The organism is Streptomyces sp. NPDC048650 (assembly GCF_043199095.1).
Classification (GTDB): domain Bacteria; phylum Actinomycetota; class Actinomycetes; order Streptomycetales; family Streptomycetaceae; genus Streptomyces.
In genome coordinates, this window is record NZ_JBICVM010000006.1 from 112522 (window position 1) to 488916 (window position 376395).

Below are 376395 nucleotides of genomic sequence, written 5' to 3' on the forward strand. Positions count from 1 at the left end.
GAGAGCCTGCTACGGATAGCCCGATGGTAGAGCGCCTCCGCCGGGGGGTGACAGTGGGTTTGCGGAATTTGAGTAATGCCGCGACCGGAATCCGCCCGGCCGGCCCGGTCCGCCGACCCGTCACCGGGCCGGCGGACGGCTGCCGGGTGAAGGCTCAGCCGGCCAGCGGAAGTTGAACGACGAGCAGCTTTCCGGCCATGGTGACGCCGCCGTCCATGGCGATGGCGAGTCCCTCGGCGTAGACGTGCGGGCCGTCGACGGCGCTTCCGTCGCTCTCGCCGTCCTCGGCGCCGACCTCGCCCAGCAGGTACGGGATCGGGCTGTGGCCGTGCACCACGCGCTCGCCGCCGTAGGCGTCCAGGAGTTCGCGCACGGCCTCCGAGCCGGACTCGTCGCGGAAGGCGAAGCGCTTGGTGAACTTGCGGAAGAGATCCCAGACTTCGTCGGCCTCGCTGCGGGTGAGCACGTCGTGGACGGTGTCGTTGACGGCCTCGATGGAGTCGCCGTACTCGAGGTAGGCGGTGGTGTCGGAGTGCACGAGCAGATGCCCGTCCTCCTCCATCACGGCGTCCAGGCGGGCCATCCACTGCAGGTGGTGGTCCTCCAGGCGGTCCATGTCCGACTTCTGGCCGCCGTTGAGCAGCCAGGCGGCCTGGAAGGAGGCGGTGCCGGCGCCGGACTGGACCGGGGTGTCGCCGAACCGCTTTGCGCCCAGCAGCAGCAGCTCGTGGTTGCCCATCAGGGCCTTGCAGTAGCCGCCGGCCGCCGCGGCCTGGGCGGAGAGCTGCATGACCAGGTCGATGACGCCGATGCCGTCCGGGCCGCGGTCGGTGAAGTCGCCGAGGAACCAGAGGCGGGCGTTGCCGGCCGCCCAGTTGCCGTCGGCGTCGATCAGCCCTTCGGCGGCGAGCGCCTCGCGCAGCTCGTCGTAGTAGCCGTGGACGTCGCCGACGACATAGAGCGGGCCCATGCCCTCGGGCGTGTCCTGCTCGAGAACGGTCTCGGGCGCCGGCACGAGGTCGGCGGCCGGACGGTCGATGAGGGTGTCCGTACGGCCCGCACCGATGACCGGGAGGTCCCGCGCGGTCGGGGTGTACTCCTCGGGCAGCTCGACCGGCGCGGCCGGGGGCGGCACCAGAGGCGGTGCGGCCGGCGGCCCGGCGGGCAGATGCACCGGCGGTCCGGCCGGTGGCATGGGAGGCGGTCCCGCGGGCGCGCCGGAGCGTGGCCCGGGTGGCGGAGGGGACGCCGGAATCTGTCCCGCCATGGTCCACACCATGGGTCCCTGACTGGCCCCCTGAGTCATCGACCCCTCCACCGTCGCGCCGCCGTGCACCTCTCGGACCTTGCCTGGTCGACGGCGGTCCGCGGTGTCGTGCGCCCATCATAGGAATGCTGCTCGCGGGTTGTGACGCACCCGGGGGTGGTCAATCGGCGGGAGCCAGGCGTTCGCGGCTGATTTCTCCCGGGATCACCCTGTTTTTTCCTGGCCCAAGGAGGCGTGTGGACGGCGATGTTACGCATGATTCGTCGCGCGACGACGTGCGCTCAGGTACCGGCCGGTCCCCGAGGGGGGCTGATGGTCGTCCGCGTCGAACGTCGCTGGGACGAGGTCCGCACGATCAGATCGGTCGGTATCACCTGTTCGATGGGGTGACCGTGGTCAAGGCCCTCGATGGCGTCGATGAGGATCTGGACGACGGCGGTTCCGATGCGGCGTGGCTTGAGGGAGAGCGTCGTGATGGGCGGCTCGGTGGTGGCGTACACGGTGGACTCGCTGCAGCAGACGAGCAGCAGGTCCTCGGGTACGCGCAGGCCGTAGCGCCGGGCGGCGGCCAGCAGGTCCGTGCCGTTGGGGTCGAAGAGCCCGTATACGGCGTCGGGCCGGTCCGGGCGGGCCAGCAGCCGGTCGGCGGCGACGGCACCGGCGCACGGGTCGTGTGCCGGATAGGACTCGTAGACCGGATCCTGGCCGACGCGTTCGCACCAGCGCAGATAGGCGGTGGTCGAGAGCCGGGTGTAGGTGTCGGTGGTGGTGCCCGTCAGCAGGCCGATGCGGCGGGCGCCGGCGTCGGCGAGGTGGTCGAGCAGGCCGAGGACGGCCGCTTCATGGTCGTTGTCGACCCAGCCGGTGACCGGCAGGGCGCCGCCGGGGCGGCCGTCGGAGACGACGGGGATGCCGTGCCGGACGAGTTCGGTGACGACGGGGTCGCCGTCGGCCGGGTCGATGACGACGGTGCCGTCCAGGGCGACGTTGGACCACACGTCGTGGCGGGAGGTCGCGGGGAGGATGACCAGTGCGTAGCCACGGGCCAGCGCGGCGGAGGTGGCGGCTCTGGCCATCTCCGCGAAGTACGCGAATTCTGTGAAGGTGAAAGGTTCATCCCCGTACGTGGTCACGGTCAGGCCGAGGAGCCCCGACTTGCCGGTACGGAGGGTGCGGGCGGCGGCGGAGGGGCGGTAGCCCAGCCGCTCGGCCACCTCGCGGACGTGGCTGCGGGTGGCATCCGGAAGCCGACCCTTGCCGTTGAGCGCGTCGGAGACAGTCGTGATCGATACACCGGCCGCGGCGGCAACGTCCCGGATGCCCGCTCGTCCCAGCCGGCGGCCGGTCGACCGGCTCACCTGGTGCTTCCCTGCTGCTGTCATGGCGAGCCGATAGTAGGGCTCGGCAGGGCCATTCGCGGGGCCCCGCCGAGGCTCGTTAAAAGGTACGTTTCTGCATAGTGATGGGCCATCAATTTCCTTTGAAATCAAGGTAGTTGGCGTCCACGACGATGATACGCGGGGTTTTCGGGTGCCCTCGCCTGGCGATCGGCCCGGGTCTCGAAGAGGTCTCAAGTCACCTTCACGAGGGACGCGCGCCAGGGCGCGAGCCACCGGCGCGTAACAGAGAGGGGAGCGCTCCGCAGAGCCTGTGCGCGGATGTCGTGAGGCTGCCCACGGATGCCGCCGGAGAATCTGGGGCTGCCGCCGACCGGGGCAATCCTCATAAGGTATGCAGTATTGGAGTCGAGCGGGACGGTCGAGGAGGACCTGCGGTGAGCGAGAAGACCCCGAAGCTGCGTGCTGCGCTGGGCGGCATCCCCACCTACAAGCCGGGGCGGCCCGCGGCGGCGGACGGCCCCGCGGCCTACAAGCTGTCCTCCAACGAGAACCCCTATCCGCCGCTGCCGGGGGTCCTGGAGAGCGCGGTGGCCGCCGCCGGGGCCCTGAACCGCTATCCGGACCTGGCCTGCACGGGCCTGATGGCGGAGCTCGCCGAGCATCTCTCGGTGCCGCTGACGCATCTGGCGACCGGGACCGGCTCGGTGGGCGTGGCCCAGCAGCTGGTGCAGGCGACCGCCGGGCCCGGCGATGAAGTGATCTACGCCTGGCGATCGTTCGAGGCGTACCCGATCGTCACCCAGGTGTCCGGTGCCACCCCGGTGCAGGTGCCGCTGACCGCCGGCGAGGTGCACGATCTGGACGCGATGCTCGCCGCGATCACCGACCGCACCCGGCTGATCTTCGTCTGCAACCCCAACAACCCCACCGGCACCGTCGTGCGCCGCGCCGAGCTGGAGTCCTTCCTGGACCGGGTGCCGAGCGACGTCCTGGTGGTGCTGGACGAGGCGTACTGCGAATTCATCCGCGACGAGGAGGTGCCGAACGGCATCGAGCTCTACCGCGACCGGCCCAATGTGTGTGTGCTGCGGACCTTCTCCAAGGCGTACGGCCTGGCCGGGCTGCGGGTCGGGTTCGCGGTCGCGCACGAGCCGGTGGCCGCGGCGCTGCGGAAGACGGCGGTGCCGTTCGGGGTGAGCCAGCTGGCGCAGGAGGCGGCGGTGGCGTCGCTGCGCAGCGAGGCGGCACTGCTGGAGCGGGTCGATGCGCTGGTGGCGGAGCGGGCCAGGGTCGCCGACGGGCTGGTCGGACAGGGGTGGACGGTCCCCGAGTCGCAGGCCAACTTCGTCTGGCTGCGGCTGGGGGACCGTACGGTCGACTTCGCGGCGGCGTGCGAGCGGGCCGGGGTGGTCGTGCGGCCGTTCCCCGGTGAGGGGGTGCGGGTGACGATCGGTGAGAGCGCGGCGATGGATCTGTTCCTGGAGGCCGCGCAGGAGTTCCGCAAGTCGCTGTAACTCCTTGCGGGGCGGGCGAGTTGCCCGTGCGGCGCGGTGCTGGGGCCGCGGGTCGACCGACCCGCGGCCTCAGGCTTTGTGGACGCGGATCGGATCGCCGCCTCGGACGGTGGCGAGCAGGCGGGGGTCGCCGTCGATGCGTCCCAGCACATTGCACGGGGAGGCGAGGCGGGACTCGTCGCCCCGGGATATCGGAGTGGGGCCGTAGGGCAGTGCGAGCGCGTTGCCCTCGGTCCAGAAGGCGACCGTGCCGGGTTCGACGACCTGGCGGGCGCCGGCCTCCAGCGCGGGCGTGAGCCCGGTGTCGAAGTAGACCTCTTCGCCCCAGGTGTGGGCGGTGCCGTCGAGTGGCAGCGCGGCCAGCAGGGCCGTGGCGGTCGGGGTCTCGTCGAGGGTCGCGGTCACGTGCCCCGCGGGCCAGGAGATGCGAATCTTCATGGCCATGGATTCAACAATATGTTGAAGTTCAGCGGAAGGGCCGCGCGGTAAACGTGGAATAAACATGCATGAGCCATGGAATCTTGCGTGACGGCGGTCACGTACCCCCCTTATCGAAGGTTGAAAGCCCATGCGTAATAATGCTTGTGAATGTGAACGCGTTCACAAGCGCACGCCCGGTCTGCGTCGGTCATCGGCGCAAAAGGGACTTTGCCGTAGCCGTGGTGCAACGGCGACGTAAGGAGGAAGCGACGTGGAACTGGCGTTGGCGCCAGAGACTCTGGCGCGATGGCAATTCGGCATCACCACCGTCTACCACTTCCTGTTCGTCCCCCTGACGATCTCTCTCGCCGCTCTCGTGGCCGGACTGGAGACCGCATGGGTGCGTACGGCGAAGCAGAAGTACCTCAAGGCGACGAAGTTCTGGGGCAAGCTGTTTCTGATCAATATCGCGATGGGTGTCGTCACCGGCATCGTCCAGGAGTTCCAGTTCGGCATGAACTGGTCCGACTACTCGCGGTTCGTCGGTGACATCTTCGGTGCCCCGCTGGCCTTCGAGGCGCTCATCGCCTTCTTCTTCGAGTCCACCTTCATCGGGCTGTGGATCTTCGGCTGGGACAAGCTGCCGAAGAAGATCCACTGCTTCTGCATGTGGATGGTCTCGATCGGCACGATCCTGTCCGCGTACTTCATCCTCGCCGCCAACTCCTGGATGCAGCATCCGGTCGGCTACAAGTACAACGCCGTGACCGGACGTGCCGAGCTCACCGACTTCCTCAAGGTGCTCACCCAGGACACCACCCTGGTCGTGGCCTTCCACACGCTCACCGCCGCCTTCCTGACCGGCGCCGCGTTCATGGTCGGCATCGCCGCGTTCCACCTGATGCGCAAGAAGCACGTCAAGGTCATGCGGACGTCGCTGCGGCTCGGCCTGGTCACCCTGGTAGTCGCCGGCTTGCTCACCGCGATCAGCGGCGACTCGCTCGGCAAGGTCATGTTCAAGCAGCAGCCGATGAAGATGGCCGCCGCCGAGGCGCTGTGGGACAAGGAGGAGCCCGCGCCGTTCTCCGTCTTCGCGTACGGCGATGTCGAAAAGGGCCACAACACGGTCGCCATCGAGGTCCCCGGCCTGCTCTCCTTCCTCGCGCACAACGACTTCACGTCGCCGGTCCCCGGCATCAACGACGTCAACAAGGCCGAGCAGCAGAAGTTCGGGCCCGGCGACTACCGGCCCAACATCCCCGTTGCCTACTGGGGCTTCCGCTGGATGATCGGCTTCGGCATGTCGTCCTTCGCCATCGGGCTGGCCGGGCTCTGGCTCACCCGTAAGAAGTTCTGGCTGTCACCGGGCCTGCGTACCGGTGACGAGGAACCACCCCGGCTCGCGCTCACCAAGAACAAGCAGCTGGGCGCCCGCCTGACCAAGTGGTACTGGTCGCTCGCCTTTGTGACCCTCGGATTCCCGCTGATCGCGAACTCCTGGGGCTGGATCTTCACCGAGATGGGCCGCCAGCCCTGGGTCGTCTACGGCGTGCTGCGTACGTCCGACGCGGTCTCCCCCGGTGTCTCGCAGGGCGAGGTGATCACCTCGCTGGTCGTCTTCACCACGCTCTACGCGATCCTCGCCGTGATCGAGGTGAAGCTGCTGGTGAAGTACGTCAAGGCCGGCCCCCAGGAGCTCACCGACTCCGACCTCAACCCGCCCACCAGGATCGGCGGCGACCACACGGACGCCGACCGGCCGATGGCCTTCTCGTACTAGGAGGCGGCTGTGCAACTCCACGACGTCTGGTTCGTCCTTATCGCCTTCCTCTGGACCGGGTACTTCTTCCTCGAAGGCTTCGACTTCGGAATCGGCGTGCTCACCAAGCTCCTCGCCCGGGACCGGCGGGAGAAGCGCGTCTTGATCAACACCATCGGCCCGGTCTGGGACGGCAACGAGGTCTGGCTGCTCAGCGCCGGCGGGGCGACCTTCGCCGCCTTCCCCGAGTGGTACGCCACCCTCTTCTCCGGGTTCTACCTGCCGCTGCTGCTGATCCTCGTCTGCCTGATCGTGCGCGGCGTCGCCTTCGAGTACCGCGCCAAGCGGGATGAGGAGACGTGGCAGCGCAACTGGGAGACGGCGATCTTCTGGACCTCGCTCCTGCCCGCGGTGCTGTGGGGCATCGCGTTCGGCAACATCGTGCGGGGCGTGAAGATCGACGCGCACAAGGAGTACGTCGGCACCGTCCTCGACCTGCTGAATCCGTACGCGCTCCTCGGCGGACTGGTCACCCTGACGCTGTTCACCTTCCACGGCGCGGTGTTCGCCTCGCTCAAGACGGTCGGCGACATCCGGGAGCGGGCGCGCAGGACGGCGACCGTCCTCGGACTGCTCGCGGCCGTGACCGCGGTGGCCTTCCTGGCCTGGACCCAGGCCGACAAGGGTGACGGGACCAGCCTGGTCGCGATGATCGTCGCGGTGGTCGCGCTGCTCGCGGCGCTCGGGGCCAACCGGCTCGGCCGGGAGGGATGGGCGTTCGCGTTCTCCGGGATCACCATCGCGGCCGCGGTCGCCATGCTGTTCCTCACGCTGTTCCCGAACGTCATGCCGTCGACGCTGAACGAGAGCTGGAGCCTGACGGTCACCAACGCGTCGTCCAGTCCCTACACCCTCAAGATCATGACCTGGTGCGCCGGGATCGCCGCGCCCATCGTGATGCTCTACCAAGGGTGGACGTACTGGGTCTTCCGCAAGCGCATCGGCACCCAGCACATCGCCGACGCCCACACCGCGACGCCCACCACCTGACGGAGGTTTCACGTGAAACCGGTCGACCCACGCCTGCTCCGCTACGCCCGCGCCACCCGCCTGTTCCTTGTCGCGGTGGTGATCCTCGGGCTGGCCGGAGCGGGTCTGGTGGTCGGCCAGGCCATGCTGATCGCCGAGATCGTGGTCGGTGCCTTCCAGCACGATCTCGATCTTGGCGGCCTGACTGCGCCGGTCGCCCTGCTCGCCGGCCTCTCCGTCGGCCGCGGGTTGGTCTCCTGGCTCACCGAACTGGCCGCCCACCGTGCGAGCGCGGCGGTCAAGTCCGAGCTGCGGATGCGGCTGATCGAGCGGGCGGCACTGCTGAGCCCCGCGGCCCCTGCCCACCGCGCCGGTGATGACGCGCAGGTACCGGGCGCTCCGGACGCGGGTTCACCGGCGACGGGCACCGGTGAACTCACCACCCTCGCCACCCGCGGCATCGACGCTCTCGACGACTACTTCGCCCGCTATCTGCCGCAGTTGGGCCTGGCGGTCGTCGTCCCCGTCGCCGTGCTCACCCGGATCGTCCTGGGCGACTGGATCTCGGCACTCACCATCGTCCTGACCCTCCCGCTGATCCCGCTGTTCATGGTCCTCATCGGTTGGGCCACACAGTCACGGATGGACCGGCAGTGGCGTCTGCTCGCCCGGCTCTCCGGACACTTCCTCGACGTCGTCGAGGGCCTGCCCACCCTCAAGGTCTTCGGCCGGGCCAAGGCCCAGGCCGCGTCGATCCGGACGATCACCAGCGAATACCGCCGGGCCACGCTGCGCACCCTGCGGATCGCCTTCCTCTCCTCCTTCGCCCTCGAGCTGCTCGCGACCATCTCCGTCGCCCTGGTCGCGGTCGGGATCGGGATGCGCCTGGTGCACGGTGACCTCGATCTCTACACCGGCCTGATGGTGCTGGTCCTGGCGCCCGAGGCCTATCTGCCGCTGCGGCAGGTGGGCGCGCAGTACCACGCCGCGGCCGAGGGGCTGTCGGCCGCCGAGGAGATCTTTGCGGTGCTCCAGACGCCGCTGCCCGCGCCGGGCACCGCGCCCGCGCCCGAGGGCACCGCACTGACCGTGGAGAATCTGGTCGTCCGGCACCCCGGGCGGAGCACCGACTCGCTCCCTCCGACCTCGTTCGAGGTCCGGCCCGGCGAGACCGTCGCCCTGGTCGGCCCGTCGGGCGCAGGCAAGTCCACGCTGCTGAGCGTGCTGCTCGGCTTCACCGAACCGGCCGAGGGCCGGGCCCTGGCCGACGGCCGGGACATCGCCTCCCTGGCCCCCGACAGCTGGCGGCAGCGGATCGCCTGGGTCCCGCAGCGGCCCCACCTGTTCGCCGGCACCGTCGCCGAGAACGTCCGGCTGGCCCGTCCCGACGCGGGCGACGCGGCGGTTCGGGCGGCCCTGGCCGACGCCGGGGCGCTGGACTTCGTCGACGTGCTCCCCGACGGTGCGGCCACCCGGCTCGGCGAGTCGGGTACCGGGCTCTCCGCGGGGCAGCGCCAGCGCATCGCGCTCGCCCGCGCCTTCCTCGCCGACCGTCCGATCCTGCTGCTGGACGAGCCGACCGCGAACCTCGACGGCGAGACCGAGGAGGCCGTCGTGGCCGCGGTCCGCCGACTCGCGGCGGGCCGTACGGTCCTGCTGGTCGTCCACCGGCCGGCGCTGCTGGCGGTGGCGGACCGGGTGGTGCGGCTGGCGGGCCCGGCGCAGGTGCCGGACCCGGCGCCCGAGACTCGTATTACCGACGACAGTGACACGGTTCGTGCCGAGGACACCGGCACGGCTCGTACCGAGGACAGTGCGGCGGCGCGTAGCGGAGGACGTCCCACGGAGTCGGCCGACGCCGTCACCGCCGTCGAGGACGACGCCGTGGACCTTCCCGACGGTGACCGCTCCGCGCCCGCCCTGGCCCGGCTACGTCACCTGGCCCGCGCTCGCCGGGCCCGTTTCGCGCTGGCCCTCCTGCTCGGCAGCCTCGCCCTGGGCAGCGCGGTAGGTCTGATGGCGACCTCCGGCTGGCTGATCTCGCGAGCCGCGCAGCAGCCGCCGGTGCTGTATCTGATGGTCGCGGTCACCGCGACCCGTGCGTTCGGCATCGGGCGGGCCGTCTTCCGTTACGCCGAGCGGCTGGTCGCGCACGACGCGGTGTTCCGGATGCTCGCCGACGTGCGGGTCGCGGTCTTCCGGCGCCTGGAGCGGCTGGCGCCCGCCGGCCTCAAGGAGCGCCGCCGCGGCGATCTGCTGTCGCGGCTGGTCGCGGATGTCGATGCGGTGCAGGACCACTTCCTGCGCTGGCTGCTGCCCGTCGGCGCGGCCGTGCTGGTCGGCGCGGGTGCCGTCGGGTTCACCAGCCGGCTGTTGCCGGAGGCGGGCGCGATTCTCGCCGTGGGACTGCTGCTCGCCGGCGCCGGTGTGCCGTGGCTCTCGGGCGCGCTGGCCCGGCGGGCGGAGCGTCAACTGGCACCGGCCCGCGGGGTGCTGTCCACCCGTGTCGTCGATCTGCTCACCGGTACGGCCGAGTTGACCGTCGCCGGCGCCCTTCCGGCTCGTACGGACGCGACCCGGCGGGCGGACCGCGAGCTGACCCGGATCGCCTCCCGGTCCGCCGCTGCGGCCGGCGCCGGCGCCGGACTCTCCGCGCTGCTGAGCGGGCTGACCGTCGCCGCGGCCGCGGTCGCGGGTGTCCAGGCCGTACACACGGGCCGCTTGGACGGGGTGGCGCTGGCCGTCGTCGTGCTCACCCCGCTGGCCGCGTTCGAGGCGGTGGCAGGGTTGCCGCTCGCCGTGCAGTACCGCCAGCGCACCCGGCGCGCCGCCGAGCGGGTCTTCGAGGTGCTGGATGCCCCGGCGCCGGTTCACGAACCGCAGGCGCCGGCCACCGCCCCCACGACGCCGTTCCCGCTGGCCGTGAGGGATCTGACCGCACGCCATCCCGGGCAGGCCGGGCCGGCGCTGGACGGTGTCAGCCTCACCCTGACGGCCGGCAGGCGGCTGGCCGTCGTCGGCCCCTCGGGGTCGGGCAAGACCACGCTGGGGCAGGTGCTGCTGCGCTTCCTGGACCGGGAGGCCGGGGCATACACCCTCGCCGGGACGGACGCCCAGGCCATGGACGGGGACGCGGTCCGGCGGCTGGTGGGGCTGTGCGAGCAGGACGCGCACCTCTTCGACAGCTCGCTGCGGGAGAATCTCAAACTCGCGCGCAGGGGCGGTCCGGACGCCGTCTCCGGCGACCGGGACCTGTGGGACGCGCTGGAGCGCGCGCGGCTGGCGCACTGGGTCCGGGGCCTGCCCGACGGCCTGGACACCATGGTCGGAGAGCACGGCGCCCGGCTGTCCGGCGGCCAACGCCAGCGCTTGGCGCTGGCCCGTGCGCTGCTTGCGAACTTCCCGGTGCTCGTCCTGGACGAGCCCGCCGAGCATCTCGACCTGGCCACCGCCGACGCGCTGACCGCCGATCTGCTGGCCGCGACCGAGGGCCGTACGACGCTCCTGATCACCCATCGGCTCACCGGTCTCGACGCGGTCGACGAGGTGCTCGTGCTGGACCGCGGCCGGGCCGTGCAGCACGGTCCCTACGCGGAGCTGGCCGCGGCCGACGGCCCGTTCCGGCGGATGCTGGAACGGGAGCGGGCGGTCGATGCGGCATACGGAGCGGGGCCGGCACCGGTCGGCGTCCCCGTATGAGCGTCCGGCCCGTACACCGGCGCTTCGCCCATAACCGAACTTTCCCGTGAAATGGGCGCTTATTAGGCTCATGGCATGGCAGCCACGACAGGACCCCCGGACCCGGCGGACAGTGCGGCGTCGGAGGCGCCACCGGCCCCCGACCCCATGGAGGCGGCCACCGAGGCCACCCGCAGCCTCCAGGGCCTCTCGTCCGAGCTGACCGCACGGATCCCGCAGCTGCTGGAGGCGATGCGCACGGTCGGTGCGGGGCTCGATCTGCATGTCACCCTCGACCGGATCGTGGAGACCGCCGCGGAGCTCGCCGACGCCCGCTACGCCGCGATCGGCATCGTCGACGAGGCCGGGGAGGGACTGTCGGACTTCGTCACCTACGGCGTCACCGGGGAGCAGCACCGGCGGATCGGCGCGCTGCCGGACGGCCACAGGGGGCTGCTCGGCGCGCTGATCCACGACCCGCGGCCGCTGCGCCTCGCCGACCTCACCCAGGACTCGCGTGCGGCCGGCTTCCCGCCGCACCACCCGCCGATGCGGACGTTTCTGGGGGTGCCGATCCGGGTCCAGGGGGAGATCTTCGGCAATCTCTACCTGACGGAGAAGCGCGGCGGCGGGGAGTTCGGCGAGGAGGACCTGCACATGGTGCGGGTGCTGGCGACGGAGGCCGGCATCGCGATCGGCAACGCCAGGATGCACGCGGCGACCCGGCAGCGGGAGCGTTGGATCGACGGTTCGGTGGCGGTGACCACCGAACTGTTGGCGGGCAGCGATGTGGACGACGCGCTCGCGGTGGTCGCCGAGCAGGCGCGGCGGCTGGCGGAGGCGGCGGCCGGCATCGTGCTGCTGCCCGACGACGAGGGCGGGCTGGAGATCGTCGCGGTGTCGGCGGACGAACCCGCCGGCATCATGGGCACCCGGGTTCCGCCGGACAGCCCGGTGGTGGCGCAACTCCTGGCCGGTGAACCGGTGTTCGTGGACGATTCGGCCACCGACCCGCGCATGGTGACGCCCGTCGCGCAGCGTTTCGGCCCGAGCATGATGCTGCCGCTCAAGAGCGGCGGCCGGGTGCTGGGCACGCTCACGATCCCGCGCGGCCGCGACGCCCGCCCGTACACCGCCGCGGAGCGGACGATGGCCACCCAGTTCGCGGCCCAGGCCGCGCTGGCACTGGTGCTCGCCGACGCCCAGCGGGACCGCGAGCGGTTGGCGGTCTTCGAGGACCGCGACCGGATCGCCCGCGACCTGCACGATCTCGTCATCCAGCGGCTCTTCGCGACCGGCATGATGCTGGAGACCGCGCAGCGCAGGGCCGTGGTGCCGGAGGTGACGCAGGGCGTCGCCAAGGCCGTCGACGAGCTCGACGTCACCATCCAGGAGATCCGTACCGCGATCTTCGCCCTCCAGCAGGGCCCGGCCGAGGCGCCGTCCGGACTCCGGACCCGGGTGCTGCGCGAGATCGGCACGGCCGCCGTACCGCTCGGCTTCCAGCCGTCGGCGCACTTCGTCGGTCCGGTCGACTCCCGGGTCGGCGAGTTGACCGGCAAGAACCTCATCGCCGCGCTGCGTGAGGCGCTCTCGAACTCCTTCCGGCACGCCCAGGCGTCCCGGATCGAGGTCGTTGTCGATGCGACGGTCACGCTGCCGGACGGGTCCGACGCGGTGCGGCTGACGGTCGCCGACGACGGTGTCGGCATCACCGAGGGCGGCCGCCGCAGTGGTCTGAGGAACCTCGCCAGGCGTGCGGAGGCGCTCGGTGGTTCCAGTGCGTACGGGCCGGGGCTGGGTGAAGGGGCAGGCGGAACCAAGGTGACGTGGCAGGCGCCGTTGTGAGGAGCCGGTGCTGGTCCGTTCGGGGCTTTGGGAGCGCCGTGTGGACCTGCGCTCTGGTTATTTCTGCACATTCCGGGTCAATCTCGGCCTATGCATTCTTCGGAGTGGTGGAAGGAGCGGGGGGCAAGACGGGCGGGGGCGTGCACGGTGTGCGCGTTCGCCCTGGCGGTGTCGGCGGCGGTGGGAATCGTCGCGCCAGGTGCCCCGATGGCCCAGGCCGCGGCCACCGGGGCACCCGCGGCGGGCGGCCGCCCCGTGACCGGGCCGGACGCCACCGCGGACCGCCCGTCCCGGCACCGGCTGGCCGATGTGAGCCTGGCGGTGATCCGGCTGGGCGAGGCGGCGCGGCGGGCGGACCGCTCGTACGAAGAGCGGAACCGCGCGGCGCTGGCGGAGCGGGCCGAGGGCGTCCGGCTGCGCGGGGAGCTGGTGCGGGTCCGGAAGACGGCCGAGGTGCTGCGCCGCAGGGCCGGGGCGATCGCCGACGCGCAGTACCGCACCGGAAGCCTCGTCGCGTACACCCGGAGCGTGGCCTCGGGCGGCCGGACGCCACTGCGCCGTCAGTACGAGGAGACGGTGCGGCGGGAGCGCGCGCTGGTGGCGCGCATGGACACCGCGCGGCGTGCGGGCCGCACGCTGGCGGCCGACAGCGCGCTGGCGCTCGCCCGCGCGACGGCGCTCGCCGCGGACCGCGACCGGCTCAAGGAGGTGCGGGCACGTGCCGACCGGGGCCTGCTGTCGGCCCGGGACACCCTGCGACAGTTGGCGTCGCAGGAATCCCGCAGCGGGAAGTGCGACTCGCTTTCGGGCGAGGTGACCATGGCCGCCCGGGCCGCTGTGCGGGCGAGCACGCAGGGGACCCCCTGGACGCGCCCGGTGGAGCGCTATGTGCTGTCGGCCCCCTTCGGCGGCGCGGGCTCGCACTGGGCCTCCAGCCATACGGGCCAGGACTTCGCGGTGCCGGTCGGCACTCCCGTACGGGCCGTCGGTGGGGGCCGTATCGCGAGTCTGACCTGCGGTGACGGGTTCGGGATCAGCCTGGTCGTGCGGCACCGCAACGGCCTCTACACGCAGTACGCGCATCTGTCGGCGCCGCTGGTGCGGCCGGGCCAGCAGGTCGTGCCCGGGGAGCGCATCGCCCTCTCGGGCGACACCGGCAACTCCACCGGTCCCCATCTGCACTTCGAGGTGCGGCGGACGCCCTACCTGGGGTCGGGGGTCGACCCGGTGCCGTGGCTGCGCCACCACGGCGTACGGGTCCCAGGGGTCAGCGCGTCCGGAGGATCCGCTCGATGATCACGGCGACGCCGTCGTCGTTGTTGGAGGCGGTACGGCCGGTGGTGGCGGCGAGCACGTCGGGGTGCGCGTTGGCCATGGCGTAGGACGTGCCGGCCCAGGTGAGCATCTCGATGTCATTGGGCATGTCGCCGAACGCGACCACGTCCGAGGGCGAGATGCCGCGCTCCGCGCAGCAGCGGGCGAGGGTGCCGGCCTTGCTGACTCCGGGGCCGCTGATCTCCAGGAGGGCGGTGGGGCTGGAGCGGGTGAAGGACGCGAGTGCGCCCGCCGCCTTGCGGGCCAGGGCCAGGAAGGTGTCCGGGTCCTGGTCCGGGTGGTGCGCCAGGAGCTTGAGGACGGGCTGGCCGGAGCGCCCGGAGGAGTTCCCGAAATCCTCGGCGAGGAGCTTCTCCGCCGGCGCGACGACCGCGGCCGGGTCCCGGTGCAACGGCGGATACTCCGGCTCGTAGTGGAAACTCGTCGTGCGCTCGACCGCGAAGGAGGTCCCGGGTGCCGCGCCGCGCAGCGCGGCCACGACCTCCAGTGCGACGGCCGGATCCAGGGGGCTGACCTCGACGATGCGGCGGCCTCGGTGCAGGTCGACGACGGCCGCGCCGTTCGCGCAGATGGCCAGGCCGTGTCCGTGCACATGGTCGCTGACCACGTCCATCCAGCGGGCCGGGCGGCCGGTGACGAAGAAGACCTCGATGCCTGCCTCCTCGGCGGCGGCGAGCGCGGCGATGGTGCGGTCGGAGACCGTCTTGTCGTCGTGCAGCAGCGTGCCGTCGAGGTCGGTGGCGATCAGCCGGGTCGGCCGGGCGGGAACGGCCGGTTCGGGCGGTGTGGCGGAGGCATCGGTCACGGGCCCATCTTCGCGCACCGCGGTGCACAGGGGTGCGCTGGGGCGCACACCTGAGCCCTGGAGCGCCGCTTCCCGCCGCTTCCCGCCGGCTTTCCGTCAGCCGAGCAGGCCGGGTGCCTCGGTGGCGATCCGCTCGAACACCTTCTGGTCAGCGGCGAAGAGGGAGTCCGGGATCGGTGCGTGGACGACGATCTCGGTGAAGCCCAGCGCACGGTGCCGGCCCGCGAAGTCAACGAAGGCATCGACGGACTGAAGCGGGCGGCTGCCGTCCGGGGTGAAGCCGGTGAGCAGGACCTTGTCCAGCTCGGCGAAGTCCCGGCCGATGTCGCTGCACGCCTTCTCCAGCTTCTCCAGCTGGCCCTGGAGGGCGGCCACCGAGTCCTCGGGGGTGCCGGTCGCGGAGATCTTGGGGTCGCCGGTCGTCACCCACGCCTGGCCGTGGCGGGCGGCGAGCTTCAGGCCGCGCGGGCCCGTGGCGGCGACCGCGAAGGGGAGCCGGGGCCGCTGCACACAGCCGGGGATGTTGCGGGCCTCATCGGCCGAGTAGTGGGTGCCCTGATGCGTGACGGCGTCCTCGGTGAGGAGGCGGTCCAGCAGCGGCACGAATTCGCCGAAGCGGTCCGCACGCTCGCGCGGGGACCAGGACTCCTGGCCGAGCGCGGTGGCGTCGAAGCCGTTGCCGCCGGCGCCGATGCCGAGGGTGATCCGGCCGTCGGAGAGGTCGTCGAGGGTGATCAGTTCCTTGGCGAGGGTGACCGGGTGCCGGAAGTTGGGCGAAGTCACCAGCGTGCCCAGCCGCAGTCGCGAGGTGACCGCTGCGGCGGCGGTCAGCGTCGGCACGGCGCCGAACCACGCCTGGTCGCGGAACGACCGCCAGGACAGATGGTCGTACGTGTACGCGGTGTGGAACCCGAGCTCTTCCGCGCGCTGCCACTGCTCGCGGCCGCCCTGCTGCCAGCGGCGGACGGGAAGGATCACGGTGCTCAGACGGAGAGGGGCGCTCATGCGGTAAAGGGTACGGGCGGCGTCCGGGAAGCCTGGAGTGACCTGCGTTACGGGGGCGGGCGGTCACTCGCGGCCCGTGCTCCGGCCGGGTGGGCGCCGGCGCACCGTTTCACGTGAAACCGTCCGCCCAGCGCTTTACTCCACATATAGCGACGAAGAGGGAGAATCGGGGCAGCGGCGCAGTGCAGGGGCGCGGCGCGTGGAAGGGATGCGCGCTCGGTGTCCGGCGCTGCGGCGAGACGCGGCGCAGTGTGGAGGAGCCATGGCACAGACCCGATTCGCCCCCGACCGCGGGCTGACCTCACGCATGGTCACGACGATGTTCTTCATCGGACTGCTGTACGTCGTGATCGTCGGCGTGCTGGTGGTGCTGCTCAAGGGCGCCTGGGTGGTGGTGTTGATCATCGCGGGAGGTCTGTTCGTCGCCCAGTTCTGGTTCAGCGACCGGATCGCGGCGTTCAGCATGGGAGCGCGGGAGGTCACACCGGAGGAGGCTCCGGAGCTGCACGGTGCCGTGGACCGGCTGTGCGCGCTGGCCGATATGCCCAAGCCGCGGGTCGCGGTAGCCCATACCGATGTGCCCAATGCCTTCGCGACCGGCCGTAATCAGAAGAACTCCATGGTGTGCGCCACGACGGGGCTGCTGCGGCGGCTGGAGCCGGAGGAGCTGGAGGGCGTGCTCGCACACGAGCTCTCGCATGTCGCGCATCGCGATGTCGCCGTGATGACCATCGCGTCGTTCCTCGGCGTGCTGGCCGGAATCATCACCCGAGCCGCTCTGTGGAGCGGAGTCGGGCGCAACAACCGCGACCAGAACGCGGCCATCGCCGTACTGATCGTCACCGCTGTCAGTGTGGTCGTCTACGCCATCAGCTTTCTGCTGACCCGGCTGCTGTCCCGCTACCGGGAGCTGTCCGCGGACCGCGCCGCCGCGATGCTGACCGGCCGCCCGTCGGCCCTGGCCTCGGCGCTGACCAAGGTCACCGGCCAGATGGCGAGGATCCCGACCGAGGATCTGCGCAAGGCCGAGCCGTTCAACGCGTTCTACTTCGCCCCGGCGTTCAACAAGGAGAGCTTCAGCCGACTGCTGTCCTCGCACCCCACCCTGGAACAGCGGCTGGACCAGCTCGCCAGGATCGCGGCGCAGCTGGGGCGGCCCTGAGGCCCCGGCGGCGATCCGACCGGGCCAACCCGTCAGAATCCGTCAGCGAGTGAAGAGAGCAGGCCGCGCATGGGATTTCTGGACGCCATTCTGGGCCGCAGCAAGCCGGTCCGGCCCGATCTCGACCAGCTTTTCGCCCTGCCGTCGGCTGCCGTGACACTGGAGGCCGCGGCCGGGTTCGTGCCCACCGGCCGGGGCTCGGTGTGTTTTGCGAGCGTCGAGGGCGGGGTGTTCTCGCGCATCCAGGAGGAGGCGCAGGGGCTGCTGGGCGGGGCGGTGGAATTCACCCAGGACGCCTACGACTACACCTGGCTGCTGGCCCGGCAGGCGCCGGACGATGTGGCGGGCCTGGTCAACGACCTCCACGCGGTCAACACGTCGCTGGAGGAGGCCGGGTTCGGGCCGCAGCTGCTGTGCTCGCTGATCGGCTTCCGTGACGGGCGGGACCGGCCACTGGCCCTGGTCTACCTCTACAAGCGCGGCACGTTCTATCCGTTCGCGCCGCAGCCGAACGGTGGTGAGAAGCGGGACAATCCGCTGGAGCTCCAGGTGCGGGCGATGCTCGCGGACGATCTGACGATCGAGAAGGATCTGTCGCGGTGGTTCCCGGTGTGGGGGGCGCCCGGGCTCTGACCTGGGATGTCGTCCGGGTCAGCCCGGAAAGCGGAGGAACTGCGGGGGTACTTCGGCGGTGAGCCAGACGCCGTTGGCGCTGACCTGGAAGAGATGGCCGGCCCTGTGCATCGCGGCCGCATCGACCGTCAGCACCACGGGTCGGCCGCGCCGGGCGCCCACCCGCGTCGCCGTCCCGCGGTCGGGTGAGAGGTGGACGGCGTGCCGGGCCATCGGTCGCAGCCCCTCGTCCCGTATGGCGTCGAGGCTGCGGGCCGCCGTGCCGTGGAAGAGATGCGCGGGCGGCACGGCCGGCGGCAGACCGAGATCGACGCTGACCGTGTGGCCCTGGTTGGCGCGGATGCGGTCGCCCTCGATCGCGTAACGCCGCTTGTCGCTCTCGGCGACCACCTTCGCCAACTCGGCCTGGGAGAAGTGGAATCCATGCCGTGCAGCCGCCTCGATCAGCTCCGACACCGCCACCCAGCCATGGGTGTCGAGGACGATGCCGATGCGCTGCGGCTCATGCCGGAGATGTCGTGCCAGGTATTTCGAAATGCGCACGGAGCGCTGGGTGTTCATGCTTCCAGGGTGCCGCCCTGCTCGCCCGGGGGCACCTGATTTCCGGGGCGGGTGCCCTGCCCGCGCTCGCCGCCGCCGGCCGTGGTGACCTTGGCGCGGCCCACCTCCTCGGCGGCCCAGCGGGCCCACTCCTCCTGCATCGCCGTCTGGCGCAGGCCGTACTCCAGGGCGAGCCGCCCGTAGACCGAGATCATGTCGTCGTCCCATGGGATGTTCTCGTCGAGGCGCTCCAGGGCGCCGTGGGAGCGGGATGCGGCCTCGGCGCGGGACAGCAGGTAGGTACGGGCCTCCAGCGGGGTGAGGACGCCGAGGAAGAAGACCCGCAGCAGGCCGTCGACGCGAGGGGGGCCGCTGGGCTCGACGTCGATGAGCCAGTGCCGCAGCTCGGCGAGCCCGTCGTCGGTGATCGCGTACTCCTTGCGGCCGCGCGGGCCTTCCGCGATGACCTCGGCCATGCCCGCGGCGGTGAGTTTGCCCAGCTCTCCGTAGACCTGGCTCTGCGTGGCGGGCCAGACGTTCGCAAGGGAGACGTTGAACGTCTTCATCAGGTCGTAGCCACTGGCGGGAGCTTCGGCCAGGAGGCCCAGCACGGCATGTCTCAGACTCATGACCGGCACTTTACCTTCCACAGTTGACACGTCAAAGACGCACCTTCTATGTTCGACATGTCAACAGTGGAATGTGCGTCCGGGTGGTCCCGGAGCGAGCCGGGCGGCCTGCCGGGCCCGCCCCGGCGGGCCGGGATGTCGGGAAGAGGGGGATCATGAGCTATCTGCGGGGCTTCATTCCGTGGCTGGTGTTCGCGGGCGTGGGGTCGTTCGGCTGGCAATGGGGGGCGCTGGCGGCGCTGGTGGTCTCGGTGGGGCTGCTCATCGCCGACCGGGCCGCGGGCCTCTCCTTCGGCTCCCGACTGCTGGAGTACGGCACGATCGTGTACTTCGTCGCCCTGGCGGCGTTGGCCTTTTCCCGGCCCCACAGTGACCTCCGGCTGTACGGCGGCGCCCTCTCGATGGGCTGGCTGGCACTCATCGCCTGGGTGTCCCTCGCCGTTCGCCGCCCCTTCACGATGGCGATCGCGCGCCGGATGGCCCCGCCGGAGGTATGGCACACCCCGCTGTTCCGGCGGATCAACGTCGTGCTCACCGCCGCCTGGGCGCTCTCCTTCACCCTCTGTGCGGCCGCCCAGGCCGTCATCACCGCCGAGCAGCTGGGCACGTTCGCCTCCCTCGCCCTGCAGATCGCCGGATTCGTCCTTCCCGCCCGCTTCACCGCCTGGTACCCGGACCGCGCCCGTGCCCGGTTCCTGCGCGAGCAGTCCGGTGCGCGGCCCGATCTCCAGGAGGCATAACGCCATGGCCACCACGACGCCGAACGCCGCAGCCGAATCCTCGGCTCCCGCACCCCACCTGGCCGGCAACTTCGCCCCGGTGCCCGACGAACTGACCGCCTACGACCTCCCGGTCACCGGCACCATCCCACCCGAGCTCACCGGCTGGTTTCTGCGCAACGGCCCCAACCCGCGCGACGCCGCCTCGCGGCACTGGTTCTTCGGCGACGGCATGGTGCACGGCCTGCGCCTGGCGGACGGCCGGGCCGTCTCATACCGCAACCGCTGGGTACGCACCGCCACCTTCACCGACGACGCCCGCGTCGTGGACGACCACGGCGGCCGCAATCTGCGGGCCGGCGTCGCCAACACCCACATCGTCCGGCACGCCGGCCGCACCCTGGCACTGGTCGAGTCGTCCTTCCCGTACGAGGTCGACTGCCGCCCCGGCCGCGAGCTGGAGACCATCGGCGCCCATGACTTCGGCGGCCGGCTCACCACCGCCATGACGGCGCACCCCAAGACCTGCCCCACGACCGGCGAGCTCCACTTCTTCGGCTACGGCCACCAGTCGCCCTATCTCACCTACCACCGGGCCGACGCGGCAGGGGAGTTGGTGGTCAGTCGCCCGATAGACGTACCGGCGCCGACGATGATGCACGACTTCCATCTCACCGCCGCCCACGTCGTCTTCATGGACCTCCCGGTCGTCTTCGACCTCTCCCATCCCGGCATGCCGTACGCCTGGCAACCGGAACACGGAGCCCGGCTGGGAGTGCTGCGCCGTGACGACCCGTACGGCCGGGTGCGATGGCTGCCCATCGACCCCTGCTATGTCTTCCACAGCCTCAATGCCCACGACGACGGCGCGCACCGCATCATCCTCCATGTCGCCCGCTACGCGGCATACGGCAAGGAAAGCCCCGCGCATCTGTGGCGCTGGACGATCGACCTCGAGACCGGCACGGTTGCCGAGGAGCAGCTCGACGACCGGTTCTGTGAGTTCCCCAGGATCGACGACCGCCTCGCAGGTCTGCCCGCCCGCTACGGCCACGCCATTTCCGGCGAGCTTCCCGGATCCGACCCGATACCAGGTGCGCTGCTCCGCTACGACCTCCGGTCCGGCGCCGTGGTCCGGCACGACTTCGGTCCCGGTCGCACCCCGTCCGAGGCGGCCTTCGCCCCGGCCGACGACCGCCCTGGCGGGCCCGGCTGGCTGATCACCTACGTGTACGACGCGACCACCGACACCAGCGATCTCGTCATCCTCGACGCGGAAGACATATCCGCCGATCCGGTGGCGACGGTGCATCTGCCGCAACGTGTGCCGTACGGCTTCCACGGCAACTGGCTCCCGGATCCTGCTGGTTGAGAGCGCCGGTGCGCCGCGTATCGGGCTGCCAGGGCAGGGGCGCCACCCGGGGCATGGGCGCGGAGTGAGGCCGGTGTGGTGTCACCCGGTGGTGTCACCCGGTGTGGCGTCACCCGGTGTGGTGTCCTCCGCCCTGGCTCCTCCGCCCCGGCTCCTCCGCCCCGGCTCCTCCGCTCTTCGGCCGCTCGCCCTCTGGCATATGGCCTGCCCCCCGGCGCCGTCAACGTTGCTCGGCACCCCCGCCGTCAACGCTGCTCGTTGCGTCCCGTTCGTTCGAGGCAGTCAGCGCATCCATGGTGCGGGCTTGGACCTCGCGTTGGGTGGCGGCGGTGATGAAGGCGACCACGTTGTCGGGGCCGACCAGCTCCCGTACGGCCTGGAGGGTGTCGGCGGGGAGTGCCACGGGATCCGGTCCGGGGGCGGGGCGGGGGGCGACGGCCGGACCGGAGGCGAGCCTGGCGGCAGGAGCAGGAGCAGGAGCAGGAGCAGGGGCAGTGGCAGCGTCGGGCTCGGGGCCGCCGGGGGCGTGACCCGTCCCCGCCGCTTCCGCATCCCGTTCGCCGGCTCCCCACAGCTCTCCCGGTAGCGCCTCGGCAAGATGGCGCCGGAGGTAGCGGGTGGCCAAAGTGCGCATGGCGCGGGCCAGTTCGGCGTCGACGGTCTGCTGGGCCAGGGGGCGCAGACGTCGGACGAGGGCGGCGGCCTCCGCGGCCTCGGCTTCGGTGGGCGGGTGGTCCAGGAACGGCTGGAAGATGTGCTCGGAGGTGAAGTCGACGAAGCGGGCGGCGATGTGTTCGACGTGGCCGCGTACCTCCCGCAGGTGTCCGGAGATGGCCAGCAGCGGGACACCGGCGGAGTGGAGTTCGACGGCGACCGCGAGTTCCCGCGGGCTGGGCACGAGGAACTCCCCGTCCTGGCCAGGGACGTGTTCCAGGACGCCGAGCTCGACGGCCTCGGACACCGCGTCCTCGTCGGAGGTGCCGCCGAAGGCGGTGTCCAGGTCGGCGCGGCTGATGCGGCCTGCCTTCTCGTCCGTCCACGGCCCGTCGATCTCGGCGACCAGCCCGAGGACGCCGCCGAGGTCGAGTCCCGCGTCCCAGGCGGCCAGGAGCTCCTTGATGCTGGCCAGGGTGTAGCCGCGGTCGAGCAGGTCGGCGATCTGCCGCAGCCGGGCCAGGTGGGCGTCGCCGTAGACATTGGCCCGGCCGCGGCGTTCGGGGCGGGGGAGCAGCCCGCGGTCCTGGTAGCCGCGGATCGTCCGGACCGTGGTGCCGCTGAGATGGGCCAGGTCCTCGATGCGGTACTCGGCCGCCGGCGGCTGCTCGGTCACTGCGGTGCTCCTCACAAGCCCGATGGTGGTCGCGTGTTACGGGAGGGCCGCCCGGCCCACTGCGCCCGCCGCGGCCCGGGCGGCCGGGGAAGCTGCCAGGTAGGCGACGGCCGTGCGCAGCGACCCTTCCTGCGAGGGATGGTACGACCGCCGCAGATACCGGGGTATCGCCGCTCCCAGCTCACGCCAGGTGGGCAGCAGCCCCTTGGCCACGGCGCGGTGGTGCGCACGCAGCGAGTAGCGGGAGCGGGTGGCGAGCCGCGGGTCGTGTCGGAGGAGGTAGGAGGCACCCCAGGCCCAGAGGTGAAGGAGGACGGGGGTCGTGATGGACATCCCCAGCACGCGGCGCAGGTAGCGGGCGGGGTCACTGCCGGCGGCGTGCTGGTACATATCGAAGGCGACGGCACGGTGCTCGACCTCTTCGGCGCCGTGCCAGCGCAGCAGGTCGAGCATGACCGGGTCCGGGGCCGCGCGGTCGAGTCCGTCTGCGGCCAGGACCCAGTTGCCGAGCACGGCGGTGAACTGCTCGATGGCGGCGACGAGGGAGAGCCGGAAGCGCAGCCACTCCTGTGCGGGGAGCGGTATGCCGAAGGGCGGTCGCTCGCCCAGGAGGTGCTCGAAGAGGAAGTCGACGTGCCGGGTGTACGGGCCGGTGTCCAGGCCCTGGTGGGCCAGGTGTTCCAGCACATGGGCGTGTTGGACGCTGTGGGTGGCTTCCTGGCCCATGAAGCCTTTGACGTCCTTGAGGAGTTCTTCGTCCCGGACGAGTGGGAGAGCCTCCTTGAAGACCTTGACGAACCACCGCTCGCCGGCGGGCAGCAGCAGATGCAGCACATTGATGACGTGGGTGGCGGTGGGTTCGTCGGGTATCCAGTGCAGCGGCGTCCCGTGCCAGTCGAACGACACCCGGCGCGGTGTGACGGGGTGGTGCTCCGGCGGGGGTGATGTGCCCATGTGCGCCTCCTGCGGTGCGCAGTTGTCTCCTGTATCTCCCTGTATCTCCTGGAGCCCTCGTGTACCTGGAGCCCTCGTATACCTGGAGTCCCGGGACCCCCGGGACCCCCTGGGCCCCTGGATACCTGTAACTCCCGTGTGTCTTCCGGGCCCCTTATGTCTCCAATCTCTCCTCCGACGGTCGGCTACAGCGGCGGCTCGATGCGGGCGATGGCGCGGAGGGCCCGCGGGGCGAAGCGGGACATCAGATGGGCGCCGCGCGCCTCGGGGGTGACGGGAACCACCGCCTGGTTGCGGACGACGGCGCGCAGTACGGCGTCGGCGACCTTCTCCGGGGGGTAGTTGCGCATCCCGTACATCCGCGCGGCCTTGGCCTGACGGCGTTTCTCCTCGTCGGCCGAGACGCCGGTGAAGCGGGACGTGGTGGTGATGTTGGTGTTGACGAGTCCCGGGCAGATGGCGGAGACGCCGATTCCCTGGCCGGCCAGTTCGGCGTGCAGGCACTCGCTGAGCATCAGGACGGCAGCCTTGGACGTGCTGTAGGCGGGGAGGACCTTGGAGGGCTGGAAGGCGGCAGCCGAGGCGGTGTTGACGATGTGCCCGCCCTGTCCGCGGTCCGCCATCCGCTTGCCGAAGATCCGGCAGCCGTGGATGACGCCCCACAGGTTGACGTCCAGGACTTTCTTCCAGTCCTCGGATGTGGTCTGCAGGAAGGAGCCGGACAGCCCGATGCCGGCGTTGTTCACCAGGACGTCGACGGTGCCGTACGCGGCGTCCACGGTGTCGGCGAGCTTTTCCATCGCCGCTTCGTCCGAGACGTCGACGGCCTCGCCCCAGGCCTGCGGGGCGCCGATCAGACGTGCCATGTCGGCGGTGCGGGCCGCGCCCTCCGCGTCCCGGTCGACGGCGATGATGCGCGCACCGGACTCGGCGAAGGCGAACGCCGTGGCCCGCCCGATCCCGCTGGCCGCGCCCGTGACCAGCACCAGCTGTCCGCCGAAGCGGTCGGCGTAGGGGCCGGTGGCCAGGGTCTTCTTCGCCGGGTCGCCCTCCTCCTTGGCCGTGACGAATTCGGTGATCCAGGAGGTCAGCTGGTCGGGCCGGGTGCGCGGTACCCAGTGTTTGGCGGGGAGGGTGCGGCGTACGAGCTGGGGGGCCCACTCCTCGAGGTCGTCGTAGAGGCGCTGGGAGAGGAACGCGTCGCCGGTGGGCGTGATCAGCTGGACCGGGCAGTGGGCATAGGCGTCGGCGCGGGGGCGGCGCAGGCGGGGGCGGACGTTGTCGCGGTAGAGCCAGGCGCCGTGGGCGGCGTCGGTCGGCAGCGACGGGGTCGGATAGCCGCCGGCGGGTACCTTCTCCACCCACTGGAGGATCTTCGGCCAACGCTTGCCGAGCGGTCCTTTCCAGGCCAGTTCGGGCAGCAGCGGGGTGTGCAGCATGTAGACGTACCAGGACTTGGCGCCTTGGCTGACGAGCTGCGCGGCCCGTCGGGGGGTGGGACGCGTCATCCGTTTCTTGATCCAGTGGCCGAAGTGGTCCAGGGACGGGCCCGACATGGAGGTGAAGGACGCGATCCGGCCCTCTGTGCGCCGGACCGTGGCGAATTCCCAGCCCTGTACGGAGCCCCAGTCGTGGCCCACCAGGTGGACGGGCCGGCCCGGGCTGACGGCGTCGGCGACGGCGAGGAAGTCGTCGGTCAGCTTCTCCAGGGTGAAGCCGCCGCGCAGTGGCTTCGGTGCGGTGGAGCGGCCGCAGCCGCGGACGTCGTAGAGGACCACGTGGAAGTGCGCGGCCAGGCGTACGGCGACCTCGGACCAGACCTCCTTGCTGTCCGGGTAGCCGTGCACCAGCATCACGGTGGGCCGCTCGGCGTCTCCGAGTTCGGCGACGCACAGGTCGACGCCGCCGGTCCGCACCCGGCGCTGCCGCGCCCCCGCAAGCCCCTGTCCGTGTCCCGGGCCCTGCCCGTGTCCCGGGCCCTGCCCGTTTCCCGGCCCCGGCCCGTTTCCCTGCTCTGGTCCCTGTCCGCTCGTCATGCGGCCTTCTCCTCCTGCCAGCGCCGCACGTGCGGCAGATCGTCGTCCAGCCAAAAGGCGCTTTCCTGAGGGTCCTTGGAGTCGGTGACGACCAGGATCTCCTCGAACTTGGCGCCGATACCCCGGAATCCGAGGTGGGGTTCGACCGCCCACAGGCCGGGTTGCGGTGGATGGTCGGAGAAGGTGTACGGGCTCCACAGCGGTGACCAGCCGTCCCGGTGGCCGTGCAGCGCGTCGGAGGCGAGGCCCTTGAGGGACTGGGTGCCGAACCCGAAGAGCGTGGGTGACCAGCGGCGTTCCCTGACCCGGTCGATCTTGTGGGCGATGACGCCGAAGGGGTAGGCGCGGTGGCGGTTGGCGTGGCCCTGCCGCACCATCAGCCGTTCCACGTTCTCGTAGATCTCGCGCAGCGGGCGTCGCTCGCGCACCTCGCGCAGGATCAGTTCCCGGTGCGCCTCGAGGTCGGCGAGCAGCCGGTCGTGGACGGGGTTGAGGCCCAGGCAGCCGGAGTAGCCGATGTCGGCGGTGAAGCCCTTGTGGACCGGGGCCATGTCGAGGATGAACGGCATGCCCGGTTCCAGCTCGCGGTGGGTGGGAAAGAACTGGAGCGGGATGCGGAAGTTGACGAAGGCGGTGCGGTCGCCGAACCACGCGAACGGCAGGTGGAACCAGTCCCGTACACCGCGCTCGCGCAGCCACTCGCGCTGCATCCGCGCCGCGGCGCGTTCGGTGATCCCGGGCTTGAGCTGGGCGGCCACCGCCTCCGCGCAGTCGTATGCGAGCCGCTGGACCTCTCTGAAGCCCTGGAGTTCGGCGGTGCGTGCGGGACTTCCTGCTGAGGTCGCTGAGGTCGCTGAGGTGACTGAGGCCATCGCCAACCGTCCGTCCGTAAGCGGTTCATCGCGGTACGCGCCCGTAACTTGACACTGATGAATGTGACAATGACTGACGGCTACGTCAAGGGGTGCGCATGCCGCGTGGCATGCGCACCGCGCGCCGACCCCGATGCCGGGGCCTCCCCAGGCAGGAGCCCCCTACGGGTTCGTCATACCGGAGAGGTAGGCGGAGACGACCGTTCGGGTTGACGACTGCGGCGCGGGCCGCCTCTACCGTCGAAGACGTGACTGTGATCGTGACCGAAAGCCTGAGCAAGCGGTTCCCGCGGGTGACCGCCTTGGACCGGCTCTCCGTTGACATCGCCCCCGGCGTGACCGGCCTGGTGGGTGCCAACGGCGCCGGAAAGTCCACCCTGATCAAGATTCTTCTCGGCCTCGCCCCGGCCAGTGAGGGGACTGCGCACGTCCTCGGCCTGGACGTGACGAAGGACGGCGGCGCCATCCGCGAGCGGGTCGGCTACATGCCGGAGCACGACTGCCTGCCGCCGGATGTCTCGGCGACCGAGTTCGTCGTGCACATGGCCCGGATGTCCGGCCTGCCCCCGACGGCCGCCCGGGAGCGCACCGCGGACACGCTGCGCCACGTCGGCCTCTACGAGGAGCGCTACCGCCCCATCGGCGGCTATTCGACGGGCATGAAGCAGCGGGTGAAGCTGGCCCAGGCGCTGGTGCACGACCCGGAGCTGGTCTTCCTCGACGAGCCCACCAACGGCCTGGACCCGGTCGGTCGGGACGAGATGCTCGGCCTGATCCGCCGTGTCCACTCCGACTTCGGGATCTCCGTCCTGGTGACCTCCCATCTCCTGGGCGAGCTGGAGCGCACCTGCGACCACGTCGTCGTCATCGACGGCGGCACGCTGCTGCGCTCCTCCTCGACCGACGAGTTCACGCAGACCACGGCCTCGCTGGCGGTGGAGGTCACGGACACCGACCGCTGTCCGGACGGCACCGCGGCGCTGCGCGCGGCACTGGTCGCCGCGGGAGCCGTGGTGTCCGACGCGGCCGGTGCCGAGGGCCTGGCCTCCTCGGGGCACCTGCTGTACGTCGAGGCGGCCGGCGAGCAGACCCACGACCTGGTCCGGGACACCGTCGCCGACCTCGGTCTCGGCCTGATCCGGATGGAACAGCGCAGGCACCGGATAGCGGAGGTCTTCCGCGATGCGGACGCCGCCGCCGACGCCGTCGCATCACCCGTCACCTCTGCCACCGCGGGCGCTCCCGGCGCCCCGCACACCGTCCGGGACGGAGGCGCCCCCGATGCCCACTGAGTCCACGACCCCCGCGTCCCCCGCGTCCGCCACTCCGGGTGGCGCCTACATCCACAACATCGGCTACCGCCACTACGACGGTCCGCGGCTGGGCCGCGCCTACGCACGCCGGTCGCTCTTCTCGCAGAGCCTGCGCGGAGCCTACGGACTCGGCCGCTCGGCCCGGACGAAGGTGCTGCCGATGCTGCTCTTCGCGGTGATGTGCCTGCCCGCCGCGATCATGGTGGCGGTGGCGGTGTTCACCAAGGCCGCCAGCCTCCCGGTCGGCTACGGCCGCTACGCCATCTACCTCCAGGCCGTCATCGGTCTCTATCTCGCCGCGCAGGCCCCGCAGTCCGTCTCCCGCGATCTGCGCTTCAAGTCCGTCCCGCTGTACTTCTCCCGCCCCATCGAGCGCGGCGACTACGTGGCGGCGAAGTTCGCGGCCATGGCCGGCGCCCTGTTCGTCCTCACCACGGCTCCGCTCCTGGTGCTCTACGCCGGCGCGCTGCTGGCGAAGATGGACTTCCTCGACCAGACCAAGGGGCTGGCCCAGGGCCTGGTCTCGGTGGCGCTGCTCTCGCTGCTGTTCGCGGGGATCGGCCTGGTCGTCTCGGCGCTCACCCCACGCCGCGGGTTCGGCGTCGCCGCCGTGATAGCCGTGCTGACGATTCCTTACGGTGCCGTGAGCGCCGTGCAGGGGATCGCGTCGGTCCAGGGGAGCGAGGCGGCCGTCGGATGGCTCGGGCTCTTCTCGCCGATCACGCTCATCGACGGTGTGCAGTCGGCCCTCCTCGGTGGGAGCAGTTCCTTCCCCGGGCAGGTGGTGCCGACGACCGCCGTCGGGATCGTCTATCTGCTCGTCACGCTGGCAGCCGTCGCCGGCTCCTACGCCCTGCTGATGCGCCGCTACCGGAAGGCCGGCCTGTGACCGCCCGCCCGTTGCCCACCACGACCCCTCGAAGGACCGGGCCGCGCCCATGACCACTCTGCACATCGACCATGTGTCCCGCTGGTTCGGGAACGTCGTCGCCGTCAACGACATCACCATGACCATCGCCCCCGGCGTCACCGGCCTGCTCGGCCCCAACGGCGCCGGAAAGTCCACCCTCATCAACATGATGGGCGGCTTCCTCGCCCCCTCCAACGGCAGCGTCACCCTCGACGGCACCACGATCTGGCGCAACGCCGCCATCTACCGCCACATCGGCATCGTCCCCGAGCGCGAGGCGATGTACGACTTCCTCACCGGCCGTGAATTCGTCCTCGCCAACGCCGAGTTGCACGGCCTGGGGCGGACCGAGGCCGCCAGGGCCCTGGCCACGGTGCAGATGGAGTACGCCCAGGACCGCAAGATCTCGACGTACAGCAAGGGCATGCGGCAGCGGGTGAAGATGGCCTCCGCGCTGGTCCACGACCCGTCCGTGCTGCTGCTGGACGAGCCCTTCAACGGCATGGACCCGCGGCAGCGGATGCAGCTGATGGAACTGCTGCGGCAGATGGGGGACCAGGGGCGTACGGTCCTGTTCTCCTCGCACATCCTCGAAGAGGTCGAGCAACTCGCCTCCCACATCGAGGTGGTGGTGGCCGGCCGGCATGCCGCGTCCGGCGACTTCCGAAAGATCCGCCGGCTGATGACCGACCGCCCGCACCGCTACCTCGTCCGGTCGGACGACGACCGGGCGCTGGCGGCCGCGCTGATCGCCGACCCGTCCACGTCCGGCATCGAAGTGGACCTCGCCGAGGGCGCACTGCGCATCCAGGCCGTCGACTTCGGCCGGTTCACCGCCCTCCTGCCGAGGGTCGCCCGCGACCACGGCATCCGCCTGCTGACGGTCTCGCCCTCCGACGAGTCGCTGGAATCCGTCTTCTCCTACCTCGTAGCGGCCTGAGGCCGAAAGGAGCCCGACGCATGTCCACGACCACTCCGACGGCCCCGCCCGCACCCGCCGGCGCGCCCCGGGCCGCGCTGTTCCACCCCACCGTCGCCCGGCTCACCTACCGTGCGCTGCTCGGCCGGCGGCGGGCGCTGATCCTCTTCGCGCTGCCCGCCCTCCTGGTGGTCGTCGCCGTCGCCGTCCGCCTGCTGGCCGGTGCCGACGACTCCACCGCGAGCGGCATTCTGGGCGGCTTCGCGCTCGGCACGATGGTGCCGCTGATCGGTGTCATCGCCGGTACGGGCGCAATCGGCCCGGAGATCGACGACGGCTCCGTGGTCTATCTCCTGTCCAAGCCGGTGGCGCGGCCGACGATCATCGTCACCAAGCTGTTCGTCGCGACCGGCGTCACGGTCGTCTTCTCCGCCGTTCCGGTCCTTGTCGCCGGCTTCGTCCTCAACGGCAACAGCCAGCAGATAGCCGTGGCCTACGCCCTGGCGGCGGCCATCGCCTCGGTCGCCTACAGCGCGCTCTTCCTGCTCCTCGGCACCATCACCCGGCACGCCGTCGTCTTCGGCCTCGTCTACGCCCTGGTCTGGGAGGCGCTCTTCGGGACGCTCGTCCCCGGTGCCCGGACCCTCAGCGTCCAGCAGTGGGCGCTGGCGGTGGGCCAGAAGGTCGGGGCGGAGGGCGCTCTGACGTCCGACGTCCAACTACCGGCCGCGATATGCCTGTTGGCGGTCGTCACGATCGGCGCCACCTGGTACGCCGGGCGCCGGCTGAAGTCGCTGACGCTGGCCGGAGAGGAGTAGGGCGCCCGGCACCGCCCGGAGCCGCCGCCCGGAACCGCCGCCCCGGATCGCCGCCGGCGCAGCGATCGGCCGCCGCCGGTGCACCGGTCAGCCGCTCTGCGCCTGGCCGGTGCCGCCGCTCTGCTGCTGTCGTTTGTTGAACTCCCGGACGTTGTCCAGGTGCTCCCGGTAGTCGGCGGTGAAGCGGGTGTCGCCCGGTTTGACGGTGACGAAGTAGAGCCAGTCGCCCTTGGGCGGTGCGCCGGCCGCCTTGAGTGCGTCCGCCCCGGGGTTGTCGATCGGGGTGGGCGGCAGGCCGGACCGCTTGTAGGTGTTGTACGGGCTCTTGGTCCTGGTGTCGGCGTGACTGGTGGTGAGAGTGCTGCGGCCCAGCGCGTAGTTGATCGTCGAGTCCATCTGCAGCGGCATGTTCCGGGCGAGCCGGTTGTCGATGACCCGGGCGACCTTGCCCATGTCGGCCGGCCGGTCCGCCTCGGCCTGCACGATGCTGGCGATCACCACCGTGCGGTAGGACGTGATGCCGTCGCCGGCGAGCCGCTGGTGGGCGGTGTCGACCATGTAGGAGAGCAGGGACGCCGGGGTGGTGCCCTCGCGGATCGGATACGTGGCCGGGAAGAGATAGCCCTCCGGATTTCCCTTGGCCTCGTCCGGCAGCTTCAGGTGCGCCGTCCTGGCGGCCTTGGCGGTACTGCCCTTGGCCAGGTGCAGCTTCTTGTCGGCGGCCGCGTAGACCTGGCTCGCCCGCTGCCCCTCCGGCACGGTCAGCTGCTCCTGGGGCTGCCCGCGCAGCAACCGCGGCACGATCACCACGGCGAGCACGATCAGGAGACACAGGACGACGACGAGAACGAGCCGGCTGGTACGAGGGCGCCTCGGTCCGGGCCGGCGAACGGTGCGCTGAACATCGCTCATGGGGGCACCGTAAGCCAGCCGGCCGGCTCGCGGGTTGCCCACCCCCGGATCACCGCCGATGATGCGGGCCCGATGCGGGACGGATACGGGTGGGATGCCTGGTGTTCACCGGGGCGGGCGCGGTGGGACACGGCGGTCGAGGTGACGGGCGGAGCGGTGCCGCCGCGCCCGGTTCCCGGAAGCCGGGGCCGGACCCCGCATCGGGAGCGCGCATCGGGAGCCGGAAGAGGCCGCGGGGAGTGGAGCCGGCAGCGGGGGGCGCGGCCCCCGCACCTCCCCCGGCGTCCCGCCCGAGCTGCCCCGGCCCCACCGCCCCAGCTGCCCGACCACCCAGACCACCCAGACCACCCCGACCGCCCCGACCGCCCCGAGTTCCCCCAGCTCTCCCGTTCGCCGTGGCCGCCGGAACGTCCTACGCCTCGCCTACGCCTCGCCCATGCCTCGCCCATGCCTGGCCCCATGCCTCGCCCATGCCTGGCCCCATGCCTCGCCTACGCCTCGTCGCCGATCCGCCGGTCGCGGCCCGCGCCCAGGCCCAGCAGGGCGAGGCCGGCGCAGACGGCGAGGAGCAGGAGGATCGGGACGGTCCAGCCGTCGGTGACCTGGTGGACGGCGCCGAGGGCCAGGGGGCCGACGGCGGCGAGGAGGTAACCACCGGTCTGGGCCATGCCGGAGAGGCGGGCCGCGGTGTGGGCGTCGCCGGAGCGAAGGACCATCATGGTCAGGGCCAGGCCGAGCGCGCCGCCCTGCCCGATGCCGAGGAGCGCCGCCCAGAGCCAGGCACCCGCCACCGGAGCCACCAGCAGCCCGGTGACACCGCAGGCCATCAGCGCGGAGACGGCCACACCCAGCAACCGCTGCCGGCGCATCCGCCCCGCCAGCATCGGCACCACGAACGAACCGGCCATCTGCACCAGTGTGCTGAAGGCGAAGACCAGCCCCGCCTGTCCCTTGCCCATTCCGTGATCGGTGAAGATCGTCGGCAGCCAGGCGATGATCACGTACGCGATCAGCGACTGCGAGCCCATGAAGAGCGTGACCCGCCAGGCGAGCGGGGAGCGGCCGAGCTTCGGCCCGTCCTCGACGGCATGGCGGGGGGTGGCCGCGGCCGCGCCGTGCCGGGTGCCGCGGCGGGCGATGACCGACTGCGGGATCCAGACCGCCGCGGCGACGGCGGCCAGCAGCGACCAGGAGACCAGCGAGCCCTGCCAGCCGCCGAGCGCGTCCTCCAGCGGGACAGCCGTGGCCGCCGAGACCGTGGCGCCCAGGATCATCGCGGTCGAGTACAGCGCCGTCATGCCGGCCGCGCGTTCCGGGAAGTCCCGCTTGATCAGGCCGGGCATCAGAACGTTCAGCAGGGCTATGGCGGTGCCGACCACCGCGCAGCCGGCGAAGAGGGCGACGACGGGTGGGGCGATCCGCAGCACGATGCCGCCGCAGAGCAGGACCAGTGCGCCGCACAGCACCGCCTCGGTCCCCCAGCGGCGGGCCAGCTTCGGGGCGGCGATGGAGCCGAGGCCCATGAAGATCAGCGGGATGGTGGTCACCAGGCTGCTGGCGGTTGCGGCGAGGTGGAAGTGGTCGCCGATCTCGCCGAGCAGCGGTGAGACGCCGGCCAGCGCCGCCCGCATGTTGAGCGCGGCAAGGACGATCCCGGCCAGGAGGAGGGCCGGGTGGGCGCGCAGCCGGCGGCGGGCCGCGGCGACCGGCGGCGCGGCGGCCAGATCCTCCTCGGCGTCGATCAAGGGTGCTTCGGACAGGGACCCGGACATGTGTGCATACCTCGCCAAGCTCGGTGTCTTACAGGGGGATGTGGAGGAGGGGGTGGACCACTGGGGGTGGAGGAGGGGGTGGACCACTGGGGGTGGAGGGGGAGGAGGCCACTGGAGATGGAGGGTGGAGGCCACTGGGGGGAGGTGGAGGTGGAGGCCACTACCGGGCGGCGAGGAGGGCTTCCACGGCGCGTTTGGGCTTCTCCAGCAGCGCGCGGGTGGCGCGCTCCGCGGCCTCCGGATCGCCCGACGCGATGGCGTCCAGCACGGCGCGGTGATCGCCGTGCACGATCTTCGGCATTTCGTGATCGTCGAGCGTGCTGACCAGCGCTTCCCGTACGGAGCTGCTGAACCACGCGTAGGTCGCGGTCAGGGCGGTGTTGTGCGCGGCTTCGACGACCGCCCGGTGGAAGGCGACATCGTGGTCGGCGTACAGCTCGAGGCTGCCGGCGTCGGGCCGCCCCTCGGCGTCCGACAGTCCGGCCTGGGCGTCCAGGGCTTCCCGCATCCGCGCCAGGTCGGCGGGACCGTGGCGGAGTGCGGCCAGCCGGGCGGCCTCGGCCTCCAGGGCGATGCGGAGTTCCAGGACGTCGCGGATGCCCGCCCGCTGGATGCCGCGCATGATCTCGCCCGGGTCGGCCGTGGAGACCACGAAGGTGCCTTCGCCCTGGCGGGAGCGGAGCATGCCGGCGTGGACGAGTACCCGTACCGCCTCGCGGACGGTGTTGCGGCCGACCTGGAGCTGTTCGCTCAGCGCGTGCTCGGTGGGGATGCGGGCGCCGACCGGCCACTCACCGGCGGTCAGCTGGGACCTCAGGGCCTCGACGACGGTGTCCACCAGGGATTGCCGTCCCGCTGCCTGCAGTGCCATGTGCGTCGCTCGCCCTTCGCCGCTTCCCCGCCGGTTGCCCAGTCATCCTACAACTGATGGATTCACTGTACATGTAAACCGTCGGGCTGCGGGGCGGCCCCCGAGCCATGCTCGCACCCGCACCCGCACGCACCCATACCCCGCGGAATCGGAGACCGCGACGGCGGCGGGGCGGGGATCCGTCACCCGCCCCGCCGCCCCGCCCGCCCTCAGAGCCCGATGTCGCGCTCCTGGATGTCCGCCAGCGACTCCCGCCGCACGAGCAGCCGCGCATGTCCGCCGGAGACCGCGACGACCGGCGGCCGGCCGACGAGGTTGTAGCCGGAGGCCATGGAGAGGTGATAGGCGCCCGCGACCGGGACGGCCAGCAGGTCTCCGGGGCGGATGTCGCCCGGCAGCGGGACGTCCGCGGCGAGCACGTCGCCCGCCTCGCAGTGCCGGCCGACGACCGTGACCGGTTGCGGCGCGGCGGCGGAGCGGCGGCCGACCAGCCGGGGCGCGTAGCGCACCCCGTAGAGCGCGGGCCGTGGGTTGTCGCTCATCCCGCCGTCGACCGCCACGAACGTGTGGCCGCCGGTCTGCTTGACGGCCAGTACCCGGTAGAGGACGACGCCGGCCGGTCCCACGATGCCGCGGCCCGGTTCGATGGCGAGCCGCGGCATCGGCAGCCCGGCCGCCGCGCAGCCGCCGGCCAGTTCGGCGCGGATGCGGGCGCCGAGGCCGGCGATGTCGAGGGCCGGCTCGCCGGGGCGGTAGGCGACGCCGTGACCGCCCCCGAGGTCCAGTTCGGGGAGCGTGATGCGGTGCTGTTCGTGGATGCGGGCCAGCAGTCCGACCAGCCGCCGCACGGCCGCCAGATACGGCTTGACGGTGGTGATCTGCGACCCCAAGTGGCAGTGGAGGCCCATCAGTTGGAGGCGCGGCTGGCCCAATATCCGGGTGACGGCGTGCTGTGCGGAACCGTCCGCGAGCGACAGCCCGAACTTCTGCCCGTCGGTCCCCGTACGGATCTTGGCGTGGCCGCCCGCGGCGATCCCCGGGACGACCCGGACCAGCACCTTCTGCCGGCCGTCGGACGGTACCGCCGCGGCCAGCCGGGCGATCTCCGAGGTGCTGTCGATGACGATCCGCCCGACCCCGAGCCGCAGCGCGGTCCGCAGGTCGTCCGGGCTCTTGGCGTTGCCGTGCAGCACGATCCGCTCCGGCGGGAAGCCGGTGGTGACGGCGAGCTCCAGCTCGCCCGCCGAGCAGACGTCCAGGCCCAGGCCCTCCTCCTGGACCCAGTGCGCCATGGCGCGGCACAGAAACGCCTTGGCCGCGTAGTAGACATCGGTGCCGGGGAAGGCCCGCAGGTAGGCGCGGCAGCGGCGGCGCACCTCGTCCTCGTCCAGCACGTAGGCGGGCGTCCCGAAGCGGTCGGCGAGCTGGGTGAGCGCCACGCCGCCGACGGCGAGGTCGTCATCGCCGAGGGGGGCGGTGGACCGTGGCCAGATGGCCGGCGCCTCGGTCCGGGGGGCGGCCGGCTCCGGTACGGGGACCGGCGGCGGAGCGGTGCGGCTCATGGCGCGGCTCATGGTGTGGCTCATGATCTGGTGGCCCTCCCTCAGACGGCCTGGAGCGGGCGCGTACGGGCGATCTCCGGGGCGAACCGCGGGTCGACGACCAGGCCGGCCGCTCCCACGGGTTCGGCCAGCGCGCGCAGCGCGGGCTCGGAGAGCCGTACCCAGGGCTGGCCGCCGCCGAGGGCCGCGGCCAGCCGCTGGGGCGAGGTGAAGGCGACGGCGGTACGGCCGCCGAGGGGGGTACGGAACAGGCGGGCGGTGCAGCCCGCGGGGCCCGACCGGACGGGGACGAACAAAGGCCCGGCCGGGGCCCGATCGGAGGGCTCGGGGTCTTCCGCGTACAGGTGAGGGGACACGGCGTTGCTCCTCGGACAGAACATCGGCGGCCCCGGACCGGTGGGTGGTGCTGACGCCGGGGCTCGGCTCTGCCGACGCTATGCCCGGTGCGCGGGGTGCTCCGTCGGCCACTGACGCATCATTGACGGTTTGTCGACGGGACTTGACGCGATGCTGCCGTCACGTGGCCGGTGCGGGCGGTTGGCGGCCCCTCGTACGCGGCGGGTCGCGCCCAGCGCGGGCCGCGGAAGACGTCCCCGCAATCCGTGTCCGCCCGTCTCGGGGACGGCGATGCTTGACCTTGACACTGTGGGAAGGACTCCACTGGAGGGCGTCATGTTCACCATCGGAGATTTCGCGCAGTACGGCCGGGTGTCGGCCCGCATGCTGCGGCACTACGACGCGATCGGGCTGCTGCGCCCGGCCCGTACCGACCCGGTCAGCGGCTATCGCTTCTACGCGGCCGCCCAGCTCACCCGGCTCAACCGCATCATCGCGCTCAAGGATCTCGGATTCAGCCTCCAGCAGGTGGCGGCGATCCTGGACGAGCAGGTGGGGGTGGCGGAGCTGCGCGGCATGCTGCGGCTGCGTCAGGCGGAGCTCGCGGCCGCGATGACGGCGGCCGGTGCGCGGCTGGCGCGGGTCGAGGCGAGGCTCCGGACGATCGAGAGTGAGGGACGTATGTCTGCCGACGATGTGGTGGTCAAGCGCACCGCGGCGGTGCTGCTCGCCGAACTGAGCGGGACCGCTGCCGGCTACGGGCCCGAGGACATCGGCCCGGTCATCCAGCCGCTCTACGGCGAGCTGTGCGCGCGGCTGGAGCGGGCCGGGGTGACGCCGGCGGGGCCCGGGCTGGCGTACTACGAGGACGTACCGCAGGACGCGGCGGCGGCCGGCAGCGGCGCCGTCGTCGTCCACGCCGGGTTCGTGATCACGCCGGAGGCCCTGGCCAGGGCGGGAGACGAGGCCGACGACCGCGGCTTCGACGTCGTCACCCTCCCCGGCCTCGACTGCGCCGCGACCGTGGTGCACCGCGGTCCGATGAGCCGGATCCTGCCGACCGCCCAGAATCTCGCGCACTGGATCGACGCCAACGGTTACCGGTCGGCCGGTTACGCCCGCGAGCTGTATCTGGAGTGTCCGCCCGACCAGGAGAAATGGGTCACGGAGATCCAGGAGCCGGTGGTCCCGGCGGCCGTCGCCTGACGCCCGCGCCCCCGGCCGCGGGCGGGGCGTACAACGGCCGTCCGGCCCCTTCGCCACCTGGCGGCTACACCCGCACCTCGGCCGACGGCGCCTCCGTGGCCGCCGGGGGCACCACGGCCGGCTCGCGCGGCGAGCGCCGTACGACCGCGAGGACCAGCGCCCCGGCCGCCACCGCCACCAGCCCGGAGACCAGCGTGATGTGCGTCAGCCCCGAGAGGTACGCGGCGCGCACGGCCGGCAGCGGGGCGTGCGGCGGAAGGTCGTGCAGGGCGTCGGCGAAGAAGGTGCCCAGGACCGCGATCCCCAGGGCGAACCCCAGCTGGCGGAAGGTGTTCACCGCGCCGCTGGCCATGCCCGCCCGCTGCGGCGGCGCCGCGCCGAGCGCCGCCGAGACCAGTACCGGCATCGCCGCCCCGACGCCCAGCCCGCCGACCGCGAGCCCGGGCACCAGCGCGGCCCAGCCCGCACCGTCCCCGAGCAGCGCGGTGTGCAGCAGCGCGCCCGCGCCGACGAGCAACAGGCCGATACCCACCGGGAGCTGCGGGGCGAGCCGCTGCAGCAGACGGCCGCCGAGCGCGCCGACCAGCAGCGACATCAGCGCGAGCGGCAGCACGGCCAGGCCCGCCTGCACCGGGCTCAGGCCCAGGACGTTCTGTGTCCACAGCCCCACGAACGTCAGATACGGGAAGGCCGCCGCCTGGAGGAGCAGTGCCGCCGCCATCAAGGTGGCGAACGAGGGGCGGCGCAGCAGCCGCAGGTCCAGCAGGGGCCGGTGCACCCGCTGTTCGACGAGGACGAACACGAGCAGGGCCACCGCGGCGGCCGCGAGCGAGGCGAGCGTGCCGCCCTCCGTCCAGCCGTGCTCGCCGCCGCGCATCAGCCCGTAGGTCAGCGCGCCCGCGGCCACCGTGAAGGCCGCGGCGCCCGGCCAGTCGATGCGCGCGCCGCGGTCGCCGTGGGACTCGTGCAGGTGGCGCAGGGTGAGGGCGACGGCGAGAGCGGTCAGCGGCAGGTTGACGAGGAAGATCGCCCGCCAGTTCAGGTACTCGGTGAGCAGGCCGCCCAGTACGGGGCCCACCGCGGCCGCGGCGCCGCTGGTGCCGCCCCAGATGCCGAACGCCACGCCCCGGTCGCGGCCGTGGTAAGCGGCCATCAGCAGCGGTGTGTTGGTGGCGAACATCGCCGCGGCGCCGATGCCCTGCACGGCGCGGGCCGCGATCAGGACGGCCGCGCCGGGGGCCAGGCCGCAGGCCAGCGAGGCGAGGGCGAAGAGGGCCAGCCCGGCCACGTACAGGCGACGCCGGCCGAAGAGGTCCGCGGCCGAGCCCGCCACCATCAGCAGCGCGGCGAGCGCCAGCGCGTAGATGTCCATCACCCACTGCAGCGAGGTGAAGGAGGCGCCCAGGCCGTCGGATATCCGGGGCAGGGCGGTGTTCACGATCGTCACATCGACCAGCAGCATGAAATTGCCGAGGGTGATGGCGACCAGGGGCCACCACTTCCCGCGCGAAGGGCTCGCGCCCATGATCATTCCTCCGTTGGGGCCGGTGATCCGCCGCTGTCCGCGACGGAATCGGTATCGGGATCGGTATCGGAACCGCGGTCGCCATCGGAACCGCGATCGGTATCGGGATCGGAACCGCGATCGGTATCGGAACCGGGATCGCAACCGCGATCGGTATCGGTCGCAGACAGGGGCGTCTGCGACAGGGACCGGACCACGGTCCGTTTTCCACCCCCGCTGTTCCAGCCACCGCGCACCCGGCGGCGCAATCCGACACGCGCTAGCCTCGAACGGTGAAAACCGACGCGAAGGCCGCCGGCCCCGCCACGGGGTTCGACGCCCTCGACCGGCAGCTCATCCACGCCCTCCAGCTGGATGGCCGGGCGCCCTTCAGCCGTATCGCCGACGTGCTCGGCGTCTCCGACCAGACGGTCGCCCGCCGCTACACCCGCCACCGCGGCACCGGTGCGCTCAGGGTGCTGGGGCTGGCCGATGCGCAGGCGCTGGGGGAGATCGAGTGGCTGGTGCGGGTGCAGTGCACCCCGGATGCGGCGGTGTCGGTGGCCGAGGCACTGGCCCGCCGGGCGGACACCGCCTGGGTGAGCCTGATGTCCGGCGGCACGGAGATCGGGGCCGTCTGCCGCGCGGCGAGCGGCGCGCACGGCGATGCTGCCCCAGCTGACGCTGGGAGGTACCCCCAGCTGCTCCATCAACTGCCCCGGACGCCCAGCGTCGTCGGCGTCACGGCGCACTGTCTGCTGCACGAGTTCTTCGGCGGCTCGCAGAGCCTGGTCAGCAAGTCGGGCGCGCTGACCGAGGAGCAGATCGCCCTGCTGAGCCCGCCGCCCCCGGGCCCGCCCGCCGCGCCGGTGGCCCTCGGTGCCGCCGACCGCCGGCTCTTCGAGGCACTCGGGGTGGACGGTCGCGCCCCGTTGGCCGAACTCGCCGCCACCACCGGCTGGTCACCGTCCACGGTCCGCCGCCGCCTGGCCGAGCTGCGCGCCGACGGCGTCCTGTACTACGACATCGACTACGACCTGCGGCTCTTCGGGTACAGCGTGATGGTCGCCCTGTGGCTGTCCGTCGAACCCGCCGCACTGGCCGCCACGGGTGAGGCGCTGGCCGCCCACCCGGAGGTCGCCTTCGCCTGCGCCACGACCGGGCCCAACAACCTCTTCGCGTCCGTGCTGTGCGAGGACGTCGGCGCGCTCTACACGTATCTGACGACGCGGGTCGCGGCGCTGCCCGGCGTGCGGACGATGGAGAGTGCGCCCCGGATCCGGCACATCAAGGGCGCCGGGCCGGTCATGGCCACCGGGCGGGCCGCGGCGGGGCGCCGCCGGTGAGGCCCGGGCTGCCGGGGCGGCGGCTGCGCCGGCCGGTCGATCCGCTGCGCCGGGCGGTGGCCGCGGTGCCGGCCTGGGTGCGGAGCACTCCCGGCACCCACATCTGGCTGCTGATCATCGGTATCACCAGCCTGGTGGTCGCCTCCGCCTCCGAGGGCCTGGAGCAGTTCCTCCTCCACCGCACCAGCAGCAATATCCACGAGCTGACCGAGCATCCGCTGCCCTCGCTGCTCATCAGCGGTTTCTGGATCGAACGCCCGCAGTCGTTCCTGCTCTACGTGGTGATGTTCGAGCTGCTGCACGCCAACGTCGAGCGCTGGCTGGGGACGTGGCGCTGGCTGCTGATCATCGGCACGGCCCATGTCGCCGCCACCCTCGCCAGCCAGGAGCTCGTCCTGCTGGCCATCGAGGGCCACCGGCTGCCGCGTTCGATGACCCATGTCGTGGACATCGGGGTCTCCTACGGGCTGGCGGCCGCCGCCGGCGTGCTGACGTACCGGCTCTGGGCGCCCTGGTGCTACGGCTGGCTCCTGGGGGTGCTGCTGTTCTTCGGGGTGCCGCTGCTGACCGGGGCGACCTTCACCGACTTCGGGCATGCCGTCTCGCTCGTCCTGGGGCTGGTGTCCTGGCCGCTCACACCGGCGGGGCGCCCGGCGCCGGACGAGCACCCCGAGGAGCCCGGCACGGGCCGGGCGCCGCCGGGGCCGCCTCGGGAGGTGCCCCCGGCGGCGCCCCCGGGGCAGCCTCAGGAGAGGTAGAGCCGCTCCAGAACGACCGCGATCCCGTCGTCCTCGTTCGAGGCGGTGATCTCGTTCGCGACGGCCTTCAGTTCGGCATGGGCGTTGCCCATCGCCACGCCGTGCGCGGCCCAGGCGAACATCGCGATGTCATTGGGCATGTCGCCGAAGGCGATGGTGTCGGCGGCCTTGACGCCCAGGCGGCGGGCGGCCAGGGACAGGCCGGTGGCCTTGGTCAGGCCCAGCGGCAGCAGTTCGACGACGCCGTGGCCGGCCATCATCACGCCCACCAGGTCCCCGGCGACCTCACGGGCGATGCGTGCCAGGGAGTCGTCGTCGAGGGTCGGGTGCTGTATGTAGACCTTGTTGAGCGGGGCGGTCCACAGCTCGCCCGGTTCGTCGATCATGACATTGGGCAGCGGGCCTTCCTGGACGCGGTAGCCGGGGCCGACCAGCACCTCGCCCTCCAGGCCGTCCCGGCTCGCGGCCAGATACAGCGGGCCGGTCTCCGCCTCGATCTTGGACAGCGCGAGGCCGGCCAGCTGGCGGTCGAGCGTCACGGACGTCAGCAGCCGGTGTTCGCCGGCGTGGTAGACCTGCGCGCCCTGGCCGCACACCGCGAGTCCCCGGTAGTCCAGGGCGTCGAGGATGTGCCGGGTCCAGGGCACCGCACGGCCGGTGACGACGATGTGCGCCGCGCCCGCCGCGGTGGCCGCGGTGAGCGCCGCGCGGGTGCGCTCGGAGACGGAGTCGTCGGGGCGCAGCAGCGTCCCGTCGAGGTCCGTCGCGATGAGCTTGTAGGGCAGGGTCGGTGCGCTCACCGGGCGACGGGTTCGAGGAGCTCGCGGCCGCCCAGGTAGGGGCGGAGGACCTCGGGGACGCGCACCGAACCGTCCGGCTGCTGGTGGTTCTCGAAGATCGCCACGATGGTGCGCGGTACGGCGCAGAGGGTGCCGTTCAGCGTCGCCAGGGGCTGGACCTTCGGCTTGCCGTTGACGTTCTCGCGCATCCGGACCGACAGCCGCCGGGCCTGGAACTCGTCGCAGTTGGAGGCCGAGGTCAGCTCGCGGTACTTGCCCTGCGTCGGGATCCAGGCCTCGCAGTCGAACTTGCGCGAGGCGGAGGAGCCGAGGTCACCGGTGGCGACATCGATCACCTGGAAGGGCAGCTCCAGGGCGCTCAGCCACTGCTTCTCCCAGTCCAGCAGGCGCTGGTGCTCGGCCTGCGCGTCCTCGGGGGTGACGTAGGAGAACATCTCCACCTTGTCGAACTGGTGGACCCGGAAGATGCCGCGGGTGTCCTTGCCGTACGTGCCGGCCTCGCGGCGGAAGCACGGCGAGAAGCCGGCGTAGCGCATCGGGAGCTTGTCCGCGTCCAGGATCTCGTCCATGTGGTACGCGGCGAGCGGGACCTCGGAGGTGCCGACCAGGTAGTAGTCGTCCTTCTCCAGGTGGTAGACGTTCTCGGCGGCCTGGCCGAGGAAGCCGGTGCCCTCCATGGCGCGCGGGCGGACCAGGGCAGGCGTCAGCATCGGGGTGAAGCCGGCCGCGGTGGCCTGGGCGATGGCGGCGTTGACGAGGGCGAGCTCCAGCAGGGCGCCGACGCCGGTGAGGTAGTAGAAGCGGGAGCCGGACACCTTGGCGCCCCGCTCGACGTCGATCGCGCCGAGCAGCTCGCCGATCTCCAGGTGGTCCTTGGGCTCGAAGCCCTCGGCCGCGAAGTCGCGGATGGTGCCGTGCGTCTCCAGGACCGCGAAGTCCTCCTCGCCGCCCACGGGCACGTCCGGGTGGACGAGGTTGCCGAGCTTCAGCAGCAGCTGCTGGGTCTCGTCCTTGGCCTCGTCCTGTGCGGCGTCGGCGGCCTTGACGGCGGCCGAGAGCTCGCCGGCCTTCTTCAGCAGCACGGCCTTCTCGTCACCGGCGGCCTTGGGGATGAGCTTGCCGAGCGCCTTCTGCTCGGCGCGCAGTTCGTCGAAGCGGACGCCGGACGACCTGCGCCGCTCGTCGGCGGAGAGAAGCGCGTCGACGAGTGCGACGTCCTCTCCACGGGCGCGCTGGGACGCGCGCACACGGTCGGGGTCCTCACGGAGCAGGCGAAGGTCAATCACCCCACCAGGCTACCGGGGCAGTGACCGGCCCTTCGACGTGATATCGACTCGCGTTGCAATTTGTCTGGTTTGGCATTGTTTATTCCATAACGGAATACGGGGTGCGCGCCTCGCGTCATTGCGTTCCCTTGTCTTTGTCCACAGGAGGGGGATGCTCGACGACCTTTATCCACAGGCTGTGTGTGAGATCTGTGGAAGTCGGAGGCGGCCATTCCGCTGCCGGAATGTTCGGCTATGGATTCCTCGGCCAAACCCTCTTCTCGTGCTCTTTCGTGTGAGATTGCCTCGCCCTAAAGGATTGATCACGGGAATTGTGCTGACGCGGCCGGAGTTGAGGCACTGCGCGGCGGTGTGGAGCGCTGTGGAATACCGTGGGATCGGTAGAGGGATTTGTCGACTCTGTCCGAATCGCTCCTCGCGCCATGTCGACTTACCCACAGGTCGAGATCCGACCCTGTGGATAACTCTGTGGACAGTGGCACGGGGGACGGCGCGGGCGCCCGAAAGGCGCCGCAACACCGCAGGTCGGGTCAGCTGCGCCCGTCCAGGCAGCGCGCCAGCCAGTCCGACGCCTCGGAGAACGCCGAGTCCGTCATCTCCGGCCGTACGGTCGCCGCCACCTCGTCCGCCCGCGGATAGGAGCCGAGGAACCGCACTTCGCTGCACACCCGCTTCAGGCCCATCAGGACCTCGCTGACCCGGCGGTCGGTGACATGCCCCTCGCAGTCCACCGAGAAGCAGTAGCGGCCGATGCCCTCGCCGGTCGGCCGGGACTCGATCCGCATCATGTTGACGCCGCGCACCGCGTACTCCTGGAGCAGTTCCAGCAGCGCACCGGGATGGTCCTCGCGCAGCCACAGCACGACCGAGGTCTTGTCCGCGCCGGTCGGAGCGGCGGGCCGGGCCGGGCGGCCGACCAGGACGAAGCGGGTGGCGGCGTTCTGCGCGTCATGGATGTCGGTGACCAGCGGGGTGAGGCCGTACGTCGCCGCCGCGAACTCGCCCGCGAACGCGCCGTCGTACCGCCCCTCCTGCACCAGCCGCGCGCCGTCGGCGTTGGAGGCCGCCGACTCCCATACCGATTCCGGGAGTTGGGCCGCCAGCCACTTGCGTACCTGCGGCTGGGCGACCGGGTGCCCGGTCACCGTCTTCACGTCCGTCAGCGCCGTGCCGGGGCGTGTCAGCAGCGCGAAGGCGATCGGCAGCAGCACCTCGCGGTAGATCATCAGCGGTTCGCCGGCGGCCAGCTCGTCCAGGGTGGTGGTCACCCCGCCCTCGACGGAGTTCTCGATCGGCACCAGAGCCGCGGCCGCCTCGCCGCCGCGGACCGCGTCCAGGGCGGCCGGCACCGACACCATCGGCACCAGCTCGCGCGTCGCGGCTTCCGGAAGAGTGCGCAGCGCGGCCTCGGTGAACGTGCCCTCGGGCCCGAGATAGGTGTAACGACTGGCCGACATGCAACGGACTCCTCGCGTCATCGCGGGGGCGCCCCGCCGATCTCTCCCTTTCCTGCCACGATACCGAGCCCGTACCGGGCCCAGTGGGCGGTTTCACCAGCTGGGCGGCCCTGGCGGACGGATCGCCGGCCCACGGGGCGGGCCCCGGGCTCAGCCCTCCAGCAGCGGCCGGCCCACGTAGTCACCGGCCTCCGCCGCGGGCGGCACCGCATACAGCCCGCTCGATTCGTGCCGCAGGAACGCCGACAGCGCGTCCCCGCGGTCCAGCTTGCGCTGGATCTGGGTGAAGGCACGCAGCGGATCGGCCTGCCAGCAGACGAAGAGCAGCCCCGCGTCCGGGGCGCCGTCGTCGCGGAACCCGTCGTGGAAGGAGTACGGACGGCGCAGCATCGCCGCGCCCTGGTTGGACTCGGGCGCCGCGACGCGGGCGTGCGCGTTGGCGGGAACGACCGGCAGTCCGTCGGCACCGGTGGCGTCGAGCCGCATCGGGGTGGTCTCCGAACCGCCGGTCAGCGGCGCCCCGTTGGCCTTCCGCCGCCCTATGACCTTCTCCTGCTCGTGCAGCGAGCGCTTCTCCCACGCGTCCAGCAGCATCCGGATCCGCCGGACGACCGCATACGACCCGCCGCGCATCCACTCCTGGTCGGAGTCCCGCCCCACGAAGATCCGCTCGTCGAAGTCCTCGTCGGAGGGCTTGGGATTGTTGGTGCCGTCGACCTGGCCCATCAGGTTGCGGGTGGTCATCGGGTGCGACGTGGCCCCCGGGGTGCGGTTGAAGCCGTTCATCTGCCAGCGGAGCCGGGCGCTGCCGGACGCGTCCTTCTGGAGTGCCCGCAGCGCGTGGAAGGCGACCAGGGCGTCATCGGCGCCGATCTGGATCCAGAGGTCGCCGTTGCTGCGCCGCGGGTCCAGCGCGTCCGCGGAGAAGTCGGGCAGTGGGTCGAGCTGGAGGGGGCGCCGCTTCGTCAGGCCCGTACGCCCGAAGAAGCTGTGGCCGAGGCCGAAGGTGACGGTCAGCGAGGACGGGCCCGCGTCCAGTGCCACCCCGGTGTCGGCGTCGGACGTGCGCCCGGACATCAGCTCCTCGGCCGTCCGCGACCAGCGGCGCAGCAGCGCGGCCGCCTCCTTGCGGCCGGCGCCCGGCGCCAGGTCGAAGGCGACAAGGTGCCCGCTGGCCTGCAGCGGTGTGGTGATCCCCGCCTGGTGCCGCGCACCCGCCGGGCGGAAGGCGACTTCCGTCGAGCCGAGTGAGGACAGCGCCCGGGGCGCGTCGCCCTGTGTGGCCGAGGCCCCGATGGCGCCCCCGGCCCCGCCGGCGACGAGGCCGGTCGCGCCCGCCGCCCCGACGGTGCCGAGCAGCCGGCGGCGGGAGAGTTCGACGGACGGCGGGCCGCCGGCCTCCGGGGCGGGTTCTGCGGGCGCGGGGTCCGGCCTGCCGGTCTCGGCGCCGGCCCTGGGGCCGGTCCTGGGGCCGGTCTTCGGGCCGGTCTTCGGGGTCTGCTTGCTCATCAGCCGATCTTCACGTTCTTGAACTCGGTCACCTGGTCGATGTCGGAGGTCCGTACGAGCAGCGAGAGCTGCCAGCGCCCGGGAACCGGCAGCTGGACACCGCTCGCGCTCCAGTGCCCCTTGCCGGTGTGCCGGGGCGCCACCGGGAGCGGCCCCAGCTTCTTGGCCTTGAGGGTGAAGGAGACCTTCACCTCGGGGACGTCCATGGTCCTGCCCGACGGATCGGCGATGCGCAGCCGCAGTGCGTTACCGCTGCCGCTGCGCCCCGGGTCGAGGTCGAGGCGGGCGGTGCCCTTGCCGTTCGGGCCGCCGGTGTCGAAGGGGATGGTCAGCACCTGCGGCTGGTTGGCCGCGGTCGACTGTGCGGCCCCGCTCGCCTCGACCGCCTCGGCGGTGCGGGCCGGTTCGGTGGCGGTCAGCACGGTGGTCACGGCGAGCAGGACGACGGCCACCGACGCCTCGGCCAGCACGGATCGCCGCAGTCCGAGCCGCTCCGGGTCGGCGTCCCGCAGCCGCTTGGTCCGGGCGGTGCGCAACGCGACCTGCTGGCGGGCGAGCTGAACGGCCCGTGCGGGGTCGGGTGCCGGTGCGGGGTCGGGGGCGGATTCCGTGGCCGGTGCGGATTCCGTGGCCGGTACGGGATCCCTGTCCGCTGCCGTGCCGGTGTCCCCGTCCGTTCCCGTGCCCCCGTCCGTGCCGGTGTCCGAGTCCGTCGCGGCATCCTCCGGCCGGATCTCTCCCAACCGTGCGGTCCACCGCCGCGACACCCACGCGATCGCGACGAGGACCAGTACCAGGCCCACCTTGAGCAGCAGCAGCCGTCCGTAGGTGGTGCCGGTCAGCGCCCGCCAGCTGCCGACCTGCCGCCAGGACTGGTAGGTCCCGGTGGCCACCAGGACCAGTACGGAGCCGAACGCCATCCGCGAGAAGCGGAGTACCGCGGCCCGTTCGACGGCCGGGCCCCGGTAGAGGGACACGACCAGGGCCGCCAGCCCGCCCAGCCAGGCGGCGACGGCGAGCAGGTGCAGTACGTCGACCGGCATCGCGACGGCGGTCTGCAGTCCGGTGGAGGCGTGCTCGGCCATCGCCCAGGTGGCGGCGAGCCCGGCGGCGACGATCACCCCGCCGACGCCGAGGCCGAGCGTGAGGTCCTTGCGTCGCTTGGCCTCCTCGGCGACGTCCACCTCCAGGTCGGCGTCCTCCGGTTCCAGCGTCCGCGCGTACGCCCCGAACAGCACCGCGATGAACAGCGCCGCGGCCGCCAGCAGCAGCAGCCGGGAGACCAGCGCGGCTCCCGGTTTGGTCAGCAGCACCTGCTGGAGGGCGCCGAAGTCGAAGATGTCGGCGAGCTTGCCGGACCCGGTGTAGGGCCCGCGCAGCAGCAGCATCGCGATGGTGGTGCCGGTCAGCACGGCCCAGCCGTGGACGATCAGCCGCTGTACGGACCGGACGAGCGCGGCGGCCGGGCGGCAGGCGACGACGAAGGCCGCGCCGCCGGCCAGCAGCACGAAACCGGCGTAGGCCAGATAGCGGGCGATGCCGTAGAGGGCGCCCACCGGGCCGCCGCCGGCCTCCTGCTGGGGGAGGGCGGCGGACGACTTGGAGGGCGCGCCGATGGAGAAGGTGAAGGCGCCGGAGACCGGATGGCTGTCGGCGGAGACCGCCTGCCAGGCGACGGTGTACGTCCCGTCGGGGAGCCCCGGTGGCAGCCCCGCACCGTATTTGACGACGCTGCCGCTGCACAGATTGCGCAGCTTGCCGCGGTCGACCCGCTTGCCCTTGGGGTCGAGCACCCGGATCGAGTCGTCGCCCATCGCCACGCCCTCGGAGAAGGTGAGCGAGACCTGTTCGGGGGCGCGGTCCACCACCGACCCCTGGGCGGGATCGCTGCCGGTCAGCGCGGCGTGCGCGGAGGCCGGTACGGCGCCGCCGAACAGCGCGCCGAACAGCGCCGCCACGACGACCAGCAGGCGCAGCGCGGCGCCCCGTCGCGGCCCGGGGTCGGTGATGGCCACAGCCATGGTGATCGCTCCCTGTTTCCTTGACTCCCGCTGCTTCTTCGCTCCCGCTACTTCTTCGGTTCGAAGTCGCCGGCCTTGACCGGGACGTCCACCGTGATCGGGTCGGAGGTGGCGAAGTGCAGCTCGACGGTGACCGTGTCGCCCTCGGCCGGCTTGTCCTTCAGGCCCATGAACATCAGGTGGTTGCCGCCGCGGCCGAGCCTGAGCTCCCCGTTGGCGGGCACGTTCAGGGACTTGACCTGCTCCATCTTGTTGCCGGTCGTCCGGTGGATCGAGATGTTCTTGGACAGGTCGCTGGTGACCGAGGTCAGCTTGTCGGCGGTGCCACCGGAGTTCTTGACGACGAAGAACGCGCCGGCCATGTTCTGGGTGATCGGCTGCGGCATGTACGGGTCGGCGACCTTGAGCTTCGGGGCGCTGTCACCGCCGCAGCCCGCCAGCGTGAGGCCGGCGGCGAGGGCGAGGGTGACGGCGAGGGTGGTGCGGCGGTTCACGGGTTCTGCCCCTTGATGATCTTCGGAAGTGCCTTGGTGTAGTTGGCGGAGGTGGCCTCCTGCATGCCCATCCAGTGGATCTTGTCGTCCTTCGGGGAGCTCAGCAGAACCTGTGCGCCGTGCGTGGAGACGACGTCGCCGTTCTTCTTCTTGACCGGCTTCTCGATGCCGATGTTCGCGCTGCGCGCGCCGGCCTGGATGGTGTCGAACTTTCCGGTCAGGCCGATGAAGTTCTTGTCGATGCCGCCGAGCCACTTCTTGAGGGCGGCCGGGGTGTCGCGCTCCGGATCGGACGTCACGAACACGACGCGCAGGTCACGCTGTTCGGCCTTCGGCAGCTGCTTCACCGCGACGGCGAGATTGGCCATCGTCAGCGGGCACACGTCCGGGCAGTTGGTGTAGCCGAAGTAGACCAGGGTCGGGTGCCCCTTGGTCTTCTCCAGCAGGTCGTACTTCTTGCCGCCGGTGTCGGTCAGGACGAGGTCGGGCTTCGCGATCGGTGCGTCGAGCGTGACGATCGGCTTGGAGTTCGAGCCGGAGACATCGGCGGCGGGCTTGCCGCCGTCGTCGCCGCAGCCGGTCAGGGAGAGGGCCGCGGCCGCCGCCAGGGCGGACGCGAGCAGGGTCCTTTTGCGCATGGGTCCTTCTGAAAGGGGGGTGGTGGTGCCGGGCCGGCGCGGGTCGGGCGCCGGCCCGGTCGCTGATCAGGCGCTGCGGCGGCGGCCGGCGAACAGGCCGAAGCCGATGCCCACGATGCCGACGACGATGCCGACGACGGCCAGGACCCGCGCCGTGGTGTCGCTGTCGGCCGCAGGCTTGCCCGCGTCCGTGGCCTTGGCGTCCGCGGTGGCGTTCCCGGCGTCCCCGCCGTCGTGGCCGTCGCCGGCCGGCGCGGTGAGCTTGAGCACCGGCGCCGGGTTCTCCGGCTCCGGGGCGCCCTCCTTCGTCGGCTCGATCCAGCGCACGACCTTCTTGTTGTCGTACGTCTGCAGGGCCTTGAAGACGAGCTGGCCGGCGTCCTCGGGCAGCTGCCCGACGGAGACCGGGAACTGCTGGAACTGGCCGGGCTCGACGCCCTTGCCGTCGGCGGTCCAGGTGATCTTCGAGGGCGCCTCGGTGATCTTCTCGCCGTGCATCTCGAGCGGCTTGGCGAGCTTGGCCTTCTTGACCTCGACCTTCCAGCCGGGCACCGGCTGCGGCATCACGGACGCCAGCGGGTGGTCGGTGGGGAGGGTGACCTCGAGCTTCACCGTCGAGGCGTCGTCGCGCTCATTGGGGACCTTGAAGTTGACGGTCGCGTAGCCGCCCTTCTCCGCCGTACCGGGCTGCACGCTGACGTGTGCGAAGGCCGGCGCGGCGAGCAGCAGCACGCTGCCCGCGGCGACGCCGCCCACGATCGGCAGTCGACGGGCGAGGCGGCGGGCGGCGGTGGATGCGGCAGCAGGGCGCGACATCTTCGACATAACGAAACACTCCAGGAAGGAGAAGGCACCGGAGGTGCGGGTAACGGGGTGCTGTGCGGCGCGCGTGCGGCGACGGCGCGAGCCCGTACCCTCCCCCAAGCCTCGAGGGCATGGGAGAGGCCCCCACGTGGGAGCGTGCTTCGCGTACGTCAGGCCGCGAGGGCGAGGGTGGGTGGCCCTCGCCTGACGACACTGTGGTGGAGGGCGACCCGCTGCGGCCCAGGTTTGTCATCCCCGTACGAAACGGGGGCGCGCCGCACCTCGTCGTGCGCCGCGCCGAGGCCGGTGAGCAGCGCTCGGACGAGCGTGAGCACCGCGTGCAGGGCACCGACCAGCGTCCGCGCCGCGATCTCGCACGCCGCCGGGGCCGACAGCCGCACCAGTCGCCACAGCGACGCCTCGCCACGCCGCAGCAGCCAGCCGGCGGCGAGCGCCGCGAGCAGATGCCCCAGCAGCATGGGCAGCGAGGGGAGCAGGCAGTGCGACATCATCGCGCCGCCGGTCATCGCGCCGGCCGCCTGATGGCCGGCCGCACCGACGGAATCGGCCATTCCGGTTGTCCCGCCACCGGTACCGGCGGGTCCGAGGACGCTGTCGGCCAGCGCCGGGTCGAAACCCCCGGACCCCAGGATCCGCCGCGCCTCGGTGCCGCCCAACTGCCCGGTGCCCAGCCCGCAGGTGACATGGCGGGCGAGGGAGACGGCCGCTTGGTCGGACAGTCCGCGCAGGCCGCCGGTCCGCGTCGCGGCGGCCGTCGCCATCGGGTGCTGCCCCAGCGCGAACAGCGCGTGCAGGGCGAGCTGGCCCACGGCCAGCGCGGCCGCAATGCCCGGCAGCGAGCGTTCCCGCCCGGCCAGCCGGGCCGCGACGGAGAACACCGCGGCGAAGGCGACACCCAACGTCCACACGGGGACGGCGGCGAAGGAGGCCATCATGTGCCCGGCCGCGGACAGCGCGACACAGACCGCGGTGAAGACCGCGGCCCTCAGCAGCCGCAGATCGGCGGCTGCGCGCGCGGCGGGGGCGGGCGGGGCAGACATGGCGGCGACATCATCCCACTGCCCCGCCCACCCGCCTACGGCAGGGCGGGGCTCGGTGCCGCGTTCGGGGGCGGCACCGGCGCCCGGTGGGGCGCGCGGGGGCGCCAGGGGGTCGGTACGTCGCCGGCCGTGCGCTCGTTGCCCGCATCCGCCGAATGAGCGGCGTCACGTCCGGAGCAGGCTTACGGACCATGGGGTGCGGCAATAGGTATCGGTATGTCTAGCGGTGGCCAGGAGGCTGGAGCGATGAGCATCTGGTGGTCCCTCCAACTGCGACGCGAGGCTGCGAGCGTGCCGCTCGCCCGTCGTCTGCTGCTGGGCACGATGGAGACGGCCGGCGTCGACCCGGACATCTGCTACGACCTGTCGGTCGCCCTCTCCGAGGCCTGCGCCAACGCCGTCGAACACGGCGGCGACGCCACCGGGGACTACCGCGTCACGGCTTTCATCGACGGCGACACCTGCCGTATCGAGGTGACCGACTCCGGCCCCGGTTTCCGCGGCCCGCATGCCCCGGCCGCCGTCCCCACCCCGACACAGGCCCCCACGGACGCCGAGGACGGCCGGGGGCTCTTTCTGATCGAGGCGCTCACCGACCACGTCCGCTACCGCAACCGCACCGGCAGACGCGGCGCCGTGGTCAGCTTCGACAAGATTCTCAAGTGGCGGGAGGGCGCGGCGCTGCCGATGGCGTCGTGACACCCCCACGGGCGCTGCCCTCCCTCCACCGGCGTCCCTTCCCGGCGCTTCTTCCCCAGCGGTGCCCGCCGCCCGCGCTCCGTCGCCGGCGCCGCATCCGCCGATCTCACCCGGCGCTCGGCGGAAAACCGGTCAGGTAGCCGGCGCGCAGCGCTCGGCGGCGCTCGGCGGTGGCGAGGCGGTCGGCGGCCCAGCGGAAGAAGTCGTCCTCGAGGGCGTCGATCGCGTCGTAGGCCGGGTCGAACGGTTCGGGGACCGGTGCCGGGTAGCGGAGGGCGAGTTCACGGCCGTGCGGGCCCGTGACCGTGAAGAGCCGGGTGCCGCCCGCCGCCGCGTCGCAGCGCACGGTGACCGTCGCGCAGTCCCAGCGCCGCTCCCCGTACTGCAGCCACAGCCTCTCGCGGGCGGCGAAGAGGGCCGCCGTGCGGGCCCCTTCCGCCGCCTGCGGGGCGGGCCGCACGAAGCCGTGACGGCGGCCCGCGGCGGGCGTGATCCGCCCCGACCGCAGGTCCAGCGCCCAACCGCGGTCGTGCCGCCCGTAATCCTGGAGGACCACTATGTGCGAGTCCCTCACTGGTGCGGCTCCAGACCGAGTTCGCGGTCGACGGCGGGGCTGGTCCTGGTGGTGGCCGCGATGACGTCGGGCCAGTTGCCGTACTTGGCGTACAGCTGGTCCGCCGTCGGCCCCAGCGGATTGCCGTACTTGATCGTGTTGCGCTCTTCCAGGACCTGCACGGCCTCCGGCGACATGCCGGCCCGGGTGATGTCCTTCGCGTCGTTGCGCATCGTCACCAGCACCCTGGCGATCTCCTCGTCGGACCTGCCCTCGGCCCGCATCTCCTGCTCCACCTCCCGCATCCGGTCCAGCAGGTGGTGATAGCGGATGCGGACCTCGCGCGCTGCCGCCCGCTCCTGCGGCGTCATCTCGCGGATCCGGCACACGACGGGGTCGGGGCTGGTGCAGGTCGCGGAGCGGGCGACGTACGGGGATGCGGCGGGTACGGGGTCCGCTGCGAGGGCGGTGGAGGGGGAGAACAGGGCGGCGGTCAGGGCCGCGAGGAGGGTGAAGATCAGGAAGAGCGAGGGCCGCCTGCGCTCAACGGCGGCCGGGGGAGGGGAAGTTGTTCCTGGCATGCCTGCATCGTCGCGGCGCGGGGCGCGCGGGAGGCGGAGGAGCGGCGGGCGCGTACAGGTGAATCCCGCTCACTCGGCGGCGCATTCGCGTCGGACACCCGAACCGCGGGAAGGGGGCGGTGCGACCTTTGGCGGATGCCGCGGGGCAAATGCCTCACCGCGGTGTCAAATCCGGGCGAACGCCGACAGGCGTCGCTTGGCCGGAAAGGGCCACTGTGCACGGTGCGCAACGCCGTCTCGCAGCGTGAGGACCTCCCCCGCGGCGTCCCCTGCCCCTGCGAGACCGGCGTGCACCAGGACTAACGCGAAGTTGCTCGCGTTAATCTGTCTCGGACAATACTTGGCGTGAACCCGCACTGCAATACGGAGGTGCCATGACCACTGCGCACCATGCCTCCGGGGAGACCCGCCCCGGGGGACGTACGGCGCGGACCCGCCAGGCCGTACTGACCGCCGCCTTCGAGGAGTTGGGCGAGGTCGGGTTCGCCGCGCTGAGCATGGAGAAGGTCGCTCAGCGCTCGGGAATTCACCTTGCGACGCTCTACCGGCGCTGGCGCGGTGTCGGGGGCCTGGTCTGTGACCTGCTGACCTGGCTGAGCGCCGATGTGCCGCTGCCCGACACCGGCAGCCTGCCGGGGGACCTGCACGCCCTGTCCCGCTCGATAGGGACGTTCTACGGCGACGAACGGATGCGCGCCCTGATCGAGGCGGTGGTCTCGGCGGCGGCCCGCGACCCGCAGGCCGCCATGGTGCTGCGGACGTTCTTCGCGGACCGACTGAAGCTCGCCGGCGAGATGGTCGACCGCGCCGTCGACCGCGGGGAACTGCCCGCCGACACGGACCCGGAGCGGGTGATGGCGGCCCTCGGCGCGCCCTTCTACTACCGCATCCTGATCGCCCGCCGCCCCGTCGACCCGACCCTGGCCGAATCCGCCGCCATGGCGGTCTGGGCGGGGGTCCGGGCGGGCGCCTACACGAGAGTGCCGGCCCCGGAGGGCGAGGGCGCCGCGGCGGGCCCGGATGCCGAGGACGCCCGCGACACCCCGGACACGCTCGACGGCCGGTGATCCCGCCCCGCGGGTCACCGGCCGTCGCGGTCGTGCGGCGTTACTGCGCGAGCAGCCCCGCCATCCACGCCTCGACCTCGTCCGACCGCCGCGGCAGGCCGGCCGACAGGTTGCGGTTGCCGTCCTCCGTCACCACGATGTCGTCCTCGATGCGGATGCCGATGCCGCGGTACTCCTCGGGCACCGTCAGATCGTCCGCCTGGAAGTACAGACCGGGCTCGACGGTGAGGACCATGCCCGGCTCCAGGGTGCCGTTCACATACGCCTCGGTGCGGGCCGCGGCGCAGTCGTGGACGTCCAGGCCGAGCATGTGGCCGGTGCCGTGCAGGGTCCAGCGGCGCTGGAGGCCCAGCTCCAGGACGCGCTCGACCGGGCCCTCGACCAGGCCCCACTCGACCAGCTTCTCGGTCAGCACCCGCTGCGCCGCGTCGTGGAAGTCGCGGAAGGCGGCGCCGGGCTTGACCGCCGCGATGCCCGCCTCCTGGGCCTCGTACACCGCGTCGTAGATCTTGCGCTGCAGGTCGGAGTAGCGGCCGTCGATCGGCAGCGTGCGGGTGACGTCGGCGGTGTAGAGGGTGGTGGTCTCCACGCCGGCGTCCAGCAGCAGCAGGTCGCCGGAGCGGACCCGGCCGGTGTTGCGGACCCAGTGCAGCGTGGTGGCGTTCGGGCCCGCGGCGCAGATGGAGCCGTAGCCGATGTCGTAGCCCTCGACGCGGGCGCGCAGGAAGAACGTGCCCTCGATGTAGCGCTCGCTGGTGGCCTCCGCCTTGTCGAGGACCTTCACGACGTCCTCGAAGCCGCGCACGGTCGAGTCGACGGCGTTCTGCAGCTGGCCGATCTCGAACTCGTCCTTGATCACCCGGGCTTCGGAGAGGTACACCCGCAGCTCTTCGTCGCGCTCGGCGGTGATCTTGTCGTGGAGGGCGGTCTCGATGGCGGTGTCGTGACCGCGGACGATCCGGACCGGTCCGGTGGCCTCGGTCAGCGAGCCGGCGAGGTCGCGGACGTCCTTGCAGGGAACGCCGAGCAGCGCCTCGGCCTCGGTCAGGCTGTGGCGGCGGCCGACCCACAGCTCGCCCATGCCGTTGAGCCAGAACTCGCCGTTCTCACGGTTGGAGCGGGGGAGACGGTAGAGCGTCGCCCGGTGGCCGTCGGCCGCGTTCCTACGGGGTTCCAGGACCAGCACGCTGCCGTCGGTCTGGTCGCCGGTGAGGTAGACGTACTCGGTCGCGGCCCGGAAGTTGTACTCGGTGTCGTTGGAGCGGGTCTTGATGTTGCCCGCCGGGATCACCAGGCGCTCACCGGGGAAGCGCGCGGACAGCGCGGCGCGGCGACGGGCGGCGTTCGGGGCCTGCTCGATCGGCTGCAGGTCGCGCAGCTCGGTGTCGGCCCAGCCGCTCTTCATGTTCTCCGCGAGCTCGTCCGAGACGCCCGGGTACAGGCCGTTCTTGCGCTGCTTGATCGGCTGCTCTTCCTCGTCCGGGGTCTCCGGCGTGAGCTCGTCGGTCACAATGCCTCCTTTTAAGATGGAACCGCCATCCATCGTATGTGCGGACGGGCAGCGGTCCAGGGGGCGGAGGGTGTGACCTCTCCGGCTTCCCGGCCGTACGGAGAGCGGGCGGCCTGCTACTCCTCGAAGCGTGCGGCGAGCAGCACCACGTCCTCCTCCGACATCGGATCGGCCAGCCCGCCCTGCGGCAGCAGCGTGCGCACGATGTGTTCGACGATCGCCTCCGGGTCGTGCCGGCTCGCCTTCGGGACGCTCGTGGCGGCGGCGTGCAGGTGGGCGAACGCGCGGTCCATGGGCTCGCCGGTGCGGTGCAGCAGGCCGTCGGTGTAGAGCAGCAGGGTCTCGCCGGGGGCCAGCTCGAACTCCACGCTCGGCGCTTCCCAGCAGGCGAGCATGCCCAGCGGCGCGGACAGCGTCGTCTCCACGAACTCGGTGCGCAGCTCGCCGAGCACCAGCGGCGGGCAGTGGCCGGCCCCGGCGAGCATCAGCTTGTGGGGGAACGGGTCGTCGAGGCCGGCCGGCATCGGCGGTGCGGGCGGTCCGCCCGGCGCGCCCGGCGGCGGCTCGGTGAAGGCGAACAGCGCGGTGGCGCTGCGGGCGGGCTCGGTCAGCCGTAGCAGCAGCTCCAGGTCGGAGAGGACCGCGACCGGGTCCTCGCCCTCCATGACCGCGTACGCACGCAGGGAGGCGCGCAGCCGTCCCATGGCCGCCACCGCACTCGGCCCGGAGCCGGTGACCGACCCGACGGCCAGCCCCAGTGCGCCGTCCGGAAGCGGCAGCGCGTCGTACCAGTCGCCGCCGCCGCGCGGGCCGGTGCTGTGCCGCACCGCGAGCCGGACGCCGGGGATCCGCGGCAGCCGGCTGGGCAGCAGTTCCTCGCGCAGGGTCGCGGCGTCCTGCTGGCTGCGGTGGAGTTCGAGGAGTCGGGCGAGGTGTTCGGCGGCGTGTGCCCGGTAGAGGCCGATGAGATGGCGCTGGCGGTCGGTGGGGGCGGCCGGCTCGTCGTAGAGCCAGACCGCGACGCCGGTCCGGCCGACGGGTTCGGCGGTGAGCGGGACCGCGTAGCTGGCCGCGTAGCCGAGCCGGGCGGCGACTTCGCGCAGCCGGGGGTCGAGGTCCTTCTCGCCGGGGATGTCGGGTTCGGAGATCTCGGTGCGGGCGTCCGCGTCCCCGTCGGGACGGGTGGCGTCGCCGGCGTCGGGCTCCGGGAGGCCGTCCAGTATCCGCGCGTACGACAGGGCGCGGCGCGGCACGGTCTCGATGTGGCCGATGTCGGCGTGGCCGAGGCCGAGGCCGATGGTGGTCTCCGGGCCGAGGCCGTCGGCGGGGGCCAGGACGACCAGGCCGCGGCGCGCGCCGACCAGGGAGGCGCCGGCACGCAGCACTTCGTGCAGGGCCTCGTTCAACGTGCGGGTGCCCGCGAGCTGTTCGGTGAGGTCGTGCAGCGTGCTGAGGTCGGAGATCCAGCCGGCGAGCCGGTCCTGTACGGCGGCGATGCGGTCGACGGACGAGACGTCCGGGGTGCCGGGCGCGGCGCCGCAGGGCCGGCCGCTCCGGGGGGAGCCGGGGGTTTCGGGGGAGTCGGGCGAGGTGTCCGCTGCGGCTTTTGGCGTGAGCGGATCGGCAGTGTGCGCGGGGGCGGGAAGCGCTGGTTCGATTCCAGCCACTTTCGGTACGTGAGGGACGGTCATGGCCGACGGCTCATGTCCGGCCTGATGTCACACCAGGTCAGGCCGCATTTTGTGAGGGAGTGCGGCATTTTGTTGAGTGATGCTGTGCAGTATGTTTGACCGCACAATTTACTCAATAGCATCGCAAACCCCCATGTCATGCTGCTCCGCTATCAATGCCTCCACATGTACACGCACCAGCGATGCGATGTCCAGCATTGTCCCGATGGGGTTTGTGGTGTCAACGAGGTCTGTAGATTGGCCTGAAAATAGCCCACCGGGCGTCAATTTGAGGTCGACTGACGCCCATCGACAGCGCGTCATATGCACGATGGCGGGTACGTACTCGGAAAGGTGCGGGGCCAGTTGAGCCTGCACCGGAACCCTCCAGCGGGCGCGGGCGTCTCATACGACGACGACCGTGACGCACTCCCAAGTGGCGGGATTGCACCACAGAACCGCAAGCGCCATGCGTGCGCCACCCTCCGCCACGTTCCACGCTCGATGTACGGCGTGATGCGCTGCCTTGTACACGCGGTGACAAATGATCCATGTGGTGTGGTCGGCTCCCGGGGCCAGTGATCAGGCAGGACGGACCCGGCCGGGTGAACACCACACAGCGGCCGACGAGAAGCAGCACGTGAAGAAGCGTGACGTGACACGTATGCCGCGGCATGTAGTGCGATGGACATAGCCCTCGGCGTTAACGGAAAGGAACGAGCGCTCATGCGCGAGATCCTCGGAAGGCGACGCAAGCCCCTGTTCCGGCGCGGTGGACGGTCGGCGCTGCTCGGTGCGGCGCTCCAGTGCGCCACCGAGTGGCGGTGGCCCGTACTCCCGGGTGTCGGTCTGCGGTCCGGTGGGCGGGGCGCCCGCCGGTGCGCCTGTCCCGACCCCGACTGCGTGGTGCCCGGCGCGCACCCCTTCGACCCCGGGCTGCTGGCGGCCACGACCGACGAGCGGATGGTGCGCTGGTGGTGGGCGAACCGCCCGGACGCCCCGGTCGTGCTGGCCACCGGCGGCCGCGCCCCCTGCGCGGTGAGCCTGCCGGCCGTCGCCGGGGCACGGGCGCTGGCGGCCCTGGACCACTTCGGCGTACGCATCGGCCCGGTGGTCGCCACGCCCACCCGCTGGTCCCTGCTCGTATCGCCGTACGACCTCGCGGAGTTGGGCGAGCTGCTGCACTCCCAGGACTGGGTGCCCAGCTCGCTGCGGTTCCACGGCGAGGGCGGCTATGTGGTGCTGCCGCCGTCCCAGATCGCCGCCGGAAAGGTGCACTGGGAGCGGCCGCCCGCCGCCGGGCCGGACGGCCCCTGGCTGCCGGACGTGACGCAGGTCGTCGACGCCCTGGTGGCGGCGAGCACCGGCACACCGGACGGCGGCAGCCGGCTCGCCTACTAGGCCCGGGTGGGTGTCGGGAAAGTGGCGCTCCGGAAAGAACACCCGGATGGTTCACCCGTACGGGTGTGAGCGGTGCGCCCGACTACGGGAAACGGGTGTCCGGGCGCACGGGGAGACCCTCGGGGCCCGATAGGTTCGGCGCACCGTCAGGCCGTCGTCGCGACGGCGCTCCTCGCCCCGCAGGTGGTCCCATGCAGCGTGCGCCGAAAATCCGCCTGCTCTCTCTCGCGGGTACCGCCGCGCTCGCCGTCGCCGTACCGCTGGCCGTCGCATCCGCGGGGCCGGCGAACACCGCGGAACGGGCCGACGTCGCGCTCGCCGGGCGGGTGGCCGCGCCCGGGGCGCCGGTGGGCGAGGCGCGCGGCGGGGCCGCCACCGGCAAGCTCGGTGCACGCCGCGCGAGGGCCGTCGGCATCGGCAAGGCCGAAAATGGCGGTCGCACCCGTGATCCCCTCGCCGTGCTCGGCCTCCCACTGCTCTCCGGCGACGGCCGCCGCACGTCCCACTGCGGACCCGAACTCGCCTCCGCCCGGCGGATCGAAGCCCAGACCTGTGTCCTCGCCGAGAAGGGGCTGACCTGGGCGCGGACGTACTACCGCAATCCCACCGGCGACCCGCTGCGCGCCGTGCTGACCCTGCTGCGGCCGGACGGCCGCAGCGTCCAGGTGCACTGCGAGGTGCCGGCGGCGGACGAGCCGGGGGTGTGCGAGACGCCGACCGGCGCGACCGTCCACGAGGCGCGGGCGGCGTACGCCGCGGTGGCGGAGTTCTCGGACGCCGCTGAGGAGCGGCTGCTGCTGCGCTCGGGCGGCAACTCGGCGCCGGATGGCGGGGGTTCGGGAGCGCGGCGGGCGGACTGAGCGCCGGGCCGGGTCCGGACATGGAAGCGCCCGGTCGCTGGCGACGGGGGATGCACCAGCGACCGGGCTTCTAGAACCGTAACAAGAGATCGGCACTTCGCAAATTCGATCGTGGATTTCCGGACGCCTATTTACCGGTGCGTAGGGGCAGTTGTGACCGGTGTCACTCCTGAGGCGTCCGGGCGAGGCGCGATCAGCTCAGGGTGATCTGCCGGTTGGTGAGGCCGCCGCGCGCCCGGCGCTCCTCGGGGGTCAGCGGTGCGTCGGAGTCGAGCGCCTTGGCCAGCCGCTCGGCGAACGCCGTGGCCGGCTCGGCCACCTCGTCGGCGCCCATCGAGGACGGCAGGTCCCAGACCGGGACGACCAGACCGTGGGCGCGGAACGAGCCGACCAGCCGGGTGCCTTCGCCGAGCGAGGAACTGCCCGCGGCGTGCAGCCGGGCGAGCGCGTCCAGCAGCTTCTCCTCGGGGTACGCGGTGACCCAGCGCAGATGGTTCTTCTCCGGGGCCTCGCACCAGTACGCGCCCTCCAGGCCGGGGATCCGGGCGGTCGGGATGGCCGCGGCGTTGGCGCGCTCCAAGGAGGCGGCGACCTCGCCGGTGGCACTCTCGGCGTTCTCCACCCAGAACTCGAAGCCGGTGTGGACGGCCGGCTCGAACGGGGCGTCCGGGTCGAGGAGGTCCTGCAGCCGCGGGCCGTCGGCGGCGGGGCGGCCGGCGGCGACCGGGTTGCCGGGCTCGGCCTCCAGCGCGCGCTGGAGGGTGTCGGCCAGGTCGCGGCTGATGTCGCCGGAGGCGGTGTCGTTCTGCAGCCCGAGCAGGACCGCGCCGTTGTCGCGGCGCAGCGCCGGCCAGGCCATCGGCAGTACGGTCGCCAGCGTCACCGACGGGACCCCCTCGGGCAGCCCGCCCTTGAGCGTCAACTCGACCGTGGCGGCGGGCACCAGCTCGCGCAGCGCCACCCAGTCGCACTCACCGCTCAGGCCCTCGAAGGGGCGCTGCACCAGCTCGGTGACGGCATGCGCCGCGTGCCGTCCGTGGCAGGCCTTGTACCGGCGGCCGGAACCGCAGGGACAGGGCTCGCGCGCACCGACGACGGGAACGTCGCCGTCCTTGATCTGCGGTGCTGCGGCCTGGGGCTGGGGACGGCGCTTCTTGGCCATGGCGACGGTGTCTCCTGGTCGTTCCTGGGCGTGCGGATGCGCCCGGAGGCGTTGCAGCCCCTGCGCGGACGCGTTTCGGCGCGAGCCTAGAGGAGCGCGTCCGAAAATGCGCCGCATGGGCCACCGGGGCCCCGCCGCGCCGGTCGTGGGCCGGTCCGCGAGCGCGGCCGTCGCCCGGCGGTCCCGGCCGGGGCCGCCTACAGCTCGTCGAGATCCGCGAACGCCAGCTCGGGCGGCAGACCGCCGAACGGTCCCCCTGGGAACGGGGGTGTCAGATCCACGCGCGTAGCGAAGGAATCCTGGAGCGGCAGGACCGCCCAGACCGTCACCTCGCTGTCGGCGGTGTCCCGTACGCCCCAGTCCTTGGCGAGCGACCGGATGATCGCCAGGCCGCGGCCGCCGTGCGCGGTGACCGACGGCGTGGCCGGAAGGGGCCGGGTCGGGCCGCCGCCGTCCGTGACCGCGACGGTCAGTCGGCCCTGGCCGTCGATACGCCAGGAGGCCCGAACGGACTCCCGCAGGGCGCCTCGTGCGTCACCGGCCGACGGTCCGTGTCCGTGTCCGTAAGTCGGCATGCCGTTGTCGTAGAGCGGACGCGCATGGCGACACGCATTGCTCAACAGCTCGGAAAGAATAAGAACCGCGTCATCGACGACTGTGTCCTGAACGCCACTTGCCAACAGTTCGTCACGCATGCGCCGCCTGGCCATGCCCACACCTGCCGGACCATGGGGTACGGCCATGATCGACGACGTCGGCACCTCTTGTGCCACCAACAACGCCACCCCCGAGACCTCCTTTGCCCCACGCCACGGGTTGAATGCCCCAATGGACTGGACCGGAAACCGGCCAAGCGACACGCAGTGACGCACTCAAGACGATCGGATACGGGCCGAATGCGCCGGTGCACACCCTGTGAAGTGCTTTAGGTAAAGCCGAGTTGGGTTCGAACCTGTTTGGGGCGGTTCGTGATGACCGCGTCCACGCCCAGGTCCCGGCACAGCTCGACATCCGCCGGTTCGTTGACGGTCCATACGTGGACGCGGTGGCCCGCGCGGTGTGCCCGGGCGACGTAATCCGGGTGCGCGCGCAGGATCCGCACGCCGGGGCCCGCGATGCCGACGCCGGGGGGCAGTCGGCCGTCGCGGTGGCGCGGGGTGAGGAACTGCATCAGATAGACACCGGGGATGTCCGGGGCGGCGGCCCGGACGCGGTGCAGCGAGCGGGCGGAGAAGCTCATGACCCGGACCGGCGGGGGCGCGTCGGCCGGCCTGGCCGGTTTTGTGTGCCCGAACCGGTCGAGCAGCTCGACCAGCCGCTCCTCCACCTGTCCGGCCCAGCGCGTGGGGTGTTTGGTCTCGATGGCCAGCTCGATCCGGCGGTCCGCGTCGGCGACCAGTTCCAGCAGCCGTTCCAGGGTCAGCACGGACGTCCGCTCGGGGTCCTCGTGCTGCCGGTCCGGCACCTCGTCCGGGTCCAGGGTGTCCGGGCCGAACGCGCCCTCTTTCCAGGACCCGAAGTCGAGGCTGGCGAGATCGGCCAGTTCCAGGGCGGACACGGCGCCGCGTCCGTTGGAGGTGCGGTTGACCCGGCGGTCGTGCACGCACACCAGGTGCCCGTCGGCGGTCAGTCGGACGTCGCACTCCAGGGCGTCCGCGCCGTCCTCGATCGCCTTGCGGTAGGCGGCCAGCGTGTGCTCCGGGGCGTCCTCGGAGGCGCCTCGGTGGGCGATGACGGAAATGGCCGGCGGACTCGAACGGACGTCCTGGACGGGGCGTACATAGTTCACCGAGTTATCGTGCCATCCACCACGGGAGGGACGGTCACGCGGTGCCCGGGGGGACGGGGCGGCGGGCGTCCGGATTGTCCGGCATAAAGGATGAGGGCACAGTCACAGCCTCGGCTTACGGCGCTCTGACGCGCGGTGGGAAAGGCTGGGGGTGGTGTCGTGGTGGTACGTACGCCCGTAACCGGCCGCGGGCGCCGGCGCGGACCGATTGGCCCGTATGGCCCGTATGGCCCGTACCGGCGGGATCCTTGATGCTGGGTCTGGGCCGCGGTCCGGTGCTCGGGTCGGGGCCCATGGGATCCGTATCCCGGGGCATCCGTACCCGGGGCGGGCCCGGCCCGTAACGGAAGAGAACGGCCGGACAGCAAGTCCACCGGACGGCGGAACCACCGGGCACCCCGGACGGAGGAATCGCCGAACCGGGATGTCAGGGCCCTCGCGGGCCGTGGTCCGGCACAGTCGTGAAGCTGAGGAGAGATCTGTGAGCACCGAGAACGAGGGAGCCGACGTCCCGTCGGAGGCCACGCCGCCGCCGACCGGGCTGCAGGCGTCGGACAGCGTCCCCGCGTCCGCCTCCGGGGCTCAGACTCCGGATGCCCCGCCCGCGCCGGCCGCTCCCCCCGCGGCACCCCCGCCGCCGGGCTTCGCGCCCGCCGCGGCCGCGGGCGGGCCGGACGACACGTCCCGGTTCCCCCCGCCGCCGGGCGGGGCCGCGCCGGGCGGCAGCCCCTGGGAGCAGTCCCACGCCTCGGGCGGGCCGGGCTCCTCCCATCCCGACCAGACCGCCCAGATCCCCGCGTACCCGGCGGCCGGGCACGGCTCGTCCGGCGGTGGCTGGGGTGTGCACGGCGGCGGTGGCGGCGACCCCTGGGGCGCGCCGGGCGCCCCGCCCCCCAAGCGGCGTAACGGCGGGCTGATCGCTGCCGTCCTGGTGGCCGCGCTGGTCGCGGGCGGCATCGGCGGGGGCATCGGCTTCTGGGCCGCGGGCCAGAACGACACGGGCTCGACGACGGTCTCCGCGTCCGGCAGCCCCGAGGCGCTGAACCGCAAGCCCACCTCCGTCTCCGGGATAGCGCAGAAGGCGCTGCCCAGCGTGGTGACGATCGAGGCGCAGGGCGCCACCGGCGAGGGCGGCACGGGTACCGGCTTCATCTACGACAAGCAGGGCCACATCCTCACCAACAACCACGTCGTCTCCAGCGCGGCCGACGGCGGCAAGCTCACCGCGACGTTCTCCAACGGCAAGAAGTACGACGCCGAGGTCCTCGGCCGCGCCCAGGGTTACGACGTCGCCGTGGTCAAGCTCAAGCACCCCTCGGGCGCCCCGCTCAACCCGCTGCCGCTCGGCAAGTCCTCCCATGTGCAGGTCGGCGACGCCACCATCGCGATCGGCGCCCCGTTCGGCCTCTCCGGCACGGTCACCACCGGCATCATCAGCGCCAAGGACCGCCCCGTGGCCTCCAGCGACGGCGACGGCGCCAGCGCCTCGTACATGAGCGCCCTCCAGACGGACGCCTCGATAAACCCCGGTAACTCCGGTGGCCCCCTCATGGACGCCGGCGGCAACGTCATCGGCATCAACTCCGCCATCCAGTCCGCCGGCAGCGGGGGCGGCGGCATGGGCGGCGAGTCGCAGCAGTCCGGCAGCATCGGCCTGGGCTTCGCCATCCCCATCGACCAGGCCAGGCGAGTGGCCCAGGACCTGATCAGGACGGGCCGCCCGGTCTATCCGCAGATAGGCGTCCAGGTCGGCATGAAGGACACGGGCAACGGCGCCACCATCGCCCAGACCGGCAACAGCGGCTCCGAATCGGTGACCCCGAACGGCCCCGCCGACAAGGCGGGCCTGCGCCCCGGCGACACCATCACCAAGCTCGACAGCACCGTGGTCGACAGCGGCCCCACCCTGATCAGCGAAATCTGGCAGCACAAGCCCGGCGACCACGTCACCCTCACCTACCTGCGCGGCGGCAAGGAGCACACGGCCCAAGTCACCCTGGGCCAGCGCACGGGCGACAAGTGACGCGCTAGTCTGATCCCGCGACACCGCAGCGCGGCGTCGCGGGGAGGCTTGCCCGAGCGGCCTAAGGGAACAGTCTTGAAAACTGTCGTGGGGTAACCCCCCACCGTGGGTTCAAATCCCACAGCCTCCGCAGAGGTCAGCGACTTAGCTGGTCGGAAGGGGTGTCCCGCTTCGGCGGGGCACCCCTTCTGTAGTTCTTCCGGCCTCACCCCGGATCGCCTGCATCCCCGCGCTGACCAGGGCGTGCGGGCCGGCGGTGGGCCAGGATCTCGATGGTGGCCGGCGCCCTCACCTGCCCAGCTCCTGCTCGATCAAGGTGTTCGCTCGCGTCTGCGTTCCGTGCAGCACCTTGGCGTAGAAGCGGTAGCGCACGGCCACGCTGTGGCCGGCCCGTCGGGCGACCTCCACCGGGTCCGCCGTCCTGTGTCACCGAACCTTGAGCATTGCCAGCGAACCTTGATGATCATTAGGTTTGTGCCGCCGAAGTTTGAGTGGCACAACGTGCTGGGTCGTCAGGGGCGGCAGTGGGGGAGCTCGCGGGAGCGTATGCACACATACCGACCTTGTGGCGTTTGACCTGGGGTTCTTCGAAGGCGGCGGACAAGTTCGGCGGCCTCTCGCCTCTTGCTGGGGTGTCCGTTCGGAGCTGGTGGCGGCCGTGCGGCCGTTCCGCTGGGAATCCACGGGCCGCACGCAGCTGAACTGCGCGATGACCTATGACCTATGACCTATGACCTTTGACCAACCTGGCGCTTGAGGACTCACCGAGGCCACGGCCATGCACCGGCCGCACGCACAAGACCGCCGAGAGGATCCACTGATGAACCGTTCCAAGGCGAGCCGGAAGACGATCGCCAAGCAGGCCGCCGCGGTCGTGGCCTTCTGCGGATTCTTTGCACTGTCGCTGTGGCTCGGTGACGAGCTGTGGGATCTGGCCGTGTACTGGCCGGCGACCGGCATCGGATTCGGCGTCACGGTCGGTGTGCTGCTCCCGATCACGTTCACGGCCACCAAGCGCTCCTTCCACCGGGTCAAGTCGGCCGGGAGCGAGCCCTCGCCCCGATGGGTCGTGGCCGGCATCGTGTGCGCGGCCGTGGCCTTGGTGAGCGCGATGGCCGTCTCTCGCGCGATCCCCGGAAGGAGGAGCTCCTCGCACCCCTGCCTCAACGAGTGGCAGCCATGCTGGGTGAACCACCTCTATCCGGGCGCCTTCTTCGTGACACTCGGCAGCTTGGCCGCGACGGTGACGATCACGACCCGGCTGCCGAGCTGGAAGTCCACGCTGCGCGCCCGGTTTCGCCGGTAGCCGCCGAGGTCGGCGGAGTGGGGAGGGGATGTGTCTGGAACCTCCGGCAGATCGCGCGATCTTCCTTGCGAATGTCAAGATCTTCGACAGCGTCGGCCCCAAGAGGGTCTGGGAGTTTGAACTCGCCTACTACCGCTGCTACTCGCCCGAACCGGTGCCACTGGGCCGCGTGTGAAATAGAGGAGACGGCAAGGGTGTTGCGACAACCGTGCCCTGTCGGAAGCCTTCGTTCTGACGGGGGAGGCATCGTGCGGTGATCCCCGGGCGGGATCACGGCTTCACGGATCAAGGGGGTCTCGCTGATGGTCAGTGTGAGTAGGGAAACTGCGGAACAGTCAGAGCAGCGGCTACGCCGTGTGATCGGCCAGGCGGACCTCATCGTGCACGACGGCGTCTGGTGTTTTGAAGAGTCTCCGGCCGACGAGCCGCCGGCGCTCACCCGCGAGACGCTTGCGGTCGTTCGGGACCAGGAGAGTTGGAGCCGCCTGGTCCCGCTCACCCAGGAGCGCGACGACGTCGAACGCTTCGGAATCTTCTCCTTCCACTTCGCCGACCAGGTGGACAACAGCGGTTTCGTCGGCTGGCTGGCCACCCACCTCAAGGTTGAGCTGGGGACCGGCGTATTCGTTGTCTGCGGCAGCAACCGCGCCCGCGGCGGCATCTATGACTACTGGGGCTGTCCCATCGACTTGCTGGATCAGGCCATCGCGGTCGTGAGGGCGCTACCAGTCAGCTGACGCTGGGTGGCGTGCACGGCTACGAGCGGGTCCGACTGTGGTGGACCAAGAGCGGGCCGGCTCGGTGATGACGTCACTCGCCGTCGAGGCCCCGCGCCGGGGGCCCGACGGCGAGTGACGTCAGGCGGACCGGCTGACGTCGGGCGAAGTCGGTGGAGGCCGACAGCTCGGCCCATGCCGGCATGTCGCGCTCGAAGGCGTCGCGTCCGGCCTGGACGAGCTGAAGCGCGTCGGGGCCGAGCAGCAGGCGCGTCGGTGGCTGGTCGGCCGCCACGATGCGCAGCACCGCTGCTGCGGCCCGAGCGTTTCGAGGATGCCCTCCACCGCGAACTTGCTGCCGTGGGAGAAGCTGAGGCCCGGCATGGTGATCAGCCCGCCCGTCCCCCTTGGTTGACGCATCGTCGCGGTGGTCAAGCACCAAGTGCCTCGTCGACGCTGCGCGGCTCTGTGCGTGCCTGCTGGTTGAGCTTGTGGCGGGTGAGGGAGGATCGGCGGTAGACCTCCTTGCGGGCTCGCATGATGTTGCCCAGGAGCGCGTGTTCGGCGGTGACCCGCCAGGGGGTGAAGGACAGTGAGTCCATCCTCTCCAGGTTTTCCGGGTCGGAGATGTCCTGCTGCGGCAGCGTCAGCTTGGCCACGGTGACGGGCGGCGAGAGCTGCTCGGGCCACTCCACGGTGGTGTCCTCCACCGGCATCCGCTTCAGATCGGTGCAGAGCTGGACCTGGATGTCGAAGGCGTAGGGGCGCTCCTGCAGTTCGGCTTGCAGGGCCGGTCGGAACCCCCAACCCGGTAACCCCCACCCCGCCTACGGCCCCGCGCAGCCGCAGTACGGATCGCCGCAGTACGGATCTCCGCAGTACGAACCGTCGCAGCCCATACCGCCGCAGGCCGTACCGCCGCAGCCTCTCGCGCCCCAGCCCGCGGCGTCCTTCCACGTCCCTCCGCAGCCCGTGCCGCCGCAGCCGGGGCAGCCGCAGGGCCCGCCCCCGCAGGCACTCGCGGTCCCCGGTATGCGCCTGCTCGCCCGCTTCATCGACCAGCTGATCATCACGGTGATGCTGGTGGGCGCCGTCGTGCTGACCACGGCGTTCCTGCGCGACTTCAAGGACGCGGAAGTGCCGGCGGTGACCCTCATGCTCGCCTGGCTGCTCTTCGCCGGCCTCTTCTTCGAGCCGCTGACGACGGCGAAGGGCGGAACCCTCGGCAAGGCCATCTGCGGTCTGCGCGTCGTCCACCTCGAGACCGGCCGGAAGATCGGCTTCGGCACTGCCCTGGGGCGCTGGCTCGCGTACCTGGGCATGGGCATCGTGCCCGTCCTGGGGCTGATCAACGTCCTGTCCTGCCTCTGGACCGAGCCCTTCCGGCAGTGCCGGCACGACAAGGCGGCCAGGACCGTGGTCGTCAAGCGCCGGTGGCAGTGACGTCCGGGCCGCCGCGGCTCCCGGGCCTCTTGGCCCTCGACGCAGCCGGCCCTGGCGGGTTGCCCCTCGGTGGGCATGCAGCGCGGACAATGCAGCGCGGGCATGAGGCGCGGGCATGCAGCGCCTTCCGCAGTGCGCACGTGGCGCGGGGTGCGGGGGCTTACGGGTGGTACTTCTCCTCGACCGTCTCGCCGGCGCCGGACTTGGGGTTCATGGTGACGCGGACGGTCACGCTGCCGGTCTTCGCAGCCTTCTCCAGCTGGTCCACGGTGCACTTGGCGGTGCCGTAGCCGTCGTCGCCGATGGACACGCCGCCGTCGGGGTCATCGGAGCAGATCGAGGCCGCGCCGAGGACCTTCGTGGCGTTGGCGACGAAGAACGCCTGGTCCGTGCCGCCGCCCTGGGGCTTGACGATCAGCTTGCCGGGCGCGAGGTACTCCAGTGTGCCGACGAGCGTGCGGTGGTTACCCGCGTGGGCGACGCCGCCCCCGCCGGTGCCGGACTCGCTGCCGGTGCCGGCGGCGGACGACGACGTGGCGGACGTGCCGCCGTTCTGGCCCTGCGAGCCGGAGTCGCCCGAGGCGGAGCCGCCGCCCGTGGGCTGGGCCGAGGCCGAGGAGTGCTGCGAGTCGGATGCGGTCGAAGAGTCCGAGGAGTCGGCAGCGCCCGCCGCCCCGGAGTCCGGCCCGCAGGCCGTGACCCCCAGGCCCAGCGCCGCCGCGACGACGACGGCGGCGGCGATGCGGCGGCCGGCGCGGCCGCGGAAGCGGTTGGTGGTGGTGGCGGCGTTCATCGTGTACTCCCGTTGCTCTGTTCTCTCGTTTCGCTCCCGGACGACAATCAGCTTCGAAGATCATGCTGGCGTTCTACTAACGGACGGCTAATGCGATCCGGCCCCGTACCGAGTAGTGCGTTCAGCCCCCCACCGAGTAATGCGGTCCAGCCCCGTACCGAGCGCCCTGCCACCGACGGCGTCGTATCCGACATGGGTGTGAAGAGGCGGATATCCAAGGCCCTTGGATATCCAAGGCGGATACCCAGGGGTGATACCCAAGGGGTCCGGAGCGGACGAAGGGGCCGCGTCCGCCGGACAGTGGCGGGCGCGGCCCCTTCGGGCTCCGGGGGGGGGAGGCTTCAGGCGAGCGCCTGGTGCCCGATCAGTCGTCGTCGCCGTCGTTGTCGCCCTGGTCGTCGTGGTCGACGTGCTGGTTGAGGACCTTGCCGCCGGCCGCGTCGATGGTGACGTCGTGGCTCTTGTGGTCCTTGCCGAGGACGTCGACCTCCCAGACGGCGGAGCCGTTGCGGTCGTTGTCGTCGAGGCCGTAGGAGACGACGGTGCCGGGGACGGCCTTCAGGGCCTGGTCGGTGGCCTTGCCGTGGCCGATCTTGTCGGCCTTGACCAGCGCCTGGGTCTCGGCGGCGTCCTGGGCGTCGTCGTCGTCGCGGTCGGTGTGCTGGTTGAGGACCTTGCCGTTGCCGGCGTCGATGGTGACGTCGTGGTTCTTGTGGTCCTTGCCGAGGACGTCGACCTCCCAGATGAGGGAGCCGTTGCGGTCCGCGTTGTCGAGTTCGGCGGAGGTCGCGGTGCCGGGGACGGCCTTGAGGGCCTTGGCGGTGGCCTCGGACTGGCTGATCTTGTCGGCCTTGACCTGCGCGCGGTCCTTGGCGGTGTCGTCCAGGTGGCGCTCGTGCTGGGAGAGCTGGACCGAGGAGTGCGGGGCCGGGGCGTCGTCGTCCGCGAAGGCGGTCGCGGCACCCGTGCTGCCGATCAGTGCGACGGCGGCGGCCGTGGCGAGGACGACGGCGCGGGGGGTGAGCGTGCGCTTGGCGGTGGCCTTCATGGGGAACATTCCTTCGGATCGTGTCGCGGTTGCGTTCCGTCGGAGGGCCCTGTCGCGCCCTTCCGACATTCACCACAGTGCCGAAGGGAACCTGAAGACAGCCTGAAGTCCTGAAGCGCTCTTCAGGTTCCGGCCCCGGGACGGGCCAGGTTCCGGCCCCGGGACGGGCCGAGGCGGCGGCGTCCGGCCGGCCGGCTGCGGGTGCGGATCCGGCTGAGGGCTGCGGAGGTCAGGGCCTACGACCCGCACCCGCCGGACGCCCTCTGCCGCCTCACGACCGCGGCTCGCTCGACGAACGAGTCCGAGGTCGCAGCATGTGCCGAAGGGCAGGTGCCTGTCGTGAACAGGGGCGCGCGGCCGGTCGCGGCGGCCCGGAGGTGTCGTAGGCCCTGAAGCGCATCTCGCGGTGAAGCAGACCGCGACGCATCGGACAGGTGCCGAGCTCAGCGTGGGGTGATGGCGATGCCCTCGGGCTCGTGTCCGGTCGGCAGGGTGTCGCGGACCCGCGCGGCGAAGGGGTCGATGATCGAAACGGTGTCGGACTGCTCGTTGGTCACCCACACCCGTCGGCCGTCAGGGGTGACGGCGACACCCTGCGGCTGGACGCCGACGGGAACGTGGGCGACGACGCGGCGGGTGGGGATGTCGATGATCAGCAGGCAGTTATGGGCCGAATCGGCGACGTAAAGGTGTCTGCCGTCGGGGCTGACCGCGTTGCCAAGCGGCGCCCGGCCGCCGGGCAGGGTGGCCACCACCGTGTCGCTGCTGGTGTCGATGACCGACACGCTGCCGGAACCGGTGTTGGAGACGTACACCCGGTGGCCGGAGGGCGACGAGCTGATCCCGCTGGGGAAGTCTCCCACCCGGATGTCCCGGACCGCGTGCGACTGGGGGTCGAGCACGGTCACCGCGCCACCGCCGTTGTCGGTCACGTAGGCGCGTCCGTCCGGCACGGTGGCGATGCTGTGCGGCAGTCGCCCCACCGGCACGGTGGCGATCACGTGGCGGGCCCGGACGCTGATGACCGAGACCGTGTCCGAGCCGAAGTTGGCCACCAGCAGAAGGCGGCCGTCGCGGGACGGCACCGCCGCGAAGGGCCGGCGCTGGACCCGCACGGTGGCCGTGGCCAGCCGGTAGCCCGTGTTGATGAAGGAGACGGTGTCGGAACGGCTGTTGGCGACGTAGACCTCATCACCGTCCGGCGCCACTCCCACCCCGGTCGGGCCGTGGCCCACTTGGACGTCACCGACCCGACGATCCAGACGGGTGTCATAGGCCGAGACGGTGACCGAGCCGCTGTTGGCCACGTAGGCGCTGACACGCACGGGATAGCGGGCCGCGTGTCGGGACGCGGGGTTCGCCGGTGAGCCGGCCGCGATCAGTACGCAGGACAGCAGGGCGGTGGCCGAGCCCCGGCACAGGCGACGGCTGCGGCGCGAGGGTGGCGGTGTGCTCGGACGGCGTCGGCCCGGTGTCTCGCCGGGCGGGGCGCTGGCCAGGGGAAAAGGGTGCATGGCGCTCCTGGAGCAGTAGTGATCATTTCGGTTCCACAAGATCAGGGATCTTGGGATCGCGCGGCGCGCTACCGGCCAGCCAGCCCTCGCCCGTGCCCCGAGGGAGTGAACCGCTTCCCGGGGCGCAGCGGGCCTGCCGCCGTGGCGGCCGGCCCGCTGCGCCGGCGGAGTGGACTGCCCGCTCGTTGCCCGGCGCACGGTGTGTGCCACTGCCCGGTGCGCCGTCGCGGCGGGGCAGGCGCGTGGAATGCGGACGCGGGGGCCGGTGTTGTGCGGCTTGTGGGTGAGGTGTCGCGGGACGGTGTCTTCTCGGCGGCCGGGCGTGCGTCCGTCCGTGAGCGGCTGGCGGCCGAGCGTGCGGAGACGGGCGCGCAGATCGCGGCGCTGAGTCGGGACTTCGATCAGATCGTCGAGGCCAATGCCCTGGTGGCGGTCGATGACGAGCACGACCCCGAGGGGTCGAGCACCGCCTTCGAGCGGGCGCACATCGCCGCCCTGCTGGCGCAGGCGCACGGCCGTCTCGTCGATCTGGACCGGGCGTCGGAGCGGCTGGAGCGAGGCGATTACGGGCGGTGCGAGGGGTGCGGCGAGCGGATACCCGCGGAACGGCTGGAGGTGCGTCCGGCCGCCGGTATGTGCGTGCGCTGCGCCGCGGCCCGTCCCGACTGACCGGGGGCGGTCGCGCCGCCCGCCGTGGGTCCGCCACCTGGTCCACCGGTGCCGACACCCAGTACCGGGAGCCTGCCGGGCGGCCTGGGATCAGACCGTGATGGTCGTGAGGAGGTCGGCCAGCTCGCCGGGTTTCGACAGGAACGGGGAATGGCTGCTCGCCAGGTGGTGAACGGCTTTCGCGCGCGTCGCCATCCTTTCCTGCTGTGCCGGGGGAATCGTGCGGTCCTGGTCGCAGACGATGTAGCTGGACGGAATGGTGTGCCAGCCGCTCCGGGTGATGCGGTCCGTGGCGCAGCGGGCGCTGTGCGGGACCAATCGGGCCGCGGCGCGGGCGGATTCCGCCGGCGGGGCATCCGCGTAAAGGGTGGCCCGAGGGTTGGGGGTGGGCGGGACGAGGCCGTCCACCACGTCCAGGTCCGGCTCGGAGGCGTCACGGAAGGAGAGCAGGTTCTCGGACCTGTCGAGCTGATAGGCGGCCAGATAGACAAGGCGGGTGACCTGCGGGATTCCCGCGGTGGCTTCGGTCACCGGAATGCCGCCGTAGGAATGTGCCACGACGGCGACGGGGCCGCCGATGGCGCCGATCGCCGTCCGGACGGCTTCGGCGTCGTCGTGCAGGCCGGGGAGTGGGCCGGGCGGCGGGGGTGTCCGTAGCGCGCTGGGCAGATCGACCGTGCGCGAGGCCCGGCCTCGGGCGATGAGTTCGGCCTGCAGGTTCGCCCAGCACCAGGAGCCGTGCCAGGCACCGTGTACCAGCAGCAGCGTCGGGCGGGCGGTGGCGATCACGACGGACATCATCCTCCCGTTCGGCAGGTGTGCCGTCCTCCCGTTCGGCAGGCGCGCCGCGCAGGTGCCGGGGGGCGAACGGCGCCGTGATGGGGGTGAGCGGCGGGGACGAATTCCGGCGTCTGAGACCATTGGGGTGGCCGGGGCTGCGGAAGATTGCGGGGCGGAGCGGTGACGACGATGGTGCGGGCGGGGGCGCGCGATGCCAAACGGATCAGCCGGTTGGTGCGGAATTCGGGGGCCTATCAGGGGCCGTACGCCTCGATGGTGGACGGTTATCGGGTGGGGCCCGACTATCTGGCGGCCCACCGGGTGTTCATGGCGGTGGAGGGGGACGGGGAACGCGACGGCGACGGGGGCGGCGGGCGGCTGCTCGGGTTCTACTCGTTGATCGTGGAGCCGCCGGAACTGGATTTGATGTTCGTGGCGGACGATGTGCAGGGAGCCGGGATAGGGCGGCTTCTCGTCGAGCACATGCGGGGCGAGGCGCGGCGGGCGGGGATCACGCAGGTGCGGGTGGTGTCCCATCCGCCGGCCGAGGGCTTCTACCGGAGTGTGGGGGCCCTGAGAAGCGGAACGGAACGGGCCAGGCCGCCCGCGGTGATGTGGGATCGGCCGGAATTCGTGATCCCCGTGGGGAGCGCGCAGGAATGAGTTCGATGCGGACGTTCGAGGACCTGGTGGCCGAGGCCGATGCGGTGTCGGTCGAGGGCTGGGACTTTTCGTGGCTGGCGGGCCGGGCCACCGAGGAGCGGCCCTCGTGGGGATATCAGCGGGCGATGAGCGGGCGGCTGGCGGGGGTGTCGGCGGCGCTGGACGTGCAGACGGGCGGCGGGGAAGTGCTCGCCGCGGCCGAGAAGATGCCGTCGGCGATGGTCGCCACGGAATCCTGGCCGCCGAACGTCGCCAAGGCCACGGAGCTGCTGCATCCCCTCGGCGCCGTCGTGGTGGCGGATGCGGACGAGCCGCCGCTGCCGTTCGCCGACGCCGCCTTCGACCTGGTGACCAGCCGGCATCCGGTGACGGTGTGGTGGGAGGAGATCGCACGGGTGCTGCGGCCCGGTGGCAGGTACTTCTCCCAACAGGTCGGCCCGGCAAGCGTGTTCGAGCTGGTGGAGTACTTCCTGGGGCCGCAGCCCGAAGACGTGCGGCGCGCCCGCCATCCCGAGGACGCCCGCCGGGACGCGGAGGCGGCCGGTCTGGAGGTGGTCGATCTGCGTGCGGAGTCGCTGCGGGCGGAGTTCTTCGATATCGGGGCGGTCGTCTACTTCCTGCGGAAGGTGGTCTGGATGGTGCCCGGGTTCACCGTCGGGCAATACCGGGACCGGTTGCGGGAGTTGGACGGCGTGATCCGGCGGGAGGGCACGTTCGTGGCCCATACGACGCGGTTCCTGATCGAGGCGCGCAAGCCCGGCGGTCCGGCCTGAGCCCACGCGCCCGACCCCGGCGTCCCGGGGCCAGGGGGTGTCGTCGTTCCCCGGACCATCCGTACGGTCGGCCCGGCGGGAGGTCGACGCCACCGCCGGGCCGACGCCACCCGCCGGGCCGGCGATCTTCGCTGAGGGCTGTCCCGCGATCCCCGGCGGGACGGCCCCTCAGGCCGGCGCCACCAGCTTCTCGTGTTCCGCGCCCCACAGGTCCTCCGCCCCGTCCGGCAGCAGCAGGACGCGGTCGGGGCGCAGGGCCGTGACCGCGCCCGGGTCGTGGGTGACCATCACGATCGCGCCGGGATAGCCGTCGACCGCCGCCAGGACCTCGGCCCGGGAGGCCGGGTCGAGGTTGTTGGTGGGCTCGTCCAGAAGGAGGACGTTGGCACCGGAGTGGACGAGACCGGCCAGGGCGAGGCGGGTCTTCTCGCCGCCGGACAGGACGCGGGCGGGTTTGTCGGCGTCGTCGCCGGTGAAGAGGAACGAGCCCAGGACCTGGCGGGCCTCGCCGTCGGTGAGGTGCGGGGCGGCGGCCGCCAGGTTCTGCCGGACGGTGGCCGCCGGGTCGAGGGTGTCGTGCTCCTGGGCGAAGTAGCCGAGCCGTAGGCCGTGGCCGGCGACGACGCGTCCCGAGTCGGGGGTCTCCCGGCCCGCGAGGAGGCGCAGCAAGGTGGTCTTGCCGGCGCCGTTGAGGCCGAGGACGACCAGCCGGCTGCCGCGGTCGACGGCCAGGTCGACGCCGGTCAGCACCTGGTGGCTGCCGTACGCCTTGGTCAGGCTGATCGCGCCCAGGGGGGTGCGGCCGCACGGGGCGGGTTCCGGGAGCCGGATGCGGGCGGTCTTCTCGGTGCGCCGGGCCGGTTCGAGGCCGGCCAGCAGGCGATCCGCGCGGCGGGCCATGTTCTTCGCCGCGACGGCGGTCGAGACGTGTGAGCGCATCTTGTCGGCCTGGGTGCGCAGCGCGGCCGCCTTGCGCTCGGCGTTGGCACGCTCGCGGGTACGGCGGCGGTCGTCGGCGGCGCGCTGGGTGCGGTAGGCGCTCCAGGTGGTGTTGTGGACGTCGATCGTGGTGCGGAGCGGGTCCAGGTGGAAGACCCGGTTGACGATGCCCGCCAGGAAGTCGGTGTCGTGGCTGATGAGCACGAGGCCGCCCCGATGGCCCGTCAGGAAGGTGCGCAGCCAGCCGACGGAGTCGGCGTCCAGGTGGTTGGTGGGCTCGTCGAGCAGGAGCGTGTCGTGGTCGGCGGCCAGGATGCGGGCCAGTTCGACGCGTCGCCGCTGGCCGCCGGAGAGCGTGCCGACGGGCTGGTCCATGACCCGGGTGGGGAGCCCCACGCCGGCCGCGATCCGGGCCGCCTCGCCCTCGGCCGCGTATCCGCCGCGTGCCTGGAAGTCGGCCTCGGCGCGGGCGTAGGCGGCCATCGCCCTTTCCTGGGCGGTCGGCCCCGCGGCGTCGGCCATCGCGGTCTCGGCGGCCCGCAGCGCCCGTACGGCCCGGTCCAGGCCGCGGGCGGCGAGGATCCGGTCGGTGACGGTGGTGGCCGGGTCGGCCGTCCGGGAGTCCTGGGCGAGGTGGCCGAGGGAGCCGGTGCGGGTGAGGGCGCCGGCGGCCGGGCGGTCCCGGCCGGCGAGCGTGTGCAGCAGGGTGGTCTTGCCGGCGCCGTTGCGGCCGACGAGGCCGATGCGGTCGCCGGGGGCGACGTGGAAGGACAGGTTGGCGAGGAGAAGTCGGGCGCCGACGCGTACGTCGACACCGCGCGCGGTGATCATGAAGAGTGCTCCGGAAGGAAAGCTCACGGCAGAGGGACACACGGGTGGCGTCGAAGCCGGTGTCGGAGCTAGGAAATCCGGGGCGTAGACATGACGGCGAGGCTAGCGGGGCGCCCCCGCCGCTCGCATCCTGATTTTCGTCGTCGCAGGTGAGCGGTGCTTTTCGGGGAGGGGTGGGCCGCGCCGGGGCAGGGCGGGCGGCTTCGCTGTCACCGCCGTCGCGCCGAGGCGAGCGTCGTCCGCGCCTCCGCCTCGGTCAGTCCCGTACTGCAGGCGGCGTCGAGGAGTCGGGCGGCCAGTTCCGCGTCCAGGCCCGCTTCGTGGGCGCGGCAGGCGGCCCAGAAGAGGCGGGCGTTGCGCTGCCCTTCAGGAGAGCTGCGGACGAAGCGCACGAGTGCCGCGGCGGGCTGCGGTGGGACGGTGGGCGTGTCCTCGCCGTGTGCCGTGGGCCGGGCGGCGGTCCGGGTGGCGGGCCGGGCGGTGAGCAGGGCGAGCAGGGCGTGCGGGGCGGGTGCGGGCACGTGGGGTGCGCCGGGCGCGAGCACATAGCGGCCGCGAGCCGTGAGGGAGCCGGGTCCGACCAGATAGCCGCCGGCCCCGCGGATGTCGATGCCGGGGGCGAGCCGTCCCACGGAGTTGGGGACGGGCGGGGCGGGCGGGCCGGTGAGCCAGAGGTGGCGGCCGCCGCTGGGGGTGCGGACGGTGACCGTGGGCGGCAGCGGGAAGCGGTGCTGCTCGGCGAGGAGGCGGAGGGCGGTGAGGGCGTCGGCACCGTGCTTGGTGTCGAGGTCGATGCCGATGAGGTGGTGCGGCGGGAGGCCGCAGGCGATGCCGTACCCGGTGGCCCAGGGGGCGGCGGCGAACATCCGGCGGATGCCGAGCGGGTCGGTGGTCGCGTCGTGGACGCCGTGTCCGAGACGGCCGCAGGCGCCGCGGCAGGGCGGTGTCCCGGGATGGCCGCGGTGCGGTGAGCGGACGGCGGGGTGCTTGGTGCGGGTCAGCGGGATGACGGAGTAGCCGCGCTCGGCGGCGTGCAGGGCGTGGGCGAGCGCGGCGGCGTGGGCGTCCGGATACGGGCGGAACGGTGGGCGCCGGGAGTTCCGGAGTCCGGTGGGCGAGGGGTCGGTGGCGGTGCTTCGGGGCGTGCCCATGAGCCTATTTTCGTACGAGCGTTCGAAAAAAGAAAGAGGGAGGGGCGCGAAGCCCACGAAAGAGGCTGGTCGCGCGGGTTTAGGTGCAGAGGTGGGGGCGCTGGGGCGCGGAGATGGTTTATCCGATGTTCCTCATACTTGCGAGGGAATCAACCCTTGATGACGGGTTCGCCGGGGATTCGGTGGGCAATTCTGAGGTCGCGACGTCGAGGCACGCACCGAGCGGTTGGCCAACTGCACGGTGACAAAACGGAGTTGGCAAGTAACACCGACCACGTAGTTGTGTTCCGTAGGAGGAATAGACATGGCAAGTACCCGTACCGCCCGCGTCATCGCCGTTGCCGCCGCACTGCCCTTCGCGGCGGTTCTCTTCAGCGGTGTGGCGCAGGCCGACAACGGCGGCCTGGCGAACAACGGGTCGAGCGCGGCCGCGGTGAGTCAGACGGGGACCGGCGTCGCCGGCCACAACCACGGAAACTCGACCACCGGTCAGCAGGTCGCCAACGGCGCCGGCGCCTCCAACCAGAACAACACCGCGAGCGTGAACGGCTCCGGCTACACCGCCATCGACCAGGACAACGCGAGCGTCACCTTCGGTAACAACATCGGCTGACCCGGCCCGCCGCCATGGGGAGCGGCCGACCGGAAGGTGATGCGTCGAGGCGGTGCGGAGGGTACGGGCTGCGCCGGAGATCACTGCGCCGACCTTGACAGTGAGCGGGTTTCTGACGGACAGTCAGAAACCCGCTCACTCGTTCGTGCGTCCGGGTTCCCTGTGCACCGGGCCTACGGCCATCAGAAGGGGAGGCTGCCGCCGTGCACCTCGCCCCCACCGCGCGCCAGCAGCGGCTGCGCGCCGAACTCCGCAGCTATTTCCGGGACCTGCTCCCCGACGGTCCCGTCGAGGGCGCCGCCGACCAGCGCGCGGTGCTGCGCCGGATCGGCGCCGACGGCCTGTTGGGGCTGGGCTGGCCGGTCGCGTACGGCGGTCAAGGGCGCGGCCCCGACGAGCAGTTCGTCTTCTTCGACGAGGCGTACCGCGCGGGCGCACCGGTCTCGATGGTCACCCTCAACACCGTCGGGCCGACCCTGATGAAGTACGGCACCCGGCGCCAGAAGGACTTCTTCCTGCCGCGCATCCTCAGCGGCGAGATCGTCTTCGCGATCGGCTACACCGAGCCGGCGGCGGGCACCGACCTGGCGGCGCTGCGCACGCGGGCCGTGCGGGACGGCGAGGACTGGCTGATCGACGGCGGCAAGAGCTTCACCAGCAACGCCCATCAGGCCGACTGGATCTGGCTCGCCTGCCGCACCGACCCGGACGCCCCCAAGCACAAGGGCATCTCCCTCGTCCTGGTGCCGACCGACGCCCCCGGCTTCTCCTGGACGCCGATCGAGACGGTCGGCGGCCTGGTGACCACCGCCACGTACTACGACGGGGTACGCGTCCCGGCCGGCAACCTCGTCGGCGAGGAGAACGCCGGCTGGCGGCTGATCACCCATCAACTCAACCATGAACGGGTCGCGTTGGCCGCCATCGGCATGCAGGCCGAGGACGCCCTCGACGCGGCCCTGGCCCACGCCCGTACCCCCGCCCCGGGGACCGGGGAGCGTCCCGCGGACCGGCCGTGGGTAAGGGCCCGGATCGCCGAGGCGCACGCCCGGCTGGCCGCCACCCGGCTGCTGAACTGGCGGTTGGTGGGCGAGGTGGGCGCCGGGACGCTGAGCCCCGGCGACGCCAGCGGCGTCAAGTTCGCCGGGACGGAGAGCGCCGTCGAGGTCTACCGGCTGTGCCAGGAGGTGATCGGCGACGCCGCCCTGGTGCGGGCCGGTTCGCCGGGCGCCTTCGGGGACGGCGGGCTGGAGCGGATGAACCGTGCGGCGCAGATCAACACCTTCGGGGGCGGCGTGAGCGAGGTCCAGAGGGAAATCGTGGCGACGATGCGACTGGGAATGCGAAGGGGGCGGCGGTGAGCGACCTCGCTGCGCGGCTGAAGGCGTACGAGGGGCGGCCCACGGCCGTCGCCGGGCTCGGCAAGGACCCGGTCAACGAGCCGATGATCAGGCACTGGTGCGAGGCGGTGGGCGACGCCAACCCCGCCTACCGCGGTCCGGACGCCATCGCCCCGCCGACCATGCTCCAGGCGTGGACGATGGGCGGCCTCTCGGGGCACACCACCGGCCACTCACCGGCGTGGGACGAGCTGTCCGCGCTGCTGGACGGCGCCGGCTACACCTCGATCGTCGCCACCGACTGCGAGCAGGAGTATCTGCGCCCGCTGCGCCCCGGCGACCGGATCACCTTCGACGCGGTCATCGAGTCCGTGTCGGAGCGCAAGACGACGAAGCTGGGGACCGGGCACTTCGTCACGACGCGGATGGACATCCGGGTGGCGGGGGACCCGGAGCCGGTGGGGACGCACCGGTTCCGGATCCTCAAGTACGCGCCGGCCGCCGCCCGGAAGCCGGCGGCGCGCCGCCCGCGCCCCGTCGTCAACCGCGACAACGCCGGCTTCTGGGACGGCGTCGCGCGCCACCGGTTGCTGATCCAGCGGTGCCGGGGCTGCGGCACCCTCCGCCTGCCCTGGCTGCCCGGCTGCAACGCCTGCGCCTGCCGGGAGTGGGACACCGTCGAGGCGAGCGGCGAGGGCACTGTCCATTCGTACGTGGTGATGCACCATCCGCCCTTCCCGGCCTTCGACCCCCCGTACGCCGTGGCCCTGGTCGAGCTCGCCGAAGGGGTGCGGATGGTCAGCAACGTGGTCGGGGTGCCCTGCGACAAGGTGCGGATCGGGATGCCGGTGCGGCTCGAGTTCCTGAGGGTGGACGAGGAGTGGGAGCTGCCGGTGTTCCGCTGCGCGGACGGTTCCTTCACGGGGGAGGCGGGCTGAGATGGACTTCACGCCCACGGAGGAGCAGCAAGCCGCGAGCGCCCTGGCGGCGGAGATCTTCACCGATCTGTCCACGCCGGACCGGCTCGCCGCGCTGGGCACGGCCGCCGACGCCGAGCTGTGGAAGGCGCTGTGCGCGGCCGGGCTGCCGGGCGCGGCCGAGGAGACCGGACTGCTGGGCCTGGCGCTGCTGCTGGAGGAACAGGGGCGGACGACGGCCCAGGTGCCGTTCGCGGCGAGCTGTGTGTACGGCGTGCTGGCCGTCGCCCGGCACGGCACGGGCGAGCAGCGGGACCGGCTGCTGCCGGGGCTGCGCGCGGGTGCCCGAGTGGCGGCCGGCGCGCTTCCGGCCCAGGCGGGCGTACGGGCCGAGGCGGGCGTACGGGCCGAGGCGGGGCGGCTGACCGGAGTGGTCCCGGTGGTGCCGTGGCTGCGCGAGGCCACCGATGTCCTGGTGGCGGACGCCGGGCGGCGGCTGTGGCTCGTGCGCGGGGACGACCCCGGGGTGGGGCGGCAGTCGGTGGAGACGACCGCGCCCTGGTCGGCGGGGCGGCTCGACCTGGCGGGCGCGCGCGGTGAGCGGCTGGGCGGCCCCGGAGCGTACGCGGAGGTGCTCGCCACCGCCCGTACCGCCTTCGCCGCGCTCCAGGCCGGGGTCTGCGCGGGCTCGCTGGCGCGGGCGGTCTCCCACACCACCACCCGGGAGCAGTTCGGGCGCCCGCTCTCCACCAACCAGGGCGTCCTGCTGCGGGCCGCCGACGCCTACATGGACACCGAGGCGATCCGGGTCACCGCGTACGAGGCGGCCTGGCGCCGGGACGAAGGGCTGGACGCCGCCCCGCACGCGCTGACCGCCGCCTGGTGGGCCGCCGAGGCCGGGACCCGGGTGGTGCATGCCGGACAGCATCTGCACGGCGGCATCGGCGCCGACGTCGAGCACCCGGTGCACCGGCACTTCCTCTGGGGCCGGCAGCTGGGCGCGTACGCCGGCTCCGGTGCCGCGCTCCTGGAGGAGCTGGGGGACCTGCTGACCGAGCAGGGCCGGCCACCGGACGGGGACGGCCGGTCGAGCGACGAGGAGGGCCGATTGGCGCACGAGGAGAGCCGGCGGACGCACGGGGAGACCCGGCGGACGGACGAGGAGAGCCGGCGGACGCACGGGGAGACCCGGCGGACGGACGAGGAGGGCCGGGCATGAGGGCCGGTGACGAGCTGCCGCCGCTGGAGATCCGCATCACCCGCACCCTGATCGTCGCCGGAGCACTCGCCTCCCGCGACTTCCAGGACGTGCACCACGACGCCGAGCTCGCCAAGGAGAAGGGCTCGCCCGACATCTTCATGAACATCCTGACCACCAACGGCCTGGTCGGCCGGTACATCACCGACCACTTCGGCCCCACGGCCGTGCTCCGCAAGGTGGCCATCCGACTCGGCGCCCCCAACTACCCCGGAGACACGATGACGTTGACGGGAACGGTCGCCGAGGTCGAGGGCGATACCGCGCGGGTGCGCGTCATCGGCGCCAACACCCTCGGCAAGCACGTCACCGGCACGGTGACCGTCCGCGTTCCGGAGGGCGTCGCATGAGCGTCCGCCGCCGCGACTCGCTCTCCGGCCGGGCCGCCATCGCCGGCATCGGCGCCACCGAGTTCTCCAAGGACTCCGGTCGCAGCGAACTCACCCTCGCCGTCGAGGCCGTCCACGCCGCCCTCGACGACGCCGGACTCACTCCCGCGGACGTCGACGGCCTGGTCACCTTCACCATGGACACCAACCCCGAGATCACCGTCGCCCAGGCGGCCGGGATCGGTGAACTGTCCTTCTTCTCCCGGGTGCACTACGGCGGCGGCGCGGCCTGCGCCACGGTCCAGCAGGCCGCACTCGCGGTCGCCACCGGCGTCGCCGACGTCGTCGTCTGCTACCGGGCGTTCAACGAGCGCTCCGGCCGCCGCTTCGGCTCCGGCGTCCAGCAGCGCGAGCCGTCCGCCGAGGGCGCGGCACTCGGCTGGAACCTCCCGTACGGGCTGCTCACCCCCGCCTCCTGGGTCGCCATGGCCGCCCAGCGGTACCTCCACACCTACGGCCTGACCCCGGACGCCTTCGGCCCCGTCGCCGTCACCGACCGGCGCCATGCCGCCCGCAACCCGGCCGCGTACTTCTACGGCAAGCCCATCACCCTCGCCGACCATGCGGCCTCCCGGTGGATCGTGGAGCCCCTGCGGTTGCTGGACTGCTGCCAGGAGACGGACGGGGGGCAGGCGATCGTCGTGACCGCCCCGGAGCGCGCCCGCGACCTCCGCCGCCCGCCGGTGCTGGTGACGGCCGCGGCGCAGGGCGCCGGCCGGGCGCAGGAGCAGATGACCAGCTTCTACCGCGACGATCTGACGGGTCTGCCCGAAATGAACGTCGTGGCACGGCAGTTGTGGCGGAGTTCGGGGCTCACCCCCGCCGACATCGATGTCGCGGTCCTCTACGACCACTTCACGCCGTTCGTGCTGATGCAGCTGGAGGAGTTCGGTTTCTGCGCTCCCGGTGAGGCCGCCGACTTCGTGGCCGCCGACGCGCTGCCGCTCAACACCCACGGTGGCCAGCTCGGCGAGGCGTATCTGCACGGCATGAACGGCATCGCGGAGGCCGTGCGGCAGCTGCGCGGCACGTCCGTCAACCAGGTCCCGGGCGCGGAGCGGGTGCTGGTGACGGCGGGGACCGGGGTGCCGACGTCGGGGCTGGTTCTGGGGCGGGACGACTGACGGGCGGGGCGACTGACGGGCAGGGCGGCGGACGGGCGGGGCGACCGACCGGCAGGAGGGCCGACGGGCGGGATGCGGGACGGCTGGGCCGGCGGCGGCCTGCCACTTCATCCGGCGTGGGTGATCTTCGGCTCCCCGTCGGGCACATTCAGTGGCTCTTTGCAGCCCATCGCGAAGTGGGCGTGGCCGGCGAGGTGGGAGGCGAGGTAGGCGAGATCTTCGCGGCGTTGGGCGTTGCCTTCGGCTGCGGGGCCGGAAGCGTGCGCCTGGACGGTCAGGAAGGTGGTGCCGGGTTTGGCGGAGTGGGTCCTCGACGCGCTGTCGGGCAGGCTGCACGGGATGCGGATGGCGGCGTCCTGCTCGTAGGAGAGGGCCTTGTCGCCGGCGTAGAGACGAATGGGCGAACCGGCAGGTGTGGAACGCCCACGCGCATGCGTAGCCGCTGGTCGCCTCCACAGGGGCGACCCCACGCCGACCGACCCAGGCCCTAGGGGTACCGACCCGCCCGTCCGCCCTGAGGAGGTACCGCGCAGGCTGTCCGTACAACTTGAGGGGGATGGTTCTTCGGCACCTGGGGCCGATCCCCTGGCCCCGCGCCGCTTCTAGCGTGGAGTTCATGACCACGACAGTGTGCAAGGGCGCCTCGACCGCCGCTGTGTTCCCGACGTTCGCGTCCTACGTACGGGCCCGGGGGCCGGTCCTGCTGCGCGCTGCGCGGTCCCTGTCCGCCAATCCGAACGACGCCGAGGACCTGCTCCAGACCGCGCTCGCCAAGACCTTTGTGGCCTGGGAGCGCATCGAGGACCACCGCGCCCTGGACGGCTACGTCCGCCGCGCGCTGATCAACACCCGTACCTCGGAGTGGCGCAAGCGCAAGGTCGAGGAATTCGCCTGCGACGAACTCCCCGAGCCGGAGCCGTTCCCCGCACCCGATCCGGCCGAGCTCCAGGGTCTGCGGGACGCGATGTGGCGGGCGGTGATGCGGCTGCCTCCCCGCCAGCGGGCGATGGTCGTCCTGCGCTACTACGAGGACCTCAGCGAGGCCCAGACGGCCGAGGTCATGGAGGTCTCGATCGGCACGGTCAAGAGCGCCGTGTCCCGCGCTCTGGCCAAGCTCCGGGAGGACCCGGAACTCGCCATGATCGGGTAGGGCGGAAATCCGGTGTCGTCCCGGCCCGCCCCCGCTAGGTTGGCGCGATGTCCGAACTCCGCACCGAACGACTGCTCCTGCGCCACTGGCGGCCGTCCGACCACGCTCCCTGGGCAGTGATGAACGCCGACCCCGAGGTCCGCGCCCACTTCCCCCAGGTGCTCACCCGGGAGCAGAGCGAGGCGTCGGTGGCCCGCTTCCAGGCCGACCTCGACCGGCGGGGCTGGGGATGGTGGGCGGTCGAGGTGCTCGCGACCGGGGAGTTCATCGGCTTCACCGGGCTGGACCCGGTGGACGAGGAGATGCCGTTCACCGGAGTGGAGGCCGGCTGGCGACTGGCCCGCCGAGCCTGGGGCCACGGTTACGCCACCGAGGCCGCTCGCGCGGTGCTCTCCTTCGGCTTCCGGACCCTGCGCCTGCCGGAGATCCTCGCCGTCACCACCGTCAGCAACCTCCGCTCCCAGGCGGTGATGCGCCGCCTCGGCATGACCCACGACCCGGCCGACGACTTCGACGACCCGACCGTTCCGGCGGGCCCCCTGCGCCCCAGCGTGGTGTACCGCATCCCGGCCGAAGGGCACCGGCCCTGAGCCGGGCCCGCCGAGGGCAGGCCCCGGGCGGGGTCGGCCTCGTTCAGTGCCCGGAGGCGGCGTAGGCGACGAAGTCGGCCCAAGCGGCCGGGTCGAAGCGGAGCTGCGGGCCGAGGGGGTTTTTGGAGTCGCGGAGGCGGATGGTGGAGGGGGCGGTGGCGACCTCGACGCACTCGGGCCCGTTGCCGTGGTCGCTGTAGCTGCTCTTGATCCACGTCAGCTCGGAAGTGCTTCCGGCTGAAGGCTTGAGGGTCATGTCTCTCCCAGCACTTTCTCGATGAAGGCCAGTGACTCCCTGGGGGTGAGAGCCTGCGCCCGGACAATTCCGTACCGAAGCTCAAGGATCCGGAGCTGTTGCGGGTTGGAGATCACGCGGCTGGTGAACTGCCCTTCCGAGCGGCCCACGGCCGATCCGTCCCGGAACTTCAGGACTTCGATCTCACCGTGCATCCCCGCGTGGTCCTCGCGCTCTGTCGGCATCACCTGGATCTCGACGGTGCGCAACTGCCCTACTTGCAACAGACGTTCGAGCTGTCGGCGCAGCACCATTGTGCCTCCGATCGGCCGTCGGAGCGTCACCTCTTCCTGGACGAAGGTGAGAGCCGGGGCGGGTGACCGGTCGAAGATCGACCGACGTGCCAGCCGCGCCTCGGTGAGACGCTCGATGTGGTCCTGTGAGTAGGCGGGCCGCCGCATCTCGAAAAGTGCCCGTGTGTACTCCTCCGTCTGCAGCAGCCCGTGCAGGTTGTGACTGCCGTACCAGCCGACCTCGACCGCCTCCGCCTCCCACTTCGTCAGGTCCCGGACCTTCTTCGGGTACCGCGCCCGCTTCACGTCCTCCTTCATCGCGGCGATCTTGCCACCCGCGCCCAGGATGCCGTCCGCCTTGTCGAGGAATTCCGGGCGCGGGATCCGGGCGCCCCGCTCGATCTTGTAGATCAGGTTCGGCCCGTAGCCCATGGCCTCCCCGAACTCGGCGGGGCGCATCCCCGCCTCCTCCCGCCAGAGCTTGAGCTGGCGTCCGACGGCCTGGGCGACGGCCCTCGATTCGTCCTCCGGGCCGAAGTCCCAACTCGCCTCGTCCGCTTCGTCCATGCTCATCCGGCCGCACCTCCTTGGACCGCGGGTACGCCCTGGACATGCCGAGGACAGATAACGGTGAGTACCCGCTCCATCACTGTTCAGCGTAAGCGTGGGCGACCACGCTGAGTGACGTGAATCAGCACATTGCCGAGCGCAAGCTCCACTTCCACGTCCAGTTGTCCGCCACGCGCCGGGGTGCACGCCTCGCGCGGCTGCTGGCCACCGAGCAACTCCGCGCCTGGGGGCTGCCGTTCGAGGACCCGGTGCTGGTGGTGGCCGAACTGGCCGCGAACGCTGCCTCGCACGGACGCGTGGCGGGGCGGGACTTCCGGCTCGTGCTGTCCTGTGACGGGGACAGGCTCCGTATCGAGGTGACGGATCCGCGTGGCGATCGGCTGCCGGTGCAACACGGCGTGGGCGGAGGGGAGTCGGGGCGCGGGTTGGTGATCGTCGGTGCGTTCGCCGACCGGTGGGGGGTGTGGTGGGGCCCGGTGCCGTGCAAGACGGTCTGGGCGGAGTTCGCGACGGCGTCCTTGTGGGGTGGGTGAGCATCGCCGGTGGGGGTGGGGCGAGCCGTCAACCGAAGGCCGGGAAACGGGGCTTCGGCGCTCCGGATGTCGGCGCCGCGGGCCGTCACCACACCAAGAACCGCAGGTGAGAAACCCATCCCACCCAGCCAAACCCCGTCGGGGTCACTCGCGCGGGTGATCCGGTGCCCGTGAACTGGCTTTTGCGGAGTGTCTCGGTGCACTCTCGGCAGCAACGACCGCAGACATGCGACGGCCCCCGGCCGGGACGGACATCCCGAGACGAGGGCCTGACCACCGAGGAAGTAGGAGCTTCCCGATGGCTGAGAAGCAGCTTAACGCGCCCGCGCCCACGCAGTATGTGATTCGCCGGTCTTCCGGCGGGGTCCGCAAGGTGACCGAGTTCCAGGAGCCGGGCTACACCATCATCGGCAACCACCTCGCCCAGCACGGCGCGTTGTCGGCCACGGCGATCGGCATCGCGACGTACATCCAGTCGCTGCCGGAGGGCGCGCCGGTCGACATCCGTACGCTCGCCGGGAAGTTCGCGGAGGGACGGGTGCGGATCGCCGCCGCGTTACGGGAGCTGGAGGCGTACGGGTATCTCGAACGGGTCCGGCGGCGCACCGACGACGGGCGGATGGTCACGATCACGATCTCGTACAACAACCCCGCGGTGACGCGCGCCCGGCGGGAGCGGCGGGAGCGGCGGGAGCGGCGAGGCGTCGACCGGGTGGGGGCGGGGGCGGACGGGCGGTGCGGCACACCGCAGCCGGGCCCGGCCGCAGCCCCGGAGCCGGGCCCGTGCTCGGCTCCCACTCCCCGGCCGGCGAGCGTCCGGGCCCCGGCCGTTCCGCCGCAGTCGCCCGCACCCCGACCCGGCCCCGTGGGGCCCGGCGCCCCGCTGCCGCGGGCCCGCTCCCGCGAGCACCACGCGGCGGCCTGCGCCCTGCTCGCCACCCTGCGCCGCGACGACCCCCGCCTGCTGCTCGCCGTACGGGACGTCGACCGGCTCGCCCCGGCGGCGGCCGCCTGGTTGGAACGCGGGGCCACCCCGGACGCGGTACGCCGGATCCTCACCACCGGCCTCCCAGATCTCATGCGGCACCCCGCCGCCCTCCTCGCCCACCGCCTCGTCGCGCTCCTGCCGCCTCCCCTTCCGGCGGCGCAGGCAGCCGCCCCGGCCCCGCTCCCGCTCCGCACCTGCGACGGCTGCGACCGTGCCTTTCGCGCGCCGGAGCCGGGGCGCTGCCGTGACTGCCGGGGTGGGACGTCGGCAGCGGCGGCCGGCAGATGACGCCCTGAGCGGCCCTGCGGTGCGCTGTAGTGCCCTGTGGTGCCGTGACCGGCGAAGCCGCCGAAGAGTTCCTCGGTAGGCGCCCCGGTGTCCCCGCCCCTACCTGCCGCGGTGCATGAGGAGGTGGCCGACGGCCTGCTCCAGCTCCGCGATGCGGTTGGCGAGGCCGTCGGCTTCGGAGTCCTCGGCGTTGCGCAGCAGCACCTCGATCTGGGTGAGCCGGCCGGCGATCTCGGCGAGGCGGGCGGCCTCGCCGGGGGCGGTGGTGGCGACGGCGTCCTGGCCCGGGGGGAGAGGCGGCTGGGCAGGCCGGGCGGGGGTGGCCGCGGGGGCCTGCTCGGGGGGAGGGGGGCCGTCCGTGCCGGGCGGTGGCCCGGTGGCGTTCCTGGGCGGCGGGCCGTCGGGGAGTTCGACGGTTTCCACCGGCTGCGCGGGCTGGGGGGAGGCGGCGGGCGCGGCCGGTGGAGCGGCTTCTCCCGCGCCTCCCGGTTCGCCTGCGCCTCCCGTGTCTTCCACCTCTCCCACGTGTCCCGCCCCCTCCGCTTCTCCCGCACCGTGCGCGTCCTCGTCCGACGTCAGCAGTCGCGTCAACTGATCGGCCTGGGCGGCGAGCTGGACGTTCTTGCGGTGCAGTTCCAGGAAGACGTTGACCTTGGTGCGCAGCAGCCAGGGATCGAAGGGTTTGATGAGGAAGTCCGCCGCGCCGACGGTGTAGCCGCGGTAGGCGTAGTTGGGGTCCACGGCGGCGCCGGTCAGCAGGATGACCGGCACGTCCTTGGTCTGGTCGAGGCCCTTGATGTTGGCGGCGGTCTCGAAGCCGTTCATGCCCGGCATCATGACGTCGATGAGGACGACCGCGAACTCCTCGCGCAGCATGGCCTTGAGCGCCTCCTCGCCCGAGCGGGCCCGGACCACGCGCCGGCTGAGCGAACCGAGGACGGCCTCCAGCGCGACCAGGTTCTCCTCCATGTCGTCCACGATGAGGATGCTGGCGGTGCTGTCGGGCGCGTGGGTCATGTGGCCTCCCCCGTCATGTCGTCGGGACCGTTCCTGTCCGCCGGTGTTCCGCGGGTGCCGTCACCGGGGGCCGCCGGAGCGGCGGCCTCGTCGTCCTCGGACGGTTCCGGACCTACGACGGTGGCCTGCGGGTCCAGCAGGCGGCAGATGACCGCCAGCAGCCGGTCGACGTCGACCGGCTTGGGAATGTAGTCGTCGGCGCCGCTCTCGATCGCCTTCTCCCGGTCGCCCGGCATGGCCTTCGCGGTGAGGGCGATGACCGGCAGGTCCGCGAAGCGGGGTGCGCGACGGATCGCCTTGATCATCTCGTAGCCGTCCATCTCGGGCATCATGATGTCCATCAGGATCAGCGCCACATCGGGCGTCCGGTCCAGGACTTCGAGACCTTCGCGGCCGTTCTCCGCGTACTTCACGCTGATGCCGACCCGGCCCAGGACGTGGGTGAGGGCGAAGACGTTACGGATGTCGTCGTCGACGACGAGGATGCGCCGGTTCGCCAGCACCCGGCCGGGGCGGCCGCTCAGCCACTCCCGCAGCCGGGTGGTCTCGGGCCAGGCGACGTCGGAGCCGTCGTGGCCGTGGACGGCCGGTGGCGCCGCGCGGGCCGGGGCCTCCGATCGCTCGAGACCGGCTCCCGGGGTCTGCGATCGCTCGAGACCGGCTCCCGGGGCCTGGGGGTACGTGTCGCCGGCGGGCTCGGCGGCGGTCCGCTCCTGCGGTGGCCCCCCGTTCGCCGCACGGCGGGCCGCCACGTTGTCGCGTGCGGTGGGCAGGGCCGCCCGGGTCGGGTAGTCGGGTTGGGGGGAGGGACCGGTGTAGCGGGCGGGGACGTAGAGGGTGAAGGTCGAGCCGATGCCGGGCTCGCTCTCGGCGATGATCCGGCCGCCGAGCAGGGCCGCCATGTCGCGGCTGATGGAGAGGCCGAGGCCGGTGCCGCCGTACTTGCGGTTGGTGGTGCCGTCGGACTGCTGGAACGCCTCGAAGATGCCGTCGAGTTTCTCCGCCGGGATGCCGATGCCGGTGTCCTTGACGGTGAGCGCGATGACGGCGTCCGCGTTGCGCAGGGAGTCCTCCGTGAAGCCCTCGGACGGTACGCGTTCGACGCTGAGCTCGACGCCGCCGGTGGAGGTGAACTTCACCGCGTTGGACAGGAGGTTGCGCAGGATCTGCTGAAGGCGCTGTTCGTCGGAGTACAGCTCGCGCGGGACGTTGTCGCCCACCGAGACGTCGAAGGACAGCCCGCGGTCGACGGTCAGGGGGCGGAAGGTGGCCCGTACGTAGTCCAGGAGCTTGGCGAGCGGGAGGGCCTTGGGGTGGACGTCCATCCGGCCGGCCTCGATCTTCGACAGGTCGAGGATGTCGTTGATGAGCTGGAGGAGGTCGGAGCCGGCGCGGTGGATGGTGACCGCGAACTCCACCTCCTGCGCGGAGAGGCGGCTGTCCGGGTTGTCGGCCAGCAGGCGGGAGAGCACGAGCAGGGAGTTGAGGGGGGTGCGCAGCTCGTGCGACATGTTGGCCAGGAATTCGGACTTGTACTGCGACGAGGTGGCGAGCAGGGCCGCCTTCTCCTCCAGCTCGGCGTTGGTGAGCTGGAGCTCGTCGGACCGCTGGCGCAGCTCGGCGGTCAGCCGCTGCGACTCCGAAAGGAGCGACTCCGTGCGGGAGTTGGCGATGATCGTGTTGATGGAGACGCCGATGGTGTTGGCGAACTGGTCGATGAAGGCGAGGTGCACCTCGTTGAACCGGCTGAACGACGCCAGCTCGATCACGCCGAGCACCTGGTCCTCGAAGAGGACGGGCAGGATGACGACGCTGGCGGGCGCCGCGGCCCCGAGCCCGGAGCGGATGGTGAGGTAGTCCGGGGGGACGGCGTCCACGAGGATGCGCTTCTTCTCCATCGCGGACTGGGTGATCAGTCCCCAGCCGGTCGTACCGGGGCTGGGCAGTGAACGCTGTCCGTCGGTCTGCCCGGTGCCGTAACCGGCGATGAACTCCAGCCCTTCGCCCGGCTCGGCCCCCGCCTCGGCCAGGAAGAACGCTCCGAACTGCGCGTTCACCAGGGGTGTCAGCTCGCGCAGGATCAGATCGGCGACCTCGACCAGGTCGCGGTGGCCCTGCATCAGGCCCGCGATGCGCGTCAGGTTGGACTCCAGCCAGTCCTTGGCACGGGTGGTCTCCCGCAGGTTCGCCACCATCAGGTTGACGTTGTTCTTCAGCGCGGCGACCTCGCCCTGGGCCTCTACCGAGATGGAACCGGACATGTCGCCCTGGGTGACCGCGCTGGCGACCTCGGCGATCGCGCGGACCTGCGTCGTCAGGTTCAGCGCCAGTTCGTTGACGCTGGTGGTCAGCTTCTTCCAGGTGCCGTAGACGCCTTCGACCCGGGCCTGGCCGCCCAGCTGGCCCTCGCTGCCGACCTCGCGCGCCACCCGGGTCACCTCGGAGGAGAACGACGAGAGGGTGTCGACCATCGTGTTGATGGTGGTCTTGAGCTCCAGGATCTCGCCGCGGGCGTCCACGTCGATCTTCTTCGACAGGTCGCCCTTGGCGACGGCGGTGGCGACCTGGGCGATGTTGCGGACCTGGGAGGTGAGGTTGTCGGCCATGGAGTTGACGTTGTCGGTGAGGTTCTTCCAGACCCCGGAGACGCCGTGGACCTGGGCGCGGCCGCCGAGCCGGCCCTCGGTGCCGACCTCGCGGGCCACCCGGGTCACCTCGTCCGCGAACGCCCGCAGCTGCTGCACCATGGTGTTCACGGTTTCCTTGAGTTCCAGGATCTCGCCGCGGGCGTCCACGTCGATCTTCTTCGACAGGTCGCCGTTGGCCACCGCCGTGGTCACCTGGGCGATGTTGCGGACCTGGGACGTCAGGTTGAGGGCCATGGAGTTGACGTTGTCGGTGAGGTCCTTCCAGACCCCGGAGACGCCGCGGACCTGCGCCTGACCGCCGAGGTTGCCCTCGGTGCCGACCTCGCGGGCGACGCGGGTGACCTCGTCGGCGAAGGCGGACAGCTGGTCGACCATGGTGTTGATCGTCGACTTGAGCTCCAGGATCTCGCCCTTGGCCTCCACCGTGATCGTCTTGCCGAGGTCGCCCTCCGCGACGGCGGTGGCCACCAGGGCGATGTTGCGGACCTGGGTCGTCAGGTTGTCGGCCATGAAGTTGACGCTCTCGGTGAGGTCCTTCCAGACCCCGGAGACGTCCCGGACCTGGGCGCGGCCACCCAGTCTGCCTTCGGTGCCGACCTCGCGGGCGACCCGGGTGACCTCGTCGGCGAAGGCGGACAGCTGGTCGACCATGATGTTCACGGTGTCCTTGAGCTGGAGGATCTCGCCCCGCGCGTCCACCGTGATCTTCTGGCTGAGGTCGCCGTTTGCCACTGCCGTGGTCACCTGGGCGATGTTGCGGACCTGCCAGGTCAGGTTGGACGCCATGAAGTTGACGTTGTCGGTGAGGTCCTTCCAGACCCCGGAGACGCCCCGGACCTGCGCCCGGCCGCCCAACTGGCCCTCGGTGCCGACCTCGCGGGCGACCCGGGTGACCTCGTCGGCGAACGCCCGCAGCTGGTCGACCATCTTGTTCACGGTCAGCTTCAGCTCCAGCAGCTCGCCGGTGGCCTCGACGGTCACCTGCTGGGTCAGGTCGCCGCGCGCCACCGCCGTGGTGACCACCGCGATGTCCCGCACCTGTGCCGTCAGCCGCGACGCCATGGTGTTGACCGCCTCGGTCACGTGCAGCCAGTCGCCGGAGAGGCCCTGGGCCTTGGCCCGGCCGCCCAGCCGCCCCTCGGTGCCGACCTCGCGGGCCACCCGGGTGACCTCGCCGGTGAACAGTGAGAGCTGATCCACCATGCGGTTGACGCCGCTGCCCAGACGGCGCAGATCGCCGCGGAGCTGGCGGTTGCCGTCGTGCAGATCGACGTGCTGGGTCAGGTCGCCGTCCGCCACCGCGTCCAGTACCCGTGTGGCCTTCGAAACCGGGACCACCAGCGCTTCGAGCACGGTATTGGCCGCGTCGACATTGGTGGTCCAGCCGCCCTGACCGGGGCTCGCCGTGATGCGCTCGTCCAGCCTGCCCTGCCGGATGATCTCGCGGCGTACCCGCTGGAGCTCGGTGGCCAGGTGCGCGTTGCGGGCCACGATCTGGTTGAAGACCCCCGCGATGTCGGCCAGCACGCTGTCCTGCGCGCCCTCCACATGGGCGGTGAAATCCCCGTCGCACAGGGCGTTCATGGCAGCCAGCAGTTGCCGCAGATCTCCGGTCCGGACCTGCTGCAGGGCATCCGTACGCATCTCCTGCCCGTCGGGCGCGATGCCGGAGCGGGCAGGGGATGGGGTGCTTCCCGGGTGTGGCGGGGACGCGGAGTCCGGCCGGGCCGGGTTATGGGCCATGGCGCACCATCCCCCACTGATCCAATTTAGGCAGGTATGTCATAGTATAAAGCGCTCGCAAGGAGATTTTCCCAGGCGCTCCCAGGGGGTGCAGTGGGGCTTTTGTCCGTGACCGCGACGGAAGCCGTGTCCCGGAAGGGGCTGCCGGCCAACCAGCTCGCGCCCGCCAGCGCCCGTAAATTCGTCCGTACGGTGCTCATGGAGCGGGCCGAGCGGCGCCCGCCTGCGCCGGGAGCGGGCGCCCTCACCGAGCGGTTCGTCGACGACGTCCTGCTCCTCGTCAGCGAACTGGTCACCAACGCCGTCATGTATGCCGGTACGGAGATCGACGTCACCTGCCGCCTGGAGCCGGGCGGGGAGGACGCGGGCGGCGGCGCGGACGCCCCGGACGACGGCCGCGCCATCATGGGCGTCGTCGTGGAGGTGGCCGACCGCCACCCCTCCCGCGGCGTGCACGGCGGTGTGGACGCGCGCGGCGGGGAGCCCGGCTACGGCCTTCAGCTGGTCAGCGCGGTGGCCGAGTCGTGGGGCGTGACCTACCGGCAGTCCGAGAAGACGGTGTGGTTCCGCCTGGTGGCCAAGGAGGGCGAGCCCGAGCCCCTGGGCCCCCCGCCGACCGCCCGCCCGGCCGCCGCCAAGCTCCGCACGCCCGCCCGCACCGGCGGCCCGGGACACACCTACGCCGCCGAATGGGCCGACCGCGGCGGCTCATCCTTCCTCGCCGAGACCAGCGAGCTGCTGGCCGGACAGCTCGACCAGGACATGGTCACCGCCCTCGCGGCCCAGCTGCTCGTGCCCCGGCTCGCCGACTGGTGCGCCATCTGGCTGGACACCGAGGGCGCCGGGATGCGGCTGTCCCGGGTCTGGCACGTCGACGAGCGGCGCATCCCGCCGCTCCGGGCGGACCTGCAGCGGGACACCCCGCCCGCCGACGTCCGCACCGCGGGCACCCCGTGGCCCTGGCCGGAAAGCGCCGGTGCCCAGCACACGGGCGGCTCGGCGCTGGCATTCCCCCTGGTGGCCCGCGGCACCGAGCAGGGCGTCCTGCTGCTCGGCCGGGCGGGGCAGCTGCAGATGACCGACACCGTCGTACGGATGGTGGAGGACGTCGCCCGCCGGGTGGCCCAGGCCGTGTTCACCGCCCGCCAGTACACCCGGCAGACCACCATCAGCCGCGCCCTCCAGCGCCGGCAGCTGCCCGCGTCGCTGGCCAGCATCGAAAGCGTCGACACGGCGATAGTGTACGAGCCGCACGGTGAGGGACAGACCGTCGGCGGCGACTTCTACGACATCTTCCCGATGGGTGAGCACCGCTGGTGCTTCCTGCTCGGGGACGTCCAGGGCAAGGACCCCGAGGCGATGTCGGTCACCGGTCTGGCCCGCCACCTGGTGCGCCTGCTGGCACGCGAGGGGCACGGCGTCGAATCCGTCCTCGGCCGCCTGAACACCGCGATGGCCGAGGACAGCGCCGAGGCGGTGGAGATGAGCGGCGAGCAGGCCAGCTCCCGCTTCCTGAGCCTGCTCTACGGCGAACTGGAGGTCGTACCCGGCGTGTCCGGAGCCCACTGCACGGTCGCCTCCGCCGGCCATCCGCCGCCGCTGCACCTGTTCGGCGACGGGAGGGTGGAGCCGGCCTCCGACCCCCAGATGCTCCTCGGCATCGACGAGGGCACCGAATTCCAGGCCAGCTCCTTCGCCCTGGCGCCCGGGGAAACCCTGCTCTGCGTCACCGACGGCGTCACCGAACGCCGCTGCGGCAACTGGCAGCTGGACGACAACGACGGCCTGGCCCAAATCCTCCGGGACGGCATGGGGCTGGGCGCCAAGGCGCTGGCGGAACACGTGCGACGCGCGGCGCACGACTTCGGCACCGGGCCGGTGGAGGACGACCTGTCGGTGCTGGTCCTGCAGGCGGTCCTGGGTGCGGACGAGCGGCGGGCGTGAGCGCCGGCGGCGCCCGTACCCCGCGGCGGATGCGCCGGAGTGCGGATGCCCGCAGTACGCGTCATCCGGTGCCATCCGTCCGCTGCGGGCAAGAACACACTTCAGCCGCGTGACATACCGAGCGGTATGCGTCGACAATCACAGCACCACTACCCGCCCGTAACAAGCGGAGGCACCCGGTGCTCAGCACGATGCAGGACGTATCGCTCACGGTCTCGCGAATCCTGGCCCACGGGTCGACCGTCCACGGTGAGGCCGAGGTCATCACCTGGACCGGCACGGATCCGCACCGCCGCACGTTCGCCGAGGTCGGCCGCCGGGCCGCGCAGCTGGCGAGCGCCCTGCGCGACGAACTCGGCGTGACCGAGGGAAGTGTTCTGGGCACGTTGATGTGGAACAACGCGGAGCACCTCGAGGCATACCTCGCCATCCCGTCCATGGGGGCGGTGCTGCACACCCTCAACCTCCGGCTGCCCGCCGAGCAGCTGACGTGGATCGTCAACCACGCCCGGGACCGCGTCGTCTTCGTCAACGGCTCCCTGCTGCCGCTGCTCGCCCCCCTGCTGCCGCAGCTGCCCGCGGTGGAGCACATCGTCGTTGCAGGCCCCGGCGACCGCTCCGTCCTCGCCGGCGCCACCGTCCGGGTGCACGAGTACGAGGAGCTGCTCGCCGGCCGCCCGGAGACCTACGACTGGCCGGACATCGACGAACGGGAGGCCGCCGCCCTCTGCTACACCTCCGGGACCACCGGGGACCCCAAGGGCGTGCTCTACAGCCACCGTTCGCTCTATCTGCACTCGCTCCAGGTCAACAACGCCGAGTCGTTCGCGCTCAGCCCCCGCGACCTCGCGCTGCCGGTCGTGCCGATGTTCCACGTCAACGCCTGGGGCCTGCCGCACGCCGCGTTCATGGCCGGCGCGTCCGTGCTGATGCCGGACCGCTTCCTGCAGCCGGCGCCGCTCGCCGAGATGATCGCGGCCCTGCGGCCCACCATCGGCGCAGCGGTGCCCACCATCTGGCAGGGCCTGCTCGACGAACTGGACGCCGGCACACACGACGTCAGCTGTCTGCAGACGGTCATCATCGGCGGCTCCGCCTGCCCGCCCGTCCTGATGCGCGGCTTCCAGGAGCGCCACGGGGTCCGCGTCGTGCACGCCTGGGGCATGACCGAGACCTCCCCGCTGGGCACCGTGGGACACCCCCCGGTCGGGGTGAGCGGCGAGGAGGAGTGGGCCTACCGCGCCACCCAGGGCCGCTTCCCCGCCTCCGTGGAGGCCCGGCTGATCGGCCCCGGCGGCGAGCGGCTCCCCTGGGACGGCGAGTCCGCGGGCGAGCTGGAGGTCCGCGGGCCCTGGATCGCGGGCGCCTACTTCGGCGGCACGGACGGCGAACCGCTGCGCCCCGACGACAAGTTCAGCGCCGACGGCTGGCTGCGCACCGGAGACGTCGGCACCATCAGCCCCAACGGCTATCTGACCCTGACCGACCGCGCCAAGGACGTCATCAAGTCCGGCGGCGAGTGGATTTCGTCCGTCGAGTTGGAGAACCACCTGATGGCCCACCCGGGGGTCGCGGAGGCCGCGGTGGTCGCCGTCCCGGACGAGAGGTGGGGTGAACGGCCGCTGGCAACCGTGGTGGTGACGGAGGGTTCGGCGGTCACGTACCAGGAGCTCAAGGCATTCCTCGGCGAGCGGATCGCACGCTGGCAGCTGCCGGAGCGGTGGGCCGTGATCCCCTCGGTGCCGAAGACGAGCGTGGGGAAGTTCGACAAGAAGGTGCTGCGGCGCCAGTATGCGGCGGGCGAGCTGGACGTGACGCTGCTGGGGTGACGGCACGAGGGTGTGCCCCATGCCCCGGGGCACACCCTCACGCCGGCGGCAGGCCGGTCCGCGTCAGTTCGTACCGATCTTGGCCAGCAGGTCGACGATCCGGGCCTGCACCTCGGCGCTGGTGGAGCGTTCGGCCAGGAACAGCACCGTCTCCCCGGCGGCGAGCCGCGGCAGCTGGGCCGGATCCATGTCGGCGGAGGTGTAGACGACCAGCGGGGTGTGGTCCAGCAGCCCGTTGGCGCGCAGCCAGTCGACGATTCCGGCCCGCCGGCGGCGCACCTGCATCAGGTCCATCACGACGAGATTCGGCCGCATCTGCGTGGCCAGGGTCACCGCGTCGGTGTCCGCGTCGGCCCGCGCGACCTGCATCCCGCGCCGCTCCAGCGAGGCCGTCAGGGCCCCCGCGATGGCGTCGTTCTGCTCGATCAGCAGCACCCGGGGCGGGTGGTGTTCGCTGTCGTGCGGCGCGAGCGCCTTGAGGAGCACGGCCGGATCGGCGCCGTACGCGGCCTCCCTGGTGGCCTGTCCCAGACCGGCGGTCACCAGCACGGGGACCTCGGCCGCCCCCGCCGCCTGGCGCAGCGACTGCAGCGCGGTGCGGGTGATCGGCCCGGTCAGCGGGTCGACGAAGAGCGCCGCGGGGTACGCGGCGATCTGCGCGTCCACCTCCTCGCGGGAGTTGACGATCACCGGCCGGTAGCCGCGGTCGCTCAGTGCCTGCTGGGTGGAGACGTCCGGTGCGGGCCAGACCAGCAGCCGACGCGGATTGTCCAGCGGCTCCGGCGGCAACTCGTCGTCCATCGGCATCGGTTGACGGTCCATCACCTCTATGGCGCCGTTCGGGCCGTCCAGCGGCTCGGGCCCCTCGCTGCCCTCGTCGGGCGCCGAGATCGCGAAGGCACGGCCCTCGCCGGCGTCCATCAGGCGCGGCTGCTGCTGCGGCGCGGCCGGGGCGACCGGCTGCGGCGCGGGCCCGGCCTGCGGGGACGGCATGGCCCCCGGGCGGGCGCCGCCGGCCGCGGCACGCTCGTCGTCCTGGGCGGGCCGCTCCTGGGGCGCGGCGAGCTTGCGGCGGCGACCCGAACCGGCGGACGTGCCCCCGGGCGGTGTACCACCGGCAGGCGTGCTGCCGGGCGACGTGCTGCCGGGCGGCGCCGGCCGCTGCTGGTCCGCGATCTGCTGGGCGAACGGCACACCCTGCCCCAGGGTGCGCACGCTGAAGGCCCGCCCGTGGGAGTGCTCGGCCGCGGGCCCGTCCTCGTCGGTCTCCGGCAGCGGCTGCCGGGCGGCGGGCGCGGGCGCCTGGCCCTGCGGGGGTACGGGAGCCTGGGCCGCGGCCCGACCCGGGACCTCTTCGGCGGGGCTGGGGCGCCCGCGCCGACGGCCGGTGGGAGCCACGGGGGCGGCGCTCTCCGGGGTCGGGTCCGGCACCGGGGCGACGCCGGGGGCCGTACCCGTCGCCGTGCCGGTCTCGTCCGCAGGCTCGGTGGGCTGCGCCACCAGGCCCTCCGGGCCCGCCACGAACGTGCCGGACGCCTCGGAATCGGCCATCGCGGCCGCCGCCCGCTCCTCGGCCGCGGCCCGGCGGGCCCGGCGCCGCCCGGTGGGCTCGCCCTCCCACTCGTCCTGACCGGCACCGGGGTCCGGGGCCGCTTCCAGCTCGAACCCCGGCCGGTCGCCGGGCATCTCGGCCGTGCCCTCACCGACCGGCCGGCGGGCCCGGCGCCGCCCGGTGCCGACGCCGTCCTGCGGCCCGGCCTGCGCGGGCACCTGCCCGGCGGCCGGGAGCGCGGGCAGCGACGACGGCGGGGTCCGGTCGGCCGCGGCCGGCGGCAGTGCGAACGCCGCCCGCGCGCCCACGGGCGACAAGCCCTCAGCGCCGGTCGGCTGACCGCCCGGGGGTACGGGCGACTGGGCCCGCTCACCCTGCGCGGCCCGCTCCGGCGCCTCCGCCAGCGCCCGGCGCGCCCGCCGGCCACCCGGCTGCACCGGCGAAAGTCCCTGCGGCTGCCCCTGCATCTGCCCCTGCATCTGGCCGGGGATCTGCGGCTGCCGCTGCACCTGGCCGGGAGCCCGCCCCTGCGCCGGCACCGGGCGCGGCGCCTGCGGACCGGGCGCGCCGCCGTCGCCGGCCGCGCCCCGTGCCCCGTTCGTTTCGCGCGCGGTGCCCGCGCCGCCGCCGTCCGGGCCGTCGCCCGGCACCACGTCGCCCGGCGTGCCGCCGCCGTTCGACCCGCCCGCGTCGCTCGCCCGGCCCGGACCCGCCGGGAGGGCCGGCGCACCGTCCTCCGATGCGCCCTGACGCGCCCGGCGACGCCCGCTCGGCGGCACCGGGTGCGCCCCCGCGATGCCCGGCGGCAGACCCGTACCGTCCTCGGCCACGCCGGAGCCCGCGTCGGCGGCAGCCTGCTCGGCGACCTCGGCGCCCTGCTCCGTCCCCGAGTGCCGCGCCCGGCGCCGCCCGGTCGGCTGCGCGCCGCCGTCCTGCGCCGGCAGCCCCGCACCGCCCTCGGTGCCGGAGCCCTCGGCGGCGTGACTCCCGCCGCCGTCACCGGCAGGCTGCGTGCCGCGCGCCCGCGCGGCCGGCACCGGCATCACCGTCGTTTCGTTGCCGGTGGCCTCTGCTCCTTTGTCGGTGGCGGCCGGCACCGGACCGTCCGTCGCCACCGGCAGCTCCAGGACGTACGCGCTGCCGCCCGCGCCCGCGCCGCCCGGTACCTCGTGTGTCTGCAGCAGCCCGCCGTGCTGCCGCACGATGCCGCGCACCAGGGGCTCATGGACCGGGTCGCCGCCGCCGAACGGGCCGCGCACCTCGATCCGTACGACATCGCCGCGCTTGGCGGCCGCCACCACGATCGTCGAGTCGCCGGGGATCGGCCCCGTACGGCCACCGGGGCCCGCGTCCGTACCAGCCGTGCCCGCCGGCATCCTTCCGGTGGAGTCCACGCCCGCGACATCCGCGATCAGATGCGACAGCGCCTGCGCCACCCGGTCCGCGTCGACCATGGCCTCTATCGGGGGCGCGTGCACCGCGAACTGCGCCCGGCCCGGCCCGATCAGCTCGACCGCGCCCTCCACACCCGCCGCGACCACCGTGTCCATCGAGACCTTGGTGCGCTTGAGCTGCTCCGCCCCGGAGTCCAGCCGCTGATAGCTGAGGACGTTGTCCACCAGGGTCGTCATCCGGGCGTGCCCCGCCGCCAGATGGTGCAGGATCTGGTTCGCCTCCGGCCACAGCTGGCCGGCCGGGTCGGCCGCGAGGGTGCTGAGCTCGCCGTTCAGCTCCTCCAGCGGCCCGCGCAGCGCCTGGTCGAGGACCGCGAGCAGCTGGGTGTGCCGGGCCGCCAGTGCGTCGTACGGGCGGCGGTCGGTGAACGTCATCACCGCCCCGACCAGCTGGTCCCCGTCGCGCACCGGCGCCGTCGTCAGGTCGACGGACACCGCACGCCCGTCCTTCGACCACAGGGCCTGCCCCCGCACCCGGTGCTTGCGCCCGGACTTGAGGGTGTCGGCCAGTGGGGTGTCCTCCCACGGCAGCGCCGAACCGTCCGCCCGCGAGTGGTGGATCAGCGGGTGCAGCTCCTTGCCGCCGAGCTCGCTCGCCCGGTAGCCGAGGATCTGCGCGGCCGACGGGTTGACCAGAACGACCTTGCCGTCGGCATCGACGCCGACCACGCCCTCGGCCGCGGCCCGCAGAATCATCTCGGTCTGCCGCTGCTGACGGGCCAGCTCGGTCTCGGTGTCCAGCGTCCCGGTCAGGTCGCGGACGACGAGCATCAGCAGCTCGTCGCCCGTGTAGCCGTTGCGGTGATCGGCGTAGGCGGCCTCGAAGGCGGACTCGTACGGGGTGCGCCCGTCCTCCAGATTGGCGCTGGTCACCTCCACCAGCAGCTCGGTCCCGTCCGTGCGCCGGGCGACCATCCGCGTCGGTTTCGTCCGCGGACCCTCGGTCCGCTCGTCGTGGCGCCGCATCGAGCCCGGAATCCGCTTGGAGTCGAAGGACGGCAGCAGATCCAGCAGGCCACGCCCGACCAGGGCCGTGCCCGGCGCCTCGAAGGTCTCCAGCGCGATGGTGTTGGCGTTGACGACGGTGCCGTTGCAGTTGACGAGCAGCAGCGCGTCGGGAAGGGCATCGAGTATGGCTGCGAGGCGAGCAGCGCCTCGGGATGGCCTGCTGCTCACGAGACGCTTCCTCCCTGTTACCGCACCTTGCCGACCCACCGTGGCGGGTCGCTGGGGTGGAGTCTACGGGCACTTACCCGCGAAGCGGAGGCGCATCACGCGGAGGTATTGCCACGGCCCGGTGCGACTCGCCGCACGCCCGACATGTGCCCCTCGTCCTGACCTGGGGCGCTACTCCGTCATGAACCGGGTCACGAAGTGCTGCGCGGGAGCAGCGGTTCGAAGCGCCGCCAGCGTTCGATCTCACACCCGTTGGAGCGCCGGAATTGGGCGTCGACCGGGCGTCCGGCCCAGGTCCCGGTGATATGCGCGGTGACCGGGCCGCCGTAGATCATCGTGCATTTCGCTCCCTGCGGAACCGGCGCGAAGGGGTCCCGGCCCCACCGCGTCCGCTCGTCGAGCTTGGCGCACGCCTTCTTGGCGTCGTGGTGGTTGCCGCCCGTCGGGTGGCAGCGGAGCTGGAAGGTCCCGTCGCTCTTGGGGGAGCCGGAGTGCGAGACGGTCACGGTCAGCCGGTCCGAGTGGTGCGCGGGGAAGGTGTGCGGGTGGCTGTCGGCCGGGGTGGTGCCGAGGATGTCGAACCCGTGGCCGGGGAGCGGGATCGGGATGGGGGCGGCCGCTGCGGCGCCGGGTGCGGCGCCGAGGGCGGACACCACGGCGGCGAGGGACGCGACGGCGGTCGCGGCCGCGGCGAGGAGGGACGACGTCCGGCGGTGCGGCATCACGGTCTCCAGTGAGGCGAGTGCGGGGCGGTACGCGGTACGTACACGCCGGGGGCGCACGACATACGGATCGATGCGGCCCCGACACTGCTAACGCGTCGCAGCCCCCGACGTTGCGCCGCAGGAACGTCTTTGCCGGGGGGCCCGAGCGCCTAGTACCGTAGGGGTCGATTGGTGACAGCCCGCAGAGCTGTGCCATCATCTGGACACACCACGGCGTGCATGCGCGCGTGGGGTGTGTGGAGGCGTCGCCTAGTCCGGTCTATGGCGCCGCACTGCTAATGCGGTTTGGGGCTTACCCCCCATCGAGGGTTCAAATCCCTCCGCCTCCGCTCCTCTTCGTTCGGGCCCCGGTCATCGCGACCGGGGCCCGAACGCGTTTCCCGGGGCCGAACCCACTGCCGCGGCCGAGCGAGCTGCGGGGGCCGCCGTCCGCGTAGGCTCCCGTGCATGCCAGAGGTGCCCGCCGGGAAGCCCTCCCGGGCCGCCGCCCGCTCCGTCGTGATGCTGGCCTTCGAGGGCGCCCGACTGCTGGATGTGACCGGCCCGTTGGAGGTCTTCAGCGCCGCCGCCCGGCTGGGCGGCCGCTACATGATCGAGGTCCGCACCCCCGACGGCCGCGACATCACCACCGCCGCCGGCACCCGCCTCGCGGCCGACGGAGCCGCCACCGCCGCCGGCCCGCCCCCGCACACCCTGCTCGTGCCCGGCGCCGAGGAACTCGCCCAGGGCCGCTTCCCGCCCGGCCTGACCGACGCCGTACGCACGCTCGCCGCCCGTTCCCAGCGGGTCGCCTCGGTCTGCGCCGGAGCGTTCGCCCTGGCCGAGGCCGGCCTCCTGAACGGCCGCCGCGCCACCACCCACTGGCGTCACACGGGCACCCTCGCGGCCCGCCACCCCACGCTCTCCGTCGACCCCGACGCGATCTACGTCCGCGACGGCGCCCTCTACACCTCCGCCGGCGTCTCGGCGGGCATCGATCTCTCGCTCGCCCTGGTCGAGGCGGACGAGGGCCCGGAGCTGGCCCGTGCGGTGGCGCGCGATCTGGTGGTCTTCATGCAGCGGCCGGGCGGCCAGTCACAGTTCTCGGTGCCGGCCCGCACCCCGCGCCCCCGCCACGACGTCCTGCGCGCCCTGCTGGACGAGATCGCCGCCGACCCCGCCGCCGACCACTCCCGTACCGCGCTGGCCGACCGCGCCGGCCTCAGCGCCCGCCACCTCACCCGCCTCTTCCACGAGCACACCGGCGCCACCCCGGCCGCCTACGTCGAAGCCGTCCGCCTGGAGGCCGCCCAGACCTTCCTCGCCCACGGCGAAACCGTCACCGCCACCGCCCGCCGCACCGGCATCGGCACCGACGAATCCCTCCGCCGCCTCTTCCTGCGCCGCCTGGGTGTCACCCCCTCCGCCTACCGGGCCCGCTTCCGCACCACGACCCGCTGACCGGCGGCCGACCGCGCCCCCTGCCCCATCGCCGGCACCCCTGGCCCCATCAGTGGGCACCCCTTGTCCCCATCTGCTGTCCCCATCTGTGGGCAACCCGTCCCCCGCCCACCGGGCGCCCGCGCCCCCTTCACGCGACCCTGAACCCATGACCACCCAAGACCCCGGCCCCTCGGCCATCGGCGGCATCCCCGTCCCCGACAGCAAGCTGGCCCGCGAGGCCACCGAGCTCGTCCGCGACCTCACCGACGACCTGCTCTACCACCACTCCCGCCGCGTCTACCTCTTCGGCGCCCGCCACGGCCTCGACCACGGCCTGGACTTCGATCCCGAGCTGCTCTACGTCGGCGCCCTCTTCCACGACCTCGGCCTCACCGAGAAGTTCCGCACCTCGCAGCAGCGCTTCGAGATCGACGGCGCCGACGAGGCCCGCGCCTTCCTGACCGCCCGCGGCATCCCCGGCGACCGCGCCCGCCTCGTCTGGGAGGGCATCGCCCTGCACACCACCCCGGAGATCCCGCACCACATGGCCCCGGAAGTGGCCCTCGTCACGGCCGGCGTCGAACTCGACGTCCTCGGCATCGGCTACGCCGCGCTCCCCGCGGAAACCCGCGACGCCGTCGTCGCCGCCCATCCCCGCCCCGACTTCAAGCGCCGCATCCTCCTCGCCTTCCACCGGGGCCTGGCGCACCGCCCCCAGACCGCCTTCGGCAACGTGAAGGCCGATGTCCTGGACCGTTTCGAAGACGGCTACACCCGCCCGAACTTCGTCCGCATCATCGAGGACTCCGCCTGGCCCGAGTAGCCGCCCGAACCCCGCCATAAGCGCGTTTGTGCAGGTCAGATGGGCTGCGGCCAATGGATTTCGCCTCACGGCGCAGGTCATGTAATGTTGTTCTCGCAACGCCGACCGGCAAGAAAAACCGCCGGAAAGCCAAGCGCTCGTAGCTTAACGGATAGAGCATCTGACTACGGATCAGAAGGTTGCAGGTTCGAATCCTGCCGAGCGCACAGCAGATCAAAGCCCCCGCCGGGTAATCCGGACGGGGGCTTTGTCGTGCCGTACAGCAGCGAAGTACAGCAACCGGGTCAGCCGGCGCCGCCCATCGCCTCGGAGAGCGAACATCCGGGTGAGATTCCCCGGCTCGATCGGCGTGCCGTACTTCGTCGTGAAGACCAGCCCGTGACTGTCCTGCCAGAGGTCACCAGCCGCCCTTCCGGTCCCCGGCCTGCTGAGCACGACGCATCCGGAGAGCCTTGAGGCAGAGCGCGGGCAGTGGCAGGAAGTCGTCCGAGTCCTCCGTCTTCGTCTCCCGGTGGAGGCTCTGACGCCCCGCCCGCTGGATCTGGTGATCCACGTACAGCTCACCAGCCTCGAAGTCGATGGACTTCCACGTGAGGCCCAGCACTTCCCCGCGGCGAAGGCCGAGGCACAGCACAGTACCCAGGCCACCAACAGGGGGTCTTCGCGGGTCAGGTCGTCCGCGAGGAACTGACCGGCCTCAACGGCGGACTCGCAGTAGCGTGCCGGCGAGCCATTTCTCCTGGTCAGAGGCCATTGAGGTGAGGCAGCCCGTAGGTGATTCCCAGGCCGAGAGCACGAGCCGGCCATGCTACCGATGCCTGTATATAGCACACGCCAGCCTAGGGGCAGCGAGAAACCGCAATCGTTCCCTCGGAAGCAGTCTGATCAGGGGATCCGACCTACGCCTTGCGCTAAGAAGTGCTCATAACATTTAGCACCTATTAGGGGAAGGCATGTCGTTCGCCGACCAAGTGCAGGCACTCCGGCTCCGGAAGCTCAAGATCCTGGACGACCACAACACAAAGATCCAGAAACTGCATCGTGCTCTCAATTCTCAACTATCGGAGATCGATCGGGAGATCAGTCAGTTGGGTGACGTCAGCGCGAGGATTCCCTGCCTCGTGCGCATTACGCCTGGTCCCGAACTGACGGTGTACCACTCGGCTCATGCGCCATGCGGACGAGTACAGAACCGCCAAAACTTCATAGTCCTGCCGGAGGTTGATGCCATGGACGCGTCCCCATACGCCTACCTGGAGCGGTGCTCGGCGTGTGGATGGAAGCGAGCCGCCAAGATCCACGGCAACAAGTTGATCGGGGAAGCGTGAGTGCGGTGAGAGGAGACGATGCCGGCAGTTACCTGTATTGGTCGGATCACCGCGTCGACGAGATCGCGTCCGACAATGGCATCACCTGGGAAGGTCGGCTGAACTGGATTATCAAAGCTTCCTCGCAGGGCATTGGAGCAGAGGTTGGCAACCGAGCGCGGACCGGTCTTACCCGTCGCGAGAAGGCGCACAAGATCGAGAAGGCGATCGGGGAGCAGGCTGTCTCCTCTTTTAGTGCATTGCCGCCCGCTCGCTTCGCCAAGGGTCTCGGTCAGATCCAGATTGCGAGGTTCATCGGTGGTCCGGAGCAAGACAAGGGGGCAATGCTTCATATCAGGACAAGTAGCGTCGAAGGTCGCCAAGTCGATCTAGTTCTCTTCGGCAGTCTGGATAATTTCCCTGGTCACCCATTTCGGCCTGCGGACGCCCCTGCGACCGGCTGGTCTTCCTCTGCCTGGTATGCCATCGCGGAGCTATTGGAAAGCCGAGGTACGCGGAACACCTCACAGTGGGATGATCTTGAGTCGCTCTCCGTCGAGGCGCTGCACATAGCCTTGAATCAAGGGAGTGAGTCCCCTGGCACTGATCAAGAGCCTTGGACCCGCGGACTCACCCTCGCGTACGCTCACGATTGCGAGTGGTTCGCTCAGATCTACACCGATGTGGAGTTGACCCAGAGCCGCTGGGACTTCCGCGATAACAGGCGGGGCGCGGACCGCATTCTTGTCGGAGCTCCTGTCTGGGTGCGCACTGCGAGCCCAGCCTCAGTGACTCGATACGCGGAGCTACGGCGTGCGGCAGGCAGGCGTCCTCGCAGACTGCTGTCTCTTCGCGGAAGTCGTCGCCAGGGCGCCAACTGACCGTCTCAGTTTCCGTCTCATTCAGCTCCGTTCAGGGCCGTTCAAGCGAGACGGCCAACCCGGGCTGGCACCGTCAGCCGACGTGCATGAAGGCAAGTGAACTGCCTCGTCCGCGGCTCCGCGGACCCCTCAACAGACTTGGAAAGCCTGTTGGGGGGCAACCCCTCACGAGTTCGAATCTCGTGACGACGAGTTCCAGCAGTTCCTCAGCTTCTTGAGAAGGTTCTGCTCGCATGATCTGGATCAGTGGGAGGCGTGGCAGACCGCAACTCCTTACGGTCCGGTCCACATCAACATGACCAGGAGTCTTCCGCCGGGATCCGACCCGAGCGCCTTCCGTTCGATCTGAGCGGCTTGGGGCGAAGTGGCCGGCCCTGGCAGGGGTGGTGCTGAGTGAGCTTGGGCGGCCCTACTGGTCGCCCGGGCAGAGGCCGTGCCTGCAACCGGAGCGAACGTGCGAGGCGGGTGGTCGGCTCGTCAAGCCGACCGCAGATGATCTCAGCCTCGGGCATTGAGGGTGATGAACGACCGCCGCTCGATGAAGCGGTGGAACTCCGGCTGCACGTCACCGTTCACGAGATCGGCGCCACACATGTACAGCTCGGGTCGGTTGGACAGGAGCTCGAAGTCCCGCATGGCGTCCTCGAAGCGGCACAACACCCCTGGCTCGGTGGCCGAGTCGATGACGAGGACATGGTCGTGCAAGGCCAGGGGCGTCTGCCGAGCCCATTGCACCACCGCGTCATCCGGGACGCCGTCCAGCGCCAGCGAGTGGTGCGGCAGATCCCGCCAGTCGATCCCGCCGGCTGTCCACGGGAGCGCGCTGAGGTACGCATCGAACTGAGCGGACAGGAGCACGGGCTGAGGGGTCGCCCCATGCTCCAGGAGCCAGGGCCCGATCTGGTCGATGCGCATGCGCAAGAGGCTAGGTCAACCGATCGCGCCCCACCGTGGCTTCCGGTGCGCCTGCCGTCTGCGGTGCGCAGGTGTGTGCTCCCACCGTTCCTTTGTCAGTGGGGCGGGCGGTGGGTCATCAAGTCGGGCGATGTGGATGCCGGCTCAGGCGCTGCTCGCCAGCGGTGCAGGCGAGCACATGGGTGAGGGTCCCGTCGTCCTCGGTGAGGTCCCGGACGTGGTGGAATCCGAGCTTGTGGAGGGCGGCCAACGAGGCGGCGTTCGGTTCCGCGACGGTTGCGTAGACCTGCTCCAGCTTCCAGGTTCCGAAGGCATGGGTGACCACCGCCCCGGCCAGCTCCGTGCCGAGCCCTCGGCCCCACACTTCAGGCGCGAGGCCGTAGACCAGCTCGTGCCCCTCGACGACCTTCGCCGGCTTGATCTCCGCGTGGCCCACCAGGCGACCGTCCTGACGCACCGCCCAGACGTCGAAATCTTCGCTTTCGTAGGCATGCGTGAAGATCCGGGCGAACGTGGCGCGATAGTCGGCCTCGGGCCAGGGCCCGTTACCCATCCATCGGGAAACCCGGGCATCCATGAAGAGCGCTACGAAGTCGTCCTCGTCGGCGCGCACATAAGGCTCGAGCAGCAACCGGTCGGTACGCAGCGTGGGGGTCATGGCGGGCGACGCTACTCGTCGTCGTTTGCCCGCGGCAACGGACTTGCCCGGTCGCCGGGCCCGCAGCCGGCGCCGTAGCCGTCGCCCTCGGGGGCGGGCGATTAGGTGTTGGGGGGAGATTCGCGTAGTGTTCGGGGAACCGACGCGGGGTGGAGCAGCTCGGTAGCTCGCTGGGCTCATAACCCAGAGGTCGCAGGTTCAAATCCTGTCCCCGCTACTGATGCCGCAGGCCCGGTGGAATTCACTTTCCACCGGGCCTGCGGCTTTTTTGCGTGTGCGTATGCGTGTGCGTGGGGGCGGGGGCGGTTCCGGTCAGTCGTGGGGCGGCGGGGGCGGGGCGGTGTAGTGGGCGGCGGGGCCGGCGGGGGCCGGGACGAGGTGGGGGTGCAGGAGGAGGTCCTCGTCGTAGTCGCCGGTGTTCTGGTGGCGGAAGGGGAGCGGGGCGGTGGTGGGGAGGGCGATGAGGCGCTCGCGCAGGCGGGCGGCGGCGGCTTCGTAGGCCGCGGGGGTGGTGCGGTCCGCGCCGGGGATCAGGAGCGGCGGGACGACGGAGATGCCGGTGTACCAGAGGGTGCCGTGCTGGAGGGGGAAGAGCAGATCGTTGAGGTCGCCGTTGACGCCGCGCGGGCCGAGGGTGGTGGCGCGGGCGCCGGCGGAGACGACGACCAGGGCGCGCTTGCCGGTCAGCCTGCCGTCGCCGTAGCGCCGCGGGCGGCCGGTGGCGGGGTCGGTGAGGCCGAAGGCGAAGCCCTTGACGAAGACGCGGTCGAACCAGCCCTTGAGGATGGCGGGCATGCCGTACCACCAGAGGGGGAACTGGATGACGAGGGTGTCGGCCCAGCTGATCTTGTCCTGTTCGGCGCGGATGTCGGGGCTCAACCGGCCGGTGGAGTAGGCGCGTTGTGAGGCGTCGCCGATCAGGAGGCGGTCGGCCGGGTCGTGGTCGTAGTCGGCGGCGTCGACCAGCGGGTTCCAGTTCATGGCGTAGAGGTCGGAGACGCGGTGCTGGTGGCCGTGGGCGTCGAGGGTGCGCAGGCCCTCGGTCTTGAGGGCGCCGCTGAGGGAGCGCCGGTCGGGGTGGGCGAACAGCCAGAGGACCTTCATGCCCTCCACTGTCCGGGGCGGGCGGGCCGCGGACGAGTGGCCGGATGGTCATAGTGTGCAAGGATCGGGCCATGAGTGGGAGCGGGAACGCTGATGGGGCGGAGCGGCACCGCGTGGCGGTGCTGGTGCGGCACGGGATGCTGCCGATCGAGGTGGGCATCGTCCACCGGATCTTCGGGGAGGCCAGGTCCGCGGCCGGGGAGCCGCTCTACGACCTGGTGACCTGTGCCCTGGAGCCGGGGGCGGTGCGTACGGACACGGATTTCACGGTGAACGTGGCGCACGGGCCGGAGGCGCTGGAGAGGGCGGACACCGTGGTGGTCCCGGCCTCGGGGGCGGACTACGACCCGGCGCGGAGCGCGGGGCGGCTGGGCCCGGCGATGGCCGCGGCCCTGGGGCGGATCCGGCCGGGGACGCGGGTCGCGTCGATCTGTACGGGGGCGTTCGTGCTGGCCGCGGCGGGGCTGCTGGACGGGCGGCGGGCCACGACGCACTGGCGGTCGGTGGACGACTTCCGGCGGCTCTTCCCGGCGGTCGCGCTGGACGCGGACGTGCTCTACACGGACGAGGGCGACGTCCTGACGGCGGCCGGGGTCGCCTCGGGGATCGACCTGTGTCTGCACATGGTGCGCTGCGATCACGGCGCGGCGGTGGCCAACGACGTGGCCCGGCGGACGGTCGTGCCGCCGCACCGCGAGGGCGGGCAGGCGCAGTACATCCGGCGGCCGGTGCCGGAGCCGCAGGTGTCCTCCACCGGGGCGGCGCGGGCGTGGGCGCTGGAACACCTGGACCGGCCGCTGAGCCTGCGGGAGCTGGCGGCGCGGGAGGCGATGAGCGTGCGGACCTTCACCCGGCGGTTCCGGGAGGAGGTCGGGATGTCGCCGGTGCAGTGGCTGACGCAGCAACGGATAGAGCGGGCACGGCAGTTGCTGGAGGAGACGGAGCTGACCGTTGACCGCGTCGCGGCGGAGGCCGGCTTCGGGACGGCGGCGTCGCTGCGGCAGCATCTGCAGGCGGCGCTGGGGGTGTCGCCGCGCGCGTACCGGAGCACGTTCCGGGGGCCGGAGACGCGGGCGGCCTGAGGTCGGGCCCGAGAGGGCGAGCCGGCCTGTGGTGGCTCGTGGCCGGGGCGTTGTCGTACCCCCGCCGTAGGCTGGCGGTGTGTGGCGATGTACGGGACCGCGCTGGTCGGGAGGCCCGCCGGGGGCCGCGGACGGGCGGTACGCGCAGGGGCTCGGGTGGTATTGCGCCGAGCGGGGCGCGGAGCGGGTGAGCCCGCTCCCCGCCGGGAAGGTGCTGGCGTTCGCGGCGCGGGGCGAGCGGCGCTGCCTGGGGGTCCGGCGGGGCGGCCGGTGGACCGCGTGTCCGTATGCCGCGGTGCTCGACGGGGCCGGTGCGAAGGACAGGTGCGCGAGCTGCGACCGGCTGGACCGGTCACGGTCGGTGGCGGCGGACACCATGGCCGACGACCCGCGCCCGTACGGCGTCTATCTCGCGTACTTCGGTCCCGGGCTGCTCAAGGTGGGGATCACGGCGGCCGAGCGGGGTCCGGCGCGGCTGGTGGAACAGGGGGCGGTGGCGTACGCCTGGCTGGGGCGCGGGCCGCTGATGGCGGCGCGGCGGGCGGAGGCGCTGCTGGGGAGCGCGCTGGCGGTGCCGGACCGGTTCGGGAAGGCGGCGAAGCGGGCTGCGCGGGCGGCGTTGCCGCCGGTGGCGGACCGGATCGCCGAGCTGTCCCGGCTGCACGGCCGGGCGCGGGAGCTGACGGGCTGGCCGGAGACGCTGGAGCCGGCGGAGTTCTCCTGCGTCGACCACACGGAGCTGTTCGGGCTGGACCGTATCCCGGCGGCGGCCGGGGAGCTGGGCGGGCTGACGGCGGGTGCGGAGATCGTGGGGGAGGTCGTGGCCGGGGTGGGCGCGGATCTGTATCTGCGGCTGCGGCAGGCGGGGGCGCCGTCCGGTGGCGGGGGGACGGCGGTGCTGGACGCGCGGGGACTGTCGGGGTGGGTCCTGGAGGCGGCCTCGGGTCCGGTCACGACGGTGCCCGTACGGGAGGGTGCGCGCGGCGCGGCAGGGGGCCGGGCGGCCGGGCGCACGAGTGGCCAGGAGGGCGGTCAGGAGGGGCTGTTCTGACGGGGGCGCTCTCTGGTAGATCTGGACGGATAGATCTGGACGGGCCGGAAAGGTGCGGGGTGCAGTCATGTGCCCGGGACGGACGTCGGAGGGCGGGCGTGGTGGCTGCGGTGGACGGGGACGAGCGGGTCGGCGCGTTCTGGCGGGAGCTGGGGCTGCCGGGGCTGATCGACGTGCACACGCACTTCATGCCCGAGCGGGTGCTGGCGAAGGTCTGGGCGTACTTCGACGCCGCCGGGCCGCTGGTGGGGCGGCCGTGGCCGATCGCGTACCGGTTCGAGGAGGACGAACGGCTGGCGGTGCTGCGGGGGTTCGGGGTGCGGGCGTTCACCTCGATGATCTATCCGCACAAGCCCGGGATGGCCCAGTGGCTGAACGCCTGGGCGGCGGACTTCGCGGCCCGCACGCCCGACTGCCTGCGGACGGCGACGTTCTTCCCCGAGGACGGGGCGGCCGACTACGTGGCGGCCGAACTCGCGGCCGGGGTACGCGTCTTCAAGGCGCATGTGCAGGTGGGCGGGTACGACCCGGCCGACGCGGCGCTCGATGCGGTGTGGGGGGCGCTGGCGGAGGCCCGTACACCGGTCGTCATCCACTGCGGTTCGGGGCCGGCGCCGGGCAAGCACACCGGGCCGGAGCCCGTTGCGCGCCTGCTCGCCCGGCATCCCCGACTGCCGCTGATCATCGCCCACATGGGGATGCCGGAGTACACCGACTTCCTGGATCTGGCGGAGCGCCATCCGGAGGTGCGCCTCGACACGACGATGACCTTCACCGATTTCGCCGAGCGTGCCGCGCCGTTTCCCCGGGCCGAACGCGCCCGGCTCGCGGACCTCGGCGACCGGGTGCTGTTCGGCAGCGACTTCCCGAACATCCCGTACGGCTACGCCCACGCGCTGGAGGCCCTGGAGCGGCTGGACCTGGGGGACGGGTGGCTGCGCGGGGTCTGTTACGGCAACGGGGCGCGGCTCTTCGGGGTGTGAGGCTCACCGGAGTTGTGGGTGCGTGAGGCTCTTCGGCGTCGTGTGAGGCTCCGCGGGCTCAGTCGGCCACGGCGGGTTGGGCGGCGGCGGTGGCGGCGCGCAGGTGGGACATGGCGGTGCGCAGGTCCGCCAGGGTCGCCTCGTCCGTGACGCGTTCCGTCGCCGGGTCGATCTTCGGGCCGATGGCGCCGATCTCCAGGCAGGCGGCCTCGACGATCTCGCCGGTCATCATCCGGAGCGTCTCGCGGAGTTGGGCGTTGGCGTGGTCGCCGCCGGTGGGGAAGGGCGAGGCGGTGATCACGGCGATCGGCTTGTCGACGCATTCGCCGCTGCTGACCAGCCAGTCGAGGGCGTTCTTGAGCACGCCGGGCACGCCGTGCGCGTATTCCGGGCTGACGACGAGGAGCGCCTGGGCCGCCGCGGCGGCCGTGCGCAGGGCGGCGACGGACGGCGGGGGCGTGGCGCCCTCGCCGTCGAGGTCCGGGTTGAAGTGCGGCAGCGCACCGATGTCCGCGGTGGTGGCGGGGCCGTCGTGGAGGTCGAGGGCGGAGCGCAGGACCGCGCCGTTGGAGGAGTGGGCGCGCAGGCTGCCGGAGAGGGCGAGGAGTCTCATGGGGGTGACGGTACGGCCCGACACCGGGGGTCGCGTCGTCGGGGCGCGGCGGGCCCGGCCGATGATGTCGGCGCACGGCGGTCTTCGCTGGTCAGGCCAATTGTCAGTGGTGGGTGGGAAGCTGACGGGGTGTGATCGGGCCGGACCGCGCGGGGGGCGGCCCGGCCCGGTCGTGCGGATTCTCACCGGTCGTGCGGATTCTCAGGGAATTCACAGAAACCCGAAAGGGAGCTTTCACGGGCGTCGGTCACCCTCGGCGTCATGACCCTGACTTCGTCGTCCTCAGCGTCGCTCTCCGTCGGGAGCCCGGCCGCGCCGCCCGCGCCCGTGGGACCCGTCCCGCCGTCCGCCGGGGGAGTGGCGGCGCGCGGCCGCGGCCGCAGTCCGGAGCTGTTGCGGGCCGACGGAAGCCCGGTGCGTGTCCTGGTCGTGGACGACGAATCGTCGCTCGCCGATCTGCTGTCGCTGGCGCTGCGCTACGAGGGCTGGGACATCCGGGCCGAGGGCGACGGCGCGGGGGCGCTGCGCTGCGCGCGGAGCTGGCGCCCGGATGCGGTGCTGCTCGATGTGATGCTGCCGGACATGGACGGTCTGACGGTGCTGGGGCGGCTGCGGCGCGAGCTGCCGGACGTCCCGGTGCTGTTCCTGACGGCCAAGGACGCCGTCGAGGACCGGATCGCGGGGCTCACGGCGGGCGGCGACGACTACGTCACCAAGCCGTTCAGCCTGGAGGAGGTGGTGGCCCGGCTGCGCGGGCTGCTGCGCCGGGCCGGGGCGGCGGCCGCGCGCAGCGAGTCGCTGCTCACCGTCGGCGATCTGGTGCTGGACGAGGACAGCCATGAGGTGTGGCGGGACGGCCGGGATATCCATCTGACGGCCACCGAGTTCGAGCTGCTGCGGTATCTGATGCGCAATCCGCGGCGGGTGCTGAGCAAGACGCAGATCCTCGACCGGGTGTGGAGCTATGACTTCGGCGGCCAGGCGAACGTCGTCGAGCTCTACATCTCGTATCTGCGCCGGAAGATCGACGCCGGGCGGACGCCGATGATTCACACCCGGCGGGGCGCGGGGTATCTGATCAAGCCGGGCGGGTAGTCCGCCGATGAGTTCCCCGCGCCCCGCCCGGCGCCGCTGGACGCTGCGGACCCGGCTCGTGGTGTCGGCGGTCGCGCTGATCGCCGTCGTCGCGGCGGTCATCGGCACGGTCACCTCCATCGCCCTCCAGTCGTATCTTCAGGGCCAGTTGGACGATCAGGTGCGCGAGGGCGTGGTCCGCGCCCAGGCGCCGCATCCGCGCGGCCCGGAGCGCGGCCCGAACCTCGATTTCGTGGCGATGGGCGGGCAGCCGCCCGGCACGGTGGGCGCGCGGTTCGGCCCCGACGGGACGCTTGTGGACGGCGCGCGGGCCAACAACGCCAACCGGCGGCTGCCGTCCGAGCGGCTGGACGACCTGAGCGGTGCGCAGGCCGCGGTGCTGGCCCGCGCGCCGCGGGACAGTGCGATGCACACCGTCGAGATCCCCGGCCTGGGCGACTATCGGGTGCAGTTCTCCAAGGACGGCGCGCTCGTGCTCGGGCTACCGCTCGGCCAGGTCGAGGAGACGGTCGCCCGGCTCGTTCGCGTCGAGGCATGGGTGACCCTCGCCGGGCTGGTCGCGGCCGGGATCGCGGGCGCCGCCATGGTCGGGATCGCGCTGCGGCCGCTGCGGCGGGTGGCGGCCACCGCCACCCGCGTCTCGGAACTCCCCCTCCACCAGGGTGAGGTGGCACTGCACGTACGGGTGCCGGCGGCGGAGGCGGATGCCCGGACGGAGGTGGGGCAGGTCGGCGCGGCGCTCAACCGGATGCTGGGGCACGTCGCCTCGGCGCTCTCGGCGCGGCAGGAGAGCGAGACGCGGGTGCGGCGGTTCGTCGCCGACGCCAGCCATGAGCTGCGTACGCCGCTGGCCTCGATACGGGGTTACGCCGAGCTGACCCGGCGCGGTCGCGAGCAGCCCGGCCCGGAGACCCGGCACGCCCTGGGGCGGATCGAGTCCGAGGCGGAGCGGATGACGGGGCTGGTGGAGGATCTGCTGCTGCTCGCCCGGCTCGATTCGGGACGCCCGCTCTCGTACGAGAGCACCGATCTCTCGGCGCTGGTCGTGGACGCGGTCAGCGATGCGCGGGCGGCCGGCCCCGGTCACCGGTGGCGGCTGGAACTGCCCGATGATCCGGTGCTGGTGCACGGCGACGGCGGCCGACTGCACCAGGTCCTGGTCAACCTGCTGGCCAACGCCCGCACCCATACGCCCGAGGGGACGACGGTGACGGCCCGGGTGCGGGGCGGCGCCGGCGGTCCGGAGGCGTCCGCCAGCGGTGGTGAGGGGCCTGCCCGCAGCCGTGCGGAGTCTGCCGTCGGCCCGTCCGCCGTCGGCCCGTCCGCCGTCCTCCTGGAGGTGCGGGACGACGGGCCGGGCATCGCGCCCGGTCTGCTCCCGCATGTCTTCGAGCGGTTTGCGCGCGGCGACGCCTCGCGGTCGCGGGCCGCGGGGAGCACGGGTCTCGGCCTCGCCATCGTGCAGGCCGTGGTGGTGGCGCACGGCGGCACGGTCGCGGTCGACAGCGCCCCGGGCCGGACGGCGTTCACGGTCGCCCTCCCGGCCGCCCGCCCCGAGGTGCCGCCCGCGCCCGGCGGGAAGCCCGGCAGACGGCCCGACGCACGGCCCGACTCGCAGTCCGGCTCCCAGCCCGACTCGCAGTCCGGCTCCCAGCCCGACTCACAGCCCGGCCACAGGCTCAGCACACCGCCGTGACAGCGCGGTTGGCGAGTGTCGTCGGCATGACGACGACACAGCCGGCCCGCCCGCCACTGGGCTCCCTGCCGCCACGTGAGCATCTGCGTCCCGGCCAGACCGAGACGGTCCTCGATGTCGTGATCCCCGTCTACAACGAGGAGAGCGACCTGGAGCCGTGCGTCCGGCGGTTGCACCAGCACCTGTCCCGCACCTTCCCCTACGGCTTCCGGATCACCATCGCCGACAACGCGAGCACCGACCGGACCCCGGAGGTGTCCGCCCGGCTCGACGACGCGCTGGACGAGGTCACGGCCGTACGGCTGGAGCAGAAGGGGCGCGGCCGGGCGCTGCGGACGGTGTGGTCGCTCTCCGAGGCGCCGGTGCTGGCCTATATGGACGTCGATCTGTCCACCGACCTCAACGCCCTGCTGCCACTGGTCGCGCCGCTGATATCGGGCCATTCGGACCTGGCGATCGGCTCCCGGCTGACGCGCAGTTCGCGGGTGGTGCGCGGCCCCAAGCGGGAGTTCATCTCGCGCACGTACAACCTCATCCTGCGCGGCTCGCTGGCGGCCCGGTTCACCGATGCGCAGTGCGGCTTCAAAGCCGTACGGGGCGATGTCGCCGAGCGGCTGCTGCCCATGGTGGAGGACACCGGGTGGTTCTTCGACACCGAGATGCTGGTGCTCGCGGAGCGGGCCGGGCTGCGGATCCACGAGGTGCCGGTGGACTGGATCGACGACCCCGACAGCACCGTGCACCTGGTGCGTACGGCCACCGACGACCTGAAGGGCGTCTGGCGGGTGGGACGGGCGCTGGCCACCGGGCGGCTGCCGCTGGACCGGCTCGCCCGGCCCTTCGGCGACGATCCCCGCGACCGGGAGCTGACCGGCGTGCCGGGCGGGTTGGCCCGTCAACTCGTCGGCTTCTGCGTGGTCGGGGCGCTGAGCACCCTGCTCTACCTCGGCCTCTACTCGCTCTTCCGGCTCGGCCTCGGACCCCAACTCGCCAACGCAGGAGCTCTGTTGGTGTCCGCAATCGGCAACACCGCCGCCAACCGGCGGCTCACCTTCGGCGTACGGGGCCGCGACCGCGCGGTCCGTCACCAGGCCCAGGGGCTGGTCGTCTTCGCCATCGGGCTGGCGCTGACCAGTGGGTCCCTCGCCGCCCTCGACACCGCCACCCGGAACCCCGCGCACGGCACCGAACTCGCCGTCCTGGTGGCCGCCAATCTCGCCGCCACGGTGCTGCGGTTCCTGCTCTTCCGCGCCTGGGTGTTCCCGGAGCGGGAGGGCGAGCGCGAGCGGGGCGACGAGCCCCCGGGCGCGGCCGGGGCGACGCCCGCGGCCGCCCCCTGCGACCCGGACCGCCGGCACCGCCCGGAGCACCACGACGACCGTGACGACCTCACCAGGAGCGCCTGATGTCCCCGCACCACCCGTCCGACACGGCGGCCGAGCCGCCGCCCCCGCCCACCGGGCAGGAGCGCGAGCCGGCGTCGGTCGCCGGCCTCCCGTCGCCCGCCAGGACGCGGGACCCGCGCTGGGCGCGCCCGGCCCTGCTGGCGCTGCTGTTGGCCACCGCCGTGCTCTACCTCTGGGACCTGGGCGCCAACGGCTACGCCAACCAGTTCTACTCGGCCGCCGTGCAGGCCGGCAGTGAGAGCTGGCAGGCGTTCTTCTTCGGCTCCTCCGACGCGGCCAACTCCATCACCGTGGACAAGCCCCCGGCCGCCCTGTGGCCGCTGGCGCTGTCGGTACGGATCTTCGGGCTCAGCTCCTGGGCGATCCTGGTGCCCGAGGCGCTGATGGGTGTCGCGACGGTGTGGGTGCTGCACGGTGCGGTGCGGCGGCGCTTCGGCGCGGCGGCGGGGCTGCTGGCGGGCGGGGCGCTGGCGCTGACGCCGGTCGCGGCGCTGATGTTCCGCTTCAACAACCCCGATGCGCTGCTGTGCCTGCTGATGGTGTGCGCGATCGCGGCGGTGCTGCGTGCCCTGGAGGACGGCCGGACCAGGTGGCTGGTGCTGGCCGGCGTCTGCTTCGGCCTCGGGTTCTTGACCAAGACCCTTCAGGCATGGCTGATCCTGCCGGCGCTCGCCGTGGTCTACGCGTGCTGCGCTCCCGTCGCCCTGCGCCGACGGCTCGGCCAGCTGCTGCTGGGCGGGCTGGCGGCGGTGGTCTCCGGTGGCTGGTGGGTCGCGGTCGTCGAGCTGTGGCCGGCGTCCTCGCGGCCGTACATCGGCGGCTCGCAGCACAACAGTTTTCTGGAGCTGACCTTCGGCTACAACGGCTTCGGGCGGATCAGCGGCAACGAGACCGGCAGCGTGGGCGGCGGCGGCCGCCCCGGTGGTGGCGGTGGTGGCGGCTGGGGCGAGACCGGTATCACCCGGCTGTTCTCGGCCGACATGGGCGGTCAGATCTCCTGGCTGCTGCCCGCCGCGCTGATCCTGCTGGTCGCGGCCGTGTGCGTGCTGTGGCGGGCGCGGCGCGCGGTGGCCGCCGAACAGGCCGGACAGCGGGCGGAGTTCCTGGTGTGGGGCGGCGCGCTGCTGATGACCTTTGCGACCTTCAGCTTCATGTCGGGGATCTTCCACCAGTACTACAACATCGCGCTGGCCCCCTACATCGCGGCGCTGGTCGGGATGGGCGCGACGCTGCTGTGGCGGCGTGGCGGACGGGCGGCGACGCTCGTGCTGGCCGGGACGGCCGCGGTGACCGCCGGCTGGTCGTACGTCCTGCTGGACCGTTCGGCCGACTGGCTGCCGTGGTTGCGGTGGGCGGTCCTGGCGCTCGGTGTCCTGGCGGCGGTCGGCCTGCTGCTGACGCTGCGGGGCTCGGCGGCTGCGGGCGGACCGGCCGCGGGCGCACCGGCGGCGGGCCGGGCGGCGGCCGCGCGGTCCCGCCTCGCCCTCTTCGCGGCCGGGCTCGCCGTGCTGACCGCGCTGGCCGGCCCGTTCGCGTATCTCCTCAACACGGTCAACACCCCCAAGGGCGGCTCGATCATCACGGCCGGGCCGACGGTGCGGGGCACCGCGGGCGGGCCGGGCGGCCGGTTCCCCGGCGGTATGCGCCACGGCGGCTTCCCGCGTGGCGGCACCATGGGCGGTGCACCCCAGGGCGGGCCGCAGGCCGGAGGCCGGGCGGCGGGCGGGCAGCGGACCTTCCCCGGCGGCCTGCCGGGCGGCCCCGGCGGCGTCGCCGGCCGCGCCCCGCGCGGCATCGGCGGCAAGGGCGGGCGGATGGGCGGCGGCATGGGCGGTCTGCTCGACGGCGCCAAGGTCGGCGCCAAGGCCGAGGCGCTGCTGGCCAAGGACGCCGACCGCTACACCTGGGCCGCCGCGGCGATCGGTTCGCAGAACGCCGCGAGCTACCAACTCGCCACCGAGAAGCCGGTGATGGCCGTCGGCGGCTTCAACGGCAGCGACCCGTCGCCGACCCTGGCCCGGTTCAAGCAGTACGTGGCGGACGGCGAAATCCACTATTTCGTCGCGGGGGGACGCATGGGGGGACGCATGGGCGGGCCCGGCGGCAAGAGCGGCAGCGGCGGCCAGGGCGGCAAGGGCGGCAAGGGCGGCTCGGCGGCGATCACGTCGTGGGTCGAGGGGACCTTCACCACGGTCACCGCCGGCGGCGCCACGTTCTACGACCTGACCCGGCGGCGTTGACCCGGGCGGTTCCCCGGCGTCGAGAGCCGGGGAACCGCCGACCGAAAATTGAATGTACGGCGTATAAGACTCCCTGTACGGTGTAAGTCCTCCGCTCGCACCGTACAGGGAGCCTGTATGCCCGCCGTGGCCTCCGACGCCACCACCACCCCGCTCCAGCCGCCCGGCCGCAACGCCGCGCGCTGGCTGATACTCGCGGTGATCTGCCTGGCGCAGCTCACCGTCGTCCTCGACAACACCGTCCTCAACGTCGCCATCCCCTCGCTCACCAAGGAGCTGGGTGCGACCACCGCCGACGTGCAGTGGACGATCAGCGCCTACTCCCTGGTCCAGTCCGGCCTGCTACTCACCGCCGGCAACGCCGCCGACCGCTACGGCCGCAAGAAGATGCTCGCCGTCGGCCTGACGCTCTTCGGGATCGCCTCGCTCGGTGCGACCCTCGCCCAGTCCCCGGGCCAGCTGATCGCCGCCCGTGCCGGCATGGGCGTCGGGGGCGCGCTGCTGGTCACCACCACCCTCGCCGTCGTCATGCAGATCTTCGACGACGCCGAGCGCCCCAAGGCCATCGGCATCTGGAGCTCGGTCAACTCCCTCGGGTTCGCCGCCGGGCCGCTGATCGGCGGCGCGCTCCTCGACCACTTCTGGTGGGGCTCGCTGTTCCTGGTCAACCTCCCCGTCGCGGTGATCGCGCTGGTGGCCGTCCTGGCCCTCGTCCCCGAGTCCAAGAGCGTCAGCGGCGAGCGGCCCGACCTCCTCGGCGCGCTGCTGTCCATGATCGGCATGGTCGGCGTCGTCTACGCGATCATCACCGGCCCGGTGAGCGGCTGGACCTCGAGCCAGGTGCTGCTCTCCGCCGCCGTCGGCATCGTCGGCCTGGCCGCCTTCGCCCGCTGGGAGCTGCACGTCCCGTATCCGATGCTGGACATGCACTTCTTCCGCGACCGCCGGTTCATCGGCGCCGTCTCCGGCGGCATCCTCGTCGCGTTCGGCATGGGCGGCTCGATCTTCCTGCTCACCCAGCACCTCCAACTGGTCCTCGGATACGGCCCGTTGGAGGCCGGGCTGCGGATGGCGCCGCTCGCCGTCACCGTCATACTGATCAACTTCACCGGACTGGGCGCCCGCCTGATGCCCCGGCTCGGCACCCCCGGAACGATCGTCACCGGCATGACGCTGCTCGCGGCCGGCCTCGCCGCCGTCGCCCTCCTGGGCGGCGACAGCTACGGCGGCATGCTGGCCGGCCTGATCGTGATGGGCGTCGGCGTCGCACTCGCCATGCCGACCATGGCCAACGCCATCATGTCCGCGATCCCGCCCGCCAAGGCCGGTGTCGGCGCCGGGGTGAACGGCACGCTGATGGAGTTCGGCCAGGGCCTGGGCGTCGCGGTCCTCGGCGCCGTCCTCAACTCCCGTTTCGTCGCGCTGCTCCCGGTGGTCGCCGCGGGCGCCGGCTCGCTGCCCGCGGCCCTCGCCCACACCCGCACGGACGTCGAACGAACCGCCGTCCAGGACGCCTTCGCCACCGGCATCGGCACCAGCCAGCTGGTCGGTGCCGTGGCAGTCCTCCTCGGCGGCCTGCTCGCCGCGCTGCTCCTGCGCCGCGCCGAACGCACCGGCCGGGAGGGCGCGACGGCACCCGAGGCGGCACCGTCCCCGGCCGCGGCGGAATAGCATCGACGGGCAGATGATCGTGAACGACGAGCAGGGAGGGGCGCCATGGCAGCCACGGACGGCCGCGCCAGGAAGCGGCCGAACAGCGTCTGGCTGACCGAACGCCCCCCGCTCACACGCAAGGCGGACCAGCCGGCCGGACTCGACCTCGACAAGATCGTCGCGGCCACGGTCCGGCTGCTGGACGCCGAGGGCCTGGCGAAGTTCTCCATGCGCCGGCTCGCCGCCGAGCTCGGCGTCACCGCGATGTCCGTCTACTGGTACGTCGACACCAAGGACGACCTGCTGGAACTGGCGATGGACGCGGTGGCCGGGGAGATGGCCCTGCCCGACGAATCGGACTCCGCCGCCGACTGGCGCGACCAGCTGCGCCTGCTCGCCACCGGCTACCGCGACATGCTGCTGCGCCACTCCTGGGCGGCCCGGCTGCTGGGCGAGTTCCTCAACATCGGCCCGCATGCGACGGCGTTCTCCAACGCCACCCTGCGAGTGATGCGGCACAGCGGCCTCGGCGCGGAGCAGACCTCCGGCGCGCTGGCCTCCGTCTTCCACTTCGTCTACGGCTTCTCCACCATCCGGGCCCTGCACGAAGCCCGCTGCCGGGCCGCGGGCATCGGCCTCGACGACTACTTCGCGCAGGTCATTGCCGCGATCTCGGACCGTCCGGAGTACGCCGAGACCATGGAACTGTCCCTGCGCGCCGCGAACGCCCGCGCGGGCCGGAGCGCGCTGGTCTTGCTCGACCGGGAATTCGGCTTCGCGCTCGACATGCAGATCGCGGGCATCGAGGCGATGCGGGCGCGGGCCGGCCGGGACGACGCGGGGCCGGCCGACGAGGGGCGGGGCACCGCGGAGGTCTGAGGTCCGGCACAGCGATCGGGCCGGACCCCCACTGAGGCCCGGCCCGATCCCTGTGCCGGCCGTCGGCGGACGCATACCGCCGGCAGCGGACGCCTACCGCCGCCGGAGGGCGACTACTGCCGCCGGTGGGCGACTACTGCCGGATGAGCAGGACCGAGTTGATCGGCGTCAGGTCCTTGGTGAAGGACTGGCCGGCGGCCATCCAGCCCTGGCAGTCGCCCGTGCCGTTGTAACCCGTGCAGGTGCGCACCCACGCGCCGCCTGTCTGGTTGTTGAAGATCATGTGGTTCCCGACCTGGCCGGACAGGTTGTGGGCCCCGTAGCTGTAATAGGTGTTCGACGGGCGGTCGTTGTTCCAGCCGGCGTTCTGCGGGTAGATGCAGAAGGCCCCGGACGGGCAGCCGTGCACGGTGCCCGCGGCCTGGGCGGCGTTGGCGCTGGTGGCGGTGGCCATGGTCGTGGCACCGATGGCGAGTGCGAGCGCGGCGGCGGCCCTCGTGATCTTGCGCATGGATTTCCCCCTGACGGTCCTGTGATCCGGTCGCGCGACGCGCCGTACGGGCCCCTGCCGGGTGTCCGGCAGGGGCCGCAGGGCCGTCGCGAGAGGCAGTTTGCCCGGCTCGTCGGGGACGTACCATCTTTTCGATCTGGGGCGAAAAGGGGCGCAGGGGAGCCGTTTGTGTGGTACGGCCCGTAGTGGGACATTCCGCGGACCGAGCCGTTCCACGGGCGGGCCCCCTTACCGGCAGCCCATCCGCACCACCCGCACCACCCGCACCCGGCGCACTCGCCGCACCCGCCGCATCGGCCTCAGGCCATCGGCAGGCTCTCCCCCTGCACCGCCTGGATGTCCAGCTCGACCTTCAGCGTCGTCCCGATCGCCGCGATGCCCGCCGCCACGACCTGGTTGTAGTTCATCTTGAAGTCCTCGCGGCGCAGCTCGGCGGTGGCGCGGAAGGCCGCGCGGACGCCGCCCCACGGGTCGGGGCCGGTGCCGAGGTAGCTCAGGTCGAGGTCCACCGGGCGCACGACGCCGTGCAGGGACAGGTCGCCGTGGACGGTCCAGCGGTCCGGGCCGGCCGGTGACAGGCCGGTGCTGAGGTACGTGATCTCCGGGTACACCTCGACGTTGAGGAAGTCCTCGTTGCGCAGATGTCCGTCGCGCATGCCGTTGCCGGTGTCGATGGAGGCGGCCTTGATGGACGCCTCGACGCGCGACTTGTCCAGGTCCTCGGCGATCTCGATCCGGCCGCTGAACTCGGTGAACCGGCCGTGCACGCTGGAGATGCCCAGGTGCTGGGCGACCGCGCCGACCGTCGAGTGCATCGGGTCGATGGTCCAGGCGCCGGGCGGCGGCAGCTCGGCCCCGCCCTGCCGGGCCAGAACGACGGCGCCCACGTCCATCCGGCCGCTCGCCGTCACGATCGCGCTGGAGGCGACCGGGGCGTAGCCGACGGCCGTCACGATCACCGTGTACGGCCCGGCCGGCAGCGGCTGTTCGCTGCGGATCGCGCCTTCCTCGTCGGCGGCCACGCGCAGTACCTGCGCGCCTGTCATGTCGGTGACGGTCAGCACGGCGTGCTGGAGCGCCCAGCCGTCGCGTGTGCGGACCTGGGCCCGCAGTCCGGCAGCTCCCGCGCCGCTCGAAGTCATTGCTTCTCCCGTTTGTTGCCTGGTGGGGATGTCCCCTGCTCCTGGGGCCCTCCCACTCATGGTCCCCCGCTCGAGCAAAGTCGAGTGTGGGGGAGAAGTCGAGTGTGGGGGAGCCGGGAGCGTGGGGAAGTGTCGGGCTCCGGGCGGCGGCGTGCAGGCCGTCCCCTGCCTGTGCGCAACGCCGCCGCCGGAGCCCTGGGTCCGGGCCGGGACGCGTCTCCGCTCAACACGCGCCCCGGTCCGGGGTATTGCCGCCCGGGACACACCCTCGGTACGGGGTCCCGGGCCCGGGATCAGTCCCCGGGGTGGGCGAGCTCGACGTCGTAGCCGTCGACCCCGCGTGCGTCGACCGCAAGGCCGTTGGCGACCGGCGGGTAGCCGCTCGCGATGACCGTGTAGTCGCCGGCGTCCAGGTCGGTGAAGGCGTATGCGCCGTCCTCCCCGGTGGTCGAGGTGGCCACGACGTTGCCCGCCGCGTCCACCAGTGTCACCCGCGCGTCGGGCAGCGCGATGCGGTTCGCTCCGGCCCGTACGACGCCCTGGACCCGTGCGCCGGACAGCAGCTCGACCTCGATGCGGGTCGTGCCCTGGCCGCCGACCTCGACCGGCAGTGCGGCCGGGCGGTAGTTGGCCGCGTTCACGGCGAGGGTGAAGGTGCCGGGCGCCAGTTCGTCGAAGGCGAAGTAGCCCTCGGCGTTGGTCCTGCCGGTGGCCAGCACCTCGCCGCGGACGTCGGTGACGACGACCATCGCGCCGTCGACCGGCCGGCCGTCGACCGCGCTGCGGACCTGGCCGCCGAGGCCGCTGGTACCGCTGAGCAGGATGTCGTAGCCGAAGGGCGTCTCGCCGACGACGACCGTGGACGCCTGCGGCTGGTGGCCGTCGGCCGCGGCTATCAGGACGTAGCTGCCGGCGCCGGGGGCGCTGAGCACGTACGAACCGTTGGCCTGGGCCACCGCGCGGCCCAGCTGGCGGCCGCTGAGCGAGATCAGCGTCACCGCGGAGCGGGGGACGGGGTGGCCCTCCGCGTTGCGGACGAAGCCGTGGATCGCCGGGCCGGACGGGGTGCCGTCGCCACCGGCGGAGGCGAACGCCGCCAGCGGCTGGGAGGCCGCCGCGACGGCCGGCTGCGCCCAGGAGGGGGTGTGGCCGAACTCGTCGTCGGCGGGGGCCGGAGCGGCACCCACGAGGGCGAGCTCCCGCTCCTCGACGACGGGCGTGACGGCGGTGGTGGCCGCCGCCGCGGCGGTGTCGGCCGGGGCGGCCGCGGGGTCCGCGGTCTCGACGCCGTCCGCGCTCTGGGAAAGTCCGCCACGCGTCTTCAACGCGACCTCCTTGATGAACAGGGTGAAGAGGAAGGCGAGCAGCGCGCAGGGCGCCGCGTACAGGAACACATCGCCCACGCCGTGCCCGTAGGCGCTCTCCATGACGGTGCGCAGCGGCGCCGGGAGGGCGTCCAGGTCGGGGATGCCGCCGCCGCTGTTGCCGGCGCCGTGGGCGGCGGCCTTCGCGGCCTTGGGGCCGAGCTCGGTCAGGCCGTCCTTGACGTAGTGGGTGACGCGGTTGGCGAGCACCGCACCGAGGGCCGAGACGCCCACCGCACCACCGAGGGAGCGGAAGAAGGTCACGACGGACGAGGCGGAGCCGAGGTCCTGCGGGGCGACCTGGTTCTGGGTGGCCAGGACCAGGTTCTGCATCATCATGCCGATGCCGAGGCCCATCAGCGCCATGAAGATCGCGATGTGCCAGTACTCGGTGTCGTAGCGGATGGTGCCCAGCAGGCCGAGGCCCGCGGTCACCAGCACGCCGCCGGAGACCAGCCAGGCCTTCCACCGGCCGGTCTTGGTGATGACCTGGCCCGAGACGGTCGACGAGATGAACAGGCCGGCGATCATCGGGATCGTCATGACACCGGACATCGTCGGCGACTTGCCGCGCGCCAGCTGGAAGTACTGGCTGAAGAAGACGGTGCCGGAGAACATCGCGATACCGACGAACAGCGAGGCCATCGAGGCGAGGGTGATCGTCTTGTTGCGGAACAGCCGCAACGGGATGATCGGCTCCTTGGCCTTGGACTCGACGAAGACGAAGATCGCGCCGAGCACGACCGCGCCGCCGACCATCGCGGCGGTCTGCCACGACATCCAGTCGTACTTGTCGCCGGCCAGGGTCACCCACACCAGCAGCAGCGAGACCGCCGCGCTGATGAAGAAGGCGCCCGCCCAGTCGACCTTGACGCCTTCGCGCTTGACGACCGGGAGCTTCAGGGTCTTCTGCAGCACGATCAGCGCGATGATCGCGAAGGGCACGCCGACGTAGAAGCACCAGCGCCAGCCGAGCCAGCTGGTGTCGGTGATGACGCCGCCGAGCAGCGGGCCGCCGACGGTGGCGACGGCGAAGGTGGCGCCGAGGTAGCCGCTGTACCGACCGCGCTCACGCGGCGAGATCATCGCGGCCATCACGATCTGGGCCAGGGCGGACAGACCGCCCACGCCTATGCCCTGCACCACACGGCAGGCGATCAGCATGCCGGTGTTCTGCGAGAGGCCGGCGACGACCGAGCCCGTGACGTAGATGACCAGGGCGAACTGGACCAGCAGCTTCTTGCTGAAGAGGTCGGAGAGCTTGCCCCACAGCGGGGTGGTGGCCGTCATCGCGAGCAGCGAGGCGGTCACGACCCAGGTGTAGGCGCTCTGCCCGCCGTCGAGATCGTGAATGATCTCCGGCAGGGCGTTGGAGACGATCGTCGAGGACAGGATGGCGACGAACATGCCGAGCAGCAGCCCGGACAACGCCTCCATGATCTGGCGGTGCGTCATGGGGGCCCCGTCGGCGGAGCCGTGTCCGCCTCCGTGTTTGGCGTGGCCGCCCCGCACACCGGCTGGTGAGGTCGTAGCCATGTGGTTCCTTTGCTTCCTTTTCATCCTGCGGGTGTACGGGTGAGGGAGTCGTGATGCGCCCGGGTACGGCAGTCGCCGAAGCTCGTACGGAGCCTGGCGAGCAGCTCGATGAGGTGCCCGACGTCGGTGTCGGTCCAGTCGTCCAGATACCGGGCGAGGGTCTCGGTGTAGCGCTCGGAGAGCTCCGCCAGGAGATCTCGGCCACTCGGAGTCAGGCGCAGCAGTCGCGACCGCTTGTCCGCCGGATCGGGCTCGCGCTCGATCCAGCCGCGCTCGGCGACATGGGCGACGTGCCGGCTGGTCACCGACATGTCGATCGCGAGCAGCTCGGCGAGCTGGCTCATCCGCATCTCGCCGTGTCGGTCGAGAAGGGTGAGCACGCCGGCTGACGCGGGCGGGCAGTCCTGGGGCAGGATCCGGCCCATTTCACGCTTGACGGCTCCGATGGCACTGAGTTGCCTGGCCAGCTCTTCGTATTGACTCTGAGCGGCCACGGGGCTCCTCCACGCATCTTCACTTCACAGCTTTGTTGCTTGAGGCAACCATAGAATAGGTTGGTTGCTGAAGGCAAACTGTTTCCGGGCCTCTGGGGTAAAGGGAACGAAAAGTCTCGGCGAGTTGTGGTCAATGAGCCCGTCGCGTCACGTATAGGTGCAGGTCATGTGGGCACGCGCCCCAGGGGTGCCTCGGAGGCGCCCGGTTCGCTAGGGTCCTTCCCCATGGCGACCAACCCGCAGAACCAGGCCGGCGGCAACAGCGACCCGGCGGGCAGCACCCAGATGTTCCGCGCCTTCGTGGACGAGGCCGGCCCCGCCCAGTCCCCGAACGGACGCCGTGCGGCGGCGCCGCAGCAGAGCGGCGGCGGGGCGCGCGTGGGCGTCATCATCGGCGTGATCGTGGCGGTCCTGGTGATCGCGGGCGCGGCCTGGCTGGCGCTGAAGTAGCGGCCCCTGTGTCGCCGCGCTGTCACGGACGGCGCACCCCCTCTTCTCCCCTCCCCCCAAGGTTTTCCGTACGAAAAGGGGCCCGGCGGTCGCCGGGCCCCTTCTGTCTGCCTCTTACGCGTCCGCGCGCGCGTCCTTCTGCTTGCCCCGAAGGCTCCGCCGTTGAGCCCGGCGAGCTGTCGCCCCTTGCGTCAGTCGCCGCCTTCGCCGCCGCCCACGCCGACTCCTTCGTCGCAGTCGCAGTCGCAGTCGACGTCGATGCGCGCACCCCGGCTCTCCGCGACCCGCAGCGCGTCCCGGAGTGCCTCGGTCAATCGCTGGGCGCAGAAGCGCAGTTCGTCGACGGTGGCCCGGCAGGCGGTGTCGCCGAGCAAGGTGGTGGCGTGCCCGAGGATCTCCGCCCCCGTATCGAGCTGGATCTCCTCCATCCGGTCCGCGAGCCGCGACACGTACCCGCCGCCGTCGTCCGCCGACACGTAACACGGCAGCAGCCGCAGACCGCCGGCGCCGGACCCTCCGCTCACCACGCCACCGCCCCCGTAGGGGAAGGCCCGCTCCCGGCGCTCCTCTGCGTGCTCGTACGCGAGCAGATAGGGCCGCACGAGGGGGGGTGGCGTCGCCGTCGAGGGGGGGCGGAGTGGGGGAGGGGGCGGGCCGGAGGGGTGGCGGCGGTTCGTGCCGCCGCGCGACGAGGTGGAACGGGGGCGTCGAAGGCCCCGGGAGGCGGCGTCCGTCGGCCGCTTCACCGGTCGAGGAACCGGCGCATAGGGTTTCGCATGTCGACCTGCTTCCTTCAGATGTCAGGTTGGCCACGCCCCGGGGCCGTTCCAGCGGTCGCCGGGGCTTCGGCGTTGGACCAACATAGCAAGGCTGTCTATGCCGTACTAGGGGAAGGTAGGGATCGCCTGCTATGCGGTGGCGTACTTAGCCTGGTTCAGGTGATCGAATTTGCTCCCGACCGGCCTCGCTGGCGACAGGTCGCCGATGTGATGCGTGAGCGCATCGCCGACGGCACATACCCTCCGGGAACGCAGATTCCCTCCGTGCTCAAACTCCAGGAAGAGTTCGGCATCGCCACGGCGACAAGCCAGAAGGTGCACCGTGGTCTGCGGGACGAGGGCCTGATCTATACGGAGCCGGGCCTGGGATCCTTCGTGGCGAAGCGGCAGCCCGGAGGGCCGGTGAGCGCGGCCAAGTGGGTGCAGATCGCCAACGTGATCCGAAAGCGGATCGTGAGCGGCGAGTACCCGACGCACCATCTGATCTCCGAGGTCCGGATGGAGCAGGAGTTCGGCGTCGCCCGCGTGACCGTGCGCAAGGTCACCGCCGCCCTCCGGGAAGAAGGGCTCATCGTCACCACGCCGGGCATGGGCTCGTTCGTCACCCCGCGGCGGCCTCGAGGCTCGGCCGGTAGCCGGTAGCCGGTGATGCGGCCGAGCGGCTGATCGCCTCCGCCGACGGGCCTACCGGACATCACGCCGCGAACCTCCTCCGAGCGGTCCTCCCATGTGTCGGCCGGACTGCCAGGACGCCGTGCGTCGCAGCGATCCGACGCCGCACGTGGTGCCCGTCCCGTGCTCGGGACGGGCTCTGTCAGTGGGCGACCGTACGGTGATCTACGTACGCAAGTCGCCTTCACAAGCGAGGAGTTCGCGCATGTCCTTCTGGAAATCGAGGAGAAGTGCCACCGCTGCCGCCGTCAGCGCCGCGGCGCTGACGGCACTGTTCAGCGTGGTGACCGCCCACGGCGCGATAGCCCAGCCCGCGTCGGCGTCGAGGGCTTCGGCTCCCGTCTCCGCGAGCAGCGCCGACTGCCCGCCCGGCCCCCACAACACCTGCTGGTGGTCGAAGCAGAAGTACAAGGGTGCGTTCCACAGCGAAGGCACCATGGCCAAGTTCTGCTCCAACCTCGCGACGTATGAGCACTCCGTGTGGAACAGGAGCAAGTACGAGCTGTGGATGTGGAAGGGCAAGAGCTGCAAGGGTGATCCGGATGTCGTGATCCCGGCCGGCGGCAAGAACGCGGGCTGGAACTCCGGTACGTACTCGTTCAAGCTGATCCCGTACTGAGCCTGTACCGATCGCCGGCGGCTCTGGCCGGGCCCGGGGGTGCGCCTCTGGGTCCGGCCTCCGGGTCGGCTCGCACCTGCCGGCGGTCGGGCGTCGCCCGTAACCGCTGTGGGGCCCGAACCCCCGTCGTGTCCGGGCCCCGTCGTGCCCCCGCTACCGCTCGTCGGCGGCTGCGTGGAGGGCCGCCACGTCGATCTTCTTCATGCCGAACATCGCCTGCATGGCGCGGGCGGCGCGGGACTGGTCCGGGTCGCTCATCAGCTCGGCCATGCCGACCGGTACGACCTGCCAGGACAGGCCGTACCGGTCCTTCAGCCAGCCGCAGGGACCCTCCTCGCCGTCCCGGGAGAGCTTGGTCCAGTAGTAGTCGATCTCGTCCTGGTCCTTGCAGGTGATCATCAACGAGACGGCCTCGTCGAAGGTGAACTGGGGGCCACCGTTGATCGCGACGTAGTCCTGGCCGTCGAGGGAGAAGTCGACGGTCAGGACGGTGCCGGCCGGGCGGGGGCCGGCCTCGGTGTAGTAGGCGATGTTCTTGATCTTGGAGTTCGGGAACACCGAGCAGTAGAACTCGGCGGCCTCCACGCTCTGGTTGTCGAACCAGAGGTTGGGCGTGATCTGGGGCATGGGGCTCTCCTGGTGTCGATGGCCGCGCGGGCCTCTTCGGCTCCGGCGACCGGTACGCCGGCAGGCGGTGGTCCGCGCCTGTAGCAGTACTGACCGGTGCACCCGGCGGAACTCATCGGCCATCGGGAGGAAAAATCCCGGCGGGCATTCAGCGGCCCGGGGGAGGCGGCGTGCGGGCCGTCACTTCCAGTGGAACGTGACGTCCCGGGTGTCGATGTGCATCCCCAGCGGCACCCGCCAGCCGTCCACACACACCCGCCAGGTCCCGGTTTTCTTCCGGCCCGGGGCGAGCGGCAGGGGGAGGTCGTGGGTGGAGTCGATGGTCGCCCAGTCGACGCCGAGGCCGCCGATGACGTGGGTGCCGAAGGTGACCGTGCCGTCCCTCACCGTGCGCTTGCCGGTGTTGAGGAACTCGACGCTGACCTTTTCGCACCAGCGGACGTCGGTGCCGGCGAGCTCCGGCTTCCCGATGAGCAGTCCGGCGGGGGCGCCGGGACCGCCGGGGACGGTCGGGGAGGGCGGCGCGGGGGCGCCGTTTCCGCTTCCCCCGCCCCCGCCGCCGCTCCCGGAGCCGCTCCCGCCGCCCCCGGGGGAGCCGGGGTCCGGCGACGGGCCGGGCGGTGCGGGGGAGGAGGGGGAGCCGGGCGTGGTGGCGCCGGATGCGTGTCCCGCGCCGCCTGTGCCGCCGTGCGGGGCGGCGCCCGAGTCGTCGGCGCCCGAGTCGTCGGAGCCCGAGCCGCCGTGCGGCGCGGAGGAGGTGCCCGGTGCGGGGCGTTCGGCGGAGCCCTTCCCCGGGCCGCGGTGGTCATCGCCGTCTCCGCCGTCCAGGGGCGTCAACTCGACGCCGCCGTGGGGTGGTACGGCCTTGTCCGGGGCCCGGCCGTCTGCGGGGCCCGCAGCGCCCACCGCGACATAGCCGGTGTGGGCCGCGCCGCCGCAGCCGGTGAGCAGGACGCCCAGGCACACCACGGCCGCCGAGGCGGAGGCAACAGTCGTCGTCCGTCGCATCGGGCCAGTGTTGCTGACGGAGTGTCAGGAGTACAGGGGTGGGCGTGCAGGGGTGGGAGGACAGGGGGAGAACCACAGGTGCCACCGGCCGGTTCCGGCGACGCGCCGCGGCCGGGAGAGGCGCCCGGTGATCTCGCGGCACGACCCCGCTTGACCTTGTCACGGTGACAAGGTCTTCACTCTGGCCGAGGAGGTGGTCCCGAAGATCATGCCGAAACAGGACACGGATACGAGGAGAGTTCTCCAGGGGCTGGAGAACAGCAGCGCGTCGGTGCGGCTGCAGGCAGCGCTGGCGGTCGGCACGACCCCTGACCCGCGGTTCATCGACAAGCTCATCGAACGGTGCGCGATCGAGCCCGAATTCTCCGTTCGCGAAATGCTCACCTGGGCGCTCACCCGCCACTCGGCGCCGATGACGGTCCCCGAGCTTCTCCGCGAACTCCGCTCGGAGCGTGCGCAGGCACGAAGCCAGGCGTTGCACACGCTGTCCAAGATCGGGGACCGGCAGGCGTGGCCGGCGATCACCCGGGCGCTTCTGACCGACGCCGACGACGAGGTGGCGCGGAGCGCTTGGCGGGCAGCGGTCGCGCTCGTGCCCGAAGGTGAAGAGCCCGAGTTGGCCGCAGTGTTGGCGACACAGCTGGGGCGCGGGGAACGGGAGACGCAGCTGAGCCTCAGCCGGGCTCTGATCGCGCTCGGCGAGGTGATCATGCCGACCCTGCGCGCCGCGATGACGGATCTCGATCCGCGCGTGCGCGCGCACGCGCGAGCCACGGAACGGCTGTTGCGCGACCCGGACTCCGGATTCACGTTCGCGATCGAGGAGGCCAAGCGCGTCACGGTCCTCGGCACGAACGGCCAGGAAGGGGGATAGGCGGTGTTGATCGGCGAGGTGGCACGACGGTCCGGGGTCAGCGCCCGCATGCTCAGGCATTACGACTCGCTCGGCCTGGTACGGCCGACGGGCCGTACCGCGGCCGGCTATCGGGAGTACTCCGGCGAGGACATCCGGCGGATCTTCCATATCGAGAGCCTGCGGTCGTTGGGGCTGTCGCTGCGTGAAGTCGGGTGCGCGCTGGATGATCCCGACTTCCGGCCCTCGGAGCTCGTCGACGACCTCATCCGCCGGACGCGAGACCGCATCGCGGGTGAGACGGCGCTGCTCACCCGACTCCGTCGGATCGGTGCCGCGGAACCCGCCGGCTGGGAGGGCGTCCTCCAGACCGTTGCGCTCCTCCAGGAATTGGGGGCGGAGAGCGCCGGGAAGCGCCAGCGCGCGGCCCTGTCCTCGGTCGAAGAGGTTCCGGTGCCGGTGGAAGCTCTGGTGGAGGCGGCGCTGAGCGAGTCGGACCCGAACGTCGCGGGAGCCCTTCGATGGGCTCTGGCGCAATCGGGCGACGGCGGTTCGGCGCTGCTGGCGGAGGGCCTCGGCTCATCGGCGGCCGAGGTGCGCAAACGTGCCGTCCAGTCCCTCGCCGAGATGCCGAACGGTGCGGCGACCGCACTGCTGCGGGACGCCCTCGCGCACTCCGACATCGTCGTCCGCAGGTATGCGGCTCTGGCGCTCGGGGCACGCGGCGTGACCGACGCGGTCCCGATGCTCATGGACATGATCGTCGAGGGGGCGAACGACGCCGATGCAGCCGATGCGCTGAGCACGCTGGCGGGTGATCCCGCGTTGGCGGATCAGATCGCCACCGGGCTCGTCGACTGCCTCGCCCGCGGCACCGTTGGATCGTCCGCGCGTCGACGGCTGACACAGGCGCTCGCGGATATCCCGGGAATCACGACGTCACGTGCCCTCGCAGATCTGTCGCAGGACGAGGACCGCGGCGTTGCGCTCACCGCGGCATACATCCTCACGCTGCGCAGCGCACGATCTTGAGCAGTGGTGCGCCTCTGACGCGCCCTGGCGGGCGGTCTCGCAGTCCGAGTCCGAGTCCGAGTCCCCGAGTCCGAGTCCGAGCCCGGGGCGTGCGGGGCGCGGGGTGAGCGGGTACGAGACGCCACGGGGCCGTGCGGCCGGTTCGTGCAGCAGTCCGCCGAGCGGCGCTCCCCTCGGCGGACCGGACCTCAGTCGGCGATGAGCCCGTCGCGCAGCTGTGCCAGCGTGCGGGTGAGCAGTCGGGAGACGTGCATCTGGGAGATGCCGACCTCCTCGCCGATCTGGGACTGCGTCATGTTGGCGAAGAAGCGCAGCATGATGATCTGGCGCTCCCGGGGCGGGAGTTTGGCCAGCAGGGGCTTGAGGGACTCGCGGTACTCCACGCCCTCCAGCGCGGTGTCCTCGTAGCCCAGGCGGTCCGCCAGGGAGCCCTCGCCGCCGTCGTCCTCGGGGGAGGGGGAGTCGAGCGAGGAGGCGGTGTAGGCGTTGCCGACCGCCAGGCCGTCGACGACGTCCTCCTCCGACACTCCCAGGCACAGGGCGAGTTCGGGAACCGTCGGGGAGCGGTCGAGCTTCTGGGCGAGCTCGTCGCTGGCCTTGGTGAGGGCGAGCCGGAGCTCCTGGAGCCGGCGCGGGACCCGCACCGACCAGGACGTGTCGCGGAAGAAACGCTTGATCTCACCGACGACCGTCGGCATCGCGAACGTCGGGAATTCCACGCCGCGTTCGCAGTCGAACCGGTCGATGGCCTTGATCAGGCCGATGGTGCCGACCTGGACGATGTCCTCCATCGGCTCGTTACGGCTGCGGAAGCGCGCCGCGGCGTAACGGACGAGCGGGAGGTTCAGCTCGATGAGGGTGTCACGGACGTAGGTGCGCTCCGCGCAGTCCTTGTCGAGCGTGGCCAGCCGCAGGAACAGGGAGCGGGAGAGCGTGCGGGTGTTGATGGCGTCGTCGTGTACCTGGTCGTGCAGGTGCGGCGCGGGCGCGGGAATCGCGGGAAGCACCTTCGAGCTGCCCAGTTCTACGGACATGCCACCCCCTTGAGGTGTCGCTGCGGGGTCCTCGGCCCAAGGCGGACCGAGGAGTTATGCCTCCACCTGAATACCGGAGGCAGCGCCACGGCAAACGCGGTTTCTGCAGAATGTCACATGTCGGCAACACGCTGTAGCGCCATATCGACATATCTGCGCAGGCTGTGCGGGGGCGGGTCGCCCGTCCCGGTTAGGCGTCGATCCTGTTTGCGGATCGCAGTCGGGCGAAGCTCCGCGACAGTAGCCGCGAGACATGCATCTGCGACACCCCCAGCTCCGCGCTGATCTGCGACTGCGTCAGATTGCTGTAGTAGCGGAGCAGGAGGATGCGCTGCTCGCGCTCGGGGAGCTGGACGAGCAGATGCCGGACGAGGTCGCGGTGCTCGACGCCGGCCAGCTCGGGATCCTCGTACCCGAGGCGGTCCAGGAGGCCGGGCAGTCCGTCGCCCTCCTGGGCGGCCTCCAGGGACGTCGCGTGGTAGGAGCGGCCCGCTTCCAGGCAGGCCAGCACCTCGTCCTCGCTGATCTTGAGGCGCTCGGCGATCTCCGCAGTGGTCGGGGAGCGGCCGTGCAGCACCGTCAGGTCCTCGGTCGCGCCGTTGACCTGCACCCACAGCTCGTGGAGGCGGCGGGGGACGTGCACCGTGCGGACGTTGTCCCGAAAGTAGCGTTTGATCTCGCCGACGACGGTCGGCATGGCAAAGGTCGGGAATTGGACGCCGCGGTCCGGGTCGAACCGGTCGATCGCGTTGATCAGGCCGATGGTGCCGACCTGGACGACGTCCTCCATCGGCTCGTTACGGCTGCGGAAGCGTGCCGCGGCGTATCTGACCAGCGGAAGGTTGGCCTCGATGAGTGCCGCGCGGACCCGGGTGTGCTCGGGGGTGCCGGGCTCGAGGCCCGTCAGCTCCGCGAACAGCACCTGTGTGAGTGCCCGCGTGTCCGCGCTTCGGCTCTCGCGGGATGGAGCCTTGGGCGCAGTACGGGCCGTCACGTTCACGCCACCCTTCACAGTGCATGTATCCGGCAAAAGCGGTCATAGCATCACAAGTTATGTGCACTGTGTGCAAGCACCCCATAATGCCGTGTTGGGGCCAGAGTTGAATGGCGTGCGGAAGGGTGCCGGAAGGGGTTTTCCCCTACGGGGCGGGGTACGGCGAAGCCCCCCGCCGGTGAGGGGCGAGGGGCTCTCGGTGTGGAGTGCGGGGGCTCAGAACTCGTAGTCGGCGATCACCCAGGTGGCGAACTCTCGCCACTGACCGGCCGCAGCCTGATGGGCCGGATGCTCGATGTAGCGCTTGAGGGCGTCGGTGTCGGCCACGGCGGAGTTGATCGCGAAGTCGTGGGCGATCGGCCGGTCCGTGATGTTCCAGGCGCACTCCCAGAACGTCAGCTCCGGGATCCGGTCCGCCAGCTCCGCGAAGGCGCGGACCCCGGCCTGTACGCGTTCCTCGTCACGGGAGACGCCTTCGTTGAGCTTGAAAAGGACCAGGTGGCGGATCACTGGGGACCTCCGTGCGGCGGGCGGTGCGCGGTCCGGTCGGGCGACCGGCCGGCGTCCCAGCCGTCTACTTGACCAGCTGGGTCATGAACTCGCCGACGCCCTGAGCAGCGGACGAGATGCCTTCGAAGCCTATCTGGACGAGGTCCGCGGCCCGCCCGGGGGACGTGATGATCGTGTAGAGCACGAAGACGATGACCAAGTACACCGCGATCTTCTTCGCCTGCGCCATCGGTCCTGTCTCCCCTGTTCCCTACGGCAGTCCCTGAAACTCCCCTGCATGTTCCGTCCCGAATGCAGTCGGGTGAGTGTAACCACAGGTGTTCGACAGTGGTATCCGTGATCGAGAGGCCGGGGCGCGCGTACGGCGCCGGCGCGGCGGCACCGCTCCGGTCGATGTGGCACTGATCCGGTCTTTAGGGACGAAAGGCCCGTCGGCGAAGGTCCTTTGCCGGATGGCAGGGGCGTGCGGCAACGGCACGATGGTGGTGCGCCCGGCGGATCTGGCAGGAACCCGCGGGGCCGGGACCGGGACCTCACTGCGGGGCCCGCGCCGTGTACATCCCCCTGACTGCGGCGTGGGCTTTGGGGTCCGGCCCTCATCGGGGGGAGCGGTCGTCCCCCGACGCCGTTCCCCCCGACCGACCGAGGAGCCCCGGCTCCGAGCCGCCGGTCCGCGGCCCGGAGCCGGGGCTTCGGCGTGCGGCCCGGGCCCCGTCGCCGCACCGCCGCCCCGCGCATTCCTGCGCCGCCGCCACCCCCGTCCCCGGTTCGACGTCCCCCGCCCGCGCCCGCCGCCCGCGCCCTTCGTCTGCAACCGGCTGCCCGGCGTTGCGCGTCCCCCACCCCGTACGACCTGGATGCCCTGGCCGGCATGCATCATGTACGCGACAGAACCGGGCGTGGCAGCGCGCCGCGGCGCGGCGTGGCCCGCGCCGGGAGAACGAAAGGACCACAGGGCTCCGACGATGAAGATCGACTGGGACCGGCGTACCTGCGCGCGCCGCGGGCACATCACCTACCGTCCGCAGGAGGACGACCTGCGGGAGAAGCTGCACGCGACCACCGCGCTCGGCGAGGCATGGCGCTGTCTGCGCTGCGGCGACTTCGCCCTCGGGGAGCCGCACGGCTCCGGCCCGGCCGCCGATGCCCCGCTGGTTCCGCGCGGCAAGGTCCTGCGCGATCTGTTCATCCTGCGCTTCCTGGCCGTCGAGCGTGCGATCCGCGGCGTGTTCATCGTGCTGGCCGCGGTCGGTGTGTGGCAGTTCAGCAACCGCAAGGACGCGGTCCGCCGGTTCTTCGACGAGTACATCGCGGTGCTCCGGCCGGTGGCCCGGCACTTCCACTACGACCTGGACCACTCGCCGGTCGTCGGCACCATCCAGAAGACCTTCGGCTACCAGCACTCCACGCTGATGCTGGTAGCCGCGCTGCTGCTCGTCTACGCCCTGGTGGAGATCATCGAGGGCGTGGGGCTGTGGCGGGCCAAGCGGTGGGCGGAGTACCTGACCGTGGTGGCGACGGCGGCTTTCCTGCCGCTGGAGATCTACGAGCTCAGCGAGAAGATCAGCTGGCTCAAGATCGCCACACTGGTGATCAATATTCTCGCGGTGCTCTACATCGCGGTCACCAAGCGGTTGTTCGGGCTCCGGGGCGGCCGCCGGGCCTTCGACGAGGAGCGGCAGAGCGCCTCCCTCCTGGAGGTCGAGACCTCGGCAGGGGTGCCCGCACCTGCCCATAATGGCTGACGCCACAACCCGAGGGGGACTTCCACCATGTCGCAACCCATGACCGCGCCCGCCACGACCACGCCCGCCGCGCCGCGCACCCGCCGCCGGCCGGCCGTCGTCCTGGCGCTGCTGTTCGGCCTGTTCGCCGTGAGCGCCGGGCCGGCCGTGGCCGCGCCCGCCGCGGCCGCCGCGGCCGCACCCCGCACCGCGGTGAGCGCCGTCGACGGCTCCGTGCGCCCCGCCGCCGCTCCGGCGGCCCCCGCAGGATGGCACTCGTCCTCGCACCACTCCTTCTCGCACCACTCCTTCTCGCACCACTCGTCGCACTCCTCCCACGCCAAGACGGCGTTCAAGGAGAAGAAGTCCTCGAAGTGGAAGAAGAAGATCAAGAAGAAGTCGAAGGGCTTCTTCAAGAAGCTCGGGATCATCGCGATCGTGCTGTTCGTGATCTTCCTGGTCATCGCCATCGTGGTGATCTGGCTGATCGTCCACTTCGTTCGCCGCGCCCTGGGTCGTCGTCGCGACTGACGAACCGGCCCTTGGGCGGAGACCGGATCACACCGTGCGGCGGCACCCCACTGCGGGGCGCCGCCGCACGGCGGTTACGGCCCCGCGGCCCCCAGTCCCCACACGTACGGCCCTGGCGCGCCACGGCACCCATCGCCGCCGCCCCGTCGGATCCGCTCTCCTGACGCGCTCTCACCGCATCGCCCCGCCAAGGCCGCGTACCCCCGGGCCGGTTGGCGGGCACCACGCAGAACACCCCTCCGACCGCGCATTCACGGGTCGGAGGGGTGTTGTCAGCGGTAGCGGTGGGATTTGAACCCACGGTGACGGGTTACGCCACACTCGCTTTCGAGGCGAGCTCCTTCGGCCGCTCGGACACGCTACCGAGAGAGAGCTTAGCCCAAGGGGGGCCGTGCGCCGAAATCGGATTGCGGGACAGGGCCGGGGCGGGGGTCAGCGGTCCCGGAAGAAGTCGGTCAGCAGGGCGGCGCACTCGGCTTCGAGGACGCCGGTGATGACCTCGGGGCGGTGGTTCAGGCGGCGGTCGCGGACGACGTCCCAGAGGGACCCGGCGGCTCCGGCCTTGGCGTCACGGGCGCCGTAGACGACGCGGTCGACGCGGGACAGGACGATCGCGCCCGCGCACATCGTGCAGGGTTCGAGGGTGACGAGGAGGGTGCAGCCGGTCAGGCGCCACGCTCCGACCCGCTGCGCGGCGGCGCGCAGCGCCAGGACCTCCGCGTGCGCGGTCGGGTCGCCGGTCGCCTCGCGTTCGTTGTGGCCGGTGCCGAGGACGGCGCCGTCCGCGGACAGCACGACGGCGCCCACCGGGACGTCTCCCGTCCCGGGGGCGCGGGCGGCCTCGTCCAGCGCCCGCCGCATCGGCGCGGTCCAGGGATCGCGCAGCGGGTCGGGGGCGGGGGAGGAAGGCGGTGCTGAGGGAGGGACGGTCATGTCCCCAGTGTCGGGGACGTGACCTGAGGCGGGCCCGGCGCCGGGCCCGGCCGGGATCAGCGCACGGCTTCCAGGACCTCCGTGCAGCCCAGGGAGTCGGCGATGGTGGAGAGTGCGTCGCCGTCCAGGGCGAGCAGCTCCTTCTCGCTGACACCGAGGTCGGCCAGGAGCTCGAAGTCACCGAGCGGGCCGGACGCGATGGCGATGTCCTCCGCGCCGTTCACCGCGTCCATGGCGTCGTCGTCATCGACGCTGTCGTCATCTTCCGGTTCGCCGTCCTCCGTGCCGTCCAGATTGAGGCTGTCGAGGTCGTCCGCGTCATCTTCCTCGCGGCCCAGGAGCTCGTCGGTCAGCATCGCTCCGTACGAGCTTTTTGCGGCGGCGGCGGCGTTGGAGAGGAAGACCCGTGGATCGTCCTCCCCGTCCACCCGGATGACGCCGAACCAGGCGCCCTCCTGCTCGATGAAGGCCACCACCGTGTCGTCGTCGACCGCCGCCTCTCGGGCCAGATCGGCCATATCGGCGAGGGTTTCCACTTCGTCGAGCTCCGTGTCGCTCGCTTCCCACCCGTCTTCGGTGCGCGCGAGCAGTGCGGCGAAATACACCGTTCCTCTCCCACCTGTCATAACGTCCGGGCCGGGCGGGGCGGCGCTGTCGCGCCGCGGGTCCGCCCCTTCGGAATCGTGGCAGAAACCGGGCGTCCGCGCGGGGTCTTCGGCGCTGCGTCGTGCGGAGGTTGTGAGAGATGTCGCTCACGTGCCGCAGCGCGGGCCCGTGCGCGGGGCGCACGACTACCAGCGGAACGTGCGCATTCGCATGGCCTGACGCATCCGTGCGGCCCGCGCGCGGCGCGGCTGGACGAGGTCCCGCAACTCCTTGGCATCGTGCCGTTCGCGCAGAAACTGAGCCCGGCGCCTTCGGCGTGCCGTCTGACTCTCGGCGTCCCGGCCGGCGTTTTCCGCGCCACCGGGTGGCTGCTGACGGTCGGGCACGACACCACCACCTCCCGCGGCACCGGAGGGAAAACCAGCCCTATGTGCCTACTTTCCCTCTTTTGCGTGGTTTGGCGCCAGTGAAGCGCCGAATTCAGGGCCGTGGCCTCTGGCCTGCTCGGAGGCCGCACGGGGAGCCGCCGCGCGTCGCCCCCCGGTAGCCTTGAGGGCTGGGTCGCTCCTGCGGCCGTTGTTGCAGATCAGACCCCATGGAGGAAATTGTGCGCTTGCACGTCGTCGACCACCCGCTGGTGGCGCACAAACTCACCACACTGCGCGACAAGCGCACCGATTCCCCTACTTTCCGGCGGCTCGCCGACGAGCTGGTCACCCTGCTCGCCTACGAGGCCACCCGTGATGTGCGCACCGAGCGCGTCGACATCGAGACCCCGGTGACGGCGACCACCGGCGTGCGGCTGTCGCACCCGCGCCCGATGGTCGTCCCGATCCTGCGGGCCGGTCTGGGCATGCTGGAGGGCATGGTCAGGCTGCTGCCCACCGCCGAGGTCGGCTTCATGGGCATGGTCCGCAACGAAGAGACGTACGAGGCGCACACCTACGCCACGCGGATGCCCGACGACCTCTCCGGTCGGCAGGTGTACGTGGTCGACCCGATGCTGGCCACCGGCGGCACGCTGGTCGCGGCGATCCGTGAGCTGATCGCCCGCGGCGCGGACGACGTCACCGCGATCTGCCTGCTGGCCGCGCCGGAGGGCGTCGAGGTCATGGAGAAGGCACTGGCCGGCGCGCCCGTGACGGTGGTCACCGCTGCGGTCGACGAGCGGCTGAACCCGGACCGCTACATCGTGCCGGGCCTGGGAGACGCGGGCGACCGCATGTACGGCACCGCCGGCTGACCCGCCGCCGGAGGCCGCGCGCTGGGGCCCCGCACCGGAATCCGGTGCGGGGCCCCAGCGCGCGGCGGTGCTCTCAGCAGCGGGTGGCGTCGGACGGCGCCGGCGAGGGGTGCGTCAGCACGCTCACCGCCTTCTCGACGTCCTTCGGCGTGGCGAGATCCTTGAAGGCGGTGCCGATGATCAGGTCGACATCGGCGCCCTTGCGGTTGTCGGTCTTCTGCTCGGCGCCCACGAGCTGGGTGCCCAGCACCTTCAGCGGGCCGTCCGCGGCGGCCTTGGGGCCCAGCAGTATCCCGGCGCCCTTGACCTGCTTGTCGAAGTGGGCCGGGGCGTTGCCGACCTTGCCGATCTTGAAGCCGCGCTTCTTCAGCTCGTCGGCGGTGCGCTTGGCCAGCCCGTCGCGCGGGGTGGCGTTGAAGACGTTGACGGTCAGCGCGCCCGGCCGGGGCAGCGGCTTGCGGGCGGCGGCCTTGGCGCGGGCCTGCTCCGTCGCCTTGCCGGACGCGCACTTCCTCTTGCCCGGGGCGGCCTGGGCCGTACTGCCCTCGCCCCCGAAGACATCGATGAGCTGCAGGGACCCCCAGGCGACCAGGCCGAGCGCGCAGGCCGCGGCCACGACGCTGAGGACGATCCGGCGACGGTGGCGGGGGCGGCGCATCCGCGGGTACCTGTCGCCCGTGATGCGGTACTTCTTACCGCCCATGCCCGGGGGCGTCAGCATGCTCATGTCCGCAGCGTAGTGCGGTCCGGGGTCCGTGCCTACTAAATGATCGGCAGGTGGTGTACGAGGCAACCCGAACGGGTCAATACGGGCCGGGTCAGCCCGTCGCGGTATTGCCGTCCAGTTCGAGCACCCGGGCGTGCAGCACCTGGCGCTGCTGAAGGGCGGCGCGCACCGCGCGGTGCAGCCCGTCCTCCAGATAGAGATCGCCGTCCCACTTCACGACATGCGCGAAGAGGTCGCCGTAGAACGTCGAGTCCTCGGCGAGCAGCGTCTCGAGGTCGAGCTGCTGCTTGGTCGTCACCAACTGGTCGAGGCGTACCGGGCGCGGGGCGACATCCGCCCACTGGCGGGTGCTCTCCCGGCCGTGGTCGGGATACGGCCGCCCATTTCCGATGCGCTTGAAGATCACACGGAAAGCCTACCGGGCGAGCGGCTGCGGGCGCAGCAATGCCACAGGAGCGTAAAGCGGATCAATAGCGGCAAAACAGGAGTGATCATGAGTGACGGCCCTGCATCGGGCCGTTCTCGGGCCCACCGGAAATCGACACGATCGGGGTATCGAGGGCCGCGGCGTACGGGCGGATGTTCGCGTGACTCACCAGTTGAGGGCGGCCTCGCGGCGCGACTGCCAGTACGTGACCGTGGCCGAGTGCGGGTCCACCCGCACCGGGGGGCCGCTGTCCAGGCCGACTTGGCAGGGCGCGGTGTGCGGGGCCAGCGCGACCCCGAACTGCGAGATCTTCTCGCCCCGGCCCTGGGCGCCCGGGCCGGAGGTGACGAGGGTGGCGTACGCGGTCCGGCCCGGCGCGAGGGTGATGACGGTGACCGGATCGCTGGGGCCGATCACCGGGACGGTGGTCCGTTGCTCCGCGTCGAGGCGGAGCAGCGGGTAGCGCTGGGCGGCGAAGTCGCAGGTCCGGTCGGAGGCGTTGGTGACGGTCAGCAGCATGCGGCGGGCCGGGTGCCGCAGGCCGCGGGCGTGGAACCCGAGCATCTCGGGGGCACAGGCGAGGTGGGCCCCCGGGGACGGCGGCCGGGGCGCCGGCGGTCGGGGTGCCGGGGCGGCACGGGTCGGCGCCCCGAGTCGGCCGCCACCGCCACCGCCGTCGTGACAGGCGGTGAGGGACAGGCCGGCGGTGGCGAGGAGTACGACGGCGATGAGGCGGCGCCCGGTGGCGGCGGCGTACGTCATGGGGGCTCCCCGAGGCGGGCGCTGCTGGCTGGTGAGGGCCCCGATCCTCGGCGGGTGCGCTGGCGATCGGCTAACGCGCCGCTAACGCGGTTCTCCGGTGGAGGTGGGCGCGGCGGTGGGGGTGGCGGACGCGGAGGGAACGCCCGAGCGGCCGGGGTCCGGGGTCGGTGTGGCACTCGGGCGGCCGGGGGCGGAGCGGGAGGGAGTGGTGGCGGGGGAGCGGGGCGGCGTCGGGGTGCCGGTGGGGCGTTGCGGTACGGAGGGGGAGGGGGACGAGGAGGGGGGCGCGGGGGAAGGGGTGTCCGACGGGCCGGTGGACGGCGTCGGCGGTGCGGGGGTGGGCGGGGCCGCGGGGACGGGAGCCGGGCGTACCGGCGGGCTGTCGGGGGCGAGCGCCAGGAAGCCGAGTGCCACGGCGGCGGCCGCGGCGGCCGCCGCCAGGGGCAGCCCGAAGCGCCGCAGCCAGGGCCGGCCGCGGCGCAGCTGCGGACCCGGCGGCTCGGCCGGCCGCAGGTCCCGTACCTCCACCGACGCGGTGCGCGCCGCGAACGCCCGCCGCAGCCGGTCCTCGACGGGACGGCCGGTGGTGTCCTTGACGTCCGGTGGGCTCATGACCGCTCCTCCAAGATCTTCTCCAGGGATTTCAGGGCGCGGCTGGCGAGGGACTTCACCGCACCGCGGCTGATGCCGAGGGTCTGGGCGATCTGCGCCTCGGTGAGATCGCACCAGTAGCGCAGGACGAGCACCTCGCGGCGGCGCGCGGTCAGCCCGCTCAGCGCGGCGAACACCTCGCGGTGCTCCTCGTCGAGCACGATGCGCTCCTCGGCGGACGGCGCGTCCGCCTCGTACGGCGGTGTGTAGCCGCGGGCCGTACGGCGTCGGCGCAGCACCGAGCGGGCCGCGTTGACGACGGCGGTGCGGAGGTAGGCGAGGGCGTTGTCGACCTCGCCGAGGTGTTCTCCGTGGCGCTTGTAGAGCGCGGCGAAGGCGTCCTGGACGACGTCCTCGGCGGTGGCGCGGTCGTCGACGAGCAGGATCGCCAGCCGGACCATGTTCAGCCGGTGGGCGTGGTAGAGCTCGCTGATCGTCGGGGGCCGCTGGGGCGCGTACGCGCGTGGGCCGTCGTCGTGTCGGCCGTACTCGGCGCGGCCGTACTCGGGATGGGCGGGCGCCCCGGTGCGGGGGGTTTCGCGGCGGGCGGCAGCCGGGCGGGCGGTGCGCAGCAGCCACCGCCACAGGGCGTGCCGCGGCCCCGGTACGGCAGGCCGTACCGGGGCGATGCGCGGGACTACGAACTCCATCGGCGCGATCGGGGGTCAGGCGCGCCGGCGGCGGACCGCGTAGACGGTGCCGCCGCCCGCGGCGAGCAGCGCGGCGGCGGCACCGCCGAGCGCATAGGTGGTGGCGGGCGACGCACCGGTGTGCGCGAGCTCCTTGCCGCTACGGCCGGGTGCCGCACTGGGGGAGGGGGCGTGGCTCGGCGCCTGGCTCGGCGCCTGGGTCGGCGCCTGGCTCGGGGTGCCGGTGGACGGTGCGCTGGGCTGTGGGGTGGGCCTTCCGGTGGGCGGGGCGCTGGGCTGCGCGGTGGGGCGGCTGTGGGGCGGGGCGCTGGCGGACGGGGTGGCGTGGGTGTCGCGGGTGGGCGCCTGGCTCGGGGCGGCGGCCGAGGGCCGGGGCGCGTCGGCGTGTGCCGTGGTGGCGATGGCCGGCGTGGCGAGGACGAGCGCGGCGAGCAGCCCGGCACCGGAGGCAGCCCGAAGGCGGGTGCGGGTGGCGCCGGGCGTGTGGCGGCGGGCGGGACGAAGGGGCTTCACGGTCGGCTCCACGTTCTTCGACGGGGCGGCGCCTGATGGCGCCCTCACCCGTGACGACGTGCATCGGGGGCGGGGGTTGCCGACCGGAGGGAAAAACTTTCCGCGGGGTGCCGCGGGCGTCGGCCCACGCCCGCGGCGTCAGCCGACGCTCTGCAGCAGCTTCTCGACGGCCTTGACCCGGTCGCCCAGCTCCGCCAGCCGGTCGTTCATCGCCTGCTGCCCGACGGCGACCTGTTCGGCGAGCTTGCGGTACTCCGCCAGCGCCGCGGCGTCCGCGCGATGGCGCTGCAGCTTGAAGTAGGAGGACACGATCGCCACGACCGAGGCAAAGATGATCGCGATGACGGTTATCGGGATGATGGTGCTGCTCATGTCGGCGTCCCCTTAAGGTCGTTCGGTCCTGGCCGGTCCTCCTGCCGGTCCTCCTCGAGGGCGGCGAGGACGGTGGCCATGTCGAGCTTCAGCTCGAACGGGGCCAGCTCGAAGTACTTCAGTGCCTTGCCGTCCTCCGACAGCTCCAGCCGGCCCACGACCAGACCGGCCTTCTCCAGCCGGTCCAGATGCATGTAGAGCAGCGGCCGGGAGATCTCCAGACGGCGGGCGAGTTCGCTCACGTAGAGCCGGCCGTCGGCCAGCGCGACCGGAAGAAAACGGCTGGTCACCGTGCGGATGGCGGCCTGGAGTGCCCGGCGTCCCTGGCGTGGCCTGGCCGTGTGGCTGGCGTTCGTGGTGCTGTCGCTGGGCGTGGGCATCGCGATGGGCAACCACAACGCCACCGGCGACGACTACCGCACCGGCGAGGCGGGCCGCGCCGAGACGATGGCCGCCCAGGGGCATCTGGACCACGAGCCGGTCGAGCAGGTGATGATCTCCGCACGGCCGGGCGCACCGGACCCGGCCGCCGCCGGTGCGGCCGTTCGCGACATCACGGCCCGGATGCGCAAGCTGTCCGAGGTCAAGCGGGTCGCGCCGCCGGTCCGTTCGGCCGACGGCCACACGCTGCGGGTCGAGGTGACCCTGTGGGGCGACGACGCGGACGCGAAGAAACATGTCGCGCCGCTGGTCGCACAGACCGAGGCGGCGCAGCGCAGCCACCGCGAGCTACGGGTGGAGGAGACCGGCAGCCCGTCGATCAGCCTCGGTGTGGAGGCCCAGCGCGGCAGCGACCTGGCGCTCTCTGAGGCGATCACCCTGCCGATCACGCTGATCACACTGCTGGTCGTCTTCGGCTCGGCCGTGATGGTGGCCGTTCCGCTGCTGCTCGCGCTGACCTCCATCGCCGCCGCCGTCGGCCTGTCCATGATCGTCTCGCATGTGCTGCCGGACGCCGGGGTCGGCATGAACGTCATCATCCTGATCGGCATGGCCGTCGGCGTGGACTACACGCTCTTCTACCTCAAGCGGGAACGCGAGGAACGGGCCCGCTCGGGAGGCCGGCTCGGTCCCGAGGCCCTGGTCGAACTGGCCGCCGCCACATCGGGGCGGGCCATCGTCGCCTCCGGGCTCGCCGTGGTGGTCTCCACCGCCACCCTCTACCTGGCCACCGACATCGTCTTCTCGTCCCTGGCGACCTGCACCATCGTCGTCGTCCTGGCCGCCGTCCTCAGCTCGCTGACCGCGCTGCCCGCGCTGCTGGTCACGATCGGGCGCCGCGCCGAGGCGCGGGTCGCCCGCCGCGCGGCCCGGGCGGCCGGACGGCCCGCCCGCCGCGCCCGGGACCATGCCGAGGCCGGCCGGATGTGGACCGCGCTGCTCCGCCCCGCGAGCAGGCACCCGGCGCTCACCCTGGGCGTCTCGGTCCTGGTCATGCTGGCCCTGGCGGCACCGGCCCTGGGCATGCAGCTGCGGGTCCTGAACAAGGACAGCCACTCACGCGAGATCCCCGCTCTCCAGGCGTACGACCGTCTCACCGCGGCCTTTCCCGAACTGCGCATCCAGCATCAGGTCGTCGTACGGGCGGGAGCCGGGCAGGCGGACGAAGTGGGCGGCGCGCTGCAGGAGTTGGGGCGGCGGGCCACGCACGACCCGCTGTACGCCAAGGACCTGCGGCCGACGGTACGGGTCTCGGCGGACCGGCGGACCAGCAGCCTGTACCTGGCGGTTCCCCACAGGCTCTCCTCGCCCGAGGCACTCACCTCCCTCCAGCACCTGCGGGAGGACTACCTGCCGGCCACCGTCGGCAAGGTGGCCGGGGCCCGGTTCGCGGTCACCGGCGATGTCCCGCACGACACCGACTATCTGGCCCACCAGGACGAGAAGCTCCCCCTGGTCGTGGGGATGCTGTTGCTGCTCACCTTCGTGCTGACCGCGCTGGTGTTCCGCTCCGTGGTCCTCGGGCTGCTCGGCGTCGCGCTCAACCTGCTTTCCGCGGCGGCGGCCTTCGGGCTGGTCGTGGTCTTCTTCCAGCACGGCCTGGCCACCACGCTGTTCGGCTTCGACCCCGCCGCGACCAGTGCCATCGGCTCCCGGGTGCCGCTCTTCCTCTTCGTCATCCTCTTCGGGCTGTCGATGGACTACCAGGTCTTCGTCGTCAGCCGCATCCGCGAGGCCGCGCTCGCCGGTGTCCCCACCCGACAGGCGGTCCTGCAGGGCACCGTCACCTCCGCCAAGGTCGTGACCAGCGCGGCGGTGGTGATGGTGACGGTGTTCGCCAGCTTCATGCTGCTCCATCTCGCCGAGATGAAGCAGGTCGGTTTCAGTCTCGCCGTGGCGGTCCTGCTGGACGCCTTCGTGATCCGGGTGCTGATCCTGCCGGCGGCGATGACGCTGCTGGGGCGGGCGAGTTGGTGGCCGTCGCGGGGGATGGGGCGGGCCCAGCAGGACGCGGCGGCCGGCGCCCCCCGGGTGCGGACGCTCACTTCTCCTTGAGCAAGGGGGCGATCATCGCCCGCAGAGTGTCCTCGCCGACCGAGCCGATGGCCCGGGCGGCGGGGCGCCCCTGCTTGTCGAGGACGATCGTCGCCGGCACGAACTGCGGGTTGAGGACGCCCTTGGGGAAGCGCAGCAGCAGCTTGCCGGCCGGGTCGAACAGGCTCGGGTACGGCATCGCGTGCTGTTTCTCGAAGCTGGTCGCCTGCGTCGTGCCGGTGTCCCCGGTGTTGATGCCGACGAACCGGACGCCCTTGCTCCGGGTGCTCCTGGCGACCTTGGCGAGGGCCGGGGCCTCCGCGATGCAGGGGCCGCAGGTCGAGCTCCAGACGTTGAGGACGACGACCCCGCCCCGGTAGCGGGAGACGTCCAGGGGCGCGCCGCGGGTGGTGCTGCCGGAGAGGTCCGGCGCCCGCGTGCGGTCGGCCGCGGGGACGGTGGCGGTGCCGTCCTTGCCCTGGACGAAGCCCGCCGGACGGTCGGCCCTGCCGTCGGAGGTCCCCGAGTCGCAGGCGGTCAGCGCCACCGCGCCGGCGACGGCGAGCGCCGTCGCGAGCGGCGTCGTGAGGAGGGCCTTACGGGGGCGGACGGACGGGCGGGCGGAGGCGGGGCGGGCACTCATCCGAGCAGTCTCGCACGGGAGTTGGCGCCGGCCGGGCCGTGGTCCGCGTCCCGCGCACCGCCCCCGCAGGCGATGGGGTACACGACCGCCCGGGGCGGCCTGCGGCAGGCCGCCCCGGGCGGGGCGTCGGGACGGTGTCCGCGACTCAGATGGTGGAGGTGTCGATGACGAACCGGTAGCGGACGTCGCTCGCCAGCACCCGCTCGTACGCCTCGTTGATCTGGTCTGCGCCGATCACCTCGATGTCCGCGGCCAGACCGTGTTCACCGCAGAAGTCCAGCATCTCCTGGGTCTCCGGGATGCCGCCGATCATCGAGCCGGCGAACGACTTCCGCCCCGGGATCAGCGCGAACGGCGCGATCGTCAGGGGCTTCTCCGGCGCGCCCACCTGGACCAGGGTGCCGTCGGTGCGCAGCATCCCGAGGTAGGCGTTGATGTCCAGGTCGGCCGAGACGGTGTTGAGGATCAGGTCGAAGGAGCCGGCCAGCGCCTCGAAGGTGGCCGGGTCGGACGTCGCGAAGTACTGATCGGCGCCGAACCGCAGCCCGTCGTCCTTCTTGCGCAGCGACTGGCTCAGGACGGTGACCTCCGCGCCCATCGCGTGCGCGATCTTCACGCCCATGTGGCCGAGGCCGCCGAGACCGACGACGGCCACCTTCTTGCCGGGGCCGGCCTGCCAGTGGGCGAGCGGGGAGTAGAGGGTGATGCCGGCGCACAGCAGCGGCGCGGCGGCATCCAGCGGGATGCTCTCGGGGATGCGCAGCGCGTAGTTCTCGTCGACGACCAGGTGGGTCGAGTAGCCGCCGTAGGTGGGTTCGCCGTCCCGGCCGGTGGCGTTGTACGTGCCGACGTTGCCGGACTCGCCGGTGCAGTACTGCTGCAGACCGGCCCGGCAGTTCTCGCACTCGCGGCAGGAGTCGACGAAGCAGCCGACGCCCACCCGGTCGCCCGTCGTGTAGCGGGTGACCGCGGAGCCGACCTCGGCGACCACGCCGGCGATCTCGTGGCCCGGCACGATCGGGAAGTTCCCGCCGTCGCCCCACTCGGCGCGGACGGTGTGGATGTCGGAGTGGCAGATGCCGGCGTACTTGATGTCGATGAGGATGTCGTGGGCACCCAGCTCACGGCGCGGGATGGTGGTCCGCTCCAACGGAGCCTTCGGGGCGGGTGCGGCGTACGCGGCGACAGAGGTGTGGGTGGTCATGGCATCGAGCCTGCGCCATCGCGGATCCGCTAGCCAGTGCCCTCTTGATCGTAGGTCCGTCGTGCCTGGTTCTGGCAGGACCACCCGGCGCCGGGCCGCGACGGCGGGTGGGGTGGGCGGTGTGCTGAGCGTCGCACCGGTGGGGTGGGGCCGGGCACCCGGGGGCGCCCCCGGGTGCCCGGCCCGGAAGGTCAGGAGAAGACCACCGAGCGGACCTTCAGCCGCTCGGAGCCGTGGCCGCCGAAGGGCCGGAGGCTGAAGTAGGGGCCGGTGCAGTCGGGGCCTGCGAAGACCGTGGCGGTCGAGCCGGTGTCATTGCGCGGTGAGTGTGCGGGCGCCACCTCGGGGTCGGCCACCTCGGGGAGCGTGATGCACTCGCGGCTCGGCGGGTAGGCCAGTAGATGGCTCGCCGGGTCGCCGTCGACACGGTAGGTGAAGGCGCCCGTGGCGGCGGCGCCGGCCGGGGCGGGCACGCTCAGCGCGAGCGCGAGGGCGCCGAAAGCGGCGGCGGCGGTGGCTGCTGTGCGGCGAAGACGCATGCGGATATTCCTTTCCCTGGGGGATCCATGACGATCCCTGGGTGATCCGTACGGATTGCCTGATGCCCACGCATACGCCCGCAGATGTGCCCGTCACGCGAAGGAGTGCCTGCCGAATCGATCCCTCGCGCGCTGTCCGAATATTTCCTCAACCACACTCGCCCGCAGCGGAGTTGGCGGCCCGGGTGCGCAGCACCCCGGCGATCCGCTCGCACCAGTCGCGGGTCTCCCGCTCGAATCCGAGGCCGCGCAGACACGTCAGGTACGGCCCGATCCGCGCGCCCCGCGCCAGGAACTCCTCCTCGGTGGCGGTGCCCCGCAGCCGGGCCAGCAGCTTGCCGAAGATCTCCGTCTTGGCATCGGCGATCCGGGCCCGTTCCATGAGCTGCTCGATCACCGGGGCGGCGTCGATCCGGTCCACGGCCTGCACTTTCACCAGTAGGTCGTCGCGGATGAACGACGGCTTGGACGTGGCCGCCGCGAACCGCTCCAGCTCGGCCAGCCCCGCGTCGGTGACCTGGAACAGCCGCTTGTTCGGCCGGGTTTCCTGGACCACCTGCCGCCCGGCCACCAGCCCCTCCGTCTCCAACCGGCTCAGCTCGGCGTAGAGCTGCTGCGGCAGTGCGTGCCAGAAATTGGCGACGCCGGCGTCGAACGCCTTGGCCAGCTGATATCCGCTGTACTCGCCGTCCAGCAGCGCCGCCAGCACCGCGTGCTTGAGAGCCATCGCCCGGGTCCGCCCCTTCTCTCCTCTTCCCATACTCAAGAATCTGACTAATCATAATCGTGAGTAGGGATGACAGGTGACGACCGGCACGGGACCGACCGGCACGGAACGACCAGCACGGACGAGGAGAAGACATGGCGACGACTGAGACCAGTGCGACGACGGTGACCGCTGCGACCACCGAGGCTTCCGCGGCGGATCGCTTCCGGGCGGCGGTGGAGGAGCGCCGGACCGACGCGCTGGAGGAACTGTTCACCGAGGATGTCCGCTTCTACAGCCCGGTGAAGTTCAAGCCCTTCGAGGGGCGGGCGATGGTGCTCGGCCTGTTCGGGGTGCTGCTGCGGACCTTCGAGGACTTCCGGTACGTGGGCGAGCTGGCCGGTTCCGCGCAGACGGCGGCCGGGGTGGCGGGCGGCTCCGCCGAGTCGGCGATCCTGATCTTCCGGGCCACGGTGAACGGCAAGGAGATCCACGGGATCGATCTGCTGCAGTTCGACGAGGCGGGGCGGATCAAGGAGTTCACGGTGATGGTGCGGCCGCTGTCCGCGGTGCAGACGCTGAGCGAGGCGGTGCTGTCCGGCCTGGTCGCCGACGGGCTCGTGCCGCAGCCGTAGGGCGAGGCTCATGCCGCGCCCGTAGGGCGAGGTGCGCCGGCCCCGCACCTGATGCGGGGCCGGCGCGACGGGCGCGGGGCTCAGTCGGTCATCGAGATCGCGGCGGCGGGGCAGATGGCCGCGGCCTCGCGGACCGCGTCGTGCAGCCCGGCCGGCGGCTCGGCGTCGAGGACGACGACGATGCCGTCGTCGTCGCGCTGGTCGAAGACGTCCGGCGCGGCCAGCACGCAGCTGCCGGCGCCACAGCACTTCTCCTGGTCGGCGTGGATGCGCATGGTTCTCCCAAGTGGTGCGGAAGGAACGGTGTTCGGGCGGGTGCGGTGGTGGGGGCGGACCCGGGCGCGGGCTACCAGGTGACCGGCAGCGCGTGGACCCCGTAGATCCCCATGTCGTGGCGGAAGGGGATGTCCTCGAAGGAGGTGTCCAACCGCAGGTCCGGCAGTCGGCGCAGCAGCGTCTCGACCGCGATCTGCAGCTCGATGCGGGCCAGCGGCTGGCCCAGGCACTGGTGCACGCCGAAGCCGAAGGCGACGTGCCGGCGGGCGTCGCGGCCGACGTCGAGGGCGTCGCCCGCGGGGAAGGTCTCCTCGTCGCGGTTGGCGGCGTTCAGGACGCAGAGCACGCCCTCACCGGCGCGGACGGTCACCCCGCCGACGGTGACGTCCTCGGCGGCGACCCGCGGCAGGCCGTTGTGCACGATGGTCAGATAGCGCAGCAGCTCCTCCACCGCGCCCTTGACCAGCGCCGGCTCCGCGCGCAGCCGGGCCAGCTGCTCGGGGTTGCGCAGCAGCGCCAGCGTGGAGAGGGCCGTCATGTTGGCGGTCGTCTCGTGCCCGGCGACCAGCAACAGCCGTCCCATGGAGGCGATTTCGGCGGAGTCGAGCTCGCCGCGGGCGACCAGCCGGCTGATGATGGCGTCGTCCGGCTCGCGCCGCTTGGATTCGGCGAGTCCGGTCAGGTACTCCTGCAGCTCGTCCAGGGCGGTGCGCACGTCGTCGGGGGCGGACCGCAGGTCGAGCAGGACGCTGCTGCGCTTCTGGAAGAACTCGTGCTCCTCGTAGGGCACGCCGAGCAGCAGGCAGATCACCAGGGACGGCAGCGGCAGTGCGAACTCGGCGACCAGATCGGCCGAGTTCCGGCCGTCGGTCATCCGGTCCAGCAGCTCGTCGGCGATGCGCTGCACCCCCGGGCGCATGCCCTCCATCTTCTTGACCATGAAGTCGGCGGTGAGCATCCGGCGCAGCCGGGCGTGCTCGGGGTCGTCCTTGCGGATGAAGGTCGGGTTCCTGGTGACCACTTCCCGGCTGCCCGCGGCGAGGAAGGGGAATCCGGGACGGGTCGCGTCGGCGCTGAACCGCGGGTCGCCGAGGACCGCCCGGACGTCCTCGTACCGGGTCACCAGCCAGCAGGAGGAGCCGTCCCACAGGGTGGCCCGGGTGACGGGCGCTTCCGTACGGGCGCGCTCGACGCCCGGCGGTGGGTCGAAGGGGCAGCCGGCGGCCCGCGCGGCCGGGACGGCGAGGCGGTCCGGGCGCGCGGCGGGAGTTTCCTGGGGGCGTTGGGCGGTGGTCATCCGGCTGTCCTTCCACGATCGGAACGCGGCGTTGCCGCCACGGGGGTGCAGGTGACACTCGCTTAATTACCGAAGTTAAGTAACTGAGTACCTCACGGTAACCCCGGGTCCGGTCGGCGGGGAAGGGGTGATCGCGGGCCGTACGAGGTTGGCTCAAAGGGGCCGTTGTGCGGCACGGAACGCCGGCGCGCCGCTCCACTGCGGGACCATCGGCGGGCGGCCACGGCGAGGCCCGCGTGCGCCCGTCCGGCTACAGTCACCCCATGCCGGACCCCGCAAGAGACCAGGCCACCTGTCAGGCGCATGATCGGGACTGCGACAGGGACTGCGATCAGGCCCGTGACCAGGCTCGTGACGAGGGCCGTGACCAGGCTCGTCAGCAGGACCCCACTGCCGCGCTGCAACGGGTGCTGGCCACGCTGTCGTATCTGCTGACCCGCTCCCGGGCGCACGAGCGCCAGGCGAACCAGGCGGGTGTCACGGTGGCCCGCTCCGACCTGTGGCTGCTGATGGCCCTGGAGGACAGCGGCGGCGTCAGCCGGGTCGGCGATCTGGCCGCCCTGCTGATGGTCGAACCGCCCCATGTCACGCGTCAGATCGGCCAGTTGGAGTCCCAGGACCTGGTCGAACGCACCGCGGACACGCTCGACCGCCGGGCCCGCAAAGTAGCGATCACGCCGCACGGCAGGGCCGTCCTGAAGAGCCTCCAGCGCACCAGCCAGGCGGGCCTCCACGACGCGCTGGCCGGATTCGACGATGCGGATGTCGCCACGACCGTCGACGTCCTCAACCATCTGGTGGCCCACGCCCGCCGCCGCCACGCACAGGAGGACCGGCAGCGGGGACGGGGGGTGTAGGGGCTGTCGTCACCATCCCGGGCCGGGGCGAGGCCCCGGCCCGCGCGCGGCTACTGGATTTCGATGCGGCCGCTGTGGCCCTGGTCGCCGCCCTGGCCGGTGTTGCCGTTCTTGTCCGCGCCCTTCTCCGGCGCGTCGGTGGCACCGAGGTTGCGGCGCACCGAGTCGAGGATCGTCAGACCCTGGCCGACCAGGCCGGCGGCGATCTCGCCGAGGCCGTCGGCGCCGTTGAGGACGTTGACGTTGGCGCCCTGCAGGCCGGCCGATGCCTCCTTGACGATCTGCGGGAGCTGGTCGATGACCATCCGGTCCAGCGCCACGCGGTCGAAGGAGGCGGCGGCCTCGGCCTGGATCTTCATCCGCTCGGCCTCGGCCAGCGCCAGCAGCCGGATGCGTTCGGCCTCTGCCTCGGCGGGCTTGACGACCTCGGCGACCAGCTCCTGCTGGCGCAGCTTGGCGGCGCGCTCGGCGAGCTCCGTCTGGGCCGCCAGCACCTCCTGCTGTGCGTGCGCCTGGGCCAGCGGACCGGCCTGGGCGGCCTGGGCCTGGGCGCGGTCGACCTCGGCGTTGTACTCGGCCTGGACGATGGCCGTCCGCCGCGAGTACTCGGCCTGATTACGCGCCGCCTCCTGCTGGGCCTCGACCGACGCCTGGGTGGCCTGGGCCTGGGAGATCTGCGCCTGCCGCTGGATGGCGGCCTTGTGCGGGGCCGACATCGCCTCGATGTAGCCGGTCTCTCCGTCGTCGATCGACTGGATCTGCAGCGAGTCGACGGTCAGGCCGATCTTCGCCATCTCCGTCTTGGAGGTCTCCAGGACCTCGGTGGCCAGCTTCTGGCGTTCCGTGACGATCTCCTCGACCGTCATGGAACCGATGATGGACCGCAGATGACCGGCGAAGATCCGGCCGGTCAGCACCGACATCTGGTCCTGGTCGGAGAGGAAGCGCTGGCCGGCGTTGACCACGCTCTCGGTGTCGTTGCCGACCTTGAACGCGATCACGGCACGGACGGTGAGCGCGATGCCCTGCCGGGTGACGCAGGTTTCGTCGACCTCCGACTCGCACATGGCCAGTGTCAGGAAGCGGACCTTGCGGAACACCGGCAGCACGAACTTGCCGTGACCGGTCACCACTCGGAATGGCGCGCCCCCCTGACCACGCTTGCCTCCCGAGATCAGCATTGCTTGATCGGGGGCCGGAACGCGGTAACCGAACATCCTTCGTCTCCTCAACCGGCGTCGCCGGGATCGCCGGACAACGCCTCCAACGGATCAGCCCATTCAATGACGTCGACCTGGCGCGCGCCGCGGGACTCGACCACGAGTACCGTCGCGCCCACCGCAAGAGGCTCGGCCGACCAGGCGACAAAGGCCTCGGAGCCACCTCTGACCGACACCAGAACCTCACCGGGTCCGGCGGACCCACGGGTGCCGATCAACAGCACCCCCGTACAGCCGATCACGGCCTCGTCCTGCGCCATCGGCGGCTGCCTTCCCCGTTACGTTCCTGGAAATCCGACCTTAGCGCTCCGTCGCGCGGCGGCCTATCCTCGGGGCGCGCCGAGCAGCAGCCGCCTTTCCACGCCGGCGTCTGCGGGGTGCCGGCCGTGCGCGGGCCGGGTCCGGGGCGCCCGAGCGGCCTCCCGATCGGGTCGTTCGGTCAGGTCGGTTCGTCGAGGGCGGCCAGGATGTCGGAGGGTTCGGCACGGGCCTTGTAGTCGGTGTCGACGAAGGCCCAGCGGATGGTGGCGTCGCGGTCGATGACGTAGGTGGCGGGGACGGGAAGCGTGTGCGGGTGGCCGCCGTTGACGCGCTGGAGGTCGAAGCCCAGGGAGTCGTAGACGGCGGCCAGTTCGGGGGTCAGATCGAAGCTGAGGCCGTACTGCTTGGCGGTGTCCGAGCCGAGGTCGCTGAGGACCGGGAAGGTGAGGTCGTGCTTCTCGGCGACGGAGAGGGACTCGTCGGGGATCTGCGGCGATACGGCCACCAGCCGGGCGCCGCGGGCGGTGATCTCGTCGTGGCGCTGTTGAAGGGCGCGCAGGGCCAGATTGCAGAACGGGCACCAGGCGCCGCGGTAGAAGGTGAGCACGACCGGGCCGTCGGCCAGCAGCGTCTCCAGTGCCACCGTCGTGCCGTCCGCGGCGGGCAGGGTGAAACGGGGTGCCCGTGCGCCGGGTCCCAGGGCGCGGTCCGCCTGGCCGGAAGCGGCGAGTTCGCGGTCGGTGCGCTCGATGACCTCGCGTGCGGCGGGCGGGAGATCGTGATGGCCGGCGCGGAGGAAGGCGGTCAGTTCGTCCTTGAGGCTCATTGCGGCGGTACCCCCTGGGGTGTGGATGAGGGGTGGGCGCGCAGCGGGGCCAGGGCGCCGGCCACGGCCTCCCGCAGCGTGTCGGCCGCGGCGCCCGCGCGCGAGCGCAGATTGACGCCGTACGCCAGCGTCGCGAGCACGGCCGCCGCGGAGTCCCGGGCGACGGACGGGTGGAGCTGTCCGAGACCGGCGGCCGAGTCCAGCGCGGAGCGCAGGGCCGCTTCGAGGGACCGGTGGTGCGCGTCGAGCAGTTCGCGTATGTCGGGGTCGGTGCTCTCGGGCCCGGCGTGGGCGTTGGTGACGAGGCAGCCCCAGCCGGCGACCGGGCCGGCGCAGCGCACGTCGATCAGCCCCGCGAAGAACGTCTCGATCGCGGTCAGGCCCGTGGGGTCGGCGGCGAGTGCGGCGAACGCGGGCGTCGAGTGCTGGGCGATGTAGCGGTCGAGGGCGGCGGCGTAGAGGCCGTCTTTGTTGCCGAAGGTGGCGTAGAGGCTGGAGCGGCTGACGCCCGTCGCGGTCACCAGGGCCTGGATTCCGGTGGCGGGCATGCCCTGGCGCCAGAAGACGCGGACGGCGTCGTCGAGGACGACGTCGGGGTTGAAGTGCTTGAAGTCCGGTGGCATGGCGGCTCCCGCGCGGGTGGAGACCAGGAACGCCCCGGGAGGGCCCCGGGGCGTGCAATTCCTGGAACGTTCGTTCCAAGTTATGTCAGCGGCCGTCGGATGCCAAGGGTTTTTCGCCGACCGTCCCTCAAGTTCCCGATTCCGCGGAGGTGTTGGCTCGCCGGGCGGGCGCATCGGGGCGTGCGGTGGCGGTGGTGTCGGGCAACAGCGGCAGCAGGGCGGTCAGCGCGGCCGTCAGGGCCAGGTTGAAGAGGGCGGCCGTGGCCAGGGCATGGCCGTAGGCCCCGGTGTCCTGGTGCGCGGCGCCGCCCAGGGCGCCGTAATAGAGGATGCCGATGACGGCGACGCCGACCGCGCCGCCCACCTGCTGGCAGGTGGCGAGCACGCCGGACGCGGTGCCCACGTCCTGCGGGCCGACGTTGCCGAGCACGGCGTTCAGCAACGGGGTGACCAGCAGTCCGTTGCCCGCGCCGACCAGGACCAGGGGCGCCGCCAGCGCCCACGGCGTCAGCCCCCGGCCCGCGACGGCGACCACCGTGATGGTGGCCGCGTACCCCAGGCCGGCGACGAGCGCCCCGCCCTGGAGCACCCGGCGCCCGATGGGCGTCTCCCCCGCTCGAACGGAGTGGAGATCCCGGGGACGGGTCAGCCGTCCGGCGACGACGCTGGCCACGAAGAACGTGACGGCGAACGGCGTGTAGACCAGACCGGCGCCGAGCGCGTCCGCCCCCAGCCCGTCCTGCAGGGTGAGCGAGAGGACCAGGAAGAAGGAGTTGATGCCGGCGTACGCGGTCACCACCAGGGCCGTGCCGACCGCGAAGGGGCGCGTGCGAAACAGCCCCGGGCGGACGAGCGGAGCCCCGCCCGAAGCGGCCACCCGCCGCTCCACCAGGACGAATGCGGTGAACGCGAGCACGCTGGCGGCCAGACTGCACCCGGTCCACCACGGCCAGCCGTACGCCCGCCCCTCGACCACCGGCACGACCAGGAGGAAGAGCGCCGCGGTCAGCACGAGGGCGCCCGGCACGTCCGTACGCCGGGCCTTCGGCGCGCGCGACTCGGGCACCCACAACAGGACGAGGACCGAAGTGACCAGTCCTATCGGGACGTTGATCCAGAAGACCGACCGCCAGGCGGCACCCAGGGGGCCGGCGGAGGACCCGGTGGAGAAACCTGGGGCGAAGCCGGTGGAGATCAGCAGGCCGCCCAGCAGCTGGCCGGCCACGGCGGCCATGCCGATCACCGCACCGAGCGCACCGAACGCCTTCGGTCGCTGCGGCGCCGGGATCAGCACCTGGATCATCGCGAAGACCTGCGGGAACATCATGGCCGCGGTCAGCCCCTGCGCCAGCCGAGCGGCGATCAGGCTGCCGGGGTCGGGGGCGACGGCGCAGCCCACGGAGGCCAGCGCGAACAGGACCGTACCCGTCAGGAAGAGCCGCCTGCGGCCGTAGCGGTCACCGAGCCGGGCGCCGGTGATCAGGGCGATGGCGTAGGTGAGTTGATAGCCGGCCAGGACGAGTTGGATGTCGGCGGCGGAGGCATGCAGATCGGCCTGGATGGCGGGTGCGGCGACGAGCACGATGAAGGTGTCGAGGACCGCCATGAAGGCACCGACCAGCACGACGGCCAGGGCCCGCCACGGGGACGCCGGAGAGGCGGTGGCGGGTGGGGCCGGTGCGTGCGGCGTGGTGGTGTGCTGCCCCGCGGCCTGCCGCGAGCGCCCGTTCGAGGGCGTGGTTCGGATCATGTCGTCAGCGTTGTGGAGGCCCGAACAGAGATACAGAGACCGCTTATGCTGGTGTGCCAGCTACCCCCTACGTCAATCGAGTGCGATGGCCGACCTGGAGCGACGGCGCCGCCTGGCGGAATTCCTGCGGTCGCGCCGGGAGCGGACCACCCCGGACGACGTGGGCATCCCCGCGGGCCCCCGCAGGCGTACGCCGGGTCTGCGCCGCGAAGAGGTCGCGCAGCTCTCCGGGGTGAGCGTCACCTGGTACACGTGGCTGGAGCAGGCGCGCGACATCACCGTGAGCCGCCAGGTCCTCGGCAGCCTGGCGCGCGCCCTGCTGCTCAGCTCGGTCGAGCGCCGCCATCTGTTCGTCCTGGCCGGCGAGCGGCCCCCCGACCAGCCGCCGGGCCGCGGGCCGGGCCCCGCCCTGCAACGCCTGGTCGACGCCCTCGAACCGCACCCCGCCTACCTCCTCGACGCCAACTGGGACCTGGTCGGCTGGAACCGCGCCGAGGCCGGGCTGATCGGCGACCCGGGGCAGCTGGAGCCCGCCGAACGCAACCTGCTCTGGCTGGTGTTCACGGACCCGGCCCTGCGCACCCTGCTCGGCGACTGGCGCGGACAGGCCCGGAATCTGGTCGCCCAGTTCCGGGCCGACACCCACGGGCAGTTCGGGGACCCGCGCTTCGAACGGATCACGGGCGAACTGTGCCGGCTGAGCCCCGACTTCCGCACCTGGTGGCAGGAGCACGACCTCGCCGACTTCGGCAGCAGCCGCCGGGACTTCGTGCACCCCGTCGTCGGGACGCTCACCTTCGACTATGTGAAGCTGGCGGCGCTGGACGCGCCCGGCGTCAAGCTGTTCGCGTGCATGCCGGCGGACGCGGAGACGACCCGCAGGCTGCCGGGGCTGGTCGCGCCCGCCCTGACGGCGACGGCCTTGAAGAACGTGTAGTGGAAGCTGCCGTCGTCCGCCGCGGCGCGTCGGAGCCCGGCCATGCCCCGGTCCCAGTCGGCGGCGGTGGTGAGCCCGGCACGCAGCGCATCCTCCCGTACGGCCTCCACCATGGCGATGAAGGTCCGCCGGGTGAACCCCTCGACCAGCGCGGGCCGGGTCCCGTCCACGTAGACGGTGCGGGGCCGGACCACCGCGTCGCGGAAGCCGGCGCTGGTGAGCAGGGGTTGCAGCTCCCGGCCGATCAGGGCGTTCCCGCCGGCGTCCGCCTGGAGCCGGATCAGGTGCGCGACGAGGGTGTGCGCGCCGTGGCTGAACGGGTGGAAGAGCGCCGATCCGTGATCCCCCTCGATCACGGTGAGACTGCCGCCGGGCCGCAGTACGCGCCGCAGCTCACCCAGTGCCCGCACCGGGTCCGCCAGATGCTCCAGCACGAAGCACAGGAAGACGGCGTCGAACGACGCGTCCTGGAAGGGTAGTTCGTACACGTCGGCCTGCTGCCAGGCGACCGCCGCCGGAGCTCCCGGGGGCCGTGCGGCCGCCACATGGGCGCGCGCCTGGGCGAGCGAGGCGGCGGACCGGTCGACGGCCACGATCCGTGCCCCCGGGCTGTTCTCGATCAGATGCACGGTCTGCGCGCCAACCCCGCAGCCGGCCTCCAGGACGCGGCTGCCGGCGGGGTAGGAGGTACCGGAGTGGAGGAGGGCGGCGAGGGTGTCGGCCTGATCGCCGAGCCGCTGGGCCTCCTGCGGGGAGTATCCGTGGACGTACTCAGGGCCGGCCCCGGTTGTACGGGCGGTATCCGTTCGGGGCGTTCGGGGCGTTCGGGGCGTTCGGGTCGTGCCGGTCGTGGGAGCCGTGCCGGTCGTGCGCCCGGCGAGGGCCGTCGACTCGTCTTCGCTGTGCATGACGTCAGCGTGCTCGCCACAATGGCCCGGTGCCCAGGTCCAAAGACAACCCTGCCGACCGGACCGTAACCTCCCCGCCCAGCGGTACGGAGGAAGCCGGTGGAGGCCCCCTCGCCTCTCCCGCCCCCGCCGCCCTCGGGGCCGACTTCCTCCAGCTGAGCATCGACGCCGCCCCCGTGGGCGGGCGCGCGGACTGGCTGGCCCGGCAGCTGCGGACGGCGATCGGTGACGGCCGTCTCCCGGTGGGCAGCAAACTGCCCGCCTCCCGCGCACTCGCCGCCGACCTGCGGGTCTCCCGGGGCGTGGTGACCGAGGCATACCGGCGGCTGACCGAGGACGGCCAGGTGGCGGGGCGGGGCCGGGGCGGCACGGTCGTCGTCGCCGCACCCCTGGCGGCTCCCGTCCCCACCGCCGCAACGCGCCCGCCCGCACCCTTCACCGGCCCGCCCGTGCCGTTCACGGGACCGCCCGGCCCGGACGTTTTCGACGCCCTGCGCACCGCCCCGGCCCGGATCGACCTCTCGCCGGGCGTGCCCGACCTCGCGGCGTTCCCGCGCGCGGCCTGGCTGCGCGCCGAACGCGCGGTCCTGCGGGACGTCCCCGCGGCCGCCCTCGGGTACGGCGACCCCCGAGGCACACCGTCCCTGCGCCTCGCCGTCGCCAACTGGCTGGCCCGCAACCGCGGTATCAGGGTGGACCCGGCGGAGGTGCTGATCGTCGCCGGAACCGCCCAGGCGCTCGGCCTGGTCGTCCAGGTCCTGCAACGCGACGGCATCTCCGCGATGGCCGTGGAGGACCCCGGATCGCTGGGGGTGCGGCAGCATCTGGGGTACTGGGGGCTCCGGACCCCGCCGGTACCCGTCGACGACCAGGGCATTCGCGTGGACGCGCTACGGGCCACCGGCGCGCCCGCCGTCATGCTCACCCCGGCGCACCAGTTCCCCACCGGGGTGGTCCTCGGGGGCGGCCGACGCCGCGAACTGCTGCGCTGGGCGGGTGAGGGCGGCCTGATCGTCGAGGACGACTACGACGCCGAGCACCGTTACGACCGGCCACCGGTGCCCGCCCTGCGGGCCATGCTCGCCGAGCACGTCTGGTACGCGGGCAGCGTCTCCAAACTGCTCGCCCCCGCCCTGCGGGTCGGATGGCTCCTCGCGCCGCCCCGCCACCGGGACGCCCTCGTCGACGCCAAGCGCTTCGCGGACCTCGGGAACGCCGTACTGCCGCAGTACGTGCTGGCCCGCCTGATGGAATCGGGCGAACTGGAGCGCCGGCTACGGCTGCTGCGCACCCGTCACCGCCGCCGCCGCGACGCGATGATCGCGTCGATCCGCACCCACCTGCCGGGCGCGGTGGTGCACGGGGCGGCGGCGGGGCTGCACCTGACCGTCACCCTTGCCCGAGCCGCGGGGAGCGGCTTCGCCGACACGGCTCTCGCCGCCGCCGCCCTCGCCGCCGGAGTCAAGACCCACCCCCTGTCCTGGCACAGCCAGAACTCCCACCCGCCGGGCCTCGTCCTGGGCTACGCCGCGATCTCCCCGGCGGCGATCGCCGAGGGCGTGGCCACCCTCGGCGAGACCCTGCGCCGGCTGCGCTGACCGTGGCCCGTGCGCATCCTCAGCGCACCGGCAGCACAGCGGACCCGTCCCGTTCGCCCTCGGGCCGGGCTCCGACGATCCGCCGCTGCGGTTCCGTGATCGCGACGTCGTTGATGCTCGCCTCCCGCCGCCGCATCAGCCCGTCCTCGGCGAACTCCCACAGTTCGTTCCCGTAGCTGCGCCACCACTGCCCATCCGCGGCACGGCACTCGTACTGGAACCGCACGGCGATCCGATTGCCGCCGAAGCTCCAGAGTTCCTTGCGCAGCGCGTAGTCCCGCTCCCGATCCCACTTGTCGCGCAGAAAGGCCACGATGGCGTCGCGGCCCGTGAGGAAGGTGTCCCGATTCCGCCAGACCGAGTCCTCGGTGTACGCGAGCGCGACGCGTTCGGGATCGCGGGTGTTCCATGCGTCCTCCGCGGCCTGCACCTTCTGTCGCGCACTCGTTTCGTCGAACGGGGGGAACGGGGGCCGTGGCGCCATGGCGCACTCCTTCTGTCTGCCGCTGCTGTCTGCCGCTGCTGTCCGCTGCGTGGCGAGCTGCTTCCGACGCAGTGGAGAACGTGCGTTCTCCGCGCGCTCCGCTAGTCTAGAGAACGAACGTTCTCAGGGGAACCGCAGGGCAGACGGGAGCCACCATGCAGCAGGCCGCAGGCGCGGACGACTCCCGCACACGGATACTCGACGCCGCCGAGAAGCTGTTCTACGAGCGCGGCGTCCAGGCCGTCGGCATGGACGCACTCCGCACCGAGGCCGGCGTCTCCCTCAAGCGCCTCTACGGCTGCTTCCCCTCCAAGGACGACCTCGTCGCCGCCTACCTCGGACGCCGCGACACCCGCTGGCGCGCGGATCTGGCCACCTACGTCACCGAGCGCGCCGTCACCCCCGAGGACCGCCTGCCCGCCCTCTTCGACTGGCTCCACGCCTGGTTCGCCGCCCCCGGCTTCCGCGGCTGCGCCTTCATCAACTCCTTCGGCGAGCTGGGCGCCTCCTCGGACGGCGTCACCCGGATCGCCCGCCACCACAAACTGGCCCTCCACGCCTACCTGGCCGATCTCGTGCGCGACCTCCGGATCGACGATCCCGCGCGGCTGGCCGGGCAGTTGGTGCTCCTGATCGACGGCGCGATCACCACCGCAGCGCTGACCGGCAACCCGGCCGCGGCCCTGGACGCCCGTACGGCGGCCGGCGTTCTTGTGGCGGCGGCCCACTAGCCCGGGGCTTGGGGGTGCGTGGCGTCCCTCTGACCGTCATGGCCGAATTCGGTGCGGTTGATGGGGCAGATGTGGCGTACGGCAACTCATGTCGTATCCTTGCGGGTTTGGTGTTGGCAGGGCACGTGCCGGGCCTGCCGGCAGGGCAAGTGCCGGTCTACTGACAGGATTTGCCCGCACGGGAGGAGGGGCCCCATCGGGGGTGGCCTCTCATCGGTGACTGGCATGCGCGCTGATCAGAACTCAAGAAAAGGGGGAAGAGCAGTTGTTGCATCAGACGGTGTTCCGGAGTGAGAACCTGCCGGCAAGAGATCGGTTCGACTACTGGAGCGACCTCTTGGGCCGCACTCACGCTCCCATGGAGCTGCGCAGCGAGCACGCCGAGGACTTCCGGGCGACCCAGCGCGTGCTCGACCTCGGCGCGGTCTCTGTGTGGCCTGCCAAATTCCAGCCACTCACCTTTCGGCGCAGCCCGAAGCTGATCCGGCAGTCCGATCCCGAGACGTACCATCTCTCGCTCGTCGTCCACGGGACCGGGGGAGGCGTGTGGGGGCACCGCGAAACCGAGTACAAGCCGTGCGACCTGCACATCAACTCCTCCTCGATGCCGTACGAGGTCCACGCCGTCGGGGACCCGATCACCACGGTGGGAGTGGAAATTCCCCGGGCGCTGCTGCCGTTGCCCCGCAAGATGGCCGAACAGATCGCGGGGCGGCCGGTGTCGACCCGGGATGGGATCGGCGCCCTGCTCGCGCAGTTCCTCACCCAAGTGACCGCCGACACGGCCCCGTACCAGCCCTGCGACGGTCCCAGGCTGGGAACGGTCGTGGCCGATCTGGTCGGCGCGCTGTTCGCCCACACCCTCGAAGCCGCCGACTCCCTCCCCCCGGAGACCCGTCAGCGGACCCTCACCCTGCGCATCCAGTCCTTCATCCAGCAGCACCTGCACGATCCTCGACTCACCCCGGCCACCGTCGCCGCCGCCCACCACATCTCCACCAGCTACCTGCACCGCCTGTTCCGGGACGAAGAGGCCACGGTCGCCGCCTGGATCCGTCGCCGGCGCCTGGAAGCCGCGCACCGCGACCTCACCGACCCGGCGCTCCACACCACCCCCATCCACGCCATCGCCACCCGCTGCGGATTCCCCCGCGCAGCCGACTTCACCCGCGCCTACCGCTCCGCCTACGGGGCCACACCCAAGGAACACCGGGACCAGGCCCTCCACTGCCACGAGTGAACCCAGTGCCAACGAGGCTGTGGACTCAGCGCTAAGGACCTTCCCGCAACACTTCGGCAAGCTGGGAGCAAGGCGGCCGAAGAGGCAGAAGTGTCCTGGAAGCCACAGGAGTTACTGCTGAAGCGGCAGCAAGTTGACCGGAATGTGCAACATGGGGGATTCACCTTGCAAATCCGACGTACCGCTACAACCATCACCGCCGCCGCCGTGCTGGGACTCGGCGTCCTGGCCGGCACGGCGCATGCCGACAGCAACCACCCCGTGTCGCCGGTGGCCACGAAGTCGGTCTCGTCCGTATCCGCCTCGAACTGGTGGAACGGCAAGCTGATGGACACCGAAGGCAAGTACAAGCTGCGCTACAACCCGAAGAAGTCCTCCAAGCCGAAGGGCACCCTGCCCAGCGGCACCGAGGTCAGGATCCTCGTCCACAACAAGAAGACGCACTGGGACAAGGTCAAGCTGACCCACAAGGCCGGCGGGCTGAAGAAGGGCACCACCGGCTACGTCAAGTGGTCGAAGACCGTGGTCCCCACGTGCATGGAGGACCCGAGGCCCTGCAACGACTGGTAAAGAGCCGCCCGCTGACGCGGTGACCCCCTGAATCAGGCAGGCCCGCCGCCCCGTGCACCCGGTGGCGGCGGGCCTTCCGTCAGCTGCTGCGGAATTCCGCAACCGAGGTCGCAACACCGCTGATCACTTACTGACTCTGCACGCTGCCGTAGCGGAAGCACGGGGCTCCTCATGACCCGCGGCAGCCCATAAAGGGGGAGTACAGCTTGAAACATGCATCACTGAAGAACGCTGCGGCGGTCACCGCTGCGGCATTGGCGCTGACGGTGTCCGCCACCGGCGCGGCACACGCGGCACTCACCGGGCCGGCCGCAAAGGCCGCCGGTGCCACGCCCACCACCAGCACGGGGCAGCAGACCTTCAGCTCGACCGCCGTCAAGGGCAACAGCAAGGCGACCCTGCGCATCACCCTGGATGCGGCCGCGGACGGCTCTCCGGTGACGTTGACCCATGCGGAGCGAGAGCAGTTCGAGGCGCTCGCCGCCGACCAAGCGGCGCAGTCGGCCCCCGCCTCTGGAGCCAAGGCCGATCGGGGGGCCGTGTCGGGGAAGAAGGAGCCCGCCACGCTGCGCTGCGACAAGGATCTGAAGGAGCGCTCCAAGCACGGCACGCTGGACGCCCGCTTCAACTGCAAGCACAGCGTCATGAACTGGGGATGGAAAATCGCCCCGGAGGTGCGGGCCACCATCACCAGCAAGGTCCACGAGGACGGCGTGCACTGGTGGAAGAACGGCAAGCCCATGCCGAAGAACTCGGCCCACGATGTGCCCAAGGACTATCACCTCCACGGAACGCTCAAGACGGTGGAGCACGGTGACATCGTGGAGTTCCAGGACCACCTGAAGTTCAAGATCAAGAAGAACGGCAAGACCGGTACCGGCACCCTCACATGGGCCGGCAGGGTCAGGGCCAAGAAGTAGCGGAGTGGCGATGAATCTGACCACGGCAACGGTTCGGGACTGGGCGGAGATGATCCTGCACCAGCTCGGCGACCCTTCCGGTCACACACTGGACGTTGGGGCGGCCAGTTCGGACGGGGTGCCGAGAGAGCTCGGTGCCGGTGCGGTGTTCGATTCGCGTCCACTGGAGGACCGGGAGGAACTGGCCGGCGGGCCGTCCCTTCCTCATTCGGCAGATTCCGCCGTCGTCGCCACGCTCGCGTTCCGTGATGGCTCCTCGGTCTCCGTGCACCTGGACGGGACCATGGGCGAGTCCGAGGCCCTGGCCCGACTGGCCGATGGGCTGCAGGACAGCGTGCTGGAGAACACCGGTGGCGCTCCCTTTCCGCCGTGCCCGGGTCACGGGCACCCGGCGGTCGCGGACGTGGTGAAGGGCATCCCCTCCTGGGTGTGCCCGCACGGCGGAGTCGTCCGTCCCATCCGGCCCGGTACCGCTGAGTAGGCCGCTCTTTGGGGAGAGCGGCTTTCCTCGGGGGGCTGGGTCGGTATGAATGCCTGTGGGGGCAGCGCACTGCGCTGCCCCCACAGGCTTCGCTCGTTTCCGGGCCCTGTCCGACGCCTCGCGTGCTCGACCCGTCGGACACGACCTCGCCGGCGAACAGCCGGCGAAGCGGTCTTCAGCTTCGCTTCAGGATCACTGCGACATGGTGTGCCGCAGGTGCTCACAGAGCTCCGCGTCACTTCTCGACCCGACCACACCACACGCCCGAGAGGGCGAGTAGGAGGCAGGCCACCATGCAGCAACTCACCGCGTATGCCCGTACCTTCGAGAGCCGTTGTGCGGAGCGCGGCGAGGACTTCCGTCGGCTGGGAGCCATGGTGCGCGACGACGACCTGAGCGGGGCGCCCGCCGTCCAGGGCTGGCTGGACACCGCCGCGCCGGAGCGGCTGCGCGGAGCGGGGGCGCATCCCGTGGACGGGAGTGCACCGGAATTCGCCGATGCCGTGCAGCGGCATGCGCTGGCACAGGGGGAGCGGCTGCGGGCCTATCCGTGTGTGGCGGAAGGGATCGCCGCCGGACGGCTCGCGCTGGACGTCTGGTTCTACGAGGTGCACACGGGGGCCGTGCGCACCCATCGGCCCGAGACGGGGACCTTCCAGCCGCTGTAGAGATCCCTCGCCGCCCTGCCCGTGCACGATCCGCGCACCGCTTCCGGAGGAACCGGAGAACCATGCTCGTCTCACCCAAGCGCTCCACCGAGCGTTCCACCAACCGCGCCACCGAGCCGCCCACCGAGCGCTCGAACCGGCGCACCGCCAAGCGCCTCTCCGCCAAGGGCCTCTCCGCCAAGCTCGCGGCGCTGAGCCCCTCGACCCTTCGCCACGACGTCCTCGCCTCGCTCGTCGTGTTCCTCGTCGCCGTACCGCTGTGCGTCGGCGTCGCCGTCGCCTCCGGCGTCCCCGCCGAACTCGGGCTGATCACCGGCATCGTCGGCGGCCTCGTCGTCGGCTGCCTGCCGGGCAGTTCGTTCCAGGTCAGCGGCCCCGCGGCCGGGCTGACGGTCCTCGTCCACGAGGCCGTGCAGAAATTCGGGCTCGCCTCGCTCGGCGCCATCGTGCTCGCCGCAGGAGCCCTCCAGCTCGCCCTTGGCGCGCTGCGCTGCGGCCGGTGGTTCCGCGCGATATCCGTCGCCGTCGTCCAGGGGATGCTGGCCGGTATCGGCCTCATCCTCATCCTTGGCCAGGTCTACGCGATGGCCGACGCCGACCAGCCCGGCAGCGGACCGGGGAAGATCACCGGACTTCCCGGGCTCGCCGCACAGATAGTGAGCCGCCCCGAGGCCCTCGCGGCATTCGCCGTCGGCGCGGGCACCTTCGGCCTCCTCGTGCTGTGGAAGCGGCTGCCCGCGAAGGTCCGTACGGTGCCCGGCCCGCTCGTGGCCATCGGTGTCGCGACGGCCGCGACGGCGCTGCTCGGGCTGCCCCTCGCCAAGGTGGAGGTGCAGGGCCTGCTGGCGTCCATCCAGCCGCCCGGCCTCGGCGAACTCGGCGGACTCGCCCAGCTGTCCGTCATCGGCACGGTGCTCGCCTTCACGCTCATCGCGTCCGCGGAGTCGCTGTTCAGCGCGGCAGCCGTGGACCGGATGACGGACGGGGCGCGTACCGACTACGACAAGGAGCTGATGGCGCAGGGCACGGGCAACGTGGTGTGCGGGGTGCTGGGCGCGCTTCCGATGACCGCGGTGATTGTCCGCAGCGCGGCCAACGTCCAGGCCGGGGCGCGGACCAAGGCCTCGCGGGTGCTGCACGGCGTCTGGCTGCTGATCTTCGCGGCGCTGCTGCCGGCCGCCCTCGGTGTCGTCCCGGTCGCCGCGCTCGCGGCCGTCCTGGTGCACGCCGGAGTGAAGCTGGTACCCGCACGGCAGCTGCCGCAGCTGTGGCGCGAGCACCGGGGCGAGGCGGTGATCCTCGCGGTGACCGCGGGCGCCGTCGTCGTCACCAACATGTTCGAGGGCGTCCTCCTCGGACTGCTGCTCTCCGTCGTCAAATCCGCCTGGGAGACCTCCCATGTCCAGGTGGAGGTAAGGGAGTTGACTGGTGACCGACTCGTCGTCACCCTCCGTGGCAACGCGACCTTCCTGCGGTTGCCCAAGATTCTGGACACGCTGGAGGCACTGCCCCCGAACAAGCCCGTCGAGATGGACCTGACCGAACTGCGGCACCTGGACCACGCCTGCCGCACGGCGCTCGACGACTGGACGGCACAGCGCAACGGCGCCGACGCGGCCCCGTCGACCCAGTCGGTCCAGCCGGCCGCTACGGGCGCGACCGCTGGGGCGTAGCCGCGCCGCCTGCCGCCAGCAGCCGCCAGCAGCCGCCAGCAGCCGTCGGCCGCCGCCAACGGTGCACCGAACCCGTCCCCTGGTCCGCGGGACGATCACCACGCCCCGCCGTCTCCGGGACTCCGGATGCGGCGGGGCGTGGTCGTGCGGCGGTGCGGCGGAGGCGCTGGTGCCGGCGTCCTGGGGCGCCTGAGTACGCGGGCTCAGGCGCGGTGGCGGTCTGGGGGGTTGAGTGGTGTCATGCCCGACTCCCGGCCGTACGGCAGCACGCTGGACCGCGGGGCCGAACGCGACCCGAACGCGTGGATCGCACCGCTGATCGCGACCCTCCTCACCGTCGCAGCGGGGTCCTTCGCCGCCGTCGTCGCGATGTTCTCGCCGATGGTCTGCGACTCGTGCTCGGCCCCTGAACTCGACCGTCTCGAAACGCTCTTCTCCCTCTACGTGCTCAGCATGCTCATCCCGGTCGTCCTGCTGATCGTCGACTGGGCCCTGCCCTGGCGCAGGCGGCACTCCGTCACGCGGATCGTCGTCGCGGCCCTCGCGCCGTGCTCCGTCGTCGCGCTCGTGGTGCTCTACATCGGGCTGCTCGGCAGTGTGCGGGGATAGGGGGAGGGACGTGGACGGCCGTCGCTGCGCATCACCAGCGATCCGCCGCCGTCAGGGGCGCACCGAATCCCTCGTCGCGCCGGTCGTCGGCGCCGGGGCAAGCGGGTCCCGTACGGGTGACGAGGGGCAGGAGGCCGATGGGAGCGGCCGACCACTCCACCCAGGTGCCACCGCAGAGGAGGGCCAGGCCGCAGGGTTCGCCCCGGTGGAGGCCGGCCATGGCCGCAATGCGGTCCTCGGTGGCGAGTCGGCACAGGACTCGGCGCCGTTGGTGAGGCGACAGCCCGGCGGCCATCTTCCAGGCGTCCCGGCTGATGTGGAGGACGGCCCGGACGGGGCTGTGGGTGGCGAAGGCCGTCCAGGAGGCGACCTCGTCGGCCTGTACGGATCGGTGGACGACCCGCTCGCACCAGTAGGCGGGTGTCGTGCGGACCGGTGTCACGCTGCCGGCCATGCCACCTCCCGACCGTACGAGGCGGGGACGCGCGGGTGCTGGACGGCGGCTTCGCGGTGGGCGGCGAGGGTGTAGACGCACCCGTCGCCGTCAACGACCTCCACCGCGAACGGGATGTCGGCCACGAGCCCGTACAGCGCCCACTGGTACCCGGCGTCGTCGTCGAGCCGTGCCCGCAGTGCGGTGTCGCAGGGGGCGCCTAACTGCTCCGCCACATGCTCGGCCCGGCTGCGCAGCCAGCGCAGGGCCCGCCGTGGGGAGCCGGACTCCCGGCCGCCGAGGGTGATGACGGTGCCGTCCGGGCACCGGGCCACGGCCGATGCGCGGTAGGTCACGCGGCGTTCGTTCACGGTCGGGGCGGCTCGTCGGGCCGGCGCACCGACACGGCCCCGGTGACGGCCAATTCGGCCCACACGGTCTTTCCGGTGGCGTGCCGGGTGACGCCCCAGCCATCCGCCAAGACGTCCACGAGTACTAAGCCGCGCCCACATTCCTCGTCCTCCTGCGTTGCGTACTGCACGGGTTGTTCGTCGCTCGCGTCGCGGACCTCCAGCCGGAGGCGGCCGTCCGAGAACGCGAAGCGGATGCCGACGGTCGGGGCGGCGGGTGTCCGGGCCGCTTGTGCCCGTACGGCGTTGGTGACCAGTTCGGAGAGCAACAGCGTTGCGGTGTAGCTGAGTTCGGCGTCGATGCCCCAGATCCGGAGCTGTCTGCGCAGCTCCCGGCGGGCCCAGCCGACGCTGCGCGCGTCACTCGGTATGCGGTAGGCCGCGGCCGGCGATGGGGTGAGGGTGGGGCGGATTGCTGCGGGGCGGGCGCGTGTGGACATGGCTATCCCTTGGAGCGCGTGACGGATCGTGAGGTCCACAGGGCGCTATCGATTGAGCGCACTGAGTCACGCAACTCACGGTAGAGGCGTCCGTCGCCTGTCCGCAAGTGAGCGTTTCGCAAATTTGCGATAGCTTTCCGTGGTCACCGAAACTGGCTGCGCAGCATTCCAACCCGTCAGACTGAGGCAGCAGTTGAAAGGAGTGGGCATGCCCGCAGGTGGGAAGCCGACCGTGCGAAGTCGGAGGCTGGGGAACGCCCTGAAGCGTCTCCGGGAGACGGCGGGACTGGACCAGGCTGATGCAGCGGCAGCGATCACGAAGTCCGTCTCCAAGGTCAGCCGCTTGGAGGGCGGGCAGACTTCTGCCTCGGCTTTGGAGGTCCGTACGCTGCTGGATCGCTACGGAGTGGAGGACGCGGGGGAACGGGACAGGCTGTTGGAGTGGTCCCGCAGGAGCAACGAGCGGGGATGGTGGATCGACTATCAGGGCACGGTCCGCCCCGGCTACGCGGACCACATCACGCTCGAGAGTGATGCCACGTACATCCGGTCCTGGGAGCCTGTGCTCATCCCCGGTCTTCTGCAGACTCCGGAGTACACCGAAGCCGTCATTGCCACAGGCCCCAGAATCATTCGGCCGGAGCGTGTGGCTGAGTTGGTGAAGCTACGGCAAGAGCGGCAGCGCAGGATCGAAGAGGGTGGTGCGCACTTCGCGGCGATTGTCTGGGAGCCGTCCGTCACCACGTTGCCTTGTGAACGGAACGTCCGAGAGTCCCAGCTGGCCCATCTTCTCGAGGTGCACCAGCGCCAGAACATCACGATCCAACTGCTGCCCGCGGCCGCGATCCTGACGGCCGGGATGTCCGCGGCCTTCACGGCCTTCTCGTTCGGCGTAGAAGCGAACGTGGAGGCGGTGACACTGGAGAACCCGGCCAATACCCATGTTGTGGAAGCGCCAGAAGATCTGGCGAGATACGTCAACGTGTTCGATCGTCTACGCTCGGCGGCAATGTCGCCTGATGAGACCGTCGATCGCATCCGGCAGCTTCTCGATGCCGGACCACAGCACAGGGAAGTGGAATCGTGAAGCCTGAGAGTGTCAGCGCCTTCCGGAAGTCGTCCTATTCGGGCCAAGAGGGCAACTGTGTCGAGGTCGCCGATGACGCGCCCGGTGTCATACCCGTACGGGACAGCAAGGCGCCCGGTGGACCTCACCTCGTCTTCGCCGCCCATGCCTGGACCGCATTCGTAGAGACGCTGAAGAGCGACTGATCCACGGGCCGCCACACACGTCGTGCAGAACCCCCGGCCAAAGTGGCCGGGGGTTCTGGCGTGGATCGCCCGGCCTCGGGGGCCGGGTTCACATCACGACGACAGCGCCCGCTCCAGGCTCCCCAGCGCCCCCTCCAGCTCTCCCCGGGTGATGGTCAGGGGTGGGGCGAGGCGGATGGTGGAGCCGTGGGTGTCCTTGGCCAGGACGCCTTCGGCGAGGAGGCGTTCGCTGATGGCGCGGCCGGTGCCGAGGGAGGGGTCGATGTCGACGCCCGCCCACAGGCCCCGGGTGCGGAAGCCGGTGACGCCCTTGCCGGACAGCGCCGCCAGGCCGGTGTTCAGAACCTTGCCCAGTTCGGTCGCGTGGGCCTGGAATTCGCCGGTCGACAGCAGGTCGATGACGGCGGAGCCGACGGCGGCGGCCAACGGATTGCCGCCGAAGGTGGAGCCGTGCTGGCCGGGGCCGAGGACGCTCATCACGTCGCGGCGGGCGACGACGGCGGAGACCGGGACGATGCCGCCGCCGAGTGCCTTGCCGAGCAGGAGGATGTCGGGGACGACGGATTCGTGGTCGACGGCCAGGGTGCGGCCCGTGCGGCCGAGGCCGGACTGGATCTCGTCGGCGATGAAGAGGCAGCCCGCCCGGCGGGTCAGGTCGCGGACGCCGGTGAGGTAGCCGTCGTCGGGGATCAGGACGCCCGCCTCGCCCTGGATGGGTTCGATCAGGACGGCGGCCGTGGTGTCGTCGACGGCCGCCTCGAGGGCGGCGAGGTCGTTGTAGGGGACGACGCGGAAGCCCGGAGTGAAGGGGCCGAAGCCGGAGCGGGCGGTGTCGTCGTCGGAGAAGCTGACGATGGTGGTCGTACGGCCGTGGAAGTTGCCGGCGGCGACGACGATGGTGGCCTGGTCGGCGGGGACTCCCTTGACGTCGTAGGCCCATTTGCGGGCCACCTTGATGCCGCTCTCCACCGCCTCGGCGCCGGTGTTCATCGGGAGCACCATGTCCAGGCCGGTCAGTTCGGCCAGGCGCCCGGCGAAGTCGGCGAGGCGGTCGTGGTGGAAGGCGCGGGAGGTCAGGGTGAGCTGGTCGAGCTGGCGGTGCGCGGCCTCGATCAGCGCCGGGTGGCGGTGGCCGAAGTTGAGGGCCGAGTAGCCGGCCAGCATGTCGAGGTAGCGGCGGCCTTCGACGTCCTCGACCCAGACGCCCTCGGCGCGCGCGATCACGACGGGGAGGGGGTGGTAGTTGTGGGCGAGGACGGGGCCTTCGGCCCGGATGAGGTCGGCCGACGACCGGGGGGCGGGCACGCCGGTGGTACGGGCGGGTGCGGTGGTCATGAACGCATCTCCTGGGTGCAGCACTTGATTCCGCCGCCGGCCTTGTGGAACTCGGAGAGGTCGACGGGGACGGGGAGGTAACCGCGGGCGGTGAGCTGGTCGATGAGGCCGGTGGCCTGCGGGGCGATGAAGACGTGGCGGCCGTCGGAGACGGAGTTGAGGCCGAAGGCCATGGCGTCGTCCCGGGTGGCGAGGATCGCGTCCGGGAAGAGGCGGCGGAGCACCTCGCGGCTGCCGGTGGAGAACGCCTCGGGGTAGTAGGCGAGGGTGGCGTCGCCGCCCGCGCTCCCGTCGCCGCCCGTCCCCGGGGTCTCGTCGAGGACGAAGAGGGCCGTGTCCAGGTGGTAGAAGTGCGGGTCCACCAGGCGCAGCCCGATGGTCGGTACGCCGAAGAACTCCTGCACCTCGGCGTGGGCGTCGCGGGTGGTGCGAAAGCCCGTGCCGGCGAGGACGAAGCGGCCGGCCGGGACGAGGTCGCCCTCACCCTCGCAGACCGATTCCGGCTGGTAGACGTCGTAGCCGGCCGCCTTGAACCAGGTCGCGTACTCGGCGGATTCCGGACGGCGCTGCGGCGCGTGGAAGCGGGAGCCGAAGACCTTGCCGGAGAGGGTGAGCGCGGAGTTGGCGGCGAAGACCATGTCGGGCAACCCCGGTACGGGGGGCACGGTCTCCACCCGGTGGCCGTGGGCGCGGTAGGTGTCGATCAGGCTCAGCCACTGGCGGGTCGCGAGCGCGGTGTCCACCTGCGCGTCGGCGCGCATCCAGGGGTTGATGGCGTACTGCACGTCGAAGTGTCTGGGCTCGCAGACCAGATAGCGCCGGGCGCGCGGTACACGGCTCGGCGGCGCGGAGACATCCCTAGGCACAGAAGCATCCCTTCGCTTCCTGCGGTGGCAGGGGGTGAACAGGCGGGGTGACCGAGTGTCACTGATCGTTACTCGGTGGGTTTCTACGGTAAGGAGCGCCGATTCCGCCCACAAGAAACGAAAGCTGCTCATGAGCGCAGGAATGCTGCGTATCGAGGGGAGTTACTGCGGGTTCGCTGCGTGGATATCGGTGCCGGGGCGCCGGGTGCCGGCATCCGGACTGTCCGGGAGCAGATGGGACAGCACCATGTAGCTGATGGTCTTGCGGATGAACGGTTCGGTACGAATCCGCTCCAGAACTTCCTCGAAGTGCTCGACGTCGGTGGCCCTGACGTGCAGCAACGCATCGGCGCCGCCCGTGACGGTCATCGCGGCGGAGATCTCCGGATGGTTGCGCACGACCTCCGCGAGACGGCGGGGCGGGGCGGCGCTGTCGCAGTACACCTCGACGTACGCCTCGGTGAGCCAGCCGAGCGCGGCGGGCCGCACGGTGGCGGTGAAGCCGGTGATCACGTCGTTCTCGCGCAGCCGGTCGACGCGGCGCTTCACGGCGGTGGACGACAGACCGACGGCCGCGCCGATCTCCGCGAAGCTCGCCCTGCCGTTCTCCATCAGGGCCGCGACGATCTTGCGGTCCAGGGCGTCGAACGGGGCGGTCTTGCTGGGCATGGGCCCACCGTAGCGATCGGCGGGGCCCGGGGCCACGGTGGTGCGGGTGGCGTTGCCCCGGCTCCGGGAACCGAACTCCCAGGTCAGTCATCCATGCAGGTCAGCGGCGGTGGCGTAACTTCGCCGCAACATGGGGCGCCTAGCGTCGGGCGAGTTCGTGGATTCGTGGACGAGTTCGTGGGCGGGTTCGTGGACGGGGACGTCGGCGGGTTCGTCGGGCGGGTTCATCGGAGAAGTCCGTGGGCGTCCGACGGGGGCGTCCACGGGCGTGGCGTGGTGACGGAGGTGGCGTGGTGAGCGATCCGATGCCCCGGGACGGCGCGGCGGCCGGTGAGCCGCTGACGCGGGCCGACCGGGCCCGGCGGGTGGCCCATGTGCTGCGGGGGCAGGTGCTGCGCGGGGCGTTCCCGGGTGGCGTGCTGCCGGACGAGCGGGCGCTGATCGCCGAGTTCGCGACCACGCGGAACACCGTGCGCGAGGCCCTGGGACTGCTGCGGGACGAGGGGCTGGTGGCGCGCCGGCGGGGCGTGGGGACGGTGGTCGTCGGGCGGGCGTACCAGCATCCGCTCGGGGAGCTGTCCGGCCTCGCCGAGGTGCTCCAGCGGCACGGCACGGTGGTCAACGAGGTGCGGGAGGCCAAGGCCGTACAGCCGCCGGGCGCGGTCGCCCGGCGGCTGGGACTGGCCGACGGCGCGCCGGCCGTCTATCTGGAGCGGCTGCGCCGGGTGGACGGCGCCCCGCTGTCCCTGGACTGCACCTACCTCATCCCCGAGGTGGGGGAGCCGCTGCTGGCACGGGGACGGGCCGCGCTGGAGCGGCAGGACGTCTTCGACCTGATCGAGACGGGGGTGGGGGTGCCGCTGGGCAGCGCCGAGGTCGCGGTGCAGGCCGTGGTCGCGGACCCGGCGACCTGCGCGGTGCTGGCGATGCCGGCGGGCGGCGCCGTCCTCGCCGTCGAGCGCCTCACCCGGCTCGCCGACGGTCGCCCCGCCGACCTGGAGTTCATCCACCTGCGGGGAGACCGGCTGACGCTGCACGCCACGCTCGACCGGGCTCGGGTCACGTCCACCGGCCACCCTCGCCCGACTCGCCCGGCGTAGGGGGCCTCCCGTGGAGCTCTCCGGTACGGACGGCGGCCCGGGAACGGGCCCGCGGGCCCGTGTGGACGCCGCCGCGCGCACCGGTGCGCGCGGCCGGCCCGGCGCCCTGATGACCGTTGCCATGTGTCTGTGCGTCACGCTGGTCGTCGGCATGGTCTCGGCCGTGAACCTCGCCATCCCCGGCCTCTCGGCCGGCAGTCTGCACCCGTCCGCCGAGGCCGTGGTGTGGGTCGTGGACGGCTATGTCGTCGTCTTCGCCTGCCTGTTGGTGCCCGCGGGGGCGCTCGCCGACCGCCGGGGCCGCAAGGGCACGTTGCTGGGCGGGATGGGGGTCTTCGCCGCCGGCTCGGCGGTGTGCGCCCTGGCACCGCACGTCGGGGTGCTGATCGCCGGCCGCATGATCAGCGGCGCCGGCGCCGCCGCCGTACTGCCCACCACGCTCGCACTTCTGGTGGACGGGCTGCCGGACGGTCCGCGCCGCAGGGCCATCGCCGTCTGGGCGTCGATGACCGGGCTGGCCGCCGTCCTGGGGAACGTCGGCGGCGGCGCCGCCCTCGCCTCCGGGAACTGGCGGACGCTGTTCGTCTGCCCGGTGCCGCTCGCGGTGGGTGCCCTGCTGCTGGCCGCCGTCGTCACGCCCGTGACCGCCCGCCGCCCGCGCCCGGCCGCGCCGCTCGCCGGCGCCCTGCTGACCGGCGGCGTGCTGGCCCTGCTCTACGGGATCGTGGCCGGACCGCAGTCGGGGTGGGGGAGCCCGGCGGTGCTGGGGGCGTTCGCCGCGGCGGGGCTGCTGCTGACGGCCTGGGTGCGGCACGAGCTCCGGGCCGCCGAACCGCTGCTCGACCCCCGGCTGTTCGCGCTCCCCGGTCTGCGCGCCGGGGCGGTGGGCATGGCGGTGCTGTTCACCGGCATGTTCGGGCTCTTCTACCTCAACGGCCAGTACCTCCAGTACGCCAAGGGCCACGGGCCGTTGGGGGCGGGAGTGCGGCTGCTGCCGATGGCCGCGGCGCTGCTGGCCGGGCCGCGTTGCGGGCTGCTCCTGGAGCGGGTGTGCGGACGGCGCGGCACGGTCGTCGCCGGCATGGCCGTGCTGGCGGGCGGGCTGGCCACGGTGTCCGCCGCCGACGCCCGTACCCCGTACGCGCTCTACGCCCTCGGCGCCGGGCTCACCGCGCTGGGCTGCGGCATCGCCACCCCGCTGCTCTCGCACGCCATGATGGCCGCGCTGCCCGCCGGGCGGGCGGGCACCGGGTCCGGGCTGCAGAGCCTGGCACGGGAGTTGGGCAGCGCGGTCGGCATCGCGGTGACCGGGACGATCACCACCGCGGTCTTCACGGCCCGGCTGCCCGTTCCGCTGGCCGGGCCGGGGCATCCGACGACGGTGGCGGCCGCCGAGGGTCGTCCGGGGGCGGCGCCCGGCGGACGGCTGCACGCGGCGGTCGTCGACGCCTTCACCGGCGGGCTGCACACCGCCACGCTCGTGCTGGCCGGGGGCGTTCTCGTCACGGCGCCGGCCATCGCGCGGTGGCTCCCGAAGGGCCGGTGACCCGGCGCGCACCGGCCCCCTCGCGCCTACCGCGGCTCGACGCGCTGGATCCCTGCCCTCCGTACGACCTCGGGTCCGGTCTTCGCCGCCCGCTGCACCAGCGCGCGGGCGTCCCAGTCCGGGGGCCAGCCCCGCCACAGCCGCAGCCGGCCGCCCACCACCACGGCGGTGATCAGGTCGCGGTTCGCCAGGCGGACCAGTTCCCACCGCAGATCGTAGGAGGGCGTGAGTTCCGGGACGGCGATGTCCACGACGAGGTAGTCGGCGGCCTTGCCGACGGCGATCTCACCGGTCACTCGGCCCAGCCCCAGTGCGTCCGCGCTCCGCGACGTCGCGTGCTCCAGCCACAGCCGGCCGGCCCCGCACACCGAGTCCCCGGTCGCCAGGCCGCTCGTCAGCCGCTGCGCCGACTCCGCCGCGTCGAGCAGCCGGAAGCCGTCGCCGCGGGTGCCGTCGGTGCCCATCCCGAACCGCACGCCCAGCGCGGCCAGCATGGTGGCCTGGGCGACGGCGTTCCCCTTCCAGGCGCTGGCCACCGGGTTGTAGCTGATCGCCGCCCCGGAGTCGGCCAGCATGCGCATCTCGGCGGGGGTGAGCAGGGTGGCGTGAGCGCCGAGGGTGTGCGGGCCGAGGGCGCCGATGTGGTGCAGGTAGTCGACGGGGCGGCGGCCCACGCTCTTCAACGAGCGCTCCACGGAGGCGAGATGTTCGTTGACGTGGATCTGGAGGACCGCACCCGCCTCGGCGCACAGGTCCGCGGTGCGCTTGAGGACGGTGGCCGGCGCGTCCTCGGGGACGGCGATCGCCAGCGACGGATGGATCAGCGGGTGGTGCTCCCACCGGGACAGGTGCGCCGGGCCACCCTTTCCGTCGGAGACGATTTCGGACAGGACGCAGCGGATGCCGGCTTCCTCGGTGCCCCTGGCCAGCGCCGCCACGTCGACCGGGGCGCGGGTGCCGGCGTCGGCGACGGTGGTGAAGCCGCCCCGCAGCGACTCCAGCGCGGCCAACTTCGCCGAGACGTAGGCGCTCTCCTCGTCCAGCGCGTGCTCCAGTGGCTCCCAGACCGTCTTGAAGATCTCCGACGGCTGCCCGAAGGACTGGGCCTTGCCGAAGCTCTGGGTGAGGTGGTGGTGGGCGTCGACGAACCCCGGCATCAGCAGATGGCCGTCCAGGCGTACCGGGCGCAGCCCGGGGTGCGCGGCTGTCAGCTTGCGCACGGGGCCGATCGCGCGGAACTCACCGCCCTCGACGAGGACGGCGTGGCCGCGGACCGGCCCGTCCGGGAGGAGGAGCAGCTCGGGCACCAGGAGCTGCCGGTGGCCGCCGAACCGGTCGGGGTGCGGGGCGCCGTTCCCCGCCGCCCCGGCGGTCGTTGCCGCATGCGCCGGCCCGTCGGCCGCCGCTCCGGCGAGGAGCCCGCCGGCGCCGGTCAGGCCCACATTCCTGAGGAAGCCCCGCCGGCCGACGCCGTCCCGGCCGCCGTCTCCCCGGCCGTCGCCCGGCCCGGCCTCCTGCTGGTGCCGTGTGCCCGGCCGCTGTTCCTGCTCTTCGCTCGCCAACGCGCTCGCCTGCTTCCCTGAATCCGGTACTTCCGCGCTTCGGTGCTCCTGGTCTGCGGTGGATTCCACCGGGGACGTACGCCCTCCGGCGTCCGGGCACGGAGGCGGCGGGTCAGCCGCGCCCACGCCCACGCCGGACGGCACCCGTGTACGAGGTCGGCCGCGCCGGGTGGCCCGACCCTAGGACCACGCCAGAAGCGGAACAAGGCTTCCGACATACGGGATTCGCCAGGTCGGGAAGGTGGTGGCGGAGCCTTCCGCGGCGTCCGGCAAAGCCCAGGTCATGACCCACGGTTCGGGCCCGGACCGGTGGCGTAACTTCGCCGAAACGCCGCCCCGTGCGCGGGGCGGCCGGATCCGGGCCACAGCCCGGTGCCCAAGGTGCGCATGGGATCCTGGTGCGTCATGCGGCGATCACGACAGCTTTGAGGGTGTATCGATGAAACTCTGCTTCCTGGTGGAGGAGCAGTACCGCCACGACGGCATGCCGCTGGACGTGATCCGCCAACTCAGCGCCTGGGGCCACCAGGTGGACGTGGTGTGGCCGGGCCGGTCGCTGATCCGGATATCGGAGGCGATACAGGCGGGCAGCCACGACGCCTGGGTGCTCAAGACCGTCTCCGGCGGCCCCGGCCTGACCCTGCTGGAAGCCGCCGCCACCGTCGGCCTGACGACGGTGAACGACGCCCGGGCGATCCGCGGCGTGCGCGACAAGGCCCTGGCCGCGGTGATCGCCCACCGCAGCGGACTGCCGGTCCCCGTCACCTACGCCGCGGCCCGGGCCGCGGAATTCGCCGAACTCCCCGACGCGGCCTACCCGCTGGTGGTCAAGCCCGCCGACGGCAGCTCCGGACGCGCCGTACGGCTGGTCGCCTCCCCCGACCGCCTGCTCGACCCCGGCTTCGAAGCGGCCGGCGACGGCCTGCTCATCGCCCAGCCGTACGTGCCGAACTCCGGCACGGACCTGAAGGTCTACAGCGTGGCCGGCGAGATCTACGCGACCGAGCGCTGCTCACCGCTGCACCCGGCGCACACCGTCCGCGAACGCCAGGTCCCGCTCACGCCGGAAGTGGCCAGGACGGCGGCCGAGATCGGGGAGGTCTTCGGCCTGGACCTGTACGGGGCGGACATCCTCCTCGGCCCGGACGGCCCGGTGGTCGTCGACATCAACGACTTCCCGAGCTTCCGCCAGGTGCCGGACGCGGTGGCCAAGGTGTCGGACGCGGTGCTGCGGCTCGCACGCACCGGAGGCCGCATGGGGTCCCGCACCGGCGTTCCCGGTCACCCGCCGGCCGGCGGACCGGCCGTCACCGGGCGCACCGCGCACACCCGGCCCCGAGTCGTCCTGGCCAAGACCCGGCCCGCCGCCGCGGTGGGCGGTGCGTGATGCGGATCGCTCTGATCACGGCGGATCCCGGGCACCCGCTGCTGGCGGCCGTCACCGCGCTGCTGACGCCCCGCCACCAGGTGGAGGTCCTGGACCCGGGGAAGGACCACGGGGCGCACCTCACCGAGCCGCCCGCCCCCGGGGACCTCGCCGACGTCTTCCTCCTCAAGGCGCGTACGCCGCGGGCGCTCGCCCTCGCCGCCCGCCTGGAGGAGAGCGGCGCCACGGTCATCAACCCCGCGGCGGCCACCGCCCGGTGCCAGGACCGCGTCACCATGGCGGACCTGGCCCGGAGCGCCGGGTTGCCGTTCGCAGGGACCCGGTACGTCCCCACCCTCGGCCGGCTGGCCGCCGAACCCGGCACGCCCGGCACGCCCCTGGTGGTCAAGAGCCGCCACAGCCGTCGCGGCGACCTGGTGGCCCGGACGGACGGCGCCGCGCAGCTGCGCGCGCTGACCGAGCGGTGGGCCGACGAACCGGTGGTGGTCCAGGAGTTCACCGCCAACAGCGGCTGGGACCACAAGCTGTGGGTGGTCGACGGCCGGCTCTTCGCCGCGCGTCGCCGCTCGGAACTGGCCCCGGAGGGCCGCGGGCCGACGCTGCCGCTGGCGGTGCGCGACCTGCCCGCGCAGTGGACCGAGGCGGCACTGCGGGTCGGGGAGGTCTTCGACCTGGCGGTCTACGGCGTGGACATCCTCGACGCCGGCGGCGGCGCACCGCTGATCGTGGACATCAACGCCTTCCCCGGCATCCGCGGTCAGGCGGGCGCGCCTGCGGCCCTGGCGGAGTTGGCGCTGCGGTCCGCCCGGCGGGACGCGCCGGGGCAGGTGGCGAACAAGTCCTTTACCAACGCCCCGCCGGTTTCCGCAAGTTAATGCTGCGAAAAGCCTAGTCCGCAACACCCCGGGGTAGTGCTGTGCCGTTGGGCGCACCGATGGGGAGAGGGCAGCATCAATGACACAGCCATTCGAATTGCCGGACTTCTACACGCCGTATCCGGCGCGACTGAACCCGCATCTGGAAGAGGCACGGCGGCACTCGAAGGAATGGGCCCGGGGCATGGAAATGCTGGAGGGGTCGAATATCTGGGAAGAGAGCGACCTCGACGCGCACGACTACGCCCTGCTCTGCGCCTATACCCACCCGGACTGCTCCGCCGAAGCGCTCTCCCTCGTCACCGACTGGTATGTCTGGGTCTTCTTCTTCGACGACCACTTCTTGGAGAAGTTCAAGCGGACGCTGGACCGCACGGGCGGGAAGGAATACCTCGACCGGCTGCCGGACTTCATGCCGATGGACCTGGCCACGCCGGTGCCGGAACCGACCAACCCGGTGGAGGCGGGGCTCGCCGACCTGTGGGCCCGCACCGTCCCGGCCATGTCGATCGGCTGGCGGGAGCGTTTCCGGGAAAGCACCGAGCATCTGCTCAACGAATCCCTGTGGGAACTGTCCAATATCAATATCCACCGGGTCCCCAACCCCGTCGAGTACATCGAGATGCGCCGCAAGGTGGGCGGCGCACCCTGGTCGGCGGGCCTGGTGGAGTACGCGACCGGGGCCGAAGTGCCGGCGACGGTCGCCGGTTCACGTCCGCTGCGCGTCCTCAGGGACTCCTTTTCCGACGGTGTCCATCTGCGCAACGACCTTTTCTCCTACCAGCGGGAGACCGAGGAAGAGGGCGAGTTGAGCAATGGCGTGCTCGTCCTGGAGACCTTCCTGAACTGCACGACGCAGGAAGCCGCGAACTCCGTCAACGACCTCATCACGTCGCGCCTCCAGCAGTTCGAGAACACGGTGTTCACCGAACTCCCGGTGCTCTTCGCCGAGAAGGGCCTCGACCCGCACTCCTGCGCGGACGTCCTGGCGTACGCCAAGGGGCTCCAGGACTGGCAGTCCGGCGGCCACGAGTGGCACATGCGCTCCAGCCGCTACATGAACGGCGGCGGCGCCGGGGCCGCCACCGCACCCTGGTCGCCGTTCGCCCTCGGCGGGATCGGCACCTCGGCCGCGGACCTGAAGGTGTCCCTCGCCGCCTCCGAGACGTCGCGCGTACGCCGCTACGGACACATCCCGCACGAGGTCGGGCCGTCCCGGATCCCCGACATCCACATGCCGTTCACCACCACCCTCAGCCCCCATCTGGAGGCCGCCCGCCGCAACTGCATCGACTGGTCGCGCCGGATGGGCCTGCTGGAGCCCCAGCCCGGCGTGCCGTTCTCCGACGTCTGGGACGAGCGCGCGGTGGCCGGCTGCGACTTCCCGCTGTGCGCCGCGGGCATCCACCCGGACGCGAACCCGGAGGAACTCGACCTGAGCTCCCAGTGGTTGACGTGGGGCACCTACGCGGACGACTACTACCCCGCGGTCTTCGGCCGCACCCGCGACCTGGCCGGGGCCAAGGCGACCAACGAACGACTGTCGTCCCTGATGCCCGTCGACGCCTCGGAGCCCGCGCCCGAACCGCTCACCGCGCTCGAACGCGGCCTGGCCGACCTGTGGTCCCGCACCGCCGGCGGCATGACACCGGACGCCCGCCGCTCCTTCCGGGCCGCCGTCGACACGATGACGGACAGCTGGCTCTGGGAGCTGGACAACCAGGCGCAGAACCGTATCCCCGACCCCGTCGACTACATCGAGATGCGCCGGGCGACCTTCGGCTCCGACCTCACGATGGCGCTCTGCCGCATCGGCCACGGCCGGCAGGTCCCGCCCGAGATCTACCGCACCGGCACCCTGCGTTCCCTGGAGAACGCCGCCGCCGACTTCGCGATGCTGGTCAACGACGTCTACTCGTACCAGAAGGAGATCGAGTACGAGGGCGAGGTCCACAACGGCATCCTCGTCGTGCAGAACTTCTTCGACTGCGACTACCCGACCGCCCTGGGCATCATCAACGACCTGATGACCTCCCGCATGCGGGAATTCCAGCACGTCGCCGCCAACGAACTGCCGATCGTCCACGACGACTTCGGCCTCTCGACGGAGGGGCGCGCCGCCCTGGACTCCTATGTCCGGGAGCTGGAGAACTGGATGGCCGGCATCCTCACCTGGCACGACGGGTGCTTCCGCTACCGCGAGTCGGACCTGCGCCATCCGCCGGGCTCCCCGGGGCGGATCGGAGCGCCGGCCGGACTGGGGACGTCCGCGGCACGGGTGCTCCAGGCGATCGGCGCCGGCGGCTGAGTCGCCGGCCGGGTGACCCGGCCGGCTCCGGGGGCACGGCGAGGGGAATGGGGAATACCGTGCCCGCGCCCGACGCTGGCAGGTGCGGATCATCACCGACGCATCTGTGAGGCACCCTGTGAGCGAGACCCGCGCCGTCGTCGAAGAGTTCTACCGCCGCCTGGGCGACGGCGAGATCGAGGAGTTGCTCGAGCTGCTGGCCGAGGAGATCGACTGGGACATCTACGGCGCCGAGGAGGTGCCGTGGACCGGCCGGCGGAGCACGCGCGCCGAGGCCGCCGAGTTCTTCAGGTCGCTCCCCGAACACCTTCGGCTGGAGGCCTTCACGGTGTCCCGCATCGTCGCCGAGGGCGCGGACGCCGTGGCTCTCGGCCATATGCGGCACACCGTCAAGGCGACCGGGAAGGTCTTCGCCTCCCCGTTCGCCTTCCACCTCACGGTCGAGGACGGGAAGATCACCCGCTATGTCACCTTCGAGGACAGCCTCGCCCTGGCCCGCGCGTTCGAGGCGGTCTGAGGCGGTCTGAATTGCGGGCCCTGGTGACCGGCGGGACGCTGGAGGCAACAGCCCCGCGCGGCTCCGCGCTGCCGTCGGGAGGCTGAAATGGCGGGGCCGCCGGAGTTCGGCCGGGAGGCCCGGACGCCCGGGTGGGTTGCGGCCGGCACCTCCTCGAGGAGAGGTTCGCCATGGACGGCACCACGCTGGAAGAGATGCGCACCGCGCTGCGCGGGCCGGTGATCGGCCCCCAGGACCCGGCCTATTCCGAGGCCCGCACGATCTACAACGCGATGATCCACCGGAGCCCGGCCGCCGTGGTGCGGTGCGCGGACGCGGCGGACGTGATGGCCGCGGTCCGTTTCCTCCGCGACCACGGCCTGCCGCCGGCCGTCCGGGGCGGCGGCCACAGCGGCGCCGGCCTCTGCGTCCGGGACGACACCGTCACGATCGACCTGACGCCGAACCGGTGGGTGCGCGTCGACCCCGAGGCGGGGACCGCGGACGTGGGCGGCGGCACCCTGCTCGGCGACGTCGACCACGCCACGCACGCCTTCGGCCTCGGCCTTCCCTCCGGGATCGTGTCCACGACCGGCGTCGGGGGCCTGACCCTCGGCGGCGGGCACGGCCACCTCACCCGCAAGTACGGCCTGACGGTGGACAGCCTGACCGGCGCCGACGTGGTCCTCGCCGACGGCAGCTTCGTCAGGGCCAGTGCGACCGAACACCCGGACCTGTTCTGGGCGCTGCGCGGCGGCGGGGGCAACTACGGGGTGGTCACCGCCTTCACCTTCCGGCTGCGGCCCGTGCACACGGTGGGCATGGGGGTGACCCTGTGGCCCGTCGACCAGACCCGCGAGGTGCTGGAGTGGTACCGCGACTTCCTCCCGGCGGCACCCGAGGACCTGAGCGGATTCTTCGCGCTGCTGGTGGTGCCGCCCGCGCCGCCGTTCCCGGAGGAGATCCACGGCCAGAAGATGTGCGCGGTGGTGTGGTGCTGGACGGGCGAACCGGCGGCCGCGGAGACGGTGCTCGCGGTGCCGGACGGGCCCGGGGCGCCGACCTTCCACTTCGCGGCGCCGATGCCGTATCCGGCGCTGCAGAGCATGTTCGACGACCTGATGCCGGCCGGACTGCAGTGGTACTGGCGGGGCGCGTTCTTCGACCGGATCACGGACGAGGCGATCGGCGTCCACCTCAAGTACGGGGAGAACCTCCCCACCGATCTGTCGACGATGCACCTCTACCCGGTCAACGGTGCCGCGGCGCGGGTGGGCCGGGACGACACCGCGTGGGCCTACCGCGACGCCGTCTGGTCCGGCGTCATCGCGGGCATCGACCCCGATCCGGACAACGCGGAGGCCATCAAGCAGTGGTCGGTGGACTACTCCGAGGAGCTGTACCCGCAGTCGATGGGCGGGTCGTATGTGAACTTCATGGGCACGGGCGAGGGGCCCGACCGGGTCCGGGCCACCTACCGGGACCACTACGACCGGCTGGCGGAGGTGAAGCGGACCTACGACCCGGACAACTTCTTCCACGCGAACCAGAACGTGGTGCCGGCGGGTCGGTGGACGTCCTCGGACAGCGCTAGAAGTCCCGGCGCCTGACCTCCATCAGGCCGGTGCCGTCCGGGAGGGCGAGGACGCCGTGCGCGGTGTCGCCGGCGTACCGGGCGCCCTCCTCCATGGCCTGGTCCCAGCGGCGGCGGTGGACGGGGTTGCGGGCCGAGGCGCCCCTGACGCCGTCGCCCGTCTTGCGGACCGTGACGCTCCCGGCCGCCCCGGTGTCCTCGTCGGCGTCGGCGGGCAGCTCCACGGCGACGCCGTGCGGGTCCTTGACGCCGGACTTCCGGTGCGCGCCGGCGATCGGACGCCACGGTTCGGCCCGCAGCACGCCGCGGATCCGGGCCAGGCACCGCAGAGAGCCGAGCCGGAGATAGAGGAGACAGAGGTAGGAGAGGAACAGCAGGGCGCCGAGCCCACCGACCAGGTTCCGCCCGGTCCTGGCGGGCAGGTCGAGCTCGCCGAGCAGGCTGACGCCGACGAACAGCGCCAGCCACAGCACGGTCCACAGGGTCAGACTCCAGCGCACCCGGCGGCGGGCCTTCGTCCACGCCTCGCGGGTGGCCGGCCGGTCGAACGCCGCCTCGCCCGGGGCCGGTTCCGGGCGCGCCCTGCGGTCCGCCGCGCGCCGGGCCCTCTCCCGGGCAGCCTGGATGCGGGCGTCGTCCACGGGTCCTCCTCGTAGGCGGTCCTCTCGGACCTCGAGAGCGCCGGTCTTGTGGTGCGGCCGGACGGTCCCGCCGTCCAAGGGACAAGAGCCGTCCCGGCATTTACTCATATATTAAACTGCCGCCGATCGACGCCATAAGGGAATGTCTGTTCTGTCCTGCATGTGTCGCCTACTCGCTTCGCCTGGCACCAAGAAGGGCCATTTTCATGGGGGATCATTTCAAGACCGATACGGATCAGTTGGACAGATTCGTCAGGTCGCTGCAGGACTCGCTCAAAGAGCTCGATGACGCGCGCAATGCCCTCGCGCACGTCCGTGCCGATCAGATAGGCACGGGGCGGCTCGACGAGGCGTGCGACACCTTCCAGGAGAAGTGGAAGTACGGGTCCGAGCAGCTCAAGGAAATGATCAGCACCATCAGTGAGGGCGTAAAGGCCAACAAGCTGAGCTACCAGGAGCTCGAGGACAACCTCTCGACGGCCTTCAAGCAGATGGAAAAGGCCGCGACTTCGTCCGGCGGAGGACACGGCTGATGGCCGACAATCCGTACCCGCACCTCGGCTGGAATCCGGTCCCGGGAATTCCGGGCGAGGTCTCCGCACTGCAACGCAAGGTGCAGGACGCAGCGACCGCCCTGAGCAACTCGCACCGGCAGATCGAGCGGCTGCTCGGCGAGAGCAGCCACTGGGAGGGGGACGCGGCGGACGCGTTCCGCGACGCACTCGAGGGCGATCTCCCGACGTATATGAAGAATGCGGCGCATTCCCTGGAGAAAGCCGCCACCTGGCTGGGCACATGGGACGGCGATCTCACCTCCCACCGGGACCTGGCCGCGAAGTACGACGGGGAGGCGGCCCAGAAGAAAGAAGCCGCCGACAAGGCCAGGACCCGTCGCGACCAGGCCGCTCGGAACCCGGACCTCGAACTCGGCGGCAAGGAATACCCCGGTCAGGCCGAGGCCGATGCCGCGACGGCCCGGCTGCGCGCCGCCGAACGCGCGCTGAACGAGGCGACCACGCACCTCGACAACGCCGACTCCGCCCATGAGAACGTCCTCAAAAAGGCGCGGGAGTTGGAGGGCGACCACACCCACCGCGCCGACGAAATAGCCGGCAAGCTCGACGAGGCCGACGACAAACTGGCTCCCAAGGAGCCGGGCTGGTTCAGCAAGACGCTCGACGCCATCGGCGAGGGCATCAAGGCGGCCATCGACTTCCTGGTCGAGCACGCCGGAACGATCGGCGCCATCGCCGGTCTGCTGGCGCTCTTCCCGACGCCGCTGGCGCCGCTCTTCGCCGGAATCGCGGTGGCCGCCAGCGCGGTGTCCATGGGCAAGAACCTCGCGAGTGAGGACTTCCGGGACTCGTTGACCGGCGCATACGGCTGGAAGGAGGGGCTGACCGCATGGGCGTCCGTCGGCGGAGACACCCTGGGCATGGTGCCCGGCGTCGGCGCCCTGGCCCGCGCGGGCAGCGAGGCGGGTCTCGCGGCGGCCGTCGCCCGGGAGGGCGGCGAGGCCATGTCGGCCGGCAGCAAGCTGGGCTCCTTCACCAAGGAAGTGGTGCCCGCCTTCTCGTACAAGGCACTCGACGTCGCCACCAGCGCCAAGACCTGGGACTTCGCCGTCAACGGCGTCAATGTCGCGGCGAACACGGCGTCGTCGCTGGAGAGCCTCCACGTGATCCCGGACGGCGGTTCCGGACACGACGCCGCCGAGGGCACCAAGGCGGCGGCGGCCTCGACGGGGATCACCGGCGCGGCCACCGAGATCGCAGCCGATATCGGCGAACTGGCGAGGGGGATCCGGCTGTGAACGACCGTTTCGATGTTGCCGTGGCCGAGCCGAAGCCGCTCTTCTGGTACGGACTCCCGCACGGATACCAGCAGTTGGACCTCGACCCGTCCCCCGAGGGCCTCGACGAGGTGGCGCAGCGGATACGCGAGCTGCCCGAGGAGTTCCGCGACCGCGCCGACCAGGTGTTCCGGCTCTACGCCGTCGTCCTGACCAAACTGCGCAAGCACGAGGTGCTGGGCTGTGCGCTCGGCGTGCACCCGGACGACGGCGGTGCGGCCGCGATGTCCGTCATCACCGTCTCCAGCCTCCCGATGCCCGGCGTGAACCCCAAGGTCGTGCTGACCAAGATGCTGGCCGACTCGACCGGCACCGGGCCCGACGAGGGCATCCGGCCGGTGGAACTGCCCATCGGCACCGGCTTCCTGGTCCAGTCGGAGCGCACGACGGTGGCGCCGGGCCTGCCCCCCGAGGGCCAGGAGGAGCCTTTGGAGGGCACGATCTGGCAGGGGCTGGTGGCCGTACCGGACATCGCCTCGTCGTCGGTGATCACCGTGCAGCTGGTGACCGGGTCGGTGGCGCTCGCCGACGACTACCGCGAGGTGCTGCTCGGCACCGCCCGCACGCTCTCCCTGACCGATCCGGCCGCGGCCGACGAGGAGCCCGGCCCCGGAGCGGCTTCCGGCAGGACGGAAACGGTGCGGAGTGTCTTCGGGTGAGCGCGGCGGACGGCGGCTGCGGGCGGCCGCCGGGGCGGCGCGCACCGCGCGGGCGGCCCGCGCCGGGATCGCGCGCCGCCGCCCGCTGCCCGCAGGGCCGTCCGCAGGCAGTGGCGGTTTTCCGGAGCGCATAGCATCAGTAACAGGTCCGACCCACCGAAGGCGCCGATCATGGATCCAGCTCCCGCGGCACCGCCACCCCGCACCGGCATCAGCCTGCGTCAGCTGCTGATGGCGCTGGGCGAGCCCCTGGTGGAGCTCCAGGCCGCGCCCGGCGGGCTGGACGTGGAGATCCGCAGCGTCGCGCTGCTCGACCCCGAGGATCCGCCCGCCGTCCCTCCCGGCGCCCTGGTGCTGGCGATCGGCGCCCGCGGCCGCGCCGCCTTCCCCGCGCTGCGGGCCGCCGGCCGGGACGGGGCCGCCGCCGTCGCCGTCAAGCTGGACGCTCCCGGGCAGGCCACCGTCCTCAGCGAGACCGCCGCCGACGCCGGGGTCGCGCTGCTGTCCGTACGGCGCGACGCGCGCTGGGAGCAGGTGGACGCGCTGGCCCGCGCGGCCCTGGAGGACGTGCCGTCGGGGCGCGGCGGTGAGCGGGGCGAGGAGGGCGACCTCTTCGCGCTGGCCCAGACGACGGCCGTGCTGACCGGCGGCATCGTCAGCATCGAGGACACCGCCAACCGCGTGCTCGCCTACTCCCGGTCCACCGACTCCGACGAGGTCGACGATCTGCGGCGGCTGTCCATCCTGGGCTGGCAGGGCCCGGAGGCGTATCTGGCCCGGCTGCGGAAGTGGGGCGTCTTCCAGCGGCTGCGCGCCTCGGACGAGGTGATCCGGATCGACAGCCATCCCGAGCTGGGTATCCGCCGCCGCCTCGCGGTGGCCATCCGCTCCGGGGAGCGGCAGCTGGGCACCATCTGGGTGCAGGAGGGCTCGTCGGCGCTGACCGAGCACGCGGACCAGGCGCTGCTGGGCGCGGCCCGGGTCGCCGCCCTCCATCTCGTACGCCGCCGCCGGGAGCTCTCCGCCGATCTGACGCTGACCCGGACCCTGGCGGCCGGGCTGCTGGAGGGCAACACCGGGCCGCAGCCACTGGCGAGCCACCTCGGACTGGACGCGGCCCGCCCCGCGGCGGTGCTGGGCTTCTCCTACGGCGCCGCCGAGGCCACCGCGTCCGCCTCCGAGCTGACCCGCGCCGAGGTCGGCAACCTGATCTCGGTGCACATCGCCGCCCGGCACCGCAGCGCCCTTGTCACCCAGGCCGATGCGCGGATCTACGTACTGCTGCCCCAACTGCCGCGCAGCATCGACCTGGGCATCCTGCGCGGCTGGGGGCAGGAGATCACCGAGGCCGCGCGCCGTCATCTGGGGCTGTCGCTGCGCGGATCGGTCGGCTGCATCGTGCCGGCGCTCGGGGACGTCCCGGACTCCTGCCGGGAGGCGGACCGGATCCTGGACGCCATGGTGCGGGTCGGTGTCGCCACGACGGTCGCCGCGCTGCCCGACATCCAGGCGGAGGTTCTGGTCAGCGAACTCCTGGCGCTGCTGACCGCGCATCCCGACATACGTGATCCGCGGCTGACCGCCCTGGTGGCGCACGACAGCCGCAGCCAGGGGCAGCTCGCCGAGACCGTCCTCGCCTATCTGAACGCCTTCGGGGACGTCCGGGCCGCCGCGGCCGAGCTGCATGTGCACCCCAACACGCTGCGCTACCGGATCCGCCGGGCCGAGGAGCTCACCGGCCTGGATCTGAGCCGCCCCGACCAGCGGCTGCTGGCGATGCTCCAGCTGCGGTTGCCGCCCGCGCTCTGACCCGCCGCCGGGCCCCCGATACCCGTAGACCCTTCTAAACTGGTCCATATGCGACATCGGGTTGCTGGGGGCCGCCGGGGGTCGACGGGAGGGGTGACGGGCGGGCGATGACGACCTCGGAGAACGGTCCACCGGGCGGGGCAGCCCCGGCATGCGACATGGCGAAGGCGGCCACCGCCGAACTGGACGCGCAGGGGCGGGTGGTGACCTGGACCCGGGCGGCGGAACGGCTGCTCGGGTACCGCGCCGAGGAGATCCTCCGCCACCCCGCCGCGGAACTGCTGGCGCTGCCCGAGGACGCGGCGCGGGTGGCCGCCGTCGCGCGGTGGTGCCGGGCAGGGGAGGGCTGGGGCGGCTCGGTCGCTGCGCGGCGCCGGGACGGCCGGGAACTCCAGCTGGCGGTGCAGATCACGCCCGTGGTCGACGGGGCCGCGGCGGCCGACGAGGCGGACGGCCCGGCCGGTGAGCGGTGGTCGGTCCTGGCCCTGGAGGAGTGGCGGCTGCCCGGCGGCGGGATCAACCAGCTGATGCTGGAGCCGTTTTTGGCCCATGCGCCCGTCGGCATGGCCGTCCTCGACACCAGCCTGCGCTACGTCTGGGTCAACGAAGTGCTGGAGCGGCTGATCCCCCTGGAGCGGCGGCTGGGGCGGACGGTGCACGAGGTCCTGCCACAGCCGGAGGCCGAGGCGTTCGAGGAGCGGATGCTGCGCGTCCTTCGGACCGGCTCCCCGGTGATGGACTTCGAATTCCGCAGCCCCACCTACGCGGACCCCCGCCAGGAGCGCGCCTACGCCGCCTCCTTCTTCGTGCTGGCGGACCCCCAGGGGCGGCGCGTCGGCATCTGGTACATGGTCATCGACGTCACCGAACGCTGGCGCGCCCAGGAACGCCTGGCCCTGCTCAACGACGCCAGCGCCCGCATCGGCAGCACGCTCGACGTCAGCCGCACCGCCCAGGAACTGGCCGACGTCGCGGTGCCGCCGTTCGCCGACTTCGTCGCCGTGGACCTGCTGGACTCGGTCCTGCGGGGCGAGGAACCGGCACCCGGACCGGTGTCCAGCACCCCCGTCATGCGCCGCTGCGGCCAGCAGTCCGTCCACGACGGCTGCCCGGAGGCGGGCCCGGCTCTCGGGGAGGCCGTCCAGCGCGCTCCCTCCTCCCTGACCGCCCGCTGCCTGCTGGAGGGCCGGGCCCTGGTGGAGCGGGTCCTGGACCCGGAGCGCAGCACCTGGGTCGCCGAGACCCCGGAGCGGCCGGCGGTCGTCCGCGCCTTCGGGTTCCGTTCGGTGCTGGTGGCGCCCCTCCGGGCCCGGGGCGTCACCCTGGGCGCGGCCACCTTCGTGCGCTCGGCGCGGCTGGGCCCGTTCGAGGCGGACGACGTACGGCTCGGCGAGGAACTCGTCGCCCGCGCCGCGGTCTGTGTGGACAACGCCCGCCGCTTCACCCGTGAACGCGCCGCGGCCCGGGTCATGCAGCGCAACCTGCTGCCGCACGAACTGACCGGCGGCTCCGCGCTCGACGTGGCGTCCTGGTACTACCCGGCGGACGCGCCGAGCGGAGTGGGCGGGGACTGGTTCGACGTGATTCCGCTCTCCGGCGCCCGGGCCGCCCTGGTCGTCGGGGACGTCGTCGGACACGGCATCAACGCCGCGGCCACCATGGGCCGGCTGCGCACCGCCGTCCGCACCCTCGCCAACCTCGACCTGCCGCCCGACGAACTGCTGGCCCGGCTGGACGACCTGGTCATCGGCCTGGTGGAGACGCGCAGCGCCGACGCGGCGGCGGAGGCGGAGAACGCGAGCGTGGCCGCCACCCTCATGGGGGCGACCTGTCTGTACGCGGTGTACGACCCGGTCAGCAGGAAGTGCACCATGGCGCGGGCCGGCCACCTCCCGCCCGCGATCGTCGCTCCCGACGGCACGGTGGACTTCCCGGACCTGCCCGCCGGCCCACCGCTCGGCCTCGGGACGACGCCCTTCGAGTCCGTCGAGCTGGAGCCGGCCGAGGGCAGCCTGATCACGCTCTTCACCAACGGCCTCATCGAGACCCGCGAACGGGACATCGGCGTCGGGATGTCCCGGCTGGCCGAGGCCCTCGCGCGGCCCTCGGCGTCCCTGGAGGGCACCGGCAGAGAGGTGATCAAGGCGCTGCTGACCGGCCCGCCGGCCGACGACGCGGCCCTGCTGCTGGCCCGCACCCGCGTGCTCGGCGCCCACCAGGTCGCCTCCTGCGAGCTGCCCGCCGACCCGGCCCTGGTCGCCGCCGCCCGCACGTTCGCCGACCGCCAACTGACGGCCTGGGGCATGGGCGAGCTGCTGTTCACCACGGAACTGATCGTCAGCGAGCTGGTCACCAACGCCGTCCGGCACGCCGCCGGCCCCCTCACCCTGCGCCTGATCCGTCAGGACGGGCTGATCTGCGAGGTCTTCGACACCTCGGGCACCTCACCGCGGCTGCGCCACGCCCGGACCACCGACGAGGGCGGGCGGGGACTCTTCATCGTCGCGCAGCTGACGCATCGGTGGGGGACGCGCTACACGCCCACGGGAAAGGTCATCTGGACCGAGCAGAAGGCGGTCCCGGCGGAGGCGGCCCCGGCGGAGGCGGCCCCGGCGGCGGACCTGCCGGAGTGAGCCCGCCGTCGTCCACAGGTGCCGCCGCGCCGCCCGGCCCGCAGCACTCCGCCCGGCCCGCCGGATTCCCGCTCCCTTTTCCTTGCACGCACCATCGAATTTCCTTGCATTCGCCATCGAATTACTGGTCTCATTCATCCGGCATTTCGCTCCCTGTTCCGCCGCCGTCGCCCACCGCTGCTGAAGTGGGCGATGTAGCGGGAATCACTCCGGGGATTGCGCGGGCGCTGCCCGCTGTCCGCACGGCCAACGCCTCACCGGCCCGACCGCACGTCCTCACCTGCGCCGCGCCGCCTTCTCCGGGCGGATGGCACGCCTCTCGCGCACGGCGACGTTGGCCGACCGCACAGCTCTCGGGGACGAATTTGTCGGGGTGAACAAATACGCCGTTGCGGATTGCCGCATACGCTTGCGCAAATCCAATCCGGACGTGATGCGGCTCACCTCCCACAAGGAGGACGGGCACTAGCGTGGCCGCGCGGTAGGCGCTTCCCCCACCCACGCAGGCATCAGAAGACCGCGGACCCCTCTTGCCGCCGCGGCCCCACATGCGTCAGGGCCAGGATCGCCACCTGCCCACCGGCCCATGCGCCCGCCCGGACACGAGAACGCCACCGAGAACCCCTGTCGAACAGCTACCCGAGGCGATCCCTGCCGTCACCCCGTGCACGACCCCTCCAACCCTCAATGGATGTCGCGATGACTACACCTCCCTCCAGCCCTGTGGCTGCGCCGCCCGCACCTCCCGGTGACGGCCAGGCCCCTGGACAGTCAGGTCTGCAATCGGGCCTCAAGAACCGCCATCTGTCCATGATCGCCGTCGGCGGGGTCATCGGCGCCGGCCTCTTCGTGGGCTCCGCCTCGGGGATCAAGGCGGCCGGCCCCGGCATCCTGCTCTCGTACGCCCTGGTCGGCGCGCTGGTCGTCTTCGTGATGCGGATGCTCGGCGAGATGGCCGCGGCCAACCCGACGTCCGGCTCCTTCTCCGCCTACGCGGACCGGGCGCTCGGCCGCTGGGCGGGCTTCTCCATCGGCTGGCTGTACTGGTTCTTCTGGGTCGTGGTGCTCGCCGTGGAGGCGACCGCCGGTGCGGCCATCCTCACCAGCTGGGTCCCGGCCGTCCCGCAGTGGGCCTGGGCTCTGATCGTGATGGTCGTCCTCACCGCCACCAACCTCGCCTCGGTCGCCTCGTTCGGTGAGTTCGAGTTCTGGTTCGCGGGCATCAAGGTCGTCGCCATCGCGGCCTTCATCGTCCTCGGCGGCCTGGCGGTCTTCGGCGTGCTGCCCGGTTCCGACAACGCCGCGACCGGCTTCAGCAACCTCACCGCGCACGGCGGGTTCCTGCCCCACGGGCCCAGCGCCATCCTCACCGGCGTGCTGATGGTCGTCTTCTCCTTCATGGGCAGCGAGATCGTCACCCTCGCCGCCGGTGAGTCCGAGGACCCGCAGCGCGCGGTCACCAAGGCCACCAAGAGCGTGATCTGGCGAGTCGGCATCTTCTACCTCGGCTCGATCCTGATCGTCGTCTCCCTCCTGCCGTGGAACGACCCCTCGATCGCCAAGAAGGGCTCGTACGTCGCCGCCCTCGACTCCATCGGCATCGCGCACGCCGGCCAGATCATGAACGTCATCGTGCTGACCGCGGTGCTCTCCTGCCTCAACTCCGGCCTCTACACCGCCTCCCGGATGGCCTTCTCCCTCGGCCAGCGCGGCGATGCCCCGAAGGCCTTCGCCCGTACGAACTCCCGGGGCGTCCCGCAGGCCGCGATCCTGGCCTCCGTACTCTTCGGCTTCGTAGCGGTCGGCTTCAACTACGTGTGGCCCGACACCGTCTTCCAGTTCCTGCTGAACTCGTCGGGCGCGGTCGCGCTCTTCGTGTGGCTGGTCATCTGCTTCTCGCAGCTGCGGATGCGCGGCATCATCCTGCGCGAGAACCCCGACAAGCTCGTCGTCCGGATGTGGCTCTTCCCGTACCTGACCTGGGCGACGATCGCGATGATCTCGTTCGTGCTGGTCTACATGCTCACCGACGACAGTGAGGGCGGCGGGCGGATCCAGGTGCTGCTGTCGGTGCTCCTGGCCGTGGTGGTCGTCGCCATCTCGCTCGTCCGCGACCGGCTCGGCCGCAACGGCGACCGCGCCGGACGGAACAACCTCACCTCCCACTAGGACTGCCTGCAAAGTCCCAGGGCTGTACGGGTGGCGGCGTGCATGACACGCTGCCGCCCGTACAGCGCGTCCCGCACCACCACCGCTCCGTAAGCCACACCATCGGAAGGCCGCCGGAAGACATGCCCGCCTTCATACGCCGCCGCAGATCCAGCTCTCCCCGCCTGGTCCCCGAGCTCGACGACCGCGCCTTGGGCAAGGTCCGCAAACGCGTCGAAAACTGCTGGTCCCGGGGCTCGCTCGACACCGCCGTCATGGCCCTGCTGGCGCAGGTGATCGACGACGCCGGTACGGACTGGGACCGCAAGGCCCACCGCCTCCAGGTGCTCGCCGCCTCCGCGGGGCGGTCGCTGCCCGGCATCTGGCACCAGCACAGTCCCCGCCACCAGGGGGCACTGCTGCTCCACGCCTGGTCGGACCTGGTCCAGGCCCGCCAGCAGCCCTCCGGCACCGATCTGAGCGAGACACGCGAGACCTGCCGCCGCGCCGCCGAGCTGCTCCCCGCCGACCCCACCCCCTGGACGCTGCACCTGGCGACCCTCCGCCTGGAGCGGCGCCCCACCCGCGAACTGTCCCCGATCTGGCGAGAGATCAAGGACCGCGACCCCTGGAACCGGGAGGCACACCTCCAGGCCCTGGGCTATCTGTCACCCGAGGAATGCGGCTCCAGCGTCCTGGTCCTGGACCTGCTCGACGGTCTGCGGGCCTCGATGCCGCCCGACGCCCCCACCGCGGGCCTGGAACTGACCGCCATCGTCCGCAACCACCAGCGCGCCGTCGCCATCGGCGGCCTGATGGCCCTCGGTGCCGCGGAGGTCTGGCGCCGGGCCGACGTCGCCAAGGCCCTCGACCAGGCGGCGAGCGACTGGCTGACCCCGGGCTTCCTCACCCACGCCGCGGCGCGGGCCGACCTCAACCTGCTGGCCTACGCCTTGCTCAAGTCCACCCGCAACGCCGAGGCCGGCGCCGTGCTGCGCGCGACGGAAGGCATGGCTGCCCCCTGGCCGTGGAGTGCGGACGGGGACCCGATGGAGCGCTTTTCGCACTTCTACGAACGGCATCGCGACGGCGGCTGACCGGCGCGGACGGGCCGGCCGGCACTCGGCCGCCGGCCCGCCGCTTTCGGCGGGCCGGACGGGCTCGACGGGCTCGACGGCGCCCGGACGATGTCCGAAACACGCTTGTGCCGACGACGGCGAGCTGAAGCCGCGTCAGACGGCTGCGCAGCAGACGGATTTCGGGGCCGCCCGTGCACGGCTGCGGGCGGCGGGCGTCCAGCCGGGCTGATCGACCACGACCCGTCGGCACCCCTGGGCGGGGCGGCCGCGCGCCGTCGTCGGTTTCCTTCGTCGGCTCCTTTCCGTTGGCCTCCGTGGCCGCCATCTCGCCTGCCGCGTAACCGAATTGACGCAACGTCAGGTGCCGATGGCGCCCCCGGACGCAATGAACGCGGGCCCATCCGTTGCGCCCCCGCCCGGCGCCTCCCGCCCTGCCCCCACTCCAGCTCTCGCGCTCCGCCCCTCCCCGGTGTGCACGCGAGCTCCTCGCGCCCCGGAAGGGCCTTCCGCGCCCTCCGCCCCCGCCGACCGCCCCTGCCGACCGCCGCTGTCGCCGCCCCTGGTGGCGGTCCGCCGCCCGCCCGGCGGGCCGTTTCCGGGGCCGGAGGGGCAGGCGGCGGACCGCTGTACGCGATCCCACGCTGTGGGGTCACGGAATGACAAAGGGTCATATTTCCGTTTTGCGTGAAAATTCACGGAAAGTCCCTTGTTGGGAGCAATAAGGCGTCGTAGCCTCGAAAGTGTCGTGGTCGTACAGGGCACGACGAGACCAAACGGAATAGCAGGAGGCGATCATGAGCTTCCGAAAGGTCTTTCCCCGCAGGCGCCGGCACGGTGGCGGCGGCTGGGGTGACTGGGACGACTGGGGTGGATACGGCGGATACGGCGGATATGGACGCCGTCGTCGGTTCCGTCGTCGGCTGCGTCGGCGCCGGTACTTCGGGTACTACGACTAGGTCGGTTCGCTGACCGGTTGTCCCCCTTCAGTAGTCCTGAACGAGATGTCCTGAGACGAGGCGGGCTCGCGCACTGCGCGAGTCGGCCTCGTGTCTTTGGGCCCGGAATGGGCCCGGGACCCATCGGTCCCGTGACCTCGAGCGAGGGTGAGACGCAGCGCTATGGACTATCGCAGCTCACGTCAGCGCCCGGCGCGCTCCACCGCGGCACCCCGGAACGACGCGGGCCCGGCGGCCCTGGGGCAGGACCCCGCCCAGGCCGGCACGCCCGCAACGTCGACACCGGGCACCGGCGGCAGCGCCGGGCATATGCCCGCAGAGGAGCCGCAGGGCTCCAGCCCCGAACCCCGCCGCAAGCGCTTCGGTGCCGGGCCACCGACCGCCCGGCGCACGACACCGTCCCCCGAGGGCACGCCGCCGTCCCCGTCCCCCCTGGACCCGGACTCCCTGGCACCGCCTCCCCTGGACCTGGACCCCCTGCCCCCGGAACCGCTGGCACCGGAACCGCGCGGAGCCAAGGCCCTCGTCCCGCCCGCGCCGTCGCGCAGCCGTTCCGGGCTCGTGACGGACAACCAGCTCCCCTATCCCCAGCACTTCCGCGCCAAGGAGGCGTTCCGGCGTTTCTGGCCCCTGACCAAGGGGGACCGGCGCTGGCTCGTCTGCATCCTCCTGTGCGCCATCGTGGCGGCCCTCGCCGAGACCGCGGCGATCCTGCTGTTCGCCGACCTCACCGACAACGCCCTCCAGAAGGGCTCCGTCAGCGCCTTCTGGTCACCGGCCGGCAAATGGCTGCTGGTCGGCGTCGCAGGAGCGGTCGTGGGGTACCTCGGCAACTCGCTCGGCGCCTGGACCGCCGAGCGTTTCGTGGTCCGGCTGCGTGCCCGGGTCTTCGGCCATCTCCAGAAACTGCCGCCGCACTTCTACCAGCGCAACCGGCGCGGCGACCTGGTGGAGCGGCTGACCGGCGACGTCGACGCCATCGAACAGCTCGTGGTCTCCGGCCTGGTCCAGGCCGCGACGGCCCTGTTCAGCATCCTCTTCTACGCCGGCGCCGCCCTGCTGCTGCGCTGGGACCTGGCACTGGCCACCTTCCTGGTGGCCCCGCTCTTCTGGATCGTCACCCGCCGGTTCACCGGCCGTCTGCAACGCGTGGCACGCCGTGAGCGCCGGGCCGACGGCGCCATCACCTCCGTCGTCGAGGAGACGCTGGTGAACGTCGTCCTGACCCAGGCGTACAACCGGCAGCGCGACGAGGAGGAGCGGCTCCGCCGCGAGTCGGGTACGTGGTTCCGCGCATCGGTGACCAGCGCCCGTCTCAACGAGTTCTACGCCCAGCTGCTGGAGGTCCTGGAGACGATCTGCGTGCTGGGCATCATCGGCCTGGGCGCATGGGAGATCTCCGCGGGACGGATGACCCTGGGGCAGCTGCTGGCCTTCGCCGCCTTCATCGGCTACCTCTACCCGCCGATCCGCAACCTCGGGCAGCTGGGCCTGACCATCACCGCCGCAACCGCCGGCGCCGACCGCCTCCTGGAGATCCTCGACGCCCGACCCGCCGTCACCGACCCACCCGCCTCCGAGGTCATAGCGGCCCCGGAACGCGCCGTCGGCGAAGTGGAGGCACGGGACGTCACCTTCCGCTACCCCGGCAACAAGGCCGAAGTGCTCAAGGACTTCTCGTTCTCCGCCGGCCCCGGGGAACTGCTGGTCGTCACCGGCCCCAGCGGAGCGGGCAAATCGACCCTGGCCTCCCTGCTGCTGCGGTTCTACGACCCGGACGCCGGCAGTATCCGGCTGGACGGCATCCCCGTGAACCGGCTGCCGCTCGCCCAGGTCCGCCGCAACATCACCCTGTTGCCCCAGGAGACGCTCGTCCTCCACGACACGGTGGAGGAGAACATCGCCTCCGGCCGTGACCACGCCACCCACGAGGACGTGGTGCGCGCCGCACAGGCGGCCGATGCCGACGGCTTCATCTCCGCGCTCCCGGAGGGCTATCGCACCGTCATCGCACCCGGCACCTCCCGGCTCTCCGGAGGCCAGCTCCAACGCATCGCGATCGCCCGCGCCGTGCTGCGCGACGCTCCCGTCCTCCTCCTCGACGAGCCCACCACCGGCCTGGACACCCTGGCCGCCCAGCGCATCCTCGGGCCGCTGCGACGCCTCGCCGAAGGCCGCACCACCATCGTGATCACCCACGACCTGGCCCTCGCCGCCGGCGCCGACCGCGTCCTCGTGCTCGACGAGGGACGCCTGGTGCAGTCGGGCTCCCATGCCCAGCTCATCCAGCAGAGCGGCATGTACGCCACACTCCTGGAGGCCCATCCCCCCGCCCGCAACGGCACGGCGCAGCCCCACCCACCCGGCCCCGGCACCCCACCCGTCCACTCCCCGGACGGCCACGCGCGATAACTCCCCCCACCGGCAGGCGCGTTGACGACCGCGCGCCGCCGGCCGCCCCCCGGACAGACCGCGCACCTCCCCCGAAAGAGCGAGAACGCCCTCCCGACGACGGGGGAGGGCCCTTCCCCCGGCACGGCGATGTGCACCCACCGGCCGCTTGCGACGATGTGCCGTGCCGCTCCCCGGACGACGTGCCCACCGGCGTCAACTCCCCCGACGGAGCCACCCATCGACGTCGGACCGAGGAGAAGAACCGTGCGGGCGAAGCCGGTACCGAAGGACCCCGAACGCCGCTCCCCGACGCGCACCCGAATCGGGGCCGCCCTGTGGATCGTGGCCGCAGTGCAGTTCCTGGCCGCCCAGCTCGTCGTGGGCGCGGCCTGGCGCACGCCCTACAGCCGGCAGCGCAACAACATCAGCGACCTGGGCAACGTCAGCTGCCGGATCTGGGACGACTCCCGCCCGCGCTACGTGTGTTCGCCGCTGCACGACCTCATGAACGCGTCCTTCGTCGCGCACGGCGCGCTGCTGGCGGCCGGCGTCCTGCTGACCGGCGCGGCCTGGGGACGCGGCGGCGCCGCGCTGACCGGCCGCACCCTCCTCGTGCTGACGGGGGCGGCCTGGGTGGTCGTCGGACTCACCCCCGCCGACGTCGACGAAAACCTCCACGTGCTGGCCGCGCTGGTCATCCTGGTCATCGGGAACGCCGCGCTGATCTGCGCCGGACTCCTCCCCCGCCACTCCCGGCTCGGGAGCCTGCGCCCGCTCACCCTCGCCGTCGCCGTCCTCGCGCTGGCCGCCGCGGTGATGTTCTTCGGCGGATCCGACCCCGGGATCGGGAGGGGCACCCTGGAGCGCCTCGCCTGCTTCGGTGCCGACATCTGGATGCCCGTCGCGGCGCTCGCCGTACTCCGCGCGCGCACCCGGCCCGCTTCGCCGCGCGCCGCCGCCGGCCTGCCGGCGCACCGGCCGCCGCTCACAGCACGGGCCGACCGAGATCCTGCTCCGCCCAAATGATCTTGCCCTCGGGTGTGTAACGGGCGCCCCAGCGCTGGGCGAGCTGGGAGACCAGGAAGAGCCCGCGGCCTCCCTCGTCCTCGTCGGCGGCGTAGCGCAGATGCGGGGAGGTGCTGCTCGTGTCGGACACCTCGCAGATCAGGGTCCGGTCGTAGAGCAGGCGCACCCGGATCGGGCCGGTGGCGTGCCGGATGGCGTTGGTGATCAGTTCGCTGAGGATGAGCTCGGTGGTGAAGACCAGCTCGTCCAGATCCCACCGCGCCAGGTGCCGGGCGAGGACCGCGCGGGCGTCGGCCACCGACGCCGGGTCGGAGGGCACCTCCCACTCCGCGATGCGGTCCGGGTCCAGCAGCCGGGTGCGCGCCACCAACAGGGCGATGTCATCGCGCTGACGGTCCGGCAGCAGGGCTTCGAGGACGGCGTCACAGGTCTCGTCCGGCGTCCGGCCGGTGTGCGCCAGCGTCGCGGCGAGCGTCTCCAGCCCGGCGTCGATACCCCGCTTGCGGTCCTCGACGAGGCCGTCGGTGTACAGGACGAAGCTGCTGCCCTCGGGCAGGCGCAGCTCCGCCGCCTCGAAGGGCAGGCCGCCCAGACCGAGCGGCGGGCCGGCCGGGAGGTCGGGGTACTCCACCGTGCCGTCGGGATGGACGAGCGCCGGCAGCAGATGCCCGGCCCGGGACAGGCTGCACACGCCGCTGGACGGGTCGTAGATCGCGTACAGGCAGGTGGCGCCCGTGACCACGTTCTCCTCGTCCGCCGCGGTCGACTCCTGGTCGATGCGGTTGACCAGCTCGTCCAGATAGCTGAGGAGTTCGTCGGGCGGCAGGTCGAGGGCGGAGAAGTTCTGCACCGCCGTGCGCAGGCGCCCCATGGTGGCGGCGGCGTGCAGGCCGTGGCCGACGACATCGCCGATGACCAGACCGACCCGGGCACCCGGCAGCGGAATCACATCGAACCAGTCGCCGCCCACCCCCGTCTGCGCGGGCAGGTAGCGGTGCGCGATGTCGAGGGCGTTCTGCTCGGGCAGGCCACGGGGGAGCAGACTGTGCTGCAGCGCGACGGCCATGGCGTGCTCGCGGGTGAAGCGGCGCGCGTTGTCGATGCACACCGCGGCCCGGGTCGCCATCTCCTCGGCCAGCGACAGATCCCCCTCCTCGAAATGCGGCCGGTCCCGGGAACGCCAGAAGTTGGCGACCCCCATCAGAACGCCGCGCGCCCGGAGGGGCACGGTGATCAGCGACCGGCACCCCTGCTCCATGACCAGACGGAAGCGCTCGGGATCCGAGGCACGCCACGCGTCGGCGCCCTCCAGGTCGGTGACCAGCACGGACTGCCCGGTGACGAAGCCCGTGGCCATCGGCGTGGGCGCCGGGTAGCGGTGGGTCTCGCCCGCCCGGTAGAGCGGATGGTCGTTACGGATCCCGGCAATCGCCACCCGGCGCAACTCCGGCGCCTCCCGATACGACCCCGAAGGCGGCTCCTCGCCCCTCAGGACGGGCTCGGCGAGGTCGACGGAGGCGTAGTCGGCGAACCAGGTCATCGCGACCTGGGTCAGCTCCTCCGCGGTGCGCTGCACATCGAGGGTGGTGCCGATGGCCACGCTCGCGTCGTACAGCAGCCGCAGCCGGCTCTGGGCGGACTCCGCCTTGCCGGCGAGGGCGAGCAGTTCGGTGGAGTCCCGCAGGGTCGCGACGCTGCCGGGCGGCCCTCCCCGCCGGTCCGTGGGCCGGATGTTGACCGCCAGCAGCCGGTCCCCGACAGGCAGCACCTCATCGGAGGCGGCCCGCCCGGAAACCAGCATGTCGCTGATCCGGGGCATCAGCCGGAGGTCGGAGACATGCCGCCCCTCCACGTCCGGGGCCAGGCCGAGCAGCCGGCGCGCCTCGTCGTTCGCCAGCAGGACGCGCCCGTCCGCGTCCACGATGAGTACGCCTTCGCGCACCGCGTGCAGCACCGCGTCGTGGTGCTCGTACATGCGGGCCATCTCCGCGGTCCCCAGCCCATGGGTCTGGCGCCGCAGCCGCCTGCTCGCCAGCGCCGTGCCGGCCGTGGCCAGGGCGAGCGCCGCCGCCCCGGCGCCGAGCACGACCGGCAGCTGCCGGTCGATCGCGCTGCTGACCCGGCTGACCTTCAGACCGGACGACACCAGGCCCACGACCCTGCCCCGCGCGTCCGTGACCGGGACGATCGCCTGCACCTCATGCCCGAGCGGGCCGTACACGCTCTCGATGGTGACGTGACCGTTGAGCGAGGGCTTGATGGTGCCGACGAAAGGCTTCCCGATCCGGTCCGGCTCGGGGTGCGTGTAGCGGATACCGGCCCGGTTCATGACGACGATGAAGTCGACGCCGGCCTGCTTGCGGGCGGCCTCCGTCAGCGGCTGGAGCACCGCGCTGGGGTCGGGGCCGCGCAGCGTCTGCACCAGTCCCGGGCTGTGGGCGAAGGCCTCGGCCGCGGCCACCGAACGGTCCCGCGCCCCCTGGAACCGATCGGTGCGGGACTGGATCAGCAGCGTCACGACCGCGGCCACGACGAGCAGCAGCACGATCAGAATCTGCAGGAAGAACATCTGGCCGGCGACGCTGTGAATGCCCGCCACCGAGCGCAGCCGCCGTGCTGATGACTTCGGCGAGCTCGCACGCCGCCCCCGCCGGTCGCTGCGGCCCGGACGCCGACCGGCGAACCAGCGCCCCGAAGGTGGCCACGGGAAGCGGCCGGAGTTTCGGGCCATGCCCCATATCTACCCTGCGTCCCAGGTGTCCTATACACACCACGCCGGGATCTCGCATGGCTGTGCGACGCGCGTCCGCCACCGGGGCGCCCGCCGATGCCGCGCACCACGGCCCATGCCACCGCCCAACGCCGAAGGGCCCCACCGCAAGCGGTGGGGCCCTTCGACGTATTGCCCGGTGAGAGCAATGGCGGAGGATACGAGATTCGAACTCGTGAGGGGTTGCCCCCAACACGCTTTCCAAGCGTGCGCCCTAGGCCACTAGGCGAATCCTCCGCCGCAAACAATACAAGACGTTGGGGAGTGCTCGCGAACATGATCCGCAGGAGGGGTCCGGGCGGGGAGTGGGGCCGAGGGCGGGTTCGTTTTTCGGGCGGGGGATCGGCTACTGTGGTGCGCAGCCCCTCACGTGGCGCTATCTGACTGAACTCCCCCAGGGCCGGAAGGCAGCAAGGGTAGGTTGGCTCTGGCGGGTGCGTGGGGGGCCCTTGCGTTTGCGGGCGGACCGGTTGTCAGCGCGGCCCGATATCGTCGTATGCGTGTCGTCCCTTGCGCTGTACCGCCGATACCGACCCGAGACCTTCGCCGAGGTCATCGGGCAAGAGCACGTGACCGACCCACTGCAGCAGGCGTTGCGGAACAACCGGGTCAACCACGCGTACTTGTTCAGTGGGCCGCGCGGCTGCGGCAAGACGACCAGTGCGCGGATCCTGGCCCGGTGCCTGAACTGTGAGCAAGGTCCCACCCCCACCCCCTGCGGGACCTGTCACTCGTGTGTGGACCTCGCCCGCAACGGCCGCGGCTCCATCGATGTGATCGAGATCGACGCCGCCTCGCACGGTGGCGTCGACGACGCCCGTGAGCTGCGCGAGAAGGCGTTCTTCGGGCCGGCGTCGAGCCGGTACAAGATCTACATCATCGACGAGGCGCACATGGTGACCTCGGCGGGCTTCAACGCCCTGCTGAAGGTCGTCGAGGAGCCGCCGGAGCATCTGAAGTTCATCTTCGCGACGACCGAGCCCGAGAAGGTCATCGGGACGATCCGGTCGCGTACCCACCACTACCCGTTCCGGCTGGTGCCGCCGGGCACGCTGCGCGAATACCTCGGCCAGGTCTGCGGGCAGGAGGAGATCCCGGTCGAGGACGGCGTGCTGCCGCTGGTCGTGCGGGCCGGAGCCGGATCCGTCCGCGACTCGATGTCGGTGATGGACCAGCTGCTCGCCGGCGCGGCCGCCGACGGTGTGACATACGCCATGGCGACGGCTCTGCTCGGGTACACCGACGGGTCGCTGCTGGACTCCGTCGTGGAGGCGTTCGCGGCGGGGGACGGGGCGGCGGCCTTCGAGGTCGTCGACCGGGTCATCGAGGGCGGCAACGACCCGCGGCGGTTCGTCGCCGACCTGCTGGAGCGGCTGCGCGACCTGGTGATCCTGGCGGCCGTGCCGGACGCCGGGGAGAAGGGGCTGATCGACGCTCCGGCCGATGTGGTGGAGCGGATGACGGCGCAGGCCTCCGTCTTCGGCGCGGCGGAGCTGAGCCGGGCCGCCGACCTGGTCAACACCGGCCTGACGGAGATGCGCGGCGCGACCTCGCCGCGACTCCAGCTGGAACTGATCTGTGCGCGGGTGCTGCTCCCCGCGGCGTACGACGACGAACGCTCGGTGCAGGCGCGGCTGGACCGCCTGGAGCGCGGCGCGGGCGCCATGGCGGCGGCCGGCCCGGTCGGCGCACCGGCCGGGGGCGGCGGCCTCGGGGCCGGGGCTCCGGTGGTCTCCTCCGGGGGCGGGCCGTCGGCCGGCTATGTGCCGGGGCCGGAGGCCCACCCGGCGGCGCCCGCCGGCCCGGCCGGTCCCGCCGCCGCGCGGGCCGCGGTGCGCGGCGCGACGGGCGGCGGCAGCGACGGCAGCCCGGCCCCCGGTGGACAGGCGCCCCAGGCCGCCCCCGCTCCCGCCCCCGTTCCCGCCCCCGTTCCCGCCCCGGAATCCGTGCAGCAGCCGGCACCGGCCCCCGCGACGGCGCCGGGCGGCCCCCCGGCCGGTTCCGGTGCCGAGCACCAGCGGGCCGACACGGGCGGCGCCGGAGCACCCCAGGCGAGTGCGCCCGCGCGCCCCGGAGCCTGGCCCGGAAGCACCGGCGGCGGTGCCGGTGGCGGACGGCAGCCCGGCGGCTGGCCCTCGGCCGTGGCGCCGGGGCAGGGCGGCCAGGGAGCACCGGGCGGCGCGCCCGCCGGGCCCCCCGCTTCCCCCGCGCCCGCCGCCGCCCCCGTACCGCCGCCGCAGCAGCCCGCGGCCGGGCAGCCGACGGCCGGGCAGCCCGCGGCCGCGCAGGGCGCGGCGCAGGTGCGCCAGATGTGGCCGGACATCCTCGATGCGGTCAAGGGCCGCCGCCGCTTCACCTGGATCCTGCTCAGCCAGAACGCCCAGGTGTCCGGATTCGACGGCACGACCCTGCAGATCGGCTTCCCCAACGCCGGTGCGCGCGACAGCTTCGCCAACGGCGGCAGCGAGGACGTCCTCAAGGACGTCCTGGCCGAACGGTTCCATGTGCAGTGGCGCGTCGAGGCGATCGTCGATCCCTCGGGCGGCGCCGGTCCGCCGGCCGGCGGCGCACCGCGCGGCGGCGGGGGAGCCGGCGGCGGCTTCGGTGGCCCGCCGCCCGCCGCCCCGCAGCAGCCGGCGGCGCAGCCGCACCGGCAGAGCGCTCCGGCGGCGTCCCAGGGCTCCGGCGGCGAGGGGGGCGGGCCGGGCGGCGGTTCCGGCGGCGGCCAGGGCGCACGGATGGCGCGGGAGGCGGTCGCCCCGTCGGCGGCCTCGGGCGGCGGCCGGAGCGCCCCCGCGGCGGAGCCCTCGTACACTCCGCCCGAGCCCCCGACGCCGATCGAGTACGACATGCCGGCCGAGGACGACCCGGATCTCGTCGACTCCGCGCTCAGCGGCCACGACCTCATCGTCCGCGAGCTGGGCGCCACGGTCGTGGAAGAGTTCAACAACAACGAATGAGACACCGGTGACGAACGGGGGCGGCGGCGCGGGAGCGGGCCGACCGGGGCCCGGGGGAGACGCCCCGTCGCACGGCGTCGCGGCCCGTCGTCCCGCAGGCCGGACAGCCTTCACGGACGAGTGAGCGACCGCCCGGGGACCCGTGCCCGGAGGCCGTACGAGAGCCCGTCCGGGGGCCCGCGGGGCATATCCGGGCTCCTCCGTACGGCGTAGGGCGCGGCGGGCGGGAAACACGTAGGCTCGGGCTACCGCACCAATCGTTGTCGTATGGCAGGAGTCACGTCGTGATCCCCGGTGGTCAGCCCAATATGCAGCAGCTGCTTCAGCAGGCCCAGAAGATGCAGCAGGACCTCGCGGCCGCCCAGCAGGAGCTGGCGGAGACGCCCGTGGAAGGTTCCGCGGGCGGCGGTCTGGTCAAGGCGACGGTGACCGGTTCCGGCGAGCTCCAGAGCCTGGTCATCGACCCCAGGGCGGTCGACCCCGACTCCGCGCAGGAGACGGCCGAGACCATCGCCGACCTCGTCCTCGCGGCGGTCCGCGACGCCAACGCCAGCGCCCAGCAGCTGCAGCAGGAGAAGCTCGGCCCGCTCGCCCAGGGGCTGGGTGGCGGCGGCATCCCGGGTCTCCCCTTCTGAGGAGTAGCCAACTAGCGTACGCACTACGGCAGAAGAGAGAAGACGTCCCGTGTATGAAGGCGTGGTCCAGGACCTGATCGACGAGCTGGGCAGGCTGCCCGGCGTCGGTCCCAAGAGCGCGCAGCGGATCGCCTTCCACATTCTTCAGGCCGAGCCGACCGATGTCCGCCGGCTCGCGAGCGCGCTGATGGAGGTCAAGGCGAAGGTCCGGTTCTGTTCCGTGTGCGGCAACGTCGCGCAGGAGGAGCAGTGCCGGGTGTGTCTGGACCCCCGGCGCGATCCGGCGGTCATCTGCGTCGTGGAGGAACCCAAGGACGTCGTGGCCATCGAGCGGACCCGCGAATTCCGCGGCCGCTATCACGTCCTCGGTGGGGCGATCAGCCCGATCGAAGGCGTCGGTCCCGACGATCTGCGGATACGGGAACTGCTGGCCAGGCTCGCCGACGGCACTGTCACCGAGCTGATCCTGGCCACGGACCCCAATCTGGAGGGGGAGGCCACGGCCACGTATCTGGCCCGCATGATCAAACCCATGGGGCTGAGAGTGACGCGACTGGCCAGCGGACTGCCGGTCGGAGGCGATCTGGAGTACGCCGACGAGGTCACGCTGGGGCGGGCCTTCGAAGGGAGGAGACTTCTCGATGTCTGATGCCACGCTGCACAACGCGACACAGGATCCGGACGACTTCGCGGTATCGATCTCCGACTCGATCGAGAGTTTCATCGTCGCCGTGACGGAGGTTGCCAAGGGCGACGAACCGGACAGCGCGGTGCCGTTCTTGCTGCTGGAGATCTCCCAGCTGCTGCTCACCGGCGGCCGGCTGGGCGCCCACGAGGACATCGTCCCCGACGAGCGCTACGAACCGGACAGCGGCCCGGAGCCGGACGTGGACGAGCTGCGCGAGCGCTTCGCGACGCTGCTCGAACCGATCGACGTCTACTCCGAGCTCTTCGACCCCTATGTGCCGCGTGCGGAGCCGGTGCCCTGCCGGATCTCCGACGACCTGGCCGACATCGTCACCGACCTGCGCCACGGCCTGGCGCACTACCGCGCGGGCCGGATCGTCGAGGCCCTGTGGTGGTGGCAGTTCTCCTACCTGACCAACTGGGGCCCCACCGCCTCGGCCGCGCTGCGCGCGCTGCAGTCGCTGGTCGCCCACGTCCGCTTGGACCAGCCGCTGGACGAGCTGGACGGCCTGGACACCGACAGCGACCTCACCAGCGCCGATGAGGACCGGCTGGCCGAGGAGGCCGGAAAGGTCATGGCTGCGGAGATCGCGGGCCCGCTGGGGCTGCGGGGAATGTGAGCGGCTCAGGGCGCGGATACGGGGCGCAGCCTGTGAGCTGGGTTACGTTCCTGTGTGCTCCGGCCGGTAGCGGGCATGTGCTGGCCGAGCGGGCGTAAGGACGCGCCTCGCGGATTCGCCCCGGGACACGTCACTCGGCGGTGATCACGGAGTGATCACCACGTGAGTTTCGTGTCTCACAATGTGGTATTCACCGGGCGGGCTCCGCTTGCTCGTTAGACTGAGCCGACCGCAGTACCCCCATTTCCGGGGGTCCGGAGGGAAACCTCCGATGAGACAGTTGCGAGGAGCGCACGTGGGCCTTGTCGTGCAGAAGTACGGCGGCTCATCCGTTGCGGATGCCGAGGGCATCAAGCGCGTTGCCAAGCGAGTCGTCGAAGCCAAGAAGAACGGCAACCAGGTTGTCGTGGTGGTTTCGGCGATGGGCGACACGACGGACGAGCTGATCGATCTCGCTCAGGAAGTGTCCCCGATCCCGTCGGGGCGCGAGTTCGACATGCTGCTGACCGCCGGAGAGCGGATCTCCATGGCCCTGCTGGCGATGGCGATCAAAAACCTCGGCCATGAAGCGCAGTCCTTCACCGGCAGCCAGGCCGGCGTCATCACGGACTCCGTGCACAACAAGGCACGGATCATCGACGTCACGCCGGGCCGTATCAAGACCTCCGTCGACGAGGGCAACATCGCCATCGTCGCCGGCTTCCAGGGTGTGTCCCAGGACAAGAAGGACATCACGACGCTGGGCCGCGGTGGTTCGGACACCACCGCCGTCGCACTGGCGGCGGCCCTGGACGCCGATGTCTGTGAGATCTACACCGACGTGGACGGTGTCTTCACCGCCGACCCGCGGGTCGTGAAGAAGGCCCGGAAGATCGACTGGATCTCCTTCGAGGACATGCTGGAGCTCGCGAGCTCCGGATCCAAGGTGCTGCTGCACCGTTGCGTCGAGTACGCACGCCGTTACAACATCCCGATCCACGTCCGCTCCTCCTTCTCGGGGCTCAAGGGCACGTGGGTCAGCAACGAACCGCAAGGGGACCAGCCGATGGAGCAGGCAATCATCTCGGGCGTCGCACACGACACCTCCGAGGCGAAGGTCACGGTCGTCGGAGTCCCGGACAAGCCGGGCGAGGCCGCGCGCATCTTCCGTGCGATCGCGGACTCCGAGGTCAACATCGACATGGTCGTCCAGAACGTCTCCGCGGCGTCCACCGGACTGACCGACATCTCCTTCACGCTGCCCAAGGACGAGGGCCGCAAGGCCGTCGCCGCGCTGGAGCGCACCCGGGCCGCCGTCGGCTTCGACTCGCTGCGCTACGACGACCAGATCGCCAAGATCTCGCTGGTCGGCGCGGGGATGAAGACCAACCCGGGCGTCACCGCGACCTTCTTCGAGGCGCTGTCGAACGCGGGCGTGAACATCGAGCTCATCTCGACCTCCGAGATCCGCATCTCGGTCGTCACCCGCGCCGATGACGTCAAGGAAGCCGTACAGGCCGTCCACAGCGCCTTCGGCCTCGACACCGAGAGCGACGAGGCCGTGGTCTATGGAGGCACCGGTCGATGATTCCGGCCGAGGCGGGCCGTCCGTCCCACGAGGTCATCGCGGGGGCGGACGCCCGTACGGCCCATAAGCCGCATCTCGCCGTCGTCGGCGCCACCGGCGCCGTCGGCTCGGTACTGCTCGGCATCCTGTCCGAGCGCGCCGACATCTGGGGCGAGATCCGGCTGATCGCCTCACCCCGTTCGGTCGGCCGCAAGCTGACCGTCCGGGGCGAGGAGGTCGAGGTCGTCGCACTGAGCGAGGAAGCCTTCGACGGCATCGACGTCGCGATGTTCGACGTACCGGACGACATCTCCGCGCAGTGGGCACCGGTCGCGGTGGCCAAGGGCGCGGTGGTGGTGGACAACTCGGGCACGTTCCGGAAGGACCCGGACGTGCCCCTCGTCGTGCCCGAGGTCAACGCCTATGCGGCACGGGTGCGGACGCGCGGAATCATCGCCAACCCCCACTGCGCCACCCTGTCGATGATCGTCGCGCTGGGTGCGCTGCACGCCGAGTACGGGCTGAGCGAGCTGATCGTCTCCACGTACCAGGCCGTCTCGGGGGTGGGGCGAGCAGGCATCGGCACGCTGCGGGCGCAGCTCTCCGCGGTGTCCGGTACGGAGTTGGGCACGACGCCCGGCGCCGTACGGCGGGCCGTCGGCGACACGCTCGGACCGTTCCCCGCGCCGATCGCGCTCAATGTCGTGCCCTGGGCCGGGTCGCTCGAGGAGGGCGGCTGGTCCTCCGAGGAGCTCGCGGTCCGTCATGAGTCCCGCAAGATCCTGGGGCTGCCCGATCTGCGGGTCAGCGCGACCTGCGTACGGGTGCCGGTGCTCACCACCCACTCGGCGAGCGTGCACGCGCGGTTCGAGAACGACGTCACGGTCGGCGGGGCGCACGAGATCCTGGCCGCGGCCCCCGGCGTCGTCCTCAGCGACGACCCGGCGGAGGACGAATTCCCCACGCCGTCCGATGTGGTGGGGACGGATCCGACCTGGGTGGGCAGGGTCCGCCGGTCGCTGGACGATCCGCGGGCGCTGGAACTGTTCGTGTGCGGGGACAATCTGCGCAAGGGTGCGGCGCTGAACATGGCGCAGGTGGGGGAGCTGGTGGCGGGGGAGCTGCGGGCGTAGGCGAGTAGTGGGGGCTGAGGGTCGGGGGCTGAGGGCTGAGGGCTGGGGAGCCGATAGCCCGGGAGTCGGGTGATCTGTCGCCTTCCTTCTTTCTTTCTTTGTGCATTTTTTGGGTCGGGCTCGTGGTGGCTCGGCCCGTGCGCGTTTTCGGCTCATCTCGACGGCCTGTCTCAGGGGCTTCTCCGAAGCCGGTCAACCGAGTTGGGGGGATGGGGTGTCGCCGGCTTGATCCCTCGGAGATACTTTGTGGAGCCCTCGTGTGACGTGTGAAGATCCTGTGTGTGGAATCCGGGTCGAGCCGTCTGATCTGGGTTGACTATCCGTTCGACTGTTCGCCTCCGTCACACTGCAACCGGCGGTTGGGCGGTCAGCGTCCTTCGGACTACCCCTCGCGGGCGGTTCGAGGGTGTCCGTGGGCCGCCTGGGAGCCCCCGGATATCGGGGCAAATGCGTCGGAAATATGGGGCATTGGGGAAGAGCTGGTACGCATGAGGGCATTCGATGCATCGTCAAAAGCGGTGCCTTGCGCGTACAACCCTTGTGGGGGGAAGCGTGTCCAACAGGCGTGGCAGAGGTACTCGGATTCACCATCGCCCCAGGGGGCGCCGCCGGAGCGGCGGTACGCCCGCCGCGCTCCCGTGTTCCCGGGGGCATGCCGGTGATCGCGCCCTGGCCCACCGCGGGGCCCGCGCAGGTTTCCGCTCAGCGTGGGGACACTGACGACGCGATGGCAGCGGGCACAACAGTCGACCACCTCACCGAGACCTACCGCGCGCACTACCGCTCACTGCTGGGCCTCGCCGCGCTCCTGCTCGACGACACCGCCTCCTGTGAGGACGTCGTCCAAGAGGCCTTCATCCGCGTGCACTCCGCGCGCGGACGGGTGCGGGAACCCGAGAAGACCCTGGCCTATCTGCGCCAGACCGTCGTCAACCTCTCGCGCTCCGCGCTGCGCCGCCGCATCCTCGGGCTGAAGCTGCTGTCCAAGCCGATGCCCGACATGGCGAGCGCCGAGGAAGGCGCGTACGACCTGCTGGAGCGGGATCAGCTGATCCAGGCGATGCGCGGCCTGCAGCGCCGTCAGCGCGAGGTGCTGGTGCTGCGCTACTTCGCCGATATGACCGAGGCGCAGGTCGCCGAGACGTTGGGCATATCGCTCGGCTCCGTCAAGGCATACGGGTCTCGGGGAATCGCGGCGCTGCGCGTCGCGATGGAGGCTCCGGCATGAGTGGGAAGACGTTCGGGCCGTACGGGCCGGTCGATCGGTTCGATCGGTTCGATCGGAGGGGCGTGCGGCGCGGTCCGGCCGGGGCGGCCCCGCGGTCGCGGGCGGCGACCGGTTCGTACGGGGCGGCCGGCGGCGCAGGTGGCGTGCGCCGGGCACCGAGTGATGTGGTGCGTGGGTTGTACGTGGTGCGTGAGGGTCAGGGGCCAGGAGCCGCCGGAGGGGCCGGCGGAGCCGGAGGGGTCGGCGGGGTCGGCGGCACCGGAACGTGCGGCTCGGGCCGCGCTGGGAATGTCGACGGTCCTGGGAGCGTCGATGGTCGTGGGAACGCCGAAGGCCGTGGGAACGCCGACGGTCCTGGGAACGCCGACGGTCCTGGGACTGGGGCCGGGGCTGCTTCTGACTCCGGGATGGTTGTGGGGCCCGGGGCTGGGCCCGGGGCCGGTGAGCGGTCCGGGATCGGTGAGGGGTCCGGGGTCGGCGCGAGCGCCGGGCTCTGTGGTGGTCCCGGTTCCGGTGACGATGCCGAGTTCGGTGACCGCGCCGAGTCAGGTGCTGGTGCGGGGAGGGTCGTGGGCGCCCACGCGAGCGGGGGAGCCCACGGTGGTAGCGGTGGGGGCGGCGAGCGCGGGCCCGGCACCGGCGGCGGATTCGGTGGCGGCCTCGGCGGCGAGGACGAACTTCGGCGGCTGCTGCAGACCCGGGTCGGCGACCTGGAACCCGCGTCGGACGCATTGGAACAGCTGCGCCGTGCGGTGCCCGCCCGCCGTCGGCGTCGCAGGCACGCCGTCGTCGGAGCGGCCGCCGCGCTGCTGCTCGGCGGCACGGCGATCCCCGCCATGATGCACGTCGCCAATCTCCACGACTCAGCCGAGGACCGGTCCGCCAACGCCGCCAGCAGTCAGCGCGCCCCGGGCAGCACCGAGGGATCGCACGGCGAGGGCACCGAGCACGCCTTCCCCCAGCCGAGCGGCAAGGACGGCCGTGGGCCGGGAGCCGACGAGCACCAGGGCAAGGACGGCCGGCCGACGGAGAAGGACGGCGCGGGCCATGGCGCGGGCGCCGGCACACCCGCCCCGGACGAGACGATGGACGTCACCTCGCCGGCCTGCAGTCGCGATCAGCTCGGGCAGGGCACCGGCTCCGTCGGCCAGGCGGACTCGGCCGGTCGTGTCTACGGCGCGTTCCGGGTGGTCAACACGTCCGCCACGGCCTGCTCGATCGACGGCGGCGGCAGCGTAGGCGTGGTCGCGCAGGGCAAGACGAACGCCGACCGTATCCATGTCGTCGACCACACCTCGGGAGACGAAGCCACCGGGTTGCCCGACCCGGCCACCACGCCCGACCAGCTTGTTCTCAAGCCCGGGGAGGCGTACGAGGTCAAGTTCGCGTGGATCCCGGACGCCGGTGGCGGCGCGAGCGGCTGCCTCACCCCGGGTCCCTCGCCGACGCCCGCCCCCTCGAACGCACCTGGAGACTCCCCGGACTCCGGGGCGGCGGCCGACGGCGGCGGTGGACAGGCGGGCGGCGGCGACAGTGCGGGGGGCGCCGATGGCGGGGCGGGGCCGGACGCGGTGGTCCTCAACCACACGCCGGAGGCGGGCGAGCCCGCCGCCGCCGACGCCAAGATCGCGGACGCATGCGCTGGCACGGTGTACCGGACCGAGGCGCTGGCCGCCCCCCAGTAGCCGCCCCGCAGTAAGGAGGCACGGCGCGCCCGCGTCCTTGCGTCCCCGCGTCCCCGTCCCCGCGTCCTTGCGTCCCCGCGCCGGGTGCTCCTGTTCCGCGGTGCTCCTGTTCCGTAGCGTGCCGTGCGCCCGTGCCCGCCCGTCTTGGTGGCGGGCCGGGCCCGGGAGCCGAGGCCGGCCGGAGACGTACGGCCCAGCTCCGCGCTGCCGGAACCGGGCGGTGGAGGAGGCAGTGGAGGGGCCGGTGGAGGGGGCGGTGCGGCCTCGGCGTACGAGCCCCGTACCGTTGGTGGGGTGTATCGGTTCCTGCTGACCCCGCGGTGGTGGGGGATCAACGTCTTCGCCGTACTGGCGATCCCCTTCTGCATCTTCATGGGCAGCTGGCAGCTGAGCCGCTTCGAGGACCGCGTCGATACACACCACCAGCAGGAAGACCGCTCCGCCCGGGCCAAGGCCGCGGCCGCCCTTCCGCTGGAGCGCCTGCTGCCGGTCGACCAGATCACTTCCGGCCGGCAGGCCGGCGCCCGCGGGCACTACGACGCCACCCACCAACTGCTCGTACCGGACCGCACCTTGAGCGCCGAGGACGGGCGGCAGGGCTTCTATGTCCTGACCCTGCTGCGTACGGACGGCGGCAAGGCCCTCCCGGTCGTCCGGGGCTGGCTGCCCGGCGACGCGAACTCGGCGTCCGACCGGGCGAAGGTACCTGCCCCGCCGAAGGGCGAGGTGACGGTCACGGGGGCGCTCCAGGCGTCCGAGAACGAGGGCACCGACGGGGTGCAGTCCGGCGGCGGCCTTCCGCACGGGCAGCTCGGCATGATCAGTGCGGCGTCGCTGGTGAACATCGTGTCGTACAAGGTCTACGACGCCTGGATCACCCTCAATGACGCCCCGGCCCCGCTGCGAGCGGTCCCGCCGGCCGCCGTCGAGGGCAGCGGCCTGGACCTGAAGGCCTTCCAGAACCTCGGCTACACCGGTGAGTGGTTCGTCTTCGCCGGCTTCGTCGTCTTCATGTGGTTCCGCCTCTTCCGCCGCGAGGCCGAAGCCGCCAAGGATCTGGCCCTGGGCATCGTCCCGGACGGCGACGGCGGTGTGGGCGATGACAGCGATGCGGGCAATGACAGCGATGCCGGTGGTGCGGGCGATGCCGGTGGTTCAGGCGGTTCAGGCGGTTCAGGCGATGCGGGTGATGTCGGCGGTGCGGATTCGGCCGGGGGCGCCGGTGATACGGGTTCGGCCGGAGGTGGAGCGAGGCCGGCGGCTCACGCTTGAGCCTGGGGTCTGCGCTTCCTGGGGCCCCGCCCCTCCCCCGCCCCCGCCCCGCCCCCACCCCTCCCGCTCCGCCCGCCCGCCACGGGGCATTCCCGGTGGGGGATCCATGGAGGTTCCACCCGTGCCCGGGCAGGTCGCCCGCATACGTGGCGAGCTTCCGCCGGTTTGGCGGGCTCCCGCCGCCCGGGCACGCTCCTACCGCGTTCGGCTCACCCCGCTCGGTCGGCCCTCCGTCGCCAACTGCGGCCCGTCGACCGCCAACCAGCAAGCGCGGATCGCCAACCGTGGACCGGCAACCGGCAACCGGCAACCGGCAACCGGCAACCGGCAACCGGCAACCGGCAACCGCCAACCGCGGACCGCCAACCGCGGACCGCCAACCGCCGACCTCGGACGGCGGATCGCCAACCGCCGACCTCGGACCGCGGATCGCCAACCGCCGACCGCCAAGCGCCAACCGCCGACCGCCGACCGCCAACCGCCTCTGGTGAGACCCATCCAGCTCGATGGCATCGACCTCGCGGCATCCGCCCAGCCCGACGGTCACCGTCACCGGCCGGGTCCCACCGCTCGGCGCTCACCCACGGCAGGTGCCCGTACCCCCGTACCACCCCGCGGCCTCATCACGCTCAGCGATGACGACCAGCGTCCGCCCCCTGGAATGGCTAGGCTCTCACCCCCGCAAGCCCTTCGCCTGGCCAAGCCCCAGCCCGGCCGCGCCCCATGAGCCGCCCGGCAGGCACAGGCCGCGCACCGCGCGCGGCCCATGCCGCCCTGTGGCCCGGCCTCAAGCCGTTCCGTGGCCACCCCCCTCGGTCACGGACACATGCCGCTGCGCGAACTCGAGCTCCAGGCGGACCTGCTTGATGCGCTCCTCCACGACGAGGGAGCCGTGCCCTGCGTCGTAGCGGTACACCTCGTGCGGGTGGTCACGCTGCTCCAGGCGCTCGACGTAGTTCTCCACCTGCCGGATGGGGCAGCGTGGGTCGTTCACGCCCGCGGAGATGTAGACCGGCGCCCGTACCTTGTCCACATACGTCAGCGGTGACGAGGCCTCGAAGCGGTCCGGGACTTCCTCCGGGGTGCCGCCCAAGAGGGTCCGGTCCATCGCCTTGAGGGCTTCCATCTCGTCGTTGTACGCCGTGACGTAGTCGGCGACCGGGACCGCGGCCAGGCCCACCGCCCAGACCTCCGGCTGGGTGCCGAGCCCGAGCAGCGTCAGATAGCCGCCCCACGAACCGCCGGCCAGCACCAGCCGCTTGGGGTCCGCGAGCCCGGACGAGACCGCCCACTCGCGGACCGCGTCGATGTCCTCCAGCTCGATCAGCCCGACGCGGTGCTTGAGTGCATCCGTCCAGGCGCGGCCGTAGCCGGTCGACCCGCGGTAGTTGACGCGGACCACCGCGAAGCCGTGGTCCACCCAGGCCGCCGGGGACGAAGCGAACGAGTCGCTGTCGTGCCAGGTCGGGCCGCCGTGGATGTCGAAGATCGTGGGGAACGGGCCTTCGCCCGCGGGCCGCTGCACCAGCGCGTGGATGCGGCCGCCGGGCCCCTCCACCCAGGTGTCGGTCACCGGCACCGACCCGGGCGCCTTGAACCCGGGCGGGTCCAGGACGACCTTGCCGCTCGTCGACCGCACCTCCGGCGGCTGCGCCGCCGAGGACCACAGGAACTCCACCGTCCCGTCCGGCCGGGCCGTCGCGCCCGAGACCGTGCCCGCCGGGGTGTCGACTCGGCTCAGCGGATGTCCGGGCCCGGAGGCCGTGGAGGCACCGCCGCCCGGGGCGCGCAGGTCGTAGCGCCACAGCTCGCTTCGCGCCTGGTACTCGTGCTCCACCAGCAGGGCCGATCCGTCCGGGTACCAGTCCGCACCCACATCACCGGGCAGATCGATGTCCAGAGGCGTCTCCACCCCGGTCAGCGGGTCCCAGATCATCGGCTCCCAGCGCCCCCGCCGCTGGTGCCCCACCAGCAGCCGCGCATCGCCGTCCACCGGCGCGAAGCCCATCACCGACAGGCCCAGCTCCTCGGCCCCGCCGTTGGTGTCGTCCAGCTCCGCCACGGTCGAGCCGTCCGCCCGCACGACGCGGATCGCGGAGTGCATCGCATCGCCGTGCTCGGTGTGCTCGATCGCGATCAGTGCACCGTCGTGTGAGAGATCACCGACGCCCGCCGACTCGCGGTGGCGGTAGATCTCCACCGGCGGCTCTCCGGGACGAACGACATGGACCGTCGAACCGTCGTCGTCCGTGGAGCGGCCGACGACCGCCGTGCCGTCCCGGCCGATGGACAGGCCCGCGGGATACGAGGAGTCCAGGCCGGGTGTGGCCGGTTCGTCCGGGCCTCCCGCGAAGGGCTGGCGCATCCAGACGCCGAACTCGTCGCCGTCGGTGTCCGAGAACCACCAGATCCACGCGCCGTCCGGTGACAGTGTGCCGTCCGTGGTGCCGTTCGGCCGGTCCGTGGCCTGCCGCTGGGCGCCCGTCCCACGGTCCCATGCGTAGAGCTCGAAGGTGCCGGTGGCGTTCGAGACGAACAGGGAGCGGTCCGGGGCGTCCTCGGCCCAGTCAGGCAGGCCGATCCGCGGCGCCCGGAACCGCTTCTCCCAGTCCGGCAGGTCCGCGGAGACCGCCGAACCGGTGGAGCCGGCAAAGCTCACGGAGCCGGCGGCGCTGCTCGATGAGGTCTGGTGGTTCGGATGGTTCGGGTCGGGGGCCTGGGCGGAGCCTGTGGTCTCGTTCGTCATGGGCCCATTCTGCGCCCGGCGGCATAAATGCGTTGGCGGGGGCGTCAGCCTGTGGATAACTTCGGCGCATGCATCTACGTACCGGCCCCGACGACTGGCGCGACGCCAACCGCGCGATGTGGGACGAACGCGTACCCCTCCACACCGCAAGCGATTTCTACGACCAGGACGGGTTCCGCCGTGCCCGGGACGTGATCCGCGACTTCGAGACGGCGGAGGTCGGGGACGTCACCGGCCGCACCCTCCTGCATCTCCAGTGCCACTTCGGCCAGGACACCCTGTCCTGGGCCCATCGAGGCGCGACCCGCGTCGTCGGCCTGGACTTCTCCGAACCGGCCATGGAGGCCGCCCGCGACCTGGCGGCCGAGCTCGGCTACGGCCCCGATCGCGCCTCCTTCGTCACCGCCGACGTCTACGACGCCGCCGAAGCCGTCCCCGACACGTCGTACGACATCGTCTACACCGGCATCGGTGCCCTGAACTGGCTCCCGGACCTGACCCGATGGGCCGACACCGTGGCCTCGCTCATCGCTCCCGGCGGCTTTCTCTATCTCGCCGAGTTCCATCCGCTGTGCGACTCCCTGGACGACGAAACGGGATCGCGCCTCACCCATGACTACTTCCGCCGCGACGCGTGGGTGGACGAAACCCCCGGCACGTACACGGACTTCGGCGCACCGACGGTCCACAACCGCAGCGTCGAGTGGCAGCACCCGCTGGGCGACGTGGTCACCGCTGTGGCCGGCGCCGGTCTGCGGATCGAGTTCCTGCACGAACACGACATGACGATGTTCCAGCGCTTCACCACCCTGCGCCGCGACGGCGACGGCTACTACCGGCTTCCCCACGGCCGCCCGAGGATCCCCCTCATGTACTCGCTGAAGGCCCGGCGTCCGGTGTAGGACGGCGCCGCCCCCTCGTGAACGGGCCTCTCATGCGCCCGGGCCGCCGCCCCGCCCCGGCCCGCCGCCGTCCGCCCTGCACCGGGCGGATAGCCTGTCGGCCGGCCCGGAGCGGCCACCGGGAGGCCGGCGGCCCGGGGTAGGGCGTCTGCCCGGGGCAGGGCGTCCCGGCGGGTTCGCGTACCGCTGCCGTGCGGTGCCGACTCGGGGCAGGTCTGAGATCAACGGGGGTTTGTCGTGCGGATGCGCAGAGGTATGGCCGGGGCCGTGGGCGCTGGTGTGTTCATGCTGCTGGCCGTGGGCTGTGGCGGTGCCCAGACGACAGGCAAGGGGGCGAAGGCGGAGTCCGACGCCGTTCACCCGGCCACGAAACTGCCGATGAAGACCGAGACCCGACAGGCCACCTGGACCGACAGCGACGGCCGGGCGCACAAGCTGCGCATCACGCCCGCGCGACTGGCCCGCGGTGCGGATGCCGACTTCGAGCGCGTCCAGTTGGACGACGACCTCAAGGGGAAGGTGCCCTACTACTTCACCTTCTCCTACACCAACACCGGCAAGGAGACGGTCAACCGTCCTGCCCCGGCGCAGAACTTCTCCCTCAACGCGGCGGACGGCACGGCGGCCCAGCAGGTCTCGCTGTTCCAGGGCAACCCGCTGGCGACGAGTTCGGGCACGCCGCCCGAGTGCCGCGAGAGCGGTGCGAGCACCCTCGGCGCCGGCGACACCACCGCGGACTGCGACATCTTCATGCTGCCGAAGGGCACCCGCCCGGCGACCGTCTCGTACGAGGACGACGGGCACGACCCGCTGCTGTGGCAGGTCGACGGCCCCAAGGCCGGCGGTGCCGACGGGCTGTTGCCCGCGGGCAAGCCCGCCGACGGCGTCACAGGGGACAGCAGCAACCGCCCCGTCGCCCTGCACATCACTCCCAAGGGCGTGCGCACCGGCACCATCGCCGACCTGAGCCGGTTCGACCTGGACGCGGACGAGAGGAAGCTGATCCCCTACTACGTGACGATCGAGTACCGGAACGTCGGCCAGCACGACCTGCTGCCGAGCATGAACGACGGGGTGACGCTGCGCAGCGCCGGTGGCCGGCAGGCGAAGAAGCTGCTCCTGCTCGACATCGGCGGCCCCGGTGTCCCCCAGTGCCCCGACGCCGTTCCGAACAAGATGGTGAAGCCGGGCGCCACGGTGACCGAATGTTCCCTCCACCTGATGGCGAAGAGCGACCCGCCGGTTGCCCTCGTCTTCCAGGGCAAGTTGGAGAACATCCCCGCCATCACCTGGCGGGCGGCGCCGAAGGGCGGCGAGTAGCGCCCGTCCCAGGCCCGTCGACGGGGGAATTGCGCGCGGCGGAAATGTGCATGGAGGGAATTGTGCGCGGCGGAAATCGCGCACGACGGAAATCGCGAACGACGGAAATGCGTGCGGCCGAAACGCTCAGTTCAACGCTCGGCGGCCGAAAGGAAACACAAGAAGTCTCCAGAGCGAGGTCCCCAGAGCGAGGTCCTCGGAGCGGGGTCCGCGGGTGGGACCGGGCCGGGGCAGGCGGGTGACGGCTTTCCGACGGGCCACCGGGACCCCGGCCGCGGCTGCGCTCACGCTCTAGCCGGCGCCCGCGTACACCCGGCTCGCGAATTCCGCGATCTGCTCGTCGGAGAGGTTCTTCGCGAGATTGGCCTCCGTGATCATTCCGACCAGCTGGTGGCCGCCCTTGACGTCGATGACCGGAAGGCGCTTGATCTGGTGCGTCTCCATGGTCTCCAGGACCTCTGAGGCGTCCGCGTCGGCATCGATCCAGTGCAGCGCCCCGTCCAGCGAACCGGCCTGCACCGTCGCCGGATCGATTCCTTCGGCGCAACACTGAATGACGATGTCGCGGTCGGTGATCAACCCCATGACCCTGTTGTTGTCACCGCATATGGGCAGGCAGCCGACGTTCATGTCACGCATCATTTTCGCCGCGTCCATAAGGGACTGGTGCGCGCCGACGCACTGCACTCCGGCGGACATGATGTCTCGGGCTCGCAGCTTCATAGCCATGATTTCTCCCGCCTTCGGAACATTGCTTCCCCCGCCTTCGATGACACCACGATTGGCTCCCCGTCGCTCCCCGGGGTATGGCGGGTACCGGTGGCCGCCCCTCCCATGGCCACGGGGATACCGGGCAGGGCACCCGACACCCGAAGTGACCGCCCGAACACCACGCCCCGAGCACTGCGTCCCGAACACCACGCCCTCAACGGCGCCGAAAGGAACAGCGAGCCGAAGGAACAGCGAGCCGAAGGAAACAGCGTGCCGGAGGAAACAGCGAGCCGGAGGAAACGGCGTGCCGAAGGAAACGGCGCCGACCGGACGGCGCCGAAAGCAGAGCCCTAGCCCTTCTGGCGGTCACGCCAAACCCCTGCTCCGCGCTGACCTGCCCGTACGCTCGCCCGCGTGGCGAAAATCGTGGACGCACTCAAGCGATTGCTGATCGGCCGGGCGCTTCCCAGTGAGGGTCTGACCGAGACGTTGCTGCCCAAACGCCTGGCCCTGCCGATCTTCGCCTCCGACCCGCTGTCGTCGGTCGCGTACGCCACCCAGGAGATCCTGCTGGTCCTCACCCTGGGCGGACTGGCCTATCTGCACTTCGCCACCTGGGCGGCGGTCGCCGTGGTCTGCCTGCTGGCGGTGGTGGTGCTGTCCTACCGCCAAGTCGTCCACGCCTACCCGTCGGGCGGCGGCTCCTACGAGGTGGTCTCCACCAACCTGGGAGCGTCGGCGAGCCTGGTGGTGGCCGCGTCCCTGCTGGTCGACTACGTCATGACCGTCGCCGTCTCGGTCGCCTCGGGAGTGGACAACATCATCTCCGCCCTCCCCTCCCTCAACGAGTACCGCACGGGGATGGCGATCGTCTTCGTCGCCCTGCTCGCGACGGTCAACCTGCGCGGCCTGCGCGAATCGGGCCGTGCCTTCGCCGCCCCCACCTACCTCTTCATCGCCGGGGTGCTCATCATGTGCGTCACCGGGCTCTTCCGGTGGCTGATCGGCGACGCCCCGGTCGCCGAATCCGCCGCGTACGGCATCGAACCGGCCCCGGGGGACGCCCACCTGGCCGGTCTGGCGCTGCTCATGCTGGGGCTGCGCGCGTTCTCCAGCGGCTGTACGGCACTGACCGGCGTGGAGGCGATCTCCAACGGCGTCCCGGCGTTCCGCAAGCCGAAGTCGAAGAACGCGGCCACCACGATGGGCCTCATGGGCCTGATCGCGATCGTGATGTTCTCCGGCATCACGGCCCTCGCCCTGATCTCGGACGTGCACATCGCCGACGACACCTGCCGGCTCACCGGGTTCAGCGGCAACTGCCGGACCACGCCGCAGCGCACCGTCATCGCCCAGCTCGCCGCATCGATCTTCGGCGGCGTCCACAGTGTCGGCTTCTTCTACATCCAGGCCGCCACCGCCCTGGTCCTGGTGCTGGCCGCCAACACCGCCTTCAACGGCTTCCCCCTGCTGGCGTCGATCCTGGCCCAGCACAGATATCTGCCGCGCCAGCTGCACACCCGCGGTGACCGACTCGCCTTCTCCAATGGCATCGTGGCGCTGGCGCTCGTGGCCGCGGCCCTCCTGTGGGCCTTCCACGCCTCCGTGACCAGTCTCATCCACCTCTACATCCTGGGCGTCTTCACGTCCTTCACGCTCTCCCAGACCGGCATGGTCCGGCACTGGAACCGCGCCCTGCGCGAGGAGCCGCAAGCGGCCCGACGACGGCACCACCACACCGCCCGCGCCATCAATGCCGTGGGCGCCGCGGTCACCGGCCTGGTGCTGGTCATCGTCCTGCTCACGAAGTTCACCCAGGGCGCCTATCTGGCGGTGATCGCGGCCGTCGTCCTGTGGGTGATGATGCGCGGCATCCGACGTCACTACGACCACACCGCGGCCGAGCTGGCCGTCGTGGACCCGCGGGCGGAGACCGTCCTGCCCTCCCGCGTCCACGCCGTCGTCCTGGTCTCCACGATTCACAAGCCGACGCTCCGGGCCCTGGCCTACGCCCGCGCCACCCGCCCCGACGTCCTGGAGGCGCTGACCGTCGCCGTCGACCGCGACGAGGCCGAAGCCCTCACCGCCCAATGGGACGCCACGGGTTTCGACACCCCGCTCAAAACGCTTGCCTCGCCCTACCGGGAGATCACGCGCCCGGTCGTGGAGTACGTACGGTCCATCGGCCGCACCAGCCCCCGCGACGTGATCAGCGTCTTCGTCCCCGAGTACGTCGTCGGCCACTGGTGGGAGAACCTCCTCCACAACCAGACCGCCCTCTGGCTCAAGAGCCGCCTCCTCTTCGCCCCCGGCGTCATGGTCACCAGCGTCCCCTGGCACCTCAGCTCCTCCGAGCGCCATCCGCAGCGGCCGAGTGCCCGCGCGCCCGGCGCGGTCCGGAGGGGGGAGCCGGCCGCGGTGCCGCGGTCCGGCAACACCGGACCGCACCCCGGCAGCGGCCGCTGACCGCCCGGGAAGTCGGGACCCGAAGAGAAGTCGGGTAGCCGAAGAGAAGTCGGGTGGCCGAAGAGAAGTCGGCTACCCGAAGAGATGCAGAGCGCTGTCGACCGACCAGCTCTGCCAGCTCATGGCGAGCAGTCCCGTGACGGATATCAGCGCCATCATCAGGTTCTGCCCTTGCTCCCCCCAGTCGTGGATCATCAGCACGAGGTAGATCAGGTTGAGCACGAACCCGCAGGCCAGGGCGATGGGTGTCAGGAATCCGACGACCAGGCCCAGGCCGAGAGCCAGCTCCGCGTAGGCGACGAGGTACGCCATGAGCCGGGGGTGGGGTTGCACGAGGCCCTCGAAGCCCTTCCGGACCGCGGGCCAGCGGTGTTTGGCCGCGACTCCGGCCGCCCAGGCGATCCCGCCGCCGGCGAACCAGTCCTTCTTGTCCTTGTGCCGCCAGCTCTCCAGCCACCACAGGCCGAGGCCGATACGGAGGACGGCGAGACATTCGGGACCACTGAGCCAGATCGTTTGCATGCTGCTCCTCCCGGCCTGCACGGACCGGCCTGTGCGGACCGGCCTGTGCGGACCGGTCTGTACGGAACTGACGAGGTGTCAGTTCAGCGGACGCCGGTCGATCCCGCAAGGTGTGCGGTCTTCGACTTCACCTTGTCGTCGCGGGGGTTGGCCCATAGTCTAAAACTGATGGGGCGTCAGATTTGGGCGGTCCGAACCGGCAGGCAGTTGGGGGTACGGCATGGTCAGCAACGAGAGCGTCACGGGGGACCTCCCCAAGGTCATCAGCGTGGACGATCACGTGATCGAGCCCGCGCACCTCTTCGCGACCTGGCTTCCCAGGAAGTACCGGGACCGGGGGCCGAAGCCCTTCACGGCAGGCATCGGGGAGTTGGCGTACGTCGGCGGGAAGTACCGGTTCACCACCGACCCCGCCGGCCAGCTCACCGACTGGTGGGAGTACGAGGGCCTGCTCTTCCCGTACAAGCGCATCATCGCGGCCGTCGGCTTCTCCCGCGACGAGATGACGCTGGACGGCATCACGAGGGAACAGATGCGGCGCGGGTGCTGGGACCCCAAGGCCCGGCTGGAGGACATGGACGTCAACCACGTGGAGGCGTCCCTCTGCTTCCCGACGTTCCCCCGCTTCTGCGGGCAGACCTTCGCGGAGGCCGAGGACAAGGAGGTCGGGCTGGCGTGCGTCCGCGCGTACAACGACTGGATGGTCGAGGAGTGGTGCGGGGACAGCGGCGGTCGGCTGATCCCGCTGTGCCTCATCCCGCTGTGGGACATCGACCTGGCGGTCGCCGAGGTCCGGCGCAACGCCGCCCGGGGCGTGCGGGCCGTCACCTTCAGTGAGATCCCCACGCACCTGGGCCTGCCGTCGATCCACTCCGGCTACTGGGATCCGTTCTTCGCGGCGTGCGAGGAGACCGGCACCGTCGTGAACATGCACATCGGCTCGTCGTCCCAGATGCCGGCGGCGTCGCCGGACGCCCCGCCCGCCGTACAGGCGTCCCTGAGCTTCAACAACGCGATGGCCTCGATGATGGACTTCCTGTTCAGCGGCGTCCTCGTGAAGTTCCCCAGGCTCAAGCTCGCCTACAGCGAAGGCCAGATGGGATGGATCCCGTACGCCCTGGAGCGGGCGGACGACGTGTGGGAGGAGCATCGGGCCTGGGGCGGGGTCAAGGACCTCATTCCGGAGCCGCCGTCCACGTACTACTACCGGCAGATCTTCTGCTGCTTCTTCCGCGACAGGCACGGCGTCGCCTCGATCGAGACCGTGGGGGTGGACAACGCGACGTTCGAGACCGACTACCCCCACGTCGACTCGACCTGGCCGCACACCAAGCAGGTGGCGGCCGACCACGTCGCCGGCCTCTCCGACGAGGTGATCTACAAGCTGATGCGGGGGAACGCCATTCGCATGCTGGACCTGTCGTTCGACAAGGGCCGGGTGGCTACGCCTGCGGTCTGAGCCGGCGGTGGAGCGCTCGGGGTGCCATGGCCCTCAGCGCGACGGCTCGTGCCGGGCCCGCGGAGAGGCGACCGGATGGGCGCCCCCCTCGGTGGGCGCCGAAGGGGCGTGCACGGCAGTGCCGATGAAGATGCCCCGGCGCACGGCACTCACCACCTTTCCAGCGGGGTGGTGAACAGCATCTCCGTGCGGTCGCCGGGCAGGATGACGTCAGAGATGTCCACGGCGCGGTCGTCGGTGTCGTACGAGGTCTTCCGGAGAACGAGCACCGAGGTGCCCGGCGGCAGCGCCAGCTCTGCCGCTTCCTCGGGCGTCGGCGGGCGCGCGGTGACGCGCTCCTCGATGCGGGCCAGCTCGATTCCCACGGTGGAGAGCTGGCTCTGCGAGCCCCCCGGCCACGGTTCCTTCGTCTCGTCCAGCAGATCCGGATTCTGCGCCACCAGGTCATGGACGAGATACGAGGTCACCAGGCTGAAGGGCGCGCTCTCCGCCGCGTACCGCGTTCGGTAGGAGCGTTCGAGGAGGGTGACGCCTTCCGGGAGGTCGAACGCCTTCGCAAGGCCTTCGTTCGCCCGGATCTCGCGGTACGTCACGGCGAACACGAGGTCGTCGGCCTGCAGGCCGGTTTCGTGCTCGGTCGCGCCGGTTCGGGCCCGCTGCTCCAGCGGCTGCCGCGCGCGGTCCTTCTCCCACTGGTGGCGGAGGTTGGTGCGCAGTGCCCGTGTGCGCGGGCGCCGGACGAAGTTGCCGCGCCCGTGCTGCTTCTCGATGAGCCCCTCGTGCCGCAGGACGCGGAGAGCGTCGCGGACGGTCGGCACGCTCCGCCGGAACTCCTCGGCGAGCCTCGTCTCCGCGGGCAGGCGGTCGCCAGGCTTGAGCCGGCCGGCACGGATGGCCTGCCGGAGCTGGTCCGCGATCCACTCGTACGCCGTTGCCATGGGTGCTCACCGCCCCGTCGCTCGGTGCCCCGGCCGACGGGTCGGCCGGGTGGCCCCAGCTTACGAGTCCTCAACAGGTGTGGAGGATGGGGGAGCGCGCGCCCTGGCCGGGGCCACTCGCACAGCAGAGTGGAACCACCGGACGCCGGGACTCGCCGCGGCGGGGGCGTGCGCCGAGGGGGCTTCCGCGAGCCGCCGCCCGCGCTCCTCGCCACGTCGTTCCCGTGCTGCACAGGACATGGCAGCGCCCGACCGCTGGCGACGGGGGATGCACCAGCGATCGGGCTGTGGCCAACACTAACAAGGCGACATGTGTGGCGGGGGCCAACTGCCAAGCCAGAACGAGGACTTGTGATCGGGATCACGCGGAGCGGCGGGTGCGTGCCGGTGGCCGGGCCGTGGCGCCCCTACGTGCCGCACGGCGGCTCGTACGAGAGGTGAGGCAGATACTCGCGCCATTTCTCCGGTGTCAGAACGCCCCGAGTGGTCGAACAGATCCGACGGATTGCGTTGTCGGTGTCGAGGTCCCACAGCCGGACGGTGCCGCCGCCACTTGACACTCCGAGCACATGGCTTGTGGGGCTGAACGACAAGAAATTGCCGGTCTTGGCGTTGGGGCTCGTCGATCGCCCGATGGGAGCGGCCCTGGAGGGGGACCTGACGTTCCAGAACCGGACCGCGTTGTCGTTGCCGCCACTCGCCAGGGTGTGGCCGCTCTCGCTGAACGTCAGCGACGCGACGGCTTCGGTGTGGCCGGCGAGAGGGGAGCCCAGCCCCTTCGCCCTGCGGGGGTCGGAAGTGTTCCAGAGCCTGACGGTCTCGTCGTCGCCGCCGCTGGCCAACGTACGGCCGTCCGGGCTGTAGGCGAGCGCGTTGATGGGGCCGAGGTGCCCCTTGAGGGGCGTGCCGAGCGGAGTGGTGCGGCGTGGGTCGGTGATGTCCCAGAGCCGGATGGTGCCGTCCGCGCTGCCGCTGGCGAGCGTGCGCCCGTCCGGGCTGAAGACGAGGGCGTCGATGTAGCCCTTGTGGCCGGTGAGCGGCGCGCCGGACGGAACGACGTGGGACGGGTCGCTGACGTTCCACAGCTGCAGCGCGCGGTCGGTGTACGCGGTCGCCAGCGTCCGCCCGTCCTGGCTGAACGCCAGCGCGTCCGGCCCCATGAACCGGGTCTGCAGGCGGATGGGCGGGCCGTAGGAGACCGGTTTGGCCGGGTCGGTGACGTTCCAGAGATACACCGCCCGGCCCGCCGTCAGCACCGCGAGGGTGCGGCCGTCGGGGGAGAACGCCAACGCATCGTCGCCGCCGCTCCCGGGCTTGAACGGTTTGTTCAGCACCGTGGGTCGGGCGGGGTTCTGCACGTTCCACAGCCGGATCTCTCCGTCGCTCGCGGTCGTGGCGAGCACCCGCCCGTCCGGGCGGAACACTCCGCTGCGACCGATCATGTCCGACCTCGGTATCGACCACAGCCGCACCTTGCTGTCGCCGCTCCCCGTGGCGAGGGTCCGCCCGTCCGGGCTGAAGCCCACCGTGTACATCTCACCGCTGCTGCCCGCGATGGGCTCGCCGACCTGCGACGGGTACGCCGGATCGCTCACGTTCCACAGGCTCGCGGTGCTGTCCGCGCTGCCGGCGGCCAGCATGTTGCCGTCGGGGCTGAAGGCCACCGACCACAAGGGACCGGTGTGGCCGGTGAGGGGCGTGCCGAGCGGCGCCGCCCGACGCGGGTCGGCCGTGTTCCAGAGCCGGACGGTGTTGTCCGCGCCGCCGCTGGCGAGCGTGCGGCCGTCGGGGCTGAAGGCCACCGAGTGCACGGTGCCGGTATGGCCCTTCAGCACCTTGTCGATCGGCGTCGGACGCCCTCGGCCGGCCACGTGCCACAGTCTGATCGTGCTGTCGTCGCCCCCGGCCGCCAGCGTCCGCCCGTCGGGACTGAACGCCACGGAGCGCACGGCGGCGGTGTGGCCGGTCAGGGCGCCGCGCCCCTTCGGCCGGTGCGGATCGCGTACGTCCCACAGGCGCACGGTGCGATCTTCGTCGGCGGCGGCCAGAGTCCTCCCGTCGGGGCTGAAGGCGACCAGATAGACGGTGCCGTCATGACCGGCCAGGGGCGGGCCGAGCGGCTGCGGGTGGCGGGGATCCCGCACGTCCCACAGCCGGATCGTGCCGTCGTCCGAGGCGCTGGCGAGGGTGCGCCCGTCCGGGCTGAAGACAGCGGTGCTCACCCAGCTCGTGTGGCCGGTGAGCGGCTTGCCCAGGGGCTCGGGACGCTTCGGGTCGGACACGTCCCACAGTCGGACGGTCCGGTCGTAGCTGGCGGTGGCCAGGAGCCGCCCGTCGGGGCTGAACGAGGTGAGGTAGACGGCGCCGGTGTGGCCCAGCAGCGGTGTCGCCAGCGGCGCGTTGGCGATCGAGATCAACCGGTTGTTGGTGCCCTCGTCGCCGGGCCGCAAGCCGTGCGCCACCAGATCGAGTTGGGCCGAAAGGGATGAATCTGCATATTGGGCGCGGTCGGCCTCGGCGAGCACCTGCTCGAAAACGGTGTCGTCCCGCTGCTGCCACGCGATCACCGCCGAACCGATCGCCAGCATCGCCATGACGACCAGCGCCGCCACCGCGCCACGGCTGAGCCGGACCGTGCGCTTGCGCAGTCGGACCGAAGCCGCCAGGAACTCCACCGCGCTGCGCGTCAGATAGGTGTCACCTGCGGACTGCGCCCAGTTGCGGGCCTGTTCCAGACGCGAGCCCCGGTAGAGCAGCGACGAGTCGCGATCCGAGCCCTCCCAGGCCCTGCCGTCCTCCTCCAGCCGCTGGCGCAGCAGATTGCCGTGCCTGTCCTCGTCGATCCAGTCGCGCAGGCGCGGCCAGGCGTGCAGCAGTGCCTCGTGGGTGATCTCCACCGCCTCCGCGTCGAGTGTCACCAACCGGGCGTGCACCAGCGCTTCGAGCGATTCCTCCGTCTTGTGCGGATCCGTCGACTCGTCCGCCAGTTGGCGCCGCGTCCCCCGCCTCCGGGTGGCCTGGGTGTCCTCGCCCAGCCGGACCAGCCGCAGGAGGAGCAGCCGCGCGGCGGTGCGGGCTGTCGCGTCGAGGCCGGCCCAGGCCCGCTCGGCGGTCGCCGCGACCGCCCCCTGGATCCCGCCCGCCGCGCGGTAGCCGGCCAGCGTCAGCCGGCCCGCCTTCCGCCGCTGCCAGGTGGCGAGCAGGGCGTGGGAGAGCAGCGGCAGCACCCCCGCGTCGTGCGTCCCTCCGGGGCCGTCGACACTCACTTCCCGGATGATCAGTTCCGCGAGCCCCGGTTCGAGTTCCAGCCCCACGGCCTTGGCCGGCCCGGTCACCGCTTCCCGCAGCTCCGTGGTGGTCAGCGGCCCGAGCACCATGTGCCGGTGCTGCAGCGCGTCGGCCAGTTCGGGATACCCGAGGCACTGCTCGTAGAAGTCGGCGCGTATCCCGAGGATGACGAGCACGGGCGCCGGGCCATCCGGACCGGCGGGGGTGCACGCGGCGTGCAGGAGCTGGATGAACGTGCGCCGGGCCGCCTCGTCGGAGCCGAGGGTGAACGCCTCCTCGAACTGGTCCACGAGGACGACCGGACGGGCGGCACCGGGCGCCGCGCGCTGCGCCCACGCCGTGACGGCCTCCTGCACCGCATGCGTGAAGTGCCGCGTACCGGGCTCCTGCCCCGCCGACTCCTGCGCGTCGGCGACGACGGGGGCGAGCTCGGGGATCCGGTGGGTCAGTTCCCCGAGGGGATCGCCGCCCGGCACGAGCTGCAGGTCCTCCCGCTCCCGGCTGCCTCCGTCGCCCAGCGCGCCGTTCCGCAGGGCGGGCACCAGACCGGCGTTCAGCAGCGAGGACTTTCCGGCACCCGAGGCGCCCACGAGCATGACCAGGCCGCCGGTCTTCTGCGCCGCGCGGAGCTGAGCGACGAGGGCCTCCGTGCTGCGCTCCCGGCCGAAGAACCACTGGGCGTCCTGCTGGCGGTACGACGCCAGCCCCCGGTAGGGGCACACACCGGGAACGGTCGCGGCTTCGCCCGGAGGGCGTTCCTCCTCCGGCGTGGGTGCCGATGCGCGGTCACCGACCGGGTCGGCGACCGCTCGCTCCCACAGTCGCTGCCACTGGGCCAGGTCGTACAGGCCCGTGGAGACCGGGGTGGGCCGCGCGCGCCGTGCCTGGGGGATCAGGATCTGCAGCACCGCTGCCAGGGCGGCGAACTGCGCAGGCACGTTCTTGGCCCGCCGCCAGTCGCTGATCCGCTGCACGGAGACCCGTACGGGCCGTCCTCGTTCGTCGACCCGCTGCAGCCGGACGACCGCCTCGGCCACCTTCTTGAGCGGAGGGTTGCCGGCCTCCGTGTACAGCAGCGCGAGTCGTTCCGCGAAGGCTGTACGTGCCCCTGAGTCGGAACTCAAGGTCTCCACCCCTTACTTCCCCCGCACTCGGACATCCGGACCGGAAAACTCACCTTAACTGCCTGACCTGCGGTTGAGCCGTCGGCTCGATGCCGGAACCTCCTCGGCGGGAGCCGTAGCTGGCAGGATCATCACGCAGCAGCGCAGCAACCGGGCACAGCCCGGACAGGCCACCAGTCCCGCCGGCCGGACAAGCCAGGTCCTGAGGCATGTTCTCAGCCCTCTCCCGCCGGAGTCACGGGCGGGCGGTGACGGCTTCGGCCGATGCGCCCGAGAGATCCGCGGAGCCGGTCCCCGCCGGACCACTCCCGTCGACACGGGCTCGGCCTTTCGTGATCCACGCCAGTACGGGGGGCGTGGATCGATACGGCCCGCGCCGTTCGGCACCGGTCCCCACGAGGGGAGGGACCGGAGCCGAACGGCGCGGAGTGCGGAGGGCGAGAGGCCGGCGCGGTGCGGACGAGACGGTTGTGGGAGACCGCGACCGGGGACGACGCCGCCTGTGCGCTGTTCAGAAATGGTGCGTGGATCGCTAGCTTGATCCGCATGCTGAGTCAGATCATCACGTTGGTCGGTGTCCTGTTGGGTGCCGTCACGTCGTTCTTCGCCACAGGGCTGGCGGAGCGGGCCAAGTTCCGGCAGACCCTGGCCACGCGGTGGGACGAGCGCAAGCTCGACACCTACATCGATAAGGGCCTCGGCGGTGGGACGTCGGGCTGACTCGGCCGCCTGGAAGCCCTGAGCTGGGGATGCTTGGGCCGATTCCTCGAGCGCGCCGTCGTGCGCCTCTTCCGCTCACACAGCCGCTAGATAGTGGCGGGCACTTTGGGCTGATACCTCCAGCCGAGACTGCGGAGAGCGTCGGCACGACCAAGGACGATCGCCATGCGCACAGCCTGCTCGTCCTCTTCGCTGTGCTCGGGGTCCGCGGTCGACTGAGCAGGGTGCTTCCGGTAGATCTCGCCCGGCTTCTCCTGCATCCAGCCCTCGGAGACCGCCTCGGCCGCCAACAGCGGGCCCCCGTCCTCGAAAGCGGGGATCGCCGGCCAGCCGCCGTGGAGCTCGATCAGTTCCGTGTAGATCGTCGCTGTGGTGCCCATGACCGGCATGGCACCCTGCCGCAGCCCATCGGCCAGGAAACCGGGCGTCAGGCGGCCGGGTTCGGGATCGCACGGGCCGGGGACACGACGGCCGTCCGGGTAGAGGTCGAGGCAGGGGGCCACGGTCCACGCAAGGTCAGGGTTGGCGGCCAAAGCCTCGATGTCCCGGGCGAGCGTGGCTTCGTCGGGGAAGAGGTCGTCAGCGTCCAGCGCTCGAGTGAGCAGGCCCTCGGCGCGGTGCAGGGCGAGGGTGCGCGCGCGTGCGGCTCCGCCCGCCCGGCCGGCGCCCTTCGAGATCCATGGCCGATCCGGCAGGCGGTCGAACGGCTTACCGGTCCTGCCGTCCTCCTGCACGAGCCACTGCAGAGACCAGCCCTTCGGCAGGCGCTGGGACGCCACGGACTCGTACGTCTCCGCCAGGTAGGCATCGCCGCCGTCGAACACCGGGGTGATGACAGAGAAGATCGGCATTACGTCCAACGCTCCAATCGTGTGAGGTAGCGGAGTTCAACGCGGTCTGCGGCGAAGGGAATGTCGGCCACCCCGACCACCCGATCGCTGGTGTCGTAAAGGATTTTTCGGACTCGGAGGATCGGCACCCCGGGCGGGATGTCCTGTTCCTCGACTTCCCTGTCGGTCGGCATCTCGCCAGTCACCCGATCCTCGATGCGATCAACCTCGATGCCCACTGTGCAGAGCGCATGCTGCGTGCCGCCGGGCCACGGCTCGTTGGTCGGATCGAGGATCTCAGGGTTTCGCGATGCCAGGTCGTACGGCAGGTAGGACACCGAGGTGCTGGCGCCCTCGTGGGGCCGGTTGCGCCGTCGGTAGCTCCGCCGCAGCACCTTTTGACCGGACGCGAGCCCCATCAGCTCGGCGATGTCGGACGGCGGGGCGATGACGGCGAATTCCACCGAGTCCTCGCCCACGTGGTCGATCGACGTACGGGTGCTGTCCTCGGACACCCCCCAGGTTCGCCGCTCCGCTTCCGGTAGGCGAACGCGCAGCTTCTCCTGGTGGTACATCTCGTTGCTGCGCTGGTGGTGGGTGGGAACGACCCGGACCCACGTCTTGCCGCCTACCTTCCCGGAGAGCCGACCGGCTTCCTTGAGGGCCTGCACGGAGCGGCTGGCGGTGTTGGCGCTGACGCCGTAGCGACGAGCGATCTCCGAGTTGGTCAGGAACTGGTCGCCGGGCGCGTAGTCGCTCTCGATGAGCTGAGCGAGCCGTTCGGCCAGCTCGGCGTACTTCCCAGGGTTCGGCATGCCCCGAAGGTCTCACGGCCCGACCGGCGAAACAAAAAGCAACGCAAGACGGATCCATTCAACCCGCGTCGCATGGTCCGGTGCGGGGCATCGAGCGGAGGCTCGACGCGAGCGGCCACACGGTCTCCGCTGCTCCGCTGCTCCGTGGGATGAGTAGCCGCCACTTCTGCGCATGGCGTGGCGAGTGCCCACACCGTCTCCGGCGACCAGGCCGCTACGGACCACGACTTCACCGAACTCGCCCCGGGAGCCCCGCTGGAGCTGTGGCGGGGGGCGAGGGCGCGAGCGCCGAGGATGTCGCGGCCGTGCTGTTCGGCGCCGCCATCGGCACCGCGGTCGGACCGTGTGGGCGCCCGGGGCCCGTCCACCTGGATGCGCCGGGCGGACGAAGTCGGGTGCGGGGTCGAGACGGAGGGTTCCGACGGGTGACTGCCGCGGAATGGCCTTCATGTGAGCTACGTCACGGCTGCGTTTCGCTGCGGCCGGACGGCGGAGTCCCGCGCGAAGCGATCTCGCGCATGGTCCGGCGCTGCGGCGCTGCGGCGCTGCGGTCGCCGAGGGAGGCCTGTCGGAAGTGGATCCGCCCCGCGATCCAGACGGGAGCGGTGGTCGCCCTGGACGGCATCCTCAAGGTGAATCCGGGGCAATAGTCACGCAGTTGGTCACCCATCACGCAGGAGAGGCACCTACTCGCGTGAGTAGGTGCCTCTGACCTGTGTTCCTTCAGTCGGGGTGGCGGGATTTGAACCCACGACCTCTTCGTCCCGAACGAAGCGCGCTGCCAAGCTGCGCTACACCCCGAAGCAACGAGCTCTACTTTAGCGGACTGATCCCCGTAGGCGAAATCCGGTTCCTGCGGAGCGGGGGAACCGGCCTGACCTGGTCGATCGCGATGGTGAGCAGAGGCAGGAGGCAGGCGGCCGTGGCGACGGTGAGGGTGGTGGAAAGGGGGCCCGGCGGGGAGTTGAGGGCGGTGGTGACGGTGAGGTGGAGGAGGGGGTAGGCCGGCCACTGCCAGGCGTACGGAAGGCGGAAGGCGCGGGGCGCCGTCAGGAGGAGCCAGTCGGCGAGGGCGCCGAGGGGGGCGGCCGTGGTGAGGAAGGGGTTGGCGGTCCCGGTGGGTGGGGTGAGGTGGGAGGTGAGAGCGGCGAGCGCGAGGAAGACGAGGAGCGCGCCGGTGAGGCGAGGGGAAACGGGCCGGCGGCCGGTCCAGGCGCGGTGGGCGGAGAGGGCGAAGCCGAGGGCCGCGGCGAGGTTGGTCTGGACGGCGAAGTCGGTGAGGAGGCGCGGTGGGTCGGGGGTGCGGAGCGCCGCGAGGGTGAGGCCCGTCAGGGCGGCTGCCGCGATCAGTGCGCGGACGGTGGCCGCGAGCGGGCGGCGGGCGGTGGGGGCGACGGCCGCCGCCGGGGTCCGGGCGGCGGCGCCGGCCGGGCCGCCCGCGTGGCGCGTGGACTGCGAGGTCCGGGTGGGGTCGGACATTCCTCCACGTTAGGGGGCCGGCCCCCCGTAGGGGGGAGGGACGGGCCGGGCCGCCGTGCCGTCCCTCCGCAGCGGCGTCAGGCGTCCGACGTCCGGCGTCCTGCTCGGCCGGTCCGCACCGCCGGCGTCACCGGTCCCGCTCCACCAGCGTCAGCAGCGTCGCCTCCGGGGGGCAGGCGAAGCGGACCGGGGTGTAGCGGTTGGTGCCACAGCCCGCGGACACGTGGAGGTAGGAGGTGCGGCCGGCGGCGGTGTGGGTCGAGAGGCCCTTGACGCGGTCGGTGTCGATGTCGCAGTTGGTGACCAGGGCCCCGTAGAAGGGGATGCACAGCTGGCCGCCGTGGGTGTGGCCGGCCAGGATCAGCGGGTAGCCGTCGGCGGCGAAGGCGTCCAGGGAGCGCAGGTAGGGGGCGTGGACGACGGCGAGCTGGAGGTCCGCGCCGGACTCCGGGCCGCCGGCGACCTCGGCGTAGCGGTCGCGCTTGATGTGCGGGTCGTCCAGGCCGGTCAGCGCGACCTCGAAGCCCTCCAGCTTGAGGCGGCCGCGGGAGTTGGACAGGCCGACCCAGCCCGCCGCGTCGAAGGCGTCGCGGAGGTCTTCCCACGGGTTGTGGACGACGCCGACCGCGGGGGCGTTGCCGTTGAGTCCGTGCCGGCCCTGGGCCTTCTCGAACAGGTAGCGGGCGGGGTTGCGCAGCTTGGGGCCGTAGTAGTCGTTCGAGCCGAAGACGTACGCGCCGGGGAACTCCATCAGCGGGCCCAGGGCGTCCAGCGTTTCCGGGACGCCCTCGGGGTCGGAGAGGTTGTCGCCCGTGTTGATGACGAAGTCGGGGCGCAGCCCGGCCAGCGACTGCAGCCAGCGCTGTTTCTTGCGCTGCCCGCCGACCATGTGGATGTCGGAGACCTGCAGCACGCGCAACGGCCGCATGCCGCGGGGCAGTACGGGCACCGTGACGCGTCGGAGGCGGAAGGAGCGGACTTCGAAGCCGGCGGCGTAGGCCAGGCCGGCCGCGCCCACTGCGGTCAGGGTCAGGGGTACTCCGTATCGCGCACGCATGTACCCATCGTTGCAGAGGACGGCGGGGAGCGGGGAACGGGTGGGCGCGGGGCGGCCCCGGGCCGGCCCGGGGGAAAAGGCGCGGCGGTTGCCGGTGGGTGGGGGCATACTCGACGTCATGACCACGCTCAAGTCCAAGCTGCAGGACGACCTCACCACCGCGATCAAGGCGCGCGACGAGCTGCGTTCCTCCACTCTCCGCCTCACGCTGACCGCGATCCAGAAGGAGGAGGTCGCGGGCACCGAGGCGCGCGAGCTGTCCGACGGCGAGGTCGAGAAGATCATCGCGCGGGAGGCGAAGAAGCGCCGGGAGGCCGCGGACGCCTTCGAGAAGGGCGGCCGGAGCGAGTCGGCGGAGCGGGAGCGGGCCGAGGGCGAGCTGCTCGGGGACTACCTGCCCAAGCAGCTCACCGATGACGAGCTGGAGCAGCTGGTCGCCGCGGCCGTCGCGGAGGCCAAGGGCGCCGGGGCCGAGGGGCCGCGGGCGATGGGCGCCGTCATGAAGATCGTCAACCCGCAGGTGGCGGGTCGTGCCGAGGGCGGCCGGGTGGCCGCGGTGGTGAAGAAGCTGCTGGCGGGCTGAGTCCGGACCGGCCGGTGCGCCGGACGGTGTGCGAAGGGGCGCCCCCTCGACGAGGGGGCGCCCCTTCCGCTTCGCGTCGGCGTGGTGGCCGGCCCTGCCCGGCCCGTCGGGCGGGGCCGGGCTCTCAAGGGGCCGGTTACCAGCCCCCGTTGCCGCCGCCCAGTATGTCCGGGAAGCCTGGAATGTGCCATCCGCCGCCCGGCTTGTCGTCGCCGCCGTGGCCCCGGCCGGGCCGGTGCTTGCCCGGCCCCTTGTGGCCGCCGCCCTTGCGCTTGCCCGGGTCGTCGATCGGCACCGTCGACAGGGCCGGCGACGGGCGGCCCGCCAGGGCGCCGGTCATCGCGTCGCGCCAGATGGGGCCGGGGGTGTCGGCGCCGTAGACCTTGTCGTGCGGGACGCCGCCGATCGTGATGTTGTACATCTTGCGCTGATGCATCGGGTCGCCGACCCAGACCGCACCGGCCGCGTTCGGGGTGTAGCCCACGAACCAGGCGGCGTAGCGGCTGTCGCTGGTGCCCGTCTTACCGGCGCTGTCGCGGCCCTGGAGGCCCGCCTTCTTGCCGGTGCCGTCCTGGACGACGCCCTTGAGGAGCGTGTTGACGGTGTCCGCGGTCCTCTTGGACATCGCGCTGCGGCAGTTGCTCCGCGGGACGGCCATCGACTTGCCGCGCGCGTCGGTGATCGACGCGATGGCGACGGGGGAGCAGTACTCGCCGCCGTTGGCGAAGGCGGCGTACGCGGTGGCCATCGTGAGCGGCGACATCTCCTGCACGCCGAGCGTCATCGACGGAACCTGCTGCAACTGCCTGCCGTCCGCCCGCTCGATGCCCAGCTTCTGCGCCATCTTGACCGCGGGGCAGATGCCCATGTCGCTGATCAGCTGGACGAAGTAGGTGTTGACCGACTTCGCGGTCGCCTCCTTCATCCCGTAGGGGCCGACCTCTTCCCTGTTCTCGTTCTGGGTGACGTCCTTGCCCTGCCACTCGCCGCTGCAGGTCTGCACCGGACTGGGGTACTGCATCCGATACGGCGAGGAGTACTTCTGGTACGGGCTGGTGCCCTGCTCCAGGGCGGCCGCCGCGACCACCGGTTTGAAGGTCGATCCCGGCTGGTAGCCGGCGCCGCCGCCCATGGCGTGATCCACCGAGAGGTTGATCTGCGTCTGGTGGCCGCGGAAGCCGTACGGGCGGGACTGGCCCATTCCGAGGATCTTGCCCGTGCCCGGCTCGACGATGGTCGCGGCGCTGGCGACCGGGTCGTCGTCGTAGACGTGATCGCCGACCGACTTCTGGATCGCCTTCTGGGTCTGCGGGTCGAGGGTGGTGTGGATGGTCATGCCGCCCCGGTTCCAGAGCTTGGAGCGGACCTTCCGGGTCTTGCCGAAGGCCTTGTCGCCGAGGAAGACCTTGCGGATGTAGTCACAGAAGAAGCCCGCGCCGTTCACGGCGGTGATGCAGCCGCTCTCGGGGCGGCTGACCGACAGATGGATCGGCTTCTGCGCGGCCGCATGCGCCTGTGCCTGGGTGATGTCCTTGACGTCCGCCATGCGCTGGAGGACGGTGTTGCGCCGCCGGGTCGCCTCCTGCGGATCGTTGACCGGGTCGTAGCGGGTCGGCGACTGGACGATGCCGGCCAGTAGGGCGGCCTCATCCAGCTTCAGGTCCTTGGCGGGCTTGCTGAAATAGCGCTGCGCGGCGGCCTCGACGCCGTACGCCTGCTGGCCGAAGAAGGTGATGTTCAGGTAGTTCTGCAAGATCTTGCGCTTGCCGAGCTCCTTCTCCAGCTGGATCGCGTACTTGAGCTCCTTGACCTTGCGGCCGAGCGTCTGCTGGGTGGCCTGCGCGACCTTGTCGGCGTCGTCGCCCGCCTCCTCGATGAAGACGTTCTTCACATACTGCTGGGTCAGCGTCGAGGCGCCCTGGGAGACGCCGCCCGACTGGGCGTTCTTGTTGACCGCGCGCAGGATGCCCTTCAGGTCGACGGCGCCGTGCTCGTAGAAGCGGGCGTCCTCGATGGCGACGATCGCCTGCTGCATGTACGGCGAGACGTCCTTGAGGCCCACCACGGTGCGGTCGCGGGAGTAGACCTTCGCGATCTCGCCGCCCTTGGCGTCCAGGACGGTGGTCCGCTGGCTGAGCGGTGGCGTCTTCAGGTTGGCCGGTATGTCGTCGAAACCCTCGACCGAGCCCTTGGCCGCCAGACCCAGTGCCCCGGCGGCGGGCAGCGCGATGCCGGCGAGTACGGCTCCGGCCAGGACGCTGACACCGAGGAACTTGGCGGCCATCTGGGCCTTGGACTGACCCCCGCCGTCACGCTTCTTAGCCATGCGGACAACCCTACGTTCTGAATCGCCGGACAGGGGCGCACCTGTTCGCTTAGCCTGTACTCGCCTGCATCAGTGGGATGGTTACGCATCGGTTCGTCAACCCCCTCCCTCTGTGCGAATCACGCCCCTCTCGTCCGCTTGCGTCGCCAGAAATCCCTTGTGTCCGCGGTGAATTGTCCGGACTTGGAGGGAAGGCAACATATGCCGTCCGGTCACTCCGTTGGGTGATCTGCCGCGTACGCATAGTCCGTTCGGGCCATTCAAGATTGGGCCCGAAGGGGGTGTTGCGCCCTGCCCGCCTTCCGTAACGTCCTCAACTGGCAACGGTGAATATGCCGTTTGCCGCCGTGGGGGAGCCTCGATTCGGGAGAGGACGGCGCCAGCATGAGCTGGGTAACCGACTGGAGCGCACAGGCAGCATGCCGCACTACCGATCCGGATGAACTGTTCGTACAAGGGGCGGCGCAGAACCGCGCCAAGGCGGTGTGCACCGGATGCCCGGTGCGTACGGAGTGCCTGGCCGACGCCCTGGACAACCGGGTGGAGTTCGGTGTGTGGGGCGGCATGACCGAGCGGGAGCGGAGGGCGCTGCTGCGCCGCCGACCGACCGTGACGTCGTGGCGCCGGCTGCTGGAGACAGCACGTACGGAATACGAGCGCAGCACGGGCATCCTGCCGGTGGACTGCGAGGGCGAGGACTTCGATGCGTACGCCGCGGTCAGCTAGCCGAAAGCGGTCGATGTGGGCCGTCGGTCCGGCGAGCCGTTGAGCCGTTCGGTTCGGTCGGTGTGCCGGCGGGCGCGTGGGCCTGCCGGTCGTCACTTCCCGCCCAAGTGGGCGCGGGTCGGGCGAGGGTGGTCGGCCGTCGGCGGTCGGCGCCGGTGGTCAGCTGGTGGCCTCGGCCGGGTCCAGCGCGATGCGGTCACCGATCGCGCGCAGGCCGGCGAGGTCATGGACGTCACCGGGCAGCGCGGCGATCTCGGTCACCGGGACCTCGGGATGCAGCGCGGTGAAGCGATCCCGGGTGCGCCGTTCGCGCGCCAGGACCTGCATCCGTTCCGCGTGCAGCCGCAGCAGCCCGGCGGCGAGATGCGCCGCTGAAGCCGACGTGGGTGGCACCTGCTCCGCCGTGGCGGGGGAGTGGCCACCGGCGGTTCCTGAAGCAGCCTTCCCGTTGTGATGATCGACAATGCCGGGCGGTTCAAGATTTTCGGCGTCGTCCGTGAGGGCCTCCACGGCGGCCAGCGCGCGCTCCGCGCTCAGCTGGGCCGCCCCGCTGCCGTGCACGCGGTTCAGGACGAGACCGGCCAGCGGCATCTGCTCGGCGGCCAGCCGCTCGACGAAATACGCCGCCTCACGCAGCGCGTCCCGCTCCGGCGCCGCCACCACCAGGAACGCCGTGCCGGGCGCCTGCAGCAGCCGGTAGGTGGCGTCCGCGCGGGTGCGGAAGCCGCCGAACATGGTGTCCATCGCTGCCACGAACGTCTGCACATCGCGCAGTAGTTGACCGCCCATCAGCTTGCTGAGGGTGCCGGTCATCATGGACATGCCGACGTTCAGGAACTTCATCCCGGCGCGGCCACCGACCTTCGCCGGCGCCATCAGCACCCGGATGAACTTGCCGTCCAGGAAGGAGCCGAGGCGCTTGGGCGCATCCAGGAAGTCCAGAGCGGAGCGGCTCGGCGGGGTGTCGACGATGATCAGGTCCCACTCGTCGCTCGCGCGCAGCTGGCCGAGCTTCTCCATGGCCATGTACTCCTGCGTGCCCGCGAAACCGGCCGACAGGGACTGGTAGAAGGGGTTGTCCAGGATCGCGCGTGCCCGGTCGGCGTCCGCGTGCCCTTCGACGATCTCGTCGAAGGTGCGCTTCATGTCCAGCATCATCGCGTGCAGCTCGCCGCCCGCGGCCTCGCCGACGTCCTTGACCTGCCGCGGGACGTTGTCGAGCTCCGAGATGCCCATCGACTGCGCCAGCCGCCGTGCGGGGTCGATGGTCAGCACGACGACCTTGCGGCCGCGCTCGGCGGCCCGTACACCCAGCGCCGCGGCGGTCGTCGTCTTTCCGACGCCACCGGAGCCGCAGCACACCACGATGCGGGTGCGTCGGTCGTCGAGCAGCGCGTCGACCTCGAGCCAAGGGGCCGAGGCGTCCAGGGTCGTGTCGTCCGCGGTCATATGGGCCCCTGTTTCCGCAGGTCTCTCGCCAGACGGTAGAGCCCGGCGAGGTCCACTCCCTCGGGGAGCAGCTCCAACTCGTAGGTGGGCAGGCCGAGCGCCGTCAGCTCGGCGTGCTCGGCGCGCTCCAGCTCGACCCGCTCGGCGTGTTCGCGGGCCTGCTCCAGCAGCGGGTCGATCAGCCGGTCGGCCAGCCCGCCGCGCCGCGCGCCGCCCAGGCCGGCCTGGGAGAGCGCCTTGGCGACGCCTGTGCGGGCCTCGCGGGCGGCGCTGTCGAGGTCGCCGTTGTCCAGCAGGGCGGGTCGGGTCATGTTGATGACGACGCCACCCACCGGGATGCCTGCCGCGCGCAGCTCCGCGATGCCGTCCGCGGTCTCCTGGACCGGCATCTCCTCCAGCAGGGTCACCATGTGGACCGCGGTCTCGGGCGATTTGAGGACCCGCATCACGGCCTGCGCCTGATTGTGGATGGGGCCCATCTTCGCCAGGCCCGCCACCTCGTCGTTGACGTTCAGGAAGCGGGTGATGCGGCCGGTCGGCGGGGCGTCCATCACGACCGCGTCGTAGACGAACCGGCCGTTCTTGTCCTTGCGGCGGACCGCCTCGCACGCCTTGCCGGTCAGCAGGACGTCCCGCAGGCCGGGAGCGATGGTCGTGGCGAAGTCGATCGCGCCGAGCTTCTTGAGCGCCCGGCCCGCGCTGCCCAGCTTGTAGAACATCTGGAGGTAGTCCAGGAGGGCGCGCTCGGCGTCGATGGCGAGGGCGTACACCTCACCCGCCCGTCTTCCGCCACCGCGCGGCGCTTCCCCGCCGGACTCCGTCCGGGGGGACCCCCGCCGCGGGGCACCTTCCGATGCCGGTCCTACAGCGATCTTGCGCTCCTCGTACGGAAGCGCCTCGGTTTCGAACAGCTGGGCAATGCCCTGCCGGCCCTCGACCTCGACCAGGAGGGTACGTCGACCCTCGGTGGCCAGGGCGAGAGCGAGGGCAGCGGCAACCGTGGTCTTGCCGGTGCCGCCCTTGCCGCTGACGACATGGAGCCTGCTCACGTCAAGGAGCCTAACCAGTCCGCGTCGCGGCTACGCACGGGATACACCCGGGAAGACCCGGAGATCCGCAGCACATTTCTCCGGGAGACTTCAGGGTCGCGACGGGAACGGGCTCCCAGGGGTCGGCGTGGACGGCGTCCGCCGCCGCCCCGCACAGGTATTACGCTCGGCCCATGACCAAGTGGGAATACGCGACCGTGCCGCTGCTCGTGCACGCGACGAAGCAGATTCTGGACACCTGGGGCGAGGACGGCTGGGAGCTGGTCCAGGTCGTGCCGGGCCCGAACAACCCCGAGCAGTTGGTGGCCTACCTGAAGCGGGAGAAGGCGTGAGCGCCGCGGAGGACAAGATTGCCGCGCTCGGCCTGAAGCTGCCGGAGGTCGTACCGCCGCTGGCCGCATACCAGCCGGCGGTGCGCTCCGGTTCGTACGTCTTCACCTCCGGCCAGCTGCCGATGGTGGACGGCGCGCTGCCGGCCACCGGCAAGGTGGGCGCCGAGATCAGCCCGGAGCAGGCCAAGGAGCTCGCCGCGATCTGCGCGCTCAACGCCCTGGCCGCCGTGAAGTCGGTGACCGGCGACCTGGACCGGATCCAGCGCGTCGTGAAGGTCGTCGGGTTCGTGGCCTCGGCCTCGGACTTCACCGGTCAGCCGGGAGTGATCAACGGCGCCAGCGAGCTGCTGGGCGAGGTCCTGGGCGACAAGGGCGTGCACGCCCGGTCCGCGGTGGGCGTGGCGGTGCTGCCGCTCGACGCGCCGGTCGAGGTCGAGATCCAGGTCGAGATCGCCGAATAGTCGCCGGGTCCGGACCCGGACCCGCACCCGGACGACGGTCAGGGCGCCGAATAGTGGCCGAGGGGGCCGAGAGGCCCTCGAACATCCGCGCGCGAGCGCATAGCATCCGGCCATGTCGTCGACGACCAATGGCCAGTGGTATCCGCCGGAGTGGCCGGACCGCATCCGGGCGCTCGCGAGTGGCGAGCTGACCCCCGTCACGCCCCGGCGGGCCGCGACCGTCCTGCTGTTGCGGGACGCCGCCCCCGGCTCGGCCTCCAGCGGACCCACCGTCCATATGCTGCGCAGACGCGCCTCCATGGCTTTCGCCGGAGGCGCGTACGCGTATCCAGGCGGCTCCGTCGACCCGCGCGACGAGCGCCCCGTGGCCTGGGCCGGTCCGTCGCGCGCCCAGTGGGCGGTGCGGATGGGGGTCGACCCGGCCGCCGCGCAGGCCATCGTCTGCGCGGCGGTACGCGAGACGTTCGAGGAGGCGGGCGTGCTGCTCGCCGGCACCTCGGCCGACACCGTCGTCGCGGACACCACCGGTGAGGACTGGGAGGCCGACCGGGCCGCCCTGGTGGCCCACGAGCTCTCCTTCGCCGACTTCCTGGGCCGTCGCGGCCTGGTCCTGCGCTCGGATCTGCTCGGCGCCTGGGCCCGCTGGATCACCCCGGAGTTCGAGCCGCGGCGCTACGACACCTGGTTCTTCGTCGCCGCGCTCCCCGAGGGCCAGCGCACGCGGAACGCTTCCACCGAGGCGGACCGTACGGTGTGGATCCGCCCGGAGGAGGCCGCGGCCGGCTACGACCGCGGCGAGCTGCTGATGATGCCGCCGACCATCTCGACGCTGCGCGGGCTGGAGCCGTACGGCTCCGCCGCGGATGCGTTGGCAGCGGCGGAGGCCCAGGACCTGACGCCGGTGCTGGCCCGCGCCCGCCTGGTGGGCGGCGAGATCGAGCTGAGCTGGCCGGGGCACGACGAGTTCACCAAGCACATCGCGACCGACGAGCCGGGCGACGGCGATTCCGACGGGCCCTCAGACGCCTCGAACCCTCCGGGAGGGAACCCCACATGACCGAAGCAGCCGCCCTCCCCGGCCGGCCCCGGGGCGGAGCGATCTCGGGGCAGGCCACGGCGCGCGCCCACTGCGTGCTGGCCCCCAACCCGTCGGCGATGACACTGGACGGCACCAACACCTGGATCGTCGCCGAACCGGACTCCGACCTCGCCGTCGTCATCGATCCCGGGCCGCTGGACGAGGCCCATCTCCGGGCGGTCGTCGACACCGCCGAGCGGGCCGGCAGACGGGTCGCGCTGACGCTGCTGACCCACGGCCACCCCGACCACGCCGAGGGCGCCGCCCGGTTCGCCGAGCTGACCCGTTCATCGGTACGCGCCCTGGACCCGGCGCTGCGGCTCGGCGGCGAGGGCCTGGCGGCGGGCGACGTCATCACCACGGGCGGCCTGGAGCTCCGGGTGGTCCCCACCCCGGGCCACACCGCGGACTCGCTCTCCTTCCACCTCCCGGCCGACGCCGCGGTCCTCACCGGGGACACCGTCCTGGGGCGCGGCACCACCGTGGTCGCGCACCCCGACGGCCGCCTGGGCGACTACCTCGACTCGCTGCGGCGGCTGCGCTCCCTCACCGTCGACGACGGGGTGGCGACGGTCCTGCCCGGTCACGGGCCGGTGCTGAACGACGCTCAGGGAGTGGTGGAGTTCTATCTGGCGCACCGTGCCAACCGGCTCGCCCAGGTGGAGACCGCGGCCGAAGCCGGCCATCGCACGCCCGCCGAGGTCGTCGCCGACGTCTATGCCGATGTCGACCGCTCCCTGTGGCCGGCTGCCGAACTGTCGGTGCGGGCGCAGCTGGAGTATCTGGGCGAGCACGGCCTGATCTGATGCGACCCCTTACGGGCGCAGTGGCCGCCCGCGGGCGGCCGACGGTGCCGCCGCACCACGACGAAGGGCCCCGGCTTGCTGCCGGGGCCCTTCGTCGTGGTGCGGTCAGCGTGACCGCTTGGCCAGCCGCTCGACGTCCAGGAGGATCACGGCGCGAGCCTCCAAGCGAAGCCAGCCACGGCCGGCGAAGTCCGCGAGCGCCTTGTTGACGGTCTCACGGGAGGCGCCGACGAGCTGGGCGAGCTCCTCCTGGGTGAGGTCGTGCACGACGTGAATGCCCTCTTCGGACTGCACGCCGAAGCGGCGTGACAGGTCGAGGAGGGCACGCGCCACACGGCCCGGCACATCGGAGAAGACCAGGTCGGACATCTGGTCGTTGGTCTTGCGCAGGCGCCGGGCGACGGCGCGCAGCAGGGCCGTGGCCACCTCGGGGCGGGCGTTCAGCCAGGGCTGAAGGTCGCCGTGGCCCAGGCCGAGCAGCTTGACCTCGGTCAGCGCGGAGGCGGTGGCCGTGCGCGGGCCCGGGTCGAAGAGCGAGAGCTCTCCGATGAGCTCGCCGGGGCCCAGGACGGCGAGCATGTTCTCGCGGCCGTCCGGGGATGTGCGGTGCAGCTTCACCTTGCCCTCGGTGACCACGTACAGGCGGTCGCCGGGGTCCCCTTCGTGGAACAGGGCGTCGCCGCGGGCGAGCGTGACCTCTCCCATCGAGGCGCGCAGCTCGGCCGCCTGCTCGTCATCGAGCGCCGCGAAGAGCGGTGCGCGCCGCAGAACGTCGTCCACGAGATCTCTCCTTGTCGACATGCTCCGGGGGACTGTGGTCCCCATCATGCCGGAATGCAAAACAGTGCGATCAATCACAAGTTTGCCGGACCGGTGCCGCGAGCCGTAAGGCAGGGGGCCGATTGGGGTCACGAATCATGGTGGCCGGGGCGGTTGTCAGTGGGTGGCCTTAGTCTGGCCGAGTGTCCAATACGCCGGTGGGAGCACGGGACTGGGGGGCTGAGTGAGTGAGCGCCGAGGGTGATTCCGCTGTGGGCGAACACCCGTCCACCGATACGGCGGATGCGGATAAAAGTAACGAATCCCCCTCCAGGGTGATGGCGGCCGTTCGGCAGTTGCCGCGACGGTCCGGCGCGTCGCGGTCCGCGGCGGGAGAGGCGCTACCCCCGACGGACGAGCCCGGGATACGGGCAGACGCAACCGCTGAGACCTCCGTATCGAAGAGCCCGGTAGGCAAGACCTCGGCAGGGAAGAAGATCGCCGTGAAGGAAACCCCCGCGCAGCCGGCGGCCAAGAAGGCCGTCAAGAAGCCCGCAGCCACGACGACCCGCGCCAAGACCGTCGCCAGGAAGGCCGTGACGACGAAGGCCGTGACGACGAAGGACGCCGCGACGAAGAAGGCCGCGACGAAGAAGGCCGCCGTGGCCAAGGCCCCCGCCGCGAAGAAGGCGACGGCCAAGAAGGCGACGGCCGAGAAGGCGACGGCCGAGAAGACGGCGGCCGAGAAGACGGCGGCGAAGAAGGCCGCGACGGCGAAGACCGCCACGGCCGAGGCCGCGGCCAAGAAGGCCGCCCCCGCGAAGAAGGCCCCCGCCCGCAAGCCCGAGTCGCGGGCCGCCATGGTGCGGCGGGCGCGCCGGATCAACCGGGAGCTGGCCGAGCTGTATCCGTACGCCCACCCCGAGCTGGACTTCACCAACTCCTTCGAGCTGCTGGTCGCCACGGTGCTCTCCGCGCAGACCACCGATCTGCGGGTCAACCAGACCACCCCGCGGCTGTTCGCGGTCTGCCCGACGCCCGAGGACATGGCCGCCATGGATCCCGAGCGGCTGGAGGAGCTGATCCGGCCCACCGGCTTCTTCCGGGCCAAGACGAAGTCGCTGCTCGGGCTGTCGGCGGCGCTGCGCGACCGCTTCGACGGCAAGGTGCCCGGCCGCCTGGAGGACCTCGTCACGCTCCCCGGCGTCGGCCGCAAGACCGCCAACGTCGTGCTGGGCAACGCCTTCGGGGTCCCGGGGATCACCGTGGACACGCACTTCGGTCGCCTGGCGCGCCGATTCGGCTGGACCACCCAGGAAGACGCGGAGAAGGTCGAGGCGGACGTCGCCGCGATCTTCCCCAAGAGCGAGTGGACGATGCTCTCGCACCGCGTCGTCTTCCACGGCCGCCGGGTCTGCCACTCCCGTAAGCCCGCCTGCGGCGCCTGCCCCATCGCCCCGCTGTGCCCGGCGTACGGCGAGGGCGAGACGGACCCGGAGAAGGCGAAGAAACTGCTGAAGTACGAGCTGGGCGGCCGGCCGGGGCAGCGGCTGAAGCCGCCGGCCGACTATCCGGGGCAGCCCGCGCCCCCGATGACGGCTCCATGACGAAAGCCGCGGTGAGCACCGCGTGACCCCGGAAGGGGACCGACCGCAGATGCCAGGGCCTGAGGGGGCGCGTATGACGAGTGCACGGGAGCAGTACGGCGAGGAGGCCGAGACCCGGAAGGGTACGGCGTACGGCCGGGAGGTGACCGTCACGGCAGACGGCCTGCCGGAGTGGCTGGCCCCGGTGGCCCGGGCGGCCGCCACGGTCGAGCCGCGGCAGCTCAGCCGCTTCCTGCCGCCCGAGAGCGGCGGTCGGCAGTCGGCGGTGCTGATCCTCTTCGGCCAGGGCCCGCGCGGGCCCGAGCTGCTGCTCCTGGAGCGGGCCGGCACGCTGCGCTCGCATGCCGGCCAGCCCTCCTTCCCCGGGGGCGCGCTCGACCCGGAGGACGGCGATCCCGAGGGCCGTGGCCCGGTGCGGGCGGCGCTGCGCGAGGCGCAGGAGGAGACCGGTCTGGATCCGGCCGGTGTCCAGGTCTTCGGCGTGCTGCCGCGGCTCTACATCCCGGTCAGCGGCTTCGTCGTGACGCCCGTTCTGGGCTGGTGGCGCGAGCCCAGTCCGGTGGGCGCGGTGGATCAGGCGGAGACCGCTCGGGTCTTCACGGTGCCGGTGGCGGATCTCACGGACCCCGGCCACCGGGTCACCTCCCGGCACCCCAGCGGTCATGTCGGCCCGGCCTTCCTCGTCGAGAACGCCCTGGTCTGGGGCTTTACGGCCGGTGTCATCGACCGGCTGCTGCATTACGCGGGCTGGGAGATTCCGTGGGACCGTGACAAGCACGTCCCGCTCGACTGGCGCGCGTGAGACGGTGTCCGGCGTGAACGTCCTGGACATCCTGCTGCTGGTCGCCGCCGTGTGGTTCGCGATCGTCGGCTATCGGCAAGGCTTTGTCGTCGGCATCCTGTCCGTGATGGGCTTCCTCGGAGGCGGCCTGATCGCGGTCTATCTGCTGCCGGTGATCTGGAACGAGATCACCGGTGACGCGACGCCCGGCACCTTCGCGGCCGTCGCGGCGGTCGCCATCGTGATCGTGTGCGCTTCGGTGGGGCAGGCCCTCACCACCCACCTGGGCAACAAACTGCGCCGCCACATCACCTGGTCACCGGCGCGGGCGTTGGACGCGACCGGCGGCGCGCTGGTCAACGTCCTGGCGATGCTGCTGGTCGCCTGGCTGATCGGCTCCGCCCTGGCGGGCACGTCCCTGCCGACGCTCGGCAAGGAGGTGCGCAACTCCAAGGTGCTGCTGGGCGTCTCCCGGGTGATGCCCCAGGCGGCGAACACCTGGTTCGCGGACTTCTCCGCCGCGCTCGCGCAGAACGGCTTCCCGCAGGTCTTCACGCCGTTCTCCAACGAGCCGATCACGAATGTGCCGGCGCCCGATCCCGCGCTGGCCAGCAGCCCGGTGGCGGAGCGGGCCAGGCGAAGCATCGTCAAGGTCGTCGGCACGGCGCCCAGTTGCGGGAAGGTCCTCGAGGGCAGCGGATTCGTCTTCGGAAGGCACCGCGTCATGACGAATGCGCATGTCGTCGGCGGCGTCACCCGGCCGACCGTCCAGGTGGGCGGCGAGGGGCAGCAGTACGAAGCCCGTGTGGTGCTCTACGACTGGCAGCGCGATATCGCGGTCCTGGACGTGCCCTCGCTGGATGCCCCCGCGCTGAGGTTCTCCGGCACGGGCGCGAGCAGCGGCAAGAGCGCCATCGTCGCCGGCTTCCCGGAGAACGGCGGCTACGACGTCCGCGCGGCCCGCATCCGCGGGCGGATCCAGGCCAACGGCCCGGACATCTATCACCGCGGCACGGTCGCCAGGGACGTCTACTCGCTCTACGCCACGGTCCGGCAGGGCAACTCCGGCGGCCCGCTGCTCACCCCCAAGGGCGAGGTCTACGGCGTCGTCTTCGCCAAGTCGCTCGACGACTCCCGCACCGGCTACGCGCTGACCGCCGACGAGGTCCGCGAGGACGTCACCAAGGGGCGTACGGCCGTGCGGCAGGTCAACAGCCAGGGCTGCGCGATCTGAGGCAGGCGGGGCGCGAGCGGCGCGGGGAATCGAGGTTTCCCGCGCCGGGCGCTGCCGGAAGCCGCGTCAGGAGGCGCGGCGGCTCAGCTTCGGGGATGCCGGAGGCGTGCGCTCATCCAGCGCGCTCTGCGGCGCAGGATGCGCGGAATGCCCATCGGGTGCTCGGGACCGGGGGAGCCGCCGGAACCGAGGTCCGGAGTTTCCCTCTCCCGAGTGCCCACTGCAGCGGCACTGCTGCGGCGGTTGCGTGCCACGTCACGGTAGTCGTGCGTCCAGCCCATACTCACGAGACTGCCCGTGGCCCAGGGTCCGTAACCGCTCCGGGAGCCGCCAATTGGCCTATGCGCCAGGCAATTGGCTGTTCGTCACACGAAAGTTCGACGCCGCTGGGAGCGGGCCTCGCCGGGCGTCTCCCGAAGCGCCCGCAGGCCGGTGATCGGCGTCCGTTCACCGGGTCCGACGGCCCGGTGCGACGGCATCCGACGGCCGGTCTCAGCGGTCCGGTTCGGGGTCCTTCAGCCAGTTGATCAGTTCCGTCGAGAAGGCCACCGGATCCTCCTCGTGCGGGAAGTGACCCAGGCCGTCGAAGAGCCGCCAGCGGTAGGGGGCCTCGACGTACTCGCCGGAGCCCGCCGCGCTGCGGGTGCGCATCACCGGGTCGAGGGAGCCGTGCAGATGCAGCGTCGGGACCCGTACCGGCATCTTCATGCGGCGGTTGAACTGGATGCCGTCCGGGCGGGCCAGCGACCGCACCATCCAGCGGTACGGCTCGATCGAGCAGTGCGCCGTCGAGGGGATGCTCATCGCCCGCTGATAGACCGCGATGGCGTCGTCCTCGGGCAGCCGGGGCCCGGACCAGTCGCGGATCATGCGGCCGACCAGCGCCGCGTCGTCCGCGGTCAGTCGGCGTTCCGGCAGCCAGGGCCGCTGGAAGCTCCAGATGTGTGAGCTGCGGGCGCTCTGACGGACGTCGGCGAGCATCGCCGAGCGCCAGCGCCGCGGGTGCGGCATCGAGGACACCGCGAGCCGGCGCACCAGCTTGGGCCGCATCACGGCCGCCGTCCAGGCCAGATAGCCGCCCAGGTCGTGCCCGACGAGCGCGGCGTCCGGTTCGCCCAATGACCGTACGACGCCCGTGATGTCGAGGGCGAGGTTCGCGGGGTCGTAGCCGCGCGGGGTGCGGTCGCTGCCGCCGACGCCGCGCAGGTCCATCGCGACGGCCCTGAAGCCCGCGTCGGCCAGTGCGGGGAGCTGGTGGCGCCAGGTCCACCAGAACTGCGGGAAGCCGTGCAGCAGCAGCACCAGGGGCCCGTCGCCCATCTCGGCGATGTGGAAGCGTGCGCCGTTCGCCGCGACGTCCCGGTGCGTCACCTCTTTCCCGCCGGGGACGTCGAGACGTACGACCGAGGCGGTGCTGTCAGGGGCTGTCATACCGACGAGCGTGTCACAGACTCCAGGACCGGGTGGTCCGCGGGCGCGACGCGCGGGTGCGGCTTGGCCTTCTGCAGTACGGCCGCGGTCTGCTTGGCGGAGTTGATGGACCGCTCCGGCTTCTTGATCTTCTTCATCTTGGCGATCGCGATGAGGGACAGCAGTCCGGCGAGCACCAGGAAGGCGCCGCCCACGATCAGGAAGGACCAGGCCAGCCCGAGGCCGAGGTTGTGGATGCCGTACGCCGCCGCGAAGCTGAGCACCGGCAGGGCGAACAGCGCCAGCGCGCCCGCCACCATGAACGCGGCGCTGCCGATACCGGCCCGCTTGGCGTCCTGCCGGAACTCCGCCTTGGCCAGCGCGATCTCGTCGTGCACCAGTGCGGACATCTCGGCGGTGGCCGTGGCCACCAGCTGTCCGAGGCTGCGGTCCGTGCTGCCGTCGGCTGCGCTCATCGCCGTCTCCCTCATCATCTTCACCCGGATTGCCAAGCCTCTCAGATCATGCCGGACCATCGTCTCCGGCGGGTGCCTCGGCGGCTACTTCGGCAAGGCGGCGGTGTTCGGCGGCCTTTGCCTCGAGAATCGCGGCCATCCGCAGGTGGTACTCGGGCTTGTCGATCTCGTAGATGTCGGGGATGCCGTCCTGGTCCTCGTCGCGCTCCTCCTCCTCGCACAGCTGCTTGTACTTGGTGTTGCGGACCTTGAGCAGGACGCCCGCGAAGACGGCGGCGAGCAGCGAGCCGATCAGCACCGACGCCTTGATCTCGGCGGCCAGCGCGAGGTCTTCGGAGAACGCCAGCTCGCCGATGAGCAGGGAGACCGTGAAGCCGATACCGGCGAGTGCGGCGACGGCGAAGACGTCCGGCCACTTCAGGTCCGGGTTCAGTTCCGCCTTGGTGAAGCGGGCGGTGGCCCAGGTGCCGCCGAAGACGCCCAAAGCCTTGCCGACTATCAGGCCGAGGACGACGCCGAGCGTCTCGGGCCGGGTGAAGACCTCGTGGACCGCGCCGCCGGAAACGGACACACCGGCGGAGAAGAGCGCGAAGAGCGGGACCGCGAGGCCCGCCGAGAGGGGGCGGACCAGGTGCTCGATGTGCTCGCCGGGGGACCGGGTCTCGCCGTCGCGACGGTGGCAGCGCAGCATCAGGCCCATGGCGACGCCCGCGATGGTGGCGTGCACCCCGCTGTTCTCCATCAGGCCCCAGATGACCAGCGCGAGCGGGACGTAGATGTACCAGCCGCGGACGCCCTTGCGGAGCAGCAGATAGAAGGCCACCAGGCCGACGACGGCGAGGCCGAGCGCCAGAAAGTCGATCTTCGAGGTGAAGAAGATTGCGATGATCAGGATCGCGAAGAGGTCGTCGACGACGGCCAGGGTGAGCAGGAAGGCGCGCAGCGCGGACGGCAGGGACGTGCCGAGGACGGCGAGGACGGCGAGCGCGAAGGCGATGTCCGTGGCGGTGGGGACCGCCCAGCCCTGCAGCGAACCGCCGCCGATGCCGTTGACGGCGGCGTAGACGATCGCGGGCATCGCCATGCCGCAGAGCGCGGCGACGACCGGCAGGGCGGCGGCCTTGGGGTCGCGCAGCTCGCCGGCGACCAGTTCGCGCTTGAGCTCGATGCCGGCGACGAAGAAGAAGAGCGCGAGCAGGCCGTTGGCGGCCCAGTGCTGGACGGACAGGTCCAGGCCCAGCGAGGCGGGGCCGAGGTGGAAACCACGGATCGCCGCGTAGCTGCCGCTCAGGGTGTTCGCCCAGATCAGAGCCGCTACGGCGGCGACGAGAAGGAGGACCCCGCCGACCGTCTCGGCGCGCAGTGCGTCCGCTATGAAGTTCCGCTCCGGCAGGGGCATCCGGCCGAGGAAGGGGGAACGGCGGGGGGTGGGGGCGCTCACGGGATGACCTCCGGTCACTTCGGCAGCTGTGTACGGCTGTTGCAGTTGCCGACCAGACTTCCCGGCGCACCCTGTGATTCTTGGCGTGTCATTGACGCACGCACTACTTTACCGGGCGGGTGCAAGGAGCTATCCGGCGCCCCCACTTTACGGGCAAATCGGGCGTCTGGCCGCCCGGGCGCATGCCGAAGGGGGGCACCGGCCGCGTCGGCCGGTGCCCCCCTTCGGGGCGGGTCCGGCTCAGTCCTCGGCGGGCGCGCTCGGCAGCTTCGCCTGGATCAGGTCCATGACCGAGGAGTCGGTGAGCGTCGTGACGTCACCGAGGTCGCGGTTCTCGGCCACATCGCGCAGCAGTCGCCGCATGATCTTGCCGGAGCGGGTCTTGGGCAGCTCCGCGACCGGCATGATCCGCTTGGGCTTGGCGATCGGACCGAGCTGCTGGGCGACATGCGCCCGCAGCGCCTCGACCAGGCCCTCGTCCTCGGCGGTGGCGCCGCCACGCAGGATGACGAAGGCGCAGATGGCCTGGGTGGTCTGCGGGTCGGTGGCGCCCACCACGGCGGCCTCGGCCACCTTGGGGTGCGAGACCAGTGCCGACTCCACCTCGGTGGTGGAGATGTTGTGGCCGGAGACCAGCATCACGTCGTCCACCCGGCCCAGCAGCCAGATGTCGCCGTCGTCGTCCTTCTTGGCGCCGTCGCCCGCGAAGTACTTGCCCTCGAAGCGGGACCAGTACGTGTCCAGGTAGCGCTGGTCGTCGCCCCAGATCGTGCGCAGCATCGCCGGCCACGGCTCGGTCAGGACGAGGTAGCCGCCGGCGCCGTCCGGGACCTCGCGGGCGTCGTCGTCCACCACGGTCGCCGCGATGCCGGGCAGCGGCACCTGTGCCGAGCCGGGCTTGGTCTCCGTGACGCCCGGCAGCGGGCTGAGCATCATGGCGCCGGTCTCGGTCTGCCACCAGGTGTCGACGATCGGCGTGGCATCGGCGCCGATGTGCTTGCGATACCACATCCACGCCTCGGGGTTGATCGGCTCACCGACCGACCCGAGGACCCGCAGCGAGGACAGGTCGAACTTCGCCGGGATGTCGTCGCCCCACTTCATGCAGGCGCGGATCGCGGTCGGCGCGGTGTAGAGGATCGTGACGCCGTACTTCTGCACGATCTCCCACCAGCGGCCCTGGTGCGGGGTGTCCGGCGTGCCTTCGTAGAGCACCTCGGTCGCGCCGTTGGCGAGCGGGCCGTAGGCGATGTACGAGTGGCCGGTCACCCAGCCGACGTCGGCGGTGCACCAGAAGACGTCGGTCTCGGGCTTGAGGTCGAAGACGGCGTGGTGGGTGTACGCGACCTGGGTGAGGTAGCCGCCGGTGGTGTGCAGGATGCCCTTGGGCTTACCCGTTGTGCCCGAGGTGTAGAGGATGAACAGGGGGTGCTCGGCGTCGAACGCCTCGGGCGTGTGCGTCTCGCTCTGCCGCTCGACCAGCTCGTGCCACCACACGTCACGGCCCTCGTGCCAGGCGACGTCCTCCTGGCCCGTGCGGCGCACGACCAGCACGCTGCGGACGTTCTCCGTGCCGGGCCTGGTCAGCGCCTCGTCCACGGCGGGCTTGAGGGCGGACGGCTTGCCGCGGCGGTAGCCGCCGTCGGCGGTGATCACCACGCGGGCGTCGGCGTCGTTGATGCGGGTCGCCAGCGCGTCGGCGGAGAAGCCGCCGAAGACGACGGAGTGCGGGGCGCCGAGGCGCGCGCAGGCCAGCATGGCGATGACCGTCTCGGGGATCATCGGCATGTAGATGGCGACCCGGTCGCCGGTCTGCACGCCCAGCTCGATCAGCGCGTTGGCGGCCTTGGAGACCTCGCGCTGGAGCTCGGCGTAGGTGAGGGCGCGGGTGTCGCCGCCCTCCCCCTCGAAGTGGATGGCGACCCGGTCGCCCAGGCCGTTCTCCACATGGCGGTCCACGCAGTTGTACGCGACGTTGAGCTTGCCGTCGGCGAACCACTTCGCGAAGGGCGCGTTGGACCAGTCGAGTGTCTCGGTGGGCTCGACCGCCCAGTCGAGGCGCTTGGCCTGCTCGGCCCAGAAGCCCAGCCGGTCCGCCGCGGCCTGTTCGTACGCTGCCGCGGTGACGTTGGCATGCGCGGCCAGCTCGGCGGGCGGCGCGAACCGCCGTTCCTCCTTGAGCAGGTTGGCCAGGCTTTCTTTGCTCACGTCTTCTCCCAATCCCAGGGCGTCCGGTGTGTCCCGGGTCATAGCTCATCAGCCCATACCCGGCCGTGACAAGGCCTGTGGAAAAATATTGGTTTAGACCTTTCAATACACGCCTCTTTTGAGGGCCGTTCGGACCAGCGGCGCAGGTCAGGCCGTGACCTGCGCCGGTTCGCCGTGGACCGCGGAGAACCGTGCGGTGGCCTCGTCGAGGACATAGGCCTGCGCCTCACCGACGTGGAAATACATGCCGTGCAGCGCGAGCGAGCCCTCCGCCACCCTGCGGGCCACGCACGGGTGGGCCCGCAGGTGGTCGAGCTGCTGCAGGACGTTGACGAGGGCCAGCCGCTCCTGCTCGTCGGTCACCGGCCGGTTGTCGATGGCGACTTCGCCCCGGCCCAGCCGTCCGATCCGCCGCATACGGGACAGGCTCGGGCGGCCGTGCCGCAGCCATCGGGCGAGCGGTGTCTGTTCGTCCTCGTCCGCGTCCGGCGTGGTGGAGGCCAGCAGTGCCCCCATCGCGCCGCACCCGGAGTGCCCGCACACCGTGATCGAACCGACGCGCAGCACCTCCACCGCGTACTCGATCGCCGCCGCGACCGAGTCGCAAGAGGTGTCCGAGCCCGGCGGCGGCATCAGGTTGCCGACATTGCGGACGGTGAACAGATCGCCCGGACCGCTGGACGTGATCATGCTCGTGACCAGGCGGGAGTCCGCGCAGGTCAGGAAGAGCTGGGTGGGCCGCTGGCCCTCGCGCGCCAGCCGGGCCAGCTCTTCGCGCACCAGCGGTGCCGTATGGCGCTGGAATGCGCTCACCCCGCCCAGCAGTTGGCTCCCGCTGCTCTGCGGCACCGACTCGGCGGTGGGGGCGGGCCGGGTGCAGTGGTGGTTGCGCCAAGGCGTCCACGGGCGGCAGGAGTGCGCGCTGGCGGGTTCGGCGATCGGACGGCCCGAACGGCCGCCCAGGGTGACCCAGCCGCCGTGTGCCCGGTGCCCGGCGGACCAGGACCGCAGCGCCTCGTAGGCGGCGTGGTCCATGAACGAACCGCACAGCTCGACCACGACGTTGGCGCGCGCCGGTACCAGCGCGAGCGCCCGGGTCAGCCGCGGCACCGCCAGGAACGTGAGCTGCCCGCTGACCCGCACCCGGTGGCAGTCGGCCTCCTCGGTCACCGCGATACGGGTGTGGGTGAGCCGGCGCAGCGCCAGGAACACCGAGACCGCGACGCCCGCCGCCACGCCCTGCAGTACGCCGAACAGCACGACCGCGCCCAAGGTGGCCGCGTACACCGGGAACTCCCGGTGCCGCTGCACATGGCGAATGTGCGCGAAGCTGACCATCCGTACGCCGACCACCATCACCAGGGCGGCGAGCGAGGCCAGCGGGATCAGCTCCAGCGTCCCGGCCAGCAGGCCCGCGCAGAGCAGTACCCAGAAGCCGTGCAGCACGGTGGCGCGCCGGGTGGCGGCGCCCGCCCGCACATTCGCCGAGCCGCGCATGGCGCCCCCGGAGACCGGCATGCCGCCCAGCAGCCCGGAGACGGCGTTGGCGACGCCCTGGCCGGCCAGCTCGCGATTGAGCTTCGAGCGGCCCTGGGGGGTACCGGGCCGCTCGGCCGCGATGCGGTCCACCGCCACCGCGGACAGCAACGACTCCATGCTGGCCACCAGGGTGACGGTCAGTACCGCGGCGGCGGCCGCGGGCCAGGAGGCGTCCGGCAGTGCGGGCAGTTCGGGCAGCCGCCAGGACGGCAGGTCCACGCGTGGTACCGCCGTGCCGGCACTGACGGCCGTGGCGGCGAGGACGGCGGCCAGCGGGGCCGGCGCCAGCCGCGCCCAGCGTCCGCCGCGGCCGGGCAGGTGCTTCCAGCCGGCCAGTACGGCGACGGTGACGGCGCCGATCAGCAGCGCGGCGGCGTGCGGATGCTCCAACTGGCGGGGCAGTGCGGCGACGTTGTCGAGTGCCGAGCTGTCGGGGGTGCCACCGAGCACCACATGGAGCTGGCCGACGGCGATCGTGACGCCGATCCCGGCCAGCATGCCGTGCACGATCGCCGGGCTGACGGCCAGCGCCGCGCGGGCCACCCGCAGCGCCCCCAGGGCGATCTGGGTGAGACCGGCGAGGACGGTGACGGCGCAGGTGGCGCGCCAGCCGTAGCGCTGGACGAGGTCGGCGGTGACCACCAGCAGGCCGGTGGCCGCGCCGCTGACCTGGAGCGGGGCGCCGCCCAGCAGCCCGGCGACGAGGCCGCCGACGGCCGCGGCCACCAGGCCGGCCTGAGGCGGGGCGCCGGTCGCCAGTGCGATGCCGAGGGACAGCGGAACGGCGAGCAGAAAGACCACGACCGAGGCGGAGAGGTCCCGGCGCAGTGCTCCTGGGCCCGCCTCCTCGGCGCGTGGTTCGGGTACCGGAGCCCTACGGCTCCCGGGCGGGATCTCGGTGGGGTGCGGTGCACGCGGCATGGGCGGCGGCGACTTCTCGATCTGCGACATTCCCGTCTCCTCCGGGGCGACGCGGTCGCGCGGGGCGCGATCGTGGGCGGCGGTGTACTGCGGCGGGACGCGAGCGGCCGGACCTCGCGGTGGGCGACGGTCCGGCAACTCTCAAGCAGCGGTAAATGGATCGTAATGACGTGTAAAGAAAAAGAGAAGCCTTTTCGGGCATATGGGCCGGCCGTTCCCTCTGTCAGGTGAATCTGACGCCTGGAAGGATGCCTTTTCTTCGCGTTTCTTGGCTTTCATCTCACTTCCGGGTAGATCTTCCTATTAATCACTCGAAGGGTGCTGCGGCACCGGGGAATGAGGTGAGTCGAATGGAGGCGCCGGCGAAGGTGACGGCAGGAATAGCCGCGGCCGTGGCGCTCGCCGCGATAGCCGGCTGCGGCGGGGCGATGCACGGCAACCCGCCGCAGAACGCCAGGAAGGGGCGGGTCGCGCCGCACGCCCCCACGCAGACGGTGCACCTCATAGGCGACGGCTCCACCGCGTACACCGGTGAGCAGCCGAACCAGCCCACCCCCGTGCGCCTCGAGCCGGGCAAACGGCCCCCGCAGTTCGTCGTCTTCTCCTGGGACGGTGCGGGCGAGGACGGCCAGAAGCTCTTCTCGCACTTCCGGGCCGTCGGCAGGAAGTACCAGGCGGCCATGACGTTCTTCCTCAGCGGCGTCTATCTGCTCCCCGAGGGCAAGCGGGAGCTGTACGCCCCGCCCCGCCACGCCGTCGGCACCTCGGCGATCGGCTTCAACGATGTCGGGGGCATCCGCGACACCGTGACGCAGATGCGCGGTGCCTGGCAGGAAGGCCACGAGATGGGCACGCACTTCAACGGCCACTTCTGCGGCCGCCGGGGGGTCGGCTCCTGGACGTCGGACGAGTGGGTCAGCGAGATCGAGCAGGCCGAGGGGTTCGTCAAGAACTGGAAGACCAACGCCGGCCTGCAGTCCGAGGAGCCGCTGCCGTTCGACTACTCCAAGGAGCTGGTCGGCGGGCGGGCGCCGTGCCTCGAGGGGCAGCGCAATCTCATACCCGCGGCCCGGGAGATGGGCTTCCGCTACGACGCCAGTTCGTCCGGGGGGCTGCAGATCTGGCCACGGAAGACCGGGGGCATCTGGGATTTCCCGCTGCAGGAGATACCCCTTCCCGGTCGGCACTTCGAGACCCTCTCGATGGACTACAACTTCCTCGCCAATCAGTCCGGCACCACCCACGGCACTCGCGCCCTGCACGCCGTCTGGGGCAAGCAGATGCTGGCCGGCGTGATGCAGGGCTTCGAGCGCGCCTACCGCGGCAATCGCGCACCGCTGTTCATCGGCGACCACTTCGAGTCCTGGAACGGCGGCACCTACATGGCGGCCGTCGAGGAGGCCATCAAGGCCATCTGCCCGAAGAAGGGCGTGCGGTGCGTCAGTTTCAAGCAGCTGGCCGACTGGCTGGACGCGCAGCAGCCCGAGGTGCTGGCCCGACTGCAGGAACTGTCGGTCGGTGAGTCACCCCGGGACGGCTGGGCCGCCCATCTTTCCGACGCCCCCGACGGCGTTCCCCACGCACCGGCGGACAGGCCGGGCGGACCGGTGCTGCCCGCCGGTGCGGACGTGCGGATCAGGCCGGCTGTGGAGTAGCCGCCGCCTCCAGCAGGACGAAGGCGGGGTCGACCTGGGCCGCGAGGTCGGCCCCGGTCTTGGCGTTGCCCCAGCTCTCCGCGTTCTTGAGGTGGAAGTGCACCATCTGGCGGGTGTAGCGCTCCCAGTCGCGACGCTCGTACGACGCGTCCGCCGCGCTGTGCAGGGTCTCCAGGGCACGGCGGTTGGCCTCCTCCAGCTGCGCGAAGGGGGACGGGCGGCCCTTCTCCATGGCGCGTACCCAGTCGGAGTGCCCGACGGTCACCAGCAGGTCGTCGCCCACCTCGGCGCGCAGATAGGCCAGGTCGTCCGAACCCTGCACCTTGTTGCCCACCACCTTCAGGGGAACGCCGAAGTCCCGGGCGTACTCCTTGTACTGGCGGTAGACGGCGATGCCCTTGCGCGTCGGCTCGGCCACCAGGAAGGTCATGTCGAAGCGGGTGAACATCCCGGAGGCGAAGGAGTCCGAACCGGCCGTCATGTCGACGACGACATACTCCTCGCGGCCGTCCACCAGGTGGTTGAGGCACAGCTCCACCGCGCCGACCTTGGAGTGATAGCAGGCCACACCCAGATCGGACTCGGTGAACGGGCCGGTGGCCATCAGCCGCACGGCGGCGTCGTCCAGTGGCACCGTGCGGGCGCAGGCGTCGTAGACGGGGTTGTCCTCGCAGACCCGCAGCAAGCGGGAACCCTCGCCGGGCGGGGTTGTCTTGATCATCGTCTCCGCGGAGGGGAGCCGGGGGTTGCTGCCGCGCAAGTAGTCCTTGATCAGCGGGAGATGGGCGCCCATCGCGGGGAGCGCGGCCGAGGCCGCCTCCTCCAGGCCGAGGGCGGCTCCCAGGTGCTGGTTGATGTCGGCGTCCACGGCGATCACGGTCAGCCGGGCCGCGGCGAGGTGGCGGATGAACAGGGAGGACAGCGTGGTCTTGCCACTGCCGCCCTTGCCCACGAAAGCGATCTTCATGTTCACCAAGGGTAATCGTAGTATCGCGGTGAGTGAGAGCGTTGCGTGAAGAAGACCACTCCTTCGAGGGGTGTGCCCTGGTGATGCGTAGGGTCGTACCCATGGCAGCAAACTCCCGGGGCTCGACCCCCGCACCCCCGAATGCGAGCGCCGACCCGCTCGTCGCCCTGGCGTCGCTCCCGGGGGTCGCCGAGGCGGTGGACTCCGTGCGCAAGGGAGTCGACCGGGTCTACGGGCACCGGATCATGCGACGGCGCAGCAATGAGGTCACCGCCGAGGCGGCGCTGCGCGGGGCGCGGGGTTCCGCGGCGCTCGCGGGGGCCGACTGGGCGCTCGAAGAGGTCCGGCGGCGCACCGACTTCGGTGTGGGCGGCGAGCCGCGGACGGTCGGTGCCGCGCTGCGGCTGACCACCGAGGCCGGGCAGCTGCTGAGCGTGTGGCGGCAGTCGCCGCTGCGGGTGCTGGCCCGGCTCCATTTGGTGGCGGCCGGCGGCGAGGCGGCGGACGAGACGGTGGGGCGGCCTCGACTGGCGGCCGAACCGGTGGACGAGCCGCTCATCGAGCTCGCGCTGCCCGATGCCGACGAGGTGGCGGGGCGGCTGGACGGTCTGGCGCGGTTGCTCCTGGCCGGCAGCGAGGCCCCGGCTCTGGTGACGGCGGCGGTGGTGCACGGTGAGCTGCTGGCGCTGCGGCCGTTCGGCTCGTGCAACGGGCTGGTCGCGCGGGCGGCCGAGCGGATCGTGCTGGTGGGCAGCGGGCTGGACCCGAAGGCCATCTGCCCGGCCGAGATGGGGCACGCGGAACTGGGGCGCGCGGCGTATGTCGCGGCCCTGGAGGGCTATGTCTCGGGGGCCCCGGAAGGCGTCGCGGCCTGGATCGCGCACTGTGGCCGTGCGGTGGATCTGGGGTCGCGGGAGAGCACCGCGGTATGTGAGGCGCTGCAGCGCGGCGCGGCCTGATCGGCGAAGCGCGGCCTGATCGGCGAAGGGGCGACGGTCTTACGGACGCGCCCGCGTCCGCGCCGGACGGGCGCGAACCGGACAACTCCCTTTCCCCGGACAAGGGTTGCGGCGGTACCCGTTGCTACGTGGTACCGCCGCTGGCATGTCCGTCGCGTGACCATGCGTGCACGATGTTTGCCGATCAGGTCGGAAACTTTGTCCGTTACCTGGTGCGGCTGGCCCGTAATCGACGGGTCGGCGTCGCGTGGGTGCCCGACTTTCATGCATCGGTCCGTGGGCCTTGCTGCGTTTCAGGTAGTCCTCTCGGATGTCCTTGGTCTCGCGGGCCGTTAATTCCTTTGTACTCCTGATGCGAGGCAAGCGGAACCCCAGGTATCAGATATTTACGTTTGGCCTCAAATACGTGCAATGCGGGCAAGGCTCCGGGGGGTCGTCCGGCGGCGGCTCGCATACCAGACCAGCCCGGCGGTGGCGGCCGCGGCGCCCACCGCGGCGATGGCGGCGAGCGCCGGGCGCGAGGGCAACGACAGTGCAGGCAGTCGCTGCTTGAGCGGCACCGGCCGGTTGAACGACAGCACCGGCCAGTCGCGTGCGGCCGCCTCTCGGCGCAGCGCCCGGTCCGGGTTGACGGCGAAGGGGTGGCCGACCGCCTCCAGCATCGGGACGTCGGTCGCCGAGTCGCTGTAGGCGTAGCAGCGCTCCAGGTCGTATCCCTCGGACTCGGCGAGATCCCGGACGGCCTGCGCCTTGGTCGGGCCGTAGGCGTAGTACTCCACCTCCCCGGTGAAGCGGCCGTCCTCGCCGACCACCATGCGGGTCGCCACCACCCGGTCGGCGCCCAGGAGTTGGCCGATCGGCTCAACCACCTCGGCGCCCGAGGTGGAGACGATGACGACGTCCCGTCCGGCGGCGTGGTGCTCCTCGATGAGCGAGGCCGCCTCGTCGTAGATGATGGGGTCGATCAGGCGGTGCAGGGTCTCGGCGACGATCTCCCGCACCTGGGCCACGTCCCAGCCCCGGCAGAGCGACGAGAGGTATTCGCGCATTCGCTCCATCTGGTCGTGATCGGCGCCGCCGGCGAGGAACACGAACTGGGCATATGCGGTGCGTAGGACGGCCCGCCGATTGATCAGCCCGCCTTGGTAGAACGACTTGCTGAAGGTCAGCGTGCTCGACTTTGCAATGACGGTCTTGTCCAAGTCGAAGAACGCGGCAGTACGGGGCGTCGAGTGAGGTACGGAGTGGTTTTCCACGGGGCGAGCATAGGGGCCAACCATTCGGCGTAAGGTGCGGCGCGTGGGTTTGCCTGAGAAGGCCCTCGGGTACACCATGGAAGTCACGGATCGTTCGCGACCGTGCTAACACGGTCCGGCTCCTCCCCCCCCCCGAGTCGGCCGTGGGGACGACCCCCGCTCTCCCCCCCGGCGGGGGTCGTCGCATGTCCGGACGCCTTTTGCGTCGCGGCAACCGGATCTCACTCCTCCCCTTCCGTCGCATGGCGGCCCTCGGTGGCGCGGCCCGGTCGTCACTCACCGTAGCTGAAGCGCTGCTCTGTGAAAGCTCTTCTTTGGGCCGGATCTTCTTGTCGGCCTTCGCCCCGCTCTGTGGCCCCAGAAGTGTCGGTTCGTCGCCGGAATAGGTGACAGGGATATTCACAGTCGCGGAGTTGTCCACAGTTTTGGGTCAAGATCCACGGGATTTTCGCGATCGCTGCACCGTAAAAGTCCGCGAGTTCGCGGATGGGCGAGTTGTGTAGCGATAGGGGAACGGAACGTGTCCGGATCCATGACATCCGATCGGCCGGATCGAAGCGAGGAAGAGCGGGGCCTCCCGCTGATCGTCACCCAGGACGAGCGGCTTCTCGACGATCTTCTGCGGCTGTGCGCGGCGGCCGGTGTCCGGCCCGAGGTGGCCCACGGGCCGCCGGTGCGAGGCGGTGCCTGGAAGACGGCACCCTTGGTGATCATCGGCGAGGACTGCGCGGCGCGGTGGCGCGGTCCTGGGCGCCGGGAGGGGGTCGTCCTCGCGGGCCACGACGCCGATGACCCGGCGCTTCTGCGCCGGGCGGTCGCCCTAGGGGCGGAGCGGGTGCTGGCCCTGCCCGACGGCGAGCGCTGGCTGGTCGACCGGATCGCCGACGCGGTCGAGGGAGTGGGGCCGCCGGCCCGCACGGTCGCCGTCGTCGGCGGCTGCGGAGGGGCCGGCGCGAGCACCCTGGCCTGCGCTCTTGCCGTCACGGCGGCCCGCACGGGAGTGCGCACCCTGCTGGTGGACGGCGACCCGCTCGGCGGTGGACTCGATGTCCTGCTGGGCGGCGAGCGGGAGAAGGGCCTGCGGTGGCCCGCCTTCTGCGAATCGCGCGGCCGGGTGGCCGGTGGCGCTCTGGCGGAGTCACTGCCGCGGCTGCACTCCCTGCGCGTACTCAGCTGGGACCGGGGCGGCGCGGGTGCGGCGCCGCCGGCGGCGGCCGTGCGCGCGGTGCTTGCGGCGGCGCGCCGACGGGGCGGGGCCGTGGTGGTGGATCTGCCCCGTCAGGTCGACGACGCGGTGGCGGAGGCGTTGGCGCAGGTGGACGTGGGGTTGCTGGTCGTCCCCGCCGAGCTGCGCGCGGTCGCCGCGGCCCAGCGGGCCGCGGCGGGTGTGCGAGCCGTGCTGGGCGATCTGCGGGTGGTCGCGCGCGGTGTCCCCGGGCCGGACCCGGGGCTGGCCCCGGAAGAGATCGCCCGCCTGCTGGAGCTCCCGTTGGCCGGTGAACTCGCCTGGGAGACGGGACTCTCCGCGGATCTGTCGCGGGACGTGCCGCCCGGGGCACATCCGCGCGGCCCGCTGGCCCGCTTCTGTACGGGCTTCTGGGGACGGGTGACGGCCCCGGGCGACGATCCCGGGGCACCCGGGCCGGGAGTCGGCCGGTCGGCGCGCACCGAGGCCCTGGGCGGTGGGCACCGGTGAGCGAGCAGAACCTGCTGGACGTGGTGCGCAGACGGCTGGCCGAGGCGGGCGCGGAGCCGACCCCGGCCCGGGTGGCAGTGGCCCTGCGGGAGGAGGGGCGGCTCCTGGGGGACGCCGAAGTGCTGGGCGTGGTGGCCGCGTTGCGGTCCGAGATGGTGGGCAGCGGGCCGCTGGAGCCGCTGCTGGCCGCGCCGGATGTGACGGACGTCCTGGTCACGGCGCCGGACGAGGTGTGGGTGGACCGGGGCGGCGGGCTGGAGCGCACGGCGGTGCGCTTCCGGGACGCGGCGGAGGTGCGCCGGCTCGCCCAGCGGCTGGCGGCGGTGGCCGGGCGCCGGCTCGACGACGCCCGCCCGTGGGTGGACGCCCGGCTCCCGGACGGCACCCGGCTGCACGCGGTACTGCCTCCGGTGGCCGTCGCGGGGACCTGCCTGTCCCTGCGGGTGCTCCGGCCTCGGGCCTTCACCCTCGCGGACCTGGTGGCGGCCGGCACGGTGCCCCCCGGCGGCGACCGGTTGCTGACCGCGGTGCTGGCCGCCCGGCTGTCCTTCGTGATCAGCGGCGGTACGGGCTCGGGCAAGACGACGCTGCTCAGCACGCTGCTGGGACTGGTTGCCCCGGACGAGCGGATCGTCCTCGCGGAGGACTCCGCGGAGCTGCGGCCGGACCATCCCCACGTGGTGCGTCTGGAGAGCCGCCCGGCCAACCAGGAGGGCGTCGGCCGCGTGACGCTGCGGGACCTCGTCCGGCAGGCGCTGCGGATGCGGCCGGACCGGCTGGCGGTCGGCGAAGTGCGCGGCGCGGAGGTCACCGACCTGCTGGCGGCCCTGAACACCGGCCATGAGGGCGGCTGCGGCACGGTGCACGCCAATGCCGCCTGCGACGTCCCCGCGCGGCTGGAGGCCCTGGGCTCCACTGCCGGGCTGGACCGCGCGGCCCTGCACAGCCAGTTGGCGGCGGCGCTGTCGGTGGTCCTGCACCTCGTGCGCGACCGGTCCGGGCGGCGGCGGATCGCCGAGATCCATGTTCTGGAGCGCGATCGCGACGGCTTCGTGGTCACTGTGCCGGCCGCGCGCTGGGGACCGGACGGCTTTTGGGAGGCGCCCGGCTGGGCGCGGTTGACGGAGCTCTGCGAGCGGGGAGGCGGGCGGTGAGGGTGGTCGTGGTGCTGGCGGCGGTCCTGGCGGTGCTCTGCGCGGCCGCGGCGGGGTGGTCGGCCGTCGGCGGGCGGGGCGGCCGGGGCCGGCGGGCTCGGGAGCTGTTCGGGAGTCCGCCGGTACGGGCAGCGTGGCGGACCCGCCGGCGGCGCGGCAGCAACTGGAGCCGCGGCCGCATCGGGCGGGAGGTCTGGTGCCTTCCGGCGGGCCTCGGGGTCGGTGTGGCCGGCGGATCCGTGGTGCCGGTGCTCGCCGCGCCGTTCGCCGCGTTTGCCGTCCGCCGGTGGCTGGCCGCCCGCGGCGCGGAGCGCGAGCGGGACCGGCACGAGGCCGCGGTGATCGGGCTGTGCGCCGCGGTGGCGGGCGAGCTGCGGGCCGGACAGCAGCCGGACCGCGCCCTGCTCACGAGCGGCGCGACGGGTCTCGGCGGCCGGGGCGCGGTGGTGCTGGCGGCCGCACGCTACGGCGGTGACGTGCCCCGGGCCTTGCGGGCGGCGGCGCGATTGCCCGGGGCCGACGGACTGACCGGCATGGCGGCCTGCTGGCAGGTCGCGGTGCAGGGCGGCGCAGGGCTGTCCTTCGGGCTGGAGCGGATCGCGGCCGGACTCCGGGCCCGGCGCGACCAACGCGAGGAATTGCGGGCCCAGTTGGCGGGGCCGAGAGCCACGGCTCTGATGCTCGGCCTGCTTCCGGTGGGCGGGCTGCTGATGGGCGGTGCCCTCGGCGCCGACCCGCTGCGGGTGCTGCTGCACACCCCGGCGGGATGGGGGTGCCTGGGGATCGGCGGACTACTGGAGTGGGGCGGCATCGCCTGGACGGCGCGGATCGTCGCCGAGGCGGGCCGGGACAGGGGAATGCGGTGAGTGCGGTGAGTGCAGAAGTTTTCCACAGGGTGGGGATGACGCTGGCGGTCGCGTCGGCTGCGGTGTGGGCGGTCGCGCTGGTGCGTCAGGCGCGCCGCGGACGGCACGCGAGGCGGCGGGCGCACGCGGTGCTGGGTCGTGAACGGCCGTCGACGGGGAGAGCGCGATCGCAGGCGAAGGCGGGCGGGCGGCTGGGGCATCGACTGAAGGAATGGGCGGGGCCGCTGGGTGCGGCGGGCTTCGTGATCATTCTCGTCGATGGCGTGGCCGGTGTCACGGCGGCCCTGGTCGTCGGCTACGGCGCGCATCTGTGGCTGGCGCGGCAACGGGCCGCGGAGGCGGTGCGGTGGAACGAGGCCGGGCTGCGGGCGGAACTGGTGCCGGCAGCGGACCTGTTGGCGGCCACCCTCGCCGCCGGCGCCGGACCACGGGAAGCCGCGGAGGTGGTCGGGCGGTCACTGGAGGGGACCGTCGCCGAGCGGCTGCGCCACGTGGCGGCGGAACTGCGCCTGGGCGGTGAACCTACCGTCGTCTGGCCCCGGTTGGCCGCGCTCCCCGGCGCCGGAGGGCTGGCGCGCTGTATGGAGCGCGCCGGGATATCGGGAGTGCCGGCCGTCGAGTCGGTGGCGCGGATCGCTGCGGAACTCCGTGCGGAGCAGGGCAGAGCGGCGGCCGTGCGGGCCCGGCGGGCGGGGGTGCTGGTCACCCTGCCGCTGTCCGCATGCTTCCTGCCGGCGTTCCTGGCGCTCGGAGTGGCGCCGGTGCTGATCGGCCTGGCGGACGGACTGCTGGGCCACGACTGACCGCAGACAACCGATCGCACAGCGGACCGCAGACAACTGATCACACAACGGACCGCAGACAACTGATCACAGATACGGATTCGAGGGGGTTGGCATGGTGCGACGTCGATGGAGGCGGGTACGCGCCGCGAAGGCGGACCGGGGGATGGCGACGGCCGAGTACGCCGTGTGCACGCTCGCGGCCTGTGCCCTGGCGGCGGTGCTCTACAAGGTGGTGACCAGCGGCAAGGTCGCGGCGCTGCTGCAGGGCGCGTTGGAGAAGGCGATCGGTGTCCAGTTCTGAGGGCGGACGGCGCCACCGGTTCGTCCGCGACGGGGGATTCGCCACTGCGGAGACGGCTGTCGTGCTGCCCGTGCTGGTGGCGGTCGTGGCGGCGCTGCTGTGGGGGCTGATGGCGGTCGGTACCCGGATCGCGTGCGTGGATGCGGCACGGGCCGGGGCGCGGGCGGCGGCGCGGTCGGAACCACCCGCGGCGGTGCTCCGGGCGGCCCGGGGCGCGGCTCCCCGGGCGGCCCGGATCGCGGTGTCGCGGGAGGGCGATCAGGTGCGCGTCCGGGTCGAGGCGCGGTTGCCCGTCCTGGGGCGGCTTACGGCGCAGGTCAGAGGGGAGGCGGTGGCTCTTGCGGAGGAAACGGTGGGGCGGTGACGACGGCTTCGCGACGGTGTGGACGGTCTTCGCGGCGGCGGCGCTGTGCGCGGTGTTCGCGGCCCTGATCGGTGTGGGCCAGGCCGTCACGGCACGGCACCGGGCAGGCGGCGCCGCCGACCTGGCGGCGCTGGCCGCCGCGGACCGCGCCCTCCGGGGGCCGGCCGCCGCCTGCGCGGCAGCGCGTCGGGTGGCCGCGGCGCAGCAGGCCCGCGTGGTGCGCTGCGTCCTGGCCGGGGCGGTGGCCGATGTCGAGGCCGAGGCGGGCCGCAGCCCGTACACCGCGCGGGTGCGGGCCAGGGCCGGGCCGGCCGCCGAGGCCCTGGGCCCGGGCGTGGCAGCGGGCGCGACGCCCGCGCTACGCCCCCTGCGGCGCACCACGCAACAGCTCGCCCAGCAGACGGATGGCGCCCCGCTTGTGCAACGGATCGTTGCCGTTGCCGCACTTCGGGGACTGGATGCACGACGGGCAGCCGGCCTCGCACTCACAGGCGGCGATGGCGCTGCGGGTGGCGGTGAGCCAGTCGGCGGCCGTGTGGAAGGCGCGCTCGGCGAAGCCCGCGCCGCCCGGATGCCCGTCGTAGACGAAGACGGTCGGCAGCAGGGTGTCCGGGTGGAGGGGGACGGAGACGCCGCCGATGTCCCAGCGGTCGCAGGTGGCGAACAGCGGGAGCATGCCGATGGAGGCGTGTTCGGCGGCGTGCAGCGCGCCGCCCAGCTGCTCGGGATTGACGCGCGCGGCGTCGAGTTGGTCCTCGGTGACCGTCCACCACACCGCGCGGGTGCGCAGCGTCCGCGGCGGCAGATCCAGCTTCGTCTCGCCCAGGACCTCGCCGGTGATCAGCTTGCGGCGCAGATAGGAGACGACCTGATGGGTGACCTCGACGGATCCGAAGCAGAGTCGGGCGTCGCCCCAGGGGATCTCGGTGTCGGTTTCGAGCACGGAGACGGCGGTCGTGTCGCGGGCGGTCGTGGAATAGGGCGGGTTGGCCTCCTGGACGAGAGCGACGCCGTCGTCCAGGTCGAGCTGCTTGACCAGATACGTGCGCCCCTGGTGGAGGTGGACGGCGCCGTCGTGGACGGAGGCATGTGCGGCGCCGGCGTCCACGGTGCCCAGCAGCCGTCCGGTGCCGGCCTCGACGACCTGCACCGGGGAGCCGCCCTGGCCCCGGATGTCGGTCAGGTCGGCGGCCCGCTCGCGGCGCGTCCAGTGCCAGGCGGTGGCCCGTCGGCGCAGCAGCGCGGCGGACTCCAGCTGCGGCAGCAGCCCGGCGGTCGCGGGGCCGAAGAGCGGGAAGTCGGCCTCGGTGAGCGGAAGTTCGGCGGCGGCAGCGCACAGGTGCGGGGCGAGGACGTAGGGGTTGTCCGGGTCCAGGACGGTGGACTCGACCGGCTGGTCGAAGAGCGCCTCGGGGTGGTGGACGAGATAGGTGTCCAGCGGATCGTCGCGGGCCACCAGGATGGCGAGGGCCCCCTGCCCGGAGCGCCCCGCCCGGCCGGCCTGCTGCCACAGGGAGGCGCGGGTGCCCGGGTAGCCGGCGATGACCACGGCATCGAGTCCGGAGACGTCCACGCCCAGCTCGAGCGCGGTGGTCGCGGCCAGGCCGAGCAGGTCGCCGCTGTGGAGGGCGCGTTCCAGGGCCCGGCGTTCCTCGGGCAGATAGCCGCCCCGGTAGGCGGCGACCCGAGCGGGCAGCGAGCGGTCCACCTCGGCCAGCCGCTCCTGGGCGATCAGGGCGATCAGCTCGGCGCCGCGCCGCGAGCGTACGAAGGCGACGCTCCGGACGCCCTGGACGGCGAGGTCGGTGAGCAGGTCGGCGGTTTCGGCGGTGGCGGTGCGGCGGACCGGGGCGCCCTGCTCGCCGTGGAGCTCGGTCAGCGGCGGCTCCCACAGCGCGAAGACCAGCTCGCCGCGTGGCGAGGTGTCCTCGGTGATCTCCACCACGGGCAGCCCGGTCAGCCGGGTCGCGGCCTCGCCGGGCTCAGCGGCCGTGGCGGAGGCCAGCAGGAAGACCGGCTCGGCGCCGTAGCGGGCGCAGATCCGCCGCAGCCGGCGCACGACCTGTGCGACGTGCGAGCCGAAGACGCCGCGGTAGGAGTGGCATTCGTCGATCACGACATAGCGCAGTGCGCGCAGGAAGGAGGACCAGCGAGGGTGGGCGGGGAGGATCCCGCGGTGCAGCATGTCGGGGTTGGTCAGGACGTAGTTGCCGTACTGACGCACCCACTCGCGTTCCTCGACCGGGGTGTCACCGTCGTAGACCGCGGGCCGGACAGCGGTGCCCAGGGGGGTGGCCAGTTCGCGTACCGCGCGCCGCTGGTCGGCCGCCAGGGCCTTGGTGGGCGCCAGGTACAGGGCCGTGGCCCCGCGGCCGTTGGGCGCCTCGGAGCCGTCCAGGAGCGTGGAGAGGACCGGCGCGAGGTACGCCAGGGACTTGCCGGAAGCGGTCCCGGTGGCGACGACGACCGACTCGCCGCGCAGTGCGTGTTCGGATGTCCGTGCCTGGTGGGCCCAGGGACGATCGATTCCGGCCGAACGGATGGCGTCGATCACTTCCGGCCGGATCTCTTCGGGCCAGTCGGCATGGCTACCGATGCGCGGGGGCAAGTGCTCCGTATGAGTGATGCGCGCAGCGCGGGTCGCGCCCCGGGCCAGACGGTCGAGAATCATGCCTGGGGAGGGTCGTGCGCCCGCGTCCTGCGGCAGTCGATTGGAGGCCATCGGCACCGAGTGTGTCACCGGACTGACCGACAATGCTGACAAGGCGTCGTGCACGCCTGCCGGTAAGTGATTGAATGCCATCGCGGCTGCCAGATCCGCCCCTACTTCGGTGGGGAGGCCCCAGGGGGGCGACCGCTCGATAGCAAGGTGCTGGAGGATCCGTGGACCTGTCCCTGTCGACCCGGACCGTTGGCGACCGTACGGTCGTCGAGGTCGGTGGCGAGATTGATGTATACACCGCGCCCAAGCTGCGAGAGCAGCTGGTCGAGCTTGTGAACGACGGAAGCTACCACCTCGTGGTGGACATGGAACGTGTCGACTTCCTGGACTCCACGGGGCTCGGCGTTCTGGTCGGCGGGCTCAAGCGGGTGCGTGCCCATGAGGGCTCGCTGCGCCTGGTCTGCAACCAGGAGCGCATTCTCAAGATCTTCCGTATCACCGGTCTGACCAAGGTGTTCCCGATTCACACCTCGGTCGACGAAGCAGTCGCCGCGACTGACTGACGGCTGCGTGGTGCCCCGCGCCCCAGGCGCGGGGAAGGAAGTAGTGGGGGGTACCGGACGTCCAGTCCGGCCCCCTGCGTTGCACGTCCGCATATCGAGGGGGATGGCATGGCCACCGTCGAACTTCGCTTCAGCGCCCTTCCCGAGCACGTCCGGACCGCACGTCTGGTCGCCGCTGCCGTGGCAAGGCGCGCAGGAGTGGACGAGGCCGTGTTGGACGAGGTGCGACTCGCCGTCGGTGAGGCGTGCAGCCGTGCTGTGGGTCTGCATGCCAGCAACGGCATCGGGGCTCCGGTGCGGGTGCTGCTGATCGAGGACGAGAAGAAGTTCTCCATCGAGGTGGGCGACGAGGTTCCGGGCGGACCCGGTCCGGCCGGTGCGCATGCCGAGCAGGCGGCCCAGGGCGGCGCGGAGAGCGAGCCCGAGGGCGAGGACGAGATGGGCCTCGCGGTCATCAGCGGGCTGGTCGACGACGTCGAGGTGACGTCCGGCGAGAGCGGTGGTGTGATCCGGATGAGCTGGCCGACGCCTCAGGTCGCGGTTCTGCCGTAGCGCGGCGGCCGTGCCGTCGGGGGAGCGCGAGCGAGCGTTCCTCGTCCGCAGCCGGCTGGGGCCAACCGCCATGTCGACAATCATCGCAGCCCGGTCGGGCTCGCGCTGATCTCGTTCACGCCGATACCGGCGCTTCTGTTCCACGCGGACACCGGCGCTGTGGTGCTTCTGGCCGTCCGTGCGCCGCTCCCGTGGCGGACTTCCGTGCCGCCGCCGTGCGGACGCGATCTCGGTACGCGAGGGTCGTTGCTGACGGCGGCGTCGGGAGCCACCGACGTCTTCGGCGGGGTTCCGATCCGGACTCGATCCGACGCGGTCTCGCGCTTCTTCGCGGAGCGCGGGGCGTTCCCGGGACACCCGTTCGGCGGTATCCAGGCGAACCAATTTTCTCCGTCGTCACGCGGGACACGCCCGGCGCACGAGCACGCGAAGCGTCTTTGAACAGCGGCGATCAGTACGACAGCGAGATCATCGGCCACCGGTCAGCGAATTCGTCGCTTTCCTCCGTCCGGGCGAATTCTGTGGACGTCATCCTTTTGATCATGGCGGCTACCGGCGAATTCCCTTTGAGGCGCACTGTTTTGATGCCGTGAGGCTCCCTACAATCCGTCCACATCTTGCTCAGGACGCCTGAGCGTGCTTCCGCGCGCCCATGTGCCAAACGTCAAGGAGGACGAATGGCGGGGCCTTACACCCCTCAGTTGCTGGACACCCCCTCATTTCTGGCCGGACCGACGCTGACGTCGGGCAACCGCACCATGGTGCTGGTGATCGCCGTCGTCGCGCTGGCCGCACTGGCCGTCGCGGCGGTGCTGGTCCGCCAAGTGCTCGCGGCCGGTGAGGGAACCGACAGTATGAAGAAGATCGCGGCGGCCGTGCAGGAAGGCGCAAATGCCTACCTGGCCCGGCAGTTGCGAACGCTCGGCGTATTCGCCGTTGTGGTGTTCTTCCTGCTCATGCTGCTGCCCGCGGACGATTGGACGCAGCGCGCGGGACGCAGCGCCTTCTTCTTGATCGGTGCCGGATTCTCGGCGGCCACCGGCTATATCGGCATGTGGCTCGCCGTGCGCAGCAATGTGCGTGTGGCCGCCGCGGCCCGGGAAGCCACGCCGGCCGAAGGCGACACCAAAGAAAAAGATCTTACGGCCGTCTCGCACAAGGCAATGAAGATCGCATTTCGCACGGGTGGCGTCGTCGGCATGTTCACCGTGGGACTCGGCCTGCTCGGCGCGTCCTGCGTGGTGCTCGTGTACGCCGTCGACGCGCCCAAGGTGCTGGAGGGCTTCGGCCTCGGCGCCGCGCTGATCGCGATGTTCATGAGGGTCGGCGGCGGCATCTTCACCAAGGCCGCCGACGTCGGCGCCGACCTCGTCGGCAAGGTGGAGCAGGGCATCCCCGAGGACGACCCGCGCAACGCCGCGACCATCGCGGACAACGTGGGCGACAACGTCGGCGACTGCGCCGGCATGGCGGCCGACCTCTTCGAGTCGTACGCCGTCACGCTGGTCGCCGCGCTCATCCTGGGCACCGCCGCCTTCGGCAACGCCGGACTCGCCTTCCCGCTGCTGGTCCCGGCCATCGGCGTGGTCACCGCGATGATCGGCATCTTCGTCGTCGCGCCCCGGCGCACCGACCGCAGCGGCATGACGGCCATCAACCGCGGCTTCTTCATCTCCGCGGGCATCTCACTGGTCCTGGTGGCCGCCGCGGTGTTCACCTACCTGCCGTCCAGCTACGAGGACCTGAAGGGCGTCACCGACGAGGACATCCTCGGCCATGCCGGTAATCCGCGGGTGCTGGCGCTGGTGGCGGTCGCCATCGGCATTGTGCTCGCCGCCCTGATCCAGCAGCTGACCGGATACTTCACCGAGACCAGCCGGCGGCCCGTGCGGGACATCGGGAAGACGTCGCTGACCGGCCCGGCCACCGTCGTCCTCGCCGGTATCTCCGTCGGCCTGGAGTCGGCGGTCTACTCGGCGGTGCTGATCGGCCTGGCCGTCTACGGGGCGTTCCTGCTGGGCGGTGCGTCCATCATGCTGGCGCTGTTCGCGGTGGCGCTGGCCGGTACGGGCCTGCTGACCACCGTCGGCGTGATCGTGGCGATGGACACCTTCGGCCCGGTCTCCGACAACGCGCAGGGCATCGCCGAGATGTCGGGTGATGTCACCGGTGACGGCGCGAAGGTCCTGACGGACCTGGACGCGGTCGGCAACACCACCAAGGCCATCACCAAGGGCATCGCCATCGCGACGGCCGTGCTGGCCGCGGCCGCGCTGTTCGGCTCGTACCGGGACGCCATCGCCACCGCCGTGCGCGAGGTCGGCGACGCGGCGAGCGGGATGGGGCTCAGCCTGGACATCTCGCAGCCCAACAACCTCGTCGGGCTGGTGCTCGGCGCCTCGGTCGTCTTCCTGTTCTCGGGGCTGGCGATCAACGCCGTGTCGCGGTCGGCGGGCGCGGTGGTCTACGAGGTGCGCCGGCAGTTCCGCGAGCACCCGGGGATCATGGACTACACCGAGACGCCGGAGTACGGGCGGGTCGTCGACATCTGCACCAAGGACGCGCTGCGCGAGCTGGCGACCCCGGGGCTGCTGGCGGTGCTCACCCCGATCCTGGTCGGATTCGCGCTCGGTGTCGGGGCGCTCGGCTCGTTCCTGGCAGGCGCGATCGGTACCGGCACCCTGATGGCGGTCTTCCTGGCCAACTCCGGAGGCGCCTGGGACAACGCCAAGAAGCTGGTCGAGGACGGCCATTACGGCGGCAAGGGCAGCGAGGCGCATGCCGCGACCGTCATCGGTGACACCGTGGGCGACCCGTTCAAGGACACCGCCGGTCCGGCCATCAACCCGCTGCTGAAGGTGATGAACCTGGTGGCGCTGCTGATCGCGCCGGCTGTGGTGAAGTTCTCCTACGGCGCGGACAAGAACACCGTCGTGCGGCTCGTGGTCGCGGGGCTGGCGCTCGTCGTCATCGTCGGGGCGGTCTACGTCTCGAAGCGGCGCGGAATCGCCGTAGGTGACGAATCCAACTCCGAGAACGAGGAAAAGGTCGCCAAGTCGACAGAGACGGCCGTGGTGTCCTAGCCGCAGCGGGCCGGTGAAAGGCCCGGAAACGGCTCAACGGGCGGGTGGACGGCGCATTTTGCGGGCGCCGTCCACCCGCCGTCGTCATGCCCGCCCGGCTGCTCATTCCTTGGTGCAAATGGCTGCAATGAGGGCCGGGCGGACTGCCCGGCCCATGGACCAGGCCGTTTGGACGTGTATGTTCCGGGGCCGAGAGCCATGGAAGGGACCAATCCGGTGAACAAGAAGCTTGTGGCTGCACTGTCCGGCGGTGCGGCACTCCTGCTCGCGCTGACCGGTTGCAGCGACGACAGCAACAAGGAACTCGACAACTGGGCGAAGAAGTTCTGCGATCCCGCGCAGGCTCAGTTCAAGGCGATCCAGGACGCCAACGCCGCCATGCAGACGGCGGGCGGCGGCAACGCAGACTCCAAGAAGGTGCAGCAGGCGGATTCCGCGGCCTTCCAGAAGATCTCCAACGCCTATGCCTCGCTGGCAACGTCGCTGGACAAGGCGGGCGCCCCGCCGAGCGACGGCGGCCAGGACGCCCAGAAGAACGCGGTGAAGGAGCTCAACTCGCTCTCGAAGGGCTACGAGGGCCTCAAGAAGCAGATCGACTCGCTCAGCACCCAGGACAAGGCGAAGTTCGCGGCGGGCCTGAGCAACCTGTCCAACGGCATCAAGAAGCTCAACACCCAGAGCGAGCAGGCCTTCAAGAACCTGGAGTCCGGGGACGTCGGCAAGGCGATGGCCAACCAGAAGGGCTGCCAGAGCCAGGGCGGGTCTCAGGGCCCGTCGACCAAGTCGTCCTAGGGCCACCGGCCCCGCCCCGTACCGGCCCGCCGGCGCGGCCCGGCGACGCGCCCGAGGGGCGCGGCGCCGGGCCGTCGTCGATTGTCGGCGGTTGCCCTGACAATGGGAGCGTGAGTACGCACCTCCCCACCGCAGATGCCCAGGATCCCGACAGCAGCGCCCGCACCGAGCGGTTGCGCCAGGCGCTGCTGACAGCCGCCTTCACCGCCGACGGTCTGCTGGACCTGCTCGGTGCGCCGGCCTACGCCGCGCTGGCGCGCAGCGAAACCGTCCCCGCGCTGCGGGCGACGCGCGGCGACAGCCCACTGGAGACCCTGGTGCGGCTGTTTCTGCTGCAGCGTCCGGTGACCGAGGGGCGGGCCCGGGCCGCGCTGCCGGTGGCCGACTGCCTCGCCGACGGCTGGCTGGTGCAGGACGGCGACGAGGTGCGCGCCACCGTCGATGTCCGGCCGTACGGCGGCCCGGAGGGCCAGGACTGGTGGATCGTCTCGGACCTGGGCTGCGCGGTCGGCGGTGCGAGCGGCATCAGGGGCGACGGTGCGGACCGTTCGCAACTGGTGCTCGGCGTGGGCGGTGCGTCCACGACCCTCGCCGGGATCACGGTCCGCAGGCCCGTCGCCAAGGCCCTCGACCTCGGTACGGGCTCCGGCATCCAGGCGCTGCACGCCACGCAGCACGCCACCCGGGTCACGGCCACCGACCTCAACCCGCGGGCCCTGCGGACCGCAGCGCTCACACTGGCGCTCTCCGGGGCGCGCCCGGCGGACCTGAGGGAGGGCTCGCTCTTCGAGCCGGTCGGGGACGAGACGTACGACCTGATCGTCTCCAACCCGCCGTTCGTGATCTCCCCCGGCGCCCGGCTCACCTACCGGGACGGCGGGATGGGCGGCGACGACCTGTGCCGGACGCTGGTCCAGCAGAGCGCGGCGCATCTGAGCGACGGTGGGTACTGCCAGCTGCTGGCCAACTGGCAGCACGTCGCGGGCGAGGAGTGGCAGGAGCGGCTGCGCTCCTGGGTGCCGCGCGGCTGCGACGCCTGGATCGTGCAGCGGGAGGTGCAGGACATCACGCAGTACGCCGAGCTGTGGCTGCGGGACGCAGGCGACCATCGCGCCGGCGACGAGGTGTATGCCGAGCGGTACGACGCCTGGCTCGACGAGTTCGAGGCACGCGGCACCAAGGCGGTCGGCTTCGGGTGGATCACGCTGCGCAAGTCCGGCTCCGACAGCCCGGCCGTCACGGTCGAGGAATGGCCGCACCCGGTGGAGCAGCCGCTGGGGGAGTCGGTCGTAGGCCACTTCGACCGGCAGGACTATCTGCGCGCCACGGACGACGCGGCGCTGCTGGCCGCCCATTTCCGGCTCGCCGACGAGGTGCTCCAGGAACAGGTCGGGCTGCCCGGTGCGGAGGACCCGGAGCATGTGGTGCTGCGTCAGAACCGCGGTATGCGCCGGGCGACGAAGGTGGACACGGTCGGCGCGGGCTTCGCCGGGGTGTGCGACGGTTCGCTGCCCGCCGGGCGGATCCTGGACGCCATCGCCCAACTCGTCGGCGAGGACGCGGTGCTGTTGCGTGACCGCACGCCGTCCTCGATCCGGACGCTGATCGAGCAGGGTTTCCTGGAGCCGGTGGCGTCCGAGGGCTGAGGCGGCGGGGTCGGGGACCGGGGGCGCGGCCCCGGCGTCGGGATCGGGGCCGGGATCGGGGCCGGGATCGCTTTCGTTCGAGACATGCGGAATCCGTTCATCCGGAGTTCTTCGGAGCGCTGCTCGCGACTGCCACGCTGCCCGTATGGAGAGTGGACCCGAGGCATTCGCGGGCGCGGTGTTCGCCCTGTTCGGCGCCGGACTGCTGCTGTGGACGGGGGTCAGTGCCCGGTCGGGGGTGCCGGTCGCCGACGGCGTGGGCCGGGTGGTGGGGACCGTCATGGCGCTGGTGTCCGGGGCGGTGTTCCTGGGGGCGGGGTGCTGGATGCTCTCGTTGCTGTAGGGCGCTGAGGGCGCTGAGGGCCAGGGCTTCAGGGCGCGGGACCGTTCCTCTCGCGAATGGAGGCGACCGTCATCTCGCCACCCACCATCCATCTCGCCACCCGCCGTCTCGCCGCAGGCCGTCGGGTCGGCTGCCGGCCACGGATCGTCAACAGGCTGGACGGATCGTCAACAGGCTGTGGGGGCGGCTTCGTTCTTTTCTGGCCAGTTGCGTACTGCGTGGCCGACACACCGCGGATGAGGGAACCCCCGCGTCGTGCCGCTCGTGTTTCTGAGTGAAGGTCACGAACCGGCTTGTCAGTGAGGAATCCCCATGAACCGTGCACTTCGCTACGCCACCGTCGGTGTGGTCGCCGTCGCCCTGCTCGCCGGAGGGTCGGCCGCAGCCTTCGCCGAGCCGGCCCAGCTGCACGCGCCGTCGCCCGTCGTCGCCACCGCACCGGCCGCGGCGCAGCTGACCGCCAAGGCGAGCGCGACCACCGTGGCTCCCTGGCAGGAGTTCCGGATCTCCGGCGCCGCCAAGGGCATAGCGGCGGGCAGCAAGGTCACCGTCCAGCAGAAGCAGGGTGCCAAGTGGGTCGCGCTGCCCGCGCAGGCCCCGGTCAACGCGAGCGGCACGTACGCGGTGCGGGTCAAGCTCGGCATCAAGGGTGTCAACCAGCTCCGGATCGGCGCGGGCAGCACCGTTTCGCCGGTGGTGTCCGTCACCGTCCGCTGAGCCGCGGCCGGAGCCGGCCCGGGCGACTCCGGGCCGGGCCGGCTCAGCCGACGAGGTTGCGGGCGAGCATCCACACCGCGGCGATGCCGAGCACCACGGCGTTGCCGCGGGCGGAGAGCCGCGGCCGGAAGTACCGGCCGCGCAGCCCCGCAGCCAGCCAGCTCGCGACGACATAGCCGACGGCCGGTACGCCCAGCGTGAGCAGGACCATGTTGTCGTGGAAGGCCCTTGCGACATCGCCGTGCAGCAGGTCGTACGCCATCCGCGTCCCGCCGCACAGCGGGCACAGCACCCCGGTGGCCCATTTGAGCGGGCAGGGCAGCAGCACGTGCCCTGACTCGTGCGGATTGGTGTGCCAGAGATACACGGCGCACAGCGCCCCGGCGGCGAGAGAAGCGGTCGCCACACGGACGGTGCGCCGGCGGACCGCCGTGGCGGAAGGCGCCACGGGGCCCGCCGGGACTGCCGGACCCGGGCCCGCCGGCGCTGCCGGACCCGGACCCGGGCCCGCCCGCACTGCCGGGCCCGCCGGACGTATGGGGTGGTCGGAGGTCACACGCTCAGCGCCCTGGCGTGATTGACCTGGTTGAGCACGAACATGACCTGCTCGGGCGACTGCACGGGGACCATCGTGGCGTGGTAGCGCCCGCCGCTGTTCACCGTGACCTGGACGAAGCCGGTCGTGGTGCGCTCCTTCATCAGCAGGAAGAGCAGGCCGAGCAGACAGAAACAGAAGAAGACGATGGCGAGCACGATCGCGTGCGCCGGGATCTTCTCCTCCGTCCGCGACATGTCCGTCGCCGTCCACATCGCGCCCTTGAGCGGCATCGGGCCGGCCGGCGTCATGATCGTGTCGCCGCTCACGACGATGTCACCGAGGGACAGCGCCATACCGCCGGGGTGCGCAGCCTGCGTCGGGCCGAGGCCGGGCACGGGCGGTTGCGGGGCGGCGTTCGGATAGCCGTATCCGGGCGGTGACTGCGGGGCCTGCGGATATCCGTAGCCGGGCTCCCCCGGGCGGCCGCCCTGCGGATAGCCGTATCCGGCGTCGACGGGACCCCCGCTCCCCGGCGCGGCGTACGGATTGCCGGCCGGTTCGTCCCCCGGCGGCTTGGTGTACGGATTCCGGTCGGGCTCTTCCGGCGGTGGGCCGGGGTACTGGTGCGCCATGGGTGTTGCCCCCCGAGTGCGTGATGGCGGCGGCTTGCCGGCTCGGGCAAGGAGCCGTGCCGCGTCCATCCTGCCAGTCGCCCGATACGGGGCATCGGGGAAGTGGCGGCTTCCGGCCCCGCCTGCGTGCTCCGCCCGCGACGTGCGCAGCCTCGGTCCGGTGGCCGCGGCCGTGGGGATCGTCACTGTGCGAGATCACCGGCGTCGGTGAGATGGCGGTGGGGACGGGATAGCGGCAGGCTACGGAGGGGGTACCGCTCCGGTGGCGAAGATCTCCGAGGCCCCGTAGGAAGGGCCGTATACGGTCCGGGGCGGCATGAAGACATGTAGTCGGGTTACCGTTCGAGTGGCGTTGCGGGGTTTTTCCGTTTGACACGGGGGCGGGAGGTACCGTCACACTCCGCAGCGTCAAGCGTCACCGCAGTGGCCCCCCAGCGTCCGGCCGGGTGGCATTCCCAGCGTCGACCGGAGAGAAGAGCGAAGTTGTCCGCGACCAGCGAGACCGCAGAGGGCGGCGTCCGCCGACTCGTCATCGTCGAGTCGCCTGCCAAGGCGAAGACGATCAAGGGCTATCTCGGCCCTGGCTACGTGGTCGAGGCCAGCGTCGGGCACATCCGCGACCTTCCCAACGGCGCGGCGGAGGTCCCCGCGAAGTACAAGGGCGAGCCCTGGGCTCGCCTCGGGGTGAACGTCGACGCCGACTTCCAGCCGATCTATGTGGTCAACAGCGACAAGAAGGACCAGGTCAAGAAGCTCAAGGAGCTGCTGGCCGAGTCCGACGAACTCTTCCTCGCCACCGATGAGGACCGCGAGGGCGAGGCCATCGCCTGGCACCTCCAGGAGATCCTCAAGCCCAAGGTCCCGGTCCACCGGATGGTCTTCCACGAGATCACCAGGGACGCGATCCGCGAGGCCGTCGCCAACCCCCGTGACCTGAACCAGAAGCTGGTCGACGCCCAGGAGACCCGCCGCATCCTCGACCGCCTCTACGGCTACGAGGTCTCGCCGGTCCTGTGGAAGAAGGTCATGCCGCGACTGTCGGCCGGCCGAGTGCAGTCGGTGGCGACCCGCCTCGTCGTCGAGCGGGAGCGCGAGCGCATCGCCTTCCGCTCCGCCGAGTACTGGGACCTGACGGGCACCTTCTCCACGGGGCGCGCCGGTGACGCCAGCGACCCGTCGACCCTCACCGCCCGTCTGAACACCGTCGACGGCCGCCGTGTCGCACAGGGCCGCGACTTCGGCCCCAACGGGAAGCTCAAGAACGACGTGCTCCACCTGGACGAGGCGAACGCTCGCGCGCTCGCCGCCGCCCTGGAGAACACCGACTTCGCCGTCCGCTCGGTCGAGTCCAAGCCCTACCGTCGCTCGCCGTACGCGCCGTTCCGGACGACCACCCTCCAGCAGGAGGCCAGCCGAAAGCTCGGCTTCGGCGCCAAGTCCACGATGCAGGTGGCGCAGAAGCTGTACGAGAACGGCTTCATCACCTATATGCGTACGGACTCCACCACACTCTCGGACACCGCGGTCACCGCGGCCCGGGCGCAGGTGACGCAGCTGTACGGCGCGTCCTACCTGCCGGACAAGCCGCGCACCTACGCCGGCAAGGTCAAGAACGCCCAGGAGGCGCACGAGGCGATCCGCCCCTCCGGCGACCGCTTCCGCACCCCGGCCGAGACGGGCCTGACCGGCGACCAGTTCAAGCTGTACGAGCTGATCTGGAAGCGGACCGTCGCCTCCCAGATGAAGGACGCGACCGGCAACTCCGTCACCGTCAAGATCGGTGGCCGGGCCGCCGACGGCCGGGACGCCGAGTTCAGCGCGTCCGGCAAGACCATCACCTTCCACGGCTTCCTCAAGGCCTACGTCGAGGGCGCCGACGACCCGAACGCCGAGCTGGACGACCGTGAGCGCCGGCTGCCGCAGGTCGCCGAGGGCGACGCGCTGGCCGCGCAGGAGATCACCGCCGACGGCCACGCCACCAAGCCGCCGGCCCGCTACACCGAGGCCACGCTGGTCAAGGAGCTGGAAGAGCGCGAGATCGGCCGCCCGTCGACGTACGCGTCGATCATCGGCACGATTCTCGACCGCGGCTACGTCTTCAAGAAGGGCACCGCGCTCGTCCCCTCTTTCCTCTCCTTCGCGGTGGTCAACCTCCTGGAGAAGCACTTCGGCCGGCTGGTCGACTACGACTTCACCGCCAGGATGGAGGACGACCTCGACCGCATCGCGCGCGGCGAGGCCCAGTCGGTGCCGTGGCTGCGGCGCTTCTACTTCGGTGAGGGCGAGGCCGAGGGTGCCGCCTCGGACGCCGGCAACGGCGACGGCGACCACCTCGGCGGGCTGAAGGAGCTGGTCACGGACCTGGGCGCGATCGACGCCCGGGAGATCTCCTCCTTCCCGGTCGGCGACGACATCAAGCTGCGGGTCGGCCGCTACGGCCCGTACGTCGAGCGCGGGGAGAAGGACGCCGAGGGCCACCAGCGCGCCGACGTCCCCGACGACCTGGCGCCGGACGAGCTGACCGTGACGTACGCCGAGGAGCTGCTCGCCAAGCCGAGCGGCGACTTCGAGCTGGGCATGGACCCGGACAGCGGCCACCAGATCGTCGCCAAGGACGGTCGCTACGGCCCGTACGTCACCGAGATCCTGCCCGAGGGCACCCCGAAGACCGGCAAGAACGCCGTCAAGCCGCGCACCGCCTCGCTCTTCAAGTCGATGTCCCTGGACACCGTCACCCTGGCGGAGGCGCTCAAGCTGATGTCGCTGCCGCGGGTGGTGGGCAAGGACCCCGAGGGCGTGGAGATCACCGCGCAGAACGGCCGCTACGGCCCGTACCTCAAGAAGGGCACGGACTCGCGCTCCCTGGAGACCGAGGACCAGCTCTTCAACATCACCGTCGAAGAGGCCCTCGCGATCTACGCGCAGCCCAAGCAGCGCGGGCGTGCCGCCGCCAAGCCGCCGCTGAAGGAGCTGGGCACCGACCCGGTCAGCGGCAAGCCGGTGGTCGTCAAGGACGGCCGGTTCGGCGCGTACGTCACCGACGGCGAGACGAACGCGACGCTTCGCCGGGACGACGAGGTCGAGTCGATCACCCCCGAGCGCGGCTATGAGCTGCTGGCGGAGAAGCGCGCCAAGGGCCCGACGAAGAAGACCGCCAAGAAGGCTCCGGCGAAGAAGACGGCCGCGAAGAAGACCACCACGGCCAAGAAGACCGCGGCGAAGAAGACCACCACGGCCAAGAAGGCGACCGCGAAGAAGGCCACCGCCAAGACGGCGGCGAAGAAGACGGCGGCGTCGGCCGAGGACTGATTCCCGGGCGGCTCCCGGCCGTTCGCGCAGGACAAGGGCGGGCAAGACGGACTTCGGTCCGTCGGGCCCGCCTGTTTGTTCGGGCAGGCGCCCAGTAGTGCGTACCCTCCCGATAGGCTGGCAGGATGACGCGTGCCGAGCAGCCAACGGTCGTGCCCCCCACTTCAGACGCCCTCGCCGCGGACTCCCGCGAGCGCGCCGTACGGGCCCTGCTGCGCTTCCCTCCGCTGAAGCGACTGTGGAGCGCCCAGTTTGTCGGGGGCATCGGCGATGCCCTGTCCATGCTTGTCCTGGTACTCCTCGTTCTCCAGGCAGCGCTGTACGTACCCGTGGGAGGCGACGCGGTCTTCGGCGGTGGTTATCGGGGCGCCGCCCTCGCCGTCACCGCGGCCTTCGCGGCCCGGATGCTGGCCACCCTGCTCTTCGGGGCCGTCCTGCTGGGACCGCTCTCCGCCCTGACGGCCCCCTCCGGGCCGCTCGACCGGCGCTGGACGATGATCGGCGCGGACGGCCTGCGGCTGGCGCTGCTGGTCGTCGCGCCCCTGTGGATCGACTGGACGCCGTCCGACGCGCTGGCCTGGCTGCTGATCACGGTCTTCGTCACGGGCGTGGCCGAGCGCTTCTGGACCGTCGCGCGGGAGAGCGCGGCGCCCGCCCTGCTGCCCGCACCGCCCCCGGAGGGCGCCGCCGTCCGGCCGCTCCCCGACAACATGGACGCGCTGCGCCGCCTCTCGCTGCGCACCGGCTTCCTCGCGCTGCCGATCGCGGCCGCCGCCCTGGTGGTCGTCACCCTCATCAGCAAGCTGTTGGGCACCGGCATCGAGTGGTTCCACCTCCACCAGGCCGCCCTGGGCTCGTACGTGGCCGCCGGGCTGTTCGCCGCCTCCGTGTCGATCCTCTACTTCATCGAGTTCCCCGGTGCGCCGACCCCCCGGCCGCGCTCCCCACTGGAGGGGCTGCGCCGCCCCAGGACCACCGCGTCGGGCGTCGACAAGGGCCGCACGGGCGCGATCCCGCTGCTGGTCCTCGCCTGCGCCACCGTCTCCGCCGCGATCGCCGCGGCCGTCTCGCTGGCCGTGCTGCACGCCTGGGACCTGAGCGGCGGCCCGGCCACCTTCGCGCTCCTGGTGCTGGTGCTGACCGGCGGTACGGCGGCCGGGATCCGTGGCGCCCACAAGGTGCTGCCCGCCCTGTCCCGGCGCCGACTGCTCGCCCTGGCGGTGGCCGTCACCGGCCTCGCGCTGCTGGCCATGGGGCTGGTCCCGGACACGACGACGGTGCTGCTGCTGGCACTCCTCACCGGCATCGGCGCGGGCGTCGCGGCCAACACCGGCCATCTGCTGCTGGAGCAGGAGACGGAGGAGCACCGCACGGCGCGTACGACCGAGCATCTGCACGCCGTCGTCCGCCTCGCCGTCGCGGTCGCCGCCATCGTGGCGCCGCTGCTGGCCGCGGTCATCGGCCCGCACCGCTTCGACAACGGCAGCTTCGCGTTCGCCCACGGCGGCGCCGCCTTCACGCTGATGCTGGTCGGCGCGCTGCTGCTGCCGGTGGCCGCCGGGGTGCTCGGCAAGGTCGACGACCGGCACGGCGTACCGCTGCGGCGTGATCTGCGCGAGGCGCTGCGCGGCGGCGACCCGGGGCAGGCGCCCGCCGCCACCGGCTTCTTCATCGCCCTTGAGGGCGGCGACGGCGCCGGGAAGTCCACTCAGGTCGAGGCGCTCGCGGACTGGATCCGCGGCAAGGGCCACGAGGTCGTGGTGACCCGCGAGCCGGGCGCCACCGCCATCGGCAAGCGGCTGCGCTCGATCATCCTGGACGTCTCCACGTCCGGGCTCTCCGACCGCGCCGAGGCCCTGATGTTCGCCGCCGACCGCGCCGAGCACGTCGACAGCGTGATCCGGCCCGCCCTGGAGCGCGGCGCCGTCGTCATCACCGACCGCTACACCGACTCCTCCGTCGCCTACCAGGGCGCCGGGCGCAACCTCGCCCCGACGGAGATCGCGCGCATCTCGCGCTGGGCCACCGACGGTCTGGTACCGCATCTGACTGTCCTGCTGGACGTCTCGCCGGAGACCGCCCGGGAGCGCTTCACCGAGGCACCGGACCGGCTGGAGTCCGAGCCCGCCGAATTCCACGAGCGGGTACGGGCCGGATTCCTGACCCTGGCCGCCGCCGACCCGGCGCGCTATCTGGTCGTCGACGCGGGACAGGAGCCGGAGGCCGTCACCACGGTCGTGCGCCACCGGCTCGACCAGGTCCTGCCGCTGTCCGGGGCCGAGGTCGAGGCCCAGGCGGAGGCCCGCAAGGCCGCCGAGGAGGAAGCCCGCCGCAAGGCCGACGAAGAGGCCGCGCGCAAGGCGGAGGAGGCGCGGCTCGAGCGCGAGCGCCAGGAGCAGCTCGCCAGGCTGCGCGCGGAGGAGCAGGAGCGCAAGCGCCAGGACGAAGAGGCCGCCAAGGCCCGCGAGGCCGCCCGCCAGGCGGAGGAGGCGCGGCAGCGCGCCGAGGAGGCCCGCCGGGAGGCGGAGTCGGAGCGGCAGCGCCGCGAGGCCGAGGAGCAGACCCGGCAGGCCGAGCAGGAGCGCCTGCGCCGGCGCGCCGAGGAGGAGGCCAGGCTGCGCCGGGAGGCCGAGGAGCGCCGCCTGGAGAAGCAGCGCAAGGCCGAGGAGGCCCTGGTCCGCGCCGAGGAGGCCCGGATCGCGGCGGCCGAGGAGGCTGCCGCGGCGGAGGCCAGGGCGGCGGCCGAGGCCGCCGAGGCGGCCGATGCGCCGACCAAGGAGACGCCGGTGGCGGATCTGCGGAAGCGGTACGTCGAGGACGGTGGCGCGGCCCCGGCCGGGCCCGCCGACAGCGAGCGCACGGAGTCGCTGCCACGGCCGGAGTCGCCGCAGGGTGCGGTGGACGAAACGGCGGTGCTGCCCCGGTACGGCACCGGGCCGGACGCGGAGGAGACCAGCGTGCTGCCGCCCGTGCGCGACGGGGGCGCCCCCGCCGACCGGGTGCCGCCGTGGATGTTCCGCAAGGAGGAGGCCGAGGACACGCCGCGGCAGCAGTCCGCCCCCGCCGAGTCGGGCGTCGAGCGCACCCGCGAACTCCCGCAGGTCGACCCGGCCACCGGTCGCCCCGCGGAGCCGCCGCAGCGCAGCCGTCCCCGTCCGGAGTGGGCGGAGGAGACCCCGCTGGACGATCTGCCGACGCTGGCCGACGAACTCCTCGGCCCGCACCAGGACGAGGACGCCGACAACGGCAACCGCGGCCGCCGGCGCGGCTGAGGCCCGTCCCGCCCGTCCCGCAGCACACCGGCCGTGGCCGCAGCGCATCCGCTGCGGCCACGGCCGCTTTCCGGCGCCGGTGGGTCTTCGGTGCGGGGGCCCTCACGGTGCGGGCCCGCTCTCCGGCGCGGGAGCGCTGCCGCGCGGACGGGCCACCGCGCGGACCCCCGGGTGGTCCCCGATCCAATTGTCGGTGGGGTGCACCACAATGGGTCGCAGCAACGGGTGAGGGCGCACGGCGCGCGCGGCACCGGGCGAAGCACGATGCGGGACGGACAGGAACGGCGGGCAGCGCGATGGCGGTATGGGACGACGTGGTCGGCCAGGAGCGGGTGACGGAGCAGCTCGCCGCGGCCGCGCGGGACGCCGACACCATCGTGACCGCCGACGCGGCGGCGGGCGCAGGTGCCGCGGCCCCGCTCGGCGGGCCGGCGCCCGAAGGGCAGCGGGGCGCCTCCCAGATGACCCACGCATGGCTGTTCACCGGCCCGCCCGGATCGGGCCGGTCCACCGCCGCCCGCGCGTTCGCCGCCGCCCTGCAGTGCGTCGGGCCGGACCGCGCGCTCGGCGGCGTCCCCGGCTGCGGTTTCTGCGACGGCTGCCACACCACCTTGGTCGGCACGCACGCCGACGTCGAGATCGTCCGTACGGACCTGCTCTCCATCGGCGTCAAGGAGACCCGCGCCCTGGTCCGCCGCGCCTCCCTCTCGCCCGCCGGCGGCCGCTGGCAGGTGATCGTCCTGGAGGACGCCGACCGCCTCACCGAAGGCGCCGGCAACGTCCTCCTCAAGGCGGTCGAGGAGCCCGCGCCCCGTACGGTCTGGCTGCTCTGCGCCCCCTCCATCGAGGATGTCCTGCCCACCATCCGCTCCCGCTGCCGCCACCTCACGCTGACCACACCACCGGTGGAGGCCGTCGCCGATGTGCTGGTCCGCCGCGACGGCATCGAACCGCAGGCCGCCGCCCGCGCCGCCCGCGCCACCCAGGGCCACATCGGCCGAGCCCGCCGACTGGCCACCGACGAGCGGGCCCGTGCCCGCCGTTCGGCGGTACTCAAGCTTCCCCTTCGGGTCGACGACATCGGCGGCTGCCTCAAGGCCGCCCAGGAGCTGATCGACGCCGCGGGCGAGGACGCCAAGCAGGTCGCCGAGGACGTCGACACCAAGGAGACCGAGGAGCTGCGCGCCGCGCTCGGTGCCGCGGCCGGCACGGGCGGGCGGCTGCCCCGCGGCACGGCCGGCGCCATGAAGGAACTCCAGGACAAGCAGAAGCGCCGCGCCACCCGCACCCAGCGCGACAGCCTCGATCTCGCCCTGGTCGACCTCACCGGCTTCTACCGCGACGTCCTCGCCCTCCAGGTGGGTGCCACCGTCCCCCTTGCCAACGACGAGGTCCGCGACGGCATCCAGCGCATCGCGGCCGCCTCGACGCCCGAGCGCACCCTCCGCCGCATAGAGGCGATCATCGCCTGCCGCGAGGCGCTGGACCGCAACGTCGCCCCGCTCCTCGCCGTGGAGGCGATGACCGTCGCGCTGCGCGCCGGCTGACCGAACCGGCCACCGAGCTCGATCCGCCCCGGCTGACCGAATCGGCCACCGAGCTCGATCCGCCCCGGAGCGGAGCCCCACCGCCCCGCCGAGCGCCACGCCGTACGCCACCTCGCCCGCGGCCGGGAGGCACACACCGTCCCCGCCCGGATACGCTCCGTTCAGGGACGCACCGCGACCGCCGTCGCCCCGCGCATGCCGACCCCGCCGCCACCGCCGCCAACGGTGCGGGTGCCACCAACGCCGCCTCGCCGCTTCAGGGACCGAGACCGAGGGATCGATCGCCCATGGCCACCAGCCGCCCGTCCCGTACCACCGCCGCGCTTTTCGCGGCGGCCGTCCTGCTGTTCTCCGGCTGTTCCTCGGGAGGTCCGGGCGCGCCCGATTCGGCGGCGTCCCCGGGCCGGGCGAAGGGCGCCGGGGCCCAGCACACCGCCCCCGGCGACGGCCCGTCCGGGCTGCCGGCCCTCCCGAGCGCCGTCCCGGCCGACCTGCGCCCGTACTACGACCAGAAGCTCAGCTGGCACGCATGCGGCGTCCCCGGCTTCGAGTGCGCGACGATGAAGGCGCCCCTCGACTACGACCGTCCCGGGTCGGGCGACATCAAGTTGGCGGTGGCCCGCAAGAAGGCCACCGGCCCCGGCAGCCGCCTCGGCTCCCTGCTGGTCAACCCGGGCGGCCCCGGCGGCTCGGCGATCGACTACCTCCAGCAGTACGCGCCCCAGCCCGCGGCGGTCCGTGCGCGCTACGACATGGTGGCGATGGACCCGCGCGGCGTGGCTCGCAGCGCACCGGTCGAGTGCCTCTCCAACAAGCAGATGGACCGCTACACCCAGACCGACCAGACCCCGGACTCCGCCGCCGAGACCCACCAGCTCACCACCGCCTACCGCAACTTCGCCAAGGGCTGCGAGGCCCAGTCCGGCAAGCTGCTCCCGCACGTCTCCACCATCGAGGCGGCCCGCGACATGGACGTGCTGCGCGCCGTCCTGGGCGACAAGAAGCTCAACTACGTCGGCGCCTCCTACGGCACCTTCCTCGGCGCGACGTACGCCGGCCTCTACCCCGGCCGCTCCGGCCGCCTGGTCCTCGACGGCGCGATGGACCCGGCGCTCGAGTCCCGCACCGTCAACATCAACCAGACCACGGGCTTCAACACCGCCTTCACCGCCTTCGCCGCGGACTGCGTCAAGCGCAAGGACTGCCCGCTCGGCAACAAGAGCCCCCAGGACGCCGGCGAGCAGCTCTCCGCCCTCTTCAAAAAGCTGGACGGCCATCCGGCCGAGACCGGCGAGGCCCGCAAGCTCACCGAGTCCCTTGCCACCACGGGCGTGATCGCCGCCATGTACGACGAGGGCTCCTGGCCCACGCTCCGCGAGTACCTCGCCCAGGCCGAGAAGGGCAACGGCCGCGGTCTCCTCGCCCTCTCCGACAGCTACTACGAGCGCGACGCCGACGGCCACTACGCCAACCAGATGTACGCCAACCCGGCCGTCAACTGCCTCGACCTGCCCCCCGCCTTCACCAGCCCGGGACAGGTCCACACGGCCCTCCCCGCCTTCCGCAAGGCCTCCCCGGTCTTCGGTGACGCCTTCGCCTGGGCCGCCCTGAACTGCGCCTACTGGCCTGTCAAGCCCAGCGGCACCACCCACCGCATCGAGGCCAAGGGTGCCGCGCCGATCGTCGTCGTGGGCACCACCCGCGACCCCGCGACCCCCTACACCTGGGCCAAGAGCCTCGCCCGCCAGCTCTCCAGCGCCACCCTCCTGACCTACGAGGGCGACGGCCACACCGCCTACGGCCGCGGCAGCGACTGCATCGACACCGCCATCAACACCTACCTCCTCGACGGCACCACCCCACCCAAGGGCAAGCGCTGCACCTGATCCCTCTCCCGCCCACTCCTGACCAGCCGCTAAACCGGTGACGAAGCACCCCCTGGCACTGTGTAGACTGGGCCGCGCACCACGCCGCCTTAGCTCAGTTGGCCAGAGCAACGCACTCGTAATGCGTAGGTCTCGGGTTCGAATCCCGAAGGCGGCTCAGTAGAAAGGCCAGGTCACATAGCCCGTGACCTGGCCTTTTGCGTTGCTCGGGGCATGACGCGTCACACGGCCAGTGGAGCCGTGGGATGGCTTGCGTGAGCGATGCGTGAGCGGAGGCGCTCAGAGACCTAGTTCTTGGGCTTCCGGAGCTCGGCCTTCTTGTCGTCCTTGGCCTGGGCTTTCGCCTTGTTCTTCGGCTTGCCGCCCTTGCCCTTGCCGGCGTTCTTCGCCGCAGCCTTCTTGGCCTTCTCCTTCTTCGCCGCCTTGCGTGCAGCCTTCTCCGCCTCGGCCTTGCGCTGAAGCGGCACCAGCTTCGCCGTCGCCTCGGCGGCGCTCTTGCCGACCTGGGGCAGGACGCTTTGGTAGATGTCCCGCGTGATGCGGGTGTCGCTGTGTCCGAGCGTGTCCGACACGATCTTGATGTCGATGCCGGCGGCCAGCATGAGGGTGGCCGCGCCGTGACGCAGATCGTGCAGCCGGATCGTCGGGAGGCCGGAGGCGGCAACGAGGCGCTCGAAGAGGTCGGTCACCTTGCCCGGGTGGAGCCAGGAGCCGTCTTCCTGAGTGAAGACGTGGCCGGTCTCGACCCAGGCCGAGCCCCACTCCGCGCGGTCCGCTTCCTGCTGCTCGCGATGCCGCTTGAGGACGTTGACGGTGTCATCGTCGAGTGCGACCACGCGATAGCCGCTGTCCGTCTTGGGATCGGACGCCTCGATCTCCCATCCGTCCTGCACGAGTTGGGAGGAGACGGCGAGGGAGTGGGTGTCGAGGTTCGTCTCCGACCAGGGCTGTCCACATGCCTCGCCACGGCGCAGGCCGCGGAAGGCGATCAGGTGCCACATCGCGTACAGGCGGTCCTCGGCGACGAGGTCGAGGAAAGCGCCGGTCTGCTGGGGCGTCCAGACCATCACCGGCGACGGCTTCTCGCCCGTCTGCTCCCACTTGGCAACCCGCTCGTCCGTCCACACGAGCGCCTTCGGCTTGCGTGCGGGGTCGATCTCGACGTGGGCGGCCGGGTTGAACGTGATGATCTGCTGCCCGATCGCGTCGTTCAGGGCCGCGCGGAGAGTGGCCTTGACATGCTGACGCGTGGCGGGGCCGGTGATGCGACGGAAGCGCGGCATCTCGTCGATCGCGGCCTTCATCGCCTTGCGGCGGGCACGGTTCTCCACGCCCTTCCACGGTACGGTCGCCAGCTCGTCGATCGCGGCTCGCCGCTGGGCGTTGTCCTCCAGGATCTGGGCGTTGGCGTCGCGGATGTCCGTGAACATCTCGCTGAGGTGGCTGACGCGCAGCCGGTCCAGCCGCCGGTTTCCGATGCGCGGCTTCAAGTGCACGCGAATGTCGGTCTCGTAGCGATTGAGGCCGGACTTGCGTATGCGCTTACCGGCCAGCCACCGGTCGAGCCACTCGCTCACCGTCAGGCTGCCGATGAGGTCCTGGCCGGCGTTCAGGCGCCGCCTCGTCTCCTCGACCTCAGGCAGAGGCGACCGCTCGCGGCTGACCTCCGCCAGCATCTCGGCGATGAGTTCCGTGCCCTCGGGGTCGTCCGATTCGGCCAGCCCGAGGAGAGCGCGGACGTGGTCGAGTTCGGTCTGGGCCGACTTGAGGCTGCCGTACCCGCCACGGGCGAACGAGCGTCGACTGCCGTCCTCACGAGGCGAGAGCTCCTGGCGTATGGAGTAGGTGCAGTGGTTCCTGCTGTTGCGCTTGGGGCAGGAGGTGCCGAGTTCCTTGCCGGTCTTCGGGTCGCGGCAGGAGCAGCGGCGGTAGGTGGAGCCCTTCAAAGATCATTCTCCTCGGTGATATCGGGATCGCTCCCGGGTGAATCGATTGCGGCGGCAAGGTCGGGCCATAGGAATGGAGGCGTGACGCCCTCTTCCCGGATGAAGGCGCGAACTCTGCGCAGGCGGTTTTCGGCGTTATCGGCCGTCTCGGCGGCACGGGCCTGGGAGCGGAGGGCCTCGGCCTTGCGGTCGGCATTCGGGGCGGTCTGGGCGTGGTAGCGCGCGTACTCCTCGTCACGTTGCGCGCTTCGCAGTCGCTCCTGGGCTGCGTGGTGGGCCCGGAAGTAGCGGAGCATGTCGTCGTCCGCGCCGAGATCGGTCTCCTCCCCGGTGAACCACCGCAGTGCGTCCAGTGGGGAGGTGGAGTCCTGGAGCGGGAGCCGCTGGACGTCGTCGACGTAGCCGACGGGGTAGATGAGGCAGATGGGTGGGGTGTTCAGAGCCTGGGCCAGGACCATGACGTCGACCAGGGGCAGGTTGGAGCGGCGTCCGGACTCCATGTTGGCGATCACGTTGCGGGGGATGGGGTGGCCGATCTCCGCGCACTTGTCGGCCAAGTCCTGCGCACTCCATCTCAATTCCCTCCGTCGTCTGCGGACCTCGCCGGCCACGGTGGCCATGACCTGATCCACCCACTCAAGGACGTCGTCCTCGTCGTCGGCCTTCTCGTATCCATGGTCGCTACGGCGTTGTGTCATGAAGACACATTAGCTCGCCTAGCGTTGATTTCGTGACCTGGAGACGGGCGCGATGAACGCGTTCGCCGAGGGCTCAGTCGTGGATGGAGCGCGCATGCGCGAGAGCGAAGAGGCCGGCCGAGCGAAGGGGATGAGCCGGGAGGAGCTTCTGGTGCTCCCGGCCGCCGTTGACCTGGAGACAGGCAACCGGGCGCTGGGGCTCGGGCGGAGTAAGGGGTACGAGCTCGCCAAGCGTGGTCAGTACCCCTGCAAGGTGCTCCGGCTCGGGAACGCCTATCGGGTGGTGACCGCGGACTTGTTGGCCCTGTTGGGACTGGCGGCGTGAAGCACTTGATGCGTAGCAGGCGCTTCTGCGTTGAGCTGACACAGAAGCGCTGGACTGTGGCGCGGCGTGGACGTACTGTCCGTGGTCGCTCGCGGCACCGAGACGCCCGCGAGAAGGGGGAGAGCCTCCGGCGGTGCAACGCCGGAGGCCCCAAGGCTCCCCAGCAATCCCATGAGAACCGACCCGGCGGCAGGGGCGTGCAAGCCCGACACCGCCAGACGAGGAGCCGCCCAGTGCAACCCGAGAGCCCCGAGTCCTATTCCACCCCCGCCCGAGCAGGCTGGCCCGCCACGGCCATCCCCGGCCAGCCCGGCGCCCACCTGCGTGCTGCGCAGGCCGACAGCGCCGCGGCGGACCCGAGCGAGGGTGCGGCCGGACGCAGCGCCGACGATGCGGATGCGGCGAGCGGGCTGGAGGCTATACCCGACGCAGAGCCGACAGCTGGCTCGAAGCTGCTCGACGAATTGCATGCCCAGATAGCGCAGTTCGTTATCCCACCCTCACCGGAGGCGCTGGACGCGATCACTCTGTGGGTGGCGGCGACGCATCTCCAGCCCGCGTGGCAGCACGCCCCGCGCCTGGCGGTGGTGGGCCCGGCGAAGCGCTGCGGCAAGTCGCGGCTGCTGGACGTGCTGACCGAAACGGTCCACGAGCCGATGCTCACCATCAACACCACACCAGCGGCTATCTTCCGCTCGATCAGCGAGGAGGAGCCGCCGACGCTGCTGGTGGACGAGGCCGACACCATCTTCGGCCCCAAGGTCGCGGAGAAGAACGAGGAGACGCGTGGCCTGCTCAACGCCGGTCATCAGCGCGGCCGGTACGTCACCCGGGTCGTCGGCAACGACCACACCCCGCACAAGTTCGCCACCTTCGCCATGGCGGCCATCGCGGGAATCGGGGACCTGCCGGACACGGTCATGGACCGGTCGGTGGTCATCCGCATGCGGCGCCGGGCCGAGGGAGAGAAGGTCAGGCCCTTCCGCTCCCGCCGCGACATCCCCGCCCTGCACGAGATACGCGACCGCATCCACGCGTGGGCCAGGCCGCTGCTGGAGGAGGCCGCGAACCTGGAGCCGGACATGCCGGTCGAAGACCGCGCCGCCGACACGTGGGAGCCACTGGTGATCGTCGCCGATCTGGCAGGTGGTCGCTGGCCCCGGCTGGCGCGGGTCGCCTGCGTGCGGATGGTCACTGCCGAAGTGGCGGCCGAGGAGGACCACCCCAGTGGTGCACGGATCCTCGCCGACATCCGCCGGGTCTTCTTCGCCCAGCGTGAGGTGGACAGCCTGTCCACAGGGGACCTCCTCCACCACCTGCGCCAAGACCCTGAAGCCCCGTGGGCGGAGCGGGGACGCGACGGCCTAACGGCCCGAGAGCTCAGCAGGATGCTGCGCGACTTCGACATTCGGCCCGGCAACGTGCGCATGGCCGACGGCAGGCAGCTCAAGGGCTACATGCGCAACAAGTTCCTCGACGCGTGGCGGCGCTACTGCCCCACCGTGCACCCGGTCGACCCCGGCTCCGCGCCCAGCTCGGGCTGAGCCCCGCCCCTCCGGTTGCCGTCCTTGCCGTCCCTGCCGTGATCCCGCAGGTCAAACGCGGTGAAGGCAAGACGGCAGCCGGGCTCAAGACGGCAACGCGATCACCAACGGCGTGCTGACCGCCAGGACGTCTCCCATCTCCGTCTTGTGCCGTCCTAAGCGTCCCCGCCGTATCGCCGCAGGTCACAGGGGCTTGGGCCAAGACGGAAGTCGGATGCGCACCGTCCATAGCCCCCATGTCCCCCCCCGAGGGCGGCGGTGCCGCAATACGTCGGCACCGCCGCCGAGACGGAACGCCAGCACATGCGCCGTACCTGCTCTGACCTGCGGTTTCAACGGCCAAGACGGCCAAGACGGACCACGCCACCACCACAGGAGAACCCCGCTTGACCACCCTCGCACCACCCGCCAACCACACCGATCAGGACACCGGTGGGTACCGCACTCCTCGCTCAGGAGGGCAGCAGGTGATGACCAAACAGACCGCCGAGCAGTACGCGCTCGTCGCCGCGGGGACCGTCATCGTCGCCCTGACCGCCGGTGGGTTCTGGCTCTCCTACGCGCACCTCGCCGAGGTCGCCGGGCAGCACGGACTCAGGAGTTCCCCCGTACGCCAATGGGCCTGGCCCGCGACGTTGGACGCGTTCATCGTCGCGGGGGAGTTGCTGATGCTTCGCGCGGGCCTGCGACGGCTCACCGACGGGTGGGCCATCGCCCTCACGGCCACCGGGTCGGTCGGATCCATCGCGCTGAACGTAGCCGGGGTCAGCGGAGCCGGCGGTCCCGGAGCGAAGCCCCTGCTCGACTATGTGGTCGCTGCCGTACCCCCGACCGCCGCGCTGCTGGCCTTCGGCGTTCTGATGCGGCAGATCCACCAGCTTGTCGACCGGCCGATCGGCCGAACGGGACCGGCGTTGGATGAGGCACGGGGGACGGCGACCGATGCGGCTGTCCACGCCGCTGAGCCACCGGCTGGCAGTTCCGCCCAGTCGCCGGAACCTCAGCTCCGTGAACCGGACAGCAAACCACGTGGGGGCCGCCCAGCTGGGGCCACGGTCGACGAACTCGTGGAGATCGGTCGTATCGCCGTTGCAGAGCAGGGCAATGTCACCCGAGCCATTGTCCAAAAGGCCATACGGGCCAAGGGACTGACGGTCAGCGGGAAACGGCTGACCGAGGTGATGGAGGTTCTTCGACGCGAACTCGAAGCCGCTTCCGGCACCGGTCCCGATAGGGACTGACCGCTCGCCCCATGGGGTGACCGGAACCCTTCCGGTCACCCCGACACCGGTCACCGTCCCCCTCACCGCCTGGTCATCCACCCCTGTGGAGGGGGTCGTGGACCGCTTGGACTCTGCCTGCCCCTCCCCGCCGGCACGCCTGCCCCGCTCGCACCTTCCGGAGAGCCACCCATGACGCACGACCCACACCACGCCGAGGACACCCACGACGAGCCACAGCCCCTGACGAAGTCCCCTGGAGTGATGGGACTTTTGCGGCGGGCATTCGGAAGGACGGCCCCTGGCGGAGCCAGTAGTACCCCGAGTCCGACTCAAGGCCGGCCTTCGGAGATTCCCGCCCCAGGGGTGGCGGAGACGGCCCTGCGCCAGGGGACGCCGGGCCAAGAGGGCGGGGCAGAGGGCGACCCCGACCCGGACACGCTCCACGCAGTCCAACGCGAGACCCTTCGCCCCGCCCGTGCCGCCGAGACCGCCATCGGCGAGCCCATCGTGAAGAGCGCCCAGCCCACGATCCGTCGCTTCGGCGGCAACAAGCGCACCGTCCGCGTCGGCCCGCTGCGGTTCACCGACGACGAGCACGCCGGCCTTCAGGAGGCCGCCGCCGAGCACGGCTACAAGGGGGAATCCGGCTTCGCCGCCGACGTCGTCCTGGCCTTCATCGCCGGCCGGTTCACTGCCAACCTGCCCCTGTCCGAGGATCGCCGCCGCACGCACATGTTCCGCGCCCAGGTCCTGCGCCAGCTCAATCGCATCGGCGTCAACATCAACCAGATTGCCCGCGCCCTCAACAGTGACCTCACCCCACCCGACATACGCCATCGCCTCGACGAGCTCCATCACCTGCTGGAACTAATCGCCGAGGCTCTGCGCCAGCCTGCCGACCCGCGGGAGGATCTCGCCGCATGATCGCCGCCATCAAGGCGCCCGGCGCCAACACCCGCGGCCTGCTGGCCTACCTCTACGGTCGGGGAACCCACGACGAACACTTCGACCCGCACATCGTGGCCGGCTTCGCGATGCTCGGCATGCCCGACCCCGGCCGCGACGAGATGGCCACCCTCACCGAACTCGCCCGCCACCTCGACGAGCCCGTACGCCTGCGCAACAGCGAGTTCGGCAAGCCCGTCACCGACCACGTCTGGCACTGCCCCGTCCGCGCCGCACCCGAAGACCGCTACCTCTCCGATGCCGAATGGGGCGAGATCGCCCAGCGCGTCGTCGCCGCAGCCGGCATCGCCCCAGCCGGTGACGACCTTGCCTGTCGTTGGATCGCCGTCCGCCACGCAGACGACCACATCCACATCCTCGCCACCACCGTCCGCGAAGACGGCCGCCGCCCCAAACTCCACGACAGCGGCATCCGCGTCGGCGACGCATGCCGCGAGATCGAGAAGGACTACGGTCTGCGCCGCCTGAAGAAGGGCGACCGCACCAACACCCGACGCCCCACCCAGGCCGAGATGCACAAGGCCCAGCGCCTCGGCTGGGAACAGACCAGCAAGGAGTGGCTCCAGGACCGTATCCGCGCCGCGATTCCCCACGCGAAGAGCGCCGAGGAACTCCTCGCCTACCTCGAAGCCGAGGGCATCCGAGTCAAGGCCAAGCGGGGACCGTCCGGTGACCTCCTCGGATATGCCGTCGGACGCCCCGGCGATCTCAACAAGGACGACGAACAGATCTTCCACCCCGGCGGAAAGATCGCCCCTGACCTCTCCCTTCCCAAGATCAAGGCCCGCCTCGAATCCAGCAAGCCCGAAGAGCACCCCACCGCCCGCCGCACTCAGCCCAGCACCCCCTGGCACCAGGCCACCGACGCCCTCGACGCCCTACACACCGACCTCGCCGACGACGCACGAGCCCAGGCCCACATCACCGCCCTCGGCGAACTCATCGAAGCCACCGCCCAGAAAGCTCCCGCCGACCTGCGCGCTGAACTCCAAGCCGCCTCGAAGGCGTTCGCGCGCGCCCAACGCTCCCAGATCCGGGCAGAAAACCGAGCTGCCCACACTCTGCGCAACGCGGCCCGCGACATCGCCCACACCGCCACCGGCCCCGACGGCAGCGCCCTCGCTGCCCTGGTCGCAGCGCTCGTCTGGGCCGCAATCCTCGCGGGACGCTGGCACGAGGCCAAGGGCCACGCCCACCAGGCCGACGCCGCCCGCCAAGCCCTCCAACACCTTCAGAACGCCGCCGACCACGCCCTCACCCCGGAACTCACAGACCTCGCACAACGCCAACCGAAGGAGGAGACCCGCCGCACCCTGGCCAGCGACGTACGCGCCGCCATCCCCGACCACGCCGAGCGGATCCTCACCGACACCGGCTGGCCGGCCCTCGCCACCGTCCTCGACGACGCCGAAGCCCGCGGCCACAAACCCCACCAACTCCTCAAGGAAGCAGCCGCCCAGCGCGAACTGGCCACCGCCCGCCAACCCGCCCGAGTCCTGATCACCCGCATCCAGCACACCGGACGCAACCCCATCCCCAACCGCCGCGCCGCAGCAGCCCGCCTCCGCACCACCACCGCAGCCCCGCACTCGCCCCTTGGGCCTCCCTCCGTCCAGCGGGCGGCGGCAACTACGGCACCAGCCGAACAGCAGCGCCGCCCGCGTTGCTAGCTGCCGAACACGCCGCTGCACGACCGTGGCTCCGCTCCGGTCGTGCAGCGAGAGGCCGGACGTGCGCTTGGTGAATCGCCCCCCTTCGCAATCTGGTTGGTAGGGGGCGCAGCCTTGCCGTGGGCCCACTAACCGGGCGGTGCTGCACCGTGGCTGAAACGCGCTCCCACCAGGGCGATTGTCAGTGCTGTATGCGAGGGTCGCCATCAGTGAGCCGAAACATTGTCAGCGGCTCGCAACGCGTTACGAGTACACGGCCAAGGGGGAGGCACGGCATGGCTGGCGACGGCTTTGATATAGACACCGACCTACTCAAGTCCGCCGCTCCAACATTCCACCGAGAGTCTGTCGCCTTGGAACAGGCGGCGACCAAGCTTCGCCACACGCTCGGCGGGCTGGGGGAGCCGTGGGGCAGCGACGAGCAGGGCAAGAAGTTCGAGCACACCTACGCCCCGCACCAGGCACAGATCGAGAAAGCGGCCGCGGCCCTGGTCAAGGGCCTGTCCAGCATCACCAAGGCCATGAACGACATGGCCGCCAACCACGAAGACGCTGACCACTCAGCCAAGTCCGGCTTTGAGGGCGGTAAGTGATGGGCGCTGGCGACAAAGCCAAGGAGATCGTCCAGGACCTCACCGGCATGTGGTGGCCGGAGGGCGACGAGGACCAACTCCGGGAGGCCGCCCGTGCTTGGCGCACCTTCGCCGACGACGTCGAGGACTGCACGGCTGCCTGCCACAAAAAGGCCCAGGACGTCATCGACAACAACAAGGGCAAGTCGATCGATGCGTTCGGAGAGTTCTGGCGCAAGTACCACGGCGGCGGCAAGGGCTACCTCGACGACGTAGCCAGCGCCGCCCGCGACATGGCCAAGGCCCTGGACAAGTACGCCGACCAGGTCGCCGAGGCCAAGAAGAAGATCGAGCACGAGCTGGAGATCGCCGGTGCGGTCCTGGTCGTCGGTACGGCCCTGGCCGTCTTCACCGGCGGCATCACCGAGCTCGCGGCACTCGGCGCCACCGAGGCGATCGTCGCCGCAGCGAGTACGGCGGGCGTCGCCGTTTCCGCCACCGTCGCCGAGATCGCCGGAACTGTCCTGGCCACCGCCGCCATCGGCGGCATCGAAGCCATCACCGTGGACGTGGTCGTCGCCCAGGGCGGACGCAACCTCCTCGGCGACCAACACGGCATCAACCTTGCCGAGGCCAGAGATGCTGGGGTCGCCGGCGTCTTGCTGGGTGGTGCATTTGGTGGCGCGGCCCGCACTGCCAGGGCTGTTGGAGACGCGGGCGGCTTCAAGGCGGTCCTTGCGGATACAAAGCTCGACGGTCTCCGTCTTCGCCCAGCGATCGACCAGATGGGCAAGCGGCGTACCTGGCAGCTCTATCACGCAAAGGAATCGAAAGCCCTGGCCCCTCCTGCCAAAGCAGGTGACGACATACTGCCGTCCGGCCATCCGATCTACCACGGTAAGCAGACGACAACCATCGGCTACGATCCACGTACTCTCTCCAATTTGGAACGGGTAAGACGTGTTGATGGTGTCCACGACGTTGTCGTGCACGGTACGCCCGACAACGTCTTCATCGCAGGACACGTCAATCCAGCAGGCGTAGCGAAGACCACTTACGAGATAAGCCCTCATCAGGTAGTGGAAAGTATTCGCAACAATCCGAACTACACGGGTGGGCCTATTCGCTTGGTATCCTGCCACTCGGGAGCCGGGGCGGAGCCGCTGGCGCAGTCCGTGGCAAATGAAATGGGAGCCCCTGTCTACGCGCCGACCAATCGCATGGGAGTGGATCGCACGCTGGGAATCCAGGAACCCGTCATCGACAAGGGTGGATACTGGCGGATATTCCTTCCCATCACCGACTGACGCCCACAGCTGCGAGGAATGATGATTCGCCGAGTAGGTTTCTTTACCGAAGGCAATGAGGATGGTGACCCCGCTGTCTACAGCGAGTCTCTGACCCAAGCCATGGTTGGCCCGCCAGCACCTGATGAAGATCGAATTCTCTCCTACCTCAAAGGCGGTGAGGAGATCTTCAGCACCATGGGCGCTGAGCGTGATGTCATCTCCGGAGACGAGTGGGTCGGTGGTGCCGGGTCGCTGGTGACGGATGGTGAATGGGTCTGGCCTGTTGACCTCGTTTACTACCTTTCGCGTTACCACATTGCCCTTCCAGCCGATTTCCTCGAACATGTGCGGAAATCGGAGTATCGGGCTCCGGTGGTATCTGGCGAGCGGGCGCGAGAAATCATGGCCGAACTTTTCCCTAAGCGCCCTTCGCCTTGGGGTTAATGCGATTTCGGGGTGTTCTTGCGTCGACGGAAATGGATGCATCGGAAGTCGGAAGCCTTCCGATGTAAATCGCCCGGATGCTCGCCAGCGCAGAAGTGACGATCGGCACGACCCCCTGATCTGAGACCAAGCAACCGCGGCCCGGTACGTCGAGTGCGCCGGGCCGCGGATGTGTTGACCGGGCGACGGATTGAGAGCGGTGGGGATGCAGCGTCCCCCTGACCGCACGGCTCGCTCATAGCAGGCGGGGCGCTTTGCGCCTGGTCACGATGCAGTGAGTGTCATCCGTCAATTGCCGCAAATCCATCTGAACCGCGCCATTCATGATTGAGGACTGAGTACGTGATCGAGTCCCTCCACGCTCCTCGTACGAACACGTGCTCCCGAATGCGGCCTTCCTCCGTCATGCCGGCGCGTAGCAGGGTCTTGGCGGAAGCCGAGTTCAGTGGAGCGCGAGCGGCCCAGATGCGGTGCAGGCCAAGGTGGTTGAAGCCGAGGGCGCACATGAGGTGAACGGTTTCGGTGCCCAGACCCGCTCCCCATGTGTGGGGGCGCAGAGCAAAACCGATGGTGGCGGCTTTCTGGGCATGCGGGTCGAGAGCAAGGCGGGCGAAGCCCACCAGGTCCCGTTCCTCCTGGCGGACCACGCCGAGGGCGTATTCGGTGCGGGGTTGCTCGCCGGAGGAGGCGATGGAGCGAGCGACGATCTCCCCCACCTGTTCACGGGTTCGGGGTTCGAAGCTCAGGTGGCGGGTGGCCTCGGCATCGCCGTAGATGGCGTGTACGGCGTCCACGTCGTCGCTGGTGAGTTCGCGCAACTGAAGCCGGGGGCCTGCGATATCGACCGGGTGCATGGTCGGGACCCTACTTGTAGGCGGTGTTACCTGGGCAGGGCGGCGACAGGGGCTGCGGTGAACGCCTCGATCTCTTCCCGTGCCACGCGGGCTTCGGGTGCGGTGAGCCACCGGGGATCACGCAGCGCGGTGTGGACCTGCCGCACCGAGGCAACGATGCCGTTGATGCGCTGATCGGCGGACAGGTCGAGAACGGGCCGCATGGCCTCGTCGACGCCGTCGAGATTTCCGGCGTGGATGCGGGCGAGGGCAAGGTCGGTGTGCGCGCCGGCCTGGTCGCCGAAGGCCCAGTCTTCGGGTTCCGCTTGGAGGTAGGCGGCGACGGCCGCTTCAGCCTGATGTTCCGCCTCGGGGGCATTCGGCAGCCAGGCGGTGGCGTCGGCGGCATAGTAGAGCTGGCGTGGGACGGGGAAGGTCATGATGCCGCCGAACTCGTCCAGGTCGTCCGGGGACGCCGCATCGCGGGCTCGTTCGGCCTCTGCGAGGGACTCCCGTACGGCTGCCACGTCGCCGAGTGCGGCACCGGCACGGGCTTGCAAGCAAGACAGCCATACGGCGCTGGTGCCGGTCACGCCTCCCAGCTGGGAGATGCCGAGGGAAGCGTATTTGGAGGCTTCCTGGTGTCGGCCGTCCCAGTAGGCGATCAGCGATTGCAGGCCGCGGACCCAGGCACGCATGGCGGGATGGTCGGCGTTGTCCGCGCACACGTAGGCGGTCCGGGCCTGTGTCATTGCCGACCGCGGGTCGCCGAGGTCGTGGCTGGCTTTGGCGAGCATGCCCGAGGTGATGGCGGAGAGCAGGTACAACTCGCGGGCCTGGATGGGGCGGACGTGACCGTGTTCGAGGAAGCGGAAGGTGAGGTCCTGGACTTCGACCAGGTCGCCGAGGAGTGGGGTAAGTGGTAGCCGCGGATAGGCGGCGGCGAGACGACGTACCTCCTGGTGGAGCTCGTCCAGGGTCTCGGGGCCTACGTTGCTGCCTTCTGCCATCGCGCTGAAGCGGAATGCACGACGAGCTGCCATGGCGACCTGCCTCTCTAACGTGTCCCGGCCGGCGCTGTCGCCTGGATCGGGTCTGCTGGTGAACTCGATGCCGTCGAAGCCGCCGTCCCCTTCGCCGGGTTCAAGGGAGGGTGACGGCGGCGGGGTCGGCATGACGAGCCGAAGCTGGGGAACGGCATCGACTGCGGCACCGCCCTCGTCCGCTGGACCGAGCAGGACGTCGACGGGGTACCGGAACATTGCCTCCAGTACCCGGCACAAGGCCGGGTAGGGGCGGGTCTTCACCTCGCCCCCGTACCAGCGCTCAAACTGCCGCTTCGACACCGTCAGGCCGACAAGCGTCGGATCACGGTCCTGTTCGGCGAGTTCGTTGGCAGTGCGCTCGAAGTGAAGCTTGAAGGTCTCGAACACCTGCCAGTGGCGCCTGGTGATCAATGTCCTGAGAAGAGTGGGCCTTTGAGCCATCAATCCCCCGATGGGTTCCGGTCGGCTCGTCGGTTCGACGGTAGCCCTGCAACGCCGCCATACGGGAGTGAGAGCTGCCGTGTGCGAGGAGATGACGGTGGAGACGGCGGCAACGTGACGGTACCCATGTCGTCCACCTCGCCAAGCCCGAATCAGACGTCGGCGCTCATGTCGTGGTGAGGCGTGCCGCTTGGCCGTCAGGCTCGATGCCCGCCCTGAACGCGAGCGACGAGGTGGTGTTCCGGTCATGCCGGCAGCAGGAGACAGCGCGATGCGGCGACAGGCAGAGCCACGTACCGGGATACGGAGCGCGGAGGCGACATGGAGCGACAGCGGCCTGACCCTGCGGCACGAGCGGACCTTCCCTCCGCACGGCTCGTCCGTGGGTGAGGCACGGAAGTTCGCAGTCGAGGCTCTATCGGCTTGGGGCGTCCGGGACCGCCTCGATGACGTATGTCTGTGCCTGTCAGAGGCCGCCACCAACGCGCTCGTACATGCGGGTCCGCCCAGCTTCGGATTCCGTGCACGGCTGGCCATCAGCGGCCCGGTGGTTCGGCTGGAGATCCACGACCAGGGCGCGGACCGGCCGCATCGGAAGCATCCGCGTCTTGATGACACCTCGGGCCGCGGCCTGCTCCTGGTGGACGAACTGTCCGATGGCTGGGGCGTGGACGAGCAGCAAGGCACTGGCAAGACCGTCTGGATCACCTTCAAGACCACTGGCCCTGACCCCCGCCCGCCCAAGCACGAGATCTGACGGGGACGCCACCTGTGCACACCCAACACGAACGCCTGTAGAGGAAAGAGGAATTCATGCGCAAAGCCCAACATCCCTTACCCGGCCACATCGTCATCCTCGGTGCCGGCCCCTGCGGACTGGCGTGCGCGAACGAACTGGACCGGCTCGGCCACCGCAACTGGACCTTGCTGGAGGCGGCGCCCACCGTCGGAGGGCTGGCGTCATCCGTGGTCGATCGCGCCGGCTTCACCTGGGACCTGGGTGGCCACGTGGTCTTCTCCCACTTCGGAGAGTTCGATCGCCTTCTGGGCGAGCTCTTCGCCCCGCATGAGCTGCTGCACCACGACCGCTCCTCATACATCCGATTCCGCGGCCATTGGGTGCCCTACCCCTTCCAGCAGCACCTTCACTGCTTGCCGCAGGCCGATGCCGAAGCGTGCCTGCGGTCGCTGACCCACGCGTGCCAACAGCGTGACCAGACCCTGCCGACCGACACCGACTTCGCGACGTGGCTTCAGGCCCAGTACGGAAGCGGCCTCGTCGAGCGATTCTTCGCCCCGTACAACACCAAGGTCTGGGCAATCTCACCGGAGAAGATGAGCGCGGGCTGGGTCTCGGAGCGAGTGGCACCGGTCGACCTCGACGAGATCCTGGCAGCCTTCTACGGCGTCAAGGCCCACACGCATCGGTGGGGACCGAACTCCACGTTCGCCTTCCCCTCCGCCGGGGGGACCGGAGAGATCTGGAGACGACTCGGCGCCCGCCTCGGCAACCGAATCCGCACCCGAGCCTCAGCCACATCGATCGACCCGGGCGCCTGCCTCGTGCGGCTGGAGAGCGGGGAGGCGGTTCCTTACGACCAGATCGTGGCCACCCTGCCACTGGACCGACTCGCCACCATGACGACGACGAGCCCACTCGACGTGCGAGAGGCCGCTCACCGGCTGAAGCACACCACCGTCGCCATGGTCGGCCTCGGATACCGAGCCCCCAGCCTGGACGAGCGGTCATGGTTCTACTTCCCAGAGGACGACGTGCCGTTCTACCGGGCCACCAACTTCAGCAAGTACGCGCCCGCCAACGTCCCCGGCGCCGACACCACTGCCTTCAGCTCATGGATGACGGAGATCTCTGTGATGCCCGGGACGCGGGTCAACCAGCGTGCCCTGGTGAAAGCCGCCGATGCCGCGCTGCGTCGACATCGCCTGGTTCCCGGGCTGGCCGAGCTGGCCACCGCCCATGTGGAGATGATCCCGTACGCCTACCCGATCCCCACCCTGGACCGGGACGAGGCGCTGGCATTGACGGTGCCGTGGCTGGAAGACCAAGCGATCTACCCTCGCGGCCGGTTCGGCACCTGGCGGTACGAGATCGGCAACATGGACCACGCGGTCAAGATGGGCGTCGATATCGCACGCCGTCTGGTCACCGGGGCCACTGAGGAGCTTCTCAGCAGCCAGGACGCGGTTCCCGCCGGGAGCCGCTCATGACCACCACCACGACGACGTCCGTCACCTTCGCCGGGCACGTCTTCGATGTCGAGGTGGACCAGGACTTCGCCGTCGAACAGCGCACCCACCTGCACAGCTTCGTCCCGGAGGCCGCGCCGGCTCCACCCTGTGGTCGGCTGACCAGCATCCGCATCCGCCACAATCGTGAGCTTTTCGCAGACCGGACCGCCCGCCTTGAGGCGGTGCAAAGCCGGTGCGTCGAGCCGTTCCGCGGCGAACCGTACCTGCGCTCACGGGTGGGTGACGTGGACTGGTGGCGTCCTCATCCCCGCTCGCACCTGTCCAAGGACCATCTCTACGCCCACGACTCCACCGGCCGCCTGCACATCGTCCTCCACCCTGATGCACATCGCGGAGAGCGCTATCCGCTGCGCATCATCCGGGAAGTCGTGATGCGGTGCGGCGAAGACCGGGGCTGGACCGCTTTCCATGCCGCCGCAGCGTCCATCGACGGACACGGAGTGCTCATCGCCGGACCAACCGCAGCCGGCAAGACCACCGTGCTCGCCGCCCTCGCCTGTCACCGCCGCGCGGACCTGGTCGCCTCCGACCGCGCGATGCTCACTCAGAATGCAGCCGACGTCATCGGTGTCCCACTGTCCATCCGCATCGCCGGAGGCACACTGTCCTCCCTGACGCCGCGCGAGTCCCTGCCACCGCACCGGGTGCTCCCTCGCACGTTCGGTACGGATCAGAAGGCGAGCAGCACCCCGCGGGACTTCGCGGCCGCCTTCGCGGCCCAGGTCCGCGAGGGCGCTCCACTGCGGCTCGTGCTTCTGCCCCGGCTTCGCGACGATGACTCCCCGCTCAGCATCCAGGGGCTGCACGGCGAAACCGCCCGTGCCGAGCTGGCCGCAGCCTGCTGCACCCCGGATGACGAGGACTGGATCCACCCGTGGTTCGCCTGTCGGAGCCGGTCGGTGGAGGGACTGCGTGCTCAGGCCGATCAGGTACTGGACGAGCTGGCGGCGAAAGTCCCGGTGTTCAGGGTCACCGCCGGCGTGCGTACTCCCCACTTGCTGGAACGCCTCGCCGACACCGTCGCCAGGAGGCTCTCGTGATCCCGAAGCGCATCGCTGTTGTAGGTCCCGTGGCCTCTGGAAAATCGACCATCGCCGCCGAGATCGCCGGTCACACGGGACTGCCTCACCTGGACCTCGACAACCTGTTCTGGGGAGCGGGCTGGACGCCCGTCGATCCCATGATCTTCCAGAACCGGGCCAGGGACCTGCTCTGCGCAGAGTCCTGGATCGCCGATGGCAACTACGGCGGGCCTGTCGGCGAGATGCTGCTGGGCCACGCCGAGCTGGCGATCTGGCTCGACCTCCCCCTGCACACCTGCCTGCCCCGGCTGCTCAAGCGCTCATTCCGGCGAGCTGCCCGTGGCGAGGAGCTGTTCGCCGGCAACCAGGAGACGTTCCGGCATCTGGTTGCCCGGGACTCGATTCTCCTCTGGGGCCCGGCCCATCACCGCCAGCACCGCCGTCGCTGGCGCCACCACCTCGGCCCCGACAAGCCCCATGGGCTGCCCGTGCTGCACCTCACCAGATCCACGGCAGTTGCGCCGACGCTCCGAGACATGCGTCTGCTGCCCGCAGCTACGAGGGCGGAGGCACCGTGCCGCACACTGTGATCGCCTCGGCCGTCCGCGTCCCCTGGCACAGTCACCATGGGGGCTACGACCGACTCCTGGATTACCTGCCGGAAGCCAAGCGCATCACCGCGCCACGGGGAATCACCGGCCAGAAGATCGCCGCTGCAGCCCATCACTGGCTCCGCCGCCGCTGCCCCCTGCCGTTCTACCCGGCCGAACACTTCGCCACGGATGCACGCGTTCTCGCCAGGCGCGGGCCCGCCCACATCCTCTACGGCGACGAGCAGTTCTGGTTCTCCCGCCACCGACCTGGCCCGACTGCCGTCACCTATCACCAGCCACCCGCACACCTGGGCCGCTTCATGCCGGCCACGAACTGGCGGCAGCTTGCCGCCCACGCGAGCCAGATCATCACGCTCGCCCCCGACCAGCTGGCGTTCTTTGCCAACCACCTGTCCGAGGAGCGCGTGCACCTGATCCCGCACGGCATCGACACCGCCGCCTTCACGCCGGCAGGAGTCCCGGAGCCAAGCGGCCGACCACTGCTCCTGACCGTGGGCTGGTGGCTGCGCGATTGGGACGTCCTGGACACGGTCCACGACCAGCTCCACCGACGGCACGGCAACAACATTGAACTCGCCGTCGTCACCCGTCAGGCCGACCGACGCACCTGGCACCCGGCCGTACGCGTGCTGGAAGGCATCAGCGAACTCACCCTCACCCAGCTCTACCGCCAGGCCGCGGCTGTGTTCCTCCCCCTGACGGACGCAACCGCCAACAACGCACTCCTGGAAGCCCTGGCCTGCGGAACCCCGGTAGTCGCCACCGACACAGGCGGCATCTCGTACTACACGGGCCATGGCCCGGCCGCCTCGCTCACACCACCCGGTGACGCAGATGCCGCCGCCGAAGCCGTCGAAACTCTCCTTGGCGAACTCGGCACCGCCGCCCACGCTGCACGACGTGCCGCGGCCCGGGAGCGCGCCGAGCTCTTCGCCTGGCCGCGCATCGCCGATCAAGTTCGCTCCGTCTACCGCCTGCTGGAGAACGAACGATGATGCTGGCCGAACTGTGGCTCCACTACGCCGTTCCCGTCCTGCTAGCCCTCCTGCTGGCTCGCGGGCTTTGGGCACTCGTCGCAGTCGAACTCTGTGGCCGTTGGCTGCTGGACAACGCACGCCGAGCCCCCGTCGCGGCCGACGAGGACGGGCCGTGGCTGGTGGTCCTGCTGCCCATGCTGCGAGAGCAAGCCCTTGCCCCCGAGACGGTCGCCGCCTTCACTGCCCTGGAGTACCCACGAGAACGTGCAGTGGTCGTCGCCATCACCACCGAGCGAGAAGAGAACGCCCGCCGTCGCGATCGTGATCGCCTTCCGGAACTGGCGGACACCAGCTGCCTCACCGAGGCGCAACTGCGCGGGACGTTCCCCCGCGCTCGCTGCGGCGACGTCGCTGACGAGGTCAACGCCGCTCCCAAGGAGAAGCGCCTCCCCCTTCTCGCCGAGCTGTACGACGCAGAGCCAACGACATGCGAAACCGTCGCCTCCCTTGCCGAAGGCCAGCCAGCCGTGGGGCTGCGTCTGGTGCACCTGCACCAACCTGACACCGGTGGCCGCAAGGCCGGACAGCTCAACCACGCCGTCGACCGCCTCGACGAGATCCTCAGCCCCCTCGGCTGGCACGACGAGAATGACGCGGACAACACCTTTCTCTGCGTCTACGACGCCGACGCCACCCCGGACATCCGTACGCTGACGGCCTTCGCCGAGACAGCTACTCGTCACAGGGCTCTCAGCGGCCGGCCACCGGCCCTGATCCAGCAGCAGCGCCTGCCACTGCTCGGCCGCCGCCCCTTTCCACCCGGCGCCACCGGCCTGTTCCTGGCGGGAGAATGGCTCTACCAGCTCCGCCGCTCTCTCGGCATCGAGCTCGCTCGTATCCGCCTGACGCACTGGCTCACTACCACCCAAGTCCCGCGCCTCGTAAGGACACTGCTGCGGCCAATGATCTACGGCGTCGGCTGTGGCATGACCGTCCACCTGCCGACCGTGCGGACCCTCGGAGGCTTTCCCGAACCGATGGAGGATCTCGGCACCGGCCACCGCCTCTCCCTCCTTGGCGCCGACATCGCACCCGCCACTGTCGCCGTCCTGGACGAGCCCTATACCGAGCCTCGCGGCCTGACCAACCTCCACGCCCTCGCCTTCCACACGTCAGCCCGACCGGACCGCCATGCGAAGGCCGTCGCTCACCTGCCGAGCGCTCTGTCTCGGATCGGCAAGGCGCTCCTGGTGCTCCGGGAATGGGCCGACGAGGTTGCCTGGGCCGCCGGCGCCCCGCTGATCGCCGCCGCGGTCGTCTCCGCATACTGGGCGGGTCCACTGTGCTTCGCGCTTGCCCTCACGGGGGTCCTGCTGCATGGCCCCGTCCTGACCGCCCGGCTCATCAGGCTGGCTCCTGCTCTCCATGCTGAGGTCGTTCCCTCGACGAGCCGCATTGCTGCCATCCCGAGCCCCACACGAGGCCGCCGCGCGGCGTTGGTCGCAAGCAGCCCCACCCAACCCTTCATCCGTCTCGTCGGCCCCTGGCGGATGTTCTTCCGCCGCATCACCGGACACGCCACCACCTTCGGCAAGACTGAGCGCTGAAGCACCGCCCAATCCGTAAGAGGAAGTTGGACCAGAACCGTGACCGAGCCCTCCACCGCCGAAATTCGCACCTCTGCCAAAGCCGTCGTCCTCCATGACGGCAACGTGCTCCTCATGCGTGCCGTCTGGGACGACCAGGAGTGCTACTTCCTCCCCGGCGGCGGCCAACACCCCGGGGAGAGTCTCGGCGACGCCGTCCGCCGTGAAGTCGACGAGGAGACCGGCCTGACCGTCACCGTCGAGCGGCTGCTGTGGCTCCGTGAATACATCGGCGCCAACCACGACCACGCCGAAAGCGAAGCCAACACCCACCGCATCGAAGCGATCTTCCTGTGCACCCCCACCAGCGATCCCGGCCGGCTCGGCGGCCATGCCCAGGACGAGGTGCAGACCGGCCTGGAATGGGTACCGCTGGGCAAAGTCCCTACCCTCAACCTGCTGCCGCAGGCCATCCGCCAGCTCATCGCCTCCCTTGCTGAGGCGTCCCAGCCCCTCGATAGCTACCTCGGCGATGTCCCCTGACAGCACCGTGGACGGCATCGACGGCCGCGTGCCACCCGCCGCCCGCGAGATCACCACCGGCCAGGCCAACCGTGTCTGGTCGGTGGACGGGCCGACGCCGTACATCCTCAAGCACTACGGGGACCCGAGCCGTGCCGCCAACGAAGCCGCCGCTCTCCGCCTCCTGGCCAGACGCCGTGCCCCGGCTCCACAGCTGCTCGGCGCGTCCAGCGGCAGCAGCGCCCCTCCATGGACCGCACAGGCCGCCCTTCACGCGAAGCCTGTGCACCTCGACCGGTTCCTGACGGACCTCGCCGAACCGCTGGCCGCGATCCACCGCATCCCCGGCACGCACTTCGGCCGCCTCGCTGGCGCACGACAACACCACAGCTGGACCGACTACCTCCACGACCGCCTGCGCATGTACGCGGCAGCCGCCCCGGCCCTACGCGCCGTGGCCCGACGCCTCCACCAAGAAGTCGACGCCAGCGACAACGCCATCCAGCCAGTGCTGCTCCATCACGACCTGCAGCCGGGGCACCTTCTTCGCGAACCCACCGGTTCCCGACTAGTCATCGACTGGGAGCTGGCCATCTTCGGCGACCATCGTTCCGACCTCGCTCGCCTCGCCGTACGCCTCGACCTCGACGACCCCACCCCCATACTTGCTCTCGCCAGTCGGCCCGACGTCACGACCGAAAGCCGGCTCCATCTGTACTGGCGCATTCATCTGCTCGCCGACGCCGCGCTGAGTACAGACCGCGACATACAGGAACGGGCAGCCAGGAGGCTACTCAGGTGGAGGTGAGCAAGACATCCTTGCCACGGAGCGGGGTGTGGAGCCGAAGTTGGGCAGGGTCCCGCGCGGGAGGGCGGCCATGGCGCGTGCCTGACCTCGGAGTTCAGCGGCGTGACTCAGGCGGGCAGTGTGCTAGAGGGGGAGAAGATCAACAAGCGGGGGGGGGGCTGGCCGCTTCTGGTCGCATCCCTTGCTTTGGGTCATTTGCCACATTTCGCGGTCCTGGGGAGGGATATCGTTGGTGAGCCGCCCGCGCAGAGAATACGGCGCCCCGCCTGTGCTCCCCCGGCAGGATGTGCCCGTCGTGTACATGCCGGGCACGCCCGAAATAGGGTGACCGGCAGGAACACCACGGCCTTCGGGCCGCCACCTTTTGACGAGCAAGGACACCCCCGACTGATGGCAGTGACGCAGCAGGAGATCGAGAACCGGTTGTGGGACGCCGCCGACGAACTGCGCGTCGCGATGCCCGAAGCGCAGTACGCCTCGGTCGTCTTCCCGCTGATGTTCTGGAAGTACCTGTCCGACACCTGGGAGCACCACCATCAGGAGTTTCTGGTCGAGAACGGGAGCCTGGCCGACCTCTCCGCCGAAGAAGCGCACGAGATCGAGTACCGCGACTACCAACAGTTTGAGATCCCGTTCATCCACCTGGACACCTTCCAGAAGCCTCGTGCCCTCTGGTCGGCCGTCCTCGCCACGATCGCCCAGCCCGGCCTCGGCAAGAGGGTCCGTGCCTCCCTGCAGGCGATTGAGACGGCGAACCCTGGCAAGTTCTCCCGCTTGTTCGGATCCATGACCTGGGCTGCCGAAGAGGTCCTGTCGGGGGAGGTCCTGGCGGCGGTCATGCGGGCGATGGACCGCACCCCGAAGATGCACGAGGGCAACATGTCCCACGACGTGCTCGGTGGGGCTTACGAGTACCTGCTCAAGCGGTTCTCCGACGGGTCCGGAACCCGCGCTGGCCAGTTCTTCACCCCGCGCGAGGTCGTCGAGCTGATTGTCGAGATCCTTGATCCCAAGGGCCGCGAATCTGTGTACGACCCGACCTGCGGGTCCGGTGGCATGCTCATCGCCTCAGCGAGCCTCCTCAAGGCACGTGGCGGGCGCGGGTACTCGCTCAAGCTGTACGGTCAGGAGGCTGTACAGGACACCGCCGGTGTGGCCCGCATGAATCTCTTCATGCACAACCTCACCCAGTTCAAGGTGGAGGTCGGCGACACGCTGAAGGATCCGCGCTTCACGAAGCCGGATGGGAGGGTGAAACAGTTCGACGTGATCGTCGCCAACCCTCCGTACAGCCTGAAATGGAAGCCCTGGACGACTGATCCGCGTGCCCGCGGTGGGGTGGCGCCGCAGTCGACGGCGGACTGGGCATTCGTGCAGCACATGATCGCCAGCATGGATCCGGAGAAGGGCCGTGCAGGCGTTGTCCTGCCCAATGGAGTCCTGTTCCGAGGCGGCCAGGAGGGTGCTATCCGCCAGCGGGTGATCGACGACGACCTGCTTGAAGCCGTGATCGGGCTGCCAGCCAACCTCTTCTACAACACGACCATCCCGACCTGCATCCTCGTATTCCGCGCCCGCGGAACCAAGATCGACGAGCGTAAGAACGGCGTTCTGTTCATCGATGCGTCCAAGCGGTTCGCTAAGGGAAAGAACCGCAACGTGCTCACCGAGGGTGATATTGCCAGCACGGTGGCCGCCTATCACTCCCGCGTCGCGGCTGACGGCACCACGCGTGCCCCCGACGGCACTGATGTTCCTGTCGCCCAGTTCGTACCCGCGAGCGAGATCGCAGCGAACGGCTACGACCTCAACATCAGCCGCTACATCAAGCAGGTCACGGCCGAAGAGGCAGACCTGCCCACCCTGATCAAGGAATACAACGCATCCCGAGCCGAGCGTCAGCAGACTGAGCAGCACATGCTCGCCACGCTCGCGGGTGCCGGCATTGAGGGCTTCGATGACTGACCCGGCAACGAGCACACGGGAAGGTTGGGGCCGGGCACCACTCTCGCGGTTCCTGACGCCGAACGTTGAGGTCATCGATGTGGACCCGCATCAGACCTATCCAACGGTCGGAGTCTTGAACAGAGGGCGCGGACTGCTCTACCGCGATCCGGTTGCGGGGAGCTCCACCGCTTACAAGAAGCTCAACCGAATCGGCCAGGGCGTTGTCGTCTACAGCCGACTCAAGGCGTTCGAAGGCGCGATCACGGTCACCCCCAGCGATCTTCCGGAATCGTTCGCCTCTCAGGAGTTCCCTACCTTCGCGTTCACGTCTGACCTGGATCCCGACTTCTTTCGTCTGCTCACGACGACGCAGCGCATGTGGGGCGCGCTCCAAGGTGCGTCGAAGGGAATGGGCGGCAGGCGAGAGCGCGTGAAGCCGACAGACTTCCTGAACATCGTCATGGCCATCCCGCCCCTGCCCATGCAAGAGCGGATTGTCGAGGTCATTGGTGCGGTGGACGGACAGATCACGGCACTCGAGGATGAGGCAGACGCCCTCCTCCGAGTCCGTAACGCCACCTTGGGCGATGCGCTAGGCCGTGGCGGCGAAGGTTGGTCCTCCGCTCCGCTGGCGGAGGCTGGAAAGCTCACCCGCGGCCGCCGGTTCGTGAAGAGCGACTACGTGGAGTCGGGTCTGGGGTGTATCCACTACGGCCAGATCTATACGGACTACGGGGTCTCGGCCACACACACGGTGACGCATCTTCCCGAGAGTTTCCGCGACTCGATGCGCCTGGCACATCCTGGCGATGTGGTGATCGCTGGGACGAGCGAGAACATTGAGGACATCGGCAAGGCTGTGGCGTGGTTGGGCGAGGACGCCGTGGCGGTTCACGACGACTGCTTCATCTTTCGCCATGACCTTGACCCGAGATTCACCTCCTATTTCTTCGCTTCGCCTCAATTCCAGGCGCATAAGCGCCAGTTCACGAGCGTCACCAAGGTTGTTCGCATCTCCGCCGCGAACCTCAGCAAGATCATCATGCCCGTCCCCCCTCGTGATGAGCAGGAGCGCATCGCGCGGATGGCTGACGCCGTGGACCGGCAGGTCGCGGCCCTCCGCGCTGAGGCGGAGCGCCTCCGGCAGGCTCGGGTGGCGCTCCTTTCGGGGCTGCTGGATCGCACCATCGACATTAAGTCCGCCGACTTGGAGGTCTAAGCAGTGGCGAAGGGCATTCGAGAGCGTGAGTTCCAGAACCTGATGATCCAGTGGTCCCTCCCGATGGGCTGGGGCTTCGCAGCGGGCAGATCGCTGGAACGTGAGACGACGCAAACGGTGCTCGTCGGCGACCTGAGGGACGCCATCATCCGACTCAACCCTGGAGTGATCGAGGGGTTCGATGCGGACGCGGTCGTCGAAGAGATCGTCGCCACGGTGAACGCAGTCGAGGGCGGCCTGGTACGGGCTAATGAGCAGGTGCTGCGCCTGATGCGCGGGCACAAGGAGTTCCGCGACGCCGCCGGGGTGTGGCACACCCTCAAGGTCATCGACTTCGGGCACCCGACCGCCAACACGCTAGTGGTGTCCGACGAAGTAACCATCACGGTCCCCGGGAAGACTTCCCGGCGATTCGACCTTGTGTTTTGGGTCAACGGCCTGCCTCTGGTAGTGGTCGAGGTGAAGTCACCTACCGCTAAGTCCGCGTGGGCTGATGCCGCGCGCGAGATCAACAACGTGTATGTCGCCGAGTACCCGTGGTTCTTCACCCCCAATGTCTTCGCCATCGCCTCAGATGGGCTGAAGCTGCGGTTCGGTGCAGCTGGCGCGCCCACGAACCTGTGGCAGCCGTTCCGGTCCACTGATGACGACGAGAACCTGTCGGGGCAGGCAGACATACAGCGCTCCGTCGAACTGCTGCTCAAGCCGGCGACGGTCCTGGACATGCTGGCCAACTTTGCCCTTTTCGCCACTTCCGGTGGCGGGGCGGACAAGAAGTACTTGCCTCGGTACCCGCAGATGGAGGCAGCGCACCTGATCCACCAGCGCGTCGTGGCAGGCGGCTCGAAGGGCTTGATTTGGCACCACCAGGGCTCTGGTAAGACGCTGTTGATGGTGTTCGCCGCCTCGCTGATGCTGGCCGATACCCGCACCGATTCTCCGACGATCATTCTGCTTTCGGACCGGACGCACCTTGTCCGCCAGACGTCCGGAGTGTTCACCGCGGCAATGGGAGATGCCTACTTCCATCAGCCGGCAACAAGCGCCGAACTGCGTGCCTTGCTGGCCGACGACGTGCGGGGCGTCATCTCCACGACCGTCCACAAGTTCGCCGACGCTGGCAAGAACCTCTCTACCCGGACCAACATCATCGTGTTGGTCGACGAGGCACACCGCACCCAGTCCGCCGACAAGAAGTCCCTTGCCGGACAGATGCGCGCAGCGCTGCCGCACGCGAAGTTCTTCGGCATGACTGGCACCCCCATTAGGAACCTCGCCACAGACACCTTCGCCCTCTTTGGCGAGGAGACCGACCCGGGCAGAGTGCTGCATCGGTACTCAGTGTCCCGATCCCTGCTGGACGAGGCGACGGTGCCAGTCATGCTGGATCCCCGCCCCGTCGTCTTTGAGATGAACGACCAGGCATTGCAGGACGAATTCGACGAGTTCGCCGATACCTTCGAGTTGGACGAGCCCGACCGTGAGGCCCTGTCACGCAAGTTCGGGCGCCTCACCTCAGTGTTCGCCAACCCTGACCGCATCCACACCGTCTGCCAGGACATCGTGGATCACTACCTCGCTAGCGCCTACCGCAACGGTCTGAAGGCTCAGGTCGTCGCCTTCAATCGTGAACTGGCAGTGGCGTACACGGACAAGATCAACGAACTGCTCGCGGGGTTCGAGGCTTCGCAGGTACTGGCCCAAGTAGGCAAGCACCAACGCATCGCCGCAGAGGTGAACATCTCAGTCTCGGGCGCAAAGGACGAAGAGCCCGCCATGCGCCCGTACAAGCTCTCGGAAGTCGTGGAGGAGGACCAGAAGCGTCGGTTCCTCAGTCCGGACGATCCGTTGTGCTTCCTGGTGGTGACCGCGAAGTTGATGACTGGGTTTGACGCACCCAACGAGGGTGTCCTCTACTTGGACAAGCCGCTGAAGGCACACAACCTGTTTCAAACAATCACCCGCCCGAACCGAACCTGGGTGTCCCCAAGTGGGTTCGTGAAAACCTCTGGCGTGGTCGTGGACTACATCGGACTGGCCGAGGAGGTGCAGAGGGCCGTCGTCGACCCCACCCAAGAGAAGGCCGGCAAGGGTGGCGGGTTCGTCACCGACTTGTTCGAGCTGGTCGCCGAGTTCCGCACGGTATTCGCGCGCATCGAAGACCTTTTCGCGGACGTGGACGGCTTGGACCTCACGTTCCATGGATACGCGTCCATGCGAGCCATCAATGCCTTCCTGGACGCCAACCCTGACACCGCACAGTCCTTCGCCAAGGACTACCGACTCCTGGCCCGCCTGTACCCGCTCATCAACAGCGACAAGCGGGTAGCCAAGTACCAGGACGGCTTTGCGCTGTTCGGATCCGTGTACACAACTTTGTTCAAGAAGTCCTCCGACGAGGAGAGGAAGGAACGACTTGGTGAACTAGGGCCGATGGTCCTGGAGATCATCAACGCTCACGTTCACTCCTTCTCCGTGGCCGCGTCCCAGGAGGAAGCCCTCGTCCTGGACGCCCAGGGCATCGCCATTCTCAAGGAACTACTGGCCCTCGTAAGGCCCAAGCCCGTCACAGGCGACGATGGGGACAAGACACCGCCGTCCGCAGCCGAGATCCTGGATCACATCAAGGCCGCCCTCGACAAGGGCGTCGACCCGGAGTCCGCGAAGTACACCGCCCTCGCGGAGCGGATAAGGCTGCTGCGGGACCGAATCATCCAGAACGCCCAGGATGCCCTCGACTTCCTGGCCGACGCGCTCCGGGTCGCCCGCGCCGTCGTCAACGCCGAGAAGCACCCCAATGAAGCGGTCATCGTGCTCGACGAGGACCACGTGGGTGTCCTGTCCCGAATCATCCAAGACCACGCGCCGTCGGGCCTCACGATCACGGAGAGGAACCTGGCTGAGGAGATCGACCAGGTGGTCACGCAGACCCTCGCCCGGTCTTGGGACAACGCCGATGCCCGCAACCGAGGTGCCCGCCGCGCCACAGCTGCAGTCTTCCGTCGGTACACGTTGAAGCCCGTAGGGGAGCCGTACGACTCCACCGTCGCCTATATCGAAGCCCACTATCTCGTTGACTGACGATACGGGAAGGCCCCGGACCGCCTTGAGCGGCCTGGGCCTTCGTCGTCGCGGCTGCGAGTTCGGACACCCTCAGCTGGCCTCGTGTCCTGCGAGGTTAGGCGACAGGCTCATTCTTCCTCTTCTTCTGCTTCCTGGCGCAACCGGTCGGCGATGTCCACTAGGGAGCCGCGCTGTGGAACGAACCAGCGCCGCGTGCCCTGAAGCGGTTTGCTCTGGTGACCGGCCTCCACGAGCATCTTCTGGGCCAGGCCGGTCGGTGAGTAGGCGATACCGTCCACCGCCCACACCAGGCAGTTACGGCGGTTCCGGGTCCAGGTTGCATGCGCCCGGCGGGGATCCGCCGTGAGCCAGGGGGTGAGCTGTTGCTGTTCGCGGCCGGGGACTGGGCGGAACTCCAGGAGCGTCCCTTCCTCCAGCGCGTTGTTCTCGAAGATCACGGTGACTGCCTTGGCTTTCCGTGCGTGCCCTTCACGCTCAGACGCGCGGTACTCCGTTGAGAGGGGCGGAGGCTGGTTATCGCCCTGTAGGGTCGCCAGCGCTGAACCGGCGACGTCGGAATATCGCTCCGCATTACGGAAGATGCTGCTCACCTGGCTCTTGGGTCCGTACCCCGTGTCGATCCAGTGGATCAAGGTGGCCACGGAGGCGTCAACGAGTGGGGCGACGCGCGCCGGTACCGTTGGCCAATCGGACTCCGGGATCTCCTGCCAGCCTCGGGGCAGGCGCTGGAAGGTCACGTGGGCGATGAGCAGTCGACCAAGGTCGGCGAGTGTGCCGGCGCGCCCCTCCCACTGCGGGCGTTGTACGCCGATCTGCCGCTCGACCTCCCGGAGCACCAGGATGGTGCGCCAGGTCTTCACGGCGTCGGTACGGTGGAGCGGAAATAGCCGGTGGTGCTGCTTCGGATCCCAGAGAAGATCGATGTCCACGTTGGCTTGGAAGGACAGTTCCGGAGAGGCGTGGGCACAGGCGAGCGCGGTTGCGGCTTCCCTGAGGTTGCAACCGTCGTCCTTCGACTGCGGTGGCTCCTCGCCCCGGCGCAGGACGTAGGTCTTCCGCAGCCGAAGCAAAAAGTCGTCGCGGAGCTGCTGCTGCACCTTCTCCAGGGCGATGAAGTCCTGGGGCTCCACCCTGTTCTGGGTGTTGGTCGTTCGGGTGACGTCGTGGTCGAAGCCCTCCGGGCAGTCCGTCAAGGAGATGATGCGGACACCGATCCGTGCGCGTGTCACGAGATCCGGGGTTTGCTGGTACGCCTCGTGGATGGAGGCTACCGTCTGAGCGCCGTTGACGATGCTCGCTCCCTCCATTTCCAGGTCCCCCCGAGGGCCCATGATCACCTTGTCGCATAGCACCGTGATCCCGTTGTTGAAGTACCAGAAGTACTCGGGCCTTCTACGAAGGGTCTCCACAAGGGTGCGATTTACCGCGGTGACACCGAGGGGATTTCGGATATTCCGCTGGAAGAGCCGGTGATGGTTGGCCTCGTACCAGCGGGCGACCTCCGCTCCTCCGATCGTGCCGTGGTACGCCAGGATGGGATCCTTGATCGGACTGACATCGACAGCCGAAGCCGACGCCTTCAGCTTGATCTGGGGTTCGGCGATTCCAGAGCGCAGGATGCGGATGAAGTCCGGCAGTCGCAGGATGCGCAGGCGCAGCGAGTCCTCGTACTCCGCGCAGAACCGGTCGAGTACCCCCTTGGCCTCGGCCCCCATCGGCTGGGTCCCTGCCCAGGCCGGCAGCAGGGTGATCTGTACCCGCGGATTGCTGAGTGCCCGTTCCAGATCGGGGATGAGCGGCGTCAGCTTAGCGTTGAAGCACTGGTACTCCCGGGCGATCAGTAGTTCCAGACCGTTTTTTAGGTCGAGGGCAGCGTCCTTAGAGAAGGTGGCTGTGCCGTCGCTGCTCCACTTCGCCTGCACCACCCAGACCTGAGGCTCTTCTGAGGCGAGATCTACCGCCACGGCGTCGATGCCCTGGTCGCCGAACGAGTCGATGACGAACTCGGCGCAGCGCTGCAGTGGATAGCCCGTGAACTCGCGGATCGCCAGGGCAGCAAGGGAACGGGAGAGAAATGAGTTCCGCTGGATTCGCTGCTCAAACTTCGACAGATCATCAACGGCGACGATCCCAGTGAACTGCTCATCAAGGGCGTGTTCGAGCTGCTGGGCGTGCAGGGCGGTCACTGTGCTCCTGTCGGCGGCTGGCGGCCGTGCTGGGACGGTGGCGAGGGGTACTCCCACGCCTCATCAGCGAATCAGGTTGCTTGCCTAAGAGCCTGCACGTCAAGCGCTTCGCCGCACTGCGTAGTCACGATGGGACTGAGAGCGGCGAATTCCCGCTGAGCGTAACGGCGCTGACTTCGTTAGGCAGCAGCATCGAGAGTGGCTCTCTTGAGGAGGTGCGCCTGGAGGGGGATTCCGTGATTGGTACGAACGCGATGGTTCGGGCGCGGGGCCGTGGACTCCACTCTCGCCGGTGCAGGCGGCGGAGCTGCTGGCCGGGGCGGACTTCCTCTTGTGGATCGCGGGCGGCGATGTGATCGAGCTGGCCCTTGGAGAGACGCGCACAAGCGGTCTCAACGTGCTCGTTCTCCACCGACCGGGTCAGCGTCCGTCCGCCGCTTCGACGGGTGGGACCTCTTCCTGGCCGATCCGCTGGGGTCCAGGACTCTGCGGGCCTGGCCGAAGGGCACGGTGCGAGGTTGTCGGATCACCCCCGCGTCGGTGGCCACCGTGGCGTAATACAAGGGGGACTACCCGAGCCTGCCGGAGGCCCGCCCAGCTGGTTCGCGAGGGCGTTGTCACGCCTATCCGGAACCGCCAGGCGTCGGCCCGGGCGCTCGGCTTGCCTGTTCCCGAAGGCGGCGAGAACGTCACCGCTAGGCTCGGCCCGCCTGAGGAAGACAGTGCTGAAGCGTCAGCCACCGAGCTCGACGGCCAGTGATGGACGCTCGCTCAGTGGGTGGCCCGGTGGCTACCGTCTCTGCCCTGAGCCGTCGGTGCTTGGAGTGACCCAGATGCGTGAGCGATGCGTGAGCGGATGGGGTGGCATTAGGTGGATTGGGCGGCAGGCGGAGGCCGGGCCGCACTCCCCTGACCTGGGAAAACGGGATCCGATGGCACCTCCCACACTTGACCGTCACGATCCCGCACCCCCTCGTAATGCGTAGGTCTCGGGTTCGAATCCCGAAGCCGGCTCTGTGAGAAACCCCAGCTCAGAGACCTCTCTGAGCTGGGGTTTCAACGTTTTGGTCGACCATGGCGCGACCGGCTCGCCCGAGACGTTCAGGGCAGGCCGGAGGGGAGAGGGCGGACGGCTCCGGCCCACGTAGCTGTCGGTCGGGCGATCGGGGGATCGGGGGATCTTCGCCCAGGCGGAATTATCGCGGTACCAGGCGACTGCCGCGGCGAGCCCTTCAAAGGGCACTCGTGGGACGTGCGACGTAGCCCAGGTCTTCTCCGCTCCTCGTCCCGCTCAGCGAGTGGCGCAGATCGTGGCCCGGGCGGTCGGGCGCGCTGCGGATCAGCGAACTGTCGGCGCCTGTCGGCTCGATCGGACGTTCGGTGATGGTGCGGTTCGTGTGTTCGTACCCTCCGGCGCGGGTCCGGCATGAGCGTGCCGTCATGGGGAGTACTCGGTGGTGGGGCTGTGCCTTCCCAAGCCTGCGGCACCGGTGCGGGGATGACCGTGTGATCGACGCTCGCTTCCTCTGCTTCTTCGAATTTCCGTCAGGAAGCCCCGTGCGCCGGTAATGCGTGGCACGGGGGTTCGCGCGCCGACGTCGGCATCGCCGAAAAGCCCTGGTCAGGTGGTGGCGAGGGGGCGGGTGCCGCGGAGGTCTTCGGTGTCGTAGGCGCTGCGTTTGGCGGCCGGTTCGAGGGTGAAGGCGGAGAAGATCTTCTTGCCGCGCACGGTTCTGGGGTGCGAGAGCGTGACGGTGGCGTTCAGGGGGCGGGTGGTGCAGGTGGTGAGGCACCAGGTGCCGGTGAGATTGCCGGTGCCGACTGCCTTCCTGGTGCCCCAGCGGGTCCAGCGGATGCCGCCGATCGCGGAGTGTTCGGAGAGCACGAGATGTTTGGGGCTGCGCTCGGGGCGGCCCCTGTCGGCGTTCTGCTCGCCGTAGTGGTTGATGACGTACGGGGTGTGTCCCGTTTGACCCGCGGTGGGGGCGGGGCCCGCCGCGTGGGCGGTGGTGCAGGTGCCGAGGACGGCGGCCGCGGCCAGGGCGGCTGCGGCGACGGCGGCCTTCGGGCGCCGGGGGGACCAGGGGGCACACGGGGTACGAGGGGTACGCGGGGTGCGGTGCATGGCTCTCGCTCCGGTTCGTGGGGGGACGGGGTGCGGGGGCGGGATACGGCCGCGGGTGGATCGTGCGCTGCAGAGGCAGAGGCAGAGGCAGAGGCAGAGGCAGAGGCAGGGGAAGGGGAAGGGGAAGGGGAAGGGGCGGAGGAAGGGGGATGGTGATGTCCTTTTCCCGTATGTGGGCCGCGGTGTGCCTGCGCGGGGAAATTCCCGCCGGACGGCGCAGCGTTCGGACCGCAGTGGCCCGCCCGGTGGTGGCGAGGGGGCGGGCCGGGCGGCGGGGCGCGGTGGGTCAGGTGCGGCCGGCGGCCGTGGTGCGGTCGGGCGGCGCCGTGGGGCCGAAGCGCCGTCGGTAGGCGGTGGGGGTGAGGCCCGTCTCGCGGCGCAGCAGGGCGCGGAGGTGGGCCGTGGTGCCCAGGCCGCTGCGCCGGGCGACCGTGTCGAGGCGCTCTTCGCCGCGTTCGATGAGGCGGCAGGCGAGGGCGATGCGCTCGCCGGTGAGCCAGGCCAGGGGAGTGGTGCCGAGCTGGGTGCGGAAACGGCGGTGCAAGGTGGCCTGGCTGACGGCCGCGCGGCGGGCGAGGTCGGCGACCGTGAGCGGGGCGTCCAGCCGTGCCTGGGCCCAGGCCAGCACGGGGGCCAGCGAGGTGTCGGGGATGTCGGGAACGGGCCGTTCGACGAACTGGCGCTGGCCGCCGTCCCGGTGGGCGGCGAAGACGAGGCGGCGGCTCACGGAGTTGGCGGTCTCGGCGCCGTGATCGCGGCGGACGATGTGCAGCCCGAGGTCGAGAGCGGCCGCGCTGCCCGCCGCGGTCAGGATGTCGCCGTCGTCGACGAAGAGCACGTTCGGCTCCAGCCGTACGGAGGGGAAGCGTGCGCGGAAGGAATCGGCCCACTGCCAGTGGGCGGTGGCTCGGCGGCCGCCCAGCACTCCGGCCTCGGCGAGGGTGAAGGCGCCGCTGCAGAAGCCGACCAGGCGGGCGCCGCGCGTGTGGGCCCGCCGGACGGCGGCCAGGACCGCCGGGCGGCGCGGCACGTCGGTGTCCGGCCGGTTCGGCACGATCAGGGTGTCGGCGGTGTCGGCCAGCTCGAGGGGGCCGATACCGGTGAGGGTGAAGAAGCCGTCCCGCATGAGGGTGTGGGGCTCGGGGGAGCAGAGGGCGAAGTCGTAGAGGCCGTGGTCGTGGCCGGTTTCGGGGCGGCGGAGGCCGAAGATCTCGGTGGTGCAGCCGAGTTCGAAGGGGTTGGAGTTCTCGTCGACGATCACGACGACGCGGTGTGGGGCGCGCGGTGGCGTACGAGGCGTCGTGGCGTGCGAGGAATCGTGCGGCATCCGCGATTTCTCGCACTCACGGGTGTGGGGCGGTGCGCCCGAGGATGAGGCCATGAGCAATGAACCACTCTCTCTTGCAGAGGCATTGGGCTCCTTCGACGCCTTGTGGAGCCCGCGCATCGTCACCCGTGTCAACGACTACGACGTGCGGGTCGCCAAGGTGGCGGGCGAGCATATCTGGCATGTGCACGAAGACACTGACGAGTTCTTTCTGGTGGTCGAGGGCGAGCTGCACATCGGGCTCCGCGAGGCCGACGGCGAGCGTGCGGTGACGCTGCCGGCCGGCTCGGTCTTCACCGTCCCGCGGGGTATCGCGCACCGGCCGCACTCCCCGGGCGGGGCCTCGATCCTGATGTTCGAGCCCGCCGGGACGCCGACCGTCGGCGACCGGCACGACGAGGTGCCGGACCACGTGGACGCGACCACCGGGCACCCGCTCACCCTGTAGGAGCGCCGGCGGTGCCCCGGGCGGGCTCCGGTCGGGCCCTCCAGGGCCAGGGTCAGGGGCAGGGGCGGGGCGACCACGCGCCGGTTCCCGGTGACGCGGGGGGGGCAAGGCCGGACGGCCCATGTCCCGCCGCGTCCCGAGGGGCCCGCTCGCCCGCAGCCACCACACTCCGCTGCGGGAACGCTCGCCCGCCGACGAACTCTCGGGCCGCACGCACCTGCTGACGCGGTACGGCGCAGGGTCGACGAAGCACGGCGCCCGAATGGCCGCCCCACGTGGCGGGTGGCCGGGAGGCGCCGCATCGTGAGGTGAGCGACCGGGAGGCGCCGTGCTTCGGATACCGATGAGGCCCGCCGCGGCGGGCCTCGCCTTTGTGGCCATGGCGGCGGTGCCGCTGTCCGCCGCCGGCACCGCCCCGCGGGTGGGGGCCGGGTCGCCCCTGGTGATCGCGCACCGCGGCGCCGCACGTGATGCGCCCGAGAACACCCTGTCCGCCGTGGACGCCGCGTACCGCCGCGGACTGATATGGGTCGAGAACGACGTGCAGCGCACCAAGGACGGCCGGCTGGTGGTCCTGCACGACACCACTCTGCGGCGGACCACCGATGTCGAAAGAATGTTCCCCGATCGGGCTCCCTGGCGAGTAAGGGATTTCACCGCCGCCGAGATAGCCCGGCTGGACGCCGGAAGCTGGTTCGGCCCGCGCTTCGCGGGGGAGCGGGTGCCGACCCTTGCCGCCTTTCTGCGCCGCTTGGACCACCACGGCCAGGGGCTGCTGCTGGAAATCAAGTCCCCGAAGTCCGCTCCCGGAATCGAGGCCGGCGTCCTTGGGGAACTGCGCCGCCACGGTTGGCTGGATCGGGCCCATATCGGAAGCCGACTGGTCGTTCAGAGTTTCTGCCTGCCGTGCGTGGCGCGGGTCCACAAGCTGGCGCCCCGGGTGCGTACCGGCGTTCTGGGAGCGCCGGCCGGGGACCGTCTGGCGCGCTGTGCCCGGTTCGCCGACCAGATCAACCCGCGCATGTCCACGCTGAGTTCACGCTGGATCAAGGCCGTCCACCGGCTGCGCGGCGCGCACGGCAGGCCGTTGGAGATCTACGCATGGGGTGTGGGCAAGAACACGGGCGTACGGCTGGCCAGGGCTTTCGGGATCGAAGGGATCATCAGCTAGGACGCATTGCGGGGACATTGTCTTGATTTCGCGCGTCGCCCGATCCCACTGCACACTTGCCCTCGTGGCACGGTACGTTCAGGGTCCGTGAAGGAGCTGTGGAAGCCGGACAAGCGGCCTCCGGGCCGCGCCGGTCGGGGATTTACGGGATTCCCGTGGCGCGGCTATGGTGCCAGAGATGTTCGACGCCGCCACGCTCCCCGTAAAAGAACTAAGACGCAGGATTGGGCTTTTGGGTTCCTATTTGGGGCCCGGTGCGGGCCCGCGTCCAGCTCCTCCTCAGGGTTCGTTCCAGGAGGGCCCTTGACGAACGACTTTCCGGCGTACGGCGAACGGCGGACGCCTCTCCCCCCGCAGCGACAGGTGCCCGACGACGCCTCGTACGACCCGCTGAGAGCGTCGGGTGCGGCGACCGCCACCATGACGCCGGCCGCCGCGACCGCCACCGGGGTCGGTACCGCCGGTCGGCCCGCGCCGCAGGCCGACCGGGACGGTCCGGGTACCCGCGCCAGGCCCGCGGCCGGCTCGCACGGCCGGCACAAGGCACGCAAGGGGCACTCCAAGCCGCAGGCCGGGGCGGACGCCAAGGCGAAGCCCCGCGACGCCTTCTTCGACAACGCGAAGTACCTGGCCATCGTCCTGGTGGCGATGGGGCACTCGTGGGAGCCGCTGCGCGACGGCAGCCGCTCGGCGGCTGCCCTCTACATCACCGTGTACGCCTTCCACATGCCGGCGTTCATCATCATCTCCGGCTACTTCTCGCGCAGTTTCGACATGCGCAAGGACCGGTTGCAGCGGCTGATCACCGGCGTCGCCGTCCCGTACATCCTCTTCGAGACGGCCTACACGCTCTTCAAGCGGTGGGCGGACGACGATCCGCACTATCCGATCAGCCTCACGGACCCCTGGTATCTGACGTGGTTCCTGCTGGCGCTGTTCGTCTGGCGGCTGACCACCCCGATGTGGAAGATCGTGCGCTGGCCGCTCCCGCTGGCCCTGGCCATCGCGGCGCTCGCCTCCGTGTCGCCCAACATCGGCGACGACATGGACCTCCAGCGGGTGCTGCAGTTCCTGCCGTTCTTCGTGCTCGGACTGTGCCTGAAGGCCGAGCACTTCAAGCTCGTACGCCGCAAGCAGGCGCGGATCGCGGCCGTACCGGTCTTCGTCACCGCGCTGGTCTTCGCGTACTGGGCGGCGCCGCGGATGAACGCCGCATGGTTCTACCACCGGGACGCCGCGCAGGAACTGGCCGCCCCGTGGTGGAGCGGCGTGGTGATGACGCTGGCGATGTTCGGCTGCTCGCTGGTCCTGGTCGCCTGCTTCTTCGCCTGGGTGCCGGGCCGCACGATGTGGTGCACGGCGCTGGGCGCCGGCACCCTCTACGGCTACCTGCTGCACGGCTTCCTCGCCAAGGGCTCGCGCTTTTGGAACTGGTACGACGCCCCGTGGATGCACACCCCCTGGGGCGCGGTGGCGCTGACGCTGATCGCCGGCACCGTCATCACCCTGCTGTGCACCCCACCGGTGCAGCGGGCCTTCCGGTGGGCGATGGAGCCCAAGATGACCTGGGCGTTCCAGAAGGACCCGGTCGGCATGGCCCGCAGCCGGAACTGAGCGTCAGGCGCGCGGACGACGCCAGGGGCACCTGTCCTACCGGAGATCCGGTGGAACAGGTGCCCCTGACGCATTCGCCGCCCGCTCCTGCCGGGCACGCTTCCGGCACCGCCGACCCGGCACCGCTGACCCGGGCAACCGGGCCGCGGGCAGTGGACCGGCCCGCCGATCGCGGCCCGCCACCTCGCCTCCTAGGCTCGAAGGGCATGCCGCCGGAGGGCATGCCACCGGAAGCCGGGAGGCACGCACCATGACCGACACCGTCTCCGTCTGGGGCGGAGACCGGCTGGACCTCGACGCCTATCTGGCCCGCATCGGCTACCAGGGAGGCCGCGAGCCGACCCTCGACGCGCTGCGCCTGCTGCATGCCCGCCACTCCGCGTCCATCGGCTTCGAGAACGTCGACGTGGTCCTCGGCCGCTCGATCCACCTGGACCTGGAAAGCCTCCAGACCAAGATGATCGACCGCCACCGCGGCGGCTACTGCTACGAGCAGAACCTCCTCTACGCCGCCGCCCTGGACCGCTTCGGCTTCCGCGTCCGCGGCCTCGGCGCCCGGATCCGGATGGGCGACGACCGCCTCCGCCCGGTCACCCACGCGCTGCTCGAGGTCGAGCTGGGCGGCGAGAACTTCCTCACCGATGTCGGCTTCGGAGGCTCGGCCCTGCCGGCTCCCCTCCCGCTGCGGGACGGCATCGAGGTCCGCCAGGGCGGCTGGGACTTCGCCCTCTCCTACGAGACGGACGCCGAGGTCTGGGCGCTGCGCACCCGCACCGAGGACGGCTGGACGGACCTCTACGCCTTCGGCCCGGAGCGCCGATTCCCCGTCGACTACGCCGTCTTCCACCACTACATCTCCACCCACCCGCGGTCGCCCTTCATCCGCCGCCTGGTCGTCCAGCGCCCGCTCCCCGAACTGCGCAGCGCGCTGATCGGCCGGGAGCTGACCCGTACCCGCCCGGACTTCTCCCGCGAGGTCCGCCGGATCGCACCGGAGGAGACCCCCGAGCTGCTGGAGACGGAATTCGGGATCACCCTGTCGGCGCCGGACGCCGAGGCGCTGATCGCCTTCCAGGAGCGGGCAGGGGATGCCGCAGGGGACACCCCCTAGGCACGGCCCCGCGAAGCGCCGGCCCTGCTAGCGCACGACCGCGATTCCCTCGATCTCGACCAGCGCCGCCTCGTCCCACAGCCGGGTCGCGCCGATCACCGCCATGGCCGGGAAGTCGCTGCCGACCAGGCGCTTCCACACCTGGCCCAACTCCCGGGCGTGGTGGCGGTAGTCGGCGACATCGACGGCGAAGACGGTGAGCTTGGCGAGGTCGGACGGGCCGGCGCCGGAGGCGGCGGCGGCCGCCAGGAGGTTGTGCAGCGCCCGCTCGAACTGCGCGACGATGCCGTCGCCGACGATCCGGCCCGCCGCGTCGAGAGCGGTCTGCCCGGCGAGGAAGACCATGGTTCCGGAAGTGGCGCGGACGGCATGACTGAATCCCGTCGGCGGCGCCAGATGGGGCGGGTTGATCCGCTCCAGGCCGGCACCCGGTGAGCCGGGGGCGGGCGGTACGGGGCGCTCAGTGCTCATGCTCATCTCCGGTGGGTTCCCTCCGCCGCCAACTCGTACCGCACACCCAGGGATTGAAGCGCGTCCCGCTCCTCCTGGGGAAGGTCCTCGTCGGAGATGACGAGATCGAAGTCGGCCAGCGGCGCCAGTTCGTAGAGTGCCTGACGGCCGAACTTGGAGTGGTCCACCAGCAGCACCTTGCGCCGGGCAGCGGCCATCAACGCCCGCTTGACCAGGACATTCTCCTGCGCCTGGTGGTAGCAGTGGCCGTTGTCGACGGCGGAGGTGGACAGAAAGGCGACATCGGCCCGGAAGCTGCGGGCGATGTCCGCGGTGGACATGCCCAAGAAGGCGTTGAACGCCGCGTGGTACTCGCCGCCCAGCGCGATCACCCGGATGTCGGGCTCCTCGGCCAGCTCGTTGATGACCTGGAGGGAGTTGGTGATGACGGTGTACGCACCCCGCGAGGAGAGCGCCCGGGCCAGCGGCAGCGCCGTACTGGAGTCATCGATGATCACGGCCTGGCCCGGCTCGGCCATGGCCAGCGCAGCCGCGCAGATGGCCTCCTTGGCCGCCACCTGCTCATTGCCGCGCCACCGGGCATTGGACTCGAAGAGCGCGTTGGGTGCCGCCGTCGCCCCGCCGCGCACCTTCCGCAGCCAGCCCTGATGCTCCAGCGAGTCCAGATCGCGGTGGACCGTCATCTGGCTGACGCCGAGCTCCAGGACCAACTCCTCGATGGTCACCTGGCCCTCGGCCAGCACCCGGTCGGCGATCCGCTTACGGCGGTCCCGGGGGCTCAGCTTGGCCGTCGCCGCCTCGGCCGGCTGCCCCTCGGCCACCACCGAGCCCTCAGGAACCCCATCGGTGTCGCTCAACGCTGGTCCCTTCCCGGCTCGTGTACCGGCCGCCCGCCTGACCACGGCCCCTACCCGGGGAGTTTAGGCCGTACCGCCTCACGAGGTCCCCGCCCAGGCCGCGGCGGCCTCCGCAAGCGGCTCCCGGCCGTCCAGCAGGCCCCGCGCGCCGTACGGGCGGCAGCGCACGAACGCCGCCTCGTGATGGAACGGCTTCGCCCGGTGCCCCTCGATCGCCTCCTTGTGCCCCGGCCGCGCGGGGCCGTAGGCGTAGCGGCTCATGTCCGCCACGCTGCGCCACAGGGAGAACGTGGCGACGAACCGGGGCGGCCTGGCCAGGGCGACCGAGGCGAGCAGCGCGGGGTCGGCCGCGGCCCGGCCGGACGCACGGGAGTTGGCCCGCAGGAACGGCACCGCGCGGCGCAGCCGCAGCCGCCCGAGGGTGAGCACGGCGACCGGCCCGTCCGGCTCGTCCGGCCCGTTCGCGTCGGGGCCGGTGGCGCTGGGGGCGCCGGTGGCGAGCTCCACCGGCATCGGGCCCCACTCGCCGAGGACCCGTATCGGCCGGAGCCGCACCTGCCAGCCATGGGCCAGTCGCCGGGCCGCCCGGTCCTCGGCGAGGAAGCGGTCGAGGGCGGCGTCGTCCTCCCATGCGGCGAGCAGTGCGGCACGGCCGGGTCGCAGGCCGGGGAGGCCGGCCGCGATGGCGCCGGTGAGCGCGGTCTCCGCGTACCGGAGGCCGGGGACGGCGCCGGGCTGCGGGCAGGCGCCCAGCACGGCCCGGGTGGAGCGGACGCCGATATCGGCGAAGTGCACGGAAACGATCATGTCGGACCCCCGTATCCCGGCCGCTGCCCAGCCTCGGCCCGTACGTCGCGGACTAAGTTACTTATCCGTGTACCGTTTGGTACACCACCTAGTATGGATCCCGTTGGTCGCGAAGGCGACCCGAAACCACCATCCGAAATGAGCCAGATCACGTGAGCGAGATCGATCGGAGCCGGGCCGCCCGCGCCGAGGCGCGCACCCGTATCGAGGACGCCGCCGCCCGGCTGTTCGCGGAGCGCGGCTACGCGGGCACCACCATCGGGGAGATCGCCGCCGAGGCCGGTCTGAGCAAGCCGATGCTCTACCGCCACTTCGACTCCAAGCAGGAGCTGCACCTCGCCCTGCTGGAGCGGCACCGCGACGAGCTGGCCGCCGCGCCCATCCGTGAACTCCTCGACGGCGAAGGCGACGTGGACACCCGGATCGCGGCGATGTACGACGCCTGGTTCGGCTATGTGCAGAGCCATCCGTACACCTGGCGCATGATGTTCCGCGACACCACCGGCGACCCGGACGTCCAGGCGTTTCACCGCGACATCCAGCGCAGGCAGCGGGAGACGGACATGGCCCTGCTCCGCACCCATGTGCCCGGACTCCCCGAGGCCGAGCTGGAGCCGTTGGGCGAGGCGATCCGCAGCGCGCTCTACGGGCTCGCGCTGTGGTGGCTGGACCACCCCGAGCGCCCGCGCGACGCCCTGGTCGCGGCGATGGTACGCATGACGCGTGGCCTGATCGCGACGGTGGGGCCGGAGGACGGCACCGCACCCTGAGCCACTGCCCCGCACCGCTCCCGCGTCAACGCCCCTCCCTCCGGAGCCGGTTCACTTCGCGTCCGCATAGCAGTCCACCACCGCGGTGGTGAACGGAAAGCGGACCGGTGTGTCCCCGAAGGCGATCCGGCCCGCCGCCGCGGCCGCCGTGTCGATGGCCCCGGCCACCGCGTCGGCCTCCTCGGCCGGGCAGTGCACGATCACCTCGTCGTGCTGGAAGAAGACCAGTTCGGCGCGGAGGCCGCCCCGGGAGAGCGCATGACGCAGCGCGGCCAGCATCACCAGGGCCCAGTCGGCGGCGCTGCCCTGGACGACGAAATTGCGGGTGAACCGACCCCGGGCGCGGGCCGCCGCGGTGCTGCCGTAACCGCCGGACGGCGCCTCCTCCTGGGGCAGGCCCGCCTCGTCGGGCGGTGCCACCGAGGCGGGCGGGCAGGTGCGGCCCATCCAGGTGCGCACCAGCCGGCCCTCCTCGCCGGCGCGCGCCGCGTCGTCGACACAGGCCACCGCGGCCGGATAGCGGCGCCGCAGATCCGCCATGTGCTTGAGGGCGTCGCCGGAGGTCTGGCCGTAGACGGCGCCCAGCAGGGCGAGTTTGGCCTGCGCGCGATCGCCGCGGAAGGCGCGGGCGGCGAGGTCGGCGTACAGGTCCTCGCCGCTGGCGGCCACCTCCATCAGCCCGCGGTCACGGGAGATGGCGGCGAGCACCCGGGGCTCCATCTGGTCGGCGTCCGCGACCACCAGCCGCCAGCCCGGGTCCGCGAGCACGGCCTGCCGGATGACCTTGGGAATCTGCAGCGCGCCGCCGCCGTTCGTGGTCCAGCGGCCGGAGACCGTGCCACCGGGGAAGTACTCGGCACGGAACCGCCCGTCGCGCACCCACTGCTGCAGCCACGACCAGCCGTGGGCGGTGTGCAGGCGGTAGAGGGACTTGTACGCCAGCAGCGGTGCCACCGCCGGATGGTCGACCCCCTGAAGCTCCCACTTGCGCGTCGAGGACAGCGCGATGCCGGCGCGGGCGAAGGCTTTGATGATGTCGTTCGGCAGATCGGGCCGCACCCGCTCGCCCGACCCGAAGGCGCGCGACACCTCGTCGGCCAGCTCCGCCATCCGCCGCGGCTCCAGACCGCCCGGGAACCGCTCGCCCAGCAGCCCGTTCAGCACCTCGCGGTGCACATCCGCCCGCCACGGCACCCCGGCCCGGGTCATCTCCGCGGCGACCAGCATGCCCGCCGACTCGGACGCGAGCAGCAGCCGCATGCGCTCCGGGTGCTCGGTCCGCGCCGTACGGGCCACCTGGCCGGCGTAGACCTCCAGCAGCGCGGTGAGCTCGTCCGTGCCGGGCGGCAACGGCACCGGGCCCGGCTCGAACAGCGACGGCTGGGTCTCGGCGGCCCGCACCGGCGCATCCTCCGGCACCGGCAGGCGGTGCAGCCGCGCCCAGGCGGCGGCCAGCGACCGCGGCTGGCCCGACTGACCCTCCTCGTGCCCGATCAGCAGGGCCTCGGCCGCCTCGACGTCATAGCAGCGCTCGACCCGCACCCCGGCCGTCAGCAGACGCCGGTAGATCTCCCCGGTGGACCGCCACACCCAGCGCTCGACCTGCGGCCGCGTCCGCACCGCTTCGGCGAGCGAGGGCTCCGCCACCACCGGACCGGCCGCCCGGCCGTCCGAGCCGAGCGGGCAGAGACGAACACCCCCGTCGCCCGTCTCTGCCACCGCCCATCTCATGTTCCTGAGTCTTGCACCAGGGTCTGACAATGGCCCTGACCTGCACCGTCGCCACCCGCACCGGTTGCCGGACGGGTGCGGCACGCCTGGGCGGAAGAGGCGGGTCACGCCGCGGTTCAGCACCGCGTCGGCAGCTCCTGCCGGGTCGGCACCTGCCCACCCAGGAGGTCGTCGACCGCGTCCTCCTCTCGGCCACCCGCGCCTGCACTCCCGCGAGCCGCTGCGCCGTCCCCCTCGGCCACGTCGGCCGTACGCGGCGTCGGACTCTGCTGCCGCAGCCGCCGGGGCGGCATCTGCGCGCCCGTCACCTTCATTCGGCCATTGCACACGACGCGGCTGACAAAAGGATTAGGGCTGAGACGACGTGCAATGATGGAAAAAGTTTGGGCTCCGGGCAGGCGCGCAGTCATCATCACCCGTATGCCTCACTACCTCTGCCGGGTTGATGCGTTGAGCAGCTTGTCGCTCTAAGCGGCGTGTACGGATCCTGAATGCTGCTCAGTTAAGAGGTTCGCAATGAAGCTTGTTTCCAAGGCTGTCGTCCTGTCCGCCGTCGCGGGTGCGGCCGTCGCCGGCGGCGCCGGTATCGCCTCCGCGCACGGTGGTGGCGCCCACGCCGCCGGCGGTGCCACCCACTCCCCGGGTGTGATCTCCGGCAACCTGATCCAGGTCCCGGTCGCGGTGCCGGTCAATGTCTGCGGGAACACCGTCAACGTCGCCGCGGTGCTCAACCCGGCGTTCGGCAACAAGTGCCTCAACCGCTGAGCACTCCTCAGCTGACGAAAGGCCGGTACACGCTCTCCGTACCGGCCTTTCGCGTGTCCGGATCTCGTGCTCGGCGGTGTCCGAAGCGGCCCGCGACAGATCTCCGTTGTCGCTGCCATTCGGGTGAAAGGGCGAAACCGCATCCGCCGACGCGAGTTGACCATGGCGTTCCGGACACGGCTTCAAAACCACTGAGCCGACCACCCGGCGCACGCGGATCCACTCGGGCCGCGCGGCACCCCGATGCGAACCGACAGGAAGGAATTTCTCGACCTCCTTTCGGTAGGAATTCGTATTCGGTAGGTCCCTCGTTTGTTCGAGCTGTACAGGTTTTCCGGCGCCCGGTGGGCGACAGGTAATCTCCCGCAACGACCTTGCGTCATTCGGGCGATTCCTCGGGAAACTCTGTGATGGCAGTTTCGTCTGCGAGGAGCAATCGTTATCAATTACGGCAGCGGAGTTACGGGCGAGCAGGTAACCGCCCGTGCGACACGACGGTCGTGTTCGCTACGGACCCGCTGCAGGAAGGGCTGAAAGTGAAGTACGCAAAGGCTGCTGCAGTTACTGCCGGAACCCTCATGGCAGTGGGCGCGGCTACGCCGGCGTTCGCCGACGCGGGTGCCATTGGTGGAGCCAAGCACTCCCCCGGTGTGATCTCCGGCAACGTCGTGCAGGTCCCGGTCCACGTGCCGGTCAACGTCTGCGGGAACACCGTCAACGTCATCGCGCTGCTCAACCCGGCGTTCGGCAACAAGTGCATCAACGACTGACTCGAAGAATTCGCGTCACGTCTCATTGACCGGCCCCGGTGCGCAGTTCCTGTGCATCGGGGCCGTCGGTGTTCGGGCTGATCACCGGAAACCTGAACGGTGCGCTTCTTTCGGGTGGCGTCGGAAAGAAGGGGAAACTTCGGAGTTTCCCCGTGGGGCGGGACTCGTTAGCCAGGTCGGAAGCGGTGATCCGAGCAATTAGGTGATTGCTCACGCGGCGCTGGTGTCGCGACCCATCAAGCACCGCCCCGAGAAGGGACAGCAGAAAAGTGAAGTACGCGAAGTCTGCCGCGGTTGTTGCCGGTTCTGTCATGGCGCTTGGCGTGGCCGCCCCCGCATTCGCCGCCGGCCCCAACACCTCCCCGAGCACGAGTGTGAACGGTGGGCTGACGGACGCACTGAACAACAAGCAGCTGGACGGCCGCCAGATCGTGCCGCTGGTCAAGACGGTCAAGGACACGGCGAACACCGTGAAGGGCGGCCCCAAGAACCTTCTGCACGGCAACCAGGTGGGCCCCAGGAAGAACTCTCTGCTCGGCGGCCTGCCGATCGGCAGGTGATTCCGGCGGCACGTGCGCTGAAGTGTCGCGCATGTCGCTGCCTCGCGGGTGTTTCCGGTGCATCGCGTCGAATGATGCCGGACGGCGCCTCGGACCGGTGGAGCGGATCGGCAGTGCGGATCCGCACTACGGACCGGGGCGCCGGCTCATATGAATGCACGGGGGAAATCTTTCGCACTGCGGTGCCCACAGTGCGGTCTCGATCGGCTCTTGCTGAAAAGGCACTGCACCGCGCCGCTCTCGGGCAACGGTGCCCGCCATCGCTGATGTGCCGTACAAATACCCGGGTCGCCCGGACCTCTCCTTCCGGACGGTCCGGGTTTTTGCTGCGGTTATTTCGGATAATCGGGCGGCCGGTGACCACTGCATTGTTATTCGGTCGTGACCGAGGAAGCCGAACCGGTTCGTTATCAAGGTGTGTGGAGGGACGCATGCCAATGCCCTTGCGAGTTTGATGGGGTTGCCAGGGCATTGGCATGGCGGCCGTAACGGAAAAGCAGAACGGGCCCGCGCGGCATTCGGCAGCGCGGGCTCCGTGGTGTGCGGGTCAGACGATTCCGCCGGGCAGCCTGGGCAGTGACGGCAGACCCGGGAGATCGGGAGCCGGCAGCCCGCCGAGCGTGATGGCGACCAGGACGTTCGCCAGGGCGGTGACGCTGCTCGTCACGGCGCTGGTGACGATCGCGGTGTCGCCCGATGAGAGGGCCTTGAGCAGCGCGTCGGTTCTGTTCTGCAGGCCGGTGAGAGCGTCCGTGCGCAGTTCGGCGGCGGCCTTGCCGGTGGTGGCGCGCGACCCGTTGTCGGGCTGCGAGATGGACGGTGCGGAGGGTGCCTCGGGCCCCGATTGCCGGGCGGCGGTGAGGGCGTCCCTGATGGCCGTGGTGTGCGCCGTGACCTGAGTGGGAGTCAGCCGTCCGCTGTCGGCGGCCGCGAGGACGTCGTCGATCAGGTCGGTCACCGGCCGGAGCACCCCAGCAAGGTCGCCCAGGTTCCTGGCCTGGGTCTTGAGGGCGTCGGTGTTCGGCAGGGGCGCCTGCCGTGCGGAGCCGGCGGGGCGGGCCGGCGCGTCGTTCATGGACGCGAGGGCGGTTCCCGCGGCGCCCAGGGCCAGGGTTCCGCACACGGCGGCGGAGACGAGCAGACCGGCCTTCCGGGACATGCGCATGGCAGGTTCCTTTCCGTGCTGTGCGAAGGAGCCGCCGTGAGGTACGAGCAACTCATCGCCACCCTGCGAACGTAATTGACGACCTGCAAGACCTGGCGGAGCTTCAGCTACCCCCGTTCGGCGCAGGACGGACCTTCTGACCTTGCGCTTCGACCGGCCGGGACACCGCGCGTCGAGATGCGGCCAATGGGGGAGGGGACTCGAAAGCAGATTTCCCTCTGTTCGGGTGAGGGGTGAGCAATGAGGGGTGCGGGTGCGGAAACTCGCGCCGGTGCGGCGTGTTCTTCGAATGGGGCTCCCGTTTCGGGAGTTCTCTCTTGCAGGGTAATTCGCGGTGAAGGAGATCAGGGCTTCGCCGTGGCGGCGTCGCCGGACGGAATCTCCGTGGCGGTCGCTCCGCCCGCGGCACGGGCTCCGCCGCCGGCGCTGCCGGGCGGCCGGCGCGGGTGGGGCCGGTGCTCGGTGCAGGGGTGCTGCGCCGCTCGCGGGGTGGGCCGCGGAGGGGCGGGGCCGGGGCCCGGTGTCCGCCCGGCCGAGCGGTTCCGGCGGGCCGCCCGGCCGAGGCGGCCGTCGGCATCGCCGGACGACTCGGCCGGGCACCGTCGTGCCGCCGGGCGGAGCTGCGGCTGGAAGTCGCCCTGCGGGCGTACGACGGATCGTGGGGATCAACGTCTGAAGCCTGGGCTCGGCACGGGAAGGATCGTTCTTTCGCCCGTTGGTGGGGACCCGCCTGCCGGGCCGTTTGACGTGGCTCGAAGGGGCGGCTGCTGATCCCGGGAGACTGACGGGCCGGGACCTGGCAAAATTGGACAGGAGCCGCAAAGCCGACTGATCGGTGAGGTGGGTCATGCGCATAGCGCTGGCGCAGACGGACTGCGTGCTGGGTGAGGTGCCGGAGAACTTCGCCACCGCCCGCGAGCAGGTCATGCAGGCGGCGGAGCAGGGCGCCGATCTCGTCGTCTTCCCCGAACTGAGCCTGCACGGCTATCACTTGGGCGCGCTCAAGCGGGACTCCGCCATCGAGGCGCGCGATCCGCGGCTGCTGGAGCTGAGCACCCTCGGCCCCGACGTGCTGGTGGGATTCCACGAGCACACCAGCCTGCGGGCGTACAACACCGCGGCGCACTACGCGGAGGGCGCGATGCTGCACGCCCACCGCAAGCTCTACCTGCCCAACTACCTTGCCTGGGAGGAACGCAAGCACGTCAGTCCGGGGCAGTCGTTGCGCGCGTACGACCTGACGAAGTCGGCGAGCGGCGGGCGGGGCGCCACACTGGTGTGCAATGACGCGTGGCAGCCGGTGCTGCCGTGGCTGGCGGTGCAGGACGGGGCCGAGGTGCTGTTCGTGCCCACCAACAGTGCGGCGAGTCTGGACCCCGAGGCGATGGACACCGGCATCTACTGGGACACGTTGCTGTCCTACACGGCGCGGATGCTGCAGTGCTGGGTGGTGTTCGTCAACCGGGTCGGCAATGAGCACGGCGCCACGTTCTGGGGCGGCTCGCGGGTCGTGGACCCGAGGGGGATGGTGGTGGCACAGGCGCCCAAATGGGAGCCCGCGCTGGTCACCGTCGACATCGACCCCGCCGAGGCCCGCCGTCAGCGGCGTGCGGTTCCGCTGGTGGCCGAGGCCCGGCTGGGGCTCGTCGACCGTGTGGTGCGGCGGTTGATCGACGAGGGCGGGGACAGCTAGGGCCTGTCGTTCGGGTCAGGTCGGGCTCGCGGGGCGATCCGAACGACAGACCCTGGGCCCATCGGTCAGCGGGTGCGGGTCGGCTCCGCGTGGGCCGATGCGGTGTGGGCCGATGCGGTGTGGGGCTCTGTGGGGGCCGCGCCCGGGTGGGGTGTGTCGGTGCTGGGTGTGCGGGCCGGGTGTTCGTCCTTGAGGGCGGTGGTCTCCGACTTGAGGATGCGCATCGAGCGGCCGAGTCCGCGGGCCATGTCGGGCAGCTTCTTCGAGCCGAAGAGCAGTACGAGGACGACGAGGATCAGGACCAGGTGCCAGGGCTCGAAGGCGTTGCGGAGCATGGGGGCGCTCGCTTTCGTCGGGGACGTCTGGGGCGGTCTGTCCAGTATTACCCCCACGACCTCGGCCGCCCGGTCCAGGGGTCGAGCCCGGCGCCGGACGGTCGCTGCCGTGCCTACCGGCCGGCCTTGTGGCCGGCGTCCCGCGGCCGGTGGGAGAGCCCACGCCGGGCGGTGCGGCGCGCCTCCTCCGGGGTCCGCGGATCCCGGGCGACGGCCTTGAGGACGGCGCGCCGGGCCGCGTAGCGGGCGACGGCCGCGCGCCGCCTCTCCTTCTTGACGATCTCGCCGAGCTTGGCCATCAGGCGCTCCCTCCCCGGGTGCGGGTGCGGGTGCCGGTGCGGATGCCGGTGTCGGCCGCCTCGACGCCGATCGGGGCGATGGCCTTGATGTCCCCGGCGTCCAGGGCGAGCCCGAGGGCCCTATTGAAAATGGAAACCATTTCCGTATACTAGCCGCATGGCCCGCAACGAACTACGCCCGGTCGTCAAGCTCCGGTCCACCGCCGGCACCGGGTTCACGTATGTCACCCGTAAGAACCGCCGTAACGACCCCGACCGCCTGGAACTGCGCAAGTACGACCCGGTCGTCGGCCGTCACGTCACCTTCCGAGAGGAGCGCTGAGGACAGCGATGAAGCCTGGAATCCACCCCGCCTACGGGCCCGTCGTGTTCCGCGACCGGGCCGCCGGTCACGCCTTCCTGACCCGTTCGACCGCCACCAGTGAGAAGTCGGTCGAGTGGGAGGACGGCAACACCTATCCCGTCGTCGACGTCGAGATCTCCGCGGCGAGCCACCCCTTCTATACGGGCACCGCCCGAGTGCTGGACACCGCCGGCCGCGTCGAGCGGTTCGAGCGGCGCTACGGCCGGCGCGAGGCCCGCTGATGGAGCGGCTCGACGTCGTGCTGGTCGGCGGCCTGCACGCGGATGCGCGGCGGGCCGCCGTCGAGCGGCTGCTGCGCTCCGTGTCCGGCAGCGTCGCCCTGCACCACGACCTCGCCTCGGCGGCGGACGGCACCGTGCGGCGCACCCTCCGGGACGCCGACGGCACGCTCGCCACCGGTGACGCCCCGCTGGTCAACGACTGCGCCTGCTGTGCGCTGCGCGAGGACCTGGTGCCCGAGCTGGAGCGGCTGGCCGGGGGCCGGACCTGCCGGCTGGCGATCGTGGAGCTGTGGGACTCGGTCGAGCCGAAGGCGATGGCCGAGGTGATCACCGCGTGCGGGAGCGAGAACCTCGCCCTCACCGGGGTGATCACGGCCGTCGACCCGGCGCTGGTGCTCGCCTGCCTGGGGTGCGGTGACGATCTCGCCGAGGCCGGACTCGCGGCCGCCGCCTCCGACCGGCGCACCATCGCCGACACCTGGGCGCGGCAGCTCGAGTACGCGCCGGTGCTGGCGATCGCGGCCGGGGAGGAGGAGGCCGGGCCCGAGGACCTCGCGCTGCTCTCGCAGCTGCACCCAGTGGCGCGCCGGATTCCCGTCGCGTCGGCAGAGCTGGCGGCCGTCGCAACGGCCGGGTTCGACGTGGAGGCGGCCGCGGCGCGCCAGCACCCGGCGTGCGCGCTGCTGCCGCAGGCGGCGGACGCGGAGGGCGTGAGCACGCTCGTGTGGCGGCACACCCGGCCGTTCCATCCCGAGCGGCTCCATGCCGCGCTGGAGGACCTGACCTGCGCGGCCGCGCGCAGCCGGGGGCGGTTCTGGCTGGCCGACCGGCCGGACACGCTGCTGTCCTGGGACGCGGCCGGCGGTGCGCTGTGCGTGGAGAACTCCGGGCCCTGGCTGGCCTCGCTGCCGGACGCCGCCTGGGAACTGGTGCCGCCGGTGCGCCGGGCCGCGGCCGCGCTGGACTGGCACCCCGAGCACGGCGACCGCGCCCAGCACCTGGTCTTCACCTCGCCCGGACTGGACCACGACGGGCTCACGTCCCTGCTGGACTCCTGTCTGCTGACCGATGCCGAGTACGCGGGCGGCCCGCACGCCTGGAAGGGACTGGTGTCCGCCTTCGACGAGCTCCTCGACCCCGTGCCGTGACCCGGTCGTGGATCCGGCACGGATCCCGTCCCGCAGAACCCGTGAAGGAACTCCCATGCCCCGACGTCCCGCCCCCCGCCGCCGGACCATGCCCCGGCCCAATCCGCTGGACGCGGCGGGCATCACGTACATCGACTACAAGGACACCGATCTGCTGCGGAAGTTCCTCTCGGACCGCGGCAAGATACGCAGCCGCCGGGTCACCCGGGTCACCGCGCAGCAGCAGCGGCAGCTGACCCGCGCGATCAAGAACGCCAGGGAGATGGCCCTGCTGCCGTACGCCTCCCGGTGACGGGTGCCGTGCCGCCACGGCGCCTCCCGGTGGCGGGCGCCCCGCGGTGCGGGCGGAGATCCCCTGCGTGCCCTGCGCAGGGGATCTGCCGTGTGCGTGGTCGGGGCCGCCCTTCCGCCGACCGCGACGGAGGCGGGCCGTGGGCGCTCCGGGAACCCGGAGCCCGCGGCGTTCGTCCCTTCCCCGACCGGTGTGCGTCGTGCCCGGCCGGGCGGTGGGATCCGGCGTGGGATCCGGCGGAAGCGGTCGACGAGCTGTGACGGTGGCGGCACCCCCTGTCGTGCACGTGCATCTGCGCATGCATTTGCATGTGAACACAGATATGATCCCCGGCAGTTGTCGCCCATCCTCATCGGGAGAGCCCTGTGCCCCACGCATACAACGGCATGGCCGCAACGGATCTCCGTGACGCGGCCTGGCAGAAGAGCCGGCACAGCAATTCCCAGGGCTCCTGCGTCGAATTCGCGAAGCTGCCCGGGGGCGACATCGCGGTACGCAACTCCCGTTTCCCGGACGGGCCGGCGCTCATCTACACGCCGGCCGAGGTCGAGGCGATGCTGCTCGGCGTCAAGGACGGCGAGTTCGACCACCTCGTCCGCGACTAGCGGATCTCCCCCTCCCCGATCCGCCCCGTGCCGCCCCGCGCCGTGTGGGGAAGGGGCCATGACGAAGGCCCTGTCCCGGGCGGTCGTCCGCCGGGCAGGGCCCTGGAGAGGGTGGGGAGTCGGCGGCGCCGGCGCTACGGCAGCCGGAACTGCGCCCACACGATCTTGCCGTGCATCGCACCGGCCAGCCGGTGCCAGCCCCAACTGTCGCTGAAGGACTCCACGAGGTAGAGCCCGCGGCCGGATTCGGCGGCCGAGTCGGCCTCGCCCGCGACCGGTGAGGCGTCGCTGGGGTCGCGGACGGCGCAGATCAGCCGGGAGGACCAGCGCATCAGGTGCAGCCGGGCGGGCGCCGGGCCGGTGGCCGGTTCCGGAGCGCGGGGCTCCGGGACGCGGGCGCCCGGGGGGCGGGGATCGGCGGGGTCCAGGATCGCGTGCCGCAGGGCGTTGGTGACGAGCTCGGAGACCACCAGGGCGACTCCGTCGAAGAGCTCGTCCAGGTCCCAGTCCCGGAGTGTGTCGCGGGTGAACTTCCGTGCACCACCGACCGATTCGTACCGCGGCGGGAGCGTGCAGGACGCGGAGCCGGAGACGGACGAGGGGTCGACGGGAGGAAGGCCCTGCCATAACGGCTCGAGCATGGTCAAAACCGTGGTCCCCATGCGAGGCACTCCTGGCGTTCGCGGACGTCATGACCCTGGCCGGTCAGTCGGGTCTGGCGGATCTTTCACGAGCGTGCATGCGTGCGATGCCTATCGTTCCCAATGACCACGACAGATGCAAGGGCAGATGCACGTGCACGCGCCGTAATGGGGTGATCCCAGGCGGTTTGGTCGTGATTTTTCCTGCGACTTCATGTGGAGGGCTTGCGCGGAAGTCACGTATCGGTAATCGCATGAGCACTCAACGGAGCCTGAACGTGGCAGACTGCGGCGCACCATTCGACGGGGCGGGTCACAGGAGGGTCGGGAAGTGTCCGAAGGTGAGGCGAGCGGGTCGGTGGTCCGGCGCATTCTGCTGGGGGCGCAGCTCCGCAGACTGCGCGAATCGCGCGGCATAACCCGCGAGGCGGCCGGCTACTCGATCCGGGCGTCCGAATCCAAGATCAGCCGCATGGAACTGGGCCGGGTCAGCTTCAAGGCGCGGGACGTGGAGGATCTCCTCTCGCTCTACGGGGTCGGCGACGAGCAGGAACGCGATGCGCTGCTCTCCCTCGCCCGGGAGGCCAACGCGACGGGCTGGTGGCACAGTTACAGCGATGTACTGCCCGGCTGGTTCCAGACGTATGTCGGACTGGAGGGTTCGACTTCCCTCATCCGCAATTTCGAGGTCCAGTTCGTGCACGGGCTGTTGCAGACCGAGGGATATGCGCACGCCGTCGTCAAGAGCGGCATGCCCGGTGCCACCGACGCCGACATCGACCGCCGGGTCGCGCTGCGGCTGGAGCGCCAGAAGCTTCTGGTGGCCGAGCACCCCGCGGATTTCCACTGCGTCCTCGACGAGGCGGCGCTGCGCCGTCCGTACGGTGAACGTGCGGTGATGAGAGAGCAGTTGAGGCATCTGATCGAGCTGTCCGAGCGGCCGAATGTGCATCTTCAGGTCCTGCCGTTCAGCTTCGGTGGGCACGCGGCGGAGAGTGGCGCGTTCACCATGCTCGGCTTCCCGGATTCGGGGCTCCCGGACGTCGTCTATCTGGAACAGCTGACCAGCGCGCTGTACGTCGACAAGCCGGAGGAGGTCGCGCAGTACGCGCGGGCGATGGACCGGCTCCAGAAGGAAGGGCCGAATCCGGCCGAGACCCGCGATCTGCTCCGTGGTCTACTCCAACTGATGTGACGCGTGAGTAGGATGAAAAGCCATCAGGAGTCAGCACCCCCCAATGCGGCGCCCTGAGCGCCCTGTTCTCCAGATCGGGATGGCATGTCCTACTTCGACGACTTGGCCTATCAGTTCATCGACGGCGAGTGGCGCTCGGGCAGCGGCTCTTGGGACATCGTCGATTTCAATCCCTACAACGGCGAGAAGCTGTCCTCCATAACCGTCGCCACGGTCGAGGAGATCGATCTGGCCTACCGCGCCGCCGAGCGGGCGCAGCGCGAATGGGCCGCCACCAATCCGTACACCAGGCGACTGGTCTTCGAGCGGGCGCTGCGCATCATCGACGACCGCGAGGCGGAGCTGGGCGAGGCGATCGCCGCGGAGGTCGGCGGCACCCGGGCCAAGGTCGGCTTCGAGCTGCACCTCGTCCGGGAGTTCCTGCGCGAGGCGATCCAGCTGGCGCTGCGCGCCGAGGGGCGGATCCTGCCCTCGCCCGTGGACGGCAAGGAGAACCGCCTCTACCGGCTGCCGGTCGGTGTCGTCGGCGTGATCAGCCCGTTCAACTTCCCCTTCCTCCTGTCGATCAAGTCCGTCGCGCCGGCCCTGGCCCTGGGCAACGCCGTCGTCCTCAAGCCGCACCAGAACACCCCGATCTGCGGTGGCGGACTGGTCGCCAAGATCTTCGAGGAGGCCGGGCTGCCGGCCGGCCTGCTGAACGTCGTCGTCACCGACATCGCCGAGATCGGCGATGCGCTGATCGAGCACCCGGTACCCAAGACGATCTCCTTCACCGGCTCGGAGAAGGTGGGTCGCCATGTCGCGACGGTCGCCGCCTCCCACTTCAAGCACGCCATCCTCGAACTGGGCGGCAACAGCGCGCTGGTCGTCCTGGACGACGCCGACATCGACTACGCCGTCGACGCCGCGGTCTTCAGCCGCTTCGTCCACCAGGGCCAGGTCTGCATGGCCGCCAACCGCGTGCTCGTGGACCGCGCGGTGGAGCGGGAGTTCACCGAGAAGTTCGTCGCCAAGGTCGCGTCCCTGAAGGTCGGCGACCCCACGGACCCGGGCACCCACATCGGGCCGCTGATCAACGAGGGTCAGGCCGAGGCCATCACCGCGCTGGTGGACCGGGCCCTCGCCGACGGCGCCGCCGCGCTCCTCCACGGCGAGACCCGGGGCACCCTCGTCGCGCCGAGCGTACTGAGCGGACTGTCCGAGGACTCCCCGCTGCTGGCCCAGGAGATCTTCGGCCCGGTCGTCCTGCTGATTCCCTTCGACGGCGACGACGAGGCCGTACGGCTCACCAACTCCTCGCCGTACGGGCTCAGCGGCGCCGTGCACACCGCGGACATCGAGCGCGGTGTGCGGTTCGCCAAGCGGATCGACACCGGCATGATCCACATCAATGACGGCACGGTGCACGACGAGCCGATCGTGCCCTTCGGCGGCGAGAAGAGCTCCGGGGTGGGGCGGCTGAACGGCGACGCGATGGTGGAGGCGTTCACCACGACGAAGTGGATCTCCATTCAGCACGGGCGGTCGCGGTTCCCGTTCTGAGGGCGAGAACCGTAGGCGTTGCGGACAGAAGTTGGCCGCAACGGTCCGTAGCGTGAGGGGTGTTGAAGGCGGGCGGCCCGGGGTCGCCCGCCGGAGCATCCCACACGCCACGAAAGGCGGCTGTCATGCCCACTCACGTTATTGCCGAGGCCCACGGGGACGAGCGCGGCGCACTGCTGGCCTTTTTGGAGGCGCAGCGCGGCGGCCTGCGACGGGCGCTGCTCGGTCTGACCGACGAGCAGGCCGCGGCCCGGCCGAGCGCCAGCGAACTGACGCTGGGCGGGCTGGTCAAGCATGTCGCGGAGGTCGAGCAGGGCTGGGTCGAGCGGGCCCAGGAGCTGCCGCAGTCCGTGGCGCGCGACCAGGGCAATTGGCACCTGAGCTTCCGGATCGCGGACGGCGAGACGCCGGCCGGTGTGCTGGCGTACTGGGACGAGGTCGCCCGCCGGACGGAGAAGTTCATCCGCGACGTGCCGAGCCTGGACGACACCTTCCCGCTGCCCGAGGCGCCCTGGTTCCCGCCGCAGGCGCGGCAGTCGATGCGCTGGCTGGTGCTGCATCTGATCGAGGAGACCGCGCGGCACGCCGGGCACGCCGACATCCTCCGCGAGTCCCTCGACGGCCGGACCGCCTTCGAGCTGGTGGACGAGGAGCGGACGGCGCGCGAGGGGTAGCGCACCGGCCCGTCTAGGCTGGCGGCGTAGGCGGGTAAGGGGTTGAGGGACGATGTCGGCGATCCGGCTGTTGGTGTTGGGCGCCGTGCGGCAGCACGGGCGGGCACACGGCTATCAGGTGCGCAACGACCTGGAGTACTGGGGCGCCCATGACTGGTCCAACGCCAAGCCGGGGTCGATCTATCACGCGCTCAAGCAGATGGCCAAGCAGGGACTGCTGGTCGCCCACGACGTCGCGCCCAGCACCGCCGGCGGCCCGCCCCGTACCGAGTACGAGCTGACCGCGGCGGGCGAGGCGGAGTTCTTCGCGCTGCTGCGCGCGGCGCTCTCCCGGCACGACCAGAAGGCCGACGTGCTGAGCGCGGGCATCGGATTCCTCCTCGACCTGCCGCGGGCCGAGGCGGTGGCACTGCTCGAGGAGCGGGTGCGGGGCCTGGAGGAGTGGCGCAGCACGGTCACCGAGTACTACACGCCCGAGGAAGGGCCCGGCCGGCTCGGCCACATCGGCGAGATCATGAACATGTGGGTGTGCTCCGCGGACAGCGGCGCGGAGTGGACCCGCGGGCTGATCGAGCGGATCGAGGGCGGCGCGTACGTCTTCGCGGGGGAGGGCGCGCCGTTCGTGGGGGTGCTCGCGGAGGGGCAGGAGAACCCGTACGCGACGGGCGGCGGGAAGCGGGAGGACCGGCGGTCCGCCGAGGGGTCCGGCGCGGCCCGGGACGTCGGTCCATCAGAAATCTGTTAATCAAGTTTGACTAATGAAGGGTTCGGCATTACCTTCTGCGCGTGTAGTCAAATTTGACTACACGCGGAAGGGAGGGGAGCTCGTGACTGACCGCGATCCCGCGCATGCCGCGGATCCTGTGATCGTCGTCGAAGCACTGCACAAGACCTACGGCACCCACACAGCCCTGGACGGCCTCGATCTCGCTGTCGGGCAGGGCACCGTGCACGCCGTCCTCGGCCCGAACGGCGCCGGCAAGACCACCCTCGTACGGATCTTGTCCACGCTCCTGCGGCACGACGGCGGCCGGGCCGAGGTGGCCGGCTTCGATGTGCTGCGGGAGCCGGACGAGGTACGGCGGCGGATCGGGCTGCTGGGGCAGCACGCCGCCGTGGACGAGGAGCTCAGCGGGCGCCAGAACCTGGAGATGTTCGGGCGGCTGTTCCACCTGGGGCCGCGCCGGGCCGGCGAGCGGGCCGACGAGCTGCTGGCGCGGTTCGGGCTCGACGGGACCGGCCGCAAGGCGGTGGCCCAGTACAGCGGCGGGATGCGGCGTCGCCTCGACCTGGCGGCGAGCCTGGTCATGGCGCCCCGCGTCCTCTTCCTCGACGAGCCGACGACCGGGCTCGACCCGCGCGGCCGCAGCGAGGTGTGGAACGCGGTGCGGTCGCTGGTCGACGGCGGGACGACGGTGCTGCTGACCACGCAGTACCTGGAGGAGGCCGATCAGCTCGCGGACCGGATCTCGGTGGTGGACGGCGGCCGGCTGGTCGCGGACGGCACGGCGGACGAGCTCAAGAGCGCGACCGGCGGCGACCGGCTGGATGTCGTGTTGCGCGACGGTCGCCAACTCGGCGCAGCCACCGAGCTGTTGGAGCGTCTGGCGGCGGTGGTCGCGGGCGGCGGCGCGGTGGCGGTGGCCGCGGACGAGCGGCGGCTGAACGCCCCGGTGGCGGACCGTAGGGCCGCGCTGACGGACGCCGTACGGGTGCTGGACGGCGCCGGGATCGAGGTGGCGGACATCGCGCTGCGGCGGCCGACGCTGGACGAGGTGTTTCTGCATCTGACGGGGGACAAGGAGGGCGCGGGCCGATGAGCGGTGTGGCGTGGGCGGTGACGGACTCCTGGACGATGACCCGGCGCGGGCTGGCGCACTGGGCGCGGCAGCCGGTGCAGGTCGTGGTCGGCCTGGCCTTCCCGGTGATGATGCTGGTGATGTTCGGGTACTTCCTGGGCGGCGGGATGACCGTGCCGGGCGGCGGCGGATACACGGCGTACCTGGTCCCGGGGATGCTGGCGCTGACCATGGCGTTCGGGCTCGAGGCGACGATGATCGCGGTCACCCGGGATCTCGGCAGGGGGGTGATCGACAGGTTCCGGTCGATGCCGATGGCGTCGTCGGCGGTGCTGGTCGGCCGGAGCGTCCTGGACATGCTCCAGTCGGCGCTGAGCCTGCTGGTGATGATCGGTGTGGGGCTGGCGATGGGCTGGCGCTGGCACGGCGGACCGGGCGGCGCGGCGGCAGCGGTGGGCCTGCTGCTTCTGCTGCGGTTCGCGATGCTGTGGATCGGGATCTACCTGGGGCTGGTCGCGGGCCGGCCGGAGATGGTGCAGGCCGTGCAGATCCTGGTCTGGCCCGTCGGCTTCCTGTCGAACGTGTTCGTCTCCGCGGAGTCGATGCCGGGCTGGCTGGGGGCGGTCGCGGAGTGGAATCCGATGTCGGCGACGGCGAGCGCGGTACGGGAGCTGTTCGCCAACCCGCGCTGGACCGGCGACAGCTGGGCGGCCGGACATGCGGAGGTGCTGGCGCTGGTGTGGCCGGTGGTGCTGCTGGTGGTGTTCTTCCCGTTGGCGGTGCGGCGGTACCGGGGGCTGGGACGGTGAGGTGAGCGCACGGGCGGGGCGGGTGGACCAGAGCGTCCGCCCGTTCCGCCCCGTTCCGCCCCGTCCCGTCCCGTCCCGTCGCGGTGCCCTCCGAGCGGTGTCCGCCCCACCGGCCGCCGCCGGGCCGTCAGTGGTGAAAGGCGGTGGCCTTCTGCTCCGAGAGGTCCAACGGGCCGGACTGTTCCCGCAGTTCGGGCAGTAGCTGCTCCAGGTCCGCCATGAACAGCTCGGCGAGGTCCTCGGAGAAGCCGTTGCGGCAGACCACCCGCAGCACGGACAGGTCCTGCCGGTTCTCCGGGAAGGAGTACGCCGGGAGCAGCCAGCCGCGCTCCTTCATCCGCCGGGAGACGTCGAAGACGTCGAAGGCGGTGACGCCGTCGGCGGTGGTGAAGGCGAAGACCGGCAGCTCGTCACCGTGGGTCAGCATCCGGAAGTCGCCCAGCGCGCCGACCCGTTCGGCCAGCGAGCGGGCCACGTCGCGGGTCGCCTGCTGGACGGCGCGGAAGCCGGCCCGGCCGAGCCGCAGGAAGGTGTAGTACTGGGCGACCACCTGGGCGCCCGGCCGGGAGAAGTTGAGCGCGAAGGTCGGCATGTCGCCGCCCAGATAGTTCACCCGGAAGACCAGATCCTCCGGCAGCGCCTCCTGGTCCCGCCACAGCGCCCAGCCGACACCCGGGAAGACCAGGCCGTACTTGTGCCCCGAGGTGTTGATGGAGGCGACCCGCGGCAGCTGGAAGTCCCACACCAGCTCCGGGTCGAGGAACGGCGCGATCATGGCGCCGGACGCGCCGTCCACGTGCACCGGGATGTCCCAGCCGGTGCGCTCCTGGAGGTCGTCGAGCGCCCCGCAGATCTCGCCCACCGGCTCGTAGGACCCGTCGAAGGTCGAGCCGAGGATGGCGACGACGCCGATCGTGTTCTCGTCGCAGAGGTCCACGGCGGTTGCCGCGTCGAGGTGGAAGCGATCGCCCTCCATCGGGACCTGGCGCGCCTCGACCTCCCAGAAGTTGCAGAACTTCTCCCAGCAGACCTGGACGTTGGCGCCCATGACGAGGTTGGGCCGGGCGCTGCCCGGATAGCGGTCCTGGTTGCGCTGTGCCCAGCGACGCTTCAGGGCCATCCCGGCCAGCATGCACGCCTCGCTCGACCCGGTGGTCGAGCAGCCGATGGCGGACGCCGGATCGGGCGCGTGCCACAGGTTGGCGAGCATCGCCACGCACCGCTTCTCCAGCTCCGCGGTGCGCGGGTACTCGTCCTTGTCGATCATGTTCTTGTCGCGGCACTCGGCCATCAGCACGCCGGCCTGCGGCTCCATCCAGGTGGTGACGAAGGTCGCCAGGTTGAGCCGGGAGTTGCCGTCCAGCATCAGCTCGTCGTGGACGAACTGATAGGCGGTGTGCGGCGAGACCGGGCCGTCCGGCAGGGTGTGCTGCGGCGGCGAGGTGACCATGCCCGCCACCGGGTCGGCCTCGCCGTAGAAGGGGTTCACCGGGTGCTGGGCGGCCTGGCGGACGCTGTCGGATGCGCCTTTGTGGAGAGTCATGACTGCCTGGCCTCCGTCAATCGGCCTGTGAGAGGCCGCACTTGAGGGCTCTGGTGAACTTCACGACGCGCTTCGCCTGGACCCGGGCGGCGGTGCGCGCCTCGTCGTCCACGGGGGTGTCCGGGCCGCCGACGTGCGAGGTCCCGTACGGATTCCCGTCGGCGAACTTCGCCGGGTCGGTGTACCCGGGGGTCACGAGGATGCCGCCGAAGTGATGGATGGTGTTGTAGAGCGCGAGGAGGGTGGACTCCTGTCCGCCGTGCTTGGTGGCGGACGCCGTGAAGCCGCTGTAGACCTTGTCGGCCAGATGGCCCTGCTGCCAGTGGCCGCCCAGGGTGTCGAGGTACTGCTTGAGCTGCGAGGTGACATTTCCGAAGCGGGTGGGCGTACCGAAGATCACCGCGTCCGCCCAGAGCATGTCCTCGGCCGCCGCCTCCAGGATGTCGGCGGTCGCCCTGGCGTTCGCCGCCCAGGCCGGATTGGCGTCGATGGCCGCCTGCGGCGCCAGCTCGGCGGCCCGGCGCAGCCGCACCTCCGCGCCTTCGTGCTCGGCGGCGTCCGCGATCACCTGGGCGAGCTCGGCGATGGTGCCCGTCGACGAGTAGTAGATGACGGCTACGTGCACCGGTGGCGGGTGGGGCGGGCCAGGGGGCGCGGCTGCGGGCATGGGTATACCTCCTGAAACCCGACAATAGGGGCAGGAGTGGAGCGGGGCCTGCGGGGTTCGGCCAGAGGGGGCTACCCGGCCCCGGGGGCGTCGCCGGGCCGTTCGACGAGAGTGCGGGTCAGCCGCATCAGGCGGGCGCGGGCCTCGGCGTCATACGCCTGCTCGTGCGCCCGGGCGTCGGTGAACCGGTCGAAGTAGCGGCCCGTGGTGGACGCCAGCTCCGGGTCGGTGAGCAGCCGCACGGTCGGCCGCACGCCCTCCTCGACGCCGGTCGCCGGGGTCAGGCCGTACGCCCGCACCCCCTCGGTGTCCATCAGGTGCGCCGGGTGCAGGGTGTTCACCGTGACGCCGGTGCCGTCGAGCTCCGCGGCGAGCTCGAACGTGGCCATGATCAGGGCGAGTTTGCTGCGGCAGTAGGCCCGCAGCCCCTCGTAGTCCCGCTCCAGCATGACGTTGTCGAAGTCGATGGCCTCCTGCCCTATCGAGGCGACGTTGACGACGCGGGCCGGCGCCGAGGCGGTGAGCAGCGGCAGCAGGTCGCGAGTGAGGGCGTACGGGGCGAGGTGGTTCACGGCGAACCGCAGCTCGTATCCCTGCGCGCTCAGTTCCCGGGTGAGCGGCTCGGCGCCGCCGCCCGCGACGGCGTTGTTGACCAGGCCGTCGAGCCGGGGCTCGGCCGCCCGGATCTCGGCGGCCAACGCGTGGACCTGGTCCAGGTCGGACAGGTCCGCGAGGTAGGTGCGGACGGTGGCGTTGGGGGCGACGGCCCGGACCTCGGCCGCCACGGCGTCGAGACGGGCGCGGTCCCGGCCGTGCAGCAGGAGGGTGCCGCCACGTGCGGCGAGGTCGAGAGCGAGGCCACGGCCGAGGCCCTGGGTCGCGCCGGTGATCAGAGTGGTGGGTCGGCTCATGCGGCCAGCGTGGCAGCGGATTGCCGGGGGAGGGGAGAGCGTGCCGAACCTGGTGTGGCGACCACCAGGGAACCCACCGGGGAACGCGAGCGGCCCCCGTGAGGGGGTGTCACGGGGGCCGCTCGCGCTCGGTGGCTCAGGAGTCCGTCAGCTCGCCCGCCTTGACGGCGCCGACGAAGGACGTCCAGCCGGCGGCCGGGAAGACGAGCACCGGGCCGTGCCGGTCCTTGCTGTCACGGACGGGGACGAGGCCGGGGAGGTCGTCGCGGACCTCGATGCAGTTGGCGCCGTCGGGGTTGCTGTAGCTGCTCTTGCGCCAGGTGGCAGAGGTCAGGTCGATCCTCTTACTGCGCTTCATCTCTGTAGCCCCTTGCCGCTTCCTCGATCATGGCCAGGGACGCCTCGGGAGGCACTGCGGCGGCCCTCAGGAGATCGTACGACCTCCGATGGTCCGTCACGTATGGCGGATAGTCGATGGATTCACCGTTGAATGTGCCTTCGACCCAGACCAGCGGTGGGGCGTCCGAGATAGTCATCACACGGACTTCGCCGCCCATCATGAGCGGGTATCCGATGGTTGCCTCCGGAAGGATCTGCAGCACGCTCCGCGTGGACCGGATCACTTGGACGATGTGCTCCAGCTGCTCGGCCATCTCCTCAGGAGGGAGCAACGGCTTGCTGATCAGCTCCTCGCGCAGGATTGCCCAGTACGCAGGGCGGTCATTGCGCGTCCAGAGCTGCGCACGCACTATCCGTGCCCGGACGTTGTGTTCGGCATCCTCGGGTTCCTCCCACGGTTTCGCGACCCGGATCAGCTCCCGGATGTACGACTCGGTCTGGAGTAGCCCTGGAATAATGAACGGCGCCCATTCCTCGATCGTCACGGCCTGCTTCTCCAGGTCTGGGATATCCGCGAAGTACGCCGGATGCCCAGCTCGCCGCGCCCGCTGCGCATCTTCACAACGCCGCTCGAAAAACCCGTTCGTCTCCAGCTTCCGGTCGACATAGACGGCCAGACCCTCGGCATCCCGCGCTCGCCCCGTTCGATCTGGCTGAGGAACGAGATGCCGCGGAAGCTCCCTTCCGCCAACTGTTCGAGCGTGAGGCCCGCCGTTTCCCTCAGATAGCGCAACTCGGCGCCATAGAAGCTGGGAACACTTGCTGACGCATCGGGATCCTTACGAGGAGGCATCGTTCATCACCCCATTTGCCGGATTGCCGTGCGCAACCCAATTGCCTTCCACGCTACGTGGGTTGACGCCACGCTGTGAGGGATTCGTCACCATGCGCACAGGAAGGCGTACGACGCATGCCAGACCACCACGACGACGCACACGAGAGCGCCGATCTGCTGCTCGCCGCGCTCCGGGCCAACGGCATCACCCTGCCGTCGCTCGGCGTCGACCTGCCGAGCCTCGCGGGCAGCTACGGCGTCCCGCTCGTCGCGCTCGGCAACTGCAACGCGGCCACCGCCCGCAAGCTGGCCGAGGCGCTCCACAAGGCAGCCGCCGGATGACCTTTCACCGGCTGCTGCGCCGGCTGCTTCCCGGGCGTGGTCGCCACCGCGCCCTCAACGGCCCGACCACGGGCACCACTTGGCCCGCGGAGGAACCGATGATGCGTCGCCGCCTCGTCTGCGTACGCCGGGTGCCGCCCGCGCTGCTCCTGATGTGCAGCGCGGACAGCCGCCCCGTACGCCCCTATGTGCTCAGCACCGAGGAATGGCACGAGCGACCGGAGCACACCGCCCGGCGCGAGGAAATGGCGGAGGCCGTCAGGCGGCTGAACAAATGGTCGTCGGGCGGGGGCGGGCGGCGCTGAGCGGCCCCGCCCCCGGAGCCGGGACGGCTCAGCTCGCGCTGGCCAGGGACAGCTTCGCGGCGAAGCCGAGGAACGCCGCGCCCGCGCCCGCCGAGAGGCCGGCGGTCAGCTTCCTGCGGCGGCGGAAGGTGGCCGCCAGGAACGTACCGCTGAAGATCAGGATCGAGAGGTACGTGAAGCTGAACAGCTGCGCCCAGGCGCCCAGCGTCACGAACGACAGGACCGGGTGGGCGTACGACGGGTCCACGAACTGCACGAAGAAGGAGATGAAGAAGAGGATCGCCTTCGGGTTGAGCAGGCTGATCACGAAGGCCCGGCGGTAGGGGCGCTCCACGGTGTCCTTGGGCTCGGCGGACTTGCCGGCGAGCTCCGCCCGGCGGGCCGCACGGCCGCGCCACAGCGACACGGCGCCGCGCAGCATGCCGACCGCCAGCCAGGTCAGATAGCCGGCACCGGCGAATTTCACGATCGTGAAGAGGACCGGAGTGGTCTGGAGGAGCGAGGCCACCCCGCCGGCCGACAGCGTCATCAGGACGGTGTCGCCGCACAGCACACCGAGCGCGGCGCGATACGCCACGCGCGGGCCGCGGCGGGCCGCCACCGACACGACGTACAGCGAATTCGGGCCCGGCAGCAGAATGATCAGCGCGAGGCCCACCAAATAGGTCGACAGATCCGTTATCCCCAGCATGTGCGGCAGGGTCTCACCTCGCGGGCCGGCGCCTCACCGGCTTTTCAGGATGTGGGCTTGCACCTCACGCGGCGTGAGGACACATCGTTGCGTGCGTACTCGAAACCACCCGACGGAAAAGGGAGCGGAGAGCGATGAGCCATTCGGTGGGGCAGGTCGCGGCGTTCGCCGGGATCACGGTGCGGACCCTGCACCACTACGACGAGATCGGGCTGCTGGTGCCCAGTGAGCGCAATCACGCGGGGCACCGCCGCTACGGCGAGGACGACCTCGACCGGCTGCAGCAGATCCTGTTCTACCGGCGGCTCGGCTTTCCGCTCGAAGAGGTCGTGGTCCTCCTGGACGATCCGGGCGCGGACCCCCAGGAACATCTGCGGCGCCAGCACGATCTGCTGCGCACCCGGATCGGCGCGCTCCAGGAAATGGCCGCCGCCGTCGAACACGCGATGGAGGCACGCAGGATGAACGTACGGCTCACACCGGAGGAGAAGTTCGAGGTGTTCGGGGGATTCGATCCGGACGCGTACGCGGCGGAGGCCGAGCGGCGGTGGGGCGGCACCGACGCGTACCAGGAGTCGCAGCGCCGGGCGGCCGCCTGCACCAAGGACGACTGGAAGCGGCTGACCGGGGAATTCGACGCCATCCACCGGAAGGTGGCGGATCTGCTGGCGCAGGGGGTGGCGGCGGAGTCCGAGGCGGCGATGGACGTGGCCGAGGAGCACCGGCGGTTCATCAGCGACTCGTACTACGACTGCGGCCACGAGATGCACACGGGGCTCGGCGAGATGTATGTCGCCGACGAGCGGTTCACCGCCACCTACGAGGCGATCCGGCCCGGTCTGGCGGTCTATATGCGCGATGCGATGCTGGCGAACGCCCTGCGGCACATGTGAGCCGGGCGGCGTCCGCGGGGCGGCCGGCGGCTCAGGAGCGCGGGGCCAGCACCACGGCCGTCCCGTAGGCGCAGACCTCCGTACCGACGTCGGCGGCCTCGGTGACGTCGAAGCGGAACATCAGGACGCCGTTGGCGCCACGCGAGCGGGCCTGTTCCACCAGGCGTTCCATTGCCTGGTTGCGCGTCTCGACGAGGGTCTTGGTCAGGCCCCGCAGCTCGCCGCCGATCATCGACTTCAGGCCGGCGCCGATCTGGCTGCCCAGGTGCCGGGAGCGCACCGTCAGGCCGAAGACCTCGCCGATCACCCGTTCCACGCGAAAGCCGGGAACGTCGTTCGTCGTGACCACCATGACGTCGGACTGGGCGTGCTGCCCGCCGCCGTACTCCTCGATGCCCATGGGGCTGTACCTCCGTAAGGGTTCCTCGCGGCTCCCTCGGCTGCTCACGGCTCCTTGTGGCCAGGATCACCCGGGGCGGGGGGCGGTGCCAGCCGTGGAACCATGACCGGCCACCCGGCGTTGATACTTTGGGCCGCACACAGCGCCTGCATCCTCGTCGCACCCGTGTCGCACCGCACGATCCGGCGCCCTCGACCCTGGAGCCTTCACCCCGTGAATACTCTCGCGCTCGGCCCCCAATGGCTGGACCCGGACTATCTGATCGCGACATTCGGCCTGATCGGCGTCCTGGCCATCGTCTTCGCGGAGTCCGGCCTGCTGATCGGCTTCTTCCTGCCGGGCGACGCCCTGCTGTTCACCACGGGTCTGCTGGTGACGGCCGGCAAAATGGACAAGCCGCTGTGGCTGGTGTGCGGGCTGATCTTCCTGGCGGCGGTGCTGGGCGACCAGGCGGGCTACCTCTTCGGCCGCAAGGTCGGCCCCTCGCTCTTCAAGCGCCCCGACTCCCGCCTCTTCAAGCAGGAGAACGTCGAGAAGGCTCACGACTTCTTCGAGAAGTACGGACCCAAGTCGCTGATCCTGGCCCGCTTCGTGCCGATCGTGCGGACGTTCACGCCGATCGTCGCCGGCGTGAGCCGGATGAACTACCGGTCCTTCCTCACCTTCAACCTCATCGGCGGAGCGCTGTGGGGCGTCGGGGTGACGGTGCTGGGCGCGCTGCTGGGCAACATCGCGTTCGTCCACAAGAACATCGAGGCGATCCTGATCGCCATCGTGCTGGTCTCCGTCGTGCCGATCGCGATCGAGTTCCTCCGCGCCCGCGGCAAGGCCAAGAAGGAAGCCGCGGCCGGCGGCCACGGCCCGGCGCAGCACTTCGACGACGACCGGCCGCAGGGCGGTGCCGACGGGCGCCGCGGACGGCACGCCAAGCGCTGACGCCGCGCCCCCCCAGGCTCCGGCCTCCCCGCCGGCCCGGCCGCTGCGCCCGACACCCCGCACGGCTCCTGCCGACACCGGCCCACCCGTGTGCAGCCGGCACGCGGCATCAGGCATTGTGTCCCTGACGGTAGGTAGGAGGCGTACGAGGAGCGGCAGAGTGGCGTCGGAACCACAGCGTGGCATCAGCGGCACGGGCGGCAGCCCGGACCAGGGCGGCTCCGAGGACCGCAAGCCGCAGACGGACGAGGCGCACAGCGCCTTCACGCCCCCGCTGGGTGTGCCGTATCCGCCGCTCCCGGAGGACGAGCACCCCACCTCCGAATTCGCGCTGCCCGCCGGGCTGCGACCGGAGGGGCAGGACGAGCAGGAGGGCTCGCAGTTCGCGCCGCCCGGCAGCACCACCGGCCAGACCCCGATGCCGGTCGGCGCCACCGCCATGAGCGCGTTCACCCCGCCGCACGGCATACCCGCCATCAGCCTCACCAAGGAAGCCCCTTGGCAGGACCGGATGCGCACCATGCTGCGGATGCCGGTGTACGAGCGGCCCATCCCGGAACGGGTGGAGCGCACCGACGAGACCGGGCCCGCCGTGCCCCGCGTGCTCGACCTGACCCTCCGTATCGGCGAGATCCTGCTGGCCGGCGGCGAGGGCGCCGAGGACGTCGAGGCGGCGATGTTCGGTGTCGCGCACGCCTACGGGCTGGAGCGGGTCGAGCCGACCGTCACCTTCACGCTGCTGTCCATCTCGTACCAGCCGTCGCTGGTCGACGACCCGGTCACGGCCAGCCGTACCGTGCGGCGCCGGGGCGTCGACTACAACCGCCTGTCCGCGGTCTTCCGGCTCGTCGACGACATCACCTCCGAGGGCATCACCCTCGAGGAGGCGTACCGCGGCCTGGCCGAGATCCGCCGTAACCGCCACCCGTACCCGAGCTGGGCGCTGACGCTGGCCTCCGGCCTGCTGTCCGGATCCGCGTCGATGCTGGTCGGCGGCGGGGCGCTGGTGTTCTTCGCGGCCGCGCTCGGCTCGATGCTCGGCGACCGGCTGGCCTGGCTCGCGTCCGGCCGCGGGTTGCCGGAGTTCTACCAGTTCGTGGTCGCCGCGATGCCGCCCGCCGTGGTGGGCCTCGCCTTCGGCCTCGCGCACTCCAACGTGCAGGCGTCCGCGGTGATCACCGGTGGGCTGTTCGCGCTGATCCCGGGGCGGGCGCTGGTCGCCGGCGTCCAGGACGGCCTGACCGGCTACTACATCACCGCCGCCGCCCGCCTCCTGGAAGTCGGCTACCTCGTCGTCGGCATCGTCGTCGGCGTGCTCTCCGTGCTCTACGTCGGACTGCAGCTGAACCCCGAGCTCAACCGCCTCAACCCCGAACAGGCGCTGAAGATCTACAACCAGCCGCTGGTCCAGATCATGGCGTCCATGCTGCTGGCGCTGGCCTTCTGCGTGCTGCTCCAGCAGGAACGTCACACCGTGGCGTTCGCGACCATAAACGGCGGGGTCGCCTGGATCGTCTACGGCGCCCTCACGGTGACCGCGGACTTCAACGAAGTGCCCTCCACAGCCATCGCGGCCGGTCTGGTCGGCCTCTTCGGCCAGCTGCTCTCCCGCTACCGCTACGCGTCCGCGCTGCCGTACGTCACCGCGGCCATCGGTCCGCTGCTGCCCGGTAGCGCCACCTACTTCGGCCTGCTCAACTTCGCCCAGGGCCACCTGATCGACGGCATCTCGGCGCTGATCAAGGCGGCCTCGCTCGCCCTCGCCATCGCCGTGGGCGTGAACCTCGGAAGCGAGGTGGCCCGGCTCTTCCTGCGGACACCGGGTGTCGAGGAGGCCGCCATCGGCCGCCGGGCGGCGAAGCGGACCCGGGGCTTCTGACGGCCCACGACACGAAAACGGGCGGCACCCTCGATCGGGCGCCGCCCGTTCGCGTACTTCACGTACGAAAATCAGAGCGCGTCACACGGCGCACGGCGGCCCGGAAAAACTGCCGACAGCACCTTGCGGCAGGCTGCGTCAGTGAGCGCCGCCCTGCGCCTGCAGGCGCTTGTACGAGGCCTCGATCTCCGCCTCGGCCTCGGTGCGGCCGACCCAGTTGGCACCCTCGACGGACTTGCCGGGCTCCAGGTCCTTGTAGACCTCGAAGAAGTGCTGGATCTCCAGGCGGTCGAACTCCGACACGTGGTGGATGTCGCGCAGGTGCTCCACGCGCGGGTCGGACGCGGGCACGCACAGCAGCTTGTCGTCGCCGCCGGCCTCGTCCGTCATCCGGAACATGCCGATGGCGCGGCACTTGATGAGGCAGCCGGGGAAGGTCGGCTCGTCCAGGATGACGAGGGCGTCCAGCGGGTCGCCGTCCTCGCCCAGGGTGTTCTCGACAAAGCCGTAGTCGGCCGGGTAGCTGGTCGAGGTGAAGAGTCGACGGTCCAGGCGGATCCGACCGGTCTCGTGGTCCACCTCGTACTTGTTCCGCGAACCCTTCGGGATCTCGATGGTGACGTCGAACTCCACGGGTGGCTCCTCCATGATCAACACATACGTCTGGTGATTAAGTGTCCCCCACGCAGGTGTGTGATCGCGAAAGGGGCTGGTCCGAGGTGCCGGAGACCAGGTCGTGGCAGGTCAGGTGGGTCAGCTGGGGCCGGTCCGCGATGCGGGCGGCAGCCGGCGCGGGCCGGGGTGCCGCACAGTTCGTGGCCGACGAGTGGTTCTTCGCCCGCCAGTGGTGGCGGCGGACGCCGCTCCAACGGAGGCGGACGTGGCAGCTGACGGCTGGTTCCGCCGTGACCGGTCTCGCGGTCGCGGTCGGCGCGGTCGCGGCGGCCGGTCCCTGGGACTCCGGTCAGCGTACGGCCGAGCGGGCGCTCGCGGACGCCGGCGGCGGCACAGGTGGCGAGCATCACGATGCGGGCGACCCCCGCGCGCCCCACGCGCCGCCCGTACTGCCCGCGCTGGGCGGGCGGGCCCCCTCCGGCAGGGGAGCCGCCGCCGTACCCACCGCGGCTGGCCTCGCCGACGCCCTCACCCCGCTCCTGAAGGCCCCCGAACTCGGCCCGCTCCGCAGCGCGTCCGTCGTCGACGTCGCCTCCCGCCGCGAGGTCTTCGGGGCCGCACAGGGCACCGCGTCCACCCCCGCCTCCACCGTCAAACTCGCCACCGCCGTCGCCGCGCTGTCCCTCCTCGGCCCCGACCACCGCATCGACACCACGGTCGTCGACGGCGGCGCGCACCGCATCGTCCTCGTCGGCGGCGGCGACCCCACCCTCACCGCCCGCCCGGCCCGCAAGAGCGCCGACGAGCAGCCCGCCGGCCTGCGCGCGCTCGCCGACGACACCGCCCGCGCCCTCAAGAAGCAGAAGAACACCAAGGTCTCCCTCGGCTACGACACCTCGGCCTACTCGGGACCGGCCCTGCACCCCATCGGCCCCAACGAGAACCTCGCCCCCGTCAGCCCCCTCATGGCCGACGAGGCGCGCCTGGACCACAGCGAACACGGCACCGCCCCCCGCGAGAGCGACCCGGCGGCCGCCGCCGCCCGCACCTTCGCCGGCCTGCTCCACGACCGCGGCATCACCGTCACCGGCGCCCCCAGGCACATCAAGGCCCCCCGGAAGGTCGACCGGCTCGCCGCCGCCCGCTCCCTCCCGCTCTCCGCCCTCGTCGAGCGGATGCTGACCTACAGCGACAACGACATCGCCGAGGCCCTGGCCCGCCAGACCGCCCTCGCGTCGGGCCGGCCGGCCAGCTTCAAGGGCGCCGGCCAGGCCGTGCACAGCGCCCTGGCGGCCCAGCACCTCCCGCTCAGCGGCGCCGTCTTCGAGGACGGCAGCGGCCTCAACCGCGCGGACAAGGTCTCCGCCGGTCTCCTGTCCCACCTCCTGCTGGCCGCCTCCGCCCCCGACCGACCCGCCCTGCGCCCCGTGGTCACCGGCCTCCCGGTAGCCGCGTTCACCGGCACCCTCGGCTCCCGCTACCGCGGCGACTCCGCGGGAGCCGGCGCCGTACGCGCCAAAACCGGCACCCTCACCGGCGTGAACACCCTCGCGGGCACCGTCGTGGACGCCGACGGCCGCCTCCTGGTCTTCGCCTTCATGACCAGCGGCACCACCGACGCACAGGGCGCCCAGAAGGCCCTGGACAAGCTTGCCTCCACGGTCGCCAACTGCGGCTGCCGCTGACCGCGAAGGGGCCGATGCCGGCGCCGCCCACCGGGCCACGCACCGAGAAACCCCGGTCGGCTACCCCCGAGTGGCACGTCCCCGTACGGTGAACCCATGACGAGCTTCGGTGGAACCGAGATGGTCGACTGGAACCTCGCCGTGGCCACGGCGACCCGCTTCGTGCGGCCGGGACCGGAAGTGAGCCGCGACGAGGCCCGCGCGATCGTGGCCGAACTGCGCCGGCACGCCAAGTCCTCCGAGGAACACGTCCGTGCGTTCACCGGGCTGGCGCAGCCGGGCACCGAGGACGGGGCGCCGCACGACACCCCCGTCCTCGTCGTGGACCGCCCCGGCTGGATCAAGGCCAACGTGGCCGGTTTCCGCGCCGTCCTCAAACCCCTGCTCGCCAAGATGGAGGACCGCCGCGCGGCCGTCCCCGGCGGCACCGTGCTCGGCGCGGTGGGCGGCAAGGTGACCGGCGTGGAGCTCGGCATGCTCCTGTCGTTCCTCGCCTCCCGCGTGCTCGGCCAGTACGAGACGTTCGCGCCCGCCTCCCGCGACCTGCCCGCCGCGGCACAGGGCGGCCGGCTCCTCCTGGTGGCGCCCAACATCGTCCACGTCGAGCGGGAACTCGAAGTGGACCCGCACGACTTCCGCCTGTGGGTCTGCCTCCACGAGGAGACCCACCGCACCCAGTTCACGGCGGTGCCCTGGCTGCGCGACCACATCGAGGGCGAGATCCAGTCGTTCCTCAGCGAGACCGACATCGACCCCGGAGCCCTCCTGGAGCGGCTGCGCGCGGCCGCCCAGTCGCTGGCCGGCGCCAAGCCCGAGGGCGAGGAGGGCGACGACGGCAGCCAGTCCCTCGTCGACCTGGTCCAGACCCCGGCCCAGCGCGAGATCCTCGGCCGCCTCACCGCCGTGATGTCCCTGCTGGAAGGCCACGCCGACTACGTCATGGACGGCGTCGGCCCCGAGGTCGTGCCGTCCGTCGCCGAGATCCGCGAGAAGTTCCAGAAGCGCCGGGCCAGCGGCGCGGGCCGGCTCGACCAGGCCCTGCGCAAACTGCTCGGCCTGGACGCCAAGCTGCGCCAGTACCGCGACGGCGAGCGGTTCGTGCGCGCCGTCGTCGAGGAGGCCGGCATGGCCGGCTTCAACCGCATCTGGACGTCGCCCAACACCCTCCCCACCAAGCAGGAGATCGCCAAACCGGCGGACTGGATCGCGCGGGTGCACCGCAAGGCGGACGGGGCGCCGTAAGCGAGCAGTACCGGCCGGACGCGCCGTGCGGCAGTAGAGCGCCCCTTCAATCACCCGTCTGAGGGACCGTGGTCCATGGATAGGCGTGCAATGCTCGGGGAACCTCCCGCCTCTGTCACCATCTAGGCACTCTGTGTCACTGTGACGACGTGACTGTCCTCGCGATGGTGACTGCGTCGCGGTCCACGGCCGAGGCTCGCTCCCAGCTGAACGATTGGAAACGGACATGGGTCCCCATCCAGCGGTCGCCGCGATACGCCTGGCGGTCCGCCGCGTACTCCACGACGTACTGAACCACCACCTCGCGCAGGGTGGGCACGACTCCCCGCTCGTGCTCGTCGCCTGTTCCGGCGGTGCCGACTCCATGGCGCTCGCCTCCGCCCTGGCCTTCGAGGCCCCCAAGCTCGGCGTACGGGCCGGCGGCATCACCGTCGACCACGGCCTCCAGGAGGGATCCGACCTCCGCGCCGCCGAGGTCGCACTCCGGCTGCGGGCCCTGCGACTCGACCCCGTGGAGACCGTCACCGTCCAGGTGGGCAGGGAAGGCGGGCCCGAGGCCGCCGCCCGGGACGCCCGCTACGCCGCGCTCGACGCCGCCGCGGAGCAGCACGGCGCCGCCGCGGTCCTCCTCGGCCACACCCGCGACGACCAGGCCGAAACGGTGCTGCTCGGCCTCGCCCGAGGCTCCGGCACCCGCTCCCTGTCCGGCATGGCCGCCACCAGCGGCACGGACGGCCGCTACCGCCGCCCCTTCCTCGACGTGGACCGCCAGACGGCGCGCAAGGCATGTCTGATGCAGGCGCTGCCCGTCTGGGACGACCCGCACAACACCGACCCCGCCTACACCCGCTCACGACTGCGCCACGAAGGTCTGCCCGCCCTGGAGAAGGCCCTCGGCAAGGGCGTCGTCGAGGCGCTCGCCCGCACGGCCCAGCTCTCCCGCGACGACGCCGACGCCCTCGACGCCTGGGCCGCCGACGCCGAAACCGCGGTGTTCGACGACTCCGGCACCCTGGACGTCGCCGCGCTCTACGCGCTGCCCCCCGCGGTCCGCCGCCGGGTGCTGCGCCGGGCGGTCATCGCCGCCGGCTCACCCGCCGGCTCGCTCTTCGCCCGCCACATCGAGGAAGTGGACCGGCTGATCACCGCCTGGCGCGGCCAGCAGGCCATCAACCTCCCCGGGCGCGTCGGTGTCCGGCGGCAGGGTGGCAGACTGGTCATTCGGCAGGGCTGAGCCGCAGCACGCTGCCCAGCTTCAAGAGTCGCTTCATGCGTCGACTGGCCGACCATGGACACGAACCGAGCGAGAGTGGCACGGGTGGACGACAAAGACATGGGCGCCGACCTTCAGTCGGTACTCATCAGCAAAGAAGAGATCGACGCGAAGCTGGCGGAGCTGGCCGCGAAGATCGACGCGGAGTACGCGGGCAAGGACCTGCTCATCGTCGGAGTCCTCAAGGGCGCGGTGATGGTCATGGCGGATCTGGCGCGCGCGCTGTCCACCCCCGTCACGATGGACTGGATGGCCGTGTCCTCGTACGGCGCGGGCACCCAGTCCTCCGGCGTGGTCCGCATCCTCAAGGACCTCGACACCGACATCAAGGGCAAGCACGTCCTGATCGTCGAGGACATCATCGACTCCGGCCTGACCCTGTCGTGGCTGCTGTCGAACCTCGGCTCGCGCGAGCCGGCCTCCCTCGAGGTCTGCACGCTGCTGCGCAAGCCCGACGCGGCCAAGGTCGCCATCGACGTGAAGTGGATCGGCTTCGACATCCCCAACGAATTCGTCGTCGGCTACGGACTGGACTTCGCGGAGAAGTACCGCAACCTCCCGTTCGTCGGTACCCTCGCGCCACACGTCTACGGCGGTTGATGCGGCACGGCGGGAACCCTTCGGGGCTTCCCGCCGTTGGAGCGGGGAGAACCGAATCCCCAGCCGCATGTTCACTGTCGGCGCAGGCGCCGGGTGACAATGCTGGGGTACCGTCCGAAGGCAGTTGTTTTTCGGGCCAGTAATACACCGTACGCACGACCAGCCCTCCCGGGGGCGTTGTGCCTCACTGTGGCAGGAGGGACGGGGCCTCAAGCGGCTCCGTATGGATGGACGTGAAGCGATACTTCCGTGGGCCGGTCATGTGGATCGTGCTGGCCGTCCTCGCCGTGGTCGTGTTGATGCAGGTCGTCGGCTCGTCCGGCGGCTACAAGACGGTGGACACCGGTCAGGTCGTCAAGGCGATCGCTGACAACAAGGTGAAGTCCGCCGAGCTGACGACCGGTGACGAGAACAAAATCAAAGTCGAGCTGTCGGGCTCTCAGAAGATCGAGGGCTCCAACAAGCTCCAGGCGAGCTACATCGGCGACCAGGGCGTCGACCTGGCCAAGAACCTTCAGGCCAAATACCAGACCGGCGACATCAAGGACGGGTACACCGTCTCGCCGTCGAAGCAGAACCCGTTCGTCGGCGTGCTGCTCTCGCTGCTCCCCTTCGTCCTCATCGTGGTCGTCTTCCTGTTCCTGATGAATCAGATGCAGGGCGGCGGCTCCCGGGTGATGAACTTCGGGAAGTCGAAGGCGAAGCTGATCACCAAGGACACCCCCAAGACGACGTTCTCCGACGTCGCGGGGTCCGACGAAGCGGTCGAGGAACTCCACGAGATCAAGGAGTTCCTCCAGGAGCCGGCGAAGTTCCAGGCCGTCGGCGCCAAGATCCCCAAGGGCGTGCTGCTGTACGGCCCGCCCGGCACCGGCAAGACGCTCCTCGCGCGCGCCGTCGCCGGCGAGGCAGGGGTTCCCTTCTACTCGATCTCCGGTTCCGACTTCGTCGAGATGTTCGTCGGTGTCGGTGCCTCCCGGGTCCGCGACCTCTTCGAGCAGGCCAAGGCGAACGCCCCGGCGATCGTCTTCGTCGACGAGATCGACGCCGTCGGCCGGCACCGCGGTGCGGGCCTCGGCGGCGGTCACGACGAGCGCGAGCAGACCCTCAATCAGCTCCTGGTCGAGATGGACGGCTTCGACGTGAAGGGCGGCGTCATTCTGATCGCCGCCACGAACCGCCCCGACATCCTCGACCCGGCGCTGCTGCGTCCCGGCCGCTTCGACCGGCAGATCGCCGTCGACCGTCCGGACATGCAGGGCCGCCTGGAGATCCTCAAGGTCCACCAGAAGGGCAAGCCGGTCGCCCCGGACGTCGACCTCTCGGCCGTCGCCAAGCGCACCCCCGGCTTCACCGGTGCCGACCTGTCCAACGTCCTCAACGAAGCCGCCCTGCTGACGGCCCGTGGGGACGCGAAGCTGATCAACAATCACTTCCTGGACGAGGCGATCGACCGCGTCGTGGCCGGACCGCAGAAGCGGACCCGGATCATGTCCGAGAAGGAGAAGAAGATCACCGCGTACCACGAGGGCGGACACGCCCTGGTCGCGGCGGCCTCCCCGAACTCCGACCCGGTTCACAAGATCACGATCCTGTCCCGCGGCCGGGCCCTGGGCTACACCATGGTCCTGCCCGACGAGGACAAGTACTCCACCACCCGCAACGAAATGCTCGACCAGCTGGCGTACATGCTGGGCGGGCGCGCGGCGGAGGAGCTGGTCTTCCACGACCCGACCACCGGTGCTGCGAACGACATCGAGAAGGCCACCGCAACGGCCCGCGCGATGGTCACGCAGTACGGCATGACCGAGCGGCTCGGCGCGATCAAGTTCGGTTCGGACAACTCCGAGCCGTTCCTGGGCCGTGAGATGGGTCACCAGCGCGACTACTCCGAGGAGGTCGCCGCACTGGTCGACGAGGAGGTCAAGAGGCTCATCGAGACCGCGCACAACGAGGCGTGGGAGATCCTGGTCGAGAACCGCGACATCCTCGACAACCTCGTGCTGACGCTCCTGGAGAAGGAGACGCTCGGCAAGGAGGAGATCGCCGAGGTCTTCAAGCACGTGGTCAAGCGCCCGGCCCGCCCGGCGTGGACCGGATCCTCGCGGCGTACGCCGTCCAGCCGGCCGCCGGTGCTCTCCCCCAAGGAGCTCGCCCCGGCCAACGGCTCGGTGCCGAACGCCGCCACCGTCTCCACGGAGAAGGCCGAAGCCCCCGAGGACACCACCCCGGAGAGCTGACCCGGTGGCCCGTACGGGCCCCGGAATGAATGCCGCGCCCCGCAGGTTTTAGCCTGGGGGGCGCGGCATTCCGCGTTTCGAGCGTGGCGCAGAGAGAACGAGGCACCAGATGACGGACCCCGTGACGCTGGATGGCGACGGCAAGATCGGCACCTTCGACGAGAAGCGTGTCGAGAGCGCCGTACGCGAGCTGCTCATCGCGGTCGGCGAGGATCCGGACCGCGAGGGTCTGCTGGAGACCCCGGCGCGGGTGGCACGGGCGTACAAGGAGATCTTCGCCGGTCTGTGGCAGAAGCCCGAGGACGTCCTGACGACGACCTTCGACATCGGCCATGACGAAATGGTGCTGGTCAAGGACATCGAGGTGGTCTCGAACTGCGAGCACCACCTCGTCCCGTTCGTCGGCGTCGCCCACGTCGGCTACATCCCGTCCACCGACGGCAAGATCACCGGCCTGTCCAAGCTGGCCCGGCTGGTCGACGTCTTCGCCCGCCGCCCCCAGGTCCAGGAGCGGCTGACCACGCAGATCGCCGACTCCCTGATGGAGATCCTGGAGCCGCGCGGCGTGATCGTGGTCATCGAGTGCGAGCACATGTGCATGACGATGCGCGGCGTCCGCAAGCCCGGCGCCAAGACCACCACCTCGGCCGTCCGCGGTCAGCTGCGCGATGCGGCCACCCGGGCCGAGGCGATGAGCCTGATACTGGCGCGGTAGGCATAGCGGGTGCCCGGGGTGCCCGGGGTGCCCGGGGTGCCTGAGGTGGGTGAGCGGGGCCGGGGCGCGGGTGAGCGGGGCCGGCGGATGCAGGACCGCCAGGCCGCACGGCCGCACCGGTGCCGGTGCCCGTCGGGCTCTGAGGCCCGTAGGCCGGAGTCGGTCCCCGCGGGTCGGCCATGGCCCTGTCAGGGCCTGAGGTGCCCGCCCAGCCACTCCAGGGCGGCGGGGATCTCACGGCGCCAGGTGTTGAAGTTGTGGCCGCCGCTGTCGAGGATGATCGACGAAATGCGGGTGGGCGACTTCGTCTGCTGTATGAAGCGCAGCGTCTGCTGGTAGTTGCCCTCGCCCTGCTTGCTGCTGGTGACCAGCAGGTTCACCGGCGGGCCGGGCAGGTGGCGCTGGCGCCACAGCAGGTTGTTCTCGCGGGCCAACTGGGGGTCGCCGGCGAAGAGGTCGCCGGTCGTGGCGTCGATGGGGGCCCGGTAGGCACCGGAGAGAGCGACGGCGGTGGAGTACGCGTCGGGGTGGCGCATGGCCATCTTCAGGGCGCAGTAGCCGCCGGTGGAGTCACCGGCGACGCCCCAGTTCTTGGCCTGGGTGCCGACGCGGTAGTGCTCGGCGATGTTCGCGCGCAGGTCCCGGGTGAAGAAGGTCTCGGTCTGCGGGCCGCCGGGGACGTCCACGCATTCGGTGTCACGGGGCGGCGCGACCGTCGGGCGCATCATCACCAGGATGGTCGGCTGCATTTTGTGGTGCTTGAGCAGTGTGTGCTCGGTCTGCGGGAAAGCGAGCTTTTTGTACAGTGCCTCGGCGGTGCCGGGATAACCGGTGAGAACGACGGCTGCCGGGAATTTCTTCTTCGCGTACTTCGCCTGGAAATACTGCGGCGGCAGATACACATATGCTGGGCTGCTGATCCTGGAGCGTTCGCCGTGGAGCAGGACCTTCTCCACCCGGCCCTTCTTGGTGGGCCGGGATGCGCCGGCGATGCTGATCCGCTCGGTGCCGAGCATCTGCAGCTTGGTGCCGTTCGGGCCGGTCTCGTAATTCTTGACCACGCCCGGCTGCTGCTCCTGGCCGAAGAGATCGGCCCATGAGGCGTAGAAGCCGAAGGAATTGTTGGCGACCAGGCCAACGGTGGCGAAAAGGGATATCTGGGTGGCAAGCAGCAGACCTATACGGCCGAGGATCGCGCGCCAGTTCGCCTTGGACAGACGCGGCCAGAGCCAGACGGTGAGGACGAAAAGTACTGCCGCGACGAGGACGGCAAGCAGCAGCACTTTCTTGCTGGTGAGGCCCATGTGGTGCTTTCTGCCGGGCGGCCGGTCCAGCCTGGCCGCTGGTGGAACCCCGAGCCCTGAAACGCCGTCATACAGGGCGCAAAAAGTCCAGATGCTGCGACTAGGCTCGCACGTTCTCTCGACCGGGGCGACGGGAAAGTGATGTCTGACAGGCTAGATGGCGAAAAGTCGGAGACGGTTGCGTGGCGAACGCCACGCTGGCTCCGCGGCCCGCGGCCCGAGAGGGTCCCCGGCGTCGTCGGTACCGCCGGCGTGGTCGTCGGTCTGCTGAACCTTGCGGCCGGTGTCTTCCCGCGGTTCCGCCACAGCAAGATGCACGCCATGGCCGAGGTGCTGCCGGGGGCGGTGAGTCCGCTGGCGGCCGCCGCGTCCATCGTCGTCGGCATCCTTTTGCTCCTGCTGGCCCACGGGCTCAAACGGCGTAAGCGACGGGCCTGGGGCGCCGCGGTGGCGCTGCTTCCGGTGGGGATCGCCGCTCAGCTCGTGTATCGCCACTCCATTTTCGGAGCAGTGCTCTCGTTCGCGCTGTTGGCGTTCCTGGTGTGGCACCGCGGCGAATTCGCCGCCCTGCCCGACCCCCGCAGCCGCTGGAAGGCCGTCGCCAACTTCGTCGTCCTCGGCGGCGCCGCCTTCGCCATCGGGATGGTGATCGTCAGCTCCCACCCCCACAAGACCGTCGGCTCCCCCTCCTTCTGGGACCGCGCCCAGCACGTCCTGTGGGGCCTGTTCGGCTTCGAGGGCCCCATCGCCTACACCCAGCAGGTCGACTACACCGTCGGCTACTCCCTCGGCGCCCTCGGCCTGCTGACCGTCGCCACCACCGCCTACCTCGCCTTCCGCCCCGAACACCCCGTCGCCCGGCTCACCGACGACGACGAGCAGCGGCTGCGCGAGCTGCTCGCCAAGCACGGCGGACGCGACTCGCTCGGCTACTTCGCGCTGCGCCGCGACAAGGGCGCCGTCTTCTCCCCGACCGGCAAGGCCGCCGTCTGCTACCGGGTGATCTCCGGCGTGATGCTCGCCAGCGGCGACCCGATCGGCGACGTCGAGGCATGGCCGGGCGCCATCGAACGCTTCATGGAGGAGGCGCGGGCCCACTCCTGGACACCCGCGGTGACCGGCTGCAGCGAGACCGGCGGCCAGGTGTGGACCCGCGAGACCGGCATGGACGCCCTCGAACTCGGCGACGAAGCCATCGTGGACGTCGCCGACTTCACCCTCTCCGGCCGCGCCATGCGCAACGTCCGCCAGATGGTCAAGCGCATCGAGCGCAACGGCTACGAGACCCGGGTCCGCCGGGTCCGCGACCTGGAGCCGGCGGAACTGGCCCGCATCCAGGACGCCGCCGACGCCTGGCGCGACACCGACACCGAGCGCGGCTTCTCCATGGCGCTGGGCCGCATCGACGCGGCCACCGACGGCGACGCGGTGATCGCCACCGCCCACCTGGCACCCGCCGAGGGCGAGGAAGCGGGCCCGTACGGCGACCTGAAGGCCATGCAGCACTATGTGCCGTGGGGCGGTGACGGGATCTCCCTGGAACTGATGCGCCGCGACCGCAGCGCCGACCCCGGCATGAACGAGCTGCTGATCGTCGCCGCGCTGCAGGCCGCGCCCGACCTCGCCGTCAAGCAGGTGTCGCTGAACTTCGCCGTCTTCCGCTCCTCCCTGGAGCGCGGCGAGAAGCTCGGCGCGGGACCGGTCATCCGCGTCTGGCGCGGCACATTGATCTTCCTGTCCCGCTGGTACCAGATCGAGTCGCTCTACAAGTTCAACGACAAGTTCCGGCCACGCTGGGAGCCCCGTTTCGTGGTCTTCCGCAACAGCCGCGACATCCCCCGGATCGGCCTGGCGGCCCTCCAGGCCGAGGGCTATCTGGAGCTGGGCCTGCCGCGTGTGCTGCGCCGCCGGCGGGCCGCCGCGCCGCGGCCCTGCGTCCACACGACGGAGCCGAGGGCGTCCGCCGGGAGGGTCGAGACCGCTGCGTGAGGGCGGCGCGGGGCCGCCGAACGGCCGCCCCGCGCCCCTGCCGAAGGCCACAATCCGGCCGGTCGGCACACGCCCTAGGCTGGTGTCATGAGTACCTTGCGTGGCCGGGTGGCCGGACTGCCGGACTGGGACCGCTGCGCGGTGATGGGCGTCGTCAATGTGACGCCCGATTCGTTCTCCGACGGCGGTGAGTGGTTCGACACCGACCTCGCCGTCAAGCACGGCCTCGACCTCGTGGCGCAGGGCGCCGACCTGGTCGACGTCGGCGGCGAGTCGACCCGGCCGGGCGCGGCGCGGGTGGACGAGGCCGAGGAGCTGCGCCGCGTCGTGCCCGTCGTACGGGAGCTGGCCGCGGCCGGCGCCGTCGTCTCGGTGGACACCATGCGCGCATCCGTCGCCGAGCAGGCCGTGGCGGCCGGGGCGCGGCTGGTCAACGACGTGAGCGCGGGCGCCGCCGACCCCGCGATGGTCCCCGTGGTGGCCGCCTGCCAGGTGCCGTTCGTGGTGATGCACTGGCGCGGCCAGTCGATCGACATGAACAACCGGGCCGTCTACGGCGACGTGGTCCGCGAGGTCGTCGACGAGCTCGGACGGTCCATGGAGCGGGCGGTCGACGGCGGCGTCGACCCGGACCGGATCGTCATCGACCCGGGTCTGGGCTTCGCCAAGGACGCCGGGCACGACCTCGCGCTGGTCGCCGAACTGGCCCGGCTGCGGACGCTGGGCCGTCCCCTGCTGGTGGCCGCATCGAGGAAACGGTTCCTGGGCAGGGTGCTGGCGGGCGGCGAGGGATCCGCCCCGCCGCCCGCGCGGGAGCGGGACGCGGCGACGGCGGCGGTATCGGCGATCGTGGCGCGAGAGGGGGCCTGGGCGGTGCGGGTGCACGAGGTGCGGGCGAGCGCGGACGCGGTGCGGGTGGCCCGCGCGGTGGAAGCCGCGGCACGGACGAACGGAACGACACAGAACGCGACGGGAGCGGCGTGAGCGGCTTGGGCCCACGGACGGACATCGAGCTGGTCGAGCAGGCGAACACGACCCTGTACGAGACCATCGAGCGCGGCGATCACGAGGCCCTGTCCGAGCTGTGGCTCGACGGCGAGGTCAGCGTGGTGCACCCGGGATGGCCGGTGCTGCGCGGGCGCGGCGAGGTGCTCCGCTCGTACGCCCTGATCATGGCGAACACCGAGTACATCCAGTTCTTCCTGACGGATGTGGAGATCGACGTCCTCGGGGACACGGCTCTGGTGACGTGCACCGAGAACATCCTCAGCGGCGGACCGGCCGAGGACGACGGCTCGGTGGGGCCGCTGATCGGCCAGCTGGTCGTGGCCACGAACGTCTTCCGGCGCACCGAGGACGGCTGGCGGGTGTGGTCGCACCACGGGTCACCGGTGCTGGCGGACCGTGACGACGACGAGGACGGCGACGACGACGCCGGGGACGACAACGGCCCGGTGGGCGGGGCCGGCGCGCCGGGCGGGGTCTGAGCCGCCGGGGCCGCCGGGGCCGCAGGCACCGGCCGGTCCGCCCGCCCCGGGCCCCGCGCCGCGACGTCAGCGGGGCGGCCCCGGAGTACCCGTTCGAGCCAAGTGGCGTACGGGTAGGGGTGGGGCACGGGCACGGGGGTAAGAGGTCGCGCGGATGACCTCTCACGACCCGCTAGCAGCAGGACGGGGACTTGTCCATAGCCCCCTTGGGCGAGCAGGGTCGGTGCTCGCAGGTAGATTCGACTTTGGGGCAGTGTGCCGGACGAGTCCGGGGCGCGCCCGAAATCCGATGAGCAGTGGCGCCGCGGTGCCAGTGAACCAGTGGGAGTGATTCGCGTGGATCGTGTCGCGCTGCGTGGGCTGAAGGCCCGTGGGCACCACGGGGTGTTTCCCCGGGAGCGCGAGGAAGGCCAGACCTTCATCGTCGACCTGGTGCTCGGCCTGGACACCCGTCCCGCCGCGGCGTCCGACGACCTCGCGATGACCGTGCACTACGGCGTCGTGGCCGAGGAGGTGGTGGCCGTCGTGGAGGGCGAGCCGGTCGACCTCATCGAGACCCTCGCGGAACGGATCGCCGACCAGTGCCTCAAGCACGAGGGGGTCCAGGAGGTGGAGGTGGTGGTGCACAAGCCGGACGCGCCCATCACCGTCCCCTTCGACGACGTGACCATCACCATCACCCGGAGCCGAGTATGAACACCAGCAGCGACCCGACCGTACAGCCGGTGCCCGCCTCCGTCGTGGAGCAGGTGGACGCCGCGGATGTGACGCTGTCCAACCCCAAACGCGCCGTGATCTCGCTGGGCAGCAACCTCGGCAACCGCCTGGAGACCCTCCAGGGTGCCGTCGACGCCCTGGAGGACACCCCCGGAGTGCGGGTCAAGGCCGTCTCCCCGGTGTACGAGACCGAGCCGTGGGGCGTCGACAGCGGCTCGCAGCCCGCGTACTTCAACGCCGTGGTGCTGATCAAGACGACCCTGCCGCCGGACTCCCTGCTGGAGCGCGGTCACGCCATCGAGGAAGCCTTCGAGCGGGTGCGCGACGAGCGCTGGGGCCCGCGCACGATCGACGTCGACATCCTGGCGTACCAGGACGTGGTCTCCGACGACCCGCGGCTGACGCTGCCGCACCCGCGGGCCCATGAGCGCGCCTTCGTCCTGGTGCCGTGGCACGACGTGGACCCGTCCGCCGAGGTCCCCGGGCACGGCGCGGTGGCCCACCTGCTCTCGTCGGTCGGCCACGGGGGCGTGTCGGTGCGCGAGGACCTGGAACTGCGGCTGCCCGAGTAGCCGTTAGGGTTGCGGGCCGGTCGCCTGCGGCCACGATGCGTAGGCGGCGGTGCCGTACGGCAAGGATGCGTAGGGATACGTGGAGGCGCGGGATACCCGCGTGGACACATAGGACGCATGCCTATGTATGCATATGGAACGGACAGGCGGTCACGGCGGCAGTGACGGCCGGAACGGCACGAGGGGCGATGGCTCGGTGAAGCAGCTACACATCAAGGTGCTGGTCGGGCTGTTTCTGGCGGCCGGCGTGCTGGCCTGGGGCGGCGCCCGGCTGTGGGACTCCTTCGGCACGCTGCCGAGCGTCCCGGTGGCGGCGCCGATCGTGCTGGCACTGATCGCCGCCGTGCTGGCCGCAGCGGCCCTCTCGATCCGGTCGAGGCTGCGCGCCCAGCGCGAGCGCCGGCCGGGAGCCAAGGGCGTGGATCCCCTGGTGGCGGCCCGTGCCGTGCTCTTCGGGCAGGCCAGCGCCCTGGTGGCGTCGCTGGTCGCCGGGCTCTACGGCGGTGTCGGCGTCTTCCTGCTGACCTCCGGCCTGGATTCCGTGCCCCGCCGTGACCAGGCGATCTATGCGGGCTTCTCCGTCCTGGCGGGTGCCGCCGTGGTGGTCGCCGCGGTCTTCCTGGAGCGGATCTGCAAGCTCCCCGAGGTCGAGGACGACCACGACCATCGCGGAGCGTCACAGAGCTGACGAGCCCCGGCCGGACGAACCTCGGCGAACCTGCCGGGGCTGAGGGTCCTGGTGGGTCTCAGCTGAGGGTCCTGGTGGGCCTGGATGGGCCTGATGGGCCTGATGGGCCTGATGGGCCTGTCGTGCCCGGCGGTCTGGTGGTCTGGAGGTCTGGAGGTCTGGCGGGCGTCTCCGGTCAGGCCCCGGGCACCGTATCGAGGGTGACGTTGCCGCGCGGGACGTTCGCGGCGTCCGCGGCGGTGGAGCGGCGCAGTGCCGCGTGCAGCCGGGCGGGCGTGAGGACGCCGGCGAACCGGCCGCCGTCCAGTACCGCGATCCAGCCCGCGTCGTGCTGCAGCATCGCGCTGAGCCCCTGCCGCAGCGGCGCCCCGAGCGGCAGCCGGGCGTCCATCGGCCGGGCGTGATCGCGGACCGTCGATCCGCCGGTACCGGCCAGCGCGGCCGCCGGGACCCAGCCGTACGGGGAGTCGTCGGCGTCCAGGACGACCGCCCAGGGCGCGCCGTCGGCGGTCAGCCGCTCCGCGGCGCGGGCCGCCGGCTCGTCGAGGTGCACCACCGGGGGCTGTTCGAGGTCGCCGCGCTCCACCGGCGTGACCGACAGCCGCTTCAGGCCCCGGTCTGCGCCGACGAACCCGGCCGTGTACTCGGTGGCGGGCGCGCCCAGGACCGTCGCCGGGGTGTCGAACTGCTCGATGCGCCCGGCGCCGTAGACGGCGATCCGGTCGCCGAGCCGGACCGCCTCCTCGATGTCGTGCGTGACGAAGAGGACCGTCTTGCGGAGCGTGGACTGCAACCGCAGGAACTCGTTCTGGAGGTGCTCGCGGACGACCGGGTCGACGGCGCCGAACGGCTCGTCCATCAGCAGGACGGGCGGGTCCGCGGCGAGTGCGCGGGCCACGCCGACGCGCTGGCGCTGGCCGCCGGAGAGCTGGTCGGGGTAGCGGTCGCCCTGCACGGCCGGGTCCAGGCCGACCAGTTCGAGGAGTTCGGCGGCGCGGCGGCGGGCCTCCTTGCGCGGCCGGCCCAGCAGGTGCGGGACGGTGGCGGTGTTGTCCAGCACGGTCTTGTGGGGGAAGAGGCCGACCTGCTGGATGACGTAGCCGATGCGGCGGCGCAGGGCGACGGGGTCGGCGGCGGATATGTCCTCGCCGTCGAGCAGGATGCGGCCGCTGGTGGGCTGGATGAGCCGGTTCACCATCTTCATGGTCGTCGTCTTGCCGCAGCCCGACGGGCCGACCAGCGTGACGAGTTCACCCTCGGCGACCTCGAAGGACAGGTCGTCGACGGCGGTCGTGCCGTCCGGATAGCGCTTGGTGACGTGCTCGAAACGGATCATGCTTCCCCCAGGTGTGGACGGTCCCATTGTGAACGCTCGGCCATGAACGCGATGTTGCGGATCGATGGCGATGCGGACGGGGCCGGCCGGGCCGGTCCGATTGTCAGTGGTGGGGGTTAGGGTCGCAGACAGTCACCGTGATGAGCAGCGACCGGGGCGGGGGAGGTGACGGCGGGTGAGCGGAGCGATGGCCACGACCGTCGTGTCGGCTACTTCGGTTACATCGGTTACTTCGGGTACTGCGGGTACTGAGGGAACTGCGGGTACTGCGGGTACTTCGGCCATGTCGGCCGGGAAGAGTTGTCTGACGGCGAACGACTGGATCTGCGGGGAGTACGTCCGCAGCCGAGGCCAGGAACTGCTGGACGCGACGGTCCAGCACATCGGCATCACGGCGGTGTCCGTGCTCATCGGACTGCTGATCGCCTTTCCGCTGGCGCTGATCGCCCGGCGCTCACGGAGCGCGGCCGGCCCGGTCCTGGGGCTGACGACGATCCTCTACACCGTGCCGTCGCTCGCGATGTTCGCCCTGCTGACGCCGGTCTTCGGGGTCTCGGCCGCAGTGGTGATCACGGGCCTGGTGCTGTATTCGCTGACGATCCTGGTGCGCAACATCCTCGCCGGCCTGCACGCGGTGCCCGCCGAGGTGCGCGAGGCAGCCCGGGGCATGGGCTACGGCCCCGCGCGGCTGCTGTTCGAGGTGGAACTCCCGCTCGCACTGCCCGCCCTGGTGGCCGGACTGCGCATCGCCACGGTCTCCACGGTGGCGATGACCACCATCGGTTCCGTGGTCGGTTACGGCGGCCTGGGCAATCTCATAGCCAGCGGCATGGAGGGCTTCTTCAAGGCGGAGGTCCTGACCGCGTCGGTGCTGTGCGTACTGCTGGCGCTGGTGGCGGATGCACTGCTGATGGTCCTTCAGCGGCTGCTGACGCCCTGGACGCGGGCGCAGAACCGGGCGAAGAAGCGGGCGTGGCCCGGGGCGCGGGGCGGGACACGGGCGCGGCTCGGGGTGCGCACCGTGCGGAAGGAGGGCTGAGCCGGTGGGGGCGGTAGCGGACGCGTGGCAGTGGCTGATCACGGGCGCCAACTGGGCCGGGGAGAAGGGCGTGTGGCACCGGCTGGGCGAGCACATCTGGCTCAGTGGGCTGTGCCTGGTCATCGCCTGCCTGATAGCTCTTCCCCTGGCGCTGTGGCTGGGACATCTGGGCAAGGGCGGGGCGCTGGCGGTCAACGTCTCCAACGTGGGCCGGGCCGTGCCGACATACGCGGTCCTGGTGCTGCTGACGCTCAGCCCGCTGGGCAGGCAGGGGGACGTGCCGACCGTCATCGCGCTGGTGCTGTTCGCAGTGCCGCCGCTGCTGACCAACGCCTACCTCGGCATGCGGGAAGCGGACCGTGACGTGGTCGAAGCGGCACGGGGGATGGGCATGTCGGGGCCGCAACTCCTGCTCCAGGTCGAGATACCGCTCGCCTATCCGCTGATCATGACAGGCATACGGTCGGCGGCGGTACAGGTGGTGGCGACGGCCACGCTGGCCGCGCTGGCGGGCGGCGGCGGCCTGGGCCGCATCATCACCGCCGGCTTCGGGAACTACGACACCGCGCAGGTGGTCGCCGGCGCCCTGCTGGTGGCCGTACTGGCGCTGCTCGTCGAGGGGGCGCTGGTCCTGGCCGACCGGGGCTTCGATCCGATGCGGCGGCGGCGCCGGGCGGGGGCCGGGTGACGGTGCGGTCGCGGTAGGGGAACCCGCCGGCCGCCGGCCCGGGCGCGTGCGATGCCGCCGCGGTACGGACCGGCCCCGTCGGCCCCTCGGCCCCGTCGGCCTCTGCCCCGGATCCGCTCCGACCTCGCCCCGCTTCGCCCCCATCCCTTCACCCGACCTCATCCCTTCACTCCACCTCACCCGACCTCATCCGACGTCACCCGACCCCATCCGAACGGACTGAATGGTGAATTCCATGAGCAGCAAGTCGCGCCGTGCGCGCACCGCGCTTGTCGCGGGGACAGTGATCGCGTTGGCGGGCGGACTGGCCGCGTGCCAGGGCCAGAGCCTGGAGGACAAGGGAGGTAAGGACAGCGGCGGCTCGAAGGGCGAGATCGTCGTCGGCTCGGCCGGTTTCACCGAGTCGAAGATCCTCGCCGAGATATATTCCAAGATCCTCAATGACGCCGGATACCGCGCCCGGGTGCAGACGCTGGCCAATCGCGAGCTGTACGAACCTGCCCTGGAGAAGGGCCAGATCGATGTCGTTCCGGAATACGCCTCCACACTCGCCGAATTCCTGAACGCCAAGAAGAACGGGCCCAAGGCGAAGCCGGTGGCCTCCAGCGACATCGACAAGACCGTGACGGCCCTCAAGAAGCTCGCCGCTCCCCACGGACTCAAGGTGCTCGCCGCGGGCCGGGCCACCGACCAGAACGCCTTCGCGGTCAGCAAGGAATTCGCCGCGAAGCACAAGCTCAAGACGCTCTCCGACCTCGGCCGTTCGAAGCAGCGGATCACCCTCGCCTCGGGCGAGGAGTGCGAGACCCGGGTGTTCTGCAAGCCGGGCCTGGAGAAGACGTACGGTATCGACATAGCCCGCCTCGACCCCAGGGGCGTCGGGAGCCCGCAGGCCAAGCAGGCGGTCAAGGACGGCACCGACCAGCTGGTCCTGACCACGACCACGGACGCCACGCTCGACAACTTCGGCCTGGTGCTGCTCAAGGACGACAAGAAGCTGCAGAACGCCGACAACGTGCTGCCCGTGGTGAATGCCAAGAGCGCCGGCGCCAAGGAGATCGAGACCGCGCTGTCCAAGCTCACCAGCACACTCACGACCGAGGACCTGATCAACTTGAACCGCAAGGTCGACGCCGAGCGGCTCAAGCCGGCGGATGTCGCGCAGACATATCTGGAGTCCAAGGGGCTGCTGAAGAAGTAACCACCGAGAAACGGATTGGCGGGCGGGGCCCCATAGGCCCCGCACGCACGGTAAGTTTCTGGCCATGCCACGAGGACGCCACCGCCATTCACCGCCCCTCCACCGGCTGCTTCCTCCGTCGACGGTCGCCGGTGCGTCGATTGCGTGCGCCACCGGCGCGTGGTTTGTCGGCGACGATCTGGTGCAGCGGGTACTCGCCGCGGGCGCGGCGGCCGCCGCAATCGGCGGCGCGGTCCTCCTGCGGACCTGGGACCGTAAGGCCGGAAAACGCGTCGCCGAACTCACCCGCGCCAGAGTGCGCGACGAGTGGCGCACCGAGGAGCGGATAGCCGAGCTCGAAACGGATGTCGAGGAGTCCCGCGAGATCCGCACCGCGCTGGACACCAAATTGCGTGCCAAGCGCGCCGAATTGGCCCGGCTGCGCAGCGAGCACGCCGAACTGCTGCGCCGTTATGCCACCGCGGAGACCGAGCGGGCCAGCGCCCTGGAGGGCCGCCGGCTGCTCGCCATCGAGGCCGCCGAGCCGGCGAGAGCGCTGCCGGCCGGCACCCGCCGCCGCCCGGCTGCCGCCGCGGCCCCGGCCCCCGCTGCGGCACCTGCCGCGGTTCCCGCCCCGGCCGCGTACGCCCGCGCCGACCGGGCGCTGCGACAGCTGGCCCGCAACGCGGCCCGGCAGCGGGACGGCGAACGCGGCGCAGTACGCGGCGGCGCCCACAACGGCACCCGCAACGACGCCCGCAACGGCGCCACGCCGAACGGGGACGGTGAAGAGAGCCGGGGGAAGTCCGGGGCGGCTGCCGCACCCGCGCTCCGGCGGGTCCCGGCTGCCGCCGCCGCTGTGGCTCCGCCCCGCCCCGCCGCGTCCCGCATGCTCGGCGGCTTCGACTTCTTCGGCAACGCGGTCTCCGCCCAGCCCCGGCAACTGGCCGGGCCCCTGGAGGAGGACCTGGCGGACGTCGTCGGCGACGAGGCGGTGGCCGAGCAGTCGGCACGCGCCCGCACCCGCTCGAACGGCCCCGCGCAGCCGCATCCGAAGGCCCTGACGGCCGACGGCGAGACGGGTGAGGTCGCGGCGGACGTCGGTGCACCGGCGGACGTGCGGCCGGCCGCCCGTACGGCCCCCGAGGCCACGTCGCCTGACGGCGCGACGACCGGCGGCGTGGGCGCAGTCATCGACCTGACCGCGCACGACGAGACCGAGCAGCTCGACCTCGCGGAGCTGCGCACCGCCATCTCGTAGGCCGCCCGGAAAGGGCTCCGTCCCGCGCGCCACGCCACTCGACGTACGACACGAGTGATTGTCCTACTTCGCCGAGGCCGCGGCGGGTGCGACGATGCGCTCCCCTCGGCAACGGTGTGCGGAAGTTCAGGGACGGAGCCTCGATGGAGCTGTGTGGGGGTCATGCGGTCCGGCGCAGGGGATGGGGCCTCGCGCTGATGGCGGCCACGGTTTCGCTCGCCGTCGCCCTGCCGGCGGCCCCGGCCCGGGCGGCGGGCGGCCCGTCCGGAATCACGACGAAGGGTGCCTACCTCCTCGACAGCGGGACGAACCGGTCGCTGTGGGCGAAGGCCGCGGACACCCGCCGGGAGATGGCCAGCACCACCAAAGTCATGACGGCGGTCGTGGTCCTGGAGACGCGCGGCCTGAACCTCGACAAGCGGGTCACCGTCAAACAGTCCTACCGCGACTACGCCGCCCGCTACGGCGCCAGCAGTGCCGACCTGCGCACCGGCGACAAGCTGACCGTGCGCCAGCTGCTGTACGGGCTGATGCTGCCGTCCGGCTGCGACGCCGGGTACGCGCTCGCCGACACCTTCGGTACGGGCGCCACCACGGCCGGGCGGACCCGGTCGTTCATCGCCCGGATGAACGCGCGCGCCGGATCCCTGGGGCTGAGCCGCACCCACTACGACTCCTTCGACGGCATCGCCCACGGCCGCAACTACACCACCCCCCGCGACCTCGTCCGCCTCGCTCGTCACGCCCTGCAGAACCGCACCTTCACCACCATCGTGCAGACGGCCCGCACCCGGCAGCGGGCGGCCAACGTCCACCGCACCTATACCTGGTACAACACCAACCAGCTGCTGGGCTCGTACCGGGGCGCCATGGGCATCAAGACCGGCACCGGCAGCCGATCCGGCTACTGCCTGGTCTTCGCGGCCAAGCGGGGGAAGCGGACCGTCGTGGGCGCCCTCCTCAACGACGCCTACCGGTTCCGTGACGCGGCGAGGATGCTCGACTTCGCCTTCCGCAGCCGGGCCGGTACGGGCTGATACAGGGCTGATGCACGGGCTGACGCGGTGAGGTCCGGACGACCGTCCCGGGGGAGTTCGGGCATCGCCGGCCCAGACTCCCCGCCCAGGCCCTGCCCGCCCAGGCCCTGCCCGCCCAGACTCTCCCCGCCCAGGCTCTGCCCACCCAGGCCCTGTTCGTCCAGGCTCGGTGCTCTGCTCGTCCGGGCCCTGTTCGTCCACATCCTGTGGACAGTGCTGCCGCCGGCCCCGTGCGCCCAGGGGCCCGCCCCGGTGCAGCGGGCCCGCCCTCGGGACGGGCCCTACTTGTCGATGTCCCCGACGACGAAGAACAGCGAGCCGAGGATCGCCACCATGTCGGCGACCAGAGTGCCGGGCAGCAGCTCCGTGAGCGCCTGGATGTTGTTGAACGACGCGGAGCGCAGCTTGAGGCGGTAGGGGGTCTTCTCGCCCTTGGAGACCAGGTAGTAGCCGTTGATGCCGAGCGGGTTCTCGGTCCAGGCGTAGGTCGCGCCCTCCGGGGCCTTGAGGACCTTGGGCAGCCGCTGGTTGATCGGGCCCGGCGGGAGCTCGGCGAGCCGGTCCAGGCAGGCGTCGGCGAGGTCGAGGGAGTTGTGGCTCTGGTCCAGAAGACACTCGAAGCGGGCCAGGCAATCGCCCTCCTCGCGGGTGACGACCTTCACCTCGGACGCCAGCTCGCCGTACGCGAGGTACGGCTCGTCGCGCCGCAGGTCGAAGTCGACGCCGGAGGCGCGGGCGATCGGGCCGGAGACGCCGTACGCGTGCACCGCCTCCGGCGTGAGCACGCCGATACCCCGGGTGCGGCCGCGGAAGATCTCGTTGCCCAGGACCAGGTTGTCGAAGACGTCCATCCGGGAACGGACGTCGGCGACGGCGTGCCGGGCGCGGCCGAGCCAGCCGGCCGGCAGGTCCTCCTTGAGGCCGCCGACCCGGTTGAACATGTAGTGCATCCGGCCGCCGGAGATCTCCTCCATGACGGTCTGGAGCTCCTCGCGCTCGCGGAACGCGTGGAAGACGGGAGTGATGCCGCCCAGCTCCAGCGGATACGAGCCGAGGAACATCAGGTGGTTGAGGACGCGGTTCAGCTCGGCGAGCAGCGTGCGGGTCCACACGGCGCGCTCGGGGACCTCCATGCCGAGCATCCGCTCGACGGCCATCACCACGCCGAGCTCGTTGGAGAACGCCGACAGCCAGTCGTGGCGGTTGGCGAGCATGATGATCTGGCGGTAGTCGCGCGCCTCGAAGAGCTTCTCGGCGCCGCGGTGCATATAGCCGATCACCGGCTCGGCGTGCTGGATGCGCTCGCCGTCCAGCACGAGGCGCAGTCGCAGCACGCCGTGCGTGGAGGGGTGCTGCGGGCCGATGTTCAGCACCATGTCGGTGCTCTCCGCCGCGCCGCCGATGCCGACCGTCGTCTCCGTCATGGGAACAGTCTCGCAGTTGGCGGGGCCGGGGTGCGGTGGTGGGCGGGGGAGCGATGCTCCGGGACGTGAGCGGTGCTCCGCGGGTGGGTCGGCGCTCCGCGGCGTATGCGGTGCTCCGCCGTGAGCGCGGTGTTCCGTCCCGAGTGCCGTGTTCCTTCGTGTGTGCGGCGTGCGGCCTGCGGCGTGCGGCGTGCGGCGTGCGGCCTGCGGCGTGCGGCGTGCGGCCTGCGGCCTGCGGCCTGCGGCCTGCGGCCTGCGGCCTGCGGCCTGCGGCCTGCGGCCTGCGGCCTGCGGCCTGCGGCCTGCGGCCTGCGGCCTGCGG

342 protein-coding genes, 8 tRNA genes, 1 other RNA gene and 4 pseudogenes are annotated in these 376395 nt (G+C 71.4%); 204 read left to right on the top strand and 151 right to left on the bottom strand.

Annotation, left to right across the window (positions count from 1 at the left end; translation table 11 throughout):
* Positions 1 to 154: 154 nt before the first annotated feature.
* On the bottom strand, positions 155 to 1195 hold the full coding sequence (locus ACGFML_RS18425) for a metallophosphoesterase (protein WP_393544872.1): 1041 nt from the start codon (positions 1193 to 1195) through the stop codon (positions 155 to 157).
* Positions 1196 to 1548: 353 nt separating this feature from the next.
* Positions 1549 to 2649, bottom strand: coding sequence for a LacI family DNA-binding transcriptional regulator (locus ACGFML_RS18430; RefSeq protein WP_393544874.1), 1101 nt, complete (start codon positions 2647 to 2649; stop codon positions 1549 to 1551).
* A gap of 392 nt (positions 2650 to 3041) precedes the next feature.
* On the opposite strand from ACGFML_RS18430, the gene hisC reads away from it, so the two are divergent.
* On the top strand, positions 3042 to 4121 hold the full coding sequence (gene hisC, locus ACGFML_RS18435) for a histidinol-phosphate transaminase (protein WP_393544876.1): 1080 nt from the start codon (positions 3042 to 3044) through the stop codon (positions 4119 to 4121).
* A 69-nt stretch (positions 4122 to 4190) separates the two neighbouring features.
* On the opposite strand, the gene ACGFML_RS18440 is transcribed toward hisC, so the two are convergent.
* The gene (locus ACGFML_RS18440) at positions 4191 to 4559 is read right to left on the bottom strand and encodes a cyclophilin-like fold protein (RefSeq protein WP_393545578.1); all 369 of its coding nucleotides are present in this window, start codon (positions 4557 to 4559) and stop codon (positions 4191 to 4193) included.
* Between the two features lie 253 nt (positions 4560 to 4812).
* On the opposite strand from ACGFML_RS18440, the gene ACGFML_RS18445 reads away from it, so the two are divergent.
* The 5 genes from ACGFML_RS18445 to ACGFML_RS18465 all read left to right on the top strand — a co-directional run bounded on the left by ACGFML_RS18445 (position 4813) and on the right by ACGFML_RS18465 (position 14151).
* Positions 4813 to 6321: a cytochrome ubiquinol oxidase subunit I gene (locus ACGFML_RS18445; RefSeq protein ID WP_393544878.1), complete on the top strand. Its 1509-nt coding sequence runs from the start codon at positions 4813 to 4815 to the stop codon at positions 6319 to 6321.
* 9 nt (positions 6322 to 6330) lie between these two features.
* Positions 6331 to 7350, top strand: coding sequence for a cytochrome d ubiquinol oxidase subunit II (gene cydB / locus ACGFML_RS18450; RefSeq protein ID WP_393544879.1), 1020 nt, complete (start codon positions 6331 to 6333; stop codon positions 7348 to 7350).
* Between the two features lie 12 nt (positions 7351 to 7362).
* Positions 7363 to 11028: a thiol reductant ABC exporter subunit CydD gene (cydD, locus tag ACGFML_RS18455; RefSeq protein ID WP_393544881.1), complete on the top strand. Its 3666-nt coding sequence runs from the start codon at positions 7363 to 7365 to the stop codon at positions 11026 to 11028.
* Positions 11029 to 11175: 147 nt separating this feature from the next.
* Complete coding sequence (locus tag ACGFML_RS18460) at positions 11176 to 12855, top strand: GAF domain-containing sensor histidine kinase (protein WP_393545580.1); 1680 nt, start codon at positions 11176 to 11178, stop codon at positions 12853 to 12855.
* A 207-nt stretch (positions 12856 to 13062) separates the two neighbouring features.
* Positions 13063 to 14151, top strand: coding sequence for a M23 family metallopeptidase (locus tag ACGFML_RS18465; protein ID WP_393544883.1), 1089 nt, complete (start codon positions 13063 to 13065; stop codon positions 14149 to 14151).
* Here the strand turns inward: ACGFML_RS18465 and ACGFML_RS18470 are convergent.
* Entirely contained in the window at positions 14123 to 14995 is an 873-nt protein-coding gene (locus ACGFML_RS18470; RefSeq protein ID WP_393544884.1) for a Cof-type HAD-IIB family hydrolase, read from the bottom strand. The two genes, ACGFML_RS18465 and ACGFML_RS18470, sit on opposite strands and share 29 nt — an antisense overlap.
* A 96-nt stretch (positions 14996 to 15091) precedes the next feature.
* Positions 15092 to 16000 carry an LLM class flavin-dependent oxidoreductase gene (locus tag ACGFML_RS18475; protein WP_393544885.1) on the bottom strand — a complete coding sequence of 303 codons (909 nt, stop codon included), beginning with the start codon at positions 15998 to 16000 and terminating at the stop codon, positions 15092 to 15094.
* A 262-nt stretch (positions 16001 to 16262) separates the two neighbouring features.
* On the opposite strand from ACGFML_RS18475, the gene htpX reads away from it, so the two are divergent.
* Positions 16263 to 17162, top strand: coding sequence for a zinc metalloprotease HtpX (gene htpX / locus ACGFML_RS18480; protein ID WP_393544887.1), 900 nt, complete (start codon positions 16263 to 16265; stop codon positions 17160 to 17162).
* Between the two features lie 69 nt (positions 17163 to 17231).
* Positions 17232 to 17795, top strand: coding sequence for a hypothetical protein (locus tag ACGFML_RS18485; protein WP_393544888.1), 564 nt, complete (start codon positions 17232 to 17234; stop codon positions 17793 to 17795).
* An 18-nt stretch (positions 17796 to 17813) separates the two neighbouring features.
* On the opposite strand, the gene ACGFML_RS18490 is transcribed toward ACGFML_RS18485, so the two are convergent.
* Complete coding sequence (locus ACGFML_RS18490; RefSeq protein ID WP_393544890.1) at positions 17814 to 18356, bottom strand: RNA 2'-phosphotransferase; 543 nt, start codon at positions 18354 to 18356, stop codon at positions 17814 to 17816.
* Entirely contained in the window at positions 18353 to 18964 is a 612-nt protein-coding gene (locus tag ACGFML_RS18495; protein ID WP_393544891.1) for a PadR family transcriptional regulator, read from the bottom strand. The genes ACGFML_RS18490 and ACGFML_RS18495 overlap by 4 nt, the downstream gene beginning before the upstream one ends.
* Positions 18965 to 19119: 155 nt before the next feature.
* Here ACGFML_RS18495 and ACGFML_RS18500 point away from each other — a divergent pair, with 155 nt between their 5' ends.
* Positions 19120 to 19704 (top strand): hypothetical protein, encoded by a 585-nt coding sequence (locus ACGFML_RS18500; protein WP_393544893.1) that lies wholly within the window; start codon positions 19120 to 19122, stop codon positions 19702 to 19704.
* 4 nt (positions 19705 to 19708) lie between these two features.
* Positions 19709 to 21055, top strand: a complete 1347-nt coding sequence (locus ACGFML_RS18505) for a carotenoid oxygenase family protein (RefSeq protein ID WP_393544895.1) — start codon at positions 19709 to 19711, stop codon at positions 21053 to 21055.
* Between the two features lie 220 nt (positions 21056 to 21275).
* Here ACGFML_RS18505 and ACGFML_RS18510 read toward each other — a convergent pair whose 3' ends face one another.
* The 4 genes from ACGFML_RS18510 to ACGFML_RS18525 form a co-directional block, all read right to left on the bottom strand.
* Positions 21276 to 22385, bottom strand: coding sequence for a MerR family transcriptional regulator (locus ACGFML_RS18510; protein WP_393544897.1), 1110 nt, complete (start codon positions 22383 to 22385; stop codon positions 21276 to 21278).
* A gap of 36 nt (positions 22386 to 22421) precedes the next feature.
* On the bottom strand, positions 22422 to 23339 hold the full coding sequence (locus ACGFML_RS18515) for a metal-dependent hydrolase (RefSeq protein WP_393544899.1): 918 nt from the start codon (positions 23337 to 23339) through the stop codon (positions 22422 to 22424).
* Between the two features lie 185 nt (positions 23340 to 23524).
* The gene (locus ACGFML_RS18520) at positions 23525 to 25375 is read right to left on the bottom strand and encodes an SDR family oxidoreductase (protein ID WP_393544901.1); all 1851 of its coding nucleotides are present in this window, start codon (positions 25373 to 25375) and stop codon (positions 23525 to 23527) included.
* A complete protein-coding gene (locus ACGFML_RS18525) occupies positions 25372 to 26247 on the bottom strand; it encodes a M24 family metallopeptidase (RefSeq protein WP_393544903.1) in 876 nt (291 codons plus the stop codon). The genes ACGFML_RS18520 and ACGFML_RS18525 overlap by 4 nt, the downstream gene beginning before the upstream one ends.
* 248 nt (positions 26248 to 26495) lie before the next feature.
* Here ACGFML_RS18525 and ACGFML_RS18530 point away from each other — a divergent pair, with 248 nt between their 5' ends.
* From ACGFML_RS18530 to ACGFML_RS18545, 4 genes are read left to right on the top strand one after another with little or no spacing between them, the layout of a single operon-like run.
* Positions 26496 to 27539, top strand: a complete 1044-nt coding sequence (locus tag ACGFML_RS18530) for an ABC transporter ATP-binding protein (protein ID WP_393544905.1) — start codon at positions 26496 to 26498, stop codon at positions 27537 to 27539.
* Positions 27529 to 28449, top strand: a complete 921-nt coding sequence (locus tag ACGFML_RS18535) for an ABC transporter permease subunit (protein WP_393544907.1) — start codon at positions 27529 to 27531, stop codon at positions 28447 to 28449. The genes ACGFML_RS18530 and ACGFML_RS18535 overlap by 11 nt, the downstream gene beginning before the upstream one ends.
* A gap of 49 nt (positions 28450 to 28498) precedes the next feature.
* Complete coding sequence (locus ACGFML_RS18540) at positions 28499 to 29410, top strand: ABC transporter ATP-binding protein (RefSeq protein ID WP_393544909.1); 912 nt, start codon at positions 28499 to 28501, stop codon at positions 29408 to 29410.
* Between the two features lie 20 nt (positions 29411 to 29430).
* Positions 29431 to 30207, top strand: a complete 777-nt coding sequence (locus ACGFML_RS18545; RefSeq protein ID WP_393544911.1) for an ABC transporter permease subunit — start codon at positions 29431 to 29433, stop codon at positions 30205 to 30207.
* Between the two features lie 87 nt (positions 30208 to 30294).
* Here ACGFML_RS18545 and mltG read toward each other — a convergent pair whose 3' ends face one another.
* The 5 genes from mltG to ACGFML_RS18570 form a co-directional block, all read right to left on the bottom strand.
* A complete protein-coding gene (gene mltG / locus ACGFML_RS18550) occupies positions 30295 to 31119 on the bottom strand; it encodes an endolytic transglycosylase MltG (RefSeq protein ID WP_393544913.1) in 825 nt (274 codons plus the stop codon).
* A 491-nt stretch (positions 31120 to 31610) separates the two neighbouring features.
* The gene (locus ACGFML_RS18555) at positions 31611 to 32891 is read right to left on the bottom strand and encodes a CynX/NimT family MFS transporter (protein ID WP_393544915.1); all 1281 of its coding nucleotides are present in this window, start codon (positions 32889 to 32891) and stop codon (positions 31611 to 31613) included.
* 160 nt (positions 32892 to 33051) lie between these two features.
* Positions 33052 to 33762: a FadR/GntR family transcriptional regulator gene (locus ACGFML_RS18560; protein WP_393544917.1), complete on the bottom strand. Its 711-nt coding sequence runs from the start codon at positions 33760 to 33762 to the stop codon at positions 33052 to 33054.
* A 209-nt stretch (positions 33763 to 33971) separates the two neighbouring features.
* Positions 33972 to 35348: a diaminopimelate decarboxylase gene (lysA, locus tag ACGFML_RS18565; RefSeq protein WP_393544919.1), complete on the bottom strand. Its 1377-nt coding sequence runs from the start codon at positions 35346 to 35348 to the stop codon at positions 33972 to 33974.
* 17 nt (positions 35349 to 35365) lie between these two features.
* Positions 35366 to 35680, bottom strand: a complete 315-nt coding sequence (locus tag ACGFML_RS18570) for an SAV_915 family protein (protein WP_393544921.1) — start codon at positions 35678 to 35680, stop codon at positions 35366 to 35368.
* A gap of 316 nt (positions 35681 to 35996) precedes the next feature.
* Between ACGFML_RS18570 and ACGFML_RS18575 the strand changes: the two genes are divergently transcribed.
* Positions 35997 to 36866, top strand: coding sequence for a MerR family transcriptional regulator (locus ACGFML_RS18575; protein WP_393544923.1), 870 nt, complete (start codon positions 35997 to 35999; stop codon positions 36864 to 36866).
* A 64-nt stretch (positions 36867 to 36930) separates the two neighbouring features.
* On the opposite strand, the gene ACGFML_RS18580 is transcribed toward ACGFML_RS18575, so the two are convergent.
* On the bottom strand, positions 36931 to 38391 hold the full coding sequence (locus ACGFML_RS18580; protein WP_393544924.1) for an MFS transporter: 1461 nt from the start codon (positions 38389 to 38391) through the stop codon (positions 36931 to 36933).
* Between the two features lie 272 nt (positions 38392 to 38663).
* Between ACGFML_RS18580 and ACGFML_RS18585 the strand changes: the two genes are divergently transcribed.
* Entirely contained in the window at positions 38664 to 39716 is a 1053-nt protein-coding gene (locus tag ACGFML_RS18585) for an Lrp/AsnC family transcriptional regulator (RefSeq protein ID WP_393544926.1), read from the top strand.
* A gap of 23 nt (positions 39717 to 39739) precedes the next feature.
* A complete protein-coding gene (locus ACGFML_RS18590; protein WP_393545581.1) occupies positions 39740 to 40474 on the top strand; it encodes a rhomboid-like protein in 735 nt (244 codons plus the stop codon).
* Here the strand turns inward: ACGFML_RS18590 and ACGFML_RS18595 are convergent.
* The 9 genes from ACGFML_RS18595 to ACGFML_RS18635 form a co-directional block, all read right to left on the bottom strand.
* Positions 40462 to 41274 carry an HAD family hydrolase gene (locus ACGFML_RS18595; protein ID WP_393544928.1) on the bottom strand — a complete coding sequence of 271 codons (813 nt, stop codon included), beginning with the start codon at positions 41272 to 41274 and terminating at the stop codon, positions 40462 to 40464. The two genes, ACGFML_RS18590 and ACGFML_RS18595, sit on opposite strands and share 13 nt — an antisense overlap.
* Positions 41271 to 42560: a serine--tRNA ligase gene (gene serS, locus ACGFML_RS18600; RefSeq protein WP_393544930.1), complete on the bottom strand. Its 1290-nt coding sequence runs from the start codon at positions 42558 to 42560 to the stop codon at positions 41271 to 41273. Before serS ends, ACGFML_RS18595 begins: the two co-directional genes overlap by 4 nt.
* Positions 42561 to 43090: 530 nt before the next feature.
* The gene (gene pheA, locus ACGFML_RS18605) at positions 43091 to 44017 is read right to left on the bottom strand and encodes a prephenate dehydratase (protein WP_393544932.1); all 927 of its coding nucleotides are present in this window, start codon (positions 44015 to 44017) and stop codon (positions 43091 to 43093) included.
* Positions 44018 to 44167: 150 nt separating this feature from the next.
* The gene (gene efeB / locus ACGFML_RS18610) at positions 44168 to 45526 is read right to left on the bottom strand and encodes an iron uptake transporter deferrochelatase/peroxidase subunit (protein WP_393544933.1); all 1359 of its coding nucleotides are present in this window, start codon (positions 45524 to 45526) and stop codon (positions 44168 to 44170) included.
* Complete coding sequence (locus ACGFML_RS18615) at positions 45526 to 47547, bottom strand: copper resistance CopC/CopD family protein (protein WP_393544935.1); 2022 nt, start codon at positions 47545 to 47547, stop codon at positions 45526 to 45528. The genes efeB and ACGFML_RS18615 overlap by 1 nt, the downstream gene beginning before the upstream one ends.
* A gap of 47 nt (positions 47548 to 47594) precedes the next feature.
* Positions 47595 to 48041: a copper chaperone PCu(A)C gene (locus ACGFML_RS18620; protein ID WP_393544937.1), complete on the bottom strand. Its 447-nt coding sequence runs from the start codon at positions 48039 to 48041 to the stop codon at positions 47595 to 47597.
* The gene (locus tag ACGFML_RS18625; RefSeq protein WP_393544939.1) at positions 48038 to 48679 is read right to left on the bottom strand and encodes an SCO family protein; all 642 of its coding nucleotides are present in this window, start codon (positions 48677 to 48679) and stop codon (positions 48038 to 48040) included. Before ACGFML_RS18625 ends, ACGFML_RS18620 begins: the two co-directional genes overlap by 4 nt.
* 66 nt (positions 48680 to 48745) lie before the next feature.
* Complete coding sequence (locus ACGFML_RS18630; protein WP_393544941.1) at positions 48746 to 49504, bottom strand: YcnI family protein; 759 nt, start codon at positions 49502 to 49504, stop codon at positions 48746 to 48748.
* A gap of 149 nt (positions 49505 to 49653) precedes the next feature.
* Complete coding sequence (locus ACGFML_RS18635; protein WP_393544942.1) at positions 49654 to 50544, bottom strand: hypothetical protein; 891 nt, start codon at positions 50542 to 50544, stop codon at positions 49654 to 49656.
* A gap of 246 nt (positions 50545 to 50790) precedes the next feature.
* Here ACGFML_RS18635 and ACGFML_RS18640 point away from each other — a divergent pair, with 246 nt between their 5' ends.
* Positions 50791 to 51243: an ATP-binding protein gene (locus tag ACGFML_RS18640; protein ID WP_393544943.1), complete on the top strand. Its 453-nt coding sequence runs from the start codon at positions 50791 to 50793 to the stop codon at positions 51241 to 51243.
* 106 nt (positions 51244 to 51349) lie between these two features.
* On the opposite strand, the gene ACGFML_RS18645 is transcribed toward ACGFML_RS18640, so the two are convergent.
* Positions 51350 to 51817 carry a hypothetical protein gene (locus ACGFML_RS18645; protein WP_393544945.1) on the bottom strand — a complete coding sequence of 156 codons (468 nt, stop codon included), beginning with the start codon at positions 51815 to 51817 and terminating at the stop codon, positions 51350 to 51352.
* Complete coding sequence (locus tag ACGFML_RS18650; protein ID WP_393544947.1) at positions 51814 to 52377, bottom strand: hypothetical protein; 564 nt, start codon at positions 52375 to 52377, stop codon at positions 51814 to 51816. Before ACGFML_RS18650 ends, ACGFML_RS18645 begins: the two co-directional genes overlap by 4 nt.
* Positions 52378 to 52751: 374 nt before the next feature.
* On the opposite strand from ACGFML_RS18650, the gene ACGFML_RS18655 reads away from it, so the two are divergent.
* The gene (locus tag ACGFML_RS18655) at positions 52752 to 53444 is read left to right on the top strand and encodes a TetR/AcrR family transcriptional regulator C-terminal ligand-binding domain-containing protein (protein WP_393544949.1); all 693 of its coding nucleotides are present in this window, start codon (positions 52752 to 52754) and stop codon (positions 53442 to 53444) included.
* A 40-nt stretch (positions 53445 to 53484) separates the two neighbouring features.
* On the opposite strand, the gene ACGFML_RS18660 is transcribed toward ACGFML_RS18655, so the two are convergent.
* Together ACGFML_RS18660 and ACGFML_RS18665 are read right to left on the bottom strand one after the other, a co-directional pair.
* A complete protein-coding gene (locus ACGFML_RS18660) occupies positions 53485 to 54954 on the bottom strand; it encodes an aminopeptidase P family protein (protein ID WP_393544951.1) in 1470 nt (489 codons plus the stop codon).
* Positions 54955 to 55070: 116 nt separating this feature from the next.
* The gene (locus ACGFML_RS18665; protein ID WP_393544952.1) at positions 55071 to 56645 is read right to left on the bottom strand and encodes a PP2C family protein-serine/threonine phosphatase; all 1575 of its coding nucleotides are present in this window, start codon (positions 56643 to 56645) and stop codon (positions 55071 to 55073) included.
* A gap of 705 nt (positions 56646 to 57350) precedes the next feature.
* Between ACGFML_RS18665 and ACGFML_RS18670 the strand changes: the two genes are divergently transcribed.
* Positions 57351 to 58025 carry a bifunctional DNA primase/polymerase gene (locus ACGFML_RS18670; RefSeq protein WP_393544954.1) on the top strand — a complete coding sequence of 225 codons (675 nt, stop codon included), beginning with the start codon at positions 57351 to 57353 and terminating at the stop codon, positions 58023 to 58025.
* 191 nt (positions 58026 to 58216) lie between these two features.
* Entirely contained in the window at positions 58217 to 58885 is a 669-nt protein-coding gene (locus ACGFML_RS18675) for a hypothetical protein (protein WP_393544956.1), read from the top strand.
* A 193-nt stretch (positions 58886 to 59078) separates the two neighbouring features.
* Here ACGFML_RS18675 and ACGFML_RS18680 read toward each other — a convergent pair whose 3' ends face one another.
* From ACGFML_RS18680 to ACGFML_RS18690, 3 genes are all read right to left on the bottom strand, one after another.
* Positions 59079 to 60047 (bottom strand): DUF5926 family protein, encoded by a 969-nt coding sequence (locus ACGFML_RS18680; RefSeq protein ID WP_393544958.1) that lies wholly within the window; start codon positions 60045 to 60047, stop codon positions 59079 to 59081.
* A gap of 197 nt (positions 60048 to 60244) precedes the next feature.
* A complete protein-coding gene (locus tag ACGFML_RS18685; RefSeq protein WP_393544960.1) occupies positions 60245 to 60919 on the bottom strand; it encodes an ATP-binding protein in 675 nt (224 codons plus the stop codon).
* 53 nt (positions 60920 to 60972) lie between these two features.
* Complete coding sequence (locus ACGFML_RS18690; RefSeq protein ID WP_393544962.1) at positions 60973 to 61836, bottom strand: glycerophosphodiester phosphodiesterase; 864 nt, start codon at positions 61834 to 61836, stop codon at positions 60973 to 60975.
* Between the two features lie 481 nt (positions 61837 to 62317).
* Between ACGFML_RS18690 and ACGFML_RS18695 the strand changes: the two genes are divergently transcribed.
* The 5 genes from ACGFML_RS18695 to ACGFML_RS18715 all read left to right on the top strand — a co-directional run bounded on the left by ACGFML_RS18695 (position 62318) and on the right by ACGFML_RS18715 (position 65902).
* Positions 62318 to 63859 carry a S1C family serine protease gene (locus ACGFML_RS18695; RefSeq protein ID WP_393544964.1) on the top strand — a complete coding sequence of 514 codons (1542 nt, stop codon included), beginning with the start codon at positions 62318 to 62320 and terminating at the stop codon, positions 63857 to 63859.
* Positions 63860 to 63901: 42 nt separating this feature from the next.
* Positions 63902 to 63989, top strand: a tRNA-Ser gene (locus tag ACGFML_RS18700).
* A gap of 690 nt (positions 63990 to 64679) precedes the next feature.
* Positions 64680 to 65165, top strand: coding sequence for a hypothetical protein (locus tag ACGFML_RS18705; protein ID WP_393544966.1), 486 nt, complete (start codon positions 64680 to 64682; stop codon positions 65163 to 65165).
* A gap of 28 nt (positions 65166 to 65193) precedes the next feature.
* The gene (locus ACGFML_RS18710; protein ID WP_393544968.1) at positions 65194 to 65340 is read left to right on the top strand and encodes a hypothetical protein; all 147 of its coding nucleotides are present in this window, start codon (positions 65194 to 65196) and stop codon (positions 65338 to 65340) included.
* A gap of 127 nt (positions 65341 to 65467) precedes the next feature.
* Complete coding sequence (locus ACGFML_RS18715) at positions 65468 to 65902, top strand: DUF6196 family protein (RefSeq protein WP_393544970.1); 435 nt, start codon at positions 65468 to 65470, stop codon at positions 65900 to 65902.
* 73 nt (positions 65903 to 65975) lie between these two features.
* Here the strand turns inward: ACGFML_RS18715 and ACGFML_RS18720 are convergent, their stop codons facing one another.
* Positions 65976 to 66188: a hypothetical protein gene (locus ACGFML_RS18720; RefSeq protein ID WP_393544972.1), complete on the bottom strand. Its 213-nt coding sequence runs from the start codon at positions 66186 to 66188 to the stop codon at positions 65976 to 65978.
* Between the two features lie 124 nt (positions 66189 to 66312).
* Positions 66313 to 66591, bottom strand: coding sequence for a hypothetical protein (locus ACGFML_RS18725; protein WP_393544974.1), 279 nt, complete (start codon positions 66589 to 66591; stop codon positions 66313 to 66315).
* Positions 66592 to 66853: 262 nt separating this feature from the next.
* On the opposite strand from ACGFML_RS18725, the gene ACGFML_RS18730 reads away from it, so the two are divergent.
* On the top strand, positions 66854 to 67324 hold the full coding sequence (locus tag ACGFML_RS18730) for an RDD family protein (RefSeq protein WP_393544976.1): 471 nt from the start codon (positions 66854 to 66856) through the stop codon (positions 67322 to 67324).
* A 160-nt stretch (positions 67325 to 67484) separates the two neighbouring features.
* On the opposite strand, the gene ACGFML_RS18735 is transcribed toward ACGFML_RS18730, so the two are convergent.
* The 3 genes from ACGFML_RS18735 to ACGFML_RS18745 form a co-directional block, all read right to left on the bottom strand.
* Complete coding sequence (locus tag ACGFML_RS18735; protein ID WP_393544978.1) at positions 67485 to 68117, bottom strand: hypothetical protein; 633 nt, start codon at positions 68115 to 68117, stop codon at positions 67485 to 67487.
* Between the two features lie 364 nt (positions 68118 to 68481).
* A complete protein-coding gene (locus tag ACGFML_RS18740; protein WP_393544980.1) occupies positions 68482 to 69165 on the bottom strand; it encodes a PepSY domain-containing protein in 684 nt (227 codons plus the stop codon).
* 443 nt (positions 69166 to 69608) lie between these two features.
* A complete protein-coding gene (locus ACGFML_RS18745) occupies positions 69609 to 70679 on the bottom strand; it encodes a beta-propeller fold lactonase family protein (protein WP_393544982.1) in 1071 nt (356 codons plus the stop codon).
* 288 nt (positions 70680 to 70967) lie between these two features.
* Between ACGFML_RS18745 and ACGFML_RS18750 the strand changes: the two genes are divergently transcribed.
* Positions 70968 to 71348, top strand: a complete 381-nt coding sequence (locus tag ACGFML_RS18750; RefSeq protein WP_393545583.1) for a TraR/DksA family transcriptional regulator — start codon at positions 70968 to 70970, stop codon at positions 71346 to 71348.
* A gap of 90 nt (positions 71349 to 71438) precedes the next feature.
* Here the strand turns inward: ACGFML_RS18750 and ACGFML_RS18755 are convergent, their stop codons facing one another.
* A complete protein-coding gene (locus tag ACGFML_RS18755; RefSeq protein ID WP_393544984.1) occupies positions 71439 to 72137 on the bottom strand; it encodes an alpha/beta fold hydrolase in 699 nt (232 codons plus the stop codon).
* 180 nt (positions 72138 to 72317) lie between these two features.
* Here ACGFML_RS18755 and ACGFML_RS18760 point away from each other — a divergent pair, with 180 nt between their 5' ends.
* Together ACGFML_RS18760 and ACGFML_RS18765 are read left to right on the top strand one after the other, a co-directional pair.
* The gene (locus ACGFML_RS18760; protein WP_393545585.1) at positions 72318 to 72791 is read left to right on the top strand and encodes a GNAT family N-acetyltransferase; all 474 of its coding nucleotides are present in this window, start codon (positions 72318 to 72320) and stop codon (positions 72789 to 72791) included.
* The gene (locus ACGFML_RS18765; protein WP_393544986.1) at positions 72788 to 73564 is read left to right on the top strand and encodes a class I SAM-dependent methyltransferase; all 777 of its coding nucleotides are present in this window, start codon (positions 72788 to 72790) and stop codon (positions 73562 to 73564) included. Before ACGFML_RS18760 ends, ACGFML_RS18765 begins: the two co-directional genes overlap by 4 nt.
* 168 nt (positions 73565 to 73732) lie before the next feature.
* Here the strand turns inward: ACGFML_RS18765 and ACGFML_RS18770 are convergent, their stop codons facing one another.
* On the bottom strand, positions 73733 to 75334 hold the full coding sequence (locus ACGFML_RS18770; RefSeq protein ID WP_393544988.1) for an ABC-F family ATP-binding cassette domain-containing protein: 1602 nt from the start codon (positions 75332 to 75334) through the stop codon (positions 73733 to 73735).
* Positions 75335 to 75543: 209 nt separating this feature from the next.
* A complete protein-coding gene (locus tag ACGFML_RS18775; protein ID WP_393544990.1) occupies positions 75544 to 76485 on the bottom strand; it encodes a bifunctional DNA primase/polymerase in 942 nt (313 codons plus the stop codon).
* Between the two features lie 304 nt (positions 76486 to 76789).
* Here ACGFML_RS18775 and ACGFML_RS18780 point away from each other — a divergent pair, with 304 nt between their 5' ends.
* The 6 genes from ACGFML_RS18780 (at position 76790) to ACGFML_RS18805 (ending at position 82126) form a co-directional block, all read left to right on the top strand.
* Positions 76790 to 77098 carry a hypothetical protein gene (locus ACGFML_RS18780; protein ID WP_393544992.1) on the top strand — a complete coding sequence of 103 codons (309 nt, stop codon included), beginning with the start codon at positions 76790 to 76792 and terminating at the stop codon, positions 77096 to 77098.
* A gap of 203 nt (positions 77099 to 77301) precedes the next feature.
* Positions 77302 to 78459 carry an acyl-CoA dehydrogenase family protein gene (locus ACGFML_RS18785; RefSeq protein ID WP_393544994.1) on the top strand — a complete coding sequence of 386 codons (1158 nt, stop codon included), beginning with the start codon at positions 77302 to 77304 and terminating at the stop codon, positions 78457 to 78459.
* The gene (locus tag ACGFML_RS18790) at positions 78456 to 79376 is read left to right on the top strand and encodes a bifunctional MaoC family dehydratase N-terminal/OB-fold nucleic acid binding domain-containing protein (RefSeq protein WP_393544996.1); all 921 of its coding nucleotides are present in this window, start codon (positions 78456 to 78458) and stop codon (positions 79374 to 79376) included. Before ACGFML_RS18785 ends, ACGFML_RS18790 begins: the two co-directional genes overlap by 4 nt.
* A gap of 1 nt (position 79377) precedes the next feature.
* A complete protein-coding gene (locus ACGFML_RS18795) occupies positions 79378 to 80574 on the top strand; it encodes an acyl-CoA dehydrogenase family protein (RefSeq protein WP_393544998.1) in 1197 nt (398 codons plus the stop codon).
* Positions 80571 to 80963, top strand: a complete 393-nt coding sequence (locus ACGFML_RS18800) for a MaoC family dehydratase (protein WP_393544999.1) — start codon at positions 80571 to 80573, stop codon at positions 80961 to 80963. The genes ACGFML_RS18795 and ACGFML_RS18800 overlap by 4 nt, the downstream gene beginning before the upstream one ends.
* Positions 80960 to 82126 carry a lipid-transfer protein gene (locus tag ACGFML_RS18805; protein WP_393545001.1) on the top strand — a complete coding sequence of 389 codons (1167 nt, stop codon included), beginning with the start codon at positions 80960 to 80962 and terminating at the stop codon, positions 82124 to 82126. Before ACGFML_RS18800 ends, ACGFML_RS18805 begins: the two co-directional genes overlap by 4 nt.
* 107 nt (positions 82127 to 82233) lie before the next feature.
* Here ACGFML_RS18805 and ACGFML_RS18810 read toward each other — a convergent pair whose 3' ends face one another.
* A complete protein-coding gene (locus ACGFML_RS18810) occupies positions 82234 to 82596 on the bottom strand; it encodes a hypothetical protein (RefSeq protein WP_393545003.1) in 363 nt (120 codons plus the stop codon).
* Positions 82597 to 82742: 146 nt separating this feature from the next.
* On the opposite strand from ACGFML_RS18810, the gene ACGFML_RS18815 reads away from it, so the two are divergent.
* Positions 82743 to 83276 (top strand): SigE family RNA polymerase sigma factor, encoded by a 534-nt coding sequence (locus ACGFML_RS18815; RefSeq protein WP_393545005.1) that lies wholly within the window; start codon positions 82743 to 82745, stop codon positions 83274 to 83276.
* A 47-nt stretch (positions 83277 to 83323) separates the two neighbouring features.
* Positions 83324 to 83866, top strand: coding sequence for a GNAT family N-acetyltransferase (locus ACGFML_RS18820; RefSeq protein WP_393545007.1), 543 nt, complete (start codon positions 83324 to 83326; stop codon positions 83864 to 83866).
* A 43-nt stretch (positions 83867 to 83909) separates the two neighbouring features.
* Here the strand turns inward: ACGFML_RS18820 and ACGFML_RS18825 are convergent, their stop codons facing one another.
* Positions 83910 to 84122: a DUF397 domain-containing protein gene (locus tag ACGFML_RS18825; protein ID WP_393545009.1), complete on the bottom strand. Its 213-nt coding sequence runs from the start codon at positions 84120 to 84122 to the stop codon at positions 83910 to 83912.
* Positions 84119 to 84967, bottom strand: a complete 849-nt coding sequence (locus ACGFML_RS18830) for a helix-turn-helix transcriptional regulator (protein ID WP_393545011.1) — start codon at positions 84965 to 84967, stop codon at positions 84119 to 84121. The genes ACGFML_RS18825 and ACGFML_RS18830 overlap by 4 nt, the downstream gene beginning before the upstream one ends.
* A gap of 113 nt (positions 84968 to 85080) precedes the next feature.
* Here ACGFML_RS18830 and ACGFML_RS18835 point away from each other — a divergent pair, with 113 nt between their 5' ends.
* Complete coding sequence (locus ACGFML_RS18835) at positions 85081 to 85497, top strand: ATP-binding protein (RefSeq protein ID WP_393545013.1); 417 nt, start codon at positions 85081 to 85083, stop codon at positions 85495 to 85497.
* Positions 85498 to 85795: 298 nt separating this feature from the next.
* Positions 85796 to 86773, top strand: a complete 978-nt coding sequence (locus ACGFML_RS18840; protein WP_393545015.1) for a helix-turn-helix domain-containing protein — start codon at positions 85796 to 85798, stop codon at positions 86771 to 86773.
* 99 nt (positions 86774 to 86872) lie between these two features.
* On the opposite strand, the gene ACGFML_RS18845 is transcribed toward ACGFML_RS18840, so the two are convergent.
* Together ACGFML_RS18845 and ACGFML_RS18850 are read right to left on the bottom strand one after the other, a co-directional pair.
* Positions 86873 to 87790, bottom strand: a complete 918-nt coding sequence (locus tag ACGFML_RS18845) for a two-component system response regulator (RefSeq protein ID WP_393545017.1) — start codon at positions 87788 to 87790, stop codon at positions 86873 to 86875.
* Positions 87787 to 92082, bottom strand: a complete 4296-nt coding sequence (locus tag ACGFML_RS18850) for a HAMP domain-containing protein (protein ID WP_393545019.1) — start codon at positions 92080 to 92082, stop codon at positions 87787 to 87789. Before ACGFML_RS18850 ends, ACGFML_RS18845 begins: the two co-directional genes overlap by 4 nt.
* A 405-nt stretch (positions 92083 to 92487) precedes the next feature.
* On the opposite strand from ACGFML_RS18850, the gene ACGFML_RS18855 reads away from it, so the two are divergent.
* Entirely contained in the window at positions 92488 to 94125 is a 1638-nt protein-coding gene (locus tag ACGFML_RS18855) for a SpoIIE family protein phosphatase (RefSeq protein WP_393545587.1), read from the top strand.
* A 179-nt stretch (positions 94126 to 94304) separates the two neighbouring features.
* The gene (locus tag ACGFML_RS18860) at positions 94305 to 95954 is read left to right on the top strand and encodes a long-chain fatty acid--CoA ligase (protein ID WP_393545021.1); all 1650 of its coding nucleotides are present in this window, start codon (positions 94305 to 94307) and stop codon (positions 95952 to 95954) included.
* A gap of 63 nt (positions 95955 to 96017) precedes the next feature.
* Here the strand turns inward: ACGFML_RS18860 and ACGFML_RS18865 are convergent, their stop codons facing one another.
* Both ACGFML_RS18865 and ACGFML_RS18870 read right to left on the bottom strand, forming a co-directional pair.
* Positions 96018 to 100136: a PAS domain-containing protein gene (locus tag ACGFML_RS18865; protein WP_393545023.1), complete on the bottom strand. Its 4119-nt coding sequence runs from the start codon at positions 100134 to 100136 to the stop codon at positions 96018 to 96020.
* Positions 100137 to 100327: 191 nt separating this feature from the next.
* Complete coding sequence (locus ACGFML_RS18870; protein ID WP_393545025.1) at positions 100328 to 100918, bottom strand: SSI family serine proteinase inhibitor; 591 nt, start codon at positions 100916 to 100918, stop codon at positions 100328 to 100330.
* A 181-nt stretch (positions 100919 to 101099) separates the two neighbouring features.
* Between ACGFML_RS18870 and ACGFML_RS18875 the strand changes: the two genes are divergently transcribed.
* From ACGFML_RS18875 to ACGFML_RS18890, 4 genes are all read left to right on the top strand, one after another.
* A tRNA-Ser gene (locus tag ACGFML_RS18875) sits at positions 101100 to 101190 on the top strand.
* A 118-nt stretch (positions 101191 to 101308) separates the two neighbouring features.
* Complete coding sequence (locus ACGFML_RS18880; RefSeq protein WP_393545027.1) at positions 101309 to 102301, top strand: GlxA family transcriptional regulator; 993 nt, start codon at positions 101309 to 101311, stop codon at positions 102299 to 102301.
* A 148-nt stretch (positions 102302 to 102449) separates the two neighbouring features.
* The gene (locus ACGFML_RS18885) at positions 102450 to 103106 is read left to right on the top strand and encodes an HD domain-containing protein (protein ID WP_393545029.1); all 657 of its coding nucleotides are present in this window, start codon (positions 102450 to 102452) and stop codon (positions 103104 to 103106) included.
* Between the two features lie 133 nt (positions 103107 to 103239).
* Positions 103240 to 103312, top strand: a tRNA-Arg gene (locus ACGFML_RS18890).
* Between the two features lie 46 nt (positions 103313 to 103358).
* Here the strand turns inward: ACGFML_RS18890 and ACGFML_RS18895 are convergent.
* A pseudogene (locus tag ACGFML_RS18895) lies at positions 103359 to 103814 on the bottom strand (site-specific integrase); the annotation flags it as partial.
* Between the two features lie 245 nt (positions 103815 to 104059).
* Here ACGFML_RS18895 and ACGFML_RS18900 point away from each other — a divergent pair.
* Both ACGFML_RS18900 and ACGFML_RS18905 read left to right on the top strand, forming a co-directional pair.
* Positions 104060 to 104434, top strand: coding sequence for a hypothetical protein (locus ACGFML_RS18900; RefSeq protein WP_393545031.1), 375 nt, complete (start codon positions 104060 to 104062; stop codon positions 104432 to 104434).
* Positions 104383 to 105294 (top strand): DUF7019 family protein, encoded by a 912-nt coding sequence (locus ACGFML_RS18905; RefSeq protein ID WP_393545589.1) that lies wholly within the window; start codon positions 104383 to 104385, stop codon positions 105292 to 105294. Before ACGFML_RS18900 ends, ACGFML_RS18905 begins: the two co-directional genes overlap by 52 nt.
* A 498-nt stretch (positions 105295 to 105792) precedes the next feature.
* On the opposite strand, the gene ACGFML_RS18910 is transcribed toward ACGFML_RS18905, so the two are convergent.
* Together ACGFML_RS18910 and ACGFML_RS18915 are read right to left on the bottom strand one after the other, a co-directional pair.
* Positions 105793 to 106209: a hypothetical protein gene (locus ACGFML_RS18910; RefSeq protein WP_393545033.1), complete on the bottom strand. Its 417-nt coding sequence runs from the start codon at positions 106207 to 106209 to the stop codon at positions 105793 to 105795.
* A 118-nt stretch (positions 106210 to 106327) separates the two neighbouring features.
* A complete protein-coding gene (locus tag ACGFML_RS18915) occupies positions 106328 to 106867 on the bottom strand; it encodes a GNAT family N-acetyltransferase (RefSeq protein WP_393545035.1) in 540 nt (179 codons plus the stop codon).
* A 143-nt stretch (positions 106868 to 107010) separates the two neighbouring features.
* Between ACGFML_RS18915 and ACGFML_RS18920 the strand changes: the two genes are divergently transcribed.
* Positions 107011 to 107084: transfer RNA gene (locus ACGFML_RS18920), tRNA-Met, on the top strand.
* 95 nt (positions 107085 to 107179) lie between these two features.
* Here ACGFML_RS18920 and ACGFML_RS18925 read toward each other — a convergent pair.
* The gene (locus tag ACGFML_RS18925; protein ID WP_393545037.1) at positions 107180 to 107971 is read right to left on the bottom strand and encodes an NAD(P)H-dependent oxidoreductase; all 792 of its coding nucleotides are present in this window, start codon (positions 107969 to 107971) and stop codon (positions 107180 to 107182) included.
* 44 nt (positions 107972 to 108015) lie between these two features.
* Between ACGFML_RS18925 and ACGFML_RS18930 the strand changes: the two genes are divergently transcribed.
* The 3 genes from ACGFML_RS18930 (at position 108016) to ACGFML_RS18940 (ending at position 111087) form a co-directional block, all read left to right on the top strand.
* A complete protein-coding gene (locus ACGFML_RS18930; protein ID WP_393545039.1) occupies positions 108016 to 109053 on the top strand; it encodes a GlxA family transcriptional regulator in 1038 nt (345 codons plus the stop codon).
* A gap of 187 nt (positions 109054 to 109240) precedes the next feature.
* Positions 109241 to 110104 carry a DUF2797 domain-containing protein gene (locus ACGFML_RS18935; protein WP_393545041.1) on the top strand — a complete coding sequence of 288 codons (864 nt, stop codon included), beginning with the start codon at positions 109241 to 109243 and terminating at the stop codon, positions 110102 to 110104.
* A gap of 98 nt (positions 110105 to 110202) precedes the next feature.
* Positions 110203 to 111087, top strand: coding sequence for an amidohydrolase family protein (locus ACGFML_RS18940; protein ID WP_393545043.1), 885 nt, complete (start codon positions 110203 to 110205; stop codon positions 111085 to 111087).
* Between the two features lie 58 nt (positions 111088 to 111145).
* Here the strand turns inward: ACGFML_RS18940 and ACGFML_RS18945 are convergent, their stop codons facing one another.
* Entirely contained in the window at positions 111146 to 111700 is a 555-nt protein-coding gene (locus ACGFML_RS18945) for an NADPH-dependent FMN reductase (RefSeq protein WP_393545045.1), read from the bottom strand.
* A gap of 261 nt (positions 111701 to 111961) precedes the next feature.
* On the opposite strand from ACGFML_RS18945, the gene ACGFML_RS18950 reads away from it, so the two are divergent.
* The 6 genes from ACGFML_RS18950 to ACGFML_RS18975 all read left to right on the top strand — a co-directional run bounded on the left by ACGFML_RS18950 (position 111962) and on the right by ACGFML_RS18975 (position 120669).
* On the top strand, positions 111962 to 112795 hold the full coding sequence (locus tag ACGFML_RS18950) for a response regulator transcription factor (RefSeq protein WP_393545047.1): 834 nt from the start codon (positions 111962 to 111964) through the stop codon (positions 112793 to 112795).
* Between the two features lie 7 nt (positions 112796 to 112802).
* Entirely contained in the window at positions 112803 to 114491 is a 1689-nt protein-coding gene (locus ACGFML_RS18955; protein ID WP_393545049.1) for a sensor histidine kinase, read from the top strand.
* Between the two features lie 26 nt (positions 114492 to 114517).
* On the top strand, positions 114518 to 115897 hold the full coding sequence (locus ACGFML_RS18960) for a glycosyltransferase (RefSeq protein WP_393545051.1): 1380 nt from the start codon (positions 114518 to 114520) through the stop codon (positions 115895 to 115897).
* Positions 115897 to 118137, top strand: coding sequence for a glycosyltransferase family 39 protein (locus ACGFML_RS18965; protein ID WP_393545053.1), 2241 nt, complete (start codon positions 115897 to 115899; stop codon positions 118135 to 118137). Before ACGFML_RS18960 ends, ACGFML_RS18965 begins: the two co-directional genes overlap by 1 nt.
* Positions 118138 to 118254: 117 nt before the next feature.
* Positions 118255 to 119808, top strand: coding sequence for an MFS transporter (locus ACGFML_RS18970; protein ID WP_393545055.1), 1554 nt, complete (start codon positions 118255 to 118257; stop codon positions 119806 to 119808).
* A 45-nt stretch (positions 119809 to 119853) separates the two neighbouring features.
* The gene (locus ACGFML_RS18975) at positions 119854 to 120669 is read left to right on the top strand and encodes a TetR/AcrR family transcriptional regulator (RefSeq protein WP_393545056.1); all 816 of its coding nucleotides are present in this window, start codon (positions 119854 to 119856) and stop codon (positions 120667 to 120669) included.
* Between the two features lie 133 nt (positions 120670 to 120802).
* Here ACGFML_RS18975 and ACGFML_RS18980 read toward each other — a convergent pair whose 3' ends face one another.
* The 4 genes from ACGFML_RS18980 to ACGFML_RS18995 all read right to left on the bottom strand — a co-directional run bounded on the left by ACGFML_RS18980 (position 120803) and on the right by ACGFML_RS18995 (position 125716).
* On the bottom strand, positions 120803 to 121180 hold the full coding sequence (locus tag ACGFML_RS18980) for a hypothetical protein (protein WP_393545058.1): 378 nt from the start codon (positions 121178 to 121180) through the stop codon (positions 120803 to 120805).
* A gap of 299 nt (positions 121181 to 121479) precedes the next feature.
* Entirely contained in the window at positions 121480 to 122322 is an 843-nt protein-coding gene (locus ACGFML_RS18985) for a YceI family protein (RefSeq protein ID WP_393545060.1), read from the bottom strand.
* 293 nt (positions 122323 to 122615) lie between these two features.
* The gene (locus ACGFML_RS18990) at positions 122616 to 125222 is read right to left on the bottom strand and encodes an MFS transporter (protein ID WP_393545062.1); all 2607 of its coding nucleotides are present in this window, start codon (positions 125220 to 125222) and stop codon (positions 122616 to 122618) included.
* A gap of 20 nt (positions 125223 to 125242) precedes the next feature.
* Positions 125243 to 125716 (bottom strand): MarR family winged helix-turn-helix transcriptional regulator, encoded by a 474-nt coding sequence (locus tag ACGFML_RS18995; RefSeq protein ID WP_393545064.1) that lies wholly within the window; start codon positions 125714 to 125716, stop codon positions 125243 to 125245.
* 225 nt (positions 125717 to 125941) lie between these two features.
* On the opposite strand from ACGFML_RS18995, the gene ACGFML_RS19000 reads away from it, so the two are divergent.
* Positions 125942 to 126166, top strand: coding sequence for a hypothetical protein (locus tag ACGFML_RS19000; RefSeq protein ID WP_393545066.1), 225 nt, complete (start codon positions 125942 to 125944; stop codon positions 126164 to 126166).
* 191 nt (positions 126167 to 126357) lie between these two features.
* On the opposite strand, the gene ACGFML_RS19005 is transcribed toward ACGFML_RS19000, so the two are convergent.
* Positions 126358 to 126768, bottom strand: a complete 411-nt coding sequence (locus ACGFML_RS19005; RefSeq protein WP_393545068.1) for a hypothetical protein — start codon at positions 126766 to 126768, stop codon at positions 126358 to 126360.
* A 336-nt stretch (positions 126769 to 127104) separates the two neighbouring features.
* Between ACGFML_RS19005 and ACGFML_RS19010 the strand changes: the two genes are divergently transcribed.
* Positions 127105 to 127587, top strand: a complete 483-nt coding sequence (locus ACGFML_RS19010; RefSeq protein WP_393545069.1) for a GntR family transcriptional regulator — start codon at positions 127105 to 127107, stop codon at positions 127585 to 127587.
* A gap of 235 nt (positions 127588 to 127822) precedes the next feature.
* A complete protein-coding gene (locus ACGFML_RS19015) occupies positions 127823 to 128236 on the top strand; it encodes a hypothetical protein (protein WP_393545071.1) in 414 nt (137 codons plus the stop codon).
* 153 nt (positions 128237 to 128389) lie between these two features.
* On the opposite strand, the gene ACGFML_RS19020 is transcribed toward ACGFML_RS19015, so the two are convergent.
* Both ACGFML_RS19020 and ACGFML_RS19025 read right to left on the bottom strand, forming a co-directional pair.
* Positions 128390 to 128863, bottom strand: a complete 474-nt coding sequence (locus ACGFML_RS19020) for a VOC family protein (protein ID WP_393545073.1) — start codon at positions 128861 to 128863, stop codon at positions 128390 to 128392.
* Positions 128864 to 129043: 180 nt separating this feature from the next.
* A complete protein-coding gene (locus tag ACGFML_RS19025) occupies positions 129044 to 129871 on the bottom strand; it encodes a hypothetical protein (RefSeq protein WP_393545075.1) in 828 nt (275 codons plus the stop codon).
* A 208-nt stretch (positions 129872 to 130079) separates the two neighbouring features.
* On the opposite strand from ACGFML_RS19025, the gene ACGFML_RS19030 reads away from it, so the two are divergent.
* Together ACGFML_RS19030 and ACGFML_RS19035 are read left to right on the top strand one after the other, a co-directional pair.
* Positions 130080 to 130745, top strand: coding sequence for a HEAT repeat domain-containing protein (locus tag ACGFML_RS19030; RefSeq protein WP_393545591.1), 666 nt, complete (start codon positions 130080 to 130082; stop codon positions 130743 to 130745).
* Between the two features lie 3 nt (positions 130746 to 130748).
* Positions 130749 to 131756: a MerR family transcriptional regulator gene (locus tag ACGFML_RS19035; protein WP_393545077.1), complete on the top strand. Its 1008-nt coding sequence runs from the start codon at positions 130749 to 130751 to the stop codon at positions 131754 to 131756.
* 188 nt (positions 131757 to 131944) lie between these two features.
* Here ACGFML_RS19035 and ACGFML_RS19040 read toward each other — a convergent pair whose 3' ends face one another.
* The 4 genes from ACGFML_RS19040 to ACGFML_RS19055 all read right to left on the bottom strand — a co-directional run bounded on the left by ACGFML_RS19040 (position 131945) and on the right by ACGFML_RS19055 (position 134523).
* Positions 131945 to 132790, bottom strand: coding sequence for an RNA polymerase sigma factor SigF (locus ACGFML_RS19040; protein ID WP_393545079.1), 846 nt, complete (start codon positions 132788 to 132790; stop codon positions 131945 to 131947).
* Between the two features lie 190 nt (positions 132791 to 132980).
* Positions 132981 to 133790, bottom strand: coding sequence for an RNA polymerase sigma factor SigF (locus tag ACGFML_RS19045; RefSeq protein WP_393545081.1), 810 nt, complete (start codon positions 133788 to 133790; stop codon positions 132981 to 132983).
* Positions 133791 to 134000: 210 nt separating this feature from the next.
* Positions 134001 to 134294 (bottom strand): Dabb family protein, encoded by a 294-nt coding sequence (locus ACGFML_RS19050; RefSeq protein WP_393545083.1) that lies wholly within the window; start codon positions 134292 to 134294, stop codon positions 134001 to 134003.
* 64 nt (positions 134295 to 134358) lie between these two features.
* Positions 134359 to 134523, bottom strand: coding sequence for a hypothetical protein (locus ACGFML_RS19055; protein ID WP_393545085.1), 165 nt, complete (start codon positions 134521 to 134523; stop codon positions 134359 to 134361).
* Positions 134524 to 135259: 736 nt separating this feature from the next.
* Here ACGFML_RS19055 and ACGFML_RS19060 point away from each other — a divergent pair.
* Together ACGFML_RS19060 and ACGFML_RS19065 are read left to right on the top strand one after the other, a co-directional pair.
* Complete coding sequence (locus ACGFML_RS19060) at positions 135260 to 136039, top strand: DUF2127 domain-containing protein (RefSeq protein ID WP_393545087.1); 780 nt, start codon at positions 135260 to 135262, stop codon at positions 136037 to 136039.
* 27 nt (positions 136040 to 136066) lie between these two features.
* Positions 136067 to 136549 carry a hypothetical protein gene (locus ACGFML_RS19065; protein WP_393545088.1) on the top strand — a complete coding sequence of 161 codons (483 nt, stop codon included), beginning with the start codon at positions 136067 to 136069 and terminating at the stop codon, positions 136547 to 136549.
* Between the two features lie 276 nt (positions 136550 to 136825).
* On the opposite strand, the gene ACGFML_RS19070 is transcribed toward ACGFML_RS19065, so the two are convergent.
* The 4 genes from ACGFML_RS19070 to ACGFML_RS19085 form a co-directional block, all read right to left on the bottom strand.
* A tRNA-Ser gene (locus ACGFML_RS19070) sits at positions 136826 to 136913 on the bottom strand.
* 68 nt (positions 136914 to 136981) lie between these two features.
* Positions 136982 to 137482 (bottom strand): tRNA adenosine(34) deaminase TadA, encoded by a 501-nt coding sequence (gene tadA / locus ACGFML_RS19075; protein WP_393545090.1) that lies wholly within the window; start codon positions 137480 to 137482, stop codon positions 136982 to 136984.
* A gap of 56 nt (positions 137483 to 137538) precedes the next feature.
* Positions 137539 to 138087, bottom strand: coding sequence for a hypothetical protein (locus tag ACGFML_RS19080; protein ID WP_393545092.1), 549 nt, complete (start codon positions 138085 to 138087; stop codon positions 137539 to 137541).
* A gap of 186 nt (positions 138088 to 138273) precedes the next feature.
* Complete coding sequence (locus tag ACGFML_RS19085) at positions 138274 to 138474, bottom strand: hypothetical protein (protein ID WP_393545094.1); 201 nt, start codon at positions 138472 to 138474, stop codon at positions 138274 to 138276.
* A gap of 221 nt (positions 138475 to 138695) precedes the next feature.
* Here ACGFML_RS19085 and upp point away from each other — a divergent pair, with 221 nt between their 5' ends.
* Entirely contained in the window at positions 138696 to 139331 is a 636-nt protein-coding gene (gene upp, locus ACGFML_RS19090; RefSeq protein WP_393545095.1) for a uracil phosphoribosyltransferase, read from the top strand.
* A gap of 73 nt (positions 139332 to 139404) precedes the next feature.
* Here upp and ACGFML_RS19095 read toward each other — a convergent pair whose 3' ends face one another.
* The 8 genes from ACGFML_RS19095 to ACGFML_RS19130 form a co-directional block, all read right to left on the bottom strand.
* Positions 139405 to 140058, bottom strand: coding sequence for a LytR C-terminal domain-containing protein (locus ACGFML_RS19095; protein ID WP_393545097.1), 654 nt, complete (start codon positions 140056 to 140058; stop codon positions 139405 to 139407).
* Positions 140059 to 140149: 91 nt separating this feature from the next.
* Complete coding sequence (locus tag ACGFML_RS19100) at positions 140150 to 140464, bottom strand: type II toxin-antitoxin system VapB family antitoxin (protein ID WP_393545099.1); 315 nt, start codon at positions 140462 to 140464, stop codon at positions 140150 to 140152.
* 186 nt (positions 140465 to 140650) lie between these two features.
* On the bottom strand, positions 140651 to 141247 hold the full coding sequence (locus ACGFML_RS19105) for a DUF4232 domain-containing protein (protein WP_393545101.1): 597 nt from the start codon (positions 141245 to 141247) through the stop codon (positions 140651 to 140653).
* An 81-nt stretch (positions 141248 to 141328) separates the two neighbouring features.
* Positions 141329 to 141859, bottom strand: a complete 531-nt coding sequence (locus ACGFML_RS19110) for a hypothetical protein (protein ID WP_393545103.1) — start codon at positions 141857 to 141859, stop codon at positions 141329 to 141331.
* A complete protein-coding gene (locus tag ACGFML_RS19115; RefSeq protein ID WP_393545104.1) occupies positions 141856 to 142548 on the bottom strand; it encodes an RNA polymerase sigma factor in 693 nt (230 codons plus the stop codon). The genes ACGFML_RS19110 and ACGFML_RS19115 overlap by 4 nt, the downstream gene beginning before the upstream one ends.
* A gap of 15 nt (positions 142549 to 142563) precedes the next feature.
* Positions 142564 to 143061 carry an LAETG motif-containing sortase-dependent surface protein gene (locus ACGFML_RS19120; protein WP_393545106.1) on the bottom strand — a complete coding sequence of 166 codons (498 nt, stop codon included), beginning with the start codon at positions 143059 to 143061 and terminating at the stop codon, positions 142564 to 142566.
* Between the two features lie 138 nt (positions 143062 to 143199).
* Positions 143200 to 143433, bottom strand: a complete 234-nt coding sequence (locus ACGFML_RS19125; RefSeq protein ID WP_393545108.1) for a hypothetical protein — start codon at positions 143431 to 143433, stop codon at positions 143200 to 143202.
* Complete coding sequence (locus ACGFML_RS19130; protein ID WP_393545110.1) at positions 143430 to 143723, bottom strand: ArsR/SmtB family transcription factor; 294 nt, start codon at positions 143721 to 143723, stop codon at positions 143430 to 143432. The genes ACGFML_RS19125 and ACGFML_RS19130 overlap by 4 nt, the downstream gene beginning before the upstream one ends.
* A gap of 7 nt (positions 143724 to 143730) precedes the next feature.
* On the opposite strand from ACGFML_RS19130, the gene ACGFML_RS19135 reads away from it, so the two are divergent.
* Positions 143731 to 145929 (top strand): MMPL family transporter, encoded by a 2199-nt coding sequence (locus tag ACGFML_RS19135; RefSeq protein ID WP_393545112.1) that lies wholly within the window; start codon positions 143731 to 143733, stop codon positions 145927 to 145929.
* On the opposite strand, the gene ACGFML_RS19140 is transcribed toward ACGFML_RS19135, so the two are convergent.
* The 4 genes from ACGFML_RS19140 to ACGFML_RS19155 form a co-directional block, all read right to left on the bottom strand.
* Positions 145916 to 146551 carry a TlpA family protein disulfide reductase gene (locus tag ACGFML_RS19140; protein WP_393545114.1) on the bottom strand — a complete coding sequence of 212 codons (636 nt, stop codon included), beginning with the start codon at positions 146549 to 146551 and terminating at the stop codon, positions 145916 to 145918. The two genes, ACGFML_RS19135 and ACGFML_RS19140, sit on opposite strands and share 14 nt — an antisense overlap.
* Before the next feature lie 145 nt (positions 146552 to 146696).
* Entirely contained in the window at positions 146697 to 147755 is a 1059-nt protein-coding gene (locus tag ACGFML_RS19145) for an NAD(P)-dependent alcohol dehydrogenase (protein ID WP_393545116.1), read from the bottom strand.
* A gap of 191 nt (positions 147756 to 147946) precedes the next feature.
* A complete protein-coding gene (locus tag ACGFML_RS19150) occupies positions 147947 to 148294 on the bottom strand; it encodes a hypothetical protein (protein ID WP_393545118.1) in 348 nt (115 codons plus the stop codon).
* Between the two features lie 148 nt (positions 148295 to 148442).
* Positions 148443 to 149021: a PadR family transcriptional regulator gene (locus ACGFML_RS19155; protein WP_393545120.1), complete on the bottom strand. Its 579-nt coding sequence runs from the start codon at positions 149019 to 149021 to the stop codon at positions 148443 to 148445.
* A gap of 134 nt (positions 149022 to 149155) precedes the next feature.
* Here ACGFML_RS19155 and ACGFML_RS19160 point away from each other — a divergent pair, with 134 nt between their 5' ends.
* Positions 149156 to 149635 carry a nuclear transport factor 2 family protein gene (locus ACGFML_RS19160; RefSeq protein WP_393545122.1) on the top strand — a complete coding sequence of 160 codons (480 nt, stop codon included), beginning with the start codon at positions 149156 to 149158 and terminating at the stop codon, positions 149633 to 149635.
* Between the two features lie 80 nt (positions 149636 to 149715).
* On the opposite strand, the gene ACGFML_RS19165 is transcribed toward ACGFML_RS19160, so the two are convergent.
* The gene (locus tag ACGFML_RS19165) at positions 149716 to 149910 is read right to left on the bottom strand and encodes a ferredoxin (RefSeq protein ID WP_393545124.1); all 195 of its coding nucleotides are present in this window, start codon (positions 149908 to 149910) and stop codon (positions 149716 to 149718) included.
* Between the two features lie 71 nt (positions 149911 to 149981).
* On the bottom strand, positions 149982 to 151208 hold the full coding sequence (locus ACGFML_RS19170; protein ID WP_393545126.1) for a cytochrome P450: 1227 nt from the start codon (positions 151206 to 151208) through the stop codon (positions 149982 to 149984).
* Positions 151209 to 151471: 263 nt separating this feature from the next.
* On the opposite strand from ACGFML_RS19170, the gene ACGFML_RS19175 reads away from it, so the two are divergent.
* Complete coding sequence (locus tag ACGFML_RS19175; RefSeq protein WP_393545128.1) at positions 151472 to 152065, top strand: MarR family winged helix-turn-helix transcriptional regulator; 594 nt, start codon at positions 151472 to 151474, stop codon at positions 152063 to 152065.
* Positions 152066 to 152115: 50 nt separating this feature from the next.
* Here the strand turns inward: ACGFML_RS19175 and ACGFML_RS19180 are convergent, their stop codons facing one another.
* The 5 genes from ACGFML_RS19180 to ACGFML_RS19200 all read right to left on the bottom strand — a co-directional run bounded on the left by ACGFML_RS19180 (position 152116) and on the right by ACGFML_RS19200 (position 156745).
* Entirely contained in the window at positions 152116 to 153282 is a 1167-nt protein-coding gene (locus tag ACGFML_RS19180; RefSeq protein WP_393545130.1) for a flotillin family protein, read from the bottom strand.
* A gap of 11 nt (positions 153283 to 153293) precedes the next feature.
* Positions 153294 to 153545, bottom strand: coding sequence for a hypothetical protein (locus ACGFML_RS19185; RefSeq protein WP_393545132.1), 252 nt, complete (start codon positions 153543 to 153545; stop codon positions 153294 to 153296).
* Between the two features lie 179 nt (positions 153546 to 153724).
* Positions 153725 to 154372, bottom strand: coding sequence for a peroxiredoxin-like family protein (locus ACGFML_RS19190; RefSeq protein ID WP_393545134.1), 648 nt, complete (start codon positions 154370 to 154372; stop codon positions 153725 to 153727).
* Positions 154369 to 154995: a TetR/AcrR family transcriptional regulator gene (locus tag ACGFML_RS19195; protein ID WP_393545136.1), complete on the bottom strand. Its 627-nt coding sequence runs from the start codon at positions 154993 to 154995 to the stop codon at positions 154369 to 154371. The genes ACGFML_RS19190 and ACGFML_RS19195 overlap by 4 nt, the downstream gene beginning before the upstream one ends.
* A 127-nt stretch (positions 154996 to 155122) precedes the next feature.
* On the bottom strand, positions 155123 to 156745 hold the full coding sequence (locus ACGFML_RS19200) for an MFS transporter (RefSeq protein WP_393545138.1): 1623 nt from the start codon (positions 156743 to 156745) through the stop codon (positions 155123 to 155125).
* 85 nt (positions 156746 to 156830) lie between these two features.
* Between ACGFML_RS19200 and ACGFML_RS19205 the strand changes: the two are divergent.
* Positions 156831 to 157571 (top strand): annotated as a pseudogene (locus ACGFML_RS19205) (helix-turn-helix transcriptional regulator); the annotation flags it as partial.
* Here the strand turns inward: ACGFML_RS19205 and ACGFML_RS19210 are convergent.
* Complete coding sequence (locus ACGFML_RS19210) at positions 157547 to 158590, bottom strand: methyltransferase domain-containing protein (RefSeq protein WP_393545139.1); 1044 nt, start codon at positions 158588 to 158590, stop codon at positions 157547 to 157549. The pseudogene ACGFML_RS19205 and the gene ACGFML_RS19210 sit on opposite strands and share 25 nt — an antisense overlap.
* A 29-nt stretch (positions 158591 to 158619) precedes the next feature.
* Between ACGFML_RS19210 and ACGFML_RS19215 the strand changes: the two genes are divergently transcribed.
* Complete coding sequence (locus ACGFML_RS19215) at positions 158620 to 160188, top strand: PLP-dependent aminotransferase family protein (RefSeq protein ID WP_393545141.1); 1569 nt, start codon at positions 158620 to 158622, stop codon at positions 160186 to 160188.
* Between the two features lie 19 nt (positions 160189 to 160207).
* Here ACGFML_RS19215 and ACGFML_RS19220 read toward each other — a convergent pair whose 3' ends face one another.
* Positions 160208 to 160672, bottom strand: a complete 465-nt coding sequence (locus tag ACGFML_RS19220) for a nuclear transport factor 2 family protein (RefSeq protein WP_393545143.1) — start codon at positions 160670 to 160672, stop codon at positions 160208 to 160210.
* Between the two features lie 155 nt (positions 160673 to 160827).
* Between ACGFML_RS19220 and ACGFML_RS19225 the strand changes: the two genes are divergently transcribed.
* From ACGFML_RS19225 to ACGFML_RS19260, 8 genes are all read left to right on the top strand, one after another.
* The gene (locus tag ACGFML_RS19225; protein ID WP_393545145.1) at positions 160828 to 161403 is read left to right on the top strand and encodes a TetR/AcrR family transcriptional regulator; all 576 of its coding nucleotides are present in this window, start codon (positions 160828 to 160830) and stop codon (positions 161401 to 161403) included.
* Positions 161404 to 161683: 280 nt separating this feature from the next.
* On the top strand, positions 161684 to 162643 hold the full coding sequence (locus ACGFML_RS19230) for a helix-turn-helix domain-containing protein (RefSeq protein ID WP_393545147.1): 960 nt from the start codon (positions 161684 to 161686) through the stop codon (positions 162641 to 162643).
* 165 nt (positions 162644 to 162808) lie between these two features.
* Positions 162809 to 163213 (top strand): hypothetical protein, encoded by a 405-nt coding sequence (locus ACGFML_RS19235; protein ID WP_393545149.1) that lies wholly within the window; start codon positions 162809 to 162811, stop codon positions 163211 to 163213.
* A 206-nt stretch (positions 163214 to 163419) separates the two neighbouring features.
* Positions 163420 to 164133 carry a hypothetical protein gene (locus tag ACGFML_RS19240; RefSeq protein ID WP_393545151.1) on the top strand — a complete coding sequence of 238 codons (714 nt, stop codon included), beginning with the start codon at positions 163420 to 163422 and terminating at the stop codon, positions 164131 to 164133.
* Between the two features lie 10 nt (positions 164134 to 164143).
* Complete coding sequence (locus tag ACGFML_RS19245; RefSeq protein WP_393545153.1) at positions 164144 to 164614, top strand: hypothetical protein; 471 nt, start codon at positions 164144 to 164146, stop codon at positions 164612 to 164614.
* Between the two features lie 293 nt (positions 164615 to 164907).
* Positions 164908 to 165282 carry a hypothetical protein gene (locus tag ACGFML_RS19250; protein WP_393545155.1) on the top strand — a complete coding sequence of 125 codons (375 nt, stop codon included), beginning with the start codon at positions 164908 to 164910 and terminating at the stop codon, positions 165280 to 165282.
* Positions 165283 to 165344: 62 nt separating this feature from the next.
* Positions 165345 to 166955: a SulP family inorganic anion transporter gene (locus ACGFML_RS19255; protein WP_393545157.1), complete on the top strand. Its 1611-nt coding sequence runs from the start codon at positions 165345 to 165347 to the stop codon at positions 166953 to 166955.
* Positions 166956 to 167195: 240 nt separating this feature from the next.
* Positions 167196 to 167564: a hypothetical protein gene (locus ACGFML_RS19260; protein WP_393545159.1), complete on the top strand. Its 369-nt coding sequence runs from the start codon at positions 167196 to 167198 to the stop codon at positions 167562 to 167564.
* A gap of 31 nt (positions 167565 to 167595) precedes the next feature.
* Here ACGFML_RS19260 and ACGFML_RS19265 read toward each other — a convergent pair whose 3' ends face one another.
* From ACGFML_RS19265 to ACGFML_RS19275, 3 genes are read right to left on the bottom strand one after another with little or no spacing between them, the layout of a single operon-like run.
* Positions 167596 to 168018 carry a hypothetical protein gene (locus tag ACGFML_RS19265; RefSeq protein ID WP_393545161.1) on the bottom strand — a complete coding sequence of 141 codons (423 nt, stop codon included), beginning with the start codon at positions 168016 to 168018 and terminating at the stop codon, positions 167596 to 167598.
* Positions 168003 to 168368 carry a hypothetical protein gene (locus tag ACGFML_RS19270; protein WP_393545163.1) on the bottom strand — a complete coding sequence of 122 codons (366 nt, stop codon included), beginning with the start codon at positions 168366 to 168368 and terminating at the stop codon, positions 168003 to 168005. Before ACGFML_RS19270 ends, ACGFML_RS19265 begins: the two co-directional genes overlap by 16 nt.
* On the bottom strand, positions 168365 to 168847 hold the full coding sequence (locus tag ACGFML_RS19275; protein ID WP_393545165.1) for an ATP-binding protein: 483 nt from the start codon (positions 168845 to 168847) through the stop codon (positions 168365 to 168367). Before ACGFML_RS19275 ends, ACGFML_RS19270 begins: the two co-directional genes overlap by 4 nt.
* A gap of 208 nt (positions 168848 to 169055) precedes the next feature.
* Here ACGFML_RS19275 and ACGFML_RS19280 point away from each other — a divergent pair, with 208 nt between their 5' ends.
* The gene (locus ACGFML_RS19280) at positions 169056 to 169934 is read left to right on the top strand and encodes a helix-turn-helix domain-containing protein (protein WP_393545166.1); all 879 of its coding nucleotides are present in this window, start codon (positions 169056 to 169058) and stop codon (positions 169932 to 169934) included.
* Complete coding sequence (locus tag ACGFML_RS19285; protein WP_393545168.1) at positions 169931 to 170119, top strand: DUF397 domain-containing protein; 189 nt, start codon at positions 169931 to 169933, stop codon at positions 170117 to 170119. The genes ACGFML_RS19280 and ACGFML_RS19285 overlap by 4 nt, the downstream gene beginning before the upstream one ends.
* A gap of 93 nt (positions 170120 to 170212) precedes the next feature.
* Here the strand turns inward: ACGFML_RS19285 and rocD are convergent, their stop codons facing one another.
* The 3 genes from rocD to ACGFML_RS19300 all read right to left on the bottom strand — a co-directional run bounded on the left by rocD (position 170213) and on the right by ACGFML_RS19300 (position 172989).
* Positions 170213 to 171454: an ornithine--oxo-acid transaminase gene (gene rocD / locus ACGFML_RS19290; protein ID WP_393545170.1), complete on the bottom strand. Its 1242-nt coding sequence runs from the start codon at positions 171452 to 171454 to the stop codon at positions 170213 to 170215.
* A complete protein-coding gene (gene ddaH, locus ACGFML_RS19295; protein ID WP_393545172.1) occupies positions 171451 to 172320 on the bottom strand; it encodes a dimethylargininase in 870 nt (289 codons plus the stop codon). The genes rocD and ddaH overlap by 4 nt, the downstream gene beginning before the upstream one ends.
* 162 nt (positions 172321 to 172482) lie before the next feature.
* Positions 172483 to 172989, bottom strand: a complete 507-nt coding sequence (locus ACGFML_RS19300; protein ID WP_393545174.1) for an Lrp/AsnC family transcriptional regulator — start codon at positions 172987 to 172989, stop codon at positions 172483 to 172485.
* A 305-nt stretch (positions 172990 to 173294) separates the two neighbouring features.
* Between ACGFML_RS19300 and ACGFML_RS19305 the strand changes: the two genes are divergently transcribed.
* Together ACGFML_RS19305 and ACGFML_RS19310 are read left to right on the top strand one after the other, a co-directional pair.
* Positions 173295 to 174089, top strand: coding sequence for a GntR family transcriptional regulator (locus ACGFML_RS19305; protein ID WP_393545593.1), 795 nt, complete (start codon positions 173295 to 173297; stop codon positions 174087 to 174089).
* A 10-nt stretch (positions 174090 to 174099) separates the two neighbouring features.
* The gene (locus ACGFML_RS19310; protein WP_393545175.1) at positions 174100 to 175635 is read left to right on the top strand and encodes an MFS transporter; all 1536 of its coding nucleotides are present in this window, start codon (positions 174100 to 174102) and stop codon (positions 175633 to 175635) included.
* Positions 175636 to 175661: 26 nt separating this feature from the next.
* On the opposite strand, the gene ACGFML_RS19315 is transcribed toward ACGFML_RS19310, so the two are convergent.
* A complete protein-coding gene (locus ACGFML_RS19315; RefSeq protein WP_393545595.1) occupies positions 175662 to 176942 on the bottom strand; it encodes an amidohydrolase family protein in 1281 nt (426 codons plus the stop codon).
* 694 nt (positions 176943 to 177636) lie between these two features.
* Here ACGFML_RS19315 and ACGFML_RS19320 point away from each other — a divergent pair.
* The 5 genes from ACGFML_RS19320 (at position 177637) to ACGFML_RS19340 (ending at position 183873) form a co-directional block, all read left to right on the top strand.
* Positions 177637 to 178584 (top strand): RimK family alpha-L-glutamate ligase, encoded by a 948-nt coding sequence (locus ACGFML_RS19320; protein WP_393545177.1) that lies wholly within the window; start codon positions 177637 to 177639, stop codon positions 178582 to 178584.
* A complete protein-coding gene (locus ACGFML_RS19325) occupies positions 178584 to 179459 on the top strand; it encodes a RimK family alpha-L-glutamate ligase (RefSeq protein WP_393545179.1) in 876 nt (291 codons plus the stop codon). The genes ACGFML_RS19320 and ACGFML_RS19325 overlap by 1 nt, the downstream gene beginning before the upstream one ends.
* Before the next feature lie 79 nt (positions 179460 to 179538).
* A complete protein-coding gene (locus ACGFML_RS19330; RefSeq protein ID WP_393545181.1) occupies positions 179539 to 181767 on the top strand; it encodes a family 2 encapsulin nanocompartment cargo protein terpene cyclase in 2229 nt (742 codons plus the stop codon).
* A gap of 118 nt (positions 181768 to 181885) precedes the next feature.
* A complete protein-coding gene (locus ACGFML_RS19335; RefSeq protein WP_393545183.1) occupies positions 181886 to 182284 on the top strand; it encodes a nuclear transport factor 2 family protein in 399 nt (132 codons plus the stop codon).
* 170 nt (positions 182285 to 182454) lie between these two features.
* On the top strand, positions 182455 to 183873 hold the full coding sequence (locus ACGFML_RS19340; protein WP_393545184.1) for an FAD-binding oxidoreductase: 1419 nt from the start codon (positions 182455 to 182457) through the stop codon (positions 183871 to 183873).
* Here the strand turns inward: ACGFML_RS19340 and ACGFML_RS19345 are convergent.
* Positions 183854 to 184498 carry a hypothetical protein gene (locus ACGFML_RS19345; RefSeq protein WP_393545186.1) on the bottom strand — a complete coding sequence of 215 codons (645 nt, stop codon included), beginning with the start codon at positions 184496 to 184498 and terminating at the stop codon, positions 183854 to 183856. The genes ACGFML_RS19340 and ACGFML_RS19345 overlap by 20 nt on opposite strands.
* A gap of 206 nt (positions 184499 to 184704) precedes the next feature.
* Here ACGFML_RS19345 and ACGFML_RS19350 point away from each other — a divergent pair, with 206 nt between their 5' ends.
* From ACGFML_RS19350 to ACGFML_RS19395, 10 genes are all read left to right on the top strand, one after another.
* Complete coding sequence (locus ACGFML_RS19350; RefSeq protein WP_393545188.1) at positions 184705 to 185031, top strand: hypothetical protein; 327 nt, start codon at positions 184705 to 184707, stop codon at positions 185029 to 185031.
* Entirely contained in the window at positions 185031 to 186311 is a 1281-nt protein-coding gene (locus ACGFML_RS19355) for a putative T7SS-secreted protein (RefSeq protein WP_393545190.1), read from the top strand. The genes ACGFML_RS19350 and ACGFML_RS19355 overlap by 1 nt, the downstream gene beginning before the upstream one ends.
* On the top strand, positions 186308 to 187009 hold the full coding sequence (locus tag ACGFML_RS19360) for a hypothetical protein (RefSeq protein ID WP_393545192.1): 702 nt from the start codon (positions 186308 to 186310) through the stop codon (positions 187007 to 187009). The genes ACGFML_RS19355 and ACGFML_RS19360 overlap by 4 nt, the downstream gene beginning before the upstream one ends.
* 171 nt (positions 187010 to 187180) lie before the next feature.
* Positions 187181 to 188818: a PucR family transcriptional regulator gene (locus tag ACGFML_RS19365; RefSeq protein ID WP_393545194.1), complete on the top strand. Its 1638-nt coding sequence runs from the start codon at positions 187181 to 187183 to the stop codon at positions 188816 to 188818.
* A 107-nt stretch (positions 188819 to 188925) separates the two neighbouring features.
* A complete protein-coding gene (locus tag ACGFML_RS19370) occupies positions 188926 to 191451 on the top strand; it encodes a SpoIIE family protein phosphatase (RefSeq protein ID WP_393545196.1) in 2526 nt (841 codons plus the stop codon).
* A 699-nt stretch (positions 191452 to 192150) separates the two neighbouring features.
* On the top strand, positions 192151 to 193620 hold the full coding sequence (locus tag ACGFML_RS19375) for an amino acid permease (RefSeq protein WP_393545198.1): 1470 nt from the start codon (positions 192151 to 192153) through the stop codon (positions 193618 to 193620).
* Positions 193621 to 193742: 122 nt separating this feature from the next.
* A complete protein-coding gene (locus ACGFML_RS19380; RefSeq protein ID WP_393545200.1) occupies positions 193743 to 194696 on the top strand; it encodes a hypothetical protein in 954 nt (317 codons plus the stop codon).
* A gap of 776 nt (positions 194697 to 195472) precedes the next feature.
* Entirely contained in the window at positions 195473 to 195634 is a 162-nt protein-coding gene (locus ACGFML_RS19385; protein ID WP_393545202.1) for a hypothetical protein, read from the top strand.
* A 162-nt stretch (positions 195635 to 195796) separates the two neighbouring features.
* Positions 195797 to 198046: an ABC transporter ATP-binding protein gene (locus ACGFML_RS19390; protein ID WP_393545204.1), complete on the top strand. Its 2250-nt coding sequence runs from the start codon at positions 195797 to 195799 to the stop codon at positions 198044 to 198046.
* 246 nt (positions 198047 to 198292) lie between these two features.
* Positions 198293 to 199054, top strand: a complete 762-nt coding sequence (locus ACGFML_RS19395; protein WP_393545206.1) for a DUF998 domain-containing protein — start codon at positions 198293 to 198295, stop codon at positions 199052 to 199054.
* Here ACGFML_RS19395 and ACGFML_RS19400 read toward each other — a convergent pair.
* A complete protein-coding gene (locus tag ACGFML_RS19400) occupies positions 199014 to 201785 on the bottom strand; it encodes a SpoIIE family protein phosphatase (protein WP_393545208.1) in 2772 nt (923 codons plus the stop codon). The two genes, ACGFML_RS19395 and ACGFML_RS19400, sit on opposite strands and share 41 nt — an antisense overlap.
* Before the next feature lie 188 nt (positions 201786 to 201973).
* A tRNA-Ser gene (locus ACGFML_RS19405) sits at positions 201974 to 202061 on the bottom strand.
* Positions 202062 to 202181: 120 nt separating this feature from the next.
* Between ACGFML_RS19405 and ffs the strand changes: the two genes are divergently transcribed.
* The 10 genes from ffs to ACGFML_RS19455 all read left to right on the top strand — a co-directional run bounded on the left by ffs (position 202182) and on the right by ACGFML_RS19455 (position 213590).
* An RNA gene (gene ffs / locus ACGFML_RS19410) (signal recognition particle sRNA small type) lies at positions 202182 to 202278 on the top strand.
* A 46-nt stretch (positions 202279 to 202324) separates the two neighbouring features.
* Entirely contained in the window at positions 202325 to 204784 is a 2460-nt protein-coding gene (locus ACGFML_RS19415) for a DNA polymerase III subunit gamma and tau (protein WP_393545209.1), read from the top strand.
* Positions 204785 to 205068: 284 nt separating this feature from the next.
* Positions 205069 to 205419 (top strand): YbaB/EbfC family nucleoid-associated protein, encoded by a 351-nt coding sequence (locus tag ACGFML_RS19420; protein WP_393545210.1) that lies wholly within the window; start codon positions 205069 to 205071, stop codon positions 205417 to 205419.
* A 49-nt stretch (positions 205420 to 205468) separates the two neighbouring features.
* A complete protein-coding gene (gene recR / locus ACGFML_RS19425; protein ID WP_393545211.1) occupies positions 205469 to 206068 on the top strand; it encodes a recombination mediator RecR in 600 nt (199 codons plus the stop codon).
* Positions 206061 to 206726, top strand: a complete 666-nt coding sequence (locus ACGFML_RS19430) for a DUF5063 domain-containing protein (protein ID WP_393545213.1) — start codon at positions 206061 to 206063, stop codon at positions 206724 to 206726. Before recR ends, ACGFML_RS19430 begins: the two co-directional genes overlap by 8 nt.
* 295 nt (positions 206727 to 207021) lie before the next feature.
* Entirely contained in the window at positions 207022 to 208293 is a 1272-nt protein-coding gene (locus tag ACGFML_RS19435; protein ID WP_393545215.1) for an aspartate kinase, read from the top strand.
* Positions 208290 to 209405, top strand: a complete 1116-nt coding sequence (locus tag ACGFML_RS19440; protein ID WP_393545217.1) for an aspartate-semialdehyde dehydrogenase — start codon at positions 208290 to 208292, stop codon at positions 209403 to 209405. The genes ACGFML_RS19435 and ACGFML_RS19440 overlap by 4 nt, the downstream gene beginning before the upstream one ends.
* Before the next feature lie 652 nt (positions 209406 to 210057).
* A complete protein-coding gene (locus ACGFML_RS19445; RefSeq protein WP_393545597.1) occupies positions 210058 to 210633 on the top strand; it encodes a SigE family RNA polymerase sigma factor in 576 nt (191 codons plus the stop codon).
* A gap of 569 nt (positions 210634 to 211202) precedes the next feature.
* The gene (locus tag ACGFML_RS19450) at positions 211203 to 212318 is read left to right on the top strand and encodes a hypothetical protein (RefSeq protein ID WP_393545219.1); all 1116 of its coding nucleotides are present in this window, start codon (positions 211203 to 211205) and stop codon (positions 212316 to 212318) included.
* A gap of 294 nt (positions 212319 to 212612) precedes the next feature.
* Entirely contained in the window at positions 212613 to 213590 is a 978-nt protein-coding gene (locus tag ACGFML_RS19455) for an SURF1 family protein (protein ID WP_393545221.1), read from the top strand.
* 787 nt (positions 213591 to 214377) lie between these two features.
* Here the strand turns inward: ACGFML_RS19455 and ACGFML_RS19460 are convergent.
* Positions 214378 to 216336 carry a S9 family peptidase gene (locus ACGFML_RS19460; protein ID WP_393545223.1) on the bottom strand — a complete coding sequence of 653 codons (1959 nt, stop codon included), beginning with the start codon at positions 216334 to 216336 and terminating at the stop codon, positions 214378 to 214380.
* A gap of 68 nt (positions 216337 to 216404) precedes the next feature.
* Between ACGFML_RS19460 and ACGFML_RS19465 the strand changes: the two genes are divergently transcribed.
* Entirely contained in the window at positions 216405 to 217238 is an 834-nt protein-coding gene (locus tag ACGFML_RS19465) for a class I SAM-dependent methyltransferase (protein WP_393545225.1), read from the top strand.
* Positions 217239 to 217505: 267 nt separating this feature from the next.
* A complete protein-coding gene (locus tag ACGFML_RS19470) occupies positions 217506 to 218558 on the top strand; it encodes a hypothetical protein (RefSeq protein WP_393545227.1) in 1053 nt (350 codons plus the stop codon).
* 291 nt (positions 218559 to 218849) lie between these two features.
* Here ACGFML_RS19470 and ACGFML_RS19475 read toward each other — a convergent pair whose 3' ends face one another.
* Entirely contained in the window at positions 218850 to 219287 is a 438-nt protein-coding gene (locus ACGFML_RS19475) for a CBS domain-containing protein (RefSeq protein ID WP_393545229.1), read from the bottom strand.
* Positions 219288 to 219683: 396 nt separating this feature from the next.
* On the opposite strand from ACGFML_RS19475, the gene ACGFML_RS19480 reads away from it, so the two are divergent.
* The gene (locus ACGFML_RS19480) at positions 219684 to 221735 is read left to right on the top strand and encodes an APC family permease (RefSeq protein ID WP_393545231.1); all 2052 of its coding nucleotides are present in this window, start codon (positions 219684 to 219686) and stop codon (positions 221733 to 221735) included.
* Positions 221736 to 221807: 72 nt separating this feature from the next.
* Here the strand turns inward: ACGFML_RS19480 and ACGFML_RS19485 are convergent, their stop codons facing one another.
* Positions 221808 to 222257 (bottom strand): DoxX family protein, encoded by a 450-nt coding sequence (locus ACGFML_RS19485; protein WP_393545232.1) that lies wholly within the window; start codon positions 222255 to 222257, stop codon positions 221808 to 221810.
* Between the two features lie 220 nt (positions 222258 to 222477).
* Between ACGFML_RS19485 and ACGFML_RS19490 the strand changes: the two genes are divergently transcribed.
* Positions 222478 to 223716 carry an amidohydrolase family protein gene (locus ACGFML_RS19490; protein ID WP_393545234.1) on the top strand — a complete coding sequence of 413 codons (1239 nt, stop codon included), beginning with the start codon at positions 222478 to 222480 and terminating at the stop codon, positions 223714 to 223716.
* 149 nt (positions 223717 to 223865) lie between these two features.
* Here ACGFML_RS19490 and ACGFML_RS19495 read toward each other — a convergent pair whose 3' ends face one another.
* Positions 223866 to 224654 (bottom strand): GntR family transcriptional regulator, encoded by a 789-nt coding sequence (locus ACGFML_RS19495; protein WP_393545236.1) that lies wholly within the window; start codon positions 224652 to 224654, stop codon positions 223866 to 223868.
* Between the two features lie 407 nt (positions 224655 to 225061).
* Positions 225062 to 229075: an AAA family ATPase gene (locus ACGFML_RS19500; RefSeq protein WP_393545238.1), complete on the bottom strand. Its 4014-nt coding sequence runs from the start codon at positions 229073 to 229075 to the stop codon at positions 225062 to 225064.
* Positions 229076 to 229612: 537 nt separating this feature from the next.
* Between ACGFML_RS19500 and ACGFML_RS19505 the strand changes: the two genes are divergently transcribed.
* A complete protein-coding gene (locus ACGFML_RS19505) occupies positions 229613 to 229786 on the top strand; it encodes a hypothetical protein (protein WP_393545240.1) in 174 nt (57 codons plus the stop codon).
* Positions 229787 to 229872: 86 nt separating this feature from the next.
* On the opposite strand, the gene ACGFML_RS19510 is transcribed toward ACGFML_RS19505, so the two are convergent.
* The 5 genes from ACGFML_RS19510 to ACGFML_RS19530 all read right to left on the bottom strand — a co-directional run bounded on the left by ACGFML_RS19510 (position 229873) and on the right by ACGFML_RS19530 (position 233967).
* Positions 229873 to 230637, bottom strand: a complete 765-nt coding sequence (locus ACGFML_RS19510) for a GltA (RefSeq protein ID WP_393545242.1) — start codon at positions 230635 to 230637, stop codon at positions 229873 to 229875.
* Positions 230637 to 231431 (bottom strand): UTRA domain-containing protein, encoded by a 795-nt coding sequence (locus ACGFML_RS19515; protein ID WP_393545244.1) that lies wholly within the window; start codon positions 231429 to 231431, stop codon positions 230637 to 230639. The genes ACGFML_RS19510 and ACGFML_RS19515 overlap by 1 nt, the downstream gene beginning before the upstream one ends.
* A gap of 727 nt (positions 231432 to 232158) precedes the next feature.
* Positions 232159 to 232232, bottom strand: a tRNA-Pro gene (locus tag ACGFML_RS19520).
* A 12-nt stretch (positions 232233 to 232244) separates the two neighbouring features.
* Positions 232245 to 232910 (bottom strand): integral membrane regulator, encoded by a 666-nt coding sequence (locus tag ACGFML_RS19525; RefSeq protein WP_393545246.1) that lies wholly within the window; start codon positions 232908 to 232910, stop codon positions 232245 to 232247.
* A 127-nt stretch (positions 232911 to 233037) separates the two neighbouring features.
* Entirely contained in the window at positions 233038 to 233967 is a 930-nt protein-coding gene (locus ACGFML_RS19530; RefSeq protein WP_393545248.1) for a metallophosphoesterase, read from the bottom strand.
* Positions 233968 to 234085: 118 nt separating this feature from the next.
* On the opposite strand from ACGFML_RS19530, the gene ACGFML_RS19535 reads away from it, so the two are divergent.
* On the top strand, positions 234086 to 234550 hold the full coding sequence (locus ACGFML_RS19535; RefSeq protein ID WP_393545250.1) for a GatB/YqeY domain-containing protein: 465 nt from the start codon (positions 234086 to 234088) through the stop codon (positions 234548 to 234550).
* Positions 234551 to 234686: 136 nt separating this feature from the next.
* Here the strand turns inward: ACGFML_RS19535 and ACGFML_RS19540 are convergent, their stop codons facing one another.
* Entirely contained in the window at positions 234687 to 236876 is a 2190-nt protein-coding gene (locus tag ACGFML_RS19540; RefSeq protein WP_393545252.1) for a transglycosylase domain-containing protein, read from the bottom strand.
* A gap of 384 nt (positions 236877 to 237260) precedes the next feature.
* Between ACGFML_RS19540 and ACGFML_RS19545 the strand changes: the two genes are divergently transcribed.
* Positions 237261 to 237602 (top strand): WhiB family transcriptional regulator, encoded by a 342-nt coding sequence (locus ACGFML_RS19545; protein ID WP_393545254.1) that lies wholly within the window; start codon positions 237261 to 237263, stop codon positions 237600 to 237602.
* A gap of 159 nt (positions 237603 to 237761) precedes the next feature.
* On the opposite strand, the gene ACGFML_RS19550 is transcribed toward ACGFML_RS19545, so the two are convergent.
* The gene (locus tag ACGFML_RS19550; protein WP_393545256.1) at positions 237762 to 239051 is read right to left on the bottom strand and encodes an ArsA family ATPase; all 1290 of its coding nucleotides are present in this window, start codon (positions 239049 to 239051) and stop codon (positions 237762 to 237764) included.
* The gene (locus ACGFML_RS19555; RefSeq protein WP_393545258.1) at positions 239048 to 240100 is read right to left on the bottom strand and encodes an ArsA-related P-loop ATPase; all 1053 of its coding nucleotides are present in this window, start codon (positions 240098 to 240100) and stop codon (positions 239048 to 239050) included. The genes ACGFML_RS19550 and ACGFML_RS19555 overlap by 4 nt, the downstream gene beginning before the upstream one ends.
* 173 nt (positions 240101 to 240273) lie before the next feature.
* On the opposite strand from ACGFML_RS19555, the gene ACGFML_RS19560 reads away from it, so the two are divergent.
* The 4 genes from ACGFML_RS19560 (at position 240274) to ACGFML_RS19575 (ending at position 242777) form a co-directional block, all read left to right on the top strand.
* A complete protein-coding gene (locus ACGFML_RS19560; RefSeq protein ID WP_003967454.1) occupies positions 240274 to 240432 on the top strand; it encodes a DUF4177 domain-containing protein in 159 nt (52 codons plus the stop codon).
* Complete coding sequence (locus ACGFML_RS19565; RefSeq protein ID WP_393545260.1) at positions 240429 to 240893, top strand: RidA family protein; 465 nt, start codon at positions 240429 to 240431, stop codon at positions 240891 to 240893. Before ACGFML_RS19560 ends, ACGFML_RS19565 begins: the two co-directional genes overlap by 4 nt.
* 112 nt (positions 240894 to 241005) lie before the next feature.
* Positions 241006 to 241950: an NUDIX hydrolase gene (locus ACGFML_RS19570; protein ID WP_393545261.1), complete on the top strand. Its 945-nt coding sequence runs from the start codon at positions 241006 to 241008 to the stop codon at positions 241948 to 241950.
* Positions 241947 to 242777, top strand: coding sequence for an MBL fold metallo-hydrolase (locus ACGFML_RS19575; RefSeq protein WP_393545263.1), 831 nt, complete (start codon positions 241947 to 241949; stop codon positions 242775 to 242777). The genes ACGFML_RS19570 and ACGFML_RS19575 overlap by 4 nt, the downstream gene beginning before the upstream one ends.
* 105 nt (positions 242778 to 242882) lie before the next feature.
* Here ACGFML_RS19575 and ACGFML_RS19580 read toward each other — a convergent pair whose 3' ends face one another.
* Positions 242883 to 243557 (bottom strand): Crp/Fnr family transcriptional regulator, encoded by a 675-nt coding sequence (locus ACGFML_RS19580; RefSeq protein ID WP_006604164.1) that lies wholly within the window; start codon positions 243555 to 243557, stop codon positions 242883 to 242885.
* Positions 243558 to 243961: 404 nt separating this feature from the next.
* Here ACGFML_RS19580 and nth point away from each other — a divergent pair, with 404 nt between their 5' ends.
* The 3 genes from nth to ACGFML_RS19595 all read left to right on the top strand — a co-directional run bounded on the left by nth (position 243962) and on the right by ACGFML_RS19595 (position 247158).
* Entirely contained in the window at positions 243962 to 245143 is a 1182-nt protein-coding gene (nth, locus tag ACGFML_RS19585) for an endonuclease III (protein WP_393545599.1), read from the top strand.
* Positions 245144 to 245216: 73 nt separating this feature from the next.
* Entirely contained in the window at positions 245217 to 245945 is a 729-nt protein-coding gene (locus tag ACGFML_RS19590) for an NUDIX hydrolase (protein WP_393545265.1), read from the top strand.
* A 13-nt stretch (positions 245946 to 245958) separates the two neighbouring features.
* Entirely contained in the window at positions 245959 to 247158 is a 1200-nt protein-coding gene (locus ACGFML_RS19595; RefSeq protein ID WP_393545267.1) for a MarP family serine protease, read from the top strand.
* A 492-nt stretch (positions 247159 to 247650) separates the two neighbouring features.
* On the opposite strand, the gene ACGFML_RS19600 is transcribed toward ACGFML_RS19595, so the two are convergent.
* The 5 genes from ACGFML_RS19600 to ACGFML_RS19620 form a co-directional block, all read right to left on the bottom strand.
* Complete coding sequence (locus ACGFML_RS19600) at positions 247651 to 248589, bottom strand: alpha/beta fold hydrolase (protein ID WP_393545269.1); 939 nt, start codon at positions 248587 to 248589, stop codon at positions 247651 to 247653.
* Entirely contained in the window at positions 248586 to 249044 is a 459-nt protein-coding gene (locus ACGFML_RS19605) for a phage holin family protein (RefSeq protein ID WP_393545271.1), read from the bottom strand. The genes ACGFML_RS19600 and ACGFML_RS19605 overlap by 4 nt, the downstream gene beginning before the upstream one ends.
* A 46-nt stretch (positions 249045 to 249090) precedes the next feature.
* Positions 249091 to 250443, bottom strand: a complete 1353-nt coding sequence (nhaA, locus tag ACGFML_RS19610) for a Na+/H+ antiporter NhaA (RefSeq protein ID WP_393545600.1) — start codon at positions 250441 to 250443, stop codon at positions 249091 to 249093.
* A 282-nt stretch (positions 250444 to 250725) separates the two neighbouring features.
* A complete protein-coding gene (acs, locus tag ACGFML_RS19615; RefSeq protein WP_393545273.1) occupies positions 250726 to 252693 on the bottom strand; it encodes an acetate--CoA ligase in 1968 nt (655 codons plus the stop codon).
* Positions 252694 to 252840: 147 nt separating this feature from the next.
* Positions 252841 to 255183 (bottom strand): SulP family inorganic anion transporter, encoded by a 2343-nt coding sequence (locus ACGFML_RS19620; RefSeq protein ID WP_393545275.1) that lies wholly within the window; start codon positions 255181 to 255183, stop codon positions 252841 to 252843.
* A gap of 320 nt (positions 255184 to 255503) precedes the next feature.
* Between ACGFML_RS19620 and ACGFML_RS19625 the strand changes: the two genes are divergently transcribed.
* Positions 255504 to 256808 (top strand): hypothetical protein, encoded by a 1305-nt coding sequence (locus ACGFML_RS19625; protein ID WP_393545277.1) that lies wholly within the window; start codon positions 255504 to 255506, stop codon positions 256806 to 256808.
* On the opposite strand, the gene ACGFML_RS19630 is transcribed toward ACGFML_RS19625, so the two are convergent.
* Positions 256789 to 257775, bottom strand: a complete 987-nt coding sequence (locus ACGFML_RS19630) for an ATP-binding protein (RefSeq protein ID WP_393545279.1) — start codon at positions 257773 to 257775, stop codon at positions 256789 to 256791. The two genes, ACGFML_RS19625 and ACGFML_RS19630, sit on opposite strands and share 20 nt — an antisense overlap.
* A 101-nt stretch (positions 257776 to 257876) precedes the next feature.
* On the opposite strand from ACGFML_RS19630, the gene ACGFML_RS19635 reads away from it, so the two are divergent.
* The gene (locus tag ACGFML_RS19635) at positions 257877 to 258734 is read left to right on the top strand and encodes an oxidoreductase (RefSeq protein ID WP_393545281.1); all 858 of its coding nucleotides are present in this window, start codon (positions 257877 to 257879) and stop codon (positions 258732 to 258734) included.
* A gap of 398 nt (positions 258735 to 259132) precedes the next feature.
* On the opposite strand, the gene ACGFML_RS19640 is transcribed toward ACGFML_RS19635, so the two are convergent.
* Positions 259133 to 260014: an HAD-IB family hydrolase gene (locus ACGFML_RS19640; RefSeq protein WP_393545283.1), complete on the bottom strand. Its 882-nt coding sequence runs from the start codon at positions 260012 to 260014 to the stop codon at positions 259133 to 259135.
* A 508-nt stretch (positions 260015 to 260522) separates the two neighbouring features.
* On the opposite strand from ACGFML_RS19640, the gene ssd reads away from it, so the two are divergent.
* From ssd to ACGFML_RS19675, 7 genes and pseudogenes are all read left to right on the top strand, one after another.
* Positions 260523 to 261686: a septum site-determining protein Ssd gene (gene ssd, locus ACGFML_RS19645; protein ID WP_393545285.1), complete on the top strand. Its 1164-nt coding sequence runs from the start codon at positions 260523 to 260525 to the stop codon at positions 261684 to 261686.
* Positions 261683 to 262840, top strand: coding sequence for a TadA family conjugal transfer-associated ATPase (locus ACGFML_RS19650; RefSeq protein WP_393545287.1), 1158 nt, complete (start codon positions 261683 to 261685; stop codon positions 262838 to 262840). Before ssd ends, ACGFML_RS19650 begins: the two co-directional genes overlap by 4 nt.
* Positions 262837 to 263706, top strand: a complete 870-nt coding sequence (locus tag ACGFML_RS19655; protein WP_393545289.1) for a type II secretion system F family protein — start codon at positions 262837 to 262839, stop codon at positions 263704 to 263706. Before ACGFML_RS19650 ends, ACGFML_RS19655 begins: the two co-directional genes overlap by 4 nt.
* 5 nt (positions 263707 to 263711) lie before the next feature.
* Positions 263712 to 264509: a type II secretion system F family protein gene (locus ACGFML_RS19660; protein WP_393545291.1), complete on the top strand. Its 798-nt coding sequence runs from the start codon at positions 263712 to 263714 to the stop codon at positions 264507 to 264509.
* Between the two features lie 94 nt (positions 264510 to 264603).
* The gene (locus ACGFML_RS19665; RefSeq protein ID WP_393545293.1) at positions 264604 to 264792 is read left to right on the top strand and encodes a DUF4244 domain-containing protein; all 189 of its coding nucleotides are present in this window, start codon (positions 264604 to 264606) and stop codon (positions 264790 to 264792) included.
* On the top strand, positions 264779 to 265156 hold the full coding sequence (locus ACGFML_RS19670) for a TadE family type IV pilus minor pilin (protein ID WP_393545295.1): 378 nt from the start codon (positions 264779 to 264781) through the stop codon (positions 265154 to 265156). Before ACGFML_RS19665 ends, ACGFML_RS19670 begins: the two co-directional genes overlap by 14 nt.
* 52 nt (positions 265157 to 265208) lie before the next feature.
* Positions 265209 to 265406, top strand: a pseudogene (locus tag ACGFML_RS19675) (Rv3654c family TadE-like protein); the annotation flags it as partial.
* 108 nt (positions 265407 to 265514) lie between these two features.
* On the opposite strand, the gene ACGFML_RS19680 reads toward ACGFML_RS19675, so the two are convergent.
* Entirely contained in the window at positions 265515 to 267959 is a 2445-nt protein-coding gene (locus tag ACGFML_RS19680; RefSeq protein ID WP_393545297.1) for a DEAD/DEAH box helicase, read from the bottom strand.
* Positions 267960 to 268039: 80 nt separating this feature from the next.
* Here ACGFML_RS19680 and bldG point away from each other — a divergent pair, with 80 nt between their 5' ends.
* From bldG to ACGFML_RS19715, 7 genes are all read left to right on the top strand, one after another.
* The gene (bldG, locus tag ACGFML_RS19685) at positions 268040 to 268381 is read left to right on the top strand and encodes an anti-sigma factor antagonist BldG (protein WP_004571875.1); all 342 of its coding nucleotides are present in this window, start codon (positions 268040 to 268042) and stop codon (positions 268379 to 268381) included.
* 108 nt (positions 268382 to 268489) lie between these two features.
* Positions 268490 to 268933, top strand: a complete 444-nt coding sequence (locus ACGFML_RS19690) for an ATP-binding protein (RefSeq protein ID WP_393545299.1) — start codon at positions 268490 to 268492, stop codon at positions 268931 to 268933.
* Between the two features lie 677 nt (positions 268934 to 269610).
* Positions 269611 to 272016, top strand: a complete 2406-nt coding sequence (locus ACGFML_RS19695) for a sodium-translocating pyrophosphatase (RefSeq protein WP_393545300.1) — start codon at positions 269611 to 269613, stop codon at positions 272014 to 272016.
* Between the two features lie 216 nt (positions 272017 to 272232).
* Entirely contained in the window at positions 272233 to 272808 is a 576-nt protein-coding gene (locus ACGFML_RS19700) for a small secreted protein (protein ID WP_393545302.1), read from the top strand.
* Between the two features lie 110 nt (positions 272809 to 272918).
* The gene (locus ACGFML_RS19705; protein ID WP_393545304.1) at positions 272919 to 274454 is read left to right on the top strand and encodes a methyltransferase; all 1536 of its coding nucleotides are present in this window, start codon (positions 272919 to 272921) and stop codon (positions 274452 to 274454) included.
* A 145-nt stretch (positions 274455 to 274599) separates the two neighbouring features.
* The gene (locus tag ACGFML_RS19710; protein WP_393545305.1) at positions 274600 to 274797 is read left to right on the top strand and encodes a hypothetical protein; all 198 of its coding nucleotides are present in this window, start codon (positions 274600 to 274602) and stop codon (positions 274795 to 274797) included.
* Positions 274798 to 275109: 312 nt separating this feature from the next.
* Entirely contained in the window at positions 275110 to 275514 is a 405-nt protein-coding gene (locus ACGFML_RS19715; RefSeq protein WP_393545307.1) for a hypothetical protein, read from the top strand.
* Positions 275515 to 275557: 43 nt separating this feature from the next.
* On the opposite strand, the gene ACGFML_RS19720 is transcribed toward ACGFML_RS19715, so the two are convergent.
* Together ACGFML_RS19720 and ACGFML_RS19725 are read right to left on the bottom strand one after the other, a co-directional pair.
* Positions 275558 to 275920, bottom strand: coding sequence for a DUF2752 domain-containing protein (locus tag ACGFML_RS19720; protein WP_393545309.1), 363 nt, complete (start codon positions 275918 to 275920; stop codon positions 275558 to 275560).
* 146 nt (positions 275921 to 276066) lie between these two features.
* The gene (locus ACGFML_RS19725) at positions 276067 to 276684 is read right to left on the bottom strand and encodes a hypothetical protein (protein ID WP_393545311.1); all 618 of its coding nucleotides are present in this window, start codon (positions 276682 to 276684) and stop codon (positions 276067 to 276069) included.
* Between the two features lie 483 nt (positions 276685 to 277167).
* Here ACGFML_RS19725 and topA point away from each other — a divergent pair, with 483 nt between their 5' ends.
* The 5 genes from topA (at position 277168) to ACGFML_RS19750 (ending at position 286855) form a co-directional block, all read left to right on the top strand.
* A complete protein-coding gene (gene topA / locus ACGFML_RS19730) occupies positions 277168 to 279993 on the top strand; it encodes a type I DNA topoisomerase (protein ID WP_393545313.1) in 2826 nt (941 codons plus the stop codon).
* 125 nt (positions 279994 to 280118) lie between these two features.
* A complete protein-coding gene (tmk, locus tag ACGFML_RS19735; RefSeq protein ID WP_393545315.1) occupies positions 280119 to 283265 on the top strand; it encodes a dTMP kinase in 3147 nt (1048 codons plus the stop codon).
* A gap of 296 nt (positions 283266 to 283561) precedes the next feature.
* A complete protein-coding gene (locus ACGFML_RS19740) occupies positions 283562 to 284812 on the top strand; it encodes a DNA polymerase III subunit delta' (protein ID WP_393545317.1) in 1251 nt (416 codons plus the stop codon).
* A 287-nt stretch (positions 284813 to 285099) separates the two neighbouring features.
* Positions 285100 to 286698, top strand: coding sequence for an alpha/beta hydrolase (locus ACGFML_RS19745; protein ID WP_393545319.1), 1599 nt, complete (start codon positions 285100 to 285102; stop codon positions 286696 to 286698).
* An 83-nt stretch (positions 286699 to 286781) separates the two neighbouring features.
* Positions 286782 to 286855, top strand: a tRNA-Thr gene (locus ACGFML_RS19750).
* Between the two features lie 130 nt (positions 286856 to 286985).
* On the opposite strand, the gene ACGFML_RS19755 is transcribed toward ACGFML_RS19750, so the two are convergent.
* Positions 286986 to 288644 carry a tyrosine-type recombinase/integrase gene (locus ACGFML_RS19755; RefSeq protein WP_393545320.1) on the bottom strand — a complete coding sequence of 553 codons (1659 nt, stop codon included), beginning with the start codon at positions 288642 to 288644 and terminating at the stop codon, positions 286986 to 286988.
* Positions 288641 to 289342 (bottom strand): transcriptional regulator, encoded by a 702-nt coding sequence (locus ACGFML_RS19760; protein WP_393545322.1) that lies wholly within the window; start codon positions 289340 to 289342, stop codon positions 288641 to 288643. Before ACGFML_RS19760 ends, ACGFML_RS19755 begins: the two co-directional genes overlap by 4 nt.
* 94 nt (positions 289343 to 289436) lie before the next feature.
* On the opposite strand from ACGFML_RS19760, the gene ACGFML_RS19765 reads away from it, so the two are divergent.
* The 8 genes from ACGFML_RS19765 to ACGFML_RS19800 all read left to right on the top strand — a co-directional run bounded on the left by ACGFML_RS19765 (position 289437) and on the right by ACGFML_RS19800 (position 297375).
* Positions 289437 to 289667, top strand: a complete 231-nt coding sequence (locus ACGFML_RS19765) for a hypothetical protein (RefSeq protein ID WP_055582252.1) — start codon at positions 289437 to 289439, stop codon at positions 289665 to 289667.
* Positions 289668 to 289900: 233 nt separating this feature from the next.
* On the top strand, positions 289901 to 291211 hold the full coding sequence (locus tag ACGFML_RS19770; protein ID WP_393545324.1) for a DUF3631 domain-containing protein: 1311 nt from the start codon (positions 289901 to 289903) through the stop codon (positions 291209 to 291211).
* 470 nt (positions 291212 to 291681) lie between these two features.
* Positions 291682 to 292452 carry a DUF2637 domain-containing protein gene (locus ACGFML_RS19775; RefSeq protein ID WP_393545326.1) on the top strand — a complete coding sequence of 257 codons (771 nt, stop codon included), beginning with the start codon at positions 291682 to 291684 and terminating at the stop codon, positions 292450 to 292452.
* A 345-nt stretch (positions 292453 to 292797) separates the two neighbouring features.
* The gene (locus ACGFML_RS19780; RefSeq protein ID WP_393545328.1) at positions 292798 to 293358 is read left to right on the top strand and encodes a MobC family plasmid mobilization relaxosome protein; all 561 of its coding nucleotides are present in this window, start codon (positions 292798 to 292800) and stop codon (positions 293356 to 293358) included.
* Positions 293355 to 295070 (top strand): relaxase/mobilization nuclease domain-containing protein, encoded by a 1716-nt coding sequence (locus tag ACGFML_RS19785; protein ID WP_393545330.1) that lies wholly within the window; start codon positions 293355 to 293357, stop codon positions 295068 to 295070. The genes ACGFML_RS19780 and ACGFML_RS19785 overlap by 4 nt, the downstream gene beginning before the upstream one ends.
* A gap of 275 nt (positions 295071 to 295345) precedes the next feature.
* A complete protein-coding gene (locus ACGFML_RS19790; protein WP_393545332.1) occupies positions 295346 to 295663 on the top strand; it encodes a WXG100 family type VII secretion target in 318 nt (105 codons plus the stop codon).
* Entirely contained in the window at positions 295663 to 296949 is a 1287-nt protein-coding gene (locus ACGFML_RS19795) for a WXG100 family type VII secretion target (protein ID WP_393545333.1), read from the top strand. The genes ACGFML_RS19790 and ACGFML_RS19795 overlap by 1 nt, the downstream gene beginning before the upstream one ends.
* 18 nt (positions 296950 to 296967) lie before the next feature.
* Positions 296968 to 297375 carry a hypothetical protein gene (locus ACGFML_RS19800; protein WP_393545335.1) on the top strand — a complete coding sequence of 136 codons (408 nt, stop codon included), beginning with the start codon at positions 296968 to 296970 and terminating at the stop codon, positions 297373 to 297375.
* Positions 297376 to 297656: 281 nt separating this feature from the next.
* On the opposite strand, the gene ACGFML_RS19805 is transcribed toward ACGFML_RS19800, so the two are convergent.
* A complete protein-coding gene (locus ACGFML_RS19805; RefSeq protein ID WP_393545337.1) occupies positions 297657 to 298229 on the bottom strand; it encodes a GNAT family N-acetyltransferase in 573 nt (190 codons plus the stop codon).
* Positions 298230 to 298255: 26 nt separating this feature from the next.
* Positions 298256 to 299665 carry a hypothetical protein gene (locus tag ACGFML_RS19810; protein WP_393545339.1) on the bottom strand — a complete coding sequence of 470 codons (1410 nt, stop codon included), beginning with the start codon at positions 299663 to 299665 and terminating at the stop codon, positions 298256 to 298258.
* Positions 299666 to 299966: 301 nt separating this feature from the next.
* Between ACGFML_RS19810 and ACGFML_RS19815 the strand changes: the two genes are divergently transcribed.
* From ACGFML_RS19815 to ACGFML_RS19865, 11 genes are all read left to right on the top strand, one after another.
* Positions 299967 to 300452, top strand: coding sequence for an ATP-binding protein (locus tag ACGFML_RS19815; protein ID WP_393545341.1), 486 nt, complete (start codon positions 299967 to 299969; stop codon positions 300450 to 300452).
* A gap of 56 nt (positions 300453 to 300508) precedes the next feature.
* Complete coding sequence (locus ACGFML_RS19820; protein ID WP_393545343.1) at positions 300509 to 301924, top strand: protoporphyrinogen/coproporphyrinogen oxidase; 1416 nt, start codon at positions 300509 to 300511, stop codon at positions 301922 to 301924.
* Positions 301921 to 303006: a hypothetical protein gene (locus ACGFML_RS19825; RefSeq protein ID WP_393545345.1), complete on the top strand. Its 1086-nt coding sequence runs from the start codon at positions 301921 to 301923 to the stop codon at positions 303004 to 303006. The genes ACGFML_RS19820 and ACGFML_RS19825 overlap by 4 nt, the downstream gene beginning before the upstream one ends.
* Complete coding sequence (locus ACGFML_RS19830) at positions 303003 to 303578, top strand: hypothetical protein (protein ID WP_393545347.1); 576 nt, start codon at positions 303003 to 303005, stop codon at positions 303576 to 303578. Before ACGFML_RS19825 ends, ACGFML_RS19830 begins: the two co-directional genes overlap by 4 nt.
* Complete coding sequence (locus tag ACGFML_RS19835) at positions 303563 to 304597, top strand: glycosyltransferase family 4 protein (RefSeq protein WP_393545349.1); 1035 nt, start codon at positions 303563 to 303565, stop codon at positions 304595 to 304597. The genes ACGFML_RS19830 and ACGFML_RS19835 overlap by 16 nt, the downstream gene beginning before the upstream one ends.
* Positions 304594 to 306186 carry a hypothetical protein gene (locus tag ACGFML_RS19840; protein WP_393545351.1) on the top strand — a complete coding sequence of 531 codons (1593 nt, stop codon included), beginning with the start codon at positions 304594 to 304596 and terminating at the stop codon, positions 306184 to 306186. Before ACGFML_RS19835 ends, ACGFML_RS19840 begins: the two co-directional genes overlap by 4 nt.
* A gap of 39 nt (positions 306187 to 306225) precedes the next feature.
* Positions 306226 to 306708: an NUDIX domain-containing protein gene (locus ACGFML_RS19845; protein WP_393545353.1), complete on the top strand. Its 483-nt coding sequence runs from the start codon at positions 306226 to 306228 to the stop codon at positions 306706 to 306708.
* Complete coding sequence (locus ACGFML_RS19850) at positions 306698 to 307495, top strand: phosphotransferase family protein (protein WP_393545355.1); 798 nt, start codon at positions 306698 to 306700, stop codon at positions 307493 to 307495. Before ACGFML_RS19845 ends, ACGFML_RS19850 begins: the two co-directional genes overlap by 11 nt.
* Before the next feature lie 390 nt (positions 307496 to 307885).
* Positions 307886 to 309460, top strand: coding sequence for an N-6 DNA methylase (locus ACGFML_RS19855; protein WP_393545357.1), 1575 nt, complete (start codon positions 307886 to 307888; stop codon positions 309458 to 309460).
* Entirely contained in the window at positions 309453 to 310661 is a 1209-nt protein-coding gene (locus tag ACGFML_RS19860; protein ID WP_393545359.1) for a restriction endonuclease subunit S, read from the top strand. Before ACGFML_RS19855 ends, ACGFML_RS19860 begins: the two co-directional genes overlap by 8 nt.
* A 3-nt stretch (positions 310662 to 310664) precedes the next feature.
* The gene (locus ACGFML_RS19865) at positions 310665 to 313742 is read left to right on the top strand and encodes a type I restriction endonuclease subunit R (protein WP_393545361.1); all 3078 of its coding nucleotides are present in this window, start codon (positions 310665 to 310667) and stop codon (positions 313740 to 313742) included.
* 110 nt (positions 313743 to 313852) lie between these two features.
* Here ACGFML_RS19865 and ACGFML_RS19870 read toward each other — a convergent pair whose 3' ends face one another.
* The 3 genes from ACGFML_RS19870 to ACGFML_RS19880 form a co-directional block, all read right to left on the bottom strand.
* Positions 313853 to 315931 (bottom strand): AIPR family protein, encoded by a 2079-nt coding sequence (locus tag ACGFML_RS19870; RefSeq protein WP_393545363.1) that lies wholly within the window; start codon positions 315929 to 315931, stop codon positions 313853 to 313855.
* Positions 315932 to 317552: 1621 nt separating this feature from the next.
* Positions 317553 to 318056: a hypothetical protein gene (locus ACGFML_RS19875; protein ID WP_393545365.1), complete on the bottom strand. Its 504-nt coding sequence runs from the start codon at positions 318054 to 318056 to the stop codon at positions 317553 to 317555.
* A 286-nt stretch (positions 318057 to 318342) separates the two neighbouring features.
* Positions 318343 to 319383: a helix-turn-helix domain-containing protein gene (locus ACGFML_RS19880; protein WP_393545367.1), complete on the bottom strand. Its 1041-nt coding sequence runs from the start codon at positions 319381 to 319383 to the stop codon at positions 318343 to 318345.
* A gap of 52 nt (positions 319384 to 319435) precedes the next feature.
* On the opposite strand from ACGFML_RS19880, the gene ACGFML_RS19885 reads away from it, so the two are divergent.
* From ACGFML_RS19885 to ACGFML_RS19900, 4 genes are all read left to right on the top strand, one after another.
* Positions 319436 to 319831, top strand: coding sequence for a cupin domain-containing protein (locus tag ACGFML_RS19885; RefSeq protein ID WP_393545369.1), 396 nt, complete (start codon positions 319436 to 319438; stop codon positions 319829 to 319831).
* Positions 319832 to 320174: 343 nt separating this feature from the next.
* Positions 320175 to 321002 (top strand): glycerophosphodiester phosphodiesterase, encoded by an 828-nt coding sequence (locus tag ACGFML_RS19890; RefSeq protein WP_393545371.1) that lies wholly within the window; start codon positions 320175 to 320177, stop codon positions 321000 to 321002.
* A gap of 303 nt (positions 321003 to 321305) precedes the next feature.
* Positions 321306 to 322616, top strand: a complete 1311-nt coding sequence (locus tag ACGFML_RS19895) for an acyltransferase family protein (RefSeq protein ID WP_393545373.1) — start codon at positions 321306 to 321308, stop codon at positions 322614 to 322616.
* A 250-nt stretch (positions 322617 to 322866) separates the two neighbouring features.
* Positions 322867 to 323727 carry an arylamine N-acetyltransferase gene (locus ACGFML_RS19900; protein ID WP_393545375.1) on the top strand — a complete coding sequence of 287 codons (861 nt, stop codon included), beginning with the start codon at positions 322867 to 322869 and terminating at the stop codon, positions 323725 to 323727.
* A gap of 27 nt (positions 323728 to 323754) precedes the next feature.
* Here ACGFML_RS19900 and ACGFML_RS19905 read toward each other — a convergent pair whose 3' ends face one another.
* The 3 genes from ACGFML_RS19905 to ACGFML_RS19915 form a co-directional block, all read right to left on the bottom strand.
* Positions 323755 to 324204 (bottom strand): RidA family protein, encoded by a 450-nt coding sequence (locus tag ACGFML_RS19905; protein WP_393545377.1) that lies wholly within the window; start codon positions 324202 to 324204, stop codon positions 323755 to 323757.
* On the bottom strand, positions 324201 to 325055 hold the full coding sequence (locus tag ACGFML_RS19910) for a DeoR/GlpR family DNA-binding transcription regulator (protein ID WP_393545379.1): 855 nt from the start codon (positions 325053 to 325055) through the stop codon (positions 324201 to 324203). Before ACGFML_RS19910 ends, ACGFML_RS19905 begins: the two co-directional genes overlap by 4 nt.
* Positions 325056 to 325133: 78 nt before the next feature.
* Positions 325134 to 325862, bottom strand: a complete 729-nt coding sequence (locus ACGFML_RS19915) for a spheroidene monooxygenase (protein WP_393545381.1) — start codon at positions 325860 to 325862, stop codon at positions 325134 to 325136.
* 152 nt (positions 325863 to 326014) lie between these two features.
* Between ACGFML_RS19915 and ACGFML_RS19920 the strand changes: the two genes are divergently transcribed.
* The gene (locus ACGFML_RS19920; protein WP_393545383.1) at positions 326015 to 326632 is read left to right on the top strand and encodes a TetR/AcrR family transcriptional regulator; all 618 of its coding nucleotides are present in this window, start codon (positions 326015 to 326017) and stop codon (positions 326630 to 326632) included.
* Positions 326633 to 326683: 51 nt separating this feature from the next.
* On the opposite strand, the gene ACGFML_RS19925 is transcribed toward ACGFML_RS19920, so the two are convergent.
* Positions 326684 to 328363 carry a bifunctional 3'-5' exonuclease/DNA polymerase gene (locus tag ACGFML_RS19925; RefSeq protein WP_393545384.1) on the bottom strand — a complete coding sequence of 560 codons (1680 nt, stop codon included), beginning with the start codon at positions 328361 to 328363 and terminating at the stop codon, positions 326684 to 326686.
* A 116-nt stretch (positions 328364 to 328479) separates the two neighbouring features.
* Complete coding sequence (locus ACGFML_RS19930) at positions 328480 to 328677, bottom strand: hypothetical protein (RefSeq protein WP_393545386.1); 198 nt, start codon at positions 328675 to 328677, stop codon at positions 328480 to 328482.
* Positions 328678 to 328879: 202 nt separating this feature from the next.
* Between ACGFML_RS19930 and ACGFML_RS19935 the strand changes: the two genes are divergently transcribed.
* The 3 genes from ACGFML_RS19935 (at position 328880) to ACGFML_RS19945 (ending at position 330458) form a co-directional block, all read left to right on the top strand.
* Positions 328880 to 329128: a chaplin gene (locus ACGFML_RS19935; RefSeq protein WP_393545388.1), complete on the top strand. Its 249-nt coding sequence runs from the start codon at positions 328880 to 328882 to the stop codon at positions 329126 to 329128.
* Positions 329129 to 329664: 536 nt separating this feature from the next.
* The gene (locus tag ACGFML_RS19940; protein WP_393545602.1) at positions 329665 to 329898 is read left to right on the top strand and encodes a chaplin; all 234 of its coding nucleotides are present in this window, start codon (positions 329665 to 329667) and stop codon (positions 329896 to 329898) included.
* A gap of 323 nt (positions 329899 to 330221) precedes the next feature.
* Positions 330222 to 330458, top strand: coding sequence for a hypothetical protein (locus ACGFML_RS19945; RefSeq protein ID WP_393545390.1), 237 nt, complete (start codon positions 330222 to 330224; stop codon positions 330456 to 330458).
* Between the two features lie 547 nt (positions 330459 to 331005).
* Here ACGFML_RS19945 and ACGFML_RS19950 read toward each other — a convergent pair.
* Positions 331006 to 331623 carry a hypothetical protein gene (locus tag ACGFML_RS19950; protein ID WP_393545391.1) on the bottom strand — a complete coding sequence of 206 codons (618 nt, stop codon included), beginning with the start codon at positions 331621 to 331623 and terminating at the stop codon, positions 331006 to 331008.
* 847 nt (positions 331624 to 332470) lie between these two features.
* On the opposite strand from ACGFML_RS19950, the gene ACGFML_RS19955 reads away from it, so the two are divergent.
* Positions 332471 to 333316, top strand: a complete 846-nt coding sequence (locus ACGFML_RS19955; RefSeq protein ID WP_393545393.1) for a nitrilase-related carbon-nitrogen hydrolase — start codon at positions 332471 to 332473, stop codon at positions 333314 to 333316.
* 65 nt (positions 333317 to 333381) lie between these two features.
* Here ACGFML_RS19955 and tatA read toward each other — a convergent pair whose 3' ends face one another.
* From tatA to ACGFML_RS19970, 3 genes are all read right to left on the bottom strand, one after another.
* Positions 333382 to 333651 carry a Sec-independent protein translocase subunit TatA gene (tatA, locus tag ACGFML_RS19960; protein ID WP_393545395.1) on the bottom strand — a complete coding sequence of 90 codons (270 nt, stop codon included), beginning with the start codon at positions 333649 to 333651 and terminating at the stop codon, positions 333382 to 333384.
* Between the two features lie 113 nt (positions 333652 to 333764).
* Entirely contained in the window at positions 333765 to 333950 is a 186-nt protein-coding gene (locus ACGFML_RS19965) for a hypothetical protein (RefSeq protein WP_393545397.1), read from the bottom strand.
* Positions 333950 to 334090 carry a hypothetical protein gene (locus tag ACGFML_RS19970; protein WP_393545399.1) on the bottom strand — a complete coding sequence of 47 codons (141 nt, stop codon included), beginning with the start codon at positions 334088 to 334090 and terminating at the stop codon, positions 333950 to 333952. The genes ACGFML_RS19965 and ACGFML_RS19970 overlap by 1 nt, the downstream gene beginning before the upstream one ends.
* A 17-nt stretch (positions 334091 to 334107) precedes the next feature.
* Between ACGFML_RS19970 and rpmG the strand changes: the two genes are divergently transcribed.
* The 5 genes from rpmG (at position 334108) to ACGFML_RS19995 (ending at position 336580) form a co-directional block, all read left to right on the top strand.
* On the top strand, positions 334108 to 334272 hold the full coding sequence (rpmG, locus tag ACGFML_RS19975) for a 50S ribosomal protein L33 (RefSeq protein WP_393545401.1): 165 nt from the start codon (positions 334108 to 334110) through the stop codon (positions 334270 to 334272).
* An 8-nt stretch (positions 334273 to 334280) separates the two neighbouring features.
* Positions 334281 to 334535 carry a type B 50S ribosomal protein L31 gene (locus ACGFML_RS19980; RefSeq protein ID WP_393545403.1) on the top strand — a complete coding sequence of 85 codons (255 nt, stop codon included), beginning with the start codon at positions 334281 to 334283 and terminating at the stop codon, positions 334533 to 334535.
* A complete protein-coding gene (locus tag ACGFML_RS19985) occupies positions 334535 to 335683 on the top strand; it encodes a CobW family GTP-binding protein (protein ID WP_393545405.1) in 1149 nt (382 codons plus the stop codon). The genes ACGFML_RS19980 and ACGFML_RS19985 overlap by 1 nt, the downstream gene beginning before the upstream one ends.
* Before the next feature lie 55 nt (positions 335684 to 335738).
* On the top strand, positions 335739 to 335975 hold the full coding sequence (rpsR, locus tag ACGFML_RS19990) for a 30S ribosomal protein S18 (protein WP_393545407.1): 237 nt from the start codon (positions 335739 to 335741) through the stop codon (positions 335973 to 335975).
* Between the two features lie 365 nt (positions 335976 to 336340).
* Positions 336341 to 336580 carry a DUF397 domain-containing protein gene (locus tag ACGFML_RS19995; protein ID WP_393545409.1) on the top strand — a complete coding sequence of 80 codons (240 nt, stop codon included), beginning with the start codon at positions 336341 to 336343 and terminating at the stop codon, positions 336578 to 336580.
* A 134-nt stretch (positions 336581 to 336714) separates the two neighbouring features.
* On the opposite strand, the gene ACGFML_RS20000 is transcribed toward ACGFML_RS19995, so the two are convergent.
* The gene (locus ACGFML_RS20000) at positions 336715 to 337242 is read right to left on the bottom strand and encodes an ATP-binding protein (RefSeq protein ID WP_393545411.1); all 528 of its coding nucleotides are present in this window, start codon (positions 337240 to 337242) and stop codon (positions 336715 to 336717) included.
* A gap of 310 nt (positions 337243 to 337552) precedes the next feature.
* Between ACGFML_RS20000 and ACGFML_RS20005 the strand changes: the two genes are divergently transcribed.
* The 6 genes from ACGFML_RS20005 to ACGFML_RS20030 all read left to right on the top strand — a co-directional run bounded on the left by ACGFML_RS20005 (position 337553) and on the right by ACGFML_RS20030 (position 343240).
* Positions 337553 to 338416 (top strand): helix-turn-helix domain-containing protein, encoded by an 864-nt coding sequence (locus tag ACGFML_RS20005; RefSeq protein ID WP_393545412.1) that lies wholly within the window; start codon positions 337553 to 337555, stop codon positions 338414 to 338416.
* 84 nt (positions 338417 to 338500) lie between these two features.
* The gene (locus tag ACGFML_RS20010) at positions 338501 to 339958 is read left to right on the top strand and encodes an aldehyde dehydrogenase family protein (protein ID WP_393545414.1); all 1458 of its coding nucleotides are present in this window, start codon (positions 338501 to 338503) and stop codon (positions 339956 to 339958) included.
* Positions 339959 to 340083: 125 nt separating this feature from the next.
* Positions 340084 to 340632 (top strand): DinB family protein, encoded by a 549-nt coding sequence (locus ACGFML_RS20015; protein ID WP_393545416.1) that lies wholly within the window; start codon positions 340084 to 340086, stop codon positions 340630 to 340632.
* A gap of 52 nt (positions 340633 to 340684) precedes the next feature.
* A complete protein-coding gene (locus ACGFML_RS20020; protein WP_393545418.1) occupies positions 340685 to 341377 on the top strand; it encodes a PadR family transcriptional regulator in 693 nt (230 codons plus the stop codon).
* Between the two features lie 82 nt (positions 341378 to 341459).
* Entirely contained in the window at positions 341460 to 342452 is a 993-nt protein-coding gene (locus tag ACGFML_RS20025) for an ATP-binding cassette domain-containing protein (protein ID WP_393545419.1), read from the top strand.
* Positions 342449 to 343240 (top strand): ABC transporter permease, encoded by a 792-nt coding sequence (locus ACGFML_RS20030; protein ID WP_393545421.1) that lies wholly within the window; start codon positions 342449 to 342451, stop codon positions 343238 to 343240. The genes ACGFML_RS20025 and ACGFML_RS20030 overlap by 4 nt, the downstream gene beginning before the upstream one ends.
* A 127-nt stretch (positions 343241 to 343367) precedes the next feature.
* Here the strand turns inward: ACGFML_RS20030 and ACGFML_RS20035 are convergent, their stop codons facing one another.
* The 5 genes and pseudogenes from ACGFML_RS20035 to ACGFML_RS20055 form a co-directional block, all read right to left on the bottom strand.
* Positions 343368 to 344783 carry a glutamate decarboxylase gene (locus ACGFML_RS20035; RefSeq protein ID WP_393545423.1) on the bottom strand — a complete coding sequence of 472 codons (1416 nt, stop codon included), beginning with the start codon at positions 344781 to 344783 and terminating at the stop codon, positions 343368 to 343370.
* A 16-nt stretch (positions 344784 to 344799) separates the two neighbouring features.
* A complete protein-coding gene (wrbA, locus tag ACGFML_RS20040) occupies positions 344800 to 345450 on the bottom strand; it encodes an NAD(P)H:quinone oxidoreductase (RefSeq protein WP_393545425.1) in 651 nt (216 codons plus the stop codon).
* A 71-nt stretch (positions 345451 to 345521) separates the two neighbouring features.
* Positions 345522 to 346361: an SDR family NAD(P)-dependent oxidoreductase gene (locus ACGFML_RS20045; RefSeq protein ID WP_393545427.1), complete on the bottom strand. Its 840-nt coding sequence runs from the start codon at positions 346359 to 346361 to the stop codon at positions 345522 to 345524.
* Between the two features lie 136 nt (positions 346362 to 346497).
* Positions 346498 to 346719 carry a DUF397 domain-containing protein gene (locus ACGFML_RS20050; protein ID WP_393545429.1) on the bottom strand — a complete coding sequence of 74 codons (222 nt, stop codon included), beginning with the start codon at positions 346717 to 346719 and terminating at the stop codon, positions 346498 to 346500.
* Positions 346706 to 347553: pseudogene (locus tag ACGFML_RS20055) on the bottom strand (helix-turn-helix domain-containing protein). Before ACGFML_RS20055 ends, ACGFML_RS20050 begins: the two are co-directional and overlap by 14 nt.
* 117 nt (positions 347554 to 347670) lie before the next feature.
* Here ACGFML_RS20055 and ACGFML_RS20060 point away from each other — a divergent pair.
* Both ACGFML_RS20060 and ACGFML_RS20065 read left to right on the top strand, forming a co-directional pair.
* Positions 347671 to 347877 carry a hypothetical protein gene (locus tag ACGFML_RS20060; protein ID WP_393545431.1) on the top strand — a complete coding sequence of 69 codons (207 nt, stop codon included), beginning with the start codon at positions 347671 to 347673 and terminating at the stop codon, positions 347875 to 347877.
* Entirely contained in the window at positions 347874 to 348182 is a 309-nt protein-coding gene (locus ACGFML_RS20065) for a hypothetical protein (protein WP_393545433.1), read from the top strand. Before ACGFML_RS20060 ends, ACGFML_RS20065 begins: the two co-directional genes overlap by 4 nt.
* A 28-nt stretch (positions 348183 to 348210) precedes the next feature.
* On the opposite strand, the gene leuE is transcribed toward ACGFML_RS20065, so the two are convergent.
* Positions 348211 to 348873 (bottom strand): leucine efflux protein LeuE, encoded by a 663-nt coding sequence (gene leuE, locus ACGFML_RS20070; protein ID WP_393545435.1) that lies wholly within the window; start codon positions 348871 to 348873, stop codon positions 348211 to 348213.
* Positions 348874 to 349007: 134 nt separating this feature from the next.
* On the opposite strand from leuE, the gene ACGFML_RS20075 reads away from it, so the two are divergent.
* A complete protein-coding gene (locus ACGFML_RS20075) occupies positions 349008 to 349766 on the top strand; it encodes a MerR family transcriptional regulator (protein WP_393545437.1) in 759 nt (252 codons plus the stop codon).
* A 31-nt stretch (positions 349767 to 349797) separates the two neighbouring features.
* Here the strand turns inward: ACGFML_RS20075 and ACGFML_RS20080 are convergent, their stop codons facing one another.
* Complete coding sequence (locus ACGFML_RS20080) at positions 349798 to 350166, bottom strand: YbjQ family protein (RefSeq protein WP_393545438.1); 369 nt, start codon at positions 350164 to 350166, stop codon at positions 349798 to 349800.
* 213 nt (positions 350167 to 350379) lie between these two features.
* Between ACGFML_RS20080 and ACGFML_RS20085 the strand changes: the two genes are divergently transcribed.
* Complete coding sequence (locus tag ACGFML_RS20085; protein WP_393545440.1) at positions 350380 to 351102, top strand: DedA family protein; 723 nt, start codon at positions 350380 to 350382, stop codon at positions 351100 to 351102.
* A 160-nt stretch (positions 351103 to 351262) separates the two neighbouring features.
* Positions 351263 to 352981 carry a threonine/serine exporter family protein gene (locus tag ACGFML_RS20090; RefSeq protein ID WP_393545442.1) on the top strand — a complete coding sequence of 573 codons (1719 nt, stop codon included), beginning with the start codon at positions 351263 to 351265 and terminating at the stop codon, positions 352979 to 352981.
* Positions 352982 to 353119: 138 nt separating this feature from the next.
* Here the strand turns inward: ACGFML_RS20090 and ACGFML_RS20095 are convergent, their stop codons facing one another.
* Positions 353120 to 353614, bottom strand: coding sequence for an inorganic diphosphatase (locus ACGFML_RS20095; protein ID WP_393545603.1), 495 nt, complete (start codon positions 353612 to 353614; stop codon positions 353120 to 353122).
* An 86-nt stretch (positions 353615 to 353700) separates the two neighbouring features.
* Here ACGFML_RS20095 and dacB point away from each other — a divergent pair, with 86 nt between their 5' ends.
* The 6 genes from dacB (at position 353701) to folE (ending at position 361351) form a co-directional block, all read left to right on the top strand.
* Positions 353701 to 355281 (top strand): D-alanyl-D-alanine carboxypeptidase/D-alanyl-D-alanine-endopeptidase, encoded by a 1581-nt coding sequence (gene dacB / locus ACGFML_RS20100; protein ID WP_393545444.1) that lies wholly within the window; start codon positions 353701 to 353703, stop codon positions 355279 to 355281.
* 96 nt (positions 355282 to 355377) lie between these two features.
* Positions 355378 to 356523 carry a zinc-dependent metalloprotease gene (locus ACGFML_RS20105; RefSeq protein ID WP_393545445.1) on the top strand — a complete coding sequence of 382 codons (1146 nt, stop codon included), beginning with the start codon at positions 355378 to 355380 and terminating at the stop codon, positions 356521 to 356523.
* 226 nt (positions 356524 to 356749) lie between these two features.
* A complete protein-coding gene (gene tilS / locus ACGFML_RS20110) occupies positions 356750 to 357757 on the top strand; it encodes a tRNA lysidine(34) synthetase TilS (RefSeq protein ID WP_393545447.1) in 1008 nt (335 codons plus the stop codon).
* A 99-nt stretch (positions 357758 to 357856) separates the two neighbouring features.
* Entirely contained in the window at positions 357857 to 358396 is a 540-nt protein-coding gene (hpt, locus tag ACGFML_RS20115; protein ID WP_030066146.1) for a hypoxanthine phosphoribosyltransferase, read from the top strand.
* A gap of 227 nt (positions 358397 to 358623) precedes the next feature.
* The gene (ftsH, locus tag ACGFML_RS20120) at positions 358624 to 360636 is read left to right on the top strand and encodes an ATP-dependent zinc metalloprotease FtsH (protein ID WP_393545449.1); all 2013 of its coding nucleotides are present in this window, start codon (positions 358624 to 358626) and stop codon (positions 360634 to 360636) included.
* Positions 360637 to 360745: 109 nt separating this feature from the next.
* The gene (gene folE / locus ACGFML_RS20125) at positions 360746 to 361351 is read left to right on the top strand and encodes a GTP cyclohydrolase I FolE (protein ID WP_393545451.1); all 606 of its coding nucleotides are present in this window, start codon (positions 360746 to 360748) and stop codon (positions 361349 to 361351) included.
* 188 nt (positions 361352 to 361539) lie between these two features.
* Here the strand turns inward: folE and ACGFML_RS20130 are convergent, their stop codons facing one another.
* A complete protein-coding gene (locus ACGFML_RS20130; protein ID WP_393545453.1) occupies positions 361540 to 362655 on the bottom strand; it encodes an alpha/beta hydrolase in 1116 nt (371 codons plus the stop codon).
* 141 nt (positions 362656 to 362796) lie between these two features.
* On the opposite strand from ACGFML_RS20130, the gene ACGFML_RS20135 reads away from it, so the two are divergent.
* The 6 genes from ACGFML_RS20135 to ACGFML_RS20160 all read left to right on the top strand — a co-directional run bounded on the left by ACGFML_RS20135 (position 362797) and on the right by ACGFML_RS20160 (position 368108).
* Complete coding sequence (locus ACGFML_RS20135) at positions 362797 to 364644, top strand: phosphatidylglycerol lysyltransferase domain-containing protein (RefSeq protein ID WP_393545455.1); 1848 nt, start codon at positions 362797 to 362799, stop codon at positions 364642 to 364644.
* A gap of 87 nt (positions 364645 to 364731) precedes the next feature.
* The gene (gene folP / locus ACGFML_RS20140; RefSeq protein WP_393545457.1) at positions 364732 to 365628 is read left to right on the top strand and encodes a dihydropteroate synthase; all 897 of its coding nucleotides are present in this window, start codon (positions 364732 to 364734) and stop codon (positions 365626 to 365628) included.
* 5 nt (positions 365629 to 365633) lie between these two features.
* Positions 365634 to 366131, top strand: coding sequence for a nuclear transport factor 2 family protein (locus ACGFML_RS20145; RefSeq protein WP_393545605.1), 498 nt, complete (start codon positions 365634 to 365636; stop codon positions 366129 to 366131).
* A 336-nt stretch (positions 366132 to 366467) separates the two neighbouring features.
* Positions 366468 to 366827: a dihydroneopterin aldolase gene (gene folB / locus ACGFML_RS20150; RefSeq protein ID WP_393545459.1), complete on the top strand. Its 360-nt coding sequence runs from the start codon at positions 366468 to 366470 to the stop codon at positions 366825 to 366827.
* Complete coding sequence (gene folK, locus ACGFML_RS20155; RefSeq protein WP_393545460.1) at positions 366824 to 367420, top strand: 2-amino-4-hydroxy-6-hydroxymethyldihydropteridine diphosphokinase; 597 nt, start codon at positions 366824 to 366826, stop codon at positions 367418 to 367420. Before folB ends, folK begins: the two co-directional genes overlap by 4 nt.
* A 196-nt stretch (positions 367421 to 367616) precedes the next feature.
* On the top strand, positions 367617 to 368108 hold the full coding sequence (locus tag ACGFML_RS20160) for a DUF3180 domain-containing protein (RefSeq protein ID WP_393545462.1): 492 nt from the start codon (positions 367617 to 367619) through the stop codon (positions 368106 to 368108).
* A 175-nt stretch (positions 368109 to 368283) separates the two neighbouring features.
* On the opposite strand, the gene ACGFML_RS20165 is transcribed toward ACGFML_RS20160, so the two are convergent.
* Positions 368284 to 369444, bottom strand: coding sequence for an ABC transporter ATP-binding protein (locus ACGFML_RS20165; protein ID WP_393545464.1), 1161 nt, complete (start codon positions 369442 to 369444; stop codon positions 368284 to 368286).
* 283 nt (positions 369445 to 369727) lie between these two features.
* Between ACGFML_RS20165 and ACGFML_RS20170 the strand changes: the two genes are divergently transcribed.
* From ACGFML_RS20170 to ACGFML_RS20190, 5 genes are all read left to right on the top strand, one after another.
* On the top strand, positions 369728 to 370483 hold the full coding sequence (locus ACGFML_RS20170) for an ABC transporter permease (RefSeq protein ID WP_393545465.1): 756 nt from the start codon (positions 369728 to 369730) through the stop codon (positions 370481 to 370483).
* 4 nt (positions 370484 to 370487) lie between these two features.
* Positions 370488 to 371171, top strand: a complete 684-nt coding sequence (locus ACGFML_RS20175; protein WP_393545467.1) for an ABC transporter permease — start codon at positions 370488 to 370490, stop codon at positions 371169 to 371171.
* Between the two features lie 235 nt (positions 371172 to 371406).
* Positions 371407 to 372372 (top strand): ABC transporter substrate-binding protein, encoded by a 966-nt coding sequence (locus ACGFML_RS20180; protein WP_393545469.1) that lies wholly within the window; start codon positions 371407 to 371409, stop codon positions 372370 to 372372.
* 64 nt (positions 372373 to 372436) lie between these two features.
* Positions 372437 to 373612 carry a hypothetical protein gene (locus tag ACGFML_RS20185; protein ID WP_393545470.1) on the top strand — a complete coding sequence of 392 codons (1176 nt, stop codon included), beginning with the start codon at positions 372437 to 372439 and terminating at the stop codon, positions 373610 to 373612.
* A 197-nt stretch (positions 373613 to 373809) separates the two neighbouring features.
* Positions 373810 to 374649, top strand: a complete 840-nt coding sequence (locus ACGFML_RS20190) for a D-alanyl-D-alanine carboxypeptidase family protein (protein ID WP_393545472.1) — start codon at positions 373810 to 373812, stop codon at positions 374647 to 374649.
* Positions 374650 to 374930: 281 nt separating this feature from the next.
* Here ACGFML_RS20190 and ACGFML_RS20195 read toward each other — a convergent pair whose 3' ends face one another.
* The gene (locus ACGFML_RS20195) at positions 374931 to 376073 is read right to left on the bottom strand and encodes an NADH-quinone oxidoreductase subunit D (protein WP_393545473.1); all 1143 of its coding nucleotides are present in this window, start codon (positions 376071 to 376073) and stop codon (positions 374931 to 374933) included.
* Positions 376074 to 376395 lie beyond the last annotated feature (322 nt).

Coding starts and splice junctions, on each gene's coding strand:
- ACGFML_RS18425 (WP_393544872.1), bottom strand. CDS start 1,195: ATGCCACCGGCCGGACCGCCGGTGCATCTGCCCGCCGGGCCGCCGGCC.
- ACGFML_RS18430 (WP_393544874.1), bottom strand. CDS start 2,649: ATGACAGCAGCAGGGAAGCACCAGGTGAGCCGGTCGACCGGCCGCCGG.
- ACGFML_RS18440 (WP_393545578.1), bottom strand. CDS start 4,559: ATGAAGATTCGCATCTCCTGGCCCGCGGGGCACGTGACCGCGACCCTC.
- ACGFML_RS18460 (WP_393545580.1), top strand. CDS start 11,176: ATGGAGGCGGCCACCGAGGCCACCCGCAGCCTCCAGGGCCTCTCGTCC.
- ACGFML_RS18465 (WP_393544883.1), top strand. CDS start 13,063: ATGGCCCAGGCCGCGGCCACCGGGGCACCCGCGGCGGGCGGCCGCCCC.
- ACGFML_RS18475 (WP_393544885.1), bottom strand. CDS start 16,000: ATGAGCGCCCCTCTCCGTCTGAGCACCGTGATCCTTCCCGTCCGCCGC.
- htpX (WP_393544887.1), top strand. CDS start 16,263: ATGGCACAGACCCGATTCGCCCCCGACCGCGGGCTGACCTCACGCATG.
- ACGFML_RS18485 (WP_393544888.1), top strand. CDS start 17,232: ATGGGATTTCTGGACGCCATTCTGGGCCGCAGCAAGCCGGTCCGGCCC.
- ACGFML_RS18490 (WP_393544890.1), bottom strand. CDS start 18,356: ATGAACACCCAGCGCTCCGTGCGCATTTCGAAATACCTGGCACGACAT.
- ACGFML_RS18495 (WP_393544891.1), bottom strand. CDS start 18,964: ATGAGTCTGAGACATGCCGTGCTGGGCCTCCTGGCCGAAGCTCCCGCC.
- ACGFML_RS18500 (WP_393544893.1), top strand. CDS start 19,120: ATGAGCTATCTGCGGGGCTTCATTCCGTGGCTGGTGTTCGCGGGCGTG.
- ACGFML_RS18505 (WP_393544895.1), top strand. CDS start 19,709: ATGGCCACCACGACGCCGAACGCCGCAGCCGAATCCTCGGCTCCCGCA.
- ACGFML_RS18515 (WP_393544899.1), bottom strand. CDS start 23,339: ATGGGCACATCACCCCCGCCGGAGCACCACCCCGTCACACCGCGCCGG.
- ACGFML_RS18520 (WP_393544901.1), bottom strand. CDS start 25,375: ATGACGAGCGGACAGGGACCAGAGCAGGGAAACGGGCCGGGGCCGGGA.
- ACGFML_RS18525 (WP_393544903.1), bottom strand. CDS start 26,247: ATGGCCTCAGTCACCTCAGCGACCTCAGCGACCTCAGCAGGAAGTCCC.
- ACGFML_RS18535 (WP_393544907.1), top strand. CDS start 27,529: ATGCCCACTGAGTCCACGACCCCCGCGTCCCCCGCGTCCGCCACTCCG.
- ACGFML_RS18540 (WP_393544909.1), top strand. CDS start 28,499: ATGACCACTCTGCACATCGACCATGTGTCCCGCTGGTTCGGGAACGTC.
- ACGFML_RS18545 (WP_393544911.1), top strand. CDS start 29,431: ATGTCCACGACCACTCCGACGGCCCCGCCCGCACCCGCCGGCGCGCCC.
- mltG (WP_393544913.1), bottom strand. CDS start 31,119: ATGAGCGATGTTCAGCGCACCGTTCGCCGGCCCGGACCGAGGCGCCCT.
- ACGFML_RS18555 (WP_393544915.1), bottom strand. CDS start 32,891: ATGTCCGGGTCCCTGTCCGAAGCACCCTTGATCGACGCCGAGGAGGAT.
- ACGFML_RS18560 (WP_393544917.1), bottom strand. CDS start 33,762: ATGGCACTGCAGGCAGCGGGACGGCAATCCCTGGTGGACACCGTCGTC.
- lysA (WP_393544919.1), bottom strand. CDS start 35,348: ATGAGCCACACCATGAGCCGCGCCATGAGCCGCACCGCTCCGCCGCCG.
- ACGFML_RS18575 (WP_393544923.1), top strand. CDS start 35,997: ATGTTCACCATCGGAGATTTCGCGCAGTACGGCCGGGTGTCGGCCCGC.
- ACGFML_RS18580 (WP_393544924.1), bottom strand. CDS start 38,391: ATGGGCGCGAGCCCTTCGCGCGGGAAGTGGTGGCCCCTGGTCGCCATC.
- pheA (WP_393544932.1), bottom strand. CDS start 44,017: ATGTCGGCCAGTCGTTACACCTATCTCGGGCCCGAGGGCACGTTCACC.
- efeB (WP_393544933.1), bottom strand. CDS start 45,526: ATGAGCAAGCAGACCCCGAAGACCGGCCCGAAGACCGGCCCCAGGACC.
- ACGFML_RS18615 (WP_393544935.1), bottom strand. CDS start 47,547: ATGGCTGTGGCCATCACCGACCCCGGGCCGCGACGGGGCGCCGCGCTG.
- ACGFML_RS18625 (WP_393544939.1), bottom strand. CDS start 48,679: ATGCGCAAAAGGACCCTGCTCGCGTCCGCCCTGGCGGCGGCCGCGGCC.
- ACGFML_RS18630 (WP_393544941.1), bottom strand. CDS start 49,504: ATGTCGAAGATGTCGCGCCCTGCTGCCGCATCCACCGCCGCCCGCCGC.
- ACGFML_RS18635 (WP_393544942.1), bottom strand. CDS start 50,544: ATGTCTGCCCCGCCCGCCCCCGCCGCGCGCGCAGCCGCCGATCTGCGG.
- ACGFML_RS18640 (WP_393544943.1), top strand. CDS start 50,791: ATGAGCATCTGGTGGTCCCTCCAACTGCGACGCGAGGCTGCGAGCGTG.
- ACGFML_RS18650 (WP_393544947.1), bottom strand. CDS start 52,377: ATGCCAGGAACAACTTCCCCTCCCCCGGCCGCCGTTGAGCGCAGGCGG.
- ACGFML_RS18655 (WP_393544949.1), top strand. CDS start 52,752: ATGACCACTGCGCACCATGCCTCCGGGGAGACCCGCCCCGGGGGACGT.
- ACGFML_RS18665 (WP_393544952.1), bottom strand. CDS start 56,645: ATGACCGTCCCTCACGTACCGAAAGTGGCTGGAATCGAACCAGCGCTT.
- ACGFML_RS18670 (WP_393544954.1), top strand. CDS start 57,351: ATGCGCGAGATCCTCGGAAGGCGACGCAAGCCCCTGTTCCGGCGCGGT.
- ACGFML_RS18675 (WP_393544956.1), top strand. CDS start 58,217: ATGCAGCGTGCGCCGAAAATCCGCCTGCTCTCTCTCGCGGGTACCGCC.
- ACGFML_RS18680 (WP_393544958.1), bottom strand. CDS start 60,047: ATGGCCAAGAAGCGCCGTCCCCAGCCCCAGGCCGCAGCACCGCAGATC.
- ACGFML_RS18705 (WP_393544966.1), top strand. CDS start 64,680: ATGAACCGTTCCAAGGCGAGCCGGAAGACGATCGCCAAGCAGGCCGCC.
- ACGFML_RS18710 (WP_393544968.1), top strand. CDS start 65,194: ATGTGTCTGGAACCTCCGGCAGATCGCGCGATCTTCCTTGCGAATGTC.
- ACGFML_RS18715 (WP_393544970.1), top strand. CDS start 65,468: ATGGTCAGTGTGAGTAGGGAAACTGCGGAACAGTCAGAGCAGCGGCTA.
- ACGFML_RS18735 (WP_393544978.1), bottom strand. CDS start 68,117: ATGAACGCCGCCACCACCACCAACCGCTTCCGCGGCCGCGCCGGCCGC.
- ACGFML_RS18740 (WP_393544980.1), bottom strand. CDS start 69,165: ATGAAGGCCACCGCCAAGCGCACGCTCACCCCCCGCGCCGTCGTCCTC.
- ACGFML_RS18745 (WP_393544982.1), bottom strand. CDS start 70,679: ATGCACCCTTTTCCCCTGGCCAGCGCCCCGCCCGGCGAGACACCGGGC.
- ACGFML_RS18760 (WP_393545585.1), top strand. CDS start 72,318: ATGGTGCGGGCGGGGGCGCGCGATGCCAAACGGATCAGCCGGTTGGTG.
- ACGFML_RS18765 (WP_393544986.1), top strand. CDS start 72,788: ATGAGTTCGATGCGGACGTTCGAGGACCTGGTGGCCGAGGCCGATGCG.
- ACGFML_RS18770 (WP_393544988.1), bottom strand. CDS start 75,334: ATGATCACCGCGCGCGGTGTCGACGTACGCGTCGGCGCCCGACTTCTC.
- ACGFML_RS18775 (WP_393544990.1), bottom strand. CDS start 76,485: ATGGGCACGCCCCGAAGCACCGCCACCGACCCCTCGCCCACCGGACTC.
- ACGFML_RS18780 (WP_393544992.1), top strand. CDS start 76,790: ATGGCAAGTACCCGTACCGCCCGCGTCATCGCCGTTGCCGCCGCACTG.
- ACGFML_RS18795 (WP_393544998.1), top strand. CDS start 79,378: ATGGACTTCACGCCCACGGAGGAGCAGCAAGCCGCGAGCGCCCTGGCG.
- ACGFML_RS18800 (WP_393544999.1), top strand. CDS start 80,571: ATGAGGGCCGGTGACGAGCTGCCGCCGCTGGAGATCCGCATCACCCGC.
- ACGFML_RS18805 (WP_393545001.1), top strand. CDS start 80,960: ATGAGCGTCCGCCGCCGCGACTCGCTCTCCGGCCGGGCCGCCATCGCC.
- ACGFML_RS18815 (WP_393545005.1), top strand. CDS start 82,743: ATGACCACGACAGTGTGCAAGGGCGCCTCGACCGCCGCTGTGTTCCCG.
- ACGFML_RS18820 (WP_393545007.1), top strand. CDS start 83,324: ATGTCCGAACTCCGCACCGAACGACTGCTCCTGCGCCACTGGCGGCCG.
- ACGFML_RS18825 (WP_393545009.1), bottom strand. CDS start 84,122: ATGACCCTCAAGCCTTCAGCCGGAAGCACTTCCGAGCTGACGTGGATC.
- ACGFML_RS18830 (WP_393545011.1), bottom strand. CDS start 84,967: ATGAGCATGGACGAAGCGGACGAGGCGAGTTGGGACTTCGGCCCGGAG.
- ACGFML_RS18840 (WP_393545015.1), top strand. CDS start 85,796: ATGGCTGAGAAGCAGCTTAACGCGCCCGCGCCCACGCAGTATGTGATT.
- ACGFML_RS18845 (WP_393545017.1), bottom strand. CDS start 87,790: ATGACCCACGCGCCCGACAGCACCGCCAGCATCCTCATCGTGGACGAC.
- ACGFML_RS18850 (WP_393545019.1), bottom strand. CDS start 92,082: ATGCGTACGGATGCCCTGCAGCAGGTCCGGACCGGAGATCTGCGGCAA.
- ACGFML_RS18855 (WP_393545587.1), top strand. CDS start 92,488: ATGTATGCCGGTACGGAGATCGACGTCACCTGCCGCCTGGAGCCGGGC.
- ACGFML_RS18880 (WP_393545027.1), top strand. CDS start 101,309: ATGCCAGAGGTGCCCGCCGGGAAGCCCTCCCGGGCCGCCGCCCGCTCC.
- ACGFML_RS18885 (WP_393545029.1), top strand. CDS start 102,450: ATGACCACCCAAGACCCCGGCCCCTCGGCCATCGGCGGCATCCCCGTC.
- ACGFML_RS18900 (WP_393545031.1), top strand. CDS start 104,060: ATGTCGTTCGCCGACCAAGTGCAGGCACTCCGGCTCCGGAAGCTCAAG.
- ACGFML_RS18905 (WP_393545589.1), top strand. CDS start 104,383: ATGGAAGCGAGCCGCCAAGATCCACGGCAACAAGTTGATCGGGGAAGC.
- ACGFML_RS18910 (WP_393545033.1), bottom strand. CDS start 106,209: ATGCGCATCGACCAGATCGGGCCCTGGCTCCTGGAGCATGGGGCGACC.
- ACGFML_RS18915 (WP_393545035.1), bottom strand. CDS start 106,867: ATGACCCCCACGCTGCGTACCGACCGGTTGCTGCTCGAGCCTTATGTG.
- ACGFML_RS18925 (WP_393545037.1), bottom strand. CDS start 107,971: ATGAAGGTCCTCTGGCTGTTCGCCCACCCCGACCGGCGCTCCCTCAGC.
- ACGFML_RS18930 (WP_393545039.1), top strand. CDS start 108,016: ATGGTCATAGTGTGCAAGGATCGGGCCATGAGTGGGAGCGGGAACGCT.
- ACGFML_RS18945 (WP_393545045.1), bottom strand. CDS start 111,700: ATGAGACTCCTCGCCCTCTCCGGCAGCCTGCGCGCCCACTCCTCCAAC.
- ACGFML_RS18950 (WP_393545047.1), top strand. CDS start 111,962: ATGACCCTGACTTCGTCGTCCTCAGCGTCGCTCTCCGTCGGGAGCCCG.
- ACGFML_RS18955 (WP_393545049.1), top strand. CDS start 112,803: ATGAGTTCCCCGCGCCCCGCCCGGCGCCGCTGGACGCTGCGGACCCGG.
- ACGFML_RS18960 (WP_393545051.1), top strand. CDS start 114,518: ATGACGACGACACAGCCGGCCCGCCCGCCACTGGGCTCCCTGCCGCCA.
- ACGFML_RS18965 (WP_393545053.1), top strand. CDS start 115,897: ATGTCCCCGCACCACCCGTCCGACACGGCGGCCGAGCCGCCGCCCCCG.
- ACGFML_RS18970 (WP_393545055.1), top strand. CDS start 118,255: ATGCCCGCCGTGGCCTCCGACGCCACCACCACCCCGCTCCAGCCGCCC.
- ACGFML_RS18975 (WP_393545056.1), top strand. CDS start 119,854: ATGGCAGCCACGGACGGCCGCGCCAGGAAGCGGCCGAACAGCGTCTGG.
- ACGFML_RS18980 (WP_393545058.1), bottom strand. CDS start 121,180: ATGCGCAAGATCACGAGGGCCGCCGCCGCGCTCGCACTCGCCATCGGT.
- ACGFML_RS18985 (WP_393545060.1), bottom strand. CDS start 122,322: ATGACTTCGAGCGGCGCGGGAGCTGCCGGACTGCGGGCCCAGGTCCGC.
- ACGFML_RS18990 (WP_393545062.1), bottom strand. CDS start 125,222: ATGGCTACGACCTCACCAGCCGGTGTGCGGGGCGGCCACGCCAAACAC.
- ACGFML_RS19000 (WP_393545066.1), top strand. CDS start 125,942: ATGGCGACCAACCCGCAGAACCAGGCCGGCGGCAACAGCGACCCGGCG.
- ACGFML_RS19015 (WP_393545071.1), top strand. CDS start 127,823: ATGTCCTTCTGGAAATCGAGGAGAAGTGCCACCGCTGCCGCCGTCAGC.
- ACGFML_RS19020 (WP_393545073.1), bottom strand. CDS start 128,863: ATGCCCCAGATCACGCCCAACCTCTGGTTCGACAACCAGAGCGTGGAG.
- ACGFML_RS19025 (WP_393545075.1), bottom strand. CDS start 129,871: ATGCGACGGACGACGACTGTTGCCTCCGCCTCGGCGGCCGTGGTGTGC.
- ACGFML_RS19030 (WP_393545591.1), top strand. CDS start 130,080: ATGCCGAAACAGGACACGGATACGAGGAGAGTTCTCCAGGGGCTGGAG.
- ACGFML_RS19040 (WP_393545079.1), bottom strand. CDS start 132,790: ATGTCCGTAGAACTGGGCAGCTCGAAGGTGCTTCCCGCGATTCCCGCG.
- ACGFML_RS19055 (WP_393545085.1), bottom strand. CDS start 134,523: ATGGCGCAGGCGAAGAAGATCGCGGTGTACTTGGTCATCGTCTTCGTG.
- ACGFML_RS19060 (WP_393545087.1), top strand. CDS start 135,260: ATGAAGATCGACTGGGACCGGCGTACCTGCGCGCGCCGCGGGCACATC.
- ACGFML_RS19065 (WP_393545088.1), top strand. CDS start 136,067: ATGTCGCAACCCATGACCGCGCCCGCCACGACCACGCCCGCCGCGCCG.
- tadA (WP_393545090.1), bottom strand. CDS start 137,482: ATGACCGTCCCTCCCTCAGCACCGCCTTCCTCCCCCGCCCCCGACCCG.
- ACGFML_RS19095 (WP_393545097.1), bottom strand. CDS start 140,058: ATGAGCATGCTGACGCCCCCGGGCATGGGCGGTAAGAAGTACCGCATC.
- ACGFML_RS19105 (WP_393545101.1), bottom strand. CDS start 141,247: ATGACGTACGCCGCCGCCACCGGGCGCCGCCTCATCGCCGTCGTACTC.
- ACGFML_RS19110 (WP_393545103.1), bottom strand. CDS start 141,859: ATGAGCCCACCGGACGTCAAGGACACCACCGGCCGTCCCGTCGAGGAC.
- ACGFML_RS19115 (WP_393545104.1), bottom strand. CDS start 142,548: ATGGAGTTCGTAGTCCCGCGCATCGCCCCGGTACGGCCTGCCGTACCG.
- ACGFML_RS19125 (WP_393545108.1), bottom strand. CDS start 143,433: ATGAGCAGCACCATCATCCCGATAACCGTCATCGCGATCATCTTTGCC.
- ACGFML_RS19135 (WP_393545112.1), top strand. CDS start 143,731: ATGGCGGCCTGGAGTGCCCGGCGTCCCTGGCGTGGCCTGGCCGTGTGG.
- ACGFML_RS19140 (WP_393545114.1), bottom strand. CDS start 146,551: ATGAGTGCCCGCCCCGCCTCCGCCCGCCCGTCCGTCCGCCCCCGTAAG.
- ACGFML_RS19145 (WP_393545116.1), bottom strand. CDS start 147,755: ATGACCACCCACACCTCTGTCGCCGCGTACGCCGCACCCGCCCCGAAG.
- ACGFML_RS19150 (WP_393545118.1), bottom strand. CDS start 148,294: ATGCGTCTTCGCCGCACAGCAGCCACCGCCGCCGCCGCTTTCGGCGCC.
- ACGFML_RS19155 (WP_393545120.1), bottom strand. CDS start 149,021: ATGGCTCTCAAGCACGCGGTGCTGGCGGCGCTGCTGGACGGCGAGTAC.
- ACGFML_RS19160 (WP_393545122.1), top strand. CDS start 149,156: ATGGCGACGACTGAGACCAGTGCGACGACGGTGACCGCTGCGACCACC.
- ACGFML_RS19165 (WP_393545124.1), bottom strand. CDS start 149,910: ATGCGCATCCACGCCGACCAGGAGAAGTGCTGTGGCGCCGGCAGCTGC.
- ACGFML_RS19170 (WP_393545126.1), bottom strand. CDS start 151,208: ATGACCACCGCCCAACGCCCCCAGGAAACTCCCGCCGCGCGCCCGGAC.
- ACGFML_RS19175 (WP_393545128.1), top strand. CDS start 151,472: ATGCCGGACCCCGCAAGAGACCAGGCCACCTGTCAGGCGCATGATCGG.
- ACGFML_RS19180 (WP_393545130.1), bottom strand. CDS start 153,282: ATGTTCGGTTACCGCGTTCCGGCCCCCGATCAAGCAATGCTGATCTCG.
- ACGFML_RS19185 (WP_393545132.1), bottom strand. CDS start 153,545: ATGGCGCAGGACGAGGCCGTGATCGGCTGTACGGGGGTGCTGTTGATC.
- ACGFML_RS19190 (WP_393545134.1), bottom strand. CDS start 154,372: ATGAGCCTCAAGGACGAACTGACCGCCTTCCTCCGCGCCGGCCATCAC.
- ACGFML_RS19195 (WP_393545136.1), bottom strand. CDS start 154,995: ATGCCACCGGACTTCAAGCACTTCAACCCCGACGTCGTCCTCGACGAC.
- ACGFML_RS19200 (WP_393545138.1), bottom strand. CDS start 156,745: ATGATCCGAACCACGCCCTCGAACGGGCGCTCGCGGCAGGCCGCGGGG.
- ACGFML_RS19210 (WP_393545139.1), bottom strand. CDS start 158,590: ATGCACAGCGAAGACGAGTCGACGGCCCTCGCCGGGCGCACGACCGGC.
- ACGFML_RS19220 (WP_393545143.1), bottom strand. CDS start 160,672: ATGGCGCCACGGCCCCCGTTCCCCCCGTTCGACGAAACGAGTGCGCGA.
- ACGFML_RS19225 (WP_393545145.1), top strand. CDS start 160,828: ATGCAGCAGGCCGCAGGCGCGGACGACTCCCGCACACGGATACTCGAC.
- ACGFML_RS19245 (WP_393545153.1), top strand. CDS start 164,144: ATGAATCTGACCACGGCAACGGTTCGGGACTGGGCGGAGATGATCCTG.
- ACGFML_RS19250 (WP_393545155.1), top strand. CDS start 164,908: ATGCAGCAACTCACCGCGTATGCCCGTACCTTCGAGAGCCGTTGTGCG.
- ACGFML_RS19255 (WP_393545157.1), top strand. CDS start 165,345: ATGCTCGTCTCACCCAAGCGCTCCACCGAGCGTTCCACCAACCGCGCC.
- ACGFML_RS19260 (WP_393545159.1), top strand. CDS start 167,196: ATGCCCGACTCCCGGCCGTACGGCAGCACGCTGGACCGCGGGGCCGAA.
- ACGFML_RS19265 (WP_393545161.1), bottom strand. CDS start 168,018: ATGGCCGGCAGCGTGACACCGGTCCGCACGACACCCGCCTACTGGTGC.
- ACGFML_RS19275 (WP_393545165.1), bottom strand. CDS start 168,847: ATGTCCACACGCGCCCGCCCCGCAGCAATCCGCCCCACCCTCACCCCA.
- ACGFML_RS19280 (WP_393545166.1), top strand. CDS start 169,056: ATGCCCGCAGGTGGGAAGCCGACCGTGCGAAGTCGGAGGCTGGGGAAC.
- rocD (WP_393545170.1), bottom strand. CDS start 171,454: ATGACCACCGCACCCGCCCGTACCACCGGCGTGCCCGCCCCCCGGTCG.
- ACGFML_RS19300 (WP_393545174.1), bottom strand. CDS start 172,989: ATGCCCAGCAAGACCGCCCCGTTCGACGCCCTGGACCGCAAGATCGTC.
- ACGFML_RS19305 (WP_393545593.1), top strand. CDS start 173,295: ATGCCCCGGGACGGCGCGGCGGCCGGTGAGCCGCTGACGCGGGCCGAC.
- ACGFML_RS19320 (WP_393545177.1), top strand. CDS start 177,637: ATGAAACTCTGCTTCCTGGTGGAGGAGCAGTACCGCCACGACGGCATG.
- ACGFML_RS19325 (WP_393545179.1), top strand. CDS start 178,584: ATGCGGATCGCTCTGATCACGGCGGATCCCGGGCACCCGCTGCTGGCG.
- ACGFML_RS19330 (WP_393545181.1), top strand. CDS start 179,539: ATGACACAGCCATTCGAATTGCCGGACTTCTACACGCCGTATCCGGCG.
- ACGFML_RS19340 (WP_393545184.1), top strand. CDS start 182,455: ATGGACGGCACCACGCTGGAAGAGATGCGCACCGCGCTGCGCGGGCCG.
- ACGFML_RS19350 (WP_393545188.1), top strand. CDS start 184,705: ATGGGGGATCATTTCAAGACCGATACGGATCAGTTGGACAGATTCGTC.
- ACGFML_RS19355 (WP_393545190.1), top strand. CDS start 185,031: ATGGCCGACAATCCGTACCCGCACCTCGGCTGGAATCCGGTCCCGGGA.
- ACGFML_RS19365 (WP_393545194.1), top strand. CDS start 187,181: ATGGATCCAGCTCCCGCGGCACCGCCACCCCGCACCGGCATCAGCCTG.
- ACGFML_RS19370 (WP_393545196.1), top strand. CDS start 188,926: ATGACGACCTCGGAGAACGGTCCACCGGGCGGGGCAGCCCCGGCATGC.
- ACGFML_RS19375 (WP_393545198.1), top strand. CDS start 192,151: ATGACTACACCTCCCTCCAGCCCTGTGGCTGCGCCGCCCGCACCTCCC.
- ACGFML_RS19380 (WP_393545200.1), top strand. CDS start 193,743: ATGCCCGCCTTCATACGCCGCCGCAGATCCAGCTCTCCCCGCCTGGTC.
- ACGFML_RS19385 (WP_393545202.1), top strand. CDS start 195,473: ATGAGCTTCCGAAAGGTCTTTCCCCGCAGGCGCCGGCACGGTGGCGGC.
- ACGFML_RS19390 (WP_393545204.1), top strand. CDS start 195,797: ATGGACTATCGCAGCTCACGTCAGCGCCCGGCGCGCTCCACCGCGGCA.
- ACGFML_RS19400 (WP_393545208.1), bottom strand. CDS start 201,785: ATGGCCCGAAACTCCGGCCGCTTCCCGTGGCCACCTTCGGGGCGCTGG.
- ACGFML_RS19430 (WP_393545213.1), top strand. CDS start 206,061: ATGTCTGATGCCACGCTGCACAACGCGACACAGGATCCGGACGACTTC.
- ACGFML_RS19440 (WP_393545217.1), top strand. CDS start 208,290: ATGATTCCGGCCGAGGCGGGCCGTCCGTCCCACGAGGTCATCGCGGGG.
- ACGFML_RS19445 (WP_393545597.1), top strand. CDS start 210,058: ATGCCGGTGATCGCGCCCTGGCCCACCGCGGGGCCCGCGCAGGTTTCC.
- ACGFML_RS19460 (WP_393545223.1), bottom strand. CDS start 216,336: ATGACGAACGAGACCACAGGCTCCGCCCAGGCCCCCGACCCGAACCAT.
- ACGFML_RS19465 (WP_393545225.1), top strand. CDS start 216,405: ATGCATCTACGTACCGGCCCCGACGACTGGCGCGACGCCAACCGCGCG.
- ACGFML_RS19475 (WP_393545229.1), bottom strand. CDS start 219,287: ATGGCTATGAAGCTGCGAGCCCGAGACATCATGTCCGCCGGAGTGCAG.
- ACGFML_RS19485 (WP_393545232.1), bottom strand. CDS start 222,257: ATGCAAACGATCTGGCTCAGTGGTCCCGAATGTCTCGCCGTCCTCCGT.
- ACGFML_RS19490 (WP_393545234.1), top strand. CDS start 222,478: ATGGTCAGCAACGAGAGCGTCACGGGGGACCTCCCCAAGGTCATCAGC.
- ACGFML_RS19495 (WP_393545236.1), bottom strand. CDS start 224,654: ATGGCAACGGCGTACGAGTGGATCGCGGACCAGCTCCGGCAGGCCATC.
- ACGFML_RS19505 (WP_393545240.1), top strand. CDS start 229,613: ATGCTGAGTCAGATCATCACGTTGGTCGGTGTCCTGTTGGGTGCCGTC.
- ACGFML_RS19510 (WP_393545242.1), bottom strand. CDS start 230,637: ATGCCGATCTTCTCTGTCATCACCCCGGTGTTCGACGGCGGCGATGCC.
- ACGFML_RS19515 (WP_393545244.1), bottom strand. CDS start 231,431: ATGCCGAACCCTGGGAAGTACGCCGAGCTGGCCGAACGGCTCGCTCAG.
- ACGFML_RS19525 (WP_393545246.1), bottom strand. CDS start 232,910: ATGTCCGACCCCACCCGGACCTCGCAGTCCACGCGCCACGCGGGCGGC.
- ACGFML_RS19530 (WP_393545248.1), bottom strand. CDS start 233,967: ATGCGTGCGCGATACGGAGTACCCCTGACCCTGACCGCAGTGGGCGCG.
- ACGFML_RS19535 (WP_393545250.1), top strand. CDS start 234,086: ATGACCACGCTCAAGTCCAAGCTGCAGGACGACCTCACCACCGCGATC.
- ACGFML_RS19540 (WP_393545252.1), bottom strand. CDS start 236,876: ATGGCTAAGAAGCGTGACGGCGGGGGTCAGTCCAAGGCCCAGATGGCC.
- ACGFML_RS19545 (WP_393545254.1), top strand. CDS start 237,261: ATGAGCTGGGTAACCGACTGGAGCGCACAGGCAGCATGCCGCACTACC.
- ACGFML_RS19550 (WP_393545256.1), bottom strand. CDS start 239,051: ATGACCGCGGACGACACGACCCTGGACGCCTCGGCCCCTTGGCTCGAG.
- ACGFML_RS19560 (WP_003967454.1), top strand. CDS start 240,274: ATGACCAAGTGGGAATACGCGACCGTGCCGCTGCTCGTGCACGCGACG.
- ACGFML_RS19570 (WP_393545261.1), top strand. CDS start 241,006: ATGTCGTCGACGACCAATGGCCAGTGGTATCCGCCGGAGTGGCCGGAC.
- ACGFML_RS19575 (WP_393545263.1), top strand. CDS start 241,947: ATGACCGAAGCAGCCGCCCTCCCCGGCCGGCCCCGGGGCGGAGCGATC.
- ACGFML_RS19590 (WP_393545265.1), top strand. CDS start 245,217: ATGACGAGTGCACGGGAGCAGTACGGCGAGGAGGCCGAGACCCGGAAG.
- ACGFML_RS19600 (WP_393545269.1), bottom strand. CDS start 248,589: ATGACAGCCCCTGACAGCACCGCCTCGGTCGTACGTCTCGACGTCCCC.
- ACGFML_RS19605 (WP_393545271.1), bottom strand. CDS start 249,044: ATGAGCGCAGCCGACGGCAGCACGGACCGCAGCCTCGGACAGCTGGTG.
- nhaA (WP_393545600.1), bottom strand. CDS start 250,443: ATGCCCCTGCCGGAGCGGAACTTCATAGCGGACGCACTGCGCGCCGAG.
- ACGFML_RS19620 (WP_393545275.1), bottom strand. CDS start 255,183: ATGTCGCAGATCGAGAAGTCGCCGCCGCCCATGCCGCGTGCACCGCAC.
- ACGFML_RS19625 (WP_393545277.1), top strand. CDS start 255,504: ATGGAGGCGCCGGCGAAGGTGACGGCAGGAATAGCCGCGGCCGTGGCG.
- ACGFML_RS19630 (WP_393545279.1), bottom strand. CDS start 257,775: ATGAAGATCGCTTTCGTGGGCAAGGGCGGCAGTGGCAAGACCACGCTG.
- ACGFML_RS19635 (WP_393545281.1), top strand. CDS start 257,877: ATGGCAGCAAACTCCCGGGGCTCGACCCCCGCACCCCCGAATGCGAGC.
- ACGFML_RS19640 (WP_393545283.1), bottom strand. CDS start 260,014: ATGGTTGGCCCCTATGCTCGCCCCGTGGAAAACCACTCCGTACCTCAC.
- ssd (WP_393545285.1), top strand. CDS start 260,523: ATGACATCCGATCGGCCGGATCGAAGCGAGGAAGAGCGGGGCCTCCCG.
- ACGFML_RS19665 (WP_393545293.1), top strand. CDS start 264,604: ATGGTGCGACGTCGATGGAGGCGGGTACGCGCCGCGAAGGCGGACCGG.
- ACGFML_RS19680 (WP_393545297.1), bottom strand. CDS start 267,959: ATGGCATTCAATCACTTACCGGCAGGCGTGCACGACGCCTTGTCAGCA.
- ACGFML_RS19690 (WP_393545299.1), top strand. CDS start 268,490: ATGGCCACCGTCGAACTTCGCTTCAGCGCCCTTCCCGAGCACGTCCGG.
- ACGFML_RS19695 (WP_393545300.1), top strand. CDS start 269,611: ATGGCGGGGCCTTACACCCCTCAGTTGCTGGACACCCCCTCATTTCTG.
- ACGFML_RS19710 (WP_393545305.1), top strand. CDS start 274,600: ATGGAGAGTGGACCCGAGGCATTCGCGGGCGCGGTGTTCGCCCTGTTC.
- ACGFML_RS19715 (WP_393545307.1), top strand. CDS start 275,110: ATGAACCGTGCACTTCGCTACGCCACCGTCGGTGTGGTCGCCGTCGCC.
- ACGFML_RS19725 (WP_393545311.1), bottom strand. CDS start 276,684: ATGGCGCACCAGTACCCCGGCCCACCGCCGGAAGAGCCCGACCGGAAT.
- tmk (WP_393545315.1), top strand. CDS start 280,119: ATGACGCGTGCCGAGCAGCCAACGGTCGTGCCCCCCACTTCAGACGCC.
- ACGFML_RS19740 (WP_393545317.1), top strand. CDS start 283,562: ATGGCGGTATGGGACGACGTGGTCGGCCAGGAGCGGGTGACGGAGCAG.
- ACGFML_RS19745 (WP_393545319.1), top strand. CDS start 285,100: ATGGCCACCAGCCGCCCGTCCCGTACCACCGCCGCGCTTTTCGCGGCG.
- ACGFML_RS19760 (WP_393545322.1), bottom strand. CDS start 289,342: ATGACACAACGCCGTAGCGACCATGGATACGAGAAGGCCGACGACGAG.
- ACGFML_RS19765 (WP_055582252.1), top strand. CDS start 289,437: ATGCGCGAGAGCGAAGAGGCCGGCCGAGCGAAGGGGATGAGCCGGGAG.
- ACGFML_RS19775 (WP_393545326.1), top strand. CDS start 291,682: ATGACCAAACAGACCGCCGAGCAGTACGCGCTCGTCGCCGCGGGGACC.
- ACGFML_RS19785 (WP_393545330.1), top strand. CDS start 293,355: ATGATCGCCGCCATCAAGGCGCCCGGCGCCAACACCCGCGGCCTGCTG.
- ACGFML_RS19790 (WP_393545332.1), top strand. CDS start 295,346: ATGGCTGGCGACGGCTTTGATATAGACACCGACCTACTCAAGTCCGCC.
- ACGFML_RS19795 (WP_393545333.1), top strand. CDS start 295,663: ATGGGCGCTGGCGACAAAGCCAAGGAGATCGTCCAGGACCTCACCGGC.
- ACGFML_RS19800 (WP_393545335.1), top strand. CDS start 296,968: ATGATGATTCGCCGAGTAGGTTTCTTTACCGAAGGCAATGAGGATGGT.
- ACGFML_RS19805 (WP_393545337.1), bottom strand. CDS start 298,229: ATGCACCCGGTCGATATCGCAGGCCCCCGGCTTCAGTTGCGCGAACTC.
- ACGFML_RS19815 (WP_393545341.1), top strand. CDS start 299,967: ATGCGGCGACAGGCAGAGCCACGTACCGGGATACGGAGCGCGGAGGCG.
- ACGFML_RS19820 (WP_393545343.1), top strand. CDS start 300,509: ATGCGCAAAGCCCAACATCCCTTACCCGGCCACATCGTCATCCTCGGT.
- ACGFML_RS19825 (WP_393545345.1), top strand. CDS start 301,921: ATGACCACCACCACGACGACGTCCGTCACCTTCGCCGGGCACGTCTTC.
- ACGFML_RS19840 (WP_393545351.1), top strand. CDS start 304,594: ATGATGCTGGCCGAACTGTGGCTCCACTACGCCGTTCCCGTCCTGCTA.
- ACGFML_RS19850 (WP_393545355.1), top strand. CDS start 306,698: ATGTCCCCTGACAGCACCGTGGACGGCATCGACGGCCGCGTGCCACCC.
- ACGFML_RS19855 (WP_393545357.1), top strand. CDS start 307,886: ATGGCAGTGACGCAGCAGGAGATCGAGAACCGGTTGTGGGACGCCGCC.
- ACGFML_RS19860 (WP_393545359.1), top strand. CDS start 309,453: ATGACTGACCCGGCAACGAGCACACGGGAAGGTTGGGGCCGGGCACCA.
- ACGFML_RS19875 (WP_393545365.1), bottom strand. CDS start 318,056: ATGCACCGCACCCCGCGTACCCCTCGTACCCCGTGTGCCCCCTGGTCC.
- ACGFML_RS19880 (WP_393545367.1), bottom strand. CDS start 319,383: ATGCCGCACGATTCCTCGCACGCCACGACGCCTCGTACGCCACCGCGC.
- ACGFML_RS19885 (WP_393545369.1), top strand. CDS start 319,436: ATGAGCAATGAACCACTCTCTCTTGCAGAGGCATTGGGCTCCTTCGAC.
- ACGFML_RS19890 (WP_393545371.1), top strand. CDS start 320,175: ATGAGGCCCGCCGCGGCGGGCCTCGCCTTTGTGGCCATGGCGGCGGTG.
- ACGFML_RS19900 (WP_393545375.1), top strand. CDS start 322,867: ATGACCGACACCGTCTCCGTCTGGGGCGGAGACCGGCTGGACCTCGAC.
- ACGFML_RS19905 (WP_393545377.1), bottom strand. CDS start 324,204: ATGAGCATGAGCACTGAGCGCCCCGTACCGCCCGCCCCCGGCTCACCG.
- ACGFML_RS19915 (WP_393545381.1), bottom strand. CDS start 325,862: ATGATCGTTTCCGTGCACTTCGCCGATATCGGCGTCCGCTCCACCCGG.
- ACGFML_RS19925 (WP_393545384.1), bottom strand. CDS start 328,363: ATGAGATGGGCGGTGGCAGAGACGGGCGACGGGGGTGTTCGTCTCTGC.
- ACGFML_RS19930 (WP_393545386.1), bottom strand. CDS start 328,677: ATGAAGGTGACGGGCGCGCAGATGCCGCCCCGGCGGCTGCGGCAGCAG.
- ACGFML_RS19935 (WP_393545388.1), top strand. CDS start 328,880: ATGAAGCTTGTTTCCAAGGCTGTCGTCCTGTCCGCCGTCGCGGGTGCG.
- ACGFML_RS19950 (WP_393545391.1), bottom strand. CDS start 331,623: ATGCGCATGTCCCGGAAGGCCGGTCTGCTCGTCTCCGCCGCCGTGTGC.
- ACGFML_RS19955 (WP_393545393.1), top strand. CDS start 332,471: ATGCGCATAGCGCTGGCGCAGACGGACTGCGTGCTGGGTGAGGTGCCG.
- tatA (WP_393545395.1), bottom strand. CDS start 333,651: ATGCTCCGCAACGCCTTCGAGCCCTGGCACCTGGTCCTGATCCTCGTC.
- ACGFML_RS19965 (WP_393545397.1), bottom strand. CDS start 333,950: ATGGCCAAGCTCGGCGAGATCGTCAAGAAGGAGAGGCGGCGCGCGGCC.
- ACGFML_RS19970 (WP_393545399.1), bottom strand. CDS start 334,090: ATGGTTTCCATTTTCAATAGGGCCCTCGGGCTCGCCCTGGACGCCGGG.
- rpmG (WP_393545401.1), top strand. CDS start 334,108: ATGGCCCGCAACGAACTACGCCCGGTCGTCAAGCTCCGGTCCACCGCC.
- ACGFML_RS19980 (WP_393545403.1), top strand. CDS start 334,281: ATGAAGCCTGGAATCCACCCCGCCTACGGGCCCGTCGTGTTCCGCGAC.
- ACGFML_RS19985 (WP_393545405.1), top strand. CDS start 334,535: ATGGAGCGGCTCGACGTCGTGCTGGTCGGCGGCCTGCACGCGGATGCG.
- rpsR (WP_393545407.1), top strand. CDS start 335,739: ATGCCCCGACGTCCCGCCCCCCGCCGCCGGACCATGCCCCGGCCCAAT.
- ACGFML_RS20000 (WP_393545411.1), bottom strand. CDS start 337,242: ATGGGGACCACGGTTTTGACCATGCTCGAGCCGTTATGGCAGGGCCTT.
- ACGFML_RS20010 (WP_393545414.1), top strand. CDS start 338,501: ATGTCCTACTTCGACGACTTGGCCTATCAGTTCATCGACGGCGAGTGG.
- ACGFML_RS20015 (WP_393545416.1), top strand. CDS start 340,084: ATGCCCACTCACGTTATTGCCGAGGCCCACGGGGACGAGCGCGGCGCA.
- ACGFML_RS20020 (WP_393545418.1), top strand. CDS start 340,685: ATGTCGGCGATCCGGCTGTTGGTGTTGGGCGCCGTGCGGCAGCACGGG.
- ACGFML_RS20030 (WP_393545421.1), top strand. CDS start 342,449: ATGAGCGGTGTGGCGTGGGCGGTGACGGACTCCTGGACGATGACCCGG.
- ACGFML_RS20035 (WP_393545423.1), bottom strand. CDS start 344,783: ATGACTCTCCACAAAGGCGCATCCGACAGCGTCCGCCAGGCCGCCCAG.
- wrbA (WP_393545425.1), bottom strand. CDS start 345,450: ATGCCCGCAGCCGCGCCCCCTGGCCCGCCCCACCCGCCACCGGTGCAC.
- ACGFML_RS20045 (WP_393545427.1), bottom strand. CDS start 346,361: ATGAGCCGACCCACCACTCTGATCACCGGCGCGACCCAGGGCCTCGGC.
- ACGFML_RS20050 (WP_393545429.1), bottom strand. CDS start 346,719: ATGAAGCGCAGTAAGAGGATCGACCTGACCTCTGCCACCTGGCGCAAG.
- ACGFML_RS20060 (WP_393545431.1), top strand. CDS start 347,671: ATGCCAGACCACCACGACGACGCACACGAGAGCGCCGATCTGCTGCTC.
- ACGFML_RS20065 (WP_393545433.1), top strand. CDS start 347,874: ATGACCTTTCACCGGCTGCTGCGCCGGCTGCTTCCCGGGCGTGGTCGC.
- leuE (WP_393545435.1), bottom strand. CDS start 348,873: ATGCTGGGGATAACGGATCTGTCGACCTATTTGGTGGGCCTCGCGCTG.
- ACGFML_RS20075 (WP_393545437.1), top strand. CDS start 349,008: ATGAGCCATTCGGTGGGGCAGGTCGCGGCGTTCGCCGGGATCACGGTG.
- ACGFML_RS20080 (WP_393545438.1), bottom strand. CDS start 350,166: ATGGGCATCGAGGAGTACGGCGGCGGGCAGCACGCCCAGTCCGACGTC.
- ACGFML_RS20105 (WP_393545445.1), top strand. CDS start 355,378: ATGACGAGCTTCGGTGGAACCGAGATGGTCGACTGGAACCTCGCCGTG.
- tilS (WP_393545447.1), top strand. CDS start 356,750: ATGGGTCCCCATCCAGCGGTCGCCGCGATACGCCTGGCGGTCCGCCGC.
- hpt (WP_030066146.1), top strand. CDS start 357,857: ATGGGCGCCGACCTTCAGTCGGTACTCATCAGCAAAGAAGAGATCGAC.
- ftsH (WP_393545449.1), top strand. CDS start 358,624: ATGGACGTGAAGCGATACTTCCGTGGGCCGGTCATGTGGATCGTGCTG.
- folE (WP_393545451.1), top strand. CDS start 360,746: ATGACGGACCCCGTGACGCTGGATGGCGACGGCAAGATCGGCACCTTC.
- ACGFML_RS20130 (WP_393545453.1), bottom strand. CDS start 362,655: ATGGGCCTCACCAGCAAGAAAGTGCTGCTGCTTGCCGTCCTCGTCGCG.
- ACGFML_RS20135 (WP_393545455.1), top strand. CDS start 362,797: ATGTCTGACAGGCTAGATGGCGAAAAGTCGGAGACGGTTGCGTGGCGA.
- folP (WP_393545457.1), top strand. CDS start 364,732: ATGAGTACCTTGCGTGGCCGGGTGGCCGGACTGCCGGACTGGGACCGC.
- folK (WP_393545460.1), top strand. CDS start 366,824: ATGAACACCAGCAGCGACCCGACCGTACAGCCGGTGCCCGCCTCCGTC.
- ACGFML_RS20165 (WP_393545464.1), bottom strand. CDS start 369,444: ATGATCCGTTTCGAGCACGTCACCAAGCGCTATCCGGACGGCACGACC.
- ACGFML_RS20170 (WP_393545465.1), top strand. CDS start 369,728: ATGTCGGCCGGGAAGAGTTGTCTGACGGCGAACGACTGGATCTGCGGG.
- ACGFML_RS20180 (WP_393545469.1), top strand. CDS start 371,407: ATGAGCAGCAAGTCGCGCCGTGCGCGCACCGCGCTTGTCGCGGGGACA.
- ACGFML_RS20185 (WP_393545470.1), top strand. CDS start 372,437: ATGCCACGAGGACGCCACCGCCATTCACCGCCCCTCCACCGGCTGCTT.
- ACGFML_RS20190 (WP_393545472.1), top strand. CDS start 373,810: ATGGCGGCCACGGTTTCGCTCGCCGTCGCCCTGCCGGCGGCCCCGGCC.
- ACGFML_RS20195 (WP_393545473.1), bottom strand. CDS start 376,073: ATGACGGAGACGACGGTCGGCATCGGCGGCGCGGCGGAGAGCACCGAC.